The sequence below is a fragment of the Streptococcus sp. ELY_86 genome (assembly GCF_058314495.1).
On sequence record NZ_JBZFUK010000001.1, the window covers coordinates 173,015 to 612,825 of the forward strand.

430 protein-coding genes, 10 tRNA genes, 4 pseudogenes, 2 riboswitches and 2 other annotated features (1 of these 448 cut by a window edge) are annotated in these 439,811 nt (G+C 42.5%); of the genes and pseudogenes, 83 read left to right on the forward strand and 361 right to left on the reverse strand.

All coding sequences use genetic code 11. The annotated features are described in order from the left end of the window. The 4 genes from AC4HAN_RS00805 to trhA all read left to right on the forward strand — a co-directional run. Positions 1-151: the end of a hydroxymethylglutaryl-CoA synthase gene (locus AC4HAN_RS00805; RefSeq protein ID WP_491090559.1), read on the forward strand. Its footprint begins 1,022 nt before the window's first position; the window shows 151 of its 1,173 coding nt (coding positions 1,023-1,173); its start codon lies beyond the left edge, outside the window; it ends in the stop codon at positions 149-151. After that, positions 132-1,427, forward strand: a complete 1,296-nt coding sequence (locus tag AC4HAN_RS00810; protein ID WP_491090560.1) for a hydroxymethylglutaryl-CoA reductase, degradative — start codon at positions 132-134, stop codon at positions 1,425-1,427. Before AC4HAN_RS00805 ends, AC4HAN_RS00810 begins: the two co-directional genes overlap by 20 nt. A gap of 166 nt (positions 1,428-1,593) precedes the next feature. Beyond that, on the forward strand, positions 1,594-2,052 hold the full coding sequence (locus AC4HAN_RS00815) for a DUF1836 domain-containing protein (RefSeq protein ID WP_491090561.1): 459 nt from the start codon (positions 1,594-1,596) through the stop codon (positions 2,050-2,052). Beyond that, complete coding sequence (trhA, locus tag AC4HAN_RS00820) at positions 2,030-2,686, forward strand: PAQR family membrane homeostasis protein TrhA (protein WP_491090563.1); 657 nt, start codon at positions 2,030-2,032, stop codon at positions 2,684-2,686. The genes AC4HAN_RS00815 and trhA overlap by 23 nt, the downstream gene beginning before the upstream one ends. 111 nt (positions 2,687-2,797) lie before the next feature. On the opposite strand, the gene AC4HAN_RS00825 is transcribed toward trhA, so the two are convergent. The 9 genes from AC4HAN_RS00825 to AC4HAN_RS00865 all read right to left on the reverse strand — a co-directional run bounded on the left by AC4HAN_RS00825 (position 2,798) and on the right by AC4HAN_RS00865 (position 10,534). Then, complete coding sequence (locus AC4HAN_RS00825) at positions 2,798-3,307, reverse strand: hypothetical protein (protein WP_491090564.1); 510 nt, start codon at positions 3,305-3,307, stop codon at positions 2,798-2,800. Between the two features lie 4 nt (positions 3,308-3,311). Then, on the reverse strand, positions 3,312-4,322 hold the full coding sequence (fni, locus tag AC4HAN_RS00830; protein WP_491090565.1) for a type 2 isopentenyl-diphosphate Delta-isomerase: 1,011 nt from the start codon (positions 4,320-4,322) through the stop codon (positions 3,312-3,314). Between the two features lie 8 nt (positions 4,323-4,330). After that, positions 4,331-5,329 (reverse strand): phosphomevalonate kinase, encoded by a 999-nt coding sequence (locus AC4HAN_RS00835; RefSeq protein WP_491090566.1) that lies wholly within the window; start codon positions 5,327-5,329, stop codon positions 4,331-4,333. 1 nt (position 5,330) lies between these two features. Beyond that, positions 5,331-6,263 carry a diphosphomevalonate decarboxylase gene (mvaD, locus tag AC4HAN_RS00840; protein ID WP_491090567.1) on the reverse strand — a complete coding sequence of 311 codons (933 nt, stop codon included), beginning with the start codon at positions 6,261-6,263 and terminating at the stop codon, positions 5,331-5,333. A gap of 218 nt (positions 6,264-6,481) precedes the next feature. Then, positions 6,482-7,246 (reverse strand): amino acid ABC transporter ATP-binding protein, encoded by a 765-nt coding sequence (locus tag AC4HAN_RS00845; RefSeq protein ID WP_491090569.1) that lies wholly within the window; start codon positions 7,244-7,246, stop codon positions 6,482-6,484. Positions 7,247-7,255: 9 nt separating this feature from the next. Continuing rightward, positions 7,256-7,930 (reverse strand): amino acid ABC transporter permease, encoded by a 675-nt coding sequence (locus AC4HAN_RS00850; RefSeq protein WP_491090570.1) that lies wholly within the window; start codon positions 7,928-7,930, stop codon positions 7,256-7,258. Between the two features lie 9 nt (positions 7,931-7,939). Further along, positions 7,940-8,632, reverse strand: coding sequence for an amino acid ABC transporter permease (locus AC4HAN_RS00855; protein WP_491090571.1), 693 nt, complete (start codon positions 8,630-8,632; stop codon positions 7,940-7,942). Between the two features lie 9 nt (positions 8,633-8,641). After that, a complete protein-coding gene (locus AC4HAN_RS00860) occupies positions 8,642-9,499 on the reverse strand; it encodes a transporter substrate-binding domain-containing protein (protein ID WP_491090572.1) in 858 nt (285 codons plus the stop codon). A 27-nt stretch (positions 9,500-9,526) separates the two neighbouring features. Next, a complete protein-coding gene (locus tag AC4HAN_RS00865; RefSeq protein WP_491090573.1) occupies positions 9,527-10,534 on the reverse strand; it encodes a uroporphyrinogen decarboxylase family protein in 1,008 nt (335 codons plus the stop codon). Between the two features lie 246 nt (positions 10,535-10,780). Between AC4HAN_RS00865 and AC4HAN_RS00870 the strand changes: the two genes are divergently transcribed. Together AC4HAN_RS00870 and AC4HAN_RS00875 are read left to right on the forward strand one after the other, a co-directional pair. Next, the gene (locus AC4HAN_RS00870; protein ID WP_491090574.1) at positions 10,781-11,680 is read left to right on the forward strand and encodes a LysR family transcriptional regulator; all 900 of its coding nucleotides are present in this window, start codon (positions 10,781-10,783) and stop codon (positions 11,678-11,680) included. A gap of 208 nt (positions 11,681-11,888) precedes the next feature. Then, a complete protein-coding gene (locus tag AC4HAN_RS00875; protein ID WP_491090576.1) occupies positions 11,889-12,239 on the forward strand; it encodes a DUF1304 domain-containing protein in 351 nt (116 codons plus the stop codon). A 55-nt stretch (positions 12,240-12,294) separates the two neighbouring features. Here the strand turns inward: AC4HAN_RS00875 and AC4HAN_RS00880 are convergent, their stop codons facing one another. The 9 genes from AC4HAN_RS00880 to AC4HAN_RS00920 all read right to left on the reverse strand — a co-directional run bounded on the left by AC4HAN_RS00880 (position 12,295) and on the right by AC4HAN_RS00920 (position 21,365). After that, positions 12,295-13,530 carry a sensor histidine kinase gene (locus AC4HAN_RS00880; RefSeq protein ID WP_491090577.1) on the reverse strand — a complete coding sequence of 412 codons (1,236 nt, stop codon included), beginning with the start codon at positions 13,528-13,530 and terminating at the stop codon, positions 12,295-12,297. Next, positions 13,520-14,221, reverse strand: coding sequence for a response regulator transcription factor (locus AC4HAN_RS00885; protein ID WP_491090579.1), 702 nt, complete (start codon positions 14,219-14,221; stop codon positions 13,520-13,522). The genes AC4HAN_RS00880 and AC4HAN_RS00885 overlap by 11 nt, the downstream gene beginning before the upstream one ends. A 1-nt stretch (position 14,222) precedes the next feature. Next, the gene (locus AC4HAN_RS00890) at positions 14,223-14,846 is read right to left on the reverse strand and encodes a GTP pyrophosphokinase (protein WP_491090580.1); all 624 of its coding nucleotides are present in this window, start codon (positions 14,844-14,846) and stop codon (positions 14,223-14,225) included. Between the two features lie 221 nt (positions 14,847-15,067). Beyond that, positions 15,068-15,493, reverse strand: a complete 426-nt coding sequence (locus tag AC4HAN_RS00895) for a hypothetical protein (RefSeq protein WP_491090581.1) — start codon at positions 15,491-15,493, stop codon at positions 15,068-15,070. A gap of 430 nt (positions 15,494-15,923) precedes the next feature. Next, positions 15,924-16,418, reverse strand: a complete 495-nt coding sequence (gene tpx, locus AC4HAN_RS00900; protein WP_491090582.1) for a thiol peroxidase — start codon at positions 16,416-16,418, stop codon at positions 15,924-15,926. Between the two features lie 78 nt (positions 16,419-16,496). Further along, positions 16,497-16,934 (reverse strand): GyrI-like domain-containing protein, encoded by a 438-nt coding sequence (locus AC4HAN_RS00905; RefSeq protein WP_491090584.1) that lies wholly within the window; start codon positions 16,932-16,934, stop codon positions 16,497-16,499. Between the two features lie 440 nt (positions 16,935-17,374). Continuing rightward, positions 17,375-19,135, reverse strand: a complete 1,761-nt coding sequence (locus AC4HAN_RS00910; RefSeq protein ID WP_491090586.1) for an ABC transporter ATP-binding protein — start codon at positions 19,133-19,135, stop codon at positions 17,375-17,377. After that, a complete protein-coding gene (locus AC4HAN_RS00915; RefSeq protein ID WP_491090587.1) occupies positions 19,125-20,927 on the reverse strand; it encodes an ABC transporter ATP-binding protein in 1,803 nt (600 codons plus the stop codon). Before AC4HAN_RS00915 ends, AC4HAN_RS00910 begins: the two co-directional genes overlap by 11 nt. Before the next feature lie 9 nt (positions 20,928-20,936). After that, positions 20,937-21,365, reverse strand: a complete 429-nt coding sequence (locus AC4HAN_RS00920) for a MarR family winged helix-turn-helix transcriptional regulator (RefSeq protein ID WP_491090589.1) — start codon at positions 21,363-21,365, stop codon at positions 20,937-20,939. 435 nt (positions 21,366-21,800) lie between these two features. Here AC4HAN_RS00920 and queC point away from each other — a divergent pair, with 435 nt between their 5' ends. The 5 genes from queC to AC4HAN_RS00945 all read left to right on the forward strand — a co-directional run bounded on the left by queC (position 21,801) and on the right by AC4HAN_RS00945 (position 25,581). Next, on the forward strand, positions 21,801-22,454 hold the full coding sequence (gene queC / locus AC4HAN_RS00925; RefSeq protein WP_491090591.1) for a 7-cyano-7-deazaguanine synthase QueC: 654 nt from the start codon (positions 21,801-21,803) through the stop codon (positions 22,452-22,454). Further along, positions 22,454-22,900, forward strand: coding sequence for a 6-carboxytetrahydropterin synthase QueD (gene queD, locus AC4HAN_RS00930; protein WP_491090592.1), 447 nt, complete (start codon positions 22,454-22,456; stop codon positions 22,898-22,900). The genes queC and queD overlap by 1 nt, the downstream gene beginning before the upstream one ends. Then, the gene (queE, locus tag AC4HAN_RS00935) at positions 22,897-23,613 is read left to right on the forward strand and encodes a 7-carboxy-7-deazaguanine synthase QueE (RefSeq protein WP_491090593.1); all 717 of its coding nucleotides are present in this window, start codon (positions 22,897-22,899) and stop codon (positions 23,611-23,613) included. The genes queD and queE overlap by 4 nt, the downstream gene beginning before the upstream one ends. Positions 23,614-23,630: 17 nt before the next feature. Beyond that, complete coding sequence (queF, locus tag AC4HAN_RS00940) at positions 23,631-24,122, forward strand: preQ(1) synthase (RefSeq protein WP_491090594.1); 492 nt, start codon at positions 23,631-23,633, stop codon at positions 24,120-24,122. A gap of 472 nt (positions 24,123-24,594) precedes the next feature. Next, positions 24,595-25,581 (forward strand): hypothetical protein, encoded by a 987-nt coding sequence (locus AC4HAN_RS00945; RefSeq protein WP_491090596.1) that lies wholly within the window; start codon positions 24,595-24,597, stop codon positions 25,579-25,581. A 15-nt stretch (positions 25,582-25,596) separates the two neighbouring features. Here the strand turns inward: AC4HAN_RS00945 and AC4HAN_RS00950 are convergent, their stop codons facing one another. From AC4HAN_RS00950 to gdhA, 5 genes are all read right to left on the reverse strand, one after another. Beyond that, positions 25,597-26,385, reverse strand: coding sequence for an ABC transporter permease subunit (locus AC4HAN_RS00950; protein WP_491090597.1), 789 nt, complete (start codon positions 26,383-26,385; stop codon positions 25,597-25,599). Further along, on the reverse strand, positions 26,382-27,215 hold the full coding sequence (locus tag AC4HAN_RS00955) for an ABC transporter ATP-binding protein (RefSeq protein ID WP_491090598.1): 834 nt from the start codon (positions 27,213-27,215) through the stop codon (positions 26,382-26,384). Before AC4HAN_RS00955 ends, AC4HAN_RS00950 begins: the two co-directional genes overlap by 4 nt. Continuing rightward, positions 27,208-27,666, reverse strand: coding sequence for a DUF3021 domain-containing protein (locus AC4HAN_RS00960; protein WP_491090599.1), 459 nt, complete (start codon positions 27,664-27,666; stop codon positions 27,208-27,210). The genes AC4HAN_RS00955 and AC4HAN_RS00960 overlap by 8 nt, the downstream gene beginning before the upstream one ends. Further along, positions 27,656-28,108, reverse strand: coding sequence for a LytTR family DNA-binding domain-containing protein (locus tag AC4HAN_RS00965; RefSeq protein WP_491090600.1), 453 nt, complete (start codon positions 28,106-28,108; stop codon positions 27,656-27,658). Before AC4HAN_RS00965 ends, AC4HAN_RS00960 begins: the two co-directional genes overlap by 11 nt. Before the next feature lie 189 nt (positions 28,109-28,297). Beyond that, positions 28,298-29,647, reverse strand: a complete 1,350-nt coding sequence (gene gdhA / locus AC4HAN_RS00970) for an NADP-specific glutamate dehydrogenase (protein ID WP_491090602.1) — start codon at positions 29,645-29,647, stop codon at positions 28,298-28,300. Positions 29,648-29,922: 275 nt separating this feature from the next. Here gdhA and AC4HAN_RS00975 point away from each other — a divergent pair, with 275 nt between their 5' ends. Further along, complete coding sequence (locus tag AC4HAN_RS00975) at positions 29,923-30,429, forward strand: HdeD family acid-resistance protein (protein WP_491090603.1); 507 nt, start codon at positions 29,923-29,925, stop codon at positions 30,427-30,429. A 75-nt stretch (positions 30,430-30,504) separates the two neighbouring features. On the opposite strand, the gene AC4HAN_RS00980 is transcribed toward AC4HAN_RS00975, so the two are convergent. From AC4HAN_RS00980 to AC4HAN_RS01130, 31 genes are all read right to left on the reverse strand, one after another. Next, the gene (locus AC4HAN_RS00980; protein WP_491090605.1) at positions 30,505-34,908 is read right to left on the reverse strand and encodes a glycoside hydrolase family 70 protein; all 4,404 of its coding nucleotides are present in this window, start codon (positions 34,906-34,908) and stop codon (positions 30,505-30,507) included. A gap of 183 nt (positions 34,909-35,091) precedes the next feature. Then, the gene (locus AC4HAN_RS00985; RefSeq protein ID WP_491090606.1) at positions 35,092-36,012 is read right to left on the reverse strand and encodes an AEC family transporter; all 921 of its coding nucleotides are present in this window, start codon (positions 36,010-36,012) and stop codon (positions 35,092-35,094) included. Positions 36,013-36,123: 111 nt separating this feature from the next. Further along, complete coding sequence (locus tag AC4HAN_RS00990) at positions 36,124-37,899, reverse strand: ABC transporter ATP-binding protein (protein WP_491090607.1); 1,776 nt, start codon at positions 37,897-37,899, stop codon at positions 36,124-36,126. An 8-nt stretch (positions 37,900-37,907) separates the two neighbouring features. Further along, entirely contained in the window at positions 37,908-39,644 is a 1,737-nt protein-coding gene (locus AC4HAN_RS00995; protein WP_491090608.1) for an ABC transporter ATP-binding protein, read from the reverse strand. A gap of 15 nt (positions 39,645-39,659) precedes the next feature. Continuing rightward, positions 39,660-40,136, reverse strand: coding sequence for a GNAT family N-acetyltransferase (locus AC4HAN_RS01000; protein WP_491090609.1), 477 nt, complete (start codon positions 40,134-40,136; stop codon positions 39,660-39,662). Then, the gene (locus AC4HAN_RS01005) at positions 40,136-42,004 is read right to left on the reverse strand and encodes an ABC-F family ATP-binding cassette domain-containing protein (protein WP_491090610.1); all 1,869 of its coding nucleotides are present in this window, start codon (positions 42,002-42,004) and stop codon (positions 40,136-40,138) included. The genes AC4HAN_RS01000 and AC4HAN_RS01005 overlap by 1 nt, the downstream gene beginning before the upstream one ends. Beyond that, positions 41,997-43,208 (reverse strand): CCA tRNA nucleotidyltransferase, encoded by a 1,212-nt coding sequence (locus AC4HAN_RS01010; protein WP_491090611.1) that lies wholly within the window; start codon positions 43,206-43,208, stop codon positions 41,997-41,999. The genes AC4HAN_RS01005 and AC4HAN_RS01010 overlap by 8 nt, the downstream gene beginning before the upstream one ends. Further along, complete coding sequence (gene dapB / locus AC4HAN_RS01015) at positions 43,205-43,972, reverse strand: 4-hydroxy-tetrahydrodipicolinate reductase (RefSeq protein WP_491090613.1); 768 nt, start codon at positions 43,970-43,972, stop codon at positions 43,205-43,207. Before dapB ends, AC4HAN_RS01010 begins: the two co-directional genes overlap by 4 nt. 10 nt (positions 43,973-43,982) lie before the next feature. After that, positions 43,983-44,828: a DegV family protein gene (locus AC4HAN_RS01020; RefSeq protein WP_491090615.1), complete on the reverse strand. Its 846-nt coding sequence runs from the start codon at positions 44,826-44,828 to the stop codon at positions 43,983-43,985. A 5-nt stretch (positions 44,829-44,833) separates the two neighbouring features. Then, positions 44,834-45,208, reverse strand: a complete 375-nt coding sequence (locus tag AC4HAN_RS01025; RefSeq protein WP_491090617.1) for a DUF1149 family protein — start codon at positions 45,206-45,208, stop codon at positions 44,834-44,836. A 325-nt stretch (positions 45,209-45,533) separates the two neighbouring features. Beyond that, positions 45,534-46,037: a phosphatase PAP2 family protein gene (locus AC4HAN_RS01030; RefSeq protein ID WP_491090619.1), complete on the reverse strand. Its 504-nt coding sequence runs from the start codon at positions 46,035-46,037 to the stop codon at positions 45,534-45,536. A 117-nt stretch (positions 46,038-46,154) separates the two neighbouring features. Continuing rightward, the gene (locus AC4HAN_RS01035; protein ID WP_491090621.1) at positions 46,155-47,069 is read right to left on the reverse strand and encodes an amidohydrolase family protein; all 915 of its coding nucleotides are present in this window, start codon (positions 47,067-47,069) and stop codon (positions 46,155-46,157) included. Positions 47,070-47,252: 183 nt separating this feature from the next. Continuing rightward, on the reverse strand, positions 47,253-49,211 hold the full coding sequence (locus AC4HAN_RS01040) for a PTS fructose transporter subunit IIABC (protein WP_491090623.1): 1,959 nt from the start codon (positions 49,209-49,211) through the stop codon (positions 47,253-47,255). Then, on the reverse strand, positions 49,208-50,119 hold the full coding sequence (pfkB, locus tag AC4HAN_RS01045) for a 1-phosphofructokinase (protein ID WP_491090625.1): 912 nt from the start codon (positions 50,117-50,119) through the stop codon (positions 49,208-49,210). The genes AC4HAN_RS01040 and pfkB overlap by 4 nt, the downstream gene beginning before the upstream one ends. Next, entirely contained in the window at positions 50,116-50,859 is a 744-nt protein-coding gene (locus AC4HAN_RS01050) for a DeoR/GlpR family DNA-binding transcription regulator (protein ID WP_491091107.1), read from the reverse strand. Before AC4HAN_RS01050 ends, pfkB begins: the two co-directional genes overlap by 4 nt. A gap of 358 nt (positions 50,860-51,217) precedes the next feature. Further along, entirely contained in the window at positions 51,218-52,231 is a 1,014-nt protein-coding gene (locus tag AC4HAN_RS01055; protein ID WP_491091108.1) for an NAD(P)/FAD-dependent oxidoreductase, read from the reverse strand. Between the two features lie 112 nt (positions 52,232-52,343). After that, entirely contained in the window at positions 52,344-53,069 is a 726-nt protein-coding gene (gene trmD, locus AC4HAN_RS01060) for a tRNA (guanosine(37)-N1)-methyltransferase TrmD (protein ID WP_491090626.1), read from the reverse strand. Next, a complete protein-coding gene (gene rimM / locus AC4HAN_RS01065) occupies positions 53,059-53,577 on the reverse strand; it encodes a ribosome maturation factor RimM (RefSeq protein ID WP_491090627.1) in 519 nt (172 codons plus the stop codon). Before rimM ends, trmD begins: the two co-directional genes overlap by 11 nt. Before the next feature lie 153 nt (positions 53,578-53,730). Beyond that, on the reverse strand, positions 53,731-53,970 hold the full coding sequence (locus AC4HAN_RS01070) for a KH domain-containing protein (protein WP_027976222.1): 240 nt from the start codon (positions 53,968-53,970) through the stop codon (positions 53,731-53,733). Positions 53,971-53,981: 11 nt separating this feature from the next. Then, the gene (gene rpsP / locus AC4HAN_RS01075; RefSeq protein WP_491090628.1) at positions 53,982-54,257 is read right to left on the reverse strand and encodes a 30S ribosomal protein S16; all 276 of its coding nucleotides are present in this window, start codon (positions 54,255-54,257) and stop codon (positions 53,982-53,984) included. A 216-nt stretch (positions 54,258-54,473) separates the two neighbouring features. Beyond that, the gene (locus AC4HAN_RS01080) at positions 54,474-55,712 is read right to left on the reverse strand and encodes an ABC transporter permease (protein ID WP_491090630.1); all 1,239 of its coding nucleotides are present in this window, start codon (positions 55,710-55,712) and stop codon (positions 54,474-54,476) included. A 16-nt stretch (positions 55,713-55,728) separates the two neighbouring features. After that, the gene (locus AC4HAN_RS01085) at positions 55,729-56,436 is read right to left on the reverse strand and encodes an ABC transporter ATP-binding protein (protein WP_491090632.1); all 708 of its coding nucleotides are present in this window, start codon (positions 56,434-56,436) and stop codon (positions 55,729-55,731) included. 5 nt (positions 56,437-56,441) lie between these two features. Continuing rightward, the gene (locus AC4HAN_RS01090) at positions 56,442-57,734 is read right to left on the reverse strand and encodes an efflux RND transporter periplasmic adaptor subunit (RefSeq protein WP_491090633.1); all 1,293 of its coding nucleotides are present in this window, start codon (positions 57,732-57,734) and stop codon (positions 56,442-56,444) included. 407 nt (positions 57,735-58,141) lie between these two features. Continuing rightward, the gene (gene carB / locus AC4HAN_RS01095) at positions 58,142-61,321 is read right to left on the reverse strand and encodes a carbamoyl-phosphate synthase large subunit (RefSeq protein WP_491090634.1); all 3,180 of its coding nucleotides are present in this window, start codon (positions 61,319-61,321) and stop codon (positions 58,142-58,144) included. A 113-nt stretch (positions 61,322-61,434) separates the two neighbouring features. Continuing rightward, positions 61,435-62,520, reverse strand: a complete 1,086-nt coding sequence (locus AC4HAN_RS01100) for a carbamoyl phosphate synthase small subunit (protein WP_491090636.1) — start codon at positions 62,518-62,520, stop codon at positions 61,435-61,437. Between the two features lie 118 nt (positions 62,521-62,638). Beyond that, positions 62,639-63,565, reverse strand: a complete 927-nt coding sequence (locus AC4HAN_RS01105; protein WP_491090637.1) for an aspartate carbamoyltransferase catalytic subunit — start codon at positions 63,563-63,565, stop codon at positions 62,639-62,641. A 91-nt stretch (positions 63,566-63,656) separates the two neighbouring features. Continuing rightward, the gene (gene pyrR / locus AC4HAN_RS01110) at positions 63,657-64,181 is read right to left on the reverse strand and encodes a bifunctional pyr operon transcriptional regulator/uracil phosphoribosyltransferase PyrR (RefSeq protein ID WP_027976230.1); all 525 of its coding nucleotides are present in this window, start codon (positions 64,179-64,181) and stop codon (positions 63,657-63,659) included. A gap of 204 nt (positions 64,182-64,385) precedes the next feature. After that, positions 64,386-64,958, reverse strand: coding sequence for a TVP38/TMEM64 family protein (locus AC4HAN_RS01115; protein WP_491091109.1), 573 nt, complete (start codon positions 64,956-64,958; stop codon positions 64,386-64,388). A gap of 173 nt (positions 64,959-65,131) precedes the next feature. Beyond that, positions 65,132-66,022, reverse strand: a complete 891-nt coding sequence (locus AC4HAN_RS01120) for an RluA family pseudouridine synthase (protein ID WP_491090639.1) — start codon at positions 66,020-66,022, stop codon at positions 65,132-65,134. Further along, positions 66,006-66,473 (reverse strand): signal peptidase II, encoded by a 468-nt coding sequence (lspA, locus tag AC4HAN_RS01125; protein ID WP_491090640.1) that lies wholly within the window; start codon positions 66,471-66,473, stop codon positions 66,006-66,008. The genes AC4HAN_RS01120 and lspA overlap by 17 nt, the downstream gene beginning before the upstream one ends. A 9-nt stretch (positions 66,474-66,482) precedes the next feature. Continuing rightward, positions 66,483-67,388 carry a LysR family transcriptional regulator gene (locus AC4HAN_RS01130; protein WP_491090641.1) on the reverse strand — a complete coding sequence of 302 codons (906 nt, stop codon included), beginning with the start codon at positions 67,386-67,388 and terminating at the stop codon, positions 66,483-66,485. A gap of 337 nt (positions 67,389-67,725) precedes the next feature. On the opposite strand from AC4HAN_RS01130, the gene AC4HAN_RS01135 reads away from it, so the two are divergent. Further along, the gene (locus AC4HAN_RS01135; RefSeq protein ID WP_491090642.1) at positions 67,726-69,513 is read left to right on the forward strand and encodes a hypothetical protein; all 1,788 of its coding nucleotides are present in this window, start codon (positions 67,726-67,728) and stop codon (positions 69,511-69,513) included. 234 nt (positions 69,514-69,747) lie between these two features. Here AC4HAN_RS01135 and rpmA read toward each other — a convergent pair whose 3' ends face one another. From rpmA to AC4HAN_RS01165, 6 genes are all read right to left on the reverse strand, one after another. Then, positions 69,748-70,041: a 50S ribosomal protein L27 gene (gene rpmA / locus AC4HAN_RS01140; protein WP_491090643.1), complete on the reverse strand. Its 294-nt coding sequence runs from the start codon at positions 70,039-70,041 to the stop codon at positions 69,748-69,750. A gap of 21 nt (positions 70,042-70,062) precedes the next feature. Beyond that, a complete protein-coding gene (locus AC4HAN_RS01145) occupies positions 70,063-70,398 on the reverse strand; it encodes a ribosomal-processing cysteine protease Prp (protein ID WP_491090644.1) in 336 nt (111 codons plus the stop codon). A gap of 11 nt (positions 70,399-70,409) precedes the next feature. Continuing rightward, positions 70,410-70,724 carry a 50S ribosomal protein L21 gene (gene rplU, locus AC4HAN_RS01150; protein WP_491090645.1) on the reverse strand — a complete coding sequence of 105 codons (315 nt, stop codon included), beginning with the start codon at positions 70,722-70,724 and terminating at the stop codon, positions 70,410-70,412. A 34-nt stretch (positions 70,725-70,758) separates the two neighbouring features. Beyond that, positions 70,759-70,832: a sequence feature (ribosomal protein L21 leader region), on the reverse strand. 105 nt (positions 70,833-70,937) lie between these two features. Continuing rightward, positions 70,938-72,062 (reverse strand): CapA family protein, encoded by a 1,125-nt coding sequence (locus tag AC4HAN_RS01155; RefSeq protein ID WP_491091110.1) that lies wholly within the window; start codon positions 72,060-72,062, stop codon positions 70,938-70,940. Between the two features lie 339 nt (positions 72,063-72,401). Further along, a complete protein-coding gene (gene thiI / locus AC4HAN_RS01160) occupies positions 72,402-73,619 on the reverse strand; it encodes a tRNA uracil 4-sulfurtransferase ThiI (RefSeq protein WP_491090646.1) in 1,218 nt (405 codons plus the stop codon). Positions 73,620-73,859: 240 nt separating this feature from the next. Beyond that, positions 73,860-75,002 carry a cysteine desulfurase family protein gene (locus tag AC4HAN_RS01165; protein WP_491090647.1) on the reverse strand — a complete coding sequence of 381 codons (1,143 nt, stop codon included), beginning with the start codon at positions 75,000-75,002 and terminating at the stop codon, positions 73,860-73,862. Between the two features lie 130 nt (positions 75,003-75,132). Here AC4HAN_RS01165 and AC4HAN_RS01170 point away from each other — a divergent pair, with 130 nt between their 5' ends. Both AC4HAN_RS01170 and AC4HAN_RS01175 read left to right on the forward strand, forming a co-directional pair. Further along, the gene (locus tag AC4HAN_RS01170; protein ID WP_491090648.1) at positions 75,133-75,603 is read left to right on the forward strand and encodes a DUF6556 family protein; all 471 of its coding nucleotides are present in this window, start codon (positions 75,133-75,135) and stop codon (positions 75,601-75,603) included. A 124-nt stretch (positions 75,604-75,727) separates the two neighbouring features. Beyond that, positions 75,728-76,981: a bifunctional folylpolyglutamate synthase/dihydrofolate synthase gene (locus AC4HAN_RS01175; protein ID WP_491090650.1), complete on the forward strand. Its 1,254-nt coding sequence runs from the start codon at positions 75,728-75,730 to the stop codon at positions 76,979-76,981. A 15-nt stretch (positions 76,982-76,996) separates the two neighbouring features. On the opposite strand, the gene gorA is transcribed toward AC4HAN_RS01175, so the two are convergent. Both gorA and AC4HAN_RS01185 read right to left on the reverse strand, forming a co-directional pair. Beyond that, entirely contained in the window at positions 76,997-78,349 is a 1,353-nt protein-coding gene (gorA, locus tag AC4HAN_RS01180; RefSeq protein ID WP_491090652.1) for a glutathione-disulfide reductase, read from the reverse strand. 228 nt (positions 78,350-78,577) lie between these two features. Then, entirely contained in the window at positions 78,578-80,224 is a 1,647-nt protein-coding gene (locus AC4HAN_RS01185; protein ID WP_491090654.1) for a GBS Bsp-like repeat-containing protein, read from the reverse strand. A gap of 238 nt (positions 80,225-80,462) precedes the next feature. Here AC4HAN_RS01185 and AC4HAN_RS01190 point away from each other — a divergent pair, with 238 nt between their 5' ends. Next, complete coding sequence (locus AC4HAN_RS01190) at positions 80,463-82,412, forward strand: RICIN domain-containing protein (protein ID WP_491090655.1); 1,950 nt, start codon at positions 80,463-80,465, stop codon at positions 82,410-82,412. 186 nt (positions 82,413-82,598) lie between these two features. Here the strand turns inward: AC4HAN_RS01190 and AC4HAN_RS01195 are convergent, their stop codons facing one another. The 14 genes from AC4HAN_RS01195 to AC4HAN_RS01260 all read right to left on the reverse strand — a co-directional run bounded on the left by AC4HAN_RS01195 (position 82,599) and on the right by AC4HAN_RS01260 (position 100,952). Continuing rightward, complete coding sequence (locus tag AC4HAN_RS01195; protein WP_491091111.1) at positions 82,599-83,552, reverse strand: glycosyltransferase family 2 protein; 954 nt, start codon at positions 83,550-83,552, stop codon at positions 82,599-82,601. After that, a complete protein-coding gene (locus AC4HAN_RS01200) occupies positions 83,552-85,075 on the reverse strand; it encodes a glycosyltransferase family protein (RefSeq protein WP_491090656.1) in 1,524 nt (507 codons plus the stop codon). Before AC4HAN_RS01200 ends, AC4HAN_RS01195 begins: the two co-directional genes overlap by 1 nt. Next, entirely contained in the window at positions 85,068-87,551 is a 2,484-nt protein-coding gene (locus tag AC4HAN_RS01205; RefSeq protein ID WP_491090657.1) for an LTA synthase family protein, read from the reverse strand. The genes AC4HAN_RS01200 and AC4HAN_RS01205 overlap by 8 nt, the downstream gene beginning before the upstream one ends. After that, a complete protein-coding gene (locus AC4HAN_RS01210; RefSeq protein WP_491090658.1) occupies positions 87,548-89,299 on the reverse strand; it encodes a rhamnan synthesis F family protein in 1,752 nt (583 codons plus the stop codon). Before AC4HAN_RS01210 ends, AC4HAN_RS01205 begins: the two co-directional genes overlap by 4 nt. Next, positions 89,296-90,690, reverse strand: coding sequence for a glycosyltransferase family 2 protein (locus AC4HAN_RS01215; RefSeq protein ID WP_491090660.1), 1,395 nt, complete (start codon positions 90,688-90,690; stop codon positions 89,296-89,298). Before AC4HAN_RS01215 ends, AC4HAN_RS01210 begins: the two co-directional genes overlap by 4 nt. A gap of 14 nt (positions 90,691-90,704) precedes the next feature. Further along, positions 90,705-91,928: an ABC transporter ATP-binding protein gene (locus AC4HAN_RS01220; protein WP_491090662.1), complete on the reverse strand. Its 1,224-nt coding sequence runs from the start codon at positions 91,926-91,928 to the stop codon at positions 90,705-90,707. Further along, a complete protein-coding gene (locus tag AC4HAN_RS01225; RefSeq protein ID WP_491090663.1) occupies positions 91,928-92,740 on the reverse strand; it encodes an ABC transporter permease in 813 nt (270 codons plus the stop codon). The genes AC4HAN_RS01220 and AC4HAN_RS01225 overlap by 1 nt, the downstream gene beginning before the upstream one ends. Positions 92,741-92,749: 9 nt before the next feature. Beyond that, a complete protein-coding gene (locus AC4HAN_RS01230; RefSeq protein WP_491090665.1) occupies positions 92,750-93,703 on the reverse strand; it encodes a glycosyltransferase family 2 protein in 954 nt (317 codons plus the stop codon). After that, on the reverse strand, positions 93,693-94,847 hold the full coding sequence (gene cps2T / locus AC4HAN_RS01235) for a beta 1-4 rhamnosyltransferase Cps2T (RefSeq protein ID WP_491090667.1): 1,155 nt from the start codon (positions 94,845-94,847) through the stop codon (positions 93,693-93,695). The genes AC4HAN_RS01230 and cps2T overlap by 11 nt, the downstream gene beginning before the upstream one ends. A 136-nt stretch (positions 94,848-94,983) precedes the next feature. After that, entirely contained in the window at positions 94,984-95,838 is an 855-nt protein-coding gene (gene rfbD / locus AC4HAN_RS01240; RefSeq protein ID WP_491090669.1) for a dTDP-4-dehydrorhamnose reductase, read from the reverse strand. A 217-nt stretch (positions 95,839-96,055) separates the two neighbouring features. Continuing rightward, a complete protein-coding gene (locus AC4HAN_RS01245; protein WP_491090670.1) occupies positions 96,056-96,391 on the reverse strand; it encodes a metal-sulfur cluster assembly factor in 336 nt (111 codons plus the stop codon). 14 nt (positions 96,392-96,405) lie between these two features. After that, positions 96,406-97,521, reverse strand: coding sequence for an RNA polymerase sigma factor RpoD (rpoD, locus tag AC4HAN_RS01250; protein ID WP_491090671.1), 1,116 nt, complete (start codon positions 97,519-97,521; stop codon positions 96,406-96,408). Positions 97,522-97,528: 7 nt separating this feature from the next. Continuing rightward, positions 97,529-99,286, reverse strand: coding sequence for a DNA primase (gene dnaG, locus AC4HAN_RS01255; RefSeq protein WP_491090673.1), 1,758 nt, complete (start codon positions 99,284-99,286; stop codon positions 97,529-97,531). 178 nt (positions 99,287-99,464) lie between these two features. Further along, entirely contained in the window at positions 99,465-100,952 is a 1,488-nt protein-coding gene (locus AC4HAN_RS01260) for an HlyD family secretion protein (RefSeq protein ID WP_491090674.1), read from the reverse strand. A gap of 135 nt (positions 100,953-101,087) precedes the next feature. Between AC4HAN_RS01260 and mscL the strand changes: the two genes are divergently transcribed. Further along, entirely contained in the window at positions 101,088-101,468 is a 381-nt protein-coding gene (gene mscL, locus AC4HAN_RS01265; protein ID WP_491090676.1) for a large conductance mechanosensitive channel protein MscL, read from the forward strand. A 242-nt stretch (positions 101,469-101,710) separates the two neighbouring features. Here the strand turns inward: mscL and rpsU are convergent, their stop codons facing one another. From rpsU to AC4HAN_RS01295, 6 genes are all read right to left on the reverse strand, one after another. Continuing rightward, positions 101,711-101,887, reverse strand: coding sequence for a 30S ribosomal protein S21 (gene rpsU / locus AC4HAN_RS01270; protein ID WP_000048058.1), 177 nt, complete (start codon positions 101,885-101,887; stop codon positions 101,711-101,713). A 146-nt stretch (positions 101,888-102,033) separates the two neighbouring features. Beyond that, on the reverse strand, positions 102,034-102,846 hold the full coding sequence (locus AC4HAN_RS01275; protein WP_491090681.1) for a transporter substrate-binding domain-containing protein: 813 nt from the start codon (positions 102,844-102,846) through the stop codon (positions 102,034-102,036). Between the two features lie 51 nt (positions 102,847-102,897). After that, entirely contained in the window at positions 102,898-104,016 is a 1,119-nt protein-coding gene (locus AC4HAN_RS01280) for an aminotransferase (protein WP_491090683.1), read from the reverse strand. A 182-nt stretch (positions 104,017-104,198) separates the two neighbouring features. Then, positions 104,199-105,014 carry a transporter substrate-binding domain-containing protein gene (locus AC4HAN_RS01285; RefSeq protein ID WP_491090684.1) on the reverse strand — a complete coding sequence of 272 codons (816 nt, stop codon included), beginning with the start codon at positions 105,012-105,014 and terminating at the stop codon, positions 104,199-104,201. Positions 105,015-105,274: 260 nt separating this feature from the next. Next, positions 105,275-107,266, reverse strand: a complete 1,992-nt coding sequence (gene uvrB / locus AC4HAN_RS01290) for an excinuclease ABC subunit UvrB (protein WP_491090686.1) — start codon at positions 107,264-107,266, stop codon at positions 105,275-105,277. 73 nt (positions 107,267-107,339) lie between these two features. Continuing rightward, positions 107,340-108,266 (reverse strand): CPBP family intramembrane glutamic endopeptidase, encoded by a 927-nt coding sequence (locus AC4HAN_RS01295; RefSeq protein ID WP_491090688.1) that lies wholly within the window; start codon positions 108,264-108,266, stop codon positions 107,340-107,342. Between the two features lie 182 nt (positions 108,267-108,448). Here AC4HAN_RS01295 and AC4HAN_RS01300 point away from each other — a divergent pair, with 182 nt between their 5' ends. The 3 genes from AC4HAN_RS01300 (at position 108,449) to AC4HAN_RS01310 (ending at position 113,621) form a co-directional block, all read left to right on the forward strand. Further along, positions 108,449-110,635, forward strand: a complete 2,187-nt coding sequence (locus tag AC4HAN_RS01300; RefSeq protein ID WP_491090689.1) for an ABC transporter substrate-binding protein/permease — start codon at positions 108,449-108,451, stop codon at positions 110,633-110,635. Next, positions 110,635-111,375 (forward strand): amino acid ABC transporter ATP-binding protein, encoded by a 741-nt coding sequence (locus tag AC4HAN_RS01305; protein ID WP_491090691.1) that lies wholly within the window; start codon positions 110,635-110,637, stop codon positions 111,373-111,375. The genes AC4HAN_RS01300 and AC4HAN_RS01305 overlap by 1 nt, the downstream gene beginning before the upstream one ends. Positions 111,376-112,115: 740 nt before the next feature. After that, entirely contained in the window at positions 112,116-113,621 is a 1,506-nt protein-coding gene (locus AC4HAN_RS01310) for an ATP-binding cassette domain-containing protein (RefSeq protein WP_491091112.1), read from the forward strand. 97 nt (positions 113,622-113,718) lie between these two features. Here the strand turns inward: AC4HAN_RS01310 and AC4HAN_RS01315 are convergent, their stop codons facing one another. From AC4HAN_RS01315 to AC4HAN_RS01340, 6 genes are all read right to left on the reverse strand, one after another. Continuing rightward, entirely contained in the window at positions 113,719-114,372 is a 654-nt protein-coding gene (locus tag AC4HAN_RS01315) for an ABC-2 transporter permease (protein WP_491090692.1), read from the reverse strand. Beyond that, positions 114,369-115,220 carry an ATP-binding cassette domain-containing protein gene (locus tag AC4HAN_RS01320; protein WP_491090693.1) on the reverse strand — a complete coding sequence of 284 codons (852 nt, stop codon included), beginning with the start codon at positions 115,218-115,220 and terminating at the stop codon, positions 114,369-114,371. The genes AC4HAN_RS01315 and AC4HAN_RS01320 overlap by 4 nt, the downstream gene beginning before the upstream one ends. Positions 115,221-115,223: 3 nt before the next feature. Continuing rightward, positions 115,224-115,595 (reverse strand): GntR family transcriptional regulator, encoded by a 372-nt coding sequence (locus AC4HAN_RS01325; protein WP_491091113.1) that lies wholly within the window; start codon positions 115,593-115,595, stop codon positions 115,224-115,226. A gap of 129 nt (positions 115,596-115,724) precedes the next feature. Then, positions 115,725-115,886, reverse strand: a complete 162-nt coding sequence (locus AC4HAN_RS01330; protein ID WP_491090695.1) for a hypothetical protein — start codon at positions 115,884-115,886, stop codon at positions 115,725-115,727. 499 nt (positions 115,887-116,385) lie between these two features. Next, positions 116,386-117,696 (reverse strand): GTPase ObgE, encoded by a 1,311-nt coding sequence (gene obgE / locus AC4HAN_RS01335; protein ID WP_491090696.1) that lies wholly within the window; start codon positions 117,694-117,696, stop codon positions 116,386-116,388. A 54-nt stretch (positions 117,697-117,750) separates the two neighbouring features. Further along, on the reverse strand, positions 117,751-117,879 hold the full coding sequence (locus tag AC4HAN_RS01340; protein WP_003087827.1) for a DUF4044 domain-containing protein: 129 nt from the start codon (positions 117,877-117,879) through the stop codon (positions 117,751-117,753). A gap of 182 nt (positions 117,880-118,061) precedes the next feature. Between AC4HAN_RS01340 and AC4HAN_RS01345 the strand changes: the two genes are divergently transcribed. Continuing rightward, on the forward strand, positions 118,062-118,424 hold the full coding sequence (locus AC4HAN_RS01345) for a thioesterase family protein (protein WP_491090697.1): 363 nt from the start codon (positions 118,062-118,064) through the stop codon (positions 118,422-118,424). 69 nt (positions 118,425-118,493) lie between these two features. Here AC4HAN_RS01345 and AC4HAN_RS01350 read toward each other — a convergent pair whose 3' ends face one another. The 23 genes and pseudogenes from AC4HAN_RS01350 to aroD (AC4HAN_RS01460) form a co-directional block, all read right to left on the reverse strand. Further along, positions 118,494-118,718 (reverse strand): DUF4649 family protein, encoded by a 225-nt coding sequence (locus tag AC4HAN_RS01350; RefSeq protein WP_491090698.1) that lies wholly within the window; start codon positions 118,716-118,718, stop codon positions 118,494-118,496. A gap of 38 nt (positions 118,719-118,756) precedes the next feature. After that, positions 118,757-119,602 carry an SDR family oxidoreductase gene (locus AC4HAN_RS01355; protein ID WP_491090700.1) on the reverse strand — a complete coding sequence of 282 codons (846 nt, stop codon included), beginning with the start codon at positions 119,600-119,602 and terminating at the stop codon, positions 118,757-118,759. Positions 119,603-119,684: 82 nt separating this feature from the next. After that, complete coding sequence (locus AC4HAN_RS01360; protein ID WP_491090701.1) at positions 119,685-120,095, reverse strand: acyl-CoA thioesterase; 411 nt, start codon at positions 120,093-120,095, stop codon at positions 119,685-119,687. Positions 120,096-120,210: 115 nt separating this feature from the next. Beyond that, entirely contained in the window at positions 120,211-120,684 is a 474-nt protein-coding gene (locus AC4HAN_RS01365) for a hypothetical protein (RefSeq protein ID WP_491090702.1), read from the reverse strand. Between the two features lie 49 nt (positions 120,685-120,733). Further along, complete coding sequence (locus tag AC4HAN_RS01370; RefSeq protein WP_491090703.1) at positions 120,734-121,123, reverse strand: PaaI family thioesterase; 390 nt, start codon at positions 121,121-121,123, stop codon at positions 120,734-120,736. A 114-nt stretch (positions 121,124-121,237) separates the two neighbouring features. Beyond that, a complete protein-coding gene (locus tag AC4HAN_RS01375; RefSeq protein ID WP_491090704.1) occupies positions 121,238-121,660 on the reverse strand; it encodes an MmcQ/YjbR family DNA-binding protein in 423 nt (140 codons plus the stop codon). Between the two features lie 211 nt (positions 121,661-121,871). Further along, the gene (locus tag AC4HAN_RS01380) at positions 121,872-122,321 is read right to left on the reverse strand and encodes a MerR family transcriptional regulator (RefSeq protein WP_491090705.1); all 450 of its coding nucleotides are present in this window, start codon (positions 122,319-122,321) and stop codon (positions 121,872-121,874) included. Positions 122,322-122,450: 129 nt separating this feature from the next. Then, positions 122,451-122,846: pseudogene (locus AC4HAN_RS01385) on the reverse strand (NAD(P)H-dependent oxidoreductase); the annotation flags it as partial. Positions 122,847-123,061: 215 nt separating this feature from the next. Beyond that, entirely contained in the window at positions 123,062-124,012 is a 951-nt protein-coding gene (locus AC4HAN_RS01390) for an aldo/keto reductase (RefSeq protein ID WP_491090707.1), read from the reverse strand. 110 nt (positions 124,013-124,122) lie between these two features. Beyond that, entirely contained in the window at positions 124,123-124,422 is a 300-nt protein-coding gene (locus AC4HAN_RS01395) for a YciI family protein (RefSeq protein WP_491090708.1), read from the reverse strand. A gap of 576 nt (positions 124,423-124,998) precedes the next feature. Then, a complete protein-coding gene (locus AC4HAN_RS01400) occupies positions 124,999-125,859 on the reverse strand; it encodes an SDR family NAD(P)-dependent oxidoreductase (protein WP_491090709.1) in 861 nt (286 codons plus the stop codon). A 1-nt stretch (position 125,860) separates the two neighbouring features. Continuing rightward, positions 125,861-126,697, reverse strand: coding sequence for an alpha/beta fold hydrolase (locus tag AC4HAN_RS01405; RefSeq protein ID WP_491090711.1), 837 nt, complete (start codon positions 126,695-126,697; stop codon positions 125,861-125,863). 3 nt (positions 126,698-126,700) lie between these two features. After that, positions 126,701-127,705, reverse strand: coding sequence for an NADP-dependent oxidoreductase (locus AC4HAN_RS01410; protein WP_491090712.1), 1,005 nt, complete (start codon positions 127,703-127,705; stop codon positions 126,701-126,703). A gap of 127 nt (positions 127,706-127,832) precedes the next feature. Continuing rightward, on the reverse strand, positions 127,833-128,261 hold the full coding sequence (locus AC4HAN_RS01415) for an Rrf2 family transcriptional regulator (protein WP_491090713.1): 429 nt from the start codon (positions 128,259-128,261) through the stop codon (positions 127,833-127,835). Positions 128,262-128,819: 558 nt separating this feature from the next. Beyond that, positions 128,820-129,140 carry a TfoX/Sxy family protein gene (locus AC4HAN_RS01420; protein WP_491090715.1) on the reverse strand — a complete coding sequence of 107 codons (321 nt, stop codon included), beginning with the start codon at positions 129,138-129,140 and terminating at the stop codon, positions 128,820-128,822. 362 nt (positions 129,141-129,502) lie between these two features. After that, positions 129,503-130,864: a 23S rRNA (uracil(1939)-C(5))-methyltransferase RlmD gene (gene rlmD, locus AC4HAN_RS01425; protein WP_491090716.1), complete on the reverse strand. Its 1,362-nt coding sequence runs from the start codon at positions 130,862-130,864 to the stop codon at positions 129,503-129,505. A 153-nt stretch (positions 130,865-131,017) separates the two neighbouring features. Then, positions 131,018-131,482, reverse strand: a pseudogene (tnpA, locus tag AC4HAN_RS01430) (IS200/IS605 family transposase). A gap of 191 nt (positions 131,483-131,673) precedes the next feature. Next, positions 131,674-133,065: an LCP family protein gene (locus AC4HAN_RS01435; RefSeq protein ID WP_491090717.1), complete on the reverse strand. Its 1,392-nt coding sequence runs from the start codon at positions 133,063-133,065 to the stop codon at positions 131,674-131,676. A 47-nt stretch (positions 133,066-133,112) separates the two neighbouring features. After that, positions 133,113-133,937 (reverse strand): prephenate dehydratase, encoded by an 825-nt coding sequence (gene pheA / locus AC4HAN_RS01440; protein ID WP_491090719.1) that lies wholly within the window; start codon positions 133,935-133,937, stop codon positions 133,113-133,115. Between the two features lie 157 nt (positions 133,938-134,094). Beyond that, positions 134,095-135,378 (reverse strand): 3-phosphoshikimate 1-carboxyvinyltransferase, encoded by a 1,284-nt coding sequence (gene aroA, locus AC4HAN_RS01445; protein ID WP_491090720.1) that lies wholly within the window; start codon positions 135,376-135,378, stop codon positions 134,095-134,097. A gap of 101 nt (positions 135,379-135,479) precedes the next feature. Next, positions 135,480-135,980, reverse strand: coding sequence for a shikimate kinase (locus tag AC4HAN_RS01450; protein WP_491090722.1), 501 nt, complete (start codon positions 135,978-135,980; stop codon positions 135,480-135,482). Between the two features lie 275 nt (positions 135,981-136,255). Further along, on the reverse strand, positions 136,256-139,174 hold the full coding sequence (locus tag AC4HAN_RS01455) for an oxidoreductase (protein WP_491090723.1): 2,919 nt from the start codon (positions 139,172-139,174) through the stop codon (positions 136,256-136,258). A gap of 11 nt (positions 139,175-139,185) precedes the next feature. Next, a complete protein-coding gene (aroD, locus tag AC4HAN_RS01460; RefSeq protein ID WP_491090724.1) occupies positions 139,186-139,938 on the reverse strand; it encodes a type I 3-dehydroquinate dehydratase in 753 nt (250 codons plus the stop codon). Positions 139,939-140,111: 173 nt separating this feature from the next. On the opposite strand from aroD (AC4HAN_RS01460), the gene AC4HAN_RS01465 reads away from it, so the two are divergent. Further along, the gene (locus tag AC4HAN_RS01465; protein WP_491091114.1) at positions 140,112-141,011 is read left to right on the forward strand and encodes a LysR family transcriptional regulator; all 900 of its coding nucleotides are present in this window, start codon (positions 140,112-140,114) and stop codon (positions 141,009-141,011) included. A gap of 44 nt (positions 141,012-141,055) precedes the next feature. Here the strand turns inward: AC4HAN_RS01465 and AC4HAN_RS01470 are convergent, their stop codons facing one another. The 8 genes from AC4HAN_RS01470 to AC4HAN_RS01505 all read right to left on the reverse strand — a co-directional run bounded on the left by AC4HAN_RS01470 (position 141,056) and on the right by AC4HAN_RS01505 (position 149,040). Beyond that, positions 141,056-142,255 (reverse strand): SLC13 family permease, encoded by a 1,200-nt coding sequence (locus tag AC4HAN_RS01470; protein ID WP_491090725.1) that lies wholly within the window; start codon positions 142,253-142,255, stop codon positions 141,056-141,058. Next, on the reverse strand, positions 142,245-142,373 hold the full coding sequence (locus AC4HAN_RS01475; protein WP_491090727.1) for a hypothetical protein: 129 nt from the start codon (positions 142,371-142,373) through the stop codon (positions 142,245-142,247). Before AC4HAN_RS01475 ends, AC4HAN_RS01470 begins: the two co-directional genes overlap by 11 nt. Positions 142,374-142,399: 26 nt before the next feature. Further along, a complete protein-coding gene (locus tag AC4HAN_RS01480; protein WP_491090729.1) occupies positions 142,400-143,356 on the reverse strand; it encodes an alpha/beta hydrolase in 957 nt (318 codons plus the stop codon). A gap of 191 nt (positions 143,357-143,547) precedes the next feature. Further along, positions 143,548-144,891, reverse strand: a complete 1,344-nt coding sequence (locus tag AC4HAN_RS01485) for a hypothetical protein (protein ID WP_491090731.1) — start codon at positions 144,889-144,891, stop codon at positions 143,548-143,550. Positions 144,892-145,025: 134 nt separating this feature from the next. Continuing rightward, positions 145,026-145,907, reverse strand: coding sequence for a shikimate dehydrogenase (locus AC4HAN_RS01490; RefSeq protein ID WP_491090733.1), 882 nt, complete (start codon positions 145,905-145,907; stop codon positions 145,026-145,028). Positions 145,908-145,994: 87 nt separating this feature from the next. Then, on the reverse strand, positions 145,995-147,293 hold the full coding sequence (locus AC4HAN_RS01495; protein WP_491090735.1) for an MFS transporter: 1,299 nt from the start codon (positions 147,291-147,293) through the stop codon (positions 145,995-145,997). Between the two features lie 25 nt (positions 147,294-147,318). Continuing rightward, entirely contained in the window at positions 147,319-148,176 is an 858-nt protein-coding gene (locus tag AC4HAN_RS01500; RefSeq protein WP_491090737.1) for an SDR family NAD(P)-dependent oxidoreductase, read from the reverse strand. A 21-nt stretch (positions 148,177-148,197) separates the two neighbouring features. Further along, positions 148,198-149,040, reverse strand: coding sequence for a sugar phosphate isomerase/epimerase family protein (locus tag AC4HAN_RS01505; RefSeq protein WP_491090739.1), 843 nt, complete (start codon positions 149,038-149,040; stop codon positions 148,198-148,200). A 154-nt stretch (positions 149,041-149,194) separates the two neighbouring features. Between AC4HAN_RS01505 and AC4HAN_RS01510 the strand changes: the two genes are divergently transcribed. Next, positions 149,195-150,100, forward strand: a complete 906-nt coding sequence (locus AC4HAN_RS01510; RefSeq protein ID WP_491090740.1) for a LysR family transcriptional regulator — start codon at positions 149,195-149,197, stop codon at positions 150,098-150,100. A gap of 260 nt (positions 150,101-150,360) precedes the next feature. On the opposite strand, the gene AC4HAN_RS01515 is transcribed toward AC4HAN_RS01510, so the two are convergent. The 7 genes from AC4HAN_RS01515 to AC4HAN_RS01545 all read right to left on the reverse strand — a co-directional run bounded on the left by AC4HAN_RS01515 (position 150,361) and on the right by AC4HAN_RS01545 (position 157,085). Continuing rightward, on the reverse strand, positions 150,361-150,711 hold the full coding sequence (locus AC4HAN_RS01515) for a YlbF/YmcA family competence regulator (protein WP_491090742.1): 351 nt from the start codon (positions 150,709-150,711) through the stop codon (positions 150,361-150,363). 241 nt (positions 150,712-150,952) lie between these two features. Beyond that, a complete protein-coding gene (locus AC4HAN_RS01520; protein WP_491090744.1) occupies positions 150,953-152,059 on the reverse strand; it encodes a prephenate dehydrogenase in 1,107 nt (368 codons plus the stop codon). 78 nt (positions 152,060-152,137) lie between these two features. Continuing rightward, the gene (aroC, locus tag AC4HAN_RS01525; protein ID WP_491090746.1) at positions 152,138-153,304 is read right to left on the reverse strand and encodes a chorismate synthase; all 1,167 of its coding nucleotides are present in this window, start codon (positions 153,302-153,304) and stop codon (positions 152,138-152,140) included. 1 nt (position 153,305) lies between these two features. Next, on the reverse strand, positions 153,306-154,373 hold the full coding sequence (gene aroB, locus AC4HAN_RS01530) for a 3-dehydroquinate synthase (RefSeq protein ID WP_491090748.1): 1,068 nt from the start codon (positions 154,371-154,373) through the stop codon (positions 153,306-153,308). A gap of 17 nt (positions 154,374-154,390) precedes the next feature. Beyond that, entirely contained in the window at positions 154,391-155,254 is an 864-nt protein-coding gene (locus AC4HAN_RS01535; protein ID WP_491090750.1) for a shikimate dehydrogenase, read from the reverse strand. Next, positions 155,244-155,921, reverse strand: coding sequence for a type I 3-dehydroquinate dehydratase (gene aroD, locus AC4HAN_RS01540; RefSeq protein ID WP_491090752.1), 678 nt, complete (start codon positions 155,919-155,921; stop codon positions 155,244-155,246). The genes AC4HAN_RS01535 and aroD (AC4HAN_RS01540) overlap by 11 nt, the downstream gene beginning before the upstream one ends. Positions 155,922-155,927: 6 nt before the next feature. Next, positions 155,928-157,085, reverse strand: coding sequence for a class I SAM-dependent rRNA methyltransferase (locus AC4HAN_RS01545; RefSeq protein WP_491090754.1), 1,158 nt, complete (start codon positions 157,083-157,085; stop codon positions 155,928-155,930). A gap of 130 nt (positions 157,086-157,215) precedes the next feature. On the opposite strand from AC4HAN_RS01545, the gene AC4HAN_RS01550 reads away from it, so the two are divergent. Further along, positions 157,216-159,372, forward strand: coding sequence for an LTA synthase family protein (locus AC4HAN_RS01550; RefSeq protein WP_491090756.1), 2,157 nt, complete (start codon positions 157,216-157,218; stop codon positions 159,370-159,372). 381 nt (positions 159,373-159,753) lie between these two features. On the opposite strand, the gene rplT is transcribed toward AC4HAN_RS01550, so the two are convergent. The 5 genes from rplT to AC4HAN_RS01575 all read right to left on the reverse strand — a co-directional run bounded on the left by rplT (position 159,754) and on the right by AC4HAN_RS01575 (position 162,284). Beyond that, a complete protein-coding gene (gene rplT / locus AC4HAN_RS01555) occupies positions 159,754-160,113 on the reverse strand; it encodes a 50S ribosomal protein L20 (RefSeq protein ID WP_027976332.1) in 360 nt (119 codons plus the stop codon). A gap of 47 nt (positions 160,114-160,160) precedes the next feature. After that, a complete protein-coding gene (gene rpmI / locus AC4HAN_RS01560; protein ID WP_002263327.1) occupies positions 160,161-160,361 on the reverse strand; it encodes a 50S ribosomal protein L35 in 201 nt (66 codons plus the stop codon). 36 nt (positions 160,362-160,397) lie between these two features. Further along, the gene (infC, locus tag AC4HAN_RS01565) at positions 160,398-160,928 is read right to left on the reverse strand and encodes a translation initiation factor IF-3 (RefSeq protein WP_491090760.1); all 531 of its coding nucleotides are present in this window, start codon (positions 160,926-160,928) and stop codon (positions 160,398-160,400) included. A gap of 15 nt (positions 160,929-160,943) precedes the next feature. Next, positions 160,944-161,074, reverse strand: a sequence feature (ribosomal protein L20 leader region). Positions 161,075-161,098: 24 nt separating this feature from the next. Further along, on the reverse strand, positions 161,099-161,779 hold the full coding sequence (cmk, locus tag AC4HAN_RS01570) for a (d)CMP kinase (RefSeq protein ID WP_491090762.1): 681 nt from the start codon (positions 161,777-161,779) through the stop codon (positions 161,099-161,101). A 10-nt stretch (positions 161,780-161,789) separates the two neighbouring features. After that, a complete protein-coding gene (locus tag AC4HAN_RS01575) occupies positions 161,790-162,284 on the reverse strand; it encodes an SAG1386/EF1546 family surface-associated protein (RefSeq protein ID WP_491090763.1) in 495 nt (164 codons plus the stop codon). Positions 162,285-162,329: 45 nt separating this feature from the next. Here AC4HAN_RS01575 and AC4HAN_RS01580 point away from each other — a divergent pair, with 45 nt between their 5' ends. After that, a complete protein-coding gene (locus AC4HAN_RS01580; protein WP_491090765.1) occupies positions 162,330-162,524 on the forward strand; it encodes a ferredoxin in 195 nt (64 codons plus the stop codon). Here AC4HAN_RS01580 and AC4HAN_RS01585 read toward each other — a convergent pair. From AC4HAN_RS01585 to AC4HAN_RS01620, 8 genes are all read right to left on the reverse strand, one after another. Continuing rightward, positions 162,516-163,001, reverse strand: coding sequence for an EbsA family protein (locus tag AC4HAN_RS01585; RefSeq protein ID WP_491090766.1), 486 nt, complete (start codon positions 162,999-163,001; stop codon positions 162,516-162,518). The genes AC4HAN_RS01580 and AC4HAN_RS01585 overlap by 9 nt on opposite strands. Before the next feature lie 56 nt (positions 163,002-163,057). Beyond that, positions 163,058-164,278: a peptidase T gene (pepT, locus tag AC4HAN_RS01590; protein ID WP_491090767.1), complete on the reverse strand. Its 1,221-nt coding sequence runs from the start codon at positions 164,276-164,278 to the stop codon at positions 163,058-163,060. An 88-nt stretch (positions 164,279-164,366) separates the two neighbouring features. Next, positions 164,367-164,975, reverse strand: coding sequence for a DUF6287 domain-containing protein (locus AC4HAN_RS01595; protein WP_491090769.1), 609 nt, complete (start codon positions 164,973-164,975; stop codon positions 164,367-164,369). A gap of 15 nt (positions 164,976-164,990) precedes the next feature. Then, positions 164,991-167,873 (reverse strand): GBS Bsp-like repeat-containing protein, encoded by a 2,883-nt coding sequence (locus AC4HAN_RS01600; protein WP_491090770.1) that lies wholly within the window; start codon positions 167,871-167,873, stop codon positions 164,991-164,993. Positions 167,874-168,015: 142 nt separating this feature from the next. Beyond that, entirely contained in the window at positions 168,016-168,939 is a 924-nt protein-coding gene (locus AC4HAN_RS01605) for an acyltransferase family protein (protein ID WP_491090772.1), read from the reverse strand. Between the two features lie 255 nt (positions 168,940-169,194). Then, positions 169,195-170,493, reverse strand: coding sequence for a surface-displayed alpha-enolase (gene eno / locus AC4HAN_RS01610; protein WP_491090773.1), 1,299 nt, complete (start codon positions 170,491-170,493; stop codon positions 169,195-169,197). A gap of 178 nt (positions 170,494-170,671) precedes the next feature. Continuing rightward, complete coding sequence (locus AC4HAN_RS01615; protein ID WP_491090775.1) at positions 170,672-171,325, reverse strand: DUF4352 domain-containing protein; 654 nt, start codon at positions 171,323-171,325, stop codon at positions 170,672-170,674. A 23-nt stretch (positions 171,326-171,348) separates the two neighbouring features. Beyond that, on the reverse strand, positions 171,349-171,624 hold the full coding sequence (locus AC4HAN_RS01620) for a hypothetical protein (RefSeq protein ID WP_491090776.1): 276 nt from the start codon (positions 171,622-171,624) through the stop codon (positions 171,349-171,351). A 138-nt stretch (positions 171,625-171,762) separates the two neighbouring features. On the opposite strand from AC4HAN_RS01620, the gene AC4HAN_RS01625 reads away from it, so the two are divergent. Then, entirely contained in the window at positions 171,763-172,215 is a 453-nt protein-coding gene (locus tag AC4HAN_RS01625; protein ID WP_491090778.1) for a YueI family protein, read from the forward strand. Between the two features lie 9 nt (positions 172,216-172,224). After that, positions 172,225-172,887 carry an HAD hydrolase-like protein gene (locus AC4HAN_RS01630; protein ID WP_491090779.1) on the forward strand — a complete coding sequence of 221 codons (663 nt, stop codon included), beginning with the start codon at positions 172,225-172,227 and terminating at the stop codon, positions 172,885-172,887. Positions 172,888-173,054: 167 nt separating this feature from the next. On the opposite strand, the gene AC4HAN_RS01635 is transcribed toward AC4HAN_RS01630, so the two are convergent. Then, positions 173,055-173,726, reverse strand: a complete 672-nt coding sequence (locus AC4HAN_RS01635) for a response regulator (RefSeq protein ID WP_491090780.1) — start codon at positions 173,724-173,726, stop codon at positions 173,055-173,057. Beyond that, positions 173,723-175,261 (reverse strand): Spo0B domain-containing protein, encoded by a 1,539-nt coding sequence (locus AC4HAN_RS01640; RefSeq protein ID WP_491090781.1) that lies wholly within the window; start codon positions 175,259-175,261, stop codon positions 173,723-173,725. Before AC4HAN_RS01640 ends, AC4HAN_RS01635 begins: the two co-directional genes overlap by 4 nt. 336 nt (positions 175,262-175,597) lie before the next feature. Between AC4HAN_RS01640 and AC4HAN_RS01645 the strand changes: the two genes are divergently transcribed. Both AC4HAN_RS01645 and AC4HAN_RS01650 read left to right on the forward strand, forming a co-directional pair. Further along, positions 175,598-176,917: a 2-hydroxycarboxylate transporter family protein gene (locus tag AC4HAN_RS01645; RefSeq protein WP_491090783.1), complete on the forward strand. Its 1,320-nt coding sequence runs from the start codon at positions 175,598-175,600 to the stop codon at positions 176,915-176,917. Positions 176,918-176,951: 34 nt separating this feature from the next. Beyond that, on the forward strand, positions 176,952-178,115 hold the full coding sequence (locus AC4HAN_RS01650; protein WP_491090784.1) for an NAD(P)-dependent malic enzyme: 1,164 nt from the start codon (positions 176,952-176,954) through the stop codon (positions 178,113-178,115). A 136-nt stretch (positions 178,116-178,251) separates the two neighbouring features. Here the strand turns inward: AC4HAN_RS01650 and AC4HAN_RS01655 are convergent, their stop codons facing one another. The 6 genes from AC4HAN_RS01655 to AC4HAN_RS01680 all read right to left on the reverse strand — a co-directional run bounded on the left by AC4HAN_RS01655 (position 178,252) and on the right by AC4HAN_RS01680 (position 184,832). After that, the gene (locus AC4HAN_RS01655; RefSeq protein WP_491090786.1) at positions 178,252-178,962 is read right to left on the reverse strand and encodes a hypothetical protein; all 711 of its coding nucleotides are present in this window, start codon (positions 178,960-178,962) and stop codon (positions 178,252-178,254) included. Positions 178,963-178,979: 17 nt separating this feature from the next. After that, positions 178,980-179,228, reverse strand: coding sequence for a hypothetical protein (locus AC4HAN_RS01660; protein WP_491090787.1), 249 nt, complete (start codon positions 179,226-179,228; stop codon positions 178,980-178,982). A gap of 69 nt (positions 179,229-179,297) precedes the next feature. Continuing rightward, a complete protein-coding gene (locus AC4HAN_RS01665) occupies positions 179,298-180,143 on the reverse strand; it encodes a type II toxin-antitoxin system antitoxin SocA domain-containing protein (RefSeq protein ID WP_491090789.1) in 846 nt (281 codons plus the stop codon). 172 nt (positions 180,144-180,315) lie between these two features. Further along, on the reverse strand, positions 180,316-180,720 hold the full coding sequence (locus AC4HAN_RS01670) for a hypothetical protein (protein ID WP_491090790.1): 405 nt from the start codon (positions 180,718-180,720) through the stop codon (positions 180,316-180,318). Between the two features lie 120 nt (positions 180,721-180,840). After that, complete coding sequence (locus AC4HAN_RS01675) at positions 180,841-183,927, reverse strand: type I restriction endonuclease subunit R (RefSeq protein ID WP_491090791.1); 3,087 nt, start codon at positions 183,925-183,927, stop codon at positions 180,841-180,843. Positions 183,928-183,941: 14 nt separating this feature from the next. Further along, positions 183,942-184,832: a hypothetical protein gene (locus AC4HAN_RS01680; protein WP_491090793.1), complete on the reverse strand. Its 891-nt coding sequence runs from the start codon at positions 184,830-184,832 to the stop codon at positions 183,942-183,944. A 32-nt stretch (positions 184,833-184,864) separates the two neighbouring features. On the opposite strand from AC4HAN_RS01680, the gene AC4HAN_RS01685 reads away from it, so the two are divergent. Further along, positions 184,865-185,518, forward strand: a complete 654-nt coding sequence (locus AC4HAN_RS01685) for a restriction endonuclease subunit S (RefSeq protein WP_491090794.1) — start codon at positions 184,865-184,867, stop codon at positions 185,516-185,518. On the opposite strand, the gene AC4HAN_RS01690 is transcribed toward AC4HAN_RS01685, so the two are convergent. The 4 genes from AC4HAN_RS01690 to AC4HAN_RS01705 all read right to left on the reverse strand — a co-directional run bounded on the left by AC4HAN_RS01690 (position 185,503) and on the right by AC4HAN_RS01705 (position 189,720). Then, positions 185,503-186,012 carry a restriction endonuclease subunit S gene (locus AC4HAN_RS01690; protein WP_491090795.1) on the reverse strand — a complete coding sequence of 170 codons (510 nt, stop codon included), beginning with the start codon at positions 186,010-186,012 and terminating at the stop codon, positions 185,503-185,505. The two genes, AC4HAN_RS01685 and AC4HAN_RS01690, sit on opposite strands and share 16 nt — an antisense overlap. Before the next feature lie 13 nt (positions 186,013-186,025). Further along, positions 186,026-187,012: a site-specific tyrosine recombinase/integron integrase gene (gene xerA / locus AC4HAN_RS01695; RefSeq protein ID WP_491090796.1), complete on the reverse strand. Its 987-nt coding sequence runs from the start codon at positions 187,010-187,012 to the stop codon at positions 186,026-186,028. 73 nt (positions 187,013-187,085) lie between these two features. Then, positions 187,086-188,225, reverse strand: a complete 1,140-nt coding sequence (locus AC4HAN_RS01700) for a restriction endonuclease subunit S (protein WP_491090797.1) — start codon at positions 188,223-188,225, stop codon at positions 187,086-187,088. Next, a complete protein-coding gene (locus AC4HAN_RS01705) occupies positions 188,215-189,720 on the reverse strand; it encodes a type I restriction-modification system subunit M (RefSeq protein ID WP_491090799.1) in 1,506 nt (501 codons plus the stop codon). The genes AC4HAN_RS01700 and AC4HAN_RS01705 overlap by 11 nt, the downstream gene beginning before the upstream one ends. A gap of 180 nt (positions 189,721-189,900) precedes the next feature. Between AC4HAN_RS01705 and mazE the strand changes: the two genes are divergently transcribed. Both mazE and AC4HAN_RS01715 read left to right on the forward strand, forming a co-directional pair. Further along, positions 189,901-190,116, forward strand: a complete 216-nt coding sequence (mazE, locus tag AC4HAN_RS01710) for a type II toxin-antitoxin system PemI/MazE family antitoxin (protein WP_027976350.1) — start codon at positions 189,901-189,903, stop codon at positions 190,114-190,116. Next, positions 190,106-190,462: a type II toxin-antitoxin system PemK/MazF family toxin gene (locus AC4HAN_RS01715; RefSeq protein WP_491090801.1), complete on the forward strand. Its 357-nt coding sequence runs from the start codon at positions 190,106-190,108 to the stop codon at positions 190,460-190,462. Before mazE ends, AC4HAN_RS01715 begins: the two co-directional genes overlap by 11 nt. A gap of 220 nt (positions 190,463-190,682) precedes the next feature. On the opposite strand, the gene AC4HAN_RS01720 is transcribed toward AC4HAN_RS01715, so the two are convergent. The 25 genes from AC4HAN_RS01720 to add form a co-directional block, all read right to left on the reverse strand. Beyond that, positions 190,683-190,847: a DivIVA domain-containing protein gene (locus AC4HAN_RS01720; protein WP_491091115.1), complete on the reverse strand. Its 165-nt coding sequence runs from the start codon at positions 190,845-190,847 to the stop codon at positions 190,683-190,685. 29 nt (positions 190,848-190,876) lie between these two features. Further along, the gene (gene hisE, locus AC4HAN_RS01725) at positions 190,877-191,191 is read right to left on the reverse strand and encodes a phosphoribosyl-ATP diphosphatase (protein ID WP_491090802.1); all 315 of its coding nucleotides are present in this window, start codon (positions 191,189-191,191) and stop codon (positions 190,877-190,879) included. Positions 191,192-191,335: 144 nt separating this feature from the next. After that, positions 191,336-191,677, reverse strand: a complete 342-nt coding sequence (gene hisI, locus AC4HAN_RS01730) for a phosphoribosyl-AMP cyclohydrolase (RefSeq protein ID WP_491090803.1) — start codon at positions 191,675-191,677, stop codon at positions 191,336-191,338. Beyond that, positions 191,674-192,432, reverse strand: coding sequence for an imidazole glycerol phosphate synthase subunit HisF (hisF, locus tag AC4HAN_RS01735; protein ID WP_491090804.1), 759 nt, complete (start codon positions 192,430-192,432; stop codon positions 191,674-191,676). Before hisF ends, hisI begins: the two co-directional genes overlap by 4 nt. A 3-nt stretch (positions 192,433-192,435) precedes the next feature. Beyond that, positions 192,436-193,155, reverse strand: a complete 720-nt coding sequence (gene hisA, locus AC4HAN_RS01740) for a 1-(5-phosphoribosyl)-5-[(5-phosphoribosylamino)methylideneamino]imidazole-4-carboxamide isomerase (protein WP_491090805.1) — start codon at positions 193,153-193,155, stop codon at positions 192,436-192,438. A gap of 385 nt (positions 193,156-193,540) precedes the next feature. Next, positions 193,541-194,149, reverse strand: a complete 609-nt coding sequence (gene hisH, locus AC4HAN_RS01745) for an imidazole glycerol phosphate synthase subunit HisH (RefSeq protein WP_491090807.1) — start codon at positions 194,147-194,149, stop codon at positions 193,541-193,543. Position 194,150: 1 nt separating this feature from the next. Beyond that, positions 194,151-194,735, reverse strand: coding sequence for an imidazoleglycerol-phosphate dehydratase HisB (hisB, locus tag AC4HAN_RS01750; protein WP_491090809.1), 585 nt, complete (start codon positions 194,733-194,735; stop codon positions 194,151-194,153). Then, positions 194,732-195,379, reverse strand: coding sequence for a phosphoserine phosphatase SerB (gene serB / locus AC4HAN_RS01755; protein WP_491090811.1), 648 nt, complete (start codon positions 195,377-195,379; stop codon positions 194,732-194,734). The genes hisB and serB overlap by 4 nt, the downstream gene beginning before the upstream one ends. Continuing rightward, positions 195,366-196,649: a histidinol dehydrogenase gene (gene hisD, locus AC4HAN_RS01760; protein ID WP_491090813.1), complete on the reverse strand. Its 1,284-nt coding sequence runs from the start codon at positions 196,647-196,649 to the stop codon at positions 195,366-195,368. Before hisD ends, serB begins: the two co-directional genes overlap by 14 nt. Continuing rightward, positions 196,646-197,293: an ATP phosphoribosyltransferase gene (hisG, locus tag AC4HAN_RS01765; RefSeq protein ID WP_491090815.1), complete on the reverse strand. Its 648-nt coding sequence runs from the start codon at positions 197,291-197,293 to the stop codon at positions 196,646-196,648. The genes hisD and hisG overlap by 4 nt, the downstream gene beginning before the upstream one ends. An 8-nt stretch (positions 197,294-197,301) precedes the next feature. Next, complete coding sequence (locus AC4HAN_RS01770) at positions 197,302-198,264, reverse strand: ATP phosphoribosyltransferase regulatory subunit (RefSeq protein ID WP_491090816.1); 963 nt, start codon at positions 198,262-198,264, stop codon at positions 197,302-197,304. Then, the gene (gene hisC, locus AC4HAN_RS01775; protein ID WP_491090818.1) at positions 198,261-199,310 is read right to left on the reverse strand and encodes a histidinol-phosphate transaminase; all 1,050 of its coding nucleotides are present in this window, start codon (positions 199,308-199,310) and stop codon (positions 198,261-198,263) included. The genes AC4HAN_RS01770 and hisC overlap by 4 nt, the downstream gene beginning before the upstream one ends. A gap of 1,551 nt (positions 199,311-200,861) precedes the next feature. Beyond that, positions 200,862-202,586, reverse strand: a complete 1,725-nt coding sequence (ezrA, locus tag AC4HAN_RS01780) for a septation ring formation regulator EzrA (protein WP_491090819.1) — start codon at positions 202,584-202,586, stop codon at positions 200,862-200,864. A gap of 93 nt (positions 202,587-202,679) precedes the next feature. Further along, positions 202,680-204,632, reverse strand: coding sequence for a DNA topoisomerase (ATP-hydrolyzing) subunit B (gene gyrB / locus AC4HAN_RS01785; RefSeq protein WP_491090820.1), 1,953 nt, complete (start codon positions 204,630-204,632; stop codon positions 202,680-202,682). 11 nt (positions 204,633-204,643) lie between these two features. After that, a complete protein-coding gene (locus tag AC4HAN_RS01790) occupies positions 204,644-205,204 on the reverse strand; it encodes an HAD-IA family hydrolase (RefSeq protein ID WP_491091116.1) in 561 nt (186 codons plus the stop codon). 145 nt (positions 205,205-205,349) lie between these two features. Further along, positions 205,350-206,597, reverse strand: a complete 1,248-nt coding sequence (locus AC4HAN_RS01795; protein ID WP_491090822.1) for an FtsW/RodA/SpoVE family cell cycle protein — start codon at positions 206,595-206,597, stop codon at positions 205,350-205,352. Positions 206,598-206,973: 376 nt separating this feature from the next. After that, positions 206,974-207,045 (reverse strand) — tRNA-Arg (locus AC4HAN_RS01800). Positions 207,046-207,235: 190 nt separating this feature from the next. Beyond that, positions 207,236-207,580 carry a 50S ribosomal protein L19 gene (gene rplS, locus AC4HAN_RS01805; RefSeq protein WP_027976371.1) on the reverse strand — a complete coding sequence of 115 codons (345 nt, stop codon included), beginning with the start codon at positions 207,578-207,580 and terminating at the stop codon, positions 207,236-207,238. Positions 207,581-207,739: 159 nt separating this feature from the next. Beyond that, positions 207,740-208,981, reverse strand: coding sequence for a voltage-gated chloride channel family protein (locus AC4HAN_RS01810; RefSeq protein WP_491090823.1), 1,242 nt, complete (start codon positions 208,979-208,981; stop codon positions 207,740-207,742). A gap of 44 nt (positions 208,982-209,025) precedes the next feature. Next, on the reverse strand, positions 209,026-210,243 hold the full coding sequence (locus AC4HAN_RS01815) for a voltage-gated chloride channel family protein (protein ID WP_491090824.1): 1,218 nt from the start codon (positions 210,241-210,243) through the stop codon (positions 209,026-209,028). Then, positions 210,227-210,517: a chorismate mutase gene (locus AC4HAN_RS01820; RefSeq protein WP_491091117.1), complete on the reverse strand. Its 291-nt coding sequence runs from the start codon at positions 210,515-210,517 to the stop codon at positions 210,227-210,229. Before AC4HAN_RS01820 ends, AC4HAN_RS01815 begins: the two co-directional genes overlap by 17 nt. A 44-nt stretch (positions 210,518-210,561) precedes the next feature. After that, positions 210,562-211,239 (reverse strand): TVP38/TMEM64 family protein, encoded by a 678-nt coding sequence (locus tag AC4HAN_RS01825; protein ID WP_491090826.1) that lies wholly within the window; start codon positions 211,237-211,239, stop codon positions 210,562-210,564. An 80-nt stretch (positions 211,240-211,319) separates the two neighbouring features. Next, positions 211,320-212,702, reverse strand: coding sequence for a Fe-S cluster assembly protein SufB (sufB, locus tag AC4HAN_RS01830; protein WP_491090827.1), 1,383 nt, complete (start codon positions 212,700-212,702; stop codon positions 211,320-211,322). Positions 212,703-212,895: 193 nt separating this feature from the next. Next, on the reverse strand, positions 212,896-213,339 hold the full coding sequence (locus AC4HAN_RS01835) for a flavodoxin (RefSeq protein ID WP_027976377.1): 444 nt from the start codon (positions 213,337-213,339) through the stop codon (positions 212,896-212,898). Between the two features lie 34 nt (positions 213,340-213,373). Further along, entirely contained in the window at positions 213,374-214,420 is a 1,047-nt protein-coding gene (gene add, locus AC4HAN_RS01840; RefSeq protein WP_491090828.1) for an adenosine deaminase, read from the reverse strand. Between the two features lie 110 nt (positions 214,421-214,530). On the opposite strand from add, the gene yghU reads away from it, so the two are divergent. From yghU to AC4HAN_RS01855, 3 genes are all read left to right on the forward strand, one after another. Further along, entirely contained in the window at positions 214,531-215,322 is a 792-nt protein-coding gene (gene yghU, locus AC4HAN_RS01845; RefSeq protein ID WP_491090829.1) for a glutathione-dependent disulfide-bond oxidoreductase, read from the forward strand. 202 nt (positions 215,323-215,524) lie between these two features. After that, positions 215,525-216,466, forward strand: coding sequence for a DHH family phosphoesterase (locus tag AC4HAN_RS01850; protein ID WP_491090830.1), 942 nt, complete (start codon positions 215,525-215,527; stop codon positions 216,464-216,466). A gap of 230 nt (positions 216,467-216,696) precedes the next feature. After that, positions 216,697-216,939 (forward strand): type B 50S ribosomal protein L31, encoded by a 243-nt coding sequence (locus tag AC4HAN_RS01855; protein WP_491090831.1) that lies wholly within the window; start codon positions 216,697-216,699, stop codon positions 216,937-216,939. A gap of 121 nt (positions 216,940-217,060) precedes the next feature. On the opposite strand, the gene AC4HAN_RS01860 is transcribed toward AC4HAN_RS01855, so the two are convergent. The 10 genes from AC4HAN_RS01860 to AC4HAN_RS01905 form a co-directional block, all read right to left on the reverse strand. Next, positions 217,061-217,363 carry a cupin domain-containing protein gene (locus AC4HAN_RS01860; protein WP_491090833.1) on the reverse strand — a complete coding sequence of 101 codons (303 nt, stop codon included), beginning with the start codon at positions 217,361-217,363 and terminating at the stop codon, positions 217,061-217,063. Beyond that, positions 217,356-217,703, reverse strand: a complete 348-nt coding sequence (locus AC4HAN_RS01865; RefSeq protein ID WP_491090834.1) for a cupin domain-containing protein — start codon at positions 217,701-217,703, stop codon at positions 217,356-217,358. The genes AC4HAN_RS01860 and AC4HAN_RS01865 overlap by 8 nt, the downstream gene beginning before the upstream one ends. A gap of 90 nt (positions 217,704-217,793) precedes the next feature. After that, positions 217,794-218,744, reverse strand: coding sequence for a zinc-binding dehydrogenase (locus tag AC4HAN_RS01870; protein ID WP_491090836.1), 951 nt, complete (start codon positions 218,742-218,744; stop codon positions 217,794-217,796). Between the two features lie 160 nt (positions 218,745-218,904). Beyond that, positions 218,905-220,428, reverse strand: a complete 1,524-nt coding sequence (locus AC4HAN_RS01875) for a metal ABC transporter solute-binding protein, Zn/Mn family (RefSeq protein WP_491090837.1) — start codon at positions 220,426-220,428, stop codon at positions 218,905-218,907. A 162-nt stretch (positions 220,429-220,590) separates the two neighbouring features. After that, positions 220,591-221,988 carry a C69 family dipeptidase gene (locus AC4HAN_RS01880; protein ID WP_491090839.1) on the reverse strand — a complete coding sequence of 466 codons (1,398 nt, stop codon included), beginning with the start codon at positions 221,986-221,988 and terminating at the stop codon, positions 220,591-220,593. Positions 221,989-222,002: 14 nt separating this feature from the next. Further along, positions 222,003-222,914, reverse strand: a complete 912-nt coding sequence (gene whiA, locus AC4HAN_RS01885; protein WP_491090841.1) for a DNA-binding protein WhiA — start codon at positions 222,912-222,914, stop codon at positions 222,003-222,005. Next, entirely contained in the window at positions 222,911-223,888 is a 978-nt protein-coding gene (locus AC4HAN_RS01890) for a YvcK family protein (protein ID WP_491090842.1), read from the reverse strand. Before AC4HAN_RS01890 ends, whiA begins: the two co-directional genes overlap by 4 nt. Next, positions 223,885-224,775 (reverse strand): RNase adapter RapZ, encoded by an 891-nt coding sequence (gene rapZ / locus AC4HAN_RS01895; protein ID WP_491090844.1) that lies wholly within the window; start codon positions 224,773-224,775, stop codon positions 223,885-223,887. The genes AC4HAN_RS01890 and rapZ overlap by 4 nt, the downstream gene beginning before the upstream one ends. Continuing rightward, on the reverse strand, positions 224,768-225,541 hold the full coding sequence (locus AC4HAN_RS01900; protein ID WP_491090846.1) for a DUF1003 domain-containing protein: 774 nt from the start codon (positions 225,539-225,541) through the stop codon (positions 224,768-224,770). The genes rapZ and AC4HAN_RS01900 overlap by 8 nt, the downstream gene beginning before the upstream one ends. A gap of 104 nt (positions 225,542-225,645) precedes the next feature. Further along, positions 225,646-226,254 (reverse strand): TetR/AcrR family transcriptional regulator, encoded by a 609-nt coding sequence (locus AC4HAN_RS01905; RefSeq protein ID WP_491090848.1) that lies wholly within the window; start codon positions 226,252-226,254, stop codon positions 225,646-225,648. A gap of 362 nt (positions 226,255-226,616) precedes the next feature. Here AC4HAN_RS01905 and AC4HAN_RS01910 point away from each other — a divergent pair, with 362 nt between their 5' ends. Beyond that, the gene (locus tag AC4HAN_RS01910) at positions 226,617-228,419 is read left to right on the forward strand and encodes an acyl-CoA dehydratase activase (protein WP_491091118.1); all 1,803 of its coding nucleotides are present in this window, start codon (positions 226,617-226,619) and stop codon (positions 228,417-228,419) included. A gap of 11 nt (positions 228,420-228,430) precedes the next feature. Then, the gene (locus tag AC4HAN_RS01915) at positions 228,431-231,016 is read left to right on the forward strand and encodes an acyl-CoA dehydratase activase-related protein (protein WP_491090849.1); all 2,586 of its coding nucleotides are present in this window, start codon (positions 228,431-228,433) and stop codon (positions 231,014-231,016) included. 68 nt (positions 231,017-231,084) lie between these two features. Here AC4HAN_RS01915 and AC4HAN_RS01920 read toward each other — a convergent pair whose 3' ends face one another. The 6 genes from AC4HAN_RS01920 to AC4HAN_RS01945 form a co-directional block, all read right to left on the reverse strand. Then, positions 231,085-231,462, reverse strand: a complete 378-nt coding sequence (locus AC4HAN_RS01920) for a RidA family protein (protein WP_491090851.1) — start codon at positions 231,460-231,462, stop codon at positions 231,085-231,087. A 27-nt stretch (positions 231,463-231,489) separates the two neighbouring features. Continuing rightward, positions 231,490-232,581, reverse strand: a complete 1,092-nt coding sequence (locus AC4HAN_RS01925; protein ID WP_491090853.1) for an iron-containing alcohol dehydrogenase family protein — start codon at positions 232,579-232,581, stop codon at positions 231,490-231,492. Positions 232,582-232,818: 237 nt separating this feature from the next. Next, positions 232,819-234,165, reverse strand: coding sequence for an asparagine--tRNA ligase (gene asnS, locus AC4HAN_RS01930; RefSeq protein ID WP_491090855.1), 1,347 nt, complete (start codon positions 234,163-234,165; stop codon positions 232,819-232,821). Between the two features lie 26 nt (positions 234,166-234,191). Then, positions 234,192-234,707, reverse strand: a complete 516-nt coding sequence (locus AC4HAN_RS01935) for a protease inhibitor I42 family protein (protein WP_491090856.1) — start codon at positions 234,705-234,707, stop codon at positions 234,192-234,194. Between the two features lie 3 nt (positions 234,708-234,710). Continuing rightward, positions 234,711-235,892 carry a pyridoxal phosphate-dependent aminotransferase gene (locus AC4HAN_RS01940; protein ID WP_491090857.1) on the reverse strand — a complete coding sequence of 394 codons (1,182 nt, stop codon included), beginning with the start codon at positions 235,890-235,892 and terminating at the stop codon, positions 234,711-234,713. 239 nt (positions 235,893-236,131) lie between these two features. Then, complete coding sequence (locus AC4HAN_RS01945) at positions 236,132-238,597, reverse strand: bifunctional DnaQ family exonuclease/ATP-dependent helicase (RefSeq protein ID WP_491090858.1); 2,466 nt, start codon at positions 238,595-238,597, stop codon at positions 236,132-236,134. A 163-nt stretch (positions 238,598-238,760) separates the two neighbouring features. Here AC4HAN_RS01945 and AC4HAN_RS01950 point away from each other — a divergent pair, with 163 nt between their 5' ends. Further along, positions 238,761-239,594 carry an alpha/beta hydrolase gene (locus AC4HAN_RS01950; protein WP_491090860.1) on the forward strand — a complete coding sequence of 278 codons (834 nt, stop codon included), beginning with the start codon at positions 238,761-238,763 and terminating at the stop codon, positions 239,592-239,594. 75 nt (positions 239,595-239,669) lie between these two features. Here the strand turns inward: AC4HAN_RS01950 and AC4HAN_RS01955 are convergent, their stop codons facing one another. The 3 genes from AC4HAN_RS01955 to AC4HAN_RS01965 form a co-directional block, all read right to left on the reverse strand. Further along, positions 239,670-240,422, reverse strand: a complete 753-nt coding sequence (locus AC4HAN_RS01955) for an esterase family protein (RefSeq protein ID WP_491090861.1) — start codon at positions 240,420-240,422, stop codon at positions 239,670-239,672. 144 nt (positions 240,423-240,566) lie between these two features. Beyond that, positions 240,567-241,745 (reverse strand): ATP-grasp domain-containing protein, encoded by a 1,179-nt coding sequence (locus tag AC4HAN_RS01960; RefSeq protein ID WP_491090862.1) that lies wholly within the window; start codon positions 241,743-241,745, stop codon positions 240,567-240,569. Positions 241,746-241,888: 143 nt separating this feature from the next. After that, complete coding sequence (locus tag AC4HAN_RS01965; protein WP_491090864.1) at positions 241,889-242,653, reverse strand: (S)-acetoin forming diacetyl reductase; 765 nt, start codon at positions 242,651-242,653, stop codon at positions 241,889-241,891. A 124-nt stretch (positions 242,654-242,777) separates the two neighbouring features. On the opposite strand from AC4HAN_RS01965, the gene AC4HAN_RS01970 reads away from it, so the two are divergent. After that, a complete protein-coding gene (locus AC4HAN_RS01970; protein WP_491090866.1) occupies positions 242,778-243,410 on the forward strand; it encodes an MBL fold metallo-hydrolase in 633 nt (210 codons plus the stop codon). Positions 243,411-243,571: 161 nt separating this feature from the next. On the opposite strand, the gene ftsX is transcribed toward AC4HAN_RS01970, so the two are convergent. The 6 genes from ftsX to AC4HAN_RS02000 all read right to left on the reverse strand — a co-directional run bounded on the left by ftsX (position 243,572) and on the right by AC4HAN_RS02000 (position 249,962). Further along, entirely contained in the window at positions 243,572-244,507 is a 936-nt protein-coding gene (gene ftsX, locus AC4HAN_RS01975; protein ID WP_491090868.1) for a permease-like cell division protein FtsX, read from the reverse strand. Then, positions 244,500-245,192 carry a cell division ATP-binding protein FtsE gene (ftsE, locus tag AC4HAN_RS01980; RefSeq protein ID WP_491090870.1) on the reverse strand — a complete coding sequence of 231 codons (693 nt, stop codon included), beginning with the start codon at positions 245,190-245,192 and terminating at the stop codon, positions 244,500-244,502. Before ftsE ends, ftsX begins: the two co-directional genes overlap by 8 nt. Before the next feature lie 66 nt (positions 245,193-245,258). Next, positions 245,259-246,354, reverse strand: a protein-coding gene (prfB, locus tag AC4HAN_RS01985; RefSeq protein WP_491090872.1) for a peptide chain release factor 2 whose coding sequence is annotated in 2 segments (ribosomal slippage) — positions 245,259-246,281 and positions 246,283-246,354 — 1,095 coding nt in all. Because the reading frame shifts where the segments join, the coding sequence is not laid out codon by codon here. Positions 246,355-246,402: 48 nt separating this feature from the next. After that, entirely contained in the window at positions 246,403-247,521 is a 1,119-nt protein-coding gene (gene queG, locus AC4HAN_RS01990; RefSeq protein WP_491090873.1) for a tRNA epoxyqueuosine(34) reductase QueG, read from the reverse strand. A 198-nt stretch (positions 247,522-247,719) separates the two neighbouring features. Next, positions 247,720-249,642, reverse strand: coding sequence for a fructose-1,6-bisphosphatase (locus AC4HAN_RS01995; protein ID WP_491090875.1), 1,923 nt, complete (start codon positions 249,640-249,642; stop codon positions 247,720-247,722). A gap of 170 nt (positions 249,643-249,812) precedes the next feature. Next, positions 249,813-249,962, reverse strand: coding sequence for a hypothetical protein (locus tag AC4HAN_RS02000; protein WP_491090876.1), 150 nt, complete (start codon positions 249,960-249,962; stop codon positions 249,813-249,815). A gap of 91 nt (positions 249,963-250,053) precedes the next feature. On the opposite strand from AC4HAN_RS02000, the gene AC4HAN_RS02005 reads away from it, so the two are divergent. Further along, positions 250,054-250,911: a metallophosphoesterase gene (locus AC4HAN_RS02005; protein WP_491090877.1), complete on the forward strand. Its 858-nt coding sequence runs from the start codon at positions 250,054-250,056 to the stop codon at positions 250,909-250,911. A gap of 167 nt (positions 250,912-251,078) precedes the next feature. Here AC4HAN_RS02005 and AC4HAN_RS02010 read toward each other — a convergent pair whose 3' ends face one another. The 6 genes from AC4HAN_RS02010 to AC4HAN_RS02035 form a co-directional block, all read right to left on the reverse strand. Then, positions 251,079-251,831, reverse strand: a complete 753-nt coding sequence (locus AC4HAN_RS02010; RefSeq protein WP_491090878.1) for a glycerophosphodiester phosphodiesterase — start codon at positions 251,829-251,831, stop codon at positions 251,079-251,081. Positions 251,832-252,006: 175 nt separating this feature from the next. Beyond that, entirely contained in the window at positions 252,007-254,688 is a 2,682-nt protein-coding gene (locus AC4HAN_RS02015) for a cation-translocating P-type ATPase (protein ID WP_491090879.1), read from the reverse strand. Positions 254,689-254,915: 227 nt separating this feature from the next. After that, complete coding sequence (locus tag AC4HAN_RS02020; protein WP_491090881.1) at positions 254,916-256,088, reverse strand: sialidase family protein; 1,173 nt, start codon at positions 256,086-256,088, stop codon at positions 254,916-254,918. 170 nt (positions 256,089-256,258) lie between these two features. Then, a complete protein-coding gene (gene pdxA, locus AC4HAN_RS02025; RefSeq protein ID WP_491090883.1) occupies positions 256,259-257,287 on the reverse strand; it encodes a 4-hydroxythreonine-4-phosphate dehydrogenase PdxA in 1,029 nt (342 codons plus the stop codon). Positions 257,288-257,318: 31 nt separating this feature from the next. After that, positions 257,319-258,476, reverse strand: a complete 1,158-nt coding sequence (locus tag AC4HAN_RS02030) for an iron-containing alcohol dehydrogenase (protein WP_491090885.1) — start codon at positions 258,474-258,476, stop codon at positions 257,319-257,321. Next, complete coding sequence (locus tag AC4HAN_RS02035) at positions 258,466-259,725, reverse strand: four-carbon acid sugar kinase family protein (protein WP_491090886.1); 1,260 nt, start codon at positions 259,723-259,725, stop codon at positions 258,466-258,468. Before AC4HAN_RS02035 ends, AC4HAN_RS02030 begins: the two co-directional genes overlap by 11 nt. 163 nt (positions 259,726-259,888) lie before the next feature. On the opposite strand from AC4HAN_RS02035, the gene AC4HAN_RS02040 reads away from it, so the two are divergent. Beyond that, a complete protein-coding gene (locus AC4HAN_RS02040; RefSeq protein ID WP_491090887.1) occupies positions 259,889-261,679 on the forward strand; it encodes a PrpR N-terminal domain-containing protein in 1,791 nt (596 codons plus the stop codon). Positions 261,680-261,719: 40 nt separating this feature from the next. On the opposite strand, the gene AC4HAN_RS02045 is transcribed toward AC4HAN_RS02040, so the two are convergent. From AC4HAN_RS02045 to AC4HAN_RS02065, 5 genes are all read right to left on the reverse strand, one after another. Further along, on the reverse strand, positions 261,720-262,067 hold the full coding sequence (locus tag AC4HAN_RS02045) for a 2-dehydro-3-deoxyphosphogluconate aldolase (RefSeq protein WP_491090888.1): 348 nt from the start codon (positions 262,065-262,067) through the stop codon (positions 261,720-261,722). Positions 262,068-262,085: 18 nt separating this feature from the next. Further along, positions 262,086-263,363, reverse strand: coding sequence for an SLC13 family permease (locus AC4HAN_RS02050; RefSeq protein WP_491090889.1), 1,278 nt, complete (start codon positions 263,361-263,363; stop codon positions 262,086-262,088). A 27-nt stretch (positions 263,364-263,390) separates the two neighbouring features. Continuing rightward, on the reverse strand, positions 263,391-264,299 hold the full coding sequence (gene dapA / locus AC4HAN_RS02055) for a 4-hydroxy-tetrahydrodipicolinate synthase (RefSeq protein ID WP_491090891.1): 909 nt from the start codon (positions 264,297-264,299) through the stop codon (positions 263,391-263,393). Positions 264,300-264,821: 522 nt separating this feature from the next. Continuing rightward, positions 264,822-265,214, reverse strand: a complete 393-nt coding sequence (locus AC4HAN_RS02060) for a YwiB family protein (RefSeq protein ID WP_491090892.1) — start codon at positions 265,212-265,214, stop codon at positions 264,822-264,824. A 44-nt stretch (positions 265,215-265,258) separates the two neighbouring features. Then, positions 265,259-266,137 (reverse strand): TSUP family transporter, encoded by an 879-nt coding sequence (locus AC4HAN_RS02065; RefSeq protein WP_491090893.1) that lies wholly within the window; start codon positions 266,135-266,137, stop codon positions 265,259-265,261. Positions 266,138-266,246: 109 nt separating this feature from the next. Here AC4HAN_RS02065 and AC4HAN_RS02070 point away from each other — a divergent pair, with 109 nt between their 5' ends. The 4 genes from AC4HAN_RS02070 to AC4HAN_RS02085 all read left to right on the forward strand — a co-directional run bounded on the left by AC4HAN_RS02070 (position 266,247) and on the right by AC4HAN_RS02085 (position 270,985). Continuing rightward, on the forward strand, positions 266,247-267,557 hold the full coding sequence (locus tag AC4HAN_RS02070) for an HD domain-containing protein (RefSeq protein WP_491090895.1): 1,311 nt from the start codon (positions 266,247-266,249) through the stop codon (positions 267,555-267,557). 172 nt (positions 267,558-267,729) lie between these two features. Further along, positions 267,730-268,539 carry a sugar-phosphatase gene (gene yidA / locus AC4HAN_RS02075; RefSeq protein ID WP_491090897.1) on the forward strand — a complete coding sequence of 270 codons (810 nt, stop codon included), beginning with the start codon at positions 267,730-267,732 and terminating at the stop codon, positions 268,537-268,539. Continuing rightward, positions 268,539-269,753, forward strand: coding sequence for an aminoacyltransferase (locus AC4HAN_RS02080; RefSeq protein WP_491090898.1), 1,215 nt, complete (start codon positions 268,539-268,541; stop codon positions 269,751-269,753). Before yidA ends, AC4HAN_RS02080 begins: the two co-directional genes overlap by 1 nt. Then, positions 269,753-270,985: an aminoacyltransferase gene (locus AC4HAN_RS02085; protein ID WP_491090900.1), complete on the forward strand. Its 1,233-nt coding sequence runs from the start codon at positions 269,753-269,755 to the stop codon at positions 270,983-270,985. The genes AC4HAN_RS02080 and AC4HAN_RS02085 overlap by 1 nt, the downstream gene beginning before the upstream one ends. A 150-nt stretch (positions 270,986-271,135) precedes the next feature. On the opposite strand, the gene tpiA is transcribed toward AC4HAN_RS02085, so the two are convergent. The 7 genes from tpiA to AC4HAN_RS02120 form a co-directional block, all read right to left on the reverse strand. Continuing rightward, positions 271,136-271,894 (reverse strand): triose-phosphate isomerase, encoded by a 759-nt coding sequence (tpiA, locus tag AC4HAN_RS02090; protein WP_027976423.1) that lies wholly within the window; start codon positions 271,892-271,894, stop codon positions 271,136-271,138. A 217-nt stretch (positions 271,895-272,111) separates the two neighbouring features. Beyond that, positions 272,112-273,308, reverse strand: coding sequence for an elongation factor Tu (gene tuf, locus AC4HAN_RS02095; RefSeq protein ID WP_027976424.1), 1,197 nt, complete (start codon positions 273,306-273,308; stop codon positions 272,112-272,114). Between the two features lie 298 nt (positions 273,309-273,606). After that, positions 273,607-274,890, reverse strand: coding sequence for a cell division peptidoglycan polymerase FtsW (gene ftsW / locus AC4HAN_RS02100; protein WP_491090901.1), 1,284 nt, complete (start codon positions 274,888-274,890; stop codon positions 273,607-273,609). A 224-nt stretch (positions 274,891-275,114) separates the two neighbouring features. Beyond that, complete coding sequence (ppc, locus tag AC4HAN_RS02105) at positions 275,115-277,850, reverse strand: phosphoenolpyruvate carboxylase (protein WP_491090902.1); 2,736 nt, start codon at positions 277,848-277,850, stop codon at positions 275,115-275,117. Between the two features lie 110 nt (positions 277,851-277,960). Beyond that, the gene (locus AC4HAN_RS02110) at positions 277,961-278,347 is read right to left on the reverse strand and encodes a DUF4430 domain-containing protein (protein WP_491090903.1); all 387 of its coding nucleotides are present in this window, start codon (positions 278,345-278,347) and stop codon (positions 277,961-277,963) included. Beyond that, the gene (locus AC4HAN_RS02115; RefSeq protein WP_491091119.1) at positions 278,331-278,846 is read right to left on the reverse strand and encodes an ECF transporter S component; all 516 of its coding nucleotides are present in this window, start codon (positions 278,844-278,846) and stop codon (positions 278,331-278,333) included. The genes AC4HAN_RS02110 and AC4HAN_RS02115 overlap by 17 nt, the downstream gene beginning before the upstream one ends. 1 nt (position 278,847) lies before the next feature. After that, the gene (locus tag AC4HAN_RS02120; protein WP_491090904.1) at positions 278,848-279,978 is read right to left on the reverse strand and encodes a 5-methyltetrahydropteroyltriglutamate--homocysteine S-methyltransferase; all 1,131 of its coding nucleotides are present in this window, start codon (positions 279,976-279,978) and stop codon (positions 278,848-278,850) included. 166 nt (positions 279,979-280,144) lie between these two features. Between AC4HAN_RS02120 and AC4HAN_RS02125 the strand changes: the two genes are divergently transcribed. From AC4HAN_RS02125 to AC4HAN_RS02155, 7 genes are all read left to right on the forward strand, one after another. Beyond that, positions 280,145-280,990, forward strand: a complete 846-nt coding sequence (locus AC4HAN_RS02125) for a glycoside hydrolase family 25 protein (RefSeq protein WP_491090906.1) — start codon at positions 280,145-280,147, stop codon at positions 280,988-280,990. Between the two features lie 41 nt (positions 280,991-281,031). After that, a riboswitch (TPP riboswitch) is annotated at positions 281,032-281,131 on the forward strand. Positions 281,132-281,171: 40 nt separating this feature from the next. Continuing rightward, positions 281,172-281,747 carry an energy-coupled thiamine transporter ThiT gene (gene thiT / locus AC4HAN_RS02130; protein WP_491090907.1) on the forward strand — a complete coding sequence of 192 codons (576 nt, stop codon included), beginning with the start codon at positions 281,172-281,174 and terminating at the stop codon, positions 281,745-281,747. A gap of 149 nt (positions 281,748-281,896) precedes the next feature. Next, positions 281,897-282,883: a peptidoglycan recognition protein family protein gene (locus AC4HAN_RS02135; protein WP_491090908.1), complete on the forward strand. Its 987-nt coding sequence runs from the start codon at positions 281,897-281,899 to the stop codon at positions 282,881-282,883. A 43-nt stretch (positions 282,884-282,926) separates the two neighbouring features. Beyond that, complete coding sequence (locus AC4HAN_RS02140) at positions 282,927-283,769, forward strand: DUF368 domain-containing protein (RefSeq protein ID WP_491090909.1); 843 nt, start codon at positions 282,927-282,929, stop codon at positions 283,767-283,769. Further along, the gene (locus AC4HAN_RS02145) at positions 283,766-284,239 is read left to right on the forward strand and encodes an aminoacyl-tRNA deacylase (RefSeq protein ID WP_491090911.1); all 474 of its coding nucleotides are present in this window, start codon (positions 283,766-283,768) and stop codon (positions 284,237-284,239) included. Before AC4HAN_RS02140 ends, AC4HAN_RS02145 begins: the two co-directional genes overlap by 4 nt. Before the next feature lie 2 nt (positions 284,240-284,241). Next, a complete protein-coding gene (locus AC4HAN_RS02150) occupies positions 284,242-284,604 on the forward strand; it encodes a YccF domain-containing protein (RefSeq protein WP_491090912.1) in 363 nt (120 codons plus the stop codon). Between the two features lie 19 nt (positions 284,605-284,623). Further along, entirely contained in the window at positions 284,624-285,271 is a 648-nt protein-coding gene (locus AC4HAN_RS02155) for a histidine phosphatase family protein (RefSeq protein WP_491090913.1), read from the forward strand. 48 nt (positions 285,272-285,319) lie between these two features. Here the strand turns inward: AC4HAN_RS02155 and AC4HAN_RS02160 are convergent, their stop codons facing one another. From AC4HAN_RS02160 to AC4HAN_RS02170, 3 genes are all read right to left on the reverse strand, one after another. After that, positions 285,320-286,222 carry an HAD family hydrolase gene (locus AC4HAN_RS02160; protein WP_491090914.1) on the reverse strand — a complete coding sequence of 301 codons (903 nt, stop codon included), beginning with the start codon at positions 286,220-286,222 and terminating at the stop codon, positions 285,320-285,322. Between the two features lie 267 nt (positions 286,223-286,489). Beyond that, a complete protein-coding gene (locus tag AC4HAN_RS02165) occupies positions 286,490-286,972 on the reverse strand; it encodes a Valyl-tRNA synthetase (protein WP_491090915.1) in 483 nt (160 codons plus the stop codon). A gap of 11 nt (positions 286,973-286,983) precedes the next feature. Further along, entirely contained in the window at positions 286,984-288,252 is a 1,269-nt protein-coding gene (locus AC4HAN_RS02170) for a LysM peptidoglycan-binding domain-containing protein (RefSeq protein ID WP_491090917.1), read from the reverse strand. Positions 288,253-288,533: 281 nt separating this feature from the next. Between AC4HAN_RS02170 and lysS the strand changes: the two genes are divergently transcribed. The 3 genes from lysS (at position 288,534) to AC4HAN_RS02185 (ending at position 292,038) form a co-directional block, all read left to right on the forward strand. Further along, positions 288,534-290,024 (forward strand): lysine--tRNA ligase, encoded by a 1,491-nt coding sequence (gene lysS / locus AC4HAN_RS02175; RefSeq protein ID WP_491090918.1) that lies wholly within the window; start codon positions 288,534-288,536, stop codon positions 290,022-290,024. 295 nt (positions 290,025-290,319) lie between these two features. Then, positions 290,320-290,463, forward strand: coding sequence for a hypothetical protein (locus AC4HAN_RS02180; RefSeq protein ID WP_491090920.1), 144 nt, complete (start codon positions 290,320-290,322; stop codon positions 290,461-290,463). Positions 290,464-290,679: 216 nt separating this feature from the next. Next, complete coding sequence (locus tag AC4HAN_RS02185) at positions 290,680-292,038, forward strand: Nramp family divalent metal transporter (RefSeq protein ID WP_491090922.1); 1,359 nt, start codon at positions 290,680-290,682, stop codon at positions 292,036-292,038. 61 nt (positions 292,039-292,099) lie between these two features. Here AC4HAN_RS02185 and AC4HAN_RS02190 read toward each other — a convergent pair whose 3' ends face one another. Then, the gene (locus tag AC4HAN_RS02190; RefSeq protein WP_491090923.1) at positions 292,100-292,312 is read right to left on the reverse strand and encodes a YdbC family protein; all 213 of its coding nucleotides are present in this window, start codon (positions 292,310-292,312) and stop codon (positions 292,100-292,102) included. Positions 292,313-292,461: 149 nt separating this feature from the next. Between AC4HAN_RS02190 and AC4HAN_RS02195 the strand changes: the two genes are divergently transcribed. Next, positions 292,462-292,776 (forward strand): hypothetical protein, encoded by a 315-nt coding sequence (locus AC4HAN_RS02195; protein WP_491090924.1) that lies wholly within the window; start codon positions 292,462-292,464, stop codon positions 292,774-292,776. A gap of 119 nt (positions 292,777-292,895) precedes the next feature. On the opposite strand, the gene AC4HAN_RS02200 is transcribed toward AC4HAN_RS02195, so the two are convergent. Then, entirely contained in the window at positions 292,896-294,185 is a 1,290-nt protein-coding gene (locus AC4HAN_RS02200) for a peptidase U32 family protein (RefSeq protein ID WP_491090925.1), read from the reverse strand. Between the two features lie 16 nt (positions 294,186-294,201). Then, positions 294,202-295,128 (reverse strand): peptidase U32 family protein, encoded by a 927-nt coding sequence (locus AC4HAN_RS02205; protein ID WP_491090926.1) that lies wholly within the window; start codon positions 295,126-295,128, stop codon positions 294,202-294,204. A gap of 161 nt (positions 295,129-295,289) precedes the next feature. Here AC4HAN_RS02205 and AC4HAN_RS02210 point away from each other — a divergent pair, with 161 nt between their 5' ends. Beyond that, on the forward strand, positions 295,290-295,577 hold the full coding sequence (locus tag AC4HAN_RS02210) for a DUF3270 domain-containing protein (protein WP_491090927.1): 288 nt from the start codon (positions 295,290-295,292) through the stop codon (positions 295,575-295,577). A gap of 298 nt (positions 295,578-295,875) precedes the next feature. On the opposite strand, the gene AC4HAN_RS02215 is transcribed toward AC4HAN_RS02210, so the two are convergent. From AC4HAN_RS02215 to AC4HAN_RS02250, 8 genes are all read right to left on the reverse strand, one after another. After that, positions 295,876-296,316: a YtxH domain-containing protein gene (locus AC4HAN_RS02215; protein ID WP_491090928.1), complete on the reverse strand. Its 441-nt coding sequence runs from the start codon at positions 296,314-296,316 to the stop codon at positions 295,876-295,878. A gap of 2 nt (positions 296,317-296,318) precedes the next feature. Beyond that, on the reverse strand, positions 296,319-296,711 hold the full coding sequence (locus AC4HAN_RS02220; RefSeq protein ID WP_491090929.1) for a DUF948 domain-containing protein: 393 nt from the start codon (positions 296,709-296,711) through the stop codon (positions 296,319-296,321). Between the two features lie 9 nt (positions 296,712-296,720). Continuing rightward, positions 296,721-297,524, reverse strand: a complete 804-nt coding sequence (lgt, locus tag AC4HAN_RS02225) for a prolipoprotein diacylglyceryl transferase (protein WP_491090930.1) — start codon at positions 297,522-297,524, stop codon at positions 296,721-296,723. Further along, entirely contained in the window at positions 297,521-298,453 is a 933-nt protein-coding gene (hprK, locus tag AC4HAN_RS02230; protein ID WP_491090932.1) for an HPr(Ser) kinase/phosphatase, read from the reverse strand. The genes lgt and hprK overlap by 4 nt, the downstream gene beginning before the upstream one ends. Before the next feature lie 254 nt (positions 298,454-298,707). Further along, positions 298,708-299,004, reverse strand: coding sequence for a PspC domain-containing protein (locus AC4HAN_RS02235; RefSeq protein WP_491090934.1), 297 nt, complete (start codon positions 299,002-299,004; stop codon positions 298,708-298,710). Positions 299,005-299,103: 99 nt separating this feature from the next. Further along, positions 299,104-299,541: a SprT family protein gene (locus AC4HAN_RS02240; RefSeq protein ID WP_491090936.1), complete on the reverse strand. Its 438-nt coding sequence runs from the start codon at positions 299,539-299,541 to the stop codon at positions 299,104-299,106. Continuing rightward, positions 299,528-301,654: a Tex family protein gene (locus AC4HAN_RS02245; protein ID WP_491090937.1), complete on the reverse strand. Its 2,127-nt coding sequence runs from the start codon at positions 301,652-301,654 to the stop codon at positions 299,528-299,530. The genes AC4HAN_RS02240 and AC4HAN_RS02245 overlap by 14 nt, the downstream gene beginning before the upstream one ends. 359 nt (positions 301,655-302,013) lie before the next feature. Continuing rightward, complete coding sequence (locus AC4HAN_RS02250; protein ID WP_491090938.1) at positions 302,014-302,682, reverse strand: fructose-6-phosphate aldolase; 669 nt, start codon at positions 302,680-302,682, stop codon at positions 302,014-302,016. Positions 302,683-302,960: 278 nt separating this feature from the next. Between AC4HAN_RS02250 and AC4HAN_RS02255 the strand changes: the two genes are divergently transcribed. The 4 genes from AC4HAN_RS02255 to AC4HAN_RS02270 all read left to right on the forward strand — a co-directional run bounded on the left by AC4HAN_RS02255 (position 302,961) and on the right by AC4HAN_RS02270 (position 306,330). Then, entirely contained in the window at positions 302,961-303,098 is a 138-nt protein-coding gene (locus AC4HAN_RS02255; protein WP_491090939.1) for an SPJ_0845 family protein, read from the forward strand. Between the two features lie 5 nt (positions 303,099-303,103). Continuing rightward, positions 303,104-304,006 (forward strand): permease, encoded by a 903-nt coding sequence (locus AC4HAN_RS02260; RefSeq protein ID WP_491090940.1) that lies wholly within the window; start codon positions 303,104-303,106, stop codon positions 304,004-304,006. Beyond that, the gene (locus AC4HAN_RS02265; RefSeq protein WP_491090942.1) at positions 304,006-304,821 is read left to right on the forward strand and encodes a TIGR03943 family putative permease subunit; all 816 of its coding nucleotides are present in this window, start codon (positions 304,006-304,008) and stop codon (positions 304,819-304,821) included. Before AC4HAN_RS02260 ends, AC4HAN_RS02265 begins: the two co-directional genes overlap by 1 nt. 144 nt (positions 304,822-304,965) lie before the next feature. Further along, complete coding sequence (locus tag AC4HAN_RS02270) at positions 304,966-306,330, forward strand: DHA2 family efflux MFS transporter permease subunit (protein ID WP_491090943.1); 1,365 nt, start codon at positions 304,966-304,968, stop codon at positions 306,328-306,330. Positions 306,331-306,451: 121 nt separating this feature from the next. Here AC4HAN_RS02270 and ftsY read toward each other — a convergent pair whose 3' ends face one another. From ftsY to ccpA, 9 genes are all read right to left on the reverse strand, one after another. Next, the gene (gene ftsY / locus AC4HAN_RS02275) at positions 306,452-307,930 is read right to left on the reverse strand and encodes a signal recognition particle-docking protein FtsY (protein ID WP_491090944.1); all 1,479 of its coding nucleotides are present in this window, start codon (positions 307,928-307,930) and stop codon (positions 306,452-306,454) included. Position 307,931: 1 nt separating this feature from the next. Then, positions 307,932-308,750 (reverse strand): Cof-type HAD-IIB family hydrolase, encoded by an 819-nt coding sequence (locus AC4HAN_RS02280; protein WP_491090946.1) that lies wholly within the window; start codon positions 308,748-308,750, stop codon positions 307,932-307,934. Beyond that, positions 308,737-309,552 (reverse strand): Cof-type HAD-IIB family hydrolase, encoded by an 816-nt coding sequence (locus AC4HAN_RS02285; RefSeq protein ID WP_491090947.1) that lies wholly within the window; start codon positions 309,550-309,552, stop codon positions 308,737-308,739. Before AC4HAN_RS02285 ends, AC4HAN_RS02280 begins: the two co-directional genes overlap by 14 nt. An 86-nt stretch (positions 309,553-309,638) precedes the next feature. Further along, positions 309,639-310,697 (reverse strand): DUF3114 domain-containing protein, encoded by a 1,059-nt coding sequence (locus tag AC4HAN_RS02290; protein ID WP_491090948.1) that lies wholly within the window; start codon positions 310,695-310,697, stop codon positions 309,639-309,641. Between the two features lie 168 nt (positions 310,698-310,865). Further along, positions 310,866-312,815: a threonine--tRNA ligase gene (thrS, locus tag AC4HAN_RS02295; RefSeq protein ID WP_491090949.1), complete on the reverse strand. Its 1,950-nt coding sequence runs from the start codon at positions 312,813-312,815 to the stop codon at positions 310,866-310,868. A gap of 399 nt (positions 312,816-313,214) precedes the next feature. Next, positions 313,215-314,549, reverse strand: coding sequence for a glycosyltransferase family 4 protein (locus tag AC4HAN_RS02300; protein WP_491090950.1), 1,335 nt, complete (start codon positions 314,547-314,549; stop codon positions 313,215-313,217). 1 nt (position 314,550) lies between these two features. Beyond that, complete coding sequence (locus tag AC4HAN_RS02305) at positions 314,551-315,549, reverse strand: LTA glycolipid anchor biosynthesis glycosyltransferase, IagA/BgsA family (protein WP_491090951.1); 999 nt, start codon at positions 315,547-315,549, stop codon at positions 314,551-314,553. Positions 315,550-315,783: 234 nt separating this feature from the next. After that, entirely contained in the window at positions 315,784-317,247 is a 1,464-nt protein-coding gene (locus tag AC4HAN_RS02310) for an alpha-amylase (RefSeq protein ID WP_491090952.1), read from the reverse strand. Positions 317,248-317,475: 228 nt separating this feature from the next. After that, positions 317,476-318,477, reverse strand: coding sequence for a catabolite control protein A (gene ccpA / locus AC4HAN_RS02315; RefSeq protein WP_491090953.1), 1,002 nt, complete (start codon positions 318,475-318,477; stop codon positions 317,476-317,478). Between the two features lie 164 nt (positions 318,478-318,641). Here ccpA and AC4HAN_RS02320 point away from each other — a divergent pair, with 164 nt between their 5' ends. Further along, positions 318,642-319,721, forward strand: coding sequence for a M24 family metallopeptidase (locus AC4HAN_RS02320; protein WP_491090954.1), 1,080 nt, complete (start codon positions 318,642-318,644; stop codon positions 319,719-319,721). A gap of 98 nt (positions 319,722-319,819) precedes the next feature. On the opposite strand, the pseudogene AC4HAN_RS02325 reads toward AC4HAN_RS02320, so the two are convergent. Continuing rightward, positions 319,820-320,043 (reverse strand): annotated as a pseudogene (locus tag AC4HAN_RS02325) (transposase); the annotation flags it as partial. A 729-nt stretch (positions 320,044-320,772) separates the two neighbouring features. Here AC4HAN_RS02325 and AC4HAN_RS02330 point away from each other — a divergent pair. The 3 genes and pseudogenes from AC4HAN_RS02330 to AC4HAN_RS02340 form a co-directional block, all read left to right on the forward strand. Beyond that, complete coding sequence (locus AC4HAN_RS02330) at positions 320,773-321,006, forward strand: hypothetical protein (RefSeq protein ID WP_491090955.1); 234 nt, start codon at positions 320,773-320,775, stop codon at positions 321,004-321,006. 114 nt (positions 321,007-321,120) lie between these two features. Continuing rightward, a complete protein-coding gene (locus AC4HAN_RS02335; RefSeq protein ID WP_491090956.1) occupies positions 321,121-321,336 on the forward strand; it encodes a hypothetical protein in 216 nt (71 codons plus the stop codon). Positions 321,337-321,486: 150 nt separating this feature from the next. Continuing rightward, positions 321,487-321,600, forward strand: a pseudogene (locus AC4HAN_RS02340) (IS3 family transposase); the annotation flags it as partial. A gap of 84 nt (positions 321,601-321,684) precedes the next feature. On the opposite strand, the gene AC4HAN_RS02345 reads toward AC4HAN_RS02340, so the two are convergent. The 7 genes from AC4HAN_RS02345 to AC4HAN_RS02375 all read right to left on the reverse strand — a co-directional run bounded on the left by AC4HAN_RS02345 (position 321,685) and on the right by AC4HAN_RS02375 (position 328,930). Then, entirely contained in the window at positions 321,685-322,275 is a 591-nt protein-coding gene (locus AC4HAN_RS02345) for a CDP-archaeol synthase (protein WP_491090957.1), read from the reverse strand. Between the two features lie 247 nt (positions 322,276-322,522). Continuing rightward, entirely contained in the window at positions 322,523-323,875 is a 1,353-nt protein-coding gene (celB, locus tag AC4HAN_RS02350; RefSeq protein ID WP_491090958.1) for a PTS cellobiose transporter subunit IIC, read from the reverse strand. Between the two features lie 14 nt (positions 323,876-323,889). Further along, a complete protein-coding gene (locus AC4HAN_RS02355; protein ID WP_491090959.1) occupies positions 323,890-324,408 on the reverse strand; it encodes a hypothetical protein in 519 nt (172 codons plus the stop codon). 15 nt (positions 324,409-324,423) lie between these two features. After that, positions 324,424-324,738, reverse strand: a complete 315-nt coding sequence (locus AC4HAN_RS02360; RefSeq protein ID WP_491090960.1) for a PTS cellobiose transporter subunit IIA — start codon at positions 324,736-324,738, stop codon at positions 324,424-324,426. Between the two features lie 7 nt (positions 324,739-324,745). After that, on the reverse strand, positions 324,746-326,725 hold the full coding sequence (locus AC4HAN_RS02365) for a BglG family transcription antiterminator (RefSeq protein ID WP_491091120.1): 1,980 nt from the start codon (positions 326,723-326,725) through the stop codon (positions 324,746-324,748). Positions 326,726-326,773: 48 nt separating this feature from the next. Continuing rightward, positions 326,774-327,091 (reverse strand): PTS cellobiose transporter subunit IIB, encoded by a 318-nt coding sequence (locus AC4HAN_RS02370; protein WP_491090961.1) that lies wholly within the window; start codon positions 327,089-327,091, stop codon positions 326,774-326,776. A gap of 405 nt (positions 327,092-327,496) precedes the next feature. Next, positions 327,497-328,930, reverse strand: a complete 1,434-nt coding sequence (locus AC4HAN_RS02375; protein ID WP_491090962.1) for a 6-phospho-beta-glucosidase — start codon at positions 328,928-328,930, stop codon at positions 327,497-327,499. Between the two features lie 301 nt (positions 328,931-329,231). Between AC4HAN_RS02375 and AC4HAN_RS02380 the strand changes: the two genes are divergently transcribed. Together AC4HAN_RS02380 and gloA are read left to right on the forward strand one after the other, a co-directional pair. After that, a complete protein-coding gene (locus AC4HAN_RS02380; RefSeq protein ID WP_491090963.1) occupies positions 329,232-329,897 on the forward strand; it encodes an NAD(P)H-dependent oxidoreductase in 666 nt (221 codons plus the stop codon). A gap of 70 nt (positions 329,898-329,967) precedes the next feature. Then, positions 329,968-330,357, forward strand: a complete 390-nt coding sequence (gene gloA / locus AC4HAN_RS02385; protein ID WP_491090964.1) for a lactoylglutathione lyase — start codon at positions 329,968-329,970, stop codon at positions 330,355-330,357. A gap of 92 nt (positions 330,358-330,449) precedes the next feature. On the opposite strand, the gene smpB is transcribed toward gloA, so the two are convergent. The 15 genes from smpB to AC4HAN_RS02460 all read right to left on the reverse strand — a co-directional run bounded on the left by smpB (position 330,450) and on the right by AC4HAN_RS02460 (position 342,388). Further along, positions 330,450-330,920 (reverse strand): SsrA-binding protein SmpB, encoded by a 471-nt coding sequence (smpB, locus tag AC4HAN_RS02390; protein ID WP_491090965.1) that lies wholly within the window; start codon positions 330,918-330,920, stop codon positions 330,450-330,452. Then, complete coding sequence (gene rnr / locus AC4HAN_RS02395; RefSeq protein WP_491090966.1) at positions 330,883-333,228, reverse strand: ribonuclease R; 2,346 nt, start codon at positions 333,226-333,228, stop codon at positions 330,883-330,885. Before rnr ends, smpB begins: the two co-directional genes overlap by 38 nt. A 55-nt stretch (positions 333,229-333,283) precedes the next feature. Continuing rightward, positions 333,284-333,520, reverse strand: a complete 237-nt coding sequence (secG, locus tag AC4HAN_RS02400; protein WP_491090968.1) for a preprotein translocase subunit SecG — start codon at positions 333,518-333,520, stop codon at positions 333,284-333,286. A 48-nt stretch (positions 333,521-333,568) separates the two neighbouring features. Then, entirely contained in the window at positions 333,569-333,715 is a 147-nt protein-coding gene (rpmG, locus tag AC4HAN_RS02405; protein ID WP_003087331.1) for a 50S ribosomal protein L33, read from the reverse strand. After that, positions 333,715-334,905 (reverse strand): multidrug efflux MFS transporter, encoded by a 1,191-nt coding sequence (locus AC4HAN_RS02410; protein WP_491091121.1) that lies wholly within the window; start codon positions 334,903-334,905, stop codon positions 333,715-333,717. The genes rpmG and AC4HAN_RS02410 overlap by 1 nt, the downstream gene beginning before the upstream one ends. A 240-nt stretch (positions 334,906-335,145) precedes the next feature. Further along, a complete protein-coding gene (coaE, locus tag AC4HAN_RS02415; protein ID WP_491090969.1) occupies positions 335,146-335,751 on the reverse strand; it encodes a dephospho-CoA kinase in 606 nt (201 codons plus the stop codon). Beyond that, on the reverse strand, positions 335,748-336,569 hold the full coding sequence (mutM, locus tag AC4HAN_RS02420; RefSeq protein WP_491090970.1) for a DNA-formamidopyrimidine glycosylase: 822 nt from the start codon (positions 336,567-336,569) through the stop codon (positions 335,748-335,750). Before mutM ends, coaE begins: the two co-directional genes overlap by 4 nt. Positions 336,570-336,602: 33 nt before the next feature. Then, positions 336,603-337,127: a DinB family protein gene (locus AC4HAN_RS02425; protein ID WP_491090972.1), complete on the reverse strand. Its 525-nt coding sequence runs from the start codon at positions 337,125-337,127 to the stop codon at positions 336,603-336,605. Between the two features lie 74 nt (positions 337,128-337,201). Further along, positions 337,202-338,098 (reverse strand): GTPase Era, encoded by an 897-nt coding sequence (gene era / locus AC4HAN_RS02430; protein ID WP_491090973.1) that lies wholly within the window; start codon positions 338,096-338,098, stop codon positions 337,202-337,204. A 222-nt stretch (positions 338,099-338,320) separates the two neighbouring features. After that, complete coding sequence (dagK, locus tag AC4HAN_RS02435; RefSeq protein ID WP_027976511.1) at positions 338,321-338,728, reverse strand: diacylglycerol kinase; 408 nt, start codon at positions 338,726-338,728, stop codon at positions 338,321-338,323. Beyond that, the gene (ybeY, locus tag AC4HAN_RS02440) at positions 338,712-339,206 is read right to left on the reverse strand and encodes an rRNA maturation RNase YbeY (RefSeq protein WP_491090975.1); all 495 of its coding nucleotides are present in this window, start codon (positions 339,204-339,206) and stop codon (positions 338,712-338,714) included. Before ybeY ends, dagK begins: the two co-directional genes overlap by 17 nt. A gap of 523 nt (positions 339,207-339,729) precedes the next feature. Further along, a complete protein-coding gene (locus AC4HAN_RS02445) occupies positions 339,730-340,431 on the reverse strand; it encodes an HAD family hydrolase (protein WP_491090976.1) in 702 nt (233 codons plus the stop codon). 56 nt (positions 340,432-340,487) lie between these two features. Further along, the gene (locus AC4HAN_RS02450) at positions 340,488-340,985 is read right to left on the reverse strand and encodes a GNAT family N-acetyltransferase (RefSeq protein WP_491091122.1); all 498 of its coding nucleotides are present in this window, start codon (positions 340,983-340,985) and stop codon (positions 340,488-340,490) included. After that, positions 340,978-342,030, reverse strand: coding sequence for a PhoH family protein (locus tag AC4HAN_RS02455; protein ID WP_491090977.1), 1,053 nt, complete (start codon positions 342,028-342,030; stop codon positions 340,978-340,980). Before AC4HAN_RS02455 ends, AC4HAN_RS02450 begins: the two co-directional genes overlap by 8 nt. Before the next feature lie 142 nt (positions 342,031-342,172). Beyond that, positions 342,173-342,388 (reverse strand): YozE family protein, encoded by a 216-nt coding sequence (locus AC4HAN_RS02460; RefSeq protein WP_491090978.1) that lies wholly within the window; start codon positions 342,386-342,388, stop codon positions 342,173-342,175. A 148-nt stretch (positions 342,389-342,536) separates the two neighbouring features. On the opposite strand from AC4HAN_RS02460, the gene AC4HAN_RS02465 reads away from it, so the two are divergent. Further along, positions 342,537-343,439, forward strand: coding sequence for a diacylglycerol/lipid kinase family protein (locus AC4HAN_RS02465; protein WP_491090980.1), 903 nt, complete (start codon positions 342,537-342,539; stop codon positions 343,437-343,439). 79 nt (positions 343,440-343,518) lie between these two features. Here AC4HAN_RS02465 and AC4HAN_RS02470 read toward each other — a convergent pair whose 3' ends face one another. The 5 genes from AC4HAN_RS02470 to rplK form a co-directional block, all read right to left on the reverse strand. Then, complete coding sequence (locus AC4HAN_RS02470) at positions 343,519-344,379, reverse strand: CvfB family protein (protein WP_491090982.1); 861 nt, start codon at positions 344,377-344,379, stop codon at positions 343,519-343,521. 157 nt (positions 344,380-344,536) lie between these two features. Further along, positions 344,537-345,094, reverse strand: a complete 558-nt coding sequence (gene frr, locus AC4HAN_RS02475; RefSeq protein ID WP_491090983.1) for a ribosome recycling factor — start codon at positions 345,092-345,094, stop codon at positions 344,537-344,539. 236 nt (positions 345,095-345,330) lie between these two features. Next, positions 345,331-346,068 carry a UMP kinase gene (pyrH, locus tag AC4HAN_RS02480; RefSeq protein WP_075346575.1) on the reverse strand — a complete coding sequence of 246 codons (738 nt, stop codon included), beginning with the start codon at positions 346,066-346,068 and terminating at the stop codon, positions 345,331-345,333. Positions 346,069-346,314: 246 nt separating this feature from the next. After that, positions 346,315-347,004, reverse strand: coding sequence for a 50S ribosomal protein L1 (rplA, locus tag AC4HAN_RS02485; protein WP_491091123.1), 690 nt, complete (start codon positions 347,002-347,004; stop codon positions 346,315-346,317). A 96-nt stretch (positions 347,005-347,100) separates the two neighbouring features. Beyond that, complete coding sequence (gene rplK, locus AC4HAN_RS02490; RefSeq protein ID WP_491090984.1) at positions 347,101-347,526, reverse strand: 50S ribosomal protein L11; 426 nt, start codon at positions 347,524-347,526, stop codon at positions 347,101-347,103. A 204-nt stretch (positions 347,527-347,730) separates the two neighbouring features. Between rplK and AC4HAN_RS02495 the strand changes: the two genes are divergently transcribed. After that, positions 347,731-348,084, forward strand: coding sequence for a DUF3397 family protein (locus tag AC4HAN_RS02495; RefSeq protein WP_491090985.1), 354 nt, complete (start codon positions 347,731-347,733; stop codon positions 348,082-348,084). Between the two features lie 62 nt (positions 348,085-348,146). Here the strand turns inward: AC4HAN_RS02495 and AC4HAN_RS02500 are convergent, their stop codons facing one another. Next, complete coding sequence (locus tag AC4HAN_RS02500) at positions 348,147-350,510, reverse strand: DNA translocase FtsK (protein WP_491090987.1); 2,364 nt, start codon at positions 350,508-350,510, stop codon at positions 348,147-348,149. A 199-nt stretch (positions 350,511-350,709) separates the two neighbouring features. Here AC4HAN_RS02500 and AC4HAN_RS02505 point away from each other — a divergent pair, with 199 nt between their 5' ends. Further along, positions 350,710-351,480, forward strand: coding sequence for a peptidylprolyl isomerase (locus tag AC4HAN_RS02505; RefSeq protein ID WP_491091124.1), 771 nt, complete (start codon positions 350,710-350,712; stop codon positions 351,478-351,480). 326 nt (positions 351,481-351,806) lie between these two features. On the opposite strand, the gene AC4HAN_RS02510 is transcribed toward AC4HAN_RS02505, so the two are convergent. The 8 genes from AC4HAN_RS02510 to AC4HAN_RS02545 form a co-directional block, all read right to left on the reverse strand. Beyond that, a complete protein-coding gene (locus AC4HAN_RS02510) occupies positions 351,807-352,496 on the reverse strand; it encodes a 5'-methylthioadenosine/adenosylhomocysteine nucleosidase (protein WP_491090988.1) in 690 nt (229 codons plus the stop codon). A gap of 11 nt (positions 352,497-352,507) precedes the next feature. Then, the gene (gene macP, locus AC4HAN_RS02515; protein ID WP_491090989.1) at positions 352,508-352,828 is read right to left on the reverse strand and encodes a cell wall synthase accessory phosphoprotein MacP; all 321 of its coding nucleotides are present in this window, start codon (positions 352,826-352,828) and stop codon (positions 352,508-352,510) included. 10 nt (positions 352,829-352,838) lie between these two features. After that, positions 352,839-353,390, reverse strand: a complete 552-nt coding sequence (locus tag AC4HAN_RS02520; protein ID WP_491090991.1) for an NUDIX hydrolase — start codon at positions 353,388-353,390, stop codon at positions 352,839-352,841. A gap of 9 nt (positions 353,391-353,399) precedes the next feature. Beyond that, the gene (glmU, locus tag AC4HAN_RS02525; protein WP_491090992.1) at positions 353,400-354,779 is read right to left on the reverse strand and encodes a bifunctional UDP-N-acetylglucosamine diphosphorylase/glucosamine-1-phosphate N-acetyltransferase GlmU; all 1,380 of its coding nucleotides are present in this window, start codon (positions 354,777-354,779) and stop codon (positions 353,400-353,402) included. 74 nt (positions 354,780-354,853) lie between these two features. Next, a complete protein-coding gene (locus AC4HAN_RS02530; protein WP_491090994.1) occupies positions 354,854-355,294 on the reverse strand; it encodes an ASCH domain-containing protein in 441 nt (146 codons plus the stop codon). 282 nt (positions 355,295-355,576) lie between these two features. Beyond that, positions 355,577-356,071 (reverse strand): VIT1/CCC1 transporter family protein, encoded by a 495-nt coding sequence (locus tag AC4HAN_RS02535; RefSeq protein WP_491090996.1) that lies wholly within the window; start codon positions 356,069-356,071, stop codon positions 355,577-355,579. A gap of 440 nt (positions 356,072-356,511) precedes the next feature. Further along, positions 356,512-358,515: a methionine--tRNA ligase gene (gene metG, locus AC4HAN_RS02540; RefSeq protein WP_491090997.1), complete on the reverse strand. Its 2,004-nt coding sequence runs from the start codon at positions 358,513-358,515 to the stop codon at positions 356,512-356,514. Positions 358,516-358,810: 295 nt separating this feature from the next. Beyond that, positions 358,811-359,644 (reverse strand): hypothetical protein, encoded by an 834-nt coding sequence (locus AC4HAN_RS02545; protein ID WP_491090999.1) that lies wholly within the window; start codon positions 359,642-359,644, stop codon positions 358,811-358,813. A gap of 315 nt (positions 359,645-359,959) precedes the next feature. Between AC4HAN_RS02545 and AC4HAN_RS02550 the strand changes: the two genes are divergently transcribed. Together AC4HAN_RS02550 and AC4HAN_RS02555 are read left to right on the forward strand one after the other, a co-directional pair. Next, entirely contained in the window at positions 359,960-360,601 is a 642-nt protein-coding gene (locus tag AC4HAN_RS02550; protein WP_491091000.1) for a deoxynucleoside kinase, read from the forward strand. A gap of 305 nt (positions 360,602-360,906) precedes the next feature. Continuing rightward, positions 360,907-361,734 (forward strand): exodeoxyribonuclease III, encoded by an 828-nt coding sequence (locus AC4HAN_RS02555; protein ID WP_491091001.1) that lies wholly within the window; start codon positions 360,907-360,909, stop codon positions 361,732-361,734. 87 nt (positions 361,735-361,821) lie between these two features. Here AC4HAN_RS02555 and nth read toward each other — a convergent pair whose 3' ends face one another. The 25 genes from nth to AC4HAN_RS02680 all read right to left on the reverse strand — a co-directional run bounded on the left by nth (position 361,822) and on the right by AC4HAN_RS02680 (position 384,031). Beyond that, positions 361,822-362,451, reverse strand: coding sequence for an endonuclease III (gene nth / locus AC4HAN_RS02560; protein ID WP_491091125.1), 630 nt, complete (start codon positions 362,449-362,451; stop codon positions 361,822-361,824). A 66-nt stretch (positions 362,452-362,517) separates the two neighbouring features. Then, a complete protein-coding gene (locus tag AC4HAN_RS02565) occupies positions 362,518-362,871 on the reverse strand; it encodes an arsenate reductase family protein (RefSeq protein ID WP_491091126.1) in 354 nt (117 codons plus the stop codon). A gap of 22 nt (positions 362,872-362,893) precedes the next feature. Continuing rightward, a complete protein-coding gene (locus AC4HAN_RS02570; protein WP_491091002.1) occupies positions 362,894-363,406 on the reverse strand; it encodes a methylated-DNA--[protein]-cysteine S-methyltransferase in 513 nt (170 codons plus the stop codon). 145 nt (positions 363,407-363,551) lie between these two features. Beyond that, positions 363,552-364,745 carry a 3-phosphoglycerate dehydrogenase family protein gene (locus tag AC4HAN_RS02575; RefSeq protein ID WP_491091003.1) on the reverse strand — a complete coding sequence of 398 codons (1,194 nt, stop codon included), beginning with the start codon at positions 364,743-364,745 and terminating at the stop codon, positions 363,552-363,554. A gap of 92 nt (positions 364,746-364,837) precedes the next feature. Next, positions 364,838-365,368, reverse strand: a complete 531-nt coding sequence (locus AC4HAN_RS02580; RefSeq protein WP_491091005.1) for a GNAT family N-acetyltransferase — start codon at positions 365,366-365,368, stop codon at positions 364,838-364,840. A gap of 103 nt (positions 365,369-365,471) precedes the next feature. Beyond that, on the reverse strand, positions 365,472-366,563 hold the full coding sequence (serC, locus tag AC4HAN_RS02585; RefSeq protein ID WP_491091006.1) for a 3-phosphoserine/phosphohydroxythreonine transaminase: 1,092 nt from the start codon (positions 366,561-366,563) through the stop codon (positions 365,472-365,474). A 417-nt stretch (positions 366,564-366,980) separates the two neighbouring features. Next, positions 366,981-367,862: a 16S rRNA (cytidine(1402)-2'-O)-methyltransferase gene (gene rsmI, locus AC4HAN_RS02590; protein ID WP_491091008.1), complete on the reverse strand. Its 882-nt coding sequence runs from the start codon at positions 367,860-367,862 to the stop codon at positions 366,981-366,983. 5 nt (positions 367,863-367,867) lie between these two features. Next, a complete protein-coding gene (yabA, locus tag AC4HAN_RS02595) occupies positions 367,868-368,200 on the reverse strand; it encodes a DNA replication initiation control protein YabA (protein WP_491091009.1) in 333 nt (110 codons plus the stop codon). Then, on the reverse strand, positions 368,193-368,999 hold the full coding sequence (ricT, locus tag AC4HAN_RS02600) for a regulatory iron-sulfur-containing complex subunit RicT (RefSeq protein WP_491091011.1): 807 nt from the start codon (positions 368,997-368,999) through the stop codon (positions 368,193-368,195). Before ricT ends, yabA begins: the two co-directional genes overlap by 8 nt. Then, on the reverse strand, positions 368,996-369,871 hold the full coding sequence (locus AC4HAN_RS02605; RefSeq protein WP_491091013.1) for a DNA polymerase III subunit delta': 876 nt from the start codon (positions 369,869-369,871) through the stop codon (positions 368,996-368,998). The genes ricT and AC4HAN_RS02605 overlap by 4 nt, the downstream gene beginning before the upstream one ends. 13 nt (positions 369,872-369,884) lie before the next feature. Further along, on the reverse strand, positions 369,885-370,523 hold the full coding sequence (tmk, locus tag AC4HAN_RS02610) for a dTMP kinase (protein WP_491091015.1): 639 nt from the start codon (positions 370,521-370,523) through the stop codon (positions 369,885-369,887). A gap of 82 nt (positions 370,524-370,605) precedes the next feature. Then, complete coding sequence (locus AC4HAN_RS02615; RefSeq protein WP_491091017.1) at positions 370,606-371,265, reverse strand: CBS domain-containing protein; 660 nt, start codon at positions 371,263-371,265, stop codon at positions 370,606-370,608. A gap of 250 nt (positions 371,266-371,515) precedes the next feature. Beyond that, positions 371,516-372,226: an ABC transporter ATP-binding protein gene (locus tag AC4HAN_RS02620; RefSeq protein ID WP_491091018.1), complete on the reverse strand. Its 711-nt coding sequence runs from the start codon at positions 372,224-372,226 to the stop codon at positions 371,516-371,518. After that, positions 372,226-372,990: an ABC transporter ATP-binding protein gene (locus tag AC4HAN_RS02625; protein ID WP_491091019.1), complete on the reverse strand. Its 765-nt coding sequence runs from the start codon at positions 372,988-372,990 to the stop codon at positions 372,226-372,228. The genes AC4HAN_RS02620 and AC4HAN_RS02625 overlap by 1 nt, the downstream gene beginning before the upstream one ends. Then, positions 372,990-373,946 carry a branched-chain amino acid ABC transporter permease gene (locus AC4HAN_RS02630; protein WP_491091020.1) on the reverse strand — a complete coding sequence of 319 codons (957 nt, stop codon included), beginning with the start codon at positions 373,944-373,946 and terminating at the stop codon, positions 372,990-372,992. Before AC4HAN_RS02630 ends, AC4HAN_RS02625 begins: the two co-directional genes overlap by 1 nt. A gap of 3 nt (positions 373,947-373,949) precedes the next feature. Further along, complete coding sequence (locus tag AC4HAN_RS02635) at positions 373,950-374,819, reverse strand: branched-chain amino acid ABC transporter permease (protein ID WP_491091021.1); 870 nt, start codon at positions 374,817-374,819, stop codon at positions 373,950-373,952. 83 nt (positions 374,820-374,902) lie between these two features. Beyond that, positions 374,903-376,075: an ABC transporter substrate-binding protein gene (locus AC4HAN_RS02640; RefSeq protein ID WP_491091022.1), complete on the reverse strand. Its 1,173-nt coding sequence runs from the start codon at positions 376,073-376,075 to the stop codon at positions 374,903-374,905. A 100-nt stretch (positions 376,076-376,175) separates the two neighbouring features. Continuing rightward, positions 376,176-376,424 (reverse strand): YlbG family protein, encoded by a 249-nt coding sequence (locus tag AC4HAN_RS02645; protein ID WP_491091023.1) that lies wholly within the window; start codon positions 376,422-376,424, stop codon positions 376,176-376,178. A 4-nt stretch (positions 376,425-376,428) separates the two neighbouring features. Continuing rightward, on the reverse strand, positions 376,429-376,869 hold the full coding sequence (locus AC4HAN_RS02650) for a YlbF/YmcA family competence regulator (RefSeq protein ID WP_491091025.1): 441 nt from the start codon (positions 376,867-376,869) through the stop codon (positions 376,429-376,431). 140 nt (positions 376,870-377,009) lie between these two features. Then, complete coding sequence (gene clpP / locus AC4HAN_RS02655; RefSeq protein WP_491091027.1) at positions 377,010-377,600, reverse strand: ATP-dependent Clp protease proteolytic subunit ClpP; 591 nt, start codon at positions 377,598-377,600, stop codon at positions 377,010-377,012. A gap of 187 nt (positions 377,601-377,787) precedes the next feature. Beyond that, positions 377,788-378,417 (reverse strand): uracil phosphoribosyltransferase, encoded by a 630-nt coding sequence (gene upp / locus AC4HAN_RS02660; protein ID WP_027976558.1) that lies wholly within the window; start codon positions 378,415-378,417, stop codon positions 377,788-377,790. 961 nt (positions 378,418-379,378) lie between these two features. Beyond that, positions 379,379-379,693, reverse strand: coding sequence for a hypothetical protein (locus AC4HAN_RS02665; protein WP_491091028.1), 315 nt, complete (start codon positions 379,691-379,693; stop codon positions 379,379-379,381). Positions 379,694-379,940: 247 nt separating this feature from the next. Beyond that, complete coding sequence (locus tag AC4HAN_RS02670) at positions 379,941-381,101, reverse strand: MalY/PatB family protein (RefSeq protein WP_491091029.1); 1,161 nt, start codon at positions 381,099-381,101, stop codon at positions 379,941-379,943. Positions 381,102-381,110: 9 nt separating this feature from the next. After that, positions 381,111-382,214 carry a cystathionine gamma-synthase gene (locus tag AC4HAN_RS02675; protein ID WP_491091030.1) on the reverse strand — a complete coding sequence of 368 codons (1,104 nt, stop codon included), beginning with the start codon at positions 382,212-382,214 and terminating at the stop codon, positions 381,111-381,113. A gap of 182 nt (positions 382,215-382,396) precedes the next feature. Further along, entirely contained in the window at positions 382,397-384,031 is a 1,635-nt protein-coding gene (locus AC4HAN_RS02680) for a putative polysaccharide biosynthesis protein (protein WP_491091031.1), read from the reverse strand. An 87-nt stretch (positions 384,032-384,118) separates the two neighbouring features. Here AC4HAN_RS02680 and AC4HAN_RS02685 point away from each other — a divergent pair, with 87 nt between their 5' ends. The 5 genes from AC4HAN_RS02685 to AC4HAN_RS02705 all read left to right on the forward strand — a co-directional run bounded on the left by AC4HAN_RS02685 (position 384,119) and on the right by AC4HAN_RS02705 (position 389,504). After that, positions 384,119-385,564 carry a UDP-N-acetylmuramoyl-L-alanyl-D-glutamate--L-lysine ligase gene (locus tag AC4HAN_RS02685; RefSeq protein ID WP_491091033.1) on the forward strand — a complete coding sequence of 482 codons (1,446 nt, stop codon included), beginning with the start codon at positions 384,119-384,121 and terminating at the stop codon, positions 385,562-385,564. Positions 385,565-385,736: 172 nt separating this feature from the next. Further along, positions 385,737-386,519, forward strand: coding sequence for an ABC transporter ATP-binding protein (locus AC4HAN_RS02690; RefSeq protein ID WP_491091034.1), 783 nt, complete (start codon positions 385,737-385,739; stop codon positions 386,517-386,519). Positions 386,520-386,537: 18 nt separating this feature from the next. Beyond that, entirely contained in the window at positions 386,538-387,470 is a 933-nt protein-coding gene (locus AC4HAN_RS02695) for an ABC transporter substrate-binding protein (protein WP_491091036.1), read from the forward strand. Between the two features lie 7 nt (positions 387,471-387,477). Beyond that, positions 387,478-388,497, forward strand: a complete 1,020-nt coding sequence (locus AC4HAN_RS02700) for a FecCD family ABC transporter permease (RefSeq protein ID WP_491091037.1) — start codon at positions 387,478-387,480, stop codon at positions 388,495-388,497. After that, on the forward strand, positions 388,494-389,504 hold the full coding sequence (locus AC4HAN_RS02705; protein WP_491091039.1) for a FecCD family ABC transporter permease: 1,011 nt from the start codon (positions 388,494-388,496) through the stop codon (positions 389,502-389,504). The genes AC4HAN_RS02700 and AC4HAN_RS02705 overlap by 4 nt, the downstream gene beginning before the upstream one ends. Positions 389,505-389,655: 151 nt before the next feature. Here the strand turns inward: AC4HAN_RS02705 and AC4HAN_RS02710 are convergent, their stop codons facing one another. The 7 genes from AC4HAN_RS02710 to AC4HAN_RS02740 all read right to left on the reverse strand — a co-directional run bounded on the left by AC4HAN_RS02710 (position 389,656) and on the right by AC4HAN_RS02740 (position 396,126). Beyond that, positions 389,656-390,261 carry an SAP domain-containing protein gene (locus tag AC4HAN_RS02710; RefSeq protein WP_491091040.1) on the reverse strand — a complete coding sequence of 202 codons (606 nt, stop codon included), beginning with the start codon at positions 390,259-390,261 and terminating at the stop codon, positions 389,656-389,658. Between the two features lie 66 nt (positions 390,262-390,327). Then, positions 390,328-390,978 (reverse strand): DUF1803 domain-containing protein, encoded by a 651-nt coding sequence (locus AC4HAN_RS02715; RefSeq protein ID WP_491091041.1) that lies wholly within the window; start codon positions 390,976-390,978, stop codon positions 390,328-390,330. After that, a complete protein-coding gene (locus tag AC4HAN_RS02720; RefSeq protein WP_491091042.1) occupies positions 390,971-391,486 on the reverse strand; it encodes a YiiX/YebB-like N1pC/P60 family cysteine hydrolase in 516 nt (171 codons plus the stop codon). Before AC4HAN_RS02720 ends, AC4HAN_RS02715 begins: the two co-directional genes overlap by 8 nt. A 123-nt stretch (positions 391,487-391,609) precedes the next feature. After that, a complete protein-coding gene (locus AC4HAN_RS02725) occupies positions 391,610-392,542 on the reverse strand; it encodes a manganese-dependent inorganic pyrophosphatase (protein ID WP_491091044.1) in 933 nt (310 codons plus the stop codon). A gap of 249 nt (positions 392,543-392,791) precedes the next feature. After that, positions 392,792-393,583, reverse strand: coding sequence for a pyruvate formate-lyase-activating protein (pflA, locus tag AC4HAN_RS02730; protein ID WP_491091046.1), 792 nt, complete (start codon positions 393,581-393,583; stop codon positions 392,792-392,794). Positions 393,584-393,656: 73 nt separating this feature from the next. After that, positions 393,657-394,994 (reverse strand): hemolysin family protein, encoded by a 1,338-nt coding sequence (locus tag AC4HAN_RS02735; RefSeq protein WP_491091048.1) that lies wholly within the window; start codon positions 394,992-394,994, stop codon positions 393,657-393,659. Between the two features lie 37 nt (positions 394,995-395,031). Then, complete coding sequence (locus tag AC4HAN_RS02740) at positions 395,032-396,126, reverse strand: AI-2E family transporter (RefSeq protein ID WP_491091050.1); 1,095 nt, start codon at positions 396,124-396,126, stop codon at positions 395,032-395,034. A gap of 76 nt (positions 396,127-396,202) precedes the next feature. Between AC4HAN_RS02740 and AC4HAN_RS02745 the strand changes: the two genes are divergently transcribed. Then, a complete protein-coding gene (locus AC4HAN_RS02745; protein ID WP_491091052.1) occupies positions 396,203-396,985 on the forward strand; it encodes an ABC transporter ATP-binding protein in 783 nt (260 codons plus the stop codon). 212 nt (positions 396,986-397,197) lie between these two features. Here the strand turns inward: AC4HAN_RS02745 and mnmM are convergent, their stop codons facing one another. The 6 genes from mnmM to AC4HAN_RS02775 all read right to left on the reverse strand — a co-directional run bounded on the left by mnmM (position 397,198) and on the right by AC4HAN_RS02775 (position 402,035). Further along, positions 397,198-397,740 (reverse strand): tRNA 5-(aminomethyl)-2-thiouridylate-methyltransferase MnmM, encoded by a 543-nt coding sequence (gene mnmM / locus AC4HAN_RS02750; protein ID WP_491091054.1) that lies wholly within the window; start codon positions 397,738-397,740, stop codon positions 397,198-397,200. After that, positions 397,737-398,669, reverse strand: coding sequence for a tRNA modification radical SAM protein MnmL/YtqA (gene mnmL / locus AC4HAN_RS02755; protein WP_491091056.1), 933 nt, complete (start codon positions 398,667-398,669; stop codon positions 397,737-397,739). The genes mnmM and mnmL overlap by 4 nt, the downstream gene beginning before the upstream one ends. 22 nt (positions 398,670-398,691) lie before the next feature. Then, on the reverse strand, positions 398,692-399,600 hold the full coding sequence (locus AC4HAN_RS02760) for a cation diffusion facilitator family transporter (RefSeq protein WP_491091058.1): 909 nt from the start codon (positions 399,598-399,600) through the stop codon (positions 398,692-398,694). A gap of 229 nt (positions 399,601-399,829) precedes the next feature. Further along, positions 399,830-400,486, reverse strand: a complete 657-nt coding sequence (locus AC4HAN_RS02765; RefSeq protein WP_491091059.1) for a phosphatase PAP2 family protein — start codon at positions 400,484-400,486, stop codon at positions 399,830-399,832. After that, complete coding sequence (locus AC4HAN_RS02770; protein ID WP_491091061.1) at positions 400,476-401,048, reverse strand: ECF transporter S component; 573 nt, start codon at positions 401,046-401,048, stop codon at positions 400,476-400,478. Before AC4HAN_RS02770 ends, AC4HAN_RS02765 begins: the two co-directional genes overlap by 11 nt. A gap of 69 nt (positions 401,049-401,117) precedes the next feature. After that, a riboswitch (FMN riboswitch) is annotated at positions 401,118-401,325 on the reverse strand. Positions 401,326-401,486: 161 nt separating this feature from the next. After that, positions 401,487-402,035: a tRNA (cytidine(34)-2'-O)-methyltransferase gene (locus AC4HAN_RS02775; protein WP_491091062.1), complete on the reverse strand. Its 549-nt coding sequence runs from the start codon at positions 402,033-402,035 to the stop codon at positions 401,487-401,489. A gap of 339 nt (positions 402,036-402,374) precedes the next feature. Between AC4HAN_RS02775 and trkA the strand changes: the two genes are divergently transcribed. Together trkA and AC4HAN_RS02785 are read left to right on the forward strand one after the other, a co-directional pair. Next, positions 402,375-403,730, forward strand: coding sequence for a Trk system potassium transporter TrkA (gene trkA, locus AC4HAN_RS02780; protein WP_491091063.1), 1,356 nt, complete (start codon positions 402,375-402,377; stop codon positions 403,728-403,730). 3 nt (positions 403,731-403,733) lie between these two features. Then, the gene (locus tag AC4HAN_RS02785) at positions 403,734-405,173 is read left to right on the forward strand and encodes a TrkH family potassium uptake protein (RefSeq protein ID WP_491091064.1); all 1,440 of its coding nucleotides are present in this window, start codon (positions 403,734-403,736) and stop codon (positions 405,171-405,173) included. A gap of 181 nt (positions 405,174-405,354) precedes the next feature. Here the strand turns inward: AC4HAN_RS02785 and yidD are convergent, their stop codons facing one another. From yidD to AC4HAN_RS02855, 14 genes are all read right to left on the reverse strand, one after another. Next, the gene (gene yidD / locus AC4HAN_RS02790; RefSeq protein ID WP_491091065.1) at positions 405,355-405,597 is read right to left on the reverse strand and encodes a membrane protein insertion efficiency factor YidD; all 243 of its coding nucleotides are present in this window, start codon (positions 405,595-405,597) and stop codon (positions 405,355-405,357) included. Next, on the reverse strand, positions 405,594-406,322 hold the full coding sequence (locus AC4HAN_RS02795) for a pseudouridine synthase (RefSeq protein WP_491091066.1): 729 nt from the start codon (positions 406,320-406,322) through the stop codon (positions 405,594-405,596). The genes yidD and AC4HAN_RS02795 overlap by 4 nt, the downstream gene beginning before the upstream one ends. Further along, complete coding sequence (gene scpB / locus AC4HAN_RS02800; RefSeq protein WP_491091067.1) at positions 406,312-406,899, reverse strand: SMC-Scp complex subunit ScpB; 588 nt, start codon at positions 406,897-406,899, stop codon at positions 406,312-406,314. Before scpB ends, AC4HAN_RS02795 begins: the two co-directional genes overlap by 11 nt. Beyond that, positions 406,896-407,603: a segregation/condensation protein A gene (locus AC4HAN_RS02805; protein WP_491091068.1), complete on the reverse strand. Its 708-nt coding sequence runs from the start codon at positions 407,601-407,603 to the stop codon at positions 406,896-406,898. The genes scpB and AC4HAN_RS02805 overlap by 4 nt, the downstream gene beginning before the upstream one ends. After that, on the reverse strand, positions 407,603-408,343 hold the full coding sequence (gene xerD / locus AC4HAN_RS02810) for a site-specific tyrosine recombinase XerD (protein WP_491091069.1): 741 nt from the start codon (positions 408,341-408,343) through the stop codon (positions 407,603-407,605). Before xerD ends, AC4HAN_RS02805 begins: the two co-directional genes overlap by 1 nt. Continuing rightward, a complete protein-coding gene (gene cbpB, locus AC4HAN_RS02815) occupies positions 408,340-408,801 on the reverse strand; it encodes a cyclic-di-AMP-binding protein CbpB (protein WP_491091070.1) in 462 nt (153 codons plus the stop codon). The genes xerD and cbpB overlap by 4 nt, the downstream gene beginning before the upstream one ends. Continuing rightward, positions 408,798-409,316 carry a metallophosphoesterase gene (locus tag AC4HAN_RS02820; RefSeq protein ID WP_491091071.1) on the reverse strand — a complete coding sequence of 173 codons (519 nt, stop codon included), beginning with the start codon at positions 409,314-409,316 and terminating at the stop codon, positions 408,798-408,800. The genes cbpB and AC4HAN_RS02820 overlap by 4 nt, the downstream gene beginning before the upstream one ends. Continuing rightward, the gene (locus tag AC4HAN_RS02825; RefSeq protein ID WP_491091072.1) at positions 409,298-410,275 is read right to left on the reverse strand and encodes a nucleoside-triphosphate diphosphatase; all 978 of its coding nucleotides are present in this window, start codon (positions 410,273-410,275) and stop codon (positions 409,298-409,300) included. Before AC4HAN_RS02825 ends, AC4HAN_RS02820 begins: the two co-directional genes overlap by 19 nt. After that, the gene (gene racE, locus AC4HAN_RS02830) at positions 410,272-411,066 is read right to left on the reverse strand and encodes a glutamate racemase (RefSeq protein WP_491091073.1); all 795 of its coding nucleotides are present in this window, start codon (positions 411,064-411,066) and stop codon (positions 410,272-410,274) included. The genes AC4HAN_RS02825 and racE overlap by 4 nt, the downstream gene beginning before the upstream one ends. A gap of 51 nt (positions 411,067-411,117) precedes the next feature. Next, the gene (locus AC4HAN_RS02835; protein ID WP_491091074.1) at positions 411,118-411,366 is read right to left on the reverse strand and encodes a YneF family protein; all 249 of its coding nucleotides are present in this window, start codon (positions 411,364-411,366) and stop codon (positions 411,118-411,120) included. Positions 411,367-411,487: 121 nt separating this feature from the next. Beyond that, positions 411,488-412,738 (reverse strand): diaminopimelate decarboxylase, encoded by a 1,251-nt coding sequence (locus AC4HAN_RS02840; RefSeq protein WP_491091075.1) that lies wholly within the window; start codon positions 412,736-412,738, stop codon positions 411,488-411,490. A 181-nt stretch (positions 412,739-412,919) separates the two neighbouring features. Next, positions 412,920-413,609, reverse strand: coding sequence for a Bax inhibitor-1/YccA family protein (locus AC4HAN_RS02845; protein ID WP_491091076.1), 690 nt, complete (start codon positions 413,607-413,609; stop codon positions 412,920-412,922). Positions 413,610-413,629: 20 nt separating this feature from the next. Then, positions 413,630-414,133 carry an HD domain-containing protein gene (locus AC4HAN_RS02850; RefSeq protein WP_491091077.1) on the reverse strand — a complete coding sequence of 168 codons (504 nt, stop codon included), beginning with the start codon at positions 414,131-414,133 and terminating at the stop codon, positions 413,630-413,632. A gap of 35 nt (positions 414,134-414,168) precedes the next feature. Next, positions 414,169-414,909 carry a TrmH family RNA methyltransferase gene (locus AC4HAN_RS02855; RefSeq protein WP_491091078.1) on the reverse strand — a complete coding sequence of 247 codons (741 nt, stop codon included), beginning with the start codon at positions 414,907-414,909 and terminating at the stop codon, positions 414,169-414,171. 32 nt (positions 414,910-414,941) lie between these two features. Between AC4HAN_RS02855 and AC4HAN_RS02860 the strand changes: the two genes are divergently transcribed. Both AC4HAN_RS02860 and yidC read left to right on the forward strand, forming a co-directional pair. Further along, entirely contained in the window at positions 414,942-415,220 is a 279-nt protein-coding gene (locus AC4HAN_RS02860; protein WP_491091079.1) for an acylphosphatase, read from the forward strand. Between the two features lie 90 nt (positions 415,221-415,310). Then, positions 415,311-416,249 carry a membrane protein insertase YidC gene (gene yidC / locus AC4HAN_RS02865; RefSeq protein ID WP_491091080.1) on the forward strand — a complete coding sequence of 313 codons (939 nt, stop codon included), beginning with the start codon at positions 415,311-415,313 and terminating at the stop codon, positions 416,247-416,249. Positions 416,250-416,308: 59 nt separating this feature from the next. On the opposite strand, the gene AC4HAN_RS02870 is transcribed toward yidC, so the two are convergent. From AC4HAN_RS02870 to AC4HAN_RS02970, 21 genes are all read right to left on the reverse strand, one after another. Next, positions 416,309-416,863: an SdpI family protein gene (locus tag AC4HAN_RS02870; RefSeq protein ID WP_491091081.1), complete on the reverse strand. Its 555-nt coding sequence runs from the start codon at positions 416,861-416,863 to the stop codon at positions 416,309-416,311. Between the two features lie 242 nt (positions 416,864-417,105). After that, positions 417,106-417,588, reverse strand: coding sequence for a transcription elongation factor GreA (gene greA / locus AC4HAN_RS02875; protein WP_491091082.1), 483 nt, complete (start codon positions 417,586-417,588; stop codon positions 417,106-417,108). Positions 417,589-417,816: 228 nt separating this feature from the next. After that, a complete protein-coding gene (gene mltG / locus AC4HAN_RS02880; RefSeq protein ID WP_491091083.1) occupies positions 417,817-419,760 on the reverse strand; it encodes an endolytic transglycosylase MltG in 1,944 nt (647 codons plus the stop codon). 96 nt (positions 419,761-419,856) lie between these two features. After that, positions 419,857-420,348, reverse strand: a complete 492-nt coding sequence (locus AC4HAN_RS02885) for a GNAT family N-acetyltransferase (RefSeq protein ID WP_491091084.1) — start codon at positions 420,346-420,348, stop codon at positions 419,857-419,859. A gap of 54 nt (positions 420,349-420,402) precedes the next feature. After that, entirely contained in the window at positions 420,403-421,734 is a 1,332-nt protein-coding gene (murC, locus tag AC4HAN_RS02890; protein ID WP_491091085.1) for a UDP-N-acetylmuramate--L-alanine ligase, read from the reverse strand. Between the two features lie 16 nt (positions 421,735-421,750). Next, positions 421,751-422,341: a divisome accessory protein ZapJ gene (zapJ, locus tag AC4HAN_RS02895; RefSeq protein ID WP_491091086.1), complete on the reverse strand. Its 591-nt coding sequence runs from the start codon at positions 422,339-422,341 to the stop codon at positions 421,751-421,753. Positions 422,342-422,402: 61 nt separating this feature from the next. After that, complete coding sequence (locus tag AC4HAN_RS02900) at positions 422,403-425,495, reverse strand: pilus expression-regulating Snf2 family helicase (RefSeq protein WP_491091087.1); 3,093 nt, start codon at positions 425,493-425,495, stop codon at positions 422,403-422,405. Positions 425,496-425,610: 115 nt separating this feature from the next. Further along, positions 425,611-426,381, reverse strand: a complete 771-nt coding sequence (locus AC4HAN_RS02905) for an acetyl-CoA carboxylase carboxyl transferase subunit alpha (RefSeq protein WP_491091088.1) — start codon at positions 426,379-426,381, stop codon at positions 425,611-425,613. Continuing rightward, positions 426,378-427,244 (reverse strand): acetyl-CoA carboxylase, carboxyltransferase subunit beta, encoded by an 867-nt coding sequence (accD, locus tag AC4HAN_RS02910; RefSeq protein WP_491091089.1) that lies wholly within the window; start codon positions 427,242-427,244, stop codon positions 426,378-426,380. The genes AC4HAN_RS02905 and accD overlap by 4 nt, the downstream gene beginning before the upstream one ends. 8 nt (positions 427,245-427,252) lie before the next feature. Next, positions 427,253-428,623, reverse strand: a complete 1,371-nt coding sequence (locus AC4HAN_RS02915; RefSeq protein ID WP_491091090.1) for an acetyl-CoA carboxylase biotin carboxylase subunit — start codon at positions 428,621-428,623, stop codon at positions 427,253-427,255. A 31-nt stretch (positions 428,624-428,654) separates the two neighbouring features. Beyond that, entirely contained in the window at positions 428,655-429,077 is a 423-nt protein-coding gene (gene fabZ / locus AC4HAN_RS02920; RefSeq protein ID WP_027976623.1) for a 3-hydroxyacyl-ACP dehydratase FabZ, read from the reverse strand. Next, positions 429,074-429,550, reverse strand: a complete 477-nt coding sequence (gene accB / locus AC4HAN_RS02925) for an acetyl-CoA carboxylase biotin carboxyl carrier protein (protein WP_491091091.1) — start codon at positions 429,548-429,550, stop codon at positions 429,074-429,076. Before accB ends, fabZ begins: the two co-directional genes overlap by 4 nt. 3 nt (positions 429,551-429,553) lie before the next feature. Next, entirely contained in the window at positions 429,554-430,786 is a 1,233-nt protein-coding gene (gene fabF, locus AC4HAN_RS02930; RefSeq protein ID WP_491091092.1) for a beta-ketoacyl-ACP synthase II, read from the reverse strand. A 40-nt stretch (positions 430,787-430,826) separates the two neighbouring features. Continuing rightward, positions 430,827-431,564: a 3-oxoacyl-[acyl-carrier-protein] reductase gene (gene fabG / locus AC4HAN_RS02935; RefSeq protein ID WP_491091093.1), complete on the reverse strand. Its 738-nt coding sequence runs from the start codon at positions 431,562-431,564 to the stop codon at positions 430,827-430,829. Positions 431,565-431,580: 16 nt separating this feature from the next. Further along, positions 431,581-432,501, reverse strand: a complete 921-nt coding sequence (fabD, locus tag AC4HAN_RS02940; protein WP_491091094.1) for an ACP S-malonyltransferase — start codon at positions 432,499-432,501, stop codon at positions 431,581-431,583. 190 nt (positions 432,502-432,691) lie between these two features. Then, entirely contained in the window at positions 432,692-433,654 is a 963-nt protein-coding gene (gene fabK, locus AC4HAN_RS02945) for an enoyl-[acyl-carrier-protein] reductase FabK (RefSeq protein ID WP_491091095.1), read from the reverse strand. Between the two features lie 101 nt (positions 433,655-433,755). Continuing rightward, complete coding sequence (locus tag AC4HAN_RS02950) at positions 433,756-433,980, reverse strand: acyl carrier protein (RefSeq protein ID WP_027976629.1); 225 nt, start codon at positions 433,978-433,980, stop codon at positions 433,756-433,758. Positions 433,981-434,041: 61 nt separating this feature from the next. Then, complete coding sequence (locus AC4HAN_RS02955) at positions 434,042-435,019, reverse strand: beta-ketoacyl-ACP synthase III (protein ID WP_491091096.1); 978 nt, start codon at positions 435,017-435,019, stop codon at positions 434,042-434,044. Further along, positions 435,019-435,453, reverse strand: a complete 435-nt coding sequence (fabT, locus tag AC4HAN_RS02960) for a fatty acid biosynthesis transcriptional regulator FabT (protein ID WP_491091097.1) — start codon at positions 435,451-435,453, stop codon at positions 435,019-435,021. Before fabT ends, AC4HAN_RS02955 begins: the two co-directional genes overlap by 1 nt. A 154-nt stretch (positions 435,454-435,607) precedes the next feature. Then, positions 435,608-436,399 (reverse strand): enoyl-CoA hydratase, encoded by a 792-nt coding sequence (locus tag AC4HAN_RS02965; RefSeq protein WP_491091098.1) that lies wholly within the window; start codon positions 436,397-436,399, stop codon positions 435,608-435,610. 156 nt (positions 436,400-436,555) lie between these two features. Next, the gene (locus AC4HAN_RS02970; protein WP_491091099.1) at positions 436,556-437,200 is read right to left on the reverse strand and encodes an HAD family hydrolase; all 645 of its coding nucleotides are present in this window, start codon (positions 437,198-437,200) and stop codon (positions 436,556-436,558) included. A gap of 99 nt (positions 437,201-437,299) precedes the next feature. Between AC4HAN_RS02970 and AC4HAN_RS02975 the strand changes: the two genes are divergently transcribed. Next, on the forward strand, positions 437,300-438,655 hold the full coding sequence (locus AC4HAN_RS02975) for an aspartate kinase (protein ID WP_491091100.1): 1,356 nt from the start codon (positions 437,300-437,302) through the stop codon (positions 438,653-438,655). Positions 438,656-438,904: 249 nt separating this feature from the next. Here AC4HAN_RS02975 and AC4HAN_RS02980 read toward each other — a convergent pair. From AC4HAN_RS02980 to AC4HAN_RS03020, 9 genes are all read right to left on the reverse strand, one after another. Next, positions 438,905-438,978, reverse strand: a tRNA-Pro gene (locus AC4HAN_RS02980). Between the two features lie 50 nt (positions 438,979-439,028). After that, a tRNA-Arg gene (locus tag AC4HAN_RS02985) sits at positions 439,029-439,102 on the reverse strand. A 9-nt stretch (positions 439,103-439,111) separates the two neighbouring features. Further along, a tRNA-Leu gene (locus AC4HAN_RS02990) sits at positions 439,112-439,197 on the reverse strand. A 10-nt stretch (positions 439,198-439,207) separates the two neighbouring features. Further along, positions 439,208-439,279, reverse strand: a tRNA-Gly gene (locus AC4HAN_RS02995). Positions 439,280-439,289: 10 nt separating this feature from the next. Beyond that, positions 439,290-439,362: transfer RNA gene (locus AC4HAN_RS03000), tRNA-Thr, on the reverse strand. A gap of 10 nt (positions 439,363-439,372) precedes the next feature. After that, positions 439,373-439,454, reverse strand: a tRNA-Leu gene (locus AC4HAN_RS03005). A 6-nt stretch (positions 439,455-439,460) separates the two neighbouring features. Further along, positions 439,461-439,533 (reverse strand) — tRNA-Lys (locus AC4HAN_RS03010). A gap of 5 nt (positions 439,534-439,538) precedes the next feature. Further along, positions 439,539-439,611, reverse strand: a tRNA-Asp gene (locus tag AC4HAN_RS03015). 123 nt (positions 439,612-439,734) lie between these two features. Further along, positions 439,735-439,807, reverse strand: a tRNA-Val gene (locus tag AC4HAN_RS03020). Between the last annotated feature and the right edge of the window lie 4 nt (positions 439,808-439,811).

A 439,811-nucleotide genomic window follows, 5' to 3' on the forward strand; every position in this document is an offset into this window, starting at 1 on the left:
CTTATCTGTAAGTGAATACGAAAAAATGTTCTTTGAAGAAGCTGTTTTAGATAAAAACGGCAATGCTTCTTTTGAAAATTATAAAACAGGCAGCTTCGCTTTAAAAGAAATCACGGAACATCAGCGAATTTATGGTAAAATCAATGACTGAGAACAAAATAAACTGGACAGGTTTTTCAAAAAAATCTCTGAAGGAGCGAATCAGCCTGCTGGCAGAAATGCAGCTGCTAAGCTCTGAAAATTTAGACAATCTGACCTATAACCGCCAGCTCCCGCTTAAAACAGCTGACCAGATGGCAGAAAATGTTATCGGAACACATTCCCTGCCTTTTGCTCTAGCGCCTGACTTTCTTATTGATGGCAGAGAGTATCAGGTTCCTTTTGTTACAGAAGAACCATCCGTTGTTGCTGCCGCCAGTTTTGCTGCAAAACTAATCAAGCGTTCAGGCGGCTTTGCAACGGTCATTCATGAGCGTCAAATGATTGGCCAGGCCGTACTTTATCAGGTTCCTGACCTCAATACAGCCAAGAAAGACATTCTGGCTCAAAAAGCTCAGCTCTTGCTTTTGGCTGATGATGCCTACCCTTCTATCGTTAAACGCGGAGGCGGCGCACGCCGCCTGACAGTTGACATTAAAGAAGAATTTCTTATTATGTATTTGACAGTTGACACCCAGGAAGCCATGGGAGCCAATATGGTTAATACCATGATGGAGGCCCTGATGCCGATGCTGGAAGAAATATCCGGCGGTAAACAGCTGATGGCAATTCTGTCTAATTACGCAACTGAATCTCTGGTAACAGCAAGCTGTCAGGTTGACCTCAGATTTCTCAGCCGCAATAAGGCGCAGGCTCAGACATTTGCCCACAAAATAGAGCTGGCAAGCAGGCTGGCGCAAATCGACAGTTATCGGGCCAGCACCCACAACAAAGGCATTTTCAATGGCATCGATGCTGTTGTCATGGCAACGGGCAATGATTGGCGGGCTGTCGAAGCAGGCGGCCATACCTATGCCGCTAAAGACGGCCAGTATCGCGGTCTCACGACTTGGACATTCGATCAAAAGCAGCAAATTCTAAAGGGTTCGCTGACCCTGCCTATGCCTGTAGCAACCAAGGGAGGATCTATCGGCCTCAGCCCCAGCGTTCGCACAGCCCATGACTTGTTGGGCAATCCAAATGCCCGTGAACTGGCAGCTGTCATCGCTGCTGTCGGACTGGCCCAAAATTTTGCAGCGCTCAAGGCATTGACCAGCACCGGTATTCAGGCAGGGCACATGAAACTGCAAGCCAAATCTCTCCTGCTGCTTGCCGGCGCAAAAGAAACCGAACTTCCAAAAGCTATCGGTCAGCTTCTTGAAGCCAATCACATGAATATAGAAACCGCACAAACTATTTTACAAAACCTAAGAGATGAAAACACCTAGACTGCAGCAGTCTGGGTGTTTTAGTGTTTTAAAGAAAAATCGGCTGTTATCAGCTGCTTTGCTGCTGTGCAGTTATTTTTGCGGGTCAAGAGTTTTTCCTTGACATTGTTTTTAAATAATTATATAATCTGGTTATGAAAACTAGATAAACTAAAGGTGATAATCTATGATTTATTCTTATCCTCTATGGAAGGAACTGCCGGAGCTGGATTTGTATCTTGATCAGGTTCTCTTGTATGTCAATCAGATTGCAAGTTTCTCTTCTCAAAATGATAAAGGACTGACAGCAGCCATGATTAATAACTATGTCAAACATGGCCATATTGACAAACCTGTCAAGAAAAAATACAGCCGCAAACAAGTGGCTCGTTTGATCGTCATAACCAGTTTGAAAAATGTTTTCGCAATTCAGGAAATTAGCCAGACACTGGAAATACTGACAGCTAACCATCAGTCAGAAACCAGTTACAATCATTTTGTCGCCTGCATGAACGGCGACAGTACTGAGGATGTTCCGGCGGTAATTATTTCTGCCTGCCAAACGCTGAAACTCTATCATCAGACGCATCAGCTTGTTTTAGAATTACAAAGAGGTAACACAGATGAACCCAGCACAAACACTTAAATTAAGCAAGCGCTTAAGCTTTGGCGAAGAGGTCGCAAACAGTGTCACGCATGCTGTCGGTGCTGTCATAATGCTTATTTTACTGCCGATTACTGCCATTTACAGCTACCAGTCTTACGGTATGAAAGCGACTGTCGGTATGTCTATTTTTGTCATCAGTCTCTTTTTGATGTTTTTGTCATCAACGGTCTATCATTCGATGCAGTATGACTCGCCGCAGAAATATGTCCTGCGCATTATTGATCACAGTATGATTTATATTGCTATCGCAGGGTCTTATACACCGGTTGCTCTGTCTCTTGTCAGCGGGCGGCTGGGCTATCTGATTATTATTTTGCAGTGGGGAACAACGATCTTCGGCATTTTATACAAAATTTTTGCCAAAAAAATCAATGACAAGTTCAGTCTCTTTCTTTATTTACTAATGGGCTGGCTGGTAATCTTTATCATTCCGGCTGTCATTAGTAAGACCGGTCTTACTTTTTGGCTCCTGATGCTTGCCGGCGGACTCTCTTATACAGTCGGTGCTTTCTTTTATGCTAAGAAAAGACCATATTTCCACATGATCTGGCATCTTTTTATCCTGCTTGCTTCGGCTCTGCAGTATACTGCCATCGTTTATTACATGCTGTAAAATAAAAAAGCGCACAGTCAGTCAAACTAACCTATTGCGCTATAAATTTATGATTTAATGAAGTGCCCTTGAAAAATCTTTGTTTCGAGGGCACTTTTTTGTAACAGCGTTTTAATGCCAAAAATAGCTTTCCAGTTCTTTAAAACCGATAACTGTCAGTTTGTCAGCACTTACTTCTTCTTTGATCTGCTGCAAAAGGCTGACAATCTCATTTTTTAACTCCTCGGAATGATTGGCTTTTGCAAAATACCGATTAATAAGGGCGTCCAGTTTTTGAGAACCGTCTTTGGAAAAAATTTTAAAATAACGGTTCTTTCTCTTAAAGATTATAAGATAGCTGGTAAATTTTTTGTCAATTTCCCTCATTGAGCCATCATCAGAAATGGAAAAACTCCGCTTGTACACAGTTAAATTTGTGTAGCCCCTTGCCAAATAATCAGAAATATGGTCTGCATCATCACTGACAGCATAAAGATCATTGGTCAGACGAGAGAGCACTTGGTTTGTTCCGGCAAAATAGACTTTATCTGCTGCTGCATCTGCGTTCATCAAATCATCTGAAAACAATTTAGGAAAGTCCGCCATCTCTGTTTCGAAAAAATTAAAACTTTTAAGCAGCATCTGACTAACTCCTTGAATTTTTGGCCTGTTGGGCATCGTTTAATTTCCCGTATAAGATATAATCGACATTTTTCAAGTCTTCAATCGTTTTGCAGCTGAGAGCACACATGATTAGCCGCAGGTCATCCTTCCAGCCGTTAATAATCTTAATGGCATCCTCAACAGAATAACGTTCTACCAGCTCAAGAACCGTGCGTGATAAGCCGACCGCTTTGGCTCCTAAAACAAAGCATTTCACCATATCCAAAGGATGTCTGACACCGCCCGAAGCTAAAATCTCTACTCGATTTACCAGAGGCTGAGCATTTAAAAGTGCCTGCAGGGTCGTCTGTCCCCAGTCGTTGAGATAAGAACGGTTGCCCCCGCGCTGATTTTCAATATAAGCAAAACTGGTACCGCCGCGGCCGGAAATATCAAAGGTCTTAATACCCAGCTCGGCAGCCGTTTCAATCGTTTTAACATCCATGCCAAAACCGACTTCTTTAAGAATAACCGGTACAGGAATCTCTCTGGCATAATCCGCAAGATTGGATTTCCAGCGGCGAAAATCGCGTTCGCCTTCCGGCATGAGGAGTTCCTGCATGAGATTGACATGGACCTGAAGAAAAATTGGCTTCATCTGTGCTGCCGTCTGCTGCCCAAGTTCAACAGGCTTATCAAGGCCGATATTGGTCGCCAAAAGCAAATCAGGGAAGTCCTGATGAGTCAGATAAGAGTCCTCCTGATTGTTTTTAAGGGCAGAGCTGTAAGAGCCCGTCACCATGACGACTCCTGTCGCCTGTGCAAGCTGAGCCAATTTGCGATTAACGGCTCGTCCTTTTTCTGAACCGCCGGTCATGGCATTGATGTAGAAGGGAAACTCAAAGTCGCGTCCAGCAAAATGTGTTGATAAATCAATCTCATTCAGATCATAATCAGGCAGAGAATGATGGATTAGCTCCATATCGTCAAAACTATTGTAGGGAGCTTCATATTTAAGAGCATATTTGATATGATCGTCTTTTCGGTTTGCCATGCGTTCTCCTATAATTTTTCTTGGTAAAGCAATTCGATGCCGTGGGTCTGCCAGCGCTCTATTAATGTCTGACTGGCTTTTTCATCAAACGACAGGGCAATGCCGCAGTCTCCGCCGCCTGAACCCGATGATTTGGCAGCGGCATCCAGCCCCTGACTGGCAGCTTTCAGCTCTTTTAACTTATCGCTGTAGATGGCAAGGCTGAGTGCGGACAAAAGTTCGGACACAGTCTCAATTTCTGCTTTGACAGCCGATTTTTCTCCCGCTTCTAAAGCTGCCTTTAACTTAAGAACAGCTTTTTGAGTCTGTCTGAGAAAATCATCTGTAATGGCCGATTTGACTAAATTAATCATATGGCGCGAAATCGCTGCTTCTTTAGTCCAGCCGACCAGAAAATCACAGGGCAGAGCCGGTTTCACCACATCAATGCTGTAATCCCAATTTTTAGCCAGAACAGTCTTTAAGTCATAGCGTTCAATCCAGCTGCGCACGCGGCTGCGGTCAAAGGCTGTAAAGCAAATCAAGTCCTCGTAGGCAATGCAGGCAATATCTCCCATGGAACCGTTGTCGCCATGTTTGATTAAGGTATACGAAGCTAACTTAAAAAGCGTGTCCGCAGACAGATTCACATGATAAAAGGCCGCCAGAGCTTTCAAGGTCAAAACGGTCACACTGCCGCTGGAGCCAATACCGAATTTGATGCCGCTGCGCTCCATTTTGCCGGTAATATCCAGGGTAAAAGGTCTCAGATCAGACACCTCCTTACCTAAAAAAGCAGCCCAAACAGCAATCGTCTCTTGAATCAAAGAGTAATTTGCATCCGCTGTCAGCCCTGTGCGATAGTCAAACATATCAGACCAGATAGAAATCCGACCGGCCGGTTTAATGGCAGCCGTCATATAGATAGGAATATTCTTGATAAGAGCCGACTGCTTAGGTGTTAAAACAGCGTATTCACCGGCGATGTAGAGTTTACCGCCGGTCTGTACCCAAATAGCATCATCCATATTACAGTTCCTTTGTTTCAGACTTGATAATCTGATAATCCTGAGCCAGCAAATCAGCCAAGCGCTCCAAATCTTCTGCCAAGCACAGAACCTTAACATTGGGGCCTGCATCCATGGTAAAATAGCATTTTTCGCCTTGCTGCCGAAGAGCTTTTACGCTTTCCATCGCCTCATAGGATTTTTCTGTCAAATAAGAAAAAGGAGGCTCTGCCGTCTCTGTCGTTGCATGCATGGCAAGGGCGTTGCGTTCCGTCAGTTCCCCCACTTTTTCAAAATCATTGGCTTCAAGATAGGTCAGCATGTCTCTGTAATCTTTCTCGGATTGGGCAATCCAGTCCTTAAAATTAGGGGAAGTTTCCGAACAGCGCTTCATGCCCTCTCTGCTGGAGACAGGCTTTTTCGCATCATCCAAGACCAGCATAATCATGGCTAAATGCAAATCTGTCTTAACCTTATAGATCTCGCCCGAATCCTTATCCCAAGCAGCTATAGGCCCAAAGAAAGAGCGTGAAGCAGAGCCGGATGCAAATTTTGCCAGCTGAGCCAGCTCCCCTTGGCTGAGGTGGCTTTCAAAAAGACTGTCAGCTGCTTTTACAAGGGCTGACAGGCCGCTGGAGCTTGATGAGAGACCGGCTGCTGTCGGCATATTATTAGAGGTTTCTATTTTCACAAAAGAGTGCTGATCCTTGCGGAAATAATCCAAAATCCTGCTCATCTTAGCATGCTCTGCTTCATTTTGCACAACGCCGTCAATGAAAAATTCATCCGCATCGGCATCTGGCAAAAGCGAAAGTTTGGTCTCAGTATACATGTTTTCAAGTGTCAGAGAAATGCTGCTGGTTGCCGGAATCATCTTTTTAGCATCTGCTTTTCCCCAATACTTGATAATAGCAATATTAGCGTAAGATTTGACACTTACAGTTTTTTCAGTCACTTTAGAACATCCTTTCAGCTATGATTTTAGTGCATGCTTTACTTTTTATTTTAATATAAAAATGAGAAAAAAGCGACCCTTAATAGCAGTAAGGCGGGCGCAGCAAACTTTAGTTATTCTTGCAACAATAAGCAAATCAAAAGGACTGAGCCCTGCGCGGCATACACAGCTCAGTCCTTTTCATCAATTCCTGTTTAATTGGTTAATCCCTAGCAAGCTTACAGTACATGATTGACCGTATAGGTGTCATCAGAAAGAATACGTGCCAAAAAGCGCCGTGTCCGCTCCTCCTTAGGCCGCAGAAAGAATTCTCTAGGAGCTCCTTCTTCAACAATACGTCCGCCGTCCATAAAAACAACATGATTGGCAACATCTCTTGCAAAGCTCATCTCATGTGTCACTACCACCATGGTAATCCCTTCCTCAGCCAGCTGTTTCATGACACCTAAAACATCGCCGATCAGTTCAGGATCAAGTGCTGATGTAGGTTCATCAAAAAAGATAACATCGGGCTTGACCGCAATAGCACGCGCGATTCCAATGCGCTGCTGCTGACCGCCCGAGAGCTGCTTAGGATAGTAATCCTTATGGCTCAGCAAGCCCACTTTTTCTAAAGCTTCTAAGGCTGTTTTTTCTGCTTCAGCCTTGGGAATTTTCCTGGCAGTAACAAGGCCTTCCAAAATGTTCTCCAGAGCTGTTTTATTGGCAAAGAGATTATAGTGCTGGAAAACAAAGGCTGTTTTCTGCCGGATAGTCAAAATTTCCCTGCGAGTTAAGTTTTCTAAATTATAGGATTGGTTATCCAGAACAAGCTCTCCCTGATCAGCTTTTTCTAAATGGTTGAGGCAGCGCAGGAAGGTTGTTTTCCCCGAACCGCTGGGACCCAGAATAACAACAACGTCACCCTTATTGACCTTCAGACTGACATTGTCAAGAACGGTTTTATCGCCAAATTGTTTCGATAACTGTTTAATATCTAACATAAGTTCTCCTTAAGCAAACTGCTTCTCCAAAGCTGAAAATCCCCATTGGATGAGTCCGCAGATTATAATATAAATAATGAAAATTACCAGATACGATTCAAAATACTGATAGCCATGGGCTGCTTCAACCTTGGCAATGGCAGTAATATCCTTAACCGTCATCACAAATACCAGCGATGTGCCCTTAACAATAGTGATGACTAAATTACAAAGATTGGGAAGAGCATTTCGCAAGGCCTGAGGAAAGACTATCCGGATGTAGCTCTGAGTTGCAGTCAGACCGATAGACTGGGCTGCTTCCAGCTGTCCTTTGTCAACCGTTAAAATGGCAGAACGCAAAATCTCCGATAAGGTTCCCGTTGTCATCAAGCTAAAGATGATAAAGGCATAATAAATAGGATTGAGTTTAAAAATATCAAGTCCGCTCGATTTTAAAACGGTATTTAAAATACTGGGTAAGAGACTGTAGAAAAACAAAATCAAAAGAATGGGCGGTGTCGCCCGAATAAAAGCCAGATAAAGTACAGAAAAAGCTGTTACGCCTTTGACTTTATATATTCGGCCCAAAGCTAAAAAAAGAGCCGGGAAGAAACTCAGCAAAATCGAAACCGCCATAATCGCCAACGTAACGGGAACACCTCTTAAGGAGAGCAAAAACGTATGCACAATGTAAGTAAAATCCATAATACCTCCTTAAACATTTCCCTTATCGAGGCGATGCTCCATCAAGTGGGAACCTATTGATAAAATCAGGGCTATCCCCCAGTAAATAAGGGCAACTGCTGTATAAGTTTCCAAGGAATAATTTCCCAAATTGCGGCTGATCAGCAAGTTCCCTGCTCCCATGATATCTACCAAACCAATCGTATATGCTAGGGCAGCATCTTTCATCAGATTCAAAACAGCTGTTGTGATATTGGGCAGGGCAATTTTAAACGTCTGCGGCAAAAGAATACGTCTGAAAGTTTGAAAACCTGTCAGTCCAATACTCAGTCCTGCTTCCAGCTGTCCTTTAGGAACTGCTAAGTAAGCTGCTTTAAAGACTTCTGATATAGAAGCAGCAAAAAGCAGAACCATGGTTACAACAACAAAAACAGTCCGTGACCAGCCATCAACATCCAGATGAAGCCACCAAGTCAAAAATTCAGGTAAGCCGTAAAAAACAAGAAACAGCAAGACAATCGGCGGCGTGCATCTTAGTGTAAACACATATCCTCGCGCAAAACCCGCCAAGCCCTTATCAGAGCTTACTTGGGCCCAAGCAAGCCCTGCTCCCAGAAACGATCCCAAAAGGACTGTTAAAAGGATAACCCATAAGGTCAAAGGCAAAGCGGATAAAACAGTCGGCAGAAACTTGAAAACATAAGACGGCGTATAAGAAACCATACCAACCTCCTATTTTGTCACATAATTAAAGACATCTTCTCCAAAATATTTTTTGGACAGTTTTGATAAAGTTCCGTCTTTCTTCAGTTCTTTGATTGCCTTGTTATATGCTTTTACAAATTTTTTATTGGACTTGCTGCGGTGAATCAAAGGATAGGTCTCAATACCCTTGTATGGGAACCAAGTGAGCTTGTCAGCATATTTGTGATAAGCTCCATCCTTATCCTTGACCGCTTGCTTAAAAGATAACTTTATATCAAAGTAAGCATCATAACGCCCCTCAAGAACCCAGGCATAGGCGTCCGCTACTGTAAAGCTCTCTGCGGCTTTCAGTGCAACTGGTTTATCTTTGTGATTTTTATTGTAATCCTCAATCACATTCCACTGAGCATTTTGCGGGGAAATAGGAACCAGTTTGCCGCTTGATTTAGCAAAGGAATTAATATCAGTGATTGTTTTTTCATCATCTTTTCGGATGGTAAAACCAATGACACTGGCTCCTACGGCATCTTTAGGAATGATGAATTTCTCAGCCCGTTCTTTTGTATACCAAGCCCCTTTAGTCCCGATATCATATTTTCCGGATTCCAATCCGATCAGCAAGTCCTCGTCGCTTGTTCCTGTAAATTTAAACTTATAGTTTGGCAGCTTTTTGTCTACTGCTTTTAAAACTTCCACTTCATAACCGGTATTTTCACCCTTATCATTCACATAATCATAAGGCGCATAATTTTGTGTATGAGCAACCTTTAAGGTTGTTACCTTATCAGCTGCGGCATTATTTCCTGACAGCTGACGCCCGATAACCGTTCCGCCAATAATTAAAACCAGAACACCGGCTGCAATGAACCACTTTTTCTTAACCATTTAATCTCCTTTTCTTTTTCGCTAGTCTTATAAAGCTGCGGCTTCTTTAACCCAGGCAATACGCTCAGCAGCAATATCGCTGGGGATGGTGCAGTCAGCACCGATAATGGTAGCTCTTCTGCCTGCTTCTTGCAGCAGGGCTTTCACCTGTGCCTGCACTTCTTCTTTACTGCCGCGATACAGCAGGCCTTCTGTTGTATTCACAAAGCCGCCTAAAACGGTCTTACCGCCAAAGAGCTCACGTCCTTGCGATAAACTGATGCCTTCCGGACCCACTGCCCAATTATAGACCTGAGCCGGATAGTCTTTAAAGAGCCTGATATCATTGGCAGCCCCTTCATAACCGCAAATATGCAGGACGCTCAAGCCTTCTGCCTGATGAGCTGCTTGAAGAACAGTCAAATCACTGGGCGAAATATATCTGCTGTAATCTTTGGAATTGATACGCTCATCTTGAATAGACTGAACACTGAAATAAATACCTTCGATACCAGTTTCTTTAATAATTTTTCGTACCAAGACAGCAATATCAGCAGCAATAACATCCAAAACCTTTTTTAGCGTCTGCGCATCTTCCTGGAAAAAGCACGCAATAATACTGTCTCCGCTGGATACCTTGCCGGCCAGCTGCCATTTCAGATAGGTCACCGGAGCAAAAATATTATAAATAGCTACGATATCTTCTGTAAAACTGTTTTTAATGGCTTTAACCAGCTCCACTTGCTGATCAAACCAAGGATGCTCCTCACCGATTGAAGCAATACCAGCCAGCTCCTTGACGGAGGTCACATCTTTAGTGATGACAGGATTGGGATAGGTGAAAAAGCCGTCACTCATGATTTTGATAAAATCAGGCTCCACCTCTTGGATAAATTTTCGGTGCCCTTCCAGATTTTTATTGAACAGACTGCGGCTGTTGAGGCCTTGTCCCAGTTCTTCTTCCGGCAAAAAATGATACCAAAAACCGACCGGTACTTTGTCAACATCCTCTCCTCTGAACGCTTTTAAAACCCATTCTTTTTTACTGTCTGCCATAAGCTAACCTCCTTTGGAATAAATATGATTTTATCTTACCACCTCCTAAACGCCCTGTATAATCTATCTTTTTTATGGTAAGTCATAAGTTTTATTTATGGCTGTTTAAAAACAGAAACAGTGTCAGAAAAAAGGTTATAGGAAAAATGTATCAGCTCTTTGCTTTTTTCTATCAGCTTTTTGCAGATTTTATACTGCTTCTTTTGTTATAATGTCAAGAAAAGCTCAAGTAAGAAGGAAATCCTTATGAACATTCAACAATGCCGCTATGTTGAAGCTATTGCTAAGACAGGCTCTTTCAGCGAAGCTGCCAAAAAACTTTATGTCACCCAGCCCAATCTTTCCTCATCCATCAAAGAATTGGAGGAAGAGCTGGGTGTACAGCTCTTTATCCGCTCTAATACCGGAACACGCTTGACAGATGACGGTTATGATTTTCTGAAATATGCTAAGCGCATTTTGGGAGAAATAGACCTGCTTCAGCAGCGCTATCAGGATAATTACAAGAACAGCTTTACCATCAGTTCGCACCACTATGACTTTTTAACCATTGCTCTCCTTGAAATAGCAGAGACTTTTAAAGACGACTATCAGCACTTCCACATCATTGAAACAACGACCAAAAAGATCTTGGAAAGTGTGCTCAATTTTGAAAGTGATTTGGGGATTCTCTATCTCAATAATGACAACCGCCACATTCTGGAACGCTATTTTAAGCAGCATAACCTGACCTTTACAGCACTCGGTGATTTCCCCACACGCATTTTTTTAAGAAAGGGTCATCCTTTGGCCAACCAAGAACTCATCGAAAAATCACAGCTTAAGGATTATCAGCAGGTGCGCTTCAGACAGGAAACAGCCGGTCTTAACTTTGATGAGGATACCTTGGATACGCCGGAAAACCAGGCTGTTTTTTACAGCAATGACCGCGGCACTGTCATGAATATCCTCTGCGGTTCTGACGCCTATGCTTCAGGACTGGGCATCGTCAACAGCTTCATCAAAGACCAGATTGTTTTGATTCCTCTTAAGGACAGCGAAACACACACCCTCGGTTTTGTGACCAATAACCGCAAGCAAGGGTCTGCCATTACACAAAAATTCATCGCCGCTGTTAAGGAAAGCTTAAAAGCACGCAGCAGCTAAAAGGTTTTTTTAAGAATTTCAAGAAAAAACGCATACAGACATGATTGGGGTTGCCTTATTTATAAAAATCCAAACTCATAAATTCGCAGGGAATCTTTCTGCCCTGCTTTTTTCTTTCGATATACAGCCTCCCAAACAAAAGCCGGTTCAATTAGTTGCAAAGTCAAAAGACAAATCCTATAATACAAGGCAGAATAAGGAGGAAGAGATGTCAGTCATCAAAACTATTTTGGTAATTTTAGTTGCCTTAGAATTTTTCTACATCATGTATTTGGAAACTTTTGCAACACAATCCGCCAAGACCGCACAGGTTTTTGGGATGAGCCGGGAGAAACTGGGTGAAAAAGAAATCACCCTGCTTTTTAAAAACCAAGGAATCTACAACGGTCTTCTCGGTCTGGGACTGCTCTGCGGTTTGATGTTTAATACAGGTATTATTTTGCCGATTTTAATCTACATCATTTTGGTCGCTGCATACGGTGCTTACAGCAGCAATCCCAAAATTTTGCTGACGCAGGGCGGCTTAGCCATTATTACTGCCCTACTTTATCTTTTTTAGCAGACTCAAAAGGGTTGGGACATTTTGTCCCAACCCTTTTTGTTAACAGTCTAAATTAGAGTACGACCTTAAAGATAATGACCTTATTCTTGTAAGAAACTGATATTTTTCCTTTAAAGATACTGACGATACTCTGTGCCATTGACAGTCCGATACCATAACCGGATGTTTGATTATTGTGAGATTCATCTTCCCGATAAAAGCGGTCAAAGAAACGGCTGTAATCAATCCCTGCACCTTCTTTAAAAGTATTTGATACCTCCAGCTTGGCCTTTTTAAGCCCGCTGGTTTTGCTGAGTTTCACATTCACTTTTCCGCCGTCATCACAGTATTTGTTAGCATTATCCACTAAAAGAGTAACCAGTTCAAATAAGGACTTTTCCTCTGCTCTGACATAGATATTAGGATCAACAGCCATCTCAAAGGCTTTCCCATCCTTAACAACAGGAGCTTTAAAAGCTTCTGCTGCATCCTGCACAATTTTTGAAAAATGAACCCTCTCAAGAACAAGATCCGGCTGCTCTTCTAATCTGGCCAGAGTAACCAGCTGATTGATTAAACGGGTCAGGCGCTGCACTTGATCTTTGGTGCTCTTAGTCCATTCTGTTTCGCCGGTCATAAGTTCCTGTAATTCATTGTTAGCGGAAATAATAGATAAAGGCGTTTTTAACTCATGTCCGGCATTTGTAATGAAACGTTTTTGTTTCTCATAATTTTCAACATAAGGTTTAATCGCAAATCCCGAAAAAACAGAAACAATAAGAATAAACAGAATGAGGCTGTAAAATGACATTCTGACAGAAAGAGTGAGTAAATCTGAACGGTCATCAACAAAACGAGTTGCATCTAAAACGACAACCAGCTGTTTATTCTTTTCTTTGAGATTGCTTACTTTGTAGGCATAAAAATGCTGATTCTTCTTAAAATAGCCTGTTTTTTGACTGTTTAGACTGATGTCTTTCATATAAACAGCCAGCTGCTCCTTATTGACATCAGGAATATGCTGTAAATTAAAAGAAATGATTTCCTTTTTATTGTTTATCGTGAAGCTATAATAGTGATACTGATTGACAACAGCTCCTGACAGATTTCTTCCTTCCGGATCCTTATCAATAACATCCGGTTTAGGAAATTCACCGCCGTTTTTGGACAGGATCCGCAGGACAGATTCGATTTCGCCTTTATTTTGAACATAGTGAACTGAGTTGAAAATACTGATAAAAGACAGTAAAATCCCCAGGATGGCAAGAGAGGAGATGACAATAAAACGAAATCTGATCTTACGAAGCATAGCTATCACCTGCTATTTCCACCAGGGTAAAATCTCCATGTTCTTTCCCCAGAATAGTAAGATTTGCTTTGATGGATTTCAATTTTTGCCTGAGATAGGAAATATAGATAAAGACATAGCCATCATCAACATCAGGATCATCATCTTTAGCCCAAACATGCTGAAAAATTTCCTTAGTAGATAAGGATTTGTTGGGATTAAGCATAAACAAGGCCATTAATTTGGATTCTTTTCCTGCTAAACGGATAGAATTGCCGGCTGCCATTTCCTGTTGGGCAACATCAAGTTTAACACTGCCAAAGGTAAGGACTTTATCAGTAAAGCCATCCAAACGGCGCTCTAAGGAAGCCATGCGGGCCAAAAGTTCTTTGAGCGAAATAGGCTTTGTCAAATAGTCATCAGCACCTGCTTCCAATCCGACTACCTTGTCTTCTATTTCCGACATGGCCGTCAGCATAACAGCGTGAGTGCTGTTTCCGCCGGCACGGATATCACGCAGAGCTTCCAGACCGGTTTTGACCGGCATCATGATGTCCAAAATAAAGACATCGTAAACATTTTCGTGTGCTTTTTTCACAGCATCCTGTCCGTTATAAACTTGATCAATCTGATAGCCCTGGCTTTTCAGAGCCACTGTATAAACACGTGACAGCTGTTCTTCATCTTCTGCCAGTAAAATTTTCAAAGACATTTTAATCCCCACTTTCTGCAATTAAATTTCGGATAGTCTGCATGGAAAGATCGCAAGAAGCCAATTCATCCGCACAGCGTTTCAATTCTTTAGCAATACGTTCAGAATTTTTAATCGCATGCTTGTACTTCATTTGATGTTCCAAACTGGCCCAGGAATCCATGGCTATGGTTCTTAGCTGAACTTCCGCAAAATATTTGCCCGGCAGCTGACCCTGACAATCCTCAAAAGGTGTCTCCACTTCCAAAATCAAATGATATGAGCGGTAGCCATTGGGCTTAGCCTGATCGATATAATCTTTTTCATTGTAGACACGGATACCATCCATCTTTTTGAGGATAGCGACAGTTTTGTAAATATCATCAACAAAACCACAAATGATACGAATGCCAATCGCATCTCGAATGTTCTTTAGGGCTGATTCAGCCGTCGGAGGAAGGTTTTTGCGCTGGCATTTTTCCCACATGCTGTCATCGGTTTTGATGCGTGCAAGAAAATGTTCAAACAGTTTAAAACCAGATTCTGCCTTTGCACGCTGATTCTCTGCTTGAATTTTCCGGCTCAGATCTTCTAAAATGCGGGATAAATACACTTCATATTTCCCATAAATTGTTTCTTCTGTCATAAGTTATCCTTTTTATATACTTGTTCCCATTATAGCTATATAAGATTAAAGAATCCTTATTTTACTAAAAGGGATTCAAAATTTCTCATATTGAAGATAGCTTTTATGCCTCACACCGCTTCGACGAAAAAACTAATTTTGAATTTTTGATATATGATTTGGTGGAGCAAGCACTAAAAAACTCACCATACAAGTAATGGCAAGCTTTAATCTATCATTGATTAATCGTCAGACTTTTTTGAAGACTGCGGAGCCTGTCTGGCGTATTTTATTCCCCATAACAAAAGGATAAAAAAGATAAAACTGACGAAGGCAACGACTGAAAAAATAATGACGCTGTAACCTTCTTTTACATGAATAGCCTTATAACAGCTTAAAATGGTTAAAAACAAAAAGACGGCAGCAAAAATGAGCTGATGAGCAACGGCGGAAACAGAAGTTTCTTTTGGGGCAGCCTTTCTGATTTCTTTGACAAAATAATAATTCAACGCCGCCGTACATAGAGTGATAATTAAAAAGCAAATCTGAACAAGCACAGGAGACTTAAAAATGGCCTGTGTCAAAACCATAATCAACAGACAAACAGCAATCAGCTGAGCTGTTAAAAGTCTCCATAGCTTCAATTTCTGACTTTTCTTCTCGAACATATCTTTCCTCCTTATCTCCCAAAAGAAGTTTTCATATCAATGGAAATAAACAAATTTCGTTTTTTATCTTATCCCTTGATCAAGAAACACCTATAGTATAACTTATTTTGATCTCTTTGTGTAGTCATTGTCGTAAATGGTATCAAATAGGTCGTGAATGGATATTTTATTGAGAAATCAAGAGTCATTTTTCCCATTCACGACATATTTTGGACCGTTCATGACATTCAATCCAATTATTTTAAATTTTTTAGCATAATGAAGGCAGACTTATGAAAGAAAAAGTAAAAAGAATCGGTCCAACGCCCCGATAAACAAAAGAAGATTTATAAAGCCATCATCAGCACAAAAAAACTTACCATACAATAATGGTAAGCTCAATATACAATTATCCAACTCTCTTGACGGTCGCTATGCCTTTTCTATTAGCTTATTTAATTGCCTTGACAGCTGCTACTGCTGCTTCGTAATTGGGATGGTTGCTCATGTTTTCTAAATACTCAAGATAGGTAATGTTATTGTTCTCATCTAAAACAAAGACTGCCCGTCCCAGCAAGTGCAGTTCATTGATCAACAGCCCGTAAGCCTTGCCAAATGAATGATCGTAATAATCCGAAAGTGTCACTGCATCTTCTAAACCGGCAGCACCGCACCAGCGGGCTTGAGCAAAAGGCAAATCAACAGATACTGTAATCACAACCGTATTGTCAGCATCTGACAGTTCTTGATTAAAACGGCGCGTCTGAGCATCGCAAACCCCTGTATCAATAGACGGAACAACACTGATAACCTTTTTCTTGCCGGCGAAATCAGCCAATGTTTTTTTAGACAAATCTGTAGCTGTCAAAACAAAATCCGGTGCCGTGTCACCGACCTGCAGCTTAGTCCCTGCCAAAGTAACCGGTTTTCCTTTGAATACTGTCATAACATGCCCTCCTTTTTTCTTGTCCTTATTGTAGAATAATTTTCAGTTTTTATCTAACCATTTGATTATAAATAATACTTAGACAACAATCGGCAGACAGAATTCACAAAGTCCTTGCTTAACCTTTTGGACAGGATACCGCTCAAGAATTGGACGTGTTTCATCACGCTTATAAGGAAATATATGCTGAGCGAAATGATTCCAAAATTCCTCAACCCCAGCAGCTGTATGTTCAACCTCAACAATGAGATAGGCTCCATCGTCCAAGTAACGCCTTGGTAAATCAGGCAAGATATTTCGATTAGCAGTTTTGAAGCCGACATCATAACGGCAGTTATCTTGAGAAATTTGATTAGGATCATCAAGAGCGATGCCAAACAAAACACTATCTTGATTAAACAGCCCGTTTTGACGGAGCAGTTCTTTGAATTCTGCCATTAAGCTATAATTATTGATACCATAGGCACCGATACGCCTTTGATAAAAAATCTCAACTTGAGAAAAAACTTCAATCATAATCCGATTACCTCAACTTATTTTTAATGATTATTGACGTCAATGAAATTATCATAAGCCCTATTAAAATAGATTGCAAGCTGTTTTTTAAAACAAATTAAAAAACCTAGCATAAACTAGGTTTTAAGTTGTAGACAAACTCTCAAAACTAAATTCTCTCTAAAATTTCATCATAGAATAATATTACTTTTCATTTTTATAAGATGATATAGAAATGAACGAAACTTATCCCGATACTTTCCGATGTAGCAAAAGAGGCAGAAACTCACTGTTTCGGCCTCTCGGAGATTTTGAGACCTAGGCTCAAAATCTAGGTATGGAATTCCGAAGGAAGTCGCTACCGTCCGTGCTACCTAAGGAAAGTATCATATCAAAATATTCCTTTTTGAGAAAATAGACTTTTTCTTCAGTCTGAAACCTAGCTAAATTAGGTTTTAATCTTAAGCCGCATCATCATCTTCTGTGAATTGACTGTTGTAAAGGTCGGCATAGAAGCCATCTTGAGCCATCAGCTCGTCGTGATTGCCTTGTTCGATAATGTTGCCGTCTTTCATAACAAGAATAAGATCGGCATTGCGAATAGTGGAGAGACGGTGGGCAATGACAAAGGATGTTCTGCCTTCCATCAGTTTATCCATCGCTTTTTGAATCAGCTCTTCTGTTCTGGTATCCACAGATGAGGTTGCCTCGTCCAGAATAAGGAGCGGTGAATCTTTGAGCAGCGCCCGCGCAATGGTCAGCAGCTGCTTTTGACCGACTGACAAGGTCACCGAATCATCTAAGACGGTATCATAGCCCTCAGGCAGTGTTTTGATGAAGTGGTGAACGCCGACAGCTTTAGCTGCTGCAAGGACCTGCTCATCTGTAATATGTTCCTGATTGTAAATCAGGTTTTCTTTGACGGTTCCTTCGAACAGCCAGGTATCCTGAAGTACCATGGCAAAGGCGTCGTGCACTTCCTCACGCTTCATGTCATGCACATTGACACCGTCAATCGAAATGCGGCCCTTATCAACTTCATAAAAGCGCATCAACAAATTAACAATGGTTGTTTTACCGGCACCTGTCGGTCCGACAATAGCCACTTTTTGTCCAGCTTTTGCATGGGCTGAAAAATCATGGATAATCGTTTTATCAGGCTGATAACCAAAGAAGACATTGTCAAATGTGACATCTCCTTTAACGGTATCAAGCTGCCTTTTCTTGTGGTCTTCTGCTTCCATTTCATCTTCACTCAAGAATTCAAAGACACGTCCCATAGCAGCATTGGCCGACTGGAGCTGTGTAATTCCCTGAGCAATCTGAGAAATAGGCTGTGTGAAAATGCGGACATAGGTCATAAAAGCAACAATGGTCCCCATGGTCACATCGCCATTTAGCGCCATGCGGGCTCCTACAATACAGACCATAACATAACCAAAATTACCAATGAACTGCATGAGCGGCATCATCACGCCTGAGAAAAACTGTGACTTCCACATACTTGAAAACAGCTGGTTATTTAAGACTTCAAACTGCTGTTTGCTTTGCTGGCGCGCATTGTAACTGGAAACGACATTGTGGCCTGAATAAATTTCTTCAGCGTAGCCGCTGACTTTGGCCAGATTTTTTTGCTGACGTTTAAAGAGCGGCTGACTTTTTGCTATGATGACACTGGACAGGGCAAAGCCTGCAAAAACAGACAAAATAGCTGTTGCGGCCAAAGAACCGTTTGTCTTAATCATCATAAAGATGGAACCAATGAGAAGGACAACAGCAGCGACCATAGAAACCAAACTTTGGTTAAAGGATTGGGTCATCAAGTCCACATCATTGGTCACACGGGACAAGGTATCCCCTTGGGAATGGCTGTCAAAATACTTGAGCGGTACTTTATTGATTTTATCTGCAATCGCATTGCGCAGACGCTGAGAAAAACCTTGGATCAAGGTTGATACAATAAAGCTTGCCGCATAGGAAACCAGGGCTCCGCCTATATACATCAAGGCTAGGGCAAAGGCGATTCCTGCAATTTTATCCAGATCAATCTTTCCTGTAAGCCCCTCAGTTATTGTATCGGTTATTTCCTTAAGACGGTCAGGTCCGATAACCGTAATTGTACTGGATACAACCGTAAAAGCAGCAGCCAGAACAAACAAAGCCTTATAGCCTTTAAGGTAAGGAGCCATCTGGCTTAATAATGATTTCTTTTTATTGTCCATTTTCCAACTCCTCCTTAGATAATTGTGAATAAGCTATTTCCTGATAAATGTCATTATTGGCCAGCAGCTCTTTATGGGTTCCCTGAGCGACGACCTTGCCTTGGTCCAAAACTAAAATTTGATCGGCATTCATAATGGTTGAAATACGCTGAGCAACGATCAGTTTGGTCATATCCTTGGTTTTCTTTCTCAGGTCAGCACGCAGGATTCTGTCAGTCTTATAATCAAGTGCTGAGAAGGAATCGTCAAAAATAAGGATTTCAGGTTTACGGGCAAGAGCTCGAGCGATTGCCAGACGCTGTTTTTGTCCGCCGGAAAAATTCGTTCCGCCTTGCGCAACTTCTGTATCAAGTCCTTTTTCCTTGCTTTCAACAAAGTCCTTAGCTTGAGCCAGCTCCAAAGCTTCCCACATTTTCGCGTCATCAAGCGGTGTTTGGCTGCTCTCTCCAAATTCCATATTCGATCGGATCGTGCCGCTGAAAAGCACAGCTTTTTGCGGAATATAGCCGATTTTCTTATTTAAATCATCATGGCTGTAGTCCTGAACCTTGACACCGTCAACCTTGATCCAGCCTTCTGTCGCATCATAAAAACGCGGAATCAAGTTGATCAGAGTTGATTTTCCGGAACCAGTTGAACCAATGAAAGCTACCGTTTCCCCGGCTTTTGCTTTAAAGGAAACATGTTCTATGACAGCACGGGAATTCTTGCTGTAACGAAAAGAAACATCGTGAAATTCAATTTCTCCTTTTTGGCTGTTATCTGCTTTAGATTTTTCCTTGAACTGGACAGACGGCTCAAGCGCCAATACTTCGTTGACCCGTTTGGCAGAAACAAGAGCCCGCGGCAGGATAATGAAGATGGCCACCATCATCATAAAGCCGATGACCACCTGCATGGCATAAGAAGAGAAAACAACCATATCACTGAAAACATCTATCCGGTCCTTAACCGCTGCTGCCGCAGCAGGCATGCTGGTTCTTGGAATGTTAATATCATCAATCAAATAAGAGCCGATCCAATAAATAGCCAGTGTTAAACCGCTTGAGACAACTGTCATGACCGGATTCATCAGTGACATGAGTCTGTAAACAAATAAATTGAGTTTGGTCAGGCTTTTATTTTCTTCTTTAAATTTATTTTCCTGATAATCTTCCGCATTATAAGCACGTACAACACGAACACCGCTCAGAGACTCACGAGTCGTTGAGTTGAGAGCATCCGTCAGGCCTTGTACCTTACGCTGCTTTGGAAAGGCTACAAACATCAAGACAGACAGCAGCAGCAAAACAATCAGCACAGCCACTCCGACCGCACCGGTCCACTCATCGCTCTTGCCCCAAATTTTAGTCAGTGCCCAGACAGCCATGATAGGACCGCGAGTTACTACCTGCATTCCCATGGTAATCATGATTTGCAGCTGAGTTAAGTCATTGGTTGTCCTCGTCAGAAGGCTCGGAATGGAAAATTTCTTAATTTCAGCATCCGAATAATCCATCACCTGATTAAAAATATCTGAACGCAGGCGTGTTGTAAAGCTGGCAGCTGTTCTTGCTGCTAAAAAGCCGACAAAAACTGCCATTAAAAAACTGCCAAAGGAGAACATGAGCATTTTTGATCCCGGCTTCATGATATCCGAAGTCGTCGTTCCTTTTGTCTGCAGCAGGGCCGTAATCTTTGACATATATTCCGGTGTTTTTAAATCCATCCAGACAGCCAGACAAATAAAGACCGTACTAAGGAGAATCATTCCCCATTCCTTGGCACTTAATCGTTTAAAAATTTTAAACATCAGTTGCTCCTACTTTTCTAAATTTTTTTTAATTTGCTCAAAAACTCTGTGAGCCGTCTCAAGATCGGCTTTATCAATACCTTTTAGCAGCTGCTCATGAATCTTTTGGTGGAAGGCAATAATATCCTCAGCCTTTTCAAGACCTAAAGGCGTCAGCACAATCTGCTTACAGCGTTTATCTTTTCGCGAAGGAATGATTGAGATAAAGCCGTTTTTAGCCATGCGTTTGATAAGATTGCTGGCAACAGACTTTGAAATCTGCAGTTTTTCCTCAATATCTTTGATAAAAATTTCCTTATCGCGATTTTTAAACAGATAGATGACTGTGCGTCCTTGCGGTCCGGCCAAGTGTTCAACGCCGTTTTCCTTAGCCATTTCCTGAACTGCTGTTTCCATTGTATTGATAAAATTTTTGAACAAACCGAAGGGTTCTTTCATGAAAAACACCTCACTTTTTCTGAAAATTCCCTTAATAGTTCTCATGGGAATTATTATAATACTTTAATTATAATTGTCAACAAAAAAGTCTTCATGAGAACTATTTTGACATATTATTTTCTACCGGAAAAAATTTATCGCTTTTTGAGAACAGACAAACGCTAAGATGGAGGCGTCTTATTCTGCTCAGCTTGTCCTGTACTGTCTGCCATAATGCCCGGCTCAAAACTGAAAATCAGTGCTTATTGCAGCCGATTTACTCAGTCCAAAAACAGGTCTTGATTTTTACCAGTCTTCGTGTTAAGATATGAAAGAATTTAATAAGGATGTTTGGGAAAAGCCATCTGTAAAAAAAACCAGTCGATTAAAGACTATACAGGCTTTTACCTTTAGGGTAAGGGCCTTTTTCTCTGCATCAAAAGAAAAGAGGATTTTATGAAACGTCAATCAGCTCTCGTCGTTTTCAGCGGCGGCCAAGACTCAACTACCTGCCTTTTTTGGGCTCTGAAGCACTATGAACACGTTGAAACAGTAACTTTTTCCTACGGTCAGCGGCACAGTCAGGAATTAGCAGTTGCCAAAGAAATTGCTGCTGAACAAGGTGTCAAACACCATGTGCTCGATATGTCCTTACTGGGGCAGATAACAGACAATGCTTTGACATCTGACATAGCGATTGAAAGCAAAAACGGCGAGATGCCCAACACCTTTGTTGATGGCAGAAATCACCTTTTTCTTTCATTTGCTGCTGTCCTCGCCAAACAGCTGGGCATTACCGATCTGGTGACAGGTGTCTGCCAGACAGACTTTTCGGGTTACCCGGACTGCCGCGATGTCTTTGTCAAATCACTTAATGTCACTTTAAACCTTGCCATGGATTATGAATTTGTCATTCAAACACCCCTAATGTGGCTGGATAAGGCTGAAACATGGGCTTTGGCAGACAGTCTCGGTCAATTCGACTATGTCCGCGAGAAAACACTGACTTGCTACAATGGCATCCGCGGCAAAGGCTGCGGAGAATGCCCTGCCTGCCATCTGCGCCAAGCAGGATTGGATAAGTATCTTGCTCAAAAGGAGAAAAACTAATGTTTGCTGCACCAAAAGAAATCAAAAAAGAAACCGGACAGTCTCTGATATACTGCCCCAGACGTGTGCTGGTATCGAAAGAATTCACCTTTGATGCCGCTCACCACCTTTTCAATTATGAAGGAAAGTGCAAAGCCCTGCATGGCCACACCTATCGCTTGCAGATTGCTGTCAGCGGATTTTTAGATGACAAGGGTATGGTGTACGATTTTGGCAATATCAAGAGTATTTACAAAGAGCTGCTGGAACCTTATCTGGATCACGCCTACCTCAATGAAAGCCTGCCATATATGAATACAACAGCTGAAAATATGGTTTACTGGATTTATAAAACCTTTGAAGCTGCCTTACCCAAGGAACGAGGCCTGCAGATGGAGGCTGTCCGTCTGTATGAAACGCCTTCTGCCTATGCGGAATTTAAAAGGGAATGGGAGTTTGAAGCATGAAAAAACAGCGCCTTTTAAAATTGCCGATTCTTGAAATTTTTGGTCCCACCTTTCAGGGAGAAGGCCGGGCAATCGGCCAAAAAACCATGTTTGTACGAACAGGCGGCTGTGACTATCACTGCGATTGGTGCGATTCTGCCTTTACTTGGGACGGTTCTGAAAAACCAACCATGATGACGAGCGACCAGGTCATTGAGGAACTGGACAAATTAGGACACTATGATTATGTCACACTCTCGGGCGGCAACCCTTGTCTTTTGGCAGCTAATATGGCAGAACTCGTGGCCAAATTAAAAGACCATCAGGTGACACTGGCTGTTGAAACACAAGGCTCACGCTGGCAAAACTGGCTAAAGGACATTGACCAAGTAACCTTAAGTCCCAAGCCTCCCTCCAGCAAAATGGAGGTCAATTTTGAAACATTGGACTTTATTGTCTCACAATTAGACCCACAAAAAGTCACCTATAAAATTCCCATCTTTGATGAGCTTGATCTGGATTTCGCTAAAATGATTCAAAAACGCTATCAGCCCGATGTTTTATATCTATCAGCCGGTAACCCTGAACCTAAAGCTTCCGGCGACATTGTTCAGCATCAGCTGATGCGGCTCAAAGATTTATGGGAACGCATTGCTCAGGATGACTCCTGGGGCAATGTCCGAGTACTGCCGCAGCTCCATACATTAATTTACGATAATCAGCGCGGCGTTTAAATTAGAAGGGTAAAAACATGTCACAAACAGAAGAAATGAAAGACTTAACTCTTTTAGGAAACCAGGAAAACAATTATAACTTTACTTATAGCCCTGAAATTTTAGAAGCCTTTGACAACCGTCACAAGGACAATGACTACTTTATTAAGTTCAACTGCCCGGAATTTACATCGCTGTGTCCCATAACTGGGCAGCCTGATTTCGCCACTATTTATCTGTCTTATATCCCTGATGAAAAGTGCGTTGAATCCAAGTCACTCAAACTCTATCTTTTCAGCTATCGCAACCACGGAGATTTTCACGAAAACTGCATCAATACCATCGGCAAAGACTTGGTTGAACTGCTGCAGCCGCGCTATCTCGAAGTTTGGGGCAAGTTCACACCGCGCGGCGGTATTTCGATTGACCCTTATTATAATTACGGCCGCCCAAACAGTAAGTATGAAGAAATGGCCCACTACCGCTTGATGAATCACGATCTCTATCCCGAAACCATCGACAACCGTTAAAATCAAAAAACAGAGCAAAATCTATTTCCAAAATTTGATTCTGCTCTGCTTTTTTTGGAACTTTAAATCTCAGCCTGCAAAGTTAATCTTTCAGACAGCAGCCTGCCAGCCTGTCTTTTCAATTACGGCAATAACAGTGCCTTGTTTTGATCCTGTCTTTTGGATCATTGGCTACTTTGCCTTCAGGAACAAATAAAAGCTAAAGCAGGCAATTTTCGATTTCACCTCAGAAAAAACACTTAAAATCACGCTATGTAACAGTGATTCTAAGTGTTTTTTTGCATTTCTTTAGCATATTCCCAAATTCTGATCCTCTATTTTTCGTTTAACATCCCCATTTGCAGCGTTTTATGCTATACTTAAACTAACAAAGAAAGCGCTTTCTAAGTTAATGGCACTCCTTCCGCCGAAAGTGACTATTTCCATCAACTGCCATAAAACTGTTAGTTGCCAATCTAAAAAGGAGACTCCTATGAAAACATTTATTAAATCTAAAGTCGGACGCATCATTCTTATCATTTTAGGGATAGCGCTGATAGCTGTACTGTTTGCAGGTGGCTACGAAGTGTTTAAATTAAGGCGCCAAAATGATTATCCAGCCTACTATGGAGCTTTAATGAACAAGCACCTTCCCTATACAGAAGCAGAAATGGACTACCTGGTCGCTGTGAAAAGGTATCAGGACCCCCTCTTCTTTAATGAGAAAGCTTATCGAAAGGCTATGAATTCTGGCACGCAGACGCTTTCCGACCGGCAGGAAAATACCCAACTGCTGAACTGGGCTGACAGCTATCAAAAGAGGAAACCGCAGGAATTAAAAGCAAATGAATCTTGGCTTCCGGGCACTGATGTTGCTGTTTCGATTCCTGAAAATTGGGAGCAGACCTATAAAGATCGGCAGGCGCCTACCGGCAACTCCGGAAAATACATGCTTATTCTCAATCATAAAGGGAATTCAGGCGCTTTCGCCTATTTTAAAATCATCGTAAATTTTAAAAGAACATATAGCTCTGTCAAAGACTATGCAGCTTCAAAGGAGGGGAAAAAATTTGCTAAAATAAACAAGTCCCAGTATGCCTTTGCCCAGGAATTAAAGAGACAGGAACAGATGCGATTTAACAGAAGTATCGATAATGTCGCTAATTCTCATAACTTAGTAAATGGATTTATTACCTATGCACCTGTCACCATTCATGGCCGAACAGTCTATGCCTATCAGCAAACTATACCTTATGCTGACGGTGAAGTTATCGAAAGTATCTACCTGTTTCAAGTCGGAGACAATATTGTATCAGCCAATTTCTACTATCGGGCTAAAGATAAGGAAAAGTTTAAAGACTCCCTAGAACAGGCCATCGCTAAAGCTCACACTTTCGAACTAGACTACATGCGAAAAGACGAGCCGAAACATCACGGTATTACCAAAAAAGAGGAGAAACGAAAGCAAGAAGAAAGGTAACCTCTGAGAGCCTGCCTAGGCACTCAAATCCTTCCTTTGATAATAAGCTGCGCTGACAATCAAGCTAATTGCAATGACAGCTCCAGCAAGAGCTAAATAGGCCGGCTGTAATTTGACCTGACTGAAGACATCTGCACCGTTAGCAAAATAGTAGGGTGTCAGGTATTTGAGAAATTCGATATCCGGTACAATGCGGCACATCATATCCATGACATAGAGCAGCAAAACCAGCCCGAGTGAGAGACCAATTTGTTTTTTACGGCTGAAAGCAGAAACTAAGAAAGCCAGGCTGGCAATTTCAATCTGCAGCAAAAAGGCTAAGGCGTGATACCTGAGAAAGAGATCATAAGAAAAGTCCAAATCAATCTGCCAGATACCAAATGCTTCCAGTCCTATAACGATCAGATTAAATATCAGCAGCATAAGAATCAGACTGATATACTTCCACATCAGGATATTCAGGCGTCCAAAAGGGAGCGTGTAGAGAAATTCACTCGTGTGCCCTTCTTCTTCCTTTGACAGACTGCTTGCTCCCATCATAGCCGCAAACATCCCTGCTCCAAGTCCGAACATCAAAACAATCTCGGTCGCAAAATAGCCGTCTAAGGTAGCAATACTTACCTTATCCATCCCCAAAGCCTTGGTCATCTCTCCCATATTAGCATAAAGAGCTGCTGTATCTGCCAGCTGATCTTCCACACTTTTGTATAAGACAATGCAGCCCCAGCAAACCGCTCCTACTGCCAAAGACCAAATGAGCAGACTTTTGACAGTCAGGTTTAATTCATGTTTTAATAAGGTCATTTAGTGTCCTCCTCATAATACTGCAAAAAGAGGTCTTCCAGCGGCGGTTCTTCAACCAGAAAATCATCTGCCTGTATGTCCATCAGACGTTCTAACAGTTCGCTGCTGGAACCTGTAAACGTAAAGGATTCTTGCTTATTATCCTTCCAGACCGTCACGCGCTTGGACTGACTGTGTGTCAGGTTTTCAATTGTATCAATTTTAAGGATTTTTCCGTCCTTGATAATAGCTGCGCGGTCGCAGTAATTTTTGATGTCAGACAGGACATGAGACGACAGAAAACACGTGCTGCCAGCTGCGCAGGCTTCTTTAACCAAACTAAAGAAACGTTCCTGCATGAGCGGATCAAGGCCTGAGGTCGGCTCATCTAAGATGAGCAGTTCCGGCTGATGCTGAAGAGCACAGACAATCCCTACTTTTTTCCGATTGCCCAGAGACAGATCCTCGATTTTCTTCTCCAGCGGTACCTCTAAAAGCCGACAGAGCCTGTCCGCTTCTTGCGAACAGTCTTTTTTTCTGGATTTAGCCGCAAAAGCAATGACTTCTTTGACTTTCATATTAGGGTAAAACATGGCTTCCGATGGCATGTAGCCGATATGTTTGAGATTTTTTACTAAAGTCCCGTATTTACCGCCAAAGAGGGTCATCTTACCTTCGCTTGCTCGGATCAATCCCAACAGACAGCGAATAGTCGTCGACTTGCCGGCACCATTGGAACCTAGAAAACCAAAGATTTCACCCTTTTTAACAGACAAGGTCACATCTTCTGCACCCATATGCTTGCCATAGTATTTTTTCAGATGCTGAATATCAATTACCGTTTCAGTCATGATGAGTTTCCTTTCCTTGTTTGTAAGTATCCAAAAGCTGATTAAGGTTCTTGCTGTCAATATGGCGCTTGATTTTATTGGCAATAAAAATAGTCAGGTATTCCAGAATCACATAGATGACAAAGCAAGCAGCTGCCAGAAGATTGCCATCAAACCAGCTCAGCCATTGCCCAATAAGGCCATAGAGGCAGGAACAAACGATTAAGCCTAACAGTTCTCTCCCTGCTAACCTATCAGCTTCATCAAAGTTTTTAAACAGAAAAACCTGAATCTGAGTGATAACATAGGCTGCAATAACCATTTCGATTAAATAATAGATATTGGCTGTTGTTCTTCCCTGCAAAAGCTGGTAAACAGCATAGAAAAAATAAACACAAAAACAATAGATAGCTGTCTTATATTCATTGGCAATTTCCTGACTTAAGAAACGTTCCCACCGCTTAGTCTTCATCTTTAATTCCCTCCTGCAAGACCTGTCTGAGTTTATTGGCGTATTTACGTGAGATAAGGACACGTTCACCATTGTCCAGAGTGGCTTCGATCCGGCCAAAGGACTGGCTGCTGAAATACTGAATCCGGTAAAGGTTGAGCACCATGGCCTTAGCACAGCGAAAGAAGCCTTTAAAAGCATAAGTGCTGACTAAGTCTTTGAGACTGTAGGCGACTTGATAGACATCTTTTTGCGTATAGGCAAAGGTTTTACTGTCAATACTCTCAAAATACAAAATATCATCCAATAAGAGGTAACGTTCACCCTGCTCACTTCTGCCGAGAATTTTCTCACGCCCTTGAGAGACTAAATCACTGATGGCCTGAACAGTGGGAGTCATTTGTCGGTAACGCACGATAACTTCTTCTTGACCATCGGAAATATGTTCTAATCGTAACTTCACTGCTTTTCTCCTTTGCGATTATTATAGCAGAAATTTAAGCAACATAAAGCCAAAGCCGGTTAAGTTGCATTTTTAGCTGATAAAATGCAAAAAGGAAGCCCTATTATGGACTTCCTTACATTTTATTGGGAGGTCAGATTTAAAATGCTCAGCCAACAGCTGCTAAACTTAAAAGCAACTGTCAATCCCTTAGACGATACCTTGTGCTGACATTGCTTCGGCCACCTTAAGGAAACCAGCAATGTTGGCACCGACAACGAGATTGCCTTCTTGGCCGAATTCTTTAGCTGCTGCTGCTGAATTTTCGTAGATACCTTTCATGATATCGTAAAGCTTAGCGTCAACTTCTTCAAATGACCAAGAAGTACGGCCGCTGTTTTGAGTCATTTCAAGAGCTGATACAGCTACACCGCCGGCATTGGCAGCCTTAGCCGGACCAAATGAAACACCGTTTTTAAGAAAGACGTCAATTGCTTCAAGTGTTGAAGGCATGTTGGCACCTTCAGAAACAGCAATCACACCGTTAGCCACAAGTGTTTTAGCTTGTTCTTCGTTAATTTCGTTTTGAGTCGCACATGGGAAAGCAAGATCGGCTTTAACGTCCCAGACAGAACCTTGGCCTGCTGCTGTAAATGCAGCATTCGGACGAGCTTCTGCATACTTAACGATACGTTCGCGTTTTACTTCTTTGATTTCTTTCAAGAGCGCAACATCAATGCCGTCCGGATCGTAAACATAGCCAGATGAATCTGACACCGTAACGGCTTTAGCACCAAGAGCTTCTAATTTTTCACAAGCATAGATGGCAACGTTACCTGCACCTGACACAAGAGCTGTTTTACCAGCGAAATCTTCGCCGCGCGCTTTAAGCATTTGTTCTGCAAAGTAAACAGCACCATAACCGGTTGCTTCGGTACGGGCAAGCGAGCCGCCCCAAGTGAGGCCTTTACCGGTCAAAACACCGGTGTATTCGTTGCGAAGGCGTTTGTATTGACCGTAGAGGTAGCCAATTTCGCGTCCGCCGACACCGATATCACCGGCAGGAACGTCTGTATCTGCACCGATATGCTTGCTGAGTTCAGTCATAAAGCTTTGGCAGAAGCGCATGATTTCATTGTCTGATTTGCCTTTAGGGTCGAAGTTTGACCCACCTTTACCACCGCCGATCGGCTGACCGGTCAGTGAATTTTTAAAGATTTGCTCGAAACCAAGGAATTTAACGATAGATTGGTTTACAGATGGGTGGAAACGAAGTCCGCCTTTGTATGGTCCGATAGCTGATGAGAACTGTACACGGAAACCGCGGTTAACTTGAACCTTCCCTTTGTCATCAACCCATGGTACACGGAAAGATACGATGCGTTCGGGTTCTGCCAAACGTTCCAAAAGATTTTCCTCGATATATTGTGGGTATTTATCAAAAACCGGCACCAGAGATTCAAAGACTTCTTCAACTGCCTGAAGAAACTCTGCTTCGTGTCCGTTTTGCGCCTTAACTTTTTCAAATACGCTGGCAACGTATTCTTTACCTGTCGTCATAATGCATTCCTCCGAAATTGAGTTTGGTAATTTTTATTACGTAAAATATTATAAATTTTCTGAATTTTCTTGTCAAGTCTTTTTTGCTATTTTTTTGAAAAAATCAGCTTTTTATGTTATATAATCTAACATCACATGAAATTTATGCCTTTTTAGCCTCATGTTCCGCTAAAATATCCCACCTGACAGCCGAACGATTTTAATAATCACAGATTTTTGACAAGACGTCTCCTATTTTATACAATTAAGAATAAACGCTTTAAGGAGTTTTTCATATGAAATGGTTTACGCTTACTTCAGGAGTTTTAACACTCTTAATCGGTTTTTGGATTTTTGCTAATCCACTGGTTGTAACAGCTTCAATCGGCTGGCTGCTGGCACTGGTCATTTTCTTCGTAGGGATCACCGGTTTTATTGATTATATGTCAAAATCAGGGGAAGAACGTAATATTTGGAATTTGCTGCAGAGTATTATTTCCATTATCTTTGGTTTTATCCTCTTAACGTCCTCCATTTTTTCACTGACAACAGCAGTTGTCACCATTGCTGCTTACTGGATTTTGGTCATTGGTATCCTGCGTCTGATTTCTGCCTATCGTCTTAAAAAGATAGGATTTCCTGATACCAGACGTCTTCTGATCAGCGGTATTTTCGCCTGTCTTTTAGGACTTATTCTGCTTGGACAGCCTCTGCTGTCGTCTGCTATCATCGGCCGTTTTGTTGCCCTTCTTTTGATGGCAACCGGTATTTCAAGTATTTTTGTTTTTCTGCGGCTGCCTTAACCATTTGACTTCACAGCAAATCAGCATCAATAGACAGAACAAAGACTGGAACGAAAGTTCCAGCCTTTTTATCTGCTATAAGTAGCGTGCAATACCCCAGCGGTTAATACCAATTCTTCTGCCATTTGCTAAGGTAATAAGTCTATTGTACACCATGCTGCCGCTGTCTTTATCGTAATAGCGGAGCAGTCCCCAGCCATCATAAGCGACGTCACCTTTAACCTGCTTGCCGTCTCTGTTAAAGAAGAGGCGCTGATTATTGATGTACTGACTACCTCTTACGGCTGTGCCGTCTGAGCCCAGATAGTACCAATTGCCGTCCTTATCAGCTTCGAAGCGATTGGTTTGCAGTTGGCCTGAGTCCGCATGGTAATAGCGGATTCTGCCATTATCGTTTACAAAGTCTCCCTTGACTTGCTTGCCGTCATTGCCAAAATAGAGCTGCTGGCCGTTGATTGTTTGGCTGCCTGTCACGGCTGTGCCATCTGAGCCAAAGTAATACCAATTATTTTGACTGTCTGTTGCAAAAATATTGTGCGCCAGCTCTCCGGAATCTGCGAGATAATAGTAGAGCTTGCCATCATTATCAGTGATGATCTTTCCTTTGACTTGTTTGCCGTCTTGGTCAAAGTAATACGATTTACCGTCAATTGTTTGAGCACCCGTCACGGCTGTGCCGTCTGCTCCAAGATAGTACCAGTCACCATTGCTGTCGTTGGCAAAACGATTGACTGCCATATTGCCGGAACCATCGTCAAAATAGCGTTTTTTGCCATCGGCATCCGTTATCCATTCACCCTTGACTTGATAGCCGTTTTGATCAAAGTATTGCGTGTTGCCATTGATTGTTTGCAAACCGACCGCCATAACGCCGTTTGCATCAAAGTAACGCCATTTAGTATCTCCCTCAAAGGAATAATAGTCATTGCTGAAACGATTGCCCAGACGGCCAAAGTAATTTTTAGTGCCGTCAGCATTTTCTAAGATGGCTTCACGCAGCTGAACCCCGTTCGGCAGGAAGTACTGCACTTCATTGTTCAAATGCTGCAGACCATAAACCATATGCCCGTTATTATCGAAATAATACCAGTTGCCTTTGGCATCCTGAACAAAGCTGTTTTTAGCTTGATAGCCGCTGCTTGAATAGAAGGTCACACCGCTGCCGTCATTGACAAAGCCTGTTAAAGCTTCTTGGTTAGTCAGCTGTTTTGGCAGATAGGTTTCCTCACCATCCAAAGTAAAGTACTTATCGCTGGCTGCATCTTTAAGGACATAGCCGACACCGCGTCCCAAAATATTGGTACCGTTGAAGTACTTGGCCTGCCACTCGGTAATCTTTTCGCTCGGATCTAATTTTTGACCGTTCGAAATTTGAGTCCGTTCAAAGATGCTAGGATACTTGGCTGTCAGCTCGTCTAAGAAAGCGCCGCCGTATTTAGCCTGATAATCATCGCCATTCGTTTTGGTATTGGCCAAGTAAAGGGAATCCTTAATTTCAGAATCGTGGCGATACTCACCGTAATCATTAACACGGGTCGCAGTCACAACTTCTCTGCCCGGAAGATTGTAAATTTGATCCGGAACCCAATCGGCAATGACTTGAATACCATTGCGGTGCAGAGCCTTAAGGGCATCAATCATATCCTGCTGAGAACCGTATTTATTGTTCTTACTCATGGCAAGGTCATAGCGGTCTTCAAAAGCATAACCATTTAAAATGATTGAATCCAGGAAAGACCCGTCTTCAGAAGACACATACTGCGGTGCCATTTCAAAGGAGGTCACACCCCAAGACTTGAACAAATCAACATTTTGAGCAATTAATTTATTGGTATACTCAGAATCCTCGGTAACGAAGTCTTGGAAGTTTGAAAAGCCTTCATAGATTAACTGCGAATCCAGAGCACTTGAAGAATTGTAAACCTGTCCGTCAGCGTTTGCCTTATCGCTCGCTGCCACACGGACATCCTGATCTTCCCCTGCTCCTACCGGTACCCAAACAGCCAGATAGCCTGATACCTGCGGATTAAGATAACCTTGAATGTCTGACGCATCAAAAATGAGTTCGCCGTTTTCATTTGTCTTACGGTAAAGCGATTTAGCAGCATCATCAGATGCATAAGCTGCAAGTCCGTCTGCAGTTGTTAAAATAAGCGGACGATACTCTTGATTTTTGTGAGCTGCCCCCATGTTTACAACTACTTTGTCGTTGGCATTGAGTTTCAGACTTGGGTTATTGCTGGTAATAACAGCCATACCTTGGGTCTTAGTGGCTTCATTGCCGCTGTCAGATGCTTCATTTGCTCCTGTACCGTAGCGCACAGATGTTAAGACACCGGTGTAATCCCAATCCATATTGGACTTGTCACCTTCAACATAGGTAATCTTCATATCCTGACCGCCGGCTGCATACTTGATGCGTGCTTTCATCAAGGTCTCAATAGCGTCGTAATACGGTGACTTAGTAGCCATGTACTGGCCGTCGTCAGTGTACATATCCCCATAGTAAACACGGGTGATGGAGTCCTTATTGGACAGCATCAAAGCGTAGGCTGTCGGAATATTAGACTGAGTATATTTCTTATTAGCCTTGCGCATGTCTTCATTATAAATCTTGAAAGCCTGTTTCAGCTCATCCAAAGTAAAGGTTAAGCCATCCGTATTAGGATTGATATTGTCCTTGATAATTTTGGCAATAACAGTCTGAACTTCACTGTCATGAGCTCGGATAAAGATATAATTGGCCATGCGTTCGCTGTTTTTGCCCTCGGCTGAGCGGTCATTCAAGCTGTTTGTAATGACAGATTCCAAGCCGCTGCGGACATTGCTTTTATCACTGGCATCTTTTTCAAGAGGACGAGCCAGAGCATAAAGGAGTGACAGGCGAAGCTTGTTGTCAATCGGCAGCTGTGCTCCGTAAGTATCTTTGTTGTACTGCGGGTCATTATCTGACCAAGCTTCTAAGATAGACAAATGATCAAGAGCGTTTTTCTCGCTCTTATCTACGCCGTAATAAGCCTTGAAATAATCTGATGCAATCTGCAGCAAATCAGCATTAACATTATCAACGGCATCAATCCGAACACCGTCAAAATTGGCTTCAGGATCATTGGCTACAATAGAACCGTAATTCATTAAATAATGAAGCCAGTTGAGCTGCTCTGCCTGAACAGCAGGGTTGGAATTGTCAATATCATTTGCCAGAAGAAATTCATAGCCGCCCATAGAATTATCATCAAAATACTTTTGTTCCCCTGTCTGACTGGTCGGTGTGCGGTTCAGCAAACGGTAGTCAGAATCAGCATGAGGCGTGCGTTCATCATTGACGTAGAGAAGAGCTCCGCCCTGAAGGTGGTCTTTTTCACCGGCTGAAGTATCTGATTCGGTCTCAATATTCCAGTTGGACTGGGTTTTAACAAAACTGTTAATAATGTCACGCAGCCACTGCGTCTGCTGAGTTTGTGAAATTTTAGCTTCAATCTTTGCCTGAACTTCCTGTGCAGCTAAGTTCAGACTTTCCTGACTGCTGTCAGCTGTATAGGCAGTCTCTGTTCCCAGCCCCTGCTCATTCATATAGTTCAGATAATCCACCTGAGTTTGCTTGTCAGGCCACCAGGACATGAGCAGCGGGCGAAGATCTGATTCGGTCGATGCTGTCCAAGTCTTGCCGTCTTTCAGGATATCTTTGGGACGGTACCAAGAGTCCGCAGTTACATAATTATCAACTGTTTCAAGGCTGTTTTTTTCAAAATTAACGATTTGATTGTGCGGTGTGTACTCATTATTTAAAGATGTCAGGCCTTGAGTAAACTGATACTGTGCCGTATCTGACAGAGCTCCGGTTTCTTTATCAAAGAAAAGTGTTTGCCCGTCAACCGTTAGAGCAAAATTCTTTTTGACCTGACCGTCTGAGTCAATATAATAATACTTGCCATCAATCTTTTTAACATTTGGAATAGCTGATAAATCAGCGTCACTTAAGGTTTTTGTTTGATTTTGTTCAGCTGTCTGAGCGGCTGTCACACGCTCGCCGGACGTTTGAACTGTAGCTTCTCTTGTTGTCTCTTGTGCTTCTGAGCTTACGGTTTGTTGCTGACTCTGAGCCGGCAGTTCTGCTTCAGTAGTTTCTTGAACAGCAGTGTTTTGACTCTGTGTTTGATCCTCTGGAGCTTCAGTAACCGTTTCGGTGCTCTGCTCTTGAGGCTGTTGGGATTCCTGCTCAGTGACCTGTGTCTGCTGTTCAGTAACCTGTGCTTGGCTGCTTTCTGCTGCAGACTGAGCAGTTTCAGAAGTCTCTGCTGTACTGTCAGTCTGGCTTTGCTGAGTAACAACCACCTGATTGTTCGGTGTCTGTTCAGCCTCTGCCGATACGGATACATCCAGCGCTGCGCTGCCCAAAGTAAGCAAGCTGGATGCAATCGCAACTGTCACCCAGTGTTTTTTCACTTTGCGCATTTTATAACGTAGTTTCGTTTCCATAAAAAATCCTCCTTTTATTAGTTCAACATTATAACTTCATATTCCTATAAAACTGATGACGTTAGGATTACAAACTCCTTTCTTTGTTTTTCTAACTGATTAAGGCAAAAACCCGGAAATAATTTTTAACAGAAATATAATTTTTCTATAAACAATAAAAAATCCAGTCAAGCGACTGAATTTTTACAGATATAAAAGACTTGCAAGTGTCATATTTATCGGTATGGAAACAAGTGACAAAATCGTTGTTAAAAGTACCAAGCGCGAGCCGTATTCATAATCGCCGCCGTAAACCTGACTGAGCAGGGCAGCATTCATAGCTGTTGGCGAACAAGAGGCGATGGTCAGCGCCAGCTTCATGTCATAGGCATCTACCGGTAAGAGCCAGATGAGAACGATACTGACCAAAGACGTCACAAACAGCCGCAAAAAGGCAGTGTAGTAGGCTGGTCTGTACAAAAAAATTTCCTTAAAGTCAGCCTTGTAGAAATAAGAGCCCAGTACCAAAGTTGATAAAGGCGTATTTAATTTAGCGATTGTTTCGATAGCACCAGTAATGACTTGGGGCAAATCATAGGGTATACTGAAGAAAAAGAGCCCGATAACCGTTGCAATCATGGCAGGATTGATAAACAAGGAACGCCAATTAATAACGTTTTTATCTCTGGCAATGAGATAGAGCCCATAGGTCCACTGCATAATCTGATTGGCAACGACAAATCCTGAGATGAAAAAGACCGCATTGGTACCGCCTACAGCTTCCGCTAAAGGCGTTCCCATAAAACCGACATTGGCAAATAAGGTCGCATACCGATCCATATTACGATCGTCAGCCAGCATAAATTTTACCAGAAAAATCCGAGTGATTAGGAGGAAAAAGGCTGAACCAATCATGATCAAAAGCAGACTCAGCCGTTTGACAGAAAATTCCTGACTGATAAAAGAAGAAACAAACAAACTCGGTGCAACATAAGTTGTCAGAAGTTTTGATAATTTAAAGGTAACATCCTTGGTAAAAATGTCCTTATGCGCTAAAAATGTTCCTGCCCCCATAATCAAAAAAAGCACGACTAATTTTTGAAAAACCAAACTTGCAATGGCCATAAAAGCTCCTTTCATTCTGCTTTTGCCTTATTATAACATGATCTCGTAAAAATAAGAGAAAGATCAAAGAAATTAGTTGTAATCCCCGTTTTCAAACGAAGCGTTTAGCGGCTAAGCTTCTGCTTGCTTGCTGAACTGGCTCATATAAAGGTCATAATAGAAACCTCTGTCAGCCAAGAGACTTTGATGATTTCCCTGCTCAATGATTTGTCCGTCTTTTAAAACAAGAATCTTGTCAGCCTCCTGAATGGTTGAAAGACGGTGGGCAATCACAAAGCTGGTCCTGCCTTCCATGAGCTTATTCATCGCTTTTTGAATCAGCAGTTCTAAACGTGTGTCAACAGATGAGGTTGCTTCATCCAAAATGAGAATTTTGGGGTCGGCCAAAAGAGCACGCGCAATGGTTAAGAGCTGTTTTTGCCCCAACGAAATGTTGCTGGATTCCTGATTCATTTCCATATTGTAGCCGCCGGGCAGTGTTCGAATAAAGTGATCGACATTGGCTGCTTTTGCGGCTTCAATAATGTCCTCATCGCTGGCATCGAGATTGCCAAAACGCAGATTTTCTTTAATGGTTCCCTCGTAGAGCCAGGCATCCTGCAGGACCATGCCAAACTGCTGGCGGTAGTCCTGACGGGAAAGATGGCGGATATCATGTCCGTCAACCTCAATAGACCCTTGAGTGACATCATAAAAACGCATCAAAAGATTAATCAGGGTCGTCTTACCGGCACCTGTCGGACCGACAATAGCAACCATTTCACCCGGTTTAACTTCCAGACTAAAGTGGCGGATAAGCGGTTTATCCGGTGTGTATTGGAAAGAGACATCCCGAAAGCTGACCTGCCCGGTCAAATTCTGTTCCAGTTTTTCACTTACCTGGCTGACTTCATTTTCTTCATCCAAAACTTCAAAAATACGCTCCAGTGATGATTTGGCACTCTGCAGAACACCAGACAGCTGCGTGATGGTCTGAATGGGCTGGCTGACCTGCCAAATATATTGCACAAAAGCCTGCAGGTTGCCGATAGTCAGCTTGCCTGCCAGAACCTGTAAGCCGCCAACGACTGCAACAATCAGATAAGCCCCGTCTGAAATGGCATTGAGCACCGGCATCATAATACCTGAAATAAAACTAGCTTTAAAGCCGACATTGCGCAGATTTTCTGTAATATCACGAAAATCCGCTGCAGACGCTTCTTCACGGCCATAGAGTTTGATAACATTGAAACCCGTCAGATTTTCCTGGACAAAACCGTTCATATCTCCCAGAGCATTGGCTTGCTTTTTGAAATAAGGCTGGGATTTTTTCAAAATAAAACGGGCACTGAAATAAGTCAGGGGAATGCAGGCAATCACAATCATGGCCAAAGGCAGATTGAGATAGAGAACCATGGCAATCACAAGAATAATGGTCAAAAAGGCATTGATAATCTGCAGAAAACTCTGCTGCAGGGCATTTGAGACGGTTTCAACATCATTGGTAAAGCGCCCCAGCATATCTCCGAATTGGTGTCTGTCAAAATAAGCGACAGGAATTTTGTTGATTTTTTCGCTCAGATCCTGACGCAGATCACGGATACTTTTCTGCACAACATTGGTCATGAAATAGTTGGAACCGTAAGAACCGATACTGTAAAGCAGCCCGCGCAGAAAATAGAGCAGCAAAATTCCAAAAATATACCCGGTATTGATATGAGCTCCTTTGACACCTCGGGCCATATCGAGCAAATTGGCTGTCAGCTCTGTCATCACAAGGCCTAAAATGAAGGGCTCAAGAACATTCATAACAGAGCTGAGAATTTTAAGAAAAATGGCAAGAAAAAGCGAACTTTTATAATTTTTTAAATAGTGCCATAAGCGAAGAAAAACATTTTTATCTTTCATAAGCCCTCCTAACCTTCTGCCAAACGTTGACTGTCAAGCTGTGAATTGGCGATTTCACGGTAAATCTCATTGGACTTCAGCAGCTCGTCATGAGTGCCCCGGCCGACAATCTCACCTTCGTCCAAGACAATAATCTGATCAGCATTCATAATGGTTCCGACGCGCTGGGCAACGATCAGCACGGTAGCATCGCCTGTTATTTCTTTCAGGCGGGATCTCAGCTGAGCATCTGTCTTATAATCCAAGGCTGAAAAAGAATCATCAAAAATATAGATATCCGGCTCCTTAACTACTGCCCGAGCGATCGATAAGCGCTGTTTCTGGCCGCCTGAGAGGTTGCTGCCGCCTTCAGCCAGATGGGTATCAAATTTTTCCTTTCGGCTTTCAATAAATTCCTTAGCCTGCGCCACATCAGCAGCTGAGTGCAGCTCAGCCAGAGTCGCATCTTCTTTCCCGTACTTAAGATTCTCACCGATGGTTCCGGTAAAAAGCAAGGCTCGCTGCGGAATAAAGCCGATTTTCTGACGCAGAGCCTTTAGGTTGTAATCGCGGACATCAACGCCGTCAACCAGAATTCTGCCCAGTGTCACATCATAAAAGCGCGGAATCAGATTGACCAGCGATGATTTCCCGGACCCTGTACTGCCAATAAAGGCGACAGTTTCGCCCGGACCGACTTTAAAACTGATATCATGCAAGACAGGACTTTCCGTCTCTCCGGGATAGGCAAAGGTCACATTGTCGAACTCCAAATAGCCCTTGCTTTGCGTTTCAGTAATCCCATTTTCATTGGGATTGATGGAAATAGGCATGGCCATCACTTCCTGAATCCGTTTGCTGGATACAACCATCCGCGGATACATGGTAAAAATATTAGCAAACATCAAAAAAGAAAAGAGAGCATGAAAACTGTATTCAATGAAGGCAAGCAGATCCCCAATCTTAATCTCAGACTGCTTTAGAGGCTCCAGTGAAAAGTAAACAATAGCCACAATCATAATGACGATAATTTGTACAAACAGAGCTTCCGTCAGACCGGTTAATTTAAAGAGCCGGCTGGAGGTATTTTCATAAGTGTTATTCTTAAGCGCAAACCGCTCCTCCTGATAAGCCTCGCGGGCAAAAGCACGGATAACCCTGAGGCCGGTCAGATTTTCACGCACATACTGATTCACCTTGTCCAGCGTATTTTGCTGCTTCTCAGACAAGGGGCGTGTTTTTGCTGCCACGTAATAAACAACCAGAATTAAAAAGGGGATGGCAACAACGACAACCCAAGCCAATGATGCGCTGGTCAAAAGAACCATGACAACGCTGGAAATCATCATCAGAGGGGTCACAATCCCCATTCGCAGGGACATTTCAGCAAACTGCATCAGCACAAAAGCGTCACTGGTCATACGGGTCACCAGCGATGCAACACCGATTTTTTCATATTCGTGATGGGAATACTGCTGCAGCTTGTCATACATATCATTGCGCATGTCACGAATCATAGTCGTTGTCAGCCTGCCCGAAGCATAGGCCAGTGTGATCCGCCCTGCTATCCCCAGCAAAACAATGACAAACATAACAGCGGCCCAAAAATAAAGAGCCTTTTTATCAGCCGGTGTAATTCCCTGGTCAATCATTCGAGCCAAAGCTGTTGGCAGCCCTAAATTCACCACAACAAATAAAAAAGCCCCTAAAACGTCCAATATCAGCCATTTAGGATACTTTTTCAAATAAGACCAAATATAAGCCATATCCTCTCCTTTTTCTTATAAATCTTTTATCATCCAAACATCCATGGCCTCATGCGAAGCGCCAAAAGACAAGGGGGCATCTAAATTGACAAAACCGAAATGCTCATAAACTTTAAGAGCCTGCTTGAGTACCTGCGAACTTTCAAGGTAGATTTTAGTGAAGCCTGCTTTTTTAGCCTCCTGAAAAATGTGTCTCATTAGAAGGCCGGCGATACCCTTGCCGCGGCAAGACTCATCGACATATAATTTTTGCAGCTCCGCCGTTCCCTCAAAAACCGGCGCAAAGCCGCCCACTCCCACGATATTATGATGGCTGTCCTCTGCAAGAAAATAAGCAGCTCTCGGGTGGCAGTTATAATAAGCGCTCAGCTGATCTAACTGAGGATCAAAATAGGCAGTGCCCTTAACAGCCAAACCTTCTTTTTCCAAAATTTTCCTAATCAGCTGAGCCACTGCCCGATTATCCCTTTGCTCAATAGGTCTTATTAACATCACTTCTCCAACTCACTCAGGTATTCGTAGCGTTCGTACTTTTCCAGCAGCTGCTCATTCAGCTCATCAAGCTCACTCTGCAAAGCCGCCAGCTGACCATAGTCACTGGCATTTTCCTGCATTTTGTTTTCAATGTCTTCGATTTGCTTTTCCAGCGCAGCTATGTCCTCTTCAATAGTATCCCACTCTTTTCTTTCAAAGTAAGACATGCGCTGCTTTTCTGTTTTCACTTTTTCAGCCTTAGGCTTTGCTGCTTTTTGCAGCATGGAAGAGCTGGATTTTTCAAACTCTTTTTCATCTAGATAGTCGGTGTAATTGCCAAAAAACGTACGGATACCGCCGCCTTCAAAAGCAAGAATTTTATTGGCCACCTTATCCAAAAAGTAACGGTCATGACTGACCGTAATGACAGGTCCACTAAAGTTTTGAAGAAAACTTTCAAGTACCGTCAAAGTAGCGATATCAAGGTCATTGGTCGGCTCATCCAAAAGTAAGACATTGGGCTTTTCAATGAGGATTTTTAGAAGGTAAAGTCGCTTTTTTTCACCGCCCGACAGCTTGGAAATAAGTGTCCCGTGACTTGATCTGGGAAAGAGAAACTGCTCCAGCAGATCTGTGACGCTGCTGCTTCCACCAACTGTTTTAACTTCGTCTGCAGCTTCCTGCAAATAATTAATAAGCCGCTTGCTCTCATCCATTCCCTTAATCTGCTGCGAAAAATAGCCAATGCGAACCGTCTCCCCAGTAATAAGCTGCCCGGAATCCGGCTGTAAATCACCGTTAATCAGATTCAGCAGGGTTGATTTACCCACGCCGTTGTCACCGACAATGCCAATTCTGTCTTTATTTTGAATAAGCAGATGAAAATGCGACAGGATGGGCTTATCCGGAAAAGCAAAACCAACATCTTCAAAAGAAATGACTTTCTTGCCGATACGGCTGGTTTCAAAATTAATAGCCAAATCGGCAGTCTCAGCATTGCCTCTTACATCAGCTTTTAAATCCTTGAAGCGGTTAATCCGAGCCTGCTGCTTGGTTGCTCTGGCCTGCGGCTGTCTGCGCATCCACGCAAGCTCCTGCTTATAAAGCTGCCGTTTTTTATGCCGGGAAGCTGCCTCACGTTCATCCTGCTCAGCGCGAAGACGGACATAATCCTGATAATTTCCCTGATATTCTGACAAATGCGCCCTGTCCAATTCAAAAATACGGGTAGCCACATTATCCAAAAAATACCGGTCATGGGTAATAAACAGCACTGTCCTGCGGCTGCTCTTCAGATAGTTCGTCAGCCAGGCAATTGTATCAATATCCAAATGGTTGGTCGGTTCATCCAAAAGCAGCAAATCTGCTTCAGCCAAGAGGACCTGTGCCAGCTGAACCCGGCGGCGCATGCCGCCGGACAGCTGACTGATCAGCTGAGCGGTATCATGAATACCTAACTGAGACAGCACCGTCTTTACTTCGCTTTCAATGGTCCAGGCATCCAGGGAATCCATCTCTGCCATAATTTTTTCAAGACGCACCTGATTTTCTTCCTTGTAGTCAGCCATGAGGCTTTCATATTCCTTAATCAGCACCATCTCCCGCAAGTCAGAAGAAAGCACCGTATCCAAGACAGTCTTGCTGTCGTCAAAGTCCGGTTCCTGCATCAGATAAGCGATTTTGTAGTCATTTTTCTTAAAAAAAGGTGATTTATCCCCATCAAAACCCAGCCTGCCTGAAAGAACATCTAAAAGCGTAGTCTTTCCGGTCCCATTGACCCCAATAATACCAATGCGGTCCAGATCATGGATAATAAAGGAAATATCCCGAAAAACCGTTTTATCACCGACAGTCTTGCTCAATCCGTCAACTAAAAAATCACTCACGCTCCAGTTCCTTTCTGACAAAATCCAAAACAGCTTCTCGCTTATTTTCCAAATCACCCGCTACAATGAGCATCTCAATTTGATTCAAGAGTTTGCCGAGTTTTGGCCCCGGCTTAAGTGCGAATTCTGCTATCAAATCGCCACCTTTGACCACAATGTCATGCTTATCATGGATAGCGAGATCAGCATTGAGGCTTCTGATACGCTCCATATCAACAGCAAGACCCTGTGCCTGACGAAGCTCTTCTGCAAGCAGCATCAGTTCCTTACCGTAACGATAGACATCGGCCTTATCCGGCTGTCTGTTTTGGCGCAAATCATAGATAGCCAGAATTTTCTCTACCGTCTTTTGAAAATGATTGGCCGTTTTCCATTGCTTTAAAAAAGACTTGGGGTTTTTAATTTCCAGATACAAAAGCACCGCCGCCCAGGCCTGCTCAGATGTCAAAAACCTAAAATTTTCCGGCAGATCGCTTAACAGCCGCTGCCAGTTCTCAGCAGAATCTGCAAGCAAAGGCAGGTGATTATAAGCCTGACTGGCAAGCAGGTAAGCAATCCCCTTACGCCAAAAAGGAGCCTGCAGCAGCTTATCAAACTCAATAAAAGAGCGCTCTACAGAAATTTTTTCCAATAAGGGCGCATGTTCTTTCATGGCAGCAAAGGTTTCTTCTTCAATGTCAAAATCAAGATTGGCAGCAAATCGCAAACCTCTCATAATCCGCAGAGCATCTTCGTTAAAGCGCTCAGCAGCATTGCCGACCGCCCGCAGCCGCCTTTGCTTCAAATCTGCCAAGCCGTTAAATTTATCAATAACATTGGACTGTTCATCGAGAGCAAAGGCATTGATGGTAAAATCGCGGCGCTTTAAGTCCTCTTCCAAAGAGCGCACGAAAGACACCTGACTGGGTCTGCGGTAATCCACATAGACATCCTCCGTCCGAAAGGTCGTGACTTCATACTCATGACCGTTCTCTAAAACCAATACAGTACCGTGCTCAATACCGACATCTACCGTCCGCGGGAAAATCTTCTTAGTTTCTGCAGGGTAGGAGCTGCTGGCGATATCGACATCATGAATGGGATGTCCCAGCAAAGCATCGCGCACGCTTCCGCCTACAAAATAGGCTTCAAAACCGGCCGCTTTAATTTTCTCCAATACTGGCAAAGCCTCCTGAAATTCAGAAGGCAGATGTTTTAATTTCATAGTAAATGTTCCAAACCGTAAACGAGCTGCTCTCGTTTCATTACTTCTTTAATCCCTAAGTTGACACCGCTCATGAACGAAATACGATCATAAGAGTCATGGCGAAGAGTCAGCCCCTCACCCTGTGCACCAAAAATCACTTCTTGGTGGGCAACAAGTCCCGGCAGGCGGACACTGTGGATTCTAAAACCGTCAAATTCGGCACCGCGCGCACCAGCCAGTGTCTCTTCTTCATCTTCAGCTCCTTGTTTTTTATAGGTACGGGCTTCACGGATGAGTTCAGCTGTTTTGACAGCCGTTCCGCTTGGTGCATCTTTTTTCTTATCGTGGTGCAGCTCAATAATTTCCACATCAGGGAAATACTTGGAGGCTTTGGCTGCAAATTCCATCAGTAAAATAGCCCCAATGGCAAAATTAGGCGCAATCAGGCCGCCCAATTTTTTATCAGCAGACAGCGCTGTCAGTTCGGCAATCTGTTCTTCGGTAAAGCCTGTCGTTCCAACAACCGGACGAAAGCCGTTTTCCAAAGCAAAGCGGGTGTTCTCATAAGCGACTTTAGGCATGGTGAAATCTACCCAGACATCGGCATCAAAACCAACCAAGTCGGCCTTATCCGTGAAGACAGGAACCCCGTCAAGATCTTTTTCGCCGGCAAAAGGATCCAGCAAAGCAGCCAACTGGAGCTCACTGTCGCCTTTAACCATATCTACGGCTGTTGAACCCATTCTTCCCTTAAAACCTGCTACAATAACTTTTATACTCATTTTTTTCTCCTTAAACTATGGGTACAGCCCCAAGTGCGATTGCTCCTTCTCCCAGATGGGTCGCAATGACACCGTTGAAAGGAACAATGGCTAAATTGTCTGTATAACCATGCGCTCTTAAACGCTCCTGTAAATCTACAGCCTTGTCCATGGCATTTGCATGAATAATATATGTCATATAATCACCGTCTGCCGTTACATCAGCCAAGATTTCAATGAGACGCTTAAGCGCTTTTTTCTCGGTTCTGACCTTTTCAAAAACTTCAATCCTGCCATCAGTAAAATACAAAATAGGCTTGATGCTCAGCAGATTGCCCAAAAGAGCCGAACCGTTTGACAGGCGGCCGCCTTTAACCAGATGATTGAGGTCATCCACCATAATGAAGGCATTAGTCTTTTCGATCATAACCTTCAGATTGGCTAAAATCTGCTCAAAAGCAAGACCCTCTTCACCCCACCTCAGGGTTTCCATGACCATCCATCCCATCGGGCTGGAGGTGATTTTGGTATCGGGAAAAGCAATCTTTAAACCGGCATGCTCTTCAGCCAGATACTGGATATTCTGATGGAAGCCGGAGATACCGCCCGATAAGAAAAGGCCGATTACATGCGTATAGCCGTTTTTCTCCAGCTTTGTCAGCAAAGCATCCAGATCCGCTAAACTGGGCTGACTGGTCTTGGGCAGTTCTTCAGAAGCTGCCATTTTGGCATAAAACTCATCTAAAGTCAGATTCTTACCTTCAATGTAGGTTTTTCCCTCAATGGTAATCTCAATATCAAGAACAAACAAATCCTTATTTCCCGTAAAATCTTCCGGAAGATAGACAGATGAGTCTGTAATTACAGCTAGTTTCATCTCTTTTAGAACTCCAGTGTAACGCCTTCTCGATCCAGCGCAATTTCAGTTACCTCATAGGTCATGCGTTTTAAAATATCTAAAAGAGGTGCTGCTAAGGTTGCCACTTCTTCCTGTGAAAATTCACTGGGCTGATTGACGATACGGTCTTTAATCTTAACCATTTGTGATAAGACGCCGCTGAGAACAAATTCGTCACGCACAATCATGAACTGCAAGACAGCTATAACTGTCGTTTCATTCAGCTCTTCGTTTTTTTCAACTAGCTGGAAGGTCACTTCCACATCTGTTTCCGGCGTTCCGTTTTCTTTCTCCCATTCTAAATTTCTGGCATCGTAATGATATTGGTTGACAAACTCTTTTTGACGTACAATTTCCATTGTTTTCTCCTTGTTTCACATTACTTTTCATTATAGCACACTTAAAAACAAAATTAAAGAAATCCCGAATCAGAATTTCTTTTGCGCATGCTTAAAAACGATGTCCGAATATCGCTCTAAAACAGCTTTTCTCTTATCTCTCACTTGACAGCGTCTGGCATCAATCAGCTCTTCATCAGACGAAACTTCTGCTAAGGTTTTTCTGCATTATGGCGCTGTATGAATTGAAAATTTCTCTTTTTGAGTTCACTTCTCACTATGGACTTAAACACAAAGCAAGCGATTTTATTTCGTTTGGCTGCAGCTCATCAGAATCGAACAGAGGTCAGAACCAAAAAAGCAAGCCGCCTGCAGCAAGACCGATTAAATAGCCGGCAATAACATCTTTAGGGTAGTGAACACCGCCTAAAACACGGCACAGGCCCAGCAAAAGAGACAGCAGCAGCAAAAGCAGACCTAAGAAAATATTTTCGTGCAGGATGCAGACACTGATAACCGCTGCTGAAAAAACATGGCGGCTGGGCATGGACTGTCCTTTCGTCTTCTTTGTGATCAGCGGCTGAATCTCCCAGACTTCATAAGGTCTGGGGCTGTTTAAAATCCGTCTCACAAGCGACAGCAAAATAAAAGCCAAACCCGGAATAATAATATAAGGCCCCAAAGTCCATATTTTTTTGTGAGAGCAAAAAAGATAGGCCAGCAAAGCCAGATAAAAAATCGGCATCAGTCTGGTAATCAGAGTATTTGTCCATTTGATAAGCTTTATAAGCTTAGGTCTTGCTCTGACCGGCTGCGTCAGGTGCTCATAAAAGGCTGCGTAATTTTTCATCTTCATCTACTTTTCTAAGGAATAGCAGCATTAAGCTGTATGACTTGCTCCGTTCAAAGCCATTTCAGCATTTCTGAACCAATATATCAGCAGACAGCTCAAGACTGGTTTTCCTGTTTATTTTTTTAAAAATCTCTCGAAATTGCCATAATAAATGTACTCTTTTTCAGCCTGCAGAATCGGTAAGCTGTCAATAGCCTTGATAATCTCTTTCGTTGCTCCGGCAGGGGCTATGCCAAGAGGCGCATCTGTTCCAAAAAAGACATGATCGTTGCCAAAATAGTCAACACACAGTTCCAAAGCCTTGCTGTTGCCCAGAAGGGCAGTATCAACATAAAACTTCTTAAAGTCCTCGGCCAGATGTTCAGGCAAAATGTGTTCAATCCTTCCTGCAAAATAAGGAATCATGGCTCCCGCGTGATGGACAATGATTTTTAAATCAGGAAACTCCTGATAATACTCTGCCTTAACTAATTCCAGCATAGTCTGTGACAGTTCGTACTCCCAGCTGAAAACAATATTATTGTCCGGTTTTCGCCCGTCAAAAACAGGGTGCAGCCAGACAGGAATACCAAGTTCGGCTATGGCTGCAAAAAGAGGCTTAAATTCCGGATCAGCCAGCGACTTTCCCAAGTGCCGGGTAAAAAGCTGCACGCCCAGCAGATGAGGATTGGGTAAAATATCCTCTTGCAAAATCTCTATGGCTTGCGAAATGTTATTCATCGGCAGCATACCTACACCGCCGGCAAAGAGCTCAGGATACTGCTTAATTGTTTCAAGCAGCTCTTCATTGGCCTTGCGGCAAAGCCGGGCAGCAGGCTCGCCGGACACATAGTCCTCAGGATTCAGATTAACATAAGAAATAATTTGTTTTACACCTTTGACAGCATGCTTGCGGCGCAGCTCCATATCTGATAAAACAGGATTTTGCATAAAAGGGTATTTCTGCAGGATTTTGTCATCCAGCTGAGCCATTTTTTCATAAAAATCGGGCAGTAAAACATGGGCAAAAACATCTATTTTCTCGGACATCGCGGTCTTCCTCTCTTAACAGGCTCTCTTTACTGTTGTGCCTTTTATTATATCATTTTTAAGCAGCTCAAGGAATACAGCTCTTAGGATTTCTCTATTTTAGTTTTAATGACAAAAAAGCCGGAGCAAAGTCCGGCTTACTGCTTATCTATTTCTGGCAGAGCAGCTAAAACTGTCCTGCTTTTATTTGGCCTTGCGCAGCATTCCAAAGAGGATACCTGAAACCACGGCTCCGATAAGGATATAGAGCAGATAGAGCAAAGCATTGCTGGTCAAAGCGATAACGAAGATACCGCCGTGAGGAGCCATCAATTTGATGCCTGACAAACCAACCAAGGCACCTGTAAGAGCTGAACCAACGATGAAACTTGGAATGGCACGTGCCGGGTCAGCCGCACCGAATGGAATAGCACCTTCAGTGATGAAAGACAGTCCCATAACAATGTTAGTCAGACCGGAATCGCGTTCTTCCTTGGTGAATTTATTTTTGAAAAGCAAAGTAGCCACAAAAACTGCAAGCGGCGGTACCATACCTCCGGCCATGACAGATGCCATAACCACAGAGCCACCTGAAGAAACAGTCGCAGCCAGTGTACCTGTACCGAAAACATAGGCTGCTTTATTAACAGGTCCGCCCATGTCAACAGCCATCATGCCGCCGACCAAGAGTCCCATCAAGACAGCTGAACTGCCTGAAAGATTTTGAAGGAAAGTATTCAAAGCTGTATTGATGCTGGCCATCGGAATATTGACAAAGAGCATCAGGAAGCCTGTTACCAAAACACCAAGCAAAGGATAAAGAAGAATTGATTTAACCCCTTCAAGTGAACGTGGAAGTCCGGTCAAGAGTTTCTTAAGAAGCAGGATAACACCGCCGGCAAGAAAACCACCGACAAGAGCACCTAAGAAACCAGAAGGAATACCTTCCAAGGCCATGCTTGCTTTACCGCCGCTGGCAAATGGCACTTTCCCGAAAGCCAGACCGGATTTAGCAATAAATCCTGCAACAAAACCGGCAACCAGTCCAGGTTTTTCTGCGATAGAGTAGGCAATATAACCAGCTAATACCGGAAGCATAAATTCGAAAGCTGCATTACCGACATTCTTGAAAAGTGCTGCGACTTCGTGGTAAGAACCCAGATTGGATAATTGATCTTTCGGAACTCCCATCAAATTATCAATCAGGAAGGCAAGAGCAATGGCGATACCGCCGCCGATAACAAATGGCAGCATCTGTGAAACACCGCTCATCAAGTGTTTGTAGAAGGCACCGCCTAAACCTGATTTTTCAGCAGAACTTTCACCGGCATCAGTATGGTTAGCTGCGGCCGCATACTTTTCAGCCTTGTCATCAAGAATAATATTAATCAGCTCTTCTGGTTTTTTAATTCCTTCTGCAACCGGCCGAGAAATTAAAGGTTTACCGTCAAAGCGATCCATTTCAACAGCCTTGTCCGCCGCGATGATAACACCTTTAGCACGCTTAATGTCATCAGCAGTCAGTTTATTGCCGATACCTGAAGCACCGTTTGTTTCAACTTTAATCCCAACACCCATTTCAGCAGCCTGTTTTTTAAGGGCTTCTTCAGCCATATAAGTATGGGCAATACCTGTTGTACAAGCCGTTACGGCAACAACAAACTCTTGATTGTCAGCTGCCGGTGCTGCCGGTACTTCTTCTTTCTTTTCTTCCTCTGTTTGGTTAAAGAGAGCAATGACATCATCAGGAGTGCTTACTTGGCGAAGTTTATCAGCAAATCCATCTTTTAAAAGGTATTGCGACAGTTCAGCCAAGGCCGCTAAGTGTGTGTCATTGGCACCATCCGGTGCAGCAATCATGAAGAAAAGATCAACCGGTGCGCCGTCAAGAGCCTCATAATCAACGCCCTTATTTGATTTGGCAAAGAGGACAGTCGCTTCTTTAACAGCTGCATTCTTGCTGTGAGGCATGGCAATACCATCACCAAGGCCTGTGGAAGTCTGTGCTTCACGGTTCATGATACCGGCTTTAAAAGTATCAAAATCGGTAACGATTCCTTTTTCAGCCAGCTTTGAAACCATCTCATCAATAACGGCTTCCTTTGTGGTCGCCTGAAGGTCAAGCAACATCACATCTTTGTTCAGTAAGTCCTGAATTTTCATCTTTTTTCTACCTCTACTTTTTTGTAAGTTTCCTTTATAAAGTCAATACCGGCTAAATCATCTGAAAAAGCCGTTGCTGTACCGCAGGCGACACCCCATTTGAGAGCCTCTACAGGATCTGCCGTCTTAACAAATTCTCCCGTAAAACCAGCAACCATGGAATCACCGGCACCGACAGAGTTCTTTACCTGTCCCTTAATCGGCTTAGCAAAATAAGCGGCATCCGGTGTTACCAATAAAGCGCCGTCACCTGCCATCGAGATGATAACATTTTGCGCCCCTTTGGCCAAAATCTCACGTGCGTATTTTTCAACATCGTCCAATCCTTTCAGACGGACATTAAAAATTTCTTCCAGCTCGTGGTTGTTGGGTTTCACCAAGAGAGGCTGATAAGCAAGCGCATCAAGCAAGGTCTGCCCTTCAAAATCACAGACGATTTGGGCACCTGTCTGTCTGACGAGCGGAATCAAGCGTTTATAGATTTGATTGCCCAGATTAGTCGGAGCGCTGCCTGCAAACACAACAGTATCTTCTGAAGAAAGCCGGCTTAAAACAGCTTCTAAAGCTTCTACCTGTTCATCACTTATAACAGGACCAGTTCCATTAATCTCAGTCTCTTCATCAGCCTTGATTTTAACATTAATCCGCGTATCCTGATCAACGTGAACAAAATCCGTTTTAATGCCTTCAGCAATCAAGCCTTCTTCAACAAATCTGCCGGTAAAACCGCCAATAAATCCTGTTGCAGTGTTATCCTGTCCTAAGCGTTGCAGGATACGGCTGACATTAATCCCTTTTCCTCCGACAAATTTATCGTCACTGTCCATACGATTGACACTGCCAATTTCCACAGTATCAATGCGGACGATAAAGTCAATCGAAGGATTGAGGGTTACAGTATAAATCATACTTCAATCACCTTCGTTTTTTTCTTCGTTTCTTTTAACATACGGCTGTCCGATTTATTAGTGATAATCGTCACTGCTTCCAGCCGATCCACTTTAACAAATGAGGTCTGTCCCATTTTTGAGGCATCCACTAAAGCATAGGTTGTCTGAGCATTGTCAATAACCGTCTTTTTAATAGCTGCTTCTTCTGTATCAGGCGTTGTCAAGAAATGCAGGTCAACACCATTCATGCCGATAAAAGCTTTGTCAAAATTCAGCTGGCTGAGCTGGTTGATAGCAAACTGACCGATACTGGCATCTGTTGAATTTTTGACATAGCCGCCAATAACCAGAGTATTGATGTTTTTTTCCACCAATTTTGCTGCGTGGTGAATAGAATTTGTCACCACAGTCAGCCCCTCCTGCTGCAGCATGTCTAAGAGCAGTTCAGTTGTGGTTCCGGCATCAATAAAGATGACATCACCGTCAGAAATCATTTCAGCTGCTTTTTGAACAATCGCCTGCTTAGCTTGAACGTTTTTGATAGATTTTTGCAGAATCGTTTCTTCCTCTTGTAAGGGATGATTTTTTTCAGCTCCGCCGTGAACACGGTGAAGCTTTTTCTCACTCGCCAACTCGTCTAAATCTCTGCGAACGGTTGATTCAGAAGTATCAAGAATACTGACAAGAAATTCCAAAGTCACAAAATTTTCCTGCGAAAGCTTTTCCATGATAATCTGCTTACGTTCAGATTTTAAAATATGACCTCACCTCCCGCTGAAATCGTTTACACCTGTTATTATATACTCCCATAGGATAACTGTCAAGCAATTTCTCTCAAATTCTTTCAAAAAGTAACAAAAAGTCATAAAAGTAAGCAAATACAGGAAAAAGCGTACAAAACGGCTGTTAAATCCTGCACGAGCTGCAAAGCTGTTTTCATTGCCAACTCTGTCTTAAAATGTTTAAATCAGAAAAAATCGCATCAAACTGCCTTGATTTAGCTGAACCAAAAAACCTGACCTTTTGTACCATACAAAAGATCAGGTTTGATAATAAAATGGTTTTGCCAGCTTTTAAAGCTTCCCTGTTATATGGCGGGAAAGCTCACAGCCGCTCTTACTTAATCAACGACGTTGAGTGAACCACACGGTTATCGCGTTCCGGATAGATATAATGGATTGCCTGGCTAACTGCTGTTGGAGCTTCACCAAAGCCCGTCGCAATCAAATCCACCTTGCCATCGTACTGGGCGGCATCGCCGATAGCATAAACACCTTCCTGACTGGTTTGAAAGACCGGCGACACATTGATACTTGAGCGCTTATGGTCAAGATTCCAGTTTTTTAGGTTTTTATTGGACGTTGAAAAACCGAAGCTGACGATAAGATCGTCAAGGAAAAGTTCCTCGGTCTCATCGGATTTTACTTTTTGAATAAGAAGGCTTTGAACTCTTTCGCCGTCTCCTCTAAGCTCCAAAGGAACATAAGGTGTCATAATATTGACATTGGAAGACTTTAAAACTTCGACACTGTGTTCATGCGCCCGAAAAGCATCACGGCGGTGTACCAGAGTAACACTTTCAGCAATTTTATCCAAGGCATTGGCCCAATCAACAGCTGAATCACCGCCGCCGCAAATAACAACCTTTTTACCGGCAAATTGATCCAGCTTATGAACATTGTAAAAGATATTATGGTCCGCATAGCGGTCTTCGTTTTCCAGACCAAGCTGCCGCGGCGCAAAAGCACCGTTTCCGCAGGCGATGATAACAGCTTTTGAAAAATGCTGCCCTTTAGTAGTCTCAATGGTAAAGACATCGCCTTCTTTTTCAAATGTCTTAACTTCTTCTTTCAGACAAATGCTGGTTTTATCCTTAAAACGCTCTGTCTGTTCAATGAGGCTGTCCACCAGATCAGCCCCTGTAACCGCTGGAAAACCGGGAACGTCATAAATCATTTTTTCCGGATACAAAACAGCAGGCTGGCCGCCCAGTTCAGGCAAACTTTCAATAATCTTGACCCGCACACCGCGCAAGCCGGCATAAAAGGCCGCAAAAAGACCGACAGGCCCGCCGCCGATAACCGTTATATCATAAATATCTTTTTCAGATGTCATTTTTTCCTCCTGCAAAATTAGTTCCATTATAGCACAATTGCACCTGCTTCAAAAAAAGAAAGCACTTTTAGCTGCTCATTTCCAGTTTCCTGCAGTTTTTGCATTATCAAGTACAATAATGAAGAGGCTAAGACTCAAATCCTGCCCCTTTTATCTCTTCTAAAATCTGCTTTTCTTCATCAGTCAATTCATATTTTGCCAGCAAATCAGGCCGTCTTTCGTATGTTTTTTTCAGGCTCTGCTTCAAACGCCAGCGGCGAATATTTTCATGATGGCCGCTCATCAAGACATCAGGCACTTTCATACCGCGGTAGTCATAGGGACGAGTATATTGCGGATATTCCAACAGTCCTGACGAAAAGCTGTCATCCTGATGGCTGGCTTCCTTACCAATGACCTCAGGAATCAGGCGAACCGTCGCATCGATGATCGTCATAGCAGCCAGCTCACCGCCTGTCAGGACAAAATCCCCCAGAGATACTTCATCAGTCACCAGGCTTTTGATGCGTTCGTCATAGCCTTCATAATGGCCGCAGATGAAAACCAGCTCTTCTTCTTGTGATAATTCTTCAGCATAGGCTTGATCAAAACGGCGGCCTGCCGGATCCAAAAGAAGAACTCGGGGCTTGTTCAGCGCAAGTGCATCCATGGCATCAAAAACAGGCTGCGCCCGCAAAAGCATTCCCTGACCGCCCCCGTAGGGTTCATCGTCCACATGACGGGCTTTCTCAGCATACTGACGAAAATTATGGCAGCTGATACCAATAATGCCCTTCTCACGCGCCTTACCTACAATCGAGTACTCAAGCGGCGCAAACATTTCCGGAAAAAGAGTCAAAATATCAATTTTCATCGTCCAGACCTTCTAACACATGCACATCAACGCGCTTATCCGCAGGATCCACCTTGAGAACAACTGACGGAATGTAAGGCAGCAGCAAATCGCGCTTGCCTTGTCGCTTAATAACCCAGACATCATTGGCCCCGGGCTGCAGAATTTCTTTAACCTGACCGATTAAGACGCCGTCTTCATAGACATCAAGACCAATGATTTCGTGATAGTAAAATTCACCTTCGTCAAGCTCTGTCAGATTTTCCTCAGCTACTTTGAGCGTATAATCGCGGTATTTTTCAACATCGTTGATATGATAGAGCCCCTTGAATTTCAAAATATCAAAATTCTTGTGCTGACGATGGCCGGCTACTTCCAGATCTTTGACAAAATTCCCTTCTTTATCAAATAAGGCCAGACGAGAACCCTTTTTAAAGCGTTCTTCGGTAAAATCAGTCACCGATAAGACACGGACTTCGCCCTGAAGTCCTTGCGTATTGACAATTTTTCCGACATTAAAATAATCCATAACCATCCTTTGAATGTTTTTTAATTACTTATCTCTTTCTGCCTGTAAAAACTCACAGAAAACGGCAGACTCATCAAACACAGTTTAAGAAAAAGGCTTTTTCAATACGCCCTGATCGTATCAGAGATAAAATAAGAAAAGTGGCCTGAGCCACTATTTTTCATCAATAATAAGACGAACTTTTTTACCTTGAGTCGGAACCGAATAGACAATCGATCTTATCGCTGTAATAGTGCGACCTTTTTTACCGATAATTCGGCCAATATCACTGGAATCTAAATCAAGATGATACTCTAAAAACTCAGGTGTATCTTCAATTTTTATTGTAAAATTATCTGGCTGCGAAATCAGCGGTTTCACAATAGCGATAATCAGATTTTCAATCGTGTCCATAGGCAATTACTTTATTTCTTTGAATATTTAGCTTCGTGGAATTTTTTCATAATTCCTGCTTTTGAAAGGATGTTGCGAACAGTATCTGATGGCTGTGCACCATTGCCTAACCATTCGAGAATGCGGTCTTCTTTAAGAGTTACTTGATTCTCAGCTACAAGCGGATTGTAAGTTCCGACAGTTTCAATGAAACGGCCGTCGCGCGGTGCACGTGAATCTGCAACATTAATACGGTAGAAAGGTTTCTTCTTAGAACCCATACGAGTTAAACGAATTTTTACTGCCATTTTTGGGTAGTCTCTTTTCTTTTTTTATTTTTTGAACATAGCTCAGCTATGAACTACTTTAATTATTATAACAGAAAAAAAATATGTGTCAAGTTTTTTCCTTGACACATATAAATATTTTTACAAAACCAGGTCTGCTAAAAACTGCAAGCCGGCTGCTATGATACATCTCAAACAATAAAGAATTTAAGAGTGCTGTACCAAGTCTCTGTAATATTATTCATATCTCAGAGCTTCAATCGGATCCAACTTACTTGCCTTATTGGCCGGTAAAATACCAAAGACAGCGCCGATAAAGACTGAAAAAGCAATACTGACTAAAACAGTATTCAGTGCAATAACAGGCTTACCGATAGCATTAACTATCCCTTCTGAATTTCCCAGAACGTTGGTCAAACCATAAGCACAAAGCAAACCTATAAAACCTCCGATTAAGGTCAGAACGATAGACTCAATCAAAAACTGTGTCAAGATATTGCGGCGGGTAGCTCCTAAGGCTTTACGCAGTCCGATTTCTCTGGTACGCTCTGTTACCGACACCAGCATGATATTCATAACACCGATCCCCCCAACCAAAAGCGAAGTTCCGCCGATAATACCTATGAAGGTTGTAATGGCAGTAATTTGCGACTGAGCGCTTTCCAACTCTTTACTGATATCAAACATCGTATAGTGGCCGTCAGAAGCATTGGAAAGCTTAGTCAAACGTTTCGCTGCTTCTTTTCCGACTTTTGAAGAAACACTGGCATCAGGAACATGAACATAGATGTTACTGATGTCATCGACACCGAATTCAGAAGCCAGCTGACTGTTTGTCAAAATCGCATTACCGTCTGAATTCATGCCATACATGGATGATCCCGCATCCGGATCCTTGTAAACTCCGACAACACGGTATTTTTTATCTCCGACTTCAATAATCCTATTTAGAGCATCATCAGGACTGGAAAACAGCTTAGCTGCCAGCATTTCATCAATCATGATAAAACGCGAAAAGTTGGTGTAGTCACTGGTATTGAGCTGACGGCCGGCTACGACTTTATAGCCCTTGACATCAAAATAGTTTTGACTGACGCCTGTAAGAGTAACCTGTTTTCCTTTTTTATTTTGATAGAGAACATCGCTTGAAGTTGTATTGGTCACATAATAATTACTAATACCATCTACTTCTTTTACGATCGTTTGCAGCCACTCGTCCTTAATTTTAGGTGCATCTTTTTGCGATTGGTCTGAGCTGTAATACTGCTCCACCGCATCCTCATCATTTGACGCATAGTAAATTTCGACATCGTGCTGGTATTTAGTCGCTTGATCTGTAATATAGTGGCGCATTCCTGTTCCCATGGCCATAATAACAGAGACAGCTGTCACTCCGATGATTACACCCAGCATCGTCAGAAAAGATCGCATCTTGTGCCCCATAATTGAACTAAGGGCAAATTTCCAATTTTGCATAAATTTCCTCCCTTAATCAATCAATACGGACACTTTCAGTCGTATCTAATGTAATTTCTCCGTCACGGATAACAATCTTGCGAGTCGCATAATCGGCAATCTCAGGCTCATGGGTTACCATGATAATGGTTTTTCCTTCGCGATTGAGCTGAGTCAGCAGTTCCAAAATTTGGTTGCTGGTCTTGGTATCCAAAGCACCTGTGGGCTCATCAGCCAAAATGATCGAAGGGTCATTGACCAAGGCTCGTGCGATAGCAACACGCTGCTTTTGTCCGCCGGAAAGCTCCGATGGCAGATGCTTGCGCCTGTCAGCCAATTCGACTTTCTCTAAAAATTGCTGCGCCAGCTGATGGCGCTTAGATGCTGATACGCCAGCGTAAATAAGCGGCAGCTCAACATTATCCTGCGCATTGAGTTTGGACAGCAGAAAGAATTGCTGAAAAACAAAGCCAATTTCTTCGTTGCGAAGACGTGCCAGCTCATTTTGATTCAGTTTTTCGATAGACTCATCAGCCAAAGAATACGAACCGTCCGTTGCCTTGTCTAAAAGCCCGATAATATTCATCAGCGTTGATTTACCAGAACCGGACGGTCCCATAATGGCCAGAAAGTCTCCTTCGTTAACAGTCAGGTTTATACCTTTTAAAACTTGTAACTCCTGACTGCCGTTATGGTAGCTTTTCGTAATGCCCTCAAGGTGGATGAGTTCTTTCTTATCACTCATGCTGCTCACCTCTTCTCGCCGGCCTTATCGTTTTTAGCAGAAGGTTTATCAATCTTCTTGCCTTCTTTTAAGCTCTTGTCCGGATTGGCAATAACCACTTGGCCTTTCTTAAGACCGGAAGAAATTTCCTGTGACTTGGCATCGGCATTGCCTGCAGCGACATCTTTTCTCAAAACCCGAGAGTTTGAGTTGTCATAAACCCAAACATAGTTTTTCCCATTTTTGCTCACCAATGCTGATGTCGGAATAATGAGGCTCTTATTTTCATTGACAACTTCTACAGATACGGTGAAGCCCTGTTTTAAATCACCTAAATCACTGGTAATATCTGCTTTGTAGTCGTAGGCAGCCGCACCTGAAGATGAACCGCTGCCGGATGAGCCGGATCCTTGGGACTGCTCTTGGTCTGACTGACTTGGATAATTTGAAATGTAGGAAATTTTTCCATCCCATTCCTTATCATCATAGACTTTGGATTTAATTTTAATGGCTTGTCCAACTTTGATATTTGCTAAATCATACTCTGTCAGAGTGCCTTGAACCTGCAATTTGCCTTCACTGGTCACATGAACTAAGGCTTTGCTGGTCTTTCCGGAAGGATCAATATCGTTGTTAACTTCTGCCACTGTTCCGGTTACTTCACTGTTTACAGATGTGTTGTTCAGAGCTGTCTGAGCCTTATTAACCTCATCTTGGGCACCGGCCTGAGCATCGTATAAATCCTGCAGCTGCTGATCATAATTTGTAGAATTTGTCGGTGTCAGAGCAGCTGCAGAACTGTCAGTCATACCGCCTGCTGAATCGCTGCCTTGAGCTCCGGCAGTACTGCCCTCTCCTGTTGCTGAATCAGCAGCAGAGCTGCTTTCTGCAGAATTGTCTGCTGACGGTACAGTCCCGTAGGTTTGATAATTTGTAATCTGACGGTTGACCTTATTAAGGTTTCTGACTGCCTGATCATAAGTAGCCTGAGCCTCACCTGTATCATACTGCACTAACTGCTGTCCCGCAGTTACCTGGTCTCCGGCAGCAACCACTACTTTGGGATTGCTGCCCTTGCTGCTGTCATAGTAAACATATTGTTCTGACTCGGGCTTAATCCTTCCTGAAAGCAAGGTCGATGAGGCAATAGAGCCTTCTTTTACCTTAACCGTCTGATAGCCGACATTCTGCGAGTCTATTTGACTGGTCTCCTGCAGCTTTATCCAAATTAAGCCCAGCACAACAACAGCCGCTGCAAAACTGCCCACGATAATCCATCCTTTTTTCTTTTTGGTCATTTTACCTTTTCTTTTTGGCATAACCTTCCCCTCCTGCTTTTTTCCTTTTCATCATATCCTAAAGCGAACGTAAAAGCCTTACACTTTTATCAGAAAATCTTACAAAAATGTAAGACTGCTGCTCACAGATTAAACAGCCAACTTATTGTTCTAACTTTATAATACAAATATACAACCTTTGCTTTCTGATGTCAAGGCTTTTCTGACCATAAAATAAAAAAGAAAGTGAGCCAATCAATATAGGATGGTTGACTTCACTTTCTCACTTAAAAACCTGGATAATAATCTCTTTGTTTGCCGGCTTTTATAAAGCTGCTAAAGCACTTTGGCTCTTTTTTACGAAAGCTGACCGGCTAAATGCTGAGAAAATAGGGATTGCTGATTTGAAATAGCACCAGGGGGATAAATTCGCACAGTATCCGTTCAAATTAGATTGCCTGTGTAATAAAGCCTCGGCTCTCAAGAACCTGAACCATTGCGGCTGCCGTATCTAAGGCTGTAAAGAGCGGTACCCCGTGTTCAATAGCAGAGCTGCGAATTGCTGCCCCGTCCTCATCAAACGTACGCTTGTTGCCAACTGTATTGACAATGGCCTGAACCTTGCCTGCCCGGACGAAAGCAGGAATGTCATTGGTATCATTGTCGCCGAGCTTATCGACAACCTGGGCCTCTAAACCGTTCTCAGCAAAGAAGTCAGCGGTTCCTTCAGTGGCAAGAATGCTGTAGCCGATATTGGAGAAGCGCCGTGCCAAATCCAAGGCTTCCTCCTTTGTGTCATCAGCAATAGTGAAGATGACATTTCCAAAAGACGGAAGATGGAAATATGAGGCTTCGAAAGCTTTATAAAGAGCTTTTTCAAGAGTTGAGTCTGTCCCCATTACCTCACCCGTGGACTTCATTTCAGGTCCTAACAGGCTATCTACCTTGGCTAATTTCGTAAACGAAAAGACGGGTGCTTTCACATGAACATTTTGACTTTCCGGATAGAGGCCGTCTGTATAACCAAGTTCAGGTAGTGTGCGTCCTAAGATCAATTGAGTCGCTACCTGAGCCATTGCAATATCGGTGACTTTGGATAAGAAAGGTACTGTCCGGCTGGCACGAGGATTGACCTCAATAACATAAACCGTATCGTCTTTAATAACAAACTGGATATTCATCATGCCGATACAGTTAAGACCGATCGCTAAACGTTTGGTGTAATCAGCAATCGTTTGCTGAATTTCCTTCGAAAGTGTCTGCGGCGGATAGACAGCCATAGAGTCTCCGGAATGAACCCCGGCACGCTCAATGTGTTCCATAATTCCCGGAATAAGGACATTTTCGCCATCCGAAATAGCATCAACTTCACACTCACGGCCAACCAAATACGAATCAACCAGAACCGGATGATCAGGACTGGCCTTAACAGCTGTCCGCATGTAAGCGCGCAGGTCATCCTCGTTTTCCACGATTTCCATAGCACGGCCGCCTAAAACATAGGATGGACGTACAAGGACAGGAAAGCCAATCTTGCGGGCAGAGGCAACAGCTTCTTCTTCGTTGGTTGCTGTTTGACCGGGCGGCTGAGGAATGTTCAGATCTTTCAAGGCCTGCTCAAAAAGGTCGCGGTCTTCTGCGCGGTCAAGGTCTGCTACCAGTGTTCCCAAGATTGTCACACCAGCTTTGGACAAGGGCTCGGCTAAATTAATAGCCGTCTGTCCGCCAAACTGAACAATAACACCTTTTGGCTGCTCTAATTCGAGAACATTCATAACATCTTCAAAAGTCAAGGGTTCAAAGTAGAGCTTGTCTGAGACTGAGAAGTCCGTGGACACTGTTTCCGGATTGGAATTCATGATGATTGCTTCATAACCGGCAGCTTGAATGGCTTTGACCGAATGAACGGTAGCATAGTCAAACTCCACACCCTGACCGATTCGAATCGGACCCGAACCCAAAACCAGAACAGATTCCTTGTCCGATTTGATGGATTCATTTTCCAGCTCATAAGTGGAATAGAAATAAGGTGTTGCAGATTCAAACTCTGCCGCACAGGTATCCACCATCTTATAGACAGGAATGATCTGCTGATCCAGACGAAACTTGCGCACTTCTTCAGCTGACATGTGCCAGAGGTCGGCAATTTTACGGTCTGAAAAACCATTGCGTTTAGCTTCCCTAAGTATATCAGGATTCTTGATATGGCTTGCCAAGGCCTGCTCAATTTCATAGATATGCAGCAGCTTATCAAGGAAGAAAAGATCAATCTTAGTTAATTCTGACAGCTCTTCAATCGTGTAGCCCCGGCGGATAGCCTCTGACAGGTAGAAAAGCCGATCATCCTGAGCCTTAACGATTTTTTCAACCAAAGCATCATCTGTTACCTCAGCAAGCTCTGCCATTTCATTGTGATAAACACCGATTTCAAGCGAACGGCAGGCTTTAAGAAGGCTCTCTTCAATATTGCGGCCGATTGCCATCACTTCACCGGTTGCTTTCATCTGTGTTCCCAGACGGCGTTCCCCGTGTTCAAATTTATCAAAAGGAAAGCGCGGGATTTTGGCTACCACATAATCAAGAGCGGGCTCAAACATGGCATAGGTCGTACCGGTAACCGGATTGATCATTTCATCAAGCGTCAAACCGACCGCAATTTTTGCAGCCAATTTAGCAATGGGATAGCCGGTTGCTTTGGACGCTAAGGCTGATGACCTAGAAACACGCGGATTAACCTCAATGACATAATATTTAAAGCTGTTTGGATCCAGCGCCAGCTGAACATTGCAGCCCCCTTCGATTTTCAAAGCGCGGATAATGCTGAGGCTGGCATCGCGCAGCATTTGATTTTCAATGTCTGACAGTGTCTGTGTCGGCGCAAAAACAATGGAATCTCCCGTATGAATACCGACAGGATCAAAGTTCTCCATATTACAGACAACCAAGGCATTGTCAGCCGCATCGCGCATGACTTCGTATTCGATTTCCTTAAAACCGGCGATGGAACGCTCAATCAAGCACTGGGTTACCGGTGACAGTTTGAGACCATTTTCGGCAATCTCTCTGAGCTCTGCCTCATCGGCACACATGCCGCCGCCGGTTCCGCCTAGGGTAAAGGCCGGACGGACAATAACAGGATAGCCGATTTCACCGGCAAAAGCTACTGCTTCTTCAACACTGTTGACAATATCGGATTCAGGAATTGGCTGCTTTAAATCTTCCATCAGCTGCTTGAAGAGATCACGGTCTTCGGCCTGATCAATAGCAGACAGCTTGGTCCCTAAGAGCTCAACACCAAGTTCATCCAAAATACCGGCTCTGGACAGCTCCATAGCCATATTGAGGCCTGTCTGTCCGCCAAGGGTTGGCAGCAGAGCATCAGGACGCTCTTTTCTCAGAATACGTGTCACAAATTCGATGGTAATGGGCTCAATATAAACACTGTCTGCAATTTCCTTATCCGTCATAATCGTGGCCGGATTGGAATTGACAAGCACAACACTGTAGCCTTCTTCTTTGAGAGCAAGGCAGGCCTGTGTCCCTGCATAGTCAAATTCAGCAGCCTGACCGATAATAATCGGTCCAGAACCGATAACCATGATTTTCTTTATATCTGTACGTTTTGACATTTATTTCTCCTATTTGCTAGCTCTCTGGTTAACATTAAATAATCATTCTTGATGTGAAAAGCGCTTCCGGCAGCAAAACTAAATCCCTTGGAGCATGGTTTCTTAACCGCCTTTTAATTTTTAGCATCTTGCTGAAAGGCATCAATCATTTCTAAAAATTCATCAAAGAGATAAGACGCATCGTGCGGCCCCGGCGCAGCATCCGGATGGTATTGAACCGAAAAAGCCGGATAACGGCGGTGGCGTACCCCTTCGATCGACTTATCGTTGATTTCTTCGTGTGTGATGATTAAGTCGTCCGGCAGGCTTTCGCGTTCGACCGCATAACCGTGGTTCTGACTAGTAAAATCAATCCGGCCTGTGGCAATTTCACGTACCGCATGGTTAAAGCCACGGTGACCGAATTTCATCTTATAAGCCGTCGCGCCATTAGCCAGGCTAAAGAGCTGATGGCCCATACAGATGCCAAAAATCGGAATCTTCCCCTGAACTCCCCGAATCATATCCAAGGCTTCCGGAACATCTTCCGGGTTGCCCGGACCGTTAGAAAGCATAACACCGTCCGGATTTAGATTGAGAATTTCCTCTGCAGTTGTATCATAAGGCACAACGGTCACGTTGCAGCTGCGCTTTGAAAACTCACGCAAGATGGAATGTTTGAGCCCAAAATCAACGAGAACAATGTTTTTACCAATACCCGGAGCCGGATAAGCCGCCTTGGTTGATACCTGCTCAATATTATTTGTCGGCAGCACAGTGGCCCGCAGCTGATCCTGCAGGTGGCTTAATTCGTCTCCGCCGTTGGTCAGTGTCGCCTTCATTGTTCCATGATGGCGGATAATCTTGGTCAGAGCACGGGTATCAATGCCTGAGATACCCGGAATATTCTTGGCTTTCAAAAATTCATCCAAAGTCATCTGTTTGCGCCAATTGCTGGCCAGACGGGCATTCTCAGAAACGACTACTCCCTTACAGGTCGGGGTAATACTTTCATAATCATCACGGTTAATCCCATAATTGCCGACCAACGGATAGGTAAAAGTCAAAATTTGCCCGTTATAAGACTGGTCCGTAATAGACTCTTGATAGCCTGTCATGCCGGTATTAAAAACAATTTCTCCTGTTACATCAAGGTCTGCTCCAAAAGCCTGGCCTTCAAAAATTGTTCCGTCTTCTAAAATTAAAAGTCTCTTTCTCATATATGTACCTTTCAGTAAAATCAGCAAGTTCTCACTTTAGTCATTCGCGGCTGCTTAAGTAAAAACGGCTGACTGAAATTTTTATTTATCTTTTTTCAGAATGGTCACAAGATGTTAATCAGGTCTTTCCTTTCAGGATCGCCTCCAAAATAGCCATTCTGACAAAGACCCCATTTTGCATCTGAGCGACAATGCGCGATTTGGGAGCTTCCACCAGACTGTCTGCAATTTCCACGTCACGGTTCACCGGAGCCGGATGCATGATAATAGCAGAGCTTTTCAGCCGATCATAGCGAGCCTTGGTCAAACCATACTGCTCATGGTAGGTCTCTTTAGAAAAGCTTCCACTGCCGTCATGGCGCTCGTGCTGGACGCGCAGCAGCATGAGGACATCCACCTGATCAACGATATCATCAATAGCAACATAATTGCCGTAAACATCAAACTCAGAAGAATACCACTCTTTGGGACCGGAAAAGTAAATCTGAGCGCCCAAACGCTTAAGAATCTGCATATTGGACTTAGCCACACGAGAATGTGTAATGTCCCCTGCAATGGCAATCTTAAGGTTTTCAAAGCTTCCAAATTCATCATAGATGGTCATCAAATCCAGCAGACATTGGCTGGGGTGCTGACCGGAACCATCACCGCCGTTTACAATAGACGTTTGGATTGTCCGGCTGTCAATCAGCTCCTTATAATAGTCATCCTGCGAATGGCGGACAACACAGATATCAACACCTAAAGCGCTCATCGTCAAAATCGTATCATAGAGGGTCTCACCCTTGTTTACAGAACTGGTCTTAGCATCAAATTCAATCACGTCCAGACCCAGCTTTTTCTCTGCTACTTCAAAAGATTTGTGAGTCCGCGTTGACGATTCAAAAAACAAATTTGCCGCAAAGTACTGCCTGTCCAGCGAAAAATGAACCTTTTTCTCTTTGAAAGCCAATCCTCTTTTAATTAAGCCAAGCACTTCTTCATTGGATAAAATCTCCATGCTGACCAAATGCTTAAGCGACACAACACCATCAGTAACTATCATTAGAACCTGTCCTTTTCTGAGAGAAATTCCATAAGAGCTTGCCTTGCATCCGAACATTTAAAATGTCTCAGGACACCTGAACTCGGTTTGATTAATCTTCTTTAGCAAGCAGCAAAACATTATCTTTGCCATCAATCTCTGTCATATTCACAACAATTTCTTCTGAACCGCTGGTCGGAATGTTTTTCCCAACATAGTCTGCACGGATAGGAAGCTCTCGGTGTCCTCTGTCTACCAAGACAGCCAGACTCACTCGAGACGGGCGGCCGAGATTGACAAGATTATCAATGGCAGCACGGATAGTGCGGCCTGTATAGAGAACATCATCGACCAAAATCACATCACGATCTGTAATGTCAACCGGCATATCAGTTGTATCTTCCTCAATTTTAATATCATCGCGGAAATGTCTGATATCAAGCTGGCCGAGCGGCACATCAATACCTTCAATTTGTTTGAGCCGCTCCTGAATACGGCGGGCAATAAAAACACCGCGCGTCTTAATACCTGCCAGCACAATCTTATCAAGGCTCTTATTGCGCTCAATAATTTCGTAAGTAATGCGCGTGATAGCACGCTTCATAGTGACACCGTCAACAATTTCTTTTGTTTTCATAGAATGCCTTTCTGTAAAAAATAAGAAAAAATCTCCTTGTACAAGGAGATTTCACGAAATATAAGTACAGTTTCCCCTGCACTTTTTTCTTACCGGCTCCTTGCCTGCCTCACGGGACAGTGTTAAAGGAATATTCATTTCATTCATTATAACATACTGCTTATATTTTTCAAGAGTCAGCTGTTTTTTATTGGTAAGAATCACTCAGCCAAGACCGAATAATTTTGATAAAATGGTCATCAAACCCAAACTATAGGCAAGAATGGCTGCCGGCTTGCCCAATAGGATAATGGTTATAAACTGTTTGTAAGTCATGCTGGTCGTCCCGGCCAGATAACAGAGCAAATCATCAGGCGCAATCGGAAGAAAGATGGCCCAGGCAAAATATTTAGCAAATTTACTGTCCGAGTTGGTCCGATGTTCATAGCTTTCAAGCAGCTTAGGACTGAAGAAAGCCTCCAAAGCAGGCCGCCCGAACCGCTTGGCAATATGAAAGCCCAAAACAGAACCGGTGCAAATACCAATGTAATTCCAAATAAAGCCCCAGAAAGGACCAAAAATAACAACACCTGCTAAAGTGGAAACACCGCCCGGCAAAATAGGAATGGCTACCTGAATAATTTGCAGCAAAATAAAAATCAAGGGGCTCCAAGTGCCGTAACCTTTCATAGCAGCACGTAATTTTTGAACATCTGTCAGGTAGCCCTTATTGTAGAGATGAACAGTCAAAATGATCAATGCTAAAATCACCAGCCAGGTAACTAAGCGCAAAACTATACGAACGTACTTTAGCTTTGTTTCTGTTTTTAAAGGATTGGATTTCTTCATGTCCCTATTTTAACAAAAAGTCAAAAAATATACCGCAATAAATTGTCAGCAAAAAACAAGGCAGAATCCAGAATCTGTCGGATTTTGCCTTGCTTTTTAGCTTAAGTATAAAAAAAATTCTCTCAATGATGGCGCAGCTGATCCAATGTTTCTTGGAAAACAGTCGGTACTTCTGCAGAAAAGCGCATCAACCGGCCTGTAGCAGGATGAGTAAAACCCAATGTTTCTGCGTGAAGAAACTGTCCCTGTCCTTTGAGGGTTTTCTTTGGTGCATAAAGCGGATCTCCGGCAACCGGATGCCCGATATAGGCCATATGGACGCGAATCTGATGCGTTCTTCCGGTCTCTAAAGTCAGCCTGACCAAAGTGTAATCATCAAAGCGCTCCACAACCTGAAAATGTGTGAGAGCAGGCTTACCTTTTGCCGTTACAGCCTGCTTTTTACGATCCTTGTCGCTGCGGCCGACCGGTGCCTCAATGATACCTCGGTCATTAGGCAGACTGCCGTGCACAATGGCCAGATACTGACGCAATGATTTCTTTTTCTTTAGTTCATCCGCCAGGAACTGATGGGCTAGATCATTTTTAGCGATCATCAAAAGTCCCGAAGTATCCTTATCAATGCGATGAACGATACCCGGTCTTACCACACCGTTAATGGTGGACAGGTCTTTAATGTGAAAAAGCAAAGCATTGACCAGCGTCCCTGAAGGATGGCCGGCTGAAGGGTGAACCACCATCCCTTGGGGTTTATTGATAACGGCTACATCAGCATCTTCGTAGATAATATCAAGCGGCAAATCCTGCGGCGGACAGTCCAGTATTTCTTCCTGCGGCAGTTCATAAGTAACCACGTCTCCTGCCTTAACCGCATACTTGGCCTTTTGAGCTCTGCCATTAACCAAAACAAGCCCCGCCTTAATCTGTTCACTGGCTTGGCTGCGGGACAGTTCTGTCAAATCTGCCAGCGCTTTGTCTAAGCGCGCTCCTGCTTCTTTAATGCGAATCTCCATTTTTTTCTTCTCTCCATAGGGCAACAATCAACAGCAGCACTCCGATACTCAAATACGTATCTGCTGCATTAAATATTGCAAAATCAACAAAATCAAGATGAACCATATCCACAACATAGCCCAGCCGCAAGCGGTCAATAAAATTGCCTATACCGCCGGAAATAATCAAAATCAAACCAGCCAAAAGCCAGACATTGTCAGACTGTATATATTTGATAAGGTAGTAAGCCGCTGCCCCCAGCACAAGTACAGTAATAATCGTAAAGAACCACTGCTGGTTTTCTAAAATAGAAAAGGCGGCTCCCGTATTTTTCAAATAGGTGAGGCTGATCACGTTGGGAATCACATTGACGATTTGACCCAAAGCTATTGACTTGACGACCCACATTTTGCTGAGCTGATCCAAACCAACCAAAAGAAGAATGACAAAAGGCAGTAATAGTTTTCTCATAGGTTCTCCTTAAGGCTTATAGGTTTCAAAATAATTAAACATAACATTGATAAACTTCAGAGCACACGTTGATAAGGCTGTGCTGCTGCGTCTGACGTAAACCATGCGGTTGTCCAGCTTATCATCCAAAGGAATAACTGTAATGCCGTTGACACTGCGGCTGTCTAAAAATCCTGAGCCGGTTGCATAGGCGTCCGTCCGCTCCAAAATTCCATTGAGGGTTGCCCGGTCGGTAACATTGTAAATCAAGGAACTGCCAGTGGTATCAACCAGATTTTCAGAATAATAAAGGTATTCATCCTTTTCCTGAGTGAAACGAACCGTCTCAAGCCCTTCTAAATCTTCCATGGTTAAGAGCTCCTTTTGAGACAGAGGATGGTCTTGGCGCAGATAAATATGCGTTTTAAAGGGAATCATTTCGACAAATTCCAGACCCAGCTTATCCATTTTCTGCAAAATGCCCTTGCGATTCTGCTGATTCATATAAATAATACCAATTTCGCTGTGACCCTCTGATACCTCATCCAAAATCTGAGCCGTTGTCGTTTCAAAAATTCGAAAGTCTTTATATTCCGGGTACTGCTTGGAAAAACTGGTCAGCAGAGGCGGCAGAAAGTCATAGTGCTGACTGGCTACCGAAAATTGATTATTGACACTGTCAGGCTTAGCATAGCGCTTTTCAAAAGAATCAAAGCTTTTAACGACTTCCAGTGACTTTTCATAAAAAGTCAGTCCCTGACTGGTTAAAACAGCTCCAGTCGTCGTGCGTGTAAAAATTTTAAAGCCCAGCTCCTGCTCCAAATCTTTGACAGCTACAGACAGACTGGGCTGACTGACAAAAAGCTTGGCAGCTGCTTCGCGAAAGGTGCCGCTGTTCGCAATAGCCACCACATACCGTAATTGCTGAATATTCATGATACTACTTTCTTTTTTTAACTGCTGTTTCTATTATACAATAAAAATTACACTTTACACGTGATTTTCGCTTATTATCTTTGTTGGACAGACACTCACTGTTTTCCGGCACGTCGGCCACCTGGCTTTGCTGCTGCCGGCTTCAAATACCCAAGGATAAAAAAGAAGAGGGCAGCCTAAAAAGTAACTGCAAATACAGTTTTTTGACAAATAAGCGTCATCATCTCAGCAGCATTACAGATAACTATCATTTACAGTCATTAAGAAGCAAAGCCTACGCAGCGTGCTATAATAAAGGTGTCGTCCAGCACTTTGCTTTAAAAGAAAAGAGGTTTTTATGATAAGACAAACTTACTTTAGACCGTATAAGGGAAAAATCAAGAAACACGGAACCTTCATCATGAGCGCAGCAGCAGTTCTTCTGGGCTCCTTAGCCGCTCCGGTTTTAGCTGAAGACAAGGCTCCTGCACAAAACGGAGCTGCTGTCAGCCAAACGAGCGAAGCGGTTTCTGAGCCTGCTTCCGCTTACTATTCAAGTTCTGATTCAATTGAAGATTCAACGTCAAATGAAACTGCCGTTTCTGACCAAACAAGCGAGACTCAGCCGTCAACTACCTTTCAGGAGAACCTGCAAGAGCAAGAAACTGTCACCACAGCAGAAACAACAGCTGCAGACAGTGAAACACAAAAGCCTTCTGCTGCAGAAAAGAATCAAGTTTCTCAAGAACAAACGTCTGCTTCTTCTCAGCCGCAAACAGCTGAAAAAACAAGGCAGACATCTGCTGAAACAAGAGGCTTTGTCACTAGAGATGACGGGAAAACCTATTATCTCGATCAAGAAGGCCAGCAGCTTACAGGCTTTCAAACGATTGATGGTAAGACCTATTATTTTTCAGCAGACGGAAGCCTGCAAAAGGACCGGCTCATTACTGTAAACAATGACGTCTACTATATTGATTCACAGGGGCAGCCCGCTGTCAGTCAATTTATTAACAAAGCAAGCAGCTTCTATTATCTTGACGAAGACGGAAAAGCTCTGACAGGCTGGCAGACGGTCGACGGCAAACAGCTTTACTTCGCTGAAAAAAACAGCCCTCGAACGGGCGCTCAGTACAAGGGCAGCATATACACGATAGATGGTGACAAGTATTATTTTGATCAAGACAGCGGAGAACTTTGGACCAACCGTCTTGTCAATTATATTGGTGACTGGTATTATCTTGACGATCAGGGAAAGGTTCTCACAGGCTATCAAACCATCAATCAGCAAAGCTACTACTTTGATAAAGAAGGCAGACAGCTAAAAGGCATCGGTTATGACGATGACGGTCAGCTCATCTTGACCGACCGTCAAAGCGGACTCCTGCTCAATGATAAAATAGAAAACAATCAATTCTATCAAAATGAGTCTAACTGGTACTACCTTGATGGCAGCAATCAGCTTGCCACAGGCTGGCAAACCATCAACGGACAACGACTTTATTTCAACAGTGATGGCAGCCAAGTTAAGGGAACTATGCTGGTTCTGAACGGCAAAAAATATTATTTTGATCCGGACAGCGGAGACCTCTGGACCAACCGCTTTGTCAGCCAAAAACAATACAGCGACCGCTACAGCAGTGACTATGATGTATGGTATTATTTAGGCGATGACGGTGCAGCTGTTTCAGGATGGCAGACGATTGATAACAAGCAGCTTTACTTCTATTCTGACGGCAGTCAGGCTAAAGGACGCTTGATTCAGGACAAGGGTAAATTTTATTACCTTGATCCGGACAGCGGAGAACTCTGGACCAATCGTTTTGTTCACATCACACCGTCTAACAATTACTATTATCAGCCTGTTTTCAGCGGATGGCTTTACTTAGGAGCAGACGGCGCAGCTGTTTCAGGATGGCAGATGATCGATGGCAAACAGCTTTATTTTCAGTCATCCTATAACAGCAAACTGGGCTATTCACATCAAGAAAGCGGACAAATTAAAGGAGAGCTTTTTGAAATTGACGGCAGCCTCTACTATTTTGATCCGGACACTGGCGAAAAATGGACTGACCGCACCTTAGATTATAATGGCAAGACCTATCAGCTTGATTCTGAGGGCAAGGCCACTCTCTGGCAGCCTTAATAATCCATAAAGCAAAGAATAAACAAAAGGGGGCGGGCAAGGTCGGTCGCTATCGCTTGCCCTATAAGGGATAAGAACAGCAAGCAGTGGTTCATTGGTGCTAAAGTACCTAAGAACTGTGCAGGGGCAAGACTAAGTTGGGGTAGCCAACAAGTCTTACTTCCAACCACTGCGTTAAGAGTTGCTTTTAAAGCATGAGGGCTGAGCGAAAATTCGCCCAGCCCTCTTTTTTATTTATTTTGCGATTGGGTAAACAGAAACTTGTTTTTTATCGCGGCCTTTACGTTCGAAACGTACCACACCTTCAACCTTGGCAAAGAGTGTATCATCTCCGCCGCGGCCTACATTAACTCCGGGATGGATATGAGTTCCGCGCTGACGGTAAAGGATTGAACCGCCTGAAACAGTTTGACCGTCGGCAGCTTTGGCACCGAGGCGCTTGCTTTCTGAATCACGTCCGTTTGATGTAGAACCGCCACCTTTTTTGTGGGCGAAAAGCTGCAAGTTAGCAAGATTCATTTTTAACATAATGTTGTATCCTCTTTTCAATTAATTTTCGATGACCCTGACGGATACAAATTCGGATGAATTTTCCGCCAAATTAGTCATGCCTAAGAGAAAGCTGTCAAACAAAAGCTGTACTTTCTCATCTCTTTTGTGCGTTACATGTGAAAGATCAACCTTCATGTAACCACCATCAATTTCATTTACATCTAAAGCGGCCTTGCAGTCTGCCAGAGCTTCAAGCGAATTAACAAAATTCATCGCTAGGGCTGAAACAGCTGCACAGATAATATCAAAGCCATATTCACCGCTGCCGGCATGTCCGGTCAGCTGAATGCTTTCCGGCAGGCCGTCATGACGAATAAAGGTTGCTTGAATCATAGAGAGAATGATTAAGCGTTGATAGCGCTGATAACAACTTTTGTATAAGGCTGACGGTGACCTTGTTTGCGGTGGCTGCCTTTTTTAGGTTTGTATTTGAAAGTAACAACTTTCTTTTGTTTACCTTGCTTTTCAGCAGTACCGACAACTGTAGCTCCTTCAACAATCGGAGTACCGACAACCGTTTTGTCGCCGCCGACAAGAACAACTTCGTTAAATGTTACTTCTGATCCGGCTTCAACATCAAGCTTTTCAACGTAGATTGCTTGTCCTACTTCAACTTTAACTTGTTTTCCGCCAGTTTTAATAATTGCGTATGTGCTCATTATGCACCTCCTATAAAATATTGTTTGAGGTTTCCCTCATGTGAAGACTCGCCTTGCACCGTGAGTACGAAACTGCTTGGAACGGTGTTCGTGCGGTTGCACAGGGTGTGCATTTAGTCAACTTTTATATTGTAACATGTTTATCTTTTCATTTCAAGCAAATAATCTAAATTATAAGGCATTTTTAGGCAGCTTATTTTATAGAAATAGAAGCTACCATTTCAAGTCTACCAAATCTGTCATTTCTTTATAGGCCGTATCAACTTTATCTTTCATCGCATCATCCAGCTTGTGGCGGTATTTGCCGCCCTTAATAAAATCTTCCAAAATCAAAACTCGGTAGTCCTTGTATTCATAACCTTCTGCACCTGTTTCACCCTTTCCCCAAGACCAGACCATGGTCGGGTGGGCTTTGACCGTTTTGATAGCTGTCTTGTCTGCTTTTTTCTCAAACGTAACATCCATAAGCAGCCCGCGCTCTGTCCAATAATTTTGCAGATTTTCATAGGACTGATTAGAGATGAAATTGCCCATAGAATAAATGATGAACTTTTTTTCTCCGTCTTTTTTCAGGGTTTCAGAAGGCTCTGCTACATGCGGATGACCGCCGAAAATAACATCTGCTCCCCATTTAACCATCTTGTGGTAGAGCGTTTTTTGCTCAGCCGTTGGCTCAAGAGCATATTCCGTTCCCATCTGCGGCATAACAATGGTAACATCTGCTTTCTTTTCAGCTTCTTTAAGCTCCGCCTTGATTTTCTTTTGATTGAGATTGGAAAGATGAGCTGCCCGTTCTTTTTTCGTCAGATTGGCTTCCATACCGTTATAGCCGTAAGCATAACCCAAAATAGCTATTTTGATGCCGTTGACAGTTTTAATCAGAAATGTCTCTTTTGCCCGATTTTTCTTGTAAATGCCAATGGTATCCAGTCCCAAATCATTAAAAGTTTTTACCGTATTCAAGGCACCGGACAGCTGAGAATCAAGAATATGGTTGTGAGCTAAATCGACAACATCATATCCGGTATCTTTCATAGACTGGGCAGCAGCCGGCGGTGCATTGAACAAGGGATAGCCTCCCAAAGGAAAATCTGGACTGATGGTTCCTTCAAAATCTCCAATAGCAAGGTCGGCTTTAGAAATCCACTCTTTAGCGTATTCAAAGTAGGGATTGAAATCGTAAGAGCCGTCACTTTTTCTGGCACTCGTATAAAGAATATCATGATAGAGAATGTCGCCGTTTGCCACGACACGGGCCGTTTTAGCCTGATCACCGGTACTCTTTCTCACTTCACTTTTATCTTTGTCCATGAAATGATAGATCAGCAGCAATAGCATCAAAATCCCGAAACAAACAGACAAAACAAGAGTTTCTTCTTTTTTACGATCCTTTGTAAACCTTTTCTTTTCCATCTTTATCACCTCTCCATCAAGGGAAAATGGCGGTGCAACAGTTTTATCTATTATATCATAATTTTTTCTGCCTCATTAAAGAGACCACGAAATCAAAAAAAAAATTTGCTCTCACATTTGATTAAAACTGCTGCTCTTTTAAATGTCAAGATTCAGTTCAGCTCACAAAATGGTTCGTTAGACCGACAGCGTTTAAGTTGGAACAATTCACCTCAGTAACCGCAAAAAAGGCCGGAGCACTCCGGCCTTGCTGCCTTAGCAGCATTACAATAAATCAGCAATCAAATCATCTACTTCATCAGTCTCTTGGGTCTGCGGTGTAATTTCTGTAACCTTAATACCACCCACAGCACGCGCAACTAAGCCATCAACATCCAGTCTGGATTCATACTGTTCAACATTTTTAATCTTTGGATTGGTTTTTGGCCGATCCGGTGCAAAAATGGTACAGCAGTCTTCAAAAGGCTGAATGGAAATGTTAAAGGTATCGATTTTTTCTGCAATATCAATAATTTCCAGCTTATCCATGGTCACAACCGGTCGAATAACAGGCGTCGCAGTCACTGCATTAATAGCCCGCATGGATTCCAGAGTCTGACTGGCAACCTGACCCAGACTTTCTCCGTTAATGATGACTAAGCCTTCGCGCTGCTCACGGATACGATCCGTAATCCGCATCATAAAGCGCCGCGTCAGAGTCATCAGATAAGCTTCAGGTGCTTTTTCTTTGATTTCTTCCTGAATTTCTGTAAAGGGTACCTCTATAAATTGGATATTGCCGCCAAATTTCGTCAGTTTACGGGTCAGATCATGAGCTTTTTTAAGCGCACCAGGACTAGTGTAAGGGGGACTGGCGAAGTGAACAGCTTCAATATCAACGCCGCGCTTCAAAGCAAGATAGCCGGCTACCGGTGAATCAATGCCCCCCGACAGCATGAGCATGCCCTTCCCGGCAGTACCTACCGGCAGCCCGCCGGCTCCTTTAATATTTTCATAAGACAGGTAAGCTGCCTCCTCGCGAATTTCAACCTTGAGGGTAATATCAGGATGTTTCATCTGGGCCTGTATCTGCGGCAAAGCCTCAAAGACAGCACTGCCCAATACTTGATTGAGCTCACGGCTGTCAAGTTTAAAATAATGGTCACTCCGCTTACTTGAAATCTTGAAGGTCAGCCCGTCACGGTAAAGACCGGTCATGATTTCCTGCACCGCTTTTTCCAAGACAGCAACATCCTTTTCAACCTTGTAAGAAGGAGAGAAGGCCTGAATACCAAAAATCTGCTTAAGCGATTCGGCCACAGGATGATAGTCCGTTCCATTTAAATACACATGAGCACGGTCCCGATCCGCTGCAATCCTGACATCAGGATAAACCGATAAGACATGTTTTATATTTCGTTTTAATTGATTGATGAAACGCATACGGTTTTTGCCCTTGGTAGACAGCTCTCCGTAACGTACCATAATTTCTGAATACTGCATAATATAAAGATACAAAAGCCCTCAAAACAATCACTATTCAGCAAAGCTGCAATTTAACGGCAGCGCTGCCTGAATTATCGACTTTTTAGGACCGTATTCTATTCCTTTCTAAAAATACACCGTTAAAAAACACAGAACGAAAAATACTGATCAGCTTAATGCACAGAAATCTTTTTTAGATATTCAACATCTCAGCTCTGTGTTTGATTTTTTCCGGCTTTGCATGGTTTAAGCTGGAGGTTACCTGACTTTTTTGGTCTGTTGGTATATCTGCTTAAAAACGGTCAAAAGCTGTTCAGCCTGACTCATATCATTATCATCGTCCAGACTGATCCGAACAGCGGTCTGAGCCAATTTGGCAGGGATGCCCATTGAAATCAGGGTCCCTGCAGGTTTGCCCGCTTTTGATGAGCAGGCACTGGTTGTCGATACATAAATATCATGATCTTCAAAAGCATGTACCAGCACCTCACCGCGGACACCCTTAACGCCAAAAGTCAGAATATTAGGCGCAAACTGATCATTTCCTGAAAAAAGGGTAACATCATCATAGCCAGACAAACTGTCTGCAAGAGTCTCTTTGATTGCGTGAAGCTTTTTTTGTGCTGCTGCTTCTTTATCAAGCACCATTCTCAAACCCTTGGCAGTTGCTGCAATACCGGCCACGTTTTCAGTCGTGCTTCTGAGCCCTGCTTCCTGCCCGCCGCCGTTTAAAAGGGGAGAAATCCGCTTGCCCGCTTTTTTATAGACAAAGCCAACCCCGCGCACCGAATGAAACTTATGACCGGAAAAAGTAGCAAAATCAACACGGTCAGTCAAATAAGCTTCTTTTGCCACCTTGCCAACAGCCTGAACAGCATCCACATGAAAGGAAATGGTCGGCTTATCAGCCAAAAGTTTAGAAATAGCCTCAATCGGCTGAACAGAACCGATCTCATTGTTAACGGCCATGACAGAAATCAGCGTTGTCTCAGGTTTGATTAAGTCAGCCAAAGCCTTGACATCAACAAATCCCTTGGCATCAACAGGAGCAAAATCAACTTCAAAGCCCTGACTTTGCAGCCACTTGGCAGATTCTTTGACAGCCGGGTGTTCAATATCAGAAACGATGATGTGTTTGCCATAGTGCTTTTTCTCAAAAGCCACACCTTTAATGACCCAATTATCTCCTTCCGTTCCGCCGGACGTGAAAAAAATCTCCTCGGCAGACTTGCCCAAAAGATCTGCAATCTGCTGTCTGGAGGCCTGCAAAATCCGCGTTGCCTGGCTGCCCAAACGATGCAGGCTGGAGGGATTTCCAAAAACCTTAGCTGCCGCTTCCTTATAGGTTTTGATTACCTCCGGATAAGGAAGGGTAGTCGCTGAATTATCAAAATAAATCATTCTTATCACCTTTTTTAATACAATAGCTACATTATATCATATTTCCTTATACTTCTTTCGAAAATAAGAACGACTTTTTTTATGGCTTTTTTAGGGAAAAAGCGTATAATATTATAAAAAAGGAGGAAACATGGCAAACAATTATTCTCGTCGTCAACAACCTAATAAAAATCCTAAAGGACAAAACCGCAGACGTCCGACTGAACATATCAAAACCGGCTTTTCAGCCCTTCAAAAGACAGTTGCTATTGTCGCTGGGGTTCTGGGTATTATCACAGCCTTGATTACTATCAACAATTACCGCAACAATGCCAACAGCGATAAAAACGATACGACTTCTAAAACCACTATTATCAAAGAAAAAGAAGTCGATAATTCAGATGCAGGCAACAGTGGCAATGCTGATAGTGCTCAGGCCGGCGAAGCTGCTGACAGCAACGCTGCCGGCAACAGTAACAATTCTGCTGCTCAAAATCAAGCGGCAACGACAGTCGCAGACGACAGCGACAGCAATGCTGCTGCTCAAAACCAGACATCGGCAGCTAATAGCCAGCAACAAGATCAGCAAGGCAGCGCGGACAGTGCTGATACTGCTCAATAATTTCAAAAGGCGGGAAATATCAGTTTCCAGCCTTTTTATTTTGCCCAAGCTTTGTCATCTTTTGACCTTGTCCATCAGAGATAATGATATAATAAAATGAATCAAAACTGTCAAAGGATAAGATATGAACTATCAGCAAACACTGGAATGGATCCACTCTTTCAAAGCCAATGGACGCAGGCCTGATTTAAAACGGATGGCCTTTCTTCTTGAAAACGTCGGCAATCCTCAGCAAAATCTCTCTGCAGTCCATATCGTCGGCACCAACGGCAAGGGGTCTACTGTCAGCTTCCTCCAGCATATACTGACTGGAGCCGGTTATAAAACAGGAACATTTACGTCCCCTTTTATTACTCGTTTCAATGAACGCTTCGCAATTAACGGACAGCCTATTTCTGATGACGACCTCACTCACCTAGCTCAAACAGTAAGGCCTCTTGTTGACAAGCTGCAAAACACTTCTTCGCTCGGTCAGCCAACCGAGTTTGAAATCATTACCTTTATGATGTTTGTGTATTTTGGACAGATAAATCCGGTTGACATCGCTCTGATTGAAGCGGGCATCGGAGGACTGCACGACTCTACCAATGTTTTCAAGGCTTTGGCTTTTGTCTGTCCTTCCATCAGCAAAGACCACACCGAAACACTGGGCAACAGCCTGACAGAAATTGCACAGCAAAAACTCGGTGCACTTGACCAAAAAGTGCCTCTCATCTTTGGACCGATGACAGATGAGCTCAAGCCCGTTTTCTACCAAGCTGCTCAGCAAATGAAAAGTCCTGCTTATGAATTCGGGAAAGATTTTTCAATTAACGAGAAAGGCAAAACATTTGATTTTAGCAGCAAACTGGCAGCTATTGCCGATATTCGTTTGAAAATGCCGGGCCGCCATCAAAAAATCAATGCCAGTCTGGCTGCCATGACCAGCCTCATTCTTTCTCAAAGGTTTCCCAAATTGACGACGGACATCATAAAAACGGGACTTCAGTCAGCCCTATGGCCGGGGCGAAGCGAATTGATTGCAGACAATCTGCTGCTTGACGGCGCTCACAATGAAGACAGCATTAAAAAGCTGATTCAGCTGCTCGAGGACGAATTTCCTGACAAAACAATTCATATTCTCTTTGCCGGCCTGAAGAGAAAACCGCTGGAAGAGATGCTGAAGCTCCTTGCCTCCTTTGATGTTACGCTGACCACTTTCTCTTTTTATGAGGCGCAGCCGCTGCAGGATTACCCTGACGGCTATCCCAAGATAAAAGACTACCGTTCTTGGCTGAAGCGAGCTGAGAGGTCCAATGATCTCTTTGTCGTAACGGGCTCGCTCTATTTCATTTCAGAAGTCAGACATTATTTGCTTAAAAAAACAAGGCTCAGCTGAACCTTGTTTTTATTCTTAGCGTATGGTGACAAATTCTTCAGCCCCTGTCGGATGAATGGCCACCGTATTGTCAAAATCAGCCTTGGTAGCTCCCATTTTAATCGCAACAGCAAAACCTTGGATCATCTCATCTACACCGTAGCCGATGCCGTGCAGACCGACAACTTTTTCATCTGGTCCAACTGTCACCAGTTTCATCTTGCAAGCCTGACGGTGGCTGGTAATTGCTGTATACATGGAAGTGAAGGCTGATCGATAAACCTTTACTTCCTGCTCACCGTATTGAGCCAGAGCAGCTTCTTCTGACAGCCCAACCGAACCGATAGCTGGGTGACTGAAAATAACTGTTGGTACATTATTGTAGTCTAATTTTTCTTTGGGCTTATTGTTAAACAAACGCTCTGACAGACGGCGGCCTGCCGCCACTGCAACAGGGGTCAGCTCCAACTTGCCATTGACATCTCCCAGTGCATAAAGCCCTTCAACATTGGTATTTTCAAATTCATCCGTGGCAATAAAACCTTTTTTATTGAGAGCAACGCCTGTTGCTTCTAAATTAAAGCCTTTGGTGTTTGCCTTACGTCCAATTGCCCAAATCAGCGTGTCAACTGTGTATTCTTCGCCGTTTTCCAAAACCAAAGTCAAACTGCTATCCGCGTTCTTAATGACTTCCTTCGGCACAGCAAAAGTATGCAGTTCAGGACCGTCTTCTTTCATACTGTCAACCAGTGTCTCAACAATTTCCTTATCAAATTTTCGGAGAGGACGGTCACGGCGGACAAAAAGATGCGTCTGACTGCCTAAGGCATGAAGGACACCAGCCAGCTCAACAGCGATATAGCCGGCACCGACAACAGCTGTACGTTTGGGAACGGCATCTAATTCAAAAAAACCATCTGAAGTAATGCCATATTCCTTACCCGGAATATCAGGAAGGAGAGCGTGTCCGCCCGTCGCAATTAAAATGTGCGGTGCTGTATAGCGTTCTCCTCCTGATTCGACCGTATGACTGTCCACAAAAGTCGCATAGTCATACACACGGTCAACACCGTTACTGTCAAAACCACGTTCATAAGAGGCGTGGATGCGGTCAATATAAGCCTGACGATTTTTCTTTAACACTTGAAAGTCAAAAGCTTTTTCTCCTATATCAAAGCCGTAGTCTGACGCATAGGTGTTAATCGTGTCCGCAACCTGCGCGCCGTACCACATAACCTTTTTAGGCACACAGCCAACATTAACACAGGTTCCGCCGACTTCTTTTGCTTCAAAAAGAACAACTTTAGCACCGTGCATTGCAGCACGGTTGGCAGAGGCAATCCCTCCGGAACCGCCGCCGATAACAATATAATCATATTGTTTTGTCATACAAACAACTCCTTGATTTCATAATAGAATTACTGTATCACAAAAAAAATCAGCTGACAATTTTTTGATACTAAAAAACCGGCAGCCTGCTTTTAAACTGCAATCAAGCCCTTATCTTAAACAATTCTGTACTCACGCAAGGCAAGCCCGCCTCTCTCAAACACATACCTTTGCTGATTCAAACAAGTGCTCCTTTTGTGAAAGACAGTGCTGGTTTTACTGTCGGGCTTAGTCCGGATAGATGTAGGTAAGACCTCCCAAATAAGAGTCAGTTGGATCAAACCAGCCGCGAAAGTCGGCAATATACTGCTGGTTCTGGTAGTTTGCTTCCTTGACTTGAATGCGGTTATTATTTTCCACATGTGTCACATAAGCAACATGCCCATAGCCGCCGTCATCCCAGCAGGCAATAGCACCAATCTGTGCGTCATTTCCTGTCCTAAAGCCCTTGGCACGCGCAGAGGCTGCCCACTGACCGCCATTGCCCAGCCAATTCGGTGCCCAAGGCGCCAGTTCCTTGACACCCCAAGTACATTGGCCGACCGGATAGGTATTGGTCTCGCCGGTATAGGTGATAATTCTCGGTGCAGCAGTCTCCGTAAGAGGCAAAGGTTCTGATTTATTAAGCTGCAAATTGGGCAGGATATGGCCTGTTGAGGTCCCGTCTGTGTAATGAATATAAGCGTGAACATTATAACTGCCGCTCTTATTGCCATGTTTTTTCACGTCAGCAGTAAGGGAAACCTGTCCGTTTGACACTTGATCTGATTCGTACCAGTACAAATCAGCTTGATCCTCATCTGACCAAACAGCGATGCTGATTGAGTTGATAGACTTGGAGTCATCGGTCTCAGCAGCACTGACATCAAAAGTTCCTTTTTCTGGATTATGATTAGGGACAGTTAGTTGCGGATCCTCATAAGCTGCTATCGTTTCCACATTAAAAGCAGACGAGGTCATGCCTTCTAAGTTCCATTCTCCTAAAGGACCGCTCCCATACAGGTGAAGCTGGTATGCTCCAAGATTAAAATCATGCTTTTTTAAAGTGATTGCCGCCTTAAACGTCCCATTTGCCTCTTTTTCTGCCCGGTACCACTGAATATCATCCTGTCCGTTTTGCTCACTCCAAACAGGCACATAGACAGCGCTCATATAAGGAGGGACATTGCTGATGATAGCTTCATACCGCGTATCCTTTACCTTATTAATCCGACAGCTGACATTAGCTCGGGGAAGCTGCAAGGTCTGAGCCGCAACAGGCAGCATCTTCCCATCTTGCTTTAGGTAGGTATGAATATGGTAAGTTCCGTAATCTTTGTGACCGGCATAATCAGCCAGAGCATACCCGGCAGCATCGGCTTCATACCACTTAAGATCGTCCTGACCGTTTTCATCGGACCAAACCGCTGAAACCAGCTGAGCTTCTTTGCTTGGTGTTAATTTGGAAAATATCTGAATACCAGCTTGAGTCAGAGCCAGCTGGGGCTCAGCCAGTGTAATCTCCTGCTTTCCTAAGTCCACACCGTGCCTGCTGCCATCAGTATAGGTCATATACGCATGAACCGCATAACTGCCAGCCTTACTGGCATGATTGGCAGGATCAAAATGGGCGGTTAGCGAGTCATTTCCAGTATTATCAGCCGAATACCAGTGCATATCATCCTGTCCGCCTTCTTCTGACCAAACCGCCACATCCAAAGACCGAACAGTCTTGCCGTTTGAGGCCTGATTAGCCTCAATATCAAAGGTCCCAAACTGTTTGTTGTAGTGGCTGATTCTTGCCGGAACATCCTTTACATCAGCCGCAGTATAATCCGTCGCAGCCGCCATGCCCAAAATACCAGTTGCCAAAAGTGCCGCTTTAAACTTTTTCACAAAAAATCTCCCTCTTGTTTGATCTCACTTATCTTATTCGAAGAACTGAGATAAAATTTGGGAAGAAAGATGGTTTTTCTAGGAGCGCTTATTGTTTAAAATCATAAAAAATGTTTGTAAGCTACTCCAATTAGTGTTTACTAAGATTAAAATTTTTTATACATACATCTATTAATAATACTGTTTTTCGAATTATTAATTGTCTATAATGATAATAAAAATAAAGGAGGTTAATCTTATGGTTAAAAGTAACAAGAAAATGGTTAAACATAGGATTAAAACAGAGGTCAATTTAAATAAATTGGCCTTAACAGGACTAGCTGCAGTAGCTATTGGAACAGCTGCTATATCTTCTGGCGCAATTGTCCGGGCAGATGATGAAACGAGCACACCGCCTATACCTTTAACTTCTGAAGCAGAAACCACTTCTACCAATGCGGTTGTTAACGAAGGAACAGTCACAGAAGAAAAAATAGCTGAAGCAAGTAATACGGCAACTAATTCTCAAACAAATAGCACCGCTGCTTCTGATGTTTCAACTCTTGAAACAAGCAGTGATGATGTTGCTGAAAATGATGTGACAAATTCAGCAAACACTGTTACTTCATCATCACAAGAGAATCATTCAGAGAAAATCCCAATCAAAACGAATTCAGATTATAACCAGGATGCTTCAGCTATAGAAAAAGATGAGTCTTTAAAAGAAAGCACCTCATCTCTCAATAAAACCGCAGCCTTTCAGGATAATGCCCCTGAACATATCTTGGATAACGAAAATTCTAACAATAAAATTACATTGCCTCAATCGAATACTAAGGCAGTCAATAAAGCAACTGCAAATGCCTACTACAGTCGTGATTACAGCAATGGAGGCTGTGTTTTATGGTGCAATCATCGGGTAAAAGATCTTTTGGGGATTACACTTCCTCCTACAGGGACATCTCCAAGCGGAGTAGCCGGTGCCTCAAACTGGTGGTACACCCTCAATTATCCTAAAGGAAATGAACCGGCTAAATATGCCCTTGCAGTTTGGCGCTACACAACAGCAGCTGGATATGAAAACTACGGGCACGTGGCATTTGTTGAAAATATTAACGGAAATACTATAACTATTTCTCAAGGCGGCGTGTACGGAGCATCTTGGAATGGATACACAGGCGTATCTTATGGAAATTACTCTAAATCACAGGTGCCTAATATAGCACGAACTTTCTTAGGTTATGTTTATTTAAAAGGAACACCAACACCAAATATTAAACGTTACAATGTCGACCAGCTGTCTGCTTCAGTGGGACAAACCATTTCAAATGGTGACTATCACATTGTGTTAGCAGCGAACCCAAATTATGGAATAGACGTAGCGGCTGCTGCTTCTGCTAATGGTACCAATATTCAAATTTATAAGAACGCTTCAGATTCTTCACAAGTATTTACCGTATCTTATTTAGGCAATGGCTATTATAAACTTATTCATAAACACACTAGAAAATCTATTGATGTTACAAGTGCTTCTCGCGACGTTGGTACTAACGTTCAGCTATGGGATTACAATGGCAGTGCAGCTCAGCAATGGATTTTAAAACAAAATGGTCTTAATAATACCTTCGAAATCATTTCTCGTCAAAGTGGCTTAAGCTTGGATGTTGCTGATGGAAAAATAGTTAATAACACCAATCTTCGAATGTATGAAGCTAATGGATCTGACGCCCAGAAATTCAAATTCATAGCAGTAGATTCTGATGCTAAGAGAACATTAGCCGATGGTATCTATCACATTGTTTCTGCATTAGATGAAAAATTGGGGCTTGATGTAGCTGGAGGCGGATCTGCAGACAATACTAATGTTCAAATCTACCCTAATCTCTCTGATTCCAAACAAACTTTCGTTATCAAATATTTAAATAATGGATACTACTCTATCACAGTTAAAAAATCAGGCAAAGCTTTGGATGCAGTTGGTAATGGTAGTTATAACGGGACTAATGTTGCTATTTATAGTCCTAATAATTCAGAGGCACAGCAGTGGATTATTAAAGAAAGCAGTACAAAAGGTTTCTTTGAAATTGTGTCAAAACGTAAAAATATGTTGCTAGATGTCACAGGCGGATCTGCAAAAGCAGGAACCAATGTACAGCTCTACGTGCGAAATGGAAGCTTAGCACAAAAGTGGAAATTTATATCTGCTTAATAAATAAAAAAATAGTTCTAGAACTCTGTCACTCCTTTGAATGTATAAGTACATTCAAAGGAGTGACAGTTTTTTAATTCACAAAAAAAACCATGTGATTGTACAAAAAACTCAAATGCTTCTCATCATATCACATGGAATATATAACTCAACATAATTTAGCCGAAAAATTGATACATTTAAATATCATTCTTCAGTTCTATCACTGATAATATATTTTGGTCTGCCTTTAACTTCCAAGTATATTTTCCCAACATATTCTCCAATAATCCCAGTGCATATTAACTGTACTCCACAAAAGAAAGAAATCAGTGTGGCATTGCTTGCCCAACCCGAAACCGTTTTATGAGTAAAATAAGCTATAAATATCCATATAATAATCAAAAAACTTATGACAGAGACAAATATTCCCAAAAAGGTAACAAACCGTATTGGTTTTACACTCAAACTGGTAATCCCTTCAAAAGCTAAATTTAACATTTTACTAATAGGATATTTGCTTTTCCCAGCCATTCGCTCAAATCTCTTATAGTAAACAGAAGTACTCTTAAAACCTACAAGCGGAAACATCCCACGTAAAAAGAGATTAACCTCTTTAAAATTAACAAACTCTTTTAAAACTCTAGAAGAAACTAAACGGTAATCAGCATGATTATAGATATTTTCGACTCCCATAAACTCCATTATTTTGTAAAATGATTGGGCAGTCGTACGTTTAAAAAAGGTATCAGTTTCTCTGTCATTTCTGACACCATAAACAATTTCAGAACCTTTATCATATTCTGCAATCATTTCATCCATAGCATTAATATCATCTTGGCCATCGCAATCAATTGAAATAGTAATATCTGCTCTATCTTTGCTTTCCATCAAACCAGCATAAACAGCATTTTGATGTCCTCTATTTCTGCTTTGTCTTATTCCAATAATTTGTGGGTAGTCAGCAGCAAATTTCACTATTTTTTCCCACGTTGAATCTTTACTGCCATCATCAACAAACAAGATTTTACTATCATGATGCACTTTAGTTGTTTCAATTAAATCATTTAGTTTTTTCAAAAACTCAGGAGCAGTTATTGGTAACACTTCTTCTTCATTGTAACAAGGAATTACTATAAATAAAATAGGATTTTTTTTCATCACGATACCTCCTTTATCCTGTTCAAAGTTTTCTCACATAAATGATACCAACCAACTGAAGACATGGTAACAATAGCAGGCAAAAATTGAATTAAATACCGGGTCCTTCCACCCTCAAAAATCATTAAAAATACTATTCCCCCAAACAGTGTTATCTGCATCCAAAGTTGGTAGGAGCTCTTCGTATTAAAGAAAAATGCACTGAGAAAGAGGCCAAATGAAATGGCTATCCAAATAATCTGCATAAATAAATTATAGAAGAAATAATTTTCTCCTTCTACATAAATGTACGTTCTTACCAAAGAAGCAAATTTTGTATCTTGGATTCTTTTTAGCCATGGAACCTTTAGTCTTTGATTTTCATTTAAAACTCTCTCTTGGTACCATCCAAACATTCCTTCACCGGTGACCCAGTAATATTTATAGAACAGATGCCCTACAAAAGTATTAAATTTATATTGATGGAGTCTAGTTTTAATTTCAGCAAGTGCTAATTTATTTCTAGACTTTCCTTCTGATTCTCTTACTTTTTCAGAGATTTCAGAATGAACATTGCCCGAATATGTCAGCCCTAAATCAACAAAATACAGCAGTGTGCGGCTCTGTTTAGGTTCATAATTGACGGCTTTTTGATGCTTAATGACGTATGACATTCCTATATTAATAAAGATAAATAAAACAAACCCGATTAATAATAATTTTGCACTATTTATAACAGAACGCCGCGCAGTATCTGAAAGTAAGTTATTTAACAGAACAAGAGCACCTGCAATGATAAAAATCATAACTGTCGGTCTAAATCCATAAGCAAAGGCTAGAATAATACCCGATAAAGCCGATAGTAAAAAGTTTCTTTTTGAAAACTTATTATATACTACAGTGTATAAAAACAAACTTAGTAAAAATAAAGTAACGGAATCTGAATAAGTGTAAATATGCTGCGGAGATAGTCCAATAATCAGTGTTAACATCATAAAAGAGATATTTGCAATAACTTCATTAAAAACTTTCTTATGAATACGATAATTAAGCAGTATTGAAAAATCAATAAAAAGGATATTCCAACATGCCAAAGCAAAAACTGTATTTCTTCCAAACAAAGAGTAATTAAGTTTCATCCAAACCACTAGTAAAAAATTATTGGGGAAGATAGAGATATAATCACTTTTGGAAGCAAAACCAGTATCTGTAGCAATTTTGTATACAACTGTCGTATCTGCTGAAGCGAGTCCCAAACTAGTTAACAGTATAACAAGCTGGAAAATAAGCATAGCAGCAAAAACATAAATTTTATTAGCGGCCAAAAAATGAGTTGCTTTTTTTACCATCTTTATAAAAGGGACTTTAAACCAGAACGCTAGAAAAAGAGCAATGGTAAAGATAACAAGCAATTTAGCAATAGACTCTTTTAAATTTACATAATCAACATTAACATATTGAAATAAAAAATAAATAGAAAAATAAAGCCAAAAGAAAGCCAGTGTAAAAAAAACAGCATTTCCAAATTTTAATAACTTAGTCATTATTTTTTCCTATCTTAAAAAAATTTTTATGTTTTAAGACATATCCTTTCCCTAAGGTTATATCGTATTGAATCAATTTCAAATCCTCTGCTATTTCTTTTTGATTTTTATTAAGTTTCTTTTTATCAACACTAGCATTATCTAGAACTTCTGTCAAGAGTGCATAATAAGGTGACACCTTCGAATTTGTCTGTTTAAGTAATTCAGCAGTGAAATCACTTGAATTTACCAATGGATAGTTCATCTTAGAAGTTTCAAAATTACTCCAAATGAAGTAATCCGTCTGATATTTACTCTCCTCATTAGAACTAAAAGCACTGTCGGGATAAAATCCTGGAAGATGATCTCCATAAAAAACTACAGTAACTTTCTTATTAATTTTTGATAACTTATTTAGAAATGCTTGAGTTGAATCATCTGTGTGGGTCAAAAGTCTTGCATAATTTGATAAATTATTATTTTCCTCATCCGTAAACCCTTTGCCAGAACCAGAAACATCAGCAGGATCCGGCACTGACCATGGTACATGATTTTGCATCGTTATGGCTGAAAAGAATTGATTCTGAGTAGTGTCTAAACGTTGAAGAATGTTATTATAGAGTGTCTCATCACTAACACTGACACCTGTAAATTTTTTATTTGAAAACTTATCTTTTGAATCAGTTGTAAAAACTAAATCACTAAATCCAAGATTTTTATAAATATTTTTTCTGCCATAATTATTGGCTCCAGAAGGATGAAGCACCAATCTATTTTTTGATTTAAACTGACTGCTGAGTGAAGGGAATACAGACATTCCCGGAGCAACCTCAGTATATAAAACTGAAACGGAAGACGAAAAATTATAAAATGGTAAACCGGTTAAGGCTTGAAATTCCATATTAGCTGTTCCGCCACCATAGCCGTCTGATTTCATCAAACCACTTGTAGTAGTTTTTTTAATTTGTTTGATATTAGGAATAACTTCTCGAGACAGTGTTACCCCATCTACTCTCTTTGGATCAGAGAAACTTTCACTTAAGAGATAAATAACTGTTTGATCAGAGATATTCTCTTTTCGCGTTTCGTTCATTTTTTTTGCCAGTTTAGTATACTTTTTTGAAAGATTACCTATTTCTTTCTCACTATAATTATCTGGAGTGTCCATTACAGACTTAGTTAGCTGCTTTGTCCAAACATACATGAGTGACTTATATCGGGCACTGGTAGAAAAACCCATCCAATTAATATCATACCAATTGTTTACTTTAGAAATAATAGGAAAACCATTGACAATTTTAGCATCTTTCTCATTTCGAAAAACAGTAAAAACCGATACTGACAAAAACGCAAGAGCTGTTAATAATACGAGCCTAATTCTTTTTCGATTGATAATCTTTCCTGGAAAGATTCTTTTTCTTAAAAAAAGATAGATTAGTACAGCAAGCACAAGAGACAAGACTGTATAAACAACTAATTTTATATCAACAAAGCTGACTAATAAATCAACCTGCTGCAACCAAACGAAATCGGTAATTAATAAAGGCTCACTGCGCATACCTTCTTTAACTGCATTTACAACTGAAATCACAATACCAGATGACACAATTATGATAGTTGATATTAAATACCTATTAATTAAGCAATATACAAAAAGATAGACGACCAATAACAGGCAAATCTGATAGAGTGTAGCTCCAGGAAAGACATACTTTCCCAACAGTATTGCGTCATCTTCCACTCCTAACTGTAAAGTATAATTAAATATGACCGCTAATAGAGCACTAGTTGCAAAAGCTAAAGACCAACTTGGCTGATTCTTAATAATATCTTTTCCCGATTGAAAAGCTGTATAAGATATTAAAATAAGACCTATCAAGGAAAGTATTAAAGCTATGATGACATTATGCAGGTAATCATTAAATTGATTGGTTTTAATTGAATTTATAAAGCCCTCACGCAAGATACTAATATAATGCCCATCATTAACAGCGACAGAGGCAAGCAGACCTGCAAGCAAAAGATTGGAGGTCTGACAGTCCTTGAGTAATTCACCTCTAAGGCGCTTAGGCTTCAGGTAGTCAAACAAGGCTTTTATCAATAAAGCGGAAATGACCAGCGGGATTAGTATAGGTAAAAACTCAACCTGCCAAAAATCGTTTCCTGCAAAATCCCACAATTTAAACTTTTCATTATTCAGGTTTCGGGTAATCAGTAGAAAATAAGCAACAATCAAATAAATGACATAGCCCAAGACCAGCTTTCCTACAAATTTCCAAGATATATTGCGGACTAAATCAAAAGCAATGATGGCAAGTGAAATGACAAAGATAAACGGCATAAAACCAAGATGGCTCAGAATGTTCTTGCCTGCTTGTCCCAAATCACTGAGGATGCTGTTATTAAGTGTCAAAAAATTAATGCCAAAGATGGAAAGAAGTAAAAGTGAACTATAGCCCAGCTTTAACCAATTAATATTTTTAAGATTGTTTTTCATGATTTTATCTTTTGAAGAGAGCGTTTGATAATATATTTGACTGCCCTGGCCGGTCCGATGAAGATATATTTAAAAGCTCCCTTTATTCCTCCCATATGGTTAAAATCAACAAAGGTATTCGGTGCTGAATTGCCGCGTTCGTTTAAGAGTTTATTGTCAATGAATGGTGTTAAATCAACCGGATTCTTAGAGATTCTAAAGTCGTAGTGCTCATTCCAAGCGATATAGACTAACAGCCGCTCAATGGCATGCAGGATAGAATTTTGCGGCAGCGGTTCTGAAGGCACGTCTTTATCTGTCAGATCCAAGTCAAAGAGCGGCTTTAAGGCATCGTATTTAAACCAGACAAAGGTTCCGTAACTCATGACAAAGGTCTGAAAGTTTTCAAAATCAACAGTCTTGCTCATTCCCATCTTCTGCCACAGCTCATTCATCTCCGGTGCGATCAAGTGCTCATTCCAAGCGGTAACAATCTTATTGTAGCGAAAGAAAGTCGGAATATCTGCAATAACCAGACCGATTTTTGGATTGCGGACAAACTCCGAAAGAATGGTGTCTGCCGGTTTAATCAGCATGCTGATCAGTTCCGTGCGCCAAGATTCACCGGCCCAAAAGTCAGCTTCCTTGGATTTTTTGGTATGAAAATGACCGACGTAATCATATCGTGACAGCTCTTCTTTTAATTTCAGCATAGGCAGCACATCGCGGCCGATATTGCCTGTCACAAAGAGCTGCGCCTGACTGCCGTGCTGATGCAGGATGTCCAGAATCTCTTCTTTTTTGCTTTCCTGATCTGTTGTAATAAACAAATCATAGGCAAAATGAAAATGTGTGAAGCTGCTCAAAAATTCTTCCAGCAAATCTACGTAAAAAACATGAAGATGAACAGCAATCTTTTGTCCGCTCAAATCAGCAGCAGGCCTTCTTTTAACGTACTTATGGCCCAGCAAATAACTGAAATCAGGATAATTAATTTCTGACATGTGAGAAACGATGAGATCAATAGGATAAGACGATCTGCTCTCTATGTCATTAAAGAGATAAGGTGTTATAGACTGGTTGGCGTCAATAGCTTTGACCTTAATAAAAGGAACCTTGTGGTTTAAGACAGCTGTCGGATGATAGTAGGAAAAATCAGCATGCAAAAGCTGGCTGGCATCTTCCTCACGTGTGTCAAAAACCACACCGTATTTAAAACCGGCATCTAAAAGGACAGTTGTCACCTGTGTTTCATAATGAGCAATGACCTCCTGAACATCTTGGTACTCTCTGACATTCTCCCAAAATTCTGTGAAAGCACTGCTATTGATAACGGGCTTTTGGAAAGAAATAAAGTAGCTTTGGATGTGCTCACGAAAGGCTTTGGTTGCACGGTTATTGGTCAGTCCCCAAAAATCCACGGCCTCATCTGCTTCAAATTTCTGATAGACTGCCGCCATATCCCAAAGCGGACCAAAGCAGGTATCATTCATGGTTGTCACGGAATCATAGGTTTTTAACTCATCAAAACCGATAAAAGCCATACCGTCCCGCCAAGCTGCAAAATCAAAACCGGAGTTCTGACGCTGAATAAAATGATCCATCAAATGCTCTTCTCTCAGCCGTTCAAAGTCAGCTGGGGCAAGTTCGCTGTTTGAGATAAACACAATTTTAGAAAACAGCGGTCTTAACTGTGTCAGCTGATAGATGACATGAGAGCTGAGGCGGTTATATTTATTAAAATGGACATACAAAAGCAGACGCTTCATTTCTTTCTCCTGATTAGATTGATAATTTTTGTCGGAATACGCCAGCGGCGGGAATTGATGACCGCATTGTAACGGTTGGTCATTTCATTGAGTTCCTTGTGGTACTGATCCCTGGAAGAGACAGCATCCTGGTAGAGATACTTATAAGACAGGAATTCTTTTAATCCAGTTCTTGCTGATGCCAGTTCTTCTGCTAAGCTGTTAGCAACAAAGTCGGGCTGATCGGGTCTGTCTGCATTGAACCATTCGTAGGTCAGCTGAAATTTTCCGCCTTTATGTTCGGGAATCTCATAGATAATCTGAGGATCAGGAGCTGTAAAATAGTAAGCTTCACCAATCACTTTGGCATTGGTCCAAACCGGCAGCACTTCTGTATCATATTGCCTATCAACCAAAGAAACCCTGCGGTAATAACTTTGAATTTCAGACAAATCAACTCGGATTTTTCGAACATCTTCTGCAAGCGTCAGCTGATGCTTGCCTGAGTGCGCCAGAGGAAAATGCAGACTGTCATCTTCTGAGAAAGCCTGATCCTTGCCGCGGTCCAAATAAATGGTAAGCTGCTGATTGTGCCAGCTGTTCTCACCTTTCTGAGCCAAGGCTTTCTCAAAAGCATTGTGCTCGGGCAGTAAAAATTCTAAAACTTTTTTATAATCACTGTCAGGGTACTTGGCAATATATTCCAGCTGCGTAGCTAACAGTTTGTCAAAGCGCTGTTCTATTTTAGCAGGATCTTTGGTTCTGGAATCGGATTCGGCATCCATTCGGTAAACGGTTGTTGAATCTTTCAAGAAAGCTAGCTTTGTCCTGCGAAACAGCTCCAGCTGAATGTTGAAGGTGTCATCAACCGCATGGCTGTCAATTTGACTGTTGACCTCTAACATCAGCTGCGTCTCCACAAGCCAGGTAGACGCCATGGTCATGCCTTTTAGGGCAAGCATTTTCTCATAAGAATCCATAAATGGAATAACACCGTTTTGCAGGACATCCTTATGAATGACAGTTCCCTTTGGATCCACCATATCAAAGTCCGTATTGGACCACTTGGATTCCGGAGAAGCTTCTAACAGATCGACTTGTTTTTGAAGTTTGCAGCTGTCAGTCCAATAATCATCACCGTCACATCTGGCAATATATTCTCCCTTAGCTTCTTTGCAAATATCAATCCAGGTTCTCGCGATACCTTTGTTGGTCTCATTAAAGAAAGGCCTAATTTTATCAGGATAGCGCTCGCCATACTGCCGCATAATATCCGGTGACTGATCGGTTGAAGCATCGTCAACGACAATAATTTCAAAAGGAAAATCTGTCTGCTGAGCCAGAAAACTGTCCATAGCTTCCGCTATCCAGTCTCCCTTGTTAAAATTAGTACAAATAATGGAAACCTTCATACGTCTTTCCTATCTTATCCAAATTGCCACTGACCGTTGCGTTGGTAAAGACCGCTGGCTGAATCCAGAGCCGAAAGATCATTTGCTTCAATATCATCACGATGGACAACAATAATCGGTGTCTGCTTCGCATCAGAAAAGGCCAGCATTTGATTATCATCATCGCGAACGGTCACTTCCAATTTCAGTTTAATATCATTCAGATGTGCGATATCACATTCATAGACCACCGATTTATGACCGGCACCCGATGTTTTATAATCCATTGAATTGTCGTTATAGACCCAGATATTGCGGTCAATATCGGTCAATGATAAGGCAATGTAGGTTGGAACATCGTTGAGCACATCATAAGAAATTTCAAACTTAATCTTATTTTTAGGTGTCATCGGATTATCGGACAGGAGCTTAACCGCTAAATTCTCAATGTGTGTGACTTGTTCTTTAGCAGTATCAGCTTCAATTGTCTCACCATTGTCATCAACAACCTTGTCAGTATTGTCAAAACTGTATTGGTTGGCAACATTGAAAGGCTCACCGTAAGCTTTAATCAAACCGTCATCAATCAAGACAGCCTTGTTGCAGTATTTCTTAACTGCTGCCATATCGTGGGTTACAAGGATAGTCGTCTTACCGCTTTCTTTTCTTTCCATAAAGTAGTCATTACATTTGCGCTGGAAAGCTTCATCACCGACAGCCAAGACCTCATCAAGAATCAAAATGTCTCCCTGTGCCTTGATGGCAACTGAAAAGGCTAAGCGAACCTGCATCCCGCTGGAATAGTTTTTAAGCTTTTGGTTCATAAATTCCTTAAGCTCAGCAAATTCCACGATGTCATCATACATGGCATCTACTTCTTCCGTTGAAAAACCAAGCATAGCACCGTTCATATAGACATTCTCACGGCCTGTCAGCTCAGGATTAAAGCCGACTCCCAGCTCAATGAATGAAACCAGCTTCCCGTCAATGCTGACAGTGCCTTGTTCAGGCACATAAATTTGTGAAATGATTTTTAACAGCGTTGATTTGCCCGATCCGTTGCGGCCGACAATTCCAAAGAAATCACCTTTTTCCACTTCAAAATTGATGTCACGCAGAACGTGCTGTTTCTTATAGCCTTTAACGCCTTTAAAACGATTGACCAAAGTCGTGCGCAAGCTGTTTGTCGATTCGACAGGCAGCTTAAAATATTTGCTGACATGGTCAACTTTTACTGCAATATTATTGTCTTTCGTCATTATAAAATCTCCGCAAATCTCTTAGAACTACGATTGAAAACAACTAATCCGATGCCAAAAATGATAAAGGGCAGTACATAAGGAATAGCGTAATACCACCAGTGATTAATCAGCTGCCAGATGGTTAGATTGGCCTTGTCAATCAAAAGATAACGCAGGTCTTGAATCATCTGCGCCAAAGGATTGAGCATGATGATTTTACCAGCCAGCACTCCCTTAGGTCCCTGATTAGTGATAAAGGTCAAAGGATAGATAATCGGTGTTGCATACATCCCGGCCTGCAGGATAACTTCCCAGATCTGTCCGATATCCCGAAACTTAACATAGAGAGTTGACAAAAGAAGGGCTACTCCCCAAGCCATGATAAAGAGCTCGAAAAAGAGCGGGATGGAAAAGACAGCATTCCAGCCGATATGAACACCGTTAACCAAGGCAAAAATCAGCACAACAATCAAATTGATACCGAAGTTAATCAAGGCTCCGCACACCGCTGAAAGAACAATGATCGATTTTGAAAAGTTCAGTTTGCGCAGCAGGTCACCCCGAGTTACGATAGAGACCATTCCCATGCTGGTCGCTTCCATAAAGAAAGACCAGACGACATTGGCCAGCAAGAGTGCTACAGGAAAGTGAGGCACATCTCCTCCCAAACGCAAAAAGCGGATGAAAACCAAATACATAATCATAAACAGCAGCAAAGGCTTTAGAATCGACCAGAGATAGCCGATGACACTGCCTTGATAGCGCAGTTTAAAGTCTGTTTTAATGAGTTCTTTTAGCAGGATACGATTTTTCTTACTAATCAAGTCCATGATATTCTCCTATGCCTGATAGCCATGTTTGCGATAATGACTATAGCCGATTTTCGTTGTAATTAAAATTTTAAAAATGAAGGTATGAAAAGCTCTGTTTTTAGCAAAGCCGTATTTTTTAAGGTCATGCCGTCTGTGCAGCCACGGCTGTTTGAGCAGATTGACATAAGCTGCAACCAAGTCGTGCTTATCCCCAGGCAAATCTAAACCTAATAGGTAGGCAGCCTGTTTTTGACTGGAAGTAATCAGCCACCAGTACTTAGCCAGCAGTTTATGGGGCTGCAGCCAGTTTTTAAAACGCTTGGACCAGGTTCTTGCCCCCAGCACATTGCTCTCATGCTGCCGGTACAATTCTGTCGCAGCATCCAAATAAACCAAGTCTCCTAAAGCGGCAGCAATCAATGCTAGATACCAGTCATGCATGAGAATGCCCTCGCAAACGGTCCATTTTTCAGCCAAAGCATGATTAAACATAGCTGTACCGCCGGTCACCGTGTTTTCTGTTAATTCCTGAAGCAATGCTGTGTTTGCATGGTGTGACTGCGTTTTGATCATGCTCTCGTGCAGAACCTGCAGCTTCTTATCCACAACCTTCAAATCTGTATAAACCATCAAAGGTTTTTGCCCATCATATTTTTGGGCTTCTGCCAGAGAGAGCTCCAGTTTATTGGGCAGCCAAATATCATCCTGGTCGCTTAAAAAGTAATAATCAGCCTTTTCGTATTTAACCAGCGTATAAAAATTTTTGATAACACCGTAATTAGTACGCTCAGCAGCATTGATAAAATGAATACGCGGATCCTGCTGCGCAAAATCTGCAATAATCTCAGGTGTGTCATCCGTTGAGCCATCATCACGGATCAGCAGATTCCAATCTTTAAAAGTCTGCCGCTGAATGCTTCTAATCTGCTCTGCGATAAACTCCTGACCATTGTAGGCAGACATTACAATATTAACTTTCATGCAAAAACAAGTCCTCGTACTCTCCTACAATTTTTTCCCAGGTATAATGGCGGCGAATGATGTCCTTAGCCCTTTGACCATACTCTGAAAAATCCGTCTGTCCGTCCGCCTGTTCAATCAACTGTGCAAGACTGCCTCTGTCTTTCGACCAATAGCAGGCAGCGTCCCGCGCAACCGAGCGATTAAAATCAACACCTAAGACAAGGTTCAGATCAGTGTGCGCCAAGGCTTCAAGCAAGCCCGGATTGGTTCCGCCGACCTCATGCCCATGAATATAAGCAAAAGCATGTTCGCGGATATAAGTCAGCAGAGCACGGTCATAGACCGTCCCAACAAACTTAATACGAGAATCCTTATCAAAATCCGTTTTTTGCCGCAGCTCTTCAAAATAGGTGTTTCCTTGATGGTTGCAGATAATGACGAGATCGCGCTTACTTGCCGATGCCATAAATTCGCGGATAGCTGTCTCATAGTTGTTTTCCGGCACGAAACGGCCAACGATTAAATAGTAGCCTTTACTTTTGAGTGCCCATTGTTCATAGAATTTTTGAACTTCAGGAGCATTTTCGTCCAGTCCGGATGGCGACATATCCGTTCCATAAGCAATAAAAGCCGTTTTTGACCAAGGGTAGGTTTGCTTGATATAATCTTCAATCCCGATATTATCTGAAATAACCAGATCAGCCGTCTTTGTCATGCACTTTTCTGCATATTTCAGATAAGACTGCACGGGACGGGACCATTTGGAGCGGCGCCACTCCAATCCATCCGGATTGATATAAAACTGTCCGCCCATTCCTTTAATCTTTCTGGCAAAAGGTGCCATAAAAGCACCTATTGTATTGCCTAAAACATAAAAAACGGGAGCTGCAATATTTTGGGTTTTAACTAATTTTAAAGCATAGCTGATGGCCATCATGTCATAGGCAATTACTCTGGCAGGCCCCACTTTAGGAGCCTTGATCGTAAAACAATCAACATTCAGATAAGTAAAATGCTTATGGCGGTCAGTTTCACTGAGACAGGCCACATGATAAGTCAAATCCTGCGACTGCCGATGCTTAACTAATTCTTCTACAAAAGTCTCAAAACCGCCGTACTGGGCCGGTAGTCCCCGACTTCCGATGATGAATACATGACGCAAACTCTATTCCCCCATTTTAACAATACAATCCATAATATTATAGCATATTTCAAAGAATTTTGCGAAAAGAAACAGCAGGCTTGAGCCTGCTGTCGTTTGCACTATTATAAAGATTTAATTAAGGCGTTTTGCCATCTTATTTCTTCACATCTTGTCTGTAAAATTCCTGCAGGGCTTCCTGCCAAGTCGGAATGACAAAACCGGTTGCTTTTGCTTTTTTCAGACTCATGGTTGAATTGAGAGGACGTTTAGCTTTAGCCGGGAATTGGCTGGAGTCAACAGGCTTGACCGTAACATCGGTATCCTTAAGAATTTCACGGGCGAAATCATACCAGGTCGTGTCTTCTGCTGCATCGTTTGACAGATGATAATAGCCGAACGCTTTGTGATTTTCAGCCAAATAGGTCATAAATTCAGCTAACGTGCGGGTCCAAGTCGGACGGCCGTGCTGATCATTGACAACAGTCAGCGTATCATGGGTCTTAGCTAAGTTTTGCATGGTAAAGACAAAGTTTTTCCCGTAATTGCCAAAAACCCAAGCGGTACGGATAATATAGAAATTGCTGACGTATTTTTCAACAGCCTCTTCACCCAGGCGTTTTGTCCGGCCGTATTCTGTTTTTGGATCCGGCTGATCATCAACTTCCCATTCTTGTCCGACAGGCTTTTCGCCGTCAAAAACATAGTCTGTCGAGATATAAACCAGAGTTGAACCATATTTTTCACAGGCCTTGGCAATGTTTTCAGTTCCCGTCACATTGATTGCATAATCCAAGTCTTTTCCTTCATCTTCTGCTGCATCAACAGCCGTATAGGCTGCGCAGTGGTAAACAAGGCTGGGCTGCACCTGTGAAAAAACTTGATCCACTTTTTCTGCATTTGTAATGTCCATTTCTGCGACATCAACAGCCACATAGTCTTCATTACGTTCATCAAGCAGATGGCGTAACTCCGTACCCAACTGACCATTGCTTCCTGTGATTAAAATCATTCGTATTCTCCTTTAATTTAAGATACAAAGGGCGTGAAAAAATCCGTATAAAATAGGAAACGGACGCCGTGTCGCTAAGACAAAAGGACCGTTATCTTTTTATTAGGATTTTAGTCTGTGTTCCATTAAAAATGTATTGTATACAAGACCGTTCTTTAAGCCCGGCAGCCTTAACAGCTCTTTTTAAAACGTTTCCTTGATTTTCTGCTGCGGCCAATCACCGAATGCCCAAAGCAATCCGTGCATAGCGGCTCATTTTGTCCACCGACCAGGCCGGCGACCAAACCAGCTTAACATCAACATCAAGAACCTCAGGTACATCCTTTAAAACATCGTAAATCTGATCCGTCAGCAAGTCTGCCAAAGGACAGCCCATGGTTGTCAGAGTCATGTCAATTTCGGTATGACCTGAGTCTTCAAAACGAATGTCATAGATAAGCCCCAAGTTGACAATATCAATTCCTAACTCGGGATCAATAACCATTTCCAAAGCTTCCAGAATTCTGTCTTTAATCTTTGTGACTTCTTCGGGAGTATAGTTTGCTTCTGCCATAGTTCCCTCTCCTTTTAATCTTCAACGAAATCACGCAGCTGTTTGCTGCGGCTTGGATGACGCAGCTTGCGCAGTGCCTTAGCTTCAATCTGACGAATCCGTTCACGCGTAACATTAAACACTCTGCCCACATCTTCCAGCGTACGCATCTTGCCGTCATCTAAACCAAAGCGCAGACGCAGAACATTTTCTTCGCGGTCTGTCAGCGTATCAAGCACCTCATCCAATTGCTCGCGCAGCACAACACGCGTTGTGTAATCTACCGGATTTTCAATCACTTCATCTTCAATAAAGTCTCCCAGATGGCTGTCATCCTCTTCACCGATTGGTGTTTCCAGTGACACGGGTTCCTGAGCGATTTTCAGAATTTCTCTGACCTTATCCGGTGTCATATCCATGCGCTCTGCAATCTGTTCCGGTGTCGGATCCTGACCTAATTCCTGCAAAAGGTTGCGCTGTTCACGCACCAATTTATTAATTGTTTCCACCATGTGAACAGGAATACGGATCGTGCGGGCCTGATCGGCAATGGCGCGTGTGATGGCCTGACGAATCCACCAAGTGGCATAGGTTGAAAATTTAAATCCCTTAGAGTAGTCAAACTTATCAACCGCCTTCATCAAGCCCATATTGCCTTCTTGGATAAGATCCAGAAACTGCATGCCGCGGCCGACATAACGCTTAGCGATAGAAACAACCAGGCGCAAGTTGGCTTCTGCCAAGCGCTGCTTGGCTTCAAGATCACCGTTTTCAACCGCAATGGCCAGCTCTTTTTCTTCTTCATTAGACAAAAGAGGGACAACACCGATTTCTTTTAGATACATCCGTACAGGATCATTGACCTTGGCAGAATTGCTTCCCAGAAGCTCCTCATCGGTCAGCTCCTCAGGCTTGATTTCCTCAACTGCATACTTCGATGAAGGATTGCCGTCTTTGTCAGTGATAGAGATGCCGCCGTCAGTCAAACGTTCCAGCAAATCATCAATCTGCTCAGCCTCGAGTTCAAAAGGGATGACGAGTTTTTCAGTAACTTCATCGTCAATTGCTACCCCTTCTTTTTTATGGTTGCGAATAAAATCCGCCACTTGAACATTAAAGGTACTTGATGTTTTTTTACTACTACTTGCCATTTTTCCTCTATTCCATATTTCTTTTTTGAGCGATGAGAGCTTCTAAGCCCTCAACTGCAGTATCTATGTCACCGTGATTGCTGTTTTCACGGATGGCTTTGCTTTGTTTTTGCAGCTCCTGCTGCTGCAGGTATTTATTTCTCTGACTTTCCAGCTGCCTGATTTCCCCCTCGGCAATCTCTTCCGGCAGATTTTCCTCTAAAACACGGTAATAGGCATTTTGAAGTTCCTCAGGAAGCTGAGACAAATCATAGGCATTCAGTTCACCCTTGCTTTTTAAAAGCTGGTAGAGTTCCTGCAATTCCGGGGTTTCAAAGGAAAAATCTTCCCGATTGCGAAATTCAATTAACAGATAATCATGGTGAAGAATGCGATGAAAGAGCTGATTTTCAGCCTTAGCCACAGCCGTCAGATGCTTAGTCACAGGCATCTCCACCCTGATTGGCCGGCTGAGAGCCTGCTCGCTTCTTTGTGAACGCGTTTGGAGGCGCTCGTTATTAACCGCTTGTTCTACCTGCTGATAATTAAAGTCCGGCAGACTTTCAGCTACCATATTGATATAGGTATTCTGAGCAGTAATTGAAGGCGAGGCGGCAATAATTTTTGCCATTTTCTCCACATAATCAATCTCCGCCTGCAAATTATCACTATTTTCAGGTTTCAGGTAATGAAGCCAAAATTCAATACTGCTGATCCTTGCCTGTGTCAGCAGTTTTTTCAGTTCTTCTGCGGAATTTTCCTTGATAAATTCATCGGGATCCATCTGACCGGGAATTCTGACGATTTCCACTGCCATATCCGACAGAATGGCTAAGGATTTGGCAATGGCATTCTGCCCGGCACTGTCCCCGTCATATGTCAGAATAACTTTTTTAGTGAATTTCTTCAAATGCTTCACATGTTCCGGTGTCAGCGCTGTTCCCATGGAAGCAACAGCATTGCTGATGCCCGCACGATAGGCGGCAATCACATCCATGAAACCTTCCATCAGGTAAATTTCATGTTCCTTTTTTGCGACCGCTTTGGCCTTATCCAGATGATAGAGCTCATAAGACTTGTTGAAAACTGCTGTCGCACGCGTATTCTTATACTTTGCCAGTTTTTTGGCACTGTCGGCCTCTGTCCAAATCCGACCTGAAAAACCGACAATATGACCGAATTCATCCGTCAAAGGAAACATAATGCGGTTCTGGAAGGCATCGTAAACAGTGTTGCTGTCTGACAGATTAAAAAGACCAGAATTAATGATGGTATCTTCATCATATTTTTTCAGCATGGCCTGATAAAGATAATCATGTTCATCCGGAGCTAAACCTATCTTAAAATAATCAATCAGCTCATCTGTCAGTCCCCTTTCATAAAGATACTGCCGAGCTGTTTCACCTATCTTGGTGGTTTTCAAAACAGCCTGATAAAACTTGCCGGCATCGTCATTGATGTTGAAAAACCTTTGATTGGGGTGTTCCTGCCTTGTTTCCTGACTCTTGTCCTGAACTGCAACAGCAATACCGGCGCGGTCGGCCAGCACCTGAACGCTCTCCAGAAAACTAATGTTGCGGTAATCTTCTATAAATTTAAAGACATCGCCTGAACGCCCGCAGCCAAAACAGTGAAAAAACTGTCTGTCCTCAATAACATTAAAGGAGGGCGTCTTTTCTTTGTGGAAGGGACAGAGACCCAAATAATTGCGGCCTGCCCGTGAAAGACTGACAACTTCACCAATCACATCAACAATATTGACGCTGTTTTTAATGTCGTTAATCATTCCCTTATCGATAGCCAGAAATCATCACCTCCACATAAAAATCCCTATTTTAGCGTTACTTTTCATTATACCATTTTTAAGGCTTTTTGTAAATTAAAGAAGCACAAAAGCACCCTCCTATTTTGGTCTTTACGACCGGCTTAGAGAGTGCCTTCTTATAATCTTTTCACGGAATCTGTCAATCTATATCATTATCGTACACAGTGCCTTTGCGTTCTGTCTTTAGGTGAATGGCTTTAAAGAGCCAGAGTTTAGTTTTTTCATTGACGTTAAGCCGATCAACCAAAGTATTGCTAAACAGATTGTTGTAAATCTTAATCGGTCCTACATCTGAAGAATGCTGGCCGACACTTCCGCTGTAGGCTTTGATATTGCCTTTGCTGTCGTAATAAGGAACAAAGGAATTATCAGTGATGATAATATTTCTGCTGAGCTGTCTTTCCTTATTGTGACTGCCGTAGTCAGGATCAATGGCTTTAATCAAACCGCCGTCCCATACACCGTTATCACTTGAAGCATCCAGCTGAATAGCTTCAGAATAATAGTCGTGAAGGGAAAGATTAGCATCAATTTGACGGGCATTGACCAGCTCAGGAGCATAACCCGTGAATTGATTGCCTTTAAAAACGGAATTTTGCAGGCCGCCCATGTCAAAAACATGGCTGCCTTTTTTATGAACCATAGTGAAACTGTTGTTCAGAACCCGCCAATGGTCACCGTGGTTAGCCATAACCATAAAGTGGTTGCCCTTATCCAAATCACTGGCCTTGATGTTCAGATTGCGCATGGTGAAATTTTTAACCCCGTCAGTTGCTCGAGGTCCGGTCGCCAAGGCAAACCAGTAGGCTGCTCCTTCAACCAACAGCGTTGTATTGTTGCCCCTGATTTCAGTATCGGAAGCAAGAGTAATGTAATCTTTGGTTGGCGTCTGACTGCCGATTTTGAATTTACCGTCGGGCAGGCTTAAAATGGTGCCGGGATGCTCTTTGGCATAGGCAAAAGCCTGTCTCAGCACTTCATTATTTTGAGCGGCACTGTTTTCAGCTTTTAACTTGACCTCATAAATAGTATCCAGATCCTCTTCCTGAATGTCAGTAACTTTTCCGCCGTCATCAAAGGTAACAGCATATTTATAACCGCCTGCAGCACTGCTGTGGTTGTAAGAAACCTGATCAACTCGGCCGGCTGATGCTTGATAATCCGACAAACTGTGCCCTTTTAAATTCTCCTTGGCAGATGATTTTAGCTTAACAACCTGACCTTGATGGTATTTTGAATTCTTGCTTTTGGTCAGATCTTCTTCCCGAACGTGCTTTATGGTGCGTCCGTTGCCAAACTTAACATCATAGCTGTAGGCTGATTTCTGCTGTGAGGTCTCCGCAGGTTCTACTTTCTTGACTGTTCCGATCCAATTTTGATAATCTGCCAGCTTTTGACTGGAATTGATCTGGACTTTTTCGCCGGAAGCATATTGTGATTTTTGCTCCGCTTCCTTATTGATAAAAGGAAGGGTGAGTCCGACAGGCTTCAGATGCAGGGTTTTGGCCAAAACTCCAAAAGAATTAGTTGCTGCCAGCAGCACAACAGCTGACGAAACAAAAACACTCAAGGCAATAATTTCGCTTTTGCGAACTAGCCCCTTTCGCTTATGTCTTTTCTTTCCCATTGTCTTCCCTTCAGAAAATATATTTTTACAGCATTTCAATTTTACCATATTTTTGTAAAAAGTGAAGTACATCTATTGTCAAATACCATTTTTTCCCGTATAATAAGTAACTAATAATAAGAAAGGAAAAACAAAATGATCAAAGAACTTAAAGAGTTTTTGTTCCGAGGAAGTGTCCTTGAACTTGCTGTAGCCGTTGTTATGGGGGCAGCATTCAATGCTATCATCACATCCTTCGTTTCAGACGTCATCACACCGCTCTTTTTGAACCCTGCTTTAAAAGCTGCAGGCGTCGAAAAGATTGCTGAGCTTTCATGGCACGGTGTTGCTTACGGTAATTTCTTAAGTGCTGTCATTAACTTCTTGATTGTAGGAACAACACTCTTTTTCGTTGTTAAAGCTGCTAATCATGCAATGGCAATTACCAAAAAAGCAGAAGAAGACGCTGCTGAAGGTGAACCTACTGAAGTTGAACTGTTAGCAGACATCAAAGCCCTTTTAGAAAAACAAAACTAAAAACTGCAGGAAGCAATCGCGATCAAACGGTCATTGAGCTGCTTCTCCCTTTTATTGAAAACAGCCTAAGTAAGGCTGTTTTTTCTTTACCATCTTCAGCAGCGATTCCTGTTTGGCTGCCGCCAAAACTTCATCACTGCTAAAAAGAAACAAGGCCTTTTATCCCGCAGTATCTTGTTGGCAGATTTGAAAAGAACTAAAAAAACTGAAACAAAGTTTCAGCTTTTTCAATAATAATCACTTTAGAATTTTTTACGTTTGCGAGCTGCTTCTGATTTACGTTTACGCTTCACAGAAGGTTTTTCGTAGAATTCACGTTTGCGTGACTCTTGAAGTGTACCAGCTTTAGTTACAGAACGTTTGAAACGACGAAGAGCATCGTCAAGTGATTCATTTTTACGCACTACAGTCTTTGACATGTATCTCACTCCCCTCAATTTCATTGTAACATTTACACGTTCTTAAACATTATACAAAAATGTGGAAATAAATGTCAAGGCATTTTCAGGCTATTTTAAAATTTATTTTCAAGAACACTGAAAATCAAATCAGAAAAATTTGTCCTTTAATCAACTTGGCGTCCGGTCAGCTTAACTGCATCACTGATAAACTGTTTGTACTTGCCGTCTTTTTTAAGTTTTTTAATGACCTTATTGACAGTCTTAACTAATTTGCCGCTGTCTTTCGGCAGCGCAACAGCTTTGGCGCCACCTTCACCTGTTTTCAGGGCAACTGATGCAAGAACAAGATCACTGTTTTGAGAGATGTACCCTTCTGCTACCGGTTTTTCCAAATCAATAGCATCAACCTGTCCTGATTTCAGCTCATTGACAGCCTCACCCATTGAGGTTAAAGAAGTAATGTTTGATTTGCTCAATTGATCTTTTGCCAAGCCTTCTTCAATAGTTCCTTTTTGAACAGCAACCTTGGCCTTATCGAAAGCTGCCAGCGATGTATATTTACTAAGGTCAGACTTTCTGATTAAGATAGCATTTTCTGTCTTGTAATAAGCATCTGAAAAATCATAAACTTTGGCACGTTCCTTGGTATAAGATAAACCGGAAATAGCGATATCAGCCTTGCCAGTTTTTATACTGGAGAGCACATTGTCAAAACTCATTGATGATATTTCCAGCTTGACTCCCAATTCATCGGCAATCGCCCTTGCCAGTTCAATATCAGCACCGACCACGGTATCTTTGCCGTCAATCAGAGCCTTAAATTCAAAAGGCGCATAATCCGGACTGACAGCAACAACAAGTTTTTTCTTTTCTTTCACTTTGTCCTGCATATCTTTTGAACTGGAAGCACCGCAGGCAGTCAAGGCCACTACAGCCAAAAGGCTGAGGAAAGTCAGCAATAATTTTTTAAGTGTCATTTTTTTCTCTTTTCTATTTTGATAAGTCTATTATAAATTTTATTACCCTTATCAGTCAAATTGTTTCAGGCATTGGGATAATTTTGACAAGGCTGTTTTTAAAACACCTTTGTCACCACAGTAACCAAGGCGGACATGGCCCTCAAGATCAAAACGATTGCCCGGAACCAGCAGCACACCGTAATCTGATAAAAGCTGTTTGCAAAAATCTTCAATGGGAAGCGGTACATCCAGCTTAATCAGCGAAGTGGAAACATGATCCGGCAGGATAGCATGGGCCCGCGGCTCCTGTGCCAGCCAATTTTTTAAAATCAAAAGATTTTCACTGACAATTTTTTGATTTCGCTTAAGAATAGCCTGGCGGTTTTTCAAGGCAAAGGCAGCCAGCATATCATCAAAGACACCGGCACAGATCATGGTATAATCGCGATAGTCCCTGAGAACGTCTGCTACTTCCTTATTTGAAGCTACCCAGCCTACACGTATACCGGGCAGAGAGTAGGCCTTTGACAGACTGTCAACTGAAATGCCCTTATCGTATAAGTCGGCAATAGCAGGAATTTCCCGCCGGAAAGAAAACGGTTTATAGACCTCATCAGACAGAATATAAGCCCCGCAGGATTCAGCAATAGCTGTTAACTCCTGCAGGTAAGCTTCGTCCATAACAGCCCCTGTCGGATTGTGAGCATTATTGATACAAATCATTTTCGTATTGGGACGAATCAACCTGCGCAGCTCGTCTAAATCCGGCAGCCAATTATGGTCTTCCCTAATCTGCCACAAATCCACCTGTGCTCCCAAAGATTTGGGAATGTCATAGAGCTGCTGATAAGCAGGATAGACTGAGATGACATGGTCTTGAGGCTCAATCAGCGCATAGAGCGCCAGCATATTAGCGCCGGTGGCGCCATTGGTCTGTAAAATCTGCTCAGGCTGAATGGTCTTATAAAGCCCGCAGACTTCCCTTTTGAATTCGGGCGAACCCTCTATCCAGCCGTAGTCCAGCTTTTTGCGGGACAGCTCCTGAAAAAAAGTCTGCAAATCCTGATCTGCCAGATCAAAGAGCTCCTCCAGAGTCAAAGCCGAGACAGTTACGCCGGCAATATCATAGAGAGCATCCTTTTCATGAACGTTCAGCCATTCTTCCACTCCAAAACGTGGTAATTTCATCTTGACTCCTTTTATTTTCCTGCTAATGATAATACTCAATAAGCAGACACTTGTCAATGCCGAGAAAGTAAGGACAGACAGCCCGTTTTCCCATTACTAGACAAAACCCTCAGCAGGCTCGCAAACACCTGCCGAGGGCTTTTCTTAATTTTTCATAAACGGCTTATCCTAACACAGAACTGCTATTCTTTGCTGGAAACAGATAAGTTATAGGCTTCTTTGACAAAACCGTCAATTTTATCAGACTTCTTCAGCTGCTTAATGACCTTATCAACTTTTTTCTTAAGAGAAGGACTGCCCTTAGGCATGGCAACAGCATAGGAATCAGAGGCTCCCGATTTTAATTTGATTTTAGCAATGGCCAAGTCGCTGTTTTTAGCCACATAGCCTTCTGCAATCGGCTTTTCCAAAACGACGCCGTTCACTTGACCGGATTTTAATTCATTGATCATCTCGCCGTTTTGAACGAGAGAGATGATTTTAGCACCTGTCAATTGTTTTTTGGCAACATCTTCTTGAATGCTTCCCTTTTGAGTAGCTACGGAGAGCCCTTTCAGTGAATCAGTTTTCTTATATTTGGCTAATTCAGATTTTTTGACAATGACCACATTGACGGACTCGTAATAAGTTTCTGAGAAATCGTACACTTTTTGACGTTCTTTAGTTGCCGAAATGCCTGAAATCGCAATATCCGCCTTACCTGACTGAACACTTGACAGAACATTGTTAAACGACATGGCCGAAAATTCGACTTTGACATCCAGCTCTTTGGCGATGGCTTTAGCAATCTCAACATCTGCTCCGACGATGGTATCTTTACCGTTGACTAAGGTTTTAAATTCAAACGGAGCAAACTCAGGGTTCATGGCAACAACAAGCTTTCCCTTGTCCTCAATTTTTTTCAAAGAATTATCCTTAGATGAAGAACCACAGGCAGCAAGACTGACCAAAGATAAAGCAGCAAAGGCTCCCACTAACACTTTTTTAGCTAATTTCATAACAATCCTCAACTTCTATTTTTATTAAGATAGGATTATTATATTTTATATTTATGCATTTGTCAAGTATTTTTTTATAAAAATTCATTACTATTCATAATACTGTAAAATAATTCAGACAAATCTCCTTCTTCAGACACACTCAGCAAATTGAGGAAAGCATAGGCTAAAATAGACAGTTAAGCAATCAGATTACAAATTCTGTTATCGTATTGACTTCTTGAATATTAAAATTATTTTCTGACATATTACTTCTCCCCTTAATCCATCGCTTTCAATTCCAGCACCATATCGCGGAGTTCGGCGGCCAGTTCAAAGTCAAGCAGTTCGGCCGCTTCCTGCATTTGTTTTTGCAGCTTCTTGATGACTTCTTGGCGTTCTTTTTTGTTCATAGCGCTGTAGTCCACTTGCTCTTCAGCCACATCGCTCTCTGTTGATTTGCTGATGGCGATAAGATCGCGAATGTCTTTTTTGATTGTCTGAGGAGTAATGCCGTGTTCTTCGTTGTAAGCCATCTGAATTTGGCGGCGGCGGTGCGTTTCGTCAATAGCATTTTTCATGGACTGGGTCATGGTATCAGCGTACATGATCACATGACCCTCACTGTTTCGTGCCGCCCGGCCGATGGTTTGGATAAGCCCGCGTTCATTGCGCAGGAAGCCTTCCTTGTCAGCATCAAGGATCGCAACTAAGCTGACCTCAGGTACATCGATTCCTTCGCGCAGCAGATTAATCCCTACAAGCACATCAAAAACACCCAGCCGCAGATCGCGGATAATTTCGGTCCGCTCCAAGGTCTTGATGTCCGAGTGCATGTACTTAACCTTGACCCCCATTTCCTTAAGATAGTCGGTCAGGTCTTCTGCCATTTTTTTCGTCAGAGTGGTAATAAAGGTTCGTTCGCCCTTTTCGGCACGCACGGTGATTTCACCCAACAAGTCGTCCATCTGCCCCATGGTCGGCCGGACTTCTACTTCTGGGTCAAGCAGACCTGTCGGACGAATAATTTGCTCAATGACTGTATCGGTCTGTGCCAGCTCATAATCTCCCGGAGTGGCAGACACGTAAACAATCTGGTGGACATGACTTTCAAATTCTTCCCGGCGCAGCGGACGGTTGTCCAGGGCACTCGGAAGACGAAAACCATAGTTGACCAGCATCTCTTTACGCGAACGGTCGCCATTATACATCCCCTTGATCTGTCCCATGGTCATATGGCTTTCATCGACCATGATCAGAAAATCTTCTGGGAAAAAGTCTAAAAGAGTGTAAGGCGGCTCGCCTTCACTTCTTCCGTCCATATGGCGGGAATAGTTTTCGACACCGTTGGTATAGCCCATCTCCCGCAGCATTTCAATGTCATAGTCGGTTCTTTGTTTCAATCGCTGAGCTTCTAAGAGTTTGCCCTCCGATTCAAAGAGCTTGAGCTGTTCTTTCAATTCCTCTTGAATCCTTGCTATGGCAATCTCCATATGCTCGTCATTGGTCATAAAGTGAGTCGCCGGGAAAATAGCCAAATGATCAACTTCTCCTAAGACACGGCCGGTCAGACTTTCAATTTCCCGAATGCGGTCAATTTCATCCCCGAAAAATTCAACCCGAAAGGCATGCTCATCACGGGATGCCGGGAAAATTTCCACCACATCGCCGCGCACACGAAAACGCCCGCGCTGAAAGTCAATGTCATTGCGCTCAAACTGAATATCAACTAAACTATTGAGCAGCTGATCCCTAGAAATCTCCTGACCCGGACGCAGACTGACAACACTGTCTGCGTATTCCTTGGGTGAACCCAAACCGTAAATACAAGACACAGACGCCACCACAATAACATCGTTGCGCTCCAGTAAAGACGAGGTTGCCGAGTGGCGCAGCTTGTCAATTTCGTCATTGACGGAGCTGTCCTTTTCGATATAAGTATCGCTGGACGGCACATAAGCTTCCGGCTGATAGTAATCATAGTAAGATACAAAATATTCGACTGCATTATCAGGGAAAAATTCTTTAAATTCCCCGTAAAGCTGGCCGGCCAAGGTTTTATTGTGGGCGATAACGAGAGTTGGCTTATTGACCCTTTGAATCACCTGACTCATGGTATAAGTCTTACCTGTCCCGGTCGCTCCCATCAGGATCTGCGCTTTCTCACCGCCTTCAATATTATCTACTAACTGTTCAATGGCCTGCGGCTGATCCCCGGAAGGCTGGTATTTGGAAACCAGTTTAAACTGATTATTCTCTGTTTTATCTATCATTCACTGCCACCTCATTTTCTACTCTCTATTTTATCACAAGAAAAGCCTAAAAGAAAAAGCCTGAGTTTCAAACTCAAGCGTCCTTAGCAAGGGTGACATTTTCTTTTTTAAGCAAAAAACCAAGTATGACGATAGCCACAACAAGTACCAGACTGGTCAGAAAACTCCCTTCTGTTCCAAAGGCGCCGCCTGAAATCCATTCGGCTGCATCAGCCTTGCTGCTGAAGTAAAATAAAGATGTCCCTGCACCTTGCCCGCTGACAGCTACTCCAAAGAGATTTCCCTGAGTAAAATTCCAAGCACCATGCAGGCCGGCAACGCCCCAAAGGTTATCCGTCTTTAACATATAAAGTGCCATAAAAACACCTGACAAAATGATACTGAGTATTGAAAAGACAGTCACGTGGCTGTTTCCCAAGTGCATCAGTCCGAAAAGACTGCTGGAAATTCCGATGGCTGCCGCAAGATTGCTGCGCTTATTGATCAAAGGCAAAAGCCAACCGCGTGTCAGCAGTTCTTCTGTCCCGCTCTGAATAAACCAAAAGGGGATAGTTGACAAGACAGACAAAACGGCTCCTCCCGAAAAATCAACAGACTGCAGTTCAACACCGCCAAAAAGGTAGGTTAGCAGAAAAGCTGCCGAAAAAACAAGCATGCCTACACCCCAGCCTTTAATAATGGCTTGAAACCAATTTTTCCTGAATAGCCCCAAACTGGAAATCGGGCGCTTTTCAGCCCACTTCACCCAGGCAAAGACCACTAGAGAAACAAAGAAAAATAAGAACAGCTGAAAATATAAGCTGCTAAAGGCCGCAGTAAGACTGAACTTTATCGGATCAATGAGATAAAGCGTCATTATCGGCAGAGACAGTACAGCTCCTCCGGCAAAACTCCCCAGAAAAACAAAAAGATAGACCATAATACAGGCTAAAATAATAAAGAGCCAGCTGGGTATTTTCTGATAAAAGAGTGTCGGAGCTTCTAAAATTCTTTTTTGCATAGGTGATTCTTTCTTTAATTCATTGGTAAAAGTTCCTTATAATATATAGCAATTTACACTTTTTCCCTTTAAAAGTCAACGGCATATCTATGTTATGTTTTCTTACATGGCATGCAGGACTGTTCTTGCCTAAATTTTTAATATTTGATATAATAAAGTAATTTTTATGAAGGAGTACGAACATGAAGCGAAAGATAGTTGCTCTTATGACAGCATTTTTGACACTGGCTTTTATCTTTGGCGCAAAAGTTTCTGCTGATACCATCAAGGTTGTTTCAGATTCTACTTATGCACCATTTGAATTTAAGGACAGCGACCAGGTCTATAAGGGAATTGATGTAGATATCATTAAAAAAGCAGCTGAAATCAGCGGCTGGGACTACAAAATGTCCTTCCCCGGTTTCGATGCGGCGGTTAATGCCGTTCAGTCCGGACAGGCCGATGCTTTGATGGCAGGAACAACTGTTACCAAAGAGCGTAAAAAAGTCTTTACTTTTTCAGACACTTATTATGATACCAAAATTGTCATTGTTACTCGCAGCAAAGACAAAATTACCAAGTACAGTCAGCTCAAAGGCAAGACGGTAGGTGTTAAAAACGGGACAGCTGCCCAAAGCTTTCTCGAAAAAAAGAAGGATAAGTACCACTATAAAATCAAATCCTTCGACACTGGCGATTCTATGTATAACAGTTTAGAATCTGCTTCTGTTGATGCCGTTATGGATGACAAACCTGTTGCCCAATACGCTATCAATCAAGGCCAGGATCTCCGTATCGAAATGGAAGGCGAGCCTATTGGCAGCTTTGCTTTCGCCGTCAAAAAAGGCAGTAAGTATGAATACCTCGTCAAAGATTTCAACAAAGCCTTAAAACAAATGAAAGCTGACGGAACTTATGATGAGATCATGAACAAGTGGATTTCTTCCAAGTCTGCTTCTGCCGACACTGTTAAATCACAGAGCACGGGTGATGCCAAGGCCAAAGCAAAGCCGATTAAAAACAGCTACAAGATCGTAATGGATTCTTCCTTTGCTCCTTTTGAATTTCAAAATGACGGCGGTAAATATGTCGGTATTGACGTTGATTTAATCAAAGCCATTGCCAAACAGCAGGGCTTTAAGATTCAAACGGAAAATCCGGGATTTGACGCTGCTCTCAATACTGTTCAGTCAAGTCAGGCAGACGCTGTTATGGCCGGAATGTCCATTACCGATGAGCGCAAAAAGATCTTCGATTTTTCCGACCCCTACTATACATCAAATACCTTATTAGCCGTTCGTAAGGGAAGCGGTCTTGTGTCTTACAAAGATCTGAAAGGCAAAAAAGTCGGGGCCAAAAACGGAACAGCTTCTTATGCTTTCCTCGAAAAAAATAAGGATAAGTACGGCTACACGCTAAAATCATTTGATGAAGCATCAACCATGTATGATAGCTTGAATTCCGGTTCTATTTATGCACTTATGGATGATGAAGCAGTTCTTAAATATGCTATTCAGCAGGGGCGTAAATTTGAAACACCAATTCCGGGTGAAAAGTCCGGCGAATACGGTTTTGCTGTTAAAAAGGGCAATAACCCTGAGCTCATTCAAATGTTTAACAACGGCTTAGCTGCCCTTAAAAAATCAGGTCAGTACGATAAGATTATCAACAAATACCTGTCTGATGATAAGCAAGATGCTAAATCCAAATCAGCCGTTGATGAATCTACCATTTGGGGACTGATTACCAACAATTATAAACAGCTCCTCTCCGGCCTTGGAACAACCCTGAGCCTGGCTCTTCTGTCATTCGGTCTTGCCCTGATTGTCGGCATTATCTTTGGTATGATGAGTGTCAGCCCTTACAAGGCACTGCGTGTTATCGCTGCTGTCTTTGTTGATGTGGTGCGCGGTATTCCGCTGATGATTGTCGCAGCCTTCATCTTCTGGGGAATTCCTAACCTGATCGAGTCTGTTACCGGTCATCAAAGTCCTATCAACGACTTCGTTGCAGGTACCATTGCCCTGACCTTAAACGGCGGTGCCTATATTGCTGAAATCGTCCGCGGCGGTATTGAGGCTGTTCCGATCGGACAGATGGAAGCCAGCCGCAGCTTGGGTATTTCTTACAAGACGACCATGCAAAAAATCATTCTGCCGCAGGCCTTCAAAATGATGCTGCCTAACTTCATCAATCAATTTGTTATTTCACTTAAGGATACCACCATTATCTCAGCTATCGGACTGATTGAGCTTTTCCAAGCCGGCAAGATCATCATCGCCCGCAACTACCAATCATTCCGCATGTATGCCATTCTTGCTCTGATGTACCTTGTAATCATTACACTCTTGACACGTCTGGCAAAACGCTTAGAAAAGAGGATTAAATAATGACTGATTTAAAAATTGATGTTCAGGATTTGCATAAATCTTTCGGACAAAATGAAGTCCTCAAAGGCATTGATGTGCAGTTTAATGAGGGAGATGTTGTCTGCATTATCGGTCCTTCAGGCTCCGGAAAATCGACCTTCCTGCGCACGCTGAACCTTCTCGAATCTGTTACCAGCGGCAAGGTCATTGTTGACGGTTATGAACTCTCAGACCCTACTACCAATGTCGATAAAGCTCGGGAAAATATCGGAATGGTTTTTCAGCATTTCAACCTTTTCCCGCACATGACCGTTCTTGAAAACATCACCTTTGCCCCGATTGAACTCGGAAAAGAATCTAAAGAAGAAGCTCAAAAGCACGGTATGGAACTTTTGGAAAAAGTCGGTCTTTCTGACAAGGCACAAGCTTATCCTGACAGTCTCTCAGGCGGCCAGAAACAGCGTGTGGCCATCGCTCGCAGCCTCGCCATGAATCCGGACATCATGCTCTTTGATGAGCCCACATCAGCTCTTGACCCTGAAATGGTCGGCGATGTGCTTAATGTCATGAAAGACTTGGCTGAACAAGGCATGACCATGCTGATTGTCACCCACGAAATGGGCTTTGCGCGTAAGGTCGCCAACCGCGTTATCTTTACCGATGGCGGACGCTTCCTTGAAGACGGTTCCCCTGAAGAAATTTTCGATAACCCACAGCACCCGCGTCTCAAAGACTTCTTGGATAAAGTGCTGAATGTTTAACGGTGCAAGTCTGATTGGAGTTTTCAACTCCTAATCAGACTACGTCAGCCACTATGGTGGACTGACTAGCTCCCTTACTAAGTTAAAAAGCAAGACATCATCGGCCTTGCTTTTTAACTGTCGTAACTGCTTTAATATCTTCAACTTTCCAGTCTCACTTGCTAATAAGCTCCTATAAGACCTTGCTAAACACCTTACTAGTGAAAAAACTTAGTTATTGTCGAACTAAGTTTTTTTACGTCGTAATATCAGCCACTATGGTGGACTGACTAGCTCCCTTACTAAGTTAAAAAGCAAGGCATGATCGGTCTTGCTTTTTAACTGCCGTAACTGTTTTAACAGCCTCAACTTTGCAGTTTCATTTGCTGCAAGGTTCTTTAAAACCTTTAAATTTTTTATTATAACATGACCCATTGACTTTTTGAAAGCGTTTTGCTAAACTGATTTTATAATATCAAATGGAGGTATGGTGCATTGAAAAACTAAAATTCTTCATAGTGGATATACTTTATCTAGAAGAATTTTTTGTGTGCACCAAGATCCAAAAAATTGCAACCAATACTCAAATAAAATCAAAATGATGCTAGGTGACAAGCTGCAGCCGGTACTAAAAGTGACTCACCGACCTACCATTTTTATTTTCAAAAAGTATAGACTGCTGCTGTTTTTGATGGCATAAAGAAAGCCCTACTAGATAAAGTAGCGGCTTTTATTGTTTGAAAAAGAAAGAAGGACAGTCCATGCTGCAACTCCAGCATCTAACGATTACCCACCAGAAAGATTTGCAAACACTTATTCGAGATCTTAATCTTGTGGTCAACCCTGGCGACAAACTGGCTCTTATCGGTGAAGAGGGAACTGGTAAGTCTACCCTGCTTAAAGCCATTCTCAATCCTCGCTTGATTGCTGGCTATACCACCATGGAAGGAACAATCACCAACCGCTTTAGCCGTACAGGGTACCTCCCTCAGAATATAGCGCCAGCAGATTTAGACCGCAGCTTAAGCGACTGCCTCTACCATGATATAGACTATGACCGCTTTGATTTTAATCTTTTTTATCAAATGGCAGAGCTCTTTCAATTTGATACTAATCGCTTTGATGACCCTGAACAACTGGTCAGAAACCTCTCAGGCGGGGAAAAATTGAAATTGCAGCTGCTGAAAATCTTAGCCAGTGACCCTGATCTCTTGCTCTTTGATGAACCTTCCAGTGATTTGGACCTAGAAAGTCTGCAATGGCTGGAAAAATTTATCAAAAGAACAGATAAAACGATTATCTTTATCTCACATGATGAAGAACTCTTAACAAACACTGCTACTGCTATACTTCATCTTGAATTATTAAAAAAACGTCAAGAAGCGCGCGCCAGCTATTTTCATGGAGACTACCAAAGCTATCGTCAGCAAAGACGTGAACGGTTTGAACGCCAACTGCAGCTGGCCAATAAGGAGCGCGAAGAACATGCCAAAAAAACTCAGAAATACCAGCGCATTCAGCAACGTATAGAACATGAACTGCGCAAGACCAAAAATGATGTTACAGGACGGCTTCTAGCCAAAAAAATGCATGCCCACCAAGCTCAAAAAGGCCGCCTAAACAAAGAGGCGGACCAATTCACTGAAATCCCTCAAGATATGGATACGATTGCCCTTTTCTTTTCAGATATTCAGACTCTGCCTGCTAGCAAGGTCATTCTAAAGTGGGAGGCAAAAGAGTTAGCAAGCGGACAAAAAATCGATTGGCAAATTCGTGGACAGGACAAGCTGGTCATTACAGGGAAAAATGGTATTGGCAAGACACTTCTGCTCAAGCAAGTTTTGGAGGAATTGAAAACAAGAACAGACCTTTCATTGGGCTACATGCCCCAAAATGACGAGGAGATTTTAGATGCCCACCAAACTGCTCTGAGCTTTTTATCGGATGCCGCAAGTCCTGAAAAGGTACGAACCATCCTTGCCAGCCTGCAATTCACACGCCAAGAAGTCGAACACTCCGTCCTTGACCTCTCCGGCGGCCAAAAAGCCAAGCTCTTTCTGGCTAAAATGGTCCTGGAAGGAAATAATGTGCTCATTCTGGATGAACCAACACGCCACTTCTCGCCAACCAGCCAGCCGCTTATCCGGCAACTTCTTAAGGATTACCCCGGCTGCATCATCAGCGTTTCCCATGATCGAAAGTTTATTGAGGAAATTGGCAGCACTGTTTACGAACTTGATCAAAAGCACCTCAGAAAGATTCAATAACTAAAAATAAGAGTGGGACAAAAATCGGTAAATCGTCATGAAATGGCGATTTTGATGTTGTTTCCCACTCTCTTGTCATTCTTAGTTAACCTCATTTTTAAAATTCTTTGGTTTTCATAATACCAATACTGATTTTTAAGGAAATCGCCAAAATCAGAAGAGCTGCAAGAATTAATAAAGCGACGAGTGCTTCTGCACTGAGAACAGGCAGGTGATTGAGTAAATTTGCCAAATCAATGTCAAAAAACATTTTAGCAGTTTTAAGAAGAACAATACCTAGAACAACCAGTCCGGCAATGCTTGCAATCATCGCGATACGGCCTTTTTCTGCTCCAAACTTCAGCTGAATCGGGAGAATGATAGCCTGCATTATCACAACCAAAGGGAAAATAAAGCTGGCTGTCATCAAAATGTCTTTGACTGACATTCCCCTCAAACTTGCGGCTGCTATTGCCAAAAGGAGAGCAGCTATCCAAGAGCTGAAACTCAGCAGAACAGCCAAAATATATTTCTCAAGAGCATAATTACTGCGGGTGATAGGAAGAGTGAACAAAAAGGCACTTCCGTTGTCAAGTTCATCATAGCTGGTAGTTGTTAAAGCAAATAAGGAAACGGTAAACGTCATAAAATATAAGGGAAAAGCAATATCATCTGAAAAGCCAACCAATCCAATCACAACAGCCAGCAGCAAATAAAAGAAGTTTTTTTGCTGCCCAATCAATTTAAAATCTTTTATCAAAAGCCCTTTCATAGTTTATCCCCCCTTATCATCAAGGCTGTCACCGTGTCAATAGTCCCCTTTTCAAGAGCAATTGCGGGGTAGTTTTCCAAGTAAAATTGTTTTTGATTGGTCAGGCAGCTATAGCCAAATTTTCCTTTTTTAAAACGAAGAATAAAAGGTTTATCCAATTCAGCAAACTGTTCTTCTGTAGCTTTCAAGACAGCATAATCACTCAGTAAAACATCTGTTTCCTCGTGCAGAATAATTCGGCCATCATCTATCATGTAGAGATCATCGCACAGACTTTCTAAGTCGCTTGAAATATGGGAACTAATCAAGATCGAGCGTCTGTCGTCCTGCTCCATATAATCTCTCAATAAGTCCAGCAATTCATCTCTGGTCATAACATCAAGACCCGCTGTCGGCTCATCCAGTATGAGCAGTTCTGCCTGATGAGAAATGGCAACCAAGACTTTTAACTTAGCTTTCATCCCTGTTGAGAAATCTTTTAAAAACTTCTCTTTTGGCAGCTGAAATCTATCCAGTTGTTTAAGGAAGAATGCCTTGTCAAAAGCCGGATACATAGCTTCTAAAATCGAAAGAATATCTATTATCCGTAAATAGCCGCTGAATCCAGAATCAGAAAGCACTACGCCCAGTTTTTCCTTGTCCTTAGCGGTCAAACGCTGACTGTCTTTTCCAAAAAGACTAATCTGCCCGCCGTCTGCTGAAATCAAACCTAAGATAGACTTAAACAGTGTCGTTTTGCCGGATCCATTTTGTCCAATCAAACCGGTAATCACTCCCTCTTTGATGTCTAGCGAAGCCTTCAGAGAAAAGCGATCATATTGTTTCCTTAAATCGTTGATTTTTAACATGGCTTAGTCCTCCAAAATCAAATCAAATAGACTCCTGATTTCCTTGTCAGAAAGGCCGTAACGCCTTCCTTTTTGAATGGCGCGCTCAAAATCGGTCTCTACTTCTTTTTTCTGCTCTTCCAATAAGAGTTCCGGGTTTACAGCGGCAACATAGCTGCCCTTGCCATGGACAGTGACTGTAAAACCGTCGCTTTCTAAAACATCATAGGCCTTTTTTACGGTCAGTGCACTGATTTTTAAATCCTTGGATAACGAACGGACGGACGGTAAGAGGTCATTTTCTTTTAACTGACCTGTTCGGATGCCTTTCTTTACTTGCTCTGCAATTTGCTCATAAATTGGAACCATAGAAGTGTTATTAATTATTATTTGCATCATCTGATTTTTCCTTCTTGTTATAAACAGTATATAACAGTATAGAACTCTTGTCAAGTGTTATATGCTATTTATGGAAAATTTTTAAAAAAATACCAGCCGATATTCACATCAGGCTGGTATTTTGCGTTATTCTGTTTTTTCTTTGGCAAGTTTTTCGCGTTCCAACCGCAGCCTGCGATTGGGATTGAGTTTATTAAAAAGTTTTTCTAATTTCTCAGCATTCCAAACATCGGCTGCTGACACAAAATTGCCATCTTTATCTTTAAATGATATTGGTTTATCACCCATAATAAAACCTCCATCTTGATTAGGTTTAATATTTAGTTACTCGTAAAGGCCGGCTGAGCTTAACTCATTCTATAGTGGCAGCATTCTTTTTGCCAGCCAAAAGCCTGATGTTACGACAGGCAGGCCGCCAGCAGTTTCTCCTTTATTCATGAAAAAGTCACGACGTGAGAAAAATGATTCGAGACTAATCGTTTTTCGAGCTAGTAAGTCGTTTAGCCAAGTATCCTAGCAATTTTCACTTTTCTACCGGATACCTTTGCCAGCCAAAAGCCTGATGTTACGACAGGCAGATAAATCAGTCGATATTACTGATTTATCTGCCTTAGTGATGTTGATAGGCAGGCCACCAGCAGTTTCTCCTTTATTCATGAAAAAGTCACGACGTGAGAAAAACGATTCGAGACTAATCGTTTTTCGAGCTAGTAAGTCGCTTAGCCAAGTGTCATAGCACTTGGCGTAGAGTGATTGCTATTTTAATAGCATAATCACTCTTAGCGAGTTAATCCACAAACTCAAATTCAAATTTACCGATACGGACAATATCCCCATCTTTAGCACCGCGTTCGCGCAGAGCCTCATCAACACCCATAGCCCGCAATTGGCGCGAAAATTTCATAATAGATTCGTCGCGTTCCAAATTGGTCATGACAAAGAGTTTTTCAAGTTTTTCACCGGAGAGTACCCAAGCAGCATCATCAGCCCGGGAAATCTCAAAGGCTTTTTCTTCCTCATCAAAACCATAGTAAGCTTCTTCCTGCATTTCTGAAGCATCATAAAGAAGAAAGTCATCGGTCTTGGCTAATAGCTGTGCCGTTGCATCCAGCAAAGCATCGAGTCCTTGATGAGTAATTCCTGAAATTGGAAAAATCTGCGGCTGCTCATCAAACTCATCATAATTGGCTGCCAGTTTTTCTTTGAAGACCTTTAGGTTTTCTGAAGCTTCCGGCATATCCATTTTATTTGCAACAATAATTTGCGGACGCTCCAGCAGACGCAGGTTATAGGTTTCCAATTCCTTATTGATTGCCAAATAATCTTCATAAGGATCGCGGCCTTCTGCTGCCGACATATCAATGACATGTAAAATAACACGTGTCCGCTCAATATGGCGCAGAAACTGTGTTCCAAGGCCAATACCCTGACTGGCACCTTCAATCAAGCCCGGTAAATCAGCCACTGCAAAGGACTCGCCGGACTTAGTGCGCACCATGCCCAAATTAGGAACAATGGTGGTAAAATGATAGGCGCCGATTTTAGGTTTGGCTGCTGTAATAACACTGAGCAGGGTTGATTTCCCAACAGAAGGAAAACCAACCAAACCAACATCAGCCAGAATTTTCAGCTCCAAGTCCAGTTCGCGTTCCTCGCCGGGTTCACCGTTTTCGGAAATCTCAGGCGCGGGGTTGCGCGGGGTTGCAAAACGGATATTTCCGCGGCCGCCGCGGCCGCCGTGAGCCGCAATAAATTCCTGATTGTTTACGATTAAATCAGCAAGAACCTTACCGGTTTGCGCATCGCGAACCGTTGTTCCCTGCGGTACACGCACATAAAGGTCCTCGGCACCGCGGCCGTGCATTCCTTTGGTCATGCCTTTTTCACCATTTTTCGCTTTAAATTTGCGGTTATAGCGAAAATCCATAAGAGTACGAAGTCCCTCATCAACTACAAAGATGACATTGCCGCCGCGGCCGCCGTCACCGCCCCAGGGACCGCCGTTGGCGACATATTTTTCACGGCGGAATGCAACCATACCATCACCGCCGCGGCCAGCTTTTACTGAAACCTTGGCAGTATCTAAAAACATGCTCATATCTTTTCTACCTTATTGTAATTCGCTTAAAAAAACGCCCGTGAGCGTTTCTTTTTAAATAACGGCGCTAAGTGCACTGAGAACCAGCGCTCCGACTGTAACCAAAACCATAATGATAACGACAACTAGGGTCAGTTTCTCAAACGGTGTCTTCTTACGCGGTCCATTATCTCCAAAAGCCAATTTTCTTACCTCTCTCACTGCATTTTATCTTAATTATCTTACCACGAATTAAAGGAATAAGCAAACAGCAGCTTAGAGGAAACGCTTTCGGAAATTATTTGTGCTTTAAATTTAAATGTGTTACAGTTAAAATATGAACTAACCATTACTACTTTATCTTTCGACAGCAAAAGGAGGCAGCCATGTCAATTTACAGTAAGTCTTATGTTACTACCCCTGAACACTCAGCCATGAACTGGGGTTCGGGCAGTCTTAACGTTTTGTCAACTCCCAGTATGATTGCTTTCATAGAAAATGCAGCTTTCTTATATTGTGAAGAAGATTTAGAAGTCTCACAAACAACGGTCGGTGCTCACATTGCTGTCCAGCACTTAGCTGCTACCAAAATCGGAAAACCAGTGGAAGTCCGAATTTTGGATGCTGAAAAAGACGGACGGAGCTCTCATTTTACTATTGAAGTTTATGAGGGCGACAAACTTATCGGCAAGGGAAAACACACGCGCGTTGTTGTTGATATTAAAAAATTTCTTGATAAATTAGATTAAAAAGTAAAAAGCGGGAAAATCTGTCTAGGTAAATACAGAACTTTTCCGCTTTTTTCAGTTAATCAGGGCTTAGTTTGATTCAAACTGTTTCCAGTCCATTTGGCTGACCGTTTGATACAAATCCCCAATCACTCCTTTGTAACCAACATCTCGACCCTTATAAGTCAACGATACAACTCGGTAATAATCCGGCAGGGTAATACAGCCACTGAGTGCCTGCATAAATTCCTCAGCTGTTTCAAAAGAGACCTCTCTTTGAGTTTGATAGGCATCCATATACGTTAAAGTAATCATATCTGCTCCTTTCTGCAAATCTTTTACGCTCAAATAATCTATTTATCCGAAAGACGCAATCTCAGCAATTCTGTTAAAGATGCTGCCGGGCGTCCAAGGACATGTTCAATATCAGAAGAAACTCCTGCTTGCTCCCCGTCTTTGATGGCTGTGTAGGTGCTGACCCAGGCATCGTATTCCCATGCTTCCGCCGGCCAGGCCTTGCGTGATTGGTAGGCTTCTTCAATCGTTTCATCAATATAAGGGACAGATTTTTTCGCTGCCTCTGCAACAGTCTTAACTATATCAGCCATTGACAGATCTTCCGGTCCGGTCATATTTAATGTTTGATTTCTCCACTTATCAGGGCTTATTAAAATAGCTGCTGCCACTTCGGAAACATCCTGCCTGGCTACAGCAGATACTTTCCCCTTGCCGGCCGGTCCGCGAATTTCACCATTTTCTAAACAGAGATCTAAAAAGAAATCCAAATAAAAATTGTCCCGCAGAAATGTGTAGTCAAATCCTTTTTCTTTGATATAATTTTCTGTCTTGGCATGATCGCGCGCTAAAGTAAAAGCTGCCTCAGCATTGGCATTATAAAAAGAAGTATAGATAATATGCTTGACACCCGCCTTATCGGCTGCATCAATAAAATCAAAATGCTCCTGCAAACGATTGGGACTTTCCGAAGCAGACACCATCAGCAAGGTATCAATGCCTTTTAAGGCCTCAATCGCTGCCGGAGAATTCTCAAAAGCTGCCTTAACAACTTCAGCATTGTCATAGGAAACTGCTTTTTGCGGATTTCGAGCCAAATGTCTGGCTGAAATATTCTTTTTTGCAATGAGTTCAGCAGTCAAACCGCCCAGCTTGCCTGTTACGCCCGTAATAGCAATTGTCATAATGAACCTCCTTGTGATCTTCACTCCATTATATCATCAAAAAACCAAAAAAGGGCTCTTTTTGTCTGCTATGACAGTAGGGCTAGAACTGACTGAGTTCTGCTAATTTGCTGTAAAAATCAGGGTATTCTTTTTTAATATTGACAAAACTGCCGCTTTGAGTTAAGAAACTGTGTTCTGACTGAGCCCGGCAAACCGTTTCACCCTTTTGGTTGGTCATGTCATAATGAAAGATCAGCCGTGCGGCTTTAACGTTTGCTACAGTAATGACAATGGCAATCTCATCAGCAAAGGTTGATGTTGTCAGATACTGACAGTTAACTGAAATAACCGGCGATATGATGCCTTCTTCTTCCAAGGTGTCATAGGGCCAGCCGATTTCTGTCAAAAAATGAACACGCGCCTCTTCCATCCAACGGATATAATTTGAATGGTGGGTAATGCCCATGCGGTCTGTTTCATAATATTGAACCAAATGCTTATATGGAGTCATGTCTGTTTCCTTTCACAAAAAAATAGTGCACTAATTTGGCTTGATATTCATCATCTTGGTGTCTGAGCCTTTTAATTCACTGAATAAAGACAGTGCTTGTCGCTGCCTTGATTTTTTAGTCATGTCCATAGCTGTAAAGCCGCCAAGGACCGCCTTTTTTTCGGACTAAAATCCAATTCCAATGGCTGTAATGACTGTTAGCACTAAAACCTGCATCGGGGCTGCCGTCAGTGCTGAAGCTTGATTGGTAAACAATGCACTCATCATAGGTCTTGGAAGCGTCTTTTTTATCATACTTCTCCTTGTACCTGTCAGCATCCAGATGTTTTTTTGCTGCTAACATTTCCTGAGACGTTTTATCCGAAGTATAGTCCAATGTTTCCAGGCGGCAGCCATTAAAAGTAATGAAATTTCTCCTTATCAGATTAGCAGCCGCTTTTCGATCTTTCAGAGTGTAGATTTTAGAGTGTCCGTAGCTGATTTTGGTATGCAGGACATTTCCCGGCATTCCCCACCCCATAATATAGATACCTCCAGCTAGAACAATGACAAGAAAAATAGCTGAAATCCAGATCATTATTTTTTTCATCGAATCATTCTCCCATTGGCATGCGCTTTAGTGATGGCAAACTAAATGATCAATCGTTTGCACGCTCGCCTGTCACAAACATTGTAAAGGTAGCTTTGGCTACTTCTTGATCTAATTGATTGGTAACCGTAACGTCAACAACCTTAGTTGTCCGTCCATCGTGAACACAGCGGCCGTCAATCAATAAGGTATCCCCCAGCTTCCCGGATTTTAAGTAATTGATACTGGACTGAAGCGTCACCGCGTCAAACCCGGTTGAAATAGAGACCAAACCGCTGATTTGGTCGCAGAGGGTAAAGATATAGCCGCCGTGTGCAAAACCATAATAATTTAAGGACTTGTCTACGACTTCTGTAGTCACGACCACATGGCCTTTCTCAAACGAAACCATATCAAAATTTTCAAACACACGAATTTCGTGCAAATGTTCATCACTCATTATGTTTCCTTTCAACCTTTCAAGATTCAGACAGTAAACGGACTTGGTTATCAATTAGCCAGGGGTGACAGCTTTTTTGCTGTTCTAAGATTTTTAAAGAAAGGACCGTACAGATTAATCACAATCTGACTTTCTCTTGGAAAGAGGCACTTTTTTATTTTTTGTTTTCGTTAAAGTAGCTTTATAGCTCTCATCCAACAGCTGGCAAATATCTGCTAAAGGCACTGTACCATCCAGTACAACGGATACCCAGTTCCATTTACTGCTTGGATAGCCGCGCAGAAATCCCTGCTGCTGCAGCAGAATATCTGCCAGCAGCGGATCACCGATTTTCAAGCTGACAATCTCCGCATCTCCCTCGCCGTCCAAACCAAACTCAGACCGTGTTTTCACGATGAACACCGCAAACCACTTGCCGCTGTCTGCATGCCTGAATATGCTGTAATCCTCGTGATTGAAGGGAAGCCGTTCAGTTTCCGCTTTGTATTTTTCTTTAGCGTATGCTTCCAGCTGCCCGCGCATCGTTTCACTAGTCATAGAAAACCTCTTATAATAAAATTTCTTTGTTCTGCAGCTGAACTCCCTGCATTTTCCACCGCCCAAGGCTAACGTTTTAAGTTTATTATAACATTTTTAGGGAAAACAACTGCTTAGCCAGCTATTTCTGTCAAGCCTTGCTGCTTAGGCTTTTTGACTGGGATGGCAGAGCTGATATTTTTCCCGGATAAGATGGCTAAAAACAGCTGCTTTAATCATGAAGCATTTCTTTCCAGCTGCCCTTTTCGTCAAAAATGATTCCATACTCCTTGTAATAGGTCTCATTATTGGTGATTTCACCAGATTCATATAAACCAATCTTATGGTCTAAGCGCTCAATACTGCGCTGCAGGTTATTCTGCTTTTTCAGGAGCATCGCGCGCTGCTCCCGCAGCAGTTTTTCACGAGCCTGCAGGGTTGCATCTCCTTCTTTTAACATCTGACAGTAATCAATCAGAGCCTCAATCGGCACACCTGAATGGCGCAGACAGATGACCGTTTCCAGCCATTTGTTGAGATCATCAGTGAAATAGCGATTGCCGTTGGCCTTGCGCGGAATATGGGGCAAAAGTCCAATCCGCTCATAATAGCGCACGGTATTGGGATTGATGTCATACATTTCAGAGACTTGCGTAATGGTATAGGTATTTTGCTCAGACATAGGAAAATCCTTTCTTTAACATTATATAAGATTATTTTATCACTAATAACCAGCTGTAAGTCAAGTAAACAATAAGAACCAGCAGATACTGGTTCTTTTATTATTTTTCAATTTTTCTATTGAATCCCTTTATCCTTTTAACCGTCTAACATAGTTTTCAGCCTGTTTTTCACAATCTTGGTCAGACAGACTCAAAGCACCCGCTGTGATAAAGGGCTCTTGATAGTCAAGACCGGTATGAAATTTAATGCTTTCAATGGGTTTTAAAATATCTTCAAAACTTGCCTGAAAACGTCCGTTTTCAGTATAGTCATCAGCACCTGCTCCAAAACTCGGTGCCAACAGCCACTCTTTCCCCTGAAGAGCAGTGCCTGCTGAACCATAAGCCCATCCGTATTCTAAGACCGCATCAAACCATTGCTTCATCAGAGCCGGAACCTGGTACCAGTAAATCGGGAACTGCAGCACAATTCGATCTGCAGCCTCCAATACAGCCTGTTCTTTTTTGATATCGATTTGAAAATCAGGATAAAGAGCATAGAGATCACGTACCTCAAAACCAGCTTTCTGTGCAGCTTGAGCAAGCGCCTAATTGATACGTGATTCGGCAGTTAAATGCGGATGAAATACAAAAATAACTGTTTTCATGATAGATTTCCTTTTTCTATTAATTATCTGTTAATCATTTAAGCCTATCAGACAGTGTCAGCTTTTTTCTTCTGATTTGAAAAACACCTAAATCAGGCTTGGCCTTCCCAGCCGCCGCTGGTATCAACACCTGATGCTGCAGCTAATTGTTCCAGCTCAGAAGCCTCTTCTGCTGTCAGTTTGATAGAAGCTGCTTTGGCAGCATCTTCGACTTGCGCTGTTGACGTTACACCGAGGATAGGCGTTGTTCCTTTGCCGATTGCCCAAGCAGTAGCAATTTGTGCTGCGGAAGCGTGATATTTCCCGGCCAAGCTGCGCAGTTCTGTCAAAAGATCCTTGAGAGCCGGAAACATCGGATTGTATGTCTTTCCGCGGTTGGAATCCGCCGGCAGCAAGTGAGTTTCATCATATTTGCCAGAAAGAGCGCCCTGCTCTAATACCATATAGGCAAAAAACTGAATATTATTTTCTCTGCAGTAGTCCAAAAGGCCGTCCTCAATGGATTTCCGGTAGAGCAGACTCAAGTGATTTTGAACAGCTGAAACTTTGATACCGGCAGGTGCCAAGATTTCCTGTACACGTTTAACCTGTTCTAGACTGTGATTGGAAACACCGATACGGCCAATCTTTCCGGTTTTAACGGCATCAATCAAGAGCGGTGTCCAGCGTTCCACATCAGCCGAATTATGAATCCAGTAAATATCAATAAAATCCGTTCCAAGGCGCTCAAGGCTGCCTTCCAGCATATCAACGACTGGATTTTCAGCAGCGTCATTTTGCATGCCCGGTGTAAATTTATCCGAAATCACAACTTCCTCGCGCGGGTAAGCGCCCAGCAATTCGCCGACGATACGCTCAGAATCACCAACCCCATAAGCATAGGCAGTATCAAAGAGATTGAGGCCATTTGTCATAGCAGAGCTGACTACTTCTTTAAGATCAGCTGTATCAAGACTGCTGCCAAAAACCTTATCTCCGCCAAATGCTCCGGCTCCCCAAGACCATGTTCCAAGTGCAATTTTTGATTCTGTTTTTCTTGTCATATATTTTCCTCTTTACTTTCTAATAAATCAAAATCAGACAGTACCACAAGACTCATCTGTATGAGCAATCAATAGCAACGATGTATGACTTTGATTTTCAATGGTAAAAGCTATTTCCCTTTATAGTCAGTGATATTATCTGCGATGATATTAGCCTGAAATTCATGAATATCATAGGCTGCCATATCAGGATAATAGGCATCCTTGGCAATGACAGCCTCTAAAGATTCACGGCTGCCAGCCTGAGCCATGACAACACCGGCCATCGCTTTATCGCGATACGGCCCCACAAGCAGAAACTGTCCCTCTTGGGCTTGCTGCGAAAACCAGGCACGATGCCCTGCTAAAAGCGCATCAGCTTTATCGGCAGGCACCTTATCAGCATGAATAGTAATATCAATTAAATACATAATTCAGCTCCTTTCAAATGAATGACCCTAGTTTACTACTTATAGTCAACTACAAGTCAAGAGAAAACTTCCGCCAGATTTATTTTTTAACAACAACTAAAAACCCCCTGACTAATCTGACTGGTCAAGGGGTCTGATAATATGTGAAGATAGTGCTGCACTATAAGTTTTTTAAGATCATGAGCTAGCAAATTTAACGTTTTTAATTTCTTACACAGCAAAAGACTACAATCTTTAATTACGTTTTACAAGTAAACTCACACATTTGACATGATGCGTCAGTAGGAGTAAAAAAATCCTCTAGGCCTTTTTAGTAGTTAGCCCTGAAACACGAAAAGATCTGGACTCTCAATCTGTGCTTTTTCTAACAATCCAGCTACTTCACAATGGATACCGCTATGACATTTACCGATACGAGAGGGCCTATCCCTTGCTTATCCCAATGGTCATAAGGGGTAATAAGATGTTGACTAGGAACTAAATCTTTAGTTCCCATAACTTCGCTCATAACAGACTTAAAGAAGCGATTTCGCAAGGTCTGGCCACTTTTTAGGATCAGAATCTCAAAGAGTTGATTCATTTTATTCTTCTTGCGATAGCAGCATCACAATAGTTCATGAGCTGCTTTGCCTTTTCCGTATTATAGCCTTTTTTGGAAACCCATTTTTCTTTTTTATCATCAAAATAACTTCCGCTAATACCAGCGACTTGGTCTGAAAGACTCAAATAATAACCAGTCATGATACCTCCATCCAAGTCCTTGGAAAGTCCTTTCATAATCTTAGCAAAAAGAGACTTCTGCGTTTTAGGGTCACTGCTATCATTTCCTAAATTAGTTGAAATCAGACCCGGATGATAACTGTTAATAGTGACTTTGGAACCTGCTTTTTTCAGAAGTTCTGCCTGATAGCGGGTCAGTCTGATGATGTAGAGTTTGGCATTATTATAAGCTAATGTCGGAGTGTAGGCCTTTTCCAAAGAAAAATCCAATCCCTTAATCTTAGCAAAATGATGCATATATGATGACGTGTTAATCACACGTCCTGCGGCAGACTTTTCCAAAAGCGGCAAAAGCTCCGTCGTCAAGACATAAGGAGCCAGAACAGAGAGCATGAAGGTCAGCTCTACTCCTTCTGCTGTCAGCTGACGGGTCTTACCTGCAAAAAGCCCAGCATTATTAAAGAGGACATCCAGCTTGGTAAAATCCCGTTTAAGATCAGCCGTCAGGCGGTAAATATCCGACAGTTTGGACAAATCAGCCAAGTAACCATGGATGCGGGCTGTGGGAACTTGTCCTTTGATGTCATCCAGTGCTTTGTCCAGCTTTTGAGGATTGCGGCCGTGAAGAATGACTTCGTGTCCTTCTGCGGCCAGCTTTGTTGCCAGATGCTTACCGATACCATCTGTCGCGCCTGTAACAAGAATAGTTTTAGCCATTCTATACTCCCAGGAAAGCTTCTAAATCTTTAGCGAATTGGTCAGCGTACTGAAAAAGTGAGCCATGACCAGCATTTGGATAGATGATGATCTGACTGTTGTCAATCTTATCGTGCATGATATAGGAATTTTCCGTAGGCACCATCATGTCCTTGTCACCATTGACAATCAAGGTCGGTTGGCTGATAAAGCTCAGGTCGTCCTCTGCTGACTTGCCCCAGCGTTTGATTGCTTTCAGCTGACCTAAGAAAGACGGCACAGCCATCGCCTTATCAGCATAAGCCTGATCACGACTGTCTAAACGACCGAGAACCTTATCAGCTTCTATTTTTCCCTTATCATCATGCCCGTAAAAAATGTAGCGTTTAGGATCTACGCGGTGGAAACCAGCACGCGCCATGTAACGAAAGGTCGTTGACCTTACCTTATCAATACCGACGCCGCCTCGGTGTCCCGTCCCCACTAAGATTAGACGATTCACTAAGTTTGGTGCAAGACGCACGACTTCTTGAGCGACCATACCGCCCATGGAAAGTCCCAGTAGATTGACGCTGGTATAACCCATGGCCTTGATAATGGCGATTACCTGCTCAGCCATGCCCGGAATAGTTGGAGCAACCTTGCCTCCGCTTGCCCCAACTCCTAGTAAGTCAAGCAGGATGACATGTTGTTTTTGGGTCAGAAAGTCAATCAGCTTGGGATCCCAGTTATCCATGGTTGCTGCTAAATGAACCAGCATCACTAAGGGCCGTTCTGACTTACCTTTGCCGATTTCACGATAAGCGATTTTGTTGTCATTAACAGTAATATATTGGTTTTTAGTGGTTAAATAAGCCATGTTTTACCCTTTCATGCTGAGAACAGTTTTACCACGTGAGCGACCGTTTGCTACCTTGTCCAGAGCCTTGTTGACATCTGAAAAGGCAAAGACTGTATCGAGTGATGGTTTGATCTGCCGCTCTGTAAAGATATCTGCCACTTCCTGCAACTGTTTGCCATTGCTTTCAACGAAGATAAAGTCATAATGAACTCCATATTTATCAGCCATTTTATCGAATTTACGGCCAGCTTGAGCAAAGAGAAGTTGTTTAGGTTTTGACAGATGCATGCGTTTGGCAAAGCTGCCGTTTGGCATGGCACGAAGCGACACCAAGTGACCACTCTGCTTCATGATGGTCATCTGTTTCTCGGTTTCAGCACCGCCTAGTGTGTCTAAAACCAAGTCAATATCTGACAGGAGCTCGGTATAATCTTGTGTCTTGTAGTCTAAGAACTGATTCGCACCTAATGATAGAACACGATCACGACTATCAGCTCCGCCATTTGTGATAACACTTAAGCCCTTAGCTTTAGCAAGAGGGATTGCCATAGCACCGACACCGCCGGTTCCACCAGAGATAAAAAGTGTCTGCCCTGCTTTGGCGTCCATCAACGCTAAGGCCTGCATAATAGTTAGAGCAGTCAGTGGCACACCAGCAGCTTCCTCATCTGTCAAATAATCCGGAACGATTGCAAGCGCATCCGCATCCACCGCTACGTATTCGGCAAAAGCACCAATACTATCTAGCGGCAGGCGGCCAAAGACACGGTCACCAAGGTTAAAATCGCTCACCTTACTGCCGACCTCTTCGACAATACCGACCACTTCATTACCGGCGATGAGGGGTGTTTTGTAAGGAACGATCATCTTAACTTCACCACGGGTAATCATATTGTCCAGCGGATTAACTCCAGCAGTCAAGACCTTGATGAGGACTTGATTGACCGCTGCGGTTGGTTTTGGAACATCGACTAGATCAAGGTTGAGGTTGGTTTTGTTATAGGCGTTTACTTGTGCTGCTTTCATGGCTTTCTTCTTTCTATTTTTGAAAAATGGCAGAGCTGGGTCTGCTAGTGATTGACGTTAATGTCAGCTTATCTTGTTTTTGTTTTTAATACAGGCACAAGACGCTTTTAATATTTAACCAAGCTTATCACTTGGTTAAAGTCGCTTGTTTGTAGAGGTTTGCAATGACATCTGCCAGACTTTGACCAGCCAGTTCCTGAGCCAGTTGGTTTTCCGCCTGTTGGAAGACTGGGCTGATCGCCCCTTCGATATGCTTGCCAACTGGGCACTCCAGATTAGCATGTTGGTGAACTTGGAAAAGCTTGACCTGGGTCACTTCTTGTGTCGCATAGTAAATATCAAGCAGACTGATGTCCGACGGTTCCTTGGTTAGCTCGTAGCCGACCTTACCCTGATGCGATGTGATGAGATCTGCATTTTTCAGCAGAGCAATGACCTTTCGGATATAACTGGCATTGGTTCCGACACTTGTTGCCAAGGCCTGAGAAGAGAGGTTTTCTTTGCTCTCGCTAATCATTGTTAAGATATGCAAAGCAACGGAAAATTTTGTGTCCATGATAACATCTTCCTTTCTATTATTGTATCAGCTTTAGGAACAAGTTTAACATAAAATCTTTTCACTAGCAAGTCTTTTGCTCTTTTTGAACTTATAGAAATAAACTATCAAACCTATTACTACTACCCCATCTCTCACTCTGATATTCCCCAAATACAACAAAAGGCCTTGGGATCAAGGTTTTTTAATTCCCTTTCGTTGAAAGATTTCTAGACTTTTACGAGCACATCAGCAAGATTATCCGCGACGAGAGATACATGGGAGATGTCCTGCCCTACTTCAGAAGAACTATACAACAGACTTCTTGATAAAGAAACGGATCAAGGAGCTGCAGCACTTCATCGCCAGTCAGGGAACCGAGGGTCACGGACTTCGACGAGGATCTGGTCAGACGGCTCATCAAGAATATCACCATCTTCGCCGACTACTTCACTGTCGGGTTCAATTCCGACATCAGCATCGATATTACAGAATAAGAGCAAGTCACCCTTGGAATTAGCCTATAGGGTAGCTTGCTCTCATTTTCAAATTTGGTTTTGTCTAGTAAATCAAAATTTATTACATTTTTTTCTTTGCTTTTCTTTCAGGCAATTCCGGATACATTTCTTCAACCATATTTTGCAGCCTTGTTCTGTCGTCCAGAATGGTTACAGGCAGCATTGGTTTTGCCCCTTCATAGGGAGGTTCCGGCTCGCTGTCCGGCATGTATTTCTTGCTTGCCTCAGTAATCTTCACCATAAAACCTTTACCATAAATCCCGCCAAATATGCGTTCTCTATAGTAAAAGATATATCCTCCCATCATAGGTATATTTCGAATATCCCCCAAATCAGACAGTTGATCCATTATGTATTCTGAAAGCTCTTTACTATTCGACATAATAACCCTCATTTATCAAACAGATGTTTCCCGCATCAAATCACAGTTTTTTCTCATTAAGATCTTCTCACAGAAAGCCTCTATTGTCAAGCCTTCCCGGCTATGACATCTAACCTGAACACCCGACCCTATCACATTTCAGCCACAAATCGTTTTCAGAAAGCTTTGGATAAGTTACCACGAAGCGGTCATCCACTCGACCATCCTGAGAGGGTCGAAACCCGGAAAGTGCCTTGTTTCAAGGGCTTTTGCACACCTTGTGACATCAAGACTACTGTCTCGATGTGATGCGTATGCGAGAGTAAAAGATCCACTAGACCTTTTTAGTAACTCACTCTGAGATAAGAAAGCATGCTGGACTCTTAATCTGCGGCTCTTTCTAATAATCCGACTGCCTCACAATGATGCGTCTGTGGAAACAGATCCACCGGCTGGACTTTCTTCAGCTTGTAGCCCAGCTCTTCATAGCGCTTGATGTCACGCGCCATGGTGGCTGGATTGCAGGAAATGTAGGTGATTTTCTTGGGCTGCATGGCGCTGCTAGCTTTGATGAAGTTTTCAGTCAGGCCTTTGCGCGGCGGGTCGACTAGGATAACATCTGGTTTGATGCCTTCTTTACTCCACTTAGCCATGGCGTTTTCGGCACTGTCAGTCACGTAGTGAGCATTTGTGATGTTATTGAGCGCAGCATTTTGCTCAGCGTCTCGGACAGCGCTGTCCACGGCTTCCACACCGTAAACGGCCTTGATCTGCTTGGCAAAAGACAGACCAATGGTTCCGATACCTGAGTAGGCGTCAATGACAACATCGTCTTTAGACAGCTCTGAAAAGTCAATCGCTGTCTGATAAAGTTTTTCTGCCATGACCGTATTAACCTGATAGAAGGACTGGGCGGAAATGGCAAAGCGATTGCCCAGCATCGTGTCTTCAATCGTATCACTGCCGTAAAGCGTTCGGAATTCTGGGCCAAAGATGGCATTGGTATTCTTATCGTTGATGTTTTGAATAATAGACTTGACGTTTGGAAATGCTTCGGTGATTTGTTCAATCATCTGTTCAATGCGAAAAATTTTGGGTCTCGTTGTTACCAAAATCAGCATCGTCTGACCTGAATAATGCCCGCGGCGAACAACCAGATGACGAATAAGACCGGTCTGCTCTGTTTCATCATAAGATTTAATGTCAAAACGGCGCAGCAAATCGCGCATGAAGGTGATGAGCTTATCAATTTCCTTATCCTGAATATAGAAATCATCGATAGGCATGAGGTCATGCGAATTCTTGCGGAAAAAGCCTGTTTCTAATTGGCCGTTGACACGGCGGACAGGGATCTGTGCCTTATTGCGGTAGGCAAGAGGATTTTCCATACCGAGCGTCTCAGCAACTTCTACATCTGCAATCCCTGCTGTTTTGTAGAGATTATCCACTACTTGCTTGCGTTTGAACTTAAGCTGCTCACTGTAAGCCAAGTGGCCTAAATCGGCAATACCGCTTCTCAAATAAGCAGTATCTAAATCTTCGTTTCGGTAGGATGACTTGGTGAAATACTTCTCCACTTTCCCATACCCAATATTCTTTTTGACTTTAAGCACGCGCATCAGGATTTTTTCACCCGGCAAAGCATTGTCCACAAAGAAAACCAAACCGTTAATTTTGGCAACACCTGCGCCATCATGGCTTAAATCGACAATTTCTGTTTCTGCAATATCATTCTTTTTTAACATTTTTTCTCCAAATCATAACCACCCGTCAAACGGGTGGTTTGAAGCAGGGCTATAAGCCCAGGTAACCAGCCAGCGCCTAAAGACGCTGGCTTTCACGTTGTTCAAGCCTCACTGCTCTTGACTCGTCACCAGCCTCTTAAAGAGGCATTCGCATTACTTGCCATTATCCCTAAAGGGATCTTCGTATTCTTTCACACTCAATTTATCAAGTGCGATGTCATGGTTTTCTTGATCCTGTATCTATTTCTTTATCGTGGCTTCGTTAAGTCCAACTGTACTGACATAGTAGCCTTCTGCCCAGAAATGGCGATTCCCAAATTTATATTTGAGGTTGGCGTGTTTGTCAAACATCATAAGAGCACTCTTACCTTTTAAATACCCCATGAAACTTGAAACGCTGATTCTAGGCGGAATACTGACCAACATATGAACATGATCAGGCATCAAATGCCCTTCAATAATCTCAACACCTTTGTAGCGACATAATCGGTGAAATATCTCACCTAAACTGCTACGATATTGATTATAGATTACTTTTCGTCTATACTTAGGGGTGAACACAATGTGATATTTACACATCCACTTTGTGTGTGATAAATTATGCGCTTTTTGAGCCATACTTTTCTCCTTTCGCTTTACAATAGGCTTGAACACCTCTATTGTAGCGCGTTTGGAGTTTTTTGGTATAACCGCAGATTGCGCACCCGCATAGCGGGTGGTTTATTTGTCTCGCACCTACGGAGCGAGACGGACTAAAAGTCACATAATACAAAAGGCGGTAGCCTGTACCGCCTTTTATTATACCATAATTAACGAACGCCTAATTTTGACAGTCTCTTTTTATATTTTTTAAAGTTAATGGACAGAGCCTGACCGCCGTACATATCATAATCGTCAATCCAGTCACCATTCTCAGGAATCGTCACTTGCTCAATCTCCTTACCGTTAGTCATGACCGATAAACCATGACTGAGCAAAAAGCTATAAGATACATTGGTAGAGGTCAAGGCATAGATTTTACCTAAAGCTGCCGAACCTGTAAAGAGTTTGGCCGGATTTTTAATCTGAGACATAATAGCCGACATCACCTGCTGCTGACGCTTGGTGCGGCCGAAATCTCCCTCGTCGTCCTTGCGGAAACGTGCATAGTTAAGGAGCGTCCGGCCGTCCATTTTCTGCCTGCCGACAGAAATGGTCTGATTAGGAACGACACCGTTTTTCATGTTCAGATCATCAGGCACTTCAACAGAATCCACCGCATCACCGTCAACCGTCGCAAATTTCGCATTGATCTCTACTCCATTAGGAAAAAGCGTATCAATAGCTTCTGCAAACGTCTGAAAATCAACCATGACATAATATTTAATATCAATATCAAAATTACGCTTGAGGGTCTGACGCATCAGCTCAGCCCCTTGATTATTATCCTGCTCGCCGATATTAAAGGCCGTATTGAGCTTGTTGTCATAAGAATAATTATCGGTGCTAACCCCTTTAATATTAACAAGCGTATCACGCATAAAGCTGACCATCTTGACCTTTTTATCTTTATTGCCGATATTTAGAACCATGATGGTATCCGTCCGAGCTTCTGATGACCCTTGTGTAATACGCTGGTCGCTTCCCAAAACTAAAATATTAGTTCCGTCTTTGGCATCTTGGCCGTTAAATTCTTCGACAACAGCCGGTTTATAGTCATCATTTTTGCCCGAGGAAATATCATGCATTCCTTTAATAAACATGATAATCATGCCGACAAAGACTGCCAGCAGTATCAGACTGATAATTTTAAAAAAACGTTTGAAGGTCGGCTTTTTCTTTGTCTTGGCCTTAGTCAGCGCCTGAGCGGCTTTTTTCTCTTTGCGGCTCTGGCGGGAAGGTTTTAACGTTTGATTCGGATAAACAGGCAGTCCCTGATCGGTGTATTGACTGCCTGCCGTGTCATCCTCCCAAGAATCGGCATCTTGATAATCATCGGCATCGTAATCATCATAAGACTGTCCGTAATCCTGATAGTAATCTTCCTCAGGCTCATCATCATAATAATAAGTGGCTTCTTCAGCGCTGTTAGCCTCAACCTTCTTTCTAAGATAGTCAAACTCTGCTTGTTCACGCTCGCTGAGATAGGCTATGTTTCTTAAGAGGTACTCATAGCGCAGCTGTTCATGGCGGCTTACTTTCCCCTTGTCGTTTCTGCTCATTTTTTAATGTCTCTAACTTAATTTTTTTCTAATACTTAGCAATTCTTTCAAAGCCTGTAAACGGCATACATACCCAAAATTTTATACTGAATTCCGATACTTGTCAACTCTTCCAAGGCAAAAGAAACTAATTTTTTATTGTGATTTTCAAAATCGATAATAAAGAAATATTCGCCCAAAACTGTTTTTAAAGGGCGGCTTTCAATCTTGGTCAGATCAATCCCTCGCCAAGCAAAGGTTGACAGCGCTTTGTAAAGAGCTCCCGGAAGGTTATCAGGCAGTGTCAAAGCAAGAGATACTTTATCATCTGTCTTTTCCAGATGCGTTTCAGGTACTTGGTGGCCCAGCACCCAAAAACGTGTATAGTTTTCTTCAATTTCCTGAATATCCCGGGCAATAATAGACAGACCGTATTCATCAGCAGCAGCCTTGGGAGCGATAGCCGCAAAATTTTCCTGAGGATGCTCAGCTACCAGTCTGGCTGCATAGGCGGTGCTTGCGGTCATTTCAATTTTGGCATTGGGATAGTGACGTTTGATATATTTTTTCCCTTGGGCAATGGCCTGAGGATGGGAAAAAATCTTCTCAATACTGCTGTCTGTTCGGACAGCCATCAGCTGCTGCTTAATGGGCTGAATAATTTCAGCCACAGCCTGAATTTCTGCCTGATGAAACAGATAGTCAGTGGTTTCATGGACACTGCCTTCAATCGAATTTTCGATAGGGACAATGGCAAAATCAACCTTTTGATCCTCGTAAGCCTTGATAACTTCTGTAATATTAGCAAAAGGAAGCAATTCAGCCTCCGGAAAAGCATGCATGGCGGCATTATGCGTAAAAGACCCGTTGGGGCCCAGATAAGCAATTTTCATTTGATTTATTTCCTCAATGATTGGTTAGGCTGTTGTATCAGCAGCATTACTAGTTCTACTTGTCTTTTCATATCCTGCCTGTCTTGACTCAAAAGACTCTGAAATAAATGACTTTTATCATTTCGAACAAGAGCATGGCGGCAATTCACATCAACTGTCAGTCTTTAATAATGCTTTCTAAATCACTGAAAAAACTGGGATAGCTGGTATTGATAGCTTCAGCACGCTCCAGCTCAACCTCGCCATCATTAACCAGCAAAGCTGCAATAGCTGTCATCATCCCGATGCGGTGATCGCCAAAAGTATTGACCTTAGCACCATGAAGACTCGTTTTCCCTTCAATGATCATACCGTCTTCTGTCGGCGTGATATCAGCTCCCATGGCATTTAAGGCATCTGCTACAACCTGAATGCGATCCGTTTCTTTGACTTTTAACTCCTCAGCATCCCGAATAATCGTTTTGCCGTCGGCCTGTGTTGCTAACAGAGCGATAATTGGCAGCTCGTCAATTAAGCGCGGGATAATATCTCCGCCAATCTCGGTTCCTTTAAGAGCAGACGTCTCAACTGTAATCGTTGCTGATTTGGCTGTTTCATCTTTATCAGTCAGTCTAATCTTGCCGCCCATAGCTTCAATGACTTCTAAAATACCTGTCCGTGTTTCATTGATACCAACATTTTCAAGAGTCAGTTTAGCATTGGGAACAATGAGCCCTGCAACCAGCCAAAAGGCTGCACTGGAAATATCTCCGGGAACAGTGACTGTCTGTCCAGTCAGCTGCTGACCGCCGGATATCCGAATTTCCTTGCCATCTACTTCTAAATGGCCGCCGAACTGCCTGAGCATATCCTCCGTATGATTGCGCGTTATCTCCTTTTCAAGAATAACACTTTCACCGTCAGCCTGAAGCGCTGCAAAAATAAGGGCTGATTTTACTTGGGCAGAGGCCACAGGAAGCTGATAATGGATGGGTTTAAGCGCCTTTGAACCCTTCATTTTTAAAGGCGGCAGATCACGCTCTGTGCGGCCGGAAACCCTGACTCCCATCTGCCGAAGCGGAATAGTTACCCTATCCATGGGCCGCTTAGAGAGACTGTCATCGCCAAACATCTCAGCTTCGAAGTCCTGACCTGCCAGAACACCTGAAATCAAGCGGATAGATGTCCCTGAATTTCCCATGTCCAGAGCATGCTCAGGTGCTCTCAGCCCGTTAAAGCCGCGGCCGTGAATTTCGACCCTGTCTCCTTCATCTTTAATCTCAACACCCAAATCGCGAAAAACCTGCATGGTAGAAAGGACATCTTCGCCGCGTAAAATACCATAAACAGTTGTCACGCCTTGAGCTAAACTGCCAAAGATGACAGAACGGTGGCTGATGGATTTATCTCCTGGAATTTTCAGGTATCCTTTTAACTGTTTTGCATTTGTCCGTAGTTTCATTCATTGCTCCAAAAATTATTTTCCTTTATTTTACCATAATTTCACAAACAAAAAAACCACCGCAAGGGTGGAATCCTGTCGCCTGAAATGCAAGGCCTGCCTTACATGCATTCAATGATTTTTGCCACTTCTTTTGGAGTGCGGTGATCGGTATTGATAATCAAATCGGATAAACCTTCATAGAGTTTCATGCGGCGTTCATAAATCCCGTGAAAGTCCTCTTTGGAATTATTTAAAAACAGCGGACGCTGGAACACTTTATCATGTTCAATGCGGTCGTACAAAACTTCAAAAGATGCTGCCAGCAGCACGTTATTCTTGCGATTAGCCCTCAGTAATTCACGATTGTGCTCTGAAACAACAACACCGCCGCCTGTGGAGATGATGATATTGCCATCCAGTGCCAATAGTTCTTCTAAGACCTGAGACTCAATCTTACGGAAATTAGCTTCTCCTTCACGTGCAAAATATTCTGAAATAGACATACCTATGCGCTCTTCAATGATAAGATCCATATCTAAAAACTGATCAAAGCTTTCTTGCAGTTCCCCTGCAACGGTTGTCTTGCCGGCACCCATAAATCCAAGTAACACTTTTGCCATAATAAACTCCTTTGATTTTAACGAAACTGATCCAAGTTCAAGAAGAAACTCAGATAAGATGCAGTGATTGCCTCTTATGATCTAAAGCCGACTTCCCCATCTTTGACTGCCAAAGATCATCATAGCGATTTTTAGGAAAGTTACATTCATTTTATCATAATTTTGTTAAATTTTCTGACCTTTTCGCAAACTTATCGATAAAATTATCATTCCGCATCTTTGCAAACAAATCGGCCTGTCCCCTAAATGACAGGAAGCAGGCCGTCTGCAGAATATTATCGTCTCATTTTCTTTTTAATTTTTTCAGCGGCCAGCTTACCTGATGTCAAGGCCCAGGCATTATTAGCTCCTGACGGTGAATCTGTTCCCATAACACCGCCGACGACTTCACCGGCAGCATAGAGGCCTTTGATAACAGTTCCTGAAGTGTTGACAACTTCCAATTTATTATTGACCACTAATCCTCCCATCGTCGTTGCAAAACGAGGTTTTTGCTCAATCATATAGTAAGGGCCTTCACCAACCGGCACTTGCAGGAAGCGTTGTTCACGGTGGAAATCTTTATCTTCACCGCCGGCCACAAAGTCATTGTAGCGGGCAACAGTATTTTCCAGAGTAGCCCCGTCCATACCGGCAGCATTTGCCAGTTCTTCAAGGGTCTCACCATGGTAAAAATAAGGGGTTTCACGGCCGTTGCTGGCCAGCCATTTTTCAACTTCAGCCGAGGAAATACCTCCTTCAGCAATTCCTTCTCGGAAAATATCAAAATGCTTTTGATCAAGCAGCAAATACAGTATTTTAGGTTCCTGCTGCATTAAGGCATCCAAAATAGCATGGTTGGAAGCACGTTCATTGACAACACGCTTACCTTTGCTGTTGAGCAAAAGACCGTTTTCCTTTAGAACGAGCAGGTTTCCGTCAATCGTTGATTTAGCTGTTCCGGGAGAAACCTCGACACCATTAGGATAAATCTTACCAAGATTCATCATCCGGGTTGCAGCATCAATACCGGGAGCCTGAGCCATCTGAACGCCCTCACCCATGGAAGAGCGTGTTCCGTAGAAAAGGACACCTTTCAGCTCATCCGGCAGCATAGATTTGTTGTTACCGTAGCCACCTGTCGTAATAATGACAGCCTTGGCAGAAATTCGGTGAGTCTTTCCATTGTCTTCTACTGCAACAAGACCTGTTACATTTCCTTTTCCGTCTGTCAGCAGTTCTTCTGCCTTGGTCTGCAAAAGCACATTGACATGAGATGCTGCCATTTTGGCTCGGACTGAAGCTGCAAAGCCATGTCCGCCGTGAGCATAGGCTAGTTCACGGTCCTTGGCATACTCGGCCAAAACATGCAGACCGCCTTTCATGTCGTATTCAACACCAACATATTCGTGTACCCAGTCGGTCGTTTGTCCGACATTTTCTGCTAAAAGTGTCAGAAGAGAGCGCACATTTTGCCCATTACCGTTGGCCATGAAGTCATCAAACATGGATTTCACCGTATCATCAGTGACCCCCGCTTCTTTTTGCAGTTTGGATCCCATAACCACTTGATTGCCGCCGGAAACAGAAATAGCTCCGCCGATAAAACTGAGTTTTTCAACCAGTATCGTCTTCAAACCAAGCTCATCCGCACGAAGAGAGGCCGCTATACCGGCAGCACCGCCTCCGATAACCACAAGGTCTGCTGTTTCTTCCAAAACTTCTGTCGACTTGACTTCTGCCGGTTTTGGACGGGCCTCCAAAACATCAACAGCATCTTGACCGCTTGCTTGGCGTGCTGCATCAGCAACCCCTTCAAGGACACCTCTGGAAGTGGAGGAAGCTCCTGAAACAGCATCGACATTCAGGGTTTGAAATTCGATGATTTGTTTTGGCATTTTTTCAAATACCAAATCTGACAGGCCTTCTGATTCACCGGCACTGTCAATTTCAATATTTGTAATCCGCGATTTATCAAAGGTTACTACCATTGGCAGCTCACTGTTGTGACCTGAGGCCATGACACGGTATTGACCCGGTTTAAATTCAAGATCTTTGGTCATCAGATCCTTCAGGCGCTCAGCCTTGGCTTTTTCTGCTTCAAAGTCTTTAATTAAGCCGAAACTTGTGTCCATAAAGTCCCAAAGCGGTCTTGGAATCACTAATTTTTCACGGTCGTGAATGTCAGCAAGCGGATTGACTTCTTTGCCAGCTTGAATGGCTCCTGCCCAGTCAGGCTCAACGAGAAAGCCTTTAGCTACAGCCACTAAATCATAACCTAAGGACAAAGCATCTTCAGCATCCGCCTTTTGCATGATCCCGCCGACACCCATAATCGGTGTTTTTGCCAGTTTTTCAGAACGCTGATCTAAAAACATTGTAATCAGCATTTCCGGATTGGCTGTGTCAATGATAGACGACCGTGTATAACTGCCCATCGAAAAATGGAAATAATCAAGGTCATACTCAGCCAGTGCATTCAGCAAATACATGGTGTCATCAAAAGTAATACCGGGTTTTTCCAGCTCCTCCGGTGAAAAACGATAGCCCAGAATAAAGTCTGAAGCCCCCTCTTCTGCAATAACACGCTTGACCGCCTTTACGACTTCTATTGGGAATCTGCTGCGCTTTTTAAGCGTACCGCCCCAGGCATCTGAACGACGGTTTGAATGAGGTGAAAAGAACTGCTGCAAAAGATAAGTATTGGCTCCGTGCAGCTCGACACCGTCAAAACCAGCTTTGATGGCACGGCGTACTCCTTCAGCAAAGCGGTCAATCATATCCAAAATGTCATGGTGGGTCATTTCAGTCGGAACAGGCGCATTGGGACGAAGAGCCGCTACAGGCGATGCCGAAATAGGAATGTGCCCTTCATTCATTGGTTCAAATCCCATGCGCCCCGCATGGTAAATTTGGATAAGTGCTTTAGACCCTTTATCTTTAATGGCCTTTGCAATTTTGGATAATCCCTCTATCTTATCATCGCTGTCAATTCCAAGCGCACCAAAGAAGCCCCGTCCATAATTTTCAACGAAAGCTGACTCGACAATGACAGTTCCGACAGTGCCGGAACGTTTCGCATAGTAAGCCACTAAATCATTTGGAACACTGCCGTCATAATAAGCCGATTCAGTTGTCATAGGAGACATCACAATGCGGTTTTTCAAGACAGCTCCGGAAGATAGTTTAACTTCTTCAAATAATTGTTTTGACATCTCTTGCCTCTTTACTGTAATTTCAATGTTTCAAGGATTGTACGCAGTTCCGATACGGGAACCTGACCGGGTGCTGAGGCTTTGGCAGCTGCACCAAAGGTTGCTGATGAACCAAAGACTTCCCCAGATACGCGGGACACCATTCCAAGCGGTCCCATAGACATGGTAATTAAGGGCGTCTGAGCACTTGCATAACGTTCGGCAGTTGCTTGAAGCAGATTCAGCACATCAATATTTGACTGTGGCATCACCGCTATTTTGCAGATATCTGCCTGACGCTCTTCCATCATGGTTAAACGGCGTACGATTTCATCTTTAGCCGGCGTTGCATTAAAGTCGTGATTGCTCATAATGACTTTTGTGCCTTTTTCATGTGCCAGTTCAATGGTTTTTTGAACTTCAGCCGAATCCAGAAAAAGTTCCAAATCAATCAAATCGGCCCTGCCTTGAGCCAAAACGGTTCTGTAAATTTCAAAGTAAAGGGGATCAGGTATTTCGTGAGCACCGCCTTCTTTAGCTGTGCGGAAAGTAACCAATACAGGCTTTTGTGCTCTTTCTTTCACTTTTAAAGAAAGAGCAGCAACTTTTTCAGTATCTTCAACAAATTCATAAAAATCGATCCGCCATTCAATGACATCGCAGTCCAAATCCTTAGCCTGCGCAGCGGCATCTAAAATGTCATGCTCCGTTCTTCCAACCAAAGGAACCAGAATTTTGGGTCTTCCCTGTCCAAAGACAATCGTTTCAACAGCAACTGTTTTCATGATAAGCCCTCCATTTTCATGATTATTTTCATCACTTTTCCAATTTGTGATTTATTTCACTTAAGATTTTAACACATCCCTATCAATAAATCTAATAGATATATTTTATTAAATCAATAAAAAATCTTTATAATTTTAGCAAAACTTGCTATAATAATTCTGAGGTGACCATGATGAATATCCAGCATTTAGAGTATTTTGTTGCTCTTGCCGAAAGCGAACATATGACAAAGACAGCAAAAGAGCTGAACACGTCACAGCCAAACCTTTCTTACATGATTGCAGAGCTGGAAAGAGAACTGGGGCTGCCGCTCTTTAAAAAAGACGGCAGAAACATTAAATTAACACGCTACGGACGTATCTTTTACACTTCTGCCAAAGAATCTCTCCGCACCATCAAACAAGCCTACGATATGCTGCAGGCCGAAATCCATCCGCATCAGGGAAAACTTTCTGTTGGTTTTATCTACACTTTTGGATCAAATACTGCCCCTGATCTCATCAGTCAGTTTCTGCAGAAGTACCCCCAGGTTCAGTTTCAGTTGGAGCAAAACAACTCCCATAATTTGCTGCAGGCCCTGAGCAGAGAAGACTTGGACTGTGCCATTGTTTCTAAGATTGATCATTTCAGTCAAATCCACTTTGAACCCTTAATGGTCGAAGAACAGGTCATTATTGTGCCGGAAGACCACCCTTTAGCAGTATACGACAGCATCTCCCTGGCTGATACCATCGCTTATGATTATGTCTACTATAACAAGCACAGCGGCCTTAGGCCCTATCTTGATCAGTCTTTTAAAAAATTAGGACTGCAGCCCCGCATAAAAATCGAGCTGGAGGATGATCAGAGTGTGCTGGGATTTGTTGCCCATCATTTCGGCATTGCCATTATCCCAAATATTATCAGCATAGATGCTTACCCTGTTAAAAAGATTAAAATTACTGATGCACTGGATGAACGTATGATTTATATTGCTTATAATAAATCGGATTTTTATCCGCCAATTCAAACAGCATTCAAAACATTTGCCAAGCAGCTGCTTGCTGCACATCTGCAGGACCAAACTGATTAATCCTGCATAACAAAAAGAATTCATGTCAACATGAATTCTTTTTGTTAAAAGTGTAAGACACCAAATACAGCAGCCACTGCTACGACAACTGCGTTAGTGACAAACATGATAGGGGCAGCCTTTTTGGTAAATGGTTCTGCTTCAACTTCGCAAAGCGTTGCCCCGACATAGGTAGATGAATTCATCGGTGTCACCGACGTTGCCAAAGCCAGATTACATACGAAAGGCGCGATGATGGCAATCGGAGACAAACCAAAGGAAGCACCGATTGAGATAAAGAGCGGATAAAGCGCATTATACAGCTGATAAGGAACAAAATAGATAATCGGCACACAGAGCAGAAGGAAAATGATATGGATGTAGCGCATCAAGAATCTTGGGAAATGTGCTTCCAATAATTTAGCAAGACTTTCTACCATTGATGCGTGTGATGCATCCTTGGCATTAAAGACAGCCAAATAAAAACAAATCGCAATGAGCATAATTAACACATTGAAGAACATCGCTGACTGCTTATTCCAAATAGCCCCAAAATCCTTTGGATAGTTGATTAGGGCAGTAACGACTGAAGCCATGATAAAGACCAAATAAGACGGCACTTTAAAGACAGCCAAAGCAGCAATAACAATCAAAAAGATCAGCATATTGATCCAAAATAATTTTGGTCTGGCATTTTCCCGCTCTTCAATTTTATGTGTGGCATCGCCTTGTGCATCTGCAGGCAGTCCAAATGTTCCATGCTCTTTTTTATGTTTGCGTGCAAAATAGATGTACTGCAGGATAATAGCCGGGATAAAGCACAGCCCCCAAGGGATAGAAGCAACGGCAAGGGTCTCAGCATGAGTATTGGCCATGGTTGCTGACATGACCAAACCGATTCCCCATGGCAGCCAGCACATGGCTCCGATAGCGGTCTGACAGATGATAAAGGCAAAATTACGATCCATCTTAAATTTCTTGAAAAACGGAATAACAATGGGAAAAACGACAAGGTAGGTCGTGGACATCTGTGCTGTCAAATAGGCAATGGCACTTAAAACAGTTGTCAAAATCATAACGCCGATGACATTGATCCGATTGCCGATAATTTTCATGACACCGTTTATCATCGTATCAAACAGACCCGACTCTGTCAGCATACCAAAATAAATCAGCCCAAATAGAAGCATGTAGCCGGACTGGGTCATTACAACATTAATCTGGTTTATAATAAAATCACTGGTTTGTTTCAAGTCATAGCCCATCAAAAAAACTGAAAACAACCGGAACAACAAACATGACAAAATTCAAAGGGACTTTATTCCAAAGAATAAAAGTGACAACAATTGCCAACATAATAATGGCAAGTATAGCTGGACTCATATCTTTCTCCTATCTCTTTAACGCATTTATTTTTTAATCAAATTATCCAACATTCCAAATTCACGTTTGAAGGACCAAGCCATCATATCATGAGTAAAATCAGTAAATGGATGCGATGCCGAAGTATAGCAGTGTCCTAAACGCGGAGCCTGATAAATTTCACAAGGGACGCCGGTTCGTAAAAGGCGCTGAGCATAATCAAGGCCGGTATCACGCAAGGTGTCGTATTCTCCGACAATAACCATATGTGCCTTAAGGCCTCCTAAATCAGGAGCATAAGCCGGAAAAGCATAGTAAGACGGTGTCTTGCCATTGTAACCGCCAAGATAGGCCGGTTCAGCTCCAAGTGCCTTATTAGCCGGACCCATGCGCAGCTGATAGAACTGGTGATAAGAGCGGCTTTCCTCCAAAGCCAAACTCGGAGCCGGACAGTTGAGAACAGTCAGAGCAGGCTGCAGTTCATTTCGGTCACGGAGATAAAGGGCAAGTCCCTCTGCAATAGTTGCTCCTGCGCTTGATCCGTGAAGCCCGATTCTTTCAGGATCACCGCCCAGTTCTTCAGCATGGTCGTGCAAATACATGTAGGCTGCATGGCAGTCCTCCAGCGGCATCGGAAAGCTGACGCCGTCAGCTCCTGCCAAACGATACTCAACAGAAACGACAATAGCAGGCACACGCCGGGCAATTGCAATACAGCGGGCATTGTCAATATCCACACTGCCCGCAACAAAAGCACCGCCATGAATATCCAAAATCATCGGAGCTTTTTCAGAAAAATCAGCTGGAGTAAAAATGCGAATTTTCAGTTCCTGCTTGCCTTCCTCAGTCGGAATGAAACGATCCTCCATTGTCATACCTTCCGGCAGTTTATAAGCAAGCATGGCTTCAGTCTGTGCTGCCTTACGGCGTTTGACTTCTTCACTTTGTTCAGCAAGATTGCTGAACAGATGGTCCTCATAACCTGGAAATGGTTTAATCTCCATGATTTAACCCCTTTCTTTCACGATTTCTTAACGTGTGATACTTGTTTTTATTTTACCATACTTTGAGAACGTTTTCACATAGTTTTTGATGAAAAATTTCTTTCGGTTTTAAAATTTTTTCTATCAATAAAAAATCCATAACTAAGCAATTTAGTCATGAATTTTTATGGTTAACTCCCAATGCAGTCAACTCAGTTATTCTTAGCAAAAACATCTTTTAAAACCAGAGTTAAAATAATCCCTGTCAGCAAGCCGATACCTGACCCTGCAAATGCCAGCACTGCTGCCATAAAACCGGCAATCATCTTATCGGTCTCGTCTTCACAGTATTCCATGCCAATCTTGGCGCAGACAATGGCTTGAAAAAGAAGGGTTATGGCACCTCCGACAGAATAAATAGGCCGCATAAAACTTGTGATGGGAATAAGAAGCACACAAAGCAAGGTCGCCAAACGGAAAGAAGTCATACCGCCGATCAAACTGTCCATAGCGGCCTTTCCTTCCTTGTAGCGCTGGCTGATAGATACCGTCATCCCAGCCCAGAGAGGACCGGACAGAGGCGGAAAAGGTGCCACAAGAGCAAGAATGGTATTTCGAATGCCGATAATCAGGTTTGAACGGTTTGAATCAAAATCGATGTATTCGTCATTTCTTGATTCGCGGGCATCTTCAACCAATGATTCTGTGGTGACAAAATCTCCAAAAGCAATAACATAACTGACTAAAGCCAGAGGCAGCGCATCTGCAAAATAATGGATTTTAGGAAAGCCGACTGCAAAGACACTGACCTGACTGAGAATCCTCTGAAAATCAGGAACTTTTAAAACAGTTCCCAATTCAAATGTCGGCAGCGGCAATTCAGAAATCAAAACACCGACCAGCATAGCAAAAAGATAGGGAAAAAGATTGCCGTAACTGGCTATAAAATCAAGCAAACGATTTTTAGCTCTCAGTTTTTTATACCAAGCTGAATAAGACAGGATAATCAGCAATCCAAAGCCTGCTATAAGCGATATGGGATATTGTTTAAAGCCTCCCTTTTCACCCAGCTGAGTCTGCAGGACTGAAATCGGGGTTGCCAGCAAAATGCCTGCTTTCATACCGCTGGGTACCAAATGAACAAATCGTGTGGCCAGTTTAGTAAGACTCATAAAGATAAACAGAGCCGCCACCAACAGCTGCAGGGCAATCATTGCTCTAATACGATCGGCACCGGCATCATACTTTGTCAGGTAGGTTAAGGTCAACGGAAGCGTCGCCGTAATCCAGCCGGGCACCACAGGATCGCCCAAGGTTCCATGGAGAATGTACAGACTGGTCTCCAAAATGACCATGCTGTAGGCCAGCTCATAAGGAAGCTCCAGATAATCTGTAATATAAGGAATGGCAGACAGGGCGGTTGCTCCAACAATCAGCCCCTGAATGAATTCTACTTTTTCTATTTTGTAGTGAATAAAGGGAAAGCGTATTTTAAATGGACCGGCCTTAATGTATGGCAGTTCACTAGCTTGACGAATCACGTTAGCTTTAGTCATAAATTCTCCTTTTCTATCTCATGATCCTACTTTTCTTTGACTAAAAAAGCGAGAGGCATTCCCCTCGCTTTTTTGTGAGAAGAATGTGTTTCTCCTTAACAGCTGCCGCTTATTCCTTTAACAGTCATCAAGGACTATTCTTCATTAAAAAGCAAATCGTGAATGTAGTCAACCGGCATATCTTCGCCGGTAAACAGCTTGAAGGCTTCTGCACCTTGATAGAGCATCATGCCAATACCGTTGATAGCCTTTTTGGCACCGTGTTCTTTGGCAAATTTTAAAAGTTTGGTTTCAAGCGGTGCATAGACCACATCAAAAACAGCAAGATCAGACCGAATAACCTGGGGATCATTGATCAATGATACATCTTCTTGAGGCTTCATACCGGCACCTGTTGCATCAATGTAAATACTGGATTCTGCAATGGACTTCTTAAAAGCTTCCTGATCAGCCAAGTCTGTCAGCGTCGCATGGGAATCTGTCCGCGTATTGATTTTTTCTACAGTTAACTCAGCATTGGCATAAAAGTCATCCTTACGATTGAAGATACGGATTTCCTTGGCACCATCCAAGGCTAACTGAATGGCAATGGCCGTTCCGGCACCGCCTGCACCGGTCAGGGTAATGACCTGATCCTTAACGTCCACCCCTTCTTCTGCAAGGGCACGCACGCAGCCTGTACCGTCCGTACAATGACCGACAAGATGGCCTTTGCCGTCTTTATTGACTACCGTATTAACAGCACCGACCAATTCAGCCGCAGGAGACAGTTCATCCAGATAAGGTATAATGGCTTGTTTATTTGGCATAGAAACATTGGATCCTCGAATACCTAAAGCACGAATCCCTTGAACGGCATCCTTCAGCTCTTCAGTGCCAACCTCAAAGGCCAAATAAGCATAATCCAAGCCCAATTTAGCATAGGCCTCATTGTGCATTTTAGGTGATAAGGAATGGCGAATGGGGGTAGCAATTAAGCTGACGAGAAGTGTGTGACCTGAAATACGTTCTGTCATGATAAAATCCTTCTTTCTAAATTACAATTATTATAACATTTCTAAGAGACTAAGACCAAAGTCCGGCAAATTCCGATTGCACCGGATTCAGTTTTTATTGGCATTGGAAAATACGGATTGACCAAAAATTTGTTTATACCGCCAGCCAATATAAATCATCAAAGCAGATGAAAGAAAGCCGGTAACAGCAATAATCAATAAGATAATCGGTGCATTTGGAAATGAACCGTTGACTTCCTGCAATAATCCGCCGGCTGCTGCAGGTACAATATAAGAACCCAGCGCCATCACAAAATAATAAATGGAGGTATTGCGTCCCTTATTCGTATCAAAGAACTGATTGAGAACAGCATTCCCCATCTGAAGAAGGCCGCCGGCTGCACAGAAACCGACAACAATCCCCGCAAGGGTCAAAACAGTCGGTGTCGGCACAAAATAGACCGCCAAGCCTGCAAGACCGGCAAAGATTGGTGCAATGATTAAGATGGCCATATCACGAATACCGCGTGCCATAATGAGTGAAAATACGATAGTTGCAACCAGACCGCCCAGCTGGTAAAGAGAAGTCACAGAAGCAGCGGCGCTTTCACTCATGTGAATAATGTTTTTAGCATAAATTTTTGAAACTTGCTGGAACAGATAGAAATTGGAATAAATAGTGAGGGCAAAAAGCGATAAAACAACGCCGTCAATGGCAAATTTGGGTTTGACTTTTCCTGAACTTTGAGTTTTTGTTTCTGCAGCTGTTTTAGCAGTATCCTGGCGTTTTTCTAACTCTTTAATGGCTTGTGCCGGGCTCAGCTTTTCAGATTTTTGCAGCTCACGGTCCGGAAACGGTGCAAAAATGACACCTATCAAAACAAGAGCGCTGACAGCAAGCGGCAAAATAATGGCAAGCTCAGGAGCCAGTTTGTTTGTTGCCAAAAAAGCAACAAATAATGGATAGAGAATAGATGAGGTAGAGATAAATGCTTTGGACAAAACAGAGGCAGTTGATTTGTTCTCCGGGTACATCTCAAAGAGAGCCGGATTAACGGAACCATCGTACAAAGAAGTCATGGCACCGCCGATGAATGCTAAAATGTTAGCTTCCAGTACATTATTGGCAATCAAAAGCGAAGCAAACATGATGACATAACCGACCAGACCTGCCAAAACGACCGGTTTACGCCCGATTTTATCCGATAAAGAACCAGAAAAAATCAAAAAGGTAATTTTACCAATACCAACCCAGGCAACAACACCCAAAACAGCTGCTGTGGTAATGCCCCATTTATCTGCAAAATATTCTGTGTTTTGGGAGATAATAATGGCCTGCATGCCGTGGCAGAAATAGGTAAACCAAAGCATGACAGCAGAGAAATTAAATTTGTTATTTTTAAACATGTCGGTATAAGCTCCTTAAGACAAATTAGTGATTTCCTTTTAAACGTTCCAAATAGGCATTGTGCTCTTTAACCGCATATTCACGGCGGCCGCCCGGTTTTGGCGTCTGATCTCCCATCATAATACCAAAACCGCCCTCAACACGGAGCTCATGGCCATTTGTATAGTCTGAGCGGTCACTTGCAAGAAAGAGCACCGCATTGGCAATATCCATGGTATTGCCGATACGTTTATTGGCTGTCAAAGCCTTGCGCCCGTTTTCCACCTCGGGATCAGCATAAAAAGGTTCTGACAAAGGGGTTTTGACAAAACATGGCTGAATACAGTTTGAACGGACACCAAACTGTCCCCATTCTGCTGCCATTTGACGTGACATCATATTGACACCGGCTTTTGTTGAACTGTAAGCTGCTGAATAGGTTTCCGGAAATACAGAAGCAATTGTTGAAATATGCACCATATTACCGTGGCCTTGTTTAATCATTTGACGGCCAAAACGCTGTGATACCAGAAAATAGCCTGTTAGGTTGATATCAACCGTTTGACGCCATTCTTCTAAAGGAAGATCCTCCAAAGGACAGGCACGGAGCATGGCAGCTGTGTTGACAAGGATATCAACTGAGCCAAACGTTTCAACTGCTTTTGCAACGGCACTGTCTACATCTGTTTCCTTGGTTGAATCAGCAGGCACTGCCAGGGTTTTGACGCCGTATTCTTTAGCGATTTCGTCGGCATAATCCTTCAGCTCTTGCTCACGAATGTCTAATAAGACAACATTGGTGCCTTGTTTTGTAAATTCTTGAACAATTGTTTTTCCCATACCGCCGACAGCTCCAGTAACTGCTGCTGTTTTTCCTTCAAGTCCTAACCATTTGTCTGACATAGCTTTTCTCCTTTATTCTTTTTAATTTTCTGTTAACACTTCCGGCCAAGCTTCTTTAAGAACCTTAACCGCATTTTCAAATGTAAATCTGCTGGCCTCAGCAAGACCCCGGCTTAAAATGGCATCTGAAATGACTTCCACACCAATTACTTTTGGTGAGATACCTGCTTCTTTAATCATTCGGACAAAGCCGGCAGTATCCTTAGCTCCTGTTCCCGGAGCTAAGCGGTCATGCATCGATTCATCCCGCAAAATGGCATCGGCATAGGGACGCTCATAAGCATCATTGATTTGAATTGAAATGATTTTAGCAGCTTCATCTGCTGTCAAAGCGCGGTAAGGCTGATCTGCACGCACCCAATGCCAGGTATCAAGAATGAGCATGGCATTGTCAGCACCGGATGCTTTGACAACCTCATAGGCCTTGTCAAAGGTCGCAAGACCGCTGTAGGGCATGGGCTCTACTCCGATAATATATTTGCCCGCACGCGCGCACAGTTCTTTCAATTTTTGAGCCGTATATTCTACCGAATAGTTTTCCATCAGCCCACAGTTAATATGACCGACGTTGAACAAATCACACATATGAAAACACATTTGCTCTTTGTATTTTTGTTCATAGGAACGGTGTTCTTCAGCCCATTGAACGATATACTCTACTTCGGTCACTTTGATATCATATTTGTCCAGAATAGCTAGAATATCTTGGTCGGTCAGTCCTTCATTCAAAGCATCGACATAGGTTTCTGCACGAAGTCCGATACCTTCGTAACCTGCATCTTTGGCTGCTTTTACACGGTCTTCAAATTGGCACTGATCGCCAAGAGTCCATGAACTGATTGTAATTGGTGAAAGGTTAGACATTACTTTTTCCTCCTATATTGTTAATTTTTTCACTTATCACATTGATTATACAATGAATTAAAAGCAAATACTAATGAATCTTTCTTCAGCAATTCATAGATTTTTTTAATAATTTTGTGCTATAATAAACAAAAAAGCAGGCACAGGTAGACAGATGAATCTTCAACACTTACGCTACTTCCTGACTCTAGCCGATTTGGAGCATTATACCGATGCTGCAAAGCAGCTGCATATCACCCAGCCAACGCTGAGCCATGCTATTGCTGCCTTGGAAAATGAGGTCAACGTTTCTCTTTTTGTAAAAAAAGGGCGCAATGTCGTCTTGACAGATGCAGGAAAAGATTTTTACAAAGTCGTCACAACCTCTCTTAATCTCTTAGATACAGGTGTTAAGCAATTGCAGCAGACCCATCAGAAGCAGCATCGTATTAACCTTACACTGCTGCGTATTCTGGGCCGAAAAGCTGTTCCCAATCTTGTTCGCACCTTCATTGAACAGCACCCTGATACACAATCAGAATTTGACTTTCACAATGACAGCGGCATGTCAGCAGATATGCTGGAAGGAATCCAGAATGATCAGTATGATTTAGCCTTTTGTTCTAAAATTGAAAGTTTTTCTTCTGTCTCCTTTATTCCTATCTTCACCCAAGACCTTGTACTCATTGTTCCTAAAGGCCACCCTCTGTCAGCTAAAGAGCAGGTGAGGGTTGAAGATACCTTGGAATATCCCCAAGTTTGGTTTTCAAAGCGCAGCGGAATGCGTCCTGTATTGGATCAGGTTTTTTCAGAAACAGGCAAACGGCCTGAAATCGCTTTTGAAGTCAGTGAAGATGAAACCGTTGTTGGCTTAGTCGCCCAGCAGTTCGGAATTGCTATCGCCCCCAAAGCTGATTTTTTAAAGGATTTCGATGATATCGATGTTATTCCTATTAAGTCGTTAGAAAATCGCCGGATCTATTATGCGGCCTATCATAAAGGCAAAGAATTGCATGCCGACTTAAAAAATTTTATTGATTTTATCGCCACACAGTCAGAAATCATGAATTTATCGATTTAAAAAACCTTCTTTTCAGCCTGCAGTCTGAGAATAAAAGAGCATCCTGTAAAAATACACACAAAAACCCCGTCAGATGACGTATCTGACGGGGTTTTTGTCTGATAAGTTATTAAAAACAGCAGCTTCATTCTAAAAAATTTAGCTCTTTTTCCGGCAGAAATTCATTGGGACACACTGCCCTGTGGTTTGCATGAATTTACCGGTGAATGCTAAACAAGCTTAGCATTTTTAACACAGAAGTTCTTGCAAACATCTGACAGTTAATTATCTTGTTCAATCACATCCCGAAGGGGCTGAAAAATAATGCGTTCAATATCATTGAGGTAAACGCCCAGAGCTTGCTGAGCTGAAGCATAGTCTTTTAACAGCGGATTAGCTTCAATCTTTTGACCAAAACGCTGCATTTCCTCTTGAATTTCAGGAGTAGGCGCCTGTCCTGTTTGAATGAGACCTTGGATCTTCTGTTGAAATTCCGTAAATTCAGACCACAGTCTTTTAGCTTCCTCATCTCCGTCAATCTTAGCTTTTGCCTGAACAATCGCTTGATACTCAGGCAGAGCACGAATACTGCGCTCCATTTCATTTGCTAAATCATAGATATTTTCTGCCATAGTTTCTCCTTTAACTAAGATACTAAGAGCGTCAGCGAGCAAAGGCAAAATAGAAGGTTCGACGAAGCGTCACAGGACGCTAGGAGAAGCTGTCTTTTTGACACAGCTCGCAGCTCGTGTTCAATTATCAAGATACTAAGAGCGTTAAGAAATCCGTATAAAAATAGGAAGCGGACACTGTGTCGCTAAGACACAGGGACGTTTATCTTTTTTACTAGGATTTTAGCCCGTGTTCAATTATTTAATCTAGATAGACACGATAAGCAGTATTTTTACTAATCAATTCCTGAGCACGCTTCAGATCACGCTCATTCTTGAACGAAATTTGCAGGATACCATTGATATCTTCCCGATTTTCTTCATTGATGCGGATATTAACTAACGATGTTCCTCTCAGCAGTTCCAAAATTTCCAAAATAACATTTTCTTTATCCGGAACATCTACATAAATATCATAAAAGCTGTCAACACCGGCACGTTTGTGAATTTCCATATTTTTACGAATTTGCCGGCCCCGATCAAAGAATTCCCAAATGGCATTTTCATCTTTGGCTTTAATCAAATCGGAAATCCTGTCCAGGCGCTGCTTGAAATTTTCAATACGGTCTAAAACGGCCTCAGGATTTGTTAGCAGAATACTCGTCCACATACCGGGTTCACTTTCAGCAATCCGTGTCATGTCGCGAAAACCGCCCGCAGCAAAATGTTTGGTCATTTCATGACTTTCGGCAAAATCGCCCGCCTGTTCCATAAGACTTGAAGCAATAATATGGGGAAAGTGGCTGATTTGACCGGTGACCAGATCATGTTCTGCTGCATCAATTTCAATATATCTGGCATGCAGGCCGGATAAGAGATCCTGCAAAGCAGGTATTGTACCGGTTTTAGTCAGACTTGACGGCGAAAAGATATAATAGGCATTTTCAAAAAGATTAACATCTGCTGCAACAGCTCCTGATTTGTGGCTTCCCGCCATAGGATGGCTGCCTGCAAATTGTACTGGTTTGTCCTTAAGATATTGCTCTGCTGCTTTGACAATTTCAAATTTGGTAGAACCGGCATCTGTAATAATAACATTGTCTTTTAAATCTAAGTCTGCCAACATTTTGATGAAATCAATTGTTTTTTTAATAGGCACTGCTAAAATAATAACATCTGCCAAAGGCGCAAATTCCCTGAAATCGGCAGTTGCCTCTTCTACGATTCCGCGTTCAAGAGCAATGTCTCGTGACTGGTCAGAACGATTGTAGCCAATAACTTTATAATCGGGATGTCCGCGCTTGATCCCTAAAGCAAGAGAACCTCCGATGAGCCCTAAGCCTGCAATATAAATTGTTTTTCCTTCCATCGCTTCTCCGAACTAAATCAATGCTGCTCACTTTTGACAAACCTTTTTGTTAATGCAAATAAGAATTCCTCAAAATCTTTAAAAGTCTTTGACAAACTGCTTATGGCGCTCTACAGCTTCCTGTAATTCTTCCATATTGTCAGACGAGAATTTATCCAATACCTCGGTTGCAAGCACCGTTGCAACCACACTTTCCATGACTACTGCGGCAGCAGGAACAGCTGTCGGATCGGAGCGCTCTACACTGGCCTTATAGGGCTCATGCGTCTCAGTATCAACACTCATCAGCGGCTTGTACAGTGTTGGAATTGGCTTCATGACACCGCGAACAACAATAGGCTGTCCATTGGTCATACCGCCTTCAAAACCGCCGAGATTATTGGATTTGCGCGTATAACCATCTTCTTTGGACCAAATAATCTCATCCATGACATCGCTCCCTTTGAGATAGCCATCTTTAAAGCCCAGACCGAATTCAACACCCTTAAAAGCATTGATGGAAACAACTCCTTGAGCAATCTTAGCATCGAGCTTTCGATCCCACTGGACATAAGATCCCAGACCAACCGGAACACCGCCAACAACAGTCTCAATAACACCGCCGATTGTATTGCCTTCTTTTTTAATTCGGTCAATATAATCTTTGATTTCCTGCTCACGCTCCTGATTGACAATAGAAACTTCTGATTGGCGGGAGCGTTCCTTGATCTCAGCTACTGTCAGATTTTCAGGAACATCTATTTCAATGCCGCCAAAAACGACCACATGACTGGCAACATCCATGCCAAGCTCTTCCAAAAGGCGCTTGGCTACTGCTCCTACCGCAACACGCATGGTTGTTTCACGTGCGCTGGAGCGTTCCAAACTGTTACGCAGATCAGAAAAACGATACTTCATACCGCCAACTAAATCGGCATGCCCCGGACGGGGTTTGGTCAATTTCCGAATTGATTTTTTCTTGTCTTCAATATCGGCAGCACTCATGACTTCCGTCCAGTTTTTAAAGTCCCGATTGCTAACATTAAGCGTAATCGGACTGCCCATTGTCAAACCATGGCGAACGCCTGAGGTAATCTCTACCTGATCGGATTCAATTTTCATGCGGCCGCCGCGGCCATAGCCGCCCTGACGCCGCTTTAATTCAGCATTGATATAGTCAGCCGTCAAGGGAAGGCCTGCCGGCACCCCTTCAATAATAGCTGTCAGACGGGGACCATGTGACTCCCCAGCTGTGAAATATCTCATCTTATTTCTCCAAGTACTCTTTCATCTCTTCCAGACTGATTTCATTGATTGCAGCCTGCCCTAACTGGGGAACAATCACTGTCTTAATCATCTGACCGCGGGCTTTTTTATCGTGCTTTAACGCCTCATACATCTTTTCGGCGTCCCATGGTTCATACACCGTTGGCAGACCAAATTTAGCACACATAGCCGCAATCTTTTCTGTAATACCTTTCGGCATTAAACCTTTTTTCTCAGCAATCCGAGACATCTGAACCATCCCGATTGCCACTGCTTCACCGTGCATCACTTTACCATAACCAGCTGTTGCTTCAATAGCATGCCCGATTGTATGCCCAAAATTGAGATAGAGACGAACGCCCTTATCCAATTCGTCTTCAACGACGACCTTACGCTTCACATCACAGGAACGGTAGATGATCATCTCGGAATTTTCCAAGATAGAATTTGCAGAACCATCCAGAGCTTCCAGCTTCTCCCAGAGTTCGGCGTCAGCAATTAAACCATATTTGACAACCTCGCCCATGCCTTCAGTCAGCTCACGTCTGCCAAGCGTATTGAGAGTCTCCGGATCAATCAGGACACCGTCAGGCTGGGCAAAAGTCCCAACCATATTTTTAGCAAAAGGAGTATTGACACCGGTTTTGCCGCCGATAGAAGAATCTACCTGAGCTGTCAGGCTGGTTGGAATCTGCAGAAAATGAATGCCCCGCATGTAGGTCGATGCCACAAAACCTGCCAAATCACCGACAACACCGCCTCCCAGCGCAATAATCCCATCACTTCTGGTCATGCCTTGCTTAACTAAAAATTCATAGGCCTTATTGACCGTTGTCAAATTTTTACTGGCTTCACCTTCTAAAAAGTCAAAGACAACAACCTCAAAACCGGCATCTTCGAGGCTGAGCTTTACTTTTTCAGCATAAAGACTTCCCACACGGTTATCAGTAATAATCGCTGTTTTTTGCGGTTTCCAAAGTTTTTTGACCCATTGGCCGGCACTTGCCAGACTGCCGTTTTCGATGATAATATCATAGGGATTTTGAGGAAGATTGACATTTAATTTCATGGAAGCACCTAAATTCCTTACTTATATTTTTCTGCCAATGCCTGCCAGATTTCCTGACTGGGCATTTCCTGTCCTGTCCAGAGTTCAAAAGCCTCTGCTGCTTGAAATAACAGCATTCCCAGACCATTCACAGCCTTTAAACCGCGGCTGCGTACCAACTTCAAAAACGGTGTTTCAAAGGGCTGGTAAATAACATCGGCAACCATGATATTTTCAGGAAATTCAAATTTTTCGTCAATGATCATGGATTTGCCATCCATCCCAACACTGGTAGCATTGACAAATAAATCAGATGCCAAAACTTTTTCCTGGATCAAATCCACATCTTCAACAGGAAAAACCTCAAGAGGAACACCGGTTTTAGCGGATATCCGCTGAGCCTTCTCTTTGGTTTCCTGCAAAAATTCTGTCTGATTAAAAATATTGATTTTCGCAGCACCATTGATTGCAGCCTGAGCAATAACAGCCGTTGCAGCGCCTCCGCCGCCAAGAATGGTCATTACCTTGCCCTTAACATCAAAATCAGCAAAAGTATTCAGACTTCTAAAAAAGCCCATACCGTCTGTATTATAGCCTAACAGTCTGCCTTTTTTATTGACGACTGTATTGACTGCTCCGATTAAATCAGCAGCTTCTGTTATCTCATCCAGATAAGGAATAACAGCCTGCTTGTAAGGCATCGAAATATTGATGCCGAACATGTCGTAGCGCCGAACATTTTCTACAGTAGCCTCAAGTTCAGACTCTGGAATATCCCAAGCCACGTAAACGCCGTTGACACCCGTTTTGTCAAAGGCATAGTTGTGAATAAAAGGTGAAATGGAATGTTTGATTGGTGTCGCAACAACTGCTGCTAAACGAGTGTGTCCGTCAATTTGCATCTAAAACCTCCTTAATTTTGCGCATATCTGTCAGTGACATCTGCCCCGGAGCACTTTCTTGCTCCAAACTGGCAAAAGTCCACGAGCTGCCTGTCAAATCTCCCGCCAAACGCGATACCTGTCCTAATTTAGACATGGACATGGTGACGTATTCCTGCTCGGGATTCAGCGTCTTGAAACCTCTCGTATAGTTCATTAAATCAAGTACATCCTGTTCATTTTGGGGCATGACCGCTATCTTAACCACACGCGGTGCCAGAGCTGTTAGCTCCGAGAAGACTTCCATCAGATTCTCAGGCGTCTCTTTAAAATTATGATAGGACAGTACCAGATTAGAAAAATCATACATTTCTTTTAATACGTCGCGGTAAGAGAAATATTCAAAATCAATATAATCCGGCTGATAAAGAGTTGCAATATCACGAATAATCGCAAGATACTCTTCACTGGTCAGTGAAATATTGCCGCCTTCTTTTTCCGTACGCAGGGTAAAGATAACTTCACGCCCTGCAAATTTCTCAAAAATAGCCGGAGCTACCGTCAGAATATCATTTTTAGCCAAATAATCCGCCCGCCACTCAATAAGATCGGCGCTGCTGATTTTTGCTAAATCAAGCTGGTTAACCTCGTCAATATTTCGAGGCATAACAGGAACTACTATTTTCATAAATAATTAAACCTTTATTGTAAATACTTTTAAATAATTACTGCTTTCATCTTTTTCATTTACGGCAAAATCGCCGGGCAACTGCTGCAAGTCCAGATAAGTGTGCTGCTGTTTTCCAAAACCTTTTTCAATTTGTTTCCTGAACTGAGCTATGGTCATATTGGAGGCATTCGTTGATGCGATGATTAAGCCATCCTCAGCCAAAATCTCAAGTCCCTGACTAATTAGCTTATGGTAATCTTTCAAAACAGAGAAAGTCTCTTTTTTATTTCTCGCAAAACTCGGCGGATCAATAATCAGAACATCAAAGGTCAGCTGATGGCGTTTAGCATATCTAAAATAATCAAAAACATCCATGACAATCAGCCGGTGCTGACTCATATCCAAATGATTGGCCTCAAAATGAGCCAACGACAGCTCTTTAGAGCGTTTAGCCAAATCCACCGACGTGGTCTCAAGAGCTCCGCCCATTGCAGCAGCGACGGAAAAAGCAGCTGTATAAGAGAACAAATTTAAAACTCTTTTCCCCGCAGCCAAGCCGTTTACCAGGCTATTGCGCACCTGATGCTGATCTAAAAAAATACCTGTCATCAGACCATCATTCAAGAAAACGCTGTAAGACACGCCGTTTTCCGTGACAGTAAACTGTTCCGGTGCTTCTTGACCGTATAAGTGCGCAGACTCGTAACCAAGACCTTTAAAACGAATTTTTTCGTAAGCTCCCGAAAATTCGGGATAGACCTGACAAAAAGCAGCTGTAATCTGATCTCTCAGCCGGTAAACAAAGGCATTGTACCAAGAAAAAAGAGCAAACTGACCATAACGGTCAACAGTCATACCGCCAAAATAATCTCCGTCCTGATTAAACAGACGGTAGGCTGTTGTTAAATCCGAATCTGACAGAGCCTCCCGTTTTTTCTTAGCCCTTTGAAACAGCTGGGCAAAATAAGCCTGATTTAGTACCACTTTTTCGGATGATACCAGCCAGCCAACTCCCTTATTTTGCTTGGACAGATAAGCTGTTCCTAAAAAACTGCCTGCCTGAGAATACAGGTAAACCGTCTGGTCACTCAGCTTTATATTCGGAAAATCTTTACTGCTTAATAACTGAATTCCCCGCTTAAGTTTTTTCTCCGCCGAAGAACCCACCGTAAGTCTATTCATAACAACCATTATAACAAAAAATTAAGAAATTTTCTCCCTTAAAAAAACATTTCTTCTATATGCCAAAAATAAATTTATGTTATAATCAAATAATAAGATTTTATCTTTAAAATGATAAGGAATCGGTATAATGAAAAAAATAGTTAAATTTCTCCTGAGCGTTGTCAAGACCCGTTTAGGATTTATTTTGACACTTGTGCTCATTTATTGGCTCAAAACGCTGTGGGCTTATAATATTGATTTTAGTTTGGACGTAGGAAATTCTTATCAATTTCTTTTAACAATGATTAATCCTATCCCAGTCTCTCTCCTTCTTTTAGGATTGAGCCTCTATATAAAAAACACACGCGCTTTTTATATTGTGACAGCTGTTATTTACACTTTGCTCAATGTTCTCTTATTTGCAAATTCGATTTACTTCAGGGAATTCTCAGATTTCATTACGGTCAGCGCAGCCCTTGCCAGCAGTAAAACTTCTGCCGGATTAGGTGCTTCCGCCCTTAATTTATTAAGACCTTGGGATGTCATCTACATTTTAGATTACATCATCTTCATCACACTTTTTTCCCTCAAAAAAATCTCTTTTGATACAAGACCTTTTAATAAAAGAGCCAGCTTTGCCATTTCGGCACTGTCCGGACTTTTCTTTTCAATCAACCTTTTCATGGCCGAAATTGATCGGCCGGAATTGCTGACACGCGGCTTTTCAAATATCTACATTGTCCGTGCCTTAGGTCTGCCGGCTTTCAGCGCCTACAGTGCCAATCAAACCTATCAAACGCAAAAGGTCCGCTCTGAGGCGACTGCCGATGAACTCAGTACTGTCAAGGAATACGTCAAGGAGCATTACGCTGCCCCCAATCCTAAATATTATGGTCTTGCCAAGGGAAAAAATGTTATTATTCTTCACTTGGAAAGTTTTCAGCAGTTCCTTCTTGATTACAAACTCAATGTTGATGGCAAAGAGTACGTTGTTACACCTTTCCTCAACTCCCTATACCATTCCAAAGAAACCTTTGCCTTTTCAAACTTTTTCCATCAGGTTAAGGCAGGCAAGACATCAGATGCCGAAACCCTCATGGAAACATCGCTGTTTGGTCTCAACCAAGGGTCTTTCTTCGTCCAATACGGCGGTGACAATACCCAGCAGGCTGCTCCGCATATTCTCAATGATACCAGCAATTACAGCAGTGCTGTTTTTCACGGCAATATCGGCACCTTCTGGAATCGCAACAATGCATACAAGCAATTAGGCTACCAGCATTTCTTTGATCAGTCTTACATGTCTAAGATGACTAAAGACAACTCTTTCCAGTACGGCCTCAATGACAAGGTCATGTTTTCAGACTCTATTAAGTATTTGGAACATCTGCAGCAGCCTTTTTATACTAAGTTTATTACTGTATCTAACCACTACCCCTACCAAAGTCTGGCCGGTGATGATACAGGTTTCCCTCTTGCTAAAACAGATGATGAAACCATCAATGGTTACTTTGCAACTGCTAACTATCTAGATTCTGCCATCAAAAGTTTCTTTGATTATTTGAAAGCCTCCGGCTTGTACAAAAATTCCATCATTGTCTTGTACGGTGACCATTACGGTATTGCCAATTCAAGAAATACAGACCTCGCACCGCTTCTGGGCAAAGACCCGCAGACGTGGACAGAATACAATAATGCTATGCTGCAGCGCGTTCCTTACATGATCCATGTTCCCGGAACAGACAAGGGCTTCATCAGCAATACTTACGGCGGTGAAGTTGATACCCTGCCAACGCTGCTTCATCTGCTTGGAATTGACAGTAAAAACTATGTTGAATTGGGTCAGGATTTGCTGTCTCCTGCTAATAAGCAGCTAGTGGCTTTCCGTTCTGAAGGCAACTACATCACACCTAACTATACTAATTACAGCGGACGTGTTTACGATACCAAAACAGGTGTTGAAATCACCAACCCGGATGAAACGACAACTGCAAAACTTAAGGAACTCCGTGAAGCAGCCGACAAGCAGCTTGACATGAGTGATGAGATCCAAACGGGCGATCTGCTGCGTTTTGATAAAAACAGCGGTCTAAAACCTGTTAACATCAGCTCCATCTCATATAAGAATGACTCTCTGGCTTCTCTGAAAAAGATCGAAAAGAAATTGGGTCAAAATTCGACCAGCCTTTACAGCAAAAACGGTAACAAATCTACACAAGATTTATACAAAGCACCGAGCTATAAGGAACTGCATCCGGAAGCTGCCAAGGAATCCTCATCAACAAGCACGGATTCGAAAAAATAATCCTGTCAAAAGAGTTTGGGACAAAAGTCTCAAACTCTTTCAATTTATGAAGTATCACATATTTAACGCAGTGGTTTATTGGAAGTCCTTATCCCTTGCTACGCAAGGGATAGCGGCCATCCTAATAAACTGTGCGGAGGTGGGACAACAAAATCGAAATCGCCATTTCATGACGATTTACCGATTTTTGTCCCACTCTCTTTTAAGCAGACTCAAAACAGCAGTCTGGCTAAAGAAAGCAACTCTATAAGGCTGCATTTGTTGGCTTGAGGTTTTCTGTCAGATTTCTGACAATTAACAGCTGATAAAACGTATCTTTCTGCCATAATCTCTGCTAAAAAACAAAAAAGGCGGGACTTCTTATCCCACCTTTTTATCGTCTTATTTACCCAGCTTTTCCTTAGCTGCATCTGCAAGTGCTGTGAAAGCTGCTGCATCATTGACTGCTAAGTCAGCAAGCATCTTGCGGTTAACTTCAATTTCAGCTAATTTCAAACCATGCATCAATTGTGAGTATGAAAGTCCGTTCATACGAGCTGCCGCATTGATACGAGTAATCCACAGTTTGCGGAAATCACGTTTCTTTTGACGGCGGTCACGATAGGCATAGTAATATGAATTCATCACTTGTTCTTTTGCTGTACGGAACAAGATATGTTTTGCACCATAGTAACCTTTAGCTAATTTTAAAATACGTTTACGACGTTTGCGTGAAACAACGCCACCTTTAACACGAGCCATTTATTGATCCTCCAATAGTTCTTTCTAATTTTTCTAAACTGCCCTGCTTATTTCAAGCGAGTAAGCATTGATTTGATACGCTTGAAATCTCCTGAATGCACCATTGATGCCTTACGAAGATGACGGCGCTGTTTCTTAGTTTTACCATGGAAACGGTGTGATGTATAAGCGCGGAAGCGTTTCAATCCACCTGAACCTGTACGTTTAAAACGTTTAGCTGATGCGCGGTGTGTTTTTTGTTTTGGCATTTTAATATTTCTCCTACTTTTACTATTTTTATCGACTTATTTTTTGTCTGGAATTGGTGCAAGCTGCATAAACATTTGACGGCCATCCATTTTAGCTCTTTGCTCAATAATCGCAATATCCTGCGTTGCTTCAGCAAAATCAGCCAATACCTTTGCCCCGATTTCCTTGTGAGTAATCATACGTCCTCTAAAACGAATAGAAACTTTGACCTTATTTCCTTTTTCAAGGAATTTGCGGCCGTTACGGAGCTTGGTCTCAAAGTCACCCTTATCAATAACAGGACTGAGACGGACTTCCTTAACAGTAACAACACTTTGTTTTTTGCGCTGCTCTTTTTGTTTCTTCTGATACTCAAACTTGAACTTACCATAGTCCATGATACGAGCAACAGGCGGTGCAGCCTGCGGCTGAATTAAAACTAAGTCAACATTGGCGTCATCGGCAATAGACTGCGCTTCTGCCAATGGCTTAATTCCTAATTGTTCGCCATCAAGGCCAATAAGACGAACTTCGCGGACACGAATTTCATCATTAATGAACAAATCTTTTTTAGCTATGTTCTTCACCCCTTTAAATTTTTTCGAGAAAAACGAAAGCGGACTTGACATTTCAAGCCCGCACACATAACTTTCCTTATCCTAAAGGAATTTTGACATGTTGGGCCAGACAACCTTAGTCGCAAGGCGAGAAGTTCTCACTTCTGCTTTTCTCACTGTTAACCAGTATAACATGCCAATTAATGACTGTCAATAATTTTCTTTGCTTTTTCTTCAATAAACTCTACAACACCCTCAATTGTCACACCTGTTGTGTCAAAGGTAATGGCATCCGCAGCTGCCTTAAGAGGGGAAACTTTCCGGTGGCTGTCCTTGTAGTCGCGCGCTGCAATTTCTCTTTTTAACTTAGCCAAGTCAGCTTCAATTCCCTTTTCAAGATTTTCCTTATAACGGCGCTCAGCCCTCTCATCCACAGATGCAATCAGAAAAATCTTCAACTCGGCATCCGGCAGCACAACCGTTCCAATATCGCGGCCGTCCATGACAATACCGCCCTGATCAGCAATCTGACGCTGCAGTTCGACTAATCTTTCACGCACCAAAGGTAAGGCAGACACTGTGGAAACATTGTTAGTCACTTCATTTTCCCGAATGGGAAGACTGACATCAACATCTCCGACAAAGACCAGCTGCTGCCCATCTTCGCGGCGGCCGAAACTAATCGGATAATCCTGTAACAGTTTAACGATGGTCTCTTCATCCGTCAAAGAAGCATCATGCTGAAGGGCCAAATAAGTTGCGGAGCGGTACATAGCTCCTGTATCTAAGTAGGTATAATCTAAATCCTTAGCAATAATTTTAGCAACCGTGCTCTTTCCGCTTGAAGCAGGTCCGTCAATGGCAATTTTAATTCCTGTCATACAAATCCCCTTACTTAATTTTTATATTATCACCGGGATTGGCATACCAGTATCCCTTTGTCATGTGATCCGGATTTAATTCGTAAAGCTGCTCTACTGAAATTCCTGCACGCGCAGCAATGGCTGCCGCACCTTCACCGCCTTGAACAGTAAGGGTATCTTCTCCGTCCGAAGAAGTCGTTGTCTCTGTTTGAGTCGTTTCAGTCTCAGTTGTTTCTGTCACGGTCTGTTCTTCCGACTCAGAAGACTGGCTGACTTCTTTTTTAGATTTTTTGACGGTCTTAGAAGACCCATAAAATCCCGAAGTTGCAGCTTTTTCATCACTGCCGCCATTAGAAGTATAAAGTACAAAAAATAAAATACCAATAATAATCAGGAAAAAGAGGCTCAGCAGAATCGTTAAAACCGGTGTACTGACAGCGCGATCATCTTTGGAATTACGTGTTAATTCTTTGTTTTCAGTATCCGTTTCTGTTACTTTTTCTTCCCATGGTTTATTGGACATGATTTCCCCCTTGTTAAATGTCAATAATAGTATTACAATGTTACTATGAAAGTAGCTATTATCCCAGAAAAATGTATTGCCTGCGGGCTTTGTCAGACTTATTCAGATGTCTTTGATTACGATGATGACGGTATCGTCAAATTTACAGGCAGCAGTGAAACTGTTAAAACCTTTGCGGATGATGCCGATATTCTCACTGCAGTCAAATCTTGTCCAACAAAAGCACTTACTTTACCGTAAGGGCTTTTTTTCGTCTTTGTAAGCCTCAAAATAATCAAGGTTAACAAAATTATCAATCAGCTCAACTTCACCTTTAAAATCCGGATGAACAGCCAAGTCATCCAAAAAATATTTTTTCGGCCACTTTCGCATGTAAAAGAGGCTTTTCTTTTTATTCTTGACAAACAGCGTTACAGTTGATTTTGTTACTTCTACTTTTTCGATATCAGCAATAACAATCTTAGAAGGTCTGAATATATTTAACGATACAACCCTTAAAATACCCTTATCTTCAATGATGAAATAACGGTGGAATCCAACACCGACCAACACAATAAAGGCAATAAACAAAATAAAGAAATACTGCGGTATACTGGTTTGCTCATATAACAGTGACAAGGCAATGAAAATCGGCATGATCGCAATCGACCAATAGATAATCAGCCATGACAATTCGGGCTGCCAATGGTATCTCACTTTCCCAAATATTTTAATCACTTACACTTCCTCCATGTTACATTATTTTATCATAGTTAAGTGATTTTTTCCAAACTTTAATGTCTGAACCTAGCAATGCCTATGATGACTTCAGCAGCTTTCTGCATGGTTTCTAAGCTGACAAATTCAAAGCGGCCGTGCATGTTTTCACCACCCGCAAAAAGATTAGGTGTCGGCAGCCCCATAAAAGATATTTTAGAGCCGTCTGTCCCGCCTCGAATAGGCTCAATAACAGGTTCTATAGCTAAATCTTCCATCACCTTCTTAGCGATAGTAACACAGGTCATATCTTTCTCGATTACTTTTCGCATATTGTAATATTGGTCATGAAGTTCAAGCTGTACCCGTTTTGTTCCTAGCTGTGCGTTCATTTTTTCAGCAATTTGCTGCATCAAGGCTTTGCGAGCAGCAAAACTTTCAACTTCAAAATCGCGGATGATATAAGAACTGCGGGCTTCTTCGACTGTCCCATTGAGACTGAGTAAATGATAAAAGCCTTGATAGCCGTCTGTCTTTTCAGGACGGTCACCGGCAGGCAGCTGCTCATGAAAATCAATAGCTAACTGCAAGGCATTGACCATCTGATTTTTAGCAGTTCCCGGATGAACATTGCGCCCCGCAAAGCTGATCTCTGCCGCAGCAGCACTGAAGGTTTCATACTGCAGCTCTCCAAGCGGTCCTCCATCAACAGTATAGGCAAAATCAACATCAAAATCAGCTGCGTCAAATTTATCAGCACCAATGCCGATTTCTTCATCCGGCCCAAAACCAACACGAATTTCACTGTGTTCTATCTCAGGATGACTGACCAGATACTCCATTGCTGTCATAATTTCAGCAATTCCGGACTTGTCATCACTCCCCAGCAAGGTTGTCCCGTCTGTTGTAATCAAAGTCTGCCCCACATAGTTTTTAAGATTGGGAAAATCTGCCGGGTCAAGAGTAAAATCGGTCTGACCAAGCTGAATAGTTCCGCCATCATACTGTTCAATGACCTGCGGATTTACACCTTCAGCATTAAAATCAGCCGTATCCATATGGGCGATAAAACCGATTTTATAAGGAAAATTCCCATTTGCGGGTAAGGTTCCTACCAAGTAGCCATTCGGCAAATAATGAACATTTTTGAGACCAATGCTCTCCATTTCCGGTTTTAAAACAGTCAATGCAAAGTCTGTCTGACTTTGCGTTGTTGGTGTTTTCGTACTGTTTTCATCACTTCTTGTATTGATTTTGACATAGGTCAAAAAACGTTTTAGTAAATTATCGTAAGTCATTTTCTACCTCTTATCCTCTTAATTATAACAGAAAAAACCGCAGATATCTGTGGTTTTTAAAATATTATTCAGAAGTTTTTCAGTTTTATTAATGGTCTGATACATGATAATAAACATGCTCTGTCAGCTGGCTGCTGCTCAAATCCTCAGAAGAAATGATACGGTCTTTTGATTTATCAGATGTATCTGTCTGCCCATTAGGAAAGTACTGCTGGGACAGAGTATGGTTGGCCGGAACCATATAGAGAGTCAGATTGGTTTTGTTCCCTGTTTCCACATTCAGCAAGAGAATGCCATCCTGATCAATATCCAGCAGACTGACTGTCATGCCGGAAGTTGCCAGGCCTTGGGCATTAAAATTAAGATTCTGCCCTTGGGCATTTTTCCAAGTACCTGCTGCAGTGCTGTAATCAGCCTTCAAGATAGCACCTGTATCAATAGGAACGAGACTCTCTGCCTCATGGCTCTCCTCACTGGAAGAGCTGGAGGACTGAGTGCTTTCCGAGGTGGACTCTGCCGTCTTCTTTTGCTCGGATGAGCTGCGCGTATCGCTCTTATGTGATTGCGACTGCAAACTTGTCTTAGGAGAAGCCGATTCCTCCCTGTCATTATTCTTTTTCTGATTTGAGCAGCCGACAAGAAGAAAAACTGACAGCAATACGACAGCAACACGCTTGAAGATAAGTTTCATTTTCATAAATCGAACTCCTTGTTACGACTGTCGGGTAAAGCGGCCGGTATAGTCAATGTTTTCATCTAAAGGATGAGATAATTTAGGAGAAACACTTGTGTATTGCCAAGCCGCTGCATTGGCATAATAATTAAAGGATTTAGCCTCTTCCAGACTCATGTAAGTATAGCCTTTGGCATAGTGGGCAATCCAAAAATTGTTAAGGCCAAATTGTCCTGTATTGACACTTCCGCCACGGATATCCAGCCAGCTTGCCATGGTATAGTGAACTAAGTTGCTGTAACCCAAACGCTTCATCTCATTTTGCCAGGCCTGAACATTGGCATTGATGTTGTTCAGCATAGAAGATTCTTCCATGTCATTGACCATAACAGTCGAAGAGGACAAGCCATGTGCCTTAGCAGCATTGACAAAGTAACGTGCTTCTTCCTGTGCTCCTGCTGCTGATGTGTAGTGCGAATAGTGATAGGCAGAAACTTTGACACCTGCTGCTTTGGCATTAGCAATTTGTGATTTTGCATAAGGATTGATATAGCTGGTACCTTCTGTCAGCTTAACAACAACTCCCTGAATCCCTTGCTGCTTTAAACTTTTAAATTCTGCAACAGAAATACTGCCGTTATGACTGCTGATATCAATAAAGTAAGATGGCAGAGCAATCGCCGGCTTTTCAGCTTCCAATCGATAAGTTCCTGTATCAAAACCAGCTTCTTGGCCGTCTTGATAGGTCACATAAGCATGAACATGGTAGCTTCCTTTGATGTACCCGTGATTTTTTTCATTGACCGTAATGCTGATTTTGCCGTCTTTGACAGTATTGCTGGTATACCAGTAGAGATTGCTCTGTTTATCTTCTGACCAAGCAGCAACTTTAACAGATTTTAGTTTTTTAGAATTACTGTTTTCCGTAATGACAACATCCAAAGTACCTTTCTTAGCCTGGTGATTAGTCACGGCAACCTTGGCATTAGCGATTTTTGCCGCAGCAACTGTAAATTCTTTTCCTCCCATGCCGATTAATTTATTGTTTTCCAGCCTGCTTTTGCCATAGACATGAGCATTGTAGCGGCCTGTTTCAAACTGATGGTTTTTAAGGAGAACTTTGACCTCATAGGTTTTGTCTGATACCTTGCGGGTTCCGTACCACTTAATATCATCCTGATTGTTCTTGCTGGTCCACACAGGAACCTGCACGGAGGAGATGTAATAAGGTACATTTTTAAGCGTGACAGTGTACTCATTGTCACCTGTTTTAGAAATGCTTGTTGTTACAGTCGGCTTGGGAACTGTCAGTGTTGCTGTCCCAAGACCTGACAATCGGCCGTTTTGATTATGATAGACATGGATATTATAAAGACCGTAGCCCTTGTGATTATCATATCCGGCAACTGCTTCACCACGCTTATCCGCCTGATACCATTTCAGGTCGTCCTGACCTTTTTCATTTGACCAAACGGCAAAGGAAACCTTGCTCTTATCCTTGATATTAGCGGCAGTTAGTTTCAGTGAAATCCCTTTGGGCGTTAATTTAGCCTCGGCGACTGATTTGGTAATTTTATAAGTTCCTAAAATTTTTCCTGACTTCGTTCCGTCAGTATAGTCTGTATAAACATGAACATGGTAAAGTCCGGAGACATTAGCATGGTTAGCAATATTTATTTTAGCGGTCGCTTGATTATTGACAACTGCCGGTGTATACCATTTCAGATCATCCTGACCCTTGTCTTCTGACCAGACAGCAACATTGACAGATTTTATGGCCTTTGTAGTCGGACTGCCTTTAACAACTACATCAAAAGTACCTGAGGTTTCTTTGTAACCCACGACTGAAGCCACCGCATTGGAACGGCTGTCAGTATTATTAAAACCTGAGCTCGTACCTAAACCAATTTGAGACTGAGTAACAGCGCTGTAGCCGTAAATGTGAGCTTGATAGTGTCCCAGAGTATTTTTATGATTCTGCAGATTGACCGTTGTTTTATAGCTGCCGCTAGCTGTTTTTACTGCTTTATACCACTTAAGGTCATCCTGGCCGTTTTTATCTGACCATACGGGAATCTGAACCTGTGTGATGGTAATTGGCACATTGGAGACAGTAATGTCAACATGATTAGCCGAAGTCTTTTGAATTTTTGTTTTAATCTGCGGCCTAGCAATCGTAACAGTCATCGCATTGAGCCCAATCATCTTACCCTTTTGATTTGCATAGGTATGGACATGATAGACGCCATATTCGCGGTGATTTTTAAATTCAGCATAGGCAGCTCCCATATTATTAGCAGTATACCACCTAAGATCATCCTGGCCTTTTTGTGCCGTCCAAACTGCAAACTGAATCTTGCTGCCCTTGGCAATAGGCTGTTTGTACTGTAATTTTATCCCTTTTGCTTCAACCCTAGCGGCTGTCACTTCCTTAGGTTTAGCCGCTTTTTGCACAGTTGCAGCACTTGACTGAGGAACCTGTGTGACAGCTTCTCTTTTTAAAGGGGCAGCTTGTTTGAGAGACTGAGAAGACAAGGATTGTTGGCTTTGAACATCAGCGGCAGCTGTTGCCGGCTGACTTTGACTTTGGTTGTCTGGCTGATCAGATACAGACTGGTTCGTCGTTACAGCAGCAGGCTCTTTAACAACTTGAGAGGATTTTGCAGCTTGCGGTTCAGTAACAGCCGTCTGGGCATCTGCTTGTCCTGCTGTCTCCTGACTGACCGTACTTGTGCTTGGAAGCGTGTTTGCTTCTGATACCGATGTTTCAGTGCCGGATACTGCCGTTACCTCAGAAGATACCGGTTTATCTGAGACAGAAGAAGTCTGAGCTGTTTCGTCTGCAGACACCTTGCTTGCAGCCATAAAAAGAGTCAGAGCCAAGGGTATCATCAGATAAGTTTTAACGTTATTTTTTGCCATATTGCTTTCCTTCAAAATATACTTGTTTTCATTATAACATATTCGCAATTGCCGCTCAAAACCAGCTGTTTTCTCTGCAATATTTTAAGTCTCATTTTTTACAATTATAAAAATAACAATAAAGATAAAAGAGATCACTCTTCTATCTTCCATATATAATTCTGTTTAGCTTCAACTTACTAGCGATGTAATCCACAATTAACGGGAATAGTACACCAACAATGATAAGTGTGATAATCAATACAAGTATATTCTCAAAGCCCATAAACCTCGTTATTATTATTCTGCTGCCAGCTATTGCTAAAATATGCCATAAGTAAATAGGTAACGATTTAATGCCAAGATATTCAATCACCTTGTTTTGTTTGAATGATTTTGAAAGCATGACAGTTACAGCAGTTCCCAGTAAGCCATAAATGAAAAATTCTAGTAAGTCAATATCGAAATAATAAGCTGCCATTGAAATAATCGCTAAGAATATTATAATCCACAATTGGTACTTTTTTAACTGTTTTTCATAGTCAAAAAACATTGAACCCAAAACCAAGAAAATAAAATGATGGAAAATTCTTGACAGTTCCCAACCACTCATCCAAGGTGTGGCAGCAAACAAAGCTAAAGATACTAATAAGACCAGTTTACTGTTTTTTAATAACTTACTAAGAACATAAAACAATATTGTCATAAAGAACAAGTCATATAAATACCAAAATTGTCCTAAAGGATCAATTGGCAGCGATATAATCTTATCCCACCCTTGACCGCTATTGGTAAATCTAGAAAAGATAGCCATGATTGAGCCTTGAATAATTCCCCATAAAAAGTATGGATAAAGTAAATTTTGTGCTTTACTCTTCAGTACTTTTGCAAACTCTCTAGCAAGCATCTTATTCAAAAACAAACCTGATAAGAAAAAGAATAAAGGCATATGGAATCCGTAAATTATTGCATGCTGAATATCATAACTTCTGAAAGAATAGCCGCCTTCAGCAAGCCCCTCTATAACATGTCCATATACGACTAAAAATATAGCAAACCCTTTAGCTACATTTACCCATCTAACCAAATTAACTCTTCCTTACCGTTAATATTCTATACAGTATTATACCATAGTCTGACATTTAATATCGACTATGCAAAATTTCGCTGAAGCCCAGCGTTTACTAATACAAGCGACAATTCAAAAATACAGAAAAACATTGCCGCAGACAAGCTCGACAAAATTAACAAACGATAAATACTTACCCCTTATTTAGCCCATCGAAAACCAAAAAACCTCAGCATATAAACTGAGGTCTTTAAAAGGTTATTCAATCACCGATTATTTTTTCAAATTGTAGAATGATTTCAAACCGCGGTATTCAGCCACTTCACCAAGTTGATCTTCGATACGAAGCAATTGGTTATATTTAGCAATACGGTCAGTACGTGACAGTGAACCTGTCTTGATTTGGCCGGCGTTAGTTGCAACTGAAATGTCAGCAATTGTTGAATCTTCAGTTTCACCTGAACGGTGTGATACAACAGCAGTGTAGCCAGCTTCTTTAGCCATTTCGATAGCTTCAAATGTTTCAGTCAATGTACCGATTTGGTTAACTTTGATAAGGATTGAGTTAGCTGCACCTTCTTTGATACCGCGAGCAAGGTAGTCAGTGTTTGTAACGAAGAAGTCGTCACCGACCAATTGAACACGTCCGCCAAGGCGTTCTGTAAGAGCTCTCCAGCCTTCCCAGTCATTTTCATCCATACCATCTTCGATAGTGATGATTGGGTATTTGTTTACCAATTCTTCAAGGTAATCGATTTGTTCTGCAGCTGTACGTTTTGCACCTGTTTCACCTTCGAATTTAGTGTAGTCATAAACGCCGTCTGCATAGAATTCTGATGACGCACAGTCAAATCCGATGAATACTTCTTCACCTGGTTTGTAACCTGCTGTTTCAATAGCCTTGATAATTGTTTCTACAGCATCTTCAGTTCCGTCAAATTTAGGAGCGAATCCGCCTTCGTCACCAACAGCTGTTTCCAGTCCGCGTTCTTTAAGAATTTTCTTAAGAGCATGGAAGATTTCAGCACCCCAGCGAAGAGCTTCTTTAAATGTAGGTGCACCGGCAGGTACAATCATAAATTCTTGGAAAGCAATAGGAGCATCTGAGTGAGAACCGCCATTGATGATGTTCATCATTGGAGTTGGGAGAACTTTAGTGTTGAAACCGCCAAGGTAGCTGTAAAGCGGAATTTCAAGGAAGTCTGCAGCAGCACGGGCTACGGCGATAGAAACACCAAGAATGGCATTAGCACCAAGTTTACCTTTGTTTGGAGTACCGTCAAGAGCAATCATAGCACGGTCAATAGCTTGTTGGTCACGAACATCGTAGCCGATAAGTGCTTCTGCAATAACATTATTTACGTTATCAACAGCTTTTTGAGTCCCAAGACCACCATAGCGTGATTTATCTCCATCGCGAAGTTCAACTGCTTCGTGTTCACCGGTAGAAGCTCCTGAAGGAACCATACCGCGTCCGAAAGCACCTGATTCAGTGTAGACTTCTACTTCAAGTGTTGGGTTACCGCGTGAGTCAAGGACTTCGCGAGCGTAAACATCAGTAATAATTGACATTATGTTACTCTCCTTATGAGTTTTAATTTTTACATGTTAATAATACCACAAAGTTAGAACTTAGGCAAACTAAAAAAAGATTTGTTTGTCTTACTTCTCTGAAAAACAGCCTTCCAACTAAAAAAGACCGAGAACAGCATAGGCTGTTTCCGATCTGATTGTGCTTTGATACAGACGGTCAGGCTGAGCGCGATTTTTTTTGATAGGCAGACTGAGGCACCCAGTAAGCATTTCCAAAATTGACGATATAAGGCGATGTTTTAGAGATGGTAAAATAAATTTTGATATCAATGGTCTGTCCCGGTTCAATGGTCTCTGGAATTTTTTCATTGGCGGCATAGTCGCTTAAGTCCGCAATATCAAATGTTCTGTCATAGATATAGAAATCTTGGGGACTGAACTGAATCATGTTCCTCGTTGTATTTTTCACGCTGACAGTCAGAGCAATTTTTTGATCGCCATCAGAAGTCTCCTTCATCTTAGTATTTGATACTGTTTTAACACCTGTTACAGTGACTTCTTCACCGCTAGCCAGCTCAGCGCTTTCGCCAAAAATATACTGTTTAATTTTATTATTTGGATCACTGTACCAATCATCATCATAGCCGACGCTGCCATTTCTTATCCTATCATAGAGCTTTAGCCGTTTAATTTCTTTTTTCTTGTTGGCAATGGTCCTGTCCTGCATAGCGTTTGTCGCCATCCATTGGTTAAAATCCTGCCTGGATGCTATGTAAAAAGCACTCATAACCATGGTAATAAGAAAGAAAAAACCTGCTAAGCTCATAAAGACAATACTGATAATTTTCCAGACATTTGTTCTTTTTTCCATTTTCGTCTCCTTACTGTCCGCTTCTAATCATCGTAGCTTCCATCTAAACTGCGGTTCCAGCTGTAGCGATAATAAGTATTTCTAATATCTTTAGCTTCTTTTTCCTTATACTTTCTCGCTGTTTTTCGATAGTCAGAAATCTTATCTTCCTTATCTTCTGAGCTTTCAATTAACTGATGAACATCCTGATGGGATAAAACGTAAACGGTTGTCATAGTCACCGTCGAAATGACAAAAACACTGGTTAAAACAATGAAGACTATGCCGAGAACCTTCCAGATATCTGTTTTTTCTTCCATCTTTTCCTGCCCTCCCTCAACTTTTCTTGGGTTGATTATATCACTAAATTTCCTTAAAAAGCAAATTCTGCCTTATCCGCACAGCTTTTCTCTGTAAAATAGTGTATAATTTTGATAAATGATAAAATGAGGTGAACAATGACTGATTTAGAAAAGAAAGTTCTGGAAAGTGCCCAGGGTGAACGCCGGTTAAATCCTGATGAACAGCGCCAGTATTTGGGCACTTTTGCTGAGCGTTTGGTGCTGAGTATTTTTTTAGCAGATGCTGAAAAACAGGCTGTTTTTGAGGCCATAGATAGTGTTTTTGCCGACCTCAAAGCAAACTACGGTGAATGTTCCCTGAAAATTTCACCCAAGCTGTCGCTGAACAGCCAAATGGTTTACATGAAAAAAGCACAGAAGGCCGATCTGTCTGCAACCATCGTTGATGAGGACAATTCTCAGTCTCCTTTTGGCCTGCTGGCGCATACAAACAAGGCTGAAAACCTTGAGAATACTGATATCAGAGTCCTCTATCCCAAGCTATTTAAAGAGCAGGCTGAACAGCCCCGGCCAAAGTCTTTTTGGAAAAAATGGTTTTCAAAAGATTAAGGAGAAAGCATGTATCAGACAATTTTATTTGACTTAGACGGTACCTTGACCGACTCAGGACAGGGAATCCTTAATTCTATCCGCTATGCTCTGACTCAGCTAAAACATCCGATACCAAATGATGACCTGCTGAAAACCTTTATCGGGCCTCCTTTAAAAGTCAGCTTTGAACAAACTCTGGGGCTGTCTTTTGCTGAAAGTCAGGCAGGCATTCAATTTTACCGGGAGTATTTCAGACAAAAAGGAATCTTTGAAAACCAGATTTATTCAGGTGTTCCTGAACTTCTGACAGCCTTAAAAGAGCAGCAAAAACAGCTCTTGGTCGCTACATCAAAGCCCGAAATGTTTGCGCGGCAAATTTTAGAACACTTTGAACTCAGTCATTTTTTTGACTACATTGCCGGTGCCAGTATGGACAGTTCCCGCAGCAGCAAATCAGATATCATTGCCTATGCTCTGGCAAACGTCAGCAGCACAAACCTTCGTGCAGCCCTTATGGTTGGCGATCGGAAATATGATATTGCAGGTGCCAAGAAAAATCACATTGCTTCAGCTGGCGTGCTTTACGGATATGGCAGCTTGGAGGAATTACAGGCTGCAAAAGCTGATTATATCGCCAAAAACACGCAGGATTTAAAACGGATTGTGCTGGAAACCAGCAAAAACAATTAGCATTTAAGGTATAAAGAAAGTGAGGAAAATCATGATTTTCCTCACTTTTTAGGAGATTTATGAAAAAGAAAGTTTTAGGATGGTTATAATATAACAAGGAAGGCTTAAACGAAACTTAAGATTGTTTGCTGTTTATAATTTTTTATTTAACCTTGCAGAATAGCTTTTTACTTTTTTCTTTCAAAGACTTTATAAGGACGTCCGACTTTTGTATAAATAACTTGACTCTTAAGGTACTCATGTTCCTCTAGGTAGGAGATGTATTTGCGGATGGTCACATGCGAAATCTGACAGCAGTCAGCCAGTTCTTGAACGGTAAAGGGAGCAGACAGTTTTAAGATGGCTGCTTTTACTTTATCCAAAGTCTCCAAAGACAGTCCCTTATCAAGATCTACTCTATGCTGAGGAGCATCTGCTTTACTGCTCACAAGCTGATCAATCTGAGCCTGCTCTACAGTGTCTTTATTCAGATTGATCATTTGTCTGATAAAGAGGTTAATGCTTTGCTGAAAACGCTGATTTGTAAAGGGTTTGATCAAATAGTCGACAACGCCTAAGTGAAGCCCTTCCTTAACCGTTTGGGCTTCATTGGAGGCTGTGATGAGGATGACATCACTGCTGCAGCGGCGTTTTCGCAGCTCACTGAGCAAATCCAGACCGTTCCCGTCTCTCAGGTGAACGTCCAGCAATATCAAAGCGACCTCACATTTTTCCAGAAGTTCCTCGGCATCTTTTAAAGAATTGGCAGAGTAAATATTCTCAAACTGTCCTCCCTTTTCCAAGTAGTTGCGATGGATAAATTCTACCATGGGATCGTCTTCTATGATGAGTACGTTCATGTCTTTGCCTCCTTGTAAGGTGATACCAGAACAAGCCGGATGAAGTTCTCTTCTGCTTTCATGTCAAATGCTGCCTGATTTTCCTTGAGTATCTGTTTAAAGAAATGGTTGTCAAAATGACTTTGCAGCTGCTCTTTTTGATCCTGCGGCAGCGTGAGAAAATACCTGGTTGTCAGCTCATTGTCTTCATAGTGAATCACCAAGGAAAGGTTTCCCTCCAGCACCAATTGTAAGAGAGCATGGTGAATATAGCGGTAAACATTGATAAGAGCTTTGGTTTCTTCCTCGTTTTGGTTAGCCGGTATTTTGGGTGAGATTTCAACCAGAAATGGTATCTTTCGTTCAGTAAATTTTTGACGTTCACCATTGAGAAACCCTGCAATCTGAGGATTTTGCACCAAAAAGGACAATTGATGAGCAAACTCCTTGTCCGGCGCCAGAATATCTTCCAAATAAATTTTCAGCTCCTCATAAGCATTGAGATCGGCTAAACCGTAAATCACGTGAAGACGGTTGACAAACTCATGCGTCTGAGCCTGAAGCGATGAAGCGTAGGCGGTCGTATTGGCCAGCTGGTCCATGATCAAAAAAGACTCGGTCGCATTTCGCAAAAAAATAATCCAGCCAATCCGCTTGTTATTAACTTCAATAGGAGCGGAAGAAAAAATGTAATCCTGTCCTTTTTGCCGGTAGACCTGCTCTTTTTTATCTTTTAACATCTCCTCTGAAAAATCTGTTATCAGCTGTTCAATAGGTTTTTGCACCAAACTGTCCTTTCGACCGCTGCTCTTATGGTAAAGTTCTTCAGCAGCAATATTAGCCAAGTTAATCTTATGTCCAAGGTCAATAACGATGACAGCATCCTTGGTCTGATCCAGCATGGCATTGCGCTCTTCAAAAAGACGGGAGAGCTCTCTAGGCTCCAAATTAAGGAGCTGCCTTTTAAGATAAACAGCCAAGCCTGTCGCAGCAGCAAATCCTACCATAACACTTAAAAACAGAGCTAAAGAGTACCCCTGCCGCGAGTTTCTGATAAGCGTACTCAGCGAATGAACTTTAATTCCCAAGGCTACAACACCGATTTGCTTTTTCTTGGATTGATCAGCATATACAGGAACAAAGCCTCTTAAAGACTTGCCCAGACTCCCCTGACTGACTGAAATGGCTGTTTTTCCTTTGAGAGCCGGCCGTTCATCGCCTCCTTCAAAGTGCTTGCCGATCTTGCTTTTGTCAGGGTGAGTTAGGCGGATTCCGTCCATATCCATAACCACCACAAAATCTAAATGATGAATGTCCGAAATTTTTTTCGTATAGGCTTCTACTGTCTTGTCTTTGTCCTTGGTTAAAAGAGCCCTTTTAATTTGAGGATCAAGAGCCAGCTGGCGGCCAACAGACAGCAAATGCTCTTCTTGCTGCTTGCGAATAAGCTGGGAGTGCTGATAGAGGGTCAGTCCATAGAATAAGGAAGCCATCAGCAGCAGTATTAAGATAAAGACCATGGTCAATAAATTTCTGAGATGCAATCCCTTCCTCATGCTCAAATCTCCTATTCTCGGATAACCTAATGTCAGGTGCAGGTCAAAGTATGCCTGCCACAGTTTTGCAGTTTTTTATTCCCTCTTATTATCTGTCTTAAAGAAAGCAGAACCGAAAAATGATTGCTCCAGACCATCTTTCCCCTTTTAAATCAGCTGACAAGGCTCTTTTGCTGCTTTAAAAAAACCATTTTATTGTCCATTATTATACCATATCCTTAAAACGACAGCCGTTCTTAAAAAAGTTGATTTACTTAAATTACTTAAAAAATCTTAAGTTTAAAAAGCAGTTTTTCTATAATGGGGGTAATTCCAATCATTTAGGAGGAGAAACTTATGGCAAAAGAGAAAACAGCTGAGACGTCTCCAACAGGATGGGATAAATGGATGAACCGCTATGTCGGCTCTGTTCCCCTGCCTGTCTACGTCGCCTTATCACTCATTATATTAATAACAGCCCTCTTGCAGCAGCTCCCGGTCAATATGCTGGGCGGCTTTGCTGTTATTTTGACTTTGGGCTGGCTCTTAGGAACGATTGGTGCCAGCATTCCAATTTTAAAAAACTTTGGCGGACCGGCAATCCTTTCCTTATTGATGCCGTCCATTTTAGTTTTTTTCAATCTCGTCAATAAAAATGTTTTGGATTCTGCTGATATCCTGATGAAACAGGCTAACTTTTTATACTTCTACATTGCCTGTTTGGTCTGCGGCAGTATTCTGGGAATGAACCGCAAAATTCTGGTACAGGGACTGATGCGAATGATTATTCCGATGATGCTGGGTATGGTTTGCGCTATGGCTGTCGGAACGCTTGTCGGCGTTTTGCTGGGACAGGATTGGAAACACACGCTCTTCTTCATCGTAACCCCGGTTCTTGCCGGCGGAATCGGCGAGGGTATTCTTCCGCTGTCGCTGGGCTACAGTGCTATTACCGGCATGGGAAGCGAGCAGCTGGTGGCTCAGCTCATTCCTGCAACGATTGTCGGTAATTTCTTTGCCATTATGTGCACAGCTATCCTATCACGCTGGGGCGAACGGCGGACGGATCTTTCCGGACAGGGGCAGCTGGTAAAAATGAAATCAGAAGACGATATGGCTGATGCCCTTAAAGATACTTCCGGTCCGCTTGACATCAAAAAAATGGGAGCCGGTGTATTGACAGCCTGTACCTTGTTTATCGTCGGCCATCTGCTGCAGCATTTGACTGGTTTTCCGGGACCGGTACTGATGATTGTTGCTGCTGCCGCTCTCAAGTATCTCAACGTCATTCCGACTGAAACACAGCACGGAGCTAAACAGCTTTATAAATTTATCTCAGGCAACTTTACCTATCCTTTGATGGCGGGACTTGGTCTTCTTTATATTCCTTTGAAGGATGTTGTCGGGGTTCTGACCCTGCCTTACTTTATTATCGTTATCAGTGTTGTCTTTACTGTTATTTCAGTAGGATTTTTCGTAGCTCGTTTTATGAATATGTATCCTATTGAAGCTGCTATTATTTCAGCTTGCCAAAGCGGTATGGGCGGTACAGGTGATGTTGCTATTTTAAGTACAGCAGACCGCATGAATCTCATGCCCTTTGCACAGGTAGCAACACGGCTCGGCGGAGCTATCACTGTTATTACTATGACAGCTATCTTACGGATTATCTTTTAATGATTAAATAAAAATAGAAACAGGAGAAACAATTATGGCAAATGAAGATGTTAGAGAATTGGCCTTGCAGCAAGCAAGAGAAAACGGCGGCAAATTAGAAGTTGTTTCCAAGGTTACCGTCGAAAACAAAAGGGATCTGAGCATCGCTTATACACCGGGTGTTGCTGCCGTTTCATCGGCTATTGCAGAAAACGAGGAGCTGGCTTATGAGCTGACAACCAAAAAAAATACTGTTGCGGTAGTCAGCGACGGCTCGGCCGTTCTTGGGCTGGGAAATATTGGAGCTGAGGCGGCTATGCCGGTTATGGAAGGCAAGGCAGCCCTCTTTAAACGCTTTGCAAATGTTGATGCTGTACCTATCGTTCTTGATACTCAGGATACCGAGGAAATTATCGCAACGGTTAAGGCCATCGCTCCAACCTTTGGCGGTATTAACTTAGAAGACATCAGTGCACCGCGCTGTTTTGAGATTGAGCAGCGGCTCATTGAAGAGTGTAACATTCCTATTTTTCATGATGACCAGCACGGAACAGCCATTATTGTCCTGGCAGCCGCCTTTAACAGTCTGAAACTGATTGGCAAGACCCTTGATGAGGTCAAAATCGTTGTCAACGGCGGCGGATCGGCCGGCCTATCCATCACACGTAAGTTCTTGGCTGCCGGTGCCAAATATATTACTGTTGTTGATCGAACAGGTATCATCAACGAAGAAGACAGCAGTCTTCCTGCCCACCATGCCGATATTGCTAAGGTTACCAACCGTGAGCATCTCTCAGGTGACTTGCAGACCGCTCTTAAAGGTGCAGACATTTTCATCGGCGTCTCCGCACCGGGTGTCCTTAAAAAGGAATGGATTAAAGAAATGGCAGACAAGCCCGTTATCTTTGCCATGGCTAATCCTGTTCCTGAAATTTTCCCTGATGAAGCTATTGACGGCGGTGCTTATATTGTCGGAACAGGGCGCAGTGATTTTCCTAACCAAATCAATAATGTTTTAGCCTTTCCGGGCATCTTCCGCGGCGCCTTGGACGCTCGCGCCAGAAAAATTACCATTGACATGCAGATTGCTGCAGCACACGGCATCGCTGATCTTATCCCTGATGCCGAACTCAGCCCGACCAATATCATTCCGGATGCCTTCCAAGAAGGCGTGGCTAAGACCGTCGCTGCTGCCGTCAGAGAAAGTGCCGCACACTAGAGTCACAATTCAAAGACCAGTAAACAACTCCGCATAAAGCAAAAAAGACTGAATTTGTACTGTTTTTCTCAATCGGACATCAAAATCCAATTTAGGAACAGCCAGATTCAGTCTTTTTGTGCAGCCATTTTAAGGCTCAGTCTGCTTTTTTTGCTTTGGTGTACTTGATATGCAAATGCTTAGACAATTTGCGGTAAGTAAATTTAGAAAAGTTAAAGTCTTCAAGCGATTTCGTGATTTCTGGATTTTCCATAGTCCAAAAATAATCAATCCTCTTTCCAGACCTGACAGGAATAATCTCATCCGGGCGTTTGCCTAAAATTGTTAAGCTTTTGACTTCTTTTTTATTGTGCCACATGCCAAAGTATAAATCCTGCTCTGCCATGGCTGAGACACCTGCTCCCGGCGTATATTTAAAGATGTACTCTTCGGAAATACTGTCACAGGCAGCATCATCACAGTCATATAAGTAATAATCATCTAAGTAATCTTTCATAAAATATTCTTCCGCAGCAGGTTTAAAATATGTGCCGTCTTTCACCTCCAGCGTGTATACTGTAAAGGTCTTTGGTTTGCTGGAAGTATAAAAATAATGGACAGTGCCCCTTAATCCTTTAATGTAAAAGAAATCTTCATTCGTTTTTCCCTTTATTTTTTTAAAATGATTCAAGGCTTCGCTTTCAGTTGAGTACCAGCGACCATTTTCTGATGATTTTTTCCGTTTTTTATGCTTATTTACTGACTGATTGGCTGAATACGTCGTTCGAACACCAAAGGACTGAGGCATATCAGAAACATCTGACTTTATAGTAAAAACAGTAACAAGAAACATAATGATTACTGTCATAACAGAAGCCAGGCAGGTCAGTAGAATCTTTTTAAAATCTTTTGATATTTGAGCATAAAGACAGCGCTAATCAGCATATTAAAAGGCAGAAAAGCCATTATAGCAATGACCAACACTTTCATCTGCATAGGCGAAGCATCTTTAGGCACAAAATCCGTAACAGCATAAATCATCAAACTGACTAACAAGAAACTGCTCACAATAATCATACTTGCAGCCAGCCACTTTTTTAGTTTGGATCGTTTTTCCTTTTGCTTAGCAGACATAGTTTTTCCTCTTTTCTATCAGCGAATCTCTGCCGGCAATGTCATAGCAGATGAATTTGTATAAACAGTTTAAAAACTAAGACTAGCAAACCTTGCTTTGGTATAAGCCGACAAATCATCTACTGTAAGCATATTATATTTTTCTTTGACTTTGGTAAAGAAATCTGCAATCATTTCCTTTTCAATAATATTAGTGGAAGGCTCATCTTCTCTTAAATCTCCTCGAGCCAACAGCCAAGGACTTTCCTCATGAGTGAATTTCTCCAATACCTTACCATTATAAACACTGAGATGCTTGATAATACTGTCCAGCAGCTGCATTTCCTGAGAAGTGAAATAACTACTGAAATCATAACTCTTTTCTGAAACAATCGGATTTCTGCCAAATTCTTGATATTTATTATAAATATCTCTGTATACAGGTCCGTGCACCCAGCTTTCACAATCACTTTCGAACATGAATTCCCCAGTAAAAGCATAAAAAAAGCCCTGAACATAGTAAAGCAATTTTTGCAAAGCCAGTGGTGTTATCTCATTATTTTTAGACAGCAAATAATCAGATGCTAAAGATTCTTTGTTTAGCCCTTCTGCTTTGATTGCTTGCTCAGCAGCTCTCATGCTTTTCACATAAGCTACTGGTTTTAAAATATCAGATGCACCTTTCAAAAGAGATAAGAAATAATCTGGCTCAGCCGCAATCCTGTGAAGCTTAGCCGAATAGTCCGCTTTTGGAATATCTCCTTTTAAATATCGAGGAATGGTATTAATGCCCCAACCTAAAAGTTCTGATAAAGGCTTAGCCCCAATATTATATTTTTTAAGAATAGCTTCAATCTCAGGGACAGAAATAATGTCATTTTCTTTTTTAAAAGAAGCATAAAGAGCTGTTCTGTTAGCATTATCAATTTCTTCCACAAAAACAGGATTATTGCAGTTATCGCAAATAGCTTCCTGTCCTTTAAAAGTATAATTTTTTCCCTTTAATTTCCGCGTGAATTCGCGTTTTTCAACATGATAAGTGACATCATCTAAACAATGTTCACAAAAAACTCTTTTTTCTGCCATAATATGTTCAACTCCTTTATTATCATTGAAAATAATAGCTCAGCGGCCTTTCAGCTTCATGAAAGGAAACAACAATTGTTTTTAGACTAGAGATTCGGCTAGTCGCAAGTACAAATTTTGCGTAAACCTGTACTTCTCTCTCATCTCCTAAAAAATCTTCTAAAGTAAATTGAGGTCCAAAAATAAAATAATCATCATGATTTTTATAGATATTAGGTGATTGGACACAATCACAAAAATCATGGACTTTTATCTTTAAAATAAGATTTTTCCGTTTACGAATACTCAGGTTGAACTCATCGGCAAATTCATCATTTTTTCGTCTATTTTCGCCAGTGCTGATGATAAATCGATCTGTTGAAACCAACAATTTGATTTGTTCTAAAATATTTTCAATTTCCTGTTCTGAATATTCCTGAACTGACAATAAATCATAACTCCTTTGTTTAATTTTCTATAATTATTTTAGCATTTTTTGATTTACGATTCAACAATAAAAGCACTATTTTTATAAAAATAGTGCTTTTTATTTCTTGGAATTTTACCTTTACAACAAATCTGCATTTTCTTCTGCAACCATTAATCCTTCAGGTTGACTATAGATCTCATAGCTATCTTCCCCATTATCAACCCATAACTCACATTGACTGATTACTGTTTCAAGAGCTTCTTCTTCCCCCTCTGGTGGATACTTGTATTTTTTCAAGAGACGTTTGACCAGCATCCGCATCCGAGCACGCGCCGATTGTTTTTTCTGCCAATCAATTGTCCTACTCTTTCTTAACATATCAGTTAACTCATGAGTAAGAGCAATTAATTCGTCATTCTCGTAGACATCTTTGACAGCCTGCGGCTGTGTCAGGGCATCATAGAAGGCTAATTCCTCATCTGATAAACCTAGAGAGTCCCCCTCTTTATGAGCTGTTGCCATTTCTTTGGCCATCTTCATCAATTCAGCAATTACTTCTTCATTTGAAAGCATGCCATTTAGATAAGCCCGCATAGAACGCGATAAAATCTCTGAAAATTTCTCTGACTTTACCAAATTTGTCCTTTGGTACAGGGCAATTTGTTCAGCCAATAGTTTTTTCAAAAGTTCAACAGCCAAATTTTTCTCTTTCATCTTAGAAATTTCATCTAAAAATTTTGGATCAAATAGAGAAAATCCTGTATCAATATCTGAAAATAGGTTAATGACACCTTCACTCTTGATCGAAGCTTTTAACAGTTCATTAATATGGTCATTAATATCTTTCAAGGATAATTTTTTCGTATCGCCTGTAATTCGTGTCAACAAGGTTCTCACTGCTTCAAAATAAGCTGCTTCAAAGCGTTGTTCAGGTGTCAATAAAGAACGGCAAAGTGATAAAGCTTGACGCAGCAGCATGGCTTCTTTGATAAACAGATCTTTTTTCTTTTCCTTATCAACAGCCGATAAGAAATTAACCCCACCACTAATCGCTTGCGCTCTGACCAAATCACTCGATTTTGAATTCATAAACGCTGAATAATCAAAACCATAAAACAAATCGCGACAAACTTCTAATTTTTCAATAAATTTTGGCAGGGCAGTCTTAGCAATATCGGTATCTCCAAAATTGCCTTTATCCCGATTTGTGTAGTCGTTCATAGCCTGCTTCAAGGCTCCGGCAATGCCAATATAATCAACAACTAGACCGCCTTCTTTATTTTGATACACACGGTTAACCCGCGCAATAGCCTGCATTAAGTTATGGCCTTGCATAGGCTTATAAACATACATAGTTGCCAGACTTGGCACATCAAATCCTGTCAGCCACATATCAACAACAATGGCAATCTTAAATGGACTGTCATTATCCTTAAATTTTTTAGCCATCTCTTCCTTATGGCGTTTGTTACCAACAATATCGTGCCATTCTTCTGGGTCATTATTACTGGAGGTCATGATAACACCAATTTTCTCTGTCCAATGAGGACGCTTTTCGAGTAATTGATGGTAAATTTTCATAGCAATAGGCCGAGAATAGGCAACAATCATCGCCTTACCAGTCAGCTCCTGTGCACGATTTTCCTCATAATGCTGGATAATATCATCACACAGCGCACTGATTGTCTGATCAGCTCCTAAAATACTATCAAGACGTCCCAGTTCTTTTTTACTCTTGTCAATTGCATGAGATTCCGCATTTTCTGCCATTAAATCGTACTCAGCATCTATCAGACGCAAAATATTTTCATCAAGCTTTAGGTGCATGACACGGCTCTCATAGTAGACAGGACGCGTAGCACCATCTTCAACTGCTTGGGTCATATCGTAGACATCAATATAATTACCAAACACTTCAGTCGTTGACTTATCCTTACTAGAAATCGGTGTCCCAGTAAAGCCAATATAAGTCGCATTGGGCAGGCTGTCTCTGATAACTCTAGCTGTACCAATGACTAAACGACCGCTTTTCGCATCAACCTTTTCTTCCAAGCCATACTGACCGCGATGCGCTTCATCTGCCATAACAACAATGTTTCTTCTCTCAGAAAGGGCTTCGGCAGATTCTGAGAACTTCTGCATGGTGGTAAAGATAATCCCATTAGCCTGTCGTCCTGCCAGTAATTCTTTCAAATGGAGACGACTCTCTGCCTGAACAGGGGTTTGCCTGAGGAAGTCTTTACATTTTGAAAATTGACCATAAAGTTGATCGTCTAAGTCATTCCTATCTGTTAAGACAACAATAGTCGGTGAATCCAGAACCTTCTGTAATAAATGGGCGTAAAAGACCATAGATAAGGATTTTCCGCTTCCTTGTGTGTGCCAAAAGACACCACCGCGGCCATCGCTTTTAGTTGCCTTCAAAGTGGAAACAGCAGCTTTATTAACGGCAAAATACTGATGGTAGGCCGCTAAAATCTTTGCATCCTCAGAAAAGCAAATGAAATTCTTTAGGATATCTAAGAACCTTGTCTTATCAAATATTCCCTCAATAAAGGTCGTAAAATTAGCATACTCCCTGTCTTCAAAACTGCCATCTGTAGTCTTCCACTCCATAAAACGATCTTCACCAGCAGTAATCGTCCCTGCCTTTGAAGTTGCGAGATCAGTCATGACACAAAAGGCATTGTAAGTAAATAAACTTGGGATTTCCTTCTGATAAGTTTTAAGCTGACGATAGGCCGCTGAAGCATCTGTCTCCTGACGAGAAGGACTTTTCAACTCAAAAACAACAACGGGTAAGCCATTCAAAAATACGATAACATCCGGACGTTTATTGCTCTTTTCTACAACTGTCCACTGATTAATAACGGTAAAGATATTATTATCAACATTTTCAAAATCAGCCAGATAAACAAGACTAGATTGCCTCTTACCTTGATAAAAATAAGAAACTTCTATACCATTTTGCAGATAATCTGTAAAAAACTTATTTTTTTGGAGCAAAGAGCCTGTCTCAAAACGCTGCAGTTTATCAATCGCTTCTCTAATAGCAACATCAGGTAACTCGGCATTAATCCTCTCCAAGGCAGGATAGAGCTCTTCCAAATAGAGGGGCTCTCTATAATCACGCTCCACATCCGGTCCATAAATAGATGAATAACCCAAACCATCACGAAAAAGCTCCATAACCGCATTCTCGTAGTTGTTTTCAGTGAAATTCATAAAGTGCGTCCTTTCTAATCTAGTAAAGTTTCTTTATCGTTCGATGTATAGACCATATATAATTTGAGTAATGCCTGATAATAAAAGTCTTCAAATGTTTCAATTTTAGCATCTGTTTCTAATTGATATTTCCTTTCTAAGTGGATATTGTCAATAGAAGAAAGAGTTGCCATTACAGCTTCAACCGTCCAAAAGCACATTACATATTCAGGGCAATTATATAAATCTAACTGCTGCCACATTAAATCATAGGGTGGTACAAGAGAGTGCTGCTCATCTTCATTTCCATGGGATTTTTGCTGTTCTAGATACTCATGAATATAAAAATCTAAGTCAAAATGTTGAGAATTAAATAATTTTTTTGATGATAAATTGGGAATTTCAAATACATAATTATTAATTTCATCTACTCTTTTATCAGAATAACGCTCCATGGCACGATGAAAATATTTAAAACTATCGTATAGTGGACTTTTTCCTAAATTATTTCTATCAGCAAATTCCTCTACTTGCTTTAAGTAATCATCTACCCAATTAGAATTTTCAAATTTGAGTTCTGGAAATTTTGCCTGTTTTAATATTTCCACTTGAAGTTCTGTATTGCAGCGATTAAAACTTGTATAAATTTCTCGATGATGCTTTTTATGTAAATTAACATTATTAGCAATCATACATAGAGGTAGGTAATTTCTCTCATCAGAATAATCAATAAGAAACTGTTTTGCTTCCGTTTTTATGTTATCTATCCGACGTTGTTCTTTAAGTTTTTCTATTTCTTTTTCATGCCTAGTTTGTAGCCAATAAATTAAGATAGCGACAATAATTGAAGCAATTAGCGATAGAAATGCTATAACAATTTGAATGACACTTGAATTTTGATTTAAAAAATCTATGAAGACTTTCAATCGGTACTATTACCTTTCTTTTTATAATTTGTATGATAAATCATCATTTAGCGGCTATCAGTAAGAATTATTTTAAGACTCTCCATTCGAATACATCCATTAAATTAGGAGATTTATTTGAATTAAAATCAGGCTATGCATTTAAGAGTAAGGACTGGGTTGATGAAGGTAAGCCAATAATCAAAATAAAAGACATAGATGGGATAACTATTGATATTACCAATCTGAATTATGTAAACAATAAGTTTCAATTAGCAAAGGCTTCAAACTTTGAAGTGTTTGGAAAAGAAATTGTAATGGCTTTAACAGGGGCGACTACTGGAAAAATTGGCGTCATTCCAAAAAATTTTAAGGGGTATGTAAATCAGCGTGTTGGTTTATTTTATACCAAAACAGAACTTTCTTATGCAGTCCTTTGGTCTATTTTGCAACAGCAAAATATAATTACAGACTTAATTGAGCTTTCTGGCGGCTCTGCACAAGCTAACTTAAGTCCATTTTCAGTGAATGGTTATGACTTGAATGTAACACTTAAAGATTTAATTGAGTTAGACGAAGTAATCTCTCCTCTTTATGAGTTATTTTGTTTTAACCTTTCTGAAATTCAAAGGTTATCTGAACTAAGAGACGCCCTTCTTCCCAAACTTCTTTCAGGTGAAGTCTCCGCTAATCAAGCCACTAAATGATGATTTATCCTTTTGTTATTTTCAATTTTGTCATCAAATGCTTTTAGTGTTAAGCCTATTTCAATCTGCTCTTCCAAAGAAGGAACTAAAACCTCTAAATTTGAAATATCATTTTTATTTATTGAGCCAAAAACTGTACCATTTTCTCGATTAACCAAATTTTCTTTGTTTGCCCTTAGGAGATAATATAAAAATTCTTGTGCTCCTTCTTTGTGTCGTAGGCCACACACTCCACGCCCTAAGCACATCTTTAATGGAGTGATATTAATGTCACCGACTGGTGCACGAACAGACATAATTACATCACCGATTTCTGCTGTTTTGGTTGTAACAGTTGTCCAAGTATCAAAAGTAGGATATTTATCTCCAAAAGTGCGGTTCCCCTGTAAAAAAGGAAGACCATTGGCATTTGAATTATAATATTTAGATTTTGGAGATTGACCCATTGTAATATCTGCCAACTCTCCAAGTTTTACTTGCTTCCAATCGTTCAATTGCTATTACTCCTCACCCTATATATTTTCGATGCGAATTTTTGACATTCGCTTGGTTGACCATGGCATAGTGCATGGTTGTATCTATCTTGACATGACCTAGCAAGTGCTGAACTTGCTCGATGGGCATGCCTTTATCGATCGCTCTCGTCGCTAATGTTCGTCTGAATTTGTGTGGATGAACTTTATTTAAATCCGCTTTTTGTCCTAATTGTCTCAGTCTTGTTTCTACTCCCCCAATTAGTAGCCTGTCATGAGGAGAAGATAAGGAAACAAATAGAGCAGGATTATCATCCGTTCGGCTATCTAGGTAGTTTATCAAATGAATTTTCGTCCTAGCGTCGAAATAAACAATTCGTTCACTGTTTCCCTTACCAAAAACAACACATTCTCTTTCGTAGAAATTAATATCTTCCCTGTTTAACCCTACTAACTCACCTACACGCATGCCTGTTGAAGCCAGTAGATCAATCATGGCCAAATCACGAATCTCATCACAGGCATCTCTCAAAAGCTCAAGACCTTCATCAGAAAATGTCTCTTTTATCGTTTTATCTGTCTTTATCTTATGAATGCGACGAACAGGACTTTTGAGAATATAGTCCTCATCTTCTAACCAACTGAAAAAACTGCTGAAAATCCGACGCAGATTATCAATCGTTACCTTACTAGAATTGCGTTCCTGCTGATAATCCGCGAGATAAGACCGTAAATCACTAGTAGTAAGGTCTCTTATAGCCTTTTTTAAACTGACAAACATATTTTTGATAACCATTTTATAATACGTTAGAGACTTTTCGCTACACCCTTCAATTTGTTTAGCTGAAATAAATAATTCAAGTAAACGGCTGTTGGTTTCCTGCTCTGTAGCAGATTTGACTTCTGCCACTTCTATCCTTGTAAATGCAGCTGTTAAAACTTTTTTCAAATCCTCTAACTGCTTTACTGTCAAGCTTTCCGCCATGTTAGATGTGATCTGTGTAATTAATTTATCTTTCATAAGCAACCTACCTTTCATCCCTATTTTATTACAGTTCATAGGCAGGTGTATAGATAAATCATCATTTAGCTGCTTAATTGACAGGGAACTCGCCAGATAAGAGTTTTGGTAGAAGAGTATCTCTAGTTTTCATGAGTTTATGATTTTCAATACGATTAGAGATTATTTGGTCATAAATAGGTTCCAATAATGCACCGAGAGTTTTATAGTCTTGGGTGTTTGGAATCAAAACTTCTGCTTTTTCTAAACTACTGCGTGTTATATGTCCCATTGTAGTTGCTTTATCAGCTGCTATTGCAGTAAATTCTTCAAGATGGTATTTCGTCCAGCTATAATAAAACCACTTATCATAGTCATAAGAACTGACTTTGAATAGATGTTGATTAAGTCCTCCAATTCCCCCTGTCCAAAAGTCAACTAGGAGACTACCAGACCAAGAAAAAATGACATCACCATCTTTGACAATGTATTGTGATTTTATCTTAGTTGAACACAAATCACTTGATGAATCAAAAGTACCTTGACGTAATTCCTTTATCTTTAGAACTGGTAGGGCTTCTTCGCCGTCAAGTGGCCGATATTTTTGCATGGCTAATCCATTAAGATATTCAGCAATATCCGTAAGATTTGCAATCTTCCAATCAGCTGGTTTAACTCCCTCAAACGGTTCAAAATCGACAAACCAAGATTTAAAAATAGCTTGCGCCATCTCTTCTAAATGATGATTTATCTTTTTATTGGTTTCAATTCTGTTATCTAAAGCAGATAAAATTTGGGAACATCCATGTTGTTTATAAAGCGGAAAATCAGGCACCTCATACCTCATAATCGCTGTCTTATCACCTCTTGGCATTTTCGTTCCTTTTGAATTAACATTGTCATATTCAAAGAATCTATCATTAGCTAAGACATAATAGAGAAAATCCGGATCAATAGTCTCATTTGCTCGAAAGACTAATACATCACTTGAACAACCACCTGATTTATCTGCTTTCCAAATTTTCTTAAAGTATGGTCGAATATTAGAAATTAAAATATCATTCTTTTTAAATGCTAATGCTGTCTTCGTAGTTGGTAATTTTGTGGCTTTAACAACCCCATTTTTATTAGCAAGCATATTATCTGTTGAAATATAATTACTTAGATTTAATTCACTGATATTAACCCGCTCATTAACATAAGTACATACATCTTGTAGCTTCTTATATCTCAAACCCAATCTCCCCCAATCGTTCCTTGATTTCCTTTTCCAGTTCATGCGATTTGGTAAAGAGTTCTGATAGTTCACTGGTCAAACGTTCCATTTTTTCTTCAAATGGTTCGCCATCATCTTCTTGCTCTTCAATACCGACATAGCGTCCCGGTGTTAAGATATAATCTTGCTTAGCAATTTCTGATGTGTCAACTACTGCACAGAAGCCTTTAACATCTTCTAATTTCCCATTTTGGAAGGCTTCAAAAGTATCAGCTAGTTTTTTAATATCGTCATCACTAAAATCACGGTGCTTGCGGTCAACCATTTCACCCATATTGCGGGCATCGATAAATACTGTTTTCCCTTTTTGCTTTTTATTTTTACTGATGAACCAGAGACAAGCCGGAATAGTGACGCTGTAAAAGAGATTAGATGGCAAGGCAATGATACCCTCAATTAAATCATCTTCAATAATCTTTTGACGAATGTCTCCTTCACCTTTTGTGGTGGAAGACAGAGAGCCATTAGCTAACACTAGACCAATCTTTCCGTTACTTGGATCCATGTGATGAATCATGTGCTGAATCCAAGCGTAGTTAGCATTACCATCTGGCGGAGTCCCATATTTCCAGCGAATATCATCTTTGAGCTTATCCGCACCCCAACCTGAAATATTAAAGGGCGGATTAGCCATGATATAATTGGCTTTCAGAGTTGGATGCAGGTCATTATAAAAAGTATTTTCTTGATGTTCGCCAAAGTTGGCATCAATGCCTCGAATGGCCATATTCATCTTAGCCATTTTCCAAGTATCCGCATTAGATTCTTGACCAAAAATAGACAAATTGGCAATATTACCACTGTGGCTCTCTACAAATTTAGCTGACTGCGCAAACATACCTCCTGAACCACAGGCAGGATCGTAGACACGCCCGCGGAAAGGTTTGAGAATTTCAACGATCGTTTTAACAATGCTGGTCGGTGTATAGAATTCACCACCACGTTTCCCTTCATGAGCCGCAAATTGTTCAATACAATATTCATAAGCGCGACCTAATAGATCTTTTTCTTCCGACCCTTCAAACATATTGATATTAGTAAAAATATCAACAACTTCACCTAAGACCCGTTTATCCAAATCTGGACTAGCATAGATTTGGGGAAGAACGTTGTCCAAACTTGGATTATCGTCTTCTATCTCACGCATGGCCTCATCTAAAATCGTTCCAATTTCTGACGAATGTGCATGGCTGGCAACAAATTTCCAGCGAGCTTTTTCCGGTACATAAAAAATATTATCCTCAGTATAGGCATCTGGATCATTTTCAAAACCTGAACCTTCATCCACTAGCTCATTATACCTTTCTTCAAAAGCATCTGAAACGTACTTCAAGAAAATAAGCCCGATAACGACTTTTCGATAATCAGATGCAGAAATATGTCCTCGTAGGGCATCTGCAGCATTCCATAATTCTTTTTCAAATCCAATATTAGCATTTGTCTTTTTTGCCATTATTTTCCTCTTTTTAACAATTTGATTACACCTATTATTATAGCACTATAAAATGCTATTTATATCAAGACTTGACTATTTTTGTTTAGTTTTCTCGAATAATCTCTATGAAAACCATTTGACTTTGCAAGCTCTTTTGTATATACTTGATGTATACAAAAGAGTTTAGAGGTGATTTTCATGGTAACAGTAAAAGCGAGAAAGGTTGGGAATTCTATGACGGTGACGATTCCAAAGGATTTAAAGGTAAAAGAGGGCACCGAGTTCTCTGTTTACAGAGGGGTGGATGGTGTGATTGTTCTGGCACCAAAGCTTGCTAATCCCTTTGATGGCAAGACTGATTTAGCCATGTCCGACGATTTTAAAGGAGTGACTCTGCTAGATAATGAAGCCTAATTACATTCCTCAAAAACAGGATTTGGTCTGGATAGATTTTGATCCTTCTCTTGGCAGAGAAATTCAAAAACGCCGACCGGCACTCGTGGTTTCTAGTTGCAATTATGCTAAACAGACTGGTTTTGTGGCGGTCTGTCCTATCACGCATGGACAAGAAAAATTACGCAAACGAGGCCTCTTGATCAATGTTAATCATCCGCAAATCAATGGTTGGGTCAATCCTTTTCAACTTCATACCTTTGACTACAGAGCTCGTGATATTCAGAAAATCGGGCAGCTGGATACTGCGGCTTTTCAAAAGGTGGCACAGCTTTATCCCTACATTTTTGAAGATTCAAAGGGCTAATTCTGCATCAAAAAAGAGAGTGGGACAAAAATCGGTAAATCGTCATGAAATGGCGATTTCGATTTTGTTGTCCCACCTCCGCACAGTTTATTGGAAGTCCTTATCCCTTGCGTAGCAAGGGATAAGGACTTCCAATAAACCACTGCGTTAATATGTGATACTTCATAAATTGAAAGAGTTTGAGACTTTTGTCCCAAACTCTTTTGTTTTGCTGTTATTCTTATAACAAATAATCATCTCCCGACTTAAGCCGTTTGATCTGTCTTTTGAGTGATTGATTTTCCTGCTTCAAAGCGTCCAAGGTTGCTATCATCTCATCAAGAAATTCATCGACTTCCTCCTGATCATATCCTCGAAATTTAGCAGAGAACTGCTTATCGCGGATGTCCTGCTAGCTTAGCATTTTGATGCTCCTTAATAATTTGTGATTTCTTTGCGGTCATGGACATTACTTTTCTTGCCTTGGCGGGCTGCCAGCACTCTATTGACATCGTCCGGTGTCACGCCGGTTTCAACCAGCATGACGGCCAAATGATAGAGGACGTCTGCTGTTTCGTTGGCAATTTCGTCCTTATCTGCATTTTTGGCAGCAATAACGACTTCTGTTGCTTCCTCACCGATTTTTTTGAGAATCTTGTCTAAGCCCTTGTCAAAAAGGTAGTTGGTGTAAGAACCTTCTTTAGGGTTCTTTTTGCGGTCAAGAGCTTCTTTATATAGTGTTTCTAACATAATTAAGATGTGAGAGCGTCTAAAAAGCGACCGAATTTTAGGAAATTATCGGAAAATCCTGATTTTCCAGATAATTTATCTAGATTCCGAGCTTTTAGCTCAAACTCAATTCCTTTCTTTCGATTTTTTGAAAAATAGCAGAGCTTATTGCTGCGAGTTTTCTTCGCTGTATATTTCATTGAAAAAACAGCTGTAAGCCCCCGTATGGCAGGCTGCGTCAACTTGCTCGACAGCGATGAGTAGGGTGTCGCAGTCGCAATCGGCTGTGATGGATTTGACATATTGGTAGTGGCCGCTGGTTGCGCCCTTGTGCCAGAGTTCCTGCCGCGAGCGGCTCCAGTAGTGCATTTGCTTGGTTTCAAGGGTCAGTTGGTAGGATTCTTCATTCATATAAGCCAGCATGAGGACTTGTCCTGTCTGATAATCTGTGACAATGACAGGGATTAGTCCGTCTTGCTTAGCAAAATCAAGTTTTATATCTATCATAAGCGCACCTCGATTTCCGCGTCAGCTATGGCTTTTTTGGTGTCAGCGACAGCAACTTCTCCATAATGAAAAATCGAAGCCGCCAGGGCACCAGTCGCCGGAGTTTTCTCAAAAACCTCCACCATGTGTTCAATATTGCCTGCACCGCCTGAAGCGATAATGGGCACGTCCGCCACTGCTGCTACACTATTAAGCATGTCCAGATCAAAGCCGGATTTGGTCCCGTCCTTATCCATAGAGGTGAGGAGAATTTCACCCGCACCGAGACTGACGGCTTCTTTGACCCAGGCAATCAAATCCCTGCCGGTATCCTTGCGGCCTCCGGCCACATAGACATGCCAGCTGCCGTCTGCCTGTTTCTTGGCATCAATCGCCACAACCACACACTGACTGCCAAATTTTTCAGCACAGTCCCTGATGAGCTCGGGATTAGCAAGTGCAGAAGAGTTGACTGCAACTTTGTCGGCACCGGCCTTGAGCATTTTATTCATGTCTTCAACCGAGCGAATCCCGCCGCCAACAGTAAAAGGAATAAAGACCTGATCGGCGACGCGGCGCACCATGTCTACTGTGGTTTCGCGATTGTCTGAAGTTGCGGTGATGTCCAGAAAAACCAGTTCATCACAGCCTGCCTCATAGTAGGCACGCGCCGAATCTACAGGGTCGCCGACATCTGTCAGATTGACAAAATTGATTCCCTTAACCACGCGCCCGTCCTTAACATCAAGACAGGGAATAATTCGTTTTTTCAGCATTGCTTATCCTCCAAAGGTTTTGAACTCCTCTAAGCTGATATTGCCGTTATAGTAGGCCTTGCCGACAATGGTACCCGCTACACCGATTTCTTGAAGTTTAGTCAAATTACTAAGTTCGGCAATGCCGCCTGAAGCGATAACCTTGGCGGTTGTCAGCTCAGCCACCAAACGCTCATAATGGTCAAAATTAGGACCCGTCAGCGTGCCATCTCGGTCAACATCAGTATAGACAAAGAGCTTGACACCTATTTTCTCCATTTCCTTAGCCAAGCTGATGTAGTCAACTGTGCTGGTCGCAAGCCACCCTTCAGTAGCAACATAGCCATCTTTGGCATCGATACCAACGACAATCTTATCCGCTCCGAACCGCTCCAGTGCAGCCTTGACAAAAGTAGGATTTTTGACCGCCATAGAGCCAATGATAACACGGTCGATACCGACATTGAGGTAGTCTTCAATCTGCTCCAGCGTGCGAATGCCGCCGCCGACTTCAACGCCAAGACCAGTCGCTGCTTTCAGTGCTGCAATCAAATCGCGGTTGGTCGCGCGGCCATCCAGAGCGCCGTCCAAGTCCACCACATGGATAAACCGGATGCCCGCATCCGCAAAAATCCGTGCCTGACCCAACACATCAGGGTTGACCACTGTTTTCTGGTTAAAGTCCCCCTTAAATAGGCGGACCGCCTGTCCATCTTTAATATCAATCGCAGGAAGAATTTGCATAATTAAGATACCAAGAGCGTTAAGAAAGCGAGATGAAAACAGGAAACTGACGACGTGTGCTCGCACACAAGGAATTTATCTTTTTCACGACGCTTTTAGCTCGGGTTCAGTTCAAAAAACTTACTTGATCTTATCCCTGAACCTTCCTTTCTTTTTTATTATCTAGTTCAAAATAACGCGGAGAATACATTGGTTTGGAACCTCTGACAAAAAGTGTCTTAGGTCCTTATTTTCTTAGAGAAATACCCCCTGATACAGTGGCGCCGTCAGAGCGAACAAGCTATTTTTTTGACTAACTTTCGAGCCATACTCTCTCGAAAGATTGCGTACTATTCCACTAGAGCGAGGGTAGCTGTTTCTACTCACTTCGTTCGCAATAACTGAGCTACTTGCACAAATCAACAAATTTTTTGAGAATTCCCAAACCAACCTGCCCTGATTTTTCCGGATGAAATTGGGCGCCGTAGACCTTGTTTTTGTGAATCATGGCTGGCACTTGCAGGCTGTAATCAGCAGTGACATCGATGTATGCTTTAGGAACGTCTGTAAAATAGCTGTGCACGAAATAAACAGACTGGCCTTGCAAACCATCTGTCAGTGGTGTTTCCTGCTTGACCTGCAAATCATTCCAGCCCATGTGGGGAACCGGAAAGCCTGCTTTAGCTGGAATTTTACGTGTCACACCCGGAATAAAGCCTAAACCAGCTGTTTCTTCATGCTCCAAACCAGTTTCTGTCAGCAGCTGCATGCCCAGACAGATGCCCAGCAAAGGCGTCTCGGCAGCTACAGCTTTTTTGATAGCAGATACTAACCCGCGTTTTTCCAGCTCTGCCATGGCTGTCGGATAGGCACCGACACCCGGTAAAATCAAGCCGTCTGCTGCTAAAATCTTTTGCGGGTCAGCTGACAGCTCGGCCTCAACACCAATTTTGGACAGTGCCCGTAAGACATTAGCCGTATTGCCGGCATCGTAATCAATAACAATGATTTTCATATCACAGAATTCCTTTGGTTGAGTTGACACCCTTAATTTCAGGATTGAGCGTAATGGCCTCACGCAGCGCCCGTCCCGTCGCCTTAAAAAGACTTTCTGACTTGTGGTGGTTATTCTTCCCGTGCAGGATTTTCAAATGTAAGTTCATTTGTACATTAAAGGCCAAGGCTTGGAAAAATTCCTCCACCAATTCAGTATCAAAATTCCCCAGTTTGGGATTGTCAAACGTGCAGTCAAAAACTAAGTAGCTGCGCCCCGACAAGTCAAGACTGGCCATTCCAAGCGTTTCATCCATAGGCACAAAGCTGGTCCCATAACGATTGATACCAGCCTTATCGCCAAGAGCCTCTTTCAAGGCTTGTCCAAGGACAATACCAACATCTTCCACCGTGTGATGGCTGTCTACATGGAGATCCCCATCTGCTTTAACCACCAGCGACATACGGCTGTGGCGGGCAAAAAGCGTCAGCATGTGGTCAAAAAAGCCCACACCGGTGTCAATCTCAACCGGATCCTGAGCATCTAAGTTCAGACTGAGCTTGATTTTCGTTTCAAAGGTATTGCGTTCGATGCTTGCTTGTCTCATTTTTTCACCTCGTCTAATATCTCAATCACCTTGTACAAATCAGCTTCATTGATTTGGTAAGGTGCCTGCTGGCGCACAATGGGTTTAGCACAAAAAGCGATACCAATACCCGCTGCCTGTATCATGGGGAGGTCATTGGCGCCATCCCCCATGGCAACAGTCTCTGCCAGCGCCAGCCCATTTTCCGCAGCCCAATCACGGAGTTTTTGCACTTTAATCTCTTTAGTAACTACCTCACCGTAAGTTTGACCTGTCAGAACACCGTCTGCTACCTCCAAATGGTTCGCCATGACATAGTCAACGCCTGCTTCCTCGGCTAAGCGGTCAACCGTTTCATGAAAACCTCCTGATACCAAACCAACCTTATAACCGCGCGCATGAAGTTCAGCTACCAGCTCCTTGGCACCTTTATTAAAGTGAATGCGCTGATAGACCTTATCAAAAATGGATACGGGCAGGCCTTTGAGGGTTGCCACCCGCTCAGCAAGCGCCTGCTTGAAGTCAAGTTCTCCCCGCATGGCACGCTCAGTGATTTCCGCAACTTGGGCACCGACACCTGCTTCTTCCCCCAGCAAGTCAATGACTTCTTCCTGAACAAGGGTAGAATCCACATCCATGACCAAAAGACCTCTAGTTTTTGCCATTTCTCACCTCAATCGCTTTTGCGTGTGCCTGCAGACCTTCTGCATAGGCCAAAGTTGTAATATCCTTTTCTGCGCTGTTGACCGCTTCCTTACTGTATTGGGTGTATTGGATGCGTTTGACAAAGTCATGCACTCCCAGAGCTGATGAAAAGCGGCTGGTCGCTGTGGTCGGCAAAATATGATTAGCACCGGCATAATAATCACCAATCGGTTCGCTCGTATAGTGCCCTAAAAAGACAGAGCCGGCATTTTGGACCTTGTCTAAATAGTCATAAGCATTTCCCATAGCAATTTCTAGGTGTTCCGGCGCCACCTTGTTCATAAGGTCAAACATATCATCCGCATTTTCTGCAATAATGATGCGGCCGTTATTTTCAATAGACGGACGGGCAATGGCCTCGCGCGGCAGCTCCTTTAACTGCTGTTCAATTTCTGCTTCAACCGCATCCGCCAGTTCTTCAGAATCCGTCACCAAAATCGCGCGTGCACGGACATCATGTTCGGCCTGTGACAGCAAATCCGCAGCAACATAGACGGGATTGGCTGTGCCATCCGCAATCACACCGATTTCTGACGGGCCAGCAATCATATCAATGCCGACAATACCGTAAACCTGCTTCTTAGCTGTTGCCACAAAGATATTGCCGGGACCTGTGATCTTATCAACTTTTGGAATGGTTTGAGTGCCATAAGCCAGAGCAGCGACCCCTTGAGCACCGCCGACTTGGTAAATCTTATCAACCCCAGCCAATTTAGCTGTTACCAGAATGGCCGGCACAAAGTGCTCCTGCGGCGGTGTGATCATAATGATTTCTTTGACCCCTGCAATCTTAGCCGGGATGACATTCATGAGAACAGAAGACGGATAAGCTGCTGTTCCTCCCGGAACATAAACGCCCACCCGTTCAATCGGGCGAATAAGCTGGCCGCGAAGCACACCTTTACTCGGCTGGTCTTCAAAGCCCGTTTCCAGCTGCTGACGGTGATACGATTCAATGTTAATTTTGGCATTTTCAAGAGCTGTCAGAACATCCTTGTCAACCTCAGCAAAAGCCTGATTAATTAAATCTTGCCCAACTTCAAAATCTGTCACATCAACCTTATCAAACTGGTGTGAATACTCACGCAGCGCGTCATCGCCGAGGTTTTTCACCTGGTCAATAATGGTGCGGACGGTTTCTTCTACATTGATATTCTCCCGGCTCAGCTCCAGCTGCTCCTGATAGAGAATCTTTGATATTTCTTCATTAGTTCCTGTCAGACGTTTCATTTAAAAGCCACCTCCCGGTCTCCAACCAACTCTTCAATTTTTTTAATAAAAGGCAGCAGCTCAGGCTTATTTTTTAAACTGGCCTTATTGACAATCATCCGTGCCGAAATGCGGCAAATATCTTCAAATACCTCTAAGCCGTTGGCCTTTAGGGTATTGCCGGTCTCCACAATATCAACAATGGCATCGGCCAAGCCGATAACAGGAGCAATCTCAACACTGCCCTGAACGGAAATAATCTCCACATCTTCTCCCTTTTGGTTGAAGAAGTTTTTAGCGAGAGTTGGGTATTTTGTGGCAATGCGCTTGCGCTTATGGTCAGTCGGATTATAATCTTTGGTCGATGCTACAGAAAATTTACAGAGGCCGAAATTCAAATCCAGCATTTCCAAATAGCCTGTCGGGTGCTCAATCAGAACGTCCTTGCCAACCACACCGATATCAGCCACCCCGTGGCGGACATAGGTCGTCACATCCGGTGCCTTGACTAACAAAAAGCGAAACCGTCTGTCAGGACTTTCAAAAATCAAATTGCGGCCCTTATCGGCCATAAAAGACATATCAAATCCTGCTTTTTCCAGCAGTTCCACTGTGCCTTTTTCGATCCGCCCTTTGGTCAGGGCAATGGTTAGTTGCTTAGTCATAATGCCTCCTAAAAACGAATCTGATCATGAATGGCCTGATAAACACTGTCAATATCAAGCGCCCAGCCAAAAGCCGTCAGTTCCTTGGCACCAAAGCGCTCAAACAGCTTGTCATAGCGGCCGCCGGAAACAAAAGCATCCGGAATTTTATCGCCAAATACCTTAAACATGATTCCCGTATAATAAGGCATGGTGGCAATTTGTGCCAAATCCAAAGTGATCTCTGAAAGCAGATCATCTAGGCCCGCAAGTACATTTTCCAAATCAGCCAGAGCCTGTAAAATACCCGAATTCTGGCTCAGACGGCGGGCTTTCTCCAATACCTGAGTGCTTTCTCCAAACAAGAACGGCAATTCTCTGATAAGACTGTCAAATTCACTGGGATAGCGAAAGGTAAATTCATTGAGCCCTGTAATATTTTTACCCTGGATGAGCACAGCCAGCTCCTCTTTTGCATGAGCCGGAATCTGCAGAGACGCAAAGATAGTCTGCAAAATATGGGCATGGGAAAATTCAAATTTGTAGTCTTTCAGACCGCTGACCTTCAGTGCATTGTTTGCGGACAGCAGGGCATCTTTGAGAGCATGGTCAGCTTCATAGCCGACGATTTCAATTCCTGCCTGAGTATGCTCGTTCAGCAAGCCGCGCAGCTCTTCATTGTCCTTAAACACCTTGCCGGAATAAGAAAATTTAATGGGCGTTTCCACCTGGGTTGAAGCAATGACCCGCCCAATCTGACTGGTAATATCAGGACGCAGACTTAAAAGATTGCCTTTCTTATCAAACAGATGGTAGTGCTCGGGCAGCACCTCATCTGCAAAGACTTCAAAATGCTCCAAAGTCGGTGTTTCAATCCGATTGAATCCTTCTTTTATCAAAAGATCGCTGATATTGCGTTCAATCTCATACATGGCACGCGCTCTTTTAAAGAGCTTGTCATGCATACCAACCGGTAAACTTGTTTTTTTCATGTCAACTCCTTAATAGTTCTGATGACTTCTTCCATTTCCTCCCGCCTGCCGATGGAAATCCGCAGGTAATCTTTGATTCTCTTAACTTTCGGAAAATAGCGCACGTAAATGTTTCGGGACTGCAGCCCCTCAAATAAATCCTTGGCAGCAATACCTGCCGGTTTTGTCAGCACAAAATTCGTCTTGCTGGGCAGAACTTCAAAATCTAAGGCTTGCAGCTGCTGGGAAAACCAATCCCGTGTCTGCTCAATCTTTTGTGCATTGTTCTGATAATAGTCCCAGTCCTCAACAGCTGCTGTTGCTAAGGCTTCTGCCAGCAAGTCCACCGAATAAGGATTGATGGAATGTTTGACCGCAGTCATCACCGCAATCAGCTCAGGACTCGCAATCGCATAGCCCACACGCAGGCCGGCCAAGGCTGCATCTTTGGAAAAAGTCCGCGTGATCACAAGATTGTCGTAGCGATTAAGCAAAGGAACAGCCGACTGACCGCCAAAATTAATATAGGCTTCATCCACCACAACCACCGTCTCCGGATTAGCTTTGAGAATAGTCTCGATTTCTGCCAAGGGCTTGTAAATGCCTGTCGGTGCATTGGGGTTTGCAAGAATAATGCCGCCATTTTCAGCCGTCAGATAATCCTCTGTTTTAACCGTAAAATCATCCGCCAAAGTAATTTCTCTGTAAGGGGTTTTATAAAGATCTGCCCAGACCTTGTAAAAACCATAGGTTAGATCGGGGAAAAGAACAGGCTCCGGATTGTTAAAAAAGGCCAAAAAGGCGATGGATAACACATCATCCGAACCGTTAGCAATCAATAATTGCTCAGGTTTTACGCCTAAATTCTCGGCCAAAACAAGACGCAAGTCAGCCTGATCCAGCGTTGAATATCGGCGCAAGTCATCAGCTTTAAACCCTGACAAAGCCTTGCAAACTCTGGGACTGGCACCATAGGCATTTTCATTGGTATTTAACTTAATGATATCTTTTTCAGCAGGCTGAGTGCCTGCCACATAAGGTTCAATTTTCCGCAATCCTCTAATCATCTCATCACCTCAGATAACGATTTAAAAAGCGCCCCTGCAAAAATTGCAAGGACGCTTGAAACGTGGTTCCACCTTTACTTCAGCAGCCTGTCGCCAGACTGCCCTCAGGGAGTTAAAACTCCAATTCGTAACGTGAATAACCCGTCAGGCACTACTTTCATATGATTTGGCACCTGCGCTCAAGAATGTGTCGTCTAACTGTCTTGTATGTTCTCAGCTGCCATACTCTCTGTTGTTGCCGGATAGATATATCAGCTTGTCTGTGCCTGTAACCCACCCGGTGACTTAGACTTTTTCTCTCATCGCTTTTGTGTTTTTCTCTATTCTACAAGAAAATTCTGAATATTGCAAGCCCTAAATTGTTATCGGACGTCTAAATAAAGCCTTGGTATGCTTCCTACTAAAAACTTTATTCTTTCTGAAATTTGAGCAATACTGTCTCGAATATTTAAAAAGCAACGGTATCAAAACCGTTACTTTTTTGTTTGAGCTGGGTCACTAGTGTTCCAGTTCTTGGTCATTAATTCATCTATCTACTGTTTTTCAGATGAAAATTGAGCACCCAGAAATCTCCAACCAACTGAATTTGAAGCCTCTGCGATTGCTGCAAGCTGACAAACTTGGCACAATCGCTAGTTTTCTATCTATTTTTCATAAAATCGACAATGCCTTTGAAAATTTTTGTAAAATCTTTCCAGCAAAATACAGTGACTAAGATAGATTCAGCTATAAAAAGTCCAAAAATAATAATCTTTACCGTTGTATTTTCTGAAAAAACTGAGACTAGCAGGATAATTGGCAGGCTAAATAAATATCCATAACTCAGATAAAGTGATCTTTTTGAAGGTATCATAATGACTTGCCTTTCCATAGATGATAGATAAACGACTTATTAAAATGGTAAGTTATATCCGGCAATGCCTCCAGTAATAGCACCACCGATACCGCCAACTGCGGCTGAGGCTCTTTTAATCACAGATAAATAGTAATTGGTGGTGCAGAGAAATTCAAATCATTAGCGATTAAGATAATTATTTTTCAAATAACTATAAATAATTACCAGTGCATTAATCACAAGTAGGGCATAGATGAACAGTCTCATTTTATTATTTGGAAATATAACCAACAAAAGTAACAGTATTGGTATAGCTCCCATGATAATATTAATAAATTTAGGAAAGTGCATTGTAATACCTTCTTTAAATCCATAGTCCCCATGTATCACCAGCCGCACCAGCAATACCAAGCAGCGAACCCTTGCCTTCTGATTACCAGAAAGAGCCATTCTGTCCGCTTGCCTTAAAGCTGTCAAACATTCTTGACTAAACGATATTTAGCTTAGCAAATTCCCTTTCACTTGGCAATATCATTAAGCTTGTTTTAATCAAATCTCAAAGTTATTGTTGCAAGAAACATAATTTTCTGTGCTTTTTAATTTTTGTTAGTAATAAAAAATCGACGCTATTGACTTCCTTATCACTATTTTGGCACTTTATTCTAAAAATAAAAAACAACACCAATTAGCCTTGCTAACCAGTGTTGTCAGTATTATTAAAAGCGAATGGTTTCGCGTGTCTTTTCATATGAAGAAACAAAGCGGTCTGTAACACCGGGTTCTACGGTTTCCAAAGCATAGGAAATTTCATCAAAAGAGCCTTGGTAGTCGTAATCTTCTTCAAAGAGCTTAAGAGCGATATCAAAGCTTTCCTGAACACTTGGCTCAAAACTGCGGTAACGGTTTGAGTACTGCAGGAGCTGCTCAGTCAGGGTTGCATTTTGAACCACACGATAAGCCGTTTCCTCCAAATTAGCTACAGCTGCCGTTGCTGCTTCTGTCAGGCGGTTCACTGTTTCAATATGGATTCGGGCACGGTTGAGCTCATCCATCAAAGCCTCCAGCTGAGCGCTGGTTGTGAAGAAAACGCTCAGAAATTCTTGAGGGATTCCCGGCAGATTGCGTTTTTCCATGAAGCGTTTGATAGCGTGCAGCTGATTGATGTAGCCGTCCAATTTTTGACGCGAGGTCTTTTCGATATTTTCAATATCTTTCAGACTGTTGAAAACATCCAGCTGACCTTCTTCAACGAGATCCAGTTTTTTGATGGCACGGTCAAATTTATCCTCTAACAGCGAGAATGGTTTTTCCTGCACATCAAAATTCTCAATAATCGGCAGGACATCTTTTTCAATGGCTGTCAAATCTTCATTGAAATCACGGACATTGATTTCTTCTTTTTCGTTCAAGACATAACGATGCGTCAAGCGTTCAATCTCTGCTTCCAGCTGTTCGTTGTTTTTCTTGGCATGCTCCAAGTAAGCCGGAATGATTTTCTTGCTTTTAACAATCTTTTTATGAGCTCTGATTTCACGCTCAAAGATATCGTAGAGAGCATCAATTTTTTCTTGGATGGATTCATTTTCTGACTCAGCCTTATCAAGATCTAAAGAAACCAGCTCACTGGAATTACTGCCGATTGCTTCGCGGATTTCTTGGAAACGTTCTTCGATATTTTTCTCAGGGAAGTGATAATTTTCTTCTAAGAGACGGCGGTAGCCAGACTCCAAATCATCCAGCTGATCCGGAAAATCATCCTCTAATTTAGCAACAATGGCCGGGATCTTTTCAGTCATTTGTCCCAGTGCAATGGTATGCTCTTCAGCACGGTCGAGAATCTCCGAAGCTTCTACAGGATCGCCTGATGAATTCAGGGTAACAAACTGTGAAAACTCAGCTTCAATATTTTTCAGCTGTTTTTCAATTTCGGGCATGGTCGTCCCAAAATTGCTGTCTCCTTCTTCTACTGAAGCCTGCAGTTTTTCATACATTTCCAGCGCATGCAGAACACGGGCACTGTTCTTTTCTTCCTGCTCTTTTAAGACAGCAAGGGCTTCTCTGATTGACTTGATATCTTCTTCTGCAAGGTTCAGCTGACTTTCAATACTGTTGATTTGATTGTGAGCACGGATAAAATTGAAGGTATCATTGAGATTTTCTGCTTCAAAGATATGATTTTCAATATCGCTGAATGAGTTGAGGGATAAATCAACCCATTTTTGATTCCACTCACGAAAAGTCGTCTGACTCTGACCGATTAAATGCAGTTTCTTAACTTCTTCAATCTCATCATTGACAGGCAAATCAAAAAGATTTTGTTTGCGTTCTTCTAATTTTGTGATTAACGAATCATTTCGTTTTCTGATAATAACAGCAATCAGGTAGGCTGTAATAACTACCAGCACTATTGCCACTATCAGCAATACAATTCCGCTAGACATCTTAATCTCCTTAAATTGTCTTATTATTGTCAAAATAGGCTATAACGTTACGATTATAACATACTTCCAGCTGCTTTTCAAAAAAATCTTCGATTAAATGTCAAGCGTACTATAAACCGCATTTTCTTCAATAAATTCACGACGGGGTTCGACGCGATCCCCCATAAGCATATCAAATATCTTATCAGCTTCAGCAGCATCATCTACAGAAACACGGGCCATCAGGCGATTGTCAGGATTCATGGTTGTTTCCCACAGCTGATGATCATCCATTTCTCCCAGACCTTTATAACGCTGAACAGTCGGCTTAGAGCGGCCCTGACTGTATTTTTCCAAGGCTTCCTGCAGTTTTTCTTCCTGATCATTGCCCGGCTGAATGTACTCTTTGATGTCACTGCCGACCTTGACGCCGTAAATAGGCGGCTGAGCAATATAAACGTAGCCGGCCTCAAGAACAGGACGCATGAAGCGATAGATAAGGGTCAAGAGGAGGGTTCTGATATGGGCACCGTCAACATCAGCATCGGTCATGATTACCAATTTTTGATAGCGTGCCTTGGAAACATCAAATTCTGCTCCAAAGCCTGTTCCCATAGCTGTAAAGAGACTTCTGATCTCGTCATTGGCTAAAATCTTATCCATGGTCGCTTTTTCGACATTGAGGATTTTACCGCGAATGGGCAAAATTGCCTGAAATTCCCGATTGCGTCCGGACTTGGCAGAACCGCCGGCGGAATCTCCTTCCACGATGAAGAGCTCATTTTGCATAGGATCGTTTGAAGAGCAGTCTGCCAGTTTTCCCGGCAGGTTGGAGATTTCTAAGCCCGACTTCTTGCGAGTCACTTCACGCGCCCGTTTAGCTGCAATTCGTGCCTTAGAAGCCAGTATGCCTTTTTCAACAATCTTTTTGGCAATCTGAGGATTTTCCAATAAGAAACGGCTGAGCGCATCGCTGAAGAGGCGGTTAGTGATCTTAACCACTTCTGAATTGCCAAGCTTAGTCTTAGTTTGTCCTTCAAACTGAGGATTGGGATGTTTGACTGAGATGATGGCTGTCAGACCCTCGCGAACATCTTCACCGGTCAGATTGTCCTCATTTTCTTTGAGAATCTTATTTTTCTTAGCGTAGTCATTGATGACCCGAGTAAGAGCTGTCCGAAAACCTTGTTCATGCGTTCCGCCTTCATGGGTATGAATGTTATTGGCAAAACTCATGATATTTTCATGAAAGCCGGTCGTGTACTGCATGGCTACTTCAACAGCAATGCCATCCAGTTCACCGTCCGTATAGATAGGCTTATCAAAGATGACTTCCTTATTTTCATTGATAAATTCCACATAGCTGACAATACCGCCCTCGTAGTGAAACTCTTCAGCTTTTTCCTGACCGGGACGCTTATCCGTAATAGAAATTCTCAATCCCTTATTCAAAAAAGCAAGTTCTTGGATACGTTTAGCCAGTTTGTCAAAATCGAATTCTGTCGTTTCGGTAAAAATTTCAGGATCAGGTGTAAAATGAACGACAGTTCCTGTAATATCAGTATCTCCGATAACCTTTAAATCGTCAGCAACAGCACCGCGATGGTATTCTTGGAAATGAATCTTGCCGTTTTTATGAACACGGACATCTAATTGCGTTGACAGAGCATTAACGACCGATGAACCAACGCCGTGGAGGCCGCCCGATACCTTGTAACCGCCGCCGCCAAATTTACCGCCGGCGTGAAGAACCGTAAAAACAGTTTCAACTGCCGGACGTCCGGTTTTTTCCTGAATATCAACCGGAATCCCGCGGCCGTCATCAATAACCGTAATTGAATTGTCCTCTTCGATGAAAACCTGAATATGGCTGGCAAAGCCTGCCAAAGCTTCATCAATAGAGTTATCAACAATTTCCCAGACAAGATGGTGGAGGCCTTCTTTAGAAGTCGAGCCGATATACATACCCGGACGCATACGCACCGCTTCCAGACCTTCCAGAACCTGAATCTGACTGGCATCATATTCTTGAGCTAATTGATCTAAACTTTTATTTTCTTCTGTCATTATCCTAACCTTTATTTTATGATTTCTATCAGAGATTTAGAGCCATCTGCTAATACCGTGTCAAAACCTGCTGCCTGACCAGCTTCCATATCAATCTTGCGGTCACCGATAACCAGTGCCTTTTTGATAGCATATTTTTTCTTGAGATAAAGCATACTGGCAGGGTCCGGCTTTCTGGCAAAGCCATTGCTGCTGGTGACAACCTCCGTAAAAAGAGGCGCAATTTTCGTTTTTTCCAAAATGTCCAAAACCTGATTATCTCGGTGGGACACTAAAAAATTGCGTCCTCCGCTTGCTGCAACCTTCTCAAGAACGTCTTTAGCCCCCTCAAAAAGAATGGGATGCTCTAAAAATTCAGACTCCTTTTTCTTGTAGGCCTTTAAAAAACCGGTCTGATTCGGCACAAAATAAGCAAGCGCAGCATCTGTTGACTCCCGCAGCTTGTCGTAAACTTCCTGATGGGAGGCCCTAACACCAAAATCCGCCAGTGTAGCAACAAAGGCTCTGGTTGACAGGCCGTAATTATCAAGCAATGTTCCGCCTAAATCCCAGATATAATCCTGATAATTCATATCTTTCATTGTAACATATTTTTAAGTTTTTTGACAGTTAGAGCCACAAGAAAAAGACCCACTGTCTAAAGAATGAGTCTTTATTATCTTGATTAGTCAGAGAAGCTGCAAACACTCTCTAAAGCTTTAACACCAGCTTTCCGCTTCAAGCCTTAGAAGCTGTTTTAGCTCCTAATTTTGTCTTGGAATGTTCAAAGTGTTTTTCCATTGCTCTTTCTTGATTGAGACTGTTTTGATAAGACATGGAAAGAACCAGACCGACACCGATCAGATTTGAAATCAGCGAACTTCCCCCCTGAGAAATAAAGGGAAGCGGAATCCCGGTCAGCGGTAAAATGCCAACGGCTGCTCCGATATTTTCAAAAATATGAAAGAGAATCATCATGATAAAGCCTGTTGAAATATAGGTATAAAACAGATTATTAGACGCAAAGGTCACGCGCAGCATGCGGTAAATCAAAATCAGATACAAAGCCAAAACAATACTGCCGCCGATAAAGCCAAAATTCTCAGCAATGACAGTAAAAATCATGTCACTTTCACGTACTGGAACAGGCAAATCAATGACATTAACTCCCTTACCTAAGAGCCCGCCGCTGCCAATCGAAATCATCCCTTGCGTCTGCTGATAAGCGATGCTGCCGGCATAATCAAAGGGATTTAACCAGGCTGAAAGACGGTTGATCTGATAGGTGTCCATGCCCATATGATGATAAAGAAATTCTTTGCCGCCCGGCACCAAAAAGACCACCATGAAAAGTGCAGCTATAAGAGCCGCTGCTCCTACAACCGGCAAAATAATCTGCCAGGAAATACCGGCAATCAAAACCAGACCGGCTAAAATGGCCATAAAGACCATGGCCGTTCCCAGATCTTTCTGCAAAGCCAGCAAAATCATGATGGGCAGGGTCAGCAGGGCAAACCACAGCAAAAGCTTGCCGTCTTCTCGCAAATCCTTTTCCCCATCCTTATACTTCTGCTTAAAGCTGACGGTTAAGCGCGCCAGAATTAAAATATACGAAATTTTCATAAATTCAGAAGGCTGAAACAGAGTCACCGATCCGATCGAAACCCAGTTTTTAGCACCGGTTGAAGCCACAAGCTCCGGACTGTAGAAAACCAAAGGCAAAATCATCAAGACCAGACCAAAACCATATAAATACGGCGTGATTTTCCAAAGGAATTCCGTGCTGAAAAGCATGACAATAAAGCTGATAGCACCTCCCATAACCAGCCAGATCATCTGCTGTCCCATAACAAGAAGAATCTTATTGGGATAGTCATGAATCGTTGCCGTATAGACTGAATACAGCCCAATAAGCACTAAAAAGAAGACTGGTAAAATAAGGGAATAATCCACTCGGCTGTCAATAGGTTTTTTTTTCGCTGCCATGCTTGCTCCTAAGAATTTTATAGAAAATATTATATCATTTTTATGACCTCATAGTGTCTTAAAAGCTAAAATCCTGTAACAAAAAATAAGGCTAAATTTTAAGAACAGCAAGCTGCAGTCAACAGTTACACCAATCTACAAAGCAGCCAAAAGGTCTGTCAGTTCTGATTGTTTTAAATTTCCCCTTCTAAAAAATCTTTTACAGCTTTGAGAGCTAAGGAAGTTCCTGCCTGCGGCAATTAAACTTATATTTCTGCACAAGATCAAAAAAAGCATTTTGGTCGGCAGCCATCAAGAAACTTGACTGCGTCAAAATGCTTTTTTATTTCGATAATCCAGAAAGCCTATTCCCAATGTCTTTTTCAATCAATAAAAATATCCCCTGCCGGAATCGAACCAGCAACTGCTTCTTAGGAGGAAGATGTTATATCCATTTAACTAAGGGGACCGATTAACTCCTTCTATTGTACCTTAGAGCAAAAAGGAATGCAACTGTTATTTGCCGAAAGAAACCGCCTCAGTAACCCTCGACTGACAGCCGCTGCTTTAATAACAGCTGGCTTTGATGGATTTCTAACACAGCTTTCTGCGACTGACTGAATTTTAAAAAGGCCTCCTTACGGAAGACCTTTTTAAGTTTATTGACGTTCTTTGATACGTGCAGCTTTACCTTGCAATGCGCGCAGGTAGTAAAGTTTAGCACGACGCACTTTACCGTAACGAACAACTTCGATTTTTTCAACACGCGGTGTGTGAATAGGGAAAGTACGTTCAACTCCGACACCGCTTGAAATCTTACGAACAGTATACATTTCTGAAATGCCTTGACCTTTGCGGGAAATAACTACGCCTTCAAAAATCTGGATACGTTCGCGGTTTCCTTCGACAACCTTGGCGTGAACACGGACAGTGTCACCGGGACGAAAACTCGGGATATCAGTGCGAAGCTGACCTTCAGTCAAACTTTGGATTAATGGATTCATTTTTTTCTTCTCCTTATCTTACTAATCATAAGAGCTCGGTCCCAGCGGATTAGCCGTTTTTGTGCGTCCATTACACACAAAGATTATTGTAACAGAATCTGCCGCAGCTGTAAAGTGAAATATCATAAAAGTGCACAATCTGTTTTTTGAAAGATCAGATTATTCCTCACTGCCTGCTGTATTGTCTCTAATCTTCTGGAGGGTATAGATGGAATGCCTGCGATTGACAACATAGGCAAAAGTGGCTGCAATAAAGTAGGCCGGTAAATTCTCATAGCCAAATACCTCTCCCCCGATAAAAATCGGTGCCAAATAAGTGTTTGTAGCACTGCCAAAAACACTGATATACCCCAAGGCCGCAGCCAGCTCAGCCGGCAAGTGAAAGAATCCGGCCAAAAAAACTCCCAAAGAAGATCCGATGGCAAATAAAGGCGTCACTTCACCGCCTTGAAAGCCGGCAGACAGAGTCAGGACAGTCAAAATCAATTTTAAGAGCCAATCATAGGCATAAATCTCCTGCCCGGAAAAACTCTCAGCAATCAAATTGGTTCCCAGCCCTGAATAGCGTCCCTGATGAAGGCTGAGAAAGAGAATGCTCAAGACTAATCCGGTCACTAAAATTCTCAGGTAGGGATTGGGAAACAGCTGTGCCTGAAGCTGTTTGAACCTTGCTAAAAGATAGGCAAAAAGATTCCCCGCTAAACCAAAGAAAAGACCGAGAACAAGCAATTCTGTAAAGACTTTTGGGCTCAGCGGAAGCGTCTCAGAAATGACATGAGAAAATTTTTCCAGTCCCAGACTGTGTGAAGTCAGACTGGCCGTAAAAGAAGCAAGCGTCATTGGAACTAAAGCACCAAGGCCGAGATTCCCGATAACCAGAACTTCCAGAGCAAATAAAATTGCAGCCATGGGCGTTTGAAATAAACCTGCAAAGCCAGCTGCCATGCCAGTAAGGAGAAAAATGCGCGATTTATTGGGGAAGTGAAAAAAGCGGCTGAACCAATGAGAAACGGCTCCTCCCAGCTGTACTGCAACACCTTCACGGCCGGCACTGCCGCCAAAAAGGTGCGTCAGCCAAGTTGTCACAATAGCCATCGGCACCAAACGTTTGGGAATCGTTTTTTCTTCATCAAAACCGACTTCAAACAACAGCCCCATACCCTTACTGCTTTTGCCGCCAACAGTGCGGTAAGCATAGACAATCACTAAACCAATAAGTCCCAAAAAAGGCAGTAAGTACCAAGGATACGCTGTTTTCACCGCAGTCAAGTACAGCAGCACACGACCGAAAACAGCATCAATTATTCCTGCAATACCGCCGATAAGAATTCCCATTAGCGCCAGCAAAAGCAAGGTAGAGTATGGAAGTTCCTTAGCTTCTTGAATTTTCTTTTCAGCCATGCAATCTCCTTTTTAAAATGATAGTAAATTTCATGCGGGCTATTTTAAATCTTAGGGTTTGTCTTTTGAGCACCGTAAACGCTGATGCGTTTTTTAACAATGCTGGCAAAACTAACCACAATAAAAAAATAAGGGATATTGTCAAATCCGAAAATTTCACCGCCGATAAAAATAGGGGCTAAAAAAGTTCCTGTTCCGCTGCCAAAAACACTGGCATAGCCAAGCGCTGCAACAAGAGCTGCCGGCAAATGGAATAAAGGTGCAAGCACCGCACCAAGGGTTGCTCCAATCGTAAACATTGGCATTACCTCACCGCCCTGATAGCCTGCAGACAGAGTTAAAACCGTCAAAATCAGCTTAAAAAGCCAATCGAAAGGATAAACACCGCCGTTCTTTGAAAAGCTGGCAGCAATCAAATCCGTACTCAAGCCAGAATAACGTCCCGCACCCAATACGAGCAATAGCACGCTGAGCAGGAGTCCCACAATCGCTATGCGCTGGTAAGGCCTTCTAAAACGCAAAATCAAAGCCAGCTTGGTTCTTCTTAACAAGTAGGCAAACAGCGTTCCTGTTAAGCCAAATACAATACCTAAGAGGGCAAACTGCACAAACAGAAAAGGGTTAAGCTCTATGTTTGCCTTTATCAAATGGGTAAATTTTTTCAGTCCCAATAAATGCGAGGTGTAGCTGGCAGTATAAGCTGCCAGACAAGTCGGCAAAAGCGCAGTTAATTCCAGCCGGCCAATCACAAGCACCTCAAGCGCAAAAAGAATTGCTGCTATAGGGGTTTGAAAGAGTCCTGCAAAACCGGCTGCAATTCCGATAATCAGAAAACTTCTTGAGGATTCTTTAAATGAAAAAACAGGGGAAAAAGCATGAGATAAGGCTGCCCCTATCTGGACAGCCACGCCTTCACGGCCGGCACTGCCGCCAAAAAGATGGGTCAGCCAGGTTGAAAAAATGGCTAAAGGCACCAGTCTTTTAGGAATAGCCGCCTCCTTTTCGTCAGCGACATCAAAAACCAAGCCCATTCCTTTAATACTTTTGCCGCCAAAATGGTCATAAAGAAAAACGATTAAAAGGCCGGATAAGGGCAAAAAAGGAATGAGAGCCCAAAAATGACGGTCTCTAAAAACAGTTAGGGTATTCAAGACAGCGCCAAAAATCATATCAACAACGCCGACCAGCAAACCTACAAGAATAGCTGCCGCTGATACCAGCAGCAGGCGCTTGTTTTTCTCCCAATCAAGAAAGGCTCTCATCTGAATCCTCTCCCAACGTTTTAATCTGATAATCCCTTGAATGTTTGAGAATATCGGCAAAGGTCGCTAAAACAGCCGGACGGTAAACGTCATCAGTCACTAATTGCGCTATTCTTTGCAGCAGGAGCTTCTCACGCTCAGGATCCAGCACAGCCTTGCCGGTTGCTTTTTTATAGGCAGCAACTTGACTGACTAAAGCCATGCGCTTTTCTAAGCACGAAACCAATTCCCTGTCAACAGCATCAATCTGCTCTCTAATATCTTGTAAATCCATCATCTACTCCTTTGCTTCATTATAGCAAAAAAAAGGCCCTGCTTCTAGCCTTTCTTTTGTTCAAAACCTTTGTAAGCAATCAAGCAAACAAGGACAGCAATACCAATGAAAAGGAACTGTTTCACATTGCCCAGCATAAGGGCATGGCCGCCAAAAGCATAGAGAACACCGGACGGAGTCACTCCCAGTGTGACACAAAGCAGCCAGCGCTGCCAGGGCACCTTTGTATCAAGAACCGTATAATCCACCAAAAAAGATGGCAGAAAAGGAATCATATAGCCTAAGGTCAAAGCCAGGTAAGGATTTTTAAGCTGTGCCAGTTTAGCCAGCCGCTCATTGAACCTGCTGTCTTTTTCTGTCAGCTCCACATGAGCCATGACCCGAATCAGAACAAAATGTCCCAGCACATTGCCGCTGATATTCATCAACATTCCCAGCCAAGCACCAAAAACCAGACCGTTAAAAACAGACAGGACAGAACTGGATAAAAAGGGGACGGCAGAGGTCAGGCTGGTTAAAAGTGTTAAAACAACAAAATTCACTATATTTTCAGAACGCAGCTGCTGTTCAAAATCTTTAATGGTTCTTTGAGGATTAAAAAGCAACAGCCACCGATCCCAATATTGATAAAGAATAAAAGCAAGATAGGCAGCCATTATTATCAGACCCAGCCAAAGAAAGAAGCGGCTGATTTGCCTGTATTTGACAGAAAATTTTTTCATAGTTTATTTTTTCTAACAAGACAAATGGAAGAAAGACTGATAAGGCAATCCTTCTTCCATTTCCAGGCTTGCTGCACGCATCAGCCGACAGACCCTTCCATGCTCATGTTGATTAAAGCATTGAGTTCTACTGCGTATTCCATGGGCAGCTCTTTTGTGATCGGATCCATGAATCCGTTGATAATCATGGCAGTAGCTTCTTCTTCGCTGATTCCCCGGCTCATAATATAATAGAGCTGTTCTTCAGAGACCTTGGAAACTTTAGCTTCATGCTCCAGTGAAACATCTGAATTATGGATTTCATTAAAAGGAATGGTATCTGAGCTGGACTCACCGTCCATCAAAATTGTATCACATTCAATATGCGACTTAGAGCCGGCACTGTTCTTGCCAAATTTAACAGTTCCGCGATAGTCTGTTTTACCGCCGTCTTTGGCAACTGATTTTGAGATAAGTGTGCTGGAAGTCTTAGGAGCATTGTGATAAACCTTGCAGCCAGCATCCAAATGCTGGCCGTAATTAGCAAAAGACATAGACAAAACAGAGGTTCTGGCATGCGGACCAGTTAAAATCGAACAAGGGTATTTCATGTTGACCTTGCTGCCCAAGTTGCCGTCAATCCATTCCAGAGTGCCGTTTTCTTCAACCGTACCTCTTTCCGTGACCAGATTGTAAACATTGTCAGACCAATTTTGAATAGTCGTGTAGCGAAATGACGCATCGCGCTTAACAATAATTTCCACAGTAGCTGCATGCAGACTGTTGCTGGAATAATTAGGTGCCGTACAGCCTTCAATATACTGAATGGATGCACCTTCTTCAACGATTATGAGAGAACGCTCAAACTGCCCTGCGTTCTCACCGTTAATCCGAAAATAGGTTTGTACAGGAATCTGGCACTGAACTCCTTTAGGGACATAGATGAACGTTCCGCCGGACCAGACAGCTCCGTTTAAAGCTGCAAATTTGTGCTCAGCAGGCGATACCACTGTCGCAAAATATTTTTTAACAAGGTCAGGATATTTCTGCAGGGCAGTATCCGTATCCGTGAAAATAATCCCTTGCTTTTCAAATTCTTCTTTCATATTGTGGTAAACCACTTCAGACTCATACTGAGCCACTGCCCCGGATAGGAACTGGCGTTCAGCATCAGGAATTCCCAGGCGCTCAAAGGTCTTTTTAATGTCATCAGGAACATCTTCCCAGCTTCTGGACGGCTTACCGCTTAACTTTTGATAATAGATTACATCTTCAAAATTAATTCCTGACAAATCCGGCCCCCAGCTAGGCATTGGCAGTTTATGGAAGAGCTTTAAACAGCGCAGCCGGTAGTCCAGCATCCACTCAGGCTCATTTTTAATCTCGGAAATATCTCTGACAATTTCCTCAGTTAAGCCTTTGCCGGTCGAATAAAGAGGCTTTATATCATCGTGAAAACCAAAGGCATAATCTCTATTTTTCAATTTCCTTCACCTCACTGTAAAATTTAAAAATCAATGAAAGCGCTCGCTTTCATTTTTCATTATACTCCTTTTTCTATGAAAATTCAGGCATGCGGCTTTCAAATTCTGCACCGCAATCATAAAAAAAGGCAGCAAGCCGCTTCAAGAATCAACAGTTCATTCCTAAACCGGCTCATTGCCTCAATTATCTTATTTAGCTGACCTTACTGGAAATTTCTTCTGCAAAGCGCTCCAGATTGTCGATGTCTTCATCTTCTGCTGCCAGATCAACCTTGACAGAGTCAGCTCCCTTTGTCGCACCTGTTCCTTCAAAGGCCAGTTCAAAATCATCGACTGACTTGCAAAAATCATCGTAAAAAGTATCACCAGAACCTACAACACCGTAAATCTTGCCTGAAAGGTCAAGGTCCTGCAAATCTTCGTAGAAATCGACAATCTCATCAGGAAGATCTCCGTCACCATACGTATAGCTGGCTACAATGGCAATGTCCGCATCCTGAAACTCATCAGCGTCCACTGTCGTACACTCATCCACATCCACGGTGTGTCCTAATTCTTCTAACTTCTGAGCGACAATATCCGCAATTTCCTCTGTATTTCCCGTCATACTAGCAAAAACAATCTTAGCGAAAGCCATAATTCCCTCCAAAATAATACTGTTGTTTATTATATCACAGTTTCGGAACTTTTAAAATACTTTCGCTGAGATAGGGAGCATAGGACCTTTTTAGTTTTTCCAGAAGTTCTGCCTTTTCGGAAAAAGAAGCAAAGGAAGCTTGCAGCGCATTTTGATTGAAGCGGTAAAAATCTGTCAGGCTGGTACCGAAATAATCTGCAAACAGCTGGTATTCCCTTGTCAGATTTGTCTGTGAGACCGTCCGGTTGTCCGTATTAATGGTGATTTTAGCGCCGGCATGATAGAGTTCATGATAGGGAAAATCTGCCAGTTTTTTGGCAGCCTTGGTTTGTAAATTGCTGGTCAGACAGAGTTCTGCAGTTGTTCCCTTTTTGACAAATTCCTCTAGGATATGGGGATGATGATGGATCGCCGTTACATGTCCCAGCCGCCTAATGTCCAAGGCAAGAGCCTGAGCAATATAGCTCGGACAGCCGCATTCACCGGCATGAAAAGTCATAGGATGCTCCATCTTTTGCGTATGACGAATAAGCTCTGCTAGGTCTTCCGGCGGAAAATCATATTCGTTGCCGGCAAAATCAAAACCGCCATAATCCAGACCCTCTGCGCTGTCAATCTGCTCAAAAATATCTTTTGTCAGCTGCTGAGATGACTGCCTCATCCCGCAGATTAAGGCCTTGGCAACAATACCGAAGTCTGACTGAGCCTGTTTCAGGCCCTCTTCCACTGCTTCTACTGTCTGGACAGCCGTTAAGCCCTTATCCATAGATAATTCAGGTGCAAAACGAACTTCGATATAAATCACATGTTCTTTTGCCGCTTGTCTGGCTACGTCATAGGCTGCCAGACGAAGGGCCTCTTTAGTCTGCAGCAACGGGCGAATAAAGTCAAAGGTTTTTAAATAATCAAGCAGGTTCTCTGAATTCTCAGGAGCCGTTACTAAGTTTTTCAGTTCGCTGTCCGACTCCGGCAGCCTTATGTCGGCCATTTCAGCTAATGTTCGAACAGCCTCAAGTGACAGGGAACCATCCAAATGACAGTGCAGCTCTGCTTTTGCTAGTTGGTGCAAGTGATTTTTCATCGTATAACTCCCATTTTACGTATTGCTATCTATCATAACATATTTTAGTTGATTTTATCTTTTTTCTATGCTATATTTTGAAAATATCCCACCAGTTGAAAGGAGAAATCATGTCTCAATATATTCCGCCGAAAGTCTGGTCTGCTGAGGACAGCAGCCAAGGAAGATTTTCCGGCATCAACCGTCCCACTGCCGGCAGCCGATTTGAACAAAAGCTGCCCCAAGGTGACAAACCGCTGCAAGTTTATTCTTTAGGTACACCTAATGGTATCAAGGTTACTATTATGCTGGAAGAACTGCGCGAGCTTGGTATTAAAGCAGCTGATTACGATCTCTTCAAGATCGCCATTATGGACAGTGATCAGTTTGGCTCTGATTTTGTTGCCATTAATCCTAATTCTAAAATTCCTGCTCTCTTGGACAAGTCTGAAAGAAAGCCGGTCCGTGTCTTTGAATCCGGCTCTATCCTGCTTTATCTAGCCGATAAATTTAAACAGCTGATCCCAAAAGACTGGGCACAGCGAACAGAAGTTCTGAATTGGCTCTTTTGGCAAATGGGGGCAGCACCTTTTGTCGGCGGCGGTTTTGGTCACTTTTTCCACTACGCTCCTGAAAAATTAGAATACCCTATCAATCGTTTCACCATGGAAACCAAGCGGCAGCTGGATTTGCTGGACAAAGAGCTGGCCAATAAGCCCTACATCGCCGGAGAAGACTATACCATTGCCGATATTGCTGTCTGGTCTTGGTATGGGCGCTTAGCACAAGATGCCCTTTATGAGGGAGCTTATGAATTTCTTGCTCTGGACACCTATCCGCACTTGTTAGACTGGACGGAAAAAATTGCTCAGCGTCCGGCTGTCAAGCGGGCTCTTGCGGCAGATTATAAAGCTATCAAGTAAAAAAGCCGCCTTAAATGGAGACTTTCAAAAAAGAGTAAAATACAGTCAGCTCCTCGGAAAAGGCGACTGCTGTTTTACTCTTTTTTATTGTTTTGATTCATTTTGCTGCTTGCCTCTAAGACCTGAAATCTATAGCTGAGTCTGGTTTTTTGTCTCCCTTTCTTTTCTATGTTATAATGGAAAAAAATGAACAGGGGCATCTATGACTACTTTTAAAGATATTTTAGATAAGATTAAAGCATACCAGACAATTATCATTCACCGGCACATGAAACCAGATCCCGATGCACTGGGTAGCCAGGTCGGCTTAAAAGAAATTATTCAGACGAATTTTCCTCAAAAAACTGTTAAAGTGACCGGCTATGATGAGCCTACTCTGGATTGGCTGGCCCGAATGGACGAGGTCACCGATGATGATTACAAAGGTGCGCTTGTTATTGTGGCTGACACCGCTAACCGCCCCCGGATTGATGACAGCCGCTATTCAACAGGCGACTTTTTAATAAAAATTGACCATCACCCGGATGAAGACTTTTATGGTGATTTGTCCTATGTTGATACAAAAGCCTCCAGCGCCAGCGAGATTATCACTGACTTCGCTCTGCAAAATCAGCTGGAGCTGACGGCTCAGGCAGCACGCCTCCTCTATGCCGGCATTGTCGGTGACACAGGACGTTTCCTCTACCCTGCAACCACATCAAAAACATTAAAGATTGCAAGCCATCTGCTTCAATACGACTTTGATTTTGCGGCTTTGGCACGGCAGATGGATTCCTTCCCTTACAAGATTGCAAGGCTTTTGGCCTATGTTTTTGAAAATCTTGACATCGATGAGCAGGGCGCAGCCCGCATTGTTTTAAGTCAGGATCTGCTCAAGGCCTTTAAGCTGACAGATGCGGAAACATCAGCCATTGTCTCTGCTCCGGGGAAAATCGAAACTGTTCAGGTCTGGGCTATCTTTGTTGAGCAGCCGGACGGGCATTACCGTGTCAGACTTCGCAGTAAATCCGCTGTTATCAACGAAGTTGCCAAGAGACATGCCGGAGGCGGGCATCCCTTAGCAAGCGGTGCTAATTCTTACAGCACAGCAGAAAATGATCAAATCTATCAGGAACTGCAAGACCTCCTTAAAACTTCAAAATAAATCTATTATTTGCCTTAAATCAGCAAGGGCGATGAAAAAGTGTGTGAGCGGATGTCTGCCGGCAGGTGTCTTACAATGAGCAGCAAAAGACTAACGCCGTGCTGCCACATTCTATTTTCATGCAAAAAAATGGATAAAAGTCTTGTCAAATCATGCTTTATCTGATAAACTAGAGAAGTTAGATTAACTATGGCTCAAAGTGGGCTATGGCAGAAAGGAAATTTTTTAAAATGAGAAAAGATATTCATCCTGAATACCATCCGGTTGTCTTTATGGATACGTCAACTGGTTATCAGTTCCTTAGTGGTTCAACTAAGACTTCAAACGAAACTGTTGAGTTTGAAGGTGAAACTTATCCGCTTATTCGTGTGGAAATTTCATCTGACTCACATCCCTTCTACACCGGACGTCAAAAATTCACTCAGGCAGACGGACGTGTCGATCGTTTCAACAAAAAATACGGTCTCAAATAAACAAATCTATTTGCACTATTGCAGTATGACTAAAAAATCCTTTCGGAATTCCGAGAGGATTTTTTTGATCCCTTGCTTGCTGCAAGGATTCTCTTTTAATCATGCTTTTTAATGGCCTCTGTCATAGTTCGATCTGCAGGATTTTACTGTTTTCAAGCGCATAGAGATTATGAACCTGACCAGCAGCAATACTCAGCATTCCTTGGGCATCAAGCCGGTATTTTTCACCTGCTGTTTCAACCTGAAGGCTGCCCTCCAAAACCTGAATCAGCTTGGTCAGAGTGCCGGACTCGTTGCTGACGGACTCGCCTGCAGCCATGGCATAGAGTGTTATGGGTCTATCAACAGCCAATTTTCTGCTTAAGGACCGGCTGGCAATTTGACCGTCATGGTATTTGATAAGATTAGAAAGATTATCAATCATGATTCACCTCAGGTTTGACAACAACTAAGAGCATTTGGAAAGCTTCCTTGGCATAGAGGCTGTGCGGAATATCTGCCGGCATGATGATGGTCTGTCCGGCCGCTGCTTCAAAAACATCGCTGCCGATAGTGATTTCTGCCAAACCGCTTAAAACGTTAACCATGGCATCACCCGGCGATGTATGGCGGCTGATTTCCTGATCCTTGTCCAGTGAGAAAAGCGTCATCCCCAGATCTTCTCTTTGTACCAATGTTTTACTGAGTATCTGCTCCTCTTCAACCGGAACTTCTTTCTTTAAATCTAACACCTTACCACGTTCAAGTTTTTCAATATAAGCCATCTTCTTCCCTTTCTTTTGCAGCCAGTCTCTCGTCAGTGTCATAAACTGCAGGAACAAAACCTGAGCTGCCTTTTTTCAAGCCTAAAGCTCTTAATTTAAAACAACAACTTTGCCAAAACCCGCTGTGCTTTCGATATAAGCATGAGCCTTGCTGATTTCTTCTAGTTTGAAAACTTTTTCAACACGAATAGGAACTTGGAAGTCAGCCACATAATCCAGCATTTCCTGCAGCCTTTCTCGATCAACATCACCGGAATAAAAACTTGTCAGATAACTATTATGCTTTAATTCCATAATGGGATCAAAGTCCTCCAAATACCAGCGGCCGCCCAGCTGACCGTTGGAACAGACAATTCCCTGCTCTTTAATATGATCAAAGGAATCTTTAACGGAGGTGGGGCCAACTAATTCTAAAATTTTATCAAAGGTCAAATCCGTCTGCAAGATATTGTTTTCATCCAGAATAATTCCATCATAGCCTAACTTTAACAGAATATCTTCTTTTTCTAAATGACGGCTGCTGCCAAAAACCTTATTTTGCGGAAACTGTGCCTTAATCAGACCAAGCATGGCTAAGCCGACACCAGATGATGCTCCCCGTATCAGAGTTACATCTCCTGCCTTAATCTGCAAGTTTTTAAAAGCACCGTAGGCAGTGTAGTAGGTTTCAGGCAGGGCAGCTAATTTTTCTAAGGGCAAATCCGTTTTAACAGGATAAATCTGCTCATCGGGCAAAAGGGTATACTCGGCATAGGAACCATCAAAATCACGTCCCATCTCCCCCATGATAGAAATGATCTGCTGACCGGTCTTCAGATGAGGAGAGCTGGTTTTGACAACCTCTCCGATACATTCAATGCCTAAAACTCTGGGAAAGCTGACACTGGGAGACAGCCCCTGCCTTGTAAAAATTTCCGAATGGTTGATACCAAAGCCTAAAACCTTGATAAGACTCCATCCTTCTTTGACTTCGGGAAGCGGTCTTTCCTCGATGACAAAAGCATCCGGACCGCCAGCTTTATAAACAACTGCTGCTTTCATAAAGACTCCTTTCTGATTACTGTTATTATAAGAAATAGCAGGATGATTTGCAAACCTTTACTCGTTTAAACAGCAATCAAGAGTTATTATTTCCGGGCGGCTCACAAAAAAGCACCAGCTGATCTTAAGAACATCTGATGCTTTGTTTTTCAAACTGTCTTTAGTGAGCCACAATTTCCTGAGCGATTTCCCAGCCGTTTAGCTTACTTGGATAGTAGGTTGGCCAGTTTTCCATTTCTTTCAGGAGTTGTTCTTGACTGTCATTTCCCCAGAAAAGGTGGAAATGCTCTGCCTTTTGAGGTTTGATGCCGTGGTCACTGAACTGGATATATTTAAAGGAACCGGCATTTTTTGCTTTGGTTTCAAAGAGATAGCGAACACCCCGATTGCCTTTTGCATAGCTGAGAATCTTGCAGCCGACATACTTATAGGTGTACTTGTATTCCTTGCCTTTTTGCGTAAAAGCAACTGTATTTGCCTTACCGTCAATAACAATTTTGTCAACGTCCGTTTTATAGCCTTTAGTATAGTACTCCTTGTATTCCTGGGCAGTCATATCCTTTTTAGACTTGGCCTTATAATCCCAGACACTGTCCAAGCTGCCGTCTTTTAGATAAGGATAAACAGACTGCCACTTGCCCGTCCAATCAGAAAGCTTTCGATCTGTCACATCCTTATCCTTAAAGTAACCATCAGCGACAGTCTTGCTGTCATCTGTTTCCGGCTTAATAATTTTGCCGGCTGTATCTGTTGTCTTTTGGAGTGCTTTTAAATTGCGGCGCATGACAGAAAAATAATCTTCGCCAGCATCCATCTGCTTTTTCGTCAGGCTTTCAAGAGGGCTCAGTACAGCCGTTTTTACTCCAGCTTCATCGGCTAAGGTCTTAGAAACGGCTGAGGATGCATTTTCTTCGAAATAAATATAATCAATCCCATATTTTTTGACATATTTGGACAAATCAACCAAACGCTTGGCTGACGGTTCAGATTCTGCTGTCAGACCGGTGATGGGAATTTGTGTCAGATTATAGTCAAGAGCTAAATAACCAAATGCAGCGTGCTGTGTTACAAAAGATTTTTGCTGCGCCTTGCTAAGAGTGTCACTGTACTCTTTATCCAAAGCCTTTACTTTTTTGATATAAGCGGCAGCATTTTTCTTAAAAATCTTGGCCTTATCAGGAAATTCCTTTGCGAGGTCATCACGGATATTTTCTACCAAGTCAACGGTCCGTTTAGGTGACAGCCAAACGTGGGGATCATAAGCGTGATGGTGACCTTCATGACCGTGTTCATGGTCTCCTTCTTCTGTTCCCGGTGCTAAAATCATATTAGCAGTCGCCTCGATAAAGGGTACTTTCTCAGTATTAACAGATTTTTTAACCGACTTAACCCAAGATTCCATGCTGTCTGAGTCATAGACAAAGGCGTCAGCATCCTGAACTTTGCTAATATCTCTAGTTGAGGGTTCAAAATCATGGACCTCTGTTCCCGCTTTAATCAAAAGAGAGACCTGCCCTTGATTGCCGACGATATTTTTTGTAAATTCATACATGGGATAAAAGGTTGTAACAACATCTATTTTGCCATCGGTTTTCCTGCTCTTTTCCTGTCCTATTAAAAATGCGACAGAAGCTACCATGATAGCAACGAGAAGTGAAACGATGATAAGCGGTTTTTTCTTCATGTGAATCTCCTTTTGTTAACCAGTTAATTATTTACTGGTTAAGTATATCATATTTTAAAAATTTTGCAAGCTTTAAAATTATTATTTTTTACCAACAGTGAAAATCATGAAAAAAAACAAAAAGCAGGGCACTTATTTGGAGTTTCCCTGCTCATTTTACCATCAGTCGCTGACACCGTAACGGTTGGTCATCAGATTGCTGGCATCAAAAAGAATTTTTTGAAGAAGAAGCTGGGTTTCAGTCTCAATAAAATCACTCATCGCTTGATTTTCTGCTTCTAAATCAACGGCTTCCCCTGTTTTCAAAGCTCTGTCAACACGGCCGATCATGGCATGGCCTTTGGCCATGGTCTTCTCAGCATAGGCTTCCAGATCCGACTCGTGCTTATGGTAATGAGGATCAGCAAGGGCAGCAATCAACCGGTTGGCCCAATAAAAATTATCGGCAGAGACCTTATCGCTGGTATTGGCAAAATAAGTTGGCGTTTTTGCAATCTGCGTAAAGAAAGGAACCATGGTATTAAAAGGCATGGAACCGTAAGAAAGCCATTGGATTCCTTGAGTCGGCTGAGGCTTATCGGGCCTTATCTGCAGTAAAGCAGTCTGACTGGTACGATTAATGCCAATGGTTCGAAAAGCTGTCCGGCTGACGCGATCGCCTTCAGGTCCGTAAGGGTCAAAGGCTGTATCTTGGTAGTGATTGCTCAGGACATATTTAATATCTTCAACTGTAATCTTGCGATAGGGCTTTTGCGACCAGGGAATAAAGAAACTGCGCGGATCCTGCTTAATTTCAGGATTCAAAAATCGCTGCATGGCCCAGGCACGGGGCGTATTGTAATGCCTGTCCTTATCTTTTTGGCTGCCAAAGGCATAGCGGGGATTAAAATGCTCATTGGAATAGGTCAAATCCAGATGATTGTCGTCGATAAAGTCTCTCAAATCACTAGAAAAAAGATAATCCTCCGGATTATTAAATTCAAAATGGTCAATTCCCAGCTGATTAGGATTGGTCACATAGGAATCATCCGGAACACGGCGCGCAATCCAGTGGTGGCCGCCAATGGTTTCCAGCCACCAAATTTCATCTGCATCTGAAAAAGCAATGCCGTTTGATTCATAGGTGCCGTATTCTTCTAACAATTTTCCCAGCCGCTCCACACCTTCACGGGCTGAACGAATATAAGGCAGTACCAAGGTCAGCATGTCTTCTTCCCCAATACCTGCTGCAACTAAGGGATCTGCTCCCAAGACACGGCTGTTTGTCGTGATGGTTTCAGTTGCACTCATGGCGACATTCATCTCATTGATACCTGCTTCTCCCCAAATTCCATCTTTATCTAATGCATTAGGAACAGAGGTATAAGACAAGGGATCATCAGGCAGATCCATGGCAAATGAGGATAAAACGGACTGGTAATGTCTGGGCTGCTTTTGCGGACTAATTACTTCAAACTTTTTAGGGCAAAAATCACCGCTTTGTGAATCTTCGGTTCTGGCAATCATGGTAGAGCCGTCATAACTGGCTTTTTTCCCGACGAGGATCGTTGTACAAGTCACTGTTTTCTCCTTTACTATAATTCTTCTGCTAATTTATTAATCTTTCTGAGCCTGTGATTGACGCCGCTCTTGGTCAGCGGCGCATCTAAGCTGTCAGCAATCTGTTGGATGGAAAAATCTGGGTTGGCGACTCGTATTTGAGCAATCTGCTGCAGTTCTACCGGCAGACTTTCCAAACCGACGCTGTCTCTGATTTTAATGATATTATTGATTGTTTTCATGCTGGCACTGATGGTTCTGGCAATATTAGCTGTTTCGGCATTGCTGGCCCGATTGACATCATTTCTGGTTTCTCGCATGATTTTGATTTTTTCAAAGGCCAGCATGGCTTCCATACTGCCGATGATAATCAAAAAATCCATAATATCTTCAGCCTTTTGCAGGTAAGTAACCGCACCGTGCTTGTGTTCAATGACCTTGGCATCCAGCATGAATTTTTGCATCAGTTGGGCTAAATCTTCCGCATGGTCCAGGTAAACAGAGAAAATTTCCAGCTGATATTTGCCGGATTCCGGATCCCGAATAGAACCGGTAGACAAAAACGCCCCCCGCAAGTAAGAACGTCCGGCATCATCATCCGACAGGATTTTTCCCTGGATGCCCGTCTCAATACCAAAGAATGAGTCTGACAGCTGCAGATCTGACAGGATGCTGTCCACATGGCAGTCAAGAAAAACGGTGTAGACGCGGTTTTTTCTCAGATTGGTCTTTTGATGGTACTTGATCTCGGGGACAATTTGGTAAAACTGCTCCAGCAGGGCATAGATATGACGGGCAATTTTTGCATTTTCGGTAATAATGGACAAAGTCAGGCCTTGATGCGTCAAACCCAGATTGCCTGACATTTTAATAATAGCTGACAATTCGTTTTTGTCAGCTGATTCCAAATTTAAAATTTCTTCTTTGACAGATGTCGTAAAACTCATAATTCCTTCATTCTAATCAGGCTCATCAATTCGGCAACAACACTGTCACCATTGTGAAAGGCTCCGCCATTTTCCAGACAGAGGAAATTTGATGAGACGACTCTTGGTACCTGCTCTTTAAGACCGGCAAAATCGTGTTCTACTTGAACCAGATACTCGTCAAATTTATTAGAATTCATATATTCCTTAGGTACCTTTTCAACATTGACCAAGACGGTATCAATAAATTTTTGCCCTAAATGGCGGTTGAGCACGCGCACATGATCGGCATCAGTAAAATGCTCTGTCTCACCGTACTGTGTCATGATGTTACAGACATAAGCCACCTCTGCCTTCGTTTGACAAAGTGCCTGACCGATCTCATCAATGACTAAATTCGGCAAAATGGATGTAAAGAGTGAGCCCGGACCTAAAACAATCATGTCACTGTCCATAATGGCATCAACAACCTTGCGGCTGGCCGCTGGTTTTATATCATCATAGCTGTTGGTGACATAAACATGATCTATCATTCCCTTATGTTTAGCAATCTGACTTTCACCGACAACTTCCTGTCCGTCTTGAAAGACGGCGTGAAGTGTCAGGGCTTTTTCACTGGAAGGATAGATTTTACCGGTAACGTGGAAAAATTTTGACAGAATCTGCATGGCATTGTAAGTAGAGCCTTGCATTTCTGAAATACCGGCAATGATTAAATTGCCAAGCGGGTGCCCGGCAAGCGCCCCGTCCTCGGCATTAAAACGGTACTGGAAAATCTTCTCGTAAAATCTGGGCATATCGCTCATCGCTACTAAAACATTGCGAAGATCGCCGGGAGGTGTCATCTGCATGACGTGGCGAATAGCACCTGAGCTGCCGCCATCATCTGCTACCGTGACAATAGCTGTAATATCCACATCTTCATGACGCAGACTGCTTAAAAGGACAGGCAGGCCTGTACCGCCGCCGATAAGGGTTATTCTTGGTTTTCTCATGAGCGATTCACTGTCTCCTTACGTCGATTCTTATCACGATGGCTTTCATGAACGGTCCAATTTTGCTTCAGATCTTCCGCCAAACGATGAGCAAAGGCCACGCTGCGGTGCTGGCCGCCTGTGCAGCCGATAGCGATGGTTAAAACAGATTTCCCTTCCTTTTGATAGCCCGGCAGAATAGGTTTTAACAGCGCTAAAAGATGTTGGTAAAATTCTTCTGATTCCTCGTGATCCATAACATAGTCTGAGACATCTTTGTCAAGCCCGGTTTTGTCGCGCAGTTCAGGTTTATAGTATGGATTGGGCAAAAAGCGCACATCAAATACCAAGTCGGCATCCAAAGGCAGACCGTATTTAAACCCAAAACTGACAACTTCCAGGTGAAAGCTGTCCTGGTCTTTTTCACCTGAAAACTGATCTGAAATGGTTTTGCGCAGCTGCCGCGGTGTTAAATCTGTGGTATCAACAACATTCTGACTGAGATTTTTTAAAGGAGCCAGAAGTTTTCGCTCAAGGGCAATACCGTCCAAGACACGCCCGGTCGTTGCCAAAGGATGGCTGCGGCGGGTTTCTTTGTAGCGTGACACCAGCTCACTGTCAGTAGCATCTAAAAAGAGAATCCGAAAATTAATGGAGTCGTTTAATTCTATCTTGTCCAAAATAGAGCTGACTTCCTTGAAAAAAAGACGGCTGCGCATATCAACGACCAGGGCAACCTTATCATTTTCACCGCTGCTTTCAACCAATTCCAAAAATTTAGGCACTAGGGCCGGCGGCATATTATCAATCGTAAAGTAACCTAAGTCTTCAAAAGACTGGATAGCAACGGTTTTCCCGGCACCGCTCATGCCTGTGACAATGACAAGATCAATTTTTTTGTCAGACATTTTCACTGCTCCTTTTCTCTAGCTCTTCCACTTTCTCAATCAGGGCCTGATTTTGCTCCTGCATATCTGCTAACTGTTTGGTAATAGAAACCAGCATTTCTGCCTGCAGTTTCTGAATTTCCAAAAGATCTGACTGGTCTTGGTGCACCAAGTGGTCAATTTTAGCATGCAGCAGCCTTACGCCCTCTTCAGATTTCTTGTTAACATTATAATCGTTTTTAGCCTGCAGACGGTCATAGTCCGAAGCACGGTTTTGACTCATCATAATCAAGGGAGCCTGAATGGCCGCTAAGGTAGACAGAGCCAAATTCAAAAGAATAAAGGGATAGGCATCAAAGACCAAGCCAAAGGGTTTGATGACATTAAACGCCATCCAGAGAATCATCAGGGCAACAAAACAGATGATGAAGGTCCATGAACCGCCAAAGCGCGCAACATCATCAGCTATCCTCTGGCCGAATGTTATTTTGCTGTCCCACTCTTCCTGCAGATTCAATGGTTTATAGTCCTGGTTTTTGCTTACTTCATAGACCGTTTCTCGGACATAGTCGTTCTTTTTATTAGCTTTTTTTACAATTTCCTGTAAAAACATCAAGCGATACTGCGCCAAATTCTTATGGCTGATAAAACTTTTTTCAGTCAGCTGCGGATGGTGCTGCAAGAGGAGTTTTTGCAGACGTTTATCCAAATCAGATAAAAAAACCCCTTCCTCTAAGAGATAGCTTTTATGGTCAATAGCATCTGCTAACCGTTCACCCTTGGTCATACCCTGCCTTCTTTCTATTGCTTCTATTATAACAAAAAAACCGCTTCAGCGGACTTTTTTAAGAAGCGGATCGCTAAAAATCGGGCTTAGCACAGCGCCCGTTTTTAATCACGGTTAATCGTCACCCCCAGAACAGTTAAATGCCCATTGCTGACCAAGGTAATGACTAAGCGGGCTAATTCCTTTGAGGGCATATCAAAATTGGATTTTATCCACCACATAAGCGTCCCTGTAAAAATACTGGTCAGATAAGCAACGATAAAATCCGTAGGCACTGATTCTCCGGATTCTGTGACATTCAGCTTTTCCAGCAAATCAGCATACTTTTCTCTTAAGAGCTTGCCGAAATTTTCCTGCATGATTTCCTGCGAGATACTCTTTAAAGCTATCTTGGCAATGGAGGGATTCTTTTCCAGGCTGTGATAGAAATTTGTCAATAAATTTTCTGCTCTTCTGACCTGCACAATATCACCGTTTGTCACCTGAGCCGCATCAATCATATCAGATAACTGCTGCAGCAGCTGCCTGTGAATGCCTTGCTGCAGTTCATCCTTGTCTGCATAGTGGGCATAAAATGTCGCACGGTTGATCATAGCTTCATCGGCAATGTCCTGCACCGTAATTTTTTCATAAGGCTTTTCACTCAAAAGCTTGGTAAAAGCATCAAAAATCAGTTTTTCTGTCCGCAGGTAACGAATATCTGTAAATTTCATGAGCACTCTCTTCTGCTAAAACTAAAAATGTATTCTGATCAGTCCAGATTGTCACAATCAGCTGGGGTACTGTCAGCTTTATCCTTTGCAAGATAAGCAACACTTTGTCGGGGATGTGTTGTTTAAACAACAGTTTTTTTAAAATCAACGATTGAATTTGTCTTGCTGAGTTCTATAATAATATTATAACAGACAGGCTGTTGACTAAGCAACAGATTGTTGCAGGACTAGCAAGCCTGTCGCCTAAAAATAAGAGAAAGGAGCAAGACGGGCGAAAAACCAAGCAACTGTTAATGTGAGATGCTTTCTATTTGGACGTATTTCCATTTTCTGCCATTTTTTGTCTGTCTGCTGTCTTAATGATGTATAAAGCAGGAATTGATGTTGGATCAACAACCGTTAAACTAGTTGTGTTTGATGAGGACTATCATTTAATTTTTTCACGCTATGAACGCCATTTTTCAGATGTCAAAACTGCTACTGTCAAAGTACTGAGAGAAGCTGTTGCTGATATTGGCGACCAAACAGTCAGTATTGCTATTACCGGTTCGGGAGGTATCGGCCTGTCCGATGCTGCTGATATTCCTTTTGTGCAGGAAGTTATTGCAGCCACTACGACGGTTGAAAAACTGATTCCTGAAACCGATGTGGTGATTGAGCTGGGCGGTGAGGATGCCAAAATGACCTTCTTTGGCGATACCCTGGAACAGCGAATGAACGGGACCTGTGCGGGCGGTACCGGAGCCTTTATTGACCAAATGGCAGAGCTTTTAAAGACGGATGCCAACGGGGTTAATGAACTTGCCAAGAATTATGAAACCATCTATCCCATTGCCAGCCGCTGCGGAGTCTTTGCTAAAACCGATGTGCAGCCTCTCATCAACGAAGGCGCCCGCAAAGAAGACATTGCCGCTTCTATTTTTCAAGCTGTGGTTAATCAAACGATTGCAGGTCTTGCTTCAGGCCGTAAGATTACAGGGAACATAGCCTTTTTAGGCGGTCCGCTTTTCTTTATGAGTGAGCTGCGTCAGCGTTTCATCGAGACTTTAAATATTGCCCCTGAACATGTGATTTTCCCAGAAAATCCACAGCTCTTTGTTGCCATGGGAGCAGCTCTTGAAGAAGAGCAGGCCCAGCTGAGCCTGACACAAATTATTGACAATCTTGAAAAAAATACCTCGCAATCCTTGGTTCCTCAAAATACCTTGGACTGTCTTTTTAAAAATCAAGCAAATCTGGAAGACTGGCGTGAGCGCCATGATGAAGCCAGCGCTCAGTACAGGGATATCGCAAGCGTTTCTGGTCCCGTTTTCTTAGGGATAGATGCCGGTTCGACAACTTCAAAAGTCATCTTAACGGATCCCAGCGGCAGCATTCTCTTCCAGCACTACAGCAACAACCAAGGCCAGCCCTTGGAAAATATCATTGCTGTTCTGAAAAAATTGTACCGCCAATTGCCTGATGAAGCCTTTATTGCCCGCTCCTGCGTGACCGGCTACGGCGAAAACCTAATCAAAGCCGCTCTGCGTGTGGATTACGGTGAGGTTGAAACGGTCGCCCACTTCAAGGCCGCCAATTATTTCAATCCCGGTGTTGACTTTATTTTAGATATCGGCGGTCAAGACATGAAAGCCATGTCTGTCCAAGACGGCGCTCTGTCGAGCATCCAGCTCAACGAAGCTTGTTCGTCGGGCTGCGGTTCTTTCATTGAAACCTTCGCCAAATCGCTTAAATACGATGTCAGAGATTTCGCTCAGGCTGCTCTGTTGGCTGAACATCCTGTTGATCTGGGATCAAAATGTACCGTTTTTATGAATTCAAAAGTCAAGCAAGTTCAAAAAGAAGGTGCCACCGTTGCTGATATTTCTGCCGGACTTTCTTACTCAGTCATTAAAAATGCCCTCTATAAGGTTATCAAACTCAAGCGCCCTGAAGATTTAGGCGAAAAAATTGTCTGCCAGGGCGGCACCTTTTACAATGAGGCAGTCCTTCGCGCCTTTGAACTGGTATCAGGCCGCCAAGTCGTTCGTCCCAATATCGCCGGGCTTATGGGTGCTTATGGCTGTGCACTCATTGCTCAGGAAAAATACGAAGACGAGCTTGCCTTGGAACATCAAGGACAAACAGATCAAACTGCTGACCGGCCGGAAATGGCTATGGCCTAAAGGAGAATGCTATGTCTGAACAACTGACTCAACGCAAACGTTCAAGCATCATGAATCTGGACGAATTAGATACGTTTACTGCTGAAAAAGAATTCACACGCTGCGGTCTGTGTGAAAACAACTGCGCCCTGACTGTCACTATTTTCAGCGACGGTTCAAAATTTGTTACCGGCAATCGCTGCGAACGCGGGGCTGAAAAGGTTACTAAGATTAAATTTGACCGCAGCCGGCAAAAAGAAAATCTGGTTGATTACAAATACAAAAAACTCTTTAAGTTTAAAGCGCTGTCAAAACGCGATGCCGTTCACGGTGTGATAGGCATTCCGCGGGTGCTCAATATGTATGAAAATTATCCTCTCTGGCATACAATACTGACTGACCTTGGTTTTCGCGTACAGATCTCACCAAAATCTGACAAGAAACTTTTTGAAAAAGGAATCGAAACGATTCCGAGCGACACAGTCTGCTACCCTGCCAAGATGGTGCACGGCCATATCCAAGCCCTGATTGACAAAAAGGTTGATGCCATTTTTTACCCAAGCGTTATCTATGAACGCATGGAAAACAGTAAGGCACCCAACCATTACAACTGTCCTATCGTCCAAGGTTATCCGGAAGTGATTGAAAAAAATATGGATCCCATTCGTGACGGCCAAGTTAAATTTTATCACCCATTCGTCAATTTAGCTGACCCGGAAACCCTTGTTCACTCTCTGAAACAAGCCTTTGCGGACTACGATGACATAACAGCCGAAAAAATTCGTAAGGCTGTTGAACATGGCTACCAAGCTTTGGCTGATTTCAAGGCTGATTTGCAGGCCAAGGCTGATGAGCTGCTGACAGCTATCAGCATGAAGGGCGAAAAGGCAATCGTTCTTTCCGGCCGTCCTTATCATCTTGACCCGGAAATTAATCACGGCATTGCTAATATCATCGTTCAGGAAGGTTTTCATGTTTTGACAGAAGACATGGTGTCAGGCTTAGAAGAAGTCTCTGGTTTGCGTGTTGTCAATCAATGGGTCTACCATTCCCGTCTCTATGCAGCGGCCAAAGTCGTCGCTAAAAATCCCAATCTGGAATTGGTTCAATTAAACAGTTTCGGCTGCGGTCTTGATGCCGTAACGACTGACCAAGTTGAAGAAATCATGCGCGGCCACAATAAGCTCTATACCGTCCTTAAAATTGATGAAGGCAGCAATATGGGAGCTATCCGCATCCGCCTGCGGTCTCTCAAGGCCGCTGTCGAAGAACGTGATAATAAGCTCAAAAAAGCCAACTTAAATCACATCTTCAGTCAAGCGCCGCAATTTATCAGTAAAACCGAAAGAGATGAGGAAGAGGATGCCTCGGTCAATGAGCCTGTCTTCACTAAAGAAATGAAGAAAACGCATACGCTGCTCATGCCCATGCTGTCTCCCATTCACCAAAACGGGCTGATCGAAGAAGCCTTCAAGCAAGCCGGTTACAATGTTGTTATTCTGCCCGCCATGGACCGAAAAGCTGTTGATGTTGGTCTCAAATTTGTCCACAATGATGCCTGCTATCCTGCTATCATCACTATCGGCCAGCTGGTTGAAGCCTTAGAAAGCGGCAAATACGACCTCAACAACACCAGTGTCATGATGACTCAGACAGGCGGCGGCTGCCGGGCAACCAACTATATCCCGCTCCTGCGCAAGGCTTTAAAAGATGCAGGCTTCCCGCAAATTCCGGTTGTTTCGATTTCCATGGGCAATCAGGGGACAGAAGAAACCCCGGGCTGGAATATTACGCTTTCTTTTGTCAAACGGCTCCTCATTGCCGTGCTCTATGGCGATCTTTTCGAACGTGTTCTCTACCGTGTCCGTCCTTACGAAAAAGTCCCCGGCACGGCCAACGCCCTCTATGATAAATGGCTGAGCACCGCCAAGAAAAATATCAAATCCGGTTCTTACTTCGAATTCAACCGCAACATGAAACGGATCATCAAGGAATTTGATCAGCTTGAAACGGTTGATTTTGACAAAAAACCCCGTGTTGGTGTGGTTGGCGAAATTCTAGTTAAATACGCACCTACTGCTAATAATGATATTGTCGGTATTATCGAAAGAGAAGGCGGTGAGGCTGTCGTTCCTGATCTGATTGGCTTTATGAACTATTCCCTTTTCAATCAAATCTGGAAGGCCGATGAACTCAATATGAGCCAAAAGACCAAGCGTCTGGCTAAACTGGGCATTGATGCCATCAATCTCCTTGAAAAACCGATGAATAAGGCCCTTGAAAAATCGCAGCGCTTTGAAGGCATCGAATCTATTTATGACATTGCTGACGGTGCGTCTAAAATTATTTCCATTGGCAATCATACCGGTGAAGGCTGGTTTTTGACAGGTGAGATGATCGAACTCCTCAACAACAATGTCAAAAACATTGTCTGCCTGCAGCCGTTCGGCTGTCTGCCAAATCACATTGTTGGTAAAGGTATGATCAAGGAGCTGCGCCGCCAATATAAGGGAGCAAACATTGCTCCGATTGACTATGATCCGGGCTCCTCAGAAGTCAATCAGCTCAACCGTATTCGTCTTATGATGACGACCGCCAAAAAAATGCAAAAAGCCTAGAAACTCGCTGACTATCATAGCAAAAGCCCGAGCGTTACTGTCGCTCGGGCTTTTTTCTGCTTTTTGACTTAGTCAATATAAGCAATCACTTCAATTTCAATCTTAGCGTCTTTGGGCAGACGGGCAACCTCAACAGCGGAACGCGCCGGGAATTCCTGACCGAAAGCTGTCGCATAGACTTCGTTGAAAGGTACGAAATCCTTGATGTCGGCTAAAAAGCAAGTCGTTTTGACAACATGGTCAAAGTCCGTGCCCGCTTCTGATAAGATAGCTGAGATATTCTTTAACACTTGCTGAGTTTGTTCCTGAATGGTCTCGCCAACAATTTCGCCTGTTTGAGGCGACAGGGCGATCTGACCGGAGGCAAACAAAAGGTTACCGGCAATTTTTCCCTGAACATAAGGCCCGATAGCTGCAGGTGCTTTATCTGTCTGAATTTTTTTCATAGCTCTTCCTTCTTTCTTTTATCTGGTTTATAATTGCTGACCAAGTTGATCGACTGTACGGATGGCCTGCGCAAATTTTTCAGGATCAAAAGGCGTGTTGCGGTATTCATTGGTTGTCAGAGCAACTTCAACAATCTTAGGAATATCTTCCTGAGTCAAGCCCAGTTCCTGCAGGGTTACCGGCAGCCCTAATTCCTTGTTGAACTTGGCTACACGTTCCAGCTCTTCCTGCTCATCAAAATAAGCATGCAAGACCAGCACACCGTAGGAAACAACCATACCATGGAGATATTCTCCTTCGCGCTTAATGGCAGTTGTTCCATTGTAAAAAGCATGCGCATGACAAGAATTGTAGTAAAAATCAGGCTGATTGACTAAATTAGAAGCATAGCCGGTTGATACCACAATATCAAGGGCGATTTCTTCAACTGCCTGAGATGCCTTGTTATTGCGAACATCTTCCAGCCCTTGCGGACCATAGCGGTAAAAGGCATCCTTTGAAGACAGAGCCACAGCCTCACCCAATGTTGCGGTATGAGGAAAGGCTGCTGCTCCTTTTTTCTTTGCTTCCGAGATAGCATGCTCTACCTCAGGAGCTTTCGAAATACCATCACCAATACCGGCCCAGAAGTATTTTTCAGGTGCTTGGGCAATGACTCGTGTATTGATGAAAATATGGAGCGGTGAGTCAGGATAACCATATTTTAAAAGGGAATGGTCATCATTATAAACGACCGCTATTGCTGTTCCGGCTGAACAATTAGAACAAATTGTCGGGAAAGTAAAGGTCGGTTTATCCAGTTCTTTAGCAACCATTTTAGCGGTATCCAGTGCTTTTCCGCCGCCAAAACCAAAAATAGCATCCGCCCGCTGCACATCAGGATTGGCTGCCAGTTTATCAATGTTTGTTTGGGTCGAATCAACGCCGTAAACAAAGCTGCCCGTCACGTCAATACCTGCCTGTACCAAAATAGCACGAACCTCATCTTCGCTGCTGGCCAAGGCTCTTTTCCCTCCAATTAAGACCACACTTTTAATATGGTAGGGTTTTAAGACCTCAGGAATTTCTTGGTAGCAGTCTTCGCCATAGCTATAGTTTGCCATTACAGTAGTTGTCATTACAGTTCCTCCTATGAAACAAGTGGCCATCGTCTTTTTCTAGGCGGTGACAATCTATTAATGAGGCAGAAAGACAAAAAATGGTCTTCAAACAGCTTGAAAACCACCTCTTATAACTGCCTGATGCTTTCTATTATAGCAAAATATTCAGAAAATTAAAATAAAGACTTTATTAAAAAAACCAGTCCCAGCTGTGGGACTGGCTGCCATCAGAAGCAAGCGCCAAATTAAGATAATTTACGGTTCAATCCGATGCAGCATCCGCGGGAAAGGAATGGCTTCACGGATGTGTTTGGTACCTGCTACAAAAGTTACCATGCGCTCTAAACCAAGACCAAATCCACAGTGCGGGACAGACCCGTACTTGCGCAGGTCAAGATAAAAAGCATAATCATCCGGATTAAGTCCGTTTTCCTTGATCTTCTCAAGTAGGGTGTTATAATCCGTTTCACGTTCAGAACCGCCAATAATTTCACCGTAGCCTTCCGGCGCAAGCAAGTCGGCACAAAGCACACGATCCGGATTGCCCGGCACCGGTTTCATGTAAAAGGCTTTTAAGCTGGCCGGATAATTGACGACAAAAGTCGGCAGGCCAAAGTAGTTGGAAATCCATGTTTCGTGGGGTGAGCCAAAATCATCGCCGTGCTCAACATGTTCATAATCAGCGTCCTCATCGCCTTCATGCTCCTGAAGAAGTGTGATGGCATCATCATAAGAGACACGCTTAAACGGTTCAGCAATGTATTTTCTGAGTAAATCAGCATCACGCTCTAAAATGTCAAGAGCCTGCGGTGCCCGATCGAGAACACCCTGAATAAGAGCCTTGACATAGGCTTCCTGCAAATCAAGGGACTGTTCATGTGACATGAACGGGTATTCCGCATCCATCATCCAAAATTCTGTCAGATGGCGGCGGGTTTTTGATTTTTCAGCACGGAATACCGGTCCGAAGTCAAAGACCCGTCCAAGCGCCATAGCACCTGCTTCCAGATAGAGCTGGCCGGACTGGCTGAGAAAGGCCGGCTCACCAAAGTAGTCTGTTTCAAAAAGATCGGTCGTGTTTTCAGCTGCATTGCCTGATAAGATCGGACTGTCAAATTTGATAAAGCCGTTTTGATCAAAAAATTCATAAGAAGCATAGATAACTGCATTACGAATCTGCATGATGGCCATCTGCTTGCGCGAACGCAGCCAGAGATGGCGGTGATCCATCAAAAAGTCTGTTCCGTGTTCTTTAGGCGTGATAGGATAATTTTCTGATTCGCCAACGACTTCAACACCTGTGACATCAAGCTCATAGCCGAATTTTGACCGTTCATCTTCCTTGACAACACCTGTTACCAAGACAGCTGTTTCTTGGTTGAGGTGCTTGATAGTATTGAATTTTTCGGTTCCTTCTTCTTCACCGAATTTTTCGATAAAGTTTGGTTTAAAAGCCACGCCCTGAAAAAAAGCGGAGCCGTCACGCAGCTGAAGAAAGGCAATTTTACCCTTGCCTGACTTGTTGGCAACCCAGCTGCCTATGGTTACCTCTTCGCCAACGTGTTTTGGAACATCGATAATGGATACTAAGTCTTTAGACATGTTTAGTGGTTCTCTTTTCTACTTTCTTATTTGCTTATGATTTCTTTGATGGAGATGAAGCTGATGACAGGTTCTGAGGAAGTCTTGCCATAGTGCCTTGTTCGACTTTCGACAGTCACAAGATAGTGTCTATCCAGAGACGTTTTTTCCCATGGACGTTTATAAGACAGTTTAAACTGGTGGCGGCCACTTGCCAGCACTTTCCCTTTAAGATAGGCAAGGTCTGAGCGTCCTGCCCACAATTGATAATCAGCTCCGTAAAACGGCGACAAATCTTCAGTGGTTATATCATCTAAATCCAGCTTTTCTGAAACATCACTGACTTTCCAGCCATAGCCGGTCGAGCCATTGGAGACAAAAGTCAGCTTAAAGGTATCATCAGACTTTTGAATCTGAATGTCCCCTCGGTCAAAGGCAAGGTGCATGGCCTTATTTTTAACGGTCGTGAGCTCCCTTTTGGTTTGAAAAAGGACCCAGCTGAGACCTATGATGATTATAAGCAGAATGGCCGGGATGGCATAACGACGAAGTATTTTAGCCATGGCTTAGTTCTCCATAAAGACCTTGAGACGGCGGACTGCTTCTTTTAAGGTATCCATGTCAGTCGCATAGCTCATGCGGACATTTTCAGGAGCTCCAAAGCCTGCCCCCGTCACCAAAGCAACACCGACTTCTTCCAAAATAGCCGTTGTAAAGGCAGTCACATCTGTATAGCCTTTCATTTCCATGGCTTTTTTAACATTTGGAAAGAAGTAAAATGCTCCCTGCGGCTTCACTAACTCAAAACCGGGAACTTCTGCCAGCAGCGGATAGATCGTATTGAGACGTTCCTCAAAGGCCTGACGCATTTCTTCAACACTGTCCTGATCGCCGGTCAGAGCTTCAATAGCCGCATACTGAGCCGCAGTTGTCAAATTAGATGTTGTCTGGCTGACAATTTTTGAAATGGCTGCAACAATTTCAGAATCTGCAACAATATAGCCGACGCGCCAGCCGGTCATTGAATAAGTTTTGGAAACGCCATTGACAACAATCGTCTGCTTACGAATCGTTTCTGACAAACTTGAAATTGGAATAAATTCAGCACCGTTGTAAACCAAGCGGCCATATATGTCATCAGCCAAAATTAAAATATCATGTTCTACAGCCCAGTTGCCGATAGCTTCCAGCTCTTCTTTGCTGTAGATCATTCCTGTCGGATTGGAAGGGCTGTTGAGCAGAAGCATCTTAGTCTTATCTGTCCTTGCTGCTTCCAGCTGATCCAGACTGGCTTTAAAGTGATTGGCTTCACTGGTTTTGACAAAAACCGGAACCCCTTCATTCATCTTAATCTGATCAGCATAAGACACCCAAAAAGGCGTCGGAATGATGACCTCATCCCCTGAGTCAATAAGGGCGGCAAAGAGCGCATAAAGCATAAATTTAGCACCGGTTCCGGCAACGACCTGACTGCGCTCTACAGAATAGCCGTAAAATTTTTCAAAGTAGCGGCTGACGGCATCTTTTAGCTCAGGCAGGCCTGAGGCAACCGTATAAAATGAAGCGCTGCCGTCTTGGATAGACTTAATAGCTGCATCCTGAATATGCTTAGGCGTTATAAAGTCCGGCTGCCCCACAGAGAGCTCCAAAATATCCCGTCCCTGTGCTTTCAGTTCTTTGGCCCGTGCACTGGCAGCCAACGTAACTGATTCTTCCATCTCTAAAACACGCCTTGATAATTTAACCATCCTGTCTCCTTCTTCTCAAACACTGACTCATAGCATTATACACTAATACTTTTTATTATATCAAACATAGCCTAAATTTCAATTGCCATTTTGAATATTCTTAACGGTCCGCACAGCTAAAACTAAGATTTTAGAAAACGTTTGACTTGAAAAGATGCCTTCATTGTGTATTTATCATTTTCTTTCAGATTAGGTCAAAAAACAGGCATTTCAAAAAGGAGTGCCTGTTTTGGTTGATATCAAGACCTTAAAAAACGAGACGTTTCATCGAGGATTTTTTGAAATCCCTGACTGTTAAGAGGGAACTGTGCAGATAAGGCATCATAAATGGTCTTACCATATCTCTTGCGTATAATCCGGCTGTCTAAAATGACAATGGCTGACAGCTGGCTGCTGCTGCGCTTTGTTCGGCCGATAGCCTGCCGCAGGCGTAAAATTGCACTGGGCAGGGCATAATCATAGAAAGGATTCTTGCCTTCCTGTCTGAGCCTGCGATTCAGTTTTTTAACAAAGAAATTTTCAGGATTGTCAAAAGGCAGACGCGTAATAACTTCAATCAGCCGATCCTGCTCAACAAAATCAACTCCCTCCCAAAAACTGCCGGTTCCCAAAAGAAGACCAGTCTCTCCTCGGTCAAAGCGCCGTTTGACATTAAAAGCCGTCCCGTTTTTGTCCTGGGTTAAATGAGGCAGCTGAGCTTCATCAAGCCGTTCAGACACGGCAAACATTGTTTTTTTAGAATTAAAGAGCGCAAGCACAGGTTCTTGGAGCTGCGCCAAATGCAGCAGGCGCTCTGCCAGCAGATGCTCATAATCTGTATCTGACAGCTCACTGATATCAGGCATACTCTCATCAATCCAAATAGCCTGCTGCTTAGATTTATCACTGGGCACACTGTCAAAGCTAAAGGTTGTAAAGCCCAGCAGATTTGCTAGACTGACCTGAGGACTGATACGAAGGGTAGCCGAAACCAGATACGTTTTCTTGGTCGGCGGCAAAAAACCGGTGAAATCTGTAAAATCCAAGCGGGCAGACTTGAGCAGCACAAGCCGGTGATCCGGAGAAACTTCTTCTTCAAACCAAAAATCCGAAAAAGGCTCTGCAAACAGCTGCTGCAAATCAGCCAAATCCGCAAGATCAAGTTCTGCCAGATTCTGTCTCAGATGCTTGACATCCTCTTCTTTAAGCTGCTTTCTTCTTCGTTTATAAAAAAGCGTCAGCAAATGATTCAGTTCAAACTGGATGCTCTCCAGCAGCCGCTTCTCTAAAATATCCTGAGAATTTTCCAGGAGCTGACTCAATGTCTGCAAGGTCTTAGTCATGTTAAGCTGTTTTTGTGAAAATTGCTCCAAAGCTAAAAATAATTTTTGTGCCTCATCAATAACTAAAATCTGATTTTCTACAAAAGCCTTGTCATCTTCGATCCGTGTCAGCAGATAGGCATGATTGGTAATAATTATTCGGCTGTTCTGAGCCCTCTGATAGCTTTTTTGCCAGAAGTCGCAGCCGTCAAAAAGCGAGTGCCTGCTGAGACGGCCATCGTGCCTGATTTCATCGAAATAAGCGGCATAGCGCTGTTTCTGCCTGATTTCATCCAGATCACCGGTTTTTGTTTCCAGCAGCCAAACCAGAAGCTGCATTTTATAGCGGTTTAACAGACGGTTGTCATCGCTTCTTGCTAAAGTCTCGTAAAAACTGTCCAATTTGAGGTAGTTTTGAGGACTTTTCAAACTGTGGCAGTTAAGGTGAAAAACCTCCCTCAATGCTTTGGCTTCATTAGCCATAATCTGATCCTGCAGCACCTTAGTCGGAACACTGACAATAATCTGCTCTGTCGCAGCATTATTAAGCAAAGGCAGCAGGTAGCCGTAGGTTTTGCCGATGCCTGACTGCGCTTCGATGAAGCTGGCTCTGGGATCGTCAAATTGTTTTTCAATAAGATTGGCAAATGCCAGCTGCTTGGGTCGGTCTTCAAGATTCAAAAGAGCGATATTGGTTGCAAAATTTTGGGATAGCTGGCGCTCCTGCAGGACAGGCTCTTCTTTTCTTAAAACAAGACCTGCTGTTTCCTGATAACCTTCTGCCAGATAAACAGGAGCCAGCTCCAAGGCTTCTTCAATCGGAAGCTTGGACTCATAAAGCAGACTGTCAGAAAATTCAAGGATTTTCTCCAGCGTTATCCTAGGCAAAGCAGCCATTTTCTTTTTCAGTTTTAAAAACAGCTCGGCAGTTGCTTGGGCATCAGCAATGGCTGTGTGGGCATCCGACAGCTCAATTCCCAAAAGTTCAGTCAGATTGCTCAGTGAATATTTTTCAAAAGTCGGGTAAAAAACCTGCGCCAGCTCAACTGTATCTACACGAGGGCTCAAAAGTTCATAGCCTTCTAAAAAAAGGTGCTCAGCCAAAAGATTAGCATCAAATTTAACATTGTGAGCAACAAAAACACAGTCAGCAATCAGCTCATAAATATCAGCAGCCACCTCAGAAAAATCAGGGGCTTGTTCTAAGCGGGCATCAGTAATCCCCGTCAAGCCGATGATGGCCTGCGAAAGTTTCTCGTGAGGGTTGACATCCGTTTCATAGGTTTGTACAATGCGATTATTTTCAATAATGACAATGCCTACTTGGATAATGGAAGCTGAGCTGCTGGCACTTGTTGCCTCCAAATCGACCACAGCATATTTTCTTGAATTACGTTCCGTCATAACACTAAAATTATATCATATTTAAAGTAAAAATGACGGCTTACTCTTATTTGCACATGCACAACTACAAGAGCTCTGCTGTAGTTGAAAAATAGTTCCGTCTATTTTTTCAAAATGTTCTATGTTATAATAAGCATAATTCTATTTTACGAGGGAGACTGCTGTGAAAAAGAAAACCAAGCTTAATAATTATTATCTTGAAATGATAGAGCATCATTTGGACGTTCCGTATTATCAAGAAAAAAGACGGATTCGGGTGCTTTTGCCCAAGGACTATGATAAAGAAGACTGGGCCGCTTATCCCGTTCTTTACATGCATGACGGTCAAAACATCTTTTACAGCAAGGAATCTTATTCTGGTTATTCTTGGAAAATTATCCCTACTATTAAGCAGCACAAAGAGCTTCCTAAACTGATTATCGTGGGGATTGACAATGCCGGCAGCAACCGGCTCAATGAATATGCTCCTTGGATGACAGATGTAGGAACAACACCCGAAACTGCCAGCAGCGGCGGTGACGGGATGGCTTACGGTGACTGGGTAGTCCATACGGTTAAGCCTTTTATTGACCAACATTACAGAACCAAACCTGACCGCCAAAACACTTTACTGGCTGGGTCATCTATGGGCGGCATCATTACTGCTTACATGGGAGCCGCTTACCCCGAAGTCTTTGGCAATCTGGGCGTCTTTTCCCTAGCATCTTGGTTCAGCGAACGCGATTTCCTGCGCTTTTGCGATCATCATCCTCTGGATAAGACCAGCAGGGTCTTCATTCAGGTCGGTACCAAGGAAGGCGACGAAGTGGACGAAGCCTTTGCTCCCAATATGAATCAGGCCTACATTGACTGCACGCTCCACTACTACCAATCTCTCCTGCGCACAGGGCATCCTATGAAAAACATTGACTTGCATATCATGGCCAATGAAATTCACCATGAAAAATACTGGGCAGATCATTTTATTGACTTTTTAAAATTCACCCTACAAGAATAAAACAAAAACATGGCAGACCGCTGATTATCGCAGCGGTCTGCCATGTTTTTTATGATTTGCAAGGCTTCAGAAAGATCAAATCCGTCCTTCTTCTTCCAGTTTTCCTAAGAAATAGGGCATCTGCACGCGCCACCATTCCCAATCATGGGCAACATCATGCCCCCAAAAATCAAACCAGGCCGGAATTGATTTGGCTTCGAACGCCTCCTGCAGGCGAATCGTATCAATCACATGCGGTTCCTCCCAAGCTCCCTGACCGACAGCAACGATAAAACGATTGCGGCGGTACTGATCCAAAAACCACGGATCATTCTGATTCCACAAATAATCGATAGGCGAATTGTAATAGACAGCTAAATCACCGGCAAAATCGCCTGTGAAAAAGCGCGCATCATAAACACCGGATAAGGCAACAGAAACATCAAAGAGATCCGGATGGCGCAGAGCAAAATTGACCGTATGAAAAGCTCCCATCGAACAGCCCGTAGCAATCATACCGCCGTCCCAATTGGATTCATAACGAATCAGCGGTACCAGTTCATGAATAATGTAGCGATCATAAGCTTCATGGGCTAAGGCCATATCATGACCCGACTTTCCTTCAGCCAGCCAAGATTCCTTATCCAGGGAATCGGGCGTGTAAAATTTAACCAAACCGCGGTTGATAAAATCCTGACAGGCTTCAATCATGCCAAAATCGCCATATTCATTTTGGCTGCCGCCTGACGATGGAAAAACAATGACGGGCTTGCCCGCATGGCCGTAAACATTAAAGTACATTTCCCGGCCGAGCTCTCCCGACCATTGGCTTCTTCTCTCAAAATGCATAGTTAAAATACCACTAGCGAATCAAAAAAATACTTGAAATGGGGTAACAGCTTAAAATCAGAATTTGTTAAACGGTTTTAGCCCCTTTTCAAGTCTTTTAATGGCGCTTATTCCTTTCACACTTGTTGTTTCGATGATAGCAGCTTACACTTTAGCATGGGCAAACTGAACAATATCCCGTAATTCAGCCATTGTTTCAGTCCGTGCAAGAATACCGACCTCACCCATGATTTTTGAAAAAATTCCCGGTACAGATTCGATATCAATGATGTGCTGTCCGTATTGGGCCTTAATGTCCTCCAGCGTGTGAGCATAGCGTTTATTGGCCTTACGCGAAATATAAACAACATTGTAGCGGTGCTGCACATCTGCTGTAAATTGATTGTCTCTGACCACCTTAGCATATTGATCAAAAATATCAAAGTCATCTGCATAATTCCACATGTCAATGGTCAGGCCTCCCGGCGGACGGCAGTTCACTTCCAGCGCCATCAGTTCTTTTGTCTTTTTAATGCGGAAAAATTCAAAATGGAAAAATCGTTCCTTGACATTGAAGGCTTCAACACACTTTTCACCCAGCTGAATCAAGTCCGCTGAAAAATCGCGGGGAACATAGTAGAACATATCGCTGTCTTTTTCTACCGTATCAAGAACAGCTTCAGAATATTCCAAACCGGAATAAAAAACAATATTGCCGTCATGATCTGTCAAGCCATCAAAGGTAATGATATCGCCGTCGATGAATTCTTCCATGATGTATTCAACTGCCGGATTTTGATAGCCAAAGAAATCTTCCAGTTCTGCAGCTGACTTAATCTTATAAGTATCGGAAGCCCCAACCCCGGAGTTGGGTTTAATAATAACCGGAAAGCCGAGCTCTTTGGTCAAGGTTCGGGCATCGTCAGCTCCGGTAAAGACACGTCCGCGGGCAACTTTTAAGCCGGTCTTGCGGAAGATTTCTTTCATCTGTGCCTTGGTCTTGATGGACAGCATATCCTCATTTTTATAACCAAACACATTGAAATCATTCCGCAAGCGGGCGTCTAATTCCAGCCAGTATTCATTATGCGACTCAATGCGGTCAATTTTCCCATATTTATGGGCAAAATAAGCGACAGCACGGTAAACCTGATCATAGTCTTCCATATTATCCACACGGTAATATTCGGTTAAATGATCGCGCAGTCCTTGGCTTAGCTGTTCATAGGGAGCATCCGCAATCCCCAAAGTATTTATGCCGTTTTCATACAAACGGTGGGCAAAGGTTTCAAAATTTGCCGGAAAATGGGGGGAAATCATTACAAAATTCATTTTTCTATCCATCAATAAATCCTCTTTTTGTTTCTACTTCTTTAGTCTAGCATAATTTTTAGGATAATTCTATGGAAATGACAAAATTTTCTGATTATTTACTTGTTAAAAGATACGCAAAATGAAAAAAGACCCTGAGGCCTTTTCCCAATATTTTAATGAAACTGCATGCCGCCATCAACAAGCAGGGTTTGACCCGTAACATAATCCGAATCAGGTCCTGCCAAGAAAGCAACAACATTGGCTACATCTTCCGGCTCTGACAAACGCTGCAGGGTAATATCCTTAGCAAACTGCTGCATGCCCCACTCGTCATCCTTGCCGGCGTTTTTGCCAACTTTGTGAGCAATGTCATACATCATCGGTGTCTTGACAATACCAGGTGCAAAGGCGTTAACAGTGATGCCGTCCTTGGCTAAATCACGCGCTGTTACCTGCGTGATACCGCGCACGGCAAATTTTGTTCCTGAATAAAGGGTTAATTCAGGATTGCCAACCACTCCTGCCTGAGAGGTGGCATTAATAATTTTGCCGCCGTGCCCCAAAGCTTTAAAATGCTTCTGAGCTGCCTGTATTCCCCAGATGACACCGCCGACATTAACACCGTAAACCTGCTTAAATTGCTCTTCAGTGATTGATTCAACCGGAGTTGTCGGACCAAGTCCGGCATTATTGACAACAACAGTCAAATCACCAAATTTTTCAACAACCTTGTCAAAGGCTGCAAAAACATCTTCACGCTTAGATACATCTACGCTGAGAGCAAGAGCATCTGTTTCTGAAAGACTGGCAGCAGCATCCTGGGCTGCCTGAGTATTATAATCAAGAATAGCTACCTTAAAGCCATCCTTGTGAAGACGCTTGGCAATAGCAAGACCAATTCCCTGTCCTGCACCAGTAACAATAGCAACTTTTGTCATAAAAAACCTCCATTTCCCATATAGCAGCAGTATAAACAGGACATGGCAAAAAGTCAATGTAAAATATTGTTCAATTTCTTTCTTTTTAATTTCAAAAGAAAAACAATTTTGTTAAACTAAAGGTATGGAAATTTTACAAACATTAAATGACGCTGCACTTGAAAACACCTACTACCTTATCAATGATCAAGCTGTTCTCCTGATTGATCCGGGAAGCAACACTGATGAGATCATAGCACAGTTAAAAACAATCAACAAGCCGATTGCTGCTGTTTTGCTCACTCATGCCCACTATGATCACATTATGAGCCTTGATGCGGTGCGCCAAAACTTTGACTTCCCGCCCGTCTATATTTCTGAAAAAGAAGCTTCTTGGCTGACAAGCCCAGTAGACAACCTGTCCGGACTTGCCCGTCATGATGACATGGAAGACGTTATCGTGGCTCCTGCTGATTTTTACTTTGACTATGATAAGATTTATCAGCTGTCCGGATTTACTTTCAAAGTGGTTCCGACCCCCGGCCATTCCTGGGGAAGTGTCTCTTTTATCTTTGATGAGGAGGAAAGTGTTTTCTCAGGCGATGCTCTTTTTAGAGAAGCTATTGGCCGCACTGATCTGCCGACCGGCAATTTTGATCAGCTCATTAACAGCATCAAAGAAAAGCTCTTTACTCTCCCCAATCACTTTCAGGTTTTCCCAGGACATGGATCTGCAACCCATATCGGTCACGAAAAGAATTTCAATCCTTTCTTTTAGCTGAGGCATAAAACCTCTTATAAAATGGCTGAAGCACTCAAAACGGACTGATCAAATCAGACAAAAGGGAGCAGAATCAAAACCGTAATTTATTAGAAATCGGTTTTGATTCTGCTCCCTTTGCAGTTACAGTCTGAGGAGATTATCAGTAATTCATTTTCTTATATCTTTAAGAAGCGTCTCATAGATAACACGGAACCAATGGAGCCGATAATAATACCAATGACAAACATCGCTCCAATCAGATAAAAGACAAATGGATTAGGCTCATAAAGAGACAAATTTTGAGTTGCCAGATTAGGGTTAAACTGATCAAAGGCAAACTGATAGAGATAAAAGACAATCAATGACGGAACAATCGCGCCAAGAAGTCCTACCCAAGCACCTTCAAAGAAGAAAGGCATTCTGATATAACCGTTTTTAGCACCGACCAGACGCATAATCTGAATTTCATTGCGGCGGGAAAGAATGGTGATTCGAATGGTATTGGAAATCAGGAAAATAGCAACCAGAACCAAAAGTCCTGTTCCGACAAGCCCCCAGGTTCGAACGAAGTTAGCAAGACTAAAGATACGGTCTGTATCTGTACCGCCGTAGGCTACTGAGTCAACACCTGAAATTTTGTTGATGGCTTTGGCGACTGTTTTAACCTTGCGAGGTGAGGTTGTCTGCACAATGTAAACATCGTACAAAGGATTGGAGTCCCCGTCAAACAGGGTCCAGTCGTCACCCATGGTTTTCTTTAATTTTTCTAATTGTTCATCCTTACTTGAAAAGGTAATCGTTTTAACATTTTTGATCTTTTTAATCTGATTATAAACCTTGTGGTAGTCAGGGTTATCAATCTTTTTGTTTGAATTGTCAGGATCAACATAAGACTGCACATTATCTTTGGAATCAACCTGCAAATAGGTGTTGATCTGAACATTTTTTTCAATGCCGGATGCTAATTTTTCGGTATTCAAGAGAAAAGCTGCAAAGATGCCGACCAAGGTCAGGGTAATCGCTACAGAAGTGATGGCTGCAATAGACATCCAGCCATTGCGCTTGATATTTTTAATGGACTGCCATAAGTGACGGAAAAATCTTCTAATCATTATATCCGTAATCTCCTTCCTCTTCGTCGCGGACAATGCGGCCGTCTTCAATGGCAACCACACGGTGGCGAAGTGTATCTACAATCTGACGATTATGGGTTGCCATCAAAACAGTAGTTCCCTGAAGGTTAATACGTTCCAGCAACTGCATAATTTCCCATGAAATTTCAGGGTCCAGATTTCCTGTCGGTTCATCGGCAATCAAAACCTTAGGATTATTGACAATAGCTCTAGCAATGGCTACCCGCTGCTGCTCCCCTCCTGAGAGCTGATCGGGAAAAGAGCGCATTTTATTTTTGAGTCCGACCAAGTCAAGCACTTCTGCTACACGTTTTTTAATCACACGCGGCTTTTCGCCGATAACTTCCATGGCAAAAGCGATGTTTTCAAACACTGTTTTATTGGGCAGAAGTTTATAGTCCTGAAAGACAACACCGATACCGCGGCGAAGAATGGGAATATCCCGCTTTTTCATTCTGGCCAGATTAAATTTGCCGACCTTAAGAGAGCCTTTGGTCGTTCTTTCTTCACGGTAAAGCAGTCTGATAAGGGTGGACTTCCCTGCACCTGACGGCCCTACCAGATAGACAAATTCACCTTGATTGACAGAAAGCGATACATTTCTCAAGGCAGTTGTACTGCGGTGATACTTTTTGGTAACACCTTTCATTTGAATTAATGCCATGTCTTGCATTTCCTTTTCTTTAATAATATCTTTGGAGAATAGTTCTCCTTTGTAAAAACTGGTTTTCTACTCCATACGCCATTTTAAAAAGGCATCAATGAAGCCATCCAAATCACCGTCCATAACCTTGTCAACCTGTGCCACTTCATAGCCTGTGCGGTGGTCTTTGACCATGGTATAGGGGGTAAACACATAGGAACGAATCTGACTGCCCCAGGTGATTTCTTTTTTATCACCCTTAAGAGCATCTACTTCCTGAGCTTTCTTTTCCTGTTCCTGCTGATAGAGTTTAGCCTGCAGCATTTTCATAGCTCGGTCTCGGTTGCCGTACTGCGTCCGGTCGACTGTTGAAGCTACTACGATACCCGTTGGTATATGGGTCAGGCGAACACCTGTTGAAACTTTGTTGACGTTTTGACCGCCGGCTCCTCCGGAACGGAAAGTGTCCATCTTAATATCCTCATCCCGAATATCCACTTCAATCGTATCATCAAGTTCAGGCATGACTTCAACAGATGCAAAGGAGGTGTGACGGCGTTTAGCCGAGTCAAACGGTGAGATTCTTACCAAACGGTGAACCCCCATCTCTGACTTCAAAAGTCCGTAAGCATTAGGCCCTTCAAAGGACAGGGTTACAGACTTAATGCCGGCTTCATCGCCCGCTTGATAATCTAAGACTTCGACTTTGAAATTTTTGCTGTTGCCAAAACGGGTATACATCCGCAGCAGCATGTCTCCCCAGTCCTGAGCTTCTGTACCGCCGGAACCCGGGTGGATTTCCAAGATAGCATTATTAGCATCATAGGGTTCTGATAAAAGAAGCGTCATTTCATAGCTGGTCATCATCTTGTCCAGCTTTTCCAGACTTTCTTCCAATTCAGCCTGCATTGAGGGTTCTTCTTCTGCTAATTCATATAAAATCTCAGCCTCATCGGCTAAATTTTCCATGTTATGGAAAGTATCATACTTGAGTTTTAAGTCGCTCAGCTCTTGTGAAGTCTTTTGAGCAGCACTGTTGTCATCCCAAAAGTCAGGCTCAGTCATCCGATTTTCTAAGAGAGCGATCTCTTCTTCCAAGCGGTCTAAGTCAAAGAGACCTCCCAAAGCCAGTCAGCTTTTCTTTATTTTCTGCTAATTTTTGGCGCATTTCTGCCATATCCATATTTCATACCTCATTTTCCAGTATCTGTTTTATTCTAACATAGTTCAATTAAAATTGCCATCTATTAATCAGGGCATTTCTTTCTTTTATGATATCGTCATTTTCTGAATCAATGCTTAAAATAAAGTCCCGCAATTCCTCTGTCGGTTTTTTGACAATCTCTCCCAAGGCCCAGATGGCTGTTGCCCGATGAATGGGATTTTGGCTGCTGTCAATGATTTCTAGGAGCTTGACAACGGCACTTTTATCATGAGCATTAGCCAGAGCAATGATAGCATTGCGCTGCAAAATATTCTTTCCCCGCCAGGAACCGGCAATCCTGCCGAATTTTTTCGTAAACTGACTGTTAGATAAATTTAAAAAAGGAATCAGTTCTGGTTCTGCCAATTCAGGATCAATAGGACTGGCCAATGGGTTATTGAGCCCTTTATTATAGGGGCAGCAAATCTGGCAAATATCGCAGCCATAAATAACCGTCTTCATTTTCTTTCTGAATTCCAGATCCATCATGCCCTTATCCTGTGTCTGAAAGGAAAGACAGCGCTTAGCGTTCATGGTGCCATCCCCCAGCAAACAGGACGTCGGACAGGCATCCAGACAGCGGCGGCAGTCTCCGCAGTCATAATCTACAGGACTGTCCGGCTCAATTTCCAGATTGGTAATCAATTCTCCCAGATACATGTAAGAGCCGAATTCTTTGGAAATGACCAAACCGTTTTTGCCGATAAAACCAATGCCGGCCCGCTGAGCCACGGCTGTATCGACCAGGGCTCCGGTGTCCACCATTCCTTTATACTCAAAATGTTCCGTCAGTTTTTCGATTCCCTCAGCTAAGCGTTGGAGCTTATCCTCCAGAACATAATGGTAATCCAAGCCCCAGCTGTTAGGAGTAATCTTGCCGCGCCGGTACTGTGTTTTAGGCGGTTTCACAGGCAGCCTGTGCGGATAGGCTACAGCAATGGAAATGATGGTTTTGGCGCTTGCTAGAGAAAGCTTAGGTTTAATCCGCTCTTCAATATTTTTATGTTCAAAACCTGAAGAACGCCCTTCCTCAACTGAAGCGCGCAGCGATTTTTCCAAGTAAGCAAAATCATCGGCAGTTGTAAAGCCAATCTTTGAAATCCCGATTTCCCGGGCCAGTCTTTGGATTTCTTCTTTAATGTTCATAAGTCTATCTTAAAGGATTTTTAAACAGAGAGCAAGTCGCAGGCTGACAGAAGCGCAGCTAAAAAAGCAGGGCAGAAAATCAGTCAGCTGACGGTGCTGATTCTCTTGCCCCGCTGTTTGTACAGCTTGAAGCGATGCGAAAGTAAAGCTGATTCAGGCTCACTTTGCTTAAGCAGACAGAGTGCTTCAAATCAGCTGTTAATACTTATCAAAATGCTGATAAAGATACTCCAGATGTTTAATTTCATCGCAAATACGATGTCCGATATTGGTATCTTTGACTAAAATACGGCGGCTCGACTCCTCAACCAGACGTCTGGCTGAAAGGATATCATACTTGCCCATTAAAACATCCTGACTGTTTGTAAAGGGCTGGTGTGCCACCAGAAGCATGCCATAGCTGTTAAAAACCAAGGTATAGCCTGCAAGACCTGTTTTCTTTTGATAGGCTTTGGCAAAACCGCCGTCGATAACAAGCATTTTACCGCCCGCCTTAACAGGGTTCTCGCCGTCTTTTTCCTTTACAGGCGTGTGGCCGTTGATAATGTGTCCTTCTTCACTCAAGCCAAATTCCTTGAGGATATCCCGGCAGATACTTTCGTTATTTCGCAGCCGGTAATAAGGATTTTTGATTTCTTCATGCGTTGCCTTATCTTCAATGAAATACCGTTCAAATGTGGTCATGGCTTTTTTCCCGAAAAGAGAGGAATTTTCACCAATCCAGAGATACCAAAACAAATCCGTTGAAAAGTCCTCGTGCTTATCAGGATGCCGATAAGACTGGCGAATTTCCTTCTCATATAAATCCAGCAATTCTTTGCCGGAATAGCTGCGGTCCTTGATTTTCAATGATTTAAAATCACCGTTTTCATGCAGGGGAATGCAGCCGTGAAAAAGCAAATTGCCGTTGTACTGCAAATACATGGAACCTTTTTCAAATAAAAAATCAACATGGCGCTTCAAGCTTTCTGATGTCCGAAAGGCATGCATCAGCTGCTGCAGAAGTTTTTCTTCTTCTGCATCTAGTGCATAGGGCTTGTCAGGCACAATACGGCTGCTGTTGAAATCTGACAGGGCATACTCTTTGCCTTGCAGGCAAATTGTCTTATTCGCATAGTCTATCATATCCAAAACCTGCCGGTGCTCCAGCTGGAAATCCGGCCGACGGTGAATTAAACGGCTTTCTAATTTAAATTGTAAAATAGCTGTGGCCTGCTGAACAAGATTGAGCAAGTCACTATCTTCCTGAGACAGCCGTCCCTCATCTAAAATAGGATCAAAAGCCGGCACAGGCTGATAATATTTGCGGCTGTAATCAACCAGTTTTCTCAGATTAATGCCGTAGCGGTCTTCAATCAAAGTTAAATTATTATATCTGGCAGCAATGCGAATGACATTGATCATACAGACATAAGAGCCCGAAACAGCGCCCATCCAGGTAATGTCATGGTTACCCCACTGAATGTCAACATTGGGCAGTTTTTCTAAACGGTTCAAAATGATATCAGGGTATTTGCCGCGGTCATAAATATCACCGACAACGTGCAAGACATCTACAGCTAAGCGCTGAATGACATAGGATAGAGCAATGACCAGCTCTTCCAACTGGTTAAGTTCGGTAATCTTGTCAATGATTGCATCAAAGTAGTTTTCCTTATCAGGGTTTCTTTCTATTTCTGCCAAGAGTTCTTCGATAATATAAGCAAAATTAGCCGGCAGACTTTTGCGGACCTTGGAGCGCGTGTACTTATTGCCAAGATATTTCAGAACCTGAATCTGAACGGGTACCAAAGTAATCAGCTTTTCCTGCAGAGCATCTTGCGAGAGGCCTTGCCTGTCAAGAGCTATTTTTTGTTCAGGATAGTAAACAAAGAGGCAGAACTCTTGAACATCTATAGCAGACAGCTGATAGAGGTCAAAACACTCCTGAATTTTAGACTTAATAGAGCCTGAGCAGGTTCTCAAAATATAATCAAAGGCCGGGTATTCCCCATGCAGGTCGCTGACGAAATGCTCGGTTCCCTTAGGCAGATGGCAAATCGCTTCCAGATTGATAATTTCAGTCAGAATATCTGCTCTGGTGGGAAATTTTTCTTTAAGTAGTTGATAAAAGGCCTTCATTTGTCCTCCTTTAGCTATACACTCCAAAAAATCGCTGACCATGCTAAAAAGCTTCTGCAGTAAACAGCAGCTGCATAAAAAATTATAAAGCTTTTTGGCAGCGCTGTCAATCAACGGCAGGCGGCATTTCCAGCCCCACTAAATTACCAAAACAGCCCTGCTTGAACCTGCTAATTATCCAAAATGTCTACGTGAACTTCCTGATAAATCCAGTCTAGATCTTCTTGCTTAAAATGCCCCGTATGCGGCGACAAAGCGTTGGCTGTTCCTGCTGCCACAGCATAAGGCAGACAATCTTCAGGAGCCTTATTTTTGTTCAAATCAGCCAGTATGTACAATTAATTTTTGCAAAAATGGTTGTCGCAATCTTTCTGCCCCTCTCATTTTGAAAAATCGTGGTACAATATTTTTATGACAAAACTTGCTATTATGAGCGATCTCCACATTGACCTCAACCATTTTGGAACCTTTGAGATGCAGACTCTTAAGCAATTGCTGCAGGCACAGCATATTGACCATCTTCATCTGGCAGGAGATATCTCTAATCATTTTTACAGCCACACGCTTCCTTTTATTGACGAATTGCAGAAGGATCTGACCGTCACCTATAACCTGGGCAACCATGATATGCTGGATTTAGATGAGCGTCATATTCAGGCTTTTGATTTTCAGACACATCAGGTCGGTGAGGCATCTTTGCTGGCGCTTCATGCTTGGTATGATTACTCTTTTTCTGCCCAAGATCCTGCTCAAATCGAGCGGCTGAAAAAAACATTTTGGTTTGATCGGCGCCTGCAGCGGCTGAAAGATGACCCCGCTATAGCTCAGGAATCATTGGCAAAACTTGATCAGACTCTGGCTTCTTTAGAAAGTCAAAAGCTAATTGTCGCCATGCACTTTGTTCCCCACGAGCAGTTTATTATGACCCATCCGCGCTTTGCTCCCTTTAACGCTTTTTTAGGCAGCCAGAAATTCCACGACCTCTTTGTTCAGCACAATATCAAAGACGTCACTTTCGGTCATGCTCACAGAAGTTTCGGCGACGTCGCCCTCGATGGTGTTACCTATCATTCCAGACCTCTTGGCTATATCCGAGAATGGGATTTGACTATTGATTTCGTCAATCAGCACCCCGAATACAATCCTACCGGCAGCTGGAATCTCAGTAAACGCTACAATGCGGTCAGACATCTGACAGCTTTTCAAGCGTATAAGAACAAACATTTGGCCAAAGAGCTGCTTAACTCCATGACGATATTTGATCTTTAAAGCCCTAGCGCTAACACTCTTATGCAAACAAAAAAAGACTGGCAAAAATAATTGTCAGTCTTTTTTGAAAAGCATAAAGCGCCTCCAGAAGCACTTATTTTCTTCCCAGCTTTGAAAATACAGTTTGCCGGGATTTTCAAAATACTGGTGAAAAAGGCAAAATCCCCTCAACTGCTGTGCTTTATTTCCGTCTGTGACAGAGACCTTCTGACTCTGTCCGCTTCTTCCGGTTTATCTGTAATAATGCCTTTAACACCAGCTAAATAAGCTTTTTTCATATCACTTTTTTTATTGACAGTCCAAAGCCTGAGCGGCTTTTGCTTTCCTTTTTGAGACTTGCTGTCCAAAAAGTACGAACGATGACAGTGTATTGTTTCAATAAACTTTAAATGCCGTCCCAGCCAGTAATAAAAGGGTTTTAGTTTTACCAAATAAGCCCGCTCAGCCTTGGGATCGTGCTTTTTCATTAGAAACAAACTAAAGAAATTAAAACTGGAATACATATGAGAAAAAGGCCTTTTTTTAGCAAGCATCAACTGTGCAATCTGTTTTTCAATTTTAGGATAAGGGTACCTATTAGTTTTCAGCTCAATATTCAGAATGCCTGTAAAGTGATGCTCCTCTAAAAAAGTTAGAACCTCTTCCAGAGTTGGCACTTTTTCACGAAAATAAGACGGATGAAACCATGATCCGGCATCAAGGGTTTTAACCTGCTGCAAAGTCAGATGCCGCACAAGCCCCCGACCGTTTGTCGTGCGGTCAACAGACTCATCATGAATAACAACCAGCTGATTGTCTTTGGTTCGGTGAACATCAAGTTCAATGCCGTCGCTGCCAACACCTGCCGCCTCCGCAAAAGCAGCCATTGTATTTTCCGGACGGTTGGATTTACTTCCTCTGTGAGCAAAAATTTGAGTCATCAGTTTCTTTCTAAATACATAAAGTAACTTTATTTTACCATAAATTCTTACCTGAAACACTTATTCCGACTAGAAATAACCGTTTCATCAAGTGAAAATTTATCCAGCTCGCTTTCAGCATATAAAAAAGGAAAGCACTGCAGCTTTCCTTAAATGGACTTTAGACGCCCAACTTTTAAATAGCTTTTTGATCTTGTCCCAATGCCCGCTGAACAGCTTTGACTATTTCAACAATAACCAGCATGAGCAGACTTCCTATAATAACAGCCAGCCACTGCGTCACACTCAAATGCGCCACGTGGAAGAATTTATTAAAGCCCGGAACAACGATTGTGACCATCAGAATAATGAAGGCCAAAGGAATGGACCAGTTGAAGAGCTTGTTGCGGAAAAGTCCGACTTTAAAGACAGATTGGTAAACAGACTTAACATTATACGCATGAACAAGCTGAATTAAGCCCAAAGTAGCAAAGGCCATCGTTAAGGCATCTTCATGGATATCCCGCATGGCTGAATGTTCCGGATAAAGCAGAGACCATCCGTAAACACCAAGTACCAGAAGTGTCTGCAGGAGACCTTGATAAATTATGGCTCCCATAACACCGCCTGAGAAGAAGCTTGACTTGCGGCCGCGCGGTTTATGTTTCATGACACCAGGCTCAGCAGGCTCAACCCCAAGCGCAATCGCTGGCAGCGTATCCGTTACCAGATTGATCCAAAGCAAATGAACAGGTTCAAGCACATCCCAGCCAAACAGTGTCGCAAAGAAGATGGTGAAGACTTCGGCCATGTTAGCTGAAAGCAAGTATTGGATAGATTTTTGGATATTGGAGAAGACCTTGCGCCCTTCTTCGACAGCTACGATAATGGTTGCGAAGTTATCATCGGCAAGAACCATATCAGAAGCACCTTTAGAAACTTCCGTACCGGTAATTCCCATACCAATACCAATATCGGCTGTTTTCAGAGACGGTGCATCGTTAACCCCGTCACCGGTCATGGCAACAACCTTGCCTTCATTTTGCCAAGCCTTGACAATACGAACCTTGTGTTCCGGCGAAACACGCGCATAAACAGAGTATTGCTTGAAGACCTTTTGGAAGTCCTCGTCAGAAATCTCATTGAGTTCTGCACCTGTAAATACATGGTCAACGCCATCATCATCAATGATACCCAGACGTTTAGCAATCGCTTCTGCTGTATCTTGGTGATCTCCGGTAATCATAATCGGACGAATACCGGCTTCCTTGGCTACACGAACAGCGTCTGCAGCTTCCGGACGTTCCGGGTCAATCATTCCGACAAGACCTGCAAAAATCAGGTTGTTTTCAACAACTTCTGTTTCCAAAGTCGGAATCTGATTATCGTACTTATAGGCCATCATGAGAACGCGGAGAGCTTGCTTAGCAAGCGATTTGTTGGTTGCAAGGATGGTCTTTTTATCGTCTTCAGTAATCGGACGAACTGTTCCGTTTTCCTCAATCTGGGTGATACGTTTAAGGAGCTGATCGGGCGCTCCTTTTACCGCAATGAGGTACTGATCCTGATCTATCTTATGAATGGTTGACATCAGTTTGCGATCAGAATCAAACGGCAGCTCTGCTACGCGCGGTTCTGCCTTGAGAACATCACGAATATCAAAATTATGATCCAAGCCGTACTGCACAAGGGCGGTTTCAGTAGGATCCCCCAGTAATTTTCCGTTGACATCAAGTTTGCTGTCATTGGCAAAATTCATGACCCGCAGCGCCATATTGTCAGTATCAATATCATCATTAGCATCAACCAGCTGACCGCTGTAGTATAATTTTTCAACAGTCATTTGGTTCATGGTCAGCGTCCCGGTCTTATCCGAAGCAATAATTTCGGTTGACCCGAGTGTTTCAACAGCCGGCAGTTTACGGACAATAGACTTACGTTTAGCCAGTGTCTGAGTTCCCAGAGAAAGCACAACCGTAACAATCGCCGGCAGTCCTTCAGGAATAGCAGCTACGGCCAAAGCAACCGCAGTCATCAAACCTTTAAGCGGCGGCTCATGACGGACAAAGACACCGACAATAAAGGTAATAATGGCAATCGCCACAACCAAATAAGTTAAAACTTTGGAAAGTTGATTGAGGTTTTGTTTCAGCGGTGTATCGGTTTCATCAGCATTGGCAAGCATGCCGGCAATATGACCGACTTCTGTAAACATACCGGTGTTGGTAACCACACCCATACCGCGGCCGTAAGTGACATTGGAATTTTGATAGGCCATGTTTAAACGGTCGCCGATACCGGCATCCTCAGCAATTTCAGCTGCCAAATCTTTGTCAACAGGAACCGATTCACCCGTCAGAGCTGCTTCTTCAATTTTCAGCGAAGCCGCTTCCAGCAGCCGCATATCAGCCGGCACAACATCGCCCGCTTCCAGCAGGACCACATCACCGGGAACCAATTCTTTAGAGTCAACCTCCGTTACATGCCCGTCACGGCGGACACGCGCTAAAGGACTGGACATTGATTTAAGAGCTTCAATAGCCGCTTCTGCCTGACCTTCCTGATAGACCCCAAAAGCTGCATTAAGGACAACAACCACAAGGATAATGACAGCATCTGTCAGGCCTTCCATCCCTTCAGTAATCACTGAAAGCACAGCAGCCACAAGCAAAATGATAATCATTAAGTCTTTGAATTGATCCATGAACTTAGCGAATATCGAACGCTTTTCGTCCTCATCCAATTCATTGTGTCCGTAATCAGCCAGACGCTGTTTGGCCTCAGCAGTTGTCAGCCCCTTTTTAGAGGTCTCCAAACTGGATAAGACAGTCTTTTCGTCTTGGACATAGAAAGCTTCTTTTCTTTGTTCTTTCGACAAAATATTTCTCCTTCTCGGTCTTTAAAAGAAAAAGACCTGTTTATTTGATAAACAAGTCTCGCTATTTAATATGTTGCCGGAAAACAGTTTCGTATTGACGACAACATCACGGCAAAACCGCTAGCTACTCCCTTGATAACTTTCATTATACCATAAATAAAAGCCTTTTCAATATTTTAAAAAATAAAAACGTTTTATTTCAGCAGATTTAAGAAAGTCAAAGTTTTTCATTTTTCAACACCTTCACCTGAAGTTGGGTTGTAAACAGCATCTGCTTCTCTTTTTTCACCGAAGACATCGGCTACTGAAAAACGTACATACTTGACACAAAGTCTGTTCTTGTAGGCATAAACAAGATGCAGCAATCCGTCTTTAGTCTGATAAAGCGTTGGATATTCGTATTGGGCATTATTTGTTTTGTTTTCTGTTCCCATAAACCCTTCTGCCGCTTCGAAAATTCGGCCGATAGGCCAAGTTTGCCCAAAATCTTCTGAGATTGAAACAGCAACTGGATTACGCAGGCCCGGCCAAGCAACCTTGCCAAATTCTGGATGAGGAGCGGCATTAACATTATAGGCCAGAGCAATTTCACCTGACTGCAACTTGACAGCACTGATGCTGGCATTATTATTGGGTAAAACAGTTCTTTGCGGTACAGTCCATGTATCGCCGAAATCATGAGACTCACTAGTATAAATATTGTCTGCAAAACGGCTTCTCATAAAAGCCACTAAATGTCCTGGTTCTGTTTCAATAATATTAGCATGTACCCGGCCATTGCTTTCCGGCATGCGAACACGTTTCCAAGTTTGACCGTCATCATCAGAAACCCGAAATTCAGTTGGGTCATTAGTCAAGCCTTCTGCTGAATCTTCACACAGCCAAGTTGCAAAAATCCAGCGGCCGTTGCTCAAAATCTGAATCGCCTGACGCGAGAAGGTTCCTTCTTCTGGGAAGAGAACCTCTGGCTCTCCCCATGTCTGGCCTTCATCACTTGATTTTTGAACCATGATAACGGAAGTAAATTGCATGTTATCCTTGCCTTCTTGACGGCTGAGCTGAGACGTATAAATCAGCCAAATTTGCCCATCGGGAGCACGGAAAAAGGCAGGATTTTGCTCACTTCTGTCCTTCCCCTTAGAAACAATAACAGGAACAGACCAGACTTGCCTTTCTGGGTCAAGTTTAGAAAGAGCAATAGAAATATCACCGCTGCCTTCAAAACTTCCTGCGAACCAAGCACATAAGAGACCGCCGTCTTTGGTTTCGATTAAAGCGGGAGCGTGAGCTGTTGCTTTGCCGCCAGTTGGGATCAGGGAAAAATCTACACCCAAAAATTCATCTCGATAAACAACCCCATCAGGGTCTGACATTCTTACCTTTGGTAGCTCTGTAACCATAGTTCACCTCTTTATTTTATTTCTTATTTTATGACTGTTTTTGTAAAAGTTAAGGGTCCATCTACAAACTATTTTGTGCCCTTTTTCTCTATAAGAAAACAAATAGGAATCATTCTTGCTGCTGTCTTCATTAAACAAGTTGATTGCATTAAATATTTTCTACATCTGCATTATGAATTTTCTGCTAAGCGAATGGCATAGTCAATCGCATTTTCCAAGCTCAATTCACTTGCTGTCCAGTGTCCAGCCTGATCAAAGGCAGTTCCATGATCAACAGATGCACGGATAATTGGCAAGCCCAGTGTGATATTGACCCCTTGAACAGCTTGCCAAGATCCTTTTTCCTGATCGTAGACAAAACCAAGCAGTTTCAAAGGAATGTGACCTTGGTCATGATACATGGCCACAACAATATCATACATACCGCCATTAGCTTTGGAAAAAAGTGTGTCCGCAGGCAAACTGCCCTCTACATTGATTCCTTCAGCCTTAGCCGCCTCAACAGCCGGATTAATCTGTTCAATTTCTTCGCGGCCAAAAAGGCCATTTTCACCGCAATGAGGATTAAGTCCTGCAACAGCAACTCTAGGCTCTTTAATGCCAAGATTCTTACAAGCTTTATCAGCAATGCGGATAACATCCAAGACACGTTCTTTAGTCGCACGATCACAAGCCTCACGCAGTGACACGTGGGTAGACACATGGACAACACGAAGGTTGCCGTCTGCCAGCATCATGGTATATTTATCAGTTCCAGTCAGATCAGCATAAATTTCAGTATGACCGGCATAGTGGTGACCTGCTGCATTCATGGCTTCTTTATTAAGCGGATTAGTCACCGTTGCATCAATTTCTTTGGCTAAAGCTAGCTCAATGACCTTTTTGACATATTGGAAAGCTGCATCGCCGCCTGTCGTTGACACTTGACCAATTTCAAAATCAGCCATATCAACTATCCCTAAATCAATCAAATCAATCGTCCCATACTCATACTTACCGTCTTTAGCATTCTGAATAATATTAACCTTTAAATTAAGCTCAGGATGTTTGGCTAAATAATAGGTGAGCACTGATGCGTCGCCAACCAAAAGCGGATGGCAGCGTTCATAGAGTTCAGGTTTATTAAGGGTTTTAATCGAAATTTCAGGTCCGATTCCGGCAGGATCTCCCATAGTAATACCAATAATTTTTTTAGTCATTTGTCCCTCCTTATTTCACTTTCTTGCCTTTTTACAAAACTTGTTGATAGATTTTACGTGCATCGTCTGCTGTTACTGGGCGCATATTGTTCACCAGAAGACGCTGAACTTCCATACCCGAAGCCACCAATTCTTCCAAATCGCTTTTGGGAACACCAAACTCTGTCAGGCTTTTTGGAATTTGGAGAACGTCAACAATTCGATCCATTTCTTGGATAATATAATGAGATTTTTCATCGATTGATAAAGATCTATCACCGTCATGAACAACACGGTCATAGGCCTCTGCCAAATATTCCTTGATAGCTGGCTCATTAAATTTCATAACGGGCATTAAAAGAATGGCATTGGAGACCCCGTGTGCAATATGGTATTTACCGCCTAATGGATAAGACAAGGCATGGATAGCCGTTGTTCCAGAAGCTGTAATGGCGACACCAGCGTAGAAAGCTGCAATCAGCATCTTTTTCTTTGGCTCCATAGCATCTGGGTTCAAAGTCGCTTCTTCAATATTATTAAAAATCAAGTCAAACGCTTCTAAGGCAAATGAGTTTGAAAAAGGGTTGCGTTTTTTAGATGTAAAGCATTCAATCGCATGGCACATAGCATCTACACTGGGAGCTGCTGCAATTTTTACCGGCAGATTTTTAATAAAGCGAGCATCTAAAACAACAAAATCCGGAATCATTTCTGCATTGACAATACCCACCTTAAGGTTTTTCTCAGGAACAGATACGATAGCATTGGGAGTTGCTTCAGAGCCCGTTCCTGCGGTTGTCGGAATCAATAAACTAAGCACTTGTTTTTTAGCCAACAGTGGATCATCCAATAAATCCTTGACACCATAGTCGTCGGTTGAAAGAATAGAAGCCAGTTTAGCAGAGTCCATGGCCGATCCTCCGCCAATTGCAATGATAAAATCAGCATTTTCAGCCTTAAACTGATCGACTACTTTCTGCACTTGATGATAAGTCGGTTCAGCAGGAATGTCTGATACGATTGTATAAGGAAATCCTAAATCTATCAAAACTTCCTCAAGCACTTTAACTAAACCCGCCTTGATGATTCCCTTATCTGTGAAAATCACGATTTTTTTTGTGGAAGCCGGAATAACAGTCTTTATTTCTTCTAGAGCATGTTCCCCAGCCAAGACATTTTTAGGCATTTTCAAACTGTAATCAGTTAACATAGTTTTCCTCCTTTTGTATCATTTTGCTAATATCTTCAAATAATTCCCGATGTCCAAAACCACCGGATTTTGTTATAACTTGAATCGTTTTGCCTTTCCAAGTCAGTTCAGCTAAAACGACGCCGGCACTAACTTCACATATCGGCTTGATCTGATTAATCTGCAGTACCTGCATAGACTGATAAAGTGTATCTCCGCCTGTGAAAAGAAATGTTCGAACTAAGTCCCTTTCTAAAAGCTGCTTAGTGAGTTCTCCTAAAGAGCGGCCGATTTTAAAACGAATAGCATTTCTGTCTAACCCTTGTGCTCGAGCATAAGCTACAATATCCTGGCTGGTTTTTTCACCCAGCGTTTCAATAATAGCCAAATCACTTTGCAAAATACTTTCTAAATAAATCTTCAACTGATCTTGACCACTGTCGCTCTGCCAAAAATTTTCTTCCAACAATTCCTGAGAACTCAAAGAAATACGCAAGTGGTGTTTTTCCTGAGCGTACTCAATTTGCTGTCTGGTAATCGGGTTAACTGAGCCACAGATAACAAGGAGCGGTTTAGTAAGCTGTGGCTTTAAGATTTTCTTTTTAGGAAAAAGCTGCTTAACCAGATACTTAGCAAAGCCTGCACAGCCGATACTAACTGACAGTAGGTTTTGCTGATAGAGGTCAGCTGCAATTTCTTCTATCTCTTCCTCTGTTTCACTGTCAAATAGAAGTAACTGTTGCTGAGCTTGCAAAAATGAGTGACGGCTTACCAGTGATGTTTCAATACCAGCCTCCTGACTGAGACGTTTGGCAATATCACTTTCAGTCACAGGTTCATAAGGGTCTTTGGCAAAAACACTATCTGAAACAGGCGCCTCATCAATGTACAGTTTTCCGCCCCGAACCACTCGCTTGATAGCTGGGTATGCAGGAACCATTACTGCTTTTTTCTCCTGAAATTGGTCTAAAAGTGCTTTAATCTCACTGCTGATATTCCCTCTAAGAGCTGAATCTACTTTTTTATAAAAATAAGGAATACCGTAATTTTTAGCATCAGACAGAATGTTGCTAACTATCTGATACGAATCTTCAAAGGATAGATAACGGCTTTCGGTATTGATGACCAGTACTTCTATTTCATCTTCTAGACTGGCATAGTCTACTGATTGATTAGTTGTTACTAACGTATGGACGCCTTGACTTGAAAACTGAACTCCTGTATCAAGAGCACCTGTAAAATCATCAGCCAAAATTAGCAGCTGTAACACTGCAGCACCTCCTTTGATTATTTATAGTCCTAGTTTATACTTTGTCAGAAAAAAATACTAGGTTTCAAAAAAAATAATTGTCTTTTTTTGAACCATCATAAAGAATATTGAATTTTTTTCAGAATATTTATATAATGGTTTACAAATGAAACAGGAGGTTGTTATGAGACCTATTCGCTTACTCGGTATTGCTCCCTATGAGGAATTAAATCATTCTATGAACCTGGTTGCTCAGCAATTTGATTCATTATCCATAGATGTGTTCAATGCAAACTTACAAGAAGGAAGAGACTTAGCTATACAATTAGCTCATGATGATTATGACGCCGTTATTTCTCGCGGAGGCACGGCTCATCTTATTCAAGATGCTGTTGATATCCCAGTAATTGATGTTTCAATCTCTGTTTATGACATTTTGAGCAGTATCAAATTAGCTTATAATTACAGTCAAAATATAGCCATTGTTGGATATGAAAGTATTACTAAAAATGCCCACCTGATCTGTGACGTTCTTCAATATAACATCAAGATTATCACGATTGATCATCCAGAACAGACAGCTGACACCCTGATAAAACTCAAAGAACAAGGCTGTGAGTTAGTCCTTTGTGATGCTATTACCAACCATACAGCTCTTAGACTGTCATTAAATACAATTTTGATTACTTCTGGATTAGAAAGTATCAAAAATGCTTATCAGCAGGCTATAACCTTTACTAAATACATTCAAAAAATAGAAACTCAGCGGAATTTACTCCAAGAGGTGCTCTCAAAGCAAGCGCTGGCAACACTAGTCTTAGACCAAGACTTCAAGCCTGTCTCTTCCAATCTTCCAGCAAAGCTTACCCATACTTTGATTCGTTTTCTAAAAAAACAAAAGCATCTGGATAACCAACAGCTCTACCATACACACAAAGGGCAAACCTATCAGGTCAAAAGTAATATTTTAACCCTTAATGAACAGACTTATTATCATTGTGAATTAAAAATGGTAACTCCCCCTTTGATTCATCAACAATTCGGTGTCACATTTAGCAGTCGTTCAGCAATTGAGGACACTATATCCCAGAAACTCCTCTTTGCTTCTTTTATTCAGGAAAAAAATCTGGTTCTCATGTCCCAGCTCCTAAAACATTATAATGCCATGATGATTTTTGGAGAAGAAGGAACGGCAAAAACAAGTCTCGCCTATTCCTGTTTTTTGAAATTTCAATACCATACAGCAAATCTTATCAGCATAAATTGTAAATTGTTTGGTGAGCGTCTTTGGAAATATCTTAGCCACACCAGTAACAGTCCTTTGCTTTACTCTGGCAACACTATCCTTTTTCAGCATTGTGAGCAACTGTCTCTGGAGGATTTACGCAAACTTTTAGAACTTATAAAAAGTAGTAACTTATTGCAAAGACAAAATATTATATTTACATACACAACAAAAAAGGCAGATCCCGATAAGCTAATTTTTAAGGAAATTATGCAAGAACTTAACTGTGCAACCCTTTATTCCTCTTCATTGTCTGAGCGCCATACAGAATTAGCAAGTATTATCACTCTCCTACTAAATAAAGCCAACATTGAATGCCATACGCAGGTTATTGGTTTTGAACCTCAGGCAATGCATACTCTCCAAGAATTCCCATGGAATGGTAATTTTTATCAGTTAGAGAGAGTCATTAAAAAGTTAATACTTTCTGCCAATTCTTACTATATTTTAGAAAATGCAGTAATTGAAGTTCTATCCGAGGAACGCAAACATCAAAATCATCTGCAGCTAACTTCCTCAAATCATTCAAAAAAAGCGGAACCAGTAATTATCGAAGAAAAGACTCTCTTTGATTACAGTCAAGATATTGTACGCACTGTTCTTGAATATAACAAAGGAAATCAAACAAAGACTGCAAAACAATTAGGTATCAGTCGAACAACACTTTGGCGCTATCTCAAAATGAATTAGAAGGTTTTGGACATAATCTAAAACCTTTTTGAAGTCCATCTTATTTTTTTAAAATATGGATAGCAAATCCGCCAAATTCACCATCAATATAAATATTTTTTAATTTTCCATCTTCAGTTAACTGAATCGTATCATCTAAAAAATTAAAACCTTTTTCTTTTAATTCTTCAACAGCAGATTCTACATCTGCAGTAGTCATAGCAATATGACCGTTTTGTCCTAGATATGGACTTTTAAGACATTCAAAATAACTGCCTGCAAATTCTGACTTCATCCCATGTCTAGGTTCTAAATTAAACATTAAACTTAACAATTTAGCTAGTTCTAATGCTTGTTCTTCAGATTCTGTGTTAATCCCAATGTGGGCCAATTCAAATGTATTTTTCATAATGAAACCTCGAAAATATTAAACCGGAAACAAAAGCAAAGCTCCTGCTGTAAGTGCCAATAAACGGATAAAGTACTGAGGAATAGTAAATTTCCAAAATTCAATCATCGTGTACTTTCCTGTCCCCATAATCAGAGCCGGCATTCCATCTACAGGTAAGAAATGACCGCACCAGCCAGAAATAACAATGGCTGTTGCCGCTGCAGTTGGATCAAATCCAAGTTTTAAACAAGTTGCAATTGCCAATGGAGCAAAAACATACACAGTGCCAATTGTGGATCCAGTCAAAGTGGCCAACAAACTTGTTAAAATACAGAATGCAAATATCAATAAAAACGGATTGATATTAGAACCTAGCATGCCAGCTACAGATTTACCAACCAATTCTGTGAGACCGGTTCCCCCTAAAGCATCTGCCACACCAATAACCCCTGCTGACATGATAATGATTGGTGCGCTGATCGCATCTCTTATTTCTGTAAAATCCAGAACACCTACTAAGAAAATTGGGATAACCGCAATACCTGTCAAAGCATACCCGGCATCACCGACATAACTTTGTGAAACCATCCCAATTACAGCAAGTGCAAAAGACAAATAAGTTACTATTTCTTGTTTTTTAGTAAGATGCGTTTCTTCTTTTTGATCTGTTTCATCATCGGAAGGACCTTTAGAAATTGGATGCTCTGGTAAAAACTTATAAGCCAGAATTGACCAAACAAGGAATCCTAAAGATAAGAAGAGATTAACAATTGAAAATTTCACCAGATTAACGTTAGTAGCTGCTCCGGCAGCATGCAGTACAGCAACAGTAATTCCATACTGTAAGGCTGTATTAAATGGAATCAAAGGGTGATTAGCAGCAAAGCCGGCGGGCATTAAAACCTTAGATGGTGCAAGTGCCTTATTTTCAGGCAAAGCAGATAAGAGCCCAATGACTAAAACATAATAAGCTGTAGAACCTGTACCAAACAAACTTGTTCCCAGCATGACAATGACAATCAATAAGATGTAAGCTTTATAGCCACCCTTTTTAGCCATATTAAACATCGCTGCTTTAAATTTAGTAATAAAACTCGTCTTCTGTAAGGCAGCAATGATGGCCATAAAAGCAGCAAGCATCATGATTGTTGAATTGGCAAATCCTGCAAAAGCCCCCTTAATATCAGTTATCCCTGTCACAACCAAAAGAAGCAAAGCGATAAGCGGCGGAGCTCCAAAAGGCAATTTGTCTCTCATAATTAAAATAATCATAAAGACAGTAATTGCTAACACAATAATCATCTGACTTGTCATAATTATCCTCCTTTATTTACTCTTGGATTAATTCATTCCTTTTTCTTTATTAGCTGCTAAAACAGTCTTCAAAGCAGCTATTCCTTCTTCGGGTAAATAATTGAATGGACGGCGGCAGTCGCCAACAGGATAACCTAATAATTTTACAGCTGTTTTTACTACCGTATTTGGATTTCCATATTTGAAAACAGCTCTAAAATCAGCAATAGAGTCCTGAGCTTGTTGAGCTTCTTCAAGTTTCCCTTCTTGGAAAAGATTGTAAATTGATGAAAGAACATGAGGATAGACATTTGAACAGCCTGCAATTCCTCCTGTTCCGCCTTCTTTTAAAGCTGGCAAAATCAAAGCATCATTTCCAGATAGCACAAAGAACTTTTTATCTAAATTTTTCGTCCTGTGGATATATTCTTTGAGATTCTCCCAATCACCGCTTGAATCCTTTGCACCAATGATATTATCAACATCTCGTGCCAATTTTTCAACTGTTTCAGGCAGGAGTTTATTCCCTGTCCTCGCTGGAATGTTATATAAAACAATTGGTAAGTCAACTTCTTTTGCAACCGCTATATAGTGATCATACAGTTCCTTTTGTGAAGCAAGAGCAAAACTTGGTGTGATAATAGATAAAACATCTGCTCCCAATTCCTGTGCGGCTTTACTTAACTGGATTGTTTCTTTAGTAGAGATACATCCTGTACCAGCATAAACAGGAACTCTTCCTTTAACTTGTTCAATAGTCGTTTTCAGAACTTCGATCTTTTCTTCATAGCTTAAAATGTATCCTTCTCCATTTGTTCCAAACGGAAAAATGCCGTGCACACCTCCTTCAATGAGACGTTCAATTTGATTTCGCAGTTCATCTAAATTTACCGACTCGTCATCTCGCATTGGAGTTAAAATAGGAGTAATGATTCCTTTTAGCTCAATATTGTTCATGTGTAACTCTCCTTTACCCCAAAAGGGGATTTCTTGTTTTTGACAACCATAATTATACTATTTTGGTAGCAGTTTAGAAGATTTTTGCAAGGAAATACGAAACAAAATGAAACATTATAAAATAAAGTTCAGTCATTTATTCCATTCTTTGCTTTTAGTTCCTTTTTGAAACGTTTTTGCATTCCTAATGTCCTTAACTTTATTACATCATGATATGAATGAGGGATTCTCTCTAAAATGAAATCAATGCCTCTCTGACCTTCCTAGATCTTTAAATTATTTTCAGTCAGCATCTTATAGCTGAGTAACTGAAGTAGCGATATTTCTTTCTGAATAATACAAAATAGAATCAAAAAAACGAATGAGTTCTGCAACTAAGGCCACTGCAGGTTGCTATCATTCGTTTTTTTCATTTTTATATAATTGTTTAGTCTGTTTGTTGCCCATCAAGCTTCATAAGAAAATTTGCAGGCTTATATTTTAAAAACAGTATTTCACTTTACAATAAGTTATTATCATTTCCTATGACCATTTCAATTCTAGGCGATAGTCTGCAAAGATGGTCTGTGACTCTGGGTCTGGAGCTTTCAATACATAGTCAATCCGGATAGACTGTTGAGTTTGGTCCATTCTAAATAAGCTGGTTTCTGTGATAAAGTGCTGAAGGCCTGCAGGGGTAGGCAGGCTGACTAAGGCCCGTTGATTCTTGTGAAATCGCATGATGGTTTTGGGAGTTGAAAAACGGGTCATGACAAGTTCTTCATGGCTGCACTTGATAATGACTTTCTCGTCTTCTTCATTGACAAATATCAGGTAATGAAAGCCGTTTTTTTCTGTCACATCAACAGGATAAGATTCTTCAATGATGTCAGTCTCACCGTCCAAATCAATCTCATTTCGCAAATAAAGCTGCATACTGTCTCCTATCATTACATCTCATTTCACTGTTTTTTTTCATCTTATCTTTTGATAAGAGAAGAGCGCAGCAGGGTTCCTCCAGTGAAAAAAGCAATGAAAATAACCAGAACCTTAAGGTTATTGATATCTAAGCTGCTGAGGAAAAAGGCTGCGGTCAAAACACCGAGAATCCCCCCTATAATAATCCCCATTGTCCCCGGCCAATGCACACGGTCAGATTTGATAAATTCTAAGGAACTGGCAGTCAGAATCATTGCTGCATCCAGCATCATAACCGGCAGAGCAATGGAAGGATTGATTCCCATTAAAGAAAAGAAAATCAGCTCGGGCGCATAGTTGCCAAGTCCCATAGTCATCAGCATCCCAATGATAAAATCAAAGATTACTCCTACCAAGAGCCAGATGCCCTTTAACCCGCGGACATCAGATGAAATGCCGGCTCCCGGATTGGTCAGCATCCGGTAGACCATCACTAAAGCCGCAATAATCAGCAAAATCCCCAAGACGCGCTGTACCTGCCGGGTATTCCAGTTTTTGGTAATACGGCTGCCAACAAAAGCGCCGGTAAAAGAAGCTGCGGCCATACAGACCAACGTTGTAATATCGACCTTGACAATCGTTACAAAACAAAGCGCCTCTACCAAAACAGGGATCACATGGGCCGTTGACATGGTGGCTGGTATTTGTCGGTCGTCTTCGACTAATTTTGTTGCCTTAAACAGAGTTGTTGTCGTAGCAAAGGTACCGATTCCCAAAGTATCAAGAAGATCAGTCAGATAGCCAATCCAAAAGCCTGTTAAAAATTTTTCTTTTAAATTAATTCGATGTTTTTTGGCATGTAATAAAATAGTTCCCATAATCCCGATAATCAGGGTAAACAGGAGCAGCTGAATGACATGCAGTATTAAATTGTTTGTCATTCATTCATTATAATGCAAATTGAGAAATCCGTAAATACAAAAAGAAATTTTTTCTGCTGCTGATACCCAGAAAACAGGCATTCTAAACAATTTTTGTTATAATGGAAGTATGAATGAAAAAGTATTTCGCGATCCTGTTCATAATTATATTCCTGTTGAAGACGAGGTTATTTACGACCTTATCAACAGCAAAGAATTTCAACGGCTGCGCCGCATCAAACAGCTCGGATCATCCAGCTTTACTTTCCACGGTGCCGAACACAGCCGTTTTTCGCATTGTCTGGGGGTTTATTATCTGGCCAGACGCGTCACAAACATCTTTGACAAGAAATATCCTGAAACCTGGAATAAGGATGAATCGCTCTTGACTATGACCGCTGCTCTTCTTCATGATATCGGTCACGGAGCTTATTCGCATACCTTTGAAAGACTTTTCGATACCGATCACGAAGCCATTACCCAGCAAATCATATTGAGTCCGGAAACAGAAATCAACCGTATCCTGCGGAGTGTTTCCTTTGATTTTCCTGATAAGGTGGCCAGTGTTATCAATCATACCTATCCCAATAAACAGGTCGAGCAGCTGATTTCCAGTCAAATTGATGTTGACCGAATGGACTATTTGCTGCGGGATTCTTATTTTACCGGTGCCAGTTACGGAGCCTTTGATTTGACCCGAATCCTGCGGGTTATCCGCCCGATGGAAAACGGAATTGCCTTTTCCAGAGACGGCATGCATGCTGTCGAAGATTACATTATCAGCCGCTACCAAATGTATATGCAGGTTTACTTTCATCCGGCCAGCCGGGCTATGGAGGTGCTGCTGCAAAATCTCCTCAAGCGCGCTAAATATCTCTATCCGGGAGAAAAAGAATTCTTTGCCATCACATCGCCTCATCTCGTTCCTTTTTTTGAAAATGCTGTTACTTTGGAAGACTATCTCAGTTTGGATGACGGCGTTATGAACACCTATTTTCAGACCTGGATGAACAGCGGTGATAAGATCCTGGCCGATCTGGCCAGCCGCTTTGTTAATCGTAAGGTTTTCAAATCCATTACTTTTGATGAGGACAAGCTGTCTGAACTGGATAAACTGAGAGACATTGTCCGCTCACTTGGTTTTGATCCCGATTACTACACTGCCGTCCACCTTAATTTTGATCTGCCTTATGATGTTTACAAGCCGGATGTCAAAAATCCGCGGACCCAAATTGAAATGCTGCAGGAAGACGGATCCATTGCCGAACTGTCGACGCTGTCTCCGCTTGTTCGTACCCTGTCCGGAACAATACACGGTGATCGGCGCTTCTATTTCCCAAAAGAGATGCTAATCAAAGATGATTTGTTTGCTGAAGCCAAAGAAACCTTTGCCGGCTATATTAAAAACAAGCACCTGACCATACCTGACAGACCAAACTAGCCGAAAGATTTCGCTTCCCTTACACTTTGCTGCCAGTTTAAACAGATATAAAGCCAGCGGTGTCTGTTTTCTATTGTCATGCTTAAGATTAATTCTTCTCATCAGCATGACAAATAGCGTGATTTTTAGTAAGATAGTCTGTAGAAATTGTATTTAGAAATTAGGAAAACTTATGTCAATTAAATTAGTTGCTGTTGATATTGACGGCACTCTGCTTAATAACAAACAAGAAGTGACGCCGGAGGTCTTTTCAGCCATTCAGGACGCTAAGAAAAAAGGGGTCAAAATTGTTATCGCTACCGGTCGTCCTATCGCCGGTGTCACAGGACTTTTAGAAGAACTCAATCTCAGAAACCAAGGCGATTACGTTATTACCTTTAACGGCGGTCTGGTGCAGGATACGGCTACAGGTGAGGTTTTGGTCAAAGAACCTCTGGCTTATGAGGACTATCTTGATATTGAGCTGCTCAGCCGTAAATTAGGCGTACACATGCATGCTATCACCAAAGAAGGCATCTATACAGCCAACCGCAATATCGGCAAATATACTGTCCACGAGGCCAGTCTGGTCAATATGCCGGTCTATTACCGTACGCCTGAAGAGATGACTGACAAAGAAATCGTCAAAATCATGATGATTGATGAGCCTGATGTTTTAGCCGCAGCCATTGCCAAGATTCCGGCCAGCTTTTACCAACATTATACCATCGTTAAATCACGTCCTTTTTACTTAGAAATTATGAATAAGAAAGTCAGCAAGGGAACTGCTGTCAATCAATTAGCACAAAAACTGGGACTCAGCAAAGATGAGACCATGGCAATCGGTGATGAAGAAAATGACCGCACCATGCTTGAAGCGGTGGGCAATCCCGTTGTTATGGAAAATGGTATCCCTGAACTTAAAAAAATAGCTAAGTATATCACCAAATCAAATAACGAAAGCGGCGTTGCCTACGCCCTTAGAGAGTGGGTTCTAAACTAATGTATACTTATAAAATCGGTATCCCGGCTGAAGAACATGACCGTTTTGTTCAGGAGAGCCCGCAGACTAACTTGCTGCAAAGTGCCAGCTGGGCCCATGTTAAAGATAACTGGAAAAGCGAACGCATCGGTTTTTACGAAGACGGAAAGCTGCTGGCTGCTGCTGCTATCCTCATCAAGCCTTTGCCTATGGGCATGTCCATGCTTTATATCCCCCGCGGACCGATTATGGACTATGAGGACACGGCATTGCTGAGCTTTGTATTAAGCTCCCTGAAAAAATACGCTAAAACTAAGCGGGCTCTTTTTATCAAGTTTGATCCTTTTATTTTGCTGAATCATCATCCTGTTGATGAAGAGCCTGTCAGCAATCCTAAGGCTCAGGGCATTATCAAAAGCCTTGAAAAACTGAGCTGTGAGTGGCTGGGTCAGACAGCTGATATGGGAGAGACCATTCAGCCGCGCTTTCAGGCCAATATCTATGCCAAAGATTTTGCTGAGAGCAATCTGTCTAAAAAAATCCGCCAGTCTATTCGCACGGCCAAAAATAAAGGGGTTGCCATCCAGTTCGGCGATTATGACCTTTTGGAAGACTTTGCCTTTCTTATGAAAAAAACGGAAGACCGCAAAAGTATCCATCTCAGAGGAATTGACTACTACAAAAAACTTTTGGATACTTATCCTAATCAGTCTTACATTACCTTAGCAACACTGGATCTAAAAGAGCGTCTAAACGAGCTGGAAGAGCAAAAGAACAAGGCTGAGCAGACCCTAGCCAATTATGGTGACAAGGTTAAGCCCGGCAAGGTTGAAAATACCAAAAAAGAAATCGAGCGTTTAGCAGATGAGACAGCTTTCTTGAAAGAGCAATTAAAGGATGGTAAGGACAGGGTTCCGCTGTCCGGCACCCTGTCTCTTGAATTTGGCGGTACTTCTGAAAATGTCTATGCCGGCATGGATGAAACCTTCCGCCGCTATCAGGCAGCTATCTACACTTGGTTTTCAACTGCCCAGCATGCCTTTGAAAGAGGCAATGACTGGCAGAACATGGGCGGTATCGAAAACGACCTCTCCGGCGGACTGTACAGTTTCAAGTCAAAATTCAAACCTGAAATTGAGGAGTTTATCGGTGAATTTAATTTACCGGTCAGTCCTCTCTATAAATTAGCTAATGCTGCCTATACACTGCGCAAAAAACGAAGGAGCAAGCACTGATGTCCTTACAAAGCATTTCAAAAGATGAATTTGCAGACCATATTCAACAAGCCCAGCAAAAATCGTTCATGCAGACCCTAGAAATGGCTGAGCTTCTCGCCAAAAGAGGCTATGATATTGACTATGTTGCTTGGAAAGAGCAGGCAGAAATTGAAATCTCTGCTATTTTATACAGCATGCCCATGACCGGCGGCCGCTATTTTGAAATTAACTGCGGTCCTGTCATCACTGCTCATGACCATCTGAGCGATTTTTACCGAGATTTAAAAGATTATGTCAAAGAAAGAGGCGCTTTAGAGTTCCTCATCAAGCCCTATGATACCTATCAAAGTTTTGACAGCAACGGTCAGGCAACAGAAGCTGAGAAAAAAGAACTCATCACACAGCTGACTGACCTTGGCTATCATTTTGACGGACTTCAGACAGGCTATCCCAGCGGTGAAGGCAACTGGCATTATGTCAAAGATTTATCAGGTCTAAGTGAACAGACCCTCCTCAAATCCTTTAGTAAAAAAGGACGTCCCTTAGTCAAAAAAGCCAAGACTTTCGGTACCAAACTTCGAAAATTAAAGCGTGAGGAGCTGCACCTCTTTAAAGACATCACCTCTGCTACTTCTGATCGCCGTGAATACACGGATAAGGAGCTGAGCTACTACCAAGACTTCTATGACAGTTTTGGCGATCAGGCTGAATTCATGGTGGCCAGCCTTAATTTTCAAGACTACTTTGACCACCTTCAGCAAAGTCAAGATAAATTAGGAACCAAAATAACTAAACTCAAGGCTGACCTTGAAAAAAATCCTCACTCCGAGAAAAAACAAAATCAGCTGCGTGAATTCTCCAGCCAATTTGACACCTTCACAACCCGCAAAAAAGAAGCTCAGGAACTTCTTGAAAAGTATGGCAATGAAGATGTTATTCTAGCCGGCAGCCTCTTTGTCTATACTCCTCAAGAAGCTGTCTACCTTTTCTCAGGTTCCTACCCGGAATTCAATAAATTCTATGCGCCCGCTCTCCTGCAGGAACATGTCATGCTGGAAGCTCTTAAACGCGGCATAACCTGCTATAACCTCTTAGGTATTATGGGAATTTTTGACGGTTCTGACGGTGTCCTGCGATTTAAGCAGAATTTCAACGGCTCCATCGTCCGCAAGATGGGCACCTTCCGCTACTATCCAAAACCGCTCAAATATAAGATTTTAAACACGATCAAAAAAATCTTACGACGATAAAAAATGGAGCCAAGTACGCTCTTGAGAGGTGTACTTGACCCCATTTTTTTTAAGTTTGATGAGAAAAAGCATCAGTGCAAAGTCCGCTTTTCTATATTAAAAAAACAGCTCCTTGAAGCTGTTTTTTAGATTAACGAATTTAATCAAAGCTTATTTTACAAAGTCAAGAAGAGCAAGGAAACTGTCAGCCTGCAGAGATGCACCGCCGACAAGAGCTCCGTCAACGTTTTCTTTTGCCATATATTCAGCAACGTTTTCAGGTTTTACAGAACCGCCGTATTGGATACGAACAGCCTCAGCTACTTCTTTGCCGTAAAGTTTTTCGACAGTTGCGCGAACAACACCGCAGATTTCATCAGCAATGTTAGCGTCAGCTGACTTACCAGTACCGATAGCCCAGATTGGTTCGTAAGCAATAACCAAGTTAGACACTTGCTCAGCAGTCAAATCTTTAAGGTCAGCTGTAATTTGACCTTCGATCCATTCAGCTGTCTTACCAGCTTCATAAGTTTCGAGAGACTCACCGCAGCAAAGGATTGGAGTCATGTTATGATTGAAGATAGCATGAGCTTTTTTGTTGATTTCTTCATCTGTTTCATGGAAGTACTCACGGCGTTCTGAGTGACCGATGATAACATATTCTACACCGAGAGCTTCAAGAGCTGCCGGACTTGTTTCACCGGTGAAAGCACCGAAATCTTCCCAGTAGCAGTTTTGAGCAGCTACTTGCAATTCAGTGTCTCTGACACCTTTTTTCATCCCTTCAAGGAACAATGCAGGTGCACCGACAACGGTATCAACAAGCTCATTTGAAGGAATATTGTTTTTAACAGCATCAACAAATTCACGAGCTTCAGCAGCTGTCTTGTTCATTTTCCAGTTTCCGGCAATAATTGGTTTACGTGACATTTCACATACCTCTTCCATTTTTTATTTACATTGTCTATTTTACCATAAATTCAGGGTGATTGAAAGATTAAGAAAGTATTTTACAAAACTCTTGACAATAAAATTTTGACTGTTGCTGTCTATTAAGAACACCAAAAAAAGAGTCTCCTACGAGACTCTTTTACAAGATAAGTTGTCTGACTTAAATTGTTATCTGGGAAAACTTAATTGTTTTTGATTAAGCTTCGATTTCTGAAACGATACCTGAACCAACAGTACGTCCACCTTCACGGATAGAGAAAGTAGTACCTTGTTCAACGGCGATTGGGTGGATCAATTCAACGTCGATAGTAACGTTATCACCAGGCATAACCATTTCAGTACCTGCTGGCAATTCGATTGAACCAGTTACGTCAGTTGTACGGAAGTAGAACTGTGGACGGTAGTTGTTGAAGAATGGAGTATGACGTCCGCCTTCTTCTTTAGTAAGGATGTAAACTTCACCCTTGAATTTAGTATGTGGATGAATTGAACCTGGTTTAGCAAGAACTTGACCACGTTCGATTTCATCACGTTGGATACCACGAAGAAGCACACCGACGTTATCACCGGCAAGACCTTCATCAAGCTGTTTACGGAACATTTCAACACCAGTAACAACAGCTTTTTGAATTTCGTCACGGATACCAACGATTTCAACTTCATCATTGACTTTAACAGTACCACGGTCGATACGTCCTGAAGCAACAGTACCGCGTCCAGTAATTGAGAACACGTCTTCGACTGGAAGAAGCAATGGTTTATCAGTATCACGTTCTGGATCTGGAATGTATTCATCAACAGTATCCATAAGTTTCATGATAACATCTTCTTGTTCAGTATCACCTTCAAGCGCTTTAAGAGCTGAACCTTGGATAACTGGAATGTCATCACCTGGGAAATCGTATTCTGAAAGAAGGTCACGGATTTCCATTTCAACCAATTCAAGCAATTCTTCATCATCAACCAAGTCAACTTTGTTCATGAAGACGATAAGGTATTTAACACCAACTTGGCGTGAAAGCAAGATGTGTTCACGAGTTTGCGGCATTGGTCCGTCAGTAGATGCTACTACAAGGATAGCTCCGTCCATTTGAGCGGCACCAGTGATCATGTTTTTAACATAGTCCGCGTGTCCTGGAGCGTCGATGTGAGCATAGTGACGTTTAGCTGTTTCATACTCAACGTGTGCAGTATTGATTGTGATACCGCGTTCGCGTTCTTCTGGAGCAGCATCGATTGATGAGTAATCTTTAGGTTGATTTACTGCGCTGGGAAGACGACGTGCAAGAACTGTTGTGATTGCAGCTGTCAAAGTAGTTTTACCATGGTCAACGTGTCCGATAGTACCAATGTTAACGTGTGGTTTACTACGATCGTATTTTTCTTTTGCCATTTTGGGAAAAGCCTCCAATAAAATATATTTTATAGATAGACGGTAGGCAATACAGTCTAACTTTACCTTATTATTTTAACAAATTACACTGAAAATGCAAGCATTTTATATGTATGTCTCTATCTTTTTTTCTGAAGAATGCTAAAATCAGCCTTAAGCAGGTAAAAAACAGGCAACTCCTTCTTTTCCTGGCTTGACATTTTTGCCGCTGCTCAATGGTGCACAAAAAATAAAGAGGATTGGTCTGTTTTTGTACATTGCAAATCCAATCCTCTGTTTAAATTGTTCATACGGCAGCTCACTCATTATAGAGCTCTTCGTAGATTTCTTCCTGAGACGCGACAAAAACATCATCAGTATTTCGCTCAGCCTCTGCTACTTCCCGATAAATTTCTTCTCGCTTCTCGTTGGCATCAATATTTAAAACAAAGCCGATAGCTACAGAGAGAACCAAGAGGCTGTTTCCGCCCTGCGACAGGAAAGGAAAGGTAACTCCCGTTGAAGGAATGAGACCGGATATACCGCCGATATTGACAAAGACCTGCATGAGCATCATGCCGCCAACACCCAGAGCAATCATTGAATTGAAGGGACTTTTAGCTTTGATACCGACCAAAAGAATTCTCAAAATCAAAAAGAAAATCAAAGCCAGAATCAAGCTGGCACCAATCAGTCCTAATTCTTCAATAACAATAGAAAACACAAAGTCTGTCTGAGCTTCCGGCAGGTAGCCGCGTTTTTCAATGGAATTTCCCAAGCCGCGGCCCAACCAGCCGCCATTGCTCATCGCATAATAGGAATTAGCCAGCTGGTGCCCTGAGTCGGTAACATCCTGAAAAGGATTGAAAAAGGCACTGAAGCGTTTAGCCACATAGCCAAAAACAGGCACCCTGCTCATGGTTTTGACACCAACCATATTGATGATGCCCAAAAAAACGGCCGATAAGGCAATAATTCCGGTCAGCAGAGCCGAAAACCAACGGTAGCCGACACCGCTGACTGAATACATCACAACAGCTGTCAAAACAATAATCGTTGCATTTCCCAAGTCCGGCTGCGCTGCCACTAAAAAGATTAAGACCAAAGAATAAAAGCGCCAATCTTTCAAATCACTCAGCTGTTTGGGCAGCCATTTACGCTTAGTCAAGGCCTGATAATCATAGACTTCAATGGTTTGCTGGCGTCTGGCAAAGGTAAAGGCCAGAAACCAAACCATAATGATTTTTAAATACTCCGCCGGCTGGAAACTGATTGGCCCCAGAATGATCCAGCCGTGCGCTCCGTTGACCTCCTGAGTCCAGAAACGGGCGATAATCAGCAGTATGGCTTCTATCAGCATCACAATGGTCAAAACACCGCTGTTTTTTAAGAAATTTAATTTCAGCCGGTAAATAAAAAGAATGGCGAGCAGGCTGATAATCCAAAAAACACCTTGGTTTATAACCGAGCGAAAGGGATTCAAGCCATTCTGAATTAAGTTGGCACTGGTCGTTGAATAGACAATAATCAATCCCAAAACTGATAAAATCAAATAGGGTAGCAGTATCGAATAATTCAGCAGGTGCCGCTTATCAATTTTCATACGTTTTCCTCAAAATATCTTACAAATCTAACATTAGCATTATACCATCTTTTGGATTTAAAACAAAGAAGAGAGCCAAACAAAAATTAACAGATATCAAAGCAATTTTACTCCGGCACTTACTTGCATAGAAAAAACACCCCAATCGTTTTTAGGCCTAACGTTTGAGGTGCGGTTCATTTTCAGTAAAATTTTAATTTTGACTGTCTGCTACAGGGCGCTGATTAACCGGAATTGCGCAGACCGGTCGCAACACCGTTGATGGTGATATGAATCAGATTTTCTAAATTTTCACCCAGCTCACCGCGGCGCTGACGCTTAATCAATTCAATTTGAATATAGTTTAAGACATTGAAATAAGGCAGGCGGGAATCAAGACTGGCTTGCAGATAGCTGTTGTCCTCCAAAAGATGTTCGTGATTTTCGATAGCTAAAATAATATTCTTTGTCAGCTGCCATTCATCCAAAATCGTATTAAAGACTTCTTTTGTTTCTTCATCCTGACAAAGTTTGGCATACTCAAAGGCGATGTTCATATTTGATTTTGACAGAACCATGTCAACATTAGACAAAAGAGAATGGAAGAACGGCCAGGACCGATACATTTCCTGCAGCGTAGCTAGATTTTTTTCATCTTTATCAATGAAATGTTTGAAAGCCGAGCCTACACCGTACCATCCGGGAAACATAATCCGATTTTGCGACCATGAGAAGACCCAAGGAATGGCACGTAAACCGCTGATTTCTGTAATTGTTTTACGGGCTGCAGGACGTGAGCCGATATTTAAACTGGAAACTTCCCGAATCGGACTGGCTGCAAAGAAATAATCATAGAAATGCTCATTGCCAAAAACAAGGTCGCGGTAAATCGCATTGCTGTCTGCCACAACTTCGTCCATAATCAGACGGTAGCCGACCAGATTTTCAGCATCAACAATTCTCCTTGTCACGATGCGATCCAGAGTTGCTGACACCAGCATCTCCAAGTTATAATAGGCGACATCTTTGTTGCCGTACTTGTTGCCGATGACTTCACCCTGCTCTGTCAGGCGGATACGATCCTTAATAGAGCCAAAAGGCTGTGACGTAATCGCTTCATAAGAAGGTCCGCCCCCGCGGCCGACTGTTCCGCCTCGGCCATGGAAGAAAGTGATTTTTACACCCTTATCCAGACCGATTTCTGTCAGTTCATTCTGCGCCTTGTACAAGGTCCAGCCGGAAGACAGGTAGCCGCCGTCCTTGTTGGAATCAGAATAGCCAAGCATAATTTCTTGGTAGCCATTATTGGCAGCAATCCATTTTTTGACAATAGCATAATCCAGATATTGCTTCATAATGTCCCGGGAATTATCCAAGTCCTCAATCGTTTCAAACAGAGGAACAATCTGAACACGCGCTTTTTCCGTGTCAACCAGACCGACTTCCTTAAGCATGACTGCCAGTTCAAACATATCGGAAATACTTTCGGTATGCGAAATGATGTGCTGCTTAATGACGTCTTCACCGAGAGCATCTTTCAGCTGTCTGGCCGTTTTAAAGATAGCCAACTCTTTTTGCAGAAGCTCCGATTTTTCAACATGAGTAGCCGAAAGAATCCGAGGATCTTCTAAGAGCTGATGAAGCAAAACCTGACATTTTTCGTCTTCAGACAGACTGCTGTAGTCCTTCACAATGTTAGCTGAAGCCAGCAGCTCTGCCACACAGGCTTCGTGGACACTCGAATCCTGACGCATATCAATGGAGGCCAAAAAGAAACCAAACACATCAACGGCCTGAATCACTTCGGTCAGATCACCGGTAACCAAAGCAGAGTCATTATTTTCCAAGAGAGATTTCTTGATGAGCTCTAAGTCATCCTGAAATTCCCGAGCTGTTTGATAAGGCTGAATTTGCTGTTCTTCAGCAGATTCCAAATCAAGCGAAGCCTTTGAGAAATCTCCTTTTTTCAGATAAGCCAAGGTTGCCTGCAGTCTTGACTGAATGTAGTAAAATGCTTTGCGGTAAGGTTCTTTTTCACGATAAATGGAGACATCTGCCGAACGATCCGCCATTTCTTTGACAGCCTCACTGATTGTAGAAAGACTGGAAGACAAAGAGAAGGTCCGATACAGATCTGAGAGTTTGCTGATATAATAATTCAAAATGACTTCACTTTGAACCAGAGCGGATATTTTTAAGGTTTCAGCCGTTACGTAAGGATTGCCGTCACGGTCACCGCCGATCCACATTCCCATGGTAATCGGTTTTGCACCATCCAGATCAATCCCTTTTTGCTGAGCCAGCTGCTTGTATTGGCTGCTGAACTTAGTGACCGCCTTAATCAAAGAGGAATTGTAGTATTCCATGACATTGGTGATTTCATTGGTAACTTTGAGTTTTTTCTCGCGGATAATATCTGTCTGCATAATCAGCTCAACATAGCGGCGCAGGTCATCATACCATTTTTGCCTGTTGATAGAACCGGACTTAGTGTCACGGTACTTGCGCAAAAGCTCATGAATCCGATTGGTCAAGTCCAGCATGGTCTTGCGCTGCACCTGAGTCGGATGGGCTGTTAAAACCGGTACGACATTGACATTTTCTAAAATTTCCTGAGCATTGTCTTGTTCAGAAACCAGATCAATCGTTGCAGATATCTTGCCAAGATAGTCAATATCATTGTTGTTTTGATAATTGACCTCATAAGCCAAATTAACATCTTCAGAGATATTAATCAAAAGCGGCAAAATTGCAAAATAACGTGAAACCACAACCATCTCGTCATTATTGAGCTGCTTGATGGCTTGCTCTAAATCCTGATGCTTTCCTTCAGCAGATAATGTTTTTAAGAGGGTAATCTTATCAAAACTATCCTTTCCGATCATTTTCTTGGTAACATCATCCAATAATTCAGTAAGAATGCTGATTTCTTCGGCGATGGCCTCTTTATCATTTCTGCTCTCTAATTTACTGACTGTCACGAAATGCAATTCCCTTCTTTACATTGATAGTTTCTATCATATCATTTTTAACAAAAAAGTAAATAAATTCTCCAGTATTGGTGCGCTTTCATAGCGAAAACACAGCTGCTTCACTTTTTGTCTTTGTAAACTTTCTGGTAAAACTCAATCTTATCGCCGTCTTTGACCTTGATCTTATCAGCGGATTTAGAGGCTAATTTATTGTTCACATCAAACATCCAGTAACGTCCGGCCTTCTTATCCTGGGACAGGCCGTCAATAGCTGTGATGAAGCCGCTCTTTTCTTTGACTTTGTAGTTGGCTTTCAGCACGTCCATCACCGTGTCTCCCTTATTAAAGGAAACCTTTTCGTCAGTTTTGTTAGAACCGGTCTTAACAATCAGCCTGACCTGAAAATCTTCAGACGTCTTACTTTTACTGCCGGTTTCGCTGTCGCTGCAAGCTGCTAGAAAGAGAACGATTCCGGTTAAGGCTAAAAATTCATATAGTTTTTTCATTGGATAATAATCTCCTAAAAATGGATAAGATGATGGGATAGAAAAGCACAGTTGACACAGCATGCATCAGATTGAACGTCATACCAGCCAAAATATAAGCAAACACCGGAGCTGCAAACAGTAAGGCTGAGTAAGTATCAACAACGATACCGTAGATAACGCTCATCAGGCCTGCCAAAACAGCCTGCAGAATTATCTGATTTATGCTGCCAAGCCGCAAAGACTTCGTCAGAGGATAACAAATGAATTTCCATAAGAATAAGATGCTGCCAAAACCAATAACCTGTCCTAAAACCCAAGGGCCAAAGCCCAGCAGAAAACTGGTAACCAACATTGTTACAGACATAATCAAAAAGCTTTCCCAGAAGCCGTAAAAAACTGCGCATACTAAAAAGATGGCAGTTATCGGCTGAATATTGGGCAGACCGGCAAAAGCAATTCGCAAAACAATCGCTAATGCCGACAAAATCGCAATGCGGCTGATTTTTTGAAGCGGCATATTATCCCCAAACGTCATCAATAATTTCTTTTACAAGTTCTAATTTAGCCCATTGATCTTCCTCTGTCAAGATATTTCCTTCTTCTGTTGAGGCAAATCCGCACTGAGTGGACAGCCAAAGCTGATCCAGCGGCAAATATTGGCTGGCCTCTTTAAGGCGGACAATGATAGCTTCTTTATCTTCAAGTTTAGCATCCTTTGACGTAATCAAGCCAAGGACAGCCACCTTATCCGGATCTTTGAATTCCGCTAACGGTTCAAAACCGCCTGCACGTTCACTGTCAAATTCTAAAAAGTAAGTTTTAGCGGCTTCCTCTCCAAACAGTTCCTGAGCAACCGGACCGTATCCGCCTGATGAAGCCCATGTTGAATGATAGTTGCCTCGGCAGACATGCGTATTGACCTGCAAACCGTCCGGAACATTTTGGTAGACATCATTATTTAAGGTCAGAAAAATGTCTGCCAATTCATCTCTGACTTGTTTAGAACTTTTATTCTGCGGAGCACCCCAGGCTGTTAAAAAGACTTCATCAACCAAGGTTCCCCAGGTACAGTCATCAAATTGAAGGGTTCTCAGACCAGCCTTATACAGGTCTTCTATCACTGTCAGGTAGGCCTTTTTGATATCCTGCCGCAATTGTGCAAAATCAGGATAGACTGCATTTAATTTTGCAACATGGTCGGCATCGCGGATCAATTCAAAATAAAACTGTGCCGGAGCCGGAATAGTATATTTGGCTTCAACGCCCTCTTTGTCAGCAAGGAGATCATATAAGAACTTATAATCTGCAATAAAAGGATGGTTTTCTCCGCTTATCTTTCCGGCAATTAAAGCCGAATCAGCCTTGGTTGTTTCATCATGAAAATGATAGCCTTCTGCTGCCTGAACATGATCAACTCCTTGAAAGCCCCAGAAAAAGTCCAAATGCCAGTAGGCTCTGCGGAATTCACCATCAGTTACCTTTTCAAGGCCCGCTGCTATCTCCTTATCAACCAATTCTTTGATCAGCCGGTCTTCAACAGCCCTCAGCTCTTCTTTGGAAATTTTCCCAGCTTCAAATTCTTCCCGTGCTTTTTTCAAAGCTTCCGGGCGTAAAAAACTGCCAACGTGTTCAAAATATTTTTTCGCCATCTTTTCTCCTTAAAATAGATAGAATTTATTGTCTTTCATTTTATCATCTGTTCCTATAGCTGTAAAATATAAATATATTATGATTTGCTATAGCTAATGACTATATGTGCTGCTGTTAAACAGACATATTTTGCTTTTTTCCAAACTTTACGTTAAAATAAGGAAGATGAGAAGAAGAATTAAGCCTGTCTTTGTTCTGGCTTTCTTCAGTTTGTTCGGACTATTGCTCATTCTGGGCAATGTTCGTTCTGAAAGTGCGCGGCAAAAAGAATTAGCTGCTGCTAAAAAATCAATTCCTGAAATTGAACAGACTGCAAAGAAACCAAAAGCAAATTCAGATGGAGACACTTTTACTCTTAATCCGATTATTGATATCTCCGGCTGGCAGCTGCCCAGCGAAATTGATTATGACACCCTGTCCAGTAACATATCGGGTGCCATTATCCGGGTTCAGGGAGGCTCAGGCATTGCTAAAAAGAACAATGCTGCTCACAGTTCCGGAGTTGACAAATCGTTTAAGACACATATTGAAGAGTTCCAAAAACGAGGCATTCCTGTAGCTGTCTACGCCTATGTCCGCGGGTCCAATGTCAAGAAAATGAAGTCTGAGGCTAAAACTTTCTATAAAAACGCTTCGCCTTACAACCCGACTTTCTACTGGCTTGATGTTGAAGAAAAAACCATGTCTGACATGAATAAAGGTGTTAAGGCTTTCCGTGATGAACTGAAACGTCTCGGTGCTGAAAATGTCGGTATTTATATCGGCACCTATTTCATGGAAGAGCACAGCATTTCCACCAAAGGCTTTGATGCTATCTGGATACCGACCTATGGCACAGACTCAGGCTATTTTGAAGCTGTTCCAAAGACCAAATTAAACTATGACCTGCACCAATATACTTCTCAAGGTCAGCTGCAAGGGTTTAAACACACCTTGGACCTCAATCAAATTGCCGTCAACAAGGACACAAAAGCAACCTATGAAAAATTATTCGGGCCGGTGAATGAATAAGCTTGACAGCTTTTAGCTTCCGTCATATAATGTAGGTAACAGAATATCACAAGGAGTGCTTCTTAGCTGAGATTGCCTTTGGCGAAATCCTATGGACCTGATCTAGTTAATACTAGCGTGGGGATGTGACTAATTGATGAAATTAACACATGCAGACTCCTTGAATGAAAGGAGTCTTTTTATGTCCAAAAATTCAGTCATTCTGGTTGAAGCGGCTCTGGCTGCTGCTTTAGCCATGGTCCTGTCGCTCCTACCTGATTTTGCCAGTTGGTTTACACCGTCTTTCGGAGCTATTCCCCTCATTATCTTCGCCTTAAGAAGGGGAGCTAAATATGGGATTTTATCCGGCCTGCTCTGGGGACTGCTGCATTTTCTTTTAGCAAAGGTCTACTACCTAAGCCTTTCACAGGTCATTCTGGAATATATCCTTGCCTTTCTTTGCATGGGCTTTGCCGGTTTTATGCAACATCCCCTGCAAGCAGCTCTTAAAAAGGAAAATAAATCCAAGGCCCTGTTTTATGCCATTACGGGAGCTTTTGCAGCTACTCTCAGCCGGTATATCTGCCATTACATCGCCGGATTTATCTTTTGGGGAAATTACGCACCAAAAGGAATGTCTCCTTTTTGGTATTCTTTTACTGTCAATGGCAGTGCAGGATTGTTTACGTTTTTGGTAGTTGTTTTGGTTCTGCTTGTTCTGGTGCCCGGTCAGCCGCAATTCTTTTTGCCTAAGACCAAGGCAAAAACAAAGAACTAAACTAATTCATATCCTTTGAAAGCACAAAGAGGCGGAAGAATTTCGCCTCTTTTCAATTTGGAAGCCTAATAGGCTGATACAGCAAGTAAGATCAAAATGTCTTACTTTTTTATTTCAGTTTTTTAAGCCAATCATGCTATTATAATGGTATGGCTAAAAAACGAAAACGCAAAAAACATACGTCAAAGAAAAGCCGGCGCAGACGGCAGCAAAAAAAGAAAAAGCAGCTTAAATACTTTATTCTCACAGGATTTGTGCTTGTTGTCTTGGGACTTGCTCTTTTTCTTTACCAGCATCGCTTTCATGTCTCTGCCTCTTATGAAGCCGATCAGACAGCGATTATTGCAGCTGATGATTCTTCGCCGACCCTTTATCCTTATCTATTTGATCTGGCTGCAGACAAATTGGAACAAAATGCCACTGTACAAGTAGAAGGCTATTTTCTGACCAGCTTAAAAGGCAGGCAAGTCACTCTGGCTAAAATAAAATTAAAGGGGCGCACCTGCTATATCGATGCTAAAAAGCTTCAAATTCAACAGACCAATGCCATCAATCAATATATCGCCGCTTTACAGTACCCTCATGCAGAGATGACCAAGGCTATCTATTCACAGTTTGATAAAAAAGCCTATTATAGTTCCTCCGGCCAGCCCAAAGGCATTATTATTCACGATACCGGAAACGATAGTTCATCTATCCAGAGTGAAGTCTCTTATATGGAGAAAAATTATAAATCAGCCGGTGTTTTTGTCCACAGCTTTATTGACAAAGACAGTATTTTTCAAATTGCCGATGACCGCTACATGGCTCAGGGTGCCGGTCCTAAGGGAAATCCTTATTATCTTCAGTTTGAAATGATTCGCGAGCACAGCCAGGCAGATTTTGCCAAACAGCTGGCCAATGCTGCTTATTATACAGCTGTCATGCTTAAAAAATATCACCTGCCGGTTACGCTGGGACAAAAAGATGCCTCAGGCACTGTCTGGACGCACCAGATGGTATCCAGCTATTTAGGCGGAACAGACCACCAAGACCCGGATGACTACTGGAACACAGCTGCTGCAGAATTTTTTGCCAGCGATTACTCCGTAAAAAACTTTTTAGATTTGATTCAAGCCTACTATAATCAGCTTTAAAATGATATAATGGGAAAGTATATTATTTATTTTGGAGGAAATCATGCTTTCTTGGATAACAAGATTAATCAAAGGGGTCATCATTGCCCTAGGCTTTATTCTGCCCGGTGTATCAGGCGGAGTCTTAGCTTCTATTTTAGGTCTGTATGAGCGTATTATTTCATTTTTAGCACACTTGTCAAAAGACTTTGTCAAAAATGTTCTCTTCTTCATTCCGGTAGGAATCGGCGGTATTCTGGGAATCGCGCTTTTTTCTGCACCCTTAGAGTACCTTTTGGAACATTATGAGGTCCCTGTCCTTTGGGCCTTTACAGGAACAATCGTCGGTACCCTGCCGACTCTGTTTGCCGAATCCACTCAAAAATCTAAGCGCGATAAAGCAGATTGGGCCTGGCTTCTGGGAACTTTTTTGATTTCCGGTCTCCTGCTCTACTTTTTAAATGACTTAGTCGGCACCATTCCGGCTAATTTCGCAAGCTTTGTCCTTGCCGGTGTTCTGATTGCTCTTGGTGTCTTGGTACCGGGGCTCAGTCCGTCTAATCTTCTTTTAATTATGGGACTGTATTCACCCATGCTGACCGGTTTTAAAAATCTCGACTTACTGGGCGTTTTCCTGCCGATTGCCATCGGCGGTATGGCAGCTGTGCTGCTCTTTTCAAAGCTTATGGATTACGCCTTGACCCACTACCATTCCCGCGTTTATCACTTTATTTTGGGACTTGTCATTTCAAGTACGCTTCTAATCATCATTCCAAATCCAAGAAATACGGAGAGTATCTCCTATGCAGGCAGCAGCTGGCTGACCTTCTTAGCAGCTGCTTTGTGCTTTGCTGCCGGTATTGCTTTGGGACTTTGGATGAGCAAACTTGAGGAAAAATACAAATGAGCAAAAAGCATAAACTGAAAAAAACACTAGTGGATCAGATTTTGGATAAGGCCAAGATAGAGCACGACAGTTTAGCACTCAATGCCCTAGAAGGCAAGTTGCCAGAGGACATCAAAAAAGAGGATATTTTTAAAACGCTGGCTCTGACAGGTGACAAAACAGGAACTCTTATCGGAATTCTCCCTATCACAGAACACCTGTCTGAAAAAAAGCTGGCTAAAGTATCCGGTAACAAGAAAGTCAGTATGATTCCGCAAAAGGAATTGCAAAAAACAACCGGCTATGTCCACGGTGCTAACAATCCTGTCGGCATCAGGCAAAAACATCATTTCCCTATCTATATTGACAGCATCGCGCTTGACAAAGGAAAAATGATTGTATCAGCTGGTGAAATCGGCCGGTCTATCCGCATCGACAGCCAAATTTTAGCACAGTTTGTCAAGGCTGAATTCGCTGATATTAAGGAGTAAGCATGCGTATACTTGGAAACATTGTTTGGTTCTTTTGCTCCGGACTTTGGGCTGCTATTGCCTGGTATGCAGTGGGACTGCTGCTTTGCATCACTGTTATCGGGATTCCTTTTGGACTGCAGTGTTTTAAAATCGGCTCTTTCGGCCTTTTTCCCTTTGGCAAGACGATCATCTTTTCAGACCGTTTCTCCAGCCTCTTAGGAAATATCATCTGGATTTTACTGGCCGGCTGGGAGCTGGCTCTGCTGCATCTGGCCAGTGCTGCTGTGCTTTGCCTGACCATTATCGGAATTCCCTTTGCCCTGCAATCGGTCAAGATGGCCGGTATCAGTCTCTTTCCTTTTGGTGTTGAAATTATTGATTAGATTTAGGAGTATAAGAATTGTGAAACTGTATTTTGTCAGACACGGAAAAACTGAGTGGAATTTAGAAGGACGCTTTCAGGGAGCCGGCGGAGACTCACCGCTTTTAACAAGTTCTATTAAGGAATTAGAGCTCCTGGGCCGCCATTTAAAAGACATCAAATTTGACAAGGTCTATTCCAGCGATCTCAAACGGGCGAAGCTGACCAGCCAGATTATCACTCGGGAAAATGTCCATCCTACAGACATTACCTATACTAAAACCCTGCGGGAATGGAATCTGGGCAGACTGGAAGGCCAAAAAATCAGCTTAGTCAGCTCCATCTATCCCAAACAAATGAAAGCTTTCCGCCATAATCTGGCACAGTTCAACCATTCCATCTTTGACGCCGAATCTGTTTACCGTGTGACGCACCGCGTCTCAAACTTTGTTAAGTCGCTTAAAGACCTGCCGGCTCAAAATATTTTACTGGTGGGCCACGGCGCTACACTGACAGCAGCTATCCAGTCATTCTTGGGCAATGAACCTGCTCAGTTTCGCCGTGACGGCGGCCTGGATAATGCCAGTATTACTATTTTGGAAACAAAAGATTTTGAACATTTTGACCTTATCACTTGGAATGATGTTTCCTATAAAGAAAAAATGCCTCAAGAAGTCAACGTACACTAAAAGAGAGCCAATTAAAATCAAAAATCGTGATTTTAATTGGCTCTCTTTTTACTTAGCATATTTCAAGCGCAGTACTTTTTCTTGGTTCTTATCCAGCCTAAGCAGAATAACAACCTTATCAATGCTGATATTGCTTTCCAGTAAACGTTCGGCAGCCATCATAAGACCGTTATTAATTCCCAGCTGTAAGACAGGATTGCTGCGGTCATTAGTGTCAAAAATAAATTTATGGCTGGGTAGATCAAACAAGACCTTCACTGCTCCGTAGAGCTGCTCAAAGGAGTCAATCTGCAAATCAAAAACAGGCTTTGTTCCGGGCTTCAAGCGGCGGCCGCGATGATTAAACCACATGGAGTGCCAGCCGCTGTTATGAGCTCCAATGATATCATTGTCATAAGAGTCTCCCACATACAGCGTCGTATCCGGATCCATATCAAATTGCTCGGCAGCCAAATTAAAAATTTCTTTCTGCGGTTTTTGAAAACCTGTCGCCTGGCTGACCAAGACCCGCTTAGGAGCAACATAATCGTAGAGTCCTAATTTTTTTATCTTTTTCAGCTGATGCTCGGTCGGACCATTGGTAATAACGCCCATGGGAATATTTTTTTCTTTCAGAAAATCCAGTGTCAGACGCATTTCATCCAGCATTGTAATCTGATCGAGCTCTTTTTCGTAAATAGCCTGAAAATGATTGCCCTCATCTTCACTGATCTGCCGATAGCCAAACTCCAATAGGGTCTGTTCACAGCGCCAGAAACGAAAATATTCGGTTGTCCATTCTCCAGCCATTACCCGCGGAAAACCGGTGTCGGAATAATGGCGAAAACGAATATAAGCCTGATTGATCTGAGCCATGTCAAAATCAGGAAAACAGTTTTCTACAGCACTGCGGTACGGTGCCTGCTGGTCATAAATAGTGTCATCAACATCAAAAACAATAGCACTAATCATAAGTAAGTCTTTCTAAATCTTAATTCTAAAAAATTATACTATTTTTTCAGTGTTTTTTCAAAATCTTTATCACCTGCTTTTTCGGCATGCAAAGGTGCCTTTTCCCACTGAGACGGCCCTTGGTCAAAAATATTATTCTTTTGTTTGCTTTCAAGCTGAGTTTATTGCTGCATTATGACCCCTAAAAAAAGCTCAGTTCATCAGCTGATGAACTGAGCTTTTAAGCTGTCCTGCGCTCAGGACAATGACTATAAATGTCTGCTTTCGCTAATCAATTTGTTTAAATTGCATCTTTTGTTTTACCTGTCCCTGACCGGCATCGGAAATCTGGTAAGTAAAACTGCGTGAGCTGAAACGCTTTCCAAAGGCTAAGACGCTGTTGTACTGCCATTGAGACAGCTTATTGTCTTCTACTTTCCCTAAAGTCACTTTATTGCCTTTGGCCTTATATTTCCAGGCTGCGCTTGTGCTTTGATCTTTATAGACTTTTTCAAACTGCCTGTCGCTCTGTACAGCTTTTAAAGCAGCAGCTTTATTCCGAGTAACAATGGCCTTGTCACCAGTACCGGAAAACGCAACATACATCACCCGGTCATTCTTTTCGCCTTTAAGAACACTTGAATACTGATAGGCATGCCCCGGAATCATCTTTGCTACATGGTGGCTGGCATAGTAATAAAATCCGCCGCCAATGACGAGAAGACCAAGAAGAGCTGCAGCGATAACAGTTATTAGCTTACGTTTAGTCATTAAATCCCTCACTATTCTTCTGAATTATCATAAGGCTCATCAGCCGATTCTGTTACGGCTTGAGTCGTTTCTTCTTCCTCATAGGAATCTGCTGCTGTTGAATAATCATCCGTATCATCACTATCTGCCGGAGTATCTACAGTATCGCTGCTATTGTTGCTGTCAGTATCACTGTTGTTACTGTCATTAGCTGAATCCGGAATATCAGTCTCATCATCTGAAGCATCGCTCTGCTCTGTTTCTTCAGCTTTATTATAAACATTGAGATTAAAGCTGAGCTCTGTGTCGCTGTTGGCTAAAACATTTAATTGAACTGCCTGTGCATCAAGCAAGTTTTGCAGTTGGCCATCGCTCTTTAATTGTTCATAAATAGCTTTGGCAGCTGCTTTAGCTGCTTTTTCGGTCTGAGCAGTGCTCTTTACCTCAATGATTTGATCTTCTTCGTACAGGCTTTCTTTTTCCAAATCTTCTGTTTGAGTGGCATCTGCTTTGTCTAGATCATGAGAGATAAAACTAATTTTATCACTATCGCTTTCTTCAGCGATAAGCTTATTAACTTCGTTTTGAATAGCATCCTGATAAACATCAGATTCTAATGTTTTTTCTTTCGCTTTTAGCTTACTCTTATTTTTGCTGTCATTAGCTGATTTACGAGCCTTGTTATTATTAGAGCTTGTTTGATCGGCTTCATCATCGCTTGAAGAACTGTCTGCAACATTCTCGTCAGCCGTTTGATTGGCAGATGATGAGGCATCGTTGTCATCATCGGCAGCAGGATAATTGTGCTCAATATGATTGTCTTCATAGTAAGCTGTGTTGTTGACAATAACCACAGTGTCATCATCGCTGTAAAAATTAATATTGATTGAGGTGTGGGCACAGTAGTGTCCGGTTCCCTCATAGGTATAGGTTACAGGAACTTTTCCGTCACGGTTAAGAATGAGGACATCCCCCGCATAAATCAAATCGACATTAGCGATGTTATTGTCATAAGCAAGTTTTTGGATAGAAATACCAGTTGCCTGAGAGATTCCCCAAAGGGTATCGCCCCACTGAATAACATAGCGTTCACCATTGAGGCTGTTTAAATTAATATTTTGAGATGAGATATTGTTGCTGATTTGATCCGGAGTACTGGCAACCCAGTTGGTAATGTCAGCACGCTGAGCGTTGGTCTGGTCAGCATAAAAATCACCTGCTGCTGCTTTTGTCTGCACAAGCATCGGCAAAACAAGCGCACCCAGCATCATAGCACTGCCAAAAAGCTGTTTCTTTTTCATTGATAATCCTCCCAAAAACCTGCCAATCGCCATTTTAACCGTTGATGATATTAAAATTAAAAAATTGGCACTGATTAACATTAGTTTTCAACTATGTTACAATTTATTTACTTTTATTATAGTCCTTATAACACTTTGCTGTCAACTTATTTTAAAATTTTTCACAAACAAAATCGGACTTTTGTTTCTTTTCTCTCTGACAAGGCATTTTTACCAGAGTTTATATGCCACATGTCCTTAATTTATGATAAAATGGTATAAATGACTTTTTGGAGGAAAACATGTCAAATCAACATACAGAAGAATTAAATGACCAGCAGATTGTCCGCCGTGAAAAGATGGCTGCCCTTTCTGAACAGGGAATCGACCCCTTTGGCAAACGTTTTGAGCGTACTGCCACTTCTGGCCAATTAAAAGAAAAATATGCTGACAAATCAAAAGAAGAACTGCACGACATTAATGAAACAGCTACTATTGCCGGCCGGCTCATGACCAAACGCGGCAAAGGTAAGGTTGGTTTTGCCCACCTGCAGGACCGTGAAGGACAGATTCAAATTTATGTGCGCAAAGATACCGTCGGCGATGACAACTACCAAATTTTTAAAAAGGCTGATATCGGAGACTTCTTAGGTGTTGAAGGGGAAGTCATGCGTACAGATATGGGTGAGCTTTCTATCAAGGCGACTCACATCACGCATCTGTCCAAATCCCTGAGACCTCTGCCGGAAAAATTCCACGGTCTGACAGATGTGGAAACCATCTATCGCAAGCGTTACCTTGATTTGATTTCCAACCGTGACAGTTTCGAACGTTTCGTAACACGCTCAAAAATTATTTCAGAAATCCGCCGCTATCTTGACGGACTTGGTTTCTTAGAAGTAGAAACGCCTGTTCTCCACAATGAGGCCGGCGGTGCTGCTGCTAAACCATTTACCACACATCACAATGCCCAAGACATGGATATGGTGCTTCGGATTGCTACCGAACTGCACCTGAAACGGCTGATTGTCGGCGGTATGGAACGGGTCTATGAGATCGGCCGTATCTTCCGCAACGAAGGCATGGATGCGACTCACAACCCTGAATTCACATCCATTGAAGTCTATCAAGCCTATGCTGATTTTGAAGATATTATGGATCTGACAGAAGGCATCGTCCAGCATGTGGCCAAGGCTGTCAAAGGAGACGGTCCTATTCAATATCAAGGCACTGAAATCAGAATCAATGAACCTTTCAAACGTGCTCACATTGTTGATTTAATCAAGGAAGTAACAGGTGTTGACTTTTGGAAAGAAATGACTTTGGAAGAGGCACAGGCCTTAGCCAAGGAAAAAAATGTTCCGCTTGAAAAACACTATACTTCTGTCGGTCATATTATTAACGCTTTCTTTGAAGAATTTGTCGAAGAAACACTCATTCAGCCAACATTTGTCTATGGACATCCGGTAGAAGTTTCGCCGCTGGCTAAAAAAAGTGCAGATGATCCTCGCTTCACCGATCGCTTCGAACTCTTTATCATGTGCCATGAATACGGCAATGCCTTTACCGAACTGAATGATCCTATCGATCAGTTGGAACGCTTTAAAGCACAGGCTGCCGCCAAGGAACTGGGAGATGATGAAGCAACAGGCATCGATTATGATTATATTGAAGCCCTTGAATACGGCATGCCGCCAACCGGAGGACTGGGTATCGGTATCGACCGCTTAGTCATGCTCCTCACTGACACCACTACTATCCGTGATGTGTTGTTATTCCCTACAATGAAATAGGTTAGACTTATTTGCACGTAACTACTCCACAACCAGTACCTCTCGCTCCTTTATTTTCAGGTGAGAGGCTGAACTAGAGCTTTTCACTCCCTACAGCGAAATAAACAGTCAAATCCAGAAGCTGACCTTTTAAGTTTTAGCTTCTGGATTTTTTTGACTGTGCGGCACAGCTATCCCTTACTTTTAATTACTGGTTTCCAGCAGCTTTTCATGATACAATAAAATCAACGTTTTGTATGATACTGACCCCTAAAGAAAGGACGCTTGGCCTTCCATTTGCCAATTAATCATTAACATGAAAAAATATTATATTTCTTTTTTATCGGCTGCTATTTTTATTGCCTATGGGCTCTTGCAAAAACATTATATCTTTGCGGTTCTCGGTATTGTTTTTATCCTGATTGGTATTAAGGATATTTTGGATCACAAGAAAGATTAGCTAGTAAATAAATTATAATGAGTTTGGAAACGGTGACTGCCTGAAACATTCTTAGTCTGTTTAGACTCAGTTTGTGAATTCAAGTTCACGGTTATCCAAGTTTTTTTATTTTTCCTATAAAATAAGGCACACCTAATTTTTTACTTTGTTATACTTAACTTTTTAAAATTTTTGTGCTATACTTGAGATAAACGTATTTAGAAAAGAGATTTTCAAATGGAAACTCACCATCCTTCAGCAACTCCTCCTCAAAAACAGTCTCTCAGTGAGGTCAATCAAAGTGTCAAAGTTCCTAAAAACGCTTCTTTCTGGACAACTCTGAGAGCTTTTTTAGGTCCGGGAGCTCTTGTTGCCGTCGGTTATATGGACCCCGGCAACTGGATTACCAGTGTTGTCGGCGGAGCCAGTTACAAATACCTGCTTTTGTCGGTTGTCCTCATTTCCTCCCTCATTGCCATGCAGCTGCAGCAAATGGCCGGAAAATTAGGTATTGTAACGCGCCAAGACTTGGCTCAGGCTACAGCAGCACATCTCCCTAAGGGCTTGCGCTATCTTTTGTTTGTCATTATCGAGCTGGCTCTTATGGCTACTGATTTGGCAGAAGTTATCGGTTCAGGAATTGCCCTGCATCTTTTGTTTGGCTGGCCGCTGCTGTTTTCAATTTTCATTACCATCTTAGATGTTTTCTTGCTCCTGTCTATTATGAAATTAGGCTTTAGAAAAATTGAGGCTATTGTTTCAACCTTGATTTTGACGATTTTAGTGATTTTTGCTTATCTCGTTCTTATTTCTAATCCAAGTGTGGCCGGTATTTTCAAGGGCTATCTTCCCAGCACTTCAATTTTTGATCTGTCACAAACTGCTGATAACAGCAGACTGACCTTAGCGCTTGGTATTATCGGTGCGACTGTCATGCCCCATAACCTCTATCTCCATTCGTCCATCTCACAGACACGCCGGGTCGATTACAAGCATAAATCTTCTATTCGGCAGGCCGTAAGATTCATGACCTGGGACTCCAACATTCAGCTGAGCTTGGCCTTTATTGTTAATTCTCTTTTGCTGATTCTCGGAGCATCACTGTTTTATGGCCATGCCAGTGAAATCAGTGCCTTTTCACAAATGTACAATGCCCTTTCTGATCACACGATTGCCGGAGCAGTTGCCAGTTCCTTTTTATCAACCTTGTTTGCCATTGCTCTTTTGGCCAGCGGCCAAAATTCAACTATTACCGGAACACTGACCGGTCAGATCGTGATGGAAGGCTTCTTGCACTTGAAAATGCCCCAATGGCTCATTCGTCTGGTAACACGTTTATTGGCGCTGCTTCCTGTTTTAATTGCTGCTGTCATTTACGGCAGTCAGGAAAAAGTTTTAGACCAACTTATCGTTTACTCACAGGTTTTCCTGTCTATTGCGCTGCCCTTTTCTATCTTTCCGCTGGTTTATTTTACCTCCCAGAAAAAAATCATGGGCGATTTTGTCAATGCTAAATGGAATACCTATCTGGCTTACGGAGTTGCTGTTTTATTGACCATCCTCAATTTACAGTTAATCTTAGACACCCTCTTTTAAGCAGGGCAGATTTTCCATTTTAAGGCAAAATAAAAAGTCGAAGCTTAATACTGCTTCGGCTTCATTTTTTAAATTCATTGACTAAAACGTCAAATTCTTCATTGGTCAGGGTAATCCCCTTGCCCATCTTGGTATGATCAGGGCTCCAGGATCTGATATCAAACTTAGCCGGTGCGCCGTTAAAGCTGACGCGGTTGAGTTCCTTGGTCCAGCCCTTGTCATTTTCAGACAGGACTAACAGTTTTTCTTCAATTTCAAATGTAAATTCTGCCATATATGCCTCCTATCAAAATATTCGTAAGAAAAAATGCTAAAAAGAAGCATTTGTTAAATTTATTGTTTTTCTTACAATTTTTAATTAAGTATTTCATTTTAATCTAAAATGAGGTATAATCATTCTAACAATTTTTTAGAGAAAATGCCATGAAAAGATTTATACAAATGATTTTAGAGCATGTGAGGGAATTCATTGAACCGACCAAAAAATCTCCTGACATTGTTTTAAAAACCAATCAGCTGCTGCACACTATCTTACAAGCCCAAAAAAAGCATGAGGCTGTCCATGTGATTTATCTTGATAAGAGTTTTACGGGAGATATTGTCAAATATGACAGGGAAAACAATAAGCTCATTTTAAAAAATTTTCAAAAAAATATATCAGCAATTATCAGCATCTCAGACATCAAACGTTTAACCCTGGTGCCAAAAACGGTCAGAGACTCACAAAAACTAAAATAAGCTACACAAACAAAAAAGCCAGCATACTATGTACTGACCTCAAGAATTGGATTTCGTATCTAATTCTTGATCCCGTTCAGTTCATAGTAGGCTGGCTTTTTTATTAATCACACCAGCAATCACGCTCTGAGCGTTACACTGCTGCCGTCTTCTTTGTATAGATTGACCAAGCCTTCCTTGCAGGCACGAATCATATCGCCTGCTTTTACTTTCCTAGGCACTGTAATGGTCAAGAGCTCCATAGGTTTAGGGGCACGTTCGATCTTGATGCCATCGGCATCATGCAAATCCTGAATAAAGGTTTCAAAGTGGCGGAAGCCCGGTCCGTAAAACTCAACCCGGTCACCTTCGTTGATGACATTTCGCTGACGGATAGTAGCAGTCATGCTCGTTTCATCGAAGTCAACAACTTCGCCAATAAACTTGTATTGCGGAATTTTGCGGCGCGCTCCGAAGAGCTGCTCGTTTTCTGTCGGTGTACTGTAGTAAAATCCAGTCGCCAATTCACGCTGAGCCACTTTCCATAATTCATCAATCAGATCCTGCTTGATGGCTTCAAATTTCTCCGGACTTTCAAGATAAGCATCAACGGCAGCCTTATAACAGTTGGTTACTGTGGAAACATAATGAATGGATTTCATGCGGCCTTCAATTTTGAGGCTGTCAACACCATTTTCAATCATATCCGGAATATGCTCGATCATGCACATATCAACGGCTGACATTGAATATTCCTCAGGAATCTCGCCCTTAAGCGATCGGCGCTCCTGTCCAAAAGGCATGTCAAAAAGGTCATATTTCCAGCGGCAGGATTGTGAACAGCCGCCGCGATTGGCATCACGATGGCTCATGTGATTGGACAAGACACAGCGTCCTGAGTAAGAAATGCACATAGCCCCGTGCACAAAGGCCTCAATTTCAACATTGGTACGTTTGCGGATTTCAGCCAGCTCTTCCATGGTGACTTCACGCGCCAAAACGACACGTGTCAGCCCCAGCTCTTTCCAAAACTCAAAGGTTTCATAATTGGTTGACGACGCTTGTGTAGACAGATGAATTTCAAGACCCGGTGCCTCTGCTGCACAGATGGCAATCAAGGCAGGGTCTGATACGATAACCGCATCCAAGCCTAAATCACGCAGCTCTCTAAACCATTGTCCTGCTCCGATTTCATTGCCTTCATGGGTTACCATATTGGCAGCCACATAAACTTTTACACCGTGTTCATGAGCATAATGAATGCCTTCGGCCATTTCCTCCATGGAAAAATTACCGGCACGGCTGCGAAGACCATAAGCCTGTCCGCCGACAAAAACAGCATCTGCTCCGTAATCTACAGCAACCTTAAGCTTTTCTAAGGTTCCGGCCGGTGATAAAACTTCCGGACGTTTTTTTATTGTTTGTGTCATTTTATATCCTTTTCCTTTATTTTACTAAATCAGGGTCAAAGTCATAGAAACCAGTATCCAATCCACGGCCTTTGGGATGGAGTTTTCTGATTTCTTCATCAAAGAGGAAGGCCTGATCCTGCGTAAAAGTTCCTGCTTCTATCAAGGTACGCGCCTTAACAAATAATTTGGCAATCTCGACAAAATTGTGCCCCGGGCAGTAAATGCCATCCAGTTTCCAATGATTATAATGGTGATCGGTTAATTCCGAAAGCTTAGTCATCAAATCAATATCATTATTGATAAAAATATGAGTCCCATGCTTATCTTCGTAAATGGAATAATGCGATTCCGGATCGCCCGGTTCTGCCAGAAAAAGCCCGCGTTTTCTTGATTTCTCATCATCAATGTGTGTAAAATGATAATAATTTTGAATTAAAGGCCTCTTTGAATGGTGAATGACAGAAGCTCCGTAAACCAAGATTTCAGCCGGAATCTCTAAATTCTTAGACATGACAAAAAGCTCTTGTGAAGGAATTTCACGCGCTAAAACAGCCTCTGCTGCTCCATGCTGGCCCCAAAAGTTAACCTGACGGCTGGAAGTGACAAAAACAGATGTATCGTAAATCAGCTTAAAATGATAGCCGTCGCGCTTATTGACATAAAAAACACCAGCATCGCCGACAACCAAATAATCGACTTGAATTTCTTTCATCAGCTCTAAAAAGGGCTTGATATTGTCCATCATCTCCTGATGCATGAGGGCATTGGCAGCAACAGTCAGTTCTTTTCCTGCCTCATGGACTAGGGCAGCAATCTCCCGCAGCTCATCATAGCTGAAGGTATGCGGCAGACGCAGGGCATAGTCTTTCTCACCGACATAGATGCGGTCTACACCAATTTCCAACAGTTCTTTGACTTGCTCAACAGATTCTGCGGTTGCAGTAATAACAATTTTTTCCATACCTATTATTGTATCAAATTTAGGATAAAAATCTACTTTTTTAAAAAAATTGAAGCTCTGCAGGAGAAAAAACAGGCTTATTGCAAAAAAATTTTCAGAAAACAGATGACAAACTTCACAATTTGTGATAAGATGTTAAGGAATATTTAGAGGAGGAACTCATGTCAGCAAATCTTAACAGGCAGCCAGACAATTATGAAGAACTTGACTATCAAGAAGATCTGACGCCTAAGTACCAAGAATTTCAAGATTTTGATGATAGCAGAACAAAGTTAGACGAACTGATTTTTTTCGCCAAACTGGCTTTTTTCTGTGTTGTGACAATTCTGACATGCTTTATTCTTCTGGTTGCTAAGTTCTCTCCTGTCTTTGCTTTCCCGCTGTCCCTACTGATCAGCTGGGGAGTTACCACAGCCGCCCAGGCAGGTTTAAAACGACTGAAATCATAATTAAAACCACCGGTGTGTGACCTAGTGGTTTTTTATTTTGTTTGTATCCGGCAAAGTGATTTAACGTCATAACATAAAAAGATCTGAAATAAAAATCTCAGATCTTTATTTTGCAGACAAGTTTGATTAGCGGTTTAATAATTGGTCTTGTCTGCCGGATAAGACTGTTCAGCTATAGATAAAGAGAGTGAGAAAAATCAGTTTGATGTTTACCGATTGTCAGCTCACTCTCTTTTATTATCTGCTGTCAAAAAGAAGAACTCCCATACCTTGACTCAAGGCAAGTCAAGTCTACTTTTTATGCTTCACTGTCATCATCTGCAGCTTCTTCTTGGTAATCAATGACAATGTCATCAACTTCAGCTTTTACTGTTTCAGCTGCTTCTTCTGATTTTTCGGCAGTTTTGGACAGACGTTCCTTAACTTCAGATAAGGTTTGATTGGCCAAATCTCCCACCTGAGAGGCTTTTTCCTTAACAACAGCTACCACATCATCTTTTGTCAGCTCGCCGGTCTCAATTTTCTCCTTATAGCCCTTAACGGTATTGACCGCTGCAGACTTATACTCATTAGCTTTTTGAGCGGCCTGCTGATGATATTCTTCAGGATTTTCTTTATAGGCAGCAAAGCTTTCATTGACTTTCTGCTTAATTTGTTTTCCCTTGTCTGTAGAGAGAAGGTAAGCTGCCGCAGCACCTGATGCAGCACCGATAATAACCGTACTTAAAAATTTACTCATAATTATTTTCCTTTCTTCTTAAATAATTTAGAAGCTACTTTGCCAACTGTATAAGCAGCGCCTGCCTTACCAACATTAGAGGTAGCGTTACTTGCCTTTTGGCCAAAATAGCGAGCTTGCTGATTAAGATCAGAGACACTTTCTGATAAATCAGCTATGGCTGTAAAGAGCGGGTCAATAGTCCCAACCTTGCCATTAACGTCTTCTACCAATACATTGGCCTTAGCTAAAAGTTCGTTGGTCTGATAGAGTGTCACGTTGACGTCACTCGTCAGAACTTTCAAACTTTGTCTGGATTCATCAACAGTATCTGAAATTTTTCTGAGCAAAAGAATGACAAAAACAGTCAAAGCAGCAAAGGCAAGAGCAATAATCAATAAAGCAATTTCCCACATAATTTTCTCCTAATCTAAATAACTTTCTCCAGCTGTCTGATAGTAAGGCACTGTTTGACGGCGGCGCCTAAGGACAGCAAGGATAAGCCCAGCAATAACCAACAGAGCAGACAGCCACTGCGATACCCGTAAATTCATGAACATCAGGCTGTCCGTACGCATTCCTTCAATGACAAAACGGCCGCAGCCATACCAAATCAGGTAAAAGAAAGTGATTTCGCCTTCTTTTAAAAATTTGGGTTTATGGCGCAAACTCATGATAATGGCAAATCCCAGCAAGTTCCACAGGGATTCATAAAGAAAGGTCGGTGTGCGGTAGCGGCCATCAATGTACATCTGATTTTTTATAAAATCAGGCAGATAGTTCAAGTGAGCTACTGCTTTTCCGTAAGCTTCCCGATTAATAAAATTGCCCCAGCGGCCGATGGCCTGTGCCAGCATTACTCCCGGCGCAGCAATGTCCAAAAAATCAATGGGCTTAATCATGCGGTAGTAGGAAAAGACAAAGAGCACAACTGCTCCTGTCAGCAGACCGCCATAGATAGCAATGCCCCCGTTCCAGACAGCAATTATTTCACTGAACGGCTGAGTGGAATAATAATCCCAATTAAAGATAACATAATACAGCCGTGCACCGACAATTGACAAAGGAAAGGCAATCAAAATAAAATCTAAAATATCATCAGGATTGATTTTCTTGCGAGGCGCTTCTTTCATAGCCAGATAAACCGCCAAAATAAGCCCGGTGACAATACAAACGGCATACCAGCGAATAGCTACAAGACCAATCTGAACAGCAATCGGATTAATCATTTGGCTGCCTCGTTTTGATCAATCAGATGTGTCAGACGATCTTCAAAGGTTTTCGTTGCATCGTAGCCCATCTGTTTGGCACGGTAATTCATAGCCGCAGCTTCAATAACAACCGAGACATTGCGTCCGGTCTTAACGGGGATGCGCACACGCGGAATCTTAACGCCGGACATTTCAATCTCTTCATTGCCATTTCCTAAACGGTCAAAGATCTTCTCTTTCTCAAAATTTTCAAGATAGATAGACAGCTGAACCTGTGAAGAATCTTTAACAGCACTGGCCCCGTAAAGACTCATCACATCAATGATACCGACACCTCTGATTTCCAGCAGATGCCGCAAAATTTCAGCCGGCTCACCCCAAAGCGTTTCCTCATCCTTAGCATAAACATCAACTCGGTCATCAGCAACCAGGCGGTGGCCGCGTTTAACAAGTTCCAGACCAGTCTCACTCTTACCGATACCTGAGTCTCCCTGAATGAGAACCCCCATGCCATAAATGTCCATCAAAACACCATGCACGCTGGTCCTCTCAGCCAGACAGGAATCCAGATACCAGGACATTTCGCCGGAAAGCCGGCTGGTCGGGATATGGCTTTGCAAAACAGCAATGCCTCCTTCCTTGGCTGCCTTGAGCATTTCCTCGGGAATTGTAAGGGATCTGGCTACGATAATGGCCGGTGTTTCTGTCTTAAACATTTCCTTCAAGACAGAATAGCGGTTATGCGAGGTCATCTGTGTTAAGTAAGACCATTCTTTCATTCCCAGTAACTGGAGACGTTCCGGTGCATAATAATCAAAGTAACCGGTCATTTCAAGACCCGGACGGGAAATATCAGCTGTTGTAATATCCTTTTGCAAGAGCTCAGGCGTGCCGTAAACAACATCTAATTTCACCTTGTCAACCAACATCTGTACTGTAACTGACATACTACCTCCTTAGCACCCTATTATACCATAAATCCGTATAAAATGGGATTTCCGCTGTAAAAGAAAAGAGCCTTGAGCACCTTCAATAATAACGAAGACCTCAAGGCTCTCTGCTGAATATAAGATACCATCTCACTATCAGTATTTGACAGCATCTGAACTGAAACCTGCCGGCCGTACTGTTAACAAGCGGGCTGCTGATTCTTTCCTGTTCTAAGAATCTCCAAGACAGATGCTGTTTGTTAGGCTGTCACCTACCGCCAAAACCATTTCTCATCATCTTTATCATCAATGACTTCAGCGTCCTTTCGCTTGCGCGATCCCTGATGATAGCTGCCTGATTGGCTGTTCTTGCCCAAGTCTTCCTTATAAGGCAGACAAATCGCTAAAATGATATAAAGGACAATGCCAAAGCCTCCTGAAAAATAGACAAACAGAGCTGTCAGAACTCTGGCAATCGGCAGATCCCAACCGTATTTATCGGCTAAGCCGGCTACCACTCCGCAAATCATACGATTTTTTCTTTGCTTATAAAAGATGGCCTTAGACATAAAAAACCATTTCCCTTCTTCTATTCATTTTTAAAAAGATCTGTCACAAATCTCATTGATAATATCAGTATAACATTTAAAAAAAGTTTAACATCAGCCTTACGACTGATTTTGCGGACTTAATCTGCCCTGACAGCTCCCGCAGGCAAACTTTTCAGTGTTGATGCGCCGTTTTCTCTGGTACACCTGACCGCAGCTCTGGCATTGATAGTAATAATAAAAAGTTCTGCTTTTCAAGTTCGGTGCATAGCGGCTGCCGTTAACCTTGAGCAATAATTCTTTAAAATCCTTGTCCCGATGCCTGTAGCCCTTGCCCGCATAATAAAGGTGATAATGGCAGAGCTCATGGCGGACAATTTTTCTAAAGGTCTCTAGGTCATCTCTTTTGTAAAATTTCGGGTTAAAATCCAAGTGACCGTCTTCTGGGAAAAAACGTCCGCCGGTCGTCTGCAGACGTGAATTCCAAAGAGCCTTATGCTGAAATTCCAGACCGAAATCCTGGCGTGAAACATCTTTTACATACTCAGTTAAGTTCATTTAAAGCCACCAGAGAAAGATTGACTTTCTCACGTTCCTCATCTATTTTTGATACCCAGACCCTGACAACATCACCAACTGCTACGACCTGACTGGGATGTTTAACAAACTGGCTGCTCATCTGCGAAATATGAATCAGACCGTCCTCATGAAGACCGATATCAACAAAAGCCCCAAAATCAACAACATTGCGGACGGTTCCCTCCAGCTGTTGCCCAATTTCCAAATCAGACAATTCCAGCACATCCTGCCGCAGCTGAGGAGCGGCAAAATCATCACGCAGATCACGGCCGGGTTTCAGCAAATCAGCAATAATATCCTTGAGCGTTTCCTGACCGAGACCAATCTCTGCAGCTCTTTTTTCAACATCTAAAGACTGAAGCTTAGCCTGAGCAGCATCATCCAATTCTGTAATTTCAAGCAGGGAAAAGAGTTTTTCTACAGCATCGTATGATTCCGGATGAACCCCTGTACTGTCCAAAATGTTATCCGCATTTGGAATCCGCAGAAATCCTGCTGCCTGCTCAAAAGCTTTGGCTCCCAGACGAGGCACTTTTTGAATATCCTTGCGGGATTTCAGACGTCCGTTTTCTTCACGGTATTTAACAATGTTTTCTGAGATTGTTTTGTTGAGACCGGAAACATGCGATAAGAGAGCAGGACTGGCTGTATTGACATTGACACCGACCTGATTGACCACCGTTTCCACAACAAAATCAAGATTTTCGGCCAGTTTTTTCTGGCTGACGTCATGCTGATACTGACCGACACCGATAGACTTAGGATCGATTTTTACCAATTCTGCCAAGGGATCCTGCAGGCGTCTGGCAATGGAAATAGCTGAGCGTTTTTCAACCGTCAGCTCCGGAAATTCATGCCGGGCTAACTCAGAAGCAGAATAGACTGAAGCTCCGCTTTCATTGACAATAACATAAGAAACCTCAGGGAAATCTTTGAGCACCTCAGCGACAAAGGCCTCGCTTTCCCGGCTGGCAGTCCCGTTGCCAATCGCAATAACCTCAATCGCATAGTCTGCGATTAAATCCGCCAAATCTGCCTTTGCTTGTTCAATCTTTGTCCGGCTGGCTGGAGGAACAGGATAGATAACCTGCGTTGCTATTAATTTTCCCGTTTGATCAACAACAGCCAGCTTTGCTCCTGTCCGAAAGGCAGGGTCAAAACCCAGCACCATTTTGCCTTTTAAAGGCGGAATCAAAAGCAAATTTCTCAAATTATCAGAAAAGAGCTGAATGGCTCCGTCCTCGGCTTTTTCGGTCAGTTCAGAGCGAATCCTGCGTTCCATGGCCGGCAGGATTTTCTTTTTGAGAGCTGCCTGCACAACTTGCTTGATATACTCATTTTTGTCCCTGAAACGAGCTTCAAAAAAGCGGAGCATTTTATCAAGATTGTGCTCAAAATGCACCTTTAAAATACCAAGCTTTTCTCCCCTATTCAACGCTAAAACGCGATAGCCCTGAATTTTTGACACACGTTCGGAAAAGTCATAATAAATTTGGAAGACCTTTTTCTCATCTGCCTCGGCATCTTTGACGTCTGATAAAATAAGACTGTTTGCCCAAATGTCATTATAGGTCCACGAACGTAGCTTGGTATCGTCTGCCAGGGCTTCAATCAGGATATCCATAGCACCGCCAAGGGCATCTTCAGCTGTCGTAAAGGTTTCATTGACAAAGGTTTCAGCCTGTTTTTTTAAATCCGGCACATTTTGCAAAATGAGCCGCGCCAGGGCAAAGAGCCCGTTTTCACGCGCAATCGTTGCCTTGGTTCGTCTTTTTTCTTTATAAGGCAGGTAGAGTTCTTCAACATCTGCCAGCTTATCGGCTGTTTCAATGGCCTTTTGCAGCTCCGGCGTCAGTTTGCCCTGACTTTCAATCTTGGCTAAAACACTGGCCTTGCGCTCTGCCAAGGCCGTCAGGCTTTTATTGAGATCAATAATAGCTTTGATGTCAACTTCATCAAGTTTGCCGGTCATTTCCTTACGGTAGCGGGCTATAAAGGGAATAGTATTCCCTTCTGCTGTTAATTCTAAAACTTTATTAACCTGACTTTCTTTTAAAGTCAGATCCTGAGCAATGTTTTCAATAATTTCCATAAAAAATATTATAGCATAATTACACTTATTAGAGGCAAAGAAAAATAATTAGGAATGATTTTAATTAGCAGATGGAAGGGCTTTTGACAGTAACAATTTTGTTCTTATTGCTAATAAAAAAGGGCAAACGTCCTGAATTTCTCCCGGAATTTACCCTTTATTTTAAAAATAATTTTAAATCACGAATACCAAACGAATGCTTTAGCGTATTGAGTTACTGCTATGGGAGCATCAGCCGGTAGAATCAGACTGAAGCTGAGTTAAGAATCGCTAGTGCATTTTCAAACAAAGCATCCGGCTCTGAATATAAGAGAACGGACTCGCAACAATTATCATAGTCAGCAGCTTTTTTTCGTACTTTAAATATAATCACGCCCTTGCGTTTCTTTCCAGTCAGCTGTGAAATCATCAACAGCTTTTTGGATGGATGGATTGGCAAAGCCGGCCTCCAGCACATCGGCACTAACGGTCACAGCATCGGCGCCTGCTGCCAGTGCCTTAGTCATCTGACTGACATTTTTGAAGCTCGCTGCCAAAATTTTCGTCGCCGTTCCCTCCTTTTGAATGGCTTGGGCAAGCTGAGCGATCACTTCCTTGGAATCAGTGTTCAGATTTTCCATCCGGTTATAGTAAGGTGCCAGGTAATCAGCACCGGCTTCGATGGCTAAAAGCCCTTGAAAAACTGTATAAATAGCTGTAGCAGTGATATGAAAGCCTTCTTTTTTGAGTGTCTTTATAGCTGTCAGGCCTGCCTTAGATACCGGAACTTTAATGTATAGGTTTCCGCCCAATTCATCCCTTAATTTGTGAGCATCCTTAATAATTCCTTCAACATCATCCGCAACAACCTGTGCGTGGAAACTTGGCTCTTGACCAATAAGATCACGCACTTTTTTAGCCTGTTCAAAAAAGTCAATAGAACCTTCTTTTTTAACGATTGAAGGGTTGGACGTTACACCGGCCAAGGGCAAAATAGCTGCCCATTTTTCTATTTCTTTAAAATTTAAGGTATCAAGCATGAATTCCATTGATTTTCTCCTTTCTGATTTCAGATGGCATTATGGTTGTTTTTTCGAGATTATAATAACATGCTCATCAGACGAAAACAAGGCAAAAGCAGAACTTTTCTGAAATCTGATATAAAGGTCCAGATACCTACTGTTCAACTGTGCTGTGATTAACTGATAAGAACACCGTTTTACAGTAATCATAAACCGCCTCTTTCCCTGACAGGCACAGTTTAAGCTATCATATTTTGATATTTGGTAGTATAATAATACTATTGACTTAGAAATGAGGTGCTTTTATGGCTATTACATTTAAGAAAAAAGATGAATTGGAAAAGATGATGGAAAATTTTGCTAAGCTGCCTGATTTGGAGGATGTAACATTTCCGGATTCCAAAGACGGCGATCAAAAAACCAAGCAGAAAGATAAGAAATAAGTTTTATGGCTGTTTTTAACCATCTGCCTGATAGTGTTCTGCAGTGTCTGGCTATTTTTCTTTCCATTATTATCGAGGCGCTGCCTTTTATTTTGCTGGGGGCTATTCTGTCAGGCTTTATCGAAGTTTATCTCACACCCAGTCTGGTTCAAAGATTTCTTCCTAAACACAGATTTCCGCGGATTCTTTTTGGAACTTTTATCGGTTTTGTCTTTCCGTCCTGCGAATGCGGTATTGTTCCCATTGTTAATCGCTTCTTGGAGAAAAAAGTACCCAGCTATACAGCTATTCCTTTTTTAGCAACGGCCCCTATTATTAATCCTATTGTCCTCTTTGCCACCTTTTCGGCTTTCGGCAATTCCTGGCGCTTTGTTTTTCTCAGGCTCTTTGGTGCCATTATCGTCGCTGTATCTTTGGGGATTCTGCTGGGCTTTTTGGTTGATGAAAATATCACCAAAGAAAATGCCAAACCTCAGCATTATCACGATTATTCTGATAAAAAAATCTATCAGAAAGTCTTTTATGCCTTGGCACATGCCGTTGATGAACTGTTTGATACAGGGCGTTATTTGATTTTTGGCAGCTTGGTGGCTGCTGCTATGCAAATTTACGTACCGACTCGGATTTTGACCACTATCGGTCACAATCCCTTAACAGCTATCCTGATTATGATGCTTCTGGCCTTTATCCTGTCACTGTGCAGTGAGGCTGATGCTTTTATCGGGACATCACTCCTTGCAACCTTTGGTGTTGCTCCCGTGGTCGCTTTCTTGCTGATTGGTCCGATGGTTGATATAAAAAATTTGATGATGATGAAAAATGTTTTTAAAAGCAAGTTTATTGTACAGTTTGTCAGTACATCAAGTCTTGTCATCATCGTTTACTGCCTGATTGTGGGGGTGATTTAATGATTCGTTTTTTAATTCTTGCGGGTTACTTTGAATTGGGCATGTACCTGCAGCTTACCGGTAAACTGGACCGTTATATCAATACCCACTATTCCTATCTGGCATATATTTCCATGGTTCTGTCCTTTATTTTAGCCATTGTACAGCTGATTATCTGGATGAAAAATTTAAAAGTTCCTTCTCATCTGTCAGGAAAATTAGCCAAGTTTTTCAGCCCTCTTATCTTAGCCGTGCCTGTCTTTGTCGGACTGTTGGTACCGACTGTGTCTCTGGACTCAACAACAGTATCAGCCAAGGGCTATCATTTCCCGGTAGCTGCCGGATCGGCCGGTTCAGGTGTCAGTCCGGACGGTACCCGTGTTCAGTATCTTAAACCGGATACCAGTCTGTATTTTACCAAGTCAGCTTATCAAAAAGAAATGCAGGCGACCTTGCAAAAATATAAAGGCAGCAAAAAACTGGAAATTACAACGCAGAATTATATGGAATTAATGGAAATCATCTACCTTTTCCCAGATGAATTCAAAAACCGCCAAATTGAATATACCGGCTTTGTTTACAACGACCCTAAGGACAAAAACAGCCAGTTTCTCTTTCGCTTCGGCATTATCCACTGCATAGCCGACTCAGGAGTTTACGGCCTGCTGACAACAGACGGGCACACTCATTATGACAATAATACTTGGGTCAGGGTATCAGGAAAAATTTCTGTTGAATACAATCAAAATCTCAACCAAACCCTGCCGGTGCTGCATATCTCACAAAGCTCAAGAACCGTACAGCCTAAAAACCCTTATGTTTACCGTGTGTTTTAGCCCATTGCCAAATTTTCCAAAGAGCTTGGCAAACCTTTTTAACAAAATTTAAAAGAGCAGGATAGAACCTTCTTGTATTTATAGCTGTTCTGCCTCTTTTTTTCGTTAGAGTGATAAAAATTAAGAATTAGAATAGGAGACCTAATGACCCTCAAACACCATACAGACACCGTTTCACCTAAAACTCAGCTGTCTATTGTTTCAACAGCTCTTCTGGGCTTTTCTGGAATCTTATCTGAGACCAGCATGAATGTGACCTTTACCAAGCTGATGTCTGTTTTTCACCTGCCCTTAAGCAGCCTGCAGTGGATTACAACTGTTTATCTGCTGGCGGTTGCTGTTTCCATGACTCTCAGTGCCACCTTGCAGCAAAATGTTAAAGAGCGGCAGCAGTTCAACATAGCCGTTTTGCTTTTTCTTTTGGGAACACTGACCTGTATTGCCAGCAACAATTTTACCCTCATGATTGCAGGACGTGCCCTTCAGGGAGCCGGCACCGGTATTGCCATGCCTTTGATGTTTAATCTTATCATTGAGCGTGTTCCTATCAGCAAAATCGGAACCTACATGGGCATCGGCGGACTTATCATGGGCTTAGCACCTGCTTTCGGACCGACTTACGGCGGTTTTATGATTGCTCGTTTTTCTTGGCAGTGGATTTTTATCTTAACGCTTCCGGTTCCTGTTATCGCTTTTTTCATCAGTCACTTTGCCCTTGAAAATTCAGTAAAAAACCAAAAGCGGCCCTTTGACCTGATCAGTTTTCTTCTGCTGGCCTTCACTTTAACTTTCTTTTTAATCCTTATTTCCGGCTTGGAATCAGGTTCTGTCAACTGGCTTTCCTTGCTTATTTTTATACTGGCCTGCACCCTTTTTATTTTCAGAACGTTAAAATCAGAAACGCCTTTTTTGGATATTCGGATTTTAAAACAGCTTCCTGTCATTTTAGGGTTGATTCCTTTTTTTATCTATCAATTTTCAAATCTGGCATCCAACTTTCTTATTCCTAATTTTCTCGTTCAAGTCGGACATGTTTCTACCACTGCAGCCGGCTTTGTCCTTTTGCCGGGAACTCTTCTGGGCGGGCTTTTAGCACCGTTTTTCGGGAAACTTTATGATGTTAAGGGTCCGAAACTGTCTCTCTACACCGGAAATACCCTCTTTGCTGTCAGTCTGTTCACCTTTGCTTTATGGGCTGACTCGCTGACGGTTATGCTGATGGCGCTTGTCTATATCATTTTCACATTCGGACGCAACATGTCCTTCAACAATACCATGGCAGTTGCCATTTCACAATTGCCGAGAAACAAAACGGCTGATGCTACAGCTATTTTTCAGATGATGCAGCAGTTTGCAGGAGCTCTGGGAACAGCACTGTCTTCTGTTGTCCTCCAGCTGGCACCAAACATGACTGCTGGTGTTAAAACCATTTTTTGGTCACTCTTTATTCTGGTTTTGCTGATTTTTCTTTGCTTCCGAATGCTTTTTGCCTCTCTGAAGAAAGGATAAGAATAATTTGGGCTGTGCCTTGATTTTAAAGCTGTTCACCTATTTAATAACGAAAAAGTGAGCTTGCATCAACTTCTTGACGAAATGATGCAAGCTCACTTTTTAAATAGATTTTCAGCCTCTAAAGCAGGCCTTCTAAGAGGCCTTTCATAAAGTCTTCTGAATTGAACTCCCCGATATCATCAATTTTTTCACCAAAACCAATGAATTTCACAGGGATATCCAGTTCCTGACGAATAGCCAGAACGACACCGCCTTTGGCTGTTCCGTCAATTTTTGTCAGCACCAAGCCTGTCAGAGGGGTTATTTTTGAAAATTCCTTAGCCTGCACCAGGGCATTTTGTCCTGTCGAAGCATCGAGAGCCAGAAGGGTCTCATGGGGAGCGTCCGGAATAACGCGTTTGACAATCCGGCCGATTTTTTCCAGCTCTGCCATCAGATGGTCCTTGTTTTGCAGACGGCCTGCCGTATCAATCATAAGGATATCAACCCCTTCTGCGACTGCCCTTTCAACACCATCATAGACAACACTGGCCGGATCAGCTTTTTCAGGCCCTGTAACAACAGGTACATCCACACGGCGGCCCCATTCGACCAGCTGGGCAACAGCTCCGGCTCGGAAGGTATCGGCTGCAACCAGCATGACTTTCTTTCCTTGATTTTTATATTTGTAAGCTAATTTCCCGATGGAGGTTGTTTTGCCGACACCGTTAACACCGACAAAAAGCATAACCGTAACGTCATCCTGCAGATTAATTTTTTCATTGAACCGACCGTCTTTTTCATAAATGTCAACCAATTTTTCAATAATCAGACGGCGCAGAGCTTCTGGTTTTCGGGCCTTTTCCAGCTTGGCTTCGTAGCGCAGATCCTCAGCTAGAGTTGAAGCAACCTGAACACCGACATCCGACAGAATCAGCACTTCCTCCAGCTCTTCAAAAAATTCTTCGTCAACACTGCGGAAATTAGCCAAAAAGGCATTGAGACGGGCTCCAAAACCAGTCCGCGTTTTCTTCAGGCTGCGGTTATATTTTTCTTCTTCAGACTCTTTCTGACTGGCAGTGTCCGGATGAGAAAGATCAGCAGCTGTTTCTTCTGCCATATCTGTTTCAGTCTGAAGTTCTTGTGTCTCTGCTTCCTGCCGGACATCTGCTGATGCTTGATTGACTTGCTGAGCAAGTTCTGCCTTGCGGGCATAGTAATCTGCCATAAAATCTTCTGAACTGCTTTTTTGCTCATCAGTTTGTGACTCCGTTTCGGACTGAACAGCAGTTTCATCACTGACAGTTGCAATTCCAGGAGAGTCTTCTGCTGTCTCTTCAGATTGATTCTCCAACTCAGCAGCATCTAAAGCAGCTGCTTCCTGAATTTCAGCTGTTTCTGCCTGGGCTGCAAAAACAGCATCCGGCAAAGACTGAGCAGTTTCAGCCGAATTTTCAGCTGCAGTATCAGATGCTTGAGCTGTATCCGACAGATTGTCCGAGCCGGCAGATAAGTCTGTCTGTAAAGCTGTTTCGTCGGCTGCTGCCTGCGAAGGGGCTTTCGTTTCCAGACTGTCTTCTTGTTTTTTCTTTCCAAATAAACGGTCAAATAATCCCATTTCAATCCTCACTCAAAATATAGTGTTTAATAGCCTCGGCAACTCCGGATTCGTCGTTGGTCCGCTTTGTAACAGCATCGGCTGTTTCCTTAGCAACGGCAACTCCATTTGCCATAGCTACTCCAAAGCCGGCCCACTCCAGCATGGTCAGGTCATTTTCTTCATCTCCCATAGCCATCACTTCACTTTGGTCAATTCCCAAATGCTTAATCAAAAGATTCAGTCCGACTGCCTTGTGAACACCTTTAGGCATAAATTCCAAGATAATATCCCGCGATTTAAAAACTTCAAATTCTTCGTACATGTACTGGGGAATTTTCGTAATCTGCTGATCCAAAAAATCAGCATCGTAAACAACAACTGCCTTATTGTAAATCACATCAGGAAGGTGCTTAAGACCGTCAATTTCACGAAAAGTCAGCATGGGATTTGCCACCTGATAAAGCGAATGGTTGTTTTGGTTGCTGATACTGTAGACAATCCCATCGCTCAGCACATCAACCGGCAGGGCTAATTTTTCCATCTCCATCTGAATAGTTTCAATATGCTTTCGAGTCAGGGCACTCTTATCCAGAATTTCTCCGGTTGTCTTTTGAACCAAACCGCCGTTAAAAGTGATAAGATAATTATCCTCTGATATAAGATCAAGTTCTTCCAGCAAATGTTCAATAGCTTTCAAAGGACGGCCTGTCGTAATAACAACCTTAACTCCCTTTTCTTGTGCTGCTTTGAGAGCCGCCTTGTTGGCAGGACTGACTTCTTTTTGTGTATTAAAGAGTGTTCCGTCCAAATCCAAAGCCAGCAATTTAAATTCTGCCATTTTTTACCATACCTTCCATATATGCAATCACCGATTCTTCCTGATGATGGGCAATAATGTCATCTGCAATTTCGCGAATCTCAGCCCGTGCATTCTCAGGCGCAACCGCTCGTCCTGCAAAACTCAGCATTTCAAAATCATTTAAATCATCACCAAAAGCTAAAACTTGGTTCGATTTGATGTCCAAAGTCTGACAGAGGCGATTAAGACCAAAGCCTTTGTTTGCCCCCCGCAAAATAACATCAATCGATTCAAAGCCTGTTGTTACAGCCTGCATGTGGGGCAGTTCTTGATTGAGCCAGGCCATACCTTTGTTAACATCCTCAGCAGGAAAATTGGTCGTGATTTTAAAAATATCATCATCCAGATGTTCAAAATTCTCAACCAGGCAGACATTTTCATAGTAATAACGCATTTTTTCCGCATAGCTTTGCGGACTGTCTACCAAAATATAAGCTGCTTTTTTCCCGGACAAAAGCAGCTCTGTCCCTTGATTGTAGGGATTTTCTAAAATTTTAGCAATTAAAGAGAGATACTGTTCCTCAGACATAAACCGCTCAAACAGAACTTTATTTTTATACTGAATAGCACTGCCGTTTTCAGCAATGACGGCAATCCGATCCATAAAGTCAGCAAAAAGCCTGTCTAAGGCCAAAAGCCCTCGCCCGCTGGCAACGGTAAAGATAAGACCCTGCTTGTCAAACTCCCGCAGCAGCTTATCCAAGCGTTCATGGTTAAAGCTGCCGTCAGGAGTCAAAAAAGTACCGTCCATATCTGTAGCAACTAGGCGTATGTCTTCCATCAGAATCTCCTTTCATATGTCACACTACCATTATTTTATCAAAATTTGAGTAACTTTTGGGAAATATTTCCTAAAATACCTGACGGTCATTTTCGTTTCCATTTCAGTTTGAAAATTTCCTTTTTAAATTGCCGAACCTGCTTTTTTACAGCCTTAAAATTACTCTTGCGGCTGTTGGCATAAAGACCTTTCTTGTTAAAATAACTCCTCTGCCAGTCCTCAATAGAACCGGCCTTAGATTTTTTAGAAACGGCCTTGGGAGCCCGAAAATGAAGGTTCGCATTAGCAATAAGCTCATTTCTGAAAGCAGGATCGTGCCTTTTGGCAGGATTGACATCCAGCTCCCAATGGCGCTTGTCTGTTCTGTTGGCATAGTTAAAGCTGGCACCGTTGATGATGGCATTTTGGCTGACAGACTCAGCATCAATTTCATTTAAAAAGCAGCCTTCATCATCAAGAATAAACTCGGTATGATAATTCAGCAGTACCTTGAAATTGACCCGCAGGCGATTATCCGGATAAATAACGGTATCGTCTTTAAAGGCTCGCTTATTGTGGAGTCTGGCAGATTCCTTCAAACTGTAATCAGCCGTCTTCCGCCAAAATCGCGGCTGCTTTTTGCCTTTTAGAAAAGCGGCCAAGGCTTCTTTATCTGTCATTCCTGTCTTTTTAAAATGCCTGCGAATATATTGGGCCTGCTGGCTGGAGATGACATAGCGAAACTGATGGATGCGTTTAGCAAAGGTAGTTTTGGCACTGAGTTTGTCCTTGGGAAAAGCCTCTTGAACCAGCAGCGACAGCTCCTGCCAGAAAATATGATCCGGCGCCAAATCATTTGAAAAACGGCGGATTAGTTTTTGGTTTTCTGCTAAACGGCCGGATAATTCGTCCGGCATAGCGCTCATATTTAAAACAATAGTGAGCAGTTTTTGCGGTTTTTTACTGCCGTAAGCATGCCGCCACAGCAGATTAAAGGCTTGGGAACCTATGCGAAAATCAGCTGGCTGCAACTCTCTTTGAGCCAGCTGCTTTAAATCATCTCTGCCCCATCCCGCCTGTTCCCATATAAGCAGCTGCCGGGCTTGCTCATAGCGCTTGTTCAGCCCTGCTTGGGAAAATGGGCAGTTTCCTAAAATGCGCCACATAAGCCTTTCTCCTTTCAAAACCTTATTATAACAAAAAAGCGGCAGGACAAAAAGCAACTCCCGGGTATACGATTTTTCTTAAGCCCTTACCCGACTTTCAAACTATTAATAGTGGTTTACCAAAAGTTTTAATAAAGAAGAAGCCCGATCGAGCTTCTTTTTTATTTCTTATTCAGCATCAGCAGGTTTTGATTTACGGGCGATATCAGCTAAGATATTTTCTGTAAATTCAGCAATGCTTTCGGTGTGTGTCTGTTTGCTGCCGTAACGGCGGACATTGACAGACTTATCAGCCATTTCCTTATCCCCAACAATCAGCTGGTAAGGCACTTTTTGGGTTTGTGAGGCACGGATTTTGTACTGCATTTTTTCGTTGCGCTCATCCACTTCCACACGGATACCGCGGTCACGAAGCGTTTTAGCGACTTCCCAAGCGTAGTCAATGTGGGCTTCGTTTGAGATTGGGATGACGGTTACTTGTTGCGGTGCCAGCCAGGTTGGGAAAGCACCCTTGTAGTTTTCAATCAGGATAGCGGTGAAGCGTTCCATGGTTGAGATAACACCGCGGTGAATCATGACTGGACGGTGTTCTTCGCCATCTGCACCAACGTATTTAAGGTCAAAACGTTCTGGCAAAAGGAAGTCCAGCTGAATGGTTGAGAGCGTTTCTTCGTTCCCCAGAGCTGTTTTCACCTGAATGTCAAGTTTTGGACCGTAGAAGGCTGCTTCTCCTTCTGCTTCAAAGTAATCCAATTCCATATCGTCCATGGCTGCTTTGAGCATGGCTTGCGCATTTTCCCACATTTCGTCGTTGTCATAGTATTTGTGAGTGTCTTTAGGGTCACGGTAGGACAGGCGGAAACGATAATCTGTCAGATTAAAATCTTCGTAAACGTCAATAATCAATTGCAGTGTCTGTTTGAATTCGTCTTGAATCTGCTCTGGTGTCACAAAGGTATGACCGTCGTTCAATGACATTTCACGCACACGCTGCAAACCAGTCAGGGCACCCGATTTTTCATAACGGTGCATCATGCCGATTTCAGCGATACGGATTGGCAGCTCACGGTAAGAATGCACATGATGCTTATAAACTTCGATATGGTGAGGGCAGTTCATCGGACGCAGAACAAATTCTTCCCCATCACCCATGTCCATGGTTGGGAACATATCTTCGCGGTAATGATCCCAGTGACCGGATGTCTTGTAGAGATCAACAGAAGCAATTGGCGGTGTGTAAACGTGTTGGTAGCCGGCAGCGATTTCCTTATCGACAATGTAACGTTCCAGAGTACGGCGAATGGTCGCTCCATTTGGCAGCCAGAATGGCAGCCCTTGACCGACTTCCTGAGAAATCATGAAGAGATCAAGCTCTTTACCCAGCTTACGGTGGTCTCGCTCTTTAGCTTCTTCTAGGCGTTTAAGGTAAACCTTAAGGTCTTTCTTCTCAAACCAAGCCGTCCCATAGATCCGCTGCATCATAGCATTATCGCTGTTTCCGCGCCAGTAGGCACCCGCTACATTGAGCAGGTGGAAGACTTGGATACGGCCGGTTGATGGCACATGCGGTCCGCGGCAAAGGTCGACATACTCGCCCTGACGGTAAATAGTCAAACCGCCTTCATCATCAGAATGCTCTTCAATCAACTCTAACTTATAAGGGTCGTTTTTGAAAATCTCACGCGCCTCATCTTTGCTCACTTCTTCACGGATTGACGGGAAGTTTTCCTTAACAATTTTCTTCATTTCCTCTTCAATGCGAGGCAGGTCTTCGTTGGAAATTTGGCCGGCTTCGTTATCCGTATCATAGTAAAAACCATCTTCAATGGCAGGACCGACACCCAGATGAATATCCGGGAAAAGACGGCGGGCTGCCTGAGCAAAGAGGTGAGCCGCTGAGTGACGTAAAATCGGCAGAGCGTCTTCATGGTCAGGTGTCACAATCTCAATGCTCGCATCTTCTGTGATGGCACGGGTCGTGTCAATCAGTTTGCCGTTGACCTTACCAGCCAAGGCTTTTTTAGCCAGAGATTTGCTGATTGATTCAGCAATTTCAAAAGTTGTAACGCCGCTTTCGTATTCACGGACAGCGCCATCTGGGAAAGTTATTTTTACCATTGGATTTTCTCCTTTTGTCAAATTCTTTTTTATTGCCAGCTGCCTTAAGCGGTCGGCACGCAAGCGACAGTCACCACTGTCCACTGTGGTGCAAGCCTTTGGACAGACACCCATGCTTGCTGCGCAATCACCCAAAGTAACTGTCAAAACATAAAAAATACGACGGCCTCGAAAGGACGTCGTAACGTGGTTCCACCTTCATTTATCAGCAGAAAAAACTGCTGACCTCAAGTTTGGCTATATCGTAGCCGCCGTTTTATGTTTGCATAAAAACTTGGGGAGTAGTATCAAATGATAGGTTTACGCTTTCTCAGCTGCCAAGCGCTCTCTTAAAAACCAAACACACCTGATGTGTCTCCGAAGTTTATTATAGCAGGATTTTTTAAATTTTCAAGCCTCTTAATCAAGAAAATCGCGAATAGCATTGACCAAACGAACCGGAGCCTTAACGACCTTGACAGATGTCTTAGCCGTTTTTTTAAGAGCGGTAGCCGGAAGCTTAACGGTCGATTTGACAATTTTAATTGATGTATCCGTCTTATTGCCTTCAACAGCCAAGGACAGTTTTTCTCTTTTCTTAGCCTTTTTCGAGATAATCATATCCAAGTAAAAGGCGAAAACAGATTTTCCAAAATGCTCAGCAGAAATTTCATAGAGTTTTTTCTGCCAGAGTTTTTCATCCTTTGCTGGTGTCGAAATGATAGCATCCAAAACAGCATCTGCCAAATCAGACTCTTTTTGGTAGAGGGTACCGAACATTTTATCGGTAATTAAATCATTGAGATAAGGATTGGCCTGAGCGATAATGGGCTTGCCGCTCGCTAAACTTTCAGTATAGGTCAGTCCTTGTGTTTCACTGGTTGAGGCACTGATAAAGAAATCAGAAGCTTTGTAATAAAGAGCCGTTTCATCATAACCGACCATTCCTGTAAAAATAACATGATCAGTCACACCCAGGTCTTTTGCCTGCTCTTTTAACTCATCAAGATACGGACCGTCTCCGACGATAAGCAGCTTTACCTTAGGATTGCCGGCTAAAATCTCCGGCATCTGTTGAATGACTGCCTGAATATTTTTTTCATAAGAAACTCTGGACAGACTTAAGAGAACTGTCTCATCATCAGCAAGACCCAGCTCCTTTCGCAAATCGTCCACGTCTTCCTGGCTGATGTCCGGACGTTCATATTTTTTTAAGTCAATACCTGTCGGAATGATCCGTTTGGGAATTTTCACTGAATAGCCCTCAAGCAGATTGACAACAATGCGGCTGGGGCAGATAACACCGTCAAGATCGCTCAGATAGCCGCGAATGATATACTTGACCATACTTGGGCGAATTATTTTACCGTTAGCGATATAGCGGACATAGTCTTCGTACTGAGTATGGTAGGTATGAATGACCGGAATGCGCAGCGCTTTTCCGACCATTTTTCCTAAAATCCCCACACTAAACTCTGTCTGAGTATGGATAATATCTAATTTATAGGCCTTGGCAATTTTATAAGACGCAAAAAGTCCCCGATATACAATGCGGCGATCAGTAAAGGAAATAAAAGGAACGCTTGGCAGACGGATAATAGTCGGATCCTCATAACGTTTCACATGCTTATCAGTCGTCGTAAAAATATAAACCTCATGCCCCTGCTTTTCCAGCTCTTCTTTCAGGATTTTAATACTCGTTGCAACGCCCGAAATCTGCGGCAGATAGGTATCGGTAAAAAGACCTATACGCATCTTATTCCTCCATTACTTTTTGGTAAACACCGACCAGCTCATGCGCCACCTTGTCAATATTGCGGCTGCGGGCTACTCTGTAGCCGGCCTCTTTTTTATCACTGCGCCCGTCAAGAACCTTTTGAATCGCTTCTGCAAACCCTTCAGCAGTTGTTGCAAATTCGGCATCATTGTCTGTGATCCAGCCATCATAAACCGGTATGTCTCTCAGGATAACATGCTGGCGGCTGGCGAAAGCTTCCAAAACGACAATTCCTTCGGTTTCTTCCAGACTGGGAAAAAAGAAGGCGTCCGCACCGCTCATAGCCCCTTCAAAAACATCCCCTTTAATATAGCCGGCAAAGGTAACATTTTCAGGGTGGTTTTTAGCTACAATTGCTCTGACATCATGAGGAATAACCCATTTATTGGTTTCTCCGAACCAGATAAAGCGAACATGGGGCATTTTTTCAGCAACCTTGATAAAATCCTCAATACCCTTACGCTTAAAGTACAGCCCTGCGCAGATAACCACCTTCTCATTTCCCGTCAGCTGAAAATAGCGGCGAAAAGCCTCTTCCTTGGCTTTGCTGGGCACATAGCGCTCCAAATCAATACCGTTAGAAACAGCATAGATAGGCTTTGTAATCCCATATCCTGCAATCAGGCGCTTTGAATAAGGAGTGGGGGTAATAATAGCATCAGCTTTTTTATAAAAATGACAAAGATATCTTCTAAAAAGCGGCGCCACTAAATTAGAACCGATAAAGGAATTTCTAAAGTCTTCCTCTGTCGAGTGTCCGTGCATGATAATCTTTTTGCCTGATTTTCTGGCACGGTTCATGAGACGCCAACTTTTAAAACCATAAGTATTTATATGAACCAGATCGTAATCATCCTCTGGATTTGTCGTGTATTCAATCCCTGCTAAGGTTAGGGCACGCTCTTGATGTTTGATGGCACGGCCGATACCTGACTTTCTCAGATAGTGCTCTGCCTCCAAATACAGTAAAACTTTCATGTTTCTAATTATAACACTAAATTTGCTGAGATGCCACTGACTGCTGTTACACTGATTTTAGCGGCAAAGCCTCTATAAAGCCGGCAGTTTCTGCAAAAACGCCTTGAATAAATCAAGCTGAAAACCACTTATTTCCTGCCTTTAAAGCCCTCTAACAAGCCTAAAAATAAACTGCAAAAAAACGAGGCCCAGACTTCAGCAGTATCGCCGCAGACTGTCAGCCTCGCTTTTTAATTACTGGTGAGCGTCCTTGCTGACCCAGGCAGAAACAGATCCTGCCTGAACCGGAAAATCGCCCCAGCCTTGATCATCTAAAATAACTTCTTCGGAACAGTTATTGAGGTAATCCACAAAAACCTTATTCTTGTTATATTCTCCCATATTCATATGCTTCCAGCCGGCATCCCCGTTAGTCATGACAACAGCCACACCATCAGGATGGTCGTCATCGCCCAGACAGGTCCAGCCGATACAGTTGGGATGGTCAAAATAATTCTCAGTCGGACCGTAAACATGATATTTCCTAACATAGAGAAGCTTGTCTAAAACAGTTTGGAAGGATTCTTGCGCAAAGTCACCTGAAATACCGTAGTAATCGCCATAGAAAACACAGGGCGTTCCTTCCTGACGCAGCAGGATTAAACTGTAAGCCAAAGGTTTAAACCATTCAGCAATCGTTGATTCCAAGGCCTGTCCTCTTTGTGAATCGTGATTGTCCACAAAGGTAACAGCAAAATCAGGATTGCTTTGCATAAGGCTGTCATCTAAAATGGACGCCAAATTGAAATCTGCTCCCTTTTGTCCGGCTTCAAAAAAGTTCATGTGCAGCATGACATCAATTAAATCCATTTGAAGCCCGGTATCATTAAGATAGTCGGTAATGTCAAAATTACTGTCCTTCCAATACTCACCAAAGACATAGAGATCTTCTTTAAAATGGCTGCGAATATAGTGAATGAAATCCGCCATAAAGGTCTTATCGATATGTTTAACTGCATCTAAACGAAAACCGCCGACACCTGTTGTGTCCAAAAACCAGCCGGCCCATGATTTGAGATGCTCAGCGACATCAGGATGTTTGAAGTCGATATCATCATACATGAGATAGTCGTAATTGCCGTTTTCCTGATCAATATTTTCCTGATTGGCCCAACCTTTATTGTCCCCCAGAATCATATAAATCCCTGTTTCATTATGCAGGGCATCGTAGTCGACACCGGTAAAATGGTACCAGTGCCACTTGAAATCGCTGTAGGTATTTTGCCGTCCCGGAAAATTAAACTGGGTCCAAGCCTCAATCTCATAAGGCTCTGAAATCTTCTCCTGACGGTTGCTGGGATTGACCTTAATGACTTCAAATTTTTCCTTGGCATCCCCATTGGCCTTGTGGTTAAGGACAATATCTGAAATAGGCATAATTCCTTGTTCTTTAAGGGCTCTGACAGCATTCAGATAGTCTTCTTTGCTGCCGTATTTCGTTCGGGTTGTTCCGTTTTGGTCAAATTCCCCCAAATCATAGATATCATAAACACCATAGCCGACATCATTTGCCCCTGTGCCTTTAAAAGCCGGCGGCATCCATACCTTGCTGATGCCAATTTCTCCTAAATGCTGGGCATCCTGGGCTAAATGCTGCCAGTGCTGCCCGTCAGCCGGCAAATACCATTCAAAATACTGCATCATTGTTTCATTTGTCATGTGTACTCCTTTTTATGAAAAGAGTCCAGAAGATAACTCCCAGACTGCTTGCAGAGATAAAATAGCCCTTAATTTAGATGGATAATTTCAAGTGCTTTTTAGCAGTCTAAAACCTTGCCATCCATTATTTTTTAATTTTATTAAGGCGCTAGTAAAGTTACGATTTCGGTAAGATAAAGAGCTTTGCTCCTGTCAAGATAATAGCATTTTTTGCTCTTGTATCGTTCCTTATTTGGTTGTTCCGCGTTCATTGATACCGTGATTAAGAACAATTTCCTTTTCTTCCAGGTCTTCTTTGTTCATGATTTTGGTTAACATGCGCATGGCAACAGCACCCAAATCATAAACCGGCTGACTGATAGAAGTCAAATTTGGACGGGTATAAGAAGTAATGGCAGAATCATCGCTCGTAACAATCTCAAAATCTTCCGGCACTTTTTTACCGGCAGCAAAGAGACCGTTTAGAAGACCTGCAGCCAGCTCGTCTTCAGCAACATAAGCAGCCGTCGCACCCGAATTAATAACCCGCTGAGCAAGATTGTAGCCTTCTTGATATTTATACTGTGCTTCAAAAACAAGGCCTTCTTTGAAACTGAGCTTATTATTCTTAAGCCCTTCCTTATAGCCGGAAAGGCGCACCTTGCCATTAATATCATCAATAAGAGGTCCCGATACAAAGGCAATCTTTTCGTGATTTTTAGCCAGTAAGTCAACAGCATTTTGAGCAGCCAACTTATAATCAATATTAACACTTGGCAATTGGTGCTCAAGGTCAACCGTTCCTGCCAGTACAATCGGCGTCCGTGAACGTGAAAATTCCGCACGGATTTTTTCTGTCAGATGATGTCCCATAAATATAATACCATCGACCTGCTTTGCAAATAAGGTATTGATGACATTAACTTCCTTATCATCATCCTCATCACTTGAAGCAAGAACAATATTATATTTATACATCGTTGCAATATCGTCAATTCCCTTAGCCAAGATGGAAAAATAAGCATTGGCAATATTAGGAATCACCACACCGACGGTAGTTGTCTTTTTGCTTGCCAGACCACGCGCCACAGCATTGGGCCGATAATCCAGACGGTCAATAACTTCCAGAACTTTTTTCCGAGTATTTTCTTTTACATTTTTATTGCCATTTACAACGCGGCTGACCGTTGCCATAGATACGCCGGCCTCCCGGGCAACATCGTAAATCGTGATAGTGTCATCTGTGTTCATCCTTGCATCATCCCTTCTACTTTGAAAATTACGCTTCCAATGCTATTCTAGCACGATTTGAAAACACTTTCAAGTATAAGAGTGCAAGTTTTATGAAAAACTTGGCATAAACTTGATTTTTTTCTCCTTTTTTGAAAAAATAGAAGGCGAAAGAAGGTTTTTATATGTCAAAACAAGCACAATTAATTCAAGCACTCAAACAAGAAGGAACCCAAGCGGCTGTCCTGTCTGATCCTGTTTCTATTAACTATCTCACAGGCTTTTACAGCGATCCGCATGAACGCCTCATGCTGCTCTTTTTGTTTGCGGACGCAGAACCCTTGCTTTTTTTACCTGAACTTGATGCTCTGAGAGCTAGGAGCATTGTAGATTTTCCGGTTGTTGGCTATATTGACTCTGAAAATCCCTGGGCAAAGATTAAAAACTTGCTCGCCAAAACAAATTATCCTAAGGTCGCGCTTGAGTTCGATCATCTCAATGTCAGCAAATTTAAAGGGCTTGAGCGTATTTTTTCGGGACAGTTTACCGATCTGACCCCGCTTACTAACCGCATGCGTCTGATAAAATCTGCCGATGAAATCCAAAAATTATTGATCGCCGGAGAATTGGCAGACAAGGCCGTTCAAATTGGTTTTGATAATATTTCTCTTAATACTACCGAAACTGACATTATCGCTCAAATTGAGTTTGGCATGAAAAAGCAGGGCGTTGACAATATGAGCTTTGAAACCATGGTTCTGACAGGAAACAACGCTGCCAATCCTCACGGCATTCCTGCAAACAATAAAATCGAAAATAACAGCCTGCTTCTGTTTGATCTCGGTGTCGAAAATAACGGCTACGTCAGTGATATGACCCGTACAGTCGCTGTCGGACAGCCTGATCCGTTCAAAAAGGACATTTATAATATCTGCTTGGAAGCTCAGCTGACGGCTCTTGAGTTTATTAAACCCGGCGTGACTGCCGCTCAGGTTGATGCTGCTGCCCGTTCAGTCATTGAAAAAGCCGGCTATGGAGATTACTTTAACCACAGACTCGGTCACGGTATCGGCATGAGCGTCCATGAATTTCCATCCATCATGGCCGGCAATGATTTGGTCCTCGAAGAAGGCATGTGCTTTTCTGTCGAGCCCGGTATCTACATTCCTGAAAAAGTCGGTGTCCGCATTGAGGACTGCGGGCATGTCACCAAAAACGGCTTTGAAGTCTTTACAAAGACACCTAAAGAATTGTTGTATTTCTAATATTTTGACCCCCAAAAAACAGACGGCTGTGAAAACCGTCTGTTTTTTAGTCTTCCAGAATTTTAAACTCTATAATATCTGTAGTGGGGAACTTATAATTAAACACGAGAGAGAATCAAATGGGTTCTTTCTTTTGTGATGTTTGAAGCGATAAGAATTTTCGTTTTGAAATTCTTGAAGAAGCTTCGAAAGTCAAAGGCTTGATGGTTGATATCTTTGATGAGTTTGTTGGCTGCCTCCAGCTTAGCATTGGAATAAGGACATTCAAGGGCGTTAGTGATATAAGACTTGTGTTTAAGAAGGTTCTGAAGACAGTTGAAAATAAGGATAGGGATGGTAAGGATTTCTAAAAATCATATTTGAACATCTTTTCCTGACAGTGTGAGCGGGCAAACGCTTAATAATCTAGCTTAGCTTGTATTTCGATATGGATTTGATGATATAAGATAAACAAAATTTTGATGTTTTTATCTTCCCATCTGCTTAAATCTGTGTACTCTTAAGGTGTTCCATTGAAAAGACAACAGTTTTCTGAACAAAAATTATAAAGTGTTTTTCTAAGCGCGATGCGCTCACGCTGCTCATCCGCTAGGTTATCTGCAGTTTTAAAAGAACCAGTTGTTTTAGCCTGTCTGACCCACTTATCAAAAAGAGAAGCACAATGGCCTTGCCCTTCTTGAAATGAGGAACAAGGCCGTTGCTTGATTGTTTATTATTTCACTGTCTACTTGATCGGGAGCTGTTCAGTTTCTCAGTCTTTTTGCATGACCAGATTTATTAGCTCACTTAATTAAAAAGCAGAATAGTTAGAGGGATATTTTTCTCATATTCCACATAAATTGTCAGAATCTTTTTTGTTTTTGAATTTTCGCATCAAACTTGTTAAATAATATTAATTTAGACCAAAACCCCTTGCTTAAGAAAATCCTAAGCGTTAAAATAAAAGCGTAAATTTTCATAAAGTTTTCAAGACATACCTCGCTGTGAAAATAGTATGAAGATTTCGATCACAGACCAAGGTGGATGTTAAAAATATTTTTATGGAGGAAGTATGAAACTGAATTTAAAACTGACTGAGCATACAACCATGTCTAAAAGTACTTTCATTTTTATAGTAATCTATGTCCTCAGCCTCGTTATACTAAGCTGTCTTCGCAAGTATGAATTAATTGATGGAAAATTATTCCTCATTTTTGGGATTATGGAAATTTTAGCAACCATCTATGCTTGGATTGTTTTTATAAAAATAGTAATAGGACTATTATCCCATAAAGATTTTGTCTGATATCCTTATAACAGGAAGGAAAAATACTATAAACACAGTGACATTAAATTCAATGGCTTTTGATATTTTGAAACAGTAAGCGCTACTCTTCTGACTGATTTTGATGGTGCAGGAGTGTATCGTGCAATTGCAGGAGGAATAGACAGAGGACTTGAATGGGGGGCCAATGGTGCTGCAGTAGGTGGAGCGCTTGGAGCTGGGCTGGGTGCCATCCCAGCTGGTCCGACTGCAGGTATAAGCATTGCTGCTGGTACAGGTATAGGTGCTGCTGGTGGAGCTTTGCTTTTTGGAACTGCTGGTTTTATTACTGGAGCTATTGATAACTATTAATGCTGGATCTTATTCATTCCATTTCTGCTCATAAAATACAGACGTTTAGAGTAGACACGGTTACATTTTTGATTTAAATATAGAAAATACCTCGCCCCTGCTTCTGCTCTTATAGGAAGTCAGGGGCTTTTTCTGAAAAAATTACCCATTGAGGAGTTAGTCACTGTTATTGACGCCGATATCACTTTTTACAATAACCACCGATATCAAGAGAAGCACAACGGCCTTGCCCCTCTTGAAATGAGGAACAAGGCCGTTGCTTGATTGTTTATTATTTCACTGTCTACTTGACCGGGAGCTGTTCACTTTTTTTCCAAACTCTTAATTCTTTTATGAAACAGAAAATCTTTATGGCAAAGCCTTTCTTTTAGCTTGAATAACCTGCAAAAGCAAATCAAGCAAAAAAGCTGTAAGACCGCCTAAAAAAACATAGCCGATATAATACGAAAAAGTCATGGAAGTGAACGCTGCGATAACAACAATACTGCCTAGAAAAGGAACCACATGATCCAAGACAATGAACACCCACCTGGCCTTGCCTCGGCCTTCCTGCCCTGCGGGAATATTGAAACGGCGCTTAATGAAGCTGTTGGGCAGCTCACAAAGAGCATAGGCACTTCCTAAGAGAAAACCAAAAAAGAGATTGAAGAAAATGTCATTGTGGTAATCAGCAACCAAAGACAGGGAGAGAAAATGCGGAATGATTCCTAAAATCAATCCCCAAATGACCTGAAAAAAAGTCGTCAGGGCAATCATCCCCCAGAAACCCTTCCACGTTTTATTGGGACCTAAAAAATATCTGCCATCGGACATTTTGAGACCGCCGTCAATGGGCTCATAGGTCCAAGACAGAAAGTCAGATTTACAAAAAAACTTATTGGCAACCCCAGCAAAAATGACAGGCAGAAGGGTCACATACATCATCGCAATTGTCTTCAAAAGGCTTCTCCTCTTTTCATATAAGCTTATTATAGCACATTCTTAGAAAAGTGGAATAAAGACATTTCAGGAAAATGATAAATATTCAGGAAAGTACCATTTTACATTAATTGGGAAAGCTAAAATGATTATGAACATGCCAGCAAAATGTCTCATATAAATAAGAAAACGTTCTAACCCTTATGAGTTAAAACGTTTAACTTCAACCAAATATCTTAATCCCCTAGTGGAATTAAGATATTTAATATTATGCTCCCTGTTCTTCTTTAAGCAGTTTTCTATCATAATTTCTAATAAATGGATAGTAGACAAGAAAGGCAGCTAAAGCACAAACTAAAGCTAAGATAATGGCTTTCCAGTCTCCTGTTCCTGTAAAGGCACCGATTCCTACCGGAGTTGGCCAAGCAACCTGAGCAAATACCGCCTTAATCAAATTCAATTTCATAGCAAAATAATAAAGAGTAGCAGAGGTCATAGGCGCCAAAATAAACGGAATAATCAAAGATGGATTATAGATAATTGGAATCCCGAAAATAAGCGGCTCATTGATATTAAAAATAGCGGGAACAACTGAAGCTTTACCAATAGCACTTAATTGTTCTGATTTGGCACGGGTTGCCAGCCAAATACATAATCCTAGAGTCGCACCAGATCCACCGGCGATAACAAACATATTAGACCATTCACCGGCAACAATATAGTGAGCCCCTTTGGCATTAGCTGCCATATTGGCAAGAGCAATTGGGTTAACAAATGGCGCAAAGATAGTATTGGCACCGTGAATACCAACGCTCCACAAGGCTTGTGTTAAGAGATAAATAATCATAATACCTAACCAAGTATCAGTTAAGTTTCTGACAAAGCCAAATGGTGCCGCAATAACTTGGAAAATGTCTGTTCCTAATACAATAAAAATACCGTTTATGAATAAGACAACAAATGCAATGACAAATCCAGGTATTAAGGCGGTAAAACCGCGGGCTACTCCTTCTGGCACAGCTTCCGGCATTTTAATAACCCAATTATGTTTCACACACATACGATAAAGCATAACAGATAAAATAGCCATAATGATAGCTGTAAAAATCCCTGACGTTCCAAAGCGTGTAATAGCGCCGTCAGCAATTGCCCAACCATCTGATATCACTTTCCCTTTTTTCAGATTAAGAACTGATATCATAGCACCGCCTTTAAAAATAATTTGCGGAACGGTCATCAGAAAGGCAAAGAGTGAAAGCATTGCACCATTTAAAGGATTAAGATTTAATTCTTCTTCATCAGCATATATTTTAGTTAACTCATAACCCATGGTTAAAACAAAATAAAGTGATAAAGATCCCATAGTAACATAGTAAGCAAGCATATAAAGACTTGAAAACTTATAAAATGATGCTTCATAAATATCTCTTATAACCGGCCAAAAACTAAATGAATCTGGTAAAACGTTAAATACCAAAAACATTGAGCCAACAATTGTAAAAGGTACAGATGCAACACCTGCTGCCGTAATGGCTCGGACAACCTTATACTGCGCAATGATACTCATTGGCCCCATAAGATACTTGTCCAAAAAACCGAACAGTCCTTTTTGTTCATCCATAAATTTTTCCTCCATTAAATATATTTTTCGATATGGTTGTGAAAACGGTGATAAAATTTGTCTTCATTGTTCTTGATTTGTCTGATACGTTTGAGATTATACCAGCAGATAACTAAACCAAGAAATTGCAGCAGGGCAAAAAATATATGAGCCGACACAGTATCTGAAAAGAATGGAACAGCTATTGACAGCTGCTGAGGAATCATCGTAACAGCCAGCAGTAACAGCTCTACGATGACCTGCATTTTTAATGCTCGCTCAGTATGTTTAAGCTGAACCTCCTTAGCTCCGTAAAGTTTAAACTGCTCGGCACAGGCTGCAATAATCAAAAACAGCAAAATGACCGGTAAAATAAGATAAACACTTGGCTTATAAACCAGAGAAAGTATCCAATAAAGATTCACAAAGAAAAATAAGGCCAAACTGTATCTAAACAGCAAATAGCGTGAAAACAGATTATTTTTCAGAGTCATCTTTTGTTTTATCTGCTGATTGCCTGCTTTTTTTGATCCTCTGTCTGATTGATGAGACATTTGCCAAATTCCTTTCTAGTTAATTTTCTTATACAACTCCAGCATTTCAAGGGCGACTTCTCTTAAGGTCATGGTTGTCATGAGATGATCCTGTGCGTGGACCATGATGATTTCAATTTTAATTTCAACGCCGCCGGCATATTTTTGCAAAAGATCGGTCTGCGCCTGATGGGCTTTGAGCATCTCACCGTTTGCTTCCTCGAGCTTTTGCTCAGCTGATTCGTAATTGCCTGTACGCATGGCATCAAAAGCCTCATGCACCAGTGTTCTGGCATTTCCGCTGTTTAAAATAATTTCAAAAGCCGCAACCTGTAATTCTTCTGTATCCATAAAATTCCTACCCTTCCTTATTCTCAGATAAAAAAATTTTCCTAAACGCTGTGAACGAGTCACTTGCAATCAGCTGCTTCTGCCGTCCGGGCTGATCTGTTAAGTCAACAATCTTATTTGTAATAGCGGCCAGCCCATCATTTTCATAGACAGACGGTGACACCAGAAAAACGAGCTGAACATTGTTAAAATGAGTATCCCAGTCAATCCCATGCCTGATGACAGCCACTGCAATTTTATGCTGTTTGTCGATTGCCTTGATTGGATGAGGTACCGCAATCACATCGCTGAAGGCTACAGTACTCATTTCCTCCCTGCGATGCACCAAATCAAGCATTGATTTAGCGTAGCAGGCATCCTGTTTGTCATTGAGTGCATCTACCATAGATTTCAAGAGCTCTTCCTTATCAGTGCTGTCAAAAATCTGAAAATAGCGTTCTGAAAAATAATCATCAAAAATCTGTTCTAAGATAAGGTCATCTTTAGGTTTTTCTATCTTTTTAGAAGACGGCTGAAGCGTCATCAGTTTCTCTTTAATCTGAGCCACTTCTTCCTCTTTTAAAAAGACACTGACGGTCAGGACGGGAACGCTAAAAACTAGATGCGACAAATCAATGGAAGAAATAATGAGATCGATTCCTTGCAGCTTATCATCGCTGAGGTCGTAATACCCGATAACATCGGCAATATTGATGTAAGGACTCAGCTCATTTTTAAGGCGGTTGTTCAGCATTTGAGCACTGCCGTAACCTGTTGCACAGATAACCAAAACATTTAATTTATTTTCTTCGCGCTGCCGCTCCAAAGAAGCCATCAAATGGAGGGTTATATAAGCTATTTCATCATCAGATAAACGGTAATCTGCAAAAGTCGCCAAATCGTCCACCAGTTTTTGAGTCAAGTGAAAGGCATCACTGTACTGCTCCTTGATTTCTGTAAGCAGCGGATTGTCCAGATGAACATCAATGGCTAAACGCTCTGCCAACACTTCCAAATGAACCAGCAAGCCCTCAATCAAAGTAAAGTCATCTGCAAAATGATAACCGCAGAGCCCGTCCATTTTTTTAAGACTTTCGGTCAGATCATGGCGTAAGAGCATACTGCTGTCTTTAGATGCTAAAGGCTGCCCGTCATTTTTCTGCGCAATCAGATGAAGAGCGATATAATTCACTTCTTCCATCGGAAAATTCAGTCCCATGCGGTTTTGAATCCTCTTTAAAATGCGCCCGGCAACCTTAATTTCTCTGTGAAATTTTTCAGCATCAATAGCAATAGGAGAAAGATCAAAACCACTCTTAACACGATTGATGGCAAGCGCAATGTGCACCACCAAATTTTGAATCATAAAGTCTGACAGTTTTAGATTATCACTGCGGCATTCATCGAGCACGATGATGGTCAGCTCTTCAAAACTAATAGGAAGATGGAAAAACTCATCGCCTACATACTGATGCAGATTTTTAAGGAAGTGGCCGCTGAAAAAGTAGTCCATGATGAACCGCCTTTTATCGTGCTCACTTCCTTTGACAAAAACACCTTTATTCGCTCTGCTTTCAATACTGAGATCGTATTTCTGCAGTTCTTTTCGGATTTTTTTGAAATCTGAGGACAAGGTGGAACGGCTGACATAGAGCTGATCCATCAGGTCGTCAAAGAAAATCTTATCCTGTTCAAAAATAAGTTTATTTAAAATGTAGTTATGCCTATCAGTGATGTCAATCGTTTCTCTCATCTGATCCAAATGATTTTCCGAGAGAAAAGACAGATGCTTTTGCTCGTCAATGACCTGCATCTGATAGCCATAGCCCTGCTTAGCAATGATCTTAATACCGGTATCCTGCGGCGAATAAGCCATAAGAGACTTAATATAGGTTCGGGCTGTTCGATCTGAACAGGATAAATGCTCTGCCAATTCTTTACTCGTCACAAATCGGTCTCGGTGCTGAGATAAGTAATTGACAATCGCCTTTTCCTTTTGACCCAGCATCATTATCCCTCCTTATTCTGCTCTGGGAATAACTATACTGCCATCTTTTCAGAGATTATCCTTAACCAGCTTGGCCATTTTTTCGATTCCCATAGGAATTGGAATATAGGCTTGCGGCGGAATTTGCACAATCGGTTTGTTTTTCTTAGCAGCGGCATCTGCCAGCTGTTTGAAATTCATTTTCGTTTGAGGGCTGACAAGATAGAGATCATAGTTGTCTGCTTCAATGCGTTTTTGTCCTTCCGGAACTCCTACTGCATCCATTTCAATGTCTTCTCCCCGTTCTTGAAGAAGAGTCATTGTTTTTTTAGCAATCATCGAAGATGACATGCCTCCTGCACAAATAATTAAAGCTTGTTTTGCCATAATGGTTTCCTCCACATAATTTTTTTCTTTGACTCTATTATATTTGTATTCGTTTACATTATCCATAGATAATATTTCCGTATCATTACGGAAATGCCATAGCACATGAATAATGCTTTCCGCAATGGCCTGAAAATAGGCAAAAAAAGACCGGCTGCTCTGCCTTTTTCATCGAAAAATCTATAAAGGTTGTCAGCCGCACAAAATAAAGGGAGTGGGAAAGAACTCAACAAATGACAAAAGAGTTCGTTTTCCCACCCCCGCACAGTTGGCTAGGTTTTCCGCTTTGGCCTTGTGGCAAAAGGAAAGCCAGCCAACCACTGCGTCAAGAGCTTATTCCAAAACAGGAATATTGGGCAAGTTTTTGTCCAGCCTCTCTCTGACTTTCTAAGATAATTCAGCTTATTATAACTCTTCCCCATTTGACGCAATGACTTTCTTGTACCAGTCAAAGGATAATTTGGGTGAACGGGCATAGGTTCCTGAACCATCATCATGCTTATCAACATAGATGAAGCCATAGCGCTTACGCATTTCGCCGGTCCCTGCTGAAACCAGATCAATACAGCCCCAAGGCGTGTAGCCCATGAGGTCAACACCGTCTTCATCAACTGCCTTAATCATCTGTTCAATATGAGCTTTAAGGTAATCAATCCGGTAATCGTCATGTACCATGCCATCTTCAGCTACTTGGTCAATAGCGCCAAAGCCATTCTCCACGATAAAGAGCGGCAAATGGTACATATCGGTAAACCAGTTGAGGGCATAGCGCAGACCCTCAGGATCAATCTGCCAGTCCCATTCAGATGTTTTAACGTAGTTATTTTTAACCAAATCTTCTGTTTCCAGATAGTCATAGTGCGGATTATTTGGACGGTGGCTGTCAATGGCAAAGGACATGTAATAGCTAAAGCCGATATAATCAACGGTTCCAGCTAATAAGTCTTTCTTATCTTCGTCAGTCACATCAACCTCGATACCTTTACGTTTCCAGTATTTAAGGATGTGTTCCGGATAATAGCCATGGACGTGCACATCTGCAAAATAATAGCGTTTCTGCATAGCTTTTTGGGCCATAAGTACATCAGATGGCTTACAGGTTGCCGGATAAATGGGGCACATGGCAATCATGCAGCCAATCTGCAAGTCAGGATTAATCTCATGACCGATTTTCACAGCACGCGCAGATGCTACCAATTCATAGTGGGCTGCCTTGTACATGATGGCTTCACGGTCATCACCTTCTTTGTAGACAATACCTGAATTGGTAAAAGGTGCAAAGTCTTCTTGGTAGTTGGCCTGGTTATTGATTTCATTGAAGGTCATCCAATATTTGACCTTGTCCTTGTAACGGCGGAAGCAAACTTCTGCGAAACGGACAAAGAAATCAATAGTCTTGCGATTAGTAAAGCCGCCATATTCGGTAACCAGATGATAAGGCAATTCAAAATGCGATAGGGTTACAACCGGCTCAATGCCGTATTTGAGACATTCATCAAAAAGGTCATCGTAAAATTGCAAGCCTGCTTCATTAGGTTCTAACTCATCACCATTTGGAAAGATGCGGGTCCAAGCGATGGAAGTCCGAAAACATTTAAATCCCATCTCAGCAAAGAGTTTGACGTCTTCCTTGTAATGATGATAGAAATCAATCGCTTCATGATTGGGATAATATTTGCCTTCCAGAACTCCTGCTGTAATTTCCCGCGGAACACCGTGCCGGCCTGCTGTCATCACATCAGCAACAGAAATTCCTTTGCCGCCTTCCTGCCAGCCGCCTTCTAACTGGTGAGCAGCAACAGCACCGCCCCAGAGAAAATTTTCAGGTAATTTAGACATACTTCTACCTCCTTGTTTTTCTAGTTTCATTTTAGCAAACGGTTTCAAAATTTAAATAGGAGAAATTTCCTTAGGGGCTAAGGAAATTTTCAGCTTGAAGCAAAAGTCTCTTTTCTTGAATCCATCCTTAGGCGATATCAGACGGCAAAACCAAACGCCAACGCTACAGCTCTTGACTGAGTTTTGCATTAGCAATCAAATCTGGTTCCTGTAAAAGCCAAAATGGTCATCTCTTCTTATCCTTTTTAGAGAAAATTATGGTATGATAAATTTATCAAACTAAACTAAGGAGACATTGACCATGACTAAAGAAGACATTAAAAAACAAGTCCGTCAGGCTTTTGATCACCGTGTTGCTGTACGGGTTTACAATGACCAAAAGATTCCCAAAGAAGATATGGAATTTATCCTTGACACTGCCTGGCTCAGCCCGTCTTCCATCGGCCTTGAACCTTGGCGTTTTATCGTTTTAGAAGACCCGGCCATCAAGGAGCAGCTCAAAGAGATTGCTTGGGGAGCCAAGTACCAGCTGGAAACGGCCAGTCATTTTGTACTGTCCATAGCCAGAAAAGATGTCCGCTATGATTCGGAAAATATCCGTCAAAGTCTGATCCGCCGCGGGATAAAGGAGGGAGAAGGCTTGGATGCCCGTCTCAAGCTGTATGAATCTTTCCAAAAAAATGATTTGAAGCTGGACAGTGAACGTGCTTTATTTGATTGGGCTGCTAAGCAGACTTACATTGCCATGGGCAATATGATGACAGCTGCCAGCATGATTGGCATCGATTCCTGCCCTATTGAGGGATTTGACTATGATAAGGCTGATCACATTTTAAGTCAGGCCGGGCTGATTGACCCTCAAACCGAAGGAATTGCCAATATGATTTCCTTTGGCTACCGTCTGCGAGACCCTAAACATCCTAGAGCACGCAAACCGCGCGAAGAAGTGATTACTTGGCCTAAATAGCTGCCGGTTTAAGAGCTTCTCAGCCTAGATGTGCTGATGTTATCTTTACTCATAAAGAAAGGAACTATCTATGAAATTTTTACATACCTGTGTCCGCGTTAAAGACCTGGACGCTTCTCTGGCATTCTATCAAGAAGCTTTAGGGTTTAAGGAAGTGCGCCGCCGTGATTTTCCTGATCATAAATTTACCATTGTCTACCTGCAATTAGCAGACGATCCCGACTATGAACTGGAATTGACCTACAATTACGATCACGAGGCTTATGACCTCGGTAACGGCTACGGTCACATTGCCGTTGGTGTTGATGACCTTGAAGCAAGCCATCAAGCGCACAAGGAAGCCGGCTACACCGTAACCGATCTCTCAGGCCTTCCCGGAAGACCAAAGATGTACTACTTCATCACTGATCCTGATGGTTATAAGATTGAAATTATCGATTTAAAAAAATTTAACGCTTAAGGGCGAATAAAAAAAGCGGGAGACGTCTTTTCCTTTCAGGAATTGACTCTCTCGCTTTTTTTATATAGAAACGGTGTTGATAGCAAGATTTACTAAGCTCGCATGTTGACATTCTTCATGATACGCTTAATATTTCTTTCCTGCTCGCGGCGCTTGATGGACTCACGCTTGTCGTAATCATGTTTTCCTTTTGCCAAACCGAGCAAGACCTTGGCAAAACCATTTTTGAGATAGACCTTAAGAGGCACCAGCGTCATGCCGCTTCCTTTCAGTTCATTTTCCAGTTTTGCAATCTCTTTCTTTTTAAGGAGGAGCTTGCGTGTCCGGTCAGGATCCTGATTCCAGATATTGCCCTGCTCATAAGGCGTAATATGCACATTGTTTAGCCAGGCTTCACCGTTTTTTATCTGGACAAAGCCGTCCTTGAGCGTTATTCTGGCTGCACGAACACTTTTGATTTCCGTTCCCGTCAGCACAAGTCCGGCCTCGTAGGGTTCTAAAATATCATAGTCGTGCCTTGCTTTTTTATTTTGCGCGACGACGTTTCCCTGCCCCTTTGCCATGCTTGCCTCCTTTCTTCACTGCCTCTTTATAAAAAGGTTTTTTCGTTTTTGATTTCTTTTGCGAAACAGATGACTTTTTGCTGCGCTTATCAGCTGTTGAGCTGCTGTCGCTATTGGTCTTATACAAAGAACGCTTTTTAGCTTTTTTAGATCCGGACATCTTTTCAACAACGTCATGGCTGCTTGGCAGATATTCAAAGTCTATATCACCAGTTGCTTTGTCCGCCTTAGTCAATTTGACATTTATTTTCTGGCCGACACGGAAAACGGTACCGGATTTTTCCCCTTGAAGGCTGAGGCTGCGTTCATTAAAATGGTAAAATTCCGGCAGAGTGCTCACATGAATCAGGCCTTCGATGGTATTTGGCAGCTCAACAAAAAGCCCGAATTTAACAACACTGGCTATGACGCCTTCAAATTCTTCACCGACATGGGTTTCCATGTATTCTGCCTTTTTCATGGCCTCAACAGCACGTTCAGCATCAATGGCCCGGCGTTCCAAACTGCTGCTTTGTGCTGCAATTTCAGGAATTCGCTCAGCAAAATGCTCTGTTTTGGTAGCCGTTGGCTGACCATACTCACGCACCAAACGGTGGACCAAAAGGTCAGGGTAACGCCGAATCGGACTGGTAAAATGGGTATAAAACTCAGCAGCCAAACCGTAGTGCCCGTGATTGTGTTCTGAATACCGCGCCTGCTGCATGGATCTCAGCAGCATCATGGAGAGGACTTCACTGCCGGGCTGACCTTCCATTTTTTTCATAAAGGCCTGCAGAGCTGTTTGGCTGATATTATTAGCAGTCCCGCCGATGCTGATGCCAAAAATGCTGGCATGATCTATAAATTGCTGTATTTTTTCAGCCTTTGGTTCCTCATGAATCCGGTAAATAAAAGGCAGTTCTTTCTTAGCAAAATGCTCAGCCACACATTCATTGGCAGCCAGCATGAAGGATTCGATCATCCGTTCTGCAATCCCACGCCGGCGCAGGACGACATCAAGAGGAATTCCTTTGTCATTGACTAAAATCTTTGCTTCTGAGGTATCGAAATTAAGCGCCCCGCGGTCTTCACGCATCTTCTCTAAAATCTTGTGAAGAGCCACCATTTGGCGGATAGACGGCACAATCTTGGCATATTTCTTAATCAGGGCTTCATCACCGGCAATAATCTGATTAACATCACTGTAAGTCATGCGAAATGCCGTTTTGATAACCGTCTGAGTGATTTGATAACGGACAACATGCCCTTGCTTGTCAATTTCCATAATGGCCGACTGGGTCAGGCGGTCAAGATTAGGATTGAGCGAACAGATACCGTTTGACAGACGCTCAGGCAGCATAGGAACTACTCGGTCTGTCACATAAACACTGGTCCCTCTGGCCAAGGCTTCCTTATCAAGAGCAGAACCCTCCTTTACATAATAGGAAACATCGGCAATATGCACGCCAAGTTCAAAATTGCCGTTATCCAGCAGTTTGATATGGACCGCATCATCCAAGTCTTTAGCATCAGCCCCGTCAATGGTAAATGTGATTTCATCGCGCAGATCAAGACGGCCGATGAAATCCTTGCTATCGGGTGTTTCTGCAATAACCTTGGCTTCTGCCAAAACAGCGTCAGGAAAGGCTGACACGATGTCCATAGACTCTAAAACTTCCAGAACATCTATACCGACATCGTCTTGGTGTCCCACAATATCGCGGACACTGGCGACAAAATAATCATGCCCCCGTGTCGGATACTTATCAATAGCAACCTTGATAATTTCAGTCCCGTCTAAGACGATGGGCTCTTTTTTGATGAAAATCTTTTGGCTGATCTTTTGATTTTTGCTTTTGATGTAGCCGGCATAATGAGGTTTTTCATCATCTAAAATAAAGCGGCCGACAACTGTCTTTAAACTGTGCTCAACAATCTTAACCACACGCGCTTCTGCAGCGGTGCCTTTAAGACGGTTAGCTACCTTTTTAATGACTACCTCAACCGTATCACCGTCAATCGCATAGCCGGTATCACTTCGGCCGACAAAGAGGTCCTCTTCTGCTTCGTCGACACTGACAAAGCCAAAGCCTGCCTTATTGGCACGAAAAATTCCCCTAACGGTAATCTGGTCTTTCTTTTCCGGTTTTTTCCTCAGAGAGATGGTGCCATCCTTTTCAAAGCGCAGCTTGCCCTTGCTTTCAAGACTGGAAATCTCTTTAATCAGCGAAGGAAACTTTTTAGCACCTGCCATATTAAGGCTGCCGGCTAAATCATCAACACTTGATTTGCCCTTCTCCTGCAAATAATTAATAATTTTTTCTTTCATTTTCTTTCCTTGATTGTTTCAAAAAAAATAAGCCAGACTAGGTCAAGCTCACTTTTTATTTACTTGATAAAATAGCAAGCGCCAAGGCAATCGCTAGCCAAAAGAAGACTAGAACCGCTGTAAAGCGCTGCATGAAGGCTTCAAAGCCTCGAGCTTTCGTCCGTTCAAACAAAGCTTCCGATCCGCTGTTATCAAAAACATTGCTGCTGGGGTTCTTTTGCGGCTGCATAAAAATCGCAATCACTAAAATAAGGGATAAAACCAGCAGTGCTGTTAATAAAAAGTTGTACATCTACTTACTTCCTCCACTGTCATCTTAGCCATTCTAACATATTTCCTATCAAGATTCAACATGCAGGGTTACTTTTCTTTCCTTAGGGCAGTATTTGAGCACTTGAATTTTTTCAGGGTGATTTTGCTTATTTTTGCTGGTCAGATAATTCTTGCTGCCGCAGCTTGAACATTGTAAATGGATCTTAATACGCACTAAATTTCCTTAACTTTCAAATAATGTCTAAAATTGATGAAACTCCAAGAGAAATTCACAAAGACAATGGCACTGGTCACATAAAAGACCCAATCATAGCCCAGTCCTGCAGCTACGCTCGATCCGATAAAAGGCCCGATAACCTGACCCATATTGGTAAACATCTGATTGTAGCTAAAAATACGTGAAATGCCTTCCTTAGGAGTGATCTTGGTTAAGAGAGAATTAACACTGGGCATGAGAGCTCCTGTGCCAAAGCCGTACATGAACCGAAGCAGTCCCAGCTGCAGAGGTGTCTTCGCATGGGCAAAAGAAATATACATGCAAAAACTGTAGAAAAGAGCTGCCAGCAAAAGACGGTGATTGCCGATACGGTCGCCGATTTTCCCCAGAAAAGAACTAGAGAGCATGCTGGAAAATCCCATGCTGGACACAATCAACCCTGATACAAACATAAGGTTTTCGGTCTGCCCCAGGTGACGGATATAAAGCGTCAAAATAGGCGCAATGGACTGAGCGGAAACCTGAATAATCATACTGGTCACAAAAAGACCCAGCATAACCTGACGGTTCTTGACCTGCTTCAGCAGCTCTCTGGTTGGCAGTTCATCGCTTCTTTTAACGGGTGTAAAATCTTCCCTAATCAAAAAAATAGTCATAAAATTAAGCAGTAAAAGTAAACTGCCGACAAAAAGAAAGAGATTGCGAATCCCTAAAAGATCGGCAAAATAACCGCCTAAAAGCGGACCGATCAAGGTCCCGGCTGTAACGCCCGTTGCCAGAGTTCCAAGTGCATAGCCTAATTTTTCCTGCGGTGCCTGCCCGGCAATTAAGGCTGTTGAATTGGGCACATAGCCGGCAAAGGCGCCATTGACAAGTCTTAGGAGCAAGAGCCAAAAAACATTGGGAACAAAGGCTAAACCTCCCATGGTAAACGCCATAACCAGACTGGCCCGAATCATCATCGGCTTACGGCCGTAACGGTCAGCCAGTTTTCCCCAAACAGGGGCAACCAAGGCCGATGCCAGAGCCGACAGCGACACCGACAGCCCGGCATAGAGCTCAACCTTGCTCGGTTCAGCTCCTAGTTCTTCGACAAAAAGCGCCATAAAAGGCATTACAAGCGAAAAACTTGCTCCGGTAAGAAAATTACCAAACCAAGCCACCCTTAAATTCTGCCGCCAATTAATAGTACTGACACTGTGATTAGTTATAAGTCATCATCTTCCTTCTCTAAACTGCTTCATTATTATAGCACAAAATAAGCCGATTTGATTAGCAATCAGCTTTAATTGAAATTATTTTTAATCTTTTAACTGTTCAGCCTCTAAGTCTAAGGCTTATGAGCTGCAATGAGAAACTGCAAGGGCAGCGTGTCCTGTGCCTCTTTAAGAACATAGCCGCCGGAACCTTTCTCCATATTTTCCCCTTTAAAAAGGTTGTCCCTTTTCTAAACGCTCTATCTGCTCCTGAAGCTGCTTGCGGGTTTCTTGCGGACGGCCGTTGTTGTCAATAATGACCTGAGCTAATTTTTTCTTATTCTTTAAAGGCATCTGCGCAGCAATCCGCTTGAGAGCCTCATCACGGCTGTAATGATTGCGCTCCATCAGCCGCTTTAGCTGCTTATCATCATCAACATAGATTAGCCAGATTTCATCAAACCAGTCTTGATAGTCCAACTCATAAAGAAGCGGAATATCCATGAAAAAAAGAGGCTCTTTAGCAGCCAAAGCATCACGCCTGCGGGCTAATTCGTCGCGGATAATCCGATTTTGCAGCTTAGCAGATTTCTCTTGATTTTCCTCAGTCGAAAAAATAATTTGAGCCAATTTGACTCTGTCCAGCTGACCGTCCGCTGCTACAATATCGGTTCCAAAGGCAAAAATAAGAGCCTGATAGAGCCTGCCGCCTTTTTTTTGCAGATCATGCACTACCTGATCAGCATCAATCACCTGATAACCGGATCGACGGATTTGCTCAACGACTGTTGACTTACCGGAAGCAATACCGCCTGTAATTCCAATAATTTTGCTCATCTTTTTTGACACTTGGGACAAAAATGACTGCCCCGTCCTCCCACTTTTATCTTTTGAATCTCTGTTCCGCAGCGCGAACAAGGCTCGCCAGCTCGGCCGTAAACCTGCAAATACTGCTGCATGGTGCCGTCTTCACCCAGAGCATTGCGATAAGTGCGAATAGTCGAGCCTCCTTTTTCAATTCCCAGCTGTAAAATGCGGATGGTCTCATCATGCAGGCGTTTGATTTCCGCCTTTTTGAGACTGCCCGCCGACCGTTCCGGATGAACCTTAGCTGACCAGAGCACCTCATCCGCATAAATATTGCCCAGACCGGCAACCAGCTTCTGCTCTAAAAGAAGCGGTTTAATGAGTTTTTGGGAAGATAGCAGAGCCCGCTCAAAAAGCGACAGCTTAAAGTCTGTTTTGGTCGGTTCGGGCCCGATTTTCTTTTTGACAAAATAAGCCTCTTCAGCTGATTTGGCCAAGAGCTCAAAGGTCCCAAACTTGCGAACATCCTGATAAACCAAGGTTGAGCCATCATTCAGCTCAAAAAACGCGTGAAAATGTTTATTCTCAGGCACTTGTTCAGGAAAGAGAAGATACTTGCCTTCCATGCGCAGATGCGAAATCATAATCTGCTGTCCAAAATCAAAGATCAAATATTTCCCGCGGCGGCGCATGGAGTGAATGGTTTCTCCCGGCAGATTCATCTCAAAGGCATCCAAATCCGTCCTAACCATTTTAGGCACATGCACATCTGCTGACACAATCTTCTTGCCGACAATCAGGCTTTCTAAGCCGCGCCTGACGGTTTCAACCTCTGGTAATTCCGGCACTGTTTCCTCCTTAGCTCTGCTATTCCCAAAAAACTAATCCTTCAGCCCCAGCAAACGTCTGGCATAGATAACCTGACCCGAATGCATAGCTGCATCATCAATGATGGAGACCAAGCGGGCACCGCGAGTAACCGCAGGTGTCCAAGAGTCATCCACAATGTCAGCAAGAGCAGCTTCATTCAGCGACTTAAGGTAGTCTTTAGCAAGATTGGCAGCTGCTTCCAGATAACCCAGCGCAATACTCAGGTCATCCACTTGGACTTTTTGGGCTTCCTCCAACGTGTGGCACCAGTCTTGCGTGTCATCCGGCAAATCTAAGTTAAACTTTTCCTTCCAGCCCTGAGCCAACCAAATCGGTTCTGTACCTGCTAAATCTGAAATTTGAAAATCAAGTTCACGCGCCGTGTGCCAAGCCAGCCAAGTCATGGATTTAATTTGACCTGAAACTTCAGCAGCTGGGAAACGATTAGCCTCGTCAGCCGTCACTCCTTCAAATAGCCGTTCAAACCGTTCCTGTGCACGGTCAACACTTTCTACTAACATATCTAAATAAGTCATAACAACCTCCTTTAATCCGTTATGAAGACGTCAAACAAATAAACAGAGGGAGCTTAGCCAGTTGCTGTTTGTTATTAATACTCCTTCTTATTATAACCGAAGTCAGCCAAGTCCAGCTTTTTATCGCGCCAGTTTTTCTTGACCTTGACCCAGGTTTCAAGGTAGACTTTGTCACCCAGCATGAGTTCAATGTCGCGGCGTGCCATCTTGCCGATTTTTTTGAGCATGGCTCCTTGCTTACCGATGATAATCCCTTTTTGACTGTCACGCTCAACCATGATGGTCGCACGGATATGCACCTTATCTGTTTCTTCGTCGCGTTTCATGGATTCGATAACCACAGCAACTGAGTGCGGAACTTCCTGCTCTGTCAATTTGAGGATTTTCTCGCGGATCATTTCAGACACCAAGAAGCGTTCCGGATGATCGGTAATCTGATCCTCAGGGAAATACTGGAAGCCTTCTTCCAAATTGTCCTTGAGAATGGTCATGAGGGTTTCCACATTATTGCCCTGAAGCGCTGAAATGGGAACTATTTCCTTAAAATCCATCTGCGAACGGAAATCATCAATCTGCTCTAAAAGCTGATCCGGGTGAACCTTGTCAATCTTATTGATAACCAGAATAACAGGAATCTTGGCGGCCTTGAGGCGTTCCATAATCATGTCATCGCCCTTGCCGCGTTTTTCATCAGCAGGAACCATGAAAAGAACAGTCTCAACCTCACGCAGGGTCGAATAGGCTGACTCTACCATAAAATCGCCTAGAGCCGTTTTAGGCTTGTGAATCCCTGGTGTATCAATAAAGACGATTTGCTCTTCGTCTGTTGTATAGATTCCCATAATTTTATTGCGCGTTGTCTGCGCTTTATCACTCATGATGGCGATTTTCTGTCCCATGACATGATTGAGAAAGGTTGATTTACCAACATTAGGGCGGCCTAAAATAGCCACAAAACCTGATTTAAACATAAGATACTAAGAACGCAAAAAGTAAAATAAAAATGAACAACGGCCAAGAAATCAAGATTTCCCACGGTTGGCTTTTCCCCACTTTTCAAACCGTGTCCTTTTAGAACACCAATACGTCCCTTCCTTTCTTTTTTACTTTTTCTAATCATTTGAGCTACACGGTCAGCTCAGTTTAAAGGTAACTGCATGATAAGCGCATGCTGCAGTTTATCGGCACTGCTATTAGCCAAAAATCAAATCAATAATCTTCGGTACAAAAATAATCAAACCGGTCAAAGCAGCAAAGCCCGAAATCATCAAAACAGCACCGGCAGCCATATCCTTAGCATTTTTAGCCAGCATGGAAAAGTGGTAGTCACTGGCTAAATCTACGACATTTTCAATAGCTGAATTAACAATTTCAAAGGTAATGACCAAAAAAATACTCAGTAAAAGAAAAAGCCATTCGATGACGGACACCTTAAAAACAAAGCCTGCAATAACAGCTAAAACAGCTGACACCGCATGCTTTTTCATATTGCGCTCTTCTTTGACAGCTGTAAGAATACCTGTCAGAGCGAATTCAAGGCTGGAAGTCAGAGTTCTGTTTTTCCATTTTTTTTGGCTTTGTTTATTATCTCTTAAGTCCATAGGCATTCAATATCTCTTCCTGTAGGCTGAACATTTCTTCTTCTTCTTGGGGAGTGTAATGGTCATAACCATTGATATGCAAAAAACCATGCACTGCTAAAAAGCCCATTTCACGTTCAAAACTGTGGCCGTATTCTTCAGCTTGCTCTCTGGCCTCATCAATCGAAATAAATAATTCGCCGATATAAGAGTCAAACTCCGCCAGCATCTGCGCCAATTCGGGATTTTCCGCTAAATCATCGTCATCAAAGCTAAGGTCAGACTCGGGTTTGTATTCGAGACTGATAACATCAGTAGGCCGATCCGTCTCACGGTAGAGGAGATTGAGCTCATGGCTGCGCTTGTTGCTGACAAACGTGACGGCCATTTCCTTGTCTTCTTTACCTGTCTTTTCGGCAGCAAATTCCAAAATATCCATTGTCTGCTTCTTGATATTTTCTGGAACCTTACCGGTCTCATCAATCATTTCAATATACATATCTCATGTCAAAAGGCCTCTTGCAGCAGAAATTCAGACATTCACACCTAACTAGCCAAACCGGCAGGCTGCAGCCACGGATAAGTTAAAAACTTGTCCACAATGGCGATTAAAGCTTACGCTAATTTATCTAAATTTCAAGCATTCAGTTGTGCCTGCTTTTGCATACAAACCAGCCTTATCCTTCCTGCTCTTCTAAACTTATCACTCTATTATACCATAAAGCCCTTACTTTCTAAAGAAAGGGAGTGGGAAAGAGCTCAACAAACAGCAAAAGACCCCGTCTTCCCGCCCCACAGCTCAAAAGATTCGGTAAACCTTTTGAGGCAGCAGATAAAGTCAAGTGAAATTTGACGTCAAATTGGGTTGGGACAAGAGCGTAAAATATGACCAAAACTGCCATTCCACAGTGATTCATCGCACTGTCTGCCTAATGAAAACTCTAATTGGGGAAGTTGGATTTTTTGTCCGGCCTCTTCTGATTTCTTTGCGGTTCGCAGGTTTGATGCAGCAATTAGTAAGGTTACTGTTTAATTGTCTTTAACAGCGGCAGCAGCTCAGAGCGATGCCGCAGGGTATAATCAGCATGAACTTCTGTTTGTGAGGGCAGATGGTTTCTGTGGTTGAGCCAGATTGATTTCCAGCCGGCATTATAGCAGCCGACAACATCATTATCAAAAGAATCCCCTACATAAAAAATGTCGGCCGCCGGCAGCTGCAGTCTTTGCGCTAACAAATCAAAGATTTCCCGCGACGGTTTGGCAAATCCTACAGCGCCTGAAATCAGCACATTTTCCTGAGGAATCCAGCGAAAAAGATCCAAACTGTTAATCTTTTTGAGCTGGTGCTGATGAGGGCCATTGGTAATAACCCCCATAACAATACCCGCCTGCCGGCAGTAAGCAAATACTTCTTCGAACTCCGGCGAAAGCGTCAGCTGACCCTGATAGAAACTATAGTCTGTTTGAACCATCAAAGCTTCTTGATCTGATATTTTTACACCAAAATCAGCCAGCGCCCTTTGCAAACGATAGATATGGCTGGCTTCCAGTGTCATCTCCCCTGTATTAACAGCTTCAAAAGCTTCATCCGAGTATTTTCTGCTGGCAATATAGACCGGCTCCAGCAACCTTTCTGCCAGCTCTAAATGCTTTTTCACCGCCTTTTTAAAAGGCTGAATTTGATCATACAAAGTATCATCAACATCAAAAATCAATGCTTTCATTAGTTTCTATCACCTTCAGATTTCTGCTTAATACCTTTTACCCGTATCCTTACTGATTAGTTTAACCATTTTTCCATTGGAACAACCGTATACTGCTCCTGCTTAATCTCAGCTCCTGCAGCTTTAAAACCTTGTTTCTCCCAAAATCCCTGTGACTGAGGATTCCCTTTGACATAAGCCAAGCGTGCCTTTTGAAAGGTTTTTGAAAAACGGCTTAGCGCTTCTGTGATGAGCTGACTGCCAATGCCTGTTCCCTGATAAGCTTGATCAACCATAAACAGACCAATAAATACTGTCTTCTCATCAGGATAAGCCAAGACAAAATCCATGACAGCCACCAAGTCCTGCTTATTCCAAAAGCCAAGGAAAAACTTGTCTGAACGAGACTTTCCATTGGGCAATTGCTGCATATCTTCTCTGACACTTTCCAGACTCGGCTCGGGCGGACAGTAGTGAAAATACTGGGGATTGCTTTTGTATAAGGCTAAGACAGCCGGCAAATCTGCTTCTGTCAGCATTCGACAGCTGAAATCCCCAGACAAATCCTCAATTATCATCTTCCGTCTCCTTGGCCGGCTCACCAGTGGTCTCGTAAGCAGCTAAGCCTGATTTTTCTTCTTTTGGAAAATGGCTGCGCTCCTTATCCGATGCATTTTCATAAGCATTGATAATATCAGCCACTACAGGGTGTCTGACCACATCTTTGGCAGACAGATAAACAAAATCAATCTGTTTAATCTTTTTCAGCTTTTCAGCAGCATCAACCAATCCCGATGTGACATTTTTAGGCAGGTCGATCTGGCTGATATCCCCATTGACAATCATCTTAGAGTTAAAGCCGAGGCGGGTCAGAAACATTTTCATCTGCATGATGGTGGTATTTTGCGCTTCATCAAGAATAACAAAGGCATCATCAAGCGTCCGTCCGCGCATATAAGCTAAGGGCGCGATTTCAATAATTTCGCGCTCCATCAGACGCGCCGTCTGCTCCTTGCCCAAAATCCGGTAAAGAGCATCATAAACCGGACGCAGGTAAGGATCAACCTTTTCCCTTAAATCCCCCGGCAAAAAACCAAGGCTTTCACCGGCTTCAACCGCTGGACGCGTTAAAATAATCCGCTTGACCTGTCCTCTTTTCAGAGCCGTTATGGCCAGCGTCACCGCCAAAAAGGTTTTCCCTGTCCCGGCAGGACCGATGCCAAAAACAATATCGTGATTTTTGACGCTGTCCACATAAACTTTCTGTCCCAATGTTTTAACACGGATGGGCTTGCCATAAGAATCCTTGATAATTTCCTCTTCATAGAGAGCTACAAATTTATCAATACTGCCGTTTTGCGCCATGGAAAGGGCTGTTACAACGTCTGACGTATTGATAATCATCCCCCGGCCAACTAAAACAAGCAGCGCTTCAATGGTCAGGCGGGCTGTATTGACTGCCTCCTCGCTGTCTCCGAGGATTTGTACCCGCTCTGTTCTGGCATGAATAATAACACCGAGGTGCTCTTCGATAAGTTTTAAATGGCGTTCATTGGATCCAAAAAGACTCATCATATCATCGGGATGGTTTAAGCTAATATCAACAGAATAATCTTGCAAAAGCGGCTCCTTTATCATATTTTTTAAGCAAAACATGCCAAATTGCTCTTTTCAGCCTAAACCGGCAGACAATGGCATGCATCCTTGTTTCTTCTTGCATTTGATATTATTATATCAAAAAATCACGCCGGCCGCGTGACTTTTAATGTGACAGATAATCTTCCCAAATATTGTCAAATTCACTCAGATTAAAGGAAAAATTGGCCTCATCTTCCAGATACCGGCTGACTTTTTCGAAACTGTCCGTATGTTTGGGAAAGGTTGTATCCTCAAAGACCAAATCTGCCAAAACAGCAACAGGCTCCTGACTTTTCGAATTGCGCTGCGTCATCAGCCATGTGTAAAACGATTTTCTCATTGCTTCTCCTTTTTCTTCTCTTTATCTTTGTCTTATTCTAGCAGAAAACAGCAAAAATGTCCGATCTTGACTTCTTATCAGCAAAACTCTGATGAAACTGAATAGCAAAAACTGTGTTATAATAACACTGATTATTGAAGGAGGCTCTATGCAAAATATTGTCATCATTGTCAACCAAAAATCTGGGAAAGAGAGCAAAGACAGCCTCATCCACGAGATTCAAAGTTTTTTTAAAAAGGAAGCCGGCATTGAATCCATCACTGTTCTTTCTCCCCAAAGTCCAGATGAGGCGCGGCAGTTTGCCAAAGAAGCCTGCCAAAATAAGGCGGATCTCATCATTCCTTTAGGAGGAGACGGCACCATAAACTTGATCTGTGCAGGTATATTTGAGGGTGGCGGCTACTCACGGCTTGGCATCATTCCATCTGGTACGGTGAACAATCTGGCTAAATCTCTCAAAGTACCCCTGGACCTTCCTTCCGCCCTCAGCAATCTGCTTCAGGGACAAGAAAAAGCCTTCGATATTGCCCAAGTCAATGGTGAGTACATGGTATCCAGCTTAACACTCGGCCTTATGGCCGATACGGCTTTGGGGGTAACATCAGAGGATAAGCGAAAATTAGGTCCACTGGCCTTTATCAAGGCCGGTCGAAAAATCTGGTTCCGCCAGCGCAGCTACAAACTTATCTTGCAGCATGACAGGCAGCAGCAAAAAATCAAGACCAAACTGCTCCTCATTACCATGAGCAATACCGTTGCAGGTCAGCAAGGTTTTACTCCTCATGAACATACCGATGACGGCCTCTTTAGCGTGTATTCCTTGAAAAAGCTCCATTTTCTGCGTTTCCTGTGGTTCTTCTTCATCCGCAGAGGACAGTTTAATCAATACCGTCATTGGGACCATTTTCGGACAGGAGAATTGCACATCATCAATCGTCGCAAGTCACGCGCTAAGAATCCTATTGTTCGTATTGATGGAGATACCGGCTCACGCCTTCCCGTCACTGTCACTGTCCATCCCCATGCGATTACAGCCATCGTGCCCAAATAAAGAAAGAGATTGGAAAATATCCAATCTTTTTCTTTATCCGTCATTCTGGCAAAAAATCCCAGAAAATCTGAGATATCCTTTATTTATCAATCAATTCTGTGCCCGACTGATCCTGTTTGATTTTCTTAGCCTTCATCAATCCGCCAAGGGCTTTTTTGAATTGGCCTTTGGAAATGCCGAAGGTCGCCTTGATGTCCGCAGGGGAGGATTTATCGTTAAGCGTCATAAAGCCGCCGTTAGTCTGCAGATAAGTCAGAATCATCTGACTGTCATTTTCCAACATCTCAAAGGAACGTGGTTTCAAGGAAAGGTTGAGCGTGCGGTCAGCTTGACGAAAGCCAATGACACGCGCTGTCACTTCTTCGCCCAGACGAGGTTCTGCATAGCGCTCACTGGGATGAATAAAGCCCAGCATGTTATTATCCGGCAGGTAGACAAAAGTTCCAGACAGCTTGAGACGGTAGACAATAGCCCGCAAATCTTGATTTTGCATATTATCATAAGCCGGACCAGCCAATTTCTGAAAAACAGCCGGTTCAGCAGGAATGCCCCAGATGCGGCCTTTTCTGTCTACATCCAGTTTAATGTACAATTTATCCCCTTTTTTAGGCCACAATTCTTTCAATTCCGGCAAAAGATCTAAAGAAACCACAATTTCCTTATCAGGAATCCCTGTATCTACAAATACTCCAAGATCACGGCGGACATCCGTCACCACACCCCAGCCGTAAGACGTTCGGCTCACCGCTGGAATAAGGGTCGTCAGACGGCTTTTTTGGTGCAGATCTGCATAGGCAAAACCGCTTACCATGTCACCAATCTTATGAGAACCTTCTTCTTTACTAAGTGCAAATGTTACGCCATCTGTCTGGATAAAGTAAAAGTCTGCATTTTCATCCGTTATCATGCCTGTGATAACAGTTGCCAATAATTCATTCATATCATTCCTATTTCTTTTTAGTAAAAGATAAGAGCAGGAACATGATCAAAAGCTAAAACTGTTTTGATGTGTCACCTGCCCCGTATCGTGGTTGTTATTGTTTAAGAGACTTAAAACAAGGAGAACACAGCCGGTATGGCTGACAGATCTGTCAGTCTTAAACTTCAAGCAGCTCCTTTTCCTTGTTTGCTGTCATGTCATCAATGTTCTTGACAGCGTCATCTGTTGCTTTTTGAATATCTTTTTCCAAAGATTTTAATTCATCTTCAGTGATATCTTTGCTTTTTTCTGCCTTTTTAGCTTCATCCATGGCATCACGGCGAATATTGCGGATAGCGATTTTAGCATTTTCACCGACTTTTTTTACTTCCTTGGCAAGATCGCGGCGCGTTTCCTCAGTCAAAGCCGGAATAACCAAACGGATAACAGAGCCGTCATTTGCCGGATTGATCCCGATATCTGAAGCATTGATGGCATGTTCAATGTCTTTCAGCGATGATTTATCAAAAGGTGATACCAAAAGAACACGCGCTTCCGGAACAGTGATGGACGCCAGTTGATTGAGAGGTGTCGGAGCACCGTAATACTCCACTTCAATACGGTCTAAAAGACTGGCATTGGCACGGCCGGCACGGATACTGCCGAATTCACGTGCAAGTGACTGGTGGGATTGTTCAAATCTTTCTTTTGCTTTTTCTACAATAGCATTTGCCATTTATATTCTCCTTATATTAAGATACTAAGGGCGTAAAGAAATCCGTATAAAATAGGAAACGGACACTGTGTCGCTAAGACACTAGGACGCTTATCTTTTTTACTAGGATTTTAGCCCGTGTTCAATTACTAAGATACTAAGGCGTCAGCGACACAAAGCAAAATAAGAGGTTCGACGAAGCGTCACAGGACGCTAGGAGAAACTATCTTTTTGCACAGTGTCGTAGCCGTATTCAGTTATTCTGAGTCAGAAATTTTGCTTGTGACAGTTGTTCCAATTTGTTCGCCAAAGATGACACGTTTGATATTGCCTGCCTCATTAAGATTGAAAACAACTAAATCAATATCATTATCCATTGACAGCGAGCTGGCTGTTGAATCCATAATTTTCAGCCCGCGTTTAAGGACTTCCATATGGGTCAGCTCATTGAATTTGATGGCGTCAGCATTCTTACGGGGATCATCATTGTAAACCCCGTCAACGCCATTTTTAGCCATAAGAATGGCATCTGCATCAATTTCGGCAGCTCTTAGGGCAGAAGTTGTATCTGTTGAGAAGTAAGGGGAACCAACACCTGCTGCAAAGATAACAATACGGCCTTTTTCCAAATGGCGAAGTGCCCGGCCTCTGATATAGGGCTCTGCGACCTGCTGCATGGCAATGGCTGTCTGAACACGTGTATCCACACCTACATGCTGAAGTGCATCTGCCATAACAAGGGCGTTCATAACTGTCCCCAGCATCCCCGTATAATCAGCCTGAACACGATCCATACCGGCTTCAGAAGCAGGTTCGCCTCTCCAGAGGTTGCCGCCACCGATAACCAGAGCAATCTCAACACCTGAATCATGAACTTCTTTGATTTCCTGAGCAATGGCTTGAACAGTCGGAATATGGATGCCAACTCCTTTTTCTCCAGCTAAGGCTTCTCCGGAAAGTTTAATCAATACACGATTATATTTAGGTTTTACCATCATCTGTACTCCTTATTTTATCCCTAATATTTTACCATACTTCCTTTAAAATTTATAGTATCTTTTCTGTCTGAAAGCAGGAAAGTTCAAAAAGACTGGCAGGTCTTGCTGATTTTCTATGCTATCAGATAAAAAGTCAGAACATAGCTTTAAGTACTTTCCTGTTTGCTTTCTTTTTTATACAGCCCTGAATCAGTCTGCTAAATAAAAAGACCGGAAATAACATTTTCCGGTCTTTTGATTCTCTTATAATGAACCAGCATCAACTTTGATACCGGGACCTTGAGTTGTTGTCAAAGCAAGGTTTGTAATATAAGTACCTTTTGCAGTAGAAGGTTTTGCCTTAACAATCACATCGTTAAAGGCTTTGAAGTTTTCAACCAACTTGTCCGTATCAAATGATACTTTACCGATAATTGCTTGTACGTTACCTGCTTTGTCAGCACGGTAAGTGATTTTGCCGCCTTTAGATTCTTCAACCGCTTTAGCAACATCCATGGTTACTGTACCGGTTTTAGGATTTGGCATGAGGTTACGAGGGCCGAGGATACGTCCAAGACGCCCAACAACTGCCATCATATCCGGTGTTGCAATAACAACATCAAAATCTAACCAGCCGCCGTTGATTTTTTGAACAAGGTCATCTTCACCAACGAAATCTGCACCAGCTTCTTTAGCTTCTTCAGCTTTAGCGCCACGGGCAAAAACAAGCACGCGCTGTGTTTTACCAGTACCGTTTGGCAATACCATGGCACCGCGGATTTGCTGGTCAGCTTTTTTAACATCAATGTTAAGATTGTAAGCAACTTCTACAGTTGCGTCAAATTTTGCGAAGTTCGTTTCTTTTGCGAGTGCTACAGCTTCTTCAACGCTGTAAGCTTTTGTGCTGTCGATTTTTTCGAGAGCAGCACGTAATTGTTTGCTTTTTTTAGCCATTTTATCTTCTCCTTGTAATGTGGTCATATCGATTTTCATCTCCCACGTCACTCGTCAACATATGATCAAGCATGCGGGCAATAGGATCGGTTACAATTAGTCAGTAACAGTGAATCCCATAGAACGAGCAGTACCTTCGATCATACGCATTGCAGACTCAATGTTTGCAGCGTTCAAATCTGGCAGTTTTGTTTCAGCGATTTCTTGTACTTGCGCACGCGTTACTGAAGCAACTTTAGTTTTATTAGGTTCGCCGGAACCTTTGTCAACACCTGCAGCTTTTTTCAAAAGAACAGCAGCCGGCGGTGTTTTAGTGACGAAATCAAATGATTTGTCTTCATAAACTGAGATAACAACCGGGATAATCATACCAGCTTGATCAGCTGTACGAGCGTTAAATTCTTTCGTGAATCCCATGATGTTGATTCCTGCTTGACCAAGTGCTGGTCCGACTGGCGGAGCTGGTGTTGCTTTACCGGCAGGAATTTGAAGTTTTACGACATTTTCGACTTTTTTAGCCATTATAAAATCCTCCTGTTGTGGTTCTTTCGGTAATTAAAAGATTTTTACCTCCCACAAATATGCTGTTACAGCATACTCGTCTATTATACACTTTTTTAGATAAAAATCAAGTTATTTAAACAGACAATTTCTTTTCTGCCCAATAACTGCCTCCCCAATAAAATAGGCGTTTACTTTCTTCTAAAATCGTTATAAAATATGATTATGATTATGTACAAATTTATGGCTGTGGCCTTTATTTTTCTTACCCTAATATTTTCTTATATCATTGTTTCTACCTTTCGTCTGAGGCGCTTTGGTCTAAATCTTGCGGACCTTGCGCTGCCGCTTTTTGCAGCAGAAATTGTTCTGGTATCGGCTAAGTTTTATACCCACAGTTTTCTGCCGCATTATTTGCTGGCCATGTCCATTCTTGCTCTCACCTTGGCTATTCGGCAGCTCAGAAGAAGAAAAGCTTTTTCTTTCAGGCGCTTTTTCAAATTTTTTTGGCGGGCCGGTTTCATTTTGACTTTCTTCTTTTACTTAGCAACTGTTATTGCTGCTTTTGTAGCTAAGTGACAGCACAGCATATATGAAATGAGTCTGAAGCATTATTTGCTTCAGACTCGTTTTGTATGTATTTAATTGCTTTGCAGGACCTTGCGCGGCTTGGTGCCTTCAGCCGGGCCGATGACTCCTGCTTCTTCTAATTCTTCCATAAGGCGGGTAGCTCGGTTAAATCCGACTGAGAGCCTGCGCTGCAGCATCGATGCACTGGCTTTTTGCGTTTCTAAAACCAGGGTTTTAGCTTCTTCAAAGAGCGGATCTCCTTCAGAAGCACCGCCATTGCTGTCAGAGCCTTCATTTTCAGAGACTTCTCCCGGATCAAAGCTGTCATCGTAGTCCGCACCGGCCTGTTCTTTGATAAAGGAGACAATGCGTTCGACATCATCGTCTGAAATAAAGGAGCCTTGTAAGCGAACCGGATGATTTTCATCAATCGGCTTAAAGAGCATATCACCGCGGCCAAGAAGTTTCTCAGCACCGTTTTCATCCAAAATGGTCCGGCTGTCTGTCCCGCTTGAGACTGCAAAAGCAATTCGGCTGGGAACATTAGCCTTGATAAGGCCTGAAATAACATCGACAGACGGCCTTTGTGTCGCCAGAATCATATGAATACCGGCTGCACGCGCCTTTTGTCCTAAGCGGATGATGGCATCCTCAACTTCTTTGCTGGCTACCATCATAAGGTCTGCCAATTCATCAACAATAACAACCAAAAGCGGCAGCGGCATGTGTTTGGTTTCTGAGTGACGGTTAAATTCTTCCACCTTGGCATTATAGCCTGCGATATTGCGCACGCCGAAATGGCTGAACAGTTCGTAGCGATTTTCCATTTCATCGACAACTTTTTGCAGGGCTTTGCTGGCCTTGCGCGGATTAGTCACAACGGGAATGAGCAAATGGGGAATGTCATTGTAGACAGACAGCTCAACCATCTTAGGGTCAATCATCATAAATTTGACTTGATCGGGCCGGGCCTTCATCAAAATGCTGGCAATAATACCATTGACCGCCACTGATTTCCCGGAACCTGTTGAGCCTGCCACCAAAATATGGGGCATCCTCGCCAGATCAAAAGAGCGGACAGAACCGTTGACTGCCTTACCTAAAGGCACTTCAAGCAATTTATCAGGTGAGGTTTTAGCCTGCTCCCAGAGTTCACGGAAGGTGACAGTTGCAACCTCAGAATTAGGCACCTCAATACCAACTAATGATTTGCCGGGAATAGGTGCTTCAATGCGGACATCCTGAGCAGCCAAAGCCAGAGCCAGGTCATCTGCCAGATTAGAAATGCGGTTGACACGGACGCCGACAGCCGGCTTGACTTCATACTTGGTTACCGATGGGCCGATTTCAGCACGTTCAACACCGGCTTTGATCCCAAAGCTGGCAAAGGTTTCTTCCAGTATCTTGATATTATCACGAACAAGCTTTTTCTCCTTGCTTTGATTTTTAGGCTTGTCCTTGGCAAATAAATCAATTCCGGGCAGTTTATAATGAAGATTTTCCTTTGGTGTAAAATCAACTTCCAACGGTTCATCTGAGTAATCCTCTTCAGCGGCAGCATTTTCATCCGGCTGAGCAGGAGGCATTTCTTCAAAAACTTCAGCCTCGTCATTTGGCTGATAGCCGATAATTTCAGGTTCTCTATGAACCTGACCGTCAAAATCATCCAAATCAATCGTCTGAGCCTGGTCTAAAACTTCTCCTGTTTCTAAATCAATAGCCGCATTAATTCCATGGTCAGCTCCAGCCATTTCCTGTGCTGTTTGAGCAGCCTCCAACTCAGCCTGAAGGCGCTCTTCTTCTTTCTCGGCAAAGCGTCTTTCACGACGTTCTTCGCGTTTAGCTTGGAATTTAACATAGGCTCCTTTGAAAAAGTCCATGACATCATAAACATCCCAAGGACTCATGAGAAAGAGCCCTAAAAGGATAAACAGACCGCCTATTAGGAAAGATCCGATATTAGAGAAAAGAAAGGCAACCGGCATATAAAAGAGTGCCCCTAAAAGACCTCCGCCGGCAAAATTAGCCACACGAAAATTAGTCAAGTCACTCAAGACGATGGCAAGGGTCGCTTTAATAACATTTTGCCCTGCCATACCGGCCATAGAAAAAAGGTAGGCCTGCCATTCCAAAAGTAAGCCCAGCATGGTAACAACAAAGCCTCCAACCAGACCATCATACTTGCGCAGCCATTTTGTCCCGAACAGGTAAATCAAAACAGCAAAAATAAGCGGGTAAGCAAGGCTTCCCACCAGCAAACGTATCATATTATAGGCAGTAATCCCGACCCGCCCTAATTTAAAAACAGCAAAAAAGAGGACAAAGGCTATGATAAAGGCAGCCACCATCCGTTTTAACGCTTTTTGCTTTTCTAATTCTGCTTTTGTCGGACGGCGTGTTTTCCGTCCCTTTCGTTTATTCTTTGCTTTAGCCATGATGTTATTATACCATTTTTATGGTATTTGGGGAAAGAACTGCCATTCCCTTTTTCTAAATTTATGACAGATGCCAGAGATACTGTAGGAAAGCATGAACACTGCCTTTTACCCCACAGGCAAAAATTTAGCAGGAGAAGCAGTTCTCAGACTGTTTTTATGGTAAAATAGAGCTATCTTTCAAAAACAAGGAGCAATGATGAAAAAATTTTTGAGTCTCATTTTGATAGCGGCTGTTTTTTTAGCAGGCTGTGAAAGCATGGATCGTGCAATTAAAGGAGATAAGTATGTTGATAACAGTATTGCCAAACAAAAAGCTGAAAACAAACTGAAAAAATTAAACAAGGCCAATTTCCCGCAGCTGTCCAAAAAGGTTGCCAAAAATGAAGCCCAGGTTCAAATCAAAACATCAAAAGGGGACATTACCGTCAAGCTTTTTCCAAAATACGCTCCTTTGGCTGCTGAAAATTTCCTGACCCATGCCAAAAACGGCTACTATAACAACCTGACCTTCCACCGTGTTATCGCCGATTTTGTTGTTCAGGGCGGCGATCCTAAGGGCGACGGCAGCGGCGGCGAATCTATCTGGAAAGGCAAGGACAAATCAAAAGATGCAGGCCAAGGTTTTGCCAATGAAAGTTCAAAATATCTCTATCATCTAAGAGGCGCCTTAGCTATGGCCAATGCCGGTTCCCACACCAACGCCAGTCAGTTTTACATTGTCCAAAACAAGGCCAACCAAGCTAAGCAGCTGTCCTCCGAGCTCTACCCGCAAAAAATAATCAACGCCTATAAGCATGGAGGAATACCAAAACTTGACGGCAACTACACGGTCTTTGGACAAGTTATTAAAGGCATGAAAACCGTTGATGCTATCGCAGCAGTCAAGACTGATCAAAACGGTAAGCCTGAGGAAAAAGTCGTTATTAAGACGATTACCGTTCTTAAAGATTATAAATTCTCGAAATAAAAATAAAGCAGCTCGATGGCTGCTTTTAATTATATCCCAGATTCTCAGAAAAGTGCTTCAACGCCTAAACGGAGACAAGGAAAATCGACATACCTTAGCTTTTATTTTTTTAATTTAATAAAGCCACATATATACAAAACTATCGCCAAAATGATAAATGAGATGACACCTATCAAAAAATATTTCATAACTGATTCCTTACCAACATGATACTAAATATTCACCAGCTCCGCTAATTGCTCCTGTGACTGACCCTCCTGCTCCAAGTGCCAAGCCACTGCCAAGCCAACCAGTTGCTGTTTTCAGCCCATTGATTGGGATCACACTCATAAAACATCCAAAAAATCCAGAAGAACCTGAGCCGAACGCTTGCCGGCTTCCAGGATAAATTCGTCAAAGGTAAGATTGGCATCATGCGCTGCGGTATCGCTCATGGCACGGATAACTACAAAAGGCAGCTGAGCTGCGGAGGCTGCCTGAGCCACTGCGGCTCCTTCCATTTCTACGGCTTCCACTTGCGGAAAATGCTCTTTTACAAAATCAGTTTTATCTTTACCGGCCATAAAGGAGTCACTGCTGGTAATTAAACCGACCTTACTCTTGATGTGCTGCTGCGCCAGAACTTTCTCGAAGGCCGAAACAAAACTTTTGTCAGATTCAAAATAAAGAGGCTGTTCTGACATCTGCCCAAAAGCATAGCCAAAAGCCGTCAGGTCAACATCATGGTAGGCAAGCCTGTCTGCCACCACCACGTCACCAATCTCTAAATCCGGCACCAAAGCTCCGGCAGAGCCCGTATTGATAAGCGCTTCAACAGCGAAATGATCGGCTAAAACAGCGACGCTCATAGCGCTCATCACTTTGCCGACACCGCTTCTCACAAGGACAACATCATGTTTGCCCAGCCGGCCGCTGTAATAGGTTCGTCCCAAACAAACTTCTTCTGTCTTTTGATTTAGCTTTTCCAGAAGAAGTTTTAATTCCTCATCCATAGCCGCGATAATTCCAATTTTCATTTTCGTTTCCTTTAGAGTTTAAACACTGCGTAAATAAGAACAGCCAAAAGCAAGGCAATACCGATTAAAATCCAGTTGAGCTTAGACTGAAATTCACCGCGTTTAGCATTTTCTATACGGCGGCTCTTGATGATAGGATCTTCATCATACTCATCAAAATCAAAATCGTCATCATAGTCACTGTCAATGTCACTCTTGCTATAATCAGAAACAGCTGCTCGGTCTGTCTGAATGACAATGGTTTTTTCCGGATCAAAATCCTCTTTATCATCAAATTTTTCGCCGTGATTAGCACGCGCAATCATTTCATCTGTTAAAAGCGGTTTTCCCATAACATTTCCTCTATTTATTATTAAAATGCAAGGCAAAATACTGCAGAGCAATCAGGGTTTTAGCATCTTCAATATCTCCTGATGCCACCAGTTCCATGCATTCGTCATAAGTTAATTCCAGCAGTTCAATCACCTCATCATCATCCTGCGGACGAGGATTTGCGACTTTTTTAAGGTTTGTTGCCAGATAAAGTTTTATTTTTTCATTACAAAATCCGATAGCGGTATAAAACTCATAAATCAGCTCCAAATCGCCCGTATAAGCCGTTTCTTCTTCCAATTCACGCAGAGCAGCTGCTTTTTCAGTACCATTTTCACCGATCTCAAGTTTCCCCGCCGGAATTTCATAGGAGATTTTTTCAATTGCCTTGCGGTACTGCTTGACAATAACCAGTTTATTGTCCGGCGTAACAGCCAGAACAGAAACGGCTCCCCGATGAAAAATCAACTCGCGTTTTGCTGTTCCCAAGTGATTGGGCAGCTCAACATCATCAACCGTAACTTTAAAAATCTGGCCATCAAAAATCTCCTGACGCTTGATGGTCTTTTCTTCGAATTCCATGAACATCTCCTAATTATTATCCGGATGGTGAGGCTTTTTCTTGGCATAGCCTTCCTTATTGACCTGACGGCTGCGCCCAATCGCAACGCTGTCTGCCGGAACATCCTCATGAATAGCCGACCCGGCCGCTGTCAGTGCATTGTCTCCTACTTGAACAGGAGCAATGATCGTTGAATTGCTGCCAATAAAAACATGGTTGCCAATCGTTGTTTTGTATTTGTTTTGACCGTCGTAATTGACCGTGATCGTTCCTGCACCAAAGTTGACATCGTGACCAACTTCGGCATTGCCAATATAGGTCAGATGCCCTGCTTTTGTGTCCTTGCCCAGAGTTGAGGCCTTGACCTCAACAAAGTTTCCTACGTGAACATTTTCTTCCAAGACAGCATCCGGCCGCAGATGAGCATAAGGCCCCACAGTAACATTGCGCTCAACCTGCGAAGACTCAATCATGGAATTGGTAATCACAGCATTCTCACCGATAACTGAATCAACAATATAGGTGCCATTGGTCAGAACGGCTCCCGAAGAAATTTTTGTCTGCCCTTTAAGCGTGACGTTCGGCTCAATAACAACATCTGCTGCAATAGCAACATCCGCATCAATATAGGTGCTGTCCGGATTGATAAAGGTAACACCATTGACCATGTGGGTACGGTTGATGCGCCGGCGCATAATTTCTTCGGCTTTAGCAAGGGCGACACGGTCATTGACCCCTAAACTTTCATTGAAATCACGAAGTTTATAGGCGCCAACTTTTTCATCGGCTGCTTTAAAGATACTGATGACATCTGTCAGATAATATTCGCCCTGAGCATTGTCCGTATTGATTTCTTTTAAGGCTTCAAAAAGGCGTTTATTATCAAAAACGTAAGTGCCTGTATTGATTTCTTTGACCTGCTGCTCAAACTCAGACGCATCCTTTTGCTCAACAATCTTAGTGACTTCCGCATTTTGATTGCGGATAATCCGGCCATAGCCAAACGGATCAGCGGCTTCTGCCGTTAAAATCGTAGCCACATTTTTATGATTTCTGTGGTAATCCACCAAATTTTTCAGGCTGTCTCCCGTAATCAGCGGCGTGTCCCCGGCAATCACAAGAGTTTGTCCGTCCAAGCCGACTAATTCTTCTTCGGCCATCATGACTGCGTGTCCTGTTCCCAGCTGTTCTGTCTGCATGACAAAATCAGACTGGTCTGCCAAAACATCTTTAACAAGATCTGCCTTATGTCCGATAATTGTTACATTCTTTGCAGGATTCAAAGCAGAAACACTGCGAAAAACATGCTCTAACATTGTAATTCCCGCAACCTTATGCAAGACCTTGGGAAGATCTGATTTCATTCGAGTGCCCTTGCCTGCAGCAAGGATAATAGCGTAATTATTCATAAAATGTCCTTTGTAAAAAATAATACAGCAAAAATGTTCATTTTATTATAGCACTTTTCTAATCATTTGTTAAATTAGGGTGCATAGACCAAACGGAATTCCTCAAGAACAATCAGGCTGTCTTGCGTAAATGTCAGCCCTGCCTCTTTAAACCACTGCGTAAAAAGCTGCTGATGACTATCCCGCCACCAAGCCAGAGTCCGGTCGCCTTCACCTTCTTTAAAAGCATGTCCAGCTGACACCTCTTTGAAAGGAACGACTGTAACTTTGGTGACTTCAATGATGCAGATAGCCTCATCATGACTGTCCAAAATAACATCATAACTGCCTTCCTGAGGAAGCAGCTCACCGTCCGCTGCATACAAATCATAGGCAGAAGCAGTTGCTGTTTTCCTTCCTTTCAAAACCAACTGCGCCAGTAAATCGGGTTCTGCTCCAAAAGCCCAGGCATCAATAGTATTGCCGATAGCCGGGTTGAGCGTTTTATACTGATTCCATAGTTGTTCTGCATTCATGCCTACCTCCAATTTATAGCTCACAGCTTGCTTAACAATTCCCAGAAAATAAGCTGTTTTATGAGCTTGGTAAGAAAGATTCTGATACTGAAACTGAATCTTTTCTCACCTAAGTAAATCTGCTACTATTATACATTATTTCAGATAGACACAAAAACAATCATTTAAAATACTGCTGTTCCCAGCGATTACCGCCTCAAACCGAAAATCTGTATCTTGACAACAAAAAAGTGAGGTTCAAATATTTCTAGGAAATGATTGAATCTCACTTTTTTAAACCTGTCAGGCCAACAATCCCAATAAGTAGCCAACATAATAAGCAACAAAGGTTGCAATAAGCCCGACGGTCACTGTGCGTAAAACTTCTTTTCGTTTTGATTGGTGAGTTATAGCCGCCTTAACTATTCCTAACAAGACCAAAGCCAAAGCAACAAGGAGACAGGCAATAACAAAAGTATAGTTTTGAAACAGCTCTATTTGATTGATGAGCAGGTAGGACAGCAAAGGAAGAAGACCAAAACCATTAAACGCAAGAAAGGTTGCCAGAGCATTTTTAACGGCCTGCTTATTATCCGTATGTTTTTCCGTCGTTGAACTCAAGTAATCACCGATAGCCATGGAAAAACCGTCTGCCAGTAAGTTTGAAAAGCCCAAAATAATGATTGTCATCGTCCCAAGTCTTCCTCCTACTGCACCGGCAACCACAGCAAAAGTCGTGATAATCCCGTCCAAACCGCCGTAAACGATTGATTTAGCATAATCTTTCAAATTTATCATTAGAACCGCTCCTGACTAATTTAAAGAATGAATTATTTAGAATCATTCTAAATATTTCGTTATCTCTATTATACTCTTATTTAGAATAATAACAATTAAAAATCCTTCGGCAATAAGACTAGGCCTACAATAAAAAATCAGCAGAAAATTTCTGCCGATGTCAGATTATAGACAAACTCTCAAAACTAAATTCTCTCTAAAATTTCATCATAGAATAACATCACTTTGTATGTCTATAAGATGATACAAAAATGAACGAAGCCTAACCCGATACTTTCCGATGTAGCAAAAGAGGCAGAAACTCACTGTTTCTGCCTCTCGGAGATTTTGAGACCTAGGCTCAAAATCTAGGTATGGAATTCCGAAGGAAATCGCTACCGTCCGTGCTACCTAAGGAAAGTATCATAACAAAATGTTACTTTTTGATAAATGAAATCATTCTAACCAATTTGACTGCCGTTAGGCACACTTGAATCAACAGTCAGAACACTCAAGCTGCCATCGTGTTCAGCAGACAGAATCATACCTTGGCTGAGCAGACCCATCATCTTGCGCGGTTTGAGGTTAGCAACAATCTGAACTTTCTTGCCGACTAATTCCTGCTCGTTGGGATAGTATTTGGCAATGCCTGAGAGAATTTGGCGGTCTTCGCTGTCACCGGCATCCAAACGGAATTTAAGGAGCTTGTCAGAGCCTTCGACCTTAGACACTTCCTTAACCTCAGCAACGCGGATTTCCACTTTGTCAAAATCGTCAAACTTAACAGTTTTCTTGTCGTTTTTCAGCTCAACCTTGCTTGGATCCCACTCATTTTCCTCTTGAGAAAGAAGAGATCCGGAATCCATTTGCTTCTTGATATAGTCAATTTCTGCTTCCATGTCCAGACGCGGAAAAATAGGTGTTCCCTTAGCTATGACCTTGACACCTTCCGGGAAATTAGCCAAAGTCAAATTTTCAAGGTCAAATTGATCAGCCAAGCCAAGCTGCTCCATAATCGCATTTGAAGTGGTCATCATGAAGGGCTGAATAAGATGAGCCACCACGCGCAGACTGGCTGCCAAATGTGCCATAACACTTGCCAATTCATCACGCTTAGCATCATCTTTAGCCAGCACCCAAGGAGCGGTCTCATCAATATACTTGTTGGTACGGGAAATGATATTCCAAACGGCTTCAAGCGCACGCGGATAATCCACAGCATTCATTTGCTTGTGGTATTCGGCCAGATTCTCTGCCGTAACTGCTGCTAAATCGGAATCAAATTCAGTGACATTTTCAGCATAAGCAGGAATTTCACCATCGAAGTACTTATTGATCATAGCCACTGTACGGTTGAGGAGATTGCCAAGGTCATTGGCCAATTCATAATTGATACGGCCGACATAATCTTCAGGTGTGAAAGTTCCGTCTGATCCGACCGGTAAAGAACGCATGAGATAGTAACGAAGAGCATCAAGGCCGTAGCGCTCTACCAGCATTTCCGGATAGACAACATTGCCTTTTGATTTGGACATTTTGCCGTCTTTCATGACAAACCAGCCGTGGGCAATAAGGCGCTCAGGCAATTTCATATCCAGCATCATGAGCATGATAGGCCAGTAAATACTATGGAAACGCAGAATATCTTTACCAACCATATGAAAGACCGTACCATTCCAGAATTTATCAAAATTAGCATGATCTTCCTGACCGTAACCAAGGGCTGTCGCATAGTTGAGAAGAGCATCAATCCAAACGTAAACAACATGTTTAGGATTTGAAGGCACCTTAACTCCCCAGGTAAAGGAGGTCCGTGACACCGCCAAATCTTCCAGACCAGGCTCGATGAAATTTTTAATGATTTCATTCATACGGCCGTCCGGCTGGATAAAGTCAGGATGCGCATGGAAAAAGTCTACCAAACGATCAGCATACTTGCCCAGACGCAGGAAATAAGACTCTTCTGATACCCATTCCACCTCGTGGCCAGACGGAGCAATACCGCCGATGACCTTGCCGGCTTCATCGCGAAAGACTTCTGCCAGCTGACTTTCGGTGAAAAATTCCTCATCCGAAACAGAATACCAGCCTGAGTATTCGCCTAAGTAAATATCGTCCTGTGCCAGCAATTTTTCAAAGACATCAGCCACTGCTTTTTCATGATAATCGTCAGTCGTACGGATAAACTTGTCATACGAAATATCAAGGAGCTTCCAAAGCTTCTTCACACCTACTGCCATACCGTCCACATAAGCTTGAGGGGTGACGCCGGCTTCTTCAGCCTTTTGCTGAATTTTTTGTCCGTGCTCATCAAGACCGGTCAGATAAAAAACATCGTAGTTCATCATGCGCTTATAACGGGCTAAAACATCGCAGGCAATAGTCGTATAGGCCGAACCGATATGAAGTTTGCCGGATGGGTAATAAATCGGTGTTGTGATATAAAATGGCTTTTTATCGCTCATGTTTAAGATACCAAGAACGTAAAAACAAGCTAAAGACAGCCTTACTCAAAAAACAGAAAAAATCCAGCTTTCAGCTGCTGAAAATGCTGCTTGTACGTTCGTTTCCTTTCTCATCCGAGGCAGATGAAACCTCTTTTTAATAACACTTTATTATAGCATAAATTGCCTATTATGAAAGCTCAAAATCAAAAAACGGTCTTAGAAGCCCCGGCTTTATCTGAAAATAAAAAAGAGCGGAATACGGGCACAATTGGCAGAATCAACTGTGCTCTTCCCGCTCTTTTTAAACTGCTCTTTAATAATTATTGAGCTTTTTTAAAGATTTACGTTCTTCATTTTCAATTTTTTTATAATTTTTAAGTAATTTATCAGCTGCTTTGCCTGTCCGCTTAGCGTAAGTTATTTTCTCTCTCAGTTTACCCTTGTTATTATAGGCTTTGAGGGTTAAGCGATTGCCTTTTTTCTGATAAGTTATCTTGCCTTTTTTCTCATCCTTAAAGTCTTTTTTATAGTCCTTCATTATGTCTTGAAGATCATTGTCGGAGGTATATTTATTTTGAACATAATCGTCAATATAATCGTTCAAGCCATCAATAAAGTCCTTTTGGGAAATCGTCATCCGAATTTCTCTTTTCCAGATATTAGCCTGATGTGTCGGTTTCATGTGACCGGTGTAAGTTGTCCGAGCATTGAGAAAAAGATTGTCTTGCTCCATATTATCAGGCAAATCTATATCATAATTCAGTTTATAATAAGCATAAGTTTTCAGGTAATTCTTTTTAACGACTAAAAATTGATGATAAGTAATATTGCTTTTTTTGTTTTCCTTGTCAACATCAATCCACTCATCCTTTTTAGTGCTGTAGGAAGAAGCCGACACCTGTTCCCAAGTACCGTCTATATTGCCGGAATAGTAATAATAAGCCGCAGCGCCGCCGGCAATCAAGAGCAGTACAGCAAAGACTGACACTAAACTGATGATAACAATGGTTGAGGTCTTCATTTTTTTCTTTGGCTGCTGACGGGACACTGTAAATTCTCCTCTCTGAAAAGCTGCCTGAAATTCTTCTTGACTGGGTTCGCGTCCGTTTGCTGCACGGAACTGTTGTTGCCATTCATTTTGATTCATCTTAGACTCCTTAATAATTTATTACTCTTTTATTTTACCATACTTACAGCCTAATTTATCAGAATTTTTAAATTGTTTTTTCGATTTTAAGCTGTTTTCATCTAACGGGAAAGGCTGAGTCCTCATTGAGCAGGCCTTATTTTAACAAACCTTAAAATTATTGTGATTTAAGACTTGATTAAATACAATATGTAGTGTTATTATATTAATTGCTGTACAATATATTGTGGGGTTATATTTTAATACTCTTTTGAGATTTCATCAGCTGTCTGAGCAGCAAAATAGCATTTACTGATTTGGAGGTACTTTACAATCGTGATTATACTAGCTGGGATGATCGGCGTCGGAAAAACAACCTATACATCCCGTATTGCTGAAAGTTTAGGAACACAGGCCTTTTTTGAACCTGTTGATAACAACCCTATTTTGGATAAGTACTATGAAGATCCTGAAAAATACGGTTTTGCTTTGCAGATTTATTTTCTAAACAAACGGTTTAAATCCATTAAAAGCGCCTACCATGAGGACAATAATGTTTTAGACCGCTCCATCTACGAGGATGCTCTGTTTACTTATATCAATACCTTACAGGGAAGCATCAGCCAGCAGGAATATCAGATTTATCTGGAGCTCTTGGACAATATGATGGAAGAAATCAAGGGTCTGCCCAAGAAAGCACCGGACCTTTTAATCTATTTAGACGGCAGCTTTGACCACATTTTAAACAATATCAAAAAGCGCGGCCGCTCCTTTGAGCAGCCGACAAAAGATAACGGCTTGCTGGATTACTATCAGCTTTTGCACAGTAACTACAAGGACTGGTACGACAGCTATGATTACAGCCCTAAAATGCGGATTCAAACAGATGACTTTGATATCAATAACCCCAAGGATTGGGAGACTGTCTACCGTATGATTCAGCAAGAAATGAGCGCCCTTGGAATAGGCGATCGCTGACAGAAAACAACGGCTGCTTTGTCTTGTCGGTTTTCTGTGATAAAGCATTAGATGTCATTTCCCGGGCTGCTTTGACCTGCCCTAAAGGGCTGGTCAAAGTCCGGCATCAGACCAAAATCAGTTCAGGCTGTTTCAGTCGCTCTGAAGCTTATTTTTTGATACAATAATAAAAAAATGAATTAGAAAGATTGAACATAGGCGAAAAAGCTTCTTGAAAGCTTCTGCAAAACAGACAGGAAAGGCTTTGATTTTCCGCTTAGTCCCGCAGTCTGCCGAATTTGGGATATGTTCTTGGTATCTTACTTATGAAACTCATTTCATGGAATATTGACTCGCTCAATGCTGCTTTAACCAGCGACTCAGCCCGGGCCTTGCTTTCACGTGCGGTTATCGATACTTTAGCTGAGAAAAAGCCTGATATCATTGCTATCCAGGAAACAAAACTGCCTGCTAAGGGGCCGACAAAAAAGCACTTGGAAATTCTTAAAAGCTATTTTGCTGATTACGATATCGCCTGGCGCTCTTCTGTAGAGCCTGCACGCAAAGGTTATGCCGGTACCATGTTCCTTTATAAATCAGAGCTTAATCCAACAGTTACTTATCCCAATATCGGGGCTCCGGCAACTATGGACGCCGAAGGCCGAATCATTACGCTTGAATTTGATAACTTTTTTGTAACTCAAGTGTACACACCTAATGCCGGCGACGGCCTGAAACGTCTGGAAGACAGACAAATTTGGGATGAAAAATATGCCGATTACCTGGCAGAATTGGATAGGCAAAAACCTGTTTTAGCCGCAGGCGACTACAATGTTGCCCATGAGGAAATTGACCTGGCTCATCCCTCAAGCAACCGCCGCTCTCCGGGCTTTACAGATGAAGAGCGGGCAGGATTTACCAATTTATTAGCCAAGGGCTTTACCGATACCTTCCGCTATGTGCACGGTGATATTCCTGATGTTTACTCCTGGTGGGCTCAGCGCAGCAAGACCAGCAAAATCAACAACTCAGGCTGGAGAATTGATTACTGGCTGACCAGCAACCGCATTGCCGATAAAGTCCTTAAATCTGAGATGATCGATTCAGGAGCACGGCAGGATCACACGCCGATTATGATAAAGATTGACTTGTAAGAAGCCTTTATACTAAATAAAAAACAAAAAGATTGAGGCAGAAGCTTATGCAGCTCTGCCTCAATCTTTTTTGGTCTGATTATTTAATTAGCAGTCTGAAAAATCATAAAGCTGGGGATACTTATGACACTCAGGATTTTTGGGATGGCAAATCTCCCGTCCAAAATAAATCATGGCCTGATGGGCTGACAGCCACAGTTCCGGCGGCAAAACATCAGTAACACGCTTTTCCACTTCCAAAGGTGTTGCCGATTTTTTAACGATATCATGGTGCTTACAGATACGGCTGACATGAGTGTCAACGGCAAAAGCAGGAAAACCAAAGCCCACACTCATAACAACATTAGCCGTTTTTCTGCCGACACCTGATAAACCTTCCAGCTCTTTTCTCGTATGAGGCACTTCTCCCCCATACCTGTCCATCAGCTGCTGCGAACAGTCTTTCAAAAATTTTGCCTTGTTGCGGTAAAGACCGATTTTTGAAATGTGAGATTCAATATCTTTTAAATCTGCCTTTGCCAAATCATCAGGTTTGGGATAGGCAGCAAATAAAGCCGGTGTTACCTTATTGACAGCAGCATCCGTCGTTTGAGCCGACAAAATCACGGCAATCAGCAGTTCAAAATGATTGTTAAAATTTAAGCTGGGCTTGGCATCCGGATAAAGCGCAATAATTTCTTCTAAGACCTTGCGAGCCCGTTTTTTCGATAAGACCATAACAACTCCCGTTCTTCTTGTTTCCATTATAGCATGAAAACTAAAAGAAAGAAAAAATCTCGGCTTTTAAAAGCTGAGATTGGCATAGTTAGTCCGATAGCCGACCTGTATAAGTTTGCCATCCTTTATCAAAAGCGGACGCTTAATCAGCATACCGTCACCTGCTAATAAGTCAGCAGCTTCATCAAGGCTGAGCTGATCTATTTTGTCCTTTAGCCCCAGTGCACGATAGGATTGACCGGACGTATTGAAAAATTTTTTCAGCTCCAGTCCGCTGGTCGTTATCAAATCTTTTATAAAATCTGCCTGCGGCGGATTCTTTTTAATATCAACGGCCTGATAGGCAAGTCCCAGCTGATCCAGTTCTGCCTTAGCCTTGCGGCAGGTACTGCATTTAGGGTGTTCATAAAATACAAGCATCATTTCTCCTTTCTTTTCTATCTTAACGAGAAGAACGGCTGCTTGTCAAGAGTTTAACACCTTCGTGCTGCAAGAGCCATCGTTTTTTGTCTGTACCGCTGGCATAGCCTGTTATCTGACCATGGGAGCCCAGCACCCGGTGGCAGGGAACGATGATACTTAAAGGATTGCGTCCGACAGCTCCGCCAACTGCTCTGGCAGAACGGCAGTTTATCTTCTTAGCAATATCACCGTAGGTCAGCGTTTGACCAAAAGGAATCTCCTGCAGCACCTGCCAGACCTGTTTTTGAAAAGAAGTTCCTCGGGGAGACAGCAAAAGTTCACCCTGCTTGGGATTTTCTCCGGCAAAATAAGCATCCAGCCACTGCTTCGCCTGGCTTAATACAGTGTTGGGAGCTGCCATAAATGCTTCGTCAGCTATGCCCTGCTCAAAATATTTTTGACCGGCAAACCAAGCACCAATAAGCCCTTGCTTATCGGCGACCAACGACAAATCTCCCAAAGGAGAATGATAGATTTGTTTGTATAGGGTCATAACAGCCTCCTTTAGAGTTAACAAAAGCTTCCCATGAACCATCATGAATTTTTGCAGCTCCGATTGTAAATTAAAAGTGATAAGAAAAGGGTGATTGTTAGTCCAAGGTCTAAACCAAACTAACACTACCCTTATTTTCAGCTGTTTATTTAGCGGCCTTGATCTTTCCTTTAATCAAGCGGACACGGACAATATTGTCACTGGCTTCAAAATTAGCAACCAGCTCATCAATTTTTGCCTTGTCAGTTTCATCAAGGTCAAGAATTGTATAAGCGTAGTTTCCTCTTGAACGATTGAGGATATTATCAATATTAATATCCAGATTAGAAACGGCAGTTGACAGACGCGCTACAATATTAGGAACATTTTTATTGATTAATGTAATCCGGTAAGGTGCTGTCAGCGCTTGGTGCATATTAGGGAAATTAACAGAATTTGTAATTTCGCCGGTTTCCATGAAACGGCGGATAGTTTGTCCGGCCATAATAGCACAGTTGAGCTCCGCTTCTGCAGTAGAGCCGCCGACATGCGGAAAGACCGTAATTCCTTCTTTATTGAGCAGTTCTTCTGTTCCAAAATCGGTAAAGTAGTGTCTGACAACACCTGTTTCAAGCGCATCAAACAGGTCTGTATTATTTACCAGTTCACCGCGGGCAAAATTAATGACAACCGTTCCCTTTTTCATCAGACCAAAACTGTCTGCATTAAAAGTATCCTTGGTATCTTCTGTCAAAGGAACGTGGATGGTGATGTAATCTGAGTTTTCAAAAATGTCGTTCAAATCGTTGACACGTTTGACATGGCTGGAGATGTTCCAAGCGGTTTCAATAGAAACGTAAGGGTCATAGCCCAGCACATTCATACCCAGACGGCGGGCATCATTGGCAATACGGGCACCGATGGCACCAAGACCGATAACTCCCAGTGTTTTTCCGGAAATTTCGCTGCCTGCAAATTGTTTTTTCCCAGCTTCAACCTGCTTAGGCACATCATCACCTGTCAGAGTATTAACCCAGCGGTTAGCAGAGATGTAGTCACGCGCAGATAAGAGGAGTGATGCAATGACAGCCTCTTTGACTGCATTGGCATTGGCACCAGGCGTATTAAAAACGACAATTCCTTTGGCAGTGGCCGCATCAATTGGAATGTTATTGGTTCCTGCACCCGCACGGGCAATAGCTTTCAGGTTATCCGGAAAATTAGCCTTATGAAGATTTTCACTCCGAATAATATAGGCATCCGGATTGTCTTTCAAATCTCCGTCAATTTGAAAACCATTGCCTAATTCTTTCAAGCCGATTTGATTAATATTGTTAAATGTTCTTACACTAAATACCATACTTGCTTGCGCCTCGGAAAATCCTTGGCGCTTTCCTTTCTACTATGATCTGATACTGCCTGCAGCAGGCAGTTCAGGAAGTCCGATCTCAATTATTCTTCAATTTCCTGATAGAGACTGTTTTCACTTTTTGTTTTTATCTTTTGATAGGCCAGTCTGACACCGTCTATAGGAACTTTCCCGCAATAGACAAAGCCGAGCTTTTCCAGAATATGCTGCATAGCCTTATTTTTTTCATGAGTGTCGCAGCGAAAATCATGCCCGGCATAACCTTCAATCAAGCCCTGAAGAAAGGTCTGAGCAACCTGCTGCCCGCGGTAAGAACCGGCTACAGCAATCCTATGAAAGGTTATATAGCGGCGGTTGTTGTGCTTCCACTCACCCTCATAAATCTGATCATAAGCGGCCTCATGTCCGTCAATAACTGCTGCATAAGCCACAATCTGCTCTTCATCAAGGGCAACATAGCCACGGCCTTCTAAAATATCTTCAAAAATGATGTCTTGATTAGGATAATCTCCCTGCCATTGATCGCTCCCGTAAGAAGCTATTTCCTGTTTGGCTTCATCAATGATAGACAGTATCTGATTGACTTCATTTGGAAAAGCTAATCTAATTTCCATTTTCTACCACCTGTGTTCAAGGCTGCACCTTTTTTATTTTTCAGCTTTTGAGACTAAATAATACCGACAGCTGTTTGCTTTTAAATCCAAAAAAGCTTAAGTATTACTTATTTTCCTGTTCAAATTTCCGCATAAAATCAATCAAATCCAGCACACCTTGACGCGGGAAGGCATTGTAAAGACTGGCACGCATACCTCCGACGCTGCGGTGACCCTTGATATTTTTGAAGCCTAAGGCATCGGCCTGAGCAACAAAGTCAGCATCTAAATCCTTACTTGGAGTCACAAACGGAATATTGGCTACAGAACGATCCTTAGGATTTTTGACAGGACTGCTGTAGAAGTCAGACTGTTCGATAAAGTCATAGAGCAGACCCGATTTTTCACGGTTTATCTTTTCCATGGCATCAACGCCGCCCAGTTCTTTGACCCATTCAAAGACTAATTTGGCTATATAAATGCCGTAAGTCGGCGGTGTATTGTAAAGGGAACCGGCATCGGCCTGAATACGATAGTCAAGCATACTTGAAAGCACTGGCTCGTCATTTAACAAATCTTCACGAACAATAACAATAGTGACACCGGCAGGTCCGATATTTTTCTGAGCACCGGCATAGATGAGGCCAAAATCAGCTACATTGTAGCGGACAGCCAAAATGTTAGAAGACATATCAGCTACGATTGGCACACCGTTGGTTTCAGGAAGGTCATAAATAGCTGTTCCTTCAATCGTATTATTGGTCGTGATATGCACATACGCTGCATCTTTATCAATCTGCTTGCTGTCAATTTCCGGGATATGATCATAAACTGTATCTTCTGACGAAGCCAATAGAACCGGTTCAAAAGGAATCGTTTTGGACAATTTCACAGCTTCCAGATAGGCTTTTTTCCCCCAGGAACCTGCTACCACATAGTAGGCTTTGCGGCCACGGGCAAGATTGAGCGGCAGCATTGAAAATTGAGTTGAGGCTCCGCCTTGCAAAAAAAGCACCTTATAATTATCAGGAATAGCCATCAAATCGCGGAGCAGGCGCTCAGCATTTTTGATGATATCATCAAATTCTTTGGAGCGATGAGATAATTCCATAACGCTCATCCCTGAGTGATTATAATCCAAAAATTCGGCCTGTGCTTTTTCAAGAACAGGTTTTGGCAAGACTGCAGGACCTGCAGAGAAATTGTAAATTGTCATCTGATACCTCCTTAAAGTAAGTAAATTATATCACAAATTTTCAGAATGTTGTAACTTAATTTCATCTAGCGATAATTTTTAAAGATTTGGATGGGATAACAGATAAAAAACAAACGGCAGAAAGACCGTGAAAATTCAGCCGGCCTGGTTCATGTGAGACAAAACAGGCAGAAATGGCAGATTTGAAATTCATCTTTTGTAAGAAAACGGCAACAGCAAAAAACCAGGACAGTATTCCCGGTTTTTTGCGGTCAGCTGGTTTATGAGTCAAGTCCTCAGCTCAAAACAAAGAAGCAAAGCTGAATCACGGTTTCCTCAGAAAGCGAAACCCTGCCTGCGAAAAACAGAACTTATGATTTCTCGTTTTTCAATTGACTGCGCCAAGGTGACTGGCACGGCGGGCTTTCCAATTTTATCTTAGCTTTCTTCTTTTTTCCCCAGATGGTGGTAGGCTTGATAGACCTCCTGTCTCGTCAAGCCATGGGTCTTAGCAATTGTTTTAATGGCCTGATTGGGTTTTGAGCCTTGATCGATTAAGAGCTGCACTTGTCTCAGAACTTCCTGTTCGGACAGCTCTTCTGAGACTTCTTGCTTCTGATAGCCCGAAACAAGCAGCAGGCACTCCCCTTTCAAAGGATTTTCAGCAATGTAGGACAGAATTTCTGTCAGACTGCCTCTTTGATATTCTTCATAAAGCTTGGTTAATTCCCTGACCAAAACGATCTGCCTGTCGCCATAGACAGACAGCATATTGCTTAGGGTCTCCTTGATGCGGTAAGGCGATTCATAAAAAATCTGCGTTTCCGGGTAAAGCTTTTTGGCTTCAAAAAAAGATTTTTGCTGGCCTGATTTACGGGGTAAAAAGCCGTAAAAAATATGGGGCTGGGGAGCTAAGCCGCTTGCAATAAGGGCCGTAATTCCAGCTGAAGCCCCAGGCAGAGCAACCACAGGAATGGCTTCAGCCACAGCAGCCTTTACCAAATCATGCCCAGGATCGGAAATTGAGGGCATCCCCGCATCCGAGACCTGAGCCAGAGATTTTCCTTTTTTTAACCAGCTGATCAAATCAGGAATTTTTTCAAAGGCATTATGCTCATGAAAACTGATTTGACGAGTAGCAATCTCAAAATGTTTCAGCAAAAGACCGGTATTTCGCGTATCCTCTGCCGCAATCATATCAACAGTTTTCAGCACCTCAATGCTCCGAAAAGTCATATCACCTAGATTGCCAATAGGGGTCGGAACCAAATAAAGCGTTCCGCAGTTACGTTCTTCCTTAAAACTTTTTTGTACGTGCATTGCTTTTACTCTCGGTACAATAATTCCATGCAAAAGGCACAGTCTTCATTGTTCTCACGGCGCTGCCCATAAAAGAAGGTGCAAATATGAAAACCATCCTCATAAATATTTTCAAGGTTTTCCTTTCTGGAGCTGATGCCTTTGTTGCTGGATTCACTTTCTTCGTTCTGACTGAACTGACTTAAACGGTCTCGGAGCTTGCTGTTTTCCAAACGCAGAGCCGCATTTTGTTCCACCAGATCCTGAACCTGCCTTTTCAGAGCTTCAGCTTCAGCCAATGTTTCCATCAAATTTTGCGAAAAACCGTCAAATGCCGCAAACAAATCTTTCTTATCCATTGACCCTAACCTCCTCTAAAGCATAGGTCAGAAGGCTTGGATTTTCGTCAAAACGAACCTTGACCGTTTCCGAAATCACATCAATCCCTGCAATAACACCCTGACCGTTTTGGGTCTCTACGATGCTTCCTAAATCCGGAAATTTTTCCTTAGATTCTCTGTAAAAGTCATCCTCAAAACTCAGGCAGCACATTAAGCGGCCGCAAATACCGGTTGTTTTACCGGAATTCAAAGACAGATTTTGATTTTTAGCCATTTTGATGGATACCGGCGGAAATTCTCCTAAAAAACTTGAACAGCACAGAGCCCGGCCGCAGGGGCCCAAGCCGCCGTAAATTTTACTTTCTTCACGGCTGTTAATCTGACGCAGTTCAATACGGGTCTTAAAAAGGCTGGCCAAATCTTTTAAAAGCTGTCTGAAATCAACACGGTGTTCCGCAACAAAGGTAATGAGAACCTGCTCACGCTCCAAAGGAAAAACAATGTCAATCAGCTTCATCTCAAGCTGATTTTTTTGAATGAGCTCCCTGACCTTGGAAAAACTGTTTTCTGCTAGTTTCAAATTGTTATGGTAAGTTTCAATATCGGCAGCTTCTGCTCTTCTTACAGCCCTGTCCATCTCTTCCAGATCCGGCAGCTTATCGGCAGACATTTCAACATTCGTCTGAACGACTTGAGCCAGATGGTTTCCCTTCTGCTTTTTAACAATGAGGAAGTCCTCTTTTTGATAGGGCTGATCAGGCAGTACATAATTGATACGGCCTGTTTTTTCATATTTAATACCAATTACTTCTATCATTTGATCACCATATATTCCAGTGCATTTTGAAAATTGACATTGCTGAGCCACATTTGTTTAGCTTGATACACAGCTTCTAAGCAGTCTAGAGCAGCTCGTTTTTCATAATGTTTCGACAAGAGCAGAGTCAACAGTTCAAAAGCCCACTCCTGCTCAGATTTATCATTAGCTGACTGAGCAAGACGCGCAGCTTCCAAAAAGGCTAAATCCTTACTTTTAAATAAAAGAGCTGCAAAACGCTCACAAGCCTTGAGCAGATCTAAAACCTTGCTGTTTTGCGCAAATTCTTCTGCTTGGGGCCAATCTTTAGCCAAATCAGCTAGAATTTCCGCCTGATTTTTAAGCAGGCCTGCTTGCTCCAGCTTCTTGGCCAAATAAACCGTATTTTTAGGAAAATGAAAAATTTGTGTACGGCTTTTGATAGTTGGCAGGATTTTACTGTCGTCTCTGGTTAGTAAAATAATATAGGAATCGCTCTGCGGCTCTTCTATAAATTTCAGCAGACTGTTGGCAGCATTGACATGCATCTTATCAGCATCGCGGATAATAAAGACCTGTGACTGCCCTTCAAAACCTGAACTGGAAAATTCCCGCAAGAGGCCGCGAACGGTTTCCGTTTTGATCAGCTGTCCGCTGGGCTCCACCACCCTGACATCGGAAAAATCATTGGCGGCAATCAGGCGGCAGGAACGGCATTTACCGCAGGGAAGACCATCTGCCGGAGCTTCACAGAAGCGGCTCTGTGCCAAAAGAAGCGCCATCTCAAAGCTGGCAAAATCTCCCGAAAAAAGATAGGCATGGCTTAACCTATCGGATTTTAAAATGTGCTTAAATTCTTGAAAAATTTTAGGCTGCAGCTTTTCTAATTCCATATCAATCGTCACTTTAATGTTCTAAACACCTCTGCTGAATAAGAAGCAAGGCTTCTTCAGCCACCTCATTCAGCGGACGGCCGGCATCAATCGTTACTATGCGCTCAGGATTTTCAGCAGCCAATTTTAAATAGCCCGAACGAACACACTGATGCATATCTAACTTTTCCAAATCAAGCCGATTGACTTCCCGCTCCTTGTTTTGCTCAATGCGGGCCAGCCCGACTTTTGAATCAACGTCAAAATAAAGTGTTAAGTCAGGTTTTAGGCCGTCTGTTGCAAAGTCATTCAGCCAGGTGATGGCTGCCGTATCCAATCCTCGGCCGTACCCCTGATAGGCTACTGAGCTGTCGATAAAACGATCCGCCAGAACAAGGCTTCCCTTTTCGAGTGCAGGCAGGATTTTTTCAACCAGATGCTGGCGGCGGGCAGCTATATAAAGCAGGAGTTCGGTTTTATCATCCATATTTGTATGGTTAACATCAAGGATAACATCCCGAATACTCTCAGCAATACTGACTCCGCCCGGCTCACGTGTTACCAGCACATCGTTTTCAGTCATTTTTTTCAGGCTGGGCAAAATTTCCTTCAAAACCGTCGTTTTCCCAGCACCATCCGGGCCTTCAAACGAAATAAAGATTCCTTTTTTCATTAGATTTCCTTTTATTATGATTACTTCTATTTTACCAAAAATCTCATAAAAAGAACACTGCCAGATTACCGGCAGTGTCTTCTTAAAAGTCTGTTTTTCTTTCCGTTTGCTCAATGGACTCGATTTCAAAGCCTTGTCCATGCAGCTTTTGGCTAAGAGCATCTGTGTCAAATTTACCGTCGATTTGAATTTCAACAGTGACTTTGCCAACCTGACGGTCAGCGACAACGATGCGGCGAATATTGAGATGTTCATCAGAGATAACCTTGACAACCTGCTCTAAAACACCGGCTTTATCCTCAGCTAAGAGCCTTAACCGGACACCCTCTTTGCCATAACCTGAAACTTCCAGAAAAGCACGGAAAATATCCTTATCTGTGATAATACCTGACATCTGGCTGCCATCCACAACCGGTAAAACGCCAATTTTATGCACCATCATAAGATAGATAGCATCTTCCAGCCGAGCGTCCTTTGAAACTGTAATAACATCTTTGATCATGACATCACGAACCTTGGTCTTGTTCAGCAGATAATTCATTTCATAGATGGACAGGCTGGTTGCTTTTGACGGGCTGGTTTCAGCAATCGTCCCTTCGGTCAAAAGGCCTACCAAGACATCATTTTCAATAACCGGCAGACGGCGCAGGTTCTTATCACGCATAATATCAGTTGCCTTGGCTACTGTTGTATCAGGAGAAACATAAACGACTCTCTTGGTCATGAAATCTTTTACAGGCATAGTAAAACCTCACTCTCTTTTGTCTTTATTATATCATAATTACAGGTTAACAGACGCCGCAGGAAAAAAGAAAATACCAAGATGATAACCTAATTTTTTCGCGCACAGGCAAAACTTGATCCGGCGTTTCTGGAAGAACTTCCAAAGTCTGAAACACGGCCAGTACAGCTGCCATTACTAATTTCAGTGTCTGAAAGCCAGTAATAGAAAAACAAGGGCTGAAAAAGCAGTTCAGCCCTTTGTTATTTTTTTAACCGCCCAGGTAAGCCTTGCGGACTTCATCAGAAGCCAGCAGTTCCTCTCCGGTTCCTGAAAGAACAATTTTTCCTGTTTCAAGAACATAACCGCGATCGGCGATTGACAAAGCCTTATTGGCGTTTTGCTCAATCAAAAGAACGGTTGTTCCTTGCTTTTGAATGTCTTGAATAATATCGAAAATTTCCTGGATAAAAATTGGTGCAAGCCCCATAGAAGGCTCATCCAGCAAGAGCAGTTTAGGCTGACTCATCAGAGCGCGCCCCATGGCCAGCATCTGCTGCTCACCGCCGGATAGAGTTGCTGCATCTTGGTTTTTACGTTCTTCCAAACGCGGGAAACGTTCAAAAACTCTCTTAAGACGTGCCTGATTGTCATCGCGGTTGCTGCTGAGAAAGGCACCCATTTCCAGATTTTCCAAAACGGTCAGCCCCGGAAAAACATGCCGTCCTTCCGGAACCTGAGAAAGGCCGGAAGAAACAATCTTGCGGGTTGCTGTCTTTTGAATTTCATTTCCCAGAAACTCGATTTTCCCTGAACTGGGGCGGACAAGGCCGGAAATCGTCCGCAGAATAGACGTTTTCCCTGCACCGTTAGCACCAATCAGAGAAACAACTTCTCCTTCGTTAACTTCAAAAGTAACGTCTTTCACTGCTTGGATGACGCCGTAATGAATAGATAGATTTTCAACTTTTAACATGGTCATCAGGCTTCACCTCCCAGATAAGCTTCAATAACACGCTTATTGTTTTTAATTTCCTGCGGCGTTCCGTGCGCAATCAAACGTCCGTATTCTAAAACATAGATACGTTCGGTAACATCCATAACCAAACTCATATCATGTTCAATCAGCATGATAGTGATTTTAAAGTCCTCTTTAATCTGTCGGATCAGCTCGGTTAACTCAGCAGTTTCCTGGGGATTCATACCGGCAGCAGGTTCATCAAGAAAGAGAATCTTGGGCTCTGTTGCAAGAGCACGCACAATCTCTAAGCGGCGCTGCTGACCGTAAGGAAGGTTTCTTGCCAATGTATGAGCATCTTTGTCCAGATTGAAAATCTTCAGCAGCTCGATTGCTCTTTCCTGTAATTTTTCTTCATTAGAATAAAATTTTGGCAGCCGCAGAAAGCTTGACAGTAAGTGAGGATTATGATTGTTTCCCATGCCTACCAGCACATTTTCAAGCACTGTCATGTCCTTAAAGAGACGAATATTTTGGAAAGTCCGCGATAATCCTAAGGAAGCAATCTTATACGGCGCCTTGCCGTTTAACAGTGTCCCGTCAAGGGTCACACTGCCTTCACTGGGTTCGTAAACACCGGTTAAAAGATTAAAGAGGGTTGTTTTTCCCGCACCGTTAGGACCGATAAGCCCGACAAGTTCACCTTCATTGAGCTCCATCGTAACATCGCCGACAGCCGTCAGTCCGCCGAAATTCTTGGTTAAATTTTTTACATCAAGAAGTGCCATTATTTGCTGCCCTCCTTAGCTTTTTTAGCGAAAAGTTTTGAAAAACTGAATTCCCATGTACCTAGCAGGCCGCCCGGTCTAAAGACCATGACCAGAATAAGCGCCAAGGAATAAATAATCATGCGGATATCTGATACATTTTGCAGGAACATGTTTAACACACCGAGCACAACTGCCGCAACAATAGTTCCTGTAACAGATCCCAGACCGCCAAGAACAGCAACAATCAGAAAATCAATCGACTTCATGATTGTGAAATCTTTTGGTGCAACAGTTCCGATATAACCGACATAAAGCGAACCGGCAATACTTGAAATAACAGCGGCAAACATAAAGGTCAAAACTTTAATTTTAGTCGTATTGACACCCATAGACTCTGCAGCAATTTCGTCTTCACGAACTGCCAGAACTTCACGCCCAATCGGACTTCTAAGATAATTAAGCACCAGAATCGTAATCAAAACAACAAAGATAAAGACAACCGGCCAAGTAGTATATTTCAGGATTCCCATAATACCTCTGGAGCCATTAGTCAGGCTGCCGCCGTTTTCAATCAGCTTGCGGATAATCTCAGCCACACCAAGGGTTGCGATCGCTAAATAGTCCCCTGTCAAGCGCAGCGTAGGAATACCAACAACTAAGGCAACAACTGCCGTCACCACCATCCCCACAAAAATGGACAGGTAAAAACCGGCATAGGTTGGCATTTGCGTTGTCAAAATAGCTGTCGCATAGGCTCCGATAGCCATAAATCCGGCCTGTCCCAAAGAAAGCTGACCGGAAAAGCCAAGAACCAGATTGGTTCCCAAAGCCATAATAATGCTGATTCCGATACCCATCAGAATTTGGGTATAATAAACATCAATGATACCGGCACTGATAAGAACGGATAAAAAGAGAAAGATGACAAGAACCAGCGCAAGCCAGCTTAAATTTGCTTTTAAATTTTTCTTCATTGCTTACACCTTCTCTTTCACATTTTTTCCTAAAATACCCGCTGGTCTTACCAAAAGAATAATGATAAGAACGGCATAAACTACAGCGTCTCTGTAACTTGCAAGTCCGATGGAAACAGAGAAAGTTTCCAAAAGGCCGATTAAGAAACCGCCTACAGCAGCACCTGGAATAATACCGATACCGCCCAGAACAGCAGCGACGAAAGCCTTAATACCCGGAACCATTCCCATCAAAGGATCCACAGAATTATAATAAAGGCCGATCAAAACACCGCCGGCACCCGCAAGAGCAGATCCCAAAGCAAATGTAAAGCTGATTGTGCTGTTAACATTAATCCCCATCAGCTGAGCTGCGTCACTGTCAACGGACACTGCCCGCATGGCTTTCCCCATTTTGGTCTTTTGGACAACAAACTGCAGAGCCAGCATGAGGAAAATTGAAACTCCCAGAATAATCAGCTGTATATTGGTGACACTGATTGGGCCAAAATTGTATTTGACAGTGGCAAGTGTCTGCGGAAAAGCATGTTTGTTGGCACCGACAAGGCGGACCATGCTGTATTCAAGAAAGAAAGAAACACCTATAGCTGTAATCAGGGCAGCAATCCGTGTTGAATTTCTCAGAGGTCTGTAAGCTAAAAACTCGATAACAACCCCCAAAACAGCTGTCAAAACCATCGTCAGTACGAGAGCCACAAAGAAATTCAGATGATACTGTGTAATAAGGAAGTAGCCGATGAAGGCCCCCATCATGTAAATATCTCCGTGGGCAAAGTTAATCAACTTGATAATTCCATAAACCATGGTATAACCAAGGGCTAACAGCGCATAAACACTCCCAAGGATAAGACCATTTATAAGTTGTTGGAGCATATAATTTTACCAAACTTTCTATAAATAAATAATATCTGGGAAGAAGGCTCCCCAGATTTTAATTGTTTAGGCTTAAGCCAGCCTTATTTGGCTTCAACAGCTGTTGCTGTAGATTCCTTACCGTCTTTAAGACCGACCATAACAGCAGATTTAACAGGATTGTGTTTCTTATCAATTGTCATCTTACCTGTTACACCTTCAAAGTTTTTCAGTTTAGCAAGTTTTTCTGCCATATCTTTTGATGTTTTGGCATCTTTTGCAGAATCAGCAATCATGTAAACTGAATCATAAGCCAAAGCGGCAAACATATTTGGTTCTTCACCGTATTTTGCCTTGTAAGCTTTTAAGAATTTTTCCGCCTTGCTCGTTAAATCAACTTTTGTTGAATAACCAGATACATAGTAAACATTGTTTGTATTAGCTGCACCGGCACCTTCAATATACTTAGCGTCATTGAATCCGTCAGGGCCTAAGATCGGCTGATTAAGTCCCATATCACGTGCCTGCTTGGTAATCAAACCAGTTTCAGTGTAGTAGCCGGGGATAACGATGGCATCAAAATCTTTTCCTTTGAATTTTGTAAGAGCTGCTTGGAAATCTTGGTCTTTCGCTTGGAAAGTATCTTCAACCGTAATCTTTCCTTTATATGCTTTCTTGAATGAATCGGCAATACCTTGAGCGTAGTCGCTTGATTTATCATAGTAAAGAGCAACCTTTTTAGCTTTCAGCGTATCTGTAGCATATTTTGAAATGATTTTCCCTTGGAAACTGTCTTGGAAAGTTGTACGGAAAACAAAATCCTGTACCTTGCCTTTGGAGTAAGTCAGGCTGTCTTGTGTTCCGGATGGTGTTACAAGCGGTACTGCAGCATCATTAGCATTTGGGCTGGCTGCAGCTGTCGCACCGGATGTTGCCGGACCTAAAATAGCATTGACCTTGCTTTGAGTTGCAAGGTTGGTTGAAATGGTTGCCGCTTCGCCATTATCTGATTTATTATCCTTGGAGACAACTTCAAGCTTTTTGCCGTCAACACCGCCTGCCTTGTTGATTTCCTCAACAGCAAGATCAGCACCGTGTTTTTCAGCCTGTCCATAAGCCGCTACATCCCCTGACAGTTCAAGGTTGTAGCCGATTTTTACGGTATCTCCGATTTTATTGCCGGCAGCGCCTGATGAGCTGCCCGGTGCAGAACCACAAGCTGCAAGAACAGCTGCACTGACAAAAGAAAGAGCTGCTAGAGCCAATTTTTTCTTCATTGTTTTCTCCTTAAAATTATCTTAAATTATAGTCATCAATAAGAATACTGAATTATCTGAAAATTGTCAAGCATATTTTCTTATTTTTTGCAGACTGTCTTTACCGCAGCAAACTGCCGACAAAATCCTGATCAATATCATCTAAATGGGACGGAACAGCTTTTTTTACAAACTTAAGATTCTGAAGCTCTTCAATGACGGCATCAGCATCTCTTTGATCCACATAAATCACCAAATAGCGCATGCGGTGGGAATGGTAGAGTATATTTCCGTATTTGTTCAGTTTCCTGGCATCACGGTTGTAATACAGATAAACAACAATGCCTAATCGCTTGGTTTTTTCAAACATTTTCTTATCCTTCTTTGATGTTTTTTCCGCGCCCCATCTCATGGGGTGGCTTATGAGGTGCTAAGGGCAGTCCTGTATCGACAAAAATATCCGGTGAAATAGCTGCTGCTATCTTTTGAGACATCTCAGCTAAAACAGTCTGCAGGTCTACTTCAGCCCTCCTTAGAGCGACAATTTTATCATCGAGGTCCAGCTGCCGTTTTTGCCTCAGGACTTCTTTTTTTAACTGACTGACTTCCGGCCGGTATTTCCCAAAAGACTGCTGCCTGTCATAGTCCTCTTTTAACTCCTGAAAAGCAGTGATTTTTGCTTGCAGGTCTTCATCTGATGAAACTGCTTTTGCAGCCGCCTTGTAAGCCTTAACGGTTTCTAACTCTAAAAAAGCTGCAATCACATCATCAAGAGCTTCGTCTATAGCCAACAGCTGATCATCAATTTTTAACATAATGCCATTATATCAAAAAATTCCGGCTTCGTCTTTTCTCTTAAACTTGTTAGACCTTTTCAACAAAAAAACGGATGAAAGCCGCTAGGTTTGCTCTCATCCGTTTTTATTTTCTAAGAGAAGTCTTGCTGCAATCAGCCTTACTTCAGTTCATTATTTTCCATAATTTCATCGATGAAGCCGTATTTGAGGGTTTCTTCGGCATCCATCCAGTAGTCGCGTTCAGCATCTTTGTGAATCTGCTTAACGGTCTTGCCGGAGTTATCTGACAAAATCTTTTCCAGTTTCTTACGCGTTTTTAAGAGCTGCTCAGCTGCAATAGCCATATCTGTCTGCTGCGTACCGCCGCCTGTACCGCCCATTGGCTGATGAATAAGGTACTCAGCATTCGGTAACATGAAACGTTTGCCCTTGGTACCGCTGGATGCAATGATTGTTCCCATTGACGCTGCTATTCCCATAACAATGGTCTGAACGTCTGATTTGATGAAATTCATGGTATCAACAATTGCTAAACCAGCTGAAACAGAACCGCCCGGTGTATTAATATAAAGATAGATATCTTTGGTATTGTCCTGTGCATCCAGGAAAAGAAGCTGAGCAATGATGGAATTAGCCATATTGTCTTCAACCGGGCCAGTCAGCATAATAATACGATCTTTTAAAAGGCGTGAATAGATGTCATAAGAACGTTCTCCACGGCTTGTTTGTTCAATAACTACAGGAATCATAATTGTTTTTCTCCTTTAATTCAATCTTGGAGTTATTATATCTCATTGGTCAAAAAAGGTCAAATATTTACTTCACATTTTTGGAACTTTTCTCCGTTCAGCAGTTTCAGTACAAAATAAAGGCAAGACCGGCCGAAAAGATTAGCAACCAGTCTGCTTTTTCCTATTTTTATCAGAAGATTACTGCTTATTTGGTTCCAAAGAGACGGTCGCCCGCATCGCCGAGACCCGGAACAATATAACCTTTTGCATTGAGATGTTCATCCAGAGCAGCCGTATAGATGTCAATGTCCGGATGGGCTTCCTGCAGTTTTTTGACGCCTTCGGGAGCTGAAACAAGGCAGACAAACTTAATGTTTGCTGCTCCGCGTTTTTTCAGAGAATCAATAGCCAAAACGGCTGAGCCTCCGGTTGCAAGCATCGGATCCACCACAAAAATCTGCCGCTGATCAATGTCCTCAGGAAGTTTTACCAGATACTCTACCGGCTCCAAGGTTTCTTCATCACGGTACATACCGATATGACCGACTTTAGCGGCCGGAACCAAACTTAAAAGACCGTCAACCATGCCGATACCGGCACGCAAAATGGGAACAATGGCCAACTTTTTACCTGTCAGCTGTTTTTGAACCGTCTTTGTAATCGGTGTTTCTATTTCCACTTCTTCCAGTGGCAATTCGCGGGAAACTTCGTAACCCATAAGCATAGCAATCTCATTTACCAGTTCGCGAAAATGCTTGGTTGATGTATCTTCCCGCCGTAAAATAGAGAGTTTATGCTGAATCAGTGGATGCGAAATAACTTGAAATTTACCCATAGGAAAAACCGCCTTCTATTTATTTCTTTTTATTATAGCATAAAACCCACTAACTTTTGTGAAAAGTCAGCGGGCTTTTTTAGGATTGCCTCCATGGATACAGGATTAAAGTTTGAAAATACCTCTGCTTTTACTAATGCAAGAGATAATAACCAAACAGACCAAGCAAAATGATGACACAGATAAATGAAATCACTCAGACTGAAGAAAAAGTCTATTTTCTCAAAAAGTAATATTTTGTTATGATACTTTCCTTAGGTAGCACGGACGGCAAAACCAAACGCCAAGGCTATAGCTCTTGACTAGGTTTTGCATTAGATTGCCGTTAGAAATAGTATCGATTTCTAACGGCAATCGTCATAGCGACTTCCTTCGGAATTCCATACCTAAGTTCAAGATACAAGGGGCGTCTGCGGATAAAGGCAAAATAGGGAGTTCGACGCGGAATCGTTAAGATTCTAGGCGGACTCATCTTTTTGCCACAATCCGCAGCCCGTGTTCAATTAAGATTTTGAGCCTAGGTCTCAAAATCTCCGAGAGGCAGAAACTCAATGTTTCTGCCTCTTTTGCTACATCGGAAAGTATCGGGTTAGGCTTTGATCGTTTCTATATCATCTTATAAAAAATGAAAAGTGATACTATTCTATGATAAAATTTTAGAGAGAATTTAGTTTTGGGAGTTTGTCTACAACCTGATCACTATGTTTTTACTGCGGTAAGAAACAAGTGCCAGGACACAAAGAGCAAGCAAGACTAAAATGAACCGAATTATGCTCATAAACTAACATCACCTTTTCTAAAATTTGTGCTGATACTTTTAAATGAATTCAATATACACCTGCTTTGGTCAGTGCACCACCAAGCCAATTCATTATTTTTTACGATTCTTTAGATTTAAGAGCGTTAATACAAGCAGTGCTGTAATTGCTCCAACGATAAAGTACTCCATATTGATATCCTATCATAAATATTCATGGGCTAAGTAGGTCACCCCACCACCAATTGCGCCAGTTACAGCTCCTATAAATCCTTCTCCTACACCACATGCCACTGCCCCTGTTACAGTCCCTACACCAGGACAGACCGAGGTACCGCCAATTGCACCAGTATATATTCCATGAGCTGCTCCAGCAGCTGCTCCTCCAAGTCCACCCACACCAATTGCGTCGCTGAAACCTCTCCAACTAAAGCTTCCACCATCAACAATAGACAGATAATCCAGACCTATTGCTTCAAAGTTATCAAAAGCCATTGAATTCAAACTTGATGTATGCATAAAAATCTCCTTTTTGAAATTACGTGAATATTTTAACGTTTATATTTTTCTTTCACAAGATATTTTGTAACATTTAACACAAATAACAACACTGCGAAACAAACCGTAATTTTTCGAATCATTATTATTGTTTTTTAATAAAAGTTAACCTACATTCTCATTCTAAAAACCAACCCAAAAAAGCACTGGCTCTCCTTGACACTGCTGAAAAGGAGGGTTCAGTGCTTTTTATCAGCTCAACTGCTGTTTATTTTGGAAAAACTTTAGCTAAGCGCTCACAAGCTTCCTGCAGGACAGCTGTGGGAGCAGCGAGGTTGAGGCGGGCATGGCCTGCTCCTTCCTTGCCAAAGGTCGATCCGACATTGAGAATAAGCTTGGCTTCTTCTTTGATTTTTTTGTGAAGCTCCTCGTCTGATAAGTTATAGGCTGAGAAATCCAGCCATACGAGATAGGTTCCTTCCGGCTTCATGACCTTAATTTTAGTATGCTGCTCCAAATAGTCCGCGAGAAAATCGCTGTGTTTTTCCAGAAGCGCTTTTAATTCCGTCAGCCAGGGTTTGCCGTAACGAAAGGCTGTTTCTGTTGTTATAAGGCCGATCGTCGGCACTTCATGCTGATTATTGGCTAATTGCCGTTTCTTGAACTGAGCTCGCAATGCCGGATTTTCAATAATGACAAAACTATTTTTCGTTCCGGCTACGTTAAAGGTTTTAGTCGCACTGGAAAGAATCAGACTAAACTGCCCAAAGTCGCCGACGGTATTGATACTGTAGTGTTTATGACCAAACAGGGCTAAATCCTGATGGATCTCATCTGAAACAAGAATAATACCATACTTTTGGCACAGTTCAGCTACTTTTCGCAATTCTTCAGATGTCCAGACCCGTCCCCCTGGATTGTGGGGACTGCAAAAGAGATAAAGTTTGACCTGATTTTCTACGATGTCTTTTTCTAATTGGGTAAAGTCAATTTCAAAATGGTCATTTCTTTCCACCAAAGAATTTTCAATCAAGCGGCGGTTGTTGAGCTTGACAGAACGGGCAAAGGGAGGATAGACCGGCGTATTGATGAGAACTGCATCTTTCTCTTGAGTAAAGGCCTGAATGGCTACTGATATAGCAGGGACGACACCTTCAATAAGGACAATGGCTTTCTTATCCACCTGATAGCCATGTTCAGTTTTTTCCCAATCCTGAATCGCTTCAACTACACCATCCCAAACATAAGGATAGCCGTAAACGCCAAAATCGGCATAGCGCTGAATAGCAGCCTGCATTTCTGGAAAAGCTAAAAAATCCATATCTGCTACCCATAAAGGCAGCAGCTCCTTGTCCTTTTGGACTTCCTGCCATTTTACCGAGTGCGTTTTGATGCGATCAGGCACTGTTGTAAAATCAAATTGACTCATTTTTATCTCCTATGTTTCTAAAACCGTTTTTAAATCATTGATCAAGTCTTCTGCGTCCTCAATTCCGATTGACAGCCGCAGCAAATCATCCGTCAGACCGTAAGAATGGCGGACCTGAGCAGGTATATCCAAGTGTGTCTGCGTTGCCGGATAGGTAATCAGACTTTCAATACCGCCTAAGCTTTCCGCAAAAGTAAAGACCTCTAAGCCGTTAATAATCTCCGGAATCCTGTCTTCATCAGCTACTTTGAAAGAGACCATGCCTCCCTTGCCGGTGTAGAAAACATCTTTGACTGCGGGTGATTGTTCCAAATAGGCTGCAATCGCCTTGGCATTTTGTGTTGACTTTTCCATGCGCAGTTTTAATGTTTTGAGGCCGCGCATGAGCAAATAGGCATCAAAAGGCGACAGCGTTGGTCCCGTGGTGTTTTGATCGTAAAACAGTTTATCATAAATGTCCTGATTGCTGGTCATCAAAACTCCGGCTAAGACATCATTGTGACCCGACAGGTATTTGGTAGCCGAATGCAGGACAACATCAGCTCCCAAAGGGATGGGATTTTGATAAATCGGACTGTAAAAGGTATTATCAACAATCACTTTGGCACCGTGAGCATGTGCAGTCTGGGCAATCTTCTTGATATCAAATTCAATCATCAGGGGATTGGTTGGTGTTTCGATATAGACATAATCAGTGTCATCTGAAACAGCTGCAATCAGCTCATCTTCCGTATTGGCATAGGTAAAGGAAAATCTCCCCTTTGCTTCCTGCTCGTTAAACCAGCGAAAAGAGCCGCCATACAAATCACGCGCAGCAACAATTTTGCTGCCGGCAGGAAAGCCATTAAAAAGCAGCACCAGAGCTGCCATACCGGATGCTGTTACAATCGCATGGTCTGCTTTTTCAATCTTAGCCAGCGTTTCTTCTAAGACAGCGCGGGTAGGATTTTTAGTCCGCGTGTAATCAAAACCGGTAGACTGACCAAATTCCGGATGCTGGTAAGTCGTTGAAAAATGAATGGGCGCAATCAAAGCACCTGTTGTTTTATCTGTATTAATGCCTGCATGGGCTAAAATGGTTTCTAATTTATAATCTTTATCATTGTCCGTCATAGTTTTTGCCTTTCAAACCTAATGAGTTTATTTTACCACTTATTCCTTGCTGCAGCGGTCTTTGCCGCTATTCTATTTCTTAATAGTCGGCTATAAAAAATAACTATAGCTGCGATGATACTCCTGTGACTGAGCAAAAAATCCCCCGTCAGCCTGAGCTGCCGGGGGATAAGAAGTTTAGATTATTCCAGATGCAGTTTTTGACGAAGAACCTGAGCTTTTTCTCCCAGCATCTTATCCAACAAGTGAGTCATAAGCCCTAAGATACCGTAGACAGCTATACCTACGCAGCCTATCAGAAAAACATAGATAAGACTTGGCAGTCTGCCGCTGTCAGCTAAGAAGAGGCTGAGCAGCCAAGCAGAAACAGCAACAGCAAGGCTCATCAGAGCGGTTAAAATAAGGACCAACAGACTTGTCCTTCTGACAGCCCTGCGGCTAAAGCCTGTTATTTTGTGAATACGCAGATACATGAGCACAATAGGCACTAACAAGGCAAGACTTGTTGAAATAATCGGGCCGTAAGCATGAAACAGATAAATCAGGGGAACCTGCAAAAGCAATTTAATGATAACTCCGTATACAAAATATCTGATTGCTTTGCGATTTTCAAACAAAGCCTGCAGCATGGGGGCTAAAACAGTATAAACAGCTAAAATGACTGTCTGCAAAAGAGACGCTGCAAACAAACCCAAGGCCTGTCCCTGCGGAATACCATAAAAAACCGTATAGAGCGGTTTAGCCAAAATAAGAGAGCCCGCAATAGCCGGAACAATAAAGGCCATCAGCATTTGCAGATTGTTAACCACTAAACGAGCGGAAGCTCTTCTGTCCTTTTTGACAAAGTTTTCCGTCAACAAAGGGATACCGACACCGGCAATGGCTGTCGCAACCGCAATCAAAATCATGGTTACCTTGCCTGGATTCGTTGAGAAATAGGCAAACATCACCTTTAATTCTCTATTGGAATAGGCGGTAAAAAGAGCCATGGTGTTGCCAAAAGTAAACTGATCAATCAGCTTGAAAACCTGAATGGCCGATCCTGTGATGATAAAAGGAATGGCTTCCTTGATCGTTTCAATAAGAAGATCCTTGGTATCAATCACGATGCTGTCAGGCTTTTTGCCAAAAAGAACTGCCAGTAAGTCATTTTTCCACAGGAAATAAATGAGCACGGCAATACTGGCAAACATCCCTACAAAGGCAGCAAACGTGGACTGCGTGACAGCTTCGACATAATTGCCGGATCCCATTTTCATGATGAAAAAGGCTGTCAGCAGCATCCAGATCACACGGATAACCTGCTCAGCAATCTGGCTCATGGCATAGGGCTTCAGATTGTTAAATCCTTGGAAAAACCCTCTAAGAACACTCATGGAAGGAAAGACGAGAACAGCCAGTGTCAGGCTTCTAAGAACCGGCACCAGATCTTTTCCTCCGCGGCTGAGGGAAGCAAAAAAAGGGGACCCCAAATACATGATAAGGGCAAAGATAAATCCTAACAGCAGCATAAAATGCAGGATTTTACGAACCAAATAGGTACTCTTTTGCGGATCTCCCAGTGTGTTGTACTTGGAGACCTGCTTGGCAACAGCAACCGGAATGCCAACCGTTGAAATCAGCAAAAACAGAGCGTAAATTTCATAGCCCATTCCAAACAGGGCATTGGCTTCAGCCGCGTATCTTCCCATCCAGGCATACCAGGGAATAATGTAGACAGCTCCCAGAAGACGGCTGATGAAGTTGCCGGCAGTCAGCCAGGCCGTCCCGCGGACCATCTGCTCCTGCTGACTCATTTTAGTTTTCTTTTCGGACATAGATTTTCTTTCTAGTTTTTAATAAATTTATTATAAACTTTTGATTGGTACTTGTAAAACACTAACTTTAAGTCTACAATAAAAGGTATGATTACATTAAAGAAGACACTCAGTATTCTCAAAGATGACGGCAACTTTCGTGAAATTATTGACACAGAGCACTACCTGAATGATTATCCTGATTTCACCTTCAGTCATATCTCTTATGACAGCAGAGATGTTAGCAGCAGCACCCTCTTTTTTGCCAAAGGGCTTCATTTTAAAAAGGAATATCTTACAGCTGCCGTGCAAAAAGGGCTGCCTTTTTACCTTGCCCAAAAAGACTATCAGGTTGGCATTCCGGCCATTATCGTTAATGATATTAAAAAGGCTATGAGCCTTGTAGCTATGGCTTTTTACGGCAATCCTCAGGAAAAGTTAAAACTTCTTGCCTTTACCGGAACCAAGGGCAAGACAACCGCAGCTTATTTTGCCTATAACATACTAAAGCAAAGCCACCGTCCGGCCATGCTTTCAACCATGAATACAACACTTGACGGCCATACCTTTTTCAAATCTAAATTAACCACACCTGAAAGTCTGGATCTTTTTAAGATGATGGCTGAGGCTGTTGATAATGGGATGACCCATTTGATTATGGAAGTGTCCAGTCAAGCCTATCTGACCGACAGAGTTTACGGTTTAACCTTTGATGTCGGAGTTTTTCTGAATATCAGTCCTGACCATATCGGACCCATTGAACATCCAAGCTTTGAAGATTATTTTTACCATAAGCGGCTCCTGCTTGAAAACAGCCGTTATGTCGTTGCCAATGCTCAGATGGATCACTTTGATCTTATTAAGGCTCAGTTTGCTCACAGACCCCATGATTTTTACGGGCGCCAGTCAAGCAATCAGATTGAAAATGCTCAGGCTTTCTCCTTTGATCTGACAGGAAAACTCTCAGGCCATTATGATATCCAGCTAATCGGTTCTTTTAATCAGGAAAATGCCTTAGCCGCAGGCCTTGCCTGTCTAGAGCTGGGAGCCAGTCTGTTTGATATTCAAAAAGGCATTGCCCAAACAAGAGTTCCCGGCCGCATGGAAGTATTGACTCAAAGCAATGGCGCCAAGGTTTTTGTGGATTATGCGCACAATGGTGACAGCCTTGAAAAACTGCTGTCGGTTGTCGAAGAGCACCAAAAAGGTAAGCTGATTCTGATTCTTGGAGCTCCCGGAAACAAGGGAGAAAGCCGGCGTAAAGATTTCGGCCGCATCATCAATCAGCATCCTGACCTGACTGTGATTCTGACAGCCGACGATCCCAACAAGGAAGATCCTTTTGAGATCTGTCAGGAAATTGCAGGCCACATCAAACGTCCTGTAGATATTATTGTTGACCGCGAAAAAGCCATTCAAAAAGCTATGACTTTGACAGCTTCTGAAAAAGATGCTGTGATTATAGCAGGAAAGGGAGCTGATGCCTTTCAAATTGTCAACAATCAGCGCTCTGATTATGCTGGTGATATTGAGGTTGCCAAGACCTATCTTTGAGTTTTAAAAATCATCTGACATGGTTTAATAAGAATCATTTTAAGCAGTGATTTAAATGATTCTAAACAAGCAGCCGCTTCGTTAAAAAATTCCGATTACCTGTTTAAAAAGGCTTTTTTAAGCCTTTTTTCTATGCTATAATAGTCATAATTTTGAAGAAAGGAGGCTAAACATGTCTGATGTTCGTGCTGAATCCATTCAGGTTGCCTATGACCAAACGGTTGTGATTGATGATTTATCACTGCAGATTCCTCATCAAAAAATCACAACTATCATCGGAGCCAACGGCTGCGGCAAATCAACCTTATTAAAGGCTCTGAGTCGCATTCAGGCCATCAACAAGGGACAGATTCTTCTTGACGGCCAGGCAATCGCCCAGCTCCCAACCAAAGAAGTAGCCAAAAAACTGGCTCTGCTTCCTCAGGTCTTGGAAGCAACTGAAGGGATTTCAGTCTATGAATTAATCTCATATGGAAGATTTCCCCATCAAAAATACCTGGGAAATCTTACCAAGCACGATAGGGACAAAATCCACTGGGCTATGGAAGTCACCAAGGTTGTAGAATTCGCTAAACTTGATGTTGACAGCCTTTCAGGCGGTCAAAGGCAGCGTGTTTGGATTGCCATGGCACTCGCTCAGGATACCGATACGATTTTTCTTGACGAGCCGACGACCTACCTTGATATGAACCATCAGCTGGAGATTTTAGAGCTCCTGCAAAGGCTCAACCGTCAAACGCAAAAAACAATTGTTATGGTTTTGCACGACTTAAACTTATCTGCCCGGTTTTCTGACTGCCTTGTTGCTATGAAAAACGGCAGCATCAAGTATCAGGGAGAGGTCAAAGAAATAATGACTGCTCCTGTTTTAAGAGATATTTTTCAAATCGATGCTCAGATTATTGAAGACCCTATCCACAAACGCCCTGTTCTGCTGACTTATCAGCTAATATAGATTTTTAGGAGACAATACATGAACTTTAAAAAAGTTTTCGCCCTTTTGATGACATTTGCTGCTGCACTTATCCTTGCTGCCTGCGGCAATACTTCAAAATCATCCGATAAAAAAGCTGCTGTTTCCAGCATGCCCAAAATTTCCGGTGTTACTTATTACGGCAAGGTGCCTCAGGCACCCAAGCGCGTGGTCAGCATCACCTCTACCTACACCGGCTATCTTTTGAAACTCGATCAAAATCTTGTCGGCGTTTCATCTTATGATAAGAAAAATCCTGTTCTTAAAGATAAGGTTAAAAAAGCCAAGCAAGTAACCTCATCAGACCTTGAAGCTATTGCTGCTCTCAAGCCTGATTTAATCGTGGTCGGCTCAACAGAAGAAAAGATTGACCAGTTAAAAGAAATCGCCCCTGTCATTTCGATCACATACGGCAAACGCAATTATCTTGATGTTTTCTCTGACTTTGGCAGGATTTTCAACAAAGAAAAAGAGACCAAACAATGGCGTACTGCCTGGAAAGTAAAGACTGCCAAAGCCAAGAAAAAACTGACCGAAGCGGTCGGCAGCGACGCTAAATTTACGGTTATGGGACTCTTTGAAAAGGAAATCTATCTTTTCGGCAATAATTGGGGCCGCGGCGGTGAAGTGATCTACCAAGCCCTCGGTTTTAAAGCACCTGACAAGGTCGCTAAAGAAGTCTTCCCGGAAGGCTACCTGTCCGCTTCACAGGAAGTCATCGGCGACTATATTGATGATTATGTCATTGTTGCCGCAGAGGATAAAAAAACAGGCGCATCGCTCTATGAAAGCGATCTCTGGAAAAATATTCCTGCGGTCAAAAAAGGCCATGTTATCAAGGTTAACGCCAATGCCTTTTACTTTAGCGATCCGATGACACTTGAGTATGAACTGAAGACTCTCCAAAAGGGCATTTTAAAAGCTGCTCAATGAGGTTGAAATGCTTATGAAATCAGTTGCTCAAGAAGATAAGCCAAAGAATTTTTGGCTTGTTTTTTTCGTTATTTTACTCCTTTTTATCAGCGGCTTATACTGCAGCTTGAAATTCGGTGCTGTCAGCTATTCAAATGAAGCCCTGATAAAAACGTTGAGGCACCCACTTACCTCATCTGCTGTGCAGGATGTCCTTATTGATGTCAGAGTTCCGCGAATCGTTGCAGCTCTTCTGGTTGGAGCTGCTATGGCAATAGCCGGCAGTATCATGCAGGGAGTAACCAGAAATCCAATTGCAGATCCCGGATTGCTCGGTATTAATGCCGGAGCAGGGCTGGCCTTGGTTATCGGCTATGCTTTTTTCAGGCACCTGCATTACAGTCTTATCCTGCTTATTTGTCTGCTGGGGGCCGGACTGGCGGCTGTTCTTGTTTTTTCCCTGTCCTATACCCCCAGAAAAGGCTACAATCAGCTGCGCTTGATCTTAGCTGGAGCCATGATCTCAACGCTTTTCAATGCCTTTGGCCAAGCCGTCACTATTTATTTCAATTTATCGACAGCCATTGTCGGCTGGCAGGCCGGAGGCTTGGTCGCTACTAATTGGTCTATGATCAGCATCATTGCTCCCTTTATCATTATCGGCTTGATTTTAGCACAGGTTTTTTCCCATCAGCTGACAGTTTTAAGTCTTAATGAAACGGTAGCCAAATCACTGGGACAAAGAACCTTTTTGATGACGCTGTTCCTCTTGGGAATCGTTTTGGTGCTGTCTGCCTCTGCTGTTGCCTTGGTCGGCTCTGTTGCTTTCGTTGGTCTGATTATCCCCCACTTCATCCGAATGTTTATCGGCAGAAATTACCGCTATCTTCTCCCTTTGACAGCCTTTTTAGGAGCTGTTTTCATGCTTTGGGCAGATCTGGTCTGCCGAACGGTCAATCCCAGCTATGAAACCCCCTTAAGTGCTGTTATCAGTATTATCGGCCTTCCTTGCTTTTTATGGCTGATTAGAAGGGGGCAGCATTTATGAAAAAACAGCTGCAGACAAAGCAGGTTTTTATACTGCTGATTCTTTTGCTTCTGATACTGACAGTTATGTCCCTCACTATCGGAGAGAGCAGCTTTTCTGCTTTTGAGGTGCTAAGTGCTTTACTGGGGCAAGCCGACAGTGCTTTGACGATGATTATTGTTAAAGTCCGGCTGCCCAGAGTCCTTGTTGCTCTGCTGGCAGGTGCTTCCTTAGCTTTAAGCGGTATGCTTTTACAAACGCTGACGCATAATCCCTTAGCCGATTCAGGCATTTTAGGAATCAATACCGGAGCGGGCATGGTTATCGCCCTGACTATTTCTTATGCCAGTCTGGAAGAACGCTGGGTTATTACCTTTCTGCCCTTTTTTGCCATGCTGGGGGGCTGTCTGACCATTTTAGCGGTCTATTTAATGGCCCGCAAGAAAAATAATAATATCAGCCCTGCCCGTCTTATCATCACGGGAGTTGGTGTCTCTACAATGCTGTCAGGAACCATGGTTTCTATTGTCGGCAGTATTGATCGCTACAAGGTAGATTATATTATCAGCTGGCTGAGCGGCCGCTTCAGCGGTGACAACTGGACAACCTTAGCAATCCTCTCTCCTTTCTTACTGCTTCTTTGGGCAGTCAGCTACAGCCGCAGCCAGACCCTCAATATTATGAGTTTAAACGATCACACAGCTCTGGCACTGGGCTTAAAGCTGCAAAGAGAACGTCTGATAACGCTGATTCTGGCTACAAGTCTAGCAGCCCTCAGTGTTATATTAGTCGGCAACATCACTTTTATCGGCCTAGTTGCAGGGCATATCACAAGAAGAATTCTGGGGAATAACCACTTTGTCAGCCTGCCAGGTGCCATGCTGGTCGGAATGATTATTTTGCTTCTTGCGGATACCATTGGACGTGTTTTTCTGATTGGTACAGGTATTCCGACAGGACTTATCGTCTCTGTTTTAGGAGCTCCTTATTTTCTTTATTTGATGACAAAGGCTGACGTGCACAGTTAAGATAATCAACAATTAATTACTAAAAAATAAGCGGAACAGACAGCTCTAGCAACTGTTTGATCCGCTTATTTTTAGTTCTCATTAACCACAATTAAAATTATATCCTATTTTATCATCCAAAACTGGCAGTCATAAAACTCAGCGCTCTGCCTTACAGCAACTGTTGATAGGTCAGCAGCAAATCAGATGAATAGACTTTTGCTCTGTCAGTCTTTTTAACTGTCTGCCATAAAATGGCTGCCTTTTGCATCTTATTTTTGCATGATCTATTTTGCGGATCAGCACAGAAATCTTTGTAAAACTGGTTCCATTGGCAAACACGATTGTCATAAGGAGCATAATCCGGATTCTTTTTCCCATAGTAAATATCCAGCATATCTTGAACAGTAAAATTCCTATCGTTGTCAGCCTTGACCTTGCGCCAAGCTGTTGCCATATCAGCCGTGAATTTAAAGGGATGAATGCCGGTTTGCCGAGCAAAATAATCCCTGAAGGTCTGGTTAAAAGCAAAGCCACATAGCAATAAGGAACTGGATAAGTTTATTTCCTGTGTTTCCTTGAATTTAATATTTTTCCTTTTGACCTCTTCTATTGGTTCTTCTGCAAAATAAGCCTTTATCTTATCGTTTAACTCCTGCTTGGTTCCTGTATGAGCCAAACCCAGCTGCCGGCAAATCTGTGACAGCTCCTTTCGATACCAATAATAGCGGCTAAATTCCTCATAACTCTGTATCTGAGAAAATTCCGGACGTTTCATAACACCTTACCTTTGCTTTTTCCAAATCTCCCGCACCAAGGTCGACATACTAAGCACAGCGCTTTTTTAGCTTTCAAAAACCAATTTATCCTTATCAAAAGACAGCTTCATCTCATATTTGCCCTGCTGATTTTTTTCAATATAGCCTAATAATTCCAAAGCTTGAACAAAAATATCAGGGCGCTTTTGAGCGACTTCATCTTTTCTGCCGAATTTCAGCAGGAAAGCCGTCATGTATTTGAGGGCGTATTCGGGATTGACATCTCCAAGTAAATGGTAGAGCCGTTTTTGTTCTGCTGACAAAGGCAGCTTTTCTTTCAGCTTAAAAAAGTAGTTGGACAGTGTCAGACTATCTCTGGTAATGGTCGTTTTTTCAAGCAGCACAGCTGCATTGGTCTGATTAGTTAGACGTGTTTCAAAAGTCACAGCCAGCAGCTCCTGATAAAGAGGACTGCTGTCATCCACAAAAATCTGGCTGTCCAGTGTCAGACCATCCAGACTTTCCAAAAGCTCGAAGGCATTGCTGTAGCGCTTATTTTCCCGCAAAATATAGCCTGCCTGAACGTAATTTTCAATCGAGCGCTCCAAGTGCTCCTCCTGCGGAAATTCTCTTTTAATCTGGCGCAGAGTCACATCGTCATGCTCCTCCAGGTATTGAATGAGTTCTTGAAAAAACGGCTGGCGCGTTAATTTGCTGCCATTATAAATTTTAATCATCAAGCTCTCCTACATAAACTAAACGCTCAGACCGAGCCAGCTGGCTGGGATTAGTTCCCGCTTGATTTAAAGGCACAGCCAGCCCCAAATCATCGTAATAGGCCTGCCAGAAATCAGAAACAGGCTTTTCCTCATCGCCAAACTGCATGGGAATGGTCTCAAAAATCGGCAGAATCTCTGCAATATACTGCGAGCAGTAAAAAGCCTGATCTGTCGGGTAAAAACTTTCATTATAAGGTTTCCCCAAGTATTTTTGCGCCTCCAAAAGAACATTCTGACTGTCAATCTGCGGGTAGCGATAAACAAAAACACTTTGATCTGCGTCAGCTAAAAGCGCCGCTAAATCTTGTTTAATAACCCCGTCTTCTCCTGTTGCATGGTAAACCTCACCAGCTAAATAAATAGCAACATGATTATATTTTCCCGTTGCCGCCTTAATGGCCTGAGCTATATCAGACTGATCTGCCGTAAAAAGCAAGTCTCCGCTTTGTAAATCTTGAATTTTCATAGTTCTATTGTATCATAAAATAAACTGTTGGCAGAAAAAGCAATGCTGCTGCCATTCAGTGTTTTTACAAAGTAAAAAAGCCAAAACATACGTTCTAGCTTTCTTATCTATTCTACTATTATACTAAGCATTGAAACTTTCAGTCAGCTGAGGCACCACTTGTTTCTTACGCGATACAGCTCCTTCAAGAAAGGCATGATTATTTTCAAGCTTAAAATTGAAAGCTGCTTCAACCTTATCTGTGTTGGCACCCAAAGCTAAGATTTCTGAATTTGAGTTGACAATATCCGTAATCATCAAGACAAAATCGGAATAGCCATTGGCAGTCTGTGAAGCGGCAATCGCAGCTTCAATTTCGGCCTGACGGTCTAAAACTTCAGGAATATCAACTGTATTCACCTGTGCAACACGTACCTGATTGCCGTTCAACTCAAAGGTTTTAGCATCAATGTCAATCAATTCTTCCGCAGATTTGCTGGCCAAATTAGTTCCAGCCTTAAGCATCGCCAGACCATAGTCTTCCAAATTAACACCTGCGATTTTAGCCAACTCTTCGGCAACAGCCGGATCGCTGGCATGAGTTGTTGGTGACTTAAGAAGCAGGGTGTCAGAAATCAAACCTGACAGCATCAGCCCTGCAATTTCTTTAGGAATAGCCACATCATTTTCCTTATAAAGGCGGTAAACAATAGATGATGCAGACCCAACCGGCTCTAAGCGCATGTAGAGAGGATTTGCTGTTTCAAAGTTGGCAACACGATGGTGGTCAACCACTTCAATCACCTCAACATCACGAATATCAGCGATAGACTGCTGAAATTCATTATGATCGGTTAAAATGACTTGTTCTGCCCCTTCTGCTTTAGCAGACGTAACCACACGCGGTGCTTTAACACCAAAATAATCAAGTACAAAAGCTGTTTCTTCATTAGGAGCTCCAAGAGCAACAGCTTCAGTGTCAAAACCAAGCTGAGCTTTTAAATGAGCATAAGCAACTGATGAACCGATAGCATCTGTATCAGGATTTTGGTGACCAAAAACTAAAATTTTAGACATAATATTACCTCATTTTTGTTATTCATCTCATTTTACCAAATTTGATGCCATTAAGCAAAAGAAGCTTTAGTTGGGATATTGAAGGATTCCAGCTGTCGTTTAAGGAACACTAAAAAGACCGGAAATTGTCATTCCGGTCTCTTATAATCACTTATAAGCATAAAATATATCAAAGAACTTTTTTTGTCTTCAGACAGTTCCGCAGCAAAGCAGCTGGTCGCTGCTTTTTAGGCTGTCAGCATTGGCCTCTTAACCGTTGATTCTGCGTTTGTATTCTTCGTAAGTTTCTGTATGCATGAGTTCTTTAGCATTGCGGACGCGGTCCGGCGTCGGCGGCTTAACACCTTCCAGAGCATAAGGAATGCCCAGTTCACGCCACTTGAATACTCCCATTGTGTGGTAAGGCAGCACTTCAAAGCGTTCGACATTTTTCAAGGTCTTAACAAACTCACCCAGCTTAATCAAATCGTCATCGCGGTCTGTCAGACCGGGCACTAAAACGTGGCGAATCCAGACAGGTTTGCCGATATCAGATAAGTAGCGGGCACAGGCCAGAATCGTTTTGTTGCCGTGACCGGTAACAATCTTATGCTGTTTGGGATCGATTTCCTTGATATCCAAAAGCACCAGATCGGTTACTGCCATCAGCTTATTGTATTTTTCCAGATAGCTGGGTGTATTTCTGAAAGTAAGCGCACAGGTATCCAATGTTGTATGAATCCCTTTTTCCTTAGCCAAGGTAAAAAGGGCAATCAAAAAGTCAATTTGGAGGGTTGCCTCACCGCCGGAGACTGTGATGCCTCCCTTATCGCCCCAAAATCCCTTGAAACGCAAGGCTTCTTCCAAAACATCTTCGGCTGTTCTTTCTGTTGCTCTGTCATTGGTCAATGCCCAGGTATCTGGGTTGTGGCAGTACTGGCACCGCATTTGGCAGCCTTGCATAAAAACGACAAAACGCACGCCCGGACCGTCAACTGAACCAAATGATTCTGTTGAATGAACAAGTCCGGTTACTTTTCTATAATCAATTTCTTCTGTCATGATTTTCTTCCTTGTAAACGTTTTTCTTATTTTTATTATAACACTTTAAACAAAAAAAAGACTAACATTCTGTTTAGTCTTTTTCATCTTCTGCTTCTTCAATTTCACTCACCAGCAATTTCAGTTTGGTTATCCGACCGTCTTTAACCTTATCATTGATCAGCTCCAGATGTTTATTGTTGCTGTCAACAATGAAATGTTCTTTTTCATCCTGACTTGGAATGGTCCCGACACCGGTCAGGTAAAAGCCGGCAATCGTGTCAACATCATCACTTTCAAGGTCAGTTTCAAAATATTCATTGAAGTCATTAAGCGTCATCGTTCCAAGAACGATATAAGTATGGTCTGCAATCTCACGGACAGAAACCGCAGCCTTATCCGTTTCATCGTCAATTTCACCGACAATTTCTTCTAACAGGTCCTCAAGCGTCACCAAGCCTGCCACACCGCCGTATTCATCCAGCAGAATGGCCATTTGATTTTGGGTGTTTTTCAGAGCTGTCAAAAGGTCATTGACAAAAATAGTTTCCGGCACAAAAAGCGGCTCCTGCAAGATACGGCGCAGGTTGATATGATCAAATCCTTCTTTGAAACCGGCATCGAGCAGCCGTTTTGTATGGATAAGACCGATAATTTTATCCTTATCCCCGTCATAGACAGGAATACGGGAAAACCGTTCATTTAAAATAGCCTGAATAATATCACTGGTATCATCATTGATGTCTACCATGAAAGCGTCAGTCCGAGGCACCATGACTTCACGCGCCATCAGCTCATCAAGCGAAAAGACGCCCTGCAGCATTTCGATTTCATCGGCATCCAGCGTTTCTTCACTGTTTGTCAGCATATATTCGATTTCATCACGCGTCATTTTTTCATCGGCATCATCAAAAGTCATGGGCGTTATTCGGCTCAGCAGATTCGTTGAAGCCGACAGGAGCCAGACAAAAGGACTGACGAGTTTCCCCAGAAAAATAATAATCGGAGCTGAATAGATGGCCAGACCGTCCTTTAGATTCATGGCAATGCGCTTGGGATACAGCTCTCCTAAGACAATCGAAATATAGGTCAAAAACGCAAGGGCAATGACACTGCCTGCCGTTCGTGCGGTCGCCGAATTGCCAAACCATGAAGCAACTTCACGCCCCAAAGAATCCGCTAAACTTGCTCCGGATAAAAGGGTGATGAGGGTGATGCCAACTTGAATGGTGGAGAGAAAATGATTCGGTTTTTCTAAAACCTTCAAGAGACGGATGTACTTTTTTTCACCTTCTTCAGCTTTTTGTTCAACGCGCGCACGATTCAAAGATACCAGAGCCATTTCGGTGGCCGAGAAAAAAGCATTGCAAAGTGTCAAAATAAGCAGTATTAAGAATTGTAAAATTAAGGGTTGACTACCAGGGTCTTCCATTGGTTATTTTTCTCCTAAATGATATATAGTCAGTCTATTATAACATAATTTTATTTTTCTTGTGATACTCATAAACGCCGGCGATGAATTTGACGATTTCCTTGATAATAGCATAGGCCGGAACCGCAACTAACATGCCGACGAGCCCGGCAATATTGCTGCCCAAGACCAAAAGCACCATTATGGTCAGAGGGTGAATTTTCATAGCACTGCCAACCACACGCGGATAAACAATATTCCCGTCAATCTGCTGAAGAGTCATGATATAGATAATGGCAATAATCATTTTTTGAGGATCGCTGGCAACATAGGCTAAAACAACCGGTGTCAATCCTAAATAGGGACCGACATAAGGAACAACATTGGTCACTCCGGCAACCAAGGCAAAGAGAAAGGCGTACTGAATGCCCATGAAATGGTAGCCGATCAGGGCAAAGACGAAAATAAAGGCCGCGTCAATGGCAACACCGCTGATATAGCGTGAAATCGTCTTATTCATCTGTCCCATAAGCTTGCTGATATTATGCGTATCGTTTTTCAGAATGGAGCGTTCCAGCATGGGCAAAAGCCCTTCGCCATCTTTTAACAGATAGAATAAAACAACCGGTGTCAGAATCAAAATCATCACAGCATTTGTAATCATCGAAACGATACTGGAAACACTGACAGTCACACTGTTGAGAACATTTTCCAAAATATCCACATAAGACAGATTAAATTGTTTCAAAAGATCGTTAATGTCAATATTTTTAAAGGCCGGATTATCTTTCCATTCATTGACCAAATCCTGCAGTCCCACATAAATATTCTGACTGGCCGATATCAAGTCTGTCAGCTGATTGATCAGATTAGGAATCAAGCTGGTAATTGAGAAAACCATCAAAGATATTAAGGCTACAAAGATAATCAAGATGCCCCAAAGCCGTTTCATTTTAAAATGATTTTCTAAGAAGGTAACAATGGGATCGGTAATATAATAGAGAAAACCGCCCAGCAAGAAGGGCATAAAGAATGTCTTAGCAACACTGAAAAAAGGGCTGAGAAGACTTCCCATCTGCCGCCAGGTAAAAAGAATCAAGGTCAGCAGCAAAACTTCTACTGTCCAAAAAAATAGTCTGTTGTTCTTAAACATAATCCCTCCTTTTGCGCTTATTTTAACATATTTTTGTGTTATAATAAATAACAATTAAACGACAAAGAGGTAAAAGATGGCACTTATTTCAATGAAAAATGTAAGTTTAAAAAGACAGGGCAAGATGCTGCTGAGCAATCTGAACTGGCAGGTTAATCAGGGAGAACATTGGGCTATTTTGGGGCTCAACGGCTCCGGCAAGACAACCTTACTGAAACTGATTATGGCTGAATACTGGTCTTCCGACGGTCAGGTTGAAGTTTTAGGTACCAAATTCGGACAGGGAAGCATCCCCGATATGCGGACTAAAATTGGTGTCGTCGGCTCCTTTATTGCTGAGCGGCTGCCTAAAAATATGCTGGCTGAAAAAATTGTCCTGACCGGAAAATACAAATCCAGTATCCTCTATAAAGCTTACGGGGACAAAGAGCTGGACGAAGCGCGTGACATGCTGAAATCAATCGGCGGCGAGCACCTGCTTGGCCGTTCTTATGCCAACCTGTCACAAGGCGAAAAACAACTCCTCTTGATTGCCAGAAGCTTAATGGAAGAGCCGGAAATCATCATCTTAGATGAAGCAACGAGCGGGCTTGATCTCTTTGCCAGAGAAAAACTGCTCCAGCAAGTTGACCTGATTGCTAAACTGCCGCATTCTCCCCTAATTTTGTATGTCACCCACCATGCTGAGGAAATTACCGGCACCATGGATCATATTCTGCTTTTGAAGAAAGGCAAAATTGTTGCCCAAGGCAAAAAAGAAGACATCATCACCCAAGAAGTTCTGTCAAACTTCTACGATAACCATGTCAAGATTATTCCCATTGATGAGGAGCGCTTTTTTATCAAGCCGGAAGTGTAAAACTGTAATAGCGTTCAGTACACAGGGCTCAGGCAGCAAACATCATCGATCCCCCAGCCGGTTTCCGATGACTTTGTTTAGTGTCCGTTGAACTTTTTAAAAAATAATGCCTTAATTTTATTCCATATAGGCATTTGCCCATATTAAAAAACAGCAGGCTGTTTCTGGTTACAGACAGCCTGCTGTTTTTGATGCTGTTTTCAGCAAAACTTTTATAACTTCTCCACCATAACCAAAAACGGCGGGGTGTTGATTTGATTGACCGGCTGGTAGAGCATGGCTGTAAAGAGGTGCTGGTCCAGTTGACTGATGAAGTCAAGCACAGCATCTTTTTCCATGTCGCCTCCTGCATGCCCATAGTAAATCATGACAGACAGTCGGCCGCCAATTTCTAAGCGGTTTAAAATTTTTTCAACAGCAGCTAAAGTTGTGTCTGGCTTTGTAATCACAGATTTGTCCGCACTCGGCAGGTAGCCCAGATTGAAAATAGCTGCGCGGATGGGCTCAGAGACGTACTTATCCAGATTTTCATGACCGTCCAAGATTAGCTCTGCATTGGTGAGTTTCTGATTAGCCAAGCGTTCCTGAGTTTTAGCGAGAGCCTGCTCCTGCACATCAAAAGCATAGACTTTTTTAGCCAGCCTTGCTAAAAAGGCCGTATCGTTGCCATTTCCCATAGTCGCATCAACGGCGATACTGTCTTTATCTAAAACCTCTGCCAAAAACTCATGGGAGAGCTGAATGGGCTTGATCATGCCATCACCTCCGTCTTACATCCCTGATATGAATTTCGTCTTTCCATCTCCTCATCAATGGCGTTGAGGACTTCCCACTTGTTGAGGCTCCACATAGGTCCAATCAGCATATCGCGCGGTGCATCTCCTGTGATTCGATGAATAACAATATCTTTAGGAATAATTTCTAACTGGTCACAGATAATATTGACATACTCGTCTTGGCTGAGCAGCTGCAGGCGTCCCTCGTGGTAGTCACGCTGCATGCGGGTATTGGTCATGAGGTGCAAAAGATGAAGCTTGATGCCGTTAATATCATTGTCCGTCACACAGCGGCGGACATTTTCAAGCATCATCTCATGGGTTTCACCGGGCAGGCCGTTGATGAGATGGGAGACAATTTCTGCTTTGGGCGCTAACTGCCGCAGACGCTCAACCGTCTCCACATACAGGTCATAGCTGTGCGCCCGATTAATCAGCCGCGAGGTCTCTTCGTAGGTTGTCTGCAGTCCCAGCTCAACTGTCACATGCATCCGTTCAGAAAGCTCTGCTAAATAAGCAATCGTCTCATCGGGCAGACAGTCCGGACGCGTTCCAATGTTAACACCAATCACTCCCGGTTCATTGATTGCTTGCTCATAGCGTTCACGGATAACCTCCACTTTGTCATGGGTATTGGTGAAATTTTGAAAATAAACCAAGTACTGCTTGACCTCTGGCCACTTGCGGTGCATAAAGTCAATTTCCTTGTAAAATTGGTCGCGAATAGGCGCTTCCGGTGCCACAATCGCGTCACCAGAACCGGATACCGTACAAAAGGTACAGCCGCCATGGGCCACCGTGCCATCACGGTTAGGACAGTCAAAGCCGGCATCAATAGGCACTTTAAAGATTTTTTCGCCAAAAAGCCGGCGATAGTAAGCATTTAAAGTATTGTATCGTTTTTCCATATTTTCATTATAACATTTTCATTTATTTTATATAAGGACTGTGGTGCAGGTGCTGGAAGGTTGAGTGATCACATTCAACAGCTGACTCCACAATATGATAGGTCTGAAACAGATGATGAACGCGGTCTTTTAACAGCTGCTCATTGCAATCAGGAGCAACCAGCAGATGAATCATGGCAATATTTTTGCGGCCGTCTAAGGACCAAAGATTGAATTGATTGATGGCCTGAACCCATTCCAAGGCCAAAATTTCCCTTTCTAACTGCTGGACATCACAATTCCCGGGAGCATGCTCCAAAAAGACAGATAGGTTTCTGATAAACTTAGGCAGGGCCTGGCTCAAAATAAAGAGCGCAATCGCCACAGACAAGAGCGGATCAAGAATATACCAGTCCGTCACTCTCAAAACCAGAGAAACAATAATAACAGCCACCCAACCCAGAATATCTTCAAGAAAATGCAGGCTTAAAACGGACTCATGCTCAGATGCTTCCCCGTTTAAAACACGGCTGGCCACAATATTGACTGCGATAGCAACCAGACCAAGGATCAGCATCCCATTGTAGTTAACTGGCTCAGGATGCATTATTTTTTGAACATTTTCAAATAAAACCAAGCCAGATCCGATAATAAGAATAACAGCGGTCATTAAAGCACCCAGGAGACTGAAACGCCAATAACCCAGCGTATATTTATAGTCACTCCTGCGCTTGGATAAACGCTCAAAATAATAAGACAGACCAATAGCCACGGCATCGCCAAAATCGTGAACAGAATCGGCCAAAATAGCGCTGGAATTAAAAATACCGCCGAAAATCATCTCAATAATGGCAAAAACAAAATTGGACATAAAAGCGATAAAAATGCGAGTGCTTGACTGATTGGATAAGTGGTGATGATGCTCATGGTGGGAGTGCTTATGCACGTTCATAATAGCTCCTTTCAATTTGTTAGCAGCTTTGCGGCTAAAGCCGCTAAAGCTGCTCCGCAAAGTCCTAGGGGACTTTTAAATTTATTTTTTTTATACTGTTTTGCTATATTGACTTTATTATAACACGAAGTATTGTGATTGCCTGATTTTTTTAGCAAAAAGAGCTGTTTCACAGATACCTCTACCGTATCATGAACAGCTCTTCTAGATTATTAAGACTAATTTTCTGCTACTTCTGCCGGCCTTGAAAGCGCCATTCAAAGCGTTTTTGATCGTAAAAAGGATAGACAAAGGCTGCAACAGCAGCGGCAAGCAGCCAGCCTCCCACTATGTCAGAAGGGTAATGAACTCCCAAATAAATCCGTGACAGAGCTGTTAAGACCGCCAAAAGAATCAGTATTGCCTGTGCAATCCGTTTAAACTCTCCTTTTGTTATCCGCTGCTGAACAATAAAAGCCAAGCTCAAGGCAACAATCATGGTCGATGCCGCATGCCAGCTCGGAAAGGACGGTCCCATCGGTTTTTCAACGAGGTAGTAAAGGTCGGGTCTTGCACGATGATATAAATATTTAAAAGCTGTTGACAAAATGCCCATTAAAACAAGATTGCCAGCTAAAAAGTAAGCTTCTGCCTTCCATTTTTTCCAAAAATAAAAGATCAAGGCGATGAAAAAGACATAGGCAAAAACATAAGCTTCATGTCCCAGCTGAGTTACCGCTTTAAAAAACATCGTTGCGCCTTTAGGCAAATCGCCGCGTATTGCCTCCTGCACACTGCTGTCAAAAACCTTTAAAGCATCAGGATAAAATTTAACCGCATAGCCCAGCAGCAAAAAGAGTAAGGCAGCAAAAGAAGCTCCCAAAAGATAAAATTGTTTATTTTTCATGAATTCTATAAGTTTTTAAAATCGGCTTGGCCGCTGCATAAATAACAGCAAAGCTGACTGCAAAAATAACTCCTTCAAGAAGATTAAAAGGAATAACCATATTGACTAAGTATTTCCCAACACCAATGAATTTAGCGATGTCAAATCCGGCAAACTTGGCATAAAGCGGAATGGCATAGATATAGTTCAAAACAACCATAACCGCAGCCATGGCAACTGTTCCGACAGCACTGGCAATGACAAATGCTTTTGTTTCTTCCTTATTTTTCCAAATAAGACCAAAAGCTAAAACAAAGACACCAAGCGCTGCTATATTCATCGGCAGACCAATGATGCCGCCGGGTCCGCCATTATCCAGTAAAAGCTTGAGCAGACTTCTCACAAAGAGAATGGCAAAGGCACTCCGTAAATTAAACAGCACCAAGCCCAATAAAATCGGAATGATACTAAAATCAAGCTTCAAAAAATCAACACCCGGAATAATGGGAAAGTTGAAAATCATGAGCACAAAAGAAAGTGCCGATAAGATCGCAATAATAGCTAAGCTTTGTGTTTTTTTCATAAAAAAATTCCTCCAATTTTTACAAATCGAAAGAAGCTGCAAAGAGTATCAATGCCAAGCGCAAAAACCCTTTGTCTTCTCCCATCCAGACTTTACTGTCGGTTGTGGAGTTGCACCACATCAGCTTTGCGCTCGCGGACTTCTGATAATTAACATCTACTCTTACCCTGTCGCAATAGCACTGTTTTAAGTTAGCAGCTAAGCAAACAGAAAAAAATAAATCATTCAGCTATCAGTCACCGCCGGTCGGGAATTGCACCCTGCCCTGAAGACACTTCTAGCATATCAAAAAACAGCCCTAATAACAAGTACTCTTTCTTAATTCCGGAAAATTCTTCAAAGACCGCTTGTTTTGCTCAGACAAAAAGCTAAGACTGCTAATCAGACATTCCCAGACAAACTATCTGCCAGACTTAAAGAAACAAAAGACAGATGAGCCTACTTCAATTTGTCGGTAGCGTAAGTATGGCTAAGCTCCAAACCAGTGAACTGCTGCTGACGGAGAGCTTCATAGACTATCATGCAGACCGTATTTGACAGATTGAGGCTTCGGACATGCTGATCGTTCATCGGAATACGCAGGGCTTTTTCAGCGTGCTCACGCATAAACGTTTCCGGCAGCCCCTTGTCCTCACGGCCAAACATAAAATAATGCGTCAGTCCATCATCATAATGCTCATCCGAATACGTTTTTTCAGCAAACTTGGTAATCAGATGCAGCTTGCCTAAGCAGCTGTCCATAAACTCCTCAAGACTGTCATACAGATGCACGTCCAGTTTGTCCCAATAATCAAGACCGGCTCGCTTCATTTTCTTATCATCAATCGGAAAGCCCATAGGACGGATAATGTGAAGAGGACTGTTGGTAGCTGCACAGGTACGGGCAATGTTGCCGGTATTGGCAGGAATCTGCGGTTCAAACAGGACAACATGATTTTTGCCTGAAGCGTGAGCCTGATTTTCTTTTTCCAATGTTTCAATATTCATCTTATACTAACTTTCTGCTGGTCTATTTATTCCAAAAAAAGAACCACGAAACCCGGAGTCATGCTCAGCAGGTAACGTGGTATGTGGGGCCTCATTATCTTAAATCATAACAGGTTTGATTTAAAACAATGAGTAGCTTGGTATATAGTATAACACTTCTGTCAAAGATGTCAATAAAATGTTAGAAAAAATTTAAGATTTTTTTCAGAAAAAACGAACTGCTTTTCAAATAGAACAGCAGCCCTCTTCCTTTCCGTTTTTCTTTTGAATTTCCATAGAAAACTAGTGCATTTTCTCCTGAAAAGAGGTATGATAGTTATTATAATTTGGAGGTAAATCATGAAAATTATTGTCGTTGGCGGCGGTAAGGTCGGAAAGGCTCTCTGTCGCTCACTTGTTGATGAAAAGCACGATGTTATTCTCATTGAAGAAAATGAAACTGTGCTTAATCATGTGACAAAACGCCTTGATATTATGGGAATCGTTGGCAATGGTGCTAATTTCAGAATTTTGGAGCAGGCTGACGTTCGAAACTGTGATATTTTCATCGCTATTACAGATAAGGATGAAGTAAACATGGTAGCAGCTGTGCTGGCCAAAAGAATGGGAGCTGCAGAAACGATTGTACGGGTTCGCAACCCTGAATATTCCAATACTTATTTTAAAGACAAAAACTTTCTTGGTTTTTCCCTGGTCGTCAATCCGGAACTGCTGACAGCCCGTTATATTGCCAACATGGTTGATTTCCCAAATACGCTGTCTGTAGAACATTTTGTCAATGGCCGTGTCATGCTGATGGAATTTAAAATCGTAGACACCAACAAGCTCTGCCAGATGTCCTTGAATCAATTCCGCAAAAAATTCAGCAACATTGTGATTTGTGCTATTGAGCGCAATCACGAATTGATTATTCCTGACGGAGACGATATCATTCAGCCTGATGACAAAATTTTTGTAACCGGTAATCGTAGGGACATGATTCAGTTCCATAACTTTGTTAAAAACAAGGTCATCAAGAGTTTGATGATTATCGGAGCCGGAAGAATTGCCTATTATCTGCTCAATATCCTCAAAACGACAAATCGTCATCTGCGGACTAAAATCATTGAAGTCGATCCTAAAAAGGCCGAACTCTTCAGTCAGGAATTTCCTCACATTCACGTTGTTCAGGGGGATGGCACGGCTAAGGATATTCTTTTGGAAGAAAGTGCTGCCAACTACGATGCTATTGCTACTCTGACCGGTGTTGACGAAGAAAATATTATTGCATCCATGTTTTTAGAAACTCTGGGCGTGCAGAAAAATATTACCAAAGTCAACCGTACCAGTCTTCTTGAAATTATTAATCCCGAACAGTTTTCAAGTATTATTACACCTAAAAACATCGCAGTGGACTCCATGATGCACTTTATCCGCGGACGCGTTAATGCACAAGATTCTAACCTGGACGCTCTGCACCATGTGGCTAACGGCCGAATTGAAACCTTGCAGTTTGAGATCCGTCAGGCTAATAAAATGGCCGGCAAAACCTTGTCCAATCTAAAACTTAAAAGCGATGTTTTAATAGCTGCTATTATTCGCCGCGGAAAGACTATTTTCCCAACCGGTGATGATGTGTTTGAAGTCGGTGATAAAATCGTTGTTATCACACTGCGCAAGAATATCACCCATATCTATGATTTATTGAAGAGGTAAGCTATGAATAAAAGTATGGTACGCTTTCTCTTATCAAAATTACTGCTGATTGAAGCTGCGCTTCTTGCTGTCCCCTTGCTTGTTGCTCTTATTTATCAGGAAGACCGAACAGTTATATTCAGTCTTTTAGGCACTATGGCTATTCTGGTTCTTCTTGGAAGCCTCGGTATTATTTTTAAACCTAAAAACCAGCATATTTATACCAAGGAAGGGCTGCTGATTGTTGCTCTTTGTTGGGTACTTTGGTCCTTCTTTGGAGCACTGCCCTTTGTTTTTACCGGTCAGATTCCCAACATCATTGATGCTTTCTTTGAAGTCAGCTCAGGCTTTACAACAACAGGGGCTACTATCTTGCCCGATGTGTCTGTTTTATCTCACTCACTGCTGTTTTGGCGCAGTTTTACTCACCTTATCGGCGGGATGGGAGTGCTGGTTTTCGCTCTTGCCATTATGGAAAACAGCAAAAACAGCCACTTAGAAGTCATGCGAGCGGAAGTTCCGGGGCCTGTATTTGGCAAGGTTGTCTCCAAACTTAAAGACACCGCTCAGATCCTCTACATTATCTATTTGGCCATGTTTACGATTTTTGCTGTTGTTCTTTGGTTTGCAGGCATGCCGCTGTACGACAGCCTGGTCACAGCCATGGGAACTGCCGGAACCGGCGGATTCACTGTTTTCAATGACAGTATTGCCCACTACAACAGCCCACTGATTACAAACCTGGTTTCAATAGGTATGCTGGCTTTCGGTGTCAACTTTAACCTGTATTATTTGCTGCTGATGCGCAAGTTTAAAGCCTTCTTTGGCGATGAAGAACTAAGAGTTTACATCGGCATTGTTGTGGTTTCAATCCTCTTAATCTGGCTAAATATCGGCGGACTCTTCGACACAGCGGCAAAAGGTTTGGAAATTTCCTTCTTCCAAGTTTCGGCGGTTATCACAACGACCGGATTTGGGATTACTGATTTGACCGTCTGGCCGCTGTTTGCTCAATTTATTTTGCTCCTTTTGATGTTTATCGGAGGATCGGCCGGTTCAACAGCCGGCGGCTTTAAAGTTATGCGGGCTTTGATTCTGTCAAAGACTGCTAAAAATCAAGTTCTTTCAAGCCTCTATCCTAATCGGATGATGTCTTTGCATATCAACCATCAGCCGCTTGATAAACGGATACAGCACAGTGTTCTTAAGTATCTGACGGTCTACCTTGCTATTTTTATCGGCTTAGTCTTTATTCTGACACTTGACAGCAACAAGTTTATGGTCGTTGTCAGTGCGGCTGCCAGCGCCTTTAATAACATTGGACCGATCTTAGGTACAGATAAAACGTTCGCTATCTTCAGCCCCTTTTCAAAATTAGTGCTGTCATTTGCAATGATTGCGGGACGGCTGGAAATTTACCCAATGCTGCTGCTCTTTATTCCAAAGACATGGTCTAAAACCTAGCAACAGCTCTCAATAATAGAAAAACCCTCATTAGGAAGCATACCTTAGTGAGGTTTTTTCGTTTTACAGCTGATTGGCATTAAGGGTTTTAAAGCAGGCTAAATCCGCTTAAAATTATTATTAAAAACGGGCTTTAGCCGCAATGCCTGAGGCTGCTTAAGAAAGCAAAAGCAGGATTATTTTAGTTTTTCTTATTGTTTCTGCGCAAGGTAAAATGATCCGGCACCGGATCCTGACCGCCCCTTACAAAGGGATGGCAGCGCAAAATTCTGGCAATCCCCATCAAGACACCTTTTAAACCATGCTTTTCAATCGCTTCTATCATATAAGCCGAGCAGGTAGGGCGATAGCGGCAGGAAGCAGGAAAAGCAGGTGAGATAAATTTCTGATAGAATCTGACTGGCGCAATGAGCACTTTTTTCATTTGCGTGTTTGAGTAACAGCCGCATTGTAGAGCTGACTGATTTCCTTTTTATTTAATCGTCTTGACTCTCCCGGACGCAGTCCTGATAAATCCAGTGTGCCAAAACGTGTCCGTGACAGCTTATCAACTGTTAAACCCACTGCTTCAAACATCTTTTTCACTTGATGATTGCGCCCTTCATGGATAGTCAGTTCAACAACTGAGCGGTTCTTTTGCCTGTCTGTTTTTAGGATATTGTATCGAGCCGGTTTGGTGGTTTTACCGTCAATAAGGACACCGCGTGTTAAAGGCCGCAGGTTGTCCTTATCCGCGATTCCTTTCACGCGCGCCACATATACCTTATCAATTTCATTGCGCGGATGAATCATTTTATCGGTGAAATCACCGTCGTTTGTCAAAATCAAAAGTCCTGACGTATCCCAATCCAAACGCCCGACAGGATAGATTCTTTCTTTAACTTGGGGCAGCAAATCAATAACAGTCTTGCGGCCCTTATCATCAGATACGCTGGAAATCACACCGCGCGGCTTATTGAGCAAGTAGTAAACTTTTTCCTCGTTATAAATAGGCTGGCCGTCAATTTCAACTCTGTCACCTGATTTGACAGTCGTTGCCAGTTCAGTGACCGTTTGGCCGTTAAGGGTCACAAGGCCTTGTTTGATCAGCTCTTCAGCCTTACGGCGGCTGGCTACTCCTGCATGTGCAATATATTTATTAATTCTCATTTTCTTCCTTTGCTTCTTCAAGCGCTTCTTCTTTATTGCTAAAAAGCGTAAATTCTTCGTCTTTTAATTCAATACCGGAAGCATCCGGCAGCTCTTCCAGGCTGTTGATTCCCATATAATCCAAGAAATAGTCCGTCGTCACGTAAAGGTTGGGCCGTCCCAGTACTTCTTTTTTCCCATTTTCACGGATTAAATCAAAGGCCTGAAGCTTAGAAATAGCACCGCTGGAATTAACTCCCCGGATATCATCAACTTCAATGCGAGTAATGGGCTGTTTATAAGCGATAATCGACAGCACCTCAAGACTGGCTCTGGACAGGCTCTGATTGATAGGTGTTTTGGAGTACTGGCGCAAAAGTTCGGCGTAATCCTTTTTAGTAACCAGTTTATAAGTTTTTGAAGACTCCATCAGACAAAGAGCAGAATTTTTGTCCGCTTCATATTTCTCAGCCAGTTTCTCCAGCTGCTGAAGCAGCGCCGGAACAGGCACATCCAGCAGAGCAGCCAGCTGACGCAAACCAAGCCCGTCCTCGCCTGCCACAAAGAGCAGTGCTTCTATCTTTGACAGAAGGGTCATGTAGTTTCCTTTCTTAAAATGATATCACTAAAATTATGCTCCTGCCAGACAGAAACACGGTGTACCTTGATTAGCTCCAAAGTTGCTAAAAAGATGGTAATCATCTCGTTAACTGAAACGGCTTCTTTAAACAGGAGTGACAAATTCGTCTCTTTTTGACTGGCGACTTTTTCTTCAACCACCAGCATCATATCTTCGATACGGTAATCATCGCTGTCAATTGTTGTATGACTGTTTTTGATTTCTTCCTGTTTTTCAGCCATTATCTTTGAAAAGGCCAGAAAGATATCTACAACTGATTTATCCTGGCGAAGCTCGACATCATCATAAATCAGTTCTACTTTTGGCTTGGAAAAATACTGCGCCCGCTCACTGTGCTTAAGCGCCAGCTGCTCGCCTAAAAGTTTATAAGTCCGATATTCCTCAATTTGCTGCAGCAGCTGCAGCTCCGGATCTTCCTCAGACTCGGTCATTTCGACAACCTTAGGCAGCAGCTTACGGCTTTTAATCAGCATTAACTGACTGGCCATCACCATATATTCTCCCGCTACTTCAAGCTTCATCGCCTGCAGTGTCGCAATATAAGCCAGATACTGCTCAATAACGTCAACGATTGGAACATCATAAATATCAACTTCATATTTAGAGACCAAATGCAAGAGCAAGTCCAAGGGCCCCTCAAAATCTTTTAATTTAATATCCATCAGTTTTTAAAATACTTTTCCAATGTTACAGGACTTTTAAGACCCAGATGCTTAGCCAAATCCATCATACTGACTCCCTTATTTTTAGCTTTGATAATATATTGCTCCCGCAATTTCTGAGCTGTCATTTCTTTAAGATCTACAGCCGCCAAATAATGGCTCAGTTTGTTAAACAGCCACTGGCGCGAATAAGGCTCTCCCTTATTATCAAATAAATAGACAGCTCCTTCCTCTTTTTCGGGCAGGTGAGACAGCAGCCGTTCGGACAGTTCCAAAACTCTCCTTGATTGGCCGCTCATCACCGTCAGTACCTGAAAATCCAAAGCTATATTTTCCCATTTCAGCCGGGCAATTTCACTTGGAGAAAGTCCTAATTCCGCAATTAAAAGAGCAATAAGCTGGCCTGTTCGGTCGTAAGTTTCCTCATAAAGAACAGACAGATCCATTTCTTTGTAAGCAGGCCTTGCAAGAGGCAGCTTTTCTTTATTTTTAATTTTATAAAAATGGTCCAGTTTCTCATGCTCATACAAAAAGAAGAGAAATTGATTGACAGCTGAAATTTTACGCTTTTTTGCTGAAACTTTTAAGTCTGCCAAGGACTGCTCATAGAGCTTAAGCTTGTTTGGGCTGATTTTCCCTTCAGTAATCTCTGCAAATTGCTGCAGGTCATAGAGATAAGATTTTTGTGAATTGGACGATAAGGATTTGCTGGCGATAAATTCTGGAATAAGTGTTATCATTTTTTTGTCAGTGTGTATTCGTTTGTAAATTCATGAAGTAAACTGTTCAGTGCCTTCAAAATAACTTTTCGTGTAATGATGCCTAAAAAAGTACCGTCTGCTTCAACGACCGGCAGAAAATTAGCATCCACTAATTTGTGCATCACCTCTGTCAGATCAGCATCAGACCCCACAGTCGCATAGCTGCCGTTAGTCATATAAGAAATGTCCAGAGCGGCCAGCTTTTCATCATCGATATCTTCTTCCTGCTGATACCTGATAATATCTGACATACTGATGGTGCCAACGTATTTTTTATCTTTGGTAATGACAGGCACCCGCGAAAAGCCGTTATTAGCAAGAAGGAGCATGACATGAGCCGTATTATGGGTATCAATAAAGATTGCCAGCTCTTCAGCCGGAGTCAGATCATTTTCCAAAAGCGGTTTTAAGAAGTTTTCAAATTCTTTTGCTATCATCGTTTTATTTCCTGTGAGAGTGCTGGGTAGATTTCATGATCACGTGTGAAATAATCTACTCGGATGCTGTCCTTATTAAAACGTACTTTAGCATAAAGACGCTCATTAATATCGCCGCGCGGCTGAGAAACACTGCCCGGATTGATAAAGACTGTTTTGCCGTTTTTCCAGACAGCTGGTCTGTGAAGGTGCCCATAGGTACAAATATCCGCATCTTCTTCCTGTGCCCAAAGGTCCAGACGTTCAAAACCAAAATTGATGCTGAACAAATGCCCATGCGTCTGAGCGATTGTTAAGTTAGGCAGCTCTGTCACAAGAGAATCCGGATACTCCCCGAAATCACAATTGCCGCGGACCACCTGAATCCCTTCCCAGATCGGATCACTCGCCGGCAGCTCAGAGTCGCCGTTATGAAAAATAGCATCTGCCTTGCCTAAATAGCGTTCTTTTATTTCTTTTACGATTTGCCGATCACCATGCGAATCACTCATGATAATCAATGTGCCTTCTGCCATGCCGGGAATACCTCCATAAGCTTTTTAACAGCTTGTCCTCTGTGAGAAATGTCATTTTTTTCCTGAGCCGAGAGCTCCGCTGCGGTCTTTCCGCTCTCTCCTACAATAAACAGCGGATCGTAGCCAAAACCATTGCTGCCTTTAGGTTCCATTCCAATATAACCCGGCCAGTCTGCTTCAACCACTAAACTTTCCTTATCAGGAGCAGCAACCACTAAGGCCGTATGAAAGTGAGCCGAACGATCTTTAAGCTCAAAGACCATAGCTAATTCATGCAGGAGCTTGGCATTATTCTTTTGGTCTGTCGCATCAGGCCCTGAAAAACGGGCTGACCAGACACCCGGCAGGCCGCCTAAGATATCTACCTGCAGACCAGAATCATCAGCCAAGACCATCTTACCTGTCAGTTGAGAAATCGTCTCTGCCTTAAGGCGGGCATTTTCTTCAAAAGTTAAACCCGTTTCTTCAACTTCAGGAAGTTCAGGATACTGATTAAGGTTTTCAACTTTAAGTCCCAGCTTAGCAAACATCTGGCTGAATTCTTTAGTCTTTCCTTCATTGCGGGTTGCAATCAGAATGCTGTCTCCAAGGTCAGCAGAGTGATCAGCCTCTCCGCCAAAAAATTCACTGACTATCAAGCCTTCTTGGGGCAGGCAGACCAAAACCAATCGGTCTTCTTCTGTAACCAGTATAGCTCCCTTATGGCTGCTGGCCTTATAGGTATGCTGCTGATCATTGATAATTTCTAAAAGAAACTGAACCAAGGCCATACCGGAAGCAATTTTAACAACCGTCAGCGTCAAAAAGCTTCCCTCATCCAACAGGCTTCTGAGATTTTGCTCAAGCAAGGCATAGGTTTTTTCTGCCTGTTCTTGATAATAAGTTGATGAGTTTTCCTTGGAATATTGAGCGATAAACCAGTTTTGCTCATCTTTGTATTCATATAGTTTTTGCTTCATAAGCTAACATGCTCCACTTCAATAGGCAAGGGCAGCCAATCATCAGCAATTTCCTTAAAGCTGGCAGTACTGGCCGTTGTATAAAAACGATGGTCCAGATTTTCTAAACTGCGGCTGCGGTTAATTTCAAAATAATTCAGCAGCACAGAGATATCACGGACACATTCTGCTCCGCTGTCAATCAATTTGACTGAAGGACCCATAACATTTTGAATAATAGGCTTTAAAAGCGGATAATGGGTACAGCCCAGTACAAGTGTATCTACTTTGCCGGCCAAAGGAGCCAGATTTTCATAAACAATTTTTTTAGCGACACTTGAGTGAATCTCATTAGACTCGACAATCGGAACAAACTTGGGGCAGGCCAGGCTGGTCACACTCATCTGCGGTGACAAGTCCAGAATCTTCTTCTCATAAATATTCGATTTAATAGTCATCGGTGTCCCGATAATACCGATTCTGCCGGACACAGTAGACTTAATCGCCGCGCTTGATCCCGGCAAAATCACGCCCAGAACGGGAATGTCAAGCTCTTCCTTGACCTCTTCCCAAGCGACAGCTGTCGCTGTATTGCAGGCAAAAACAATCATTTTGACGTTTTTAGTCAAAAGAAAATTTACCAATTCCCATGTATATTCCTTAATTTGCTCAGCCGGACGCGGTCCGTAAGGAGCACGCGCTGAATCCCCGATATAGACGACTTCTTCGTGGGGGAGCTGACGCATAAGTTCGCGCACAACGGTCAAACCTCCTACGCCGGAATCTAAAAAACCAATAGGTCTGTTATCCATAGCTATCTTCTTTCTAAAATAAGACTAGGAAAACCCAGTCTTATAAAAGATTTATTTCTTCTTTTTAGCCTTTGCTTTAGCTGCTTTTTGCTGTTTGTTCACTTGACGGACAACTTGCTGCACCTTGGCTTCACTTGGTTTTTGTCCCATCTGGCTCATCATATTGCGAATAACATCTTCATTGAGCGGCGGATTTTCTTCCAAATATTTCTCCATTTGCTTGCGAGCAATAAAAGTACCTCCGACAAGTCCTGCCAGCAAGGCAATAATAACTAATAAAATCCAAAGAAAAGTGTTCATTTGTGTTCTCCTAAATTTTTTACATGAATATTATATCAGATTTGAAACCCTTTCACAAATAAAATTGCATGAAAGAACTGAGAGCAAAAACCTGCACTTTCGTGCTCTGACTCTCAAATCATCAAGCTTCAAAATTAAAGCCATAAAGCGTTGCAAAATAATCCTCAGGCGTTTCTGCACGGCGAATCATTTTTGCTGACCCGTCTTCCTGAAAGAGAATTTCAGCCGAGCGCAGGCGGCCGTTGTACTGATAGCCCATGGAAAAGCCATGTGCGCCCGTATCATGAATAATCAGCGTATCCCCCACACGTGCTTTGGGGAGCTCCCGCTGTTTAGCGAATTTATCGTTATTTTCACACAGACTGCCGACAACATCTACCGTTTCTATCTCTCCGTCAGGATTGCTGATGTTGGTGATATGATGATAAGCATCATACATGGCCGGACGAAGCAGATTGACAGCACTGGCATCGACACCGACATAGCGGCGGTAAGTATCTTTCAGGTGGAGAACCTTGGTGATAAGATGCCCGTGGGAGGCCAGCATAAAGCGTCCTAGTTCAGTGAAAATCCGGACTTCTCCCAGACCGTTGGGGACAAGAATCTGATCAAATTTTTGATGGATCCCTTCGCCGATAACCGCAATATCATTTTGCCTGTCAGCTGGTGAATAATCAATACCGATTCCGCCTGACAGATTGATAAAGTCAAGACTGATACCTAAGGTATCTTTAAGCTCCACTGCTAATTCAAACAATTGCCCGGCTAAGGTCGGATAGTAATCATTAGTGACGGTATTGGATGCCAAAAAAGCATGCAACCCAAACGACTTAACACCTTTTTCTTTCAAATCCTGATAGCCTTGAAAGAGCTGCTCTTTTGTCATCCCAAATTTTGATTCTTCAGGATGATCCATAATGTCTGTTCCCAGCGCAAAAACACCGCCCGGATTATAACGAAGCGAAACCGTTTCCGGAAGACCTGCTGCATCTTCCAAAAAAGCAATATGCTCATAAGCATCCAGATTGATCGTCGCATTGATCTGACGCGCTAAACGAAATTCTGATGCCTTGGTATCATTGGACGTAAAGCTGATAGCAGAACTGTCAAAATGCAGTTTGTCAGCCATTTGCAGTTCAACATCCGTTGCACAGTCAACACCGCAGCCTTCTTCCTGTAAAATTTTCAGGATAGTCGGATTAGGGGTCGCTTTGACAGCAAAAAATTCCTTAAAACCTGGATTCCAGGCAAAAGCCTTATTGACAGCACGGGCTGTCTCACGAATCCCTTTTTCATCATAAAGATGAAAAGGGGTTGGAAACTGTGCTGTTATCTTATCTAACTGTTCTTTTGAAATAAAAGGTGTTTTCATAGCATCTCCCAATTAATATTTCTATCATTATACCATAAAAAAGAACCGGGCAAAACTTCTGTTTCCCGGTTCCCCTTTCATCTGCCTTATTAAATGGCTCTAACTGTCAGGTCCCTGCCGAAGAACATACAGCTTAATAAGCAGGCTAAAAGGCCGGAACTGCTGTTCCGGCCTTGCTGTTTTAATCATTTCTGCCAAAGATACGCAGTAAATTGAGGAATAAATTGATAAAGTCTAAGTAAAGATTGAGTGCCATCGACACTGCCCAGCCGTCACCGACATTGCCGCCAGTATATTCGTAAACACGTTTAATCATCTGATTATCATAAGCAATGAGACCCGAGAAAATCAGTACTGAAAGAATGCTGATAATATAGCTCATAGCTCCGCTGCCAATGAAGATATTTACCACACTGGCAATAATGATACCGATTAAGGCAGCTATCAAAGCCTTAGCCATACCTGACAAATCTTTTTTCACTGTCACACCGATAAGTGACATGGCAAAGAAAACAGCGGCCGATGAAACAAAAGCCTGCAGAACTGTCGTCTGCGTATAAAGAGCAATGATAAAGCTAAGCGTAAAACCGTTTAAGGCCGAATAGGTAAGAAACAGCGGCAGGGCTGCAGGACTGTTCTTACGGGCGGCATTGCTTGCGATAAAGACAAGAGCCAATTCTCCAAAAATAGCCAGATAATAAATCCAGGAAGCATTTGTCATGATAGCTATCATATTGTCCTGAAAAACATAGAGCATCAGATAAGAGACTAAGGCTGACAAGCCGATTCCCATTCCGACCAGACCGTAAATTTTCGCAAAGAAACTGTTAATTTTACTGTCGCCTTGCGTATAGATTGTATTGTTATCCATGTGTTACTTCTCCTAAATTTTTAATGATTGTGACTGCCCAAAAACTTGCGGCGCAGGATACGGCGCTTCTGCCATTTGTTGCGCAGAGGCGTTATTGCTTCCTTAACAGCCCAGTACTTATCAACCATGGTTACGATATATCCTTCTTTATAGCGGGGCGGAGCAATCGTAGCCCCCCACATATGCTTTAAGATAATATCCTCTTCTCTTTTATTGAGCTTGGTCACTTTGCGGGCATTTTTGACAGCGATTCTAGGGTGAACCCACGCGTGTCCTTTATTAAATTTGGTATCGCGCCAGTCATAATAAAATAAATCGTGCAAAAGCCCTCCGCGAGCCGTACTTCTGGCATCCCAGCCAAACTTTCTGGCAATTTTATAACTGGTATAACTGACATTAATGGAATGCTCGGAACGTGTCGAATGCTGATGCTGAACAATCCCATCCAGCTTTTTAAAGCGCGGATGATCAATTAAATGTCCGACCAGTTTCATGAATTCTTCGTCCTGTTCGTATTTCTTCATGACTGTCACCTCTTTATTTATTATACCATACCAGCTTAAATTAAGCTAAAAATAATTACAGCGGCAGCGATGGCAACATTCAGACTTTCTGCCTGACCGGGCATATCAATATGTGCTAAAACATCTGCCTGCTCAGCCATTTCGTAAGAAATTCCCTGCCCTTCATTTCCCATGATAAGCGCAAAGTTTTCTTGCTTATCTAACTCTCTGTAATCCAGTGAATTTTCCGACAGCGTCGTTGCGATGGTTAGCGTTCCGACCTCTTTCAGGAGTGCCATCACATCTGACAAATTAACTCTGTAAACAGGGAGATGAAAATGGCTGCCCTGCATGGAGCGAAGTGTTTTTAAATTGTAGATGTCGACCGTCTTTTCGGAAATAAAAACAGCATCAAATCCTGCCGCATCAGCCGTTCGAATCATAGTACCTACATTTCCGGGATCCTGAACGTCTTCTAAAAGCAAGTATTTCCCGCGAAGATTTTGCGGCAGCTCCCGCCTTGGCAGAGCTATCTCAGCAACAATTCCCTGAGGTGTTTTTGAAGATGACAGGTCTTTTAAAACATCTTCCGAAACCATAAAGACATTAGCCAAGCCCTCAGTCCGAAAAGCGTATTCCTCCAAAACAAAAACGTTTAGAATCACAGCCCCATGAGCCTTAGCCTCTTCAAAAAGGTGCCAGCCCTCAATCAAATAAGACTGTCTGCGGTATTTTTTTTGTAATAATTTTTTAGTTTTTTTAACCAAGGAATTGGCTTTTGAGGTTATAATAGTCATAAGGATATTATAGCAAAAAAGGAGGCAGAAGTATGCAAAAAGTCAGGTTAGTCGTGTCAGGCCGCGTTCAGGGGGTCGGCTTTCGCTATTCGACTTACAGCCTTGCCTTGGAAATAGGTGATATTTACGGCCGTGTCTGGAACAATGATGATGGAACGGTTGAAATTTTAGCACAGTCTGACAGTCCCGAAAAAATGGCTAAATTTATTCAGGAAGTCAGAAAAGGTCCTTCCCCTTTTTCCAAAGTAACCTATGTAGACGTTAATATGGCTAATTTTGCGGATTACCACGACTTTAGAATGGCTAATTAATTTGTCTAAAAATCATGCTTAAGAACTATTGAGAATTTCGTCAAAAAACAGTAAAATAGATAGGTATTATTAAAACAAAGGAAGATTAACGTGAAAAAAACTTATAGACGACTTTTATTTTCAAGCTTAGCACTGTCAATGCTCTTTTTCCTATCGGGCTGTGTACAGACTAAAAATGGCAAACCGACCGGTGAGGGCTGGGTCTATAACCTCTTAGTTGCACCTATGGGCAATGTTATCAAATATCTGGCCAATGATTTAGGTATCGGTTTTGGATTTGCAATCATTATTGTGACGATTGTTGTCCGCCTGCTTATCTTGCCGCTGGGGCTGAGTCAAGTTAGAAAAATGACCTATCAAACCGAAAAAATGGCCTATCTTAAACCTGTTTTTGATCCCATTCAGGAGCGAATGAAGAATGCTCAGACACAGGAAGAAAAACTGGCTGCACAGACTGAGCTGATGGAAGCTCAGCGGCATTACGGCATCAACTTGTTCGGCGGTTTCGGCTGCCTGCCTATTCTGATTCAAATGCCGTTCTTCTCGGCTCTTTTCTACGCTACCCGCTATACTAAAGGAATCTCCTCTCACAGCTTCCTTGGCATCAACCTGGGCCGTCCAAGCTTGCTTATTACAGTTATCATCGGAATTCTTTACTTTATCCAGTCATGGCTGTCAACGCGAAGCGTCTCTGAAGCACAGCAGCAGCAAATGAAGGGAATGATGCTGGTCATGCCTCTAATGATGGTCTTCATCTCCATGAGTGCTCCTGCCGGAGGCGCTCTCTACTGGCTGATTAGCGGTGTCTTCGGACTCATTCAGCAACTGCTGACCAATCACATTATCAAGCCAAAACTCCGCCGGCAAATTGATGAGGAATTTGAAAAGAATCCTCCTAAAGCTTTTAAATCCAATGCTCGCAAGGATGTTACTCCCCAAAAAGCAGCTAACACCCAAGCCCAAACTATCACAGCTCCTAAGAAGCATAAAGCAAAACGTAACGCCGGCAAACAGCGCAGCCGAAAATAAGACTGCCGCAATATCCTAAAAAAATGCTTGAAATCAAGCATTTTTTTGTGTCGCTAAATTTATTTTACATACTTTCTTTTTGAAGGATAAAACCAGATAGAATATATTATCGGTAGAATAAGCCATATAGAAAATGAAATCACTATTGCTGTTTGCATATCAAAGAAGTTAGAGAGAATCAAAAGCAGACAGCTGATTGGAATACTTAAATTTGCTAAAACTTTATGAGTTGCTTCCCAGTTGGCAGCATCATTTCGCGTTGAGAAAATCCTTATCCCAATAAAGGGATTGTAAGGAATATGAGAGCACAAACCACTAATAAAAATCATGCTGCTGCACAACAAGAACAAAAAAAGTTTACTCCCTACATCTATTTGCGAATATACAAGGCTTAACATCATAGTGAGATCAAGAGTCACTGTTGACAGCCATTTAAGCTTTTTCTTATATTTGCTGCCCGAGTAAATGTCTGATACTAAAATCTGAAAAGTAATGAAAGCAGTATATAATAAGCCAATGATCTTGGAATATTGAGAATAGGTTAGATAATAAATAAAGATAAAAAGGGAAAAAATGGCTAACATGGGTACAATTTTTTTATTCTTTTTTAACATAGGTGCCTCTTTTACTATGTATTTACTGTAATTATAGCTCCTATCTTTTTATTTTCAATAAAAGAGAAGATTTATAATATATGTAACTAAAGTATTATGAGCATAAAATTTTAGTCGCAGCAAATCATAAATATTACACTGCTACTAATTTAAAAAAATTTGTTTGAAAATACAAAAAAAGGATGGAACAAAACGAACCACAGCGGCTGTCTGTCTCATCCTCTTTTTGACTATTTTTTCTTTTATTTTGATTTTCTTACTTTGATAATTTCAACGTCATAGCTGCCTGCAGGTGACTCAATAGTTACCTTATCGCCGGTTTTCTTGCCAATCAGGGCTTGGGCAATAGGACTTTCGTTAGAAATTTTCCCGGCAAACACGTCAGCACCGGCAGCTCCGACAATCGAATACGTATCTTCGTCGCTTGTACCGACTTCGCGGACAACGACGGTTTTACCGATAGCTACTTCGTTTTTGGCAACCGCATCGCTGTCAACAATCTCAGCATAACGAATTTTTGTTTCAATGCTTGAAATCTGCCCTTCAACAAAGGCCTGCTCATCTTTAGCAGCTTCATATTCACTGTTTTCTGACAAGTCACCGTAAGAGCGGGCAATTTTAATGCGCTCAATAACCTCTGGACGGCGAACTAATTTTAAATCTTCAAGTTCCTGCTCGAGTTGTTCCTTTTCAGCAAGGGTCATTGGATAGGTTTTTTCTGACATAGTTAATCTCTCTTTTCTATATGATTAATAATTTTAGACATGAAAAGGGAGTGGGACAAGCTTTTGCAAACGCTCAAGCTGCAAAGCTTGCCGTCCACCCCTGCAAAGCTGACAATCCCTAAAAGACGCCGTAAGACGATTTATAGGCCTGAAAAGTCAGCTGCTGCTGTCTTTAAGGTAAGACTATTAGTATTTCTGGCTGATATTTAAATAGTTCAGCGCTTTAAATTACTCACTGCTTGAGTCATCAATCTTCTTGTTGATATATTTTTCAACATTGGCAGAATGCTCCTCGTAAGTTTTAGCATAGTATACTTCACCCGTTGTGACATCTGCTACAAAATACAAATCATCTGTTGATTCCGGCTCAACTGACGCTTTGATAGCGGACAGCCCCGGATTATCCACTGCTCCGGGCATCAATCCCTTGTTCGTATAAACATTATAAGGAGACTTGATTTTAGTATTGATGTTAGCATCTTCTTTCAGGGTTGTTTTCTCGCCTAATTTCCCCATTGCATAAAGAACAGCGATATTAGACTGAAGAGGCATGTCCTGATCTATACGATTGTAGAAGACACCAGCAATTTTTTTGCGGTCATCATCTGTTGAACCTTCTTTTTCGACAAGAGAAGCCATCGTCAAAATTTCGTTGACTGTCTTACCTTGTGATTCGATGGTATCATAATAATTTTGCATGTTGGCATCCATAGCAGCCAGCATGCTGTCAATTAAATCCTCGACACTGGTCTTCTTCTCGTAATTATAAGTGGCCGGGAACAGATAACCTTCCAGCTGATATTTCACCTTAGAAGCATCCGGCAGACTGCCTAAAAGTTTAGGATATTTTTTTACCATTTTACTGATAAAAGCTTTGTCCTGAACGGCCTTTAAAAACTCCTTGGAGGTAAAAGGCGTCTTATCCGTTTTTTTCTTAGTGTTGGCATTGCTTGTGACAGCTTTAGCAATCTGTTTGATGGTGTACCCTTCAGGAATCAAAACCTTGCCCAAAACAGGCGCCTGAGGAGTTGTTGTTCCGCCCTTTTGAAGAGCTTTAGCGATGTCATCTAAGGACATGCTCTTTTGCAAATTATAGTAGCCGCTCTGCAAATTGCCGTAATTGCGGAATTTGGTATAGTAATTGAAAACAGCTGCATTTTTGATGACACCGGCTTTTTCAAGAATCCGGCCAATCATCCGATTGCCCGATCCGCTCGGAATTTCCACCTGAATGTACTTGCTTGATTTAGCATCCAAGGGCTTGAGAGCGCTGGAAACATAATAATAGCCAAAGACACCCGTTCCTATCAGTAAAATGAGGATAAAGGTAATCAAAACCGCTGAAATCTTTCTTGCCAGTCTGTTGGTTTTCTTATGGCGCTGCTGCCTTCTCTGATTCAGACTGGCTGCAGTGTCCTGAGGAGTCTTTTTAGCCTTAGATTTTTGAGGTTTTTTAGTGATTTTCGGCACCTCCTCTTCTTCTGGTTTAGGAATTTCCTTCTCTTTGACTGCCTTAGCTTCCTCTTTAGGCTGAGGCTTGGTTTCATCCTTAGATGTTAAATTTAAATCGGATACAGACAGCTCTTTGGTTTCTTCTTCAACGCTTCCTTGATGTTTTTCAATAAAATCAGCAGGCAACTGCCAGTTTTCCGCTTGTCCGTCATCAATCCAAGTTCCTGTAGATTTAACTTTTACTTCTAAATTATTAGAAGGGTCATTGGCAATCAGTGTTTCTGAAACAGATTCAGCAGGGTTTGGATTAGCTGTCTCATTTTGGACAGATTCGGAAAGCTGAGATGCTTGGGCAGGAACCTCAGCTGTTTGAGGTGTTTTCTGATCAGTTGCTTTTTTCTCGGACGGATTGCTCGAATCAGGCGAGAAAACTTCATCTAAGTTGGCTAAGACATCATCAACCACTTGATCTGTAATCTTTCCCTCGGGGACCGGCATAACAGCTGCTTCCTCTTTTTTTGCTGCCTGACCGGATGATTCTTCAGACAGCTGGTCATTTTCGGCAGAGTAAGCTTCAGATGTTTCTGTATCTGCCTGATTGGCTTTGCCTTCTCTGCGCAAGCGGCTGGCTTTCTCCATGTCTGCTAGAATTTTTTCTTTAAAACTTTTCGTCTGTTGAGCTTCTTTCTTCTCTTCATCATTAAAGATATCATCAGTCAAAGCTTAACCTCCTAATGTTTATCACAGGCTATTATAACCTAAAAACGCTTTAAAGGCAATCTTATCAGTTTTTTATTACAGCAGCGTAACAAAAAATTAGATTTCAGGATTATCCCAAACCATGTTGTACCAGGTACTGCCGCCATGATTTGACGATGAGAGGCCTTCATCGGTAAAGCCATTCATTTCATAATAAGAAATTAAATAATCATGACAGGTCAGGCTGATCCCCAAACGTTTCTGGCTCACGGCCAGATCCTTAAGGGCTGCCAGCAAAGTCGTTCCGATTCCCTGTCTTTGAAACTCTTTAGACACAGAAAGGCTGGTTACGGCGATATAGCCGGACTCCTTTGGATTGACCTCCACCGTTTGAAACAAATCATCTGTCAGATATCGGTTTGCAATTACAGGCCCCTCAATATAGCCTGCAAGCTGACCGTCCTGTTCAGCCACTAAAAAGGTATCGGCAATTTTTTCAATTCGCTCCTTGATAACTTGCGAAGCCGCTGCTTCTGCAGCCGAAAAATTTTCGGCTTCAATGCGGCTGACTGCTTCTAAATCAGCCAACTGAGCCTGTCTAATCAGCATTTCATCTCCCTTTAGAAAAAAGGTCTTTACTAAAAAGTAAAGAAAGCCTTTATATTATTGTGTATTTTTTGTTAAATTAGAGAGGAGTTCTTCAAACGAACGCTCGTAAAGCTGGATATCTCCTGCTCCCATAAAGACATAAACAGCGTCATCATGGTCTAAAAGAGGGGAGACATTCTCAACGGTGATAACCTTGGCAGGTTTAATAATCTTTTCTGCTAGATCTTCTACTTTAACATCGCCGTGATCCACTTCACGCGCAGAACCGTATATCTGTGCCAAATAGACACTGTCAGCTTCATTTAAGGCTCTGGCAAAGTCATCTAAAAGCGCAATGGTTCTTGTAAAGGTGTGCGGCTGGAAAATGGCGACAATTTCTTTTGAAGGATACTTTTGCCGAGCGGCATCAAGGGTTGCAATGATTTCAGTCGGATGATGCGCAAAGTCGTCAATAATAGTCGTATCATTAATGCGCTTTTCAGAGAAACGGCGTTTAACACCGGAGAACGTTTTTAAGTGCTGAACGACCAATTCCATATCAACCCCAGCAATATATAAATTAGCAATAACAGCTGTTGCATTAAGCACATTGTGGCGGCCAAAAGCCGGTATATGGAAACGGCCGAGCTCTTCTTGCCCATGCTTAACCTTGAAATCGGAACCGTTTGTATTTCGCATGATATCATAAGCTATAAAATCATCATCGTCTTTAAAACCGTAATAATAAATCGGTGCCGGCGATGTTATCTTGCGCAGATAAGGGTCTTCACCGTAAACAAAAAGCCCCTTTTTGACCTGTTTAGCATAATCGTTAAAGGCATCGAAAACATCTTCTACGCTTGTAAAGTAGTCCGGATGGTCAAAGTCAATGTTCGTGATAATAGAATATTCCGGATGATAAGGCATAAAATGACGCTCATATTCATCGGATTCAAAGACAAAGTACTGGCTGTTAGCCAGGCCGCGTCCTGTACCATCACCAATCAGATAGCTGGTATCCGTAATATTTTTCAGCACATGAGCCAAAAGACCTGTTGTTGATGTCTTGCCATGAGCTCCTGCCACACCGAGACTGGTGAATTGGCGCATGAAATCTCCCAAAAATTCATGATAGCGTTTAAACTGGTAGCCTTGTTTTACGGCATAAGCAACCTCGATATTGTTGTCTTGCCGAAAAGCATTCCCTGCGATAATCTCCATATCATCAGTGATATTAGCTTCTGCAAAAGGCAGAATGGCAATGCCTGCTTTTTCAAGACCGTGCTGGGTAAAATAATACTTATCCACATCACTTCCCTGCACCTTATACCCCATCTGATGGAGCATCAGTGCCAGGGCACTCATTCCTGAGCCTTTGATTCCAATAAAGTGAATGGTTTTTGACATGCTTGTAATTTCTCCTCTAGTTGACATCGTCAAGACGTTCCAAGTTTAACTCCTGAGCCACATGACGCTCACGATGTTCCTGATTTTCTTTTTGATTATAGATTTGGCTGCTTTTTAAAAAGTCATAATTATTCTTTTTAACACCTTTTCTTGAAGGATTTTCCGGTTCTGAATAATGCTTAGGAAGCTCAGCCAAAATATAGGAATCCTGATGTAAATGGTTTGAAAAACGGCCTAGTTCCGTCTTAGGAGCCGGAGTCTCTTTTTCAGACTGCCTGATTACCCCTTTAGAGACTGGTCTGCTATAATCATTTGCAATGAAAGACTGGCGCTTTCTTTTCAGATCCTGACGGGCTTTTTCGCGGGCTATTTCAGCATAGGTTTTCCCCGCCTTTTGTGTCTCAATGCGCTCTGAAGCCACGTTTTGAGGATTAGGATTATCAGGAATAAACTGATAACCTTGAGTTACATCGTCATAAACCTTATCTTCATAAGGGCCGTGAATATTAGTGATCAGGTCTTCATTTTCATATAAATGCATTATTTTAGCAATTTCAACGACAGCCTCATCATCTGCAACCAAGGGAAATGTTCTTTTACGACTCATTAACTCACATCCTTTCTGAAACATTCCTATTATAAACTAAAAATAACATTTTTGAAAGCCATCATACAGAAATTCCTAAAATTTCTTTGATTTCTTCGATGCTCATGCTGGCACGTGTTTCATTTCCGTCTAAAACAGTTGTCACCAAATTCTTTTTGCTTTCTTGCAGTTCTAAGATTTTCTCTTCGATAGTCCCCCGCGTAATCATGCGGTAAACCTCAACATTTTCTTTCTGCCCGATGCGATGGGCACGGCTGATTGCCTGCATTTCCACAGCAGGATTCCACCATAAATCAATCAAAACAACAGTATCTGCCCCTGTCAGATTGAGGCCGACACCGCCCGCTTTAAGAGAAATTAAAAAGATATCTTTGCTGCCGTTGTTGAAAGCGCGCGTCATCTCCTGACGTTCATTAGCCGGGGTAGAGCCGGTCATTTTATAGCTGGTCAGACCAAGCACACTCAGCTCTTCTTCTGCTAAATCCAGCATATTGCGGAACTGAGAAAAGATCAAAGCTCTGTGGCCGCTTTCTTTAATCTGCTGCAGGAGCTCCCGCAGGCTGGCCATTTTCCCGCTGTCTCCGTCATAAGACATAAAGAGTTTTGGCGTGTCGCAGATTTGACGCAGACGTGTAATACCAGAGAGAATCTCAATTTTCTGGCGATTGATTTCAGCATCAGAGGACCGGCGGATAGTATCCTGCATCTGGCGGAGCTGTGCCAGATAAATAGCCTTCTGACTGTCTGCCAGTTCATTGTGGTAATTAATCTCAGTTAAATCGGGAAGTTCCGGCAAGACATCTTCCTTGCGCCTCCGCATAACGAAAGGTTTAATATAGCGGGCAACCTTTTGAGGCTCCATTTTCAAAAATGCTTTCTTTGCCGGCAGAAGTCCCGGCAAAACGATTTGAAAAATAGACCAAATTTCTAACAGCTTATTTTCAATAGGCGTCCCAGAAAGCGCAAAACAGTTTTTGACTTCAAAAGCACGGAGACTCTGTGCAATTTTTGTCTGGGTATTTTTCATAACCTGCGCTTCATCTAAAATCAAATAGTCAAAATGCCTTTTTTGGTAAAGTTCAAAATCCTGACGGAAGGAGGCATAGCTGGTAATCGTCACCTGATGATTTTCAGCAATCACTTCATCTCTTACTGCCTTAAGACCGTAAGAAACGGCTACATCTAAATCAGGCGTAAATTTTTGGCATTCGTCCTTCCAGTTATAAATAAGACTTGATGGTGATAAAATCAAAACCTTGGAGCCCTTAGTGAGACTGCTTGTCAAAAAAGTCAGGGTTTGCAGGGTTTTCCCCAGGCCCATATCATCAGCTAAAATACCGCCAAAACCGTATTTATCAAGCATAGACATCCATTTCACGCCTTTGAGCTGATAGTCGCGCAGGCTGGCATTGACCTTAAAATCCGGCAGTAAAAAATCTTCCGGATGCCGCAGATCCTTGACCAGCTGGGCAAAATCTTCAGAAAATTGGACACTGCCCACATCCTGCAAGGCATCAGAAACCTGATAGGCAGCAATCCTGCTGACTTCAAGGTGACCGTTATGGTGGTTTTTTGCCCGCAGATTTTGCAAAGCCTGACTGACCTTTTGTGTTTCTTCGTCAAAAAAGACCAGTTTGCCGGATTTGCTGACAAAGTAAGAGCGATTTTCAAAAAGAGCTGTCAGAGCATCATCAATGTCACTCTCAAAAATACTTGAAAAATCAAAGGAAATATCCAACAGCCCCTGGTTTGTTTTGACATCAATTTTTGGCTTTTCCAGATAGCGCAAAGCCTCAAGCGACGCAGAAAGGTTAACCTTGCCCATACGTTTAAAATGATTCAGCGTCTCCGTGAAAAAACGATAAAGTTCCTGAGCTTTCAAAGGCGGGTGATAGGCTGTAAATCCCTTTGAAAAGCCATAAAGTTCAAGAAGATCAGCGATTTTCTTTTCCTTTTTGAAATGACTGGCAAAAGGCAGGGCTTCCTTTTCTTCCTGACTGGAAACCCTGATTTGCCCGTAATCAAACACCAGCTGCAGCACAAGCTTTTGATCGCTTGACAAATCAAAATTAAAAATAACCTCAAAATCGCGGATATCAAAACTGGCGGGCGCTTCAACCCTGCCCAGTTTTTTGAAGTCCAAAAGACTGCTTGCCAGCTTTGCCTGATCTTCAAAATCAAAGTAAATGTGCTTAGCCAGATCTTCTTCCAAAGGCAGGCTTTTAATGGCAGCAGCCAGCTTTCTTTGCTTAGAGTCGAGGTGATAAAAAGTATTATGATACAGTAAATACTGATGATCAAAGAAAAATTTTACAGGCTTCTCATTGATTATCAGCTCAATAGACTGACGGTGAACTGTCACCTTAAAATGATAGAGCTGCGCCGAACTGTCCAATTCCCTGAATGTTAAATCGTGATAGACTTGGGACTCTCCTTCAAAAGAGAACTCATAAAGGTTCGTTAAGAGGCTGGCCCCTTCTTCAAAAAAACCGCTTGGAAAGGCCAGATTGCGGGCATGGTTGGGCAGCAAAAAGTCCGTGTCTGCACGAGCAGTGTCAGGAACAATACGCCATAAGAACTCAATCAGCTCCTGACTGGCCTCATCAAACTGCAGCAAAGAGAGCGGCTCATAATAATTCTTGCCGATTTGGTAATAAGATTCTTTTTTGATAACCGTTAAAAAAGCTTTAATATCACGGATAACATAAGAACGCTTGTCAGGCAGGCGGTTGATCTTTAAAGTCCACCAAAAATCTGATGAAAAAGGACTTTGGCTGCCTTGAGCAGACAGACGGTATTTGACACTGTCGTCTTCATTCATTGCCAAACCGTCAAGAAAAAGGCTGCCAAAAGAGGTTTTTTCCCTTCTCTCTTCCAGATCCTGCTCGTCAGCGATGAGATTATCAGCCAAGTCCTTCCCTTTAGGGTGGTTCTTCAGATAGTATTCAACAGCTGCTAAATGAGAACAGTAGCCCTTTTTTTGAAACATATCGCAAGGGCAGGAAACAAGATCATCTTCAAGGGAATAACAAACTCTGCAGTCTGCAACCTGTGCAACCAAAAAATTATCTTCTTCCTCTAAAATTGAGACTAACTGTTGTTCGTAAAAGTGGATGCCCTCATTGCGGACACGCCCGGGAATCAATCTACTCATCTTTTTTCCGCCTTTATCATTATCCCTTAATTATACCATATCTGCAGGGACTTTTCTTAGGTGAAAATCTCTTTTAAAAAAATAGAAAAATCTCACCTTAAGATGAGATTAATCGTTAATATTTTCTAAAACGCCGGTAACGTTCTTCCAGCAAATCAGCTACATCCAGCTGTTCAAGATGGCTGAGTTCCTCAATTAAGTTGGTCTTCATCATTTGAACAATTTCGCTGGAAAAATAGCCGTGTTCAGGAATAACCTTATCCACAACGCCCATTTTGAGCAGTTCGCCGGCGGTAATCTTCATTAATTCCGCAGCCTCAACAGATCGGCTTCCGTCCTTCCAAAGAATGGAAGCAAAACCTTCCGGACTTAACACAGCATACATGGTATGCTCAAGCATCCAGACCCTGTCTGCAACAGCTAAGGCTAAGGCCCCGCCGGATCCGCCTTCACCAATAATAATGGCAATGACGGGTACTTTAAGGTCGCTCATTTCTAATAAATTACGGGCAATGGCTTCTCCCTGACCTCTTTCTTCTGCTCCAACACCAGGATAGGCTCCTGCCGTATTGATCAAAGTAACCACGGGTCTTTTGAATTTTTCGGCCTGTTTCATCAGGCGCAGGGCCTTACGATAGCCTTCCGGATTTGGCTGACCAAAATTACGGTTAAGATTGTCCTGTAAGTTTTTCCCTTTTTGAACGCCGATAACCGTAACCGGTTTGCCATCCAAAAGTCCGATACCGCCGACAATCGCACCGTCATCTGCAAAATGGCGGTCACCGTGCAATTCCATAAAGTCATCAAAGATCTGCTCAGCATAATCCAGAGCTGTCAAACGCCCCTGATTGCGAGCTTCTTTGAGTATTCTTGACACATTACTCATTGGCCACCTCCATGAAATGCAAGCAGTTTTGCAATCGTCTCTTTCATTTCTGTTCTTTTAACAATAGCATCAACAAAGCCATGTTCTAACAAAAATTCGGCCTTTTGGAATTTTTTAGGCAGGGTCTCACGGACTGTTGTTTCAATGACACGACGCCCGGCAAAACCGATTAAGGCTTGAGGTTCTGCCAGTATAATGTCACCTTCCATAGCAAAGCTGGCTGTTACACCGCCGGTTGTGGGGTCTGTCAGTACAGTTAAGTAAAAAAGACCCGCATTGGAATGGCGTTTTACCGCCGCTGAGACTTTAGCCATTTGCATCAGGCTCATAATGCCTTCTTGCATACGGGCACCGCCTGAGGCTGTAAAAATGACAACCGGCAGCTGCTCATCCTTTGCATATTCAAAAAGGCGGGTAATTTTCTCACCAACAACAGTTCCCATCGAAGCCATAATAAAGTGAGAGTCCATGATGGCAAGAGCAGCCTTTTGCCCGGCAAAAGCAGCTGTTCCTGTTATGGCAGCTTCATCAAGACCGGTTTGACTTCTGGCTTCTGCCAATTTTTCCTTATAACCTGGAAAATCAAGAGGATCTTTTGTTTCAATGCCTGTAAACATTTCTTGAAACGAGCCCTCATCAACTGTAATCGCTAAGCGTTCCTGAGCTGAAATACGAAAATTATACGAACACTTGGGACAGATTTTAGCTAAACCAAGGTCTTTTTGATAAATCATGTGTTTGCAGGCCGGACACTTAGCAAACAGCTCATCCGGAACTTCCGGTGTTTCCCGAGGTTCTGTCCGCTTTATCGAACGCTGAGGATTTATACGGATATACTTATTTTTTCTTTCAAATAAAGCCATATCAACACCTATTCTTTATCCTCTGTATAGGCCGGTAAAAAAGTCTCCATCAAAAAAGAGGTATCATAGTCACCGGCAATAACATTTGAATGAGAAATTAAATCAAGCTGGAATTCAGCATTTGTAACGACACCGCTCACCTCAAACTCATAGAGAGCACGCTGCATCTTCATCAGAGCATCAAAACGATTTTCTCCGTGAACGATAATTTTGGCAATCATGCTGTCATAGTAAGGCGGAATGGTGTAATTATTGTACATGGCACTGTCAACACGCAGGCCGACACCTCCGCTCGGCAGAAAAAGGTCATTAACCTTTCCCGGGCTGGGTGCAAAATTAAATTTAGGATTTTCTGCATTAATCCGGCATTCAATGGCATGCCCGGAAATCCGGATATCTTCCTGCTGATAGGGCAGTTCTTGTCCCGCAGCAATGCGAATCTGCTCTTTCACAATATCAACACCGGTAACGAATTCTGTCACCGGATGTTCAACCTGAACACGTGTATTCATTTCCATGAAATAAAACTCTCCGGAAGCCTCATCCAAGAGAAATTCAATGGTGCCGGCATTTTCATAATCAACTGCCTTTGCCGCCCGAACAGCAGCATCTCCCATTTTACCGCGTAAAGTCTTACCGATGGCAATAGAAGGGCTTTCTTCCAGAACTTTTTGATTATTACGCTGGAGTGAGCAGTCGCGCTCTCCAAGGTGAATAATATGACCGAAAGCATCTCCTAAAATTTGCACTTCAATATGACGAGCCGGGTAGATAACCTTTTCCAAGTACATGGCACCATTGCCAAAAGCTGCCAGAGCTTCTTGGGAAGCCGACTCAAAGGCCGCCGTTAAGTCTTCTTTTTTATCAACCTTGCGAATGCCCTTGCCGCCGCCGCCGGCAGACGCTTTCAGCATAACCGGATAGCCAATTTTATCGGCAATTTTCAAGGCCTCTTCAGCCGTGAAAACTTCACCGTCAGAACCTGGTATAACAGGGACATCAGCCTTTATCATTTCAGCACGCGCATTAATTTTATCACCCATTTTGTCCATAACAGCAGCTGCCGGACCGATAAACTTAATCCGCATTTCTTCGCACATCGTTGCAAACTTGGAATTTTCACTTAAAAAACCAAACCCCGGATGAATGGCCTCAGCTCCGGTTACAATAGCCGCCGATAAAACAGCATTCATATTGAGATAAGAATCTGTTGATTTAGCCGGCCCAATACACACAGCCTCATCTGCTAAGAGGGTGTGAAGCGAGTCTTTATCTGCTTCTGAATAGACTGCAACAGTCGTAATTCCTAATTCTCTGGCTGCGCGGATAATACGCACAGCAATTTCACCACGATTGGCAATCAAAATTTTCTTAAACATGATGATGCATTTCTCCTAAGGTTTTTATGTATTAATTCCCTAAAGCAAAAGTCAGCGTTCCGCTTGCAGCCAGCTTTCCGTCCACTTCTGCCTTTGCTTCAACTACCGCAATTGTCCCGCGGCGCTTAACAAATTTGGCTGTCATGACGAGCTGATCACCGGGAACCACTTGCTTTTTAAACTTCACCTTGTCCATGCCTGCATAAAAAACAAGTTTTCCTTTGTTTTCTTCTTTGGACAGTTCAAGGACACCTGCAGTCTGTGCCAAGGCTTCCATAATAAGGACGCCCGGCATCACAGGATATTGAGGAAAGTGACCGTTGAAAAAAGGCTCATTGATTGTCACATTTTTAATGGCAACAATTTCATCATCACTGATTTCAAGAACACGATCAACTAATAACATAGGGTAACGGTGAGGAAGGGCCTCACGAATTTTATTGATATCAATCATTTGATGCGTACCAGTCCTTTTCCAAATTCAACCACTTCTTCATTGGCTACTAAAATTTCAGTAACAATACCGTCTTTTGGTGCCGGTACTTCATTCATCACTTTCATAGCCTCGATGATAAGCAGCGTCTGTCCTTTTTTGACCTGATCGCCAACAGAAACAAAGGCCGGTTTGTCAGGGGCTGAAGCCAGATAAGCCACTCCAACCAGAGGACTCTCAACAACATCTCCTTCAGCCACAGCCGGAGCTGCCACTTCTTCAGCAGGGGAAGCCGAAACTTCTGCTGCTTGAGGAGCCGGGGTTGAAACCGCTGCAGTTGGAGCAGCCGCTTCAGTCACAGCTGCAGGAGGAACTGCTGCTGCCGATTCATTTTTGCTGAATACAAGGGCTTCACCGTTGTTGTTATAGGAAAATTCACGCAAGCTGGAGCTGTCAAACTGACTCATCAAATCTTTGATTTCTGAAATATTCATGAATTAAGCCTCCCAGCGTTTGAAAGCAAGAACAGCATTGTGGCCGCCAAATCCAAAGGTGTTGGAAATAGCATAGTCAACTGCTGTTTCGCGGCCCTCACCCATAATAACATCAGCTTCAATGTCTTCTGATACTTCCTTAGTACCGGCTGTCATAGGCAGGTAGCTGTGGCGTATTGCTTCAATTGTTGCAATAGCTTCTACAGCACCGGCTGCACCCAACAGGTGTCCTGTGAAAGATTTCGTTGATGACACTGGAACATCCTTGCCTAAAACCGCAACAATAGCCTGACTTTCCCCTTTTTCATTAGCTTGGGTTGAGGTTCCGTGAGCATTAACATAGCCGACCTGATTAGGTTCAATGCCTGCTTCTTTAATAGCCAGCTTCATCGCTTTAGCAGCACCAGAACCATCCGGCCTTGGTGTAGTCATGTGGTAAGCGTCACAGTTGCTGCCATAGCCGACAACTTCAGCTAAAATGTTAGCACCGCGTTCTTTTGCATGTTCTAAACTTTCAAGGACAAGCACTCCTGCTCCTTCTCCCATAACAAAACCATTGCGGTCTTTATCAAACGGGATAGCAGAGCGAGTCGGATCTTCTGTGGTAGACAGAGCTGTAAGGGCATTGAAACCGCCGATACCGATTCTAGTAATAGATGCTTCTGATCCGCCGGCTAAGACAACATCCTGGAAACCGTATTTAATTTCACGGAAAGCTTCTCCGATAGCGTCATTGGCTGATGCGCAGGCAGTTGTAATAGATTTACATACCCCTTGAGCACCGATCTTCAGGGCAATGTTGCCTGCTCCCATATTTGACAGAGCCTTAGGAATAAACATAGGCTTAATGCGTTTCATGCCGCGTTCATGCATACGAATGATTTGGTCTTCTAATTCCTGCAGACCGCCAATACCCGATGACACGATGACACCGACACGGTCGCGAACTGTTTTGGCCATATCAAGCGCAGCATTTTCCAAAGCTTCCATGGCAGCGTAGATGGCATAAAGAGAATAGTCATCCATTCTGTTTCTGTCTTTTTTCACAAAATACTTGTCAAATGGAAAATCTTGAATTTCTCCGGCATTAAAAACCGGAATTTCTGAAGCATCAAATTTAGTAATAGGTTTGATGCCAATTTTACCGTCATGAAGACTGTTCCAAAATTCTTCTGGCGTATGTCCGATTGGTGAAGTAAGGCCGTAACCAGTTACGACAACTCTTTGTAATGTCATATTGTTCTCCTTTATTGGGGGAAATTTAGTAAGTTTATAATTATGATTGCATGGTCATGCCGCCGTCAATGGCAATGACCTGACCTGTAAGGTAATCCTGCTGAGCCAGAAAGAGTGCGACCTCAGCTACATTGTCAGTTGTTCCAAATCGTTTCATTGGAATCTGATTCAGCATCGCATCTTTCATTTTATCAGGAATACGGTCTGTCATGTCAGACTCAATAAAACCAGGCGCGATTGCATTGACACGCACATTTCTGGCTGCAGCTTCACGGGCAACAGACTTGGTAAAACCAATCAAACCGGCCTTAGAAGCTGCATAATTGGCCTGGCCGACATTGCCGGCAAGTCCGACAACACTGGACATATTGATAATGGCGCCCTCACGAGCCTTAGTCATTGGTTTCAAAACAGCCTTTGTCATATTAAAGCTGCCGGTTAAATTGATCTTAAGAACCTTTTCAAAGTCTTCTTCTGTCATTTTTAACATGAGCTTATCGTTGGTAATTCCTGCATTATTAACCAAGATATCAACACTTCCCAGTGCTTCGGCCGCCTCATCAGCCATGCGTTTGGCATCGTCAAAATGCGACACATCTCCTGAAACAGCTGCGACAGCAACCCCGTAATCCTTAAACTCAGCAATTAAATCTTCTGAAATCTCTGAACGTCCGTTCAAGACAACATTGGCTCCGGCTTTGGCAAATTTATGAGCAATCGCGAGCCCGATACCTCGAGTTGAGCCTGTGATAAAAACATTTTTATTTTTAATTTCCATTTCTGTAGTTACCTTTCTAATCCTCCAAAAGGGCTTGCAGACTTGATAAGTCTTCAACAGCTGAAACATTGGCTGATTTATCAATTTTTTTCATAAAGCCGCTTAAGACTTTACCCGGACCGATTTCAATGTAGTTATCCACACCAAACTCCTGCATAGCCGCAATAGAGTCATAAAAACGAACAGGCTCCTTAACCTGACGGGCAAGCAAACTTTTGATCTCATCTTTTTGCATAATTTCAGCTTTGGTGTTGCCGACTAAAGGAATGTCAAAATCAGAAAAATCAACGGTTTTCAAAACCTCTGCTAATTTTTGACTGGCCGGCTCTAACAATGCCGTATGGAAAGGCCCGGAAACCTTAAGAGGAATAAGCCGTTTGCTGCCTGCTTCTTTCAACAGTTCTACAGCGTAGTCAACTGCAGCAGCTTCACCGCCGATAACAATCTGAGCCGGTGTGTTGTAATTAGCTGGTGCTACAATTCCCTTGGAAGCTGCCTGTTGACAAATATCTTCGATCAACTGAGGATCAGTATTCATAACAGCAACCATTTTCCCGGTACCTGACGGTGCTGCTGTTTCCATAAATTCACCGCGCTTAGCAACTAAAGCAAGTGCCTCTTCAAAAGAAATTGCTCCGGCTGCGACAAGCGCTGAATATTCTCCCAATGAAAGTCCGGCAACAATGTCAGGCTGACAGCCTTTTTCTTTTAGAAGACGGTAAATAGCTACCGAGGTTGTTAAAATAGCGGGCTGGGTGTAGCGTGTTTGATTCAGTTTTTCTTCATCATTATCGATCAAAGCACGCACATCATAGCCTAAAACCGATTCAGCCGCTTGAAAAGTTTCTCTGACAATTGGATAAGTTTCATATAAATCCCTTGCCATGCCAAGTTTTTGAGCGCCTTGACCGGCGAATAAAAATGCTGTTTTAGCCATAATATAAGATATCAAAGTCGGCAGGAAAACAAAAGGAAAGAAGCAACACTGCCGTACTGCAATTTCCAAAGCAGCTTTGCCTGACAGCCCTATCTGCAATAGAGCTAAAGAGACAGGCAGCTGTTTTTCGGTTCTCCGACCGGATTTAATTCCTTTCTATGTTGTCTTTTACTATTATCACTAGTAAGGATTATTTCACATCTGCCCAACGCGCTGCTTCAGCTTTAATCACTTCGGCTGCTCCGTAGTATAGATCTTTTAAGATTTCTTCGCAGGTTTCTTCTTTTCTGACAAAGCCTGCAATTTGCCCCGCCATGACAGAACCATTGTCAACGTCTCCGTCAACAACAGCATTCCGAAGAGCTCCGGCACCCAGTTCTTCAATTTCTTCAGCTGATTTTTTCCCAGCTAAGAAATCTTTTTCAGCCTGACCGTATTCTGAAGACAGTCTGTTCTTGATCGCACGGACCGGATGGCCGACCACTGAAGCCGATACAACCGTATCAATATCCTTAGCCTTCAAAATTTTATTTTTGAAATTTCGATGAGCGTTGGACTCTTTAGCAACAACAAAACGTGTTCCTACCTGAATAGCTTCAGCACCCAGCATGAACACAGCTGCTGCCCCGCGACCGTCAGCAACGCCGCCGGCTCCGATAACAGGAATATCGACAGCATCCACAACTTGACGCACCAAGGCCATGGTCGTTAATTTACCGATATGACCGCCGGCTTCCATACCTTCGGCAATCACAGCATCAGCACCCAGTTTTTCCATACGTTTGGCAAGAGCCACACTGGGAACAACCGGAATAACGATAATCCCCGCATCATGGAAACGTTCCATGTATCTCCCGGGATTTCCGGCACCGGTGGTGACAACTTTGACACCTTCTTCGATAACCAGATCAACAATGTCATCTGCAAAGGGAGACAAAAGCATAATATTGACCCCAAAAGGCTTATCTGTCACAGCTTTAATCTTGTCAATATTAGCTTTGACAACTTCCTTAGGTGCATTTCCGCCGCCGATAATACCCAGACCGCCGGCTTTTGATACAGCCGCTGCTAGGTCACCGTCAGCTACCCAAGCCATTCCTCCTTGAAAAATAGGATATTTTATATCTAATAATTCTGTAATACGCGTTTTCATTTTTATATAAACCTTCTAAGCTTTTCACTCAATAATTTGACAGTCAAACTATCACAATAAGAAGAAAGAATATTCTTATAAGAATACTCTCAAAAACTTACTTATTTTGTTTTTTCTTCAACAAAAGCAACTAAATCACCAACTGTTTGAAGACCTTCTTCAGATTCAACTTGAATATCAAATTCATCTTCGATTTCTGAGATGACTTGGAATACGTCTAAAGAATCTGCGTCAAGCTCATCAAAAGTTGTTTCCATTTTAACTTCTTCTGCGTCTTTTCCAAGTTCCTCGACGATAATCTCTTGTACTTTTTCAAATACTGCCATGTTTTTTCTCCTTTATTTAAGAAATATTTTTTATATACTGTGCTAAGCACAAAATGTATAACTAGATTTTAACAATTAAACTGCCCCATGTCAAACCTCCGCCGAAACCGCTAAGGAGAACAGTCTGCGAACCATCCAAAGCTATGGTCCCGTTTTCGATGCATTCAGCTAATAAAATCGGAATGCTGGCTGCACTGGTATTGCCGTAATTCATCATATTAGCCGGGAATTTGTCTCTGTCGGCATCAATCTTTTTAGCCATCTTATCCAAAATACGGATATTAGCCTGATGCAGCAGGAAACAGTCAATATCATCCACCGAGAAACCTGATTCCTCTATTAAAGCTGAGATGCTTTTTGACACATCCCGAATAGCAAAATCAAATATTGCCCGGCCGTCCATTTTCAGGTAGTAACTGTCTTCTTCAGCCTCCTGTGAAAACGGTGAGGAAATATTATGGTAGCCTGAAGTCAGACCTTCTCCGCGGCTGCCGTCAGAATGAATGGATTCCGCCAGAAAATGTTCCGAAGAATCTGTTTCCAAAAGCACACCGCCGGCGCCGTCACCAAAGAGCACAGCTGTCCTTCGGTCTGTCCAATCAATTGATTTAGACATGACTTCTGCCCCAATAATCAGACCTTTTTGATAGCGTCCGGATTTAATGAGCTTTTCAGCTGTTGACAAGGCAAAAACAAAGCCGCTGCAGGCTGCTGCCAAGTCAAAAGCAAAGGCATTAACAGCACCAATGGCTGCCTGAACACGGGCAGCAGTTGATGGCATCATGGAATTAGGAGTAATTGTCGCAACAATGATAAAATCTATTTCCTCTGCCTTTAATGCTGCCTTTTGCAAAAGCTGCTCAGCAACTCGGCTGGCCAAATCAGCGGTGTCTTCTGTTTGACTGATCCGGCGCTCCTTGATTCCTGTCCGGCTGGCAATCCATTCATCGCTGGTATCCATTATTTTAGACAGGTCATCATTGGTCACAACCTGTGAAGGCACGTAATATGCTGCCTGACTAATTTTTGCAAAAGCCATTAAACCAACCCCTCAAGAAATTGATGAAGGTTACTCAGTCCCTTCTCCAAAGCACCAAGCTCTGTCGTATCCATATCTTTCGTAATGCGATTAACAACATTCTTATGAAATCTATTGTGTAAACGATAAAGCAGTCTGCCTTTTTGTGTCAGAGTCAAATAAACAACACGCCTGTCTGACTGAGAACGTGTCCGCTCAATATAACCCTTTTTTTCAAGTTTATTTAAGCTGGTCGTGACAGTTCCCAGAGTTACCAGCAGCTCATGGGCAATGTCACTCGGTGTCACATTGGTATTTTTTCCAATTATATCTACCGTATGCATTTCTTTTAAAGACACATCTTTGAATTGACTTGTTTTCAAACTCATCTCTTCAATAATCATGATTTTATTAAAAATATCAACTAGGTAAGAATTAATTTGATTATAGTCCAATCTGCCACCTCCTATACGAAAATAAACTTTGACTATCAAAGTTTATCAAAAGATTACTGAAATTGCAAGTTTAATTCAAAAATATTTTTTGTAAAAAAGATGTCTCAAGTAACCGGCTTGAGACATCTTAATTTTATGGCTTTGTTTATCATTGTTATTTGCCTGTAAATTTCGGACGCCGTTTTTCTGTATAAGCACGGACGCCTTCTTTAAAATCATTTGTAAAGGCAAGTGATTTTTGCAGGTCTAATTCCAGCTTAGCATAATCCTGCCAGCCGTCAAAAGAACTCTGCCAAAGCATTTCCTTAATAGCTTTGTATGAATTGACCGAACCGCGTTTCAAACGGGTAATCAGGCGGTCTGTCGTTTTTTCCAGTTTTTCCGATTCACAAACCTTATAGACAACACCATATTCCAAGGCTTTTTCTGCATTTAAAGCTTCCCCTGTCATGGCCAGCTGTGTGGCGCGCGTTATTCCGATTGCTCTGGTCAAGAGGAAAAGGCCTCCGGCATCAGGAGCAAGACCGACATTAACAAAGGCTTGAATAAAGCGAGTTTTGTCACTGGCAATACAAAAATCTGCTGCCACCGCCATATTAGCTGCAGCTCCGGCAACCGCACCATCTGTGCTCATCACGACAGGTTTAGGCAAACGTTTCAGAGAAAAGGAAATCTCATTAACCAGCTCTGCAATACGGACAAGAGACTGAACATTGTCATCATCAACAGCTCTTTGCATTTCAACCAGATCGCCGCCTACGGAAAACACTTTCCCATTCGCATTAATTAACAAAATTTGGACATTGTCGTCTTCTGCTGCAGCAGAAACAGCTTCTAAAATTTCCTCACAAATCGGAATGTTAAAGCCGTTTGAAACCTCCGGACGGTTAAGCGTTAAGGTTGCTACGCCATCAGTTACACTGTACAGAATTTCTTTAAAATCCATTTTCTAATTCCTCATCTCTAATTCTTAAATAATCAAGATAAACCGCTGTAGCTCGATTTTCAATATTAAAATAGTTTGAATGTCAAACTTTTTAACATCTCCATTTTATCATAAAAACAAAGAGTTCTCAAAAGGAAAAAGTACTTTTTACAATCTTTATCCCAAAAGAATATCAACTGCCTGTGTTAAATTAGCAATGAGGCGCTTAGCTGCCCGCTGATCAAGCCCGAAAGTCCTGTCTTCAACAGCCCAGACCTCTATTCCGGCAGTTGTTCCCGCAGTGATACCTTTTTCACTATCTTCAATGATCAAAATATCAGACTTTGGGATTTTCAGCTGCCGTGCTGCTTCATTGTAAATTTCCGGATCGGGCTTGCTTTTAGCAAACTCTTCTCCGGATAAAACAAATTCAAAATAGGGTAAAATAGCCGTTTCTCTCAAGGCCATCAAAATATCAGACTTAGTCGAACTGGAAGCTAAAGCAATTCTAATTTCGTGCTGTTGGAGCCTTTCTAAAACATCTTTAACATCTGAAAAAATCAGATGTTTATAGGGCCGAGGATGATTGTTTTTATACTCAGTATATTCTTTTTGCAGCTGTTCCGTGTCCCACTTATCGTAATCACTTCCTAAAATCTGCCGCCAAGACTGCTTCATATTGCTACCGATAAAAAATGCCGGCGGCAAATGCTTCATTGAAATTCCCTTGCTGTTCAAAAAAAGTTCACGCTGTCTGTAATAGAAACTTTCGGTATCAAAAAGAACACCATCCATATCAAAAATGATTGCTTTTACTGTCATGATACCCCCTTCCTTCAACCATTTTACCACAAAAACTGCTGACAAATTTTCTGAATTTTGCTATAATTTATATAATCTTATTGAAAATTTGGAGAATATATGAAAGTCGTAAAATTTGGAGGGAGTTCTCTCGCTTCTGCTGAGCAGCTTGAAAAAGTCTTAACTATTGTAAAATCGGATGACAGCCGCCGTTTTGTTGTTGTTTCTGCCCCGGGTAAGCGTGACGATCAAGATACTAAGGTAACCGATGCTCTAATCAAGTACTACAAGTCTTATGTTTCAGAAAAAGATGTTACTGCGGATCAAACTTGGATTATCAACCGCTATCGCTCCATTATTGATGAACTCGGACTCGGTCAGGGTGTACTGGAGAAAATTACCAAGGCAATCATTGATCTCGCCAATTTACCTATTGACGATAATGATTTTCTGTATGACACCTTTTTAGCTGCCGGAGAGGACAATAACGCAAAACTGATTGCTGAATATTTCAAAAAAAATGACCTGCCTGCCCGCTATGTACACCCCAAAAAAGCTGGTATTATTGTCACCAGTGAACCGGGAAATGCACAGATCATCCCATCCAGCTATGATAAACTGGAAGAGCTGCGTGACAGCGACGAAGTCCTGGTCATTCCGGGCTTCTTTGGGGTAACAGCCGATAATCAAATCTGTACATTCTCCCGCGGCGGTTCCGACATTACCGGTTCCATTGTAGCTGCCGGCGTCAAAGCTGACCTTTATGAAAACTTCACAGATGTTGATGGTATTTTTGCAGCACACCCCGGTGTCGTGCACAAGCCTCAGTCCATTTCCGAATTAACCTATCGGGAAATGCGTGAATTAGCTTATGCCGGCTTTTCCGTTCTTCATGACGAAGCTCTGATTCCTGCCTACCGCGGAAAAATTCCCCTTGTCATTAAAAACACAAATAATCCTGACCACCCAGGCACCAAAATTGTGCTCAAGCACACCGGAGATACGATTCCAGTCATCGGAATCTCCGGTGACGATGACTTTGTCAGCATCAATATTTCCAAATACCTGATGAACAGAGAAGTTGGCTTCGGGCGCAAAGTTCTGCAAATCTTAGAAGACTTAAACATCCGCTGGGAACATATCCCAACCGGTATTGATGACATGTCCATTATTCTTAGAGGCCGTGAACTGACACCGATTAAAGAACAGGAAATCATCTCACAGTTAACCCGTAAACTTGAAGTTGACGAAGTAGAAATTGAGCGTGACCTTTCTATTATCATGATTGTCGGCGAGAACATGAAAAACCACATCGGTGTCACTGCCAAAGCAGCCGAAGCTTTTTCAAAGAAGCATATTAACTTGGAAATGATTTCTCAAGGTTCCAGTGAAGTATCCGTCATGTTCGTTATCAAAACTGAACAAGAAAAAGCAGCTGTTAGAGCACTTTACCAAACTTTTTTTGAAAGTAAATAATAAAGTATCCGTTAAAAAAGCAAAAGGTGAAGGAAAACCAAGCGTTTTCCTTCACCTTTTTAATCCATCACACAGAAATAATTGCATTTGCAAAATTAGCCTTGCTGACAGACTTTGCATGTTTTTCCAATAATTCAACTGCTTTCAAATATTTATCCACAGCTGATATCCCTTGCCCAAATCTCCTCAACGTCATTTCAAAAAGACCAGAATATCAATTCCGATCTTCATTTTTTGAAAGCAATAATATCGGGAAGACAGGATTCGAACCTGCGACCCCTTGGTCCCAAACCAAGTGCTCTACCAAGCTGAGCTACTTCCCGTTCCTTCCCCCTAAAAACAAATCATCAGCCTAAAGCCAATCACTCGTCCATGCACCCTGCAGGATTCGAACCTGCAACCGCCTGATTCGTAGTCAGGTACTCTATCCAGTTGAGCCAAGGGTGCCTTCCCTTATGCCGAGGACCGGAATCGAACCGGTACGAAGGTTACCCTTCCCAGGATTTTAAGTCCTGTGCGTCTGCCAGTTCCGCCACCCCGGCCTCCTCTTAAAGCGAACGACGGGATTCGAACCCGCGACCCCCACCTTGGCAAGGTGATGTTCTACCACTGAACTACGTTCGCATACTATTTATGCCGGCTACATGACTTGAACACGCGACCCTCTGATTACAAATCAGATGCTCTACCAACTGAGCTAAGCCGGCCTATCCCTCATGCGGGTGAAGGGACTTGAACCCCCACGCCCTCAAGCGCCAGATCCTAAATCTGGTGCGTCTGCCAATTCCGCCACACCCGCATCCTATGACCCGTACTGGGCTCGAACCAGTGACCCTTTGATTAAAAGTCAAATGCTCTACCAACTGAGCTAACGAGTCGCTTACGGTCCCGACGGGAATTGAACCCGCGATCTTCGCCGTGACAGGGCGACGTGATAACCGCTACACCACGGGACCTATTCTAAGCAATTGTATTCGAACTAAAAAGCTAGTGATTTAGATAAATAGGTTAAGAAATCAGGATTTCTTACCTATTTCCTAAAATCATACGCTTTTCTTTACGTTCTCATTACTTAATTATGGGAGTTAACGGGATCGAACCGCTGACCCTCTGCTTGTAAGGCAGATGCTCTCCCAGCTGAGCTAAACTCCCTAAG

What these genes read in the sequence shown, in the direction of transcription:
- AC4HAN_RS00810 (WP_491090560.1), top strand. Translation starts at nt 132, where the DNA reads ATGGTAAAATCAATGACTGAGAACAAAATAAACTGGACAGGTTTTTCA.
- AC4HAN_RS00815 (WP_491090561.1), top strand. Translation starts at nt 1,594, where the DNA reads ATGATTTATTCTTATCCTCTATGGAAGGAACTGCCGGAGCTGGATTTG.
- trhA (WP_491090563.1), top strand. Translation starts at nt 2,030, where the DNA reads ATGAACCCAGCACAAACACTTAAATTAAGCAAGCGCTTAAGCTTTGGC.
- AC4HAN_RS00825 (WP_491090564.1), bottom strand. Translation starts at nt 3,307, where the DNA reads ATGCTGCTTAAAAGTTTTAATTTTTTCGAAACAGAGATGGCGGACTTT.
- fni (WP_491090565.1), bottom strand. Translation starts at nt 4,322, where the DNA reads ATGGCAAACCGAAAAGACGATCATATCAAATATGCTCTTAAATATGAA.
- AC4HAN_RS00835 (WP_491090566.1), bottom strand. Translation starts at nt 5,329, where the DNA reads ATGGATGATGCTATTTGGGTACAGACCGGCGGTAAACTCTACATCGCC.
- AC4HAN_RS00845 (WP_491090569.1), bottom strand. Translation starts at nt 7,246, where the DNA reads ATGTTAGATATTAAACAGTTATCGAAACAATTTGGCGATAAAACCGTT.
- AC4HAN_RS00850 (WP_491090570.1), bottom strand. Translation starts at nt 7,930, where the DNA reads ATGGATTTTACTTACATTGTGCATACGTTTTTGCTCTCCTTAAGAGGT.
- AC4HAN_RS00855 (WP_491090571.1), bottom strand. Translation starts at nt 8,632, where the DNA reads ATGGTTTCTTATACGCCGTCTTATGTTTTCAAGTTTCTGCCGACTGTT.
- AC4HAN_RS00860 (WP_491090572.1), bottom strand. Translation starts at nt 9,499, where the DNA reads ATGGTTAAGAAAAAGTGGTTCATTGCAGCCGGTGTTCTGGTTTTAATT.
- AC4HAN_RS00865 (WP_491090573.1), bottom strand. Translation starts at nt 10,534, where the DNA reads ATGGCAGACAGTAAAAAAGAATGGGTTTTAAAAGCGTTCAGAGGAGAG.
- AC4HAN_RS00870 (WP_491090574.1), top strand. Translation starts at nt 10,781, where the DNA reads ATGAACATTCAACAATGCCGCTATGTTGAAGCTATTGCTAAGACAGGC.
- AC4HAN_RS00875 (WP_491090576.1), top strand. Translation starts at nt 11,889, where the DNA reads ATGTCAGTCATCAAAACTATTTTGGTAATTTTAGTTGCCTTAGAATTT.
- AC4HAN_RS00880 (WP_491090577.1), bottom strand. Translation starts at nt 13,530, where the DNA reads ATGCTTCGTAAGATCAGATTTCGTTTTATTGTCATCTCCTCTCTTGCC.
- AC4HAN_RS00885 (WP_491090579.1), bottom strand. Translation starts at nt 14,221, where the DNA reads ATGTCTTTGAAAATTTTACTGGCAGAAGATGAAGAACAGCTGTCACGT.
- AC4HAN_RS00890 (WP_491090580.1), bottom strand. Translation starts at nt 14,846, where the DNA reads ATGACAGAAGAAACAATTTATGGGAAATATGAAGTGTATTTATCCCGC.
- AC4HAN_RS00895 (WP_491090581.1), bottom strand. Translation starts at nt 15,493, where the DNA reads ATGTTCGAGAAGAAAAGTCAGAAATTGAAGCTATGGAGACTTTTAACA.
- tpx (WP_491090582.1), bottom strand. Translation starts at nt 16,418, where the DNA reads ATGACAGTATTCAAAGGAAAACCGGTTACTTTGGCAGGGACTAAGCTG.
- AC4HAN_RS00905 (WP_491090584.1), bottom strand. Translation starts at nt 16,934, where the DNA reads ATGATTGAAGTTTTTTCTCAAGTTGAGATTTTTTATCAAAGGCGTATC.
- AC4HAN_RS00910 (WP_491090586.1), bottom strand. Translation starts at nt 19,135, where the DNA reads ATGGACAATAAAAAGAAATCATTATTAAGCCAGATGGCTCCTTACCTT.
- AC4HAN_RS00915 (WP_491090587.1), bottom strand. Translation starts at nt 20,927, where the DNA reads ATGTTTAAAATTTTTAAACGATTAAGTGCCAAGGAATGGGGAATGATT.
- AC4HAN_RS00920 (WP_491090589.1), bottom strand. Translation starts at nt 21,365, where the DNA reads ATGAAAGAACCCTTCGGTTTGTTCAAAAATTTTATCAATACAATGGAA.
- queC (WP_491090591.1), top strand. Translation starts at nt 21,801, where the DNA reads ATGAAACGTCAATCAGCTCTCGTCGTTTTCAGCGGCGGCCAAGACTCA.
- queD (WP_491090592.1), top strand. Translation starts at nt 22,454, where the DNA reads ATGTTTGCTGCACCAAAAGAAATCAAAAAAGAAACCGGACAGTCTCTG.
- queE (WP_491090593.1), top strand. Translation starts at nt 22,897, where the DNA reads ATGAAAAAACAGCGCCTTTTAAAATTGCCGATTCTTGAAATTTTTGGT.
- queF (WP_491090594.1), top strand. Translation starts at nt 23,631, where the DNA reads ATGTCACAAACAGAAGAAATGAAAGACTTAACTCTTTTAGGAAACCAG.
- AC4HAN_RS00945 (WP_491090596.1), top strand. Translation starts at nt 24,595, where the DNA reads ATGAAAACATTTATTAAATCTAAAGTCGGACGCATCATTCTTATCATT.
- AC4HAN_RS00950 (WP_491090597.1), bottom strand. Translation starts at nt 26,385, where the DNA reads ATGACCTTATTAAAACATGAATTAAACCTGACTGTCAAAAGTCTGCTC.
- AC4HAN_RS00955 (WP_491090598.1), bottom strand. Translation starts at nt 27,215, where the DNA reads ATGACTGAAACGGTAATTGATATTCAGCATCTGAAAAAATACTATGGC.
- AC4HAN_RS00960 (WP_491090599.1), bottom strand. Translation starts at nt 27,666, where the DNA reads ATGAAGACTAAGCGGTGGGAACGTTTCTTAAGTCAGGAAATTGCCAAT.
- gdhA (WP_491090602.1), bottom strand. Translation starts at nt 29,647, where the DNA reads ATGACGACAGGTAAAGAATACGTTGCCAGCGTATTTGAAAAAGTTAAG.
- AC4HAN_RS00975 (WP_491090603.1), top strand. Translation starts at nt 29,923, where the DNA reads ATGAAATGGTTTACGCTTACTTCAGGAGTTTTAACACTCTTAATCGGT.
- AC4HAN_RS00980 (WP_491090605.1), bottom strand. Translation starts at nt 34,908, where the DNA reads ATGGAAACGAAACTACGTTATAAAATGCGCAAAGTGAAAAAACACTGG.
- AC4HAN_RS00985 (WP_491090606.1), bottom strand. Translation starts at nt 36,012, where the DNA reads ATGGCCATTGCAAGTTTGGTTTTTCAAAAATTAGTCGTGCTTTTTTTG.
- AC4HAN_RS00990 (WP_491090607.1), bottom strand. Translation starts at nt 37,899, where the DNA reads ATGAAAGATAAAAATGTTTTTCTTCGCTTATGGCACTATTTAAAAAAT.
- AC4HAN_RS00995 (WP_491090608.1), bottom strand. Translation starts at nt 39,644, where the DNA reads ATGGCTTATATTTGGTCTTATTTGAAAAAGTATCCTAAATGGCTGATA.
- AC4HAN_RS01000 (WP_491090609.1), bottom strand. Translation starts at nt 40,136, where the DNA reads ATGTTAATAAGACCTATTGAGCAAAGGGATAATCGGGCAGTGGCTCAG.
- AC4HAN_RS01010 (WP_491090611.1), bottom strand. Translation starts at nt 43,208, where the DNA reads ATGAAATTAAAACATCTGCCTTCTGAATTTCAGGAGGCTTTGCCAGTA.
- dapB (WP_491090613.1), bottom strand. Translation starts at nt 43,972, where the DNA reads ATGAGTATAAAAGTTATTGTAGCAGGTTTTAAGGGAAGAATGGGTTCA.
- AC4HAN_RS01020 (WP_491090615.1), bottom strand. Translation starts at nt 44,828, where the DNA reads ATGAAACTAGCTGTAATTACAGACTCATCTGTCTATCTTCCGGAAGAT.
- AC4HAN_RS01025 (WP_491090617.1), bottom strand. Translation starts at nt 45,208, where the DNA reads ATGGAAATTGTACGTCAAAAAGAGTTTGTCAACCAATATCATTACGAT.
- AC4HAN_RS01030 (WP_491090619.1), bottom strand. Translation starts at nt 46,037, where the DNA reads ATGAAAAATTACGCAGCCTTTTATGAGCACCTGACGCAGCCGGTCAGA.
- AC4HAN_RS01035 (WP_491090621.1), bottom strand. Translation starts at nt 47,069, where the DNA reads ATGTCCGAGAAAATAGATGTTTTTGCCCATGTTTTACTGCCCGATTTT.
- AC4HAN_RS01040 (WP_491090623.1), bottom strand. Translation starts at nt 49,211, where the DNA reads ATGAAAATTCAGGACTTACTGAACAAAGATGTGATGTTGCTTGACCTT.
- pfkB (WP_491090625.1), bottom strand. Translation starts at nt 50,119, where the DNA reads ATGATTTATACTGTAACCCTCAATCCTTCGATTGACTTTATCGTCCGC.
- trmD (WP_491090626.1), bottom strand. Translation starts at nt 53,069, where the DNA reads ATGAAAATTGATATTTTGACTCTTTTTCCGGAAATGTTTGCGCCGCTT.
- rimM (WP_491090627.1), bottom strand. Translation starts at nt 53,577, where the DNA reads ATGGATTATTTTAATGTCGGAAAAATTGTCAATACGCAAGGACTTCAG.
- AC4HAN_RS01070 (WP_027976222.1), bottom strand. Translation starts at nt 53,970, where the DNA reads ATGGACACGATTGAAAATCTGATTATCGCTATTGTGAAACCGCTGATT.
- rpsP (WP_491090628.1), bottom strand. Translation starts at nt 54,257, where the DNA reads ATGGCAGTAAAAATTCGTTTAACTCGTATGGGTTCTAAGAAGAAACCT.
- AC4HAN_RS01080 (WP_491090630.1), bottom strand. Translation starts at nt 55,712, where the DNA reads ATGCAAAATTGGAAATTTGCCCTTAGTTCAATTATGGGGCACAAGATG.
- AC4HAN_RS01085 (WP_491090632.1), bottom strand. Translation starts at nt 56,436, where the DNA reads ATGAGTGATAAGAAAGAACTCATCCACCTTGAGGGCATTACGAAAAGC.
- AC4HAN_RS01090 (WP_491090633.1), bottom strand. Translation starts at nt 57,734, where the DNA reads ATGCCAAAAAGAAAAGGTAAAATGACCAAAAAGAAAAAAGGATGGATT.
- carB (WP_491090634.1), bottom strand. Translation starts at nt 61,321, where the DNA reads ATGTCAAAACGTACAGATATAAAGAAAATCATGGTTATCGGTTCTGGA.
- AC4HAN_RS01100 (WP_491090636.1), bottom strand. Translation starts at nt 62,520, where the DNA reads ATGAGAAAGAGACTTTTAATTTTAGAAGACGGAACAATTTTTGAAGGC.
- AC4HAN_RS01105 (WP_491090637.1), bottom strand. Translation starts at nt 63,565, where the DNA reads ATGATAGTTACTGATGGTGTTGTGTCGCTTAAGCATTTGGTCAGCATG.
- pyrR (WP_027976230.1), bottom strand. Translation starts at nt 64,181, where the DNA reads ATGAAAACAAAAGAAATTGTTGACGGTGTCACTATGAAGCGTGCTATC.
- AC4HAN_RS01120 (WP_491090639.1), bottom strand. Translation starts at nt 66,022, where the DNA reads ATGGAGATTCGCATTAAAGAAGCAGGAGCGCGCTTAGACAAAGCGCTG.
- lspA (WP_491090640.1), bottom strand. Translation starts at nt 66,473, where the DNA reads ATGAGAAAACTATTACTGCCTTTTGTCATTCTTCTTTTGGTTGGTTTG.
- AC4HAN_RS01130 (WP_491090641.1), bottom strand. Translation starts at nt 67,388, where the DNA reads ATGAATATTCAGCAATTACGGTATGTGGTGGCTATTGCGAACAGCGGC.
- AC4HAN_RS01135 (WP_491090642.1), top strand. Translation starts at nt 67,726, where the DNA reads ATGATAAGACAAACTTACTTTAGACCGTATAAGGGAAAAATCAAGAAA.
- rpmA (WP_491090643.1), bottom strand. Translation starts at nt 70,041, where the DNA reads ATGTTAAAAATGAATCTTGCTAACTTGCAGCTTTTCGCCCACAAAAAA.
- AC4HAN_RS01145 (WP_491090644.1), bottom strand. Translation starts at nt 70,398, where the DNA reads ATGATTCAAGCAACCTTTATTCGTCATGACGGCCTGCCGGAAAGCATT.
- rplU (WP_491090645.1), bottom strand. Translation starts at nt 70,724, where the DNA reads ATGAGCACATACGCAATTATTAAAACTGGCGGAAAACAAGTTAAAGTT.
- AC4HAN_RS01155 (WP_491091110.1), bottom strand. Translation starts at nt 72,062, where the DNA reads ATGCTATTGCTGCTGATCTATCATTTCATGGACAAAGATAAAAGTGAA.
- thiI (WP_491090646.1), bottom strand. Translation starts at nt 73,619, where the DNA reads ATGCAGTATTCAGAAATTATGGTACGTTACGGAGAGCTGTCTACCAAG.
- AC4HAN_RS01165 (WP_491090647.1), bottom strand. Translation starts at nt 75,002, where the DNA reads ATGATTTATTTTGATAATTCAGCGACTACCCTTCCTTATCCGGAGGTA.
- AC4HAN_RS01170 (WP_491090648.1), top strand. Translation starts at nt 75,133, where the DNA reads ATGGCAAACAATTATTCTCGTCGTCAACAACCTAATAAAAATCCTAAA.
- AC4HAN_RS01175 (WP_491090650.1), top strand. Translation starts at nt 75,728, where the DNA reads ATGAACTATCAGCAAACACTGGAATGGATCCACTCTTTCAAAGCCAAT.
- gorA (WP_491090652.1), bottom strand. Translation starts at nt 78,349, where the DNA reads ATGACAAAACAATATGATTATATTGTTATCGGCGGCGGTTCCGGAGGG.
- AC4HAN_RS01190 (WP_491090655.1), top strand. Translation starts at nt 80,463, where the DNA reads ATGGTTAAAAGTAACAAGAAAATGGTTAAACATAGGATTAAAACAGAG.
- AC4HAN_RS01195 (WP_491091111.1), bottom strand. Translation starts at nt 83,552, where the DNA reads ATGAAAAAAAATCCTATTTTATTTATAGTAATTCCTTGTTACAATGAA.
- AC4HAN_RS01200 (WP_491090656.1), bottom strand. Translation starts at nt 85,075, where the DNA reads ATGACTAAGTTATTAAAATTTGGAAATGCTGTTTTTTTTACACTGGCT.
- AC4HAN_RS01205 (WP_491090657.1), bottom strand. Translation starts at nt 87,551, where the DNA reads ATGAAAAACAATCTTAAAAATATTAATTGGTTAAAGCTGGGCTATAGT.
- AC4HAN_RS01210 (WP_491090658.1), bottom strand. Translation starts at nt 89,299, where the DNA reads ATGAAGCGTCTGCTTTTGTATGTCCATTTTAATAAATATAACCGCCTC.
- AC4HAN_RS01215 (WP_491090660.1), bottom strand. Translation starts at nt 90,690, where the DNA reads ATGAAGGTTTCCATTATTTGTACTAATTTTAACAAGGGAGACTGGATA.
- AC4HAN_RS01220 (WP_491090662.1), bottom strand. Translation starts at nt 91,928, where the DNA reads ATGACGAAAGACAATAATATTGCAGTAAAAGTTGACCATGTCAGCAAA.
- AC4HAN_RS01225 (WP_491090663.1), bottom strand. Translation starts at nt 92,740, where the DNA reads ATGGACTTGATTAGTAAGAAAAATCGTATCCTGCTAAAAGAACTCATT.
- AC4HAN_RS01230 (WP_491090665.1), bottom strand. Translation starts at nt 93,703, where the DNA reads ATGAAAGTTAATATTGTAATGTCTGCCTACAATGGTCAGGAGTTTATC.
- rfbD (WP_491090669.1), bottom strand. Translation starts at nt 95,838, where the DNA reads ATGATTTTAATCACAGGAAGCAATGGTCAGTTGGGTACGGAGTTACGC.
- AC4HAN_RS01245 (WP_491090670.1), bottom strand. Translation starts at nt 96,391, where the DNA reads ATGGCAGAAGCAAACTATACTCCCGAAGAAGTCACAAAGATTAAAGAC.
- rpoD (WP_491090671.1), bottom strand. Translation starts at nt 97,521, where the DNA reads ATGGCAAGTAGTAGTAAAAAAACATCAAGTACCTTTAATGTTCAAGTG.
- dnaG (WP_491090673.1), bottom strand. Translation starts at nt 99,286, where the DNA reads ATGATTAACGACATTAAAAACAGCGTCAATATTGTTGATGTGATTGGT.
- AC4HAN_RS01260 (WP_491090674.1), bottom strand. Translation starts at nt 100,952, where the DNA reads ATGGGAAAGAAAAGACATAAGCGAAAGGGGCTAGTTCGCAAAAGCGAA.
- mscL (WP_491090676.1), top strand. Translation starts at nt 101,088, where the DNA reads ATGATCAAAGAACTTAAAGAGTTTTTGTTCCGAGGAAGTGTCCTTGAA.
- rpsU (WP_000048058.1), bottom strand. Translation starts at nt 101,887, where the DNA reads ATGTCAAAGACTGTAGTGCGTAAAAATGAATCACTTGACGATGCTCTT.
- AC4HAN_RS01275 (WP_491090681.1), bottom strand. Translation starts at nt 102,846, where the DNA reads ATGACACTTAAAAAATTATTGCTGACTTTCCTCAGCCTTTTGGCTGTA.
- AC4HAN_RS01280 (WP_491090683.1), bottom strand. Translation starts at nt 104,016, where the DNA reads ATGAAATTACCACGTTTTGGAGTGGAAGAATGGCTGAACGTTCATGAA.
- AC4HAN_RS01285 (WP_491090684.1), bottom strand. Translation starts at nt 105,014, where the DNA reads ATGAAATTAGCTAAAAAAGTGTTAGTGGGAGCCTTTGCTGCTTTATCT.
- uvrB (WP_491090686.1), bottom strand. Translation starts at nt 107,266, where the DNA reads ATGATAGATAAAACAGAGAATAATCAGTTTAAACTGGTTTCCAAATAC.
- AC4HAN_RS01295 (WP_491090688.1), bottom strand. Translation starts at nt 108,266, where the DNA reads ATGCAAAAAAGAATTTTAGAAGCTCCGACACTCTTTTATCAGAAAATA.
- AC4HAN_RS01300 (WP_491090689.1), top strand. Translation starts at nt 108,449, where the DNA reads ATGAAGCGAAAGATAGTTGCTCTTATGACAGCATTTTTGACACTGGCT.
- AC4HAN_RS01305 (WP_491090691.1), top strand. Translation starts at nt 110,635, where the DNA reads ATGACTGATTTAAAAATTGATGTTCAGGATTTGCATAAATCTTTCGGA.
- AC4HAN_RS01310 (WP_491091112.1), top strand. Translation starts at nt 112,116, where the DNA reads ATGCTGCAACTCCAGCATCTAACGATTACCCACCAGAAAGATTTGCAA.
- AC4HAN_RS01315 (WP_491090692.1), bottom strand. Translation starts at nt 114,372, where the DNA reads ATGAAAGGGCTTTTGATAAAAGATTTTAAATTGATTGGGCAGCAAAAA.
- AC4HAN_RS01320 (WP_491090693.1), bottom strand. Translation starts at nt 115,220, where the DNA reads ATGTTAAAAATCAACGATTTAAGGAAACAATATGATCGCTTTTCTCTG.
- AC4HAN_RS01325 (WP_491091113.1), bottom strand. Translation starts at nt 115,595, where the DNA reads ATGCAAATAATAATTAATAACACTTCTATGGTTCCAATTTATGAGCAA.
- AC4HAN_RS01330 (WP_491090695.1), bottom strand. Translation starts at nt 115,886, where the DNA reads ATGGGTGATAAACCAATATCATTTAAAGATAAAGATGGCAATTTTGTG.
- obgE (WP_491090696.1), bottom strand. Translation starts at nt 117,696, where the DNA reads ATGAGCATGTTTTTAGATACTGCCAAGGTTTCAGTAAAAGCTGGCCGC.
- AC4HAN_RS01345 (WP_491090697.1), top strand. Translation starts at nt 118,062, where the DNA reads ATGTCAATTTACAGTAAGTCTTATGTTACTACCCCTGAACACTCAGCC.
- AC4HAN_RS01350 (WP_491090698.1), bottom strand. Translation starts at nt 118,718, where the DNA reads ATGATTACTTTAACGTATATGGATGCCTATCAAACTCAAAGAGAGGTC.
- AC4HAN_RS01355 (WP_491090700.1), bottom strand. Translation starts at nt 119,602, where the DNA reads ATGACAATTGCTATTACGGGCGTAACAGGCAAGCTGGGCGGTTTGACT.
- AC4HAN_RS01360 (WP_491090701.1), bottom strand. Translation starts at nt 120,095, where the DNA reads ATGACTCCATATAAGCATTTGGTTCAATATTATGAAACAGACCGCATG.
- AC4HAN_RS01365 (WP_491090702.1), bottom strand. Translation starts at nt 120,684, where the DNA reads ATGAAAAAAATAATGATCTGGATTTCAGCTATTTTTCTTGTCATTGTT.
- AC4HAN_RS01370 (WP_491090703.1), bottom strand. Translation starts at nt 121,123, where the DNA reads ATGAGTGATGAACATTTGCACGAAATTCGTGTGTTTGAAAATTTTGAT.
- AC4HAN_RS01375 (WP_491090704.1), bottom strand. Translation starts at nt 121,660, where the DNA reads ATGACTAGTGAAACGATGCGCGGGCAGCTGGAAGCATACGCTAAAGAA.
- AC4HAN_RS01380 (WP_491090705.1), bottom strand. Translation starts at nt 122,321, where the DNA reads ATGTCTGAGCAAAATACCTATACCATTACGCAAGTCTCTGAAATGTAT.
- AC4HAN_RS01390 (WP_491090707.1), bottom strand. Translation starts at nt 124,012, where the DNA reads ATGACAAGAAAAACAGAATCAAAAATTGCACTTGGAACATGGTCTTGG.
- AC4HAN_RS01395 (WP_491090708.1), bottom strand. Translation starts at nt 124,422, where the DNA reads ATGTATTTAATTGATATTACTATTCATGCTGATAAGGTGCCTGCCGAT.
- AC4HAN_RS01400 (WP_491090709.1), bottom strand. Translation starts at nt 125,859, where the DNA reads ATGGCTAAAACTATTCTTGTTACAGGCGCGACAGATGGTATCGGTAAG.
- AC4HAN_RS01405 (WP_491090711.1), bottom strand. Translation starts at nt 126,697, where the DNA reads ATGGCTTATTTAACCACTAAAAACCAATATATTACTGTTAATGACAAC.
- AC4HAN_RS01410 (WP_491090712.1), bottom strand. Translation starts at nt 127,705, where the DNA reads ATGAAAGCAGCACAAGTAAACGCCTATAACAAAACCAACCTCAACCTT.
- AC4HAN_RS01415 (WP_491090713.1), bottom strand. Translation starts at nt 128,261, where the DNA reads ATGGACACAAAATTTTCCGTTGCTTTGCATATCTTAACAATGATTAGC.
- AC4HAN_RS01420 (WP_491090715.1), bottom strand. Translation starts at nt 129,140, where the DNA reads ATGTCGAATAGTAAAGAGCTTTCAGAATACATAATGGATCAACTGTCT.
- rlmD (WP_491090716.1), bottom strand. Translation starts at nt 130,864, where the DNA reads ATGTTAAAAAAGAATGATATTGCAGAAACAGAAATTGTCGATTTAAGC.
- AC4HAN_RS01435 (WP_491090717.1), bottom strand. Translation starts at nt 133,065, where the DNA reads ATGAGCAGAAACGACAAGGGGAAAGTAAGCCGCCATGAACAGCTGCGC.
- pheA (WP_491090719.1), bottom strand. Translation starts at nt 133,937, where the DNA reads ATGAAAATTGCTTATCTGGGCCCCAACGGGTCTTTTACGCATAATGCC.
- aroA (WP_491090720.1), bottom strand. Translation starts at nt 135,378, where the DNA reads ATGAAACTACGGACAAATGCAAAACAGTTAAAAGGATACCTGAAAATT.
- AC4HAN_RS01450 (WP_491090722.1), bottom strand. Translation starts at nt 135,980, where the DNA reads ATGGCAAAAGTGTTACTTGGATTTATGGGTGCCGGCAAGACAACCGTT.
- AC4HAN_RS01455 (WP_491090723.1), bottom strand. Translation starts at nt 139,174, where the DNA reads ATGTCAAAACAATTATTTGAAGAAGTTAAACTATCTTCCGGAGCTGTC.
- aroD (WP_491090724.1), bottom strand. Translation starts at nt 139,938, where the DNA reads ATGAAAACAGTTGCTGTTGAAACGATTGTCTTTGGACAGGGAAGACCC.
- AC4HAN_RS01465 (WP_491091114.1), top strand. Translation starts at nt 140,112, where the DNA reads ATGAATATCCAGCATTTAGAGTATTTTGTTGCTCTTGCCGAAAGCGAA.
- AC4HAN_RS01470 (WP_491090725.1), bottom strand. Translation starts at nt 142,255, where the DNA reads ATGGGCTATGACTTGAAACAAACCAGTGATTTTATTATAAACCAGATT.
- AC4HAN_RS01475 (WP_491090727.1), bottom strand. Translation starts at nt 142,373, where the DNA reads ATGAGTCCAGCTATACTTGCCATTATTATGTTGGCAATTGTTGTCACT.
- AC4HAN_RS01480 (WP_491090729.1), bottom strand. Translation starts at nt 143,356, where the DNA reads ATGGAGATTAAACCATTTCCAGGTTATGAGGACCATCTGTTCAGCAAT.
- AC4HAN_RS01485 (WP_491090731.1), bottom strand. Translation starts at nt 144,891, where the DNA reads ATGACTAAAGCTAACGTGATTCGTCAAGCTAGTGAACTGCCATACATT.
- AC4HAN_RS01490 (WP_491090733.1), bottom strand. Translation starts at nt 145,907, where the DNA reads ATGACAGAACGTATTTCAGGTCACACACTTCTCGTCAGCTTAATTGCT.
- AC4HAN_RS01495 (WP_491090735.1), bottom strand. Translation starts at nt 147,293, where the DNA reads ATGTTTAAAAATAACAAATTTAATTTCTCTGCTGTCATGCTTTGGTTT.
- AC4HAN_RS01500 (WP_491090737.1), bottom strand. Translation starts at nt 148,176, where the DNA reads ATGTCAGACAAATGGTTAGGACTTGAAGGAAAAACAGCAGCAGTTACT.
- AC4HAN_RS01505 (WP_491090739.1), bottom strand. Translation starts at nt 149,040, where the DNA reads ATGTCTAACCTTTCACCAATTACAATCAGTTCATGGACTCTTGGCGAT.
- AC4HAN_RS01510 (WP_491090740.1), top strand. Translation starts at nt 149,195, where the DNA reads ATGAATCTTCAACACTTACGCTACTTCCTGACTCTAGCCGATTTGGAG.
- AC4HAN_RS01515 (WP_491090742.1), bottom strand. Translation starts at nt 150,711, where the DNA reads ATGGCAGAAAATATCTATGATTTAGCAAATGAAATGGAGCGCAGTATT.
- AC4HAN_RS01520 (WP_491090744.1), bottom strand. Translation starts at nt 152,059, where the DNA reads ATGGAAGGAAAAACAATTTATATTGCAGGCTTAGGGCTCATCGGAGGT.
- aroC (WP_491090746.1), bottom strand. Translation starts at nt 153,304, where the DNA reads ATGAGATATTTCACAGCTGGGGAGTCACATGGTCCCCGTCTGACAGCT.
- aroB (WP_491090748.1), bottom strand. Translation starts at nt 154,373, where the DNA reads ATGAAATTAAATGTCAATCTTCCTCAAAATCCCTATGATATTATCATC.
- AC4HAN_RS01535 (WP_491090750.1), bottom strand. Translation starts at nt 155,254, where the DNA reads ATGCAAATTGACGGACACACTCGTTTAGCAGCAGTTGTTGCGACACCA.
- aroD (WP_491090752.1), bottom strand. Translation starts at nt 155,921, where the DNA reads ATGAAAATAGTAGTTCCTGTTATGCCTCGAAATATTGACGAGGTTAAC.
- AC4HAN_RS01545 (WP_491090754.1), bottom strand. Translation starts at nt 157,085, where the DNA reads ATGAATAGACTTACGGTGGGTTCTTCGGCGGAGAAAAAACTTAAGCGG.
- AC4HAN_RS01550 (WP_491090756.1), top strand. Translation starts at nt 157,216, where the DNA reads ATGAAAAAAATAGTTAAATTTCTCCTGAGCGTTGTCAAGACCCGTTTA.
- rplT (WP_027976332.1), bottom strand. Translation starts at nt 160,113, where the DNA reads ATGGCTCGTGTTAAAGGTGGCGTTGTTTCACGCAAACGTCGTAAACGT.
- rpmI (WP_002263327.1), bottom strand. Translation starts at nt 160,361, where the DNA reads ATGCCAAAACAAAAAACACACCGCGCATCAGCTAAACGTTTTAAACGT.
- cmk (WP_491090762.1), bottom strand. Translation starts at nt 161,779, where the DNA reads ATGACAGGAATTAAAATTGCCATTGACGGACCTGCTTCAAGCGGAAAG.
- AC4HAN_RS01575 (WP_491090763.1), bottom strand. Translation starts at nt 162,284, where the DNA reads ATGTCCAATAAACCATGGGAAGAAAAAGTAACAGAAACGGATACTGAA.
- AC4HAN_RS01580 (WP_491090765.1), top strand. Translation starts at nt 162,330, where the DNA reads ATGAAAGTAGCTATTATCCCAGAAAAATGTATTGCCTGCGGGCTTTGT.
- pepT (WP_491090767.1), bottom strand. Translation starts at nt 164,278, where the DNA reads ATGACTTACGATAATTTACTAAAACGTTTTTTGACCTATGTCAAAATC.
- AC4HAN_RS01595 (WP_491090769.1), bottom strand. Translation starts at nt 164,975, where the DNA reads ATGAAAATGAAACTTATCTTCAAGCGTGTTGCTGTCGTATTGCTGTCA.
- AC4HAN_RS01600 (WP_491090770.1), bottom strand. Translation starts at nt 167,873, where the DNA reads ATGGCAAAAAATAACGTTAAAACTTATCTGATGATACCCTTGGCTCTG.
- eno (WP_491090773.1), bottom strand. Translation starts at nt 170,493, where the DNA reads ATGTCAATTATTACTGATGTTTACGCTCGCGAAGTCCTTGACTCACGC.
- AC4HAN_RS01615 (WP_491090775.1), bottom strand. Translation starts at nt 171,325, where the DNA reads ATGGAAAAAAGAACAAATGTCTGGAAAATTATCAGTATTGTCTTTATG.
- AC4HAN_RS01620 (WP_491090776.1), bottom strand. Translation starts at nt 171,624, where the DNA reads ATGGAAGAAAAAACAGATATCTGGAAGGTTCTCGGCATAGTCTTCATT.
- AC4HAN_RS01625 (WP_491090778.1), top strand. Translation starts at nt 171,763, where the DNA reads ATGACTGATTTAGAAAAGAAAGTTCTGGAAAGTGCCCAGGGTGAACGC.
- AC4HAN_RS01630 (WP_491090779.1), top strand. Translation starts at nt 172,225, where the DNA reads ATGTATCAGACAATTTTATTTGACTTAGACGGTACCTTGACCGACTCA.
- AC4HAN_RS01635 (WP_491090780.1), bottom strand. Translation starts at nt 173,726, where the DNA reads ATGAACGTACTCATCATAGAAGACGATCCCATGGTAGAATTTATCCAT.
- AC4HAN_RS01640 (WP_491090781.1), bottom strand. Translation starts at nt 175,261, where the DNA reads ATGAGGAAGGGATTGCATCTCAGAAATTTATTGACCATGGTCTTTATC.
- AC4HAN_RS01645 (WP_491090783.1), top strand. Translation starts at nt 175,598, where the DNA reads ATGGCAAAAGAGAAAACAGCTGAGACGTCTCCAACAGGATGGGATAAA.
- AC4HAN_RS01650 (WP_491090784.1), top strand. Translation starts at nt 176,952, where the DNA reads ATGGCAAATGAAGATGTTAGAGAATTGGCCTTGCAGCAAGCAAGAGAA.
- AC4HAN_RS01655 (WP_491090786.1), bottom strand. Translation starts at nt 178,962, where the DNA reads ATGACAGTAATCATTATGTTTCTTGTTACTGTTTTTACTATAAAGTCA.
- AC4HAN_RS01660 (WP_491090787.1), bottom strand. Translation starts at nt 179,228, where the DNA reads ATGTCTGCTAAGCAAAAGGAAAAACGATCCAAACTAAAAAAGTGGCTG.
- AC4HAN_RS01675 (WP_491090791.1), bottom strand. Translation starts at nt 183,927, where the DNA reads ATGAATTTCACTGAAAACAACTACGAGAATGCGGTTATGGAGCTTTTT.
- AC4HAN_RS01685 (WP_491090794.1), top strand. Translation starts at nt 184,865, where the DNA reads ATGATAAATCATCATTTAGCGGCTATCAGTAAGAATTATTTTAAGACT.
- xerA (WP_491090796.1), bottom strand. Translation starts at nt 187,012, where the DNA reads ATGAAAGATAAATTAATTACACAGATCACATCTAACATGGCGGAAAGC.
- AC4HAN_RS01705 (WP_491090799.1), bottom strand. Translation starts at nt 189,720, where the DNA reads ATGGCAAAAAAGACAAATGCTAATATTGGATTTGAAAAAGAATTATGG.
- mazE (WP_027976350.1), top strand. Translation starts at nt 189,901, where the DNA reads ATGGTAACAGTAAAAGCGAGAAAGGTTGGGAATTCTATGACGGTGACG.
- AC4HAN_RS01715 (WP_491090801.1), top strand. Translation starts at nt 190,106, where the DNA reads ATGAAGCCTAATTACATTCCTCAAAAACAGGATTTGGTCTGGATAGAT.
- hisE (WP_491090802.1), bottom strand. Translation starts at nt 191,191, where the DNA reads ATGTTAGAAACACTATATAAAGAAGCTCTTGACCGCAAAAAGAACCCT.
- hisI (WP_491090803.1), bottom strand. Translation starts at nt 191,677, where the DNA reads ATGATAGATATAAAACTTGATTTTGCTAAGCAAGACGGACTAATCCCT.
- hisF (WP_491090804.1), bottom strand. Translation starts at nt 192,432, where the DNA reads ATGCTGAAAAAACGAATTATTCCCTGTCTTGATGTTAAGGACGGGCGC.
- hisA (WP_491090805.1), bottom strand. Translation starts at nt 193,155, where the DNA reads ATGCAAATTCTTCCTGCGATTGATATTAAAGATGGACAGGCGGTCCGC.
- hisH (WP_491090807.1), bottom strand. Translation starts at nt 194,149, where the DNA reads ATGAAAATCATTGTTATTGATTACGATGCCGGCAATACGGCTAATGTC.
- hisB (WP_491090809.1), bottom strand. Translation starts at nt 194,735, where the DNA reads ATGAGACAAGCAAGCATCGAACGCAATACCTTTGAAACGAAAATCAAG.
- serB (WP_491090811.1), bottom strand. Translation starts at nt 195,379, where the DNA reads ATGGCAAAAACTAGAGGTCTTTTGGTCATGGATGTGGATTCTACCCTT.
- hisD (WP_491090813.1), bottom strand. Translation starts at nt 196,649, where the DNA reads ATGAAACGTCTGACAGGAACTAATGAAGAAATATCAAAGATTCTCTAT.
- hisG (WP_491090815.1), bottom strand. Translation starts at nt 197,293, where the DNA reads ATGACTAAGCAACTAACCATTGCCCTGACCAAAGGGCGGATCGAAAAA.
- AC4HAN_RS01770 (WP_491090816.1), bottom strand. Translation starts at nt 198,264, where the DNA reads ATGAAAAAAACAAGTTTACCGGTTGGTATGCATGACAAGCTCTTTAAA.
- hisC (WP_491090818.1), bottom strand. Translation starts at nt 199,310, where the DNA reads ATGATTAGAGGATTGCGGAAAATTGAACCTTATGTGGCAGGCACTCAG.
- ezrA (WP_491090819.1), bottom strand. Translation starts at nt 202,586, where the DNA reads ATGTCTAGCGGAATTGTATTGCTGATAGTGGCAATAGTGCTGGTAGTT.
- gyrB (WP_491090820.1), bottom strand. Translation starts at nt 204,632, where the DNA reads ATGACAGAAGAAAATAAAAGTTTAGATCAATTAGCTCAAGAATATGAT.
- AC4HAN_RS01790 (WP_491091116.1), bottom strand. Translation starts at nt 205,204, where the DNA reads ATGAATTATCAGGATTATATCTGGGATTTAGGCGGAACATTGCTTGAT.
- AC4HAN_RS01795 (WP_491090822.1), bottom strand. Translation starts at nt 206,597, where the DNA reads ATGGCAGCGAAAAAAAAACCTATTGACAGCCGAGTGGATTATTCCCTT.
- rplS (WP_027976371.1), bottom strand. Translation starts at nt 207,580, where the DNA reads ATGAATCCATTAATCCAAAGTTTGACTGAAGGTCAGCTTCGCACTGAT.
- AC4HAN_RS01810 (WP_491090823.1), bottom strand. Translation starts at nt 208,981, where the DNA reads ATGGCTGAAAAGAAAATTCAAGAAGCTAAGGAACTTCCATACTCTACC.
- AC4HAN_RS01815 (WP_491090824.1), bottom strand. Translation starts at nt 210,243, where the DNA reads ATGAGAGCCTTTCTTGATTGGGAGAAAAACAAGCGCCTGCTGCTGGTA.
- AC4HAN_RS01820 (WP_491091117.1), bottom strand. Translation starts at nt 210,517, where the DNA reads ATGGATTTACAAGATATTAGAGAGCAGATTGATGCTGTTGACAGGGAA.
- AC4HAN_RS01825 (WP_491090826.1), bottom strand. Translation starts at nt 211,239, where the DNA reads ATGAAAAAATTTTCTGTCAAATACAGGCAAATCAGCCGCTTCTTTCTT.
- AC4HAN_RS01835 (WP_027976377.1), bottom strand. Translation starts at nt 213,339, where the DNA reads ATGGCTTTCGCTAAGATTGTTTTTGCTAGTATGACGGGAAATACAGAG.
- add (WP_491090828.1), bottom strand. Translation starts at nt 214,420, where the DNA reads ATGAAAAATCACTTGCACCAACTAGCAAAAGCAGAGCTGCACTGTCAT.
- yghU (WP_491090829.1), top strand. Translation starts at nt 214,531, where the DNA reads ATGTCTCAATATATTCCGCCGAAAGTCTGGTCTGCTGAGGACAGCAGC.
- AC4HAN_RS01850 (WP_491090830.1), top strand. Translation starts at nt 215,525, where the DNA reads ATGACTACTTTTAAAGATATTTTAGATAAGATTAAAGCATACCAGACA.
- AC4HAN_RS01855 (WP_491090831.1), top strand. Translation starts at nt 216,697, where the DNA reads ATGAGAAAAGATATTCATCCTGAATACCATCCGGTTGTCTTTATGGAT.
- AC4HAN_RS01860 (WP_491090833.1), bottom strand. Translation starts at nt 217,363, where the DNA reads ATGATTGATAATCTTTCTAATCTTATCAAATACCATGACGGTCAAATT.
- AC4HAN_RS01865 (WP_491090834.1), bottom strand. Translation starts at nt 217,703, where the DNA reads ATGGCTTATATTGAAAAACTTGAACGTGGTAAGGTGTTAGATTTAAAG.
- AC4HAN_RS01870 (WP_491090836.1), bottom strand. Translation starts at nt 218,744, where the DNA reads ATGAAAGCAGCAGTTGTTTATAAAGCTGGCGGTCCGGATGCTTTTGTC.
- AC4HAN_RS01875 (WP_491090837.1), bottom strand. Translation starts at nt 220,428, where the DNA reads ATGAAGAAAAAACCGCTTATCATCGTTTCACTTCTCGTTGCTATCATG.
- whiA (WP_491090841.1), bottom strand. Translation starts at nt 222,914, where the DNA reads ATGAGTTTTACGACATCTGTCAAAGAAGAAATTTTAAATTTGGAATCA.
- AC4HAN_RS01890 (WP_491090842.1), bottom strand. Translation starts at nt 223,888, where the DNA reads ATGAGAAAACCAAGAATAACCCTTATCGGCGGCGGTACAGGCCTGCCT.
- rapZ (WP_491090844.1), bottom strand. Translation starts at nt 224,775, where the DNA reads ATGTCTGACAAAAAAATTGATCTTGTCATTGTCACAGGCATGAGCGGT.
- AC4HAN_RS01900 (WP_491090846.1), bottom strand. Translation starts at nt 225,541, where the DNA reads ATGACCAAGGGTGAACGGTTAGCAGATGCTATTGACCATAAAAGCTAT.
- AC4HAN_RS01905 (WP_491090848.1), bottom strand. Translation starts at nt 226,254, where the DNA reads ATGAAATTTACAGATATTCGTTACCTGCGGACAGAAAAACTGATTTTT.
- AC4HAN_RS01910 (WP_491091118.1), top strand. Translation starts at nt 226,617, where the DNA reads ATGTATAAAGCAGGAATTGATGTTGGATCAACAACCGTTAAACTAGTT.
- AC4HAN_RS01915 (WP_491090849.1), top strand. Translation starts at nt 228,431, where the DNA reads ATGTCTGAACAACTGACTCAACGCAAACGTTCAAGCATCATGAATCTG.
- AC4HAN_RS01920 (WP_491090851.1), bottom strand. Translation starts at nt 231,462, where the DNA reads ATGAAAAAAATTCAGACAGATAAAGCACCTGCAGCTATCGGGCCTTAT.
- AC4HAN_RS01925 (WP_491090853.1), bottom strand. Translation starts at nt 232,581, where the DNA reads ATGACAACTACTGTAATGGCAAACTATAGCTATGGCGAAGACTGCTAC.
- asnS (WP_491090855.1), bottom strand. Translation starts at nt 234,165, where the DNA reads ATGTCTAAAGACTTAGTATCCATTATCGATGTTCCAAAACACGTTGGC.
- AC4HAN_RS01935 (WP_491090856.1), bottom strand. Translation starts at nt 234,707, where the DNA reads ATGGCTAAAATACTTCGTCGTTATGCCATCCCGGCCATTCTGCTTATA.
- AC4HAN_RS01940 (WP_491090857.1), bottom strand. Translation starts at nt 235,892, where the DNA reads ATGGTTAAATTATCAAGGCGTGTTTTAGAGATGGAAGAATCAGTTACG.
- AC4HAN_RS01945 (WP_491090858.1), bottom strand. Translation starts at nt 238,597, where the DNA reads ATGACGGAACGTAATTCAAGAAAATATGCTGTGGTCGATTTGGAGGCA.
- AC4HAN_RS01955 (WP_491090861.1), bottom strand. Translation starts at nt 240,422, where the DNA reads ATGCATTTTGAGAGAAGAAGCCAATGGTCGGGAGAGCTCGGCCGGGAA.
- AC4HAN_RS01960 (WP_491090862.1), bottom strand. Translation starts at nt 241,745, where the DNA reads ATGGATAGAAAAATGAATTTTGTAATGATTTCCCCCCATTTTCCGGCA.
- AC4HAN_RS01965 (WP_491090864.1), bottom strand. Translation starts at nt 242,653, where the DNA reads ATGACAAAAGTTGCTATTGTTACTGGTGCAGGACAGGGAATTGGTCTT.
- AC4HAN_RS01970 (WP_491090866.1), top strand. Translation starts at nt 242,778, where the DNA reads ATGGAAATTTTACAAACATTAAATGACGCTGCACTTGAAAACACCTAC.
- ftsX (WP_491090868.1), bottom strand. Translation starts at nt 244,507, where the DNA reads ATGATTAGAAGATTTTTCCGTCACTTATGGCAGTCCATTAAAAATATC.
- ftsE (WP_491090870.1), bottom strand. Translation starts at nt 245,192, where the DNA reads ATGGCATTAATTCAAATGAAAGGTGTTACCAAAAAGTATCACCGCAGT.
- queG (WP_491090873.1), bottom strand. Translation starts at nt 247,521, where the DNA reads ATGAACATTAAAGAAGAAATCCAAAGACTGGCCCGGGAAATCGGGATT.
- AC4HAN_RS01995 (WP_491090875.1), bottom strand. Translation starts at nt 249,642, where the DNA reads ATGAAGGCCTTTTATCAACTACTTAAAGAAAAATTTCCCACCAGAGCA.
- AC4HAN_RS02005 (WP_491090877.1), top strand. Translation starts at nt 250,054, where the DNA reads ATGACAAAACTTGCTATTATGAGCGATCTCCACATTGACCTCAACCAT.
- AC4HAN_RS02010 (WP_491090878.1), bottom strand. Translation starts at nt 251,831, where the DNA reads ATGACTCAAATTTTTGCTCACAGAGGAAGTAAATCCAACCGTCCGGAA.
- AC4HAN_RS02020 (WP_491090881.1), bottom strand. Translation starts at nt 256,088, where the DNA reads ATGGTTACAGAGCTACCAAAGGTAAGAATGTCAGACCCTGATGGGGTT.
- pdxA (WP_491090883.1), bottom strand. Translation starts at nt 257,287, where the DNA reads ATGACTAAAAAAATTATTGGTATTACTATGGGAGATCCTGCCGGAATC.
- AC4HAN_RS02030 (WP_491090885.1), bottom strand. Translation starts at nt 258,476, where the DNA reads ATGTTAACTGATTACAGTTTGAAAATGCCTAAAAATGTCTTGGCTGGG.
- AC4HAN_RS02040 (WP_491090887.1), top strand. Translation starts at nt 259,889, where the DNA reads ATGAGACCTATTCGCTTACTCGGTATTGCTCCCTATGAGGAATTAAAT.
- AC4HAN_RS02045 (WP_491090888.1), bottom strand. Translation starts at nt 262,067, where the DNA reads ATGAAAAATACATTTGAATTGGCCCACATTGGGATTAACACAGAATCT.
- AC4HAN_RS02050 (WP_491090889.1), bottom strand. Translation starts at nt 263,363, where the DNA reads ATGACAAGTCAGATGATTATTGTGTTAGCAATTACTGTCTTTATGATT.
- dapA (WP_491090891.1), bottom strand. Translation starts at nt 264,299, where the DNA reads ATGAACAATATTGAGCTAAAAGGAATCATTACTCCTATTTTAACTCCA.
- AC4HAN_RS02060 (WP_491090892.1), bottom strand. Translation starts at nt 265,214, where the DNA reads ATGCAGCTTTATTTGCGAAATGAGATTGATTTGGACGGTGAGACTGAC.
- AC4HAN_RS02065 (WP_491090893.1), bottom strand. Translation starts at nt 266,137, where the DNA reads ATGACAAACAATTTAATACTGCATGTCATTCAGCTGCTCCTGTTTACC.
- AC4HAN_RS02070 (WP_491090895.1), top strand. Translation starts at nt 266,247, where the DNA reads ATGAATGAAAAAGTATTTCGCGATCCTGTTCATAATTATATTCCTGTT.
- yidA (WP_491090897.1), top strand. Translation starts at nt 267,730, where the DNA reads ATGTCAATTAAATTAGTTGCTGTTGATATTGACGGCACTCTGCTTAAT.
- AC4HAN_RS02080 (WP_491090898.1), top strand. Translation starts at nt 268,539, where the DNA reads ATGTATACTTATAAAATCGGTATCCCGGCTGAAGAACATGACCGTTTT.
- AC4HAN_RS02085 (WP_491090900.1), top strand. Translation starts at nt 269,753, where the DNA reads ATGTCCTTACAAAGCATTTCAAAAGATGAATTTGCAGACCATATTCAA.
- tpiA (WP_027976423.1), bottom strand. Translation starts at nt 271,894, where the DNA reads ATGTCACGTAAACCAATTATTGCCGGAAACTGGAAAATGAACAAGACA.
- tuf (WP_027976424.1), bottom strand. Translation starts at nt 273,308, where the DNA reads ATGGCAAAAGAAAAATACGATCGTAGTAAACCACACGTTAACATTGGT.
- ftsW (WP_491090901.1), bottom strand. Translation starts at nt 274,890, where the DNA reads ATGAAAATTGATAAGCGGCACCTGCTGAATTATTCGATACTGCTACCC.
- AC4HAN_RS02110 (WP_491090903.1), bottom strand. Translation starts at nt 278,347, where the DNA reads ATGAAAAAACTATATGAATTTTTAGCCTTAACCGGAATCGTTCTCTTT.
- AC4HAN_RS02115 (WP_491091119.1), bottom strand. Translation starts at nt 278,846, where the DNA reads ATGCCGCTTCAAAAAATCAGCCGCATTGCGATTTTGTCGGCATTAGCG.
- AC4HAN_RS02120 (WP_491090904.1), bottom strand. Translation starts at nt 279,978, where the DNA reads ATGGCGAAAAAATATTTTGAACACGTTGGCAGTTTTTTACGCCCGGAA.
- AC4HAN_RS02125 (WP_491090906.1), top strand. Translation starts at nt 280,145, where the DNA reads ATGAGAAGAAGAATTAAGCCTGTCTTTGTTCTGGCTTTCTTCAGTTTG.
- thiT (WP_491090907.1), top strand. Translation starts at nt 281,172, where the DNA reads ATGTCCAAAAATTCAGTCATTCTGGTTGAAGCGGCTCTGGCTGCTGCT.
- AC4HAN_RS02135 (WP_491090908.1), top strand. Translation starts at nt 281,897, where the DNA reads ATGGCTAAAAAACGAAAACGCAAAAAACATACGTCAAAGAAAAGCCGG.
- AC4HAN_RS02140 (WP_491090909.1), top strand. Translation starts at nt 282,927, where the DNA reads ATGCTTTCTTGGATAACAAGATTAATCAAAGGGGTCATCATTGCCCTA.
- AC4HAN_RS02145 (WP_491090911.1), top strand. Translation starts at nt 283,766, where the DNA reads ATGAGCAAAAAGCATAAACTGAAAAAAACACTAGTGGATCAGATTTTG.
- AC4HAN_RS02150 (WP_491090912.1), top strand. Translation starts at nt 284,242, where the DNA reads ATGCGTATACTTGGAAACATTGTTTGGTTCTTTTGCTCCGGACTTTGG.
- AC4HAN_RS02160 (WP_491090914.1), bottom strand. Translation starts at nt 286,222, where the DNA reads ATGATTAGTGCTATTGTTTTTGATGTTGATGACACTATTTATGACCAG.
- AC4HAN_RS02165 (WP_491090915.1), bottom strand. Translation starts at nt 286,972, where the DNA reads ATGACTAAACGTAAGCTAATAACTGTTATCGCTGCAGCTCTTCTTGGT.
- AC4HAN_RS02170 (WP_491090917.1), bottom strand. Translation starts at nt 288,252, where the DNA reads ATGAAAAAGAAACAGCTTTTTGGCAGTGCTATGATGCTGGGTGCGCTT.
- lysS (WP_491090918.1), top strand. Translation starts at nt 288,534, where the DNA reads ATGTCAAATCAACATACAGAAGAATTAAATGACCAGCAGATTGTCCGC.
- AC4HAN_RS02180 (WP_491090920.1), top strand. Translation starts at nt 290,320, where the DNA reads ATGAAAAAATATTATATTTCTTTTTTATCGGCTGCTATTTTTATTGCC.
- AC4HAN_RS02185 (WP_491090922.1), top strand. Translation starts at nt 290,680, where the DNA reads ATGGAAACTCACCATCCTTCAGCAACTCCTCCTCAAAAACAGTCTCTC.
- AC4HAN_RS02190 (WP_491090923.1), bottom strand. Translation starts at nt 292,312, where the DNA reads ATGGCAGAATTTACATTTGAAATTGAAGAAAAACTGTTAGTCCTGTCT.
- AC4HAN_RS02195 (WP_491090924.1), top strand. Translation starts at nt 292,462, where the DNA reads ATGAAAAGATTTATACAAATGATTTTAGAGCATGTGAGGGAATTCATT.
- AC4HAN_RS02200 (WP_491090925.1), bottom strand. Translation starts at nt 294,185, where the DNA reads ATGACACAAACAATAAAAAAACGTCCGGAAGTTTTATCACCGGCCGGA.
- AC4HAN_RS02205 (WP_491090926.1), bottom strand. Translation starts at nt 295,128, where the DNA reads ATGGAAAAAATTGTTATTACTGCAACCGCAGAATCTGTTGAGCAAGTC.
- AC4HAN_RS02210 (WP_491090927.1), top strand. Translation starts at nt 295,290, where the DNA reads ATGTCAGCAAATCTTAACAGGCAGCCAGACAATTATGAAGAACTTGAC.
- AC4HAN_RS02215 (WP_491090928.1), bottom strand. Translation starts at nt 296,316, where the DNA reads ATGAGTAAATTTTTAAGTACGGTTATTATCGGTGCTGCATCAGGTGCT.
- AC4HAN_RS02220 (WP_491090929.1), bottom strand. Translation starts at nt 296,711, where the DNA reads ATGTGGGAAATTGCTTTATTGATTATTGCTCTTGCCTTTGCTGCTTTG.
- lgt (WP_491090930.1), bottom strand. Translation starts at nt 297,524, where the DNA reads ATGATTAATCCGATTGCTGTTCAGATTGGTCTTGTAGCTATTCGCTGG.
- hprK (WP_491090932.1), bottom strand. Translation starts at nt 298,453, where the DNA reads ATGTCAGTTACAGTACAGATGTTGGTTGACAAGGTGAAATTAGATGTT.
- AC4HAN_RS02235 (WP_491090934.1), bottom strand. Translation starts at nt 299,004, where the DNA reads ATGTCTAAGGCCATCTTTTATAAGCAAAGAAAAAATCGTATGATTTGC.
- AC4HAN_RS02240 (WP_491090936.1), bottom strand. Translation starts at nt 299,541, where the DNA reads ATGAACTTAACTGAGTATGTAAAAGATGTTTCACGCCAGGATTTCGGT.
- AC4HAN_RS02245 (WP_491090937.1), bottom strand. Translation starts at nt 301,654, where the DNA reads ATGGAAATTATTGAAAACATTGCTCAGGATCTGACTTTAAAAGAAAGT.
- AC4HAN_RS02250 (WP_491090938.1), bottom strand. Translation starts at nt 302,682, where the DNA reads ATGGAATTCATGCTTGATACCTTAAATTTTAAAGAAATAGAAAAATGG.
- AC4HAN_RS02255 (WP_491090939.1), top strand. Translation starts at nt 302,961, where the DNA reads ATGGCTATTACATTTAAGAAAAAAGATGAATTGGAAAAGATGATGGAA.
- AC4HAN_RS02260 (WP_491090940.1), top strand. Translation starts at nt 303,104, where the DNA reads ATGGCTGTTTTTAACCATCTGCCTGATAGTGTTCTGCAGTGTCTGGCT.
- AC4HAN_RS02265 (WP_491090942.1), top strand. Translation starts at nt 304,006, where the DNA reads ATGATTCGTTTTTTAATTCTTGCGGGTTACTTTGAATTGGGCATGTAC.
- AC4HAN_RS02270 (WP_491090943.1), top strand. Translation starts at nt 304,966, where the DNA reads ATGACCCTCAAACACCATACAGACACCGTTTCACCTAAAACTCAGCTG.
- ftsY (WP_491090944.1), bottom strand. Translation starts at nt 307,930, where the DNA reads ATGGGATTATTTGACCGTTTATTTGGAAAGAAAAAACAAGAAGACAGT.
- AC4HAN_RS02280 (WP_491090946.1), bottom strand. Translation starts at nt 308,750, where the DNA reads ATGGCAGAATTTAAATTGCTGGCTTTGGATTTGGACGGAACACTCTTT.
- AC4HAN_RS02285 (WP_491090947.1), bottom strand. Translation starts at nt 309,552, where the DNA reads ATGGAAGACATACGCCTAGTTGCTACAGATATGGACGGTACTTTTTTG.
- AC4HAN_RS02290 (WP_491090948.1), bottom strand. Translation starts at nt 310,697, where the DNA reads ATGTGGCGCATTTTAGGAAACTGCCCATTTTCCCAAGCAGGGCTGAAC.
- thrS (WP_491090949.1), bottom strand. Translation starts at nt 312,815, where the DNA reads ATGGTAAAAATAACTTTCCCAGATGGCGCTGTCCGTGAATACGAAAGC.
- AC4HAN_RS02300 (WP_491090950.1), bottom strand. Translation starts at nt 314,549, where the DNA reads ATGCGTATAGGTCTTTTTACCGATACCTATCTGCCGCAGATTTCGGGC.
- AC4HAN_RS02305 (WP_491090951.1), bottom strand. Translation starts at nt 315,549, where the DNA reads ATGAAAGTTTTACTGTATTTGGAGGCAGAGCACTATCTGAGAAAGTCA.
- AC4HAN_RS02310 (WP_491090952.1), bottom strand. Translation starts at nt 317,247, where the DNA reads ATGACAAATGAAACAATGATGCAGTATTTTGAATGGTATTTGCCGGCT.
- ccpA (WP_491090953.1), bottom strand. Translation starts at nt 318,477, where the DNA reads ATGAACACAGATGACACTATCACGATTTACGATGTTGCCCGGGAGGCC.
- AC4HAN_RS02320 (WP_491090954.1), top strand. Translation starts at nt 318,642, where the DNA reads ATGTCAAAACAAGCACAATTAATTCAAGCACTCAAACAAGAAGGAACC.
- AC4HAN_RS02330 (WP_491090955.1), top strand. Translation starts at nt 320,773, where the DNA reads ATGAAACTGAATTTAAAACTGACTGAGCATACAACCATGTCTAAAAGT.
- celB (WP_491090958.1), bottom strand. Translation starts at nt 323,875, where the DNA reads ATGGATGAACAAAAAGGACTGTTCGGTTTTTTGGACAAGTATCTTATG.
- AC4HAN_RS02355 (WP_491090959.1), bottom strand. Translation starts at nt 324,408, where the DNA reads ATGTCTCATCAATCAGACAGAGGATCAAAAAAAGCAGGCAATCAGCAG.
- AC4HAN_RS02360 (WP_491090960.1), bottom strand. Translation starts at nt 324,738, where the DNA reads ATGGATACAGAAGAATTACAGGTTGCGGCTTTTGAAATTATTTTAAAC.
- AC4HAN_RS02365 (WP_491091120.1), bottom strand. Translation starts at nt 326,725, where the DNA reads ATGCTGGGTCAAAAGGAAAAGGCGATTGTCAATTACTTATCTCAGCAC.
- AC4HAN_RS02370 (WP_491090961.1), bottom strand. Translation starts at nt 327,091, where the DNA reads ATGGCAAAACAAGCTTTAATTATTTGTGCAGGAGGCATGTCATCTTCG.
- AC4HAN_RS02375 (WP_491090962.1), bottom strand. Translation starts at nt 328,930, where the DNA reads ATGTCTAAATTACCTGAAAATTTTCTCTGGGGCGGTGCTGTTGCTGCT.
- AC4HAN_RS02380 (WP_491090963.1), top strand. Translation starts at nt 329,232, where the DNA reads ATGACTAAAGAAGACATTAAAAAACAAGTCCGTCAGGCTTTTGATCAC.
- gloA (WP_491090964.1), top strand. Translation starts at nt 329,968, where the DNA reads ATGAAATTTTTACATACCTGTGTCCGCGTTAAAGACCTGGACGCTTCT.
- smpB (WP_491090965.1), bottom strand. Translation starts at nt 330,920, where the DNA reads ATGGCAAAGGGGCAGGGAAACGTCGTCGCGCAAAATAAAAAAGCAAGG.
- rnr (WP_491090966.1), bottom strand. Translation starts at nt 333,228, where the DNA reads ATGAAAGAAAAAATTATTAATTATTTGCAGGAGAAGGGCAAATCAAGT.
- secG (WP_491090968.1), bottom strand. Translation starts at nt 333,520, where the DNA reads ATGTACAACTTTTTATTAACAGCACTGCTGGTTTTATCCCTTATTTTA.
- coaE (WP_491090969.1), bottom strand. Translation starts at nt 335,751, where the DNA reads ATGAGCAAAATTATTGGAATTACAGGCGGTATTGCTTCCGGTAAGTCA.
- AC4HAN_RS02425 (WP_491090972.1), bottom strand. Translation starts at nt 337,127, where the DNA reads ATGACTTATTTAGATATGTTAGTAGAAAGTGTTGACCGTGCACAGGAA.
- era (WP_491090973.1), bottom strand. Translation starts at nt 338,098, where the DNA reads ATGTTTAAATCAGGTTTTGTGGCTATTTTAGGCCGCCCTAATGTTGGT.
- dagK (WP_027976511.1), bottom strand. Translation starts at nt 338,728, where the DNA reads ATGGACTTAAGAGATAATAAACAAAGCCAAAAAAAATGGAAAAACAGA.
- ybeY (WP_491090975.1), bottom strand. Translation starts at nt 339,206, where the DNA reads ATGTATATTGAAATGATTGATGAGACCGGTAAGGTTCCAGAAAATATC.
- AC4HAN_RS02445 (WP_491090976.1), bottom strand. Translation starts at nt 340,431, where the DNA reads ATGAAAGCATTGATTTTTGATGTTGATGATACTTTGTATGATCAAATT.
- AC4HAN_RS02460 (WP_491090978.1), bottom strand. Translation starts at nt 342,388, where the DNA reads ATGAGAAAATCGTTTTACACATGGCTGATGACGCAGCGCAATTCGAAA.
- AC4HAN_RS02465 (WP_491090980.1), top strand. Translation starts at nt 342,537, where the DNA reads ATGCAAAATATTGTCATCATTGTCAACCAAAAATCTGGGAAAGAGAGC.
- AC4HAN_RS02470 (WP_491090982.1), bottom strand. Translation starts at nt 344,379, where the DNA reads ATGAATGAATTATTGGCAACTGTTATCACAGGCATGATAACGGATGAA.
- frr (WP_491090983.1), bottom strand. Translation starts at nt 345,094, where the DNA reads ATGGCAAATGCTATTGTAGAAAAAGCAAAAGAAAGATTTGAACAATCC.
- pyrH (WP_075346575.1), bottom strand. Translation starts at nt 346,068, where the DNA reads ATGGTAAAACCTAAATATAATCGTGTATTGATTAAACTTTCCGGAGAA.
- rplA (WP_491091123.1), bottom strand. Translation starts at nt 347,004, where the DNA reads ATGGCTAAAAAAAGCAAACAATTACGTGCTGCTCTCGAAAAAATCGAC.
- rplK (WP_491090984.1), bottom strand. Translation starts at nt 347,526, where the DNA reads ATGGCTAAAAAAGTCGAAAATGTCGTAAAACTTCAAATTCCTGCCGGT.
- AC4HAN_RS02495 (WP_491090985.1), top strand. Translation starts at nt 347,731, where the DNA reads ATGATTATGTACAAATTTATGGCTGTGGCCTTTATTTTTCTTACCCTA.
- AC4HAN_RS02500 (WP_491090987.1), bottom strand. Translation starts at nt 350,510, where the DNA reads ATGGCTAAAGCAAAGAATAAACGAAAGGGACGGAAAACACGCCGTCCG.
- AC4HAN_RS02505 (WP_491091124.1), top strand. Translation starts at nt 350,710, where the DNA reads ATGAAAAAATTTTTGAGTCTCATTTTGATAGCGGCTGTTTTTTTAGCA.
- AC4HAN_RS02510 (WP_491090988.1), bottom strand. Translation starts at nt 352,496, where the DNA reads ATGAAAATTGGAATTATCGCGGCTATGGATGAGGAATTAAAACTTCTT.
- macP (WP_491090989.1), bottom strand. Translation starts at nt 352,828, where the DNA reads ATGGGAAAACCGCTTTTAACAGATGAAATGATTGCGCGTGCTAATCAC.
- AC4HAN_RS02520 (WP_491090991.1), bottom strand. Translation starts at nt 353,390, where the DNA reads ATGGAATTCGAAGAAAAGACCATCAAGCGTCAGGAGATTTTTGATGGC.
- glmU (WP_491090992.1), bottom strand. Translation starts at nt 354,779, where the DNA reads ATGAATAATTACGCTATTATCCTTGCTGCAGGCAAGGGCACTCGAATG.
- AC4HAN_RS02530 (WP_491090994.1), bottom strand. Translation starts at nt 355,294, where the DNA reads ATGAATGCAGAACAACTATGGAATCAGTATAAAACGCTCAACCCGGCT.
- AC4HAN_RS02535 (WP_491090996.1), bottom strand. Translation starts at nt 356,071, where the DNA reads ATGATAAATTTGAAAGATTATGCTAAATCAATCGTTTACGGCGGTTTG.
- metG (WP_491090997.1), bottom strand. Translation starts at nt 358,515, where the DNA reads ATGAGCGATAAAAAGCCATTTTATATCACAACACCGATTTATTACCCA.
- AC4HAN_RS02545 (WP_491090999.1), bottom strand. Translation starts at nt 359,644, where the DNA reads ATGAATCAAAATGAATGGCAACAACAGTTCCGTGCAGCAAACGGACGC.
- AC4HAN_RS02555 (WP_491091001.1), top strand. Translation starts at nt 360,907, where the DNA reads ATGAAACTCATTTCATGGAATATTGACTCGCTCAATGCTGCTTTAACC.
- nth (WP_491091125.1), bottom strand. Translation starts at nt 362,451, where the DNA reads ATGGTCTTATCGAAAAAACGGGCTCGCAAGGTCTTAGAAGAAATTATT.
- AC4HAN_RS02565 (WP_491091126.1), bottom strand. Translation starts at nt 362,871, where the DNA reads ATGCTTGTATTTTATGAACACCCTAAATGCAGTACCTGCCGCAAGGCT.
- AC4HAN_RS02570 (WP_491091002.1), bottom strand. Translation starts at nt 363,406, where the DNA reads ATGACCCTATACAAACAAATCTATCATTCTCCTTTGGGAGATTTGTCG.
- AC4HAN_RS02575 (WP_491091003.1), bottom strand. Translation starts at nt 364,745, where the DNA reads ATGGTATTTAGTGTAAGAACATTTAACAATATTAATCAAATCGGCTTG.
- AC4HAN_RS02580 (WP_491091005.1), bottom strand. Translation starts at nt 365,368, where the DNA reads ATGGAAATTAGATTAGCTTTTCCAAATGAAGTCAATCAGATACTGTCT.
- serC (WP_491091006.1), bottom strand. Translation starts at nt 366,563, where the DNA reads ATGACAATTTACAATTTCTCTGCAGGTCCTGCAGTCTTGCCAAAACCT.
- rsmI (WP_491091008.1), bottom strand. Translation starts at nt 367,862, where the DNA reads ATGCACGTACAAAAAAGTTTTAAGGAAGAACGTAACTGCGGAACGCTT.
- yabA (WP_491091009.1), bottom strand. Translation starts at nt 368,200, where the DNA reads ATGGATAAGAAAGATTTGTTTGCGGCATTTGACGGTTTTTCGCAAAAT.
- ricT (WP_491091011.1), bottom strand. Translation starts at nt 368,999, where the DNA reads ATGATAGAAGTAATTGGTATTAAATATGAAAAAACAGGCCGTATCAAT.
- AC4HAN_RS02605 (WP_491091013.1), bottom strand. Translation starts at nt 369,871, where the DNA reads ATGGAATTAGAAAAGCTGCAGCCTAAAATTTTTCAAGAATTTAAGCAC.
- tmk (WP_491091015.1), bottom strand. Translation starts at nt 370,523, where the DNA reads ATGAAAAAAGGAATCTTTATTTCGTTTGAAGGCCCGGATGGTGCTGGG.
- AC4HAN_RS02615 (WP_491091017.1), bottom strand. Translation starts at nt 371,265, where the DNA reads ATGCCTGTAAAAGATTTCATGACCAAGAGAGTCGTTTATGTTTCTCCT.
- AC4HAN_RS02620 (WP_491091018.1), bottom strand. Translation starts at nt 372,226, where the DNA reads ATGACCATGTTAAAAGTTGAAAATCTATCTATTCATTACGGCGTCATC.
- AC4HAN_RS02625 (WP_491091019.1), bottom strand. Translation starts at nt 372,990, where the DNA reads ATGGCACTTCTTGATGTAAAAAATTTAACCAAGAATTTCGGCGGACTG.
- AC4HAN_RS02630 (WP_491091020.1), bottom strand. Translation starts at nt 373,946, where the DNA reads ATGAAGAAAAATTTAAAAGCAAATTTAAGCTGGCTTGCGCTGGTTCTT.
- AC4HAN_RS02635 (WP_491091021.1), bottom strand. Translation starts at nt 374,819, where the DNA reads ATGCTCCAACAACTTATAAATGGTCTTATCCTTGGGAGTGTTTATGCG.
- AC4HAN_RS02640 (WP_491091022.1), bottom strand. Translation starts at nt 376,075, where the DNA reads ATGAAGAAAAAATTGGCTCTAGCAGCTCTTTCTTTTGTCAGTGCAGCT.
- AC4HAN_RS02645 (WP_491091023.1), bottom strand. Translation starts at nt 376,424, where the DNA reads ATGTTTGAAAAAACCAAGCGATTAGGCATTGTTGTTTATCTGTATTAC.
- AC4HAN_RS02650 (WP_491091025.1), bottom strand. Translation starts at nt 376,869, where the DNA reads ATGTTAAAAATTGATGATCAGCTGTTGGCTATAGACGAAGCTCTTGAT.
- clpP (WP_491091027.1), bottom strand. Translation starts at nt 377,600, where the DNA reads ATGATTCCTGTAGTTATTGAACAAACAAGCCGTGGAGAACGTTCTTAT.
- upp (WP_027976558.1), bottom strand. Translation starts at nt 378,417, where the DNA reads ATGGGTAAATTTCAAGTTATTTCGCATCCACTGATTCAGCATAAACTC.
- AC4HAN_RS02665 (WP_491091028.1), bottom strand. Translation starts at nt 379,693, where the DNA reads ATGCATACATCAAGTTTGAATTCAATGGCTTTTGATAACTTTGAAGCA.
- AC4HAN_RS02670 (WP_491091029.1), bottom strand. Translation starts at nt 381,101, where the DNA reads ATGAGTCAATTTGATTTTACAACAGTGCCTGATCGCATCAAAACGCAC.
- AC4HAN_RS02675 (WP_491091030.1), bottom strand. Translation starts at nt 382,214, where the DNA reads ATGACGGACAATGATAAAGATTATAAATTAGAAACCATTTTAGCCCAT.
- AC4HAN_RS02680 (WP_491091031.1), bottom strand. Translation starts at nt 384,031, where the DNA reads ATGTCCGAAAAGAAAACTAAAATGAGTCAGCAGGAGCAGATGGTCCGC.
- AC4HAN_RS02685 (WP_491091033.1), top strand. Translation starts at nt 384,119, where the DNA reads ATGATTACATTAAAGAAGACACTCAGTATTCTCAAAGATGACGGCAAC.
- AC4HAN_RS02690 (WP_491091034.1), top strand. Translation starts at nt 385,737, where the DNA reads ATGTCTGATGTTCGTGCTGAATCCATTCAGGTTGCCTATGACCAAACG.
- AC4HAN_RS02695 (WP_491091036.1), top strand. Translation starts at nt 386,538, where the DNA reads ATGAACTTTAAAAAAGTTTTCGCCCTTTTGATGACATTTGCTGCTGCA.
- AC4HAN_RS02700 (WP_491091037.1), top strand. Translation starts at nt 387,478, where the DNA reads ATGCTTATGAAATCAGTTGCTCAAGAAGATAAGCCAAAGAATTTTTGG.
- AC4HAN_RS02705 (WP_491091039.1), top strand. Translation starts at nt 388,494, where the DNA reads ATGAAAAAACAGCTGCAGACAAAGCAGGTTTTTATACTGCTGATTCTT.
- AC4HAN_RS02710 (WP_491091040.1), bottom strand. Translation starts at nt 390,261, where the DNA reads ATGAAACGTCCGGAATTTTCTCAGATACAGAGTTATGAGGAATTTAGC.
- AC4HAN_RS02715 (WP_491091041.1), bottom strand. Translation starts at nt 390,978, where the DNA reads ATGATTAAAATTTATAATGGCAGCAAATTAACGCGCCAGCCGTTTTTT.
- AC4HAN_RS02720 (WP_491091042.1), bottom strand. Translation starts at nt 391,486, where the DNA reads ATGAAAATTCAAGATTTACAAAGCGGAGACTTGCTTTTTACGGCAGAT.
- AC4HAN_RS02725 (WP_491091044.1), bottom strand. Translation starts at nt 392,542, where the DNA reads ATGTCTAAAATTTTAGTTTTTGGTCACCAAAATCCTGATACAGATGCT.
- pflA (WP_491091046.1), bottom strand. Translation starts at nt 393,583, where the DNA reads ATGACAGAAGAAATTGATTATAGAAAAGTAACCGGACTTGTTCATTCA.
- AC4HAN_RS02735 (WP_491091048.1), bottom strand. Translation starts at nt 394,994, where the DNA reads ATGGAAGACCCTGGTAGTCAACCCTTAATTTTACAATTCTTAATACTG.
- AC4HAN_RS02740 (WP_491091050.1), bottom strand. Translation starts at nt 396,126, where the DNA reads ATGTTTAAGAACAACAGACTATTTTTTTGGACAGTAGAAGTTTTGCTG.
- AC4HAN_RS02745 (WP_491091052.1), top strand. Translation starts at nt 396,203, where the DNA reads ATGGCACTTATTTCAATGAAAAATGTAAGTTTAAAAAGACAGGGCAAG.
- mnmM (WP_491091054.1), bottom strand. Translation starts at nt 397,740, where the DNA reads ATGATCAAGCCCATTCAGCTCTCCCATGAGTTTTTGGCAGAGGTTTTA.
- mnmL (WP_491091056.1), bottom strand. Translation starts at nt 398,669, where the DNA reads ATGGAAAAACGATACAATACTTTAAATGCTTACTATCGCCGGCTTTTT.
- AC4HAN_RS02760 (WP_491091058.1), bottom strand. Translation starts at nt 399,600, where the DNA reads ATGAACGTGCATAAGCACTCCCACCATGAGCATCATCACCACTTATCC.
- AC4HAN_RS02765 (WP_491091059.1), bottom strand. Translation starts at nt 400,486, where the DNA reads ATGAAAAATAAACAATTTTATCTTTTGGGAGCTTCTTTTGCTGCCTTA.
- AC4HAN_RS02770 (WP_491091061.1), bottom strand. Translation starts at nt 401,048, where the DNA reads ATGAAAAAAACACAAAGCTTAGCTATTATTGCGATCTTATCGGCACTT.
- AC4HAN_RS02775 (WP_491091062.1), bottom strand. Translation starts at nt 402,035, where the DNA reads ATGAATATTGAAACATTGGAAAAAGAAAATCAGGCTCACGCTTCAGGC.
- trkA (WP_491091063.1), top strand. Translation starts at nt 402,375, where the DNA reads ATGAAAATTATTGTCGTTGGCGGCGGTAAGGTCGGAAAGGCTCTCTGT.
- AC4HAN_RS02785 (WP_491091064.1), top strand. Translation starts at nt 403,734, where the DNA reads ATGAATAAAAGTATGGTACGCTTTCTCTTATCAAAATTACTGCTGATT.
- yidD (WP_491091065.1), bottom strand. Translation starts at nt 405,597, where the DNA reads ATGAAAAAAGTGCTCATTGCGCCAGTCAGATTCTATCAGAAATTTATC.
- AC4HAN_RS02795 (WP_491091066.1), bottom strand. Translation starts at nt 406,322, where the DNA reads ATGAGAATTAATAAATATATTGCACATGCAGGAGTAGCCAGCCGCCGT.
- scpB (WP_491091067.1), bottom strand. Translation starts at nt 406,899, where the DNA reads ATGACCCTTCTGTCAAAGATAGAAGCACTGCTCTTTGTGGCAGGCGAG.
- AC4HAN_RS02805 (WP_491091068.1), bottom strand. Translation starts at nt 407,603, where the DNA reads ATGGATATTAAATTAAAAGATTTTGAGGGGCCCTTGGACTTGCTCTTG.
- xerD (WP_491091069.1), bottom strand. Translation starts at nt 408,343, where the DNA reads ATGATAACACTTATTCCAGAATTTATCGCCAGCAAATCCTTATCGTCC.
- cbpB (WP_491091070.1), bottom strand. Translation starts at nt 408,801, where the DNA reads ATGATAGCAAAAGAATTTGAAAACTTCTTAAAACCGCTTTTGGAAAAT.
- AC4HAN_RS02820 (WP_491091071.1), bottom strand. Translation starts at nt 409,316, where the DNA reads ATGGCAGAAGGCACATTGATTATCATGAGTGATTCGCATGGTGATCGG.
- AC4HAN_RS02825 (WP_491091072.1), bottom strand. Translation starts at nt 410,275, where the DNA reads ATGAAGCAAAAACTATATGAATACAAAGATGAGCAAAACTGGTTTATC.
- racE (WP_491091073.1), bottom strand. Translation starts at nt 411,066, where the DNA reads ATGGATAACAGACCTATTGGTTTTTTAGATTCCGGCGTAGGAGGTTTG.
- AC4HAN_RS02835 (WP_491091074.1), bottom strand. Translation starts at nt 411,366, where the DNA reads ATGAACACTTTTCTTTGGATTTTATTAGTTATTATTGCCTTGCTGGCA.
- AC4HAN_RS02840 (WP_491091075.1), bottom strand. Translation starts at nt 412,738, where the DNA reads ATGAAAACACCTTTTATTTCAAAAGAACAGTTAGATAAGATAACAGCA.
- AC4HAN_RS02845 (WP_491091076.1), bottom strand. Translation starts at nt 413,609, where the DNA reads ATGGATAACAATACAATCTATACGCAAGGCGACAGTAAAATTAACAGT.
- AC4HAN_RS02850 (WP_491091077.1), bottom strand. Translation starts at nt 414,133, where the DNA reads ATGAAGAAATACGAACAGGACGAAGAATTCATGAAACTGGTCGGACAT.
- AC4HAN_RS02855 (WP_491091078.1), bottom strand. Translation starts at nt 414,909, where the DNA reads ATGACTATTATAACCTCAAAAGCCAATTCCTTGGTTAAAAAAACTAAA.
- AC4HAN_RS02860 (WP_491091079.1), top strand. Translation starts at nt 414,942, where the DNA reads ATGCAAAAAGTCAGGTTAGTCGTGTCAGGCCGCGTTCAGGGGGTCGGC.
- AC4HAN_RS02870 (WP_491091081.1), bottom strand. Translation starts at nt 416,863, where the DNA reads ATGTTAAAAAAGAATAAAAAAATTGTACCCATGTTAGCCATTTTTTCC.
- greA (WP_491091082.1), bottom strand. Translation starts at nt 417,588, where the DNA reads ATGTCAGAAAAAACCTATCCAATGACCCTTGCTGAAAAGGAACAACTC.
- AC4HAN_RS02885 (WP_491091084.1), bottom strand. Translation starts at nt 420,348, where the DNA reads ATGCTGATTAGACAGGCTCAGTTGGCTGATTTAGAAGCAGTCAGCCGC.
- murC (WP_491091085.1), bottom strand. Translation starts at nt 421,734, where the DNA reads ATGTCAAAAACCATTCACTTTATTGGAATCAAAGGCTCAGGAATGAGT.
- zapJ (WP_491091086.1), bottom strand. Translation starts at nt 422,341, where the DNA reads ATGAGTCGTAAAAGAACATTTCCCTTGGTTGCAGATGATGAGGCTGTC.
- AC4HAN_RS02900 (WP_491091087.1), bottom strand. Translation starts at nt 425,495, where the DNA reads ATGAGTAGATTGATTCCCGGGCGTGTCCGCAATGAGGGCATCCACTTT.
- AC4HAN_RS02905 (WP_491091088.1), bottom strand. Translation starts at nt 426,381, where the DNA reads ATGAGTAATGTGTCAAGAATACTCAAAGAAGCTCGCAATCAGGGGCGT.
- accD (WP_491091089.1), bottom strand. Translation starts at nt 427,244, where the DNA reads ATGGCTTTATTTGAAAGAAAAAATAAGTATATCCGTATAAATCCTCAG.
- AC4HAN_RS02915 (WP_491091090.1), bottom strand. Translation starts at nt 428,623, where the DNA reads ATGTTTAAGAAAATTTTGATTGCCAATCGTGGTGAAATTGCTGTGCGT.
- fabZ (WP_027976623.1), bottom strand. Translation starts at nt 429,077, where the DNA reads ATGATTGATATCAATAAAATTCGTGAGGCCCTTCCTCACCGTTACCCT.
- accB (WP_491091091.1), bottom strand. Translation starts at nt 429,550, where the DNA reads ATGAATATTTCAGAAATCAAAGATTTGATGAGTCAGTTTGACAGCTCC.
- fabF (WP_491091092.1), bottom strand. Translation starts at nt 430,786, where the DNA reads ATGACATTACAAAGAGTTGTCGTAACTGGTTACGGCCTTACTTCACCA.
- fabG (WP_491091093.1), bottom strand. Translation starts at nt 431,564, where the DNA reads ATGGAAATTAAAAATAAAAATGTTTTTATCACAGGCTCAACTCGAGGT.
- fabD (WP_491091094.1), bottom strand. Translation starts at nt 432,501, where the DNA reads ATGGCTAAAACAGCATTTTTATTCGCCGGTCAAGGCGCTCAAAAACTT.
- fabK (WP_491091095.1), bottom strand. Translation starts at nt 433,654, where the DNA reads ATGAAAACGCGTATTACAGAATTATTAGATATAAAATATCCTATTTTT.
- AC4HAN_RS02950 (WP_027976629.1), bottom strand. Translation starts at nt 433,980, where the DNA reads ATGGCAGTATTTGAAAAAGTACAAGAGATTATCGTCGAGGAACTTGGA.
- AC4HAN_RS02955 (WP_491091096.1), bottom strand. Translation starts at nt 435,019, where the DNA reads ATGGCTTTTGCAAAAATTAGTCAGGCAGCATATTACGTGCCTTCACAG.
- AC4HAN_RS02965 (WP_491091098.1), bottom strand. Translation starts at nt 436,399, where the DNA reads ATGGATTTTAAAGAAATTCTGTACAGTGTAACTGATGGCGTAGCAACC.
- AC4HAN_RS02970 (WP_491091099.1), bottom strand. Translation starts at nt 437,200, where the DNA reads ATGACAGTAAAAGCAATCATTTTTGATATGGATGGTGTTCTTTTTGAT.
- AC4HAN_RS02975 (WP_491091100.1), top strand. Translation starts at nt 437,300, where the DNA reads ATGAAAGTCGTAAAATTTGGAGGGAGTTCTCTCGCTTCTGCTGAGCAG.